The organism is Blastococcus sp. CT_GayMR19 (genome assembly GCF_004570385.1).
Lineage (GTDB): Bacteria > Actinomycetota > Actinomycetes > Mycobacteriales > Geodermatophilaceae > Blastococcus_B.
This window is the reverse complement of record NZ_SPQL01000001.1, coordinates 1-454,116: the sequence shown is the minus strand read 5'-3', so window position 1 is coordinate 454,116 and position 454,116 is coordinate 1. Positions and strand designations below refer to the sequence as shown.

The following is a 454,116-nucleotide window of genomic DNA, read 5'->3' as shown; positions in this document are numbered from 1 at the left end:
ACAAGACGACCCTCGCCGCGCTGGAGGCCACGCTGCGCGGTCCGCTGCCGCCGGTGCAGGAGATGCTCGCCGCCGACCTCGAGGGACTCCGCGCACGGGCCCGCGCGCTCGCCGCCCGGTTCGCCGAGGCCGGCATCGACGCGGTCGCCGTCGACGCGGACGCGCGGGTGGGCGGGGGAGGGGCGCCGGAGCAGCCCCTGCCGAGCGCCGCGGTGTCGCTGCCGCCGTCGTTCGCCGAGCGCCTGCGGCAGGGCGCCCCGCCGGTCGTCGGCTACCTGGAGGGCGACCGCACGCTGCTGAACCTGCGCAGCCTGCCGCCGTCGTCCGACGAGGACCTCGCCGTCGCGGTGCTGGACTGCGCCTCTCCGTGACCGGCATGGACGTCCTCGCCACCGCCGGCCACGTCGACCACGGCAAGTCCGCGCTGGTCCGCGCGCTCACCGGCATGGAGCCCGACCGCTGGGCGGAGGAGCGCCGCCGGGGCCTCACGATCGACCTCGGGTTCGCCTGGACGACGCTGCCGTCGGGCCGGCGGCTCGCGGTCGTCGACGTCCCCGGTCACGAACGGTTCGTCGGCAACATGCTGGCCGGGGTGGGCTCTGTGCCCGCCGCGCTGCTCGTGGTCGCGGCCGACGACGGCTGGTCGGCGCAGACGGCGGAACACGTCGCCGTCCTCGACGCCCTGGGCGTCCGGCACGCGCTCGTGGCGGTGACCAAGGCCGATATCGCCGATCCCGCCCCGGTGCTCGCCGACGTCCACGAGCGGCTGACCGGGACCTCGATGGGCGACGTGCCCGGTGTCGCGGTCAGCGCGCTCACCGGCGCCGGGCTGCCGGAACTGGCCGAGGCCCTGGAGATACTGCTGGCCGGCCTGCCCACCGCCGACGCCGATGCGCCGGTGCGGCTGTGGATCGACCGGGCCTTCACGATCCGGGGCGCCGGCACCGTCGTCACCGGCACCCTCGCCGCCGGGACCGTGGCCACGGGCGACCGCCTCCTCCTCGGCGATCGCGAGGTGGGCGTGCGGGGGATGCACTCGCTCGGCGAGCCGGTCGAGCGGGCCGCCGCGACGGCGCGGGTGGCGCTGAACCTGCGGGGCGTGGCGCTCGAGGAGTTGTCCCGGGGCGACGCGCTGCTCACCCCCGCGGCGTTCCGCCGCACCTCGCTGCTCGACGTCACCCTCGCCGCGGGGCCGGAGGAGTCACTGCCGGCCGAGGCGGTCGTGCACGTCGGATCGGCCACCGTGGGCGCGAGGCTGCGTCCCCTGGACGGCGCGGTGCTCCGGCTGCGGCTGGCGTCCCCGCTGCCCGTGCGGATCGGTGACCGGCTCCTCCTCCGCGACCCCGGGAACCGTCGCGTGCTCGGTGCCGACGTGCGGGACGTCGATCCGCCCGAGCTGCGTCGCCGGGGAGCCGCCCGGCAGCGGGCCGCCGAGCTCGCGGCCCGGCCCACGCTGCTGGCCGGCGCCGCGGCGGACCTCACCCGCCGTCGGGTGGTCCGTGCCGACGACTTCGCGGCGATGGGCTGGCCGGTGCCGGAGGGCGCCACGGTGCACGGACCGTGGCTCGTGGCCCCGGGCCTGGCCGACGGGCTGGCCGCGCGGCTGCCCCGCGCCGTGGCGGCCTACCGGAAGGCGCATCCGCTGGAACCGGGGCCGCCGGCCGAGGTGGTGCGTCGGGTCCTCGAGCTGCCGGACACCGAGCTGCTGACCGCCGTGGTCCGGCCGCCCCTGCAGCTGCGGGAGGGGCGCGTCGTCGACGGTTCGGCCGACCTGCCCCCGGCGGTGCAGCGGGCGGTGGACGGCGTCCGTGCCCGACTGGCCGCGGACCCGTTCGCCGCACCCGAGGCCGGCGACCTGACCGCCGCCGGGCTGGGCGTGCGCGAGCTGGGGGCCGCCGTGCGCAGCGGGCAGCTGCTGCGGATCGCGGAGGGGGTCTACCTCGCGCCGGGGATCGAGGGAGAGGCCCGCGCCCGGCTGGCCGACGTCGCGCAACCCTTCACGCTGAGCCAGGCGCGGCAGGCCTGGGGAACCAGCCGCCGGGTGGCCGTGCCGCTCATGGAGTGGCTCGACCGGCAGGGCGTCACCGCCCGGCTGCCGGACAACACCCGCCGCCTGCGGTAGCCGGCGCGAGTCGGCTCCGCCGACCGCGCGGAGCATGCCGCCCCGGCGGGCGGTCGCGCCTGTGGGGATGGCGCGTCGGGCCGGACGCGCTCGGGCAGCGGAGCCCGGGCCGGTGACGGAGCGTGAGCGGTCGCGCGGAGCGACCCTTGGGCGGCCCCCGCCGTCGAGGGCCCCGCGGCAGGCCGGGAACGGCGTGATCAGGCCCGCAGGGTCATCCCATGGGGTAGCTGGTGGCCCGTGGGGTGATGACACTGTGCGCGGTTAGCGGGTTACTGAGGGTGCGATTCAGGGACGAGTCGTTCGCGGTGCATCACGCAATCGAAGGCAAAGGTCACGCAATGTCATCAGGAAACGGAAACCGGCTCCCGCGGCGCCCCCTCGGCCGCCGCGCGGTCCGCGGTGTCGCGGTCTCGACCCTGGGCGCCCTGCTCGCCGGCTCCGGCCTCGGGGTCGCCCACGCCGAGGTGAACCCCGCGCTGGGCTACGACGCAGCGGCCGACAAGGGCTCCCTGTACAACATCGCGGAGGTCGTCGGCGCCCACGACGCCTACCGCAAGGGGCTCACCGGCAAGGGCGTCGGCGTGGCCCTGATCGACACCGGCGTCGCCCCGGTGCCGGGTCTCACGAGCGGCAACGTGGTCAACGGGCCCGACCTGTCGTTCGACAGCCAGCTGCCCGGTATGGCGCACCTCGACGCCTTCGGGCACGGCACCCACATGGCGTCGATCATCGCCGGCCGGGACACCGCCGGGACCCCCTCGTCGTATCTAGACCCGGCGCGCTTCACCGGGATCGCGCCCGACGCCACCCTGGTGAACGTCAAGGTCGGCGCGAGCAACGGCGCGGTAGACGTCACGCAGGTCATCGCGGCCATCGACTGGGTCGTCGAGCACGCGAAGGACCCGGGGCTGAACATCCGGGTGATCTCGCTCGCCTACGGCACCGACTCGGTGCAGAGCAGCACGGTCGACCCGCTCGCCTTCGCCGTCGAGAACGCCTTGAAGAAGGGCATCGTCGTCGTCGCCGCCGGCGGCAACGACGCCGAGCCGAACAAGACGCTGGCCAACCCGGCCTACGACCCGCACGTCCTCGCGGTCGGTGCGATGGACAGCGCCGGCACGGTGAGCCCCTCCGACGACACGGTCCCGGACTGGTCCACCCGAGGCACCGACGCCCGGCACGTCGACGTCGTCGCCCCGGGTGTGTCGGTGCTGGGGCTCCGCGTGCCCGGCGGCGTGTCGGACTCGAACAACCCGCAGGCGCGGGTCGGGGAGCGGTTCGCGCGCGCCTCGGGCACGTCGCAGGCGACCGCGGTCGCCGCGGGAGAGGCGGCGCTGATCCTGCAGAAGTACCCCTGGCTCACGCCCGCCCAGGTCAAGCAGCTGATGACGACCACCGCCAGCGGCATCCTCTCGACGCTGCCGATCTTCGGCGGCAGCGGCCTGGTCAACCTCCGTGCGGTGCTGACCAATCCCCTCAACTCTCTCCTCGGGACCGTGGGCGGGCTGCTCGACTCCCTCACCGCCACCCGCTGGGGGTCGGGCACCGGATCCCTGGAGAAGGCGCGCGGCAGCTTCCACGTCGGGGCGGACTCGTCCGAGCTCCGAGGTGAGATCGACATCTTCGGCCGCGCCTGGAGCGGCTACACGTGGTCCCGCCAGACCGCCGGCGGCACCGCCTGGAGCTACGGCTCCTGGCGCGGGGAGCGCATGACCGGCGACGCCTGGCAGGACGGGACCTGGCCGACCGCCACCTGGCTCGACGCGGACTGGACCGGCGCGGCCTGGACGTCGGACGGCTGGTCGGCCCAGACCTGGCGCGACGGCACCTGGACCGCGCAGACCTGGCGCGACGACGGCTGGTCGGCCCAGACCTGGCGCGAGAACGGCTGGTCCGCCCAGACCTGGCGCGACCACGGCTGGTCGGCGCAGACCTGGCGCAGTGACAACTGGTCCTGACCCAGCGGGGTGAGGCGAACGGGGTGGGACTCAACGTCCCACCCCGTTCTGCCGTCCTCGGTAGAGGAAGGAGGTGAGGCATGGACGTCGACCGGACGCCGCCGCGCCCCGCGCTGCTGCGGCGCGTGCGCCCCACGCTGCTCGTCGTCGCCCTGACCCTGGCCCTGCTGACGCTGGCGGCGCTCGCCGGGATCCCGTTCATGGCCGAGCCGGCACCCGCAGCCTTCCTCGACCTTCCGTGGTGGGTACTGGCGGCCGGTTTCGCCGCGACCGAGGCCTGCGTCTTCCACCTGCAGATCCGGCGTGAGGCCCGAACCGTCTCCATCAGCGAGCTGCCGCTCGTCCTCGGCCTCTTCCTCGCCTCACCGGTGCAGCTGCTGATCGGCCGCCTCGCCGGTTCGGCCGCGATCTTCGTCCTCCACCGTCGGTCCTCGCTGCTCAAGACCGTGTTCAACCTGGCCATGATCGCGCTGCAGACGTCGGTCGCCGTTGCCGTCTTCCACCTCGTCGGCGGCGGCCGGGAGGTCACCAGCTCCCTGGTCTGGCTCGGCGGGTACGCCGGTCCCATCGCGGCCAACTGCGTGGCCAGCATCGCGCTCGCCCTGGTGATCGCCGTCTACGAGGGGGACCTGCGGATCCGGCCGATCCTCCGCAACATGGTGAGCGGCGATCCCGCGGCCCCGCTGGTCATCACGGTCGGCCTGGTCGCCGTCCTCAGCCTGACCGTGGCACCGCACAGCGCCGTGCTGCTGCTGCTCACCGGAGCCGCCCTCCTGCTCGGCTACCGCGGCTACGCGGCCCTGGCCGACCGGCATCTGAACACCGAGCGCCTCTACCGCTTCGCGCAGGCGGTCACCAGCGCACCCGAGGTCGACGAGACCCTGCGCAACGTGCTGCGGGAGGCCAGGGAGCTGCTGCACGCCGAGCGCGCCGAGGTCGCCTTCGTCGCGTCCGACGGCGGCGACGTCGCGCACGTGCGGCTGGGCGCCACCGGGCGTCTCGGCCGGTCCTCGGAGGCTCCCGCGCCGGCGGACCAGTGGCTGCTCTCCCGCGTCGTCGGGGACGGCGAGCCGCTCCTGATCACCCGCGGCACGCGGGACGCCGACGAGCGCCGATGGCTCGACGCCCAGGTCGCCCGGGAGGCCGTCGCCGTGCCCCTGCGCGGTGGCACCGGCATCCTCGGGGTCCTCGTCGTCACCGATCGGCTGGGGGACGTCCGCACCTACGCCGAGGACGACGTCCGGCTGCTCGAGACGGTGGCCCACCACACCAGCGTCGCGCTGCAGAACGGCAAGCTCATGGACCAGTTGCGGCATGACGCGTTGCACGACGCGCTGACGGGGCTGCCGAACCGGGCCGCGCTGCAGCGCCAGATGGCGGCAGCGCTCGAGGAGGTGGCCGACGGCCGCTCCCCGGGAGCAGCGGTCATGATCCTCGACCTCGACCGGTTCAAGGAGGTCAACGACACCCTGGGTCACCAGCACGGCGACCTGCTGCTGGTCGAGGTCGGCACGCGGCTGCGCACAGCGGTCGGACCGGCCGGTTTCGTCGCCCGCCTGGGCGGGGACGAGTTCGCCATCCTGCTGAGCGGCATCGACGACGAGGATCGCGCCGTCCGCGTGGGCCGCCGGCTGTTGCGCTCGCTGGAGCAGCCCGTGCCGCTGGACGGGCTCGAGGTCGAGGTGGGCGGCTCGCTGGGCCTGGCGATGGCGCCCGCGCACGCCACGGACCCGGCCGGGTTGCTCAAGCGGGCCGACATGGCGATGTACGACGCGAAGGCCTCCACCGGGGGTCTGCGGCTGTACGAACCCGACGCAGACTCGGACAACCCCCGCCGGCTCATGCTCGTGTCGGAGCTGCGCACCGCCCTCAGCCACGGCCGGATCGAGGTGCACGTCCAGCCGCAGGGGCGGCTCGCCACCGGCGAGACCGTGGGCGTGGAGGCCCTGGTCCGGTGGAACCACGCGGAACTCGGCTTCATCCCGCCCGACGAGTTCATCCCGGTGGCCGAGCGCAGTGGCCTGATCGGCCTGGTCACCACCCGGGTCCTCGACCTGTCCCTGGCCGCCGTCGCCGACTGGCGCCGCCAGGGCGTCGACCTCGGGGTGGCCGTGAACCTGTCGACCCGGAGCCTGCTGGACGCCGACCTCGTCGACGAGGTGTCCCGCCTGCTGCGCCGGCACGGCGTCCCGGCGTCCCGGCTCACCCTCGAGGTGACCGAGGGCTCGGTCATGGCCGACCCGGCGCGGGCGATCGCGCTGCTGCACCAGCTCCGCGCCCTGGGCGTCCGCCTGTCGGTGGACGACTTCGGCACCGGCTACTCGTCGCTGTCCTACCTCAAGAGCCTTCCCGTCGACGAGGTGAAGATCGACCGCAGCTTCGTCACCAACCTGAGCGGGCAGAACGAGGACGTGGCGATCGTCCGGGCGATCGTCGACCTCGGCCGGCACCTGGGCCTCGAGGTCGTCGCCGAGGGCATCGAGGACCAGCCCACCTGGGACCTGCTGTCCTCCATGGGCTGCGACCTCGGGCAGGGCTGGCACCACGGCCGCCCCATGCCCACGGCCGAGTTCGTCCCGTGGCTGCGGGCCCACGCCGGCAGCGCCGGCCAGCGTCCCGCCCTCCGGGTTCTCTGAGCTCTCGGAGCCGGTCCGCGCGTCAGTCGGTGGTCGGCACCCAGCGGGCCGGGCGCTTCTCGCGGAAGGCGGCGATGCCCTCCTGGCCCTCCTCGCTCGCGAAGTAGCGGGCGGAGAGCTCCAGCAGCGAGTCGAAGTCCTGGGACGGCGTCCGGGCACGCAGCAGCCGCTTGGTCTCGGCGAGGGCGGCCGGCGCCCCGGCGGTCAGGTGCACGAGCTGCGCCCGGACCTCGCCGTCCACGTCGGCGTCGGGCACCACCAGGTCGACCAGCCCGCCGTTCGCCGCGATCTCCGCGTCGAACACCTGCCCGGTGAGGAGCAGGCGGTGCGCCACGTGCGGCACCATCCGCGGCACGACGACGGCGGAGATCACCGCAGGCACGATGCCCAGGCGCACCTCGGCGAAGGCGAACGTCGCGGACGTGCCGGCGACGACGACGTCGCAGGCGGCCAGCAGGCCCACCCCACCGGCGCGCGCCGGCCCGCGCACCACCGCGATGACCGGCTTGGGGGAGGACCAGATCGCCTCCAGCAGCGCGGGGAACTCGCGCACGCCCTGGTCCTGCTCCCCGCCGCCCGCGGCCTCGGAGAGGTCCATCCCCGAGCAGAAGACGCGGCCGGTGTGGTCCAGCACGATCACCCGGACGGCGTCGTCGGCCAGCGCTTCGGTCAGGGCGGTGCCCAGCTGGCTGCGCATCGCCCGGGACAGGGCGTTGCGGTTGGCGGGGGAGTCGAGGGTGAGGGTCGCGACCCCGCGCGACACCTCCACCTGGAGCACGCGGTCCGAGATCACAGCGGCATCCTGCCGGGCGGTGGCACCGGCGCGGCACACTGGGCGTAGATGAACACCGTCCTCCCGCTCCTCGCCGCACCCGGCCCGCCGCCGGGGAACCCCGGCCCCGACCGGCTGCCCGAGAGCGCCCGCGAGGGGCTGGCCACCACGCCGTTCGGTCTCTACGTGCACGTCCCGTTCTGCGCGACGCGCTGCGGATACTGCGACTTCAACACCTACACCTCCGACGAGCTCGGCCCGGGGGCCAACCGCAGCGAGTACGCCGGCACCGCGATCGCCGAGCTGCGGCGGGCCGCACGGACCCTCGGCCCCGACCTGCCGACCGTCTCGACCGTCTTCGTCGGCGGCGGCACGCCCACGCTGTTGCCGGCCGACGACCTCGCCGCCGTCCTCGGCGCCGTGGGCGAGCTCTTCCCGGTCGCGGACGATGTCGAGGTCACGACGGAGGCGAACCCCGAGTCGGTGGGCCCGGCCTCACTGGCCCGGCTGCGGGAGGCCGGCTTCACCCGGATCAGCCTCGGCATGCAGTCGGCGGCCGAGCACGTGCTGGCGGTGCTCGACCGCGTGCACACCCCCGGTCGCGCGGTCGAGGCGGCGCACGAGGCGCGCGCCGCCGGCTTCGAGCACGTCAACCTCGACCTCATCTACGGCGCACCGGGGGAGTCCGACGCCGACTGGCAGGCCTCGCTCGACGCCGTCCTCGCCGCGCCGGTGGACCACGTGAGCGCCTACGCGCTGATCGTCGAGGCGGGCACCCGCCTGGCCCGCCGGATCGCCCGCGGAGAGCTGCCGATGCCCGACGACGACGTCCTCGCCGACCGCTACGAGCAGGCCGACGCCGCCTTCGGCACGGCGGGGCTCGACTGGTACGAGGTCTCCAACTGGGCCACCGGTCCGGGCGCCCGCTGCCGGCACAACGAGCTCTACTGGGCCGGTGCCAACTGGTGGGGGATCGGCCCGGGCGCGCACAGCCACGTCGGCGGGCTGCGGTGGTGGAACGTCAAGCACCCGGCCGCCTACGCCGAGCGGCTGGCCCGCGGTGAGAGCCCGGCCCAGGACGCCGAACTGCTGGACGACGCCGACCGGGCACTGGAGGCCGTGATGCTCGGGCTGCGACTGCGCGACGGCCTGCCGCTGACCGCGCTCTCGGACGCCGGCCGGGCGCGCGCGGCCCGGGCGGTGACCGGGGGGCTGCTGGACCCGGCGGCCCACGCCGGCGGTCGCGCCGTGCTCACCGACCGGGGGCGGCTGCTCGCCGACGCCGTCGTCCGCGACCTGACCGACTGAACGACACCACCCCGGTCGGCTGCGCACCATGATGACTGCGTGACGCGGTCCGGCCGGTTGTGACGGACACCGGGGCGCGCGACCCGTGGCGCCTCGTCCCGGGCCTCCACCAGCTACGGCGCTACGAGCGCGGCTGGCTGAGACCGGACGTCCTGGCCGGCACCGCTGTCGCCGCGTACCTGCTCCCGCAGGTGATGGCCTACGCCGAGGTGGCCGGTCTCCCGCCCGTCGTCGGGCTCTGGGCGATCGGCGCAGCCCTGATCGCCTACGCGGTCTTCGGCTCGTCGCGGCAGCTGTCGGTGGGGCCGGAGTCGACCACCGCACTGATGACCGCCGTCGTCATCGCCCCGCTCGCGGCCGGCGACCCGTCGCGTTACGCGGTCCTGGCCGCGGCCCTGGCGCTCGTCGTCGGCGGGCTGTGCCTGGCGGCCCGGGTGGCCCGGCTGGGCTTCCTCGCCGACCTGCTCTCCAAGCCCGTGCTGGTCGGGTACATGGCCGGGATCGCTGTGCTCATGATCGTGAGTCAGCTCGAGAAGGTCACCGGGGTCCCGGTGACGGGGGGCAGCGTCGTGGCCGAGGTCGCGTCGTTCGTCGGTGGACTCGACGACATGCACCCGGCGACCACGCTGCTCTCCGTCGGCGTACTCGTCCTGCTCCTCGTCGTGCAGCGGCGCTTCCGCCGCGCCCCCGCGCCGCTCATCGGCATCGTGGTCGCCTCGGCGGCCGTCGCCGCGCTGTCGCTCGCCGACCGGGGGGTCCAGCTGGTCGGAGACATTCCCGGGCGGCTGCCCGCCGTCGACCTGCCCGCGGTCGGGGTGGCCGACCTCGCCGACCTGGTTGGCCCGGCGCTCGGCGTGATGATCGTCGGCTACGTCGACAACGTCCTGACCGCGCGCGCCTTTGCCACCCGCAACGGCTACCGGATCGACGCCGATCAGGAACTGCTGGCCCTCGGCATGTCCAATCTGGCCGCCGGCGTCGCCCAGGGCTTCCCGGTGAGCAGCAGCGGGAGCCGAACCGTCATCGGAGACGCCCTCGGCAGCCGTAGTCAGCTGCACTCCCTCGTCGCCTTGGCGTCGGTGGTGCTGGCGCTGCTGTTCCTGCGCCCGGCGCTCGAGACATTCCCCACCGCAGCGCTGGGCGCCATCGTCGTCTACGCAGCCCTCCGGCTGATCGACATCGGTGAGTTCCGTCGGTTCGCGAACTTCCGTCGCAGCGAGCTGTTGCTCGCCATGGCCACGCTGGTGTCGGTGCTGGTCTTCGGCGTCCTCACCGGCGTCCTGGTCGCCGTCGGCCTCTCCATCGCCGAGCTCCTGCGGCGCGTGGCCCGACCGCACGACGGCATCCTCGGCTTCGTCCCCGGGACCGCCGGAATGCACGACGTCGACGACTATCCCCAAGCGCGGCTGGTGCAAGGGCTCATCGTCTACCGCTACGACTCGCCACTGTTCTTCGCCAACGCGGAGAACTTCCGGACCCGCGCGCTGGCCGCGGTCGAGGCGGCGTCCGCGCCGGTGGAGTGGTTCGTGCTCAACGCCGAGTCCAACGTCGAGGTCGATCTCACCGCGCTGGACGCCCTCGAGGAGCTCCGCGCCGAACTCGCCCGGCGGGGGGTGGTGTTCGCGATGGCGCGGGTGAAGCAGGACCTGTTCGTCGCGCTGCGGGCTGCGGGACTGGTCGACCGGGTGGGCGCCGACCGGATCTATCCCACTCTGCCGACGGCGGTGCAGGCCTACGTCGAGTGGTTCACTTTGCGGCACGGGAGGGCACCCGAGCGGTGAGCAACGCCGTACCGGCCCGGGACGCCGAGCTGATGGACGTCGCGGCGCTGGAGGCGGTGATGCCCGGGCCGCGGCTGCGCGACGGCTCCCGCTGACCGCACTCGGACGCCGGCCGGGCGCGCGCGGCCCGGGCGGTGACCGGGGGCTGCTGGACCCGGCGGCCCACGCCGGCGGTCGCGCCGTGCTCACCGACCGGGGGCGCCTGCTCGCCGATGCCATCGTCCGGGATCTGACCGACTGAGATCCGAAAGGGATCGTCGCGGGGTCGGATCGGGGCTATGGTGCCCGTTCCGGCAACGGTTCCGGGCAGGGCTGAGGGGGTGGTCGGAATGGACGCACTCGTGTACCGGTCGGCCGGAGCCGCCCCGCCCGGCCTGTGCCGTCCCCGTGCCGAGTCCGCCCCGGCGATGTCCGGTGGCATGTTGATCGCGCTGGCGATGAACCGCCGCGCCCGCGGCCTGCGAGGACTCGACGTCCTCCGCCGCAGCCAGGATCGGGCCCCGCCGCAGGTCGCCTGACTCCCTCCGGAGTCGGAGCCGCCCCTCCTGACGCGCCACATCCCGTGGACGCGTCTTCCTGCGTTGCCCCTTGGAGATCGCCATGTCCACCACGCTCGACCCGTCGCCCACCAGCGCGTCCGCCTGGGACCACTTCCGCACCCTGCTCGAGGGCCAGCGGGCCCTCTGCCTGCGGCAGCGAGCCGAGGCGCTCGCCGAGTGCACGCAGTCCGTCCCCGACCCGGTCGCGCAGCGCCGCAGCGCCGACCTGCAGGAGACGATCGGCGAGATCGAGGCGGCGCTGGCCCGCATCGACGCCGGCACCTACGGCTCGTGCGTGCACTGCGGGGCCGCCGTCCCGGTGGAGCGGCTGCGGATGCGGCCGTTCGCGGCTGCCTGCGTCACCTGCGCCGCTTCCCGCTGAGCTCCCGCGCGTCCTCGTCCCCCGCACGGGGAGCGGTCCGGTTCCCGACCGGGCCGCTCCCCGTGGCGCACACGAGCTGCCGGGTGCCGGGAGTCCGACCGACGGACGGAGCTCAGACCCGGCGCGGGTTGGGCACGGGCGGCTGCGCGGGGATGGTCGCGGTGGGCGGCCCGGCCGGAGCCTGCACCGGGGTGAGCGCGTCGAGGTCGAGCACGCGCACGTGGATGACGTTGCGCTGCTGGAGCGCGGCCCGCAGTGCCCGGTGGACGCCGTCCTCGAGGTAGAGCTCGCCGTGCCACTGCACCGCGTGCGGGAACAGGTCGCCGTAGAAGGTGGAGTCGTCCGCGAGCAGGGCGTCGAGCGCCAGCTCCCGCTTGGTCGTCACCAGTGTGTCCATGCGCACCTGCCGGGGCGGGATCATCGCCCAGTCGCGCGTGGACAGCCCGTGATCGGGATAGGGCCGGCCGTCACGTACCGCTTTGAAGATCAGGGAAACGACCTCCGCTCTCAGCCCCGGGGCGGGGGCGCCGACCGGACCCACCCTATCCGGCGGGGACCCCGCCCGTGGCGCTTCCCCGGAGGGTGAGGCGTCCCGCGGGCCTCGCGACGGACGGCCCTCCCGGACGTATGCTGGCCTGGCACTCTGTCCGTGCGAGTGCCAGTTCCGGGCTCCTGTCCGGGCACCGCACGGCACGTCGACCGGTACGGGGAGGGATCACCGTGGCGCACGACGAACGCCGCCTGGAAGTCCTCCGGGCGATCGTCCAGGACTACGTCTCGACCAACGACCCGGTCGGCAGCAAGGCCCTCGCCGAACGGCACGACCTCGGCGTGTCCCCCGCGACGATCCGCAACGACATGGCCGTGCTCGAGGAGCAGGGGTACATCACCCAGCCGCACACCAGCGCGGGCCGGGTGCCGACCGACAAGGGCTACCGGCTCTTCGTCGACAAGCTCTCGGCCGTCAAGCCGCTGTCGGTCGCGGAGCGCCGGGCGATCGAGCGGTTCCTGGACGGCTCCGTCGACCTGCACGACGTGCTCAGCCGCAGCGTGCGGTTGCTGGCCCAGCTCACCCGCCAGGTCGCGGTCGTGCAGTACCCCACGCTCTCGCGCAGCGCCGTCCGCCACCTCGAGGTGGTGCAGTTGAGCGCCGCGCGGCTGATGCTGGTGCTCATCACCGACACCGGGCGCGTCGAGCAGCGTGTCGTCGAGTCCCCGGTGGACACCGACGCCGAGGCCGTCGCGGAGCTGCGGACCCTGCTGAACTCCGCCTTCACCGGGGTCAAGCTGCCCGAAGCCGGCGACAAGGTGCCCGACCTCCTCGACACCGCGCCCCTGCACCTCCGCGGACTGCTGGCCACGGTCAGCGCCACCCTGCTCGAGACCCTCGTCGAGCCGGGCGAGGACCGGCTGGTCATCGGCGGGACGGCGAACCTGACCCGGGGCAACGCCCTCGACTTCCCGGGCACCGTGCGGCCGCTGCTGGAGGCGCTGGAAGAACAGGTCGTGGTCCTGCGGTTGATGGGTCAGGTGGACGCGAGCACGGTGCTGGTCCGGATCGGTGAGGAGAACGCCCACGAGGCGCTCACCGGGGCCTCGTTCGTCTCCGTCGGCTACGGCTCGACCAACCGGGCGCTCGGCGGGCTCGGCGTCGTCGGCCCCACGCGCATGGACTATCCAGGGAACATCGCCGCGGTTCGCGCCGTGGCCCGCTACGTCGGCCACCTGCTGGCCGAGAGCTGAGGGGCGAGACATTCTCGATGGCAACCGACTACTTCGGCGTCCTGGGCCTGTCCCGCGGGGCCGGCGACAGCGACATCAAGCGCGCCTACCGGCGGCTGGCCCGTGACCTGCACCCGGACGTCAACCCCGACCCGGAGGCCAAGGAGCGGTTCCAGGAGGTCACCCGCGCCTACGAGGCCCTGACCGATCCGGAGAAGCGCCGCATCGTCGACCTCGGGGGCGACCCGTTCGACAGCGGCGGCGCCGGTGCCGGCGGCTTCGGTGGCGCCGGGTTCGGTGGCCTCGGCGACATCATGGACGCGTTCTTCGGGGGAGCGGCCACCCGCGGCCCGCGCAGCCGCACGCGCGCCGGCCGGGACGCGCTCATCCCGGTCGAGCTCGAACTCGACGAGACGGTGTTCGGCACCACCAAGGACATCACGGTCGACACCGCCGTCCTCTGCACCGTCTGCACCGGCGCCGGCACCGCGCCGGGCACGCACGCCACGACCTGCGCGACCTGCTCCGGTCGCGGCGAGGTGCAGAGCGTCCAGCGGGGCTTCCTCGGCCAGGTCGTGTCCAGCCGCAGCTGCCCCACCTGCGCGGGCACCGGCCAGGTCATCCCCGAGCCGTGCCCCCAGTGCGCCGGCGACGGTCGGATCCGGTCACGCCGCACCATCCAGGTGAAGGTGCCCGCCGGGGTCGAGGACGGCATGCGGATCCGGCTCACCGGCCAGGGCGAGGTCGGCCCCGGCGGCGGGCCGGCCGGCGACCTGTACGTGGAGGTGCACGAGCGCCCGCACGACGTCTTCACGCGGGACGGCGAGGACCTGCACTGCCGGGTCACGCTCCCCATGACGTCGGCCGCGCTGGGCACCACCCTCAGCCTGAAGACGCTGGACGGCGAGGAGGACATCGACATCCGTCCCGGCACCCAGTCGGGCAGCGTCCTGACGCTGCGCGCGCACGGTGCCCCGAGGCTCCGGGCGACCGGCCGCGGAAACCTGCTCGTGCACGTCGAGGTGACGACGCCGACGCGGCTGGACGCCGAGCAGGAGAAGCTGCTGCGGGATCTCGCGGCGCTGCGCGGCGAGGACCAGCCCGAGTCGCATCGTGAGGCCCAGGGCGGTCTCTTCTCCCGGGTCCGGGACGTCTTCAAGTGACCTCCGCGGACAACGGCGTCCCGGAGCTCGGTGGGGCCCCGCTGTTCATCCTGGACGCCCTCCCCGAGACCGGTGACGTGCTGGTCGACGGCGCCGAGGGCCGGCACGCGGTCGACGTCCTGCGGCTGACCCCCGGCGAGCGGATCCGCGTGAGCGACGGCCACGGCTCGGTGGCCGACGGCGAGGTGCTCGGCGCCGGACCGGAGGGCCTCCGCGTCGCGGTGCGTGCCCGCTACGAGGTCCCGCCGCAGACACCGGAGTTCGTGCTGGTCCAGGCGCTGCCCAAGGGTGATCGGGGCCCGCTCGCCGTCGATCTCGCCACCGAGCTCGGGGTGGACCGCATCGTGCCGTGGGCCGCGTCGCGCTGCGTCACGCGCTGGCGCGACGAGCGCGTGGCCAAGGGGGTCGCCAAGTGGCGGTCGGCGGCGCACGCGGCCAGCAAGCAGTCCCGCCGTCCGCACGTCCCCGAGGTCACCGACCTGATGACCACCCGCGAGGTGTGCGGACTGCTGGGCGAGGCCGACCTCTCGCTGGTGCTGCACGAGCAGGCCCGCCGTCCCCTCGCGGACCTGCAGATCCCGAAGACGGGCACCGTCGCGGTCGTCGTCGGCCCGGAGGGGGGCCTCACCGACGGCGAGGTCGTCGCCTTCCGCGCCGCGGGCGCCCAGGCCGTCCGGCTGGGCGCCGAGGTGCTGCGCACGTCCACGGCCGGCGCCGCCGCGCTGGCTGCGCTCTCGATGCGGACGCGCTGGAGTCACTAGGGCGCTCGGTGTGCCGTGCCGTGGGGCCCGGAGGGTCCCCGGCACGGTGCACGGACTCACTCGCCGCAGCCGGGGGACGGCACATCGCCGTGGTGCGATCCGGAGGATCGCGATGTGCACGGTGCGGTCCGGGGGATCGCGATGTGCACGCTGCGATCCGGGGGATCGCGATGTGCACGGTGCGGTCCGGGGGATCGCGATGTGCACAGCTCAGCAGCAGCGGCTGACCGGGTTCCTCTCCGCCGCGTCGGTGCGCTGCCGCTCGAACTCGTAGCGGCTCATCGGCGGATGGCCGTGCGCCCTGCAGTGCTCCAGGTACCGATCCCAGTTCGCCTCGCCGGTGAACTCCCGGAGGTACCAGGTCAGCCCGCGCCAGGCCCGGACCAGCGGCGCCGTCATCGTTCCTCCGCCTCGGAGCGGCCCGCCCCCGCGCCGACCAGTCGCTCGTGCTCGGCGATGGCCCGCTTCTCCTCCGCGGTCGGGAAGAGCCCTGCCGGCTCGACGAGCTTGGACGGCACGGCCGGTTCCTCCGTGGTCGGCAGACCGTCGGCGCGGATCGCCCGCATGATCACCATGGCGGCGTGGACGGCCACGACCAGTGTCAGCAGCGCGAAGACGGACTGCAGGATGCCGTTGAGCGTGGAGTTGAAGATGATCTGGTCCATCTGTCCCTGGTCCTGTGCGGGGGCGAGGACCTCCCCAGCGTCCCGGGCGTCGCGGTACACCTGCGCCTGGGTGAAGTAGCCGACCCTCGGGTCACCGGAGAAGACCTTCTGCCAGCTCGCGGTCATCGTGACGGTGAGGTCCCAGGCCAGCGGAACGGCGGTCACCCAGGCGTAGCGCAGCTTCCCGTGCTTGACCAGCAGCACGGTGCACAGCGTCAGGGCGATGGCGGCCAGCAGCTGGTTGGCGATGCCGAACAGCGGGAAGAGCTGGTTGACCCCGCCCAGCGGGTCGGTGACCCCGATGTAGAGGACCGAACCCCAGAGGCCGACGACGACGGCGCTGGCGATGAGGTTGCCCGGCCGCCACGAGAGGTCGCCGAACTTCTTCCAGACGTTGCCGACCGTGTCCTGCAGCATGAACCGGCCCACGCGGGTGCCGGCGTCGACGGCGGTGAGGATGAACAGCGCCTCGAACATGATCGCGAAGTGGTACCAGAACGCCTGGCCGCCGCCGCCGAACGCCTGGCTGAAGACCTGGGCCAGGCCGACGGCCAGTGCCGGCGCGCCGCCCGTCCGCGAGATCAGCGTGTCCTCCTGCACCGCTGCCGACGCCGCGGCGAGGTCCTGCGCGGAGGTGTCGAAGCCCAGCCCCTGGACGAACGTGGCGGCCGACTCGACCGTCCCGCCGGTCGCCCCGGCCGGGCTGTTCATCGCGAAGTAGAGGCCCTGGTCGATGACGCAGGCCGCGATCAGGGCGCTGATGGCGACGAAGGACTCCATCAGCATGCCGCCGTAGCCGATGAGCCGGACCTGGCTCTCCTTGGCCACCATCTTCGGCGTCGTCCCGGACGAGATGAGCGCGTGGAAGCCCGACAGCGCCCCGCACGCGATCGTGATGAACACGAACGGGAACAGCGAGCCGGCGAATACCGGGCCCGTCCCTTCGCGCGCGAAGTCGGTGACCGCCTCGGCCTGCAGCACGGGGCGGGCGACGATCAGGCTGACCGCCAGGAGCACGATCACGCCGATCTTCATGAAGGTGGAGAGGTAGTCGCGCGGCGTGAGCAGCAGCCAGACCGGCAGCACGGAGGCGACGAACCCGTAGATCACCAGGGCGAGGACCAGGAACTCCTTGGACAGGGTCAGGGCATCGCCGAGCCCGGTGTTCTCGATCCAGCCGCCGGCCACGATCGCCAGCAGCAGGAGGGCCACCCCGATGCCGGTGGCCTCCAGCACCCGTCCGGGTCGGAGCCTCCGCAGGTAGACGCCCATGAAGAGTGCGATGGGGATGGTCAGGCCGATCGAGAAGACGCCCCACGGGGACTCGGCCAGCGCGTTGACCACGATGAGCGCGAGCACCGCCAGGATGATGATCATGATCGCGAAGACGGCGATCAGGGCGGCGACGCCGCCGGCGACGCCGATCTCCTCGCGGATCATCTGGCCGAGGCTCTTCCCGTTGCGGCGCATCGAGAAGAACATGACGGTCAGGTCCTGGACGGCGCCGGCGAAGATGACGCCGACGACGATCCAGATGGTCCCCGGCAGGTAGCCCATCTGGGCGGCGAGCACCGGGCCGACCAGCGGCCCGGCGCCGGCGATGGCGGCGAAGTGGTGGCCGAAGAGCACCCGGCGGTCGGTGACGTCGAAGTCGACGCCGTTCTCCAGCCGCTCGGCCGGGGTGGCCCGCTTGTCGTCGGCCCGCAGCACCCGGTAGGTGATGAACCGCGAGTAGAAGCGGTAGGCGATCGCGTAGGAGCACAGCGCGGCGAACAGGAGCCACAGCGCCGAGATGGTCTCGCCGCGGGCGATGGCCAGCACCCCCCAGCAGACCGCGCCCACCGCGGCCACCGCGCCCCAGATCAACACCGACTTCAGCGACCGCCCCCCGGTCGTCCGGCCCGACGGACTGCTGCCGCCCGCGTCGCCCCTGGTCATCGTCCCGGCCATCGAGCGCTCCTTTGCACCCTTGCCGGCGCCCCATCGACGCCTGTCGATCCGGAGCATAGGGAGCTGACGGCGCCGTCGCTGCCCTCCTGATCACGTTCTGGGCACAGTGGTCAGGTCGCCGGGCGAACGGTCGCCCGCGTGTGCTTACTGTGACGGCTGCAATTGGCCGGCCGGCCCCGGTCGGCCAGGGGCGTCCGCCATGGGTGGACGCCGAACCGCCGCCCTCAGCTGGGCCCGCCGCGCGGCGCCGCCGTCCCGGCGTGGTCCCGAGCAGCACATCTGGAGAGTCATGCGCGCACAGCTCACCACCCTCGCCGCGGCAAGCGCGGCCACCATCCTTCTCGCGGCCTGCGGCTCCGGCGAGGAGGGCGGCGGCTCGGCCGCCTCCGGCGAGCGCGCCGGAGAGGGCACCGGGGACTCCTGCACGATCGAGGCCCCGGTCCCGATCGGCGCCGTCCTGAGTCTGACCGGTGCGGCCGCCAGCTACGGCGAGTCGCAGCAGAAGGGCCTCGAGCTCGCGGCCGAGGAGCTGGCCGAGAAGGAGGGCGTCACCTACGAGCTCACCATCGAGGACGACCAGACCGACCCGCGCCAGGGCATCACGCTGTTCGACGAGTTCGTCACCTCCGACGTCAGCCTGATCATCGGGCCCACGCTGTCCAACGCGGCCGTGCAGGCCGACCCGATCGCCCAGGAGGCAGGGGTGCCGGTCCTCGGCATCTCCAACACCGCCGCCGGCGTCACCGAGATCGGCGACTACATCCACCGCAACTCGCTCACCGAGTCGGCGGTGATCCCGCAGACGATCGCCAAGGCCACCGAGGAGTACGGCCTGGAGAAGGTCGTCGTGATGTACAGCAACGACGACGCCTTCACCGAGTCCGGCTTCGAGGCGTTCTCCGGCGCGCTCGAGGACGAGGGTGTCGAGGTGGCGGAGGAGATCACCTTCTCGAAGGCCGACACCGACTTCCGGGCGCTGCTGACGCAGGCCAAGGAGAGCCAGCCCGACGCGCTGGTGGTCTCCGCCCTCATCGAGGCCGCGATCCCGCTGGTCACCCAGGCCCGCGAGCTCGGCATCGACGTGCCGATCATCGGCGGCAACGGGTTCAACAACCCGCGGCTGATGGCCGACGCCGGTGACGCCGCGGAGGGCGTCGTCGTCGGTGCGGCCTGGAACTCCTCCTCCGACAACCCGGAGAACCAGGCGTTCCTGGAGGCCTTCGAGGCGAAGTACGACGCGCAGCCCGACCAGTTCGCCGCGCAGGCCTACACCGGTCTGAAGCTCGTCGACGAGGCCGTGCGGTCCGGCTGCTCCGCCGACCGCGAGGCCATCAAGGAGGCCCTGGGCGGGCTGGAGAACGTCCCGACCGTCCTCGGTGAGTTCTCCATCGACGAGAACCGCGACGCCGTCCACCCGGCCGTCGTGCAGGTCGTCCAGGACGGGAAGTTCACCGTCCTGGAGTGACCGGGCATCCTTGCCCGGTCGGGGAACCGGCTGGGCAGGGTGCTCGCGCCCGGCTCGGGGACCCGGTCCGACCGATCGGGTCCCCGAGCCGCGCCGCGCGCTGAGGTCCGTCCCCACGACCAGTTAGGACCGCTGTGCAGCAGCTGCTCAACGGCATCTTCATCGGTTCGATCTATGCGCTGTTCGCGATCGGGTTCACCCTCGTCTTCGGCATCCTCGACCGGCTGAACCTCGCGCACCCGGCGGTGTTCGCCGCCTCGGCCTTCGTGGGCATCGAGCTGGTCGAGCGGGGCGGGCTCTCCCTCTGGGCGGCCCTCCCGATCGTGTTCGTCTTCGGCGCGGTGCTCGGGCTGGTGATCGAGCGGCTGGCGTTCCGCCCCCTCAAGGGCCGGGCCGACGCCCACTTCGCCGGGCTGATCTCCTCGATCGCGCTGGCCGGCATGCTCATCGCCGTCCTGCAGTGGCGGTACGGGCCGGACACCCGCCGCTTCCCGCCCGGGTCGTTCCCCGACACCCGTTTCGGGGTGGGCGGCGCGCAGGTGACCCTCGTGCAGGTGGTGATCCTGGCGGTCTCCCTCGCCCTCATGGTGGGTCTGACCTACATGGTCACGAGGTCCCGGCTCGGCCGGGGCATGCGCGCGGTCGCGGAGAACCCGACGGCGGCCCGCGTCCTGGGCGTGAACGTCGACCGCATCACCGCCGTCACGTTCGCCATCTCCTCCGCGCTGGGGGCCGTCGCCGGCGTGCTGTTCGCGATCAACGTGAACACCGCACAGCTCGGCATGGGATCGGCCATCGAGCTCAAGGGGCTGGCGGTGATCATCGTCGGCGGGATGGGATCCCTGCCCGGCGCGCTGATCGGCGGGCTCGTCCTCGGCCTGGCGGAGGTGTTCGCGGTGCAGTACATCGGGTCGTCCTGGCGGGACGTGATCGCGTTCGGGCTGCTGTTCGTCATCCTGCTGCTGCGGCCCCAGGGCCTGCTCGGCGCCCGGAAGGTGCGGGAGGTCTGATGCTGCTCGAGTACGCCACGCCGCTGACGTTCGTCGCCCTGGGCGCCATCTTCGCCTACTCGTTCTACGCCGTCCTGATCGCCGGTCAGCTCAGCCTGGGCCAGGCCGGCTTCGCCTCCGTGGCGGCGTTCTCCGCAGCCGCACTCGCGCCCGGCCGGGAGGAGGTCGGCGAGGTCCCCGCCCTGCTGATCGCCGTCGCCATCGGCATGACGGTGGGGGCCCTGGCCGCCGTCGTCCTTGGCCTGCCGACTATGCACCTCCGCGGCGTCTTCCTGGCCATCGCCACCCTCGGGTTCGCCGAGGCCGTCCGCGTGGTGCTGCTCAACTCGGAGTGGACCGGAGGCGCCCAGGGTCTGGCGGTGCCCCGCATCCTCACCCTCGGCATGGCCTGGACCGCGCTCGCCGTCGTCGCCTACTGGTTCTGGCGGATGGGACGCTCGCGGTACGGCCGGGCCCTCGAGGCCATCCGGGAGGACGAGCTGGCCGCCCGGTCCATGGGCATCGACGTCGGGCGGCACCGCCTCGCGGCGTTCGTGACCGCCGGTGCCGTGGCCGGCCTGTACGGCGTGCTCTTCGCCTACTACGTGCGGCTCATCGCACCGAACGACTTCGACTTCGCGGCCGCGGTCGAGGGCCTGGTCACCGCGGTGGTCGGCGGCTCGACGATGTTCCTCGGCCCCCTGCTGGGCAGCGGCTTCCAGACGATGGTTCCCGAGATCCAGCGCGCCGTCGGGGTCGAGGCCGGCTGGATCCGCCCCTTCCTCGCCAGCCTGCTGCTGCTGGTGGTGATCCTGTTCCTGCCCGGCGGCCTCGCGAGCCTGCTCCCGCGGCGCACCCGCATGCCGGCGTCCTCCGGGAAGGACGACGAGGACGGCGACGGTCGCTCGCACCTCGCCACCCGGCGGCACCCCGGCGCCGGCGAGACAGTGGCCGCACTGACGGCTCTGGGCAAGGAGTACGGCGGGGTCCACGCCGTCCGGAACATCGACCTCGAGGTCAGGGCCGGCGAGGTGGTGGGGCTGATCGGCCCCAACGGCGCCGGCAAGACGACGCTGGTGAACATGATCAGCGGGCTGGTGCCGCCCAGTTCCGGTGGCGCCACCGTCCTCGGCGTGACGATCGGCCGCACGCCGGTGCACAAGGTCGCGTCGGCGGGCGTGAGCCGCACGTTCCAGCACTCCAAGCTGTTCAACCGCCTGTCGGCGCTGGAGAACGTGCTGGTCGGGGGCCATCTCGTCAGCCGTCCCACCTTCCTGCGGCGGTTGCTCTGGCTGCCCTCGGCCCGTCGCGACGAGCAGGCCGCCCTCGAGCAGGCGGCGCGGTGCCTCCGGCGCGTGGGGCTGGCCGACTCGGCCGGCATCCGGGCGTCCGCGCTCTCCTACGGCGACCAGCGCCGGCTGGAGATCGCCCGGGCGCTCGCCTCCGACCCCTCGCTGCTCATCCTCGACGAGCCGGCCGCCGGCATGAACCACGTCGAGGCCGCGAAGCTGTCCACGCTGATCCGGTCGCTGGCCGCGGACGGCCTCACCATCCTGTTCATCGAGCACAACGTCGGCATGGTGCTGGAGACCTGCACCCGGGTGGTCGTCCTCAACTTCGGGGAGGTGATCGCCAGCGGCACGCCGGAGGAGATCGCCGCCGACCCCGCCGTCATCGAGGCCTACCTGGGCACCGAGGACGACGAGCCGGTCACCGGGTCGATCGCGGAGGGCACCCTGGCGGACCCGACCGGGGGCGATCCCGATGACGTTGCGCCCGACGCCGTCATCAACGTCCACCCGGGCGCGGCCGGCACCCTCGATCCGCCGGACACCACCCCGAGGAATGCGACATGAGCGACCCCATCCTGGCCGTGACGGACCTCCGGGTCAGCTACGGCCGCGTCGAGGCCGTCCGCGGAGTCTCCTTCGCCGCCGAGCAGGGGTCGCTGGTGACGCTGGTCGGCGCGAACGGCGCGGGCAAGTCCTCGGTGATCAATGCGGTCTCGGGCATGCTGCGGCCGGCCGGCGGGCGGATCACCTTCGAGGGCAACGACGTCACGCGCACCCCGGCCCACAAGCTGGTCGCGCGCGGGCTGGTGCAGGTGCCGGAGGGGAGGCAGATCCTCTCGACGCTCACCATCGAGGAGAACCTCCGGATGGGTGCCTGGCACACCGGCAGCACCGCCCAGCAGTCCATCGACGCCATGTACGACCGCTTCCCGGTGCTGGCCCAGCGTCGCGCCCTGCCGGCCGGCGCGCTGTCCGGCGGTGAGCAGCAGATGCTGGCCATCGCCCGCGCGCTGGTGGCGAAGCCGACGGTGATGCTGATGGACGAGCCCTCGATGGGCCTCGCCCCGAAGATCGTCGACGAGGTGTTCCGGGTCATCGGCGAGATCCGGGCGTCCGGCACGACCGTGGTCCTGGTCGAGCAGAACGCCCGCCGCGCCCTGCGCGCCGCCGATCACGGCTACGTGCTGCAGAGCGGCGAGGTGGTGCACTCCGGACCGGCCGCCGACCTGCTCGCCGACGAGCGCATCGTGGAGGCCTACCTCGGTATCGAGGGCGGGTCGGAACGGCCCTAGGGTCGACGGCGTGACCGACTGCCTGTTCTGCCGCATGGTCGCGGGGGAGATCCCCGCCGACGTCGTCCACGAGACCGACCGGGTGCTCGCCTTCCGGGACATCAACCCGCAGGCGCCCACGCACGTCCTGGTGATCCCGAAGCAGCACCACCCGACCGTCGGGGCGCTCGCGCTGGCCGACCCCTCGCTCCTCGGTGAGGTGGTCGTGGGGGCGCAGACGGTCGCGGAGCAGGAGGGCCTCGTGGACGACGGCGGCGCCGAGCCCGGGTTCCGGATCGTCACCAACACCGGCCGGCAGGCCGGCCAGACCGTGCACCACGTGCACCTGCACGTCCTCGGGGGCCGCGGCCTCACCTGGCCGCCCGGCTGAGCCCCTCGGCCCGGCCCGGGCCCGGCCGGCATGGCCATTTTGGCCGCCGGACGGCGCAGGTGTCAGGCTGACGGCGTGACCGACACCGCGCCCGTCCGGATCGAGCGGGACGGCGACGTCGCCGTCGTCGTCCTGGACAACCCGCCGCTCAACCTCTTCACCCCGGCCGTCTTCGACGCCTACGAGTCGGCCGTCGACGCACTCGTCGCGCTGACCGATGCCGGGCGCGCGGACCGCGCCCGGGCCGTGCTGTTCGAGGCGCGCGGCAAGGTCGTCTCGGGCGGGGTCGACGTGACCGTCTTCCGCGACATCGCCGAGGGTGCGGAGCCGGCCCGGCGCGGCGGCGACCTCTGGGCGCGGATGCTGCGGGTCGCCCAGGCCCTCGAGGACCTGCCGGTGCCCACGATCTTCGCGGCCCACGGCCTCACCCTGACGGCGGCCTTCGAGATCTCGCTGTGCTGCGACATCCTGCTGGCCGCGGAGAAGGCCTCGTTCGGTCTCGTCGAGATCGTCGTCGGCCTCACCCCGTCGATGGGCGGGCCGCAGCGCCTGGCCGAGCGGGCGGGGCCGGCTCGCGCACGGGAGCTGATCTTCACCGGCGAGCGGTATCCGGCCGCCGTCCTGGAGCGCTGGAACGTGGTCAACCGGGTGCTGCCGGACGACGGCTTCGCGGCGGCGGCCCGCGACTACGCCCACCGCGTCGCCGCCGGCCCCACGATCGCGCACGCCGCCACGAAGCGGCTGGTGGCCACCTCGGTGCGGGAGGGGGCCCGGGCCGCCGACGCCCTGGTGCCCGAGGTCTCCGGCGCGCTGTTCGCCACCGACGACCTGCGCGGCGCGGTGGCCTCGTTCCTCTCCGACGGGCCGGGGAAGGCGACCTACGCCGGGCGCTGATGCTCCGGCGAAACCGCAGGGAGTGGGCCACCCCATGGGGCGAAGCCGGGATTCGGGAGGTTCTGCGCGGGTAGACTCGAACGGTCCGCAGTGCACCGCAACGGCACATCGCCTGTAGCAGGAAGGCAGGGTCGAGGGTTCTTGCCCGACACCTCCCCAGGCGCTCCCGCGCCTGATGGCAGCGCGTCCCGTGAGGCCTCGGCGCGTGCCGCGGTCTCCGACGCTGCGTTCGCGGGCCCGCCCGCCGGCACCGCCTCGGCGGCCGTCCGGGCCACGCTCACCGTCCCCGACTCCGTCTCCATGGTCGCCCTGCTGGGCTCCGGCGACGAGCTCCTCCGCCTGATCGAGGCCGAGGTCGATGCCGACGTCCACGTGCGCGGCAACGAGATCGCCGTCACCGGGCAACCGGCCGACAACGCCTTCGCCGTCCGTGTCTTCGACGAGCTCATCGCCCTGCTCGGCACCGGTCAGGCGCTGCGCCCCGACTCGGTCCGCCGGGTCATCGGGATGCTGCGCAGCGGTGACGCCGAGCGGCCGGCCGACGTCCTCAGCCTCGACATCATCAGCCGGCGCGGGCGCACGATCCGGCCCAAGACGCTGAACCAGAAGCGCTACGTCGACGCGATCGACGTCCACACGATCGTCTTCGGCATCGGCCCCGCCGGTACCGGCAAGACCTACCTCGCCATGGCCAAGGCCGTGCAGGCGCTGCAGACCAAGCAGGTCAACCGGATCATCCTGACCCGGCCGGCGGTCGAGGCGGGGGAGCGGCTGGGCTACCTCCCCGGCACGCTGTCGGAGAAGATCGACCCCTACCTGCGGCCGCTGTACGACGCGCTGCACGACATGGTCGACCCCGAGTCGATCCCGCGGCTCATGGCCTCCGGCACGATCGAGGTGGCCCCGCTGGCCTACATGCGCGGCCGGACGTTGAACGATGCGTTCGTCATCCTCGACGAGGCGCAGAACACCACCGCCGAGCAGATGAAGATGTTCCTGACCCGGCTCGGGTTCGGGTCCAAGATCGTCGTCACCGGCGACATCACGCAGGTCGACCTGCCCGGGGGAGCGAAGAGCGGGCTGAAGATCGTCCAGGAGATCCTCGACGGCATCGAGGACGTGCACTTCGCGTACCTGACCAGCTCCGACGTCGTCCGCCACCGCCTGGTGGGCAACATCGTCGACGCCTACGAGCGCTGGGACGCCACCCAGCAGCCCGCCCGTCCGGGGGTGCCCGTCCGGGCCTCCCGCGGACGCCGGCAGGGGAGCTGACGGCGTGCCTGTCGAGGTAGCCAACGAGTCCGAGATCGCCGTCGACGAGGCCGAGCTCGCCGGCATCTGCCGGTTCGTGCTCACCGAGATGAAGGTCAACCCGATGGCCGAGCTGTCGGTGCTGTGCGTCGACGTCGAGTACATGTCCACCCTGCACGAGCGGTGGATGGGGGAGAAGGGCCCGACCGACGTGCTGGCCTTCCCCATGGACGAGCTGGACACCGCCCGGCCCGACGACCCCGAGCCCGGCCCCGCCCTGCTCGGTGACGTGGTGCTGTGCCCGGCGATCGCCGTCCGTCAGGCCCGCGCCGCCGGTCATACGATGGACGACGAACTGGTGCTGCTGGCCACCCACGGGGTCCTGCACCTCCTCGGCTACGACCACATGCAGCCGGACGAGGAGAAGGAGATGTTCGCGCTCCAGTCCACGCTGATCGAGGGCTGGCGCTCCGCCCCGCGTGAACCGGTCACCGGCGCACCGGCGACCCGGGAGCCGGGGCCCCGATGAGCTCCGGTGCGGTCACCCTGCTGGTGGTCGCGATCTGCCTGATCCCGCTCGCCGGCGTCTTCGCCGCGATGGACGCCGGCCTCCAGCGGGTGTCCAAGGCTCGCGTCGAGGAGATGCGCCGCGAGGGCGTCAAGCGCGCCGAGGCGCTCGAGGAGGTCGTGCAGGAGCGGGCCCGGCACGTGGCGCTGCTCCTGCTGCTCCGGATCGCCTGCGAGATGGTCGCCGCGGTGGTCGTCACCGTCGTCCTCTACAACATCTGGGGCAGCGGCTGGCCCACCGTGCTGAGCGTGGCCGGTGTGATGACCGTCGTCCTCTACGTGCTCGTCGGCGTCGGCCCGCGCACGCTCGGCCGGCAGCACGCCTACGGGGTGGCGCTGGCCACCGCCGGTGTCGTCCGGCTGCTCGGCCGGGTGCTGGGTCCGGTGGCCACGCTGCTGATCCTGATCGGCAACATGCTCACCCCGGGGCGCGGCTTCCGTGACGGCCCGTTCTCCTCCGAGGTCGAGCTGCGGGAACTGGTCGACATGGCCGAGGAGCGCGGCGTCGTCGAGTCCGGCGAGCGCCAGATGATCCACTCGGTGTTCGAACTCGGCGACACGATCGCCCGCGAGGTCATGGTCCCGCGCACCGACGTCGTGGGGATCGAGCGCACGAAGACCGTGCGTCAGGCCCTCGCCCTGGCCCTCCGCAGCGGGTTCAGCCGCCTCCCCGTGATGGGCGAGAGCGTCGACGACGTCGTCGGCGTCGTCTACCTCAAGGACCTCGTCCGCCGGTCCCAGAACGGCACCGACATCCGCGGACCGCGGGTCGAGGAGGTCATGCGTCCGCCGACCTTCGTGCCGGAGTCCAAGCCGGTCGACGAACTGCTCCGCGACATGCAGGCCCAGCGGATCCACATCGCGATCGTGGTCGACGAGTACGGCGGCTTCGCCGGCCTGGTGACGATCGAGGACATCCTGGAGGAGATCGTCGGGGAGATCGCCGACGAGCACGACGCCTTCCAGCGGCCGCCGGTGGAGGAACTGCCCGACGGCTCGATGCGGGTCACCGCCCGGCTGCCGGTGCAGGACCTCGCCGAGCTGTTCTCCGTCGAGCTGCCGGAGGACGACGACGTCGAGACGGTCGGCGGCCTGCTGGCCCGCGCGCTCGGCCGGGTGCCGATCGAGGGCGCCAAGGCGGAGGTCGGCGGGCTGCGGCTGGTCGCCGAGAGTACCGGGGGACGGCGCAACCGCATCGACACGCTCCGGGTGTGCCGGGTGTCGGAGATCGACGAGGACGCCGACCGGGAGGACGCGCCCGAGGAGGCCGCGGCGACCGGGGCCACCCGGTACGAGGAGCCGGCCCGGGTGGAAGGCTGACGCCGAGCGACCGAGCTTGCGAGGGCGCCCTGGACACAGCCCTGAGGCACGTGCCCGACGGGCGTCAGCGAGGATGGGCACGTGCCTGACCTGCAGCCCGAGGACGCCAAGCTCGTCACCCTCGCCCGGTCCGCCCGCGGCCGGACCGGCGCGGCCGAGGGTGCGGCGGTGCGCGACACCGACGGCCGCACCTACCTCGCCGCCACCGTGTCGTTGCCCTCGCTGCAGCTGTCGGCGCTGCAGGCCGCGGTCGCCGCCGCGGTGTCCAGCGGGGTCGAGGGCCTGGAGGCCGCAGCGGTCGTGTCGGGCGCCGACGCCGTCGAGGCCGACGGGCTGGCCGCGGTCCGCGACCTGACGCCGTCCGCGCCCGTGCACCTGGCCGGCCCGGACGGAGCGCTGCGCGCCACCGTCTGAGCGCTCACCCGCGCATTGCGCCCGTTGTTCCACCATTGCGCCCGCTGCAGCATCGGCAACGGTGGCAGAAGACGAGCAATGGGTGGCCGTCAGCCCGATCGACGCGCGCGTCACCCGGACCGGCGGTCCCGTCGGCACCCGGTGGGAGACTGTTCCGTGTGAGCACACCTGACCAGCGGCCGCACCGCAGCGGCTTCGTCGCGCTGGTGGGTCGCCCCAACGCCGGCAAGACCACCCTGACGAACGCCCTGGTGGGGGAGAAGGTCGGGATCGTCAGCAACCGGCCGCAGACCACCCGGCACGCGATCCGCGGCGTCGTCCACCGGCCGGCCGGTCAGATCGTGCTCGTCGACACCCCCGGGCTGCACAAGCCCAAGAGCCTGCTGGGCAAGCGTCTCAACGACGTCGTCCGGGACACGCTGTCCGACGTTGACGTGGTCGTCTTCTGCGTACCGGCCGACCAGCCCGTGGGTGCCGGGGACGCGTTCATCGCCCGGCAGCTCCGAGAGGTGCGTGCGCCGATCGTCGTCGTCGTCACCAAGACCGACATCGCGTCGAAGAAGGCGATCGCCGAGCAGCTGATGGCCGCCCACAGACTCGTCGAGAACGCCGCCGAGGTGGTGCCCGTCAGCGCCGTAGGCGGCGACCAGGTCACGCTGCTCGAGGACCTGCTGATCGGGCTCCTGCCGGAGGGCCCGCCGCTCTACCCGGAGGAGCAGACCACCGACGAGGACGTCGAGCGGCAGCTCGCCGAGCTGATCCGCGAGGCGGCCCTGGAGAAGGTGCGCCAGGAGGTGCCGCACTCGCTCGCGGTGACCATCGAGGAGATCATCCGGCGTCCCGATACCAAGCGGCCGGACGGCGAGTTCGTCGAGATCCACGCTCTGCTGCACGTCGAGCGGGACAGCCAGAAGCCGATGCTGCTCGGCAAGGGCGGGCAGATCATCAAGGCGATCGGCAGCGAGGCGCGGGTGGGCATGGAGACGCTGCTCGGCGCCCGGGTGCACCTGGAACTGCACGTGAAGGTGCTCGGCGAGTGGCAGGACGACCCGAAGAAGCTCAACCGGTTGGGCTACTGACGTGAGCGGCACCCCGAAGGCGCTGTACCGGGACGAGGGGGTCGTCCTCCGCACCCAGAAGCTGGGCGAGGCCGACCGGATCGTCACGGTGCTCACCCGGCGGCACGGCAAGGTCCGGGCGGTCGCGAAGGGCGTGCGCCGCACGAAGAGCAAGTTCGGCTCCCGGCTGGAGCCGTTCAGCCACGTCGACCTGCAGCTCTACACCGGCCGCAACCTCGACATCGTGAGCCAGGCCGAGTCGATCCGGTCCTACGGCAACGACGTCGTCGACGACTACCCCGCCTACACCGCCGGCACGGCCGTCCTGGAGACCGCGGACCGGCTCACCTCGGAGGAGAAGGAGCCGTCGCTCCGCCTGTTCCTGCTGGTGATCGGGGCACTGCGCGCACTGGCCGACCGCACCCACCCGGCCGGGCTGGTGCTCGACGCGTTCCTGCTCCGGGCCATGTCGGTGGCCGGCTGGGAGCCGGCGCTGACCGACTGCGCCCGCTGCGCCGAGCCCGGGCCGCACCGGCACTTCTCCGTGCCCGGCGGCGGCATGGTCTGCCCGGCGTGCCGGCCCACCGGGTCGGCGATGCCCAACCCGGTCACGATCGCGCTGCTGGAGGCACTGCTGACCGGGGACTGGGTGCTCGCCGAGGCCAGCCAGGCGACCAACCGACGGGAGGGCAGCGGCCTGGTCGCGGCGCTGCTCCAGTGGCACCTCGAGCGGGGACTGCGGTCCCTGGCGCTGGTGGACCGCTCGTGAGCGCGAGGATGCGCGTCGAGATCCGCGTCGGGCCGGTATCCGGCCCCGTCGATACCGGTCTGACGCGGATCTCGGCGGGGAGCGGCTCGTGAAGCGGGAGGTGAAGGCGCCGAACCCGCACCCGTCGGGCGCCCGTCCGCCGCAGATCCCGGCCGACAAGGTGCCGAAGCACGTCGCGATCGTCATGGACGGCAACGGGCGGTGGGCCAAGGCCCGCGGCCTGCCGCGTACCGCGGGCCACGAGGCGGGGGAGTCCTCGCTGTTCGACTGCGTCGAGGGCGCCATCGAGCTCGGCATCACGGCGATCAGCGCCTACGCCTTCTCCACCGAGAACTGGCGGCGCAGCCCCGACGAGGTCCGCTTCCTCATGGGCTTCAACCGCGACGTCATCCGCAGGCGGCGCGACGAGATGCACGAGCTGGGGGTGCGGGTCCGCTGGGCGGGCCGCCGTCCACGGCTGTGGCGGAGCGTCATCAAGGAGCTCGAGGTCGCCGAGGAGCTGACCCACGACAACGACGTCCTCACCCTGACCATGTGCGTCAACTACGGGGGCCGCGCGGAGATCGCCGACGCGGCCGCCGCCATCGCGCGTGAGGTGGCCGCGGGGCGGCTGAACCCGGACAAGGTGGACGAGTCGACGGTCGCCCGCTTCCTCGACGAGCCCGACATGCCCGACGTCGACCTGTTCCTCCGCAGCTCCGGGGAGAACCGGACCAGCAACTTCCTGCTCTGGCAGTCCGCCTACGCCGAGTTCGTCTTCCTCGACACGCTCTGGCCCGACTTCGACCGCCGGCACCTGTGGGCGGCCTGCGAGGAGTACGCCTCGCGGCAGCGGCGGTTCGGCAGCGCCTGACGACAGCCCTGGGAGCATCGCAGCGAGCGCCAGCGAGCGAGGAGCGGACGAGGGCGCGGAATCGGGCGGGTGGACAGCGCCTGGGTCCGGCTCAGGCGGAGGTCTGCCCGGCCCGCGACGCCCCGGCGACCTCGCCGGTGCGGCAGGCGGCGCACGTCCCGAAGATCTCCATCGTGTGGCTCACGTCGGCGAACCCGTGCTCGTCGGCGATCCGGTCGGCCCACCGCTCGACCGCCGGGCCGGCGACCTCGACGGTCCGTCCGCAGCCGCGGCAGACCAGATGGTGGTGGTGCTGCGGGCTGCACCGCCGGTACAGCGCCTCGCCGCTGTCGGTGCGCAGCGAGTCGAGCTCGCCGTCGTCGGCCAGCGACTGCACCGCCCGGTAGACGGTGGACAGGCCGATCGGGTCGCCGACCTCGCGCAGCCGGGCGTGCACCTCCTGCGCGCTGTGGAAGCCGTCGAGGTCCTGGAAGACCGAGCGGACGGCAGCGCGCTGACGGGTGGACCGGGCCATGTCGCCATGGTCTCAGGTCGGCATGGCAACGTCTGCGCTCACGGCCGACGACAGGAGACACGGTGTTCGCAGTGACGCGCCTGCGCACGGGGGATGGCGACGACGCGGCACTGGCCACCGCCGCCACGGAGCTGCTGGCCGCCCTCGCCGCCCGCCCCGGCTTCCGGGGCGGCGAGCTGGGCCGCTCCGCCGACGATCCCTCCCTGTGGGCGCTGGTCACACGATGGGACGGCGTGGGCACGTACCGCCGCGCGCTGTCGGCGGCCGAGGTGAAGATCGCCGGTGCTCCGGTCTGGGTGCACGCCCTCGACGAGCCAGGCGCCTACCTGCCTGTGGACAACGACTCCGCGGCAGTCGACCGGTCCTGAAGCATCTCTCCACGTGGGCGGCTCGAAAGCCGCAGGATGACCGTGGAGGGACCGCGTGACCCAGGCCTTGCTGACCGACCTGTACCGGCCGCGCCCGGAGCCGGCTCGCACCGGCTTTCCCGAGGGCGGCGGTGGTCCCCGCCGGGCAGGTTCGGCACGGCGGGGATGGATCCTCGCCACCGTCCTCATCGTCCTCCTGGTGATCGCCGCAGTGGGTGCCCGGGTGGCCCACCCGGCCCGCGGGAACCCGGAGGAGCAGGCGTGGATCGCGGCCAGTGCGGCTCACGCAACCACCTGGGTGGCGCTGCTGGCAGAGGGGAACGGCCGCCTGGCCCAGGCGCTGTCGTGCGCAGCCGCGTCGAAGGAGTACCCGGACGCCTCCGGAGCGGAGTTGCAGAACGACTTCGATCGGTTCCTGGGGGGCGAGCTGGTCCAGTCGAGGGTCGACGATGTCGAGGTGGTCGACGGCGCCTATTTCGTCACGATCAAGGGCGTGCTCGACGACGGGGATCCGGTCGCGTTCGTCGTCCTCGTCGCCGGTGAGGACGGGCACTGGCGCGCGTGCGGCTTCGGGACCCTCGATCAGATTCCCTGACGGCCCACCCACACCGCAGGACGACGTCGCGGTATCCCGGCATCACCGGCAGGCGCACGCGTAGGGCGCTCGTCTTCGGGCACACACCGGAAGAACGTGCTGACCGCCGCCGGCGGGATCGAGCTTCGGTCGCCCACGGAGGAACCGCATGACCACGCCCCCACAGCGCCCCGCAGGAGAGTCGTCTGCGCCGAGGTTCGACGACCCCACCCGGGACATCAGGCTGCCGTCGCTGTCCGACCGGGCGCCGGCGAGCGTCCGACCCGAATGGCAGACGCACGTGCGACGGGACGAGGAGGAGACGTCGTCGGCGTCGGCCGCTCCCTCGGAGATCGTGCCCCCCGACGCCGCGACGCCGGCGGTCCCGACCCCGGACGGCGAGCGTCGCCTGGATGCCGCGCCCCCCGTCCTCGGAGGCGCGCCCGAGCCGGCCGTGGCGGATGCGCCGCCGAGATTCGACCCGTTGGCCAACCAGCCCACCGACAAGATGTCTGCACCGCCGCGGGGCCGTCAGCAGACGTTGGCCTTCGACGCCCCACCCGGGCCCGCGGCACCCGGCCCGCTCACCCCGGGCCTCTCCGCGGGCGCGCTCCCGCCCGCAGTCGCGTCGTCCGGGCCGCCGCCCTCCGGTTCTCCCGGGCAGCCGTCGTTCGCGGTCTCCGGCCACGGGGCGCCGTCCTACGGCTCTCCGGGGCAGGGAAGCCGCCCGGCGCCGGCCGCCAAGCGCCGCTGGCCGTGGGTCGTCCTGACGATCCTGCCGATCCTGGTGATCATCGTGTCCGGCCTGTTGCTCCTCTGGCTGCTCCGCGGCGCCTGAGCCGTACGGCGCCGCCCCACCGCGGCATGGCGCGATGGATGGGCCAACTACCGTGGGCGGGTCAACCGCCGACCGCCAGCCGGATGGAGCCCCCAGTGGCAGCCCCCGAGATCGACCGCCCCGAATCGACCGAGAAGAGGGGCCCCGCGCTCCTCGACAAGGTCGTCAACCTCTGCAAGCGCCGGGGCTTCGTCTTCCCGTCGGGGGAGATCTACGGCGGCACCCGCTCCGCCTGGGACTACGGACCGCTGGGCGTGGAGCTCAAGGACAACATCAAGAAGCAGTGGTGGCGCACCGTCGTCCAGAGCCGGGACGACATCGTCGGCCTGGACTCCTCGGTGATCCTGCCGCGCCAGACCTGGGTGGCCTCGGGCCACGTCGGCGTCTTCACCGATCCGCTGACCGAGTGCCAGAGCTGCCACAAGCGCTACCGGGCCGACCACCTCGAGGAGGAGTTCGAGGCGCGGAAGGGGCGCGCACCGGAGAACGGCCTCGCCGACATCAGCTGCCCGAACTGCGGCACGAAGGACGCGTGGACCGAGCCGCGCGACTTCAACATGATGCTCAAGACCTACCTCGGCCCGGTCGAGGACGAGAACGGCCTGCACTACCTGCGCCCCGAGACCGCCCAGGGCATCTTCGTGAACTTCGCCAACGTCATGGGCGCGGCCCGGAAGAAGCCGCCGTTCGGCATCGGCCAGATCGGCAAGTCCTTCCGCAACGAGATCACCCCGGGCAACTTCATCTTCCGGACGCGTGAGTTCGAGCAGATGGAGATGGAGTTCTTCGTCGAGCCGGGCACCGACGAGGAATGGCACCAGTACTGGATCGACCAGCGGACCAGCTGGTACACCGACCTGGGCATAGACCGGGACAACCTGCGGCACTTCGAGCACCCGAAGGAGAAGCTGTCGCACTACTCCAAGCGCACCGTCGACATCGAGTACCGCTTCGGCTTCCAGGGCTCCGAGTGGGGTGAGCTGGAGGGCATCGCCAACCGCACCGACTTCGACCTGACCACGCACACCGAGCACTCCGGCACGGACCTCTCCTACTTCGACCAGGCCACCAACACGCGCTGGACGCCGTACGTCATCGAGCCCGCAGCCGGTCTGACCCGCTCGCTCATGGCGTTCCTCATCGAGGCCTACGCCGAGGACGAGGCGCCCAACGCCAAGGGCGGCGTCGACACCCGCACGGTGCTCAAGCTCGACTCGCGGCTGGCGCCGGTGAAGGCCGCCGTCCTGCCGCTGTCGCGCAACGCCGACCTCTCGCCCAAGGCGAAGGACCTGGCCGCCGTCCTGCGGAAGAACTGGAACGTCGACTTCGACGACGCCGGCGCGATCGGCCGCCGATACCGCCGCCAGGACGAGGTCGGGACGCCGTTCTGCATCACCGTCGACTTCGAGACCCTCGACGACCAGGCCGTGACGATCCGGGAGCGGGACTCGATGAGCCAGGACCGCGTGGGTCTGGACGCCGTCGAGGCCTACCTCGCCGCCCGCCTCCCCGGCTGCTGACCAGCTTTCGGTACCGAAAGCCGAGCCCGACGGCGCAGCTTTCGGTACCGAAAGCGGACATCACCGGGTGACGGCCGGGGCGATGACGCTGTCCACCAGATAGATCAGCTGGGTGGCGTCGACGGTGGCGTGGAGCCCGACGTCCGTCGAGATGGCGACGACGAGGTCCCGATCGGGCACGACCTCCACCAACTGGCCGCCGTACCCGACGGCCATGTACGCGGGGGATCCGTCGGCCTCGCCCACCCACCAGAGGTAGCCGTATCCGTCCCCGGGACCGCGGGCCGTGACGCGCATGCTCGTCGCGTCGAGCGTCCAGTCCTCCGACACCACCTGCCGGCCGTCGACCGTTCCGCCGTGCAGGTAGAGACTGCCCAGCGCGGCCATGTCACGGGGCCGCAGCTTGAGGTGCCCGAATCCCGTGTGCAGCCCCTGTGGGTCGACCGGCCAGGCGAGGTCGGCCGCCTCGTACTCGGCGAGGCCCTCCGGCGTGAACGACGGCTGTGCGGCCGGATCGGTGTCCACCCCGAGGGGACCGAAGAGCTTCTCGCGCGCGTAGTCCAGGACCGAGCGGTCCGTGGCCTGGGCAAGGGCGGCGGCGACCAGGTGCGACCCCGGGTCGGAGTAGGCGAAGTCCACACCTGCCGGGCGGCTCGCGCTGCCGAGGGACGCGGCCACCCAGTCCGCCTGCTCGAACACGACGGCACCCACCGACGGGTTCGACGTGTCGAGGAAGCCGCCGGTCATGGTGAGCAGCTGCTCGAGGGTCGTGGCGGCCACCTCGGGCGTCATCGCGCCGGCATGGGCGGGCAAGAGCTCGGCCAGCGTGTCGTCGAGCGCCAGCAGACCCTCGTCGATCGCGATCCCGATCAGCGTCGACATCACGCTCTTCGTCACCGAGAAGACGTTGCGGTACTCGTTCGCGGTGGTGCCGTAGTACTCCTCGACGACGGTGCGGTCGCCGGCGATCACGAGCACCGCGCGGACGTCGTCCATGGCCGACCCGTCGAGGTGGGCAGAGATCTCGCCGCGGAGGTCGACGGCCGGGGGAGGGTCCGGCGCGGGAGCGCTCCCGGTGCACCCACCGACGGACGTGGCGACGAGGACCAGTACCGGGACGACGACGCCGCGTCTCACTCCGCACCACCTCCGGGCGGCCGGTGCGGTCGGCCGGGATGCGTGGCGGACCACCGGCCCGGATTCTGCTCCTGCGTCGCCTGTTCGGGTGGGCCGTGCAGCACGGCCCGGCGGTATGCCGGCCCGACGAGGTCGGGACGCCGTACGTACGTCAGGGTCTACTGAGACACCCTCGAGGACCGGGCCGAGACCCTGCAGGATCACTCACCGCCAGCGGTAGAGGTCGCGGAGCAGCGCGATCTCGGCGCCGTGGTGGATCACCTCACGGTTGATGTGCAGCACCAGCGCGGCCATCGGCGCCTCGGAGTAGGGACCCTCGGTCGGGCCGCACGGCCGCCGCAGCCCTTCGTCCCCCAGTCCGCGGACACCGGCGATCCAGGCGGCGTAGTTGGCGTCGAGCTGGGCCAGCGCGCCGGCCGCGTCGCCGGCGTACTCGTGGCTCTCGTAGTCCATCGGCGGGCCGTCGAAGTGACCGGCCGCTCGCATGCCCAGCACGCCGACGATCACGTGGCCGATGCGCCAGGCGATCGTGGTCACCGGTGCCGGGTCGGGCTCGGGGATCGCGAAGTCGATCGCGAAATCTCCTCGTCCGGCGGCCATCGGCGCGGTTGCCGTGCCTCGTGGTCGCACGTTCCACGCGCCGCGGACCGGCTCCCAGAAGTACTCGTCGTCGGTCAGCCCGTCCAGCCGCGGGCGCAGCTGATTGCGCCAGTGCCAGTCCAGCTGCTCGGTCAGTTCGGTGTGCCACTCGACCGTCGTCGTCCGTGTGACGTCCATGTCCGCGCACGGTAGGGCGATCGCCGCCGGATCGTGCTGGTCGGCGGCACGGCGGGGCATGCCGATCGGTCGACCACGAGCCTCACCCGAGCGGACGTCGAGGGTGACCGGCGTCGCCACCTACTCTGGGTGGCGTGACCAGCACGCTCCAGCCGACGACGACGGCGCTGCCGCCGTTGAAGCTCGGCGCGCTGGCGGTCGACCCCGCCGTGGTGCTCGCGCCGATGGCCGGGATCACCAATCCGGCGTTCCGGACCCTGTGCCGGGAGTTCGGGGCCGGGCTCTACGTCTGCGAGATGATCACGACGCGCGCGCTGGTGGAGCGCAGCGCCAAGACGCTGCAGATGGTGCGCGCCACGGCGGACGAGAGGGACGCCTTCTCCGTCCAGCTCTACGGCGTCGACCCGGCCACCGTCGGGCGGGCCGTCGAGATGCTGGTCGACGAGCACGTCGCCGGCGCCCGCCCGGCGCACATCGATCTCAACTTCGGCTGCCCGGTGCCCAAGGTGACCCGCAAGGGCGGGGGCTCCGCGCTGCCGTGGCGGCGGGTGCTCTTCCGCGACATCGTCCGGTCGGCCGTGCGCGCCGCCAAGGACGTCCCGGTCACCGTCAAGACGCGCATCGGCATCGACGCCGACCACGTCACCTACCTCGACGCCGGCCGGACGGCGCAGGACGAGGGCGCCGCCGCCATCACGCTGCACGGCCGCACCGCCGACCAGCTCTACAGCGGCACCGCGGACTGGTCGCCCATCGCCCGGCTGGTCGAGGCCGTCGACATCCCGGTGCTCGGCAACGGGGACATCTGGGAAGCCGGCGACGCCTTGCGCATGGTCGCCGAGACCGGTTGCGCGGGCGTCGTCATCGGCCGGGGCTGCCTCGGTCGACCCTGGCTGTTCGGCGACCTCGCCGCCGCGTTCGCCGGGACGCCGCGCCGAGCCCTGCCGACGATGGCCGAGGTGGCCGCGATCATGCACCGGCACGCCACACTCCTCGCTGCAGACGAGGGGGAACGGCACGGCTCCACCGACTTCCGCAAGCACGTCGCCTGGTACCTCAAGGGCTTCTCGGTGGGGTCGGACGTCCGCCGGGCGCTGGCGATGGTCAGTGGGCTCGACGAGCTCGCGGACCTGCTGGCCCGCATCCCCGACCAGCCCTATCCGGCCGCCGTCCTCGGTGCGCCGCGCGGGCGCACCACCCCGCCCCGTCCGGTCTCCCTGCCGGAGGGCTGGCTGGCCGACCGGGACGACCCCCGCCCCCCGTCCGGGGCGGAACTGGACGTGAGCGGCGGATGAGAACGCCGAAGGCATCCGATACCCCAGCGGAGCTGTGTTGACGAACGGCCCGTACCTGTACGACGACGACCCCGCCCCCCTGCACACGGGGACGCCGCGCCGGCGGCAGGGCCTCCTGATCGCGATCCTCGCCGGGACGGTCCTGGTCGCCGTCGGCATGGTGGCGGCGCTGTTCCTGGTGAAGGGCTCCCCGGAGGAACAGGCGGAGCAGGTCGCGGGCGTCTTCCTCTCGGCCCTGCAACAGGGCGACACCGACACCGCGCACCAGCTCCTCTGCCAGGCGGAGCGGGCGAACCTCTCGCCGGCGAGCATCCCGCCGACCTACCTCGCCGAGACGCCGGGCCGGGTCGTCGGGGCGGAGGCGACCGGGAACGGGCAGCTGCGGGTGCAGGTCCGCTGGGCCGACGACACGACGGCGGAGTGGACGGTCATCAGCGAGAGCGGACCCCGCGTCTGCGGCAGCACCGCGCCTCGCTGAGGCGACCTGACCCCGGCGCCGACGGCTGAGCCCCCCGGCGCACCGACGGACGGGCGTCCCGCGTGACCTGTGTCACGCATCCAGGTGTCGCGCAGGCCGACTTCCTCCGCCACGATCAACAGCACAGAATCGGCGGGACGTTTAGGACGTCTTGTCGAGCGGCGTCGTCGTCGCGCGGTGACGCGCCCGCCGGAGCAGGACGAGCGCGGAGGTGCCTGGTGACTGGTCAGAAGTGGGTCTACGACTTCAGCGAGGGCAACAAGGACCAGAAAAACCTGCTGGGGGGCAAGGGCGCCAACCTGGCCGAGATGACCAACCTCGGCCTGCCCGTGCCGCCGGGCTTCACGATCACCACTGACGCCTGCCGCTACTACCTGGAGCACGGCGGTACGCCGCCGGAGCTCGACGAGCAGGTCACCGAGCACCTGCGCGCTCTCGAGAAGGCCATGGGCAAGACGCTCGGCGACCCCGCCGACCCGCTGCTGGTGTCCGTCCGCTCCGGCGCGGCCGCGTCCATGCCGGGGATGATGGAGACCGTCCTCAATGTCGGCCTCAACGACGAGTCGGTGCGGGGCCTGGCCGAGCAGTCCGGCAACCAGCGCTTCGCCTGGGACTCCTACCGCCGGCTCATCCAGATGTTCGGGAAGACCGTCCTCGACATCGACGGTGAGCTCTTCGAGCACGCCCTCGACGAGGTCAAGCGGGAGCAGGGCACCGAGCTCGACCTGGACCTCGACGCCGAGCACCTGGAGGACGTCGTCGGCCGGTTCAAGGCCATCGTCAGGGACCAGACCGGCAACGACTTCCCGCAGGACCCGCGCGAGCAGATGGACATGGCGATCAACGCCGTCTTCGACTCGTGGAACTCCGACCGGGCGATCATCTACCGGCGCCGGGAGCGGATCCCCAGCGACGCCGGCACCGCCGTCAACGTCTGCTCGATGGTGTTCGGCAACCTCGGATCGGACTCCGGCACCGGCGTCGCCTTCACCCGCGACCCGGGCAGCGGCGCGCAGGGGGTGTACGGCGACTACCTGCAGGACGCCCAGGGCGAGGACGTCGTCGCCGGCATCCGCAACACCGTTCCGCTGGCCGACCTCGAAGGCATCGACAAGGACGCCTACGACGAGCTGATGACGACGATGGCGACCCTCGAGTCGCACTACCGGGACCTCTGCGACATCGAGTTCACCGTCGAGCGCAACAAGCTCTGGATGCTGCAGACCCGCGTGGGAAAGCGGACGGCCGGGGCGGCGTTCGTCATCGCCACCCAACTGGTCGACGAGGGCCTCATCGACATGGACGAGGCCGTCCGGAGGGTCACCGGCGACCAGCTGGCGCAGCTGATGTTCCCCCGGTTCGTCTCGGGCGGGGACGCGAAGCAGCTGACCCAGGGGATGAACGCCTCACCCGGCGCGGCCGTCGGCAAGGCGGTGTTCTCCTCCGAGGAGGCCGTGAAGTGGGCCGACCGCGGGGAGAAGGTCGTGCTGGTGCGCCGGGAGACCAACCCCGACGACCTCTCCGGGATGATCGCCGCGGAGGGCGTGCTGACCAGCCGGGGTGGCAAGACGTCGCACGCCGCCGTCGTCGCCCGTGGCATGGGGAAGACCTGCGTCTGCGGCGCGGAGGAGCTGCAGGTCGACACCAAGAAGAAGCAGTTCACCGCGCCCGACGGCAGCGTCGTGAAGGAGGGCGACGTCATCTCGATCGACGGGTCCACCGGCCGGGTCTGGCTCGGTGAGGTGCCGGTCGAGGCGCCGGCGGTGGTGCGCTACTTCGAGGGCGAGATCGCTCCGGACGCCCCCGAGGCCGACGAGCTCGTGCGCAGCGTCCACCGGATCCTGACCCATGCCGACGAGCGGCGGCGCCTCGCCGTCCGGACCAACGCCGACACCCCCGAGGACTCCGCCCGCGCCCGTCGCTTCGGCGCCCAGGGAATCGGGCTGTGCCGCACCGAGCACATGTTCCTCGGCGACCGGCGGCAGCTGGTCGAGAAGCTGATCCTGGCCGAGGACGAGGAGGAGCGGAACGCCGCGCTCGACCAGCTCGAGCCGCTCCAGCGGCAGGACTTCCTCGAGATCTTCGAGGCGATGGACGGGCTGCCGACGACGATCCGGCTGCTCGACCCGCCGCTGCACGAGTTCCTGCCCGACCTCACCGACCTCTCGGTGCGGGTCGCACTCGCCGAGGAGCGCGGCGAGCACGACGAGGGCACCCTCCGGCTGCTCGCGGCCGTGCAGGCCATGCACGAGCAGAACCCCATGCTCGGCCTGCGCGGTGTCCGGCTCGGGCTGGTCGTCCCGAACCTGTTCACCATGCAGGTGCGAGCGATCGCCGAGGCGGCCGCCGAGCGCAAGAAGGCGGGTGGCGATCCGCGGCCGGAGATCATGATCCCGCTGGTCGGCGCCGTCCAGGAGCTCGAGGCGATCCGCGAGGAGGCCGCCAAGGTGCTCGCGGACGTGGCGGAGAAGGAGGGGGTCGACGTCACCACCACGATCGGCACGATGATCGAGGTGCCGCGGGCGGTGCTGACCGCGGGGGAGATCGCCGGCGCGGCCGACTTCTTCTCGTTCGGCACCAACGACCTGACCCAGATGACCTGGGGCTTCTCCCGCGACGACGTCGAGGCCGCGTTCTTCCACGCGTACCTGGACAAGGGCATCTTCGGCATCTCCCCGTTCGAGTCACTGGACATCCCGGGCGTCGGACGGCTGATCGAGATCGCCGTCGAAGCCGGCCGGGCCGCCCGGCCCGACCTGAAGCTCGGCATCTGCGGTGAGCACGGCGGCGACCCGGACTCGGTCCACTTCTTCCACGAGGTGGGGCTGGACTACGTGTCCTGCTCGCCGTTCCGCGTCCCCGTGGCGCGGCTGGAGGCGGGCCGCGCCGCACTCGGCGGGGAACTCACCGGCTCCTGACGTCCGCCGCCGGACGGCTCGCCGCCCGCCTGTCCGCAGGGGGCCGCGGGCGGTCAGCCCTGCGTGGTACTCATGACACGTGGGGGTGCGGGTCGGGAGCCTGGTGGCGAGAGTCGTCGCTGCTGCGATCCTGGCCGTGGTCCTGCTCATCACGTCCACCGCGCTGGCGATCTGGTGGACCGCCCGGCAGGACTCCCGCCCGGGTTCCGACGCGATCGTGGTGCTGGGGTCGGCTCAGTACAACGGCGTCCCGTCGTCCATCTTCGAGGCCCGGCTGGAGCACGCGATCGCCCTCTACGAGAACGGCGTCGCCCCGGTGATCGTGACGGTGGGCGGCAAGGCCGACGGTGACCAGTTCGCCGAGGCCGAGGCCGGCCGCGACTACCTCGCCGGCGCGGGCATCCCGGGCGACGCCCTGCTCGCCGTCCCAGAGGGCGTGGACACGCTGCAGAGCATCCGGGCGGTGTCGGCGTCGTTCACGGATCAGGGCTGGTCGAGCGTGGTGCTGGTGAGCGACCCCTGGCACGCCATGCGCGCCGAGCGCATGGCCGAGGACGCCGGGCTGGACGCCGAGAGCTCCCCGACCCGGCAGGGGCCGGCGGTGCAGACGCGCAACACGCAGTTCCGCTACATCCTCCGCGAGACCGCCGCCTATCTGCTCTACCGCGCCACCGGCGAGAGCATCGCCGGCGCGCCCGGGATCGGCTGAGGGAGGGATCGTCGTGATCGAACTGGGCAAGGCGGGCTCCGCCGGAACGGAGAAGGGCGTGCTGCCCGTGCTCCGCGACGGGTCCGTGGTGGCCACCCTCCGCGCATCGGGTTGGAAGGAGGCGGCCACGGCGGTCGTCGGTGACCGGGAGTGGGTGTTCGCCAAGAACGAGCGTGAACTCAGCGCCCGGTGGGCTGCGGATCCCGAGGGCGCCGTCCGGCTGCGGGCGTGGCAGACCTCGAAGGGCACGTGGGCCGTCGAGCTGGACGGCACGCCCGTCGAGGTGCAGAGCGCTTCGTGGTGGAACGGCACCCGCCGGTATCTGGCCGGGGGGCGGCAGGTGGCCGAGAGCGGCTCAACCGGGGGCTGGTCACCGCGCACGACGCTGACCGGCGATCCCGCGCTGCCGCTCGACGATCAGGTCTTCCTGCTCTGGGTGGAACTGGTCATCACCCGGCGGAACAACGCAGTCATGGGCGCTGCCGTGGGCGCCGCCGTCATCGGGGGCAGCAGCTGATGGCCGGCCGGGGACGCATCCGCGCCGCGGACATCGCGCTGGTCCGCGAGCGGTCGAAGATCGACGAGATCGTCGGCGAGCACCTGCAGCTCAAGCGCGCGGGCGGGGGCAGCCTCAAGGGCCTCTGCCCGTTCCACGACGAGAAATCACCGTCCTTCCAAGTGACGCCGACGCGAAATCTCTACCATTGCTTCGGGTGCGGAGTGGGCGGAGATGTCATTTCCTTCATCCAGCAGATCGACCATTTGTCGTTCACCGAGGCGGTAGAACTGCTCGCCGCGCGGGCCAATGTCGAGCTCAAGTACGAGGACGACAGCGGCCGGGCCACCGGCGCGCCCGATCGCGCCAACGTCGGGCAGCGCGCGCGCCTGGTCGCGGCCAACACCGCCGCGGCGGCCTTCTTCGCCGAGCAACTCGGCACGCCGGACGCCGCCCCGGCCCGGCAGTTCCTCGCCGAGCGCGGCTTCGACCGGCAGGTGGCGATCGACTTCGGCTGCGGATTCGCGCCCAGCGGCTGGGATGCGCTGACCCGCCACCTGCGGGGTCTGGGTTTCACCCAGGCCGAGCTCGTGACCGGCGGGCTGGCCAAGGAGTCCTCCCGCGGCTCGCTGATCGACCGCTTCCACCGCCGGCTGGTCTGGCCGATCCGCGACATCACCGGCGACGTCATCGGGTTCGGCGCCCGCAAGCTCATGGACGACGACCCGGGGCCGAAGTACCTCAACACGCCCGAGACCCCGCTCTACAAGAAGAGCACCGTGCTCTACGGCATCGAGCGGGCCAAGCGGGACATCGCCAAACGGCACCAGGCCGTCGTCGTCGAGGGCTACACCGATGTGATGGCCTGTCACCTGGCCGGCGTCACCACCGCCGTCGCCTCGTGCGGAACGGCGTTCGGCGGCGAGCACATCAGCGTGCTGCGCCGGCTGCTGATGGACCAGGACGAGTTCCGCGGCGAGGTGGTCTACACCTTCGACGGCGACGCGGCCGGCCAGGCGGCGGCCATGAAGACCTTCGCCGAGGACCAGCGCTTCGTCGGCCAGACGTTCGTGGCCGTCGAGCCGGGCGGGCATGACCCCTGCGAGCTGCGGCAGGAGCACGGCGACGCCGCCGTGCGGGACCTGGTGGCCCGCCGCACCCCACTGATCGAGTTCGTGCTCAAGACGACCCTGGCCGGCTACGACCTCGACACGGTCGAGGGCCGCGTGGCGGCGCTGGAGAAGACCGCGCCCCTCCTGGCGCAGGTCAAGGACCATGCCCTGCGCCCGGCCTACGCCCGCCGGCTGGCCGGCATGCTCGGCCTGCCCGACGAGACCGAGGTCGTCGACCGGGTGCGGCGGCTGACCGGTGACACCGGCGGGGAGAGGCCCCGCTCACGGCCACGCCCCGCGCAGCGGACGCCTGACGATGCCGCTGTTGCCGTCGAGCGCGAAGCGGTCAAGGCGGCCCTGCAGGTCCCGGAGATCGCCGGCCCGTCGTTCGACGCCGTCCCCGCCGAGGCCTACACCGACCCTGACTACGCCGCCGTGGCCGCCGCCGTCGCCGCGGCCGGGGGAGCGGCCGGCGCGACCGTGACCGGCCCGGCCTGGCTGGACCAGGTCGCCGAACACTGTCCGCGGGAGTCCGCGCGCGCCCAGCTGACCGCACTCGCCGTCGAGCCGCTGCGCTCGGTCGGGGAGAACGACGTGCTCTACGTCAACGCTCTCATGGCTCGCCTGCAGGAGATCTACACCGTCCGCCAGATCGCCGTCGTCAAGGGGAAGCTGCAGCGGATGAACCCGGTGGAGGCGGCGGACGACTACATGAAGGCGTTCAAGCAGCTGATGGACCTCGAGCAGCTGGCCATCTCGCTGCGCAAGCGCGCCACGGGCGGGCTGACCCCGTGAGCCTCTTCGAGCGAGTCAAGCGGCGGTTCGCCCGCGCGCCGGAGCCGGTCCGTGCGGCGGTCGACGCCGCGGGTGACCCCGACGAGCGCATCCTGGCCTGGGGAGCGCTCGAGCGGGACGAGGGATGGCTGGTCGCCACGTCCCGGGGCCTGCGGTCGGTCGATCCGGACGCGCAGGGGAGTGACGTCGGGCTGCTGCGCTGGCACGAGGTCGGGCACGCGAAGTGGACGACCGGACCCGCCGGGGGCGGGTACCTGCTGGTGACACCGCTCGCCGAGGTCGAGCCCGGGGTGCAGGCGCGGCAGCCGGTCCGCCGGTACGCCGTCACCGAGGCGGGGGACCTGCCCGCGGTGCTGCGACGGCGGGTGGACGAGACGGTGGTGGCCAGCCAGCGGTCACCGCTGCCGGGTGGCAGAGGAGTGCTGCTGGTGGCCCGCCGGATCCCCGGTCAGCCGGTCCGGGAGTGGTCGGTGGTCTTCGACGACGACACGCACCGCACCGACCCGGTGGCGCGGGAGGCGGCGAGGCAGAAGCTGGCCGACCTCATCAGCGCCGACCAGCCGGGCTGACGCCTCCGCAGTCAGCGAGGCGGCGGCTCGCTGCCCATGTGGGTGCGCAGGGAGGACAGCGCGTCGTCGGCCTTCGCCTGCGCGACGCCGGCCAGGCTCTGCAGGCGGGGGTCGTCCTTGGCCCGCTCCCAGGTCCGGCGGATCTGCTCGTAGCGGCCATGACCGGCCTTCGCGCCGAGCACGTAACCGGCACCGAATCCGGCGAGGAAGGACAGCTTCGCCACGTGGACCTCCAGGTCGTCGAGCCGGGAAACTGTGCGCACGTTACCTGTGGTGCGGCGCACCCGGGACGCGAGCAGGTGGTGCGCGGTCCCGGTCGGACCGTGGGGTAACCTCGTCGGGCCAGCGGGTCGCACCCGCTCATCCCCCGTAGCTCAATTGGCAGAGCATGCGACTGTTAATCGCAGGGTTAGTGGTTCGAGTCCACTCGGGGGAGCAAGTCTAGGCCCCTGACCAGCAGGTTCTAGGTCAGGAACCTTCGCTATGGCGTCAACCTGACCGGTCGGGCATCCTTTAGGCATCCAAAACGGATGAGGAGGATGCCGTGGGCCGGCCACCGCTCCCGCTAGGGACGTACGGCAAGGTCCTGTTCTTCGCGCAGCCCAGTGGCCAGGTCAAGGCCCGGGCGAAGTTCCGCGACTTCGACGGTCGGGTGCGGCTGGTGTCCAAGGTGGGCCCGTCGCGGGCAGCAGCCGAGCGGGCGCTGAAAGCCGAGTTCACCCGCCGCCAGGCGCCCGGCGGCGTCGGCGCGATCACTGCCGCGACACGAATGGTCACGTTGGCTGAGGTCTGGATCGAGGCCGACCACGGCTGGTCGACTGGTACGCAGCGCACTTACCGGTCGGTGGTCAACAAACAGGTCAAGCCGGCTTTCGGTCAGCTCTGCATCCGCGAGGTGACGGCCGGCATGGTCAGCCGGGCGCTGTCCGCCATCGCCAAGAGCAGCGGGCCAGGTGCCGCGAAAACCGCACGGGCGTGCCTCTCCGGGATGTTCGCGCTGGCGATCCAGGACGACGCTGTCGCGGTCAACCCGGTCCGCGACGCCACCGCGAAGATCAGTACCGGCAAGCGGGCGCCGCGCGCACTCACCGCGGCAGAGACCGGACGACTCGTCGAGCTGTTCCGAACCAGCGACCGCGCGGCCCAGCTCGACCTGCCCGACCTCGTCGACTGGATGCTCGCCACCGGTTGCCGGATCGGCGAAGCGCTGGCCCTGCGGTACGGGACGAATGGCGACGGCAAGTCGATCCTCGATCTCGAGGCCGGGACCTGGGAGGTGAACGCCACCGTGGTCCGCGTTCCAGGCGCCGGGCTGTCGGTCCAGCCGCGGCCGAAGACCACCGCCGGCTGGCGGGTTATCGCGCTGCCTGACTTCGCCGTCCGGATGCTGGGGGACCGGCGCGCGAGCTCTCACCGGCAGACGGACGCTCAGGTCGTCTTCCCTCCGCCGCTCACCGGCACCCTGCGAGACCCGTCGAACGTCTCCGGTGACTTCCGCCAGTTGCTCGACTCGTTCGAATGCGAGACCTGCTCCGGCACCGGCTACCAGCTCGCCGCGGACGGCTCATTCAGTACGGGGGCGGCCGGGCGACGTGTCCGCTGTGAGGAGGGACCGTGGTCGTGGGTCACCTCGCACACCTTTCGCAAGACCGTCGCCACGCGCCTCGACGAGGCCGGGCTCACCCCGCGGCAGGTGGCCGACCAGCTGGGCCACGCGAACCCGTCGATGACGCTCGACGTCTACTTCGGCCGACAGGTCGTCAGCGCCGAGGCGGCGCGGGCGTTGGACCGCTGAACGCCGTCGTCGTGAAGTCCTGGCACGACGGCGGGGCGGCGCTGACTCCCACCGGTCACCCCACTCGTTCGGCGCGCCCTGCTTCCGCCTGCTCATGCAGCCACGCGGTCACGTCAGCGCGCCGGTAGACCACGCGACGTCCCACACGGAAGCTGTGCGGGCCGGTGCCGAGGTGCCGCCAGTACCTCAGCGTGGAGACGGGCGAGCGCATGATCAGGGCAACCTCGGCCGTGGTCAGCAGGTCATCGGGGCTGTCCATGGCGCGCTCCTCTGTGTTCGTGACACGGGCCGTCTGGGCTTGCCAGGGCAAGGTAGGCCCAGGTTTCGACAGCTTGTCCGCTCCGCGAGTCGGTGGGGGCTGCCGGATCCCACGCGACCGCACCGGGACAGCTTTGCGGTGATCAGCGGACCGTCCGCGTTACTCGCGTGGTCATCGGCGCCCACCCGCCACAGATCCAGCAGGTCCGAGCCGACGGTGCGCGGCTCGCCGCCCGGCGCCCGGCGCCCTCATCGTGGCAAGGCGCGGTAGACGTCGTCAGCAACGAGGCGGCTCAACAGGCGAGGGTCACGTGCAGCCGGGGGATGTGGAAGCAGGCTTACTGTCCACAGGACTGCCGGAGAAGCGTTCCGTCGTCATTACGTCGGTGCAGCTTTACGTTATGAGCGAGCCCACGGAAACGGAACGGCGGATCTGTCGATTTCCCGGCTGCCAACGGCCGGCTGCGGCATCGCAGGCAGGGGCCGGCCGGCCGCCGGAGTACTGCGACAACACCGGACACAACCGGACCGCCGCCTGGCACGCCCGCCGCCGCCTGCGAACGGAGCAGTCCGGGCACGCGGCCGGGGTGGAGCAGCGGCCGGTGGACGCCGCGCGGCAGCGGGCCAGTGAGTTGCACGGTCAGGTCGCCGGCATGGTCGAGAACCTGGGTCAGCAGCTGCAGGGGTTGCTCGAGGAGCTGCGGACCGTGGCCGATCCGGAGGCCGCCGAGCTACAGATCGAAGCCGTGACGAGTCAGGCGGCCGAGCAGGTGGCGACCGCCGAGGCTCGCGCCAGCCGGGCTGCGCAAGCGCAACGGCGCGCCGAGGCCGAGCGCGCCGAGGCTGACGCCGCTGCTGAGGAGGCCTCAGTGCTGAGCGAGCAGCTTCGTGCCGGACTGGACGAGTCTGGCCAGCGGCTGGCGAGGGCCAGCGCAGAGCGGGACAGGGTGATCGCCGAACTGGCTGACGCTCGAGCGACCGTCGAGGCGGAGCGGGAGCAGTTCTCAGCGAGGCTGCTCGATCTCGCCGAGAAGCTGACCGTCACGGAAGCGCGGCTGGGCGAGGCCCACGCCGCCAGGGACGCCGCGACGCAACGAGCCGAAGCCGCCCTGATCGCGCAGTCCGAGGCCGAAGCGCGGTCCCGGAACGCCGTCGAACGGATCGATGCCGAGTCGGAGCGCGCCGCCCGGGCGGAGGACGCAGTCGAGTCGCTACGCCGGGACCTGGTGCAAGCCGAACGGCGAGCGACGGAGCTCCGTGAGGAGGTCGGCGATCTGCGCGGGAAGCTGGCGACGATGACCGCCCAGCGCGACGCTGCGGTTCACGACGCCGAACGCGAGAAGGTCCACGGCCAACAGCGGGTCGACGACCTACGTGCCCGTCACGAGGAGGAGAACCGCCGACTCCGGGAGGAGTTCGTCGAGCTGCGCGGTGAGCTCAACGCCGCGCGCGAGGAAGCTGGCGTCCAGCGCAGCAGGGCCGATCGAGCCGAAGCCCAACTCGACAGCGCCCCCGTCGCACGGGAGACCCGGCGTCCCCAGTCGCCCCCCGGGCGTGGAAGGCGTCGAGGCGAGAGCACCGCCCCGGGAGTCGACGAGACCGGCGGCTGATCGCGAGGAGGCTTGGCCGGGGCCGCCGAACCGGCTCATGGAACCGGCGCCCTGCCGGTGTGCCGAAATCTTGCTTCGGGATATCGATCGCCAGTCGGATCGTGTGTCAGAGAGCGGCCGCGAGCAGGAAGCCCACCGCGAGGGCAGGGCCGTAGGGGATCGTGCTCCGACGGTCCCTACCACGCATCAAGGTCGCGACGGCTTGCGTCACGGTGATCAAGGTGAACGCGGCGAGGGCCAACAGGAGGCCGCGTTGCGTGGCGTGTCCAAGGCCGAGTCCGCCGAGCGTCGCCAGGCGGACGTCACCGAAGCCTGCTCCCGCGAATCGCCAGCAGAGGAGCATCACCAGCCCGGACGCCAACGCAGCGACCCCGCTGAGTGCCAGTCCCGGCCAGTCGCCGTGCACGACCAGTACAACCCCCAGCACTGTGCAGGTCACCACGCCGGCCTGCCGGACGAGTGCGGTCGGGACGCGCTGGGTGACCGCGTCGCAGCAAGCCGCCGCGACAAGGGCGCATCCCCAGACCAGGAGGACCGGCGCGAGCCCCCAGATGCCGGTCCGATGTGTCGTCGCCATCGCCGCAGCCCCGGCCGCGATCCCGCCGAGAGCACCCGCCAGGCTCACACCTCTGTTCATGGCGTCCGGTCGCCCCAAGTGGGCGAGCCCTCGTGCGGCCAGCACGGGTGTGGCCGCGGCCCCGGTGACAGCGGCCGCGGCACCCAGCCACAGACTGGTCATGCGCCGCCAGATGCCTCCTCGTACGGACCGCGAACGACTGTCTCCCGAGTGCTGACACCCCCGTCCGCCGCGGTGTGGAAGGAGGGGCTGCGAGTGTGCGGCGCCGAAGCATGACGGTGCCTTGCGATACACCCATCTGGGGGACGGAAGGCGGAACGATCGTGACTCTGGGTCACTCGAACGGGTGGCATGGTGCTGGACGTCACACCGTGTTCCCGTGAAACAGGAAGTCTCGATACACGAACGGGCGAACGGGAGCGGAGGTGCTCACGCGTGCGAGTGACGCGGGCGGCGGCCACGGCAGCGGTGGCTGCCGTGCTCACGGTCTCCGGCTGCTCGTCGTCCGGCGACGGTTCCTCGGCTGCGCCGACCTCTACGACGTCGGGTCCATCGTCGAGCGCGGCACCATCCACGACCGATCCGTCCAGCGACGCAGAAGCACAGGCGGTCGCCTTCGTCCCGACCTACCTCGGGACGATCGACGATCTCTATCTGGACCCGGCGCGACCCCTCGACGACCTCTACGAGGTGGCGGTCGCGCCGGAGGCCACCGCCCAGGCCACGGCTATCGGGACGTTCCGTTCCCAGGGATTTCGGCAGATCGGGCGGTCCCAGCTGGTGACGGCGAGCGCAGACAGCGTCGACCCCACGACCGATCCGGCGTCCTCGCCGTCATCAGCGCTCCCGACTTTCGTGGTCACCGCATGTGTCGACGTGAGCCAGGTGCAGGCCACCGATGCTTCCGGGACCTCGGTCATCCCCGCTGACCGCCCGAGATACCTCGTGGCACGGTTGACGGTGGTCAACCCGAACTACCCGGACGCCTCCTCGTGGCGGGTCAGCGAGGCTCCGAACAGGCAGGCGCAGTCATGCGACGGGTGACGCTCGCGCTCCTCGGGGTGCTGCTCGGCCTCTGTGGCCAGAGCGGCGTCCCAGCTGCGGCTGACCCGGTCGCCTGTCAGCAGTACAACTCGCACGGCATCTGCGTTGTGGAGGCCGAGTCCGCTCAGCAGCCGGCAACCCGGCCGGTCGCGGCGGGCTCCACCAGCGGCGGCAGCAGCGATGAGGCCTCATGCACCCTGGACGCCACCGGCGCCGTCGTCCCGTGTCAGGACGGCCCGTCATGGTGGGTGCAGAGCCTGCAGTGCTACGCCCAGCCGATGCTCGAGCCACCTCCCAAGGACTCACCGATCTGGGGCGGCCACACCGACGGCGCCATCTACCTGTGCACCTTCTACACGAACGGTGGGTCCTTCCCAGGCACGAACGGATTCTCGTTCTGGTCGGCGACCGCGCCGGCTGGCCCCGCAGCCGTCGACCCCACGGTGCTCGCCGAGCGGGCCCTGCGCACCCTGACCATCCCCGAGCCGACGACCGGCCGGTACCCGGCCGGGACCATGCGGGACGGCCGACCCTTCACGGTGGTCAACGCCTACACGTGGTTCTGGACCGACCCCGAATCGTTCCGGGCGCTGACCGCGCGGGCGGACGCCGGCGGTGTCTGGGCGCAAGTGACGGTGACGCCGACTGCCTTGAGATTCACACCCGGCGACGGGGCGGACGCTGTCTCCTGTCCCGGCCCCGGGGTGACCTGGCAGCCAGGCGACGGCGTCTGGGCGCCCTCCCCGGCGGGCTGCCACTACCGGTATCCGCACTCGTCGATCCGTCAGCCCGATGAGCAGGTGACGGCCACGTACGGCATCAGTTGGTCGATCGCCTGGACGTCGTCGACGGGAGCGAGCGGCACCCTGCCGGACTTGACGACGTCGTCGAACGCGACGTTCGCGGTTGCGGAGGTTCAAGCGGTGGTGACCAGGTGACCGCGCGCGTCGACGGTGCGCCGATGCCGGCCGGGCCGCCGGTGGCTCCCGCGCCCCACACCGCTCCGACGCCGCAGGCACCCCCACTGCGCAGTGCTGCGTCGAGACGGCGCTCGAGCCACAGGGCACTGATCCTCAGCGTGCTCGTCGTCCTGCTGGGTGGCCTTCTCGCCTTCGCCGCGGGCCGAATGCTGACCTCGCACGCCGAGGTGCTCGCCGTCGCCCGGGACGTGCAGGTGGGCTCGACGATCACAGCCGACGACCTGACGGTCGCGAACGTTCCCGCGGACCCCAACCTCTCGCCCATCCCGGCGGCGGAGCAGTCCCAGGTCGTCGGAATGGTGGCGCAGGTCCCGTTGACCCGCGGCGAGATGCTGACCCGCGCCCAGGTCGGCGCGGGCACCGGACTCGCGGCCGGGCAGATGCTGGTCGCCCTGCCGTTGAAGGAAGGGCAGTTCCCCGCTCGAGGGCTGGCTCCGGGGCAGCAGGTGCTGATCGTCCCGACTCCCGGCATCACTGGCTCCACTGGCGAGACCGGCGCTTCAGGCGCGGCGCCCGATCGGCCGACCGAGGCGACCGTCGCCGAGGTCGGGCCGGTGAACCCGACCACCCAGGTCACGGTGGTCGACGTGCGGGTCCGCGACGCCGACGGTCCGGCCGTGGCCAGGCTCGCCTCCACCGGCAGTCTGGCGCTGATCCTGCTGCCGGCCGGGCGGTGACCGGGTGCTCACCGTCGTGGCCTCAGGCAAGGCAGCTCCTGGCGTGACCACGTCCACGTGGGCGCTCGCCTTGTGCTGGCCACGGCCGCTGTTGCTCGCCGACTGTGATCAGGCCGGCGGGGACATGGCGCCGGGACTGCTGGCCGGAAGGGTCGGCGTCGACCGCGGTCTGCTGTCCTGGTCGACAGCAGCACGTGGGGGGTTGCCGGCGACGGCGGCCGCCGCCCTGCTCGCCGAGCACGCCGTCCAGGTGCCGGAGCACCCGCCGCTGGCGCTGATCCCCGGCTTCGCGACGGCCACCCAGGGCACGTCGTTCACCTCCGAGACGTGGCAGCGGCTCGCACTCGCGCTGCAAGAGTCGATGTCCGCGATCGGCCGGGACGCCTTGGTGGACACCGGGCGCCTGGTCACCGATCGCGGCTGCTGGCCGGTGCTGCGAGCCGCCGACCAGGTGCTCCTCGCGGTGCGGCCCAGCGTGCGGTCGGTGCACGCGGCGCAGGACGCCGTGCAGCGGGTGCGTCAGGAGCTCGGCGACCTGGCGAGGGTGGCCGCGCTGGTGATCGGGAACGGGCCGTACCCGGCGGGCGAGGTGGCAAAGGCGCTGCAGCTGCCGCTCGCCGGCTCCCTGCCCTACGACTGGACCGCAGCGGCAGTTCTCTCCGACGGCGCGATGTCGAGCATGAAGACGCTGCGGCGGTCGGCGCTTCTGCGGGCAGCGTCGGGCCTGGCCGCCGAACTGGCGGACACCGCCGAGGCAGTCGCCGGATGAGCCCCCACGACGCCCCCCGGCCGTGGGTTCCCTCCTTGGACCTGGGGCTTCCGCAGGCCCGGACGCGGCCACAGCGGCTGCCCTTGCCGAGCGCCGAGTCAGCGGTGGAGGCGCAGTCGGACGACGCCCCGACGTCCGAGGCCGCGGAGCTCACCGAGGCCGAATACCGCGTCGTCGGGGAGCTGCGCGACCGGGTGTCGACTCGGCTGACGGCGGAGGACAAGAATTACGCAGCCGGACCGCGACGGGAACTGACCAAGAAGCTCATCCGCGACGAGTACGACCAGTGGCTGCTGCATGAGGCCAACCGCGGCCGCGCTGCCCCGACGGTGACCACCGAGGAGACGATCTTCTCCGCCGTGCTGGCGGAGCTCGACGGGCTGGGGCGGTTGGCTCCGCTGCTGGCTCGTGACGACGTCGAGGACATCCACTTCGAGGGCTGTGACCCGACCATGCTGCGCAGGGTGGACGGCCAGCTGGTGGCGGGCCCGCCGATCGCCTCCAGCGACGAGGAACTCGAGCAGCTGCTGCGCTCGATCGGGTCACGCTCGGACGGCGGGCAGACCAGCCGCGAGTTCTCCTCGGCCAGCCCGATCCTCAACGTGCGGCTGAAGGGCGTCACCGATCTCGGAGCCCGCCTGCAGGCCGCGATGGACGTGCTGCCCCGCCCGGCCGGGGTCATCCGCGTCCACCGGTTCTCCGACCCGAGCCTGGACGACCTGCACCGGCTGAACATGGTCGACTCGCCCGTGCGGGCGTTCCTGCACGCGGCGATCGAGGCCGGCGTATCGCCGCTGGTGACCGGCGCGCCGGGCGTCGGCAAGACCACGCTGCTGCGTGCGCTGGGCAACGCCATCCCGTGGAACAACGTCGTCATCACCGTCGAGGACGAGCGGGAACTCGGTCTGCACCTGGCGCGGTGGGATCCCGACCAGCAGCGACTGGTCAAGCGGCACGCCGTCTGTCGGCCCTTCGAGTCCCGGCTGCCCAACGCAGAGGGTCGAGGCGGATTCGACATGGGAGACGCCCTGCACTTGGCCCTTCGGGCTTCCCCGACCTGGGTGCTGGTCGGTGAGGTGCGCGGCGCCTACGTCACCTCCCTGCTGGAGGCCGCGACCAGCGGCATCGCGTCGGTGATGTGCACGATCCACTCGCCGTCGGCCGACGGCGTCTTCGACAAGGTCCTGATCAACGCGCTCAAGGCGCACCCGCCCCCGTCACCGGAGCTGGTCCTGCGGTCGCTGGCCGCTCTTGGTCTCGTCGTCCACGTGCACCGCGACCGCGGCTACTCCCGTTTCGTGTCGGGCATCTACGAACTCGGCGCGGTCGGCGACTCCGGGCGGCCCGACCTCAAGCCCATCTTCGCGCCTCGCCCCGAGGACGGCCGCGCTCAGGCCACCGGGGCGGGGATGCTCAGCGACTCGCTCGCCGAACGGCTGACCGCCATTGGCTTCGACCTCAACTGGCTGCACCCGGACGCCTCGGACTGGCCCACCGGCCTCCGCCGCCAGGAGCGAGCGTCGTGACCGCCGGGCTGCTGCTGCTCACGCTGGCCGGCCTGTTGATCGCAGCCGGTCTCGTCGCGGCCGTCGCAGCCGCGCGAGGGGTCGCCCTCTGGTCCGCAGGCCCGCCGTCAGCCCACCGCCGTCCTCGCCGGCTGGTCTCGCCCTTGCACCTCGGCGCGCTGGGCACCGCGGTGCTGGTCCTGTTGATAACCGGCTGGCCGGTCGCCGCAGTTGCCGCGGTCGGCGGTGTTGTATTCGTCCCCAAGGTGCTCGGCGGTGGCAAAGCGTCCAGGCAACTGATCGCCACCTCCGAGGCGCTGGCGGACTGGACCCGGCGGCTGGCCGACCTGATCAGCTCCGGCGCCGCCGGTTCGACCCGGGACGCGCTGCGCCGCTCGCTGAGCTCGGCGCCGGAGCCGATCGCTCCGGCGGTCACCAACCTGGTGACCCGGATGGGGCCGCAGGGGGTGGAGCCGGCGCTGCGGCAGTTCGCCCGGGAGGTCGACGACCCCGCCGCCGACAAGATCGCCATGGTGCTCATCCTGCGGGAGCGCAATGGCGGACCAGGCCTGGCCGAGGTGCTCACCGCCCTGGCCGCGGACCTCGACGACCGCTCGCGGATGGTCCGCGAGATCGAGGCCGAGCGCGCCAAGCCGCGGGCGAACATGCGCACCATCGTCGTCGTCACCTTGGTCCTGGTCGTCGGGATGACCCTGTTCGCCCGGACCTTCCTGTCCGGCTACTCCACACCGCTCGGGCAGGTCGCGTTGCTCGTGGACGTCGCGATCTTCGGGACGGCGCTGCGATGGATGCGGCGCCTGTCCGACCCGCCACGGCCGCCGCGTGTGCTGAGAGACCCCGGCCTGGCCACGGTGGACCGGTGACCGGACTGCAGATGGCCACCCTCGCCGGCATGGTCGTGGGACTCGGTCTCGTCCTCGCCGTCCGCGCGGTGCGTCCCGCGCCGCCGTCGCTGGCCGCGGCGCTCGAGCAGCTCTCGGCCGGCCCCACGGCCGGGACCCTTCCGCCTCCGGGAACGCCGCCGAGCTCGGCGGGGGACCGGAGGACCTGGCTGCCGCCGGCTGTGGTCCGTCCAGTCGAGGGACGTCTGGGGGTATCCGACGCCGATCTGGCGATCCTCGGCCAGACGCGCAGGGAGCTCGCCGCCCGCAAGGTGGCCCTGGCCCTCGCCGGATTGCTCACCCCTGCGGCGCTCGGCCTGATGTGCGTGCTGCTCGACGTCCCGGTGCCGTTCGTCGTGCCCACCGCCGTCGGGCTGGCGCTCGCAGGTGTCGGCTGGCTCCTCCCGTCGGCCGAGGCCCGGGAGGCGGCGGGGAAGGCGCGGGCAGAATTCCGCAGCAACCTGGAGTCCTTCCTCACCCTGGTAGCCGGCGAGCGCCGGGCACGCGGCTCGGTGGAGCAGGCCCTCGAGGAGGCCTCCGAGATCTCTGGTAGCGCCCCGTTCGTCCGCATGCGCCGCGCGATCCGGCGGGCGGCGCTGTCCGGTCGCAAGCCATGGAGCGACCTGCGCAACCTCGGCGAGGAACTCGCGGTTCCGGAGCTGCGCAACCTCGCCGACATCGCGGCGGTGGCCGCCGACGGGGCGTCGGTCTACAACACCCTGCTGGCCAGCGCCCGCACGCTCCGGCACGCCGAGCTGTCTGACGCCCGCAGCCGGGCCAACGAGGTCAGCGAGCGCATGTCGCGCCCGCTGGCGCTGCTGGTCACCGGACTGACGCTGTTCGTCCTCGTCCCGTTCCTGATCCGCATGTTCGCCGTCAGCGCATGAGCACATCGCCAACCAGGAGGTACTCCGTGTTCCGATCGACGAGCCGTCACCGAGGCCCCAAGGCGGTCCCGGCCATCCGGGCGGCGCTGTACGCAGCGGCCCTGTCCGCTTTCGCATGGCTGCGCGCCGAGCAGGTCGGCGACGACCGCGGCTCGGACTCCTCGGAGAAGGCCTTCATGGTCATCCTCGCCATCACTCTCGGTGGCGCGGTCACCGTCGCCGCGGTGGCCTTCGTGGCCAGCAAGACGGCGCTGTTCCAGTAGAGCGACGCAGCCCGCACGATGCCTGGAGCCCGTTTTCGGACACGCACGGAGGTGCCGCCGTGCGGTCCGGTCGTGCACTCAGGCAGGTCGAGCCGCCCCGGCGAGAGCGACCGAGGTTCGTCGAGCGTCGAATTCGCGATCCTGTTCCCGATCATCGTCATCCTGCTGTTCGCCGGCCCCCAGCTGGCCCTGTGGTACTTCGCCCGCGAAGCCGCCGACGCCGCGGCGCACGCAGGAGCGCGGGCAGCCAGCGTCAGCGGCGCGGCCGGGGGAGCGGGACAGGAAGCGGCCGACCAGTACCTGGCCCGACTCGGCACCGGCGCGATCACTCGCTACTCGGTGGCCGAGCAGGACACGGCCACTGCGGTCGCGGTCCACGTCACGGCTGAGGTGCCCAACGTGATCCCGCTGCCCGGCTTCACCCCGACCGTCGACGTCACGGTGACGCGCGGCAAGGAGCGCTTCACCACGCGGGACTCGCCATGAGGCGCCGCACGAAGCGCGCCCCCGCTCGGGCTGGCCAGCGGTGGAGGGACGACCGCGGCTCCGATTCCGTCGAGCTGGCCATCCTGCTGCCGGTCGGAATCCTGGTCCTAGCGATGCTGGTGATCGGGGCTCGAATCGCGCTGGCTGGCGACCGCGTCAGCGGCGTCGCCGGCATCGCCGCTCGGGACGCCTCGCTCGCCCGCTCAGCGGCCGCCGCCCAGCAGACGGCCACCGCCAGCGCCACCGAGGCGCTGGCCGACCGGGACCTGCACTGTGCCGACGTTCAGGTGAGCGTCGACACCTCCGGGTTCGACAGTGCGCCCGGCGTTCCGGCGTCGGTCACCGTGGCGGTGGCATGCACCGTCGACCTGTCCGACATCGGCGTGACCGGGCTGCCCGGCTCGCGAACCCTGCGCGACACCGCCACCAGCCCCCTCGACCCGGCCCGGGACCTGTCGTGACCCACCCGGTGCGCACCCACTTCGGGCTCCGCGAGGACGAGCGCGGGTCGGTGGCCGTCCTCTTCTGCTTCATCGTCCTCATCGCCGGCGTCCTGGTGACCGGCGTCGTGGACGCCGCTACGGCGATCCAGGCGGCCAACCGCGCCGACACGTACTCCGCCGAGGCGGCACGGGCGGCCAGCATCGCGGTCGGTCCGGTCCCCACCGGCGGGAGCGCGGACGCCGAGCTGGCCGTGACCGCGGCCCGCGGCTACCTGGAGCAGGCCGGTGCGGTCGGAACGGTGCGCGTCCTCGGCCCCGGCGTGGTGGAGGTCAGCGTGACGGTCACCGACTCGACGCCCCTGCTCGGCATCCCGGTCAGCCAGACCCGCGTGCACACCGCCCAGCTGCTCGTCGGGGTCACCTCCGGTGAGGGCCTGTCGTGACCGGCCACGCCGCCCGCCTGCTCAAGGCCGTGGGTGCCCTCCTGGCGCTGCTCGCCGTCCTCGTCGGCGTACCGGTGCTGATGGCGCTGCTGCACCTGGTTCCGAACAACCTCCCGTCGCTGGACGAGGTCGGGGCCGTCCTGACGTCCCGCGACAACGGGCAGCTCGCCGGACTCGTCCTCGCAGCCGGCGTCTGGGTGTGCTGGGCCCTGTTCACCGCCTCGACAGTGGCGGAGGTCGTGGCGTTCGCCCGTGCACGGCCGGTTCCGGTCCTCCCCGGGCTGGGAATTTTCCAGCGGCCGGCCGCCGCCCTGGTCGCCGCCGTCGCGGTCGGCTTCACCGTCGCTCCACTGGCCGCCGGCGGCCCCGCATCCACCGCAACGGCGCCGCCGCTGCCGGTCGCGGCCACATCCACCGCCGTCCCGGCGTCGGCGCAGTACGCCAGCGCACCGCTCATAACGCAGACACCGGTCGCGTACTCGATGCCGGACGAGCACGCGCCTCCGGTCGCTACCACGACCTACCAGGTGCAGCGCCGGGACACCCTGTGGGCGCTGGCCGAGCGGCATCTCGGGGACCCGCTGCGGTATCCGGAGATCGCCAGACTCAACCCGACCGCGGTCGGTCCGGACAACGAAATCTTCCCGGGCACGGTGCTGGTCCTGCCGCCCGACGCGGTCGGCCTGCCGCCGACGGGCCCAGCCCCGGACACCACGAGAACCGTCGAGGACGTCACGGTGGAACCCGGTGACACCCTGTGGGACCTCACGGAGGAGATCACCGGCAGCGGGCACAACTGGCGCCAAGCCTGGGAGCTCAACCGGGGACGCAGGCAACCCGGAGGCGCCACCTTCACCGACCCGTCGCTGATCCGACCGGGCTGGACGCTGAGCATCCCGGACCCAGCCAGTCCCGCGACGTCCGCGCCCAGCGCACCGGCGCCCCCCGCAGGCGAGCCGGCACCGCCCACGACCGAGCCGACACCGCCATCCCCGAGCACCGTCGCTCCAGCGGACCCGACCACGCCAGGCACCAATGCGCCGCCTCCGGCCGCTCCCGGCCCGGCCCCCAACGCCCCGACCTCGTCTCCCACGGCTGCACCGACCAGCGTCGAGCCGTCGCCCACGAGGCCTGACGAGACCTCGACGGGTAGCACCTCGGAGCTGCCGATGATCGCCTTCGCCGCCGGCGGTGGGCTGCTGCTAGCGGGGGTCTCGCTGACCGCGCTGCTGCGTTACCGCCGCAGGCAGTTCCGGCAGCGACGCCCCGGCCGCTCGATCGGCAGCACACCTCCAGAGCTGCTGCACGTCGAACGAGCACTGCAGGAGGCTGGCAGCGTTGGCGGTGCCGACGTCACCTGGCTGGACCAGGCGCTGCGCGCCCTGGTGCAGGCCCTGGCGAGCGTCGACGCTGCTCGCCTGCCCGACGTGGTGGCGGCCTGCATGACCGACGACGTCCTGACACTGGTACTCACCGAGCCGGCCACGGAGGCCCCGGAGCCGTGGACGGTGGACGCGGCCGGCACCCGCTGGTCGATTCGACGCGGCGACCGACTGGCCTATGACGAGCAGCAGCGGGCCTACTTCTTCGCACCGTTCCCCATGCTCGCGTCGGTGGGCTACACGGCCGAGGGCGAGCACTGGCTGCTCGACCTGGAACGGGTCGCGACCCTGTCCCTGTCCGGGGACGCCGAACGCTGTCTGAACCTGGCCCGGTTCCTGGCTGCCGAGCTGGCGCACAACACGTGGTCGGAGATGCTGCAGGTGACCGTGGTCGGCTTCGGCAAGGAGTTGGCCCAGATCAACCCCGACCGGCTGAAGTACACCGACGACGTCGAGAAGGCGATCGCGGCGCTCGACGGCCAGTTCGAGTCGGTCACCGAGGCCATGCATATCGCCGACGTCGACGTGCTGTCGGGCCGGTTGCGCGACGTGGCCGGCGACGCGTGGGCGCCGCACGTGCTGCTCATAGCCCCAGATGTCGCCAAGGACAGCGCCGGGCTGGTACGGCTGATGACCGCCATGAAGCAGCAGCGCGGCCGCGGCGCGGCCGCGCTGGTGCTCATCGACGACCCGGACCACGCGGACGCCGGTCGGTGGCAGCTGACTGTCGACGAGGCCGGCATGCTCAGCATCCCCGCCTTGGGAGTCGAGCTGATCGCGCAGCAGATCCCGGCCGACGAGGCCACGCAGCTGGCTCGGGTGCTCGCGCTGGCCGCCGTGACCAACGACCGACCCATCCCACCAGCGCACGGTGACGAGCCCTGGGACAAGCACGCCGACGCCTGCGGGAGCCTCCGAGTCGATCCGGCCCTTTCCGAGCGGCGGCAGCCACCAGCTGTGGCCGGAGCGGACGACGACGTCCCGGTGCTCGGCCTTGCAGACACCTCGCCGTGGATGACCAACTCGGTGTTGCCGCTGTCCGCGCAGACATATTTAGATCGAGCCGCGACCACTGAGCAGGACCTGCAGGCACTGGCTCCGGCGACCGATGCCGGTACTCGTGACCAGGTCGAGGTCGCCGACCCTGCCCTGGACGCCGACCTGGCCGACTGGGCAGACCCGTCCTGCCCGCGGCCGAAGTTGGCCCTGCTCGGCCCGGTCGAAGTGCGGGCGCAGGGAACGCTGCCCGAGCGCAACCCGCGGCGGCAGTTCTACACCGAGATCGTCGCCTACCTGGCCACCAGGCCCGGCAGCGTGACCAGCGAGCGCTACGCCACCGCGATCTGGCCCAACGAGCCCGATGTCGTCGGCAAGACCAAGGTGCGGCAGTCGATCTCGATCGTGCGCGCCTGGCTGGGCACCAACCCGGCGACGGGCGCGGACTACTTGCCGTCCGGCGTCACCGCCGGCGGGGTCGGCCGCTATCGCATCGACCACGTCCTCATCGACGCAGAGCTGTTCCGTCGACTGCGAGTCCGCGGGCTGGCCCGCGGTGTCGACGGCATCGCCGACCTGCGCGCCGCTCTCGACCTGGCCACCGGGCAGCCGTTCGACCTGCCTACGTCGCGGCACGGTGCGCCCGGCGGCTACAGCTGGCTGGTCGAGGAGAACTCCCGGCTGGACCACGAGTACGCCGCCATGATCGTCGACGTGGCGCACACCGTCGCGACGCACCACCTCGCCGCCGGCGAGCCCGAGGTCGCTGCGGCCGCCGCTCACGTGGCGCTGAAAGCCGGCAGCTACGAGGACGTCCCACTGCTCGACCTGGTCGCCGCCTGCGACGCCCAGGACAACCGGGCCGAGGCCGACTCCTACATCGCCCGCATCCTGGCCAACCACGACGCCGAGGTGGAAGAAGACCTGCCACCCAGAACCGCCGAGATCCTCTTCCGCCGGCAATGGATCAACAGGGCCAGCTGACCAACGACGGAGGTGGTCGGAGGTGTGGACCGCTACGGATGGACCGACGAACCTGCACAACTTCGAGTAGCCGTCCGGACGGCGGTAGGACGTCTTGCCCACCGGGGAGACGGCCCGGGCCGTTCGGCAGCGGCAGCCAGCTGCAGTGTCGCCGCCCGGGAGGCCAGACCACTTGCCCCGCATAGCCCCCGGTCACCGGGGATTTTCTCGGGCGGGTCTTACGGGACAGACAGTCGATGATTCCCCGCTGGCCTCCGCCATTCCCACAGGCGGTTCCGCTTACGGGGATCCCCTCAGTGTGGCGTCCGCATGGCACGCAGTCCGGGTCGACCACGGCGTTGTCCACAGCTGACGGCTGGTGCGACCGGTCAGGCCTGGCCGGTCGCCTCGTGCGCGCGTTGGTAGGCCTCCGACAGCTCCGCTGGCAGGCGGCCCCGCTCACCGACCTCGTGGCCGTTCGCGCGGGCCCAGGCCCGCACCGCCGCCGGGCAGACGGTCGCGTGCGCCGCCGAAACGATGCCCGCCGCCGCAGGCGCAATTGACTTGACCGTCGCGTCCCGTGCGGTGCGCGGCCGCGGGAACGAGGCCAGTGCCTTCTTGACGGCTGGCTGAAGGTGCTTGAGCAGGACCGCGAACTCGTCGGGGTGAACGCAGCGCGTGCCGTGACCGGCGGCCTCGTCGGCCTTGCCGCCAGAGAAGCTGTCGTCGGTGACCAGAAGCGCCGTGCGGGACGAGACGGTGTTCATCACCCGCACGCCGAGCTCCTCGGCGCGCTGCTCGAGCCGCTCGCGCACTGTCCATTCGCAGCCGGTGAAGGCGACCTTGTCGCCGACCCGCAGCGGCTCGTCGAGCGCCCAGTCGGCGGGCAGCGGGCGGAGCCCTGCGGACAGCCGCTCGTGGCGGGCGGCCTCGGCGGCGTCGAGAGTGGCCGTGACCAGCTTCGTCGGCACGTCGAGCATCTCCGCGGTGGTGGTGAGCTCGGCCTTCTCTGCCCGGCTGACCTTGCCGTCGTCGAGGGCGAGGTGGGCGAGGGCGAGCAGGAATCCGCTGTGGGCGGCGTGGACGGCGTCGCCGTCGAGGTCGTAGATGGAGGCGATGTCGACCAGTGCCGCCCGCTCGTCGTCGGTGAGGACGCCGTCCTCGAGCACCTCGGCGAGCAGCTCGAGGTAGGCCAGCGAGCCTTCGGGGGCACCTTCGTCGAGGGCGTCGGCGAGGCGGAAGTCCTCCAGCAGCGTGACCAGCGGCGGCGCCGGTGGCGCGGCCCACGTCGCGATCTTGCGCTGCGCCTGGATGGGTAGGCCGACGGCGGGCGGGCGCACGCCGCCGGGCGCGGTCGGCCAGGCCACGGCCCAACCCTGGTGCGGGAGGTCGAGCAGCTCGCGGCGGGGCGGGTGGCCGAAGGTCGGGTCGAGGTAGCTGGCGAGCAGCCGCGCGGTGGCGCGGGCGTCGTGGAGGGCGGAGTGCGCGCGATGCAGCGAGATGCCGACGGCATCGCAGCAGTCGGCCAGACGGCGGCGGTTGAGCTGCGGCAGGTGGTCCCAGCTGTGCTCGAGCGTGCAGGCCGCGGGCAGGTGCGGCAGCGCCCAGCCGGCGCGGGCGTACTCCGTGCGCAGGAACGCCAGGTCGAAGGTGACGTTGTGCCCGGCGATCGCCGCTCCGGCGAGCCGGGTGCTGATCTCGGGCAGCACGTGGGCGAACCGCGGCGCACCCATCACGTCGGCGTCGCGGATGCCGTGGATGTGCGTGGCGCCGACCGGACCCTCGGGGTCGAACCGGCACACCCACTCGTCCAGCACCCGTCCGCCGGAGTCGGTTCGGACGATGGCCATTTCCAGGATGCGGTGGCTGTTCGCCGACAGGCCGGTGGTCTCGACGTCGATGACCGCGAACCCCGGCAGCGGCCCGGTGGCCGCGGGCGCCAGTGCGGGTGAGCGCCGAGGAGACGGCACAGGCGGCAATGACGACGGCCGGGACGTCACAGGCACAGGCCCCGGCTTGTGCTTGCGAAATCTGTCGAAGAACCCCATTGCTCACCCTCCGTCGTTGGTCGACCGCGAGGCAGCATGTCAGCACGGGACGACAGAACGATGCGTCTCGGTGCCCGCGGGTTCCGGTGAGTCGGCGGCGGGTGCCGCCAGCCGACGTCCGGGGCAACGTCAGGTCCGGGATTGGCACCCGTGGATGCGGCACCGGGCAATACCGATGTCCGAACAGTCCGATAGGTCAACGGTCGAGGTCGGCCTCCATGGCGGTGAGCACCGTGGCCCGGGCAGCGTCGCTGCTGGCCCGGGGCAGCGGCGACCCAATGGGGACGTCCCGGTCCTTCTTCGTCGGCCTGCTGTGCCACGCCGCGGTCATCTGCTGGCCGGCCTCGGACTGCGCGGCCAGCACGAATGCGTCGTAGCCGCTGGCGACGGCGTCGGTGCCGTGGATCGCCATCCAGGCCGTGTAGACGCTGATCCGCGACTTCACGTCGCTGACGTGCTGGGTGAGCTCCCGTCGAGCGGCAGTCGACCCGTCACGGCGCCGGATGCGGTACGGCGCCTCCAGGTAGTCCTCCACCGCCCTGACTGCCTCGGCGTAGAAGGTCGCCCGCTGCTGGCGGCGGCTCTCCTTCTGCTGTCCCTTGTAGGCCTTGACCGCGACGACGGCCGCGATGGCCGCCGCTCCCATCGCGCCGAGCACGCCCAGCAGGGCGGCGAGGACGGTGGCTACGTCGCCGCCGTCGACAGTGGCCGCGATCCGGTCCCACACTCCCGGCCGGACCGCGGCGGCGCCGGTGCCCGCGGCGAGCAGTGCGCTCATGCGGCCTTCCTCGGAAACCCGTGGGGCTGCTCGTCGCCCAGCCACACCCCGCCGCGTCGGCCCCCAGTGGCCCACCAGTGGTCCTCGAAGAACAGGTGGTCTCGGGTCAGGTCGAGCAGGGCGAGCAGGCCCAGCTCCGGTCGCCAGCGCTGGCCGACCGGTGAGCGCGGGTAGTACAGGCAGAGGGCGTTGTCCTCGGGCATGCGGTGCGGCGACGGGCGCCCGCGGTCGGCTATGACGCGCGGGTACTCCTCGGGCGGCAGGCCCCAGCAGTCGTACGGCGGCCGCGCGAAGAAGTAGACGGCTACCGGCACCGGGTCGCGCCGACCGCGCACCTCGATGGGCACCCGGTACACAAGGAGGTCGATTTCGAGCTGTACCCGTAGGTCACGGCCGTGTTCGCGGCGTGCCGCGGCCTCCAGCGGAATCTGCCACCACGGCTGCAGGCCTCGCCAGCCGAGGTTCGGCCTCCCCGCCGCCCCGTCCGGCGAGGCGGGAAGGCCAGCGCTCACGGCGCCCAGCTCTTCGCCGGGATCCGCGCGCGCTGCGCGCCCGCGCCGGTCCCGGTAGTGACGCCGTTGGCCCGCCCGGCGCGGAAGCGGCGAGCCTCCTCCAGCACGACCGCCCGCTGGTCCGGACGGGGCAGCATCTGCTCGTCGTTGAACAGCTTGGCCAGCTCGTCGTGGGCGAGGAGCGGATAGCCGTCCTTCTCGAGGCCGATGGCCTCATCCAGCCGCTTCCCGGCGTGCCGGAGCGCCGTCACGACCTCAGCCCGCGGCTTGTTGAGCTTGATGGGCTTCTCCGCGACGCGGGCGGGGTCGGCGGTCTCGCCCTTCTCCAGCTCGTCGGCCGCGAACTCGAACCAGATGCTCAGACCGGCCAGCTGAGTCATGGGTTCGAAGATGCAGCCCAGGGCGAGCGCCTTGATATTCCACGAGCACAGCGGCTTGCCGTTGCGGCGGTTCCAGTGCTTGAGCAGTCGGACGACCCAGGCGTAGACCACCGCGGTGTTCTCGATGGCCTCGAGGACCATCTGGGTGTGCGCCTCAGGGTGCGACCGGGACCAGGTCGGCACCTTCGGGATGTACAGGCCTTCCCCCGTGAGGTTGTCCACCGCGCAGATGATGTCGGCGGTGAAGTCCTTCTCGCCGCCGTGCACCGGGTCACCGAACCGGACGAGCACCGCCCGCTTGCACCCATCGACCTGGACGGTGAGCTTGGGATACGCGCCCTTCAGCTCCCGCCGGATGGCGGCGGCCGCGCGCTCCATCAGGTCGAGCGGGCCGCGCTTGCCCGGCCCGTGCGTGTGCAGCGCTTCGGCAATGACGACGCCGAGGTCGATGTCGGTGAGCGGGGTGAGCGCGTCGCCGTGCGCGACGCTGCCGTTGAAGTAGGCCCGTGAACCGGGGAACTCCCTCAGTAGCGCATTCGCGATGGCCTCGCGTCGTCGCCGGGCCTCGTCGAGTTCGGCGTCAGTCACCTGAATGCGGTGGCGGGCCTGCTCGAGAAGATCTTCCAGGGACGGGTGGGCAGCCTGGGGCATGGCGTCTCCTTCCTGCGACGGAAGGGCTCCCGCCGCTCGGAACGCCGGTGCTACCGTGCTGCCCCTACACCCCATGTAGACGACACCCCGGTACGCGACCTCTCCGGTCGGCGACCGGGGTGTTCTGCGTTCCAGGCCCAAGCCTGCCCGACGGGGGTGACAGTTCCAGGCGACGCGCCTCACCCGCCCCACGCGCCCCACGGTCCGGCGTCGGGTGTCGGCCCGGACGTACGCCAGACCACCGCTCGCTACGGCGTGTCGACCGCCGTCCACTTCCGTGGGTGCCCGTGTTTCGTCCTAACGTCGCGAACATGGAGAAGTGGGAACACGCGGTCCTTCGCTACAAGCAGGACCGCTACGGCACGGTGATGCTGAGCCTCGCCCAGGGCCCGGCGTACATCGATGGCAGCGTCAACCTCGACCAGTCACAGTCCAGCGAATCGGTCGTCCGTCAGCTGGATGTCCTGGGCGAGCAAGGGTGGCAGCTGGTCAGCGTGCAGCCGGGAGCCGACATCACGGAGTACTGGTTGAAGCGGCCGACGCCCGCCCATAAGGAATCGAGTTCGCCTGCGTGAGGCAAACGGCTTCTACTCCGTCATCGCCTGACAGGCACTGCTGACAACCGTCCGGTTGGCCGATCCTGCTGCGGAACAGCGACCGCGCGGATCGCGGCAAATGAGGATGTTCGGGAGGGACGCTTGTCCGCGCAGATCCGGTCTTCTGGCCGGTTTCGAGGTCGGACGACAGACAGGACCGCGTGCACCGACGTTGCCGGGAACGACGACAGCGCGTCGACCGCTCATGCCGATGAGCGGACGTCTCACGGACCCGTTGTGGTGGGTCGCGACTGGCCTAGGTGAAGCTGAGCTGACCTGCCGCTGCGCGCGTAATCGTCACCGTCGCGCCCTGCAGGCTGAACTCGAGCAGCAGGCCGCTGTCGAGGACCGCCGCGACGCCCGCGTGATCACGGGCGACAACCACACCGAGAACCGAGCCGCCCTCGGCCAGGATGCTGAACTCATCGCCGTCGTCAGAGGCGACGATCGTCACCGGCACGGGTTCAGCAGCCGGCCGCAAGACGGGGTCGCCGCTGCTGAGACGAGCCTGCGCGGTGACAGACCCGGTCGCCATCATCTCGCCCAGCTTGTGCCGGTCTCCGCCCTGGACGTACTGCAGCAGGTCGAGCACGTCGGTCGGGGTCGCGCCGAGGTCAGCGCGCCACCCGCGGATGTGTTGCTCGCTGAGGTACTCACGCAGACCCACCTCATCCAGCCCGCCATCTCGCGCGATCCGGCCGAGGTCACGTGCCAGGGTCCGGGACTTCACATCACGGACGAGCAGGTCGATGGCAAGCGGGGTGTCGACGCCGTACCGCAGGTGGGCGGCGGTGCTCGCCAACAGCTGCAGCGGGCTCAGGCGTGAGAGCAGAATGTCGTTCGCCTGGGCAATGACGAGACCGACGGTCCACGCCAGATAGTGCTGCACCCCCTCACTGATCCCGTCGACCATCTGCTCAAGCCGGAACGCCGAGTCGGTCACCTCCGTGAGGTGGGTGCCGGCGAGGTCGCTGAGGTCACGACCGGCGATCCAGTCACGAACGACTGAGTCGGCGTCAACCTCGACGGGGGCACCTCGGGGTGACATCCGAAAGCGCCACTGCTTGGTCGCCTCTGGCAGCTGCAGCAGTTGTACGTACACGTCCTGCTCGGCGAGAACGTCGAGGGTCTCGTCGAGCGAGCGCTCACCGAGGCCGCCAAGGAGCTGTACTTGGTCGGCGAGAGCTGCGGCGATCGACTCGATCACCGCAGCTGATCCGAGACTCGTCCCGGCCTGCGCCCAGCGACGGCGGGACGCCTGCGGGGTCTGCGCGTACCGCGCAGCGACGACGTCGGCGAGTGCCAACCACCGCGACTTCAGGTCATCAGGGAGCTGAGTGAAGGCGAACAGTCGCCTGACGACGTCCTGCCAAGTGCGGGTGTTGGCGAGGTCCGGGACGAGCTCGAGGACGTGGAGAATCAACCAGATGTAGTTGACGAAGCCGCCCGTCTCCCGGTCAGGAGGCAGTTGCAGAATCGCGTCCTGCGTCTGTGCCACCAGTGCTTCTGCTTCGGCGAGGGCGGCGAGAGCTGTGTCGCCAGCCAGGGTCGAACGGACCTCCAAGTCGCTCGGTGCGGGCGTCAGCCGATCGAAGTCGCTGCCTTCCAGGGGCTTCTGCAGAGCGAGCACGATCCAGCCCTCGGACTCCTTGCCGGCGCGGCCGGCACGGCCGACAGCGTTGAGCAGCTGCGCGGCAGACAACCGTTGACCAGGATCTTGGCCGTCGTACTCGGTCGTCGCTATGACGACGGTTCGGACGGGGAGATTCACGCCGTCGGTGAGGGTGCTCGTTGCGACGACCGCCCTAATCGTCTCGCTGCGGATCGCGTCCTCGACGGCTTCCTGTACCTCGACGGGCAGACCGGCGTGGTGGTACGCCACGCCCTTGCGGACACAGCCGACCAGGGGGTGGTCGACACCGAGCCGTGCGGCGAGCGCATCAGCGAGGCCCTGCGACCGCGGTTCGTCGTCCAGCTCGGCAGCCATTACCTTCGCTGCGTCGCGTGCCGTGGCTCGCTGGGTGACGACCATCAGCAGGCTGCCGGCCCGGAGCAGCAGCGTGGCTGTCCTGGCCGTCGTCACGTACGCGGGGGACGTGTTGCCTGGCCCGGTTCTGCGCCGGTTGTCGGCGCCGATGACGAGCTGACCGATCGGGGTGTCGTCGCTGGTGACCAGGTGCTGCTCGGTCGCGCTTGTCGGGCGGACCGCGAGGTGGGCACGCAGGTCGTACCGGGTCTTGTCCGCCGCACCACGGCGACCGGGGACGACGGCACGGCTCGCCTCGATCTTGTCAGTAGCCGTGAGCACGTGTAGCCGTCGTGGCGCGCGCCAGTCGTCGGTGAACAGCACCTCTCCCTGCCCGGCCGACGTCCACGCTGCGAGGGACGCGGCGTTTCCCATGACGCCGGAGAGCAGCATCAGCCTTGCGCCGCTGGCGTCCAACAGGGACAGCAGCCCTTCGAGCAGCAGTCCGCGGCCGCCGGACTGAGCGATGAGGTGCGCCTCGTCGATGATGAACAGGCTGAACCGGCTCAGGACCTCCTGCGGTGACTGCCGCAGCGCGTTCATGAGTCGCTCGGGCGTCATCACCTCGACTTGCGGAAGCTGGCCGGAGCTCTCGTCTGTGTTTTGCAGGCCGCCGCTGGTGAGGTCCCACGTGCCGAAGCCGTCGGGGAGATCTGCGCCGAGCCGACGGTCGAGGTACCTCAGCCGGGACCGGAGCGCCTGGCGCATCTCCCGCCCGAGGCTGCGAAGCGGCGTCACGTAGCAGACATCCCGGTTGTCCTGTGCCATGTGCGCACAGATGATCAACTGCGCGAGCAGCGTCTTGCCAGCACTCGTCGGGACAGACACGAGCAGCCTCGACGTCGCCAGGCTGAGTGGACTGATCGTCGGGTGGGCGACCAGGCTGCGCTGCGGCGGCCAGAGCGTCAGGACTGGCTGCCGGTCTAGCGTGAACGCCTGCTTCACGGCCGCGGGGACGTCCGGTGGAAGCACCGCCCATACGCTGCCTTCGCTGAGCCCGTCCGCCAGGCCGAGTAGGTGCCCGGCGACCCAGCGGGTGTCCAGGTCGCTGAGACCGACCTCGGCACGGACGACGAGCAGTAGGTGGCCGCGGGCGGCCCCGAGCGCGTCGGTACTGCCTTCACGCAGGTACGTGACGAGGTCGGCGATGCCCCGTAGGAGCCGCTGCGTCGGGCCGAACATGGTCCCGTCGAGGCTGCCGAGCTGGGCGCCGCGCGTCAGCGCAGCCGCGGTGGTCGCCCACGTGCGCAGGTGCCGGTTGAGCGTGGTCATCTCGAATCCGAGGAACAGGATCCCGGCATGCAGCGCGACGTCTCCGCTCTCGGTGAACTCGGCAGGCTCTGTCAGAACGTCACGGAGCTTGCGGTGGACGGCGCCGGCGTTCGGGGTCTCGTCGGCGCGGTGGTACCCGACCTGCGCGGCGAACGCGGTGGCCAGCCGGACCCGGCCTGTCTCGGCCGGGTCCTCCAGGAGGAGGTCGAGGACGTGAGCGCTGACGGCGAACGCACGGCGGCGCTGCTCCGCTGGGTACCGAGACGTCTCGGCGGTCGAGGCGATGCCGTGCAGGTACCACGCGGAGCGTCGCAGCGGTGAGAGGTCGGCTCGGAACCCGGTTTCGGTGAGGCCGCGTACGAGCTCGATCTCGAGCTCGGCGATGAGGTCGGTCAGCTCGGCGACGGTGGGGAGCTCGCTAAGCTGGACGTCGCCGAACGCGCCAATGAGATGTTCTCTGGCTAGAGCGCGGTCCACGCGTACCTCCTCACCGTCTTGGCGAGCGCGTCGTAGCAGCTGATGCTCGTGGCGAGGCCGCGCAGCTGACCTGGCTTGTCGAGCAGAGGCAGCTTGGCCGCCATATTCGTGAACGGCGTCTTGGGCAGCGCCTGGTGCGTCGCGAGCATTACGCCGACGCCGACGAGCTCGTCACCTTGGACCCATGCATCAGGCACCTCGGTGATGAAAGTCATCATCTCGTCGGAGGTGTCGTTCGAGACCTGTGCGAACGTGCCGACGATCTTGGCCACGTACCGCTGACCGGCCTCGGCAAGCTGCGTGTAGGCGGCGTTCAGGGTCGTGGAAAGCGGCCCGGAACCGGTGTTCTTCTTGCTCTCCCAGAGCCGGAACCGCAGCGCGCCCGTGCCTGTCTCGTAGATCGAGAAGCCGTCGCCGCCGGCGTCGGTGACGTCACCCTTCGGGTCGGGCTGGACCCGGACGGCGCGGTTGTCCTTCGTGAGCAGGTGCCAGAGCCACTCGCCGACGTGCCCGTGCAGGTGATGCTCGCTCTTCTCGGCGTTGGGCAGTCCGAACACCGGCTCGACGAACGACGCGATGGTGCGGTTGGTCGGCGACGGGATCTTGGTGCCCGCGAGTGTGTGCTGCCTCCACGTGTCGTGCAGGGCGGTGGCGGGCCCGAAGCGGGCCCGCATGATTGTGTCGATGAGCACCCAGGCGAGCGCGCCGGCCTCCCCGGGGGTGAGGCTGACGGCGACGTGTGAACTCCATTCGCACTTGCCTGCAGCAGCGGAGCCGTCGTGGAACGCTCGTGGCAGGTAGTCACCGACTGTCAGGCGGTTGTTGGTTCGAGCGAACTCCTCAGACTGCGCAGGCGTCGGACCGGCCGGGGCGGGTGCCGGGGGCGGTGCTGCGGGCGCGTCGGGAGTCGTCACAGGTGCTGACCCGCAGATCGGGTCGCGGGTACCTGCACGAGGTCGACGGCGAGCGGACACCCCACTGCAACGTGCGGGCGTGGGAGCGTCGTCGTCACGGTCCCATCATCCCGTAGCCGAAGTGTCGCGTGTGCCTGCCTGCGGGGTGAGCGACGGTCGGCGGGGTCCGCTCTCGGGCACCGCGCGATGCATGCGGCGTGCGCTCCCGACAGTGCGCTCATGCCGCTGATCGCGCGCCGCCCACCTGCCCGCGACCAGAAGCGCCCGTTCTGCTCTTTAGGAGGGGCAGCAGCATCGACCGCACATCGGCACGTCCGGACGTCTCGGAAGCCGAACCCGCTACGACGAAGTACGCGCGGTCCAAGTAGCCGTGTGTCAGCATCCCGCAGGGAACCGGCGAGCGGGTCAGCTGGAGACAGCCACTCGACGTCGTCTGCCTGCCCCGCATGGGGATCCCCTGCGGGACACCGGCGTCGCAGCCCACGTGGTCTGCGCGACCGTCGTCGTAGCGGGTTGGGTTTCCGGTAACCGAGCGACTTGACTGAGCCCATCCCGGACACTGAGGGTGTGAAGATCGGGAACCGGGATCCGGAGGCTTACCGGCGGCGACTGGAGGCCAAGCTTGAACCCAACGCCATCCGGGCCACCCTTGGCTTCGCAGGGCTCTACCAAATGACTCACGAGATGATCAAGGTCGCGGTGCTCGACGAGGTGCATGAGTTCTACTGGCGGGGCATCGAACGCGGGACCACGGTCTACGACGAGTCGCGATACGCAGACGACGTGTTGGCCAAGGCGCCCAAGGATAGATTTCGGGCGTCACTGCTGTGGCTGGTCGAAGGCGACGCAATCACGCTGGACGAGGCTGACCGGCTGGACGACATCTACGCCCACCGCCACGAACTCAGCCACGAACTGATCAAGTACATCGTCGACCCGGACTTCGAGCCTGACGTCGAGCTATTGACCGACGCGCTTGCGATCTTGCGGGCTATCCGGCGCTTTTGGACAAGCGTCGAGAAGGACATCGGCTCCTTTGAGGAGTTCGGGGACGTCGACCTCGACGAGGTGACGCCACTGTCGCTTGCGGTTCTGCAGATGTGCATCGATGCGTACCTCGCCGGGCTGCCCGCATCGGAGTAGCGCTCCCATAAGCGGCGGTGTCGCGGCGACCGGTTGAGGATCGGCTTCCGGGTTACACGCGTGCCAGGGTGCTGCGAGCGGATCAGGGCGCCTCAGTCGTCGCATCTCGCATGCGTCACCCCTCGCTGCTCGCTCCGTCACCCTCGCCGCGGGATTCAGAGTGTCCCGGGATGCGGTAGCGGGGCAGCGCCGGTCACGCAGTGACGTGACCGCCCTCTGTCACCCCTGCTGGGGGTGACGACTCGTTGAACGTCTCTGCAGAGCGTCGACGGCATCACAGCGATGCCGGAGGACCCGCACATGTTCCACGACCCCACCATCGTCGGCAGCTGGCCGGCGCTCGCCGCACGCCTGGACGACGAGGCCATCCTCGTCCGCTGGGCAGCCACCGAGCCAGCTCTGGCCGGGCTGAGCAGCGTCCATGACCTGCTCGCCGTCTGGGCCGAGGGCGGCGCGGACGATCGCCCCGACGTCGTGCTCGCCGCGCTGGTCCGGTTGGCCGCTGTGAACGGTGGCCGCGACGACGACGCGCTGCTGCTGACGCTTCACCTGCTCAGCGGGCTGGTGCGGACGATGGCCAGGCAGCTCACAGATCTCAACCCCGACATTCTCGCCGTGGTCGTCGGCGAACTCGCTTGCCAGATCCGCTGCTATCCATGGCAACGCCGGCCTCGGGCGATCGCGGCGAACCTGCGCGCCGAGACCCGGCGGGCGGTACTCGCCGAGCTGCGCCCCAGCAGCCGGTACCACCCCGACCGGGTCGAGGTCCTGACCGCCACCGGGGACATCACTGGGATTGCATCTTCCACCGCCGGCGAGGGGGAGGACCTCGACGTCGTCGACCTGCTGCAGGGGCGGTGCGGTCAGGGGTCGGCGCCGAGGACGTCGCACTGCTGATCGCCACCGAGTGCAGCCGCGACCGGCAACGCCGGCGCGCCGACCAGAAGATCGCCTCCGCATACGGCATCACGACGCGCACGCTGTACCGCCGGCGGAGCCGCACGCTGACCGCCTTGCGCGGCGTGGCTCCGCAGTACCTGGCGGCCGTCGCGTGAGCCCACTGCCGCAGGCCGTCGATGAAGCCAGCGCCCCGACGGGCGGTTTGGCCAACGGCGGCGCCATCGACCCCGAGGACCGACTGCTGTCGGTCGTGGAGATTCAGCAGGCTTTCCGCGAGCTGCGTGCCCGCCGTCCGCAAGCCGCCGCAAGGAGGCTGGCCGCGCCGACGCGTCTCCACGAGTCCTACGTGCCCGAGAGCTCTGTCCCGACGGGTGCGCCGGTACAGGCCCCGCGCTACTGCCGGAGGGACGGGGACAGGACGGCGCCCCCGGCTCGAGACGACACGCACGGCGAGCGGTGGGCGGGCAGCGGTGAGAGAGCGCCACAGCGAGGCGCGAGCAGGGGTGACAGCGTGCCCGCGGCCGTAGCAGGCAGGCGTGACAGCGACGCGCTGGCGGCCGACTGGATCACGGTCGTAGCGGCACACGCGGGTGCCGGCGCCTCCACGGTGGCGCTGGCCATCAGCGACGCCGCGGCCACCGACCGGCGCGTGCATCTGGTGGAGACTGCACATCCCCGACGGTCGGGGCTGATTGCCGCGGCGTCGGCGGAGCTGGGCACCGACGCCGCCGGCGCCTGGCAACGTGGCTCCCGCGACCGCGTCACGATCGACCGCCGCGTCGCGGACGTGGAGCCTTGCGGCTGGCCGTTCCTCCAGAGCAGCGAGGAACCGGCGGTCACTGTCCTCGATCTCGGGCTGCCTGCTCCGGAGGACCTGTCTCGACTGGCCGCCGACCGCACGCGCACCGTCGTCGTCTGCCGTCCGACCGTGCCCGGGATGCGACTGACCGAGCACGTGCTGAGCCAGCTGGCCGAGCAGCCGGTTGTGGTGGCCGTCGTGGGCCCGGCGCGCTGGCCCCAGGCGGTGAAGGCCACCTTAGGTCCGCGGCTTCGCGAGTTGCGGTCGCGGGGCCGGGTGCTCCGAGTTCCGGTCGACCGACGACTGCAGATTGCCGGTCTGACTGGTGACCGGTTGCCCAAGGCGGTGACGGATGCGGGCCGGTCGCTGGTCGAACTGTTGATGCCGGCCGTGCCGCAACCTCGTCATCAGCGCCGGGCGGCATCGTCCCAGCCGGGCGTGGCGGGGGAGGCCCGGTGACGGCCCCGCGTAGAACCGCACCCGCAACGGTACGAGCGGCCTCGACCGTCGCGTTCGTCGCCGTGGCCCTGGTCATGCTGGCCGCGTGGCCTGCTGCCGCGGCGCCGGTGGAGCTGACCGCGGCGGTCTGCCCGGAGGCCCCGCCGGGAGTGCAGGCCTTCGCCGATCAGGTGACGGCGTGGGTGAAGTGGGGCGTGCTGGCGCTGATCGGCATCGCCGCGGTCGTGTCGCTGGGCTCGGTCCTGGTGGGCCGGATGTTCTCCCATCCGCATGCCTCTCGGTATGGGGCGATGGGCGTCGCGGTCGTCGTGATGGTGGCCATCACCTACACGGTCATCTTGGTCATCCTCGGATCGATCACCGGCAGTGGGTGCACCTGATGCGCCGCCGTCCCGAGGTCCGGGGGAGCGGTGCTCCGGAGTGGAGCCCGGCGCGTCTCCTTGCGGCGCTCATGATCAGCTCGGTGGTGGCGCTGGCGGTGCTGGCCGGCCTGGTCCTCGCGGTCATCGGCGCGCTGACCCAGGACGAGTCGGACGCAAGGCAGGCCGCGCGACAGGCTGCCGCTCCAGCCGCGGACATGTCGCAGCAGGATGCGCTGGCTACCGCACCGATGCCGACCGCCGACCCGGACGACGCGCTGCCCGGCCCGGTGTCGAGACAGGCTGCGGGCGTTCTCGAGCTGCCGCGTGCCACCGGCATGGGCCCGGCCGACGTGCCCACCGGCTACCCGCGCACTCCGGAGGGGTCGCTGGCGCAGCTGGCGGCGATCGACGTGACGGCGATGCAGAGCGGCTCGATGGACGGCGTGCGGCGGGTGATCACCGAGTGGGCCGCTCAGGGCGGGCCGACCCCGGAGACGTGGTCCGGGGTGGACGGCATGGCGAGCCTGCTGTCTGCAGCGGGGCTCTCCGGCGCGGGGTCTCCGCAGCTAGCGATCGTCGTCCGCCCGGTGATGGGCCTGATCAAGGGCACGGTGGGCGAGGACTTCGCGGTGGTGTGCGTGAACTTCGAGTTCACGGTCACCGTGGAGCAGACCTCCCGGATCGCGATCGCCGACTGCCAGCGCATGGCCTGGGTCGGGGACCGGTGGGTCATCGGCCCGGGGGATGAGCCAGCGCCGGCGCCCTCGGTCTGGCCGGGCACCGAGGCGGCGATCGCGGCCGGCTGGCGGGATCTGCGCCATGTCTAGGCCGCAGCTTGCCCGGTGCGGCCGATCGCTGCGCCCGCGGATGCTGATCGTCGTCCTGATGCTGACGGTGGTGGGCTGGCTGGCAGCTGCGGTTCCGGCCTCGGCCGACTCGACGGTCGTGGCGTTCCCCGCAGCTCCGGCGGCGGACGACGGCTCGCTGCCGTGCCTGCCGATCAACCCGTTCTGCGTGATCGGCGAGGCAGCCGGCGCGGTGGTCGCCGACGTGTGGGTCAGCGCCATGTTGTCGCTGTGGGAGGCCGGGCTGTCGCTGTTGGGACTGGCCTTCTCGGTGATCGACGCCCTGGCCACCCCGGACCTGTCCGCCGGAGGGCCGCTGGCCGCCGTGTATCCGGTGACCTTCGGCATCGGCGCGACCGTGGCCGCGCTGATGGCCATGGTGCAGCTGAGCGTCGCAGCGGTGCGCCGGGACGGACAGACCCTGGGCCGGCTGCTGATCGGGCTGCTGCAGTTCGGACTGGTCTGGGCCGGCTACATCGGCGTGGCGGCGTTGCTGGTCACCGGCGTCTCCGGACTGACCACCGCCCTGCTGCGCACCCTGCTCGACATCGACACCATGGCCGCCTTCGAGCCCTCGATCAGCGTGAGCCGCGACCTGGTGGATGGCACGGTCGCCACCGTGCTGGGGGTCAGCTCGATCTTCCTGCTGGTGCCGGCCAGCGTGGGCTACCTGCTGCTGATGCTGGTTCGCGAGGCGGCGCTGATCGTGCTGGCCGCGACCTCGGCGATCTCCGCCGGCGGACTTCTGGCGCAGACGTCGAGCAGTTGGTTCTGGCGGAGCCTCCGCTGGTTTCTCGCTGCGCTGCTGGTTGCCCCGGTCGCCGTGCTCGTCCTCGGCGTCGGAGTGACCATCACCGAGGGCATCATCACCGGAGCCGAGGAAACGAGCACCGAGGCCGCTATCGGCATGGCGGTGGTCGGCTGCCTATTGATCCTGCTGGGGGCCATCTGTCCGCTGGCGCTGTTCCGGCTGCTGGCCTTCGTCGACCCCGGCACGTCGAGTGGGGCGGCGTTGCGCTCGTCGCTGGCCGCCTCCGGCGGAGTCATGGGGGCGCTGCAGAAGGCTGGTGGCGGGCGAGCGGCCATGGCCACCGCGGCTGCGGGTGCCGCATCCGGCGGGGTGGCGGCCTCAGGGGCGGCTGTCCGAATGGCCGGGGACCGGGCGCAGGGGGAGTCGACCGCGGACGCGGCCACCAGCGGCCGGTTCGCCGGAGCGCTGCGCGCGCTGAGCGTCGGTACCTCACAGGCGGGGCGGCTGGCGGCCGGCGTGGCGGACTCGGCGTCGGACGTACTGTCGGGCGCCGGAGTCGGGCACACCCACCCCTACTACGGGCAGCCGCTGCCCGCCCGGGTATCGGCGCGCGGCAACGGCTCCGGCGGAGGGACGGCGACCGGAGGCGGGCACGGCCGAGGGCGCCGTCCCGACGACGGCGGACCCCAGCAGCCTGCCCCGGCGAGGACGACCGAGAACGGGCACGCCCAGTACCTCGGAGGCGGCCCTTCTGCAGCCTGGCCCGCCGAGCGCTTCGATGGCATCGCACCTGACCGGCCCGGTGAGAGCGACCCGATCGGTCCCGACCAGGACGACGCGCGATGAACGCCGTTCGCTACGGCGACTACTCCCGCGACGTCTCAGGCTGGTTCCTCGGGATGACCGGCGCCCAACTGGCCGTCGTAACCCTCACGGGCCTACCGGCGCTGTTGGCCCTGAACGCGCAGGCATGGGTCCTGATCGCGATCTGGCTGCCGGTGTGGGCGCTGGTGGCCGCCGTGGTGCTGGTTCCCATCCGGGGGCGGGCGGCCGGCCGCTGGTTCGGCGATCTCTGTCTGCACGCAATTGGAGGAGCCATGGGCTGGACGGTCTTCGGCTCTCGGGCCGCCGCCGGGACGGCCGAGGACCTGTCCGAGGCCGACCTGCCCGGAGTGCTGGCCGGCATCCGGACCCACGACGGGCCGCCCTACGGGCAGCTGTTCACCCGCCCGGTGATCGTGCAGAACTCTGCGGCGCGCACCTGGGCGGCCGTGGCGCGGATCGACCATCCCGGCATCGGCCTGGCCGAGCCGGACGAGCGGGACCGGATGGGCGCCGGCCTGGCCGAGCTGTGCGAGATCGCCGCGCGCACCGAACTGGTCGACACACTGGCGATGCAGGTGCGCACCGTGCCCGACGACGGCGCCGAGCGCGCCGCCTGGGAGCAGGCGCACACGCGTGCGGACGCCGCGCCCCTGGCCGCCCGGGTGAACGCGCTGCTGGGTGCCACCCTCACTCCGGCCGCGGTGCGCACCGAGGCCTTCGTGACCGTCGTCGTCGGCGAGAGCCGGATCGGCCGGGCCGCGAAGGAGAGCGGCGGCGGGGTGGACGGCCGCGCCCGGGTGCTGCACGGGGTGATGACCGAGGTCGAGAGTGCGCTGCGCGGTCCGGTCGGCTGCACCGCCGTCACCTGGCTGGACTCGGCGGCACTCGCTGCCGCGGTGCGCACCGGCTTCGCTCCCGGCGACCGTGGCCAACTGATCGCCGCCGGCCTGGCCGCCGCCAACGGCGCCCAGCTGGCGACCGGGGTGCCGATGGCCGCCGCCGGACCCACCCAGGCTCGCGCCGAGGCACGGCACTACGTGCACGACGCATGGGCGTCGGTCACCGACACGATCCTGCTACCCGACTCCGGCGCGGTGCTCGGTGCACTGGCCCCGGTGCTGGTGCCGACGACGGCGGGGGAGCGGCGGTGTCTGACAGTGTTCCTCGCCCCGCTGCCGCTGGACCGGGCCACCCGGCTGGTCGGGCGGGAGGACATGAGCGCCACTACCGGCAACGAGCTGCGCGCCCGCATGGGATTTCGGCAGCGGGCCCGGCAGCGACGGGACACCGAGCGAATCGGTACCGCCGACGAGAAGCTGGCCGCCGGGCGGGCGCTCGTCCGTCCCGCCGTCGCGGCCTGCGTCACCGTCCCGGCCACCTGGCCGGTGGACGAGCACGGCCGCCGGCTCGCCGCCTCCATCCGTGCCGCCGGCTTCGTGCCGTTGCGGCTGGACCTGGCACAGGACTCCGGCTTCGCCGCCGCCGCCATTCCCCTCGGCGTCGGGCTGCCCGACCGCAGGGGACGACGATGAACCGCCTCGGCTCCCGCCGGGGCCGGGACGTCGCCGTCCTGCTCGACGACTTCGGTCACCGGCTCCCCGCCGTCCCCGCCGTGGAGGCGGGGCAACGGGAACGCGGGCCGTTCATCGAGTTGGTGCCCCGCCGCGGGCCGCGTGGCCGGGGCCGGGGCCGGGCGGCGACACCGGCGTCGCTGTCGGTGTGGCGGATGACGTCGGAGCAGACGCCGGTGATGTGGCCATTGATCGCCAGCAGCGGGCTACCGCCTACGGGCGCGCAGATGGGCATCGACCTGCTGTCGGGCGGGGCGTTCTACTGCGATCCGGTCGGCTGGGTCACCGACGACGCCATCCCGGTCACCAACCCCAACGTTGTCGTCTTCGGCAAGCCCGGCCGCGGCAAGTCGGCGACGGTCAAGGCCTTCGCGCTGCGCATGCTCGCCTACGGCTATCGCACTCTGGTCCTGGGCGACACCAAGGACGAGTACGAGCCGCTGTGCCGCGCGCTGGGCGTGGAGCCGTTCGTCATCGGCCACGGCCTATCGACTCGGGTCAACCCGCTGGCCTTCGGCCCGCTCGGCCACGGCTGGGATCGGTTGGATGCCGCCGAGGCCCGCCGCCGCGAGGCCATCATGTTCGCCCGGTGGATCGTGCTGCTCCGCGGCCTGGTCGGGTCCCAGACCGTGCCGTTCGGCCCCGTGGAGGAGACCGCGGTCGGTGAGGCGCTGCGGCTGCTCACCGGCTACCGCAGCGGCGCTACCCGGCTGACCGAGGTCACCATCCCGCAGCTGTGGCGGGCACTGGACGAGCCCACCGACGAGCTCGTCACCTGCTGTCGGTATGCCGACCGGCGGCACTTCCTCGACGCCACCCGCACCCTGCGCGATGCCCTCGGCTCCCTCGTGAAGGGCTCGTTGGCAGGGCTGTTCGACGACCACACGTCGATCGATGTCGATTGGCGCGCGCCCATCCAATCCCTGTCGCTGTCCCGCCTCGAGCCGCTCGGTGACCAGGCCGTCGGCATCGCCCTGACCTGTCTGAATTCCTGGGGACAGGCGATGCGCGAGATCGCTGACCCCGGTGATTTGCGCATCGTCATCCGCGACGAGACCTGGCGGCAGATGCGCCTCGGTGCCGAGGCGATGAAGAGCCTGGACGCCAACCTGCGCCTGTCCCGCCGCGACGCCGACGTACAGATCCTGCTCGCGCACAAGCCCTCGGACATGCTCACCGCCGGCGACGCCTCCTCCCAGGCGGTGGCCATCGCCCGCGACTTGCTGCACTTGTGCGACGTCAAGGTGCTGCACGGCCAGGATCAGGCCGTCGCCGATGAGCTCGCCACCATGCTGGGGCTGACCCCCATCGCTCAACGGGTGGTCACCGGATGGGCGATCGCCGGTAAGGGCCGCGCCCTGTGGCTGGTCGGCGACCGGGCGTTCAAGGTGCAGACCGTCCTCACCGAGCCCGAGCTGGCCCTGACCGACACCAACGAGGCCCTCACAGGACGTCCGGCATGAGCGGGACGGCCGAAGAACTGGCGCGGGCGTACGGGAAGCCGTGGCTGTGGAAGGTCGCCGCTTCCGTCGCCGTCCCAGTGTTCGGCGTACTCACCCTGCTGCTGATCCCTCTCGCGGTTCTCGCCGCTCCGGAGGCGTCGACGGCGGCGGCGTCGTCGTCCTGCTCGATCGGCGGCACGGGCGCCACCGTCGCCGGCACCGAACTGGACGCCGTCCAGATGGGCCACGCGCAGACCATCGTCACCGTCGCCTCGGCACTAGGACTCGACCCGTACGCGGCCACCGTGGCGCTGGCCACCGCGTACCAGGAGTCCCGCATCCGGATGCTGGCCAACGACGGCAGCAGCCCCCAACTCACCGCCGAACAAGGCGCGGTGACCGCAACCAGCGTGGCCTATCCGCATGACGGGCTCGGCTCCGACCACGACAGCGTCAACACCTTTCAACAGCGCTGGATCGCCGGATGGGGCACCGTCGCCCAGCTGATGGACCCCGTCTACGCCGCCGAGGCCTTCTACCGACGACTCGTCGAAGTGCCGAACTGGCAGGTCATCCCGCTGACCCAGGCGGCTCAGGCAGTCCAGGTGTCGGCGTACGGGTCGGCGTACGCCGGCTGGCAGCCGCTCGCCCGCGAGCTGACCGCCATGCTGTGGCCGGCCGCCCAGGCGACTGCGGCCGGCCCGGTCGGCGCGGTGGCCGGCGTCTGCCCGGGCCTGCCGGTGGCTGCCGGATCATGGATCCGGCCTACCCCCGGCACCGTCACCTCCGGCTACGGGTCCCGCTGGGGCAACTTGCACGCCGGTGTCGACATCGCCGGCCCCCGCGACACCCCCGTCTACGCCGCCGCCGACGGCACCGTCGTCAGTGCCGAGTGCACCAGCGCCTACTGCGACCGGGACGGAAGCCTGAGTCTGGCCGGCTACGGCAACCTCGTCGAGCTCGACCACGGCGACGGCGTGATTACCCGCTACGCGCACCTGTCGTCCTACACCGTCACCGCCGGCCAGCCCGTCAGCGCCGGGTCGTTGCTCGGTTTCCAGGGGTCTACCGGCAACAGCACCGGCGTCCACCTGCACTTCGAGGTCCGCCTGGACGGCGCTTCCGTCGATCCCGTGCCCTGGCTGGCCGACCACGGCGTCAACCTGCACGCCAGTGCCACCGCCGGCTGACCGGCAGAGAGAGGAGCCAGGACGTGGGCATCCACCACCGGCCCAGGGCCGGCGCGTGACCGCGCCGTTCCGGCGTCGCGATCCGCAGCCGATCGCCCGGGGATGGGAACTGGCCTTCGCCGCGGCCGGCGGCGCCCTGATCGCTGTCGCGCTGGCGGCCCTGGTCGGTCTCGGACTCGCCTCGGTCTTGTGGGGCGGTGGCTGGGTGTGGCCGCAGGGCACCGAGACGATCACCCACGTCCTCGGCGGGCTACTGAACGGCGACCCCGGCCGCGGCCTGCCGCCCGACCGACTGCGTCAGGTCGCCGGGCCCATCCCGGTTTACGCGTGTGTTGCCGCCGCCGAGGTCCTCCTGCTGACAACCGCGGTCATTGCCGCTGTCCTGGTCGCTCGCCACCGGCGCCCGAGCGACGCCCGCGGCGGCATGGCCACCCGCAGGGAGGCCGAGCGAGCCCTTGGGACGCGCCAGCTCCGCGCCGGGCGAGCGGTCATCCGCCCGGACCGCTACCCGTCCAGAGGCAGCCGAGGACGCCTTCATCGCCTCCTGTCCACAGGCGGCGATGCGATCCGCAGTTTTACCCACAGATCCGTCCAGAGCACCACGTCCCAATCGACCGTCCCAGCACCGTCGACCCAGGCACCACCCGTCCACACCGTGAAGGAGACCCCTCGATGACCTCGACCGACGACGGCCTGAACTCCGATCTGCTGGCCGCCCGCGCCGAGGCTGCGGCACTGTTCGCCGCCGCTTCCCGCAACGACCAGGCGGGTCCGACAGTGCAGCTGCACTGCCTCGCCGCCGCCACCGCCTTGCGCGCGCCCAGCGGCCCAGTGCCCGCGACCGCCGACGCCACCGACCCCGACCGGCTCGTCGAGCAGGCGCTGCGCATCCTCGGCAACCTGCCCGCCGCTGATTTCGTGCACCCCGACGTCCTCGCTGCCGCCCAGCACGGCCACCGAGCGCTGCGTGCGCCACGCTGATGGCCACCTCGCTCGGGCAGCTGCTCGACGCCCTCGCCGACACAGCGCGGGCCACGGATGACAGCGCAGCCGCGCGCGCCGATGCAGGCACCGCGCTGGGTCACCTGGGTCGGGCGCTGGCCCACCTGCGCCGCGACGGCGTATCGCCTTTCGCCGGCGATCGCCGCGAACAGCAGGTCGCCGCCCTGGCTGCCGCCTGCACAGAGCTCGGCGTTCGCGCTCCAGCGACCGAGTCGGCGTTGACCCGGTTGGCGGCCGCCGCTGCCGACACCCTCGCCGTCCTCCACCCCGACGCCACCGTGGCCAGCCGCTGGGCAGCCGCCACAGCGGTGGCCGAAACCATCACGCCGCTGACCGAGATCATCGCCCCCGGGCTGCCGGACGGCCCGGCAGCGGAGTGGCTGACCGAGACTCAACACCAGGCCGTCCTCATGCTGCAGGCGGCCGCCCTGGACCCGCCGTTCCGGGCCGACACCGTCCTCCTCGACCGGCCAGTACCCGGCCCGGCGGATGATGCGTCGGTTGACGCCGCGCTCGTGGTCTCCGATACCGTCGGCGTCCTGCTTCGGGCGACCGCCCGAGCCAGTGATCCACCGTCTGTCGTCGAGGTCTTGGCCTACACGATCGCGGCACAGACGCTCAGCTCCGCGGCGGAGCGCCTCGGCCCGGCCGACGCGCCGGCTGCCGGGCGGCCAAGGGCCTCGGACGCCTGGCGCGCCGTGCGAGGCGCACTTCGGCCGTACGACGACGGCAGCCGCCGGCACCACGAGCACGCGCCACATGGCGTGACCGCGGCCGGCCGGCTTCACGCCGTCCTCAGCGCTGCCGGTCCCGACCCGACGGCCTGGACGGCGTCCCTCCGGGGATCGGTCGCGGCAGGCGTCCAGCACCTGCCGACCTTCGCAAGTCAGCTGCTGTACCGCACCGTCCGACACTGGGCTGACAGCGGAGCCCTGATCGGCTACGCCCGCGACATGCCACCGCGGGAGGAGCGCGTGGCCGCGTTCCTGCGCGGCTACCAGCCGGGCGGAATGGTCCGTGCGCACGCCGATGACCTGCGCCCCGTCGTCGGCGCGCTGCACAACGCCCGGCTGCTCTCCCTGGCGGTCGCGGACCAGGCAGCCGACCCGGCTGTACGTGCGACGGCTGCGTTCCCGCAGCGCGCGTGGGCCGCGAATCGGGAGGTGCTAGACAACCCGCAGACTCCGCTGGCGCTGAGCGCGGCCCGCCAGCGGTCCCACGAACAGCCACAGGCGACCCGAGCCCGATTCGGTCCGGGCCGTGCGCGCTGACCGCATGCTCAGGCCAGCGTTCGACCCGACCGACATCGGCTGGCGGCTCGGCCGGTCCAGAGTTCCTCACGGGGTGGAGCTGTGGTGCCGGTACGACCGCACCACCGGCGTCTACGGCGAGCAGGGGTCCGGCAAAACCCTCGACCTGCTGGCTCCCACCCTGCTGGCCCACCGCGGCGCCGGGCTGGCCACGCTCACCAAGGTCGACGACCTGCTGCTGACCGTCGGACGACGCCAGCAGCCACCGCACCCCGGCGATCCGCCGCGCCCCATCGCGGTGCTGGACCCGTTCGGCGCCGCGCCCGGGCTGCCTGAGCTGGTGTGGGACCCGATCGCCGGCTGCGTCGATCCCCGGACCGCCGAACGACGAGCCAAGGCCTTCGCCGCCGGGACCGTCGCCGGCGCGGTCACCGGCGGCCGGCAGGACAACGCCGCCCGGTTCTACGCCGCGGAGACCGCCAAGGTGCTGCAGGGATTCCTGCACGCGGCGGCACTCACCGGCCGCACCCTGGAGCACGTCCTGGAATGGGTCGCCAACCCGGTCGCCGCCGAGCAGCCCGCCGAGATCCTGCAGCAGCATCCGCACGCGGCTCGGTTCTGGGACGGGCTGTTGATCGGCGCGTTGCACGGCAGCCCGGACACCGTCGGCAACACGGTGACCACGGTCCAGCAAGCGATGGCGCTGTTCTTCCAGCCGGACATCAGGGCTCGCTGCGTGCCCTCGCGCGGACAGACTGCGACCGACCTGGCTGACCTGATCGCCCGGCAGGGAACGGTGTACCTACTCGGCCGGGAGGACCCCTACGCCTCGGCGGCACCGCTGATGACCGCAGTCGCCGAACACGTCCTCGACACCGCCCTGCACGTCGCTACCACCTCGCCGCACGGGCGCCTGACTCCGTGCTTCCTGGCCTGCCTCGACGAACTGCCGTCCACCACGCCGCTGCCTACCCTGCGGGTGCGGATGGCGAACGAACGCGCGCTCGGTCTCTCGTTCATCTACGCCGCCCAGACCTGGAAACAGATGGTCGTCTCCTACGGCGAGGACGAGGCCCGCTCGCTGTTCGGGCTCACCAACAACCTCGTCATCTTCGGCGGGGGCAAGGACGTCCACTTCTACCGGGAACTGTCCGACCTGCTCGACGACGTACGAATCAGCCGGCGGACCGTCACGGACGGGCCAGGCGGCATCGGCACGTCCCGATCGGGTGAGGACGTGCGCGTGTTGCGCCCCGGAGACATCCGTCGCATCCCCGAGCGGCACGCTCTCGTCGTCGCAGGCACCGCGCCGCCGATCATCGCCAGGTTGCGGCGCTGCCTCGACGGCAAGGACGGTCAGCAGCTCGCGACCGAGCTCGACGCCGCCCGCGCGCGTGTCAGCCGTGCCCGCGCCGACACCGTCGATGTCCAGCAGCGCACGGCTGCCGCGCTGGCCTATGCCCGCGATTACCGGCTGGTCCCCAGCCGGGACGTCGACTGGGCCGACCCGCCGACCGCACCACAGCCCGAGGCGTCGTCCCGGTGATCGTCCTGCCGTTCCCACCGCCACCCCTCGCGGTGCTGCGCGCGCTCGAACTCTTGCAGAACGCGCGTCGAGGCGACCGCGGGCGAGTGGCACAGGCCGGCGCCGTGGCCGACCTGGAGCGCCCCTGGGAGCCGGCAGCCTGCAGTGGCGAGCTCAGCACGGCGGTCTGGATCTGGTGTGACGACGTCGTCGCATGGATCAACCACGAGTACGCATGGCGGCCCGCGCAGATGGTGCCGGCCTGCTGGCGCCTTCACGCACACATCGCGCGGGAGCTGCCTGTCCTGGCAGTGCTGCGGTGGGAATCAGAGACGGCAGCAAGTCCCCAGCTGACGGAGGAATGGAACCGCTACGCCTTCCCGACGTTCTGCGACCGCATGGCCCAGCGGCTCGGGGAGAGCACCTGCCGCACCGGCCGGCACCAGGACTGGCCCGCCGGAAGCCGCTACACCGCCTTCCTCGATGCCTCCCCTCGATGACGAGGGCAGGCGCCAGCAGCTCACCGCGAGGGCATGGGCGGACGGAGGCCAGGTCTGGCGCGGAGTCTCGAGGTTCACACGCCTGGCACATGCGTCCCCAAGCTGTCGGTGGTGGTCGCTAGCGTGACGACTCATGAAGATCAGCCCGTCGCGGCAGCGCAACGCGGTCTCGGAAGGTATGGCTCTCGGGCTACTGCTGTGCGACCGGAGCATGCTGCCCTTCGAGAAGTGGCGAGTGGACCTTGCTTTCGAGGGCGCCTGGCGAGGGTGGGCGTATAGAGAGCGGTTCTCGCAAGTCAACACCGACATCCGCAATGGATTGGATGGTGTCTGGGCTATGACGCGCGCCACTCAGAATAAGCAGACATTCAACCTCTATTGGGACACCTCGGGGGCGGAGGTGGCCGTTTATGCTCGCCCGCAGTGGGCGGGTGAGGAGATCGACGAGGACGTCATCGCTGAGAGCATTGATGGCGGCGTGCCCGCGTCGGGGTGGCAGGCCCTAGCAGAAGATTTTCTTGTCCGCTTCACGCGATGAGCCCGCAGAAATAGCGCACTACCGCTCGCGGCTCGAGAGGGCCCATGAGCGCTACAGTGCATTCGGAAACATCTGGGCCGATCATCTCGCTGACGAGCCAGATCGCTTGGTTATGGCAGTCGACTCACAGGGCAACGGCCAGATTCGTGTCGAACGTCGAAAGCCGCTTCCCGCAGAGCTATCGCTCACCTTTGGCGAGTTTCTGTACAACCTCCGTGCCGCACTGGACAACTGCCTATATGCCGTCGCAATCATCGACTCAGGCCAGAGTCCGCCGCCGAACGCGACATTGCTTGAGTGGCCCATCACCCTCACACCGGTCAACTGGCGGAACAACGCGCGTCGCCTAGCAGGCCTCGCGCCAGAGATCAGACAGGCTCTCGAGCACATCCAGCCTTACAACGCCGAGGCGCCTGACTGGAACTGCTTGCGGATCCTTCACGACCTTGCGCGACTTGACCGACACCGCGCGCTCCACCTGACCACCCACTACGCCGCATGGGGGAGTGCGCGGGTGGACCTGGCCTACGTCGCGGATTTTCAGGGGCGTGTCGGTCCGCTGCGTGGCGACGGCGTCATTGCGACTTTTCGCGCGTTGACGGATGAGCCCTTGAGCCGCGAACAGCTTGATCTCAATCTCGTGCTTGAGGTGGACGTTGAGGGCGCCGAAGCGGTACCCCACCCGATCACGGGTGTGCTGCAGCGGCCATGGGGAGCCCTCGACCAGCGGATGCGCGCCCTCCTCCGAGCCGTGGGCGAGTACACCCATGGGTTGGTCGAGATAGCAAGAGACGTGAGAGGCTCCCGCCCGGGCTGAGCACTAGGTTCAAGGTGTCGGCAGAGTTGACTCCTGCGGAGCTCACCTCCTAGAGCTGCTGTCCGGGCGCTGGGGTGGGGTCGAGAAGGTCACATTTGACCGTCGGTCTGCAGGCGCATCGTGGCGATCCCGTCGACTCGTCCGGCGCTGGACAGGCGGAAGGTCTTGGTCTGCCCGCCGGGAAGGCCGTTGATTGAGCCGTTGGCGGTTCCGACGATGCCGCCGGTGGCGTTGTAGAGCGTCGCGGACAACAGCACTATCTGGAAGTCCCGGCCGGACTCGTTGGTCAACTCGCCCAGTACATCAGTGCTGTAGGCGCCGGCCTGCTTGGTGATCTTGTGAGCCACTAGATCTGGAGACAGGCGCTGCTGATCGTCCTGGGCGGGGACCGAGCTTGAGGGTGCGTCCCCGATGGTGTCTGGTTGAGCCGTCTGGGACGTTGCGGAGTCGAGGGCGGCTAGTGCCTGGGGCAGGTCGCGCCGGAAGTCTCTTACCGCTGGGTTCCACACCGACGCCTGCGCGGTCACTTCGAGGTGCTGTAGAAGCCGGCCGTGTAGCTCATCGAAAAGCTCGTCAAGTTCGTCCTCAGATCCCAAGCGGGGCAGGTGGACGTCGCCGATCTGAGCGATGACCTCAGCTCGCGACAGTGGCGGCACGACGATTGGAAAGGTAGGCACCTCCATGACCCAGGCGGCACCCAGTTCCATGAGACACATCGGCCGCGTCATGAAGGTCGTGCTGATCACCTCGATGACGAAGGGGTCGTCGCGGAGCATCGCCTTTAAGACTTCGCGTGATCCCCGCCCCGCAGGCACTCCGGTGGCGCGGTCGGAGGAATAGAAGACACGGTCCCGCGGGACCCCACTCATGATCAGCAGTCGTTCCACCAAGCCCGCCAGTGGCTTGTCGCTGGCTGCGTGACTGATGAAAACGCGTCGCGCCATTCATAACCTCCGGAACGTGAGGGTCTTTGTCTATCGCAGGTGGCGGGCCCGCGCCGAGCGAGAGGGTGGGGGAAGCAAGGCGGCGGCTTGCTGTGATGCCGGCACCTGAGGTCGGCTGACCGCTAACTCAGACCCCGCTGGGATGACGGGTACTAAAGCCGATGGCTACGCCGGCAGTCAGAGGTGCGTGTCGGCGTAGTTGGTGCCGCTGGTGGAGACGTCGAGCTGCCCACGGCGTCACAACCGTTGAGGTGGCCGCGGCCGAGCTGGGAGGCGAGGGTGTCGGCCGGCGGATGCAGCCCGCTGAGCTGCCTGCGCACTGGCCAGCGTCTCCGGCCCTGTCTCCGTTGCGGACATCACGGGGCCGGGGGACTCCATCCCCGGGTCAGTGGCCGGCTCGGGCAGCTGACCGGGCGACACCGTCTGTGTCGGCACGTGAGCATCCTCCGTCCGAGCCTGAGCTGCGTCGAAGACTTCCGACAGCGCTATGTCGGGCGCGATGCCGGTGCGGGCCACCACTCGAGTGAGATGCGCCGGCCAACTCTTCGACGGGACGGCGGCGATGACCTCGGCGGCGCGGCGCGCGGCGTGCACCCGGCCTTCGACGGTGTCCAACCGGTCGGCGTAGACGGCGACGCGGGCGTCGATGAGCACGGCGGCCAGGCTGCCGGAGGCGGTGAGGGTCCGACGCAGAGCGGCGGCGCCGGCCGTCTGTAGCAGCTCGGCGGGGTCCTTGCCGGTCGGCATGGCGAGGTGGCGGGGATCGTCGCCATGGGCGATGAGCTGCCAGAAGATGCGCTGGGCGGCCTGTTGTCCGGCCCGGTCAGCATCCGTCGCGACGATGATTCCGGACCGTCCGTCGCCGAGGAATGGGCGTAGCGCCTCGGCCTGCGCGTCGGTGAAGGCGGTGCCGAGTGGGGCGATGCCGACGTAGTTGCCGTCGCCGGCGAGGTTGACTGCCAGCGCGTCGACGGGGCCCTCGACGATGACCGGGACGGCGCCGGCGGCCAGTTCAGCGGCTCCTTCGGTCAGGCCGTACAGCTCGCTGCCCTTGGTGAACAGGTCGGTCTCGGCGGTGTTGAGGTACTTGGGGACGGCGTGGTCCCCGTCCTGGTCGTGGTCGGGGTTGCGGCGGCCGATCCAGCCGTGGATCTCATCGCCGTCGCGGATGGCGAAGACGAGCCGGTCCCGGAAGCGGTCGATGACCCGGCCGTTTGAGGCGTAGCTGCCGAGGCCGGCGGCGACGATCTCGGCGTCGGTGGCGCCGAGACGGCGCAAGTGGCTTGTCAGCGCGGTCCAGCTGTCGGGGGCGTGGCCGACGGTGAACCGGGCGTCCTCGGTGAGGTCGGTGCCGAGCCGGCCAGTGAGGTAGGCCGGGGCCCAGGAGACGCGGTAACGGTCGGTGAAGAAGTCGGCGGCCTGCTGGTTGAGCTCCAGAAGACGGTGCCGGTCAACGCGAACTCCCTCGTCGGGCCGGTGGGATGCGGGTCGACGGCCAGCGTCGTCGGCTCGGCTATCGAGTCCTGGAGAGGCGAGGTGCTCGGCAGCGGCCGGGTCGTCGCCGTCCAAGCCCTCATGGAGAAGTTCGGTGTCGTCGGGTTCGACAAGACTGGTCAGCCAGTCGTCGTCGGCAATTCCGTCGGCAGAGGGCAGTTGTTCGAGGTCGCTCGGCGGCGCCTGCGCGCGGCCGCGTGCGGCGGACGCCGGGTCGGTGAGCACGTCGACGCGCCATACCAGGGCAGTGGCCAGCTCATCTGGGCGCAGTCGGTCGTCGTCCGCGTGACCGGCACGCAGCAGGTCATAGGCCGTGGACAGCACCTGGTCGGGCTGCCAGCCGGCGTGGCGGGCAGAGGTGACGGCGGCAACCAGCGCGGGCCAGGCGGGGTCGGCGACCACACGCTCAGCGGCTGCAGGGCCGGCGACGTCGGCCAAGACCGGGGTCCACTCCGGGCGCAGCGTCTCGGAGGCGGAGGAACCGGTGGCGGTTACTGCGGCGGGGGAGAGGTGCCGGCACAGTCGCCACCACAGCGCGGCGGCGGGCTGCTCGTCCGGCAGGGGACGTTCGTTGGCGACGGCGTGGATGAGAGCGGTGATGTCGATGCCGGCGCGGTCGGCGGCGGCGAGCCGCTCGGCCAGGACCGGCCAGTAGGGATCGCCGGCGATGCGTGGGTCGATGCTGTCGACAACCGGTGCCCAACGTGCGGTCAGCGTGCGTCCATCGCCAAGCAGCCGCGTGACGCGGTCGTCAAGCGCCCGCTGGGTTGGGGCGTCCGCGGCGCGAGGCAACGCCGGGCCGGTGGGACGGCGGTCGGCGTCGTCAACGCCGTGGGCGGTGCGCCAGACGGCGAGGTCGGCGACCAGCTCGGGATCGCGGTCGATGAGCGGAAGCGCCCACGCGGGGGAGCTGGTCGGGGTCCAGGTGCGTGCGCGGGCGGCGACATCGGCGGCCGGTGACCTGACCTGGTCGGCGGAGTTGGCGAGGTAGGGCCCCCACTCGAGGTCGTCGCCGAGAGTCTTCGGAAGGGCGGGCAGCCACGGAAGGGGGCCCGTTCCGGCTGAGTGGCGCCCGGTGGGGTCGATACGCCAGTCCAGGACCGCGGCCACATCGTGGGCGTCGTCCAGACGTCGATCCGAGGCCAGTGCCTGCCGGAGGACGCCGGCGGGATCGCGACCGGCAACGGCGCACAGCGCCAGGTGCGCGCGCAGGACGGGGTAGGCAGCCTGCGTGGTCAGGCCCGGCACCGCGGCGTCGGCGGCGGCGTCGATGGCCTCGAGCGCCTCCAGGCCGAGACGGTCCTCCGCGGCGGTGTTGAGCGCGTCGTAGTACCGATCTGCCGCGCAAGCGAGGAGAGCGGCGGGATCGGCCAGCGCGCGGGCCTGGCTGGTGGCCGAGGTCGGGGCGCCGTCGCGAGCGAGCACACGAGTCAGGACGTCGACGGCGGTGGGCGGCAGCAGCGCGTCGCGGGTGATCACGCTGTGCGGGTCGCCGTCGCCGGCGGTGGTGAGGAAAAGGTGGTTGGCGTGCCGGCCGCGCGTCAAGGCGACGTAGAGCAGCTGGCGGGACTCCTCGCCGGTGGCGACGGTGTAGCAGGTGTCGGCGGTGAGACCTTGCGCGCCGTGCACGGTGGTGGCGTAGCCGAGGCTGACGTGGTCGGTGACGTAGTCGGCAGGCAGCGTGAGGCGCCGTCCGGTGCGCTTGTGGACGACGTCGAGGGCGCCGGTGTCGCGGACGGCGGTGACCGTGAACCGGTCGCCGTTCTTGACCCAGTCGGTGGCGCTGATCGGAAGGGTGCGCTCGTTGCGGCGTGTGATGACCGCATCGCCGGCGGAGGCCTGCGAGGCGTCGGCGAGGGTGACCTGGGGTCCGACCGGGCCGTTCTGCTGGGCGAGGCGGTCGCGGCGGCCGCGGGTGTTCAGTTCGGCGACCAGCTGGCGGGTGGGCGCCAGCATAATGGCGTCGCGGCCGACAGCTCGGTCGGCCAACCAGGCGGTGTAGGCGTCGTCGGTGACGGTAGCCAAGTCGCCGACGTGCACCCGTCCGTGATCGATGTAGTAGGCAAGGGCGGCCGGGTCGCCGTCGCGCAGCGCCAGGGACGCTGCGCCTTCAGCGTGGTCGGGGGCGCCGCTGTCGGGGTCGGTGAAGCGCAGGACCTGCGAGAGGGTGACAGCAGCGTGGGTGGCGACGATGTCGCGCAGTACTCCGCCGGCGCCGATCGCGGCGAGCTGCTGGTCGTCGCCGATCAGCCGGACCGACCCGCCGGCCTCGGTGACGAACGCGATCGCTCGGGCCAGGTCGGGAGTGCTGGCCATGCCGGCTTCGTCGATGATCACGAGGCTGTCCGGGCCGATGCGCTCGACCCACGGCGGGACGGCGTTGCCGGTGGCGAGTGCGTGGATCAGCTTGGCGAGGGTGTCGGTGTCGGTGCCGACTTCCTCACCCAGCACCGCGGCCGCCGCTGCCGAGGGAGCGAGGCCGACGACGTTCCCGCCGTCGGCTCGCCACGCCGCGGACAGCGCACGCAGGGCGGTGGTCTTGCCGGTACCTGCCGGGGCCAGTGCCAGTTGCACCCGGGTGCCGGAGGTGGCCAGCTCGCGGACCAGCTGCACCTGGCCGGGGTTGAGGGCGACGCGATTGGCGGTGGACTCCAGCAGCGCGATGTCGACGGCCGCGGCCGACACCACGCGTCCGTCGCGGCGTCCGGCCGCGGCGAGGATGGCGCGCTCGGCGGCGAGGATCTCGGTCGACGTGTACAGCGTCGAGCCGGCCACGGTGTAGACGGAGCTGCCGTCCGAGCGGCGCAGCGCCGGGGGCTCGGTCACCGGTTCGCGGCTGCCCATCGGCGTCGACAGGGACAGCGCTCTGTCGACGACGGCGTCGACGGCCCGGTCGAGGTCGGTCAGCCGGATCGCGGCGGCACGGGCCTGCCGCTCGGCCTCGGCGCGGACGTGGTTCACCTGCCATGTCGCGCGCGAGCTCTGCACCGCCGACAGCACGTGCTGAGCGGTCTGGTAGACCCACCTGCGCGTAGGCCGCTTCGCCTGGGGTCCTCGGCGGGGGGCGAGTGCCTCGCGGAGGTAATTGCGCAGGCCGCTCTCCCCGCCCAGCACCGCCAGCGCCTCGGTGCGCCAGGCGGCGCGCTGCTCGGCGTAGGAGCGGGGCTGGTGTTTGCGCTGCCGCGTCTCCAGGTTGGCCCGCTGCGCGAGCGACACGGCCTCTTTCGGCGTTGGCGGCCGCCCGTGGTCGGCCTGGAACTCTGCCGACAGCGCCGCGCGGCGGGTATCGATCGACGCTCGCCGCGACGACCAGAGCCGGGGGAGCTCGCCGTCGACGCCCACGATTTCTCGCACCGGTCGCTTGTTCGAATCGGCGCCGGGGCGGTCTGCGAAGCGGACGCCGAGCCGCTCGCTGAGCAGGGCCTGAAGGCGGGTGTTGTACCGCTCGGAGGCGGTGACGTTGTTCTTGTAGAGCAGTCGACCGTCCAGCGCAAGCCACCGCCCGTCGCGGGTCTGCACCTTGTTGCTGACGGCCACGTGGGTGTGCAGATCCGGGTCGCCGGCGCGCGAGTCGCGGTGGGTGAACGCCGCCGCGATCAGCCCGCGCACCTCTACCTGCGCCACTCCGTTGCGGCCCGTGCGGCTGTAGGCGGCGTGGTCCTCCAACCAGGTCAGGGTGTCTGCCACCGCGTCGGCGTGCGCCTGCTCGATGACGGCTGCGACCTCTCGCGGGGCGATCGCCCACAGCGTGGAGACGCTCTTGACCGGGCTGAACGTCAGGTCGTACCCGGCGACCGCGGTGGTGGCCTGCCGGGAGATGCGGGCCAGATGACCGGACAGCTCACGGGCGTCGGCCGGGGGACGGCCGTAGGTCTCGGCGAACATCGCCGAGGCCAGCTCGGTGCGGATGCGGGCTCGTTCCTCGGCCGGTACGGGGGTGTCGGCGGGCAGGCCCAGCGCGGTGTTGTGGTCGCGGAACGCCCCTGCCGAGCGGCGGTGGAACATGTTGGCCTGCTCGTGAATGCGGTAGGGCGCGCCCAGGCGGCTGGCCTGATCGACCTGCTGCCGGGTCCTCCCGGCCAGCTGCGCGTCGCGCTCGATCTGGTCCGCGTTCGGGTGTCGCCCCTCCCCGAACAGCGCGACCATCTGCTCCTCGGTGACCCGATCACCCACCGGAAAATCGGGCACGGCGGCAAGCCCGCGTCCCATCCAGACGCCCGGAGCCTCGCCCTTCTCGCTGTAGTACGCGCCAAGCGTGTCGAACCCGCGGGTCGTGGCGTCGTGCGCAGCCACCTGGCGGGTCAGATACGTGTATCCGTCCCCCGCAGTGAGCTTGTGCAGCGTCATCACGACCCGACAGTCGCGAACACCTCTGCCACGCTCCGGCACCGCGGGCATCGATAAGGGGCGGTTCCGGCCGTGATGCATGAGGTGTGTCAGGTCGGAGGGGGTGGGGTGACGCCTGCTGCGGTGCCGGGCTGGTGGGGGTGACGCTCGGGTCGAGAGCCGTGTCATGAGGCCGTGTGACGATCCGGCGGTAGGTCAGCTGGACGAGCGGAGGAAGCGGTGGCCAGAACAGTGAGTCGGCAGGCGGCGGCGCTGGCGAAGGCGCGGGAGCGACGACGGGCGCTGGACGCCGCGCGCGATGAGCACGACCGTCGGGTCGAGGAGGCGACGGCGGAGGCGCTGGTGGCCCCGGAGGCGCGAAGCGAGGCCGAGCAGGCCTTGGCGGCGACGGCGGCGCAGGGCGAGACGCTGCGCACGTTGCTCGCCTAAGACGTGCCGGCCGAGCGGGCGGCCGCGCTACTGGAGCTGGATACCGCCGAGGTGCGCTCGTCGCGCGGACTTGTCACCTCATGCTCCCGGGTTCCGTCGCAACAAGGGCCGGCTGGTGCCTGTCCCGGCGATCCTTCACCGGCGTCGTACAGGCTGGCGTGGTGGGTTCGGCGCAGGAATCGCCGACGACGCTTGGCGTCCTTGGCATCGCAGAGGTGTGTCTGCGGCCAGTAGAGGACGCAGAAATGACATCGGGCCGGTCGTGCCGAGGGCCCGACCACCGCGGACTGTGCCGAATGTTCCTCGGACTACGTTCGGCCGATGAGTTGGATCACCACCCCCGACGTGAGCGATGCAACTGGAGACGCGGGCGCGGCCTATGACCGGGATCGCGCGGCCATGGGCTACGTCGCCAACTACACACGGGTCTTCGCGAACCGGCCGGCCGTCCTCGCCGCCTGGAACGAACTCAACGGCGCGATCAAGGAATCAATGGACCTACGCCGATACGAGTTGGCCACGATCGCTGCGGCCCTCCGGCTGCGTTCGAGCTACTGCTCCCTGGGCCACGGGCAGGTCCTGGCCGAGAAGTTCGTCGGCGCCGACTCCATCCCGGGCATTGTGATGGACCCGCAGGCGGCGGGACTGACACCCGTCGAGCTCGCCGTCATGGCGCTCGCGGACAAGGTCGCGGCCGGTGCTGCCGACATGACCGAGAACGACCTGACCGAGCTGCGCGCCCTCGGCGTGGAGGACGCCGAGATCCTCGACGTCGTGCTCGCGGCGGCGGCACGCTGCTTCTTCAGTAGCGTGCTAGACGCGGTGGGGGCACAGCCGGACGCCGCGTTCCGGGCTCTGGATCCGGCCATGCGCCAGGCGCTGACGGTAGGGCGTCCCATCGAGGCGAGCCCTACTGAGGAGCGGCGATCATGAGCGAGATGTGCGAGTAGAAGCGTCACCTCCCGGCCGGGCCAGGCGAGCCGGATTCCACGGTGGACTGCCGGGTACGGCTGTTTGGGACTCACTCAGTGACTTCCGGATATGTGAATCTCCGCAGAATCACGTGCTTGGGGTCGGTCAGCGTCTCCTCGACGATGCGTCCCTCAACGTCGAGCAGGAGTTCGGCGGTACGAGCCTCGGCTGGGAACGCGAGATACAGCCGGACCGCGCCCTCGCCATCGGAGCGGACAACGATCGGGGCGACGCCGGCTCCATAGGGTTCGGTGCCAAGGAAGGTTGGCCCACTGAGCGGTAGCGCGGTTGGGGGCGGCAGTTCGGCGGTCCCATCGCTGGTGACGGTCTCGTAGACGGTGAGGTTGTCGACCTGCTCCATCCGGGCAGCCGTGTCGGCCAGCGCATCGGCTGCAGAAGTCACCGGCCAGGGCACGATCAGCGCGACGTCGCCCCCGCGCCAGCCGGGGGCTTCGGCGCGAAGCGTCACCAGGTTCTCACCGTCCCGGAGCGCGGCGCCCGCAACGAAGCAGCCTCGACCGCAGGGCCGGAAGGTCAGGTCGTCAGCGGCGCCCCCGACGGGGGACAGGGCTCCGGACAGCTCGAAGTCCTGCTGCTGGCCGGGTTCGGGTGCGTAGTAGTTGCCCCAGCGAGGTGTGGCCAGGCGAATGACGAGCTGGCCCTGACTCGCGGTGAGGTTGACGCCGATCTGACCGGCCAGCGTGCCTAGGGGCAGTTCGGGGCCGTCCGCGGCGGGTGGTGGTGCCGCCAATGCGTCGGCGCTGGGCAGAGGGGCTGACACCAGTACTGCGGCCGCGGCAAGGGCAGCCGCAAGGACGGCGGCCTCCGTGCGAGCCAACATCCGGACCCTGCCGAGGCGAGCGTCGTCGCCCTTGAGGTACAGGCGGGCTGTGCCGGCCAGTAGGACCGCGATGAGTACGAGCACCACCTTGATCATGAGGATCCGCCCGTAGTCGGTCGTGAACAGCGTGTCCACGGGTACGAGCAACAAGGCGGCCGCTGTGCCGGTGGCTGCGACGACGAGGAAGAGCCACAGCGCCGTGCCGGCGTACTCCGTGATGACCCAGCGGACGGCGGCACGGTGGCCGCGCCAGGCGACGGCGGTGCGCACCGTGTGCACGAGCGCGCCGACCCAGACGGCGGCGGCCGCCAGGTGGACACTGGTCAACAGCGCTCCCCAGACCGGCTCGGCGACGTCTGCGTGTGAGCGCAGGCCCTCGGCGATGACCACCGCGGTGAGTGCGGCCGCGGCCCAGGCATGCCGTCGCCGCCACAGCAGAAGCGCGGCGGCGCTGAAGCCTGCCGCCTCGGTCAGGAGCAGCTGCCCGGGCTGCGCTTGCCACAGATCGGTCCCGACCTCGGCGATCAGTGGCGCGGCGAGGCCGACCGTGGCGGCGAGGCCGGCCAGGGCGCCGAAGACCAGCAAGGAGCGGACGGCGCGGAGCTCGGGGTTCTTCGCCAACGGCACCGCCGTGCCTCGCCGCGCGACGAGCCCGCCCAGGGCCAGCGCCAGACCGGTGAACAACATCCACCGCAGCCCAGCCGGTACCCACGACACCCCGGGTCCACCCTCGTTCGCGCTCGACGCGGGTGGTGCCGCGCCGATCGCGAACCGGAACTCGCCCTCCACCAGGTCACCGTCCTCGCCGGTTACGCGCCAGCGGACCGTGACCTCGCCCGGAGGCAGAGCCTTCGGCACCTGCGCGGTCACCACCCCGCCGTCGCGGGCTGTCTTAACCGGCCCCGTCGACGTGGCGCGTCCGCCCGAGTCGACGAGGACCACGGCGTCTGCCCCCGCTGTCACCCGCTCGTTGAACACGAGGTCGACCGACGCCGGCGATTCGACGACTGCACTGTTCGCCGTCGGGGTTGTGAAGAGCAGGAAGGCGTGAGCCTGGGCTGGGGCTGGAAACGCGAGCAGGGCAACCGTCGCGACGGCCAGCACCACGAGGAGCCGGGTGGTCCGCACCGGCCCCACCCACCCAGTCGGAGAGAGCCGAGCGCGTCGGGATGCGGCCGCTATCCCGTCGCCGCCGGAGGTCGTGACCGGGATCAAAGCGAGGACGTTCCGAGCCCGGTTGCACCGAGCCAGGCCCGCAGCCAGATCATCAGTCCGTCCCACCAACCGGTCAGCAGCAGGATCCCCAGCACGATCAGCACCGCTCCGCCGATGCGCGTGACCGTCTGGGCGTGGCGGCGGGCGAGGGCGGAGAAGCGCAGCGCGCGCCGGGTGCCCAAAGCGACGAGCACGAATGGGACCCCCAAGCCCACGCAATAAGCAAAGCCGAGGATGGCGCCGCGTAGGGCCGAGGCTTCGGTATAGGCGAGGGTGTTGACGGCGGCCAGGGTCGGGCCCAGGCACGGTGTCCAGCCCAGGCCGAAGACGACGCCCAGTACGGGCGCGCCGGCCAGACCGGCGGGCGGGCGGCGGTGGATGCGGCGTTCGCGCTGGAACCAGGTCAACGCTCCGAAGAACGACAACCCCATGACGATGGTGATCACGCCGGCCACGCGCGTCAGCGTCGGTGCCCACTCGAACAGCAGCCGACCGAGGCCACCGAACAGGGCGCCGAAGGAGATGAAGACGACGCTGAAACCGGCGATGAACAGCAGCGAGCCCGCCAGCAGCCTGCGGCGGCTGGGCACCACGATCGTCGCGGTTGGTGCCGTCGCCGTATCCGGTGCCCTGGACCCGCCAGTCGGTGACGCCGCTTCGTCAACGGGGTCGGAGGCCTGCCGTGTGGACGGATTCTCAGTGGCGAGGTCGGAGCCTGCCAGTCCCGCCACGTAACTGACGTATCCGGGGATCAGGGGCAGGCAGCAGGGAGAGGCGAAGCTGATCAGTCCCACCAGCGCGGCCACGGCCATCGCCAGCAGAAGTGACCCGTCGGTGACGATGCCGGCGAAGGTGGCTCCGAGGTCGCTCACGCCGCTCCTTCGTCAAGCAGTAGAGCGACGGCCGTGCGGAGGTCCTCGCCGCGGACGGCGCCGGCATAGACGGCGGCGACTCGGCCCTGCCGGTCCAGCAAGATGGTGGAGGGGACCACGTTGGCCGGGAAGCCGCGGAAGGCCAGCGCTACTTCTCCACGCGGATCGAACAGGGACGGATAGGTCGCGCCAACGCTGTCGACGAAGGCTATGGCCAGTTGACGTTCGTCTTTGACGTCGATGCCCAGGAACTGAACGCCCTGGTCGGCGACGTCGACGTAGACGGCCTGGAACTCGGGCGTCTCCACCCGGCACGGAGCGCACCAGGAGCCCCAAAAGTTGATCACCGCGACGTCGCCGTCAAGTGAGGAGGATTCGAACGGGGTTCCGTCCAGCAGTTCGCCGTCGAAGCTGGGAGCGGGGGCACGGACTGCTTCCTCGACCACGGTGGCCACCGGTGTAGCGCCGGTGAACTCGTACTGCTGGCGGGGCGTCGTCTGGTCGACGTCGGTCGAGCAACCCAGCAGCACCGCGGAAGCGGCCACCGTCGCGACCGCCAGAACTGCTCGTCGACTCAGGGTGGGGGTCACTTAGATCGGCCTTCCGCGTTCGTTCAGCACATGACCGGCTCGCGATGCTCTGCCGCCACTCGAGGCGATGCCACCCTTCCCGTCATTGCCGAGCAATCGTCTGGCCACGGTTGTCATGGGCGTCTGGATGGCTCGGGTGCCGGTCGTGGCTTGGATGGGCGCGGCGAGCCCTGGAGGGCGACTCGCGACCGCGGGGCGCCGCGTCCACTAAGCACCTTAGTAAGATACAAGGCGTGTCACCCTCTTCCGCGGGCCGGCCCGGGTCGTCCTGGGCCGGACGAGGGCATCGTGGGCGTGATTTGTCCGACCGTGATCAGCACAGCACTCAGGCGCTGGGGCCGGGGGACGCGGCAGCAGCATGGCGGCGCTGAAGTTCCCGCCTCAGCTTGCGCTCGGACAGCCGCCCGAAAGAGAACAGTTGTCCGTCGACCAACACCCCTGGGGCGAACAGGACGCCGTGTCGGGCGCCGAGTTCCCGGCCCTCGTCGGTCTCCAGGCTGACCTCGACTGCTTCGAAGACATGTTCGCGGCGGAGTTGGTTCAGTGTGGCCTTGGCCTGCTCGCAGTACGCGCAGGATCTCTGGGTCAACAGGGTGATGGCGGTCATGAGTCGAGCCGGTTGCCCTGCAAGTCGGCGAGGACGTCCTCCACCGGCACGTACATCGTGTAGTTGGGGGCGCCGCCGTAGTCGGCCCGCCAGACGATCTGGCCGTCCCCGTTGACCAGGATGAAGGTGTGCCCCGCCCGGCTGTCGCCCATCATCCCGTACTTGTTCGCCTCGTACGCCCGGATGACTGCGAGGGTGGGATCGGCGAGAGCCACGGATTGCAGGCCGTCGTCCCGCATCTTCTGAGCCAGCAGGTCCCGCGGCGCGCTGGTGATGCTGACCAGACGGTCGATTCCTGCCGCAGCCAGCTGGGCGGGGTCCTGCTCCATGTCCCGGATCTGGTCCCAACACGGCTGGCAGCCCAGTCCTTCGTGCAGGTACAGCAGCACGTTCTCCCCGCGCAGGTCGTCGAGGGCGACGTCTTGCCCGTCCGTCGCCGGGAGGGTGAAGTCCGGGGCAGGATCACCGGGTCCGGGCGATCCGACCTGGAAGCGCTCGGATGTCGCCGTCGAGGAGCTCGGTCCTCTGCCGTCGCGGAAGACGGCGTACAGGCCACCGACGACGAGGGCCACGGCCAAGCCGGCCAAGATCCAGGTCGTCACCCCGCGACGGCGCTGATCTTTGCGGGCGAGCTCAACAGCCTTGGTGTCCCGCGTGCGCGGCCGCCCAGCGGCGGTTGAGGAGCGGCCAGTTCGGCTCATCGGATCTTCTCCTGGTCGGTGCTGATGGGGTCGAAGTGTGGGACAGGGGAGTGGTTGTCGGAGGCGGGAGCGGAGCGCGTGGTCGCCGGCGGACGGCTGCTGCGGGCGGCGCGGACGGCGATGGCCGTCAGGGCGCCGAAGATCAACAGCGTCGAGAGCCAGCCGGGGATGAACGCCAATCCGTCTTGCGCGAGGGCAGCCCAGTGCCCGAGGGCGGCGGTCAGGCGGACCTGCCACCCGTCGGGCGACATGGACTGCCCCAGCAGTGCGAAAACGATCGTCAGCGCGCCCATGAGGACCATCAGCCCGGACGACAGCAATGTGGACAGCAGCACGGTCCGCCGTGCTCGACCGATCCGCAGATGCACCATGCGGCTGGCAAGCAGACGGCTACGCCCCCAGTTTTGGCGGTCCCAGAGCAGGGCAATCGCGGCGAGGGGCGCGACCATCCCGAAGACGTACGCGACGCCGACAGCAAGCGCAGCGGGAAAGGAGGCGACGGCTCCCGAGACCGCCGCCACGCCGGCAAGGACCGGGGCGCAGCAGGCGCTCGCGGCTCCCGAGAAGGCGCCCAGGCTGTACACCGAGCCGGTACCCCCACCGCCGCGCGTGCGCATCGAGGGCATCGGGAGGGCGAGCTGCCAGCCGCTCAGCATGGCGAGCCCGGCCAGGATCATGAGCCCTCCGCCGATGGAGAACACGATCGTGTGCTGCTCGTTGAGCAGCCGGCTGACCGCCGACGCCCCCAGAGCGATCGGCAGGATGACTGTTCCCACGCCGGCGGCGAACACAACCGTCATGAGCAGCAGTCGGGAGCGACGGCGGAAACTGGAGGCGAAGTACGCCGGCAGCATGACCGACGCACAGCACGGGGCCAGCAGTGCAAGGACGCCTCCGATGAATGAGGCGAACACTGTCGTGGACAGCAGAAGGTCCTGCATGCGTGACTCCTGGAGATGTCGAGTCGAGAGCGGCGTCGGGTATCGCCGATCTGATGCGGGCCCCGTGCCTGGGTGGCGTCGTACGGCATCGGCATCGGAGGGCGGTGCCAGTTGAGCGTTGCGGCGCGAGGGGGACGATACTACTATCTCTCATAGTAGGTGCGTGTATCCGCGCACTACAGCACCGATGGAGGTCCGATGTCCCAGTTGCTCTACGTGCTCGCCCTGCTGGCCTGCCCGGTCGGCATGGGCCTGATGATGTGGATGATGATGGGCCGGAGTAAGCCCGCCCCGGTGGACGAAGTGGCGGCTAAGCAGGCAGAACTCGCCCGGCTCCGCACGGAGATCGATCAGCTCCGCACCGGGCGGGCCGAAGCCGGTAGCGAACACACTGCTGCGACCGCTGCACCGTGACCGAGTGGCTGCTCCCGGCCGTCGCCCTGTTCGCTGCGCTGGGATGGACCTACCTGTTCTGCCTTCGACCGATGCGGCGCCACGGGCGCTGTAGAGGAGCAGCGGCTTCGCCGCCCGGTGTCAGCCATGCCGAGCTGGACCGTGCGTTGCAGCATGCGCGACGGGAGTTGACGCATCGACGCGCTGGGCTGCCGCTGCCTTCCCGCGCAACCCGACCGATCTGAGGCCCGAAAAGGTCCTTGTGGCGAATCCACAGCGCACCCAGTGGCCGTCGGGGTGCCGGCGGGAGTGGCCAACACATAAGCGCGCGAGCATCCAACGGGGCCAGAGACCCAGCCTGGGGTTCGCCGCCCACCGTTGCCCGCAGCGCTCCCCGCCCTCGCCCCGCTCGGGACTGGTGATGATGCGACCCAAGGAACGCAGGCTGACGCGCAAGCTGCGCCGCGCGCTGGCCGGCCTCCGCCCCGCCGAGGCCCGCGCCGTGCGATCACTCGGTGCTTGGCCGTTCACGACGCGGCGCGGTGGGAGCTGTCCGTCTCGCATCCGCGACGAGTGAAGCACCGGCACCGCGTACTGGGCAGCAGTCGCGTGACCGAGGGGTGAACGGCGGTCTTGTCCCTGCCCGAAAGGCAGGAAGTCGACCGGTGATTGCGTCGGGATCGCACGGTGTGCGCACGGATCCTTCACAGCCCGCGGGCAACCTGGAGTCAGATCGCCGATTCGGCGTCTAACGGCTACTGAGGAGTAACCCCATGAGCAAGCGATCGATCGTGGCCGTCGCAGCCGGCGTCATTGCCGGTGCCACCGTGGTTGGCGTCCCTGCGTTGGCCTATGCGGGCGCCGATGCCGGCGCGGGCCCGGCCGGATCCGACATGGGTTCGATGATGGACGACCCTGCCCACATCGACCGGATGAAGGCCTTCATGTCCGAGAGGATGTCCGACCCGCAGATGCAGGAGCAGATGCGCTCGATGATGGACGGCATGGGCGACATGTCCGACGAGGGCATGGGCCACATGGGCGACGCGCCGGACGGGCAGAGCGACCCCGGCAACCCGTGACTGGGCCCGTCGCCGGGCACCCGGCGCCATCTACAGGCCTCTGCGCCCGCACTTCCAGGCCGCCGGCCCTTCGAGCCTCTGAGGGGGACGGGCGTAGCGGTTCAGCCGGTTCCCCACCACCTACGTGTAGAGAGGCATTACTTCCGTGAGGCCCATCCTCTTGGAGGTCTTCGGGTTCCCGATCAACAGCTACGGGGCCAGCAAGGCCGCCGCAGCGCTGATCGCCGCATACCTGTTGGCCCGGGAATTCCGCCGGCTCGGCTGGGACCCCGACCGCGCCTGGTCGATCGTCTTTACCGCCACTTTCACGGGATTCGCCGGCGGAAAGCTGTACTACCTGGCCGAGCACCGCGACAACCTGACACCGCACTCGTTCGGCACATCAGGCTTCACCTGGTACGGAGGACTTGTCGCCGGGGTTCTCACCGTCGTCCTGCTGGCCCGGCGCCACCAGCTCCCACTCGGCCAACTTGCCGGGCTCACCGCTGCTCCGCTGTCGTTCGCCTACGCCATTGGGCGCATCGGATGCTTCCTGTCGGGTGACGGGACCTACGGCACACCGTCCGATCTCCCCTGGGCGATGGCCTTTCCGAACGGCACCATGCCGACCCTCGTTCCCGTCCACCCGACTGCGCTCTACGAGGCAGTCGTCGCGATCGCGGTCGGCGGCCTGCTCTGGGTCATGCGCAGGAGATGGACGCCGCTGAGCCTCTTCGGCGTCTACGCGATCCTCAGTGGAGCCGCGCGTTTCCTCGTCGAGGAAGTGCGCATCAACCAGGAGGTGATGTTCGGACTGACCCAGCCGCAGCTGTGGTCCCTGATTCTGGTGGCCATCGGAATCGGGCTCTTGGGGAAAGGGAAGCTGACCAGCTTCCGCGGGTCCGCCCTGCCCGCGACCGCCGCCAGTTGAGACCGGGCATGTCCGACTCGGCCTCCATCGATCAGCCCGACCATAGTCGGCCGGTGGGAACGGTCCTCGTCGTCGATGACGAGCCGAAGATCCGCGAGCTGGTGGGCGCCTACCTGCGGCGCGAGGGCTACCACGTGGTGCTGGCCGACAACGGAATCGCGGCATTGCGCGCCGCCGAGCGGTTGCGACCGGACCTGTTGATCCTCGACCTGGGCCTGCCGGACGTGCCGGGGGAGGAGCTGCTGCGGCTGCTCCGCCGCTCCAGCGATCTCCCGGTCATCATGCTGACCGCCCGCGCCAGCGAGGGGGACAGGGTCGCCGGGCTACGTCTGGGCGCCGACGACTACGTCACCAAGCCGTTCAGCCCACGGGAACTGGTCGCCCGCGTCGAGGCGGTGCTGCGCCGAGCCGGCGGAGGGCTGGCCGAGCGGGCTCCCACCTATGCGGCCGGGCGGCTGATCATCGATGGCGAGCGTCGCGAAGTGTCACTCGACGGAGCACAGCTCGAGTTGACCCGCAGCGAGTTCGACCTGTTGGTCACCTTGGCGTCGCGCCCCGGTCGAGCGTGGACGAGGTACGAACTGGTCACGCGCGTGCAGGGGCACGACTACGAGGGCTACGAACGGACCGTCGACGCGCACGTCAAGAACCTGCGACGCAAGCTGGGTGATGACCCACGCCAGCCGACATTCGTGGTCACGGTCCCCAGCATCGGCTACAAGTTCGGGCCGCCCGCCGATGACTAGGCCTCTGGGGCAGCGCCTGAGCCTGGGCTTTGCGGCGATCGCGATCGGCGCCGCGCTGCTCACCGCGCTCCTGGTCAACCTGGCCTTCAGCAGCCGGTTCGACTCCTATCTCGATCAGCAGCGGTCCGCGCGGAGCCAACAGCTGGCCGCCGCGGTCAGCGCCGTGTACGAGGCCGCCGGGCGGTGGGACACCGACCGATTGGACCGGTTGGCTCCGGCTGTGGGGATGGCGGGTGCCGAGGTCCGCCTGCTCGACCCGGCCGGGGAACTGATCTGGCCGATGGGCGGCAGCGCCCCGGCCGAGATGGCCCAGATGCATCGGGCCATGATGCAGACGGGAGTGCTGGCCGAACCAGTCTCCGTGCCCCTCACCATCGACGGTCAACTGCGCGGCACGTTGCAGGTGGCGCTCCCTGAAGGCAGCGTCCCCGTCGCCGATCAACAGTTCCGCACCTCGGTGAACCAGACGTTGCTCGCCGGTGGCCTCGCCGTGGCCCTGCTGGCCTCGGTGTTCGGCGTGCTTCTCGCCCGACGGGTCACCCGGCCGGTGGCTGAGTTGACCGCCGCCGCCCGAGACCTCCGCGGTGGAGACCGCACGCGGCGAGCGGCCGTGACCGGAAGCGACGAGGTCGCGGAGCTGGGCCGAGCATTCAACGAGCTCATCGAGTCCGCCGAACGACAGGAGACGCTGCGGCAGTCGTTCACCGCCGATGTCGCCCACGAACTACGGACCCCGTTGGCTATCCTGCGCAGCCAGCTCGAGGCGATTCAGGACGGTGTCCTCGAGCTGACGCCCTCGCTGATTGGCTCGCTGCATGAAGAGACGCTGCGTCTCGGCCGCCTCGTTGCCGACCTGGAAACGCTCACCAGCGCCGAAGCGGTGTCCTTCTCCCTGCAACGCGACCGGTTGGATCTCGCCGACGTCGTCCGCACGGTGGCGTCGTCGTTCCAGCCACGCTTCGCTCAAGCCGATCTGGTCCTCGGCCTGCGGCTGGATGCCGCGCCCGTGTGCGGGGATCGGACCAGGCTCGCTCAGGTCGTCACCAACCTGCTCACCAACGCGGTGAAATACGTCCCCGCGGGTGGACGAGTCATGCTCAGCACAACCACCACCGGGGACGGCCAGGTCGAGTTACGCATCCGCGATGACGGGCCGGGCATTCCGGACCCCGAGATCCCTCGCGTCTTTGACCGGTACTTCCGGGGGAGTGCCCGCGCCGACGGCTCGGGGATCGGGCTCGCGGTCGTCGCCGCCCTCGCCGAGGCCCACGCAGGTAACGTTGCGGCGAGCAACGCCCCGGATGGGGGCGCGATCATCACGATCACGCTGCCCGCTGCGGACGCTTCCGCCTCCGCCTCCGCCTCCGCAGCCGTTGGCGCACCATCCCCGTCCGCCACGAGGCGCATGGGCAGCCGCACGCCCACGTCCGCCAGCGAATGACCGTGCCACGACAGTCATCGCCGGATCCCGGGACCGCGGACACCGATCGGGTCCGCGCCGTTTACGACAAGCAGGCACGGCATTACGACAAGATCATCGCCGTCGCCGAACGCCTGCTCTTTGCAGGCGGCCGGCAGTGGGCCTGTCGGCGGGCCCGAGGGCACGTTCTGGAAGTCGGCGTCGGCACCGGCCGCAACCTTTCCCACTACGCGGCGGACGTAAAGCTGACCGGCATTGATCTCAGCTCGGCCATGCTCGAGCGCGCCCGGCGGCGCGCGATCGCGTTGCGGCGACCAATCGACCTTCAGGTCGCCGATGCTCAGCAGCTGCCCTTTCCCGAGGCCAGCTTCGATACGGTGCTGGCGACCCTGACGCTGTGCAGCATCCCCGACGAGGCCACCGCGGTCGCCGAGATGGCCCGCGTCCTCCGGCCGGGCGGCCGATTGGTCCTGCTCGATCACGTTGCCAGCCCTCACTCGATGGTGCGGGCCGTGCAGCGACTGCTCGATCCCCTGTTCGTTCGACTGGCGGCCGATCACTTACTGCGTCGACCGGAGGCGGTCGTCGCGAGCGCGGGATTGGTGATTGACGAACTCACGCGCTCCAAGCTCGGCCTCGTCACCCGTCTCGGCGCCCACCGCCCACATCGGTGACTGGAATGGGCTCATGCCCTCCACTAAGCGTCCTAGTACTATCCCGTGGAACACCGCTCGCAGCGGAATGGACGCGCCGGCAGCTCAACTGTCAGCCCCACGCACCGACCGAGGACGCGCATGCAACCGTTCGGCGAACTAGAAGCAGCCGTCATGAGGTGTCTGTGGCAGCGCACCGAACCGACGACTGTCCGGGAGGTGCTCGTGGAGCTCACCAGGTCCCGGCCGCTGGCCTACACCACCGTGATGACGGTGATGGACAACTTGCACGGCAAGGGTCACGTGCAACGGCACATGCACAACCGCGCCTGGCTGTACACGCCCACGCGCTCCTCCGCCGAGCACCGTGCCGCGCTGCTTCAGGAGATCCTGGGCGAAGCCGGCGACCGTGATGCGGTGCTCATGCACTTCGTGGCCGATCTGGACCCGGACTCAGTCGCCACGCTGAAGTCCGCGGTCGAGGCCGCCCGACCTCCGACCAACGACCAGTGACCACCGCCGTCCTGCTTGCTTTTGCCGCAGTTCTTGCGACGCTGACGCCCAAGGTCGCCGGCGCCGCATGGGCGAGCCGCGCCCCCCGTCTGGCGATCTTCACGTGGCAGGCGGCCACCGTGGGGCTGGTGGGCACCTCCGTCCTCGCCGGTCTGACCCTGCTGGTGCCGGTCACGGCGGTCGGCGGGGGGCTGGCCGCGATCCTCCATGCGTGTGCGACGACGATCGCCGGCGTCTACGGCTCACCGGATCGGCTCCCGGCCGTGCTGGTCGGCGCCGTGCTCGCTGTCGTGCTCCCGGTTCGCCTGACCGTCGTCGCATTCCGCACCGTGTTGCGCGACCGCAGGGCGAGGCGGGATCTACGCCACTCGATCGCTCTGGGTGCCCGAGCGGAGCACTCCCTCGGGGTGCTGGTGCTCGACTCCGACCGGGCAGCCGCGTTCTGTGTTCCTGGCCGAGACCGGGCCGTCGTGCTGACAAGTGCAGCCTTGCAGGCGTTGACCCCCGACGAACTGACCGGAGTTCTCGCGCACGAGCGCGAACACCTGCGCGCTCGCCACCATTTGGCCGTGACGGCGGCACGGATCGTTGAACGGGCGCTCCCCGGCCTGCCGCTGGTCGTGCACGCACGAGTTCAGATCGAACGACTGGTCGAACTGCTCGCCGACGACGCTGCTGCCCGGCGGGTCGATCCTCTCCATGTCGCCTCCGCGATGGTCACCCTGGCGGGTATGAGGGCGCCCAGGCCCGCGCTGGGCGCCGCCGAAGGCTCGACCACCGTCCGCGTCACGCGCCTGCTGGCGCCGATTCCGCCGGTGCCCGTGTCCTATCACGTCCTTGTAGGGGCAGCCGCGCTGGCGACGGTGCTCGGCCCCGTGGCTCTGGCTGCGTGGCCTCTCGTATCCGCCGTATCGAGCGGCCTGTGCGTGGTGCCCGGCTGGGCCTAACCGGGTCGCCGGGGTCTACTACTATCGGCGCTAGTAATTCGCCCGACGACCCCTTTCTGGAGAGTTCATGCTGACCGCCCCATTCGCTCGCCGCACAACGCGGCCGGTGCACACGGCAGACGGCGCCCGACGTCGTGGGGGCCAGTACGTCCTGGTCGCCGCCGGTGTCGCCGGCGTGCTGACGATCGCCGGCTGCTCCAGCGAGGCTCCGGCGGCCACCGCCGACGGCGAGGTCACACTCGAGCATGTCCACGGGCTGGCGGTGGATCCGGCAGACGGCGAGCTCTACGCCGGCACGCACCACGGCCTCGTTCGAGTGTCTGCCGACGGACGGCTGACCCGCATAGCCGACCGCGTCCAGGACTTCATGGGCTTCACCGTCGTCGGGCCGGAGCATTACCTGGCCAGCGGCCACCCCGGCGAAGGACAGTCCGGCCCCAGCAACCTCGGCTTGATCGAGACCACCGACGGCGGCGAGACCTGGACCACGCTTTCCCTCGAGGGGGAAGCCGACTTCCACGCGCTCGACGCCGCTCGGGGCGTCATCTACGGATACAGCGGTGGCCGGCTCCTGGTCAGCGAGGACAAGACCGACTGGACCGACCGCGGCGCCGCGAGCATTGCCGATCTCGCGGTCGACCCCTCGGAGCCCCAGCGCCTGCTGTTGACCACCGAGCAGGGCCCCGCACTCAGTGAGGACGGCGGGGAGACCGTCACGCTGATTCCAGGTGCTCCGCTGCTCCAGCTGGTCGCCTGGGCACCCGACGCCACCGTTGTCGTTGGCGTCGCACCCGACGGCACTGTGCACGCCAGCACCGACGGTGGACGCACCTGGGAGGAGCGAGGGCGGATCGGGGGCGCACCCGAGGCGCTGGGCGTGGACGGCGACAACGTCTACGTCGCCGTGGGGGGCGCGATCGTGTCGTCCGGCGACGGCGGGTCCAGCTTCCGCGACCTCTATCGAGGCGACTGATGGCGCGGCCGCCACTCGGCGGCCTGCTCGCCCTCGCCCTGCTGGCCGGTTGTGCCACCGGCGCGCCTGACGAGATCGGGTCGACGTCGACTGCCGACCGCGGCGTGATGCCGGCAGCGACGGCGCCGCGCTGCGAGGAGCTGCCCGACGAGGTCGTGCCGGCGGGCGCCGACGCGCTCCCTCCGTTGACGCTGGCCTGCCTCGGCCCAGGTCCGGACGTCTCGCTGGACCGATTGACGGGACGGCCAACGCTGGTGAACCTCTGGGCCACGTGGTGCCTGCCGTGCCGCGAGGAGATGCCCCTCCTGCAGGAGGCCTTCGTCCGATACGGCCAAGATGTCCGATTCCTCGGGGTGGACACCCAGGACAGCCCCGAAGGTGCTGCGTCCCTCGTCTCCGACCTGGGGATCGGCTACCCCCATGTCCTCGACCCCGACGGTGAGCTGCTCTCGGCTCTCGGCGTGCGCGGCTTGCCGGTCACCCTCGCCATCGATGAGGGCGGACGCATCGTGGCCAGGTCTGTCGGCGAACTCGACGCCCAGGAGCTTCAGCAGCTGATCGAGACACTCACCTCGTGAATGCGGCTCTCCTGGTGGACCCGCGGGTCGCTGCACCTGACGCTGGGCGGCCTAATCTGCACGGGTGACCGGAGGAGCCCCCCATGCGCACCCGGTCGACCCGGACCGGGTGGCGAGTGCCCGGGGGCGGCTCCCCAGTCGAGAGGATGCGGCGCGGCTGACCAGCGTGCTCAGTCTGCTGGCCGACCCCACGCGGGCACGGGTGCTGTACGCCCTGGATGTCGTGGAGGAACTGTGCGTCGGCGACATGGCCCTGGCGTTGGAGGCCACTGAGGACTCCGTGAGCTACGCGCTCCGACTGCTGCGGACGGCCGGGTTCGTGACGAGCAGGAAGGACGGCCGCGTCGTCTTCTATCGTCTGGCGGACGGGTTTCCCGAGCCCCTCCGGGAGCATTGCCTCAGACAGTTGATCGACCTCTCCCGCAAGCCCGTCGACGAGGGCTGACGAGCGGGCGGCCGATGGTCGGCTCTCCCGGTACGGGGCGAGTCACCTGATCCAAGACTTGACGGTGGACAGGTGCTACTACCGTGGGTAGTGCTGCTGATCGGCGGGATGGGGTGGACATGCCAATGCGTCGTCTGTGGGTCCTGTTGCTGCTGGCGGCCATCTTCTCCATGCACGGAGCCCAGTACATCGCCGCGGATGCAGGTCTCCGTCACGCCGAGGTGGCGGTCGCTCAGCACGGCGTGGAAGATCCCCTCGCCGCTGAATCGCCCTCCGGATCGATGGACGCGGGCGGTGAACTCCAGCAGGTGACGTCGTCCGTGGAAGCGGGTGAGACGGCCGGCCAGCCGAGCCCGGGTCACGGCGTCGCAGCGCACCTCTGGTCCCTGTGTCTGGGGATCCTGTACGCCGGGCTGGTCCTGCTCGCCGCCGTGAGTCTCATCGGGATCGTGGCGGCTCCGGTTCTTCGGGGCGTCGCCTCGCATCTCAGCTTGTTCGGGGGGTGGGCGAGGCTTCCTCGACCACCTGACCTCTCCGCTCTCTGTCTCCTGCGGATCTAGGCCGACCGCTCCGGACCCCACCAGCGGCTGCGCTGGATGGGGTCAGACGGCACGCCCTGAGAACCCCATCCTGACAGGAGACATGCAGTGACCAGCACCAACGCTCGACTCGTCCGCCTCGCCGGCGGACTCATCGCCGGCGCCGTCGTCCTGACCGGCTGCTCCGGCGGCAGTTCGATGGACATGAATGACACCAACGCCGGAAGCTCAGCCAGCCAGTCGGCGGAGTTCAACGACGCCGACGTCACCTTCGCCCAGGGAATGATCGTCCACCACGAGGGCGCGCTCGAGATGGCCCAGATGGCCGATGGCCGCGCCCAGGACCCGCGCGTGCTGGACCTGGCCGACCGGATCGAGGCCGCCCAGGATCCCGAGATCCAGACGATGACCAGCTGGCTCGAGGACTGGGATCAGCCGACCTCCGCCGAGGAGTCCGGCGGCATGCACATGGGGGGCGGCATGGACGGCGGCATGGGCATGGACATGTCGGGTCTCGAGGCGGCCTCGGGCGCGGAGTTCGACCGCATGTGGCTGGAGGTGATGACCGAGCACCACCGCGGCGCGGTCGACATGGCGGAAACCGAGATCGCTGACGGTCAGAACGCAGACGCCATCGCGCTCGCCGAGCAGATCGTCGAGTCGCAGAGCGCCGAGATCGAGGAGATGGAGGCGCTGCTGACCGAGCTCGGCGGCTGAGCCGGAAGGGGTGGTGCTGCCGGTGCGAGCGGGCAGCACCACCCCCTTCGCCGATCGCCAGCCCGGAAAGCGCCACGCGCCGCGACGTCGTCCTTGCGCGGTTCCGTTCCCTGTTCAGCCGAGGGAGCTGATCAGGTCCCTGCAGGCCGCTTCGCAGCGGCGGCAGGAGTCGGCGCACACCCGGCAGTGCTCGTGCATCTCGGCGTGCCGGGCGCATTCGTCGCCGCAGGCCTTGCAGGCGGCGGCGCAGGCCTCCAGGACGGCGCGGGTGAGGTTGGCGTCGTAACCGGTGTGCCGGGAGAGGACCCGGCCCGTGGTGTCACAGACGTCGGCGCAGTCGAGGTTCGTCCGAATGCACGTGGTCAATTCGGCCACCATGTCCTCGCTGAGGCAGGCGTCGGCGCAGGCCGTGCAGGCCTGGGCGCACTCGAAGCACGCGTCGATGCATTCCTGCAGCTTCTGGCGGTCGACCCCGCCGAGATCCTTCGGGTAGGCCTCCAGCATCTGGCCGGCAACGCTCATGACGGTCACTCCTCTCGATGCCGGCGCGGGCGGCAGACGCCAACCGGAAGGCGCCGACAACGGTCGCTTACCCGTACGCCCGCGCGGGTAATGGCAGCGAGATCGGGTCGACGACACGACTTTGACGTCGCTTCCCTGCCCGGTGCGGCCGCGCAGTTGCCACCCGTCGGGCCCGAGGGGACTTGCAACCGCCGAAAAGCTGTCGTAACGTCGTGGCAGTCGGTACCCCTACCGGGTATCGGCTTCTCAGGAGGCGGAGAGCGGCGATATGAGCACCACGGAGTCGGCGGGTCCGCACGGCTACATCCACCGCAAGGACGACTACCTCAAGCGGCTTCGTCGTATCGAGGGTCAGGCCCGCGGTCTGCAGCGCATGGTTGAGGACGAGAAGTACTGCATCGACATCCTCACGCAAGTCTCGGCCATGACGAAGGCGCTGCAGTCCGTCGCTCTCGGCCTGCTCGAGGAGCACATGAGCCACTGCGTAGTCGGAGCGGCCGCCGCGGGTGGGCCGGAGGCCGAGCAGAAGCTGCGCGAGGCATCCGAGGCCATCGCCCGTCTCGTCCGCTCCTGAGCCACTGCGTCGTCGAGGACCAGCGGGACCCAACCGGTCCCGGCTACGAGAACAAGGCGCAAGAACGACAAGAGATCCGAGAGGAACACCCTGATGAGCACCACCACGTACACCGTCGTCGGCATGACCTGCGGGCACTGCGTCAACTCGGTGACCGAGGAGGTCACGCAGGTGCCTGGTGTCACGGGCGTCGACGTCGACCTGGCCAGCGGCGGCCTCACCGTCACCAGCGATGCCGACATCGACGACGCCGCCGTGCGGGCCGCTGTGGAGGAGGCCGGCTACGAGGTCGCGGCGCCGGTCGAGGAGCCGGCGTCGGCGACCTCGTCCGGCTGCGGTTGCGGCTGCAAGTGACGGACCGGCGGTCCGGGACACCGGACCGCCGTCCTGGCACCGCGATCCCGGAGGAGCAAACGTGAACGGCACTGCTGCCAAGGTCGGCGGCTACCTGGTGGGTCTGGTCGTCGTCTTCGCCGCGGCCCTAGGCATCGGGAGCTCCGTGGGACCCGTCGGACCGGCGGCTGACCAGACCGAATCGCCGGCGCAGGACGACCCCGGCCACGACGGCATGGACATGAGCGGCGACACCGGCAGCTGACCGGGTGTCCCCGGCCGACGCACCACAGCAATTTCTGACAGGGAGAACCAGTGAGCTCCGCGACGAACAGCACGACATCGCCGACCCCGGCCGGCGGTGACCAGGTCGAGCTCACGATCGGCGGCATGACCTGCGCGTCGTGCGCCATGCGGATCGAGAAGCGGCTCAACAAGCTCGACGGCGTCACCGCCACGGTCAACTACGCCACCGAGAAGGCCAAGGTGACCTTCGCCGACGGCGTCACGCCCGATGACCTGGTGGCCGCCGTGGAGAAGGCCGGCTACACCGCCCGGCTGCCCGAGCCGCCGCGCGCGGAGACGACCGGTGTGGAAGGCGGGGAGCCCGACGGGCGGGATCCCGTCGCCCCGCTGCGCCAGCGCCTCCTGGTCTCCACCGCGCTCACGGTGCCCGTCATCGCGATGGCGATGATCCCGGCGCTGCAGTTCACCTACTGGCAGTGGCTTTCTCTCACGCTCGCCGCCCCGGTCGTGGTCTGGGGTGCCTACCCCTTCCACAAGGCCGCGTGGACGAACCTGCGCCACGGCGCCTCCACCATGGACACGCTCATCTCGATGGGCACCCTGGCCGCCTTCGGGTGGTCGCTGTACGCGCTGTTCTTCGGTACCGCCGGCATGCCGGGCATGACGCACCCGTTCGAGCTGACCATCAGCGCGACCGACGGCGCGGCGAACATCTACCTCGAGGTGGCCGCCGGCGTGACCACGGCGATCCTCGCCGGCCGGTACTTCGAGGCGCGCTCCAAGCGGCGCGCAGGGGCGGCGCTGCGGGCGCTGCTGGAACTGGGTGCCAAGGAGGTCTCCGTCCTGCGCGGCGGGCGCGAGGAGCGGATCGCCGTCGACCAACTGGCCGTCGGTGACCTGTTCGTCGTCCGACCGGGAGAGAAGATCGCCACCGACGGCGTGATCACCGAGGGCTCCTCGGCCGTCGACGCCTCGATGCTCACGGGCGAGTCCGTCCCGGTGGAGGTCGGACCCGGTGACGGCGTGGTCGGCGCCACCATGAACGCCGGCGGCCGCATCGTCGTCCGCGCGACCCGCATCGGCTCCGACACCCAGCTCGCGCAGATGGCGCGGCTGGTGGAGGAAGCACAGAACGGCAAGGCCGAGGTCCAGCGGCTCGCCGACCGGGTGTCGGGCATCTTCGTGCCCATCGTCATCGCCCTGGCCGTCGCCACCCTGGGCTTCTGGCTCGGCGCGGGGGCCGGGATCACGGCGGCCTTCACCGCCACGGTCGCCGTCCTGATCATCGCCTGCCCGTGCGCCCTCGGCCTGGCCACGCCGACCGCGCTGATGGTCGGCACCGGCCGCGGCGCGCAGCTCGGCATCATCATCAAGGGCCCGGAGGTCCTGGAGTCCACCCGCAAGGTCGACACCGTCGTCCTGGACAAGACCGGCACCGTCACCACCGGCCGCATGACCCTGCTCGACGTCGTCCCGGCGTCCGGCGAGGACGCCGACCGGCTGCTGCGGCTGGCCGGTGCGCTCGAGGACGCCTCCGAACACCCCATCGCCCAGGCGATCGCCAAGGGGGCCACCGAGCGCACGGGCGCCTTGCCACCGGTCGAAGGATTCAGCAACGTCGGGGGGCTCGGCGTCCAGGGGATCGTCGAGGGTCACGCCGTGATCGTCGGCCGGTCCCGGCTGTTCGCCGAGTGGTCCCAGCAGCTGCCCGCGGAGCTCGAGCGCGCCAAGGCCGCCGCTGAGGCAGAGGGCAGGACGGCGGTCGTGGCCGGCTGGGACGGCGCGGCCCGCGGCGTCCTCGTCGTGGCCGACGCGATCAAGGAGACGTCGGCCGAGGCCGTCCGCCAGCTGCGCGACCTCGGTCTCACGCCGGTGCTGCTGACCGGCGACAACGAGACCGTGGCCCGGTCGGTGGCCGCTCAGGTGGGCATCACGGAGGTCATCGCCGAGGTGCTGCCGCAGGAGAAGGTCGACGTGGTCAAGCGGCTCCAGGGCGAGGGCAAGGTCGTCGCCATGGTGGGTGACGGCGTGAACGACGCCGCCGCCCTCGCGCAGGCCGACCTCGGTCTCGCCATGGGCACCGGAACCGACGCGGCGATCGAAGCGAGTGATCTGACGCTGGTCCGTGGCGACCTGCGGGCCGCGGCCGACGCGATCCGGCTGTCCCGGAAGACCTTGAGCACGATCAAGGGCAACCTCTTCTGGGCCTTCGCCTACAACGTCGCGGCGCTGCCGCTCGCCGCTGCAGGCCTGCTCAATCCCCTGCTGGCCGGGGCTGCGATGGCGTTCTCGTCGGTGTTCGTCGTCTCCAACAGCCTGCGGCTGCGCCGGTTCAAGGCCCTTGCCTCGAACCGGACCGATGGGGGAGCGGGGGCCGGTCACCGTCCGGACGGCACGCGCGTCCCCGGTGCGCTGACAGGTATCACAGCCCAGGGCTGATCTCTCCGGTCCCGGCCTCGGGGCGGTGAGCGGCAGCTGCAGGCCCTAGCGTGTGAGACGTCCGTGCGATCGTGCGGATAAGCCTTGCTGTTCAGCCGAGAGCAGACCGGTCGATACGAGCGAGAGGAGTGGCCGTGCTCGCCGTCCTGTCCCTCTTCGCGCTGGTCGGCGCTCTCGTGGCCACTCTCTACGGTGCGTCGTCGTTGATGGCCATCGCCCGCCGCGCGACGGACGTCATGCCGTTCGAGTCGGGCATGCTGCCGCAGCAGCATGCGGCCTCCCGGTATCACGCGCGCTGGTACGCGATCACCATTCTCTTCCTCGCCTTCGACATGGAGATGATCTTCATGTACCCGTGGGCCGTGGTGCTCGCCGACATGGGCGTCGGGGCCGTCGTCGAGATGTTCGGCTTCCTGGCCGTCCTGCTCGTCGGCGTGGTCTACGTCTGGCGGGAAGGCGCCCTGCGATGGACCTGAGTCGCCGACTCCGGGCCTGGGCACTCGCCCGACCCCGCGTCCTCATCGTCGATGCGCCGGGCACCGTCGAGCGCAGGTGGGCGGTGGAGGCAGAGCTCGACCGCCGGGGCTGGCCGCTGGCGATGTCGCCGGCCGACACCGACGTCCTCCTCGTGCTCGGCACGCCGGGCCCACAACTCGCTCTGGCCATCGACGTCCTGTGGTCCCAAGTTGCTCAGCCCCGGCACCGGGTCGACCTTCGCGCCACCACCGACCTGCACCACCGACTGGAGGAGACGCTTCACGCGCTCGGCGCCGCGACGCCCAAAGAGCACGTCGATGGTGCCCTTCCGGCTCGCGCCGGTGCTGGTCACTCGCCGGAGGGCACGGACGACTCGACTCACGAGGGCATGGAGCACTCGCGTCACGAGGGCATGGATCACTCGGGCCACGAGGGCATGGACCGCGCTGGCATGGCGGGCATGGACCACTCGGGCCACGAGGGGATGGACCACTCCAGACAGGAGGGCATGGACCACACCGCCATGGGCGGCGGGGGGCATGCGGGTCATCACATGCATCACGGCGGCGAAGTCGCCGGACTGCCCATGGCGGAGACCGCACCGGATCGGGACGGGCTGGCACTGGACGTCCTTCGGGTGTCGATCGGACCCGTCCTTCCGGGGTGGCCCACAGGCCTCCTCCTGCGGGCTGACCTCCAGGGCGACGTCCTGACCGGTGCCGGTCTGTCCTGGGTGGACGCCACTGACGACGGGAGCTCTCCTCCGGCGGACGTGCATCCGCAACGGGCGGCGCTCGACCAGCTCGCCTCGCTTCTCCTCGTCGCCGGGTGGCCGACCGCCGCACGCGATGCCCGGTGCGCCCGCGATGGTCTTGCCTCCACGGGCCAGAGCGAGCTCGCGACGGCCCGGCGCCGGGCCGCGCGCGTGGCGCGGCGAGTGCGTCGCTCGCGGGCGCTGGCATGGACCGTCCGCGGCGCGGGACACCTGCCCTCGGAACGCGGGAGCGCAGGGGACGGCGACGTCCTCGACCGGGTACGCAGGTGGTGCGACGTGGCCTTGGGCGCCGACGGGCACGTGCCGGCGTCGCCGGCGTCGCTTGACGAGGTCGCCGCGGTGCTGGAGGGGACCGAGCTGGGGACCGCCCGCCTGATCGTCGCCAGCGTCGCACTCGACCGGTCGGCAGCCAACACGGAGCCGGAGGAGGCCCGTGCCTGAGGCGGAGACCGCGGCGGCGGCCTGGGGGGTGCTGCCCGCGGCCCTGCTGGTCACCGGCGTGGCGCTGGGGCTGGGGTGGCTGGTGGCGGCGGTGGACCGGGTCGTGCTCTCGGGCGGGGGAGGGGCGGCGGTTCTCGAGCCGGTGCGCTCCAGCGTTCGCCTCCTGACCGAGCAGCGGCGGACGACGCTCGCCCCGGACCGGCTGTTGTGGCGGTCGGGCATTGCTGCTGTGCCGGTGCTGGCGGTGCTGTCCATGGCCGTCGTCCCGATCGGTGGCCGGACCCTGTGGTCGAGCAGTGCGGACCTCGTGTGGTTCAACGCCATGGAGGCGCTGTTGTGGGCGGCCGTCTGGCTGGTCGGCTGGGGCCCGAATGCAATCCACGCGCTGACCGGGGGGTACCGGTTCCTCGCGCAGGGCCTGGCCTACGAGCTGCCGCTGATGTTCTCCCTGATCACCGTGGGGGTGGGGGCGGGCTCCCTACGGACGGCGGACATCCTGTCGGCGCAGGCCGGTCTGTGGTTCGTCGTGTCGATGCCGGTCGCGTTCGTGGTGTTCCTCGCCAGTGCCGCGGCCTTCGCGTTCTGGGGGCCGTTCGGCGCACCGACCGGAGCGGACATCGCCGGCGGCGTCACCTCGGAGCTCTCCGGCGTCGACCGGCTGCTGGTGGAGGCGGGCCGGGTGATCTTCCTCGGCGCCACTGCGGCCATGGCGGTGGCGCTGTTCCTCGGCGGAGGCTCCGGGCCGTGGCTGCCCGGCCCGGTGTGGCAGCTGCTGAAGACGGTCGCCGTCGTCGTCGCCCTGGTCTGGGCGGGCCGGCGGTTGCCGGTGCTGCGTCCCGATCGGGTGGTCGAAGTGGCCTGGACGGTGCTGATCCCGGTGACGCTGGTGCAGGCCCTGGTGGTGGCGGTGCTGCTGCTGTCCGGCTTCTACGCGGTCTGATCGGGAGGAGGACGGACGTGCTGACCGACCTGTCGGGCTGGACGATCGCGGCCGTGGTCGTGCTCGGTGTGCTGTCGGTGGCCGGGGGGATCGCGGTCTTCGTGGTCGACTCGATGGCCCGGGCGACCTTCGCCCTCCTCGCCTCGTTCCTGGCGGTGGCCGGCGTCCTGCTGGCCTTCGACCTCGTCTACCTGGCCGTGGTAACGGCGCTGATGATGACGATCGAGATGGCCATCATGGCCGTCTTCATGATCATGTTCATGATGAACCCGGCCGGCTTGATGCCGATGACGATGGTGCACAACGCCCGCGGCTCGGCCCTCACCGGCGCCGTGGCGTTCGTCGTCCTGGTCGTGGGGATCTGGACGGTGGACTGGCCGATCGGGCGTACCGAGCGGCCGGAAGACAGCACCCGTCAGCTCGGCGAGGCGATCATGGGCAGCCACATGCTGGTCATGCTGATGATCGGCATCGGGCTGTTCGCGACCATCCTCGCCGGCACGGTGCTCGCCACCGCGCGCGGGCGCTACGACCGCTTCGGCGCGGACCTCGCCGCGAAGCGGCCGGACGACCCGATTCCTGGCGGGCTGCCGCGGTGACCGCCGAACTGGTGCTGCAGATCGTGCTCACCGTCGCCGCCGGCCTGATCGGCGTCGGGCTGTTCGGCGCGCTGTCCCAGCAGTCGATCGTGATGGTGATGATGGGCCTCGAGCTGGTCCTCAACGGCGTCCTGCTGGCCGGCGGAGCGGCCTGGTACTTCATCGCCCCGGAGCTGCCGGATGCGCAGATGCTCGTCGTCGTGGCCCTGGTCGTCATGGCGGTGGAGATGGCCATGGGCTTTGCCGTGACGGTGGCCATCTACCGGGCGCGGCAGGTCGACATGGTCGACATGGCTACGGACCTGCGCGGATGAGCGGGTCCCTGGGAACGACGGCGCTGGGCGCCCTCGTCCTCCTGCCGGCCGTGCTCGGAGTCCTGCTGCTCGGAACGGGCCGGCGGGCCGATCGCGTCGCCGGGCCCGCCGCCGTGCTGGCCACCGTCGGTGCCCTCGCGCTGGCGGCGCTGGTCGCCGGTGACCGACCTCGACTGTCGGCGCCGTTCCTGGGGATCATCCCGGGCGGCGAGCTCGGGGCGGCCGTCGACGGGCTGTCCGCCGTTCTCGTGGTCCTGGTCGCCTCCGTGGCGCTGTTGACCACCGTGTTCGCCGTCGTCGACCTGCCCCCGGAGGCGGCGCGTGCCCGCTTCTTCGGCTACTTCCTGCTCTTCATCGCGGCGATGCTGGCCACGGTCACCGCCACCACGTTCCCGGCGCTGCTGCTGGCGTGGGAGGTGATGGGCGCGACGTCGTATGCGCTGATCGGGTACCGGTGGCAGGACCCGGGCAAGCTGAACGACGGGACCCGGGCGTTCCTCACCACGCGCGCCGGCGACCTCGGGCTCTACGTCGCGGCCGGTGCCGCGCTCGCCGGGACGGGCGGGCTCGTCCTCGAGGACCTCGCGACCGCGGACGGCGGCTGGCTGGACCTGGCCGCGGCCGGCGTGCTGGTCGCGGCGCTGGGCAAGTCCGCGCAGATGCCCTTCTCCGCATGGATCTCCGGCGCCATGTCCGGGCCGAGCCCGGTGAGCGCGCTGCTCCACTCGGCGACCATGGTCGCGGCCGGTGGATATCTGCTCCTGCGCACGCAGCCGCTGCTCGCGGCCACCGGCTGGGCGGCCACCGCCGCCGCCTGGGCGGGCGCGCTCACCGCGCTCGTGCTCGGCGCGGTCGCCGTGGCGCAGCGGGACCTCAAGCAGCTCCTCGCCGCCAGCACCGCCGCCCAGATCGGCTTCGTCGTCCTCGCTGCCGGGATCGGTGCGACCGCAGGTGGGACGGGCCAGCTGGTCGCCCACGCGGCGGTCAAGGCCGGTCTCTTCGTCGCCGCCGGGTCATGGCTGACGGCGCTGGGCACCAAGCAGCTGCCCGGGCTGCGTGGCGCGGCGCGGCGCTATCCGGGCATCGGCGCCGCGGCCACCGTGGCTGCGCTGGCGCTGGCCGGGATTCCCCCGCTGTCCCTGTGGGCGACCAAGGAGGGCATCCTCGCCGAGGCCGACAGCGCACCGCTGCGCGTGCTCGGTCTGGCGGCCGCGGTGATCTCGGCGGTGTACGCCGCCAAGATCATCGCTGTCGTCCTCGCCGCGCCCACGGGCGACGAGCCGCTGGACGACGAGGAACCTGGCACGCGGCGGGTCCCGGTGCCGGCCACCGCCACCGCTGTGGTGTTCGCGATCGCGGCCGCCGGCCTTGGCGCGCTGGCGGTGCCCGCGGTGGCGGGTGCGCTGGAGGACGTGCTCGGTGTCGAGGCGCAACCCGTGGACCTGGGCGGCCTCCTGCTGGGCGGGGTCCTCGCGGTGGCCGCGCTCGTGGTCTCGGTCGTCGTGGTCCGGGCGCGGCCCGGTGTGGTCCGGGCTCTCGAACGGGGCCCGCTCGGGACCTGGGTCGGCCTGCGGCGACTGCTGTCCCCGGCGCCGGCAATGGCGGTGGCCCGGGTGGCCGCTGCCCTGGACGACCGCGCCATCGACGGCGCGGTGCGGGGCGTCGCACGGGCGGTCACCCGGGCCGCTGCCGCCTCCGCGCGGGCCGACACAGGCGTGATCGACGGCGCCGTCCGGGGCACCGCCCGCGCCTGCCGGCGGGCAGGTGCGGCCGCCCGCCGACCGCAGACCGGGCTGCTGCACCAGTACTACGTCCAGGCGGTCGCCGGCGTCGGCGTGCTGCTCGCCTTCCTCCTGATCGTGAGGTGACCGTGCTGCTCACCGTCGTCGTCCTGCTCCCGCTCGCTGCTGCCGCCCTGCTGCTCGCGGTTCCGGCGCTGGCCGGCCGCGCGGCCATCTGGGTGTGGATCGCGGCCTCGGCCGCCGACCTGGCTCTGGTGGCCTGGATGTGGTGGCGGTACGACCCGGGTCGGGGTGCCACCGGTGTGGTCGGGAACCTCGCCTACGAGGTGGACCTCCAGTGGATCCCGACGGTGGACGCCGGGTACCACATCGGCGTCGACGGGCTGTCCCTGCCGCTCCTGGCGCTGACGGGTGTGCTGTTCCTGGCCTGTGCCGTCTGGTCGCTGCGCGAGCCGGACCGGCCGCGCACGCAGGCCGCGCTGTTCCTCTTCCTGCAGACGGCCTGCCTGGGCACCTTCGCGGCGCTGGACCTGATCCTGTTCTTCGTCTTCTTCGACCTGACGATCGTCGGGATGTACTTCGTCATCGCCGGCTGGGGCCACGGCAATGCTCGACGCAGCGCCCTGAAGTTCTTCCTCTACACCTTCCTCGGGTCGCTGGCCCTGCTGGTCGGTTTCATCGGGCTGTTCCTCGGCAGCGAGGAGCGGACCTTCGACATGGTCGCGCTCGCCGAGAACCCCCCGCTGACCGACTCCCCGCTGGCCGGCGGTCTCGTGCTGCTCGCGATCGGGCTGGGTCTGGCGGTCAAGACGCCGCTGTTCCCGTTCCACACGTGGCTGCCCGACGCACACACAGACGCACCGGCCGCGGGATCGGCCATCCTGGCCGGGATCCTGCTGAAGCTCGGCACCTACGGTTTCGTCCGCATCGCGATGCCGATCCTGCCCGACGCCTGGCAGCGGTGGGCCATGGTCGTGGTGGTGGTCGGGACCATCAGCGTGCTGTGGGGGGCCTTCGTCGCCCTGGCGCAGACCGACGTGAAGCGCATGATCGCCTACACCTCGGTGAACCACATGGGCTACGTCCTCCTCGGGCTCGGGGCTGCCGGCCTGGTCGGGCAGGCGGACGAGGAGGCCCGCACCATCGCCACGGTCGGCGCGCTGTACCAAATGGTCAGCCACGGCCTGCTGACCGGCGCACTCTTCCTGCTCAGCGGGGTGCTGTGGTCCCGCGGGCAGACCTACGCCTTCGACCACTGGGGCGGGCTCGCCCGGCCGGCGCCGGTGTTCGCCGCACTGCTCGCGGTGGCCGCCTTCGGCTCCCTCGGCCTGCCGGGCTTCGCCAGTTTCATCGCCGAGTTCCAGATCTTCACCGGGGCCCTGCAGGCGGCGCCGGTGGCCACCGTCCTGGCCGTGACGGGCATCCTGGTCACCGCCGGGCTGTTCCTCGTGGCGCTGCAGCGCCTGCTCACCGGCCCCACTGCCGTCCCGTCGCTCCCGGACGGCAGCAGTCCCGACGACCAGGCAGCAGCCGCGGCGCCGTCGTCCTCCCCGACCCAGGACGGCGCGACGGCGACCGCCGTGCGGCCCCGCACGGCCACCGGCATGCGTGACGTGCACGGGGCCGAACTGGCCGCCGTCGTCCCGCTCCTCGCGCTGGCCGTGCTGCTGGGACTGTTCCCGCGGGCGCTCCTGGACGTCATCGAGCCGGCCGCCGCGGCGGTGGCGCAGCTGGTGGCCCGGTGAACGACCCGATGGGCGGGATGACCGGCGCGGGGGAGGAGGCGCTGGCACTCCTTCCGGAGCTGCTGCTGCTCCTCGGTGCGGGCGGCGGCCTGCTGCTAGGCCTGTGGACCCCGCAGCACCGCCAGTGGCGGGTCCGGGCCGTGGTCATCGTCGCCTGTCTGGCGAGCGCGGCCGCCGCGGCCGTAGTTTTCAGCGATCCGCCGACGCGGGTGTTCGAGGAGACCTGGGTCATCGACGGCACCACCGGGATCGTCCGGATCGTCGTCGCGCTGTCGGCCGCGGTTGCCGTCTTCCTGGCGTCGTCCTCGCTCGCGGGACATCCCCGGGAGACCGAGGCGTATGTCCTCATGCTCCTCGGCGCGCTGGGCACCATCGCGCTCGCGGCCAGTGGCGACCTGCTGCTCCTGGTCGCCGCCTACCTGTTGGCGAGCATCCCGCTCTACGCCCTCGCCGGGTTCGCCAAGGACGCGTCGGGCACCGAGGCCACGCTGAAGTACTACCTCATGGGGGCCTTCGTCGGTGTGCTGATGATGGTCGGGGTCACCTCCCTCGTGCTGGCCACCGGCACCACCGGCTACCCGGAGCTCGCCACGCTCCTCCCCGAGGCGCCGGCCGCGCTGCTGGCCGTCGGCGTCATCGGCGTCCTCGCCGGCGTCGGGTTCAAGGCGGGCGCCGTGCCCGTTCACTTCTGGGTTCCGGACGTCACGGCAGGAACCACGCCGGCGATGGCCGCCTACATCACCACGATCCCGAAGATCGGCGCCGTGGCGGCAGCCTTCCGGCTGCTCGCCGAGCCGTTCGGCGGGGTCCCGTTGGACGTGCCACTGCTGGTGGCGGTGATCGCCGCGCTGAGCATGACCCTGGGCAACCTGGCCGCCTTCAACCAGACCGACGTGTCCCGACTGCTGGCGTACTCCACGGTGAGCCAGGTCGGCTACCTGTTCATGGTGGTCGCCGTCGCGGGCCGCACTGACCTGGCTCTTCCGGCCCTGGCCATCTACCTCGCCGGCTACGCGATCACCAACCTCGGCGCCTTCGCGGCCGTGGCGGCCTTTCCCGAGGCCCGGTCGATCTCCGACTGGGCTGCGGCCGCCGGCCGGAACCGGTGGGTAGTCGTCAGCCTCGTCGTGTGCCTGCTCGGCCTTGTCGGAACCCCGCCCACGGCGGTCTTCGTCGGCAAGCTGGCGGTTTTCACCGCCACCTGGGACGGCGGGCTTGCCTGGCTGGTCGTGCTGGCCGCGGTCAACACCGTCGCCAGCCTCTTCTACTACCTGCGCTGGATAGCGCCGGCGGCGGCGACCCGGGACGTGCCGGCTGGCGGAGGCACCGACGGCGGGGCTAGCACCGTGACGGTTGGGCGCGCGGTCCGCACGGCTCCTGTCGTCACCTTGCACGTCGCTGCTATTGCTTCCGTGCTCCTCGGCGCGGGGTCAGGTCTGTGGCTCGCCGTCGTCGTGCCCGGATGAGTGGAGCGCGCCGGGCCCGCGCCACCCGGCTGGCTAGGAGGCCACCGCCGCACCTTTCTCCCGCTCACTGATCCGCAGGCTCTGCTGTCGGCGCCACCCGTACCGCGTCAGACCTCGAGGCTTGTAGACCGACAGGACGGTGATCACGAGCAGGACAAGAAGCCCGCCGATCGAATGGGCCAGCGTGTCGGGCAGCGTGCGCGGGTCGCCGGCAGTGCCTGCGGCGTCCGCCAGCGAGGTGATCGTCGGTGTCTTCAGCAGGAGGACGGCCGTGGCGACGAGCGTCAGTAGCAGCTTGACCAGGACCCAGTAGTGGCGGAACAGGCCCCAGGACGTGCCCAGTGCGTTGACCACGCCGATGACGACCGAGGCGAGCGCCAGCGGGACGAGGGCGGCGAAGGCGATGACCTCCATCGCGGCGTAGGCGGCACGGACCAGTTGCACGTTCTCACTCGTCGACGCCGTGACATCGAGTCCGATGTAGGCGACGACGGCCCCGAGCCAGCCGGCCGAGGAAGCGATGTGCGTGGTGAGGACCGCCTTGCGGAGGCGCGGGGACAAGGTCATGCCAGCGCATCCACGGACACTGCTGACTCGGTGACGCCGGCCGGCGGCGTGAGGCCGGCGGACGAGTGCCGCCCGGGTCCGTGGTCGCCCGCGATCCCGGTCAGCTGCAGGACCAGGAACACCAGGATCAGGACGCCGACGACGATGGCCGAAACCTTCACCCAGCGCGGCATGCCCGGCGGCGTTCCGCCATCGAGATCACGGTCGAGGTCTGGCGCAGGGTTCGGATCGGTCATTTCCGTGTCCTCCGTCGGTCACGCGCGGCAGTGACAGCACCCTGATGCTTCATCGAGACACTGTGTCCAGCATCAAAGCACACCGTCAGGGTAGCGTCGCAACGTATGCTTCGGGCGTGCCGAAGTTGTGGAGCGAGACAATCGAAGGGCATCGCCGCACGGTCCACGAGGCGATCCTGGACACCACCTGGGCGCTGGTGTCCGAGCACGGGCTGCTGTCGGTGACGATGTCGCAGATTGCCGAGGCCACCGGCATCGGGCGGGCGACGCTGTACAAGTACTTCCCCGACGTCGAGGCGATCCTGGCCGCCGGTCACGAGCGGCACGTCACCGCGCATTTCGAGCGCCTCGAAGAGTTCCGCAAGCAGCCCGGCGACGCCCAGCAGCGGCTGGCGGCCGTCGTGGAGGGCTACGCGCTCATCGCCTACCACCGTGCGCGTCATGGCACGCCGGAACTAGGTGCCCTGCTGCATCGGGGCGAGCACGTGACCCGCGCGCAGCGACAACTGGTCGACCTGTTCCGGGACGTGCTGACCGAGGCCGCCGAGGCCGGCCAGCTTCGGGACGACGTCGCGCCGGACGAGCTGGCGCACTTCTGCCTGCACGCCCTCAGTGCGGCGGGCAGCCTGCCGACCGAGGCGGCTGTGCACCGGCTCGTGGACGTCACCCTGGCCGGATTGCGCGTCCGTCCCGCCGACCGCTGATTCACAAGCCGGCGGTCTGCCTGGCACAGCGGTCGGCATTGGCCGGTCGCCGCGGACGTGTACGACCGTCGACGAGCGGAGAGCTGGACTCTATCCGAGGGGTCCCCTCCACGTACGTACTCACCGTCAGGCGTCGGCCGCCCGGTGCTTCCGGCGCCGTCGGCGAAGGACCGGAAAGGCGATGAGAGCCGATGCGACAACCAACAGGACAGGGAGGTCGCCAGTGCGGGCATAGGGGGTGAGGCCGGTACGCAGCGGGATCGTGGCGGTGAGCAGCTCCGGCGTGCTGAGCTCTCCCTGCCCGCCGACGCTGCCGTCGGGCAGGACGATCGCGGTGTAGCCGGTCGGCGCGGCCTGCAGCACCGCGCGGTCCATCTCCTTGGCCCGCATCCGGGCGGCCGCTACCTCGGTCGCCGGCACCTCCTCGGTGGTGTAGGAAGCAGCGTTGGTCGGTACCAGCAGCACCTGGCCGCCGGCGGTGACCGCGGCACGGGCGCGATCGGAGAAGAAGACCTCATAGGAGATGACCACGCCCAGCGGCCCGGCGACCGTGTCCAGCAACCCCGGACCGCGACCGGGAACGGCGTCCCGGGGAACGAGCGCCGTCATGTCCGAGAGTCGTTCGAACAGGCCGCGGGCCGGGATGTACTCCCCGAACGGCACCCGGTGCACCTTCTCGTAACGATCCAGGATGCGGCCGTCCGGTCCCCAGGCCACCGCGGCATTCCGGAAGGTCGTCGACTCCGACTCGGTGACCCCGGCCACGACGGTGGCGCCGGTGCGCCGGGCGAGTGCCGCGACCCGGTCGGCCTCGCCGGTCTCGGCCACCGGTCCGGTCACCACGACGCTGCTCTCCGGCCACAGCACGAGGTCGAGGTCGGGGGGCAGGGCGTCGCTGACGTCGAACAGCCGCTCGGTGACCGCCTGCTCATCAGCCTCGACGGCGGGGATGCCACGCGGACCACCACCCTGCACCACGGCGGCCCGCAGCTGGCCGGTCGATGTGCCCCCCGGTTGCGCGACGACGATGCCGGCGGTGCTCAGGGCGGCAAGTGCCGCGACGAGCACCAGCGCGCGGACGCGCCGGCGGGCCACGACCAGCCCGGTCACTGCCGCTCCGGCGCCAGTGGCGAGCCCGGCCACTAGGAGCGAGCCCGCGAGGGGCGCGGCCGCCGCGAAGGGGCCGTCGAGCTGCCCCAGGGCCATCCCCGGGAGAGGGAAGCCACCGAACGGGAACCGGGCGCGCACCGCCTCCAGCGCCACCAGCGCCGCCGGGACCGTCCACCAGCGCCCCCGGCCGGGATCGACCAGCAGCATCGCTGCGGCGAACAGGGCTACCTCGAGCACCAGGACGGCGGCGAAGCCGGCCGGGTGGAAGCCGGTGAGCCAGGACAGCGTCGGCGCGAAGAAGCCCACCCCGGCCACTGCGCCCAGGACCAGCCGCCGCCGCCACCGCAGACCGAGCAGCGCCCAGGTGAGGGCGGCGGCACCGGCCGGCGCCAGGTACCACGCCGTGCGCGGTGGCATGCTGCCCGCGAGCAGCGCCCCGGCGGCCAGTCCCGCGAGCAGGCGCTGCCAGCCGGGCAGCCATCGATTACGTCCGCCGTGGGCCGTCGTCGGTGCTTCCCTACGCCGGGTGGCAGTCGAGGCCGTCTCTTCCGTCCGGGTCATGGCGCGGTGGCGCCGGCCGCCAGCCGGGACGGGCTGTCATCGAGCAGGCCTGCGAAGCGTTCGCGGAGTCGCTCGTGAGCATCGGCGTTTCCGCCCCGAGCGAGTCCCGCCAGGGAGACGGTCGTCGGTCGACTCGAGTCCCCGTGGGGCATCTGGGTGTCTGAGATTCGGGCGAAGACTCGTTCGCGGCGCACCAGCAGGGTCGCCAGGAGCCCGAGCAGCATGCTGATGGCGCTGATGAGGACGCCGACCTGCCCTGGATCGTGCGAGACCTGGAGGGCTGCGAACTCCCGGAACCCGTCGAACCGGACCACTGTGCCGTCCTCGAGTGTCGCACTCTCCCCGATGCCCAGGTTGCCCTCGCCGATCCGGTTCAGCGCCCCCACGTCGATCTGGGTCTGATCGAGTGTGAACACCGATTGCGGCTCACCGCTCTCCAGCCCCAGGTAGCCGCGGTAGCCGATGATGGCGACCTGCGGGTTGAGCGGCCGCGCGTCCACGGAGGTCAGGACGCCGCCCTGGACCAGGCCGGTCGGGGCGAAGAAGCCCTCCAGGGCGAAGCCGTCACCGGAACCGTCCCCGAGGTCGGGGAGTTTCACCACCCCCTCGCTGGCGAACGTGGTGCTGTCTGTGGGCAGGAACGGCGCCGAGAGTTCCTCGAAGACCTGACCGTCCGGCAGCGTCACGGTGAACAGGGGCGTGAAGCCGTGCCCGGTCACGTACAGGCGGTCGCCGTCGGAGCGGAAGGGGTCGTTGACGCCGATCGTCGTCTGCTCCGTGGGTACTCCCGGTTCGGCCTGCACCCGGATGTCGGCGGTGAACGAGGCCGGCGTGCCGTTGAGTTCGTAGGTGGCGCGGAAGTCCTGCAGGTCGAAGCAGAGCGGCGTCAGGCTGTCCGGATCGACCAACGGCCCGGCGACGTACCGGTCGTACTGCTGGAAGGAGTTGCAGAAGCCGTCTCCCTCGGTGACCAAGATGCTGCCCTCGTAACCCCACAATTTGCCGCCGGCCAGCGCGACCAGCAGCGCCAGCAGCGAGAGGTGGAAGACGAGGTTGCCGGTCTCCTTCACCCGGCCACGCTCGGCCGAGATCTCCACGCTGTCGGCGGTGGTGCGCCGGGACACCCGGAACCGCGCCGCCCGCAGGTCGGCCTCGACTCGCGCGGCCACGGCCTCCGCGGGCAGCGACACCTCGGCGGTGGCGTGAACCGGCAGTCGGTGCAGGTGCCGCGGCACGGGCGGCGGATCGGCCCGCACGGCCCGCAGGTGCTCGATGCAGCGCGGCACCAGGCAGCCGATCAGCGAGACGAACAGCAGGAGGTAGACCGCCGAGAACCACGGGCTGGTGAAGACGTCGAACATGCCCAGCCAGTCGAGGACGGGCGCCAGGTCGGGGTTCTCCCGGAAGTACCGGGCCACCGCGCTGGGGGTCAGCGACCGCTGCGGGAACAGCGAGCCCGGTACAGCCGCGAGCGCCAGCAGGAACAGCAGCACCACCGCCGTCCGCATGCTTGTCAACCACCGCCAGCGGCGCAGCAGCCAGTGTCCCAGCTTCAGCAGCGGGCCCCGGGACGGGATGGCCGGCGGCCGTGCCGGCCGACGCGTCTGCACGTCGGTCACGGCATCCTCGCTCCGGCCTGGCTGCGGACCGGCACCGTCGGAGTCGGCCGGGCCCTCGAGTGGGTGCTCACGGCGGCTCCTTCACGCGCCGCCTGGCGTCGGCGGACTGGTTACTGCTGATCCTGACCGGGCGGCGGGGTCGGCCGAGGGAGGGGATGCTGGGGACACGTTACTAGGTGCCCTAGTAGAGGCCAGGCTCGGGTCGTCGGGCCGGTCGTGCCCGCGGGACGAGCAGCGCGGAATCCGGGTGCCTACTATCCGGGATAGGAGCAACTGCGAGGATGGACGGCGTTCTCAGGTTCGGCAGGGCACCGCTCGCCCCACCCTCGCTGCCGAGCTGCTTGTGGTCACCCGATCGGCGGCGCCATGTGGCGCCCAGGAAGGACCCGGTATGACACCCGATGGGCTGTCGGCACTGTCGGACTCGTTGTTCAGCGCCACCATCGCCGTCTATTCGATTGCGGTGCTGCTGTTCAGTGCCGAACTGGCCTTCGGACGCCACGGCACCCGGTGGGCCGAAAGGCGCTCCTCGGCTGTGGAGGCGCATGTCGGCGCCCCCTCCCGCAGCGACGACCTCCGGCCGAGTGAGGCGTTACCGACGCCGAACGAGGGGATCGCGCCGACGCGCCGGTGGGGTCTCGCCGGCCTCGCCCTGACCGCCTTGGGCGCGGTGCTCCACGCCGGGGTGCTCGTCACCCGCAGCGCGGCCACGGGTCGGGTGCCCTGGGGCAACATGTACGAGTTCGGAACGGCGTCGGTGCTCATCGGAGTCGTCGCCTACTTGGTCGTCGCGACGCGGGTCCCCGGGGCGCGCCGCATGGGCGCTTTTGTCCTGGGCTTCGCTGTCTTCGGGCTCGTCCTGATCGGTCTCTATCTGTACGCCGCCGCCGGTCCGCTGATCGCAGCGCTGCGGTCGGACTGGCTCGCGGTGCACGTCTCCGCGGCCATCGTCTCCTTCGGCATCCTCATGGTCAGCGGCGTGGCCAGCGCCCTCTACCTCGTCAGGGTGCGCCACGACAAGCGGCTCGCAGCGGAAGGCGCGCGGGCGACCGGCCTCGCCGTGAAGCTGCCTGCCGCGGCGGTGCTGGACCGTGTCGCCCACCGCACCGCCGTCTTCGGCTTTCCGATCTGGACCTTCGCCGTCATCGCCGGGGCTATCTGGGCCGAGAGTGCCTGGGGCCGGTTCTGGGGATGGGATCCCAAGGAGACCTGGGCCTTCATTTCCTGGGTGCTCTACGCCGTCTACCTGCATGCGCGCACCACCACCGGGTGGCGCGGTAAGCCGGCGGCCTGGATCAACCTGCTGGCATTCGCCAGCCTCGTGTTCAACCTCCTCTTCGTGAACCTCGTCTCAACCGGCCTGCACTCCTACGGCGGCGTCGACTGAGTGAGACGTCGTCGGCCCGGCCGGACCTCCCCGGCTACGTATCCATTACAGCTAAGCCATTGTCAGGGCTTGTCAGGGAGCGCCGGCCGACTGGGCGAGCACACACCGGGACCCCCGCAATTTCACTCATGAGCGCAGGTCGGATAGTTGGCGGGCGTCTGCAGGCGGCGGACAGAAGTGCGCCTGCCTTGTTCCACCGTGGTGTCGCGTTATCATCGTCGGGTGACGATCACTGAGGTACCGGCAGATGCCGCCCCGCGAGCAGCCCTGGCGCCGGCGGCGGCGTTGTTCTCCGGCCTGGGTGACTCCACCCGCCTCGCGTTGCTCCGGCGCCTCGCCAAGGGCGAGGCCCGAGTGGTCGATCTCGTTGCGGAGCTCGGCCTGGCGCAGTCCACGGTGTCGGCGCACCTGGCATGCCTGCGGGATTGCGGCCTGGTCGACTTCCGTCCCCGAGGCCGCGCCTCGGTGTACTCCCTGACTCACCCTGAGTTGCTGGACCTGCTCACCACGGCGGAATCGCTGCTCGCCGCCACCGGCAACGCGGTCGCCCTGTGCCCAGGCTTCGGGGACCCCCGGCCGGAGCCCCGACCCGCCACCACGGCCGAGACCACCCACGACGAGGAGAGCACCCGATGAGCGACGCCTGCGGCTGCGGCGACGACGAGACGACCCCGGCCGGCAAGGAGGCCGAGGAGCACGAGGCCGAACGGTTCTGGCAGGTCCGGGAGCTACAGGCCGCGGCGGTCGCCGGTGTGCTCCTGGTGGGGGCGCTGTTCGCCGGAGGCGCCGACCGTCCCGGCTTGCAGCTCGGCCTCGAGGTGGCCGCCCTGGCGGTCGGGGCCTGGACCTTCGTCCCCTCGACGCTGCGCCGGCTGGCTAAGGGCAAGATCGGTGTCGGCACGCTGATGACGATCGCCGCAGTTGGGGCGGTGCTGCTCGGCGAGGTCGCCGAGGCCGCGATGCTGGCCTTCCTGTACTCGATCAGCGAGGGCCTGGAGGAGTACTCGCTGGCGAAGACCCGCCGCGGGCTCCGCGCGCTGCTGTCCCTGGTGCCGGAGCAGGCGACCGTGCGTCGCAACGGTGTCGAGCAGGTCGTGGCCCCCGGCGAGCTGCGCGTCGGCGACGTCATGGTGGTCAAGCCCGGGGAGCGGATCGCCACCGACGGCGTCATCGGCACCGGGCGCACCGCCCTGGACGTCTCGGCGATCACCGGCGAATCGGTGCCGGTGGAGGCCGGGCCGGGCGACGAGGTCTTCGCTGGGTCCATCAACGGCACCGGTGTGCTCGAGGTGCGGGTCACCACGACCGCTGAGGACAACTCGCTGGCTCGCATCGTGCGGATCGTGGAGGCCGAGCAGTCCCGCAAGGGCGAGGCCCAGCGGCTCGCCGACCGGATCGCCAAGCCGCTGGTGCCCGGCGTGATGATCGCGGCGGTGGTCATCGCCGGCATCGGCAGCCTGCTCGGTGATCCCCTCGTCTGGATCGAGCGCGCCCTCGTCGTGCTGGTGGCAGCCTCTCCCTGCGCGCTGGCCATCTCCGTGCCGGTCACCGTCGTCGCCGCGGTGGGCGCCGCGAGCCGCCTGGGCGTGCTGGTCAAGGGCGGCGCGGCCCTGGAGGCACTCGGCGCGATCCGCGGGGTTGCGCTGGACAAGACCGGCACGCTGACCCGCAACCGGCCCTCGGTGGTGGAGGTCGCCACCGTCCCGGGGGTACCCCGCGAGCAGGTGCTGGACGTCGCCGCCGCACTGGAGGCCCGCAGCGAGCACCCCCTCGCCCAGGCGATCCTGGCCGCGGTTCCCGGCGTCACACCGGCCGACGACGTCGAGGCCGTCGTCGGAGCCGGGCTGGTCGGACGGGTGGGCGGCCGCCCGGCGCGGCTGGGCCGTCCCGGCTGGATCGAGGCCGGCGTGCTCGCCGGGGACGTGCAGCGGATGCAGCACGCCGGCGCGACCGCGGTGCTCATCGAGGTCGACGGGCAGCTCGTCGGTGCGGTCGCGGTGCGCGACGAGCTGCGTCCGGAGGCGGCGGAGGTCGTCGCTCAGCTGCGCCGCGACGGTTACACCGTGGCCATGCTGACCGGTGACAACACCGCCACCGCCACGGCCCTGGCGCGGGAGGTGGGCATCGAGCAGGTGCACGCGGAGCTGCGCCCGGAGGACAAGGCGCGTCTGGTCGCCGAGCTGCGTGGTCAGCGGCGCACCGCGATGGTCGGTGACGGCGTCAACGACGCCCCGGCGCTCGCCACCGCGGACCTGGGCATCGCGATGGGGGCGATGGGCAGCGACGTCGCGATCGAGACCGCCGACGTGGCGCTCATGGGCGAGGACCTGCGCCACCTGCCGGAGGCATTCAGCCACGCCCGCCGCGCGCGCCGGATCATGCTGCAGAACGTCGGCCTGTCGTTGGGCATCGTGATCGGTCTGATGCCGCTGGCGCTGTTCGGCGTTCTCGGCCTGGCCGCGGTCGTGCTGGTGCACGAGGTCGCCGAGGTCTTCGTCATCGCGAACGGCGTGCGCGCCGGCCGGACGAAGCCGCTGGCCTCGGTGTCCGCCGCCCCGGCGCCGGCGCCCGTCGAGTTGACCGGCGCCGTCCGGTGACCGGGGCCGGGGGCCCCGGTCCCGGGCGGGTCCGGCCGGTCCGTCGGCGACTGTGGGTGGCGGCGGCCGCGGCGGGAGTGGCGGCGGTGGACCTCACCGCGAAGGCCTGGGCGCAGAAGGACCTGTCGGCGACCGGGGTGGAGCTCGGGCCGGTGGACCTGCGGCTGGGCTACAACCGGGGTGTCGCGTTCTCCGTCGGCGCGGAGGCCCCGGCCTGGCTGGTCATCGCCGTCACCGCCACGATTACCGCGGCGGTGGCGGTGTTCGCCTGGCGCGCGGCACATCACGGCGGCCGAGCCCAGCTCGCCGCGCTGGCCCTGATCCTGGGTGGCGCGGTGGCCAACCTCGCCGACCGCGCCGCGGACGGGGTGGTCACCGACTACCTGCACACTGGCTGGTGGCCGACGTTCAACCTCGCCGACACCGCGATCGTCACCGGCGCACTGTTGTTCGCGCTGACGGCTTGGCGTAGTGACGCGGCGGAGAAGCGGCTCGCCCGCTCGGGTGCAGTTGAGTCCCCGCCGCCAACGGACTCGGGTTCGCCTTCCGGCCGAGAGGCAGCCTGACCCGCCGCGTCAGCGCGGGGGCGTGATCGGCCCGGTGCGCTTGTGGGCCGTGGCGGTGTAGCGGTGGGTGATCTCGGCTTGGGTCTCGGGGCGGACGGGACGGCCTTCGAGGAAGTCGTCGATCTCTTCGTAGCTGAGGCCGAGGACTTCCTCGTCGGGCAGCTGTGGGCGCAGGGACTCCAGGTCCGCGGTCGGCGTCTTGTCCACGATGTGTTCGGGCACGCCCAGGTGTCGGGCGAGTCCGCGCACCCGGCGCTTCGTCAGTCCGGCCAGCGGGTTGGCGTCGACTCCTCCGTCGCCGAACTTGGTGAAGAAGCCGGTGACGGCTTCGGCGGCGTGGTCGGTGCCGATCACCAGGCCGTCGAGCGCGGCGGCGATGCCGTACTGGGCGACCATCCGCTGGCGCGCCTTGATGTTGCCCAGCGCGTGGTCTTCTCTGTCGGCGGAGGGGAAGCGGAGCCCCGCCGCGGTCAGCCCGGCCAGGGCGGCATCGCTGGCCGGGCGGATGTCGACGGTGAACAGGTGGTCGGGCTCGATGGCGTCGAGGACCGCTCCGCAGTCGACCTCGTCGTGCTGTCGTCCGTAGGGCAGGCGCACCGCCACCAGTGCGGCAGCCCCCGAGGGGCGACGTCGCACCGCACGGCGGCAGAGCATGCCCGCCGTCGCGGAGTCCACGCCGCCACTGATGCCGACAACCAGGGTGCGGAGGCCGCTGGCTGCCAGTAGGTCTGCCAGGAACTGGCTGCGGCGGTCCGCCTCATGGGCGGGGTCGAATTCGGACAGCACCCCCAGTTCCTGGGCTATGCGTCGCTGTACTTCCCGGGCGCCATCGGTCATGGGGTGATCCCTTTCAGGAGTGGTTCGTCGAGACGACATGGAGCAGCGATCAGTCCGGCGGCCGGGGCGGAGTGGAGGGTTCTCACGCCTGCGGGTCGGAAGGCGGGCTCGAATCCGAACGGGTCACCGAGATCTGAGGGGCGGCGTCGAGGCCGGCCAGCAGGTCGGCCACGCTCAGCGGCGACCACGGGACGGTGGCCGGGGGCAGTGACCGGAGGGCGGGGCCGTAGCGGGCGAAGGCGGCGAAGTCTGCCGGGAACGCGTCGGCGTCCACGCCGAGCAGTCGTCCGCGTCGCCGTGCGCGCTGGGCGAGACGTTCCCACGATCGGGCGTCGACCTGGCCGCGGGACGGGACTCCGTTGCTGAACAGGAGGACGTCGACGTCGTCGTAGGAGGCGCGGTCGAGGTAATTCGCGAGGTCCTGTGCCGCCTGACGCACCGGGAAGAACGTCCAGAACGGTACCGACGCGGTGGTGATCGTCCGCCAGGGATCGTGCACGATGAAGGAACTCACCAGCAGCCGCTGGGCGGGCTCGCCGCGCTCCTGTAGCCAGGCGCGGAAGGCGTCCGCGACTCCGGCGGCAGGGTCCTGCGGGTGGTCGTAGCGCACGTCGACCACGGGGTGCCCGTTGCGGATCGCCCAGGTGTGGACGTCGTCCCCGAGCGCGTCGGCGAAACCCCATTCGGCCTCCGCAGCGACCTCGTCGGTGGGCGGGGCGCCGGGTTCGGCCGCGTACTCCGCGGCGGTCATACCGCCGTGCGCCCCGTACTGGAACACGTGCCGCGGTCCCACGCGCGTCACGGGCCACGATGACCGGTCGCGCACGACGATGATCGGCGCGCCGGGCTCCAGCCGGTCGACGAGGAAGCGCTCGTACGCCCGGGGCAGCGTGTGCCACTTGATGCGGAAGTACGCCATCTGGGAGGCGCTGAGCGCGTCCTGGTTCGGGTCGTGCATGTGGTGCAACTCGATGGTGGGGTTGCGATCCAGCAGGGGCGGCGCGTGCCGGGCACCGAACTCCAGAGCGGCGCCGACGTCGCGGGGGTCCACCCCCGGACGTCGCACCGGCACCAGCAGGGTCTGCGGTAGCCAGGGCAGGCCGGCGGCGGCGGCGAGATGGGACAGCGCGCCGTTGGAGGAGCCGATGAGCACCGCCGGATAGCGCCGGGCGGGATAGTGGTCGGTGATCCAGGCGGCGACCCGCTCGAGGTCGATTTGGCCCAGCCGGTCCGGGGGAACGCCCTCCCGGCCGCTTGCCTTCGCGTACACCCGACGTCGCAGGGGGAGGGGAAGCAGGGCGCCGGCGCGGACCAGCGGAACCTTGAGCCGGGACTGCCCCAGGTGCGGGAAGTCCCGTCCCTGAAGTGCCCGTGCCAGGGCGGCGAGCAGCGCGCTGGCCGAGTCGAAGGACGCGACCGCCTTCTCCGGCGGCAGGTCCGTCACTCCAGGACCCCGTGCCCGGCGCGGGGGAGGCCCCCACCGTCCCGCTGGCCGCTCGCAATCATCGGAGCGCGGAGCCGGCTCGGTCGGCGAGCCGACGCAGCGGCTCCGACCACGCGGAGGGATCGAGCCAGACGAAGGCGTGCGCGCCGGGAACGCTCACGTGGTCGCCGTCCGGTGCTAGCCGGGCGAGGTCGCGCACCCAGCTCTCGCTGCTGAGCCGATCGTCCGCGGCCCGGATGGCGAGCATCGGCATGGGCAGGCGCCCGACCTGATCCTCGAGATGATCGGCGAGATGCACCTTCACCAGGTGACCGATCCCGCCCGGCCCCGCACGCTTCCACTCCGGGATGTGGTTGGCCTCCAGACCCGGTGACGGCGCTCGAGCGTCCAGGCGCCAGCGGAACAGCAATCTCGGGAGGGACCGCGCCATCGGGTCGATGGTCGGGCTCGCCAGGCCGACGGCGGCGACTCGCTGAGGGCACAGCACGCCGGCCCACGCCGCGACCTGGGTGCCGCTCGAGTGGCCCACGACCACGGCTCGGTCGAGCTCTGCAGCCTCCAGCCAGTGCGCGACCGTTTCTCCATAGCTCCGGACATCGAGGTGGCGCGTCGGCTCGCCGCTGCCGGCGTAGCCGGGCAGGTCGAGCAGGTGCACCTCGGTCCACTCGCCGAGGGCGGCACAGGCCGGCAGCAGGTAGTCCGAAACAGCCATGCCCTGCACGACCACGACCGGCGGGACGTCCGGGCGCCGTCGGCCGAGCACCCGCGTGCGGACGCGGCCCTCGGGCAGGTCGGTGTACCGCAGCAGCATCTCGGGAGGCAGCGAGGGGGGAGTCGGCACGAGCGGCTCCTACCCCGCCCTTGCGGACGGGTCGCCGTGGCGCGTCACTCCGGGGATCGACCGGTTGGTTCCGGTCCGGATCAGCGCGCCGGCGGGCGCCATGGTCAGTCCGCCCGAGGCCGGCGCCGGGCGGCGGAGCCGTAGGTGGGACACAGGTCGACGGCGTCGCCGGTCTCGGTCAGCAGCCGCTCGGCTGCCCCGAGGAGCTCCATCAGGTGCGGTTCGGTCGCGAGCGAGAACATCGACGCGCGGCCCTGCGGCCGGGACGTCACCAGTCCGCAGTCGCGGAGACAGGCGAGATGCGCGGACACGGTCGACTGGGCCAGGCCCAGATGGGCCGTGAGGTCCACGACCCGGTGCTCGCCTGCGGCGAGGTGGCGCAGGATCGCCAGCCGAGCCGGATCGGAGAGGCTGTGGAACAGCGAGGCGGCCGGCGACAGAGCCCGCGCCTCGTCGACCGCGGGGCCGGACGAGACCTCCACGGACTCCTGGACATGCGCTTTCATCGTCACAAGGCGATGATAGGCCGTGCGCGTGCTCCAGGGCAACGTGCGCCCGCCGCCTCAGCTCTCGGTGATGTCGTTCGACCGCAGCGGCTGGACCAGCCGGTACTTGCCACCGGCCGTCGGCTGCGGTGGCGCCCCGTCGAGGTGCAGGGCGACGTCGAGTCCGTGCGCGCGCAGCAGTCTGTCGATCTCCGTTGCGAGGCTGCGCCATACCTGTTCGCGGTCGGCGCCGGCTGCCGGCCGGAGACGCACGCTGAGCCCGGTCGGAGCGGTCTGCATGATCTGGGCCAGCTCGACGCCGGGGATCCGGTCGAGTACGGCGGACAGGGTCAGCGGCGTGATGGTCACCGATGAGCCGTGCGCATCCGGAAAGGTGAGGACGTCGGCCGCGCGGCCCTGCACCTGGATCGCCGGCAGCGGATTACCGCACGCGCAGGGATCAGATCGAGTAAGCACGCTGTCGCCGAGGTCGTAGCGCAGGATCGGCTGCACCCGGTTGGCCAGGTTGGTTAGCAGCACCGTGTGGGACTGCCGCCCGGGCGGAACCGGCCGGTGATCGGCGTCGACCGGCTCGAGGATGGCCCAGTCGCTGTTGACGTGCAGCCAACCCTGTCGACAGCTGAAGCTGAGGAAGGGGCATTCGGTTGCGGCATACGAGTTGCCCACGGTCGCTCCGAACGCGTCGGCGATCCTCCGCCGTTCGTCGGGGGCGAGCCCCTCGGCGGACAGGGTCACCAGCACAGGGTTGATGTGCAGCCGCCCGGCCTGCTGTTCGCTGGCCAGCAGAGCGGCGGTGCTGGCGTAGGGGGCGAGCAGGGCCGGACGGAAGGAGTTGAGCTCCGCGACGAGCTGGGTCAGAGGGGTCTGCACGGGAAACAGCCGTACCGTGCGGGCGCCCCGACGGGTGTTGCGCAGCCGGGCCGCTGCGGCGGCCGAGGCGAAGTGCCCGCCGCTTGCACTCACCATCGCCGTGCGGCCGCGGCCGGCGACGATGCGGAACGCGTCCCGCGGCCGCAGCCAGCTCGCCAGCATGCGGCCGGCCATTGCGGTTGCCACCACCAAGGCCTGCTGATCGATGAGGAACATCCCGCGGATGCCCGTGGTGCCCGACGTGGTCGCCACGGTGTAGGCGTTCAGAAAGGGCTGCCCGATCAGCGTGGTGTCGGCGACGAACGCCTCCATCGCCTGTCGGGTCACCCGATGATCGGTGACGATCTCGTCGAACCGCGCCATCAGCTCGCGCTTGCTCGTCACCGGCAGCAACGACGGGTCCTCGATGCGTTCCGGCAGCCCGGCGTACAGCTGCCGGTAGAAGGGCGACCGCGTGCGTGTGAAGGCGATCAGATCGGCCAGCCGCGCGCGCTGGCGCTCGGCGACCGCAGCCGGCCCCGCGCGGTAGGTGCGCCTTGCGTCCAGCAGCACGGGCAGGACGTGCGGGTCCGCCGACGTGTTCCTGGCGGCGGTGCGTCGCGGGGAGAGCGGGGGACGCATCATTGCCGCCTCAGGCGACCCGGTCGGCCACGCCGAGGACATAGTGGCCACGTATCCGGGTCCGCCATCGTCGGCCGAGGGCAAGGCCCTGCCGCTCGAGCTCGGCGACGAACTCGGCAGCGGTGAATCGGTTCTGCGTGGGGTGGTCGAAGAGCCATCGGTAGCCGCGGGTGGCCAGCGCGTCGGCGGTGACCTCGTCGAAGTAGAAGCGGCCTCCAGGGCGCAGCACTCGCGCGACGTCGAGGACTGCCGCCTGCCAGTCCTCGACGTGGTGCAGGATCCCGAAGTCGAACACCGCGTCGTAGCTGCCGTCGGCTGCGTCGAGCGTGCGTCGCAAGTCGGTGACATCCCCGGTGGCGAGCCGGACCCGCTCGCCGTGCCGGGCCAGCCGGCGCCGCGCCCGGTCCACCATCGCAGGATCCAGGTCGACTGCGTCAACTCGGTCGGCGCCGAACCGCTCGAGAATGAGCTCGGCGCCGTAGCCGGCACCGCAGCCCAGCTCGAGAGCTCGTGCCCCCGGCGCCAGCTGCCCGCCCAGCCGCAGGAGAGCCGGCGTCTCGTACCACCGCTGCAGCGCACGCCGGGCACCGCTGTTCACGACGATTGTCTCCACGCGGTTCATGAGCATGCGGATCACTCCATCGCCTAGGCTCGTCGGCATCGCCAGTAGACGATGAATAGCAGCCACAGGGGTTCGTGTCCAGCAGAGCGGCAGCCTGGCTGGCCGGTAGCCCACTTCGACGGCAGTCGGCACCCCGCGCCAGGGCCCCGTGAGGGTCGCCGCGCGCGCCATGCACGAGCCGCGCGGACGGAAAAGCGTCCGGGGGTGCTAGCATCGTCAAACGACGATGCCGTGGTCGGTTGGCGGGGCTGCCTGGGTCGCACGTCGCGACTGACGCCCCTCACCGACTGCGGGCGGCACCCAGATAACTCAGCCGGCCGTCCGCGGCAGGTTCTCGAGCAGAAGGCAGTTATGGAGATTCTCACGTGGACCCTGCAGGCCATCGGCCTGTTCATGGTCACCAACATCGACGACATCATCGTGCTGTCGCTGTTCTACGCCCGGGGCGCCGGCCAGCACGGCACCACCCGAAAGATCCTCGTCGGCCAGTACCTGGGCTTCGGCGCCATCCTGGCCGCGGCGGTGCTCGTCGCCCTGGGCGCGCGCACCTTCCTGCCGGAGGAGGCGATCCCGTACTTCGGGCTCATTCCGCTGGTCCTCGGCCTGCTCGCGGCCTGGCGGGTGTGGCGCAGCGATGACGACGACGATGACGACGAGGCCAAGGTCAGTGGCAAGTCGCTCAGCGTGCTCACCATCGCCGCGGTCACGTTCGCCAACGGGGGAGACAACATCGGCGTGTACGTGCCGGTCTTCGCCACCGTCGGCACCGCCGGCATCGTCGCCTACTCGATCGTGTTCCTCGCCCTGGTGGCGGTGTTGGTCGTCGCGGCGCGCTTCGTCGCCACGCGCAAGCCGATCGCCGAGGTGCTGGAGCGCTGGGAGCACATCCTGTTCCCGATCGTCCTCATCGCCCTGGGCATCGCCATCCTCGTCGAGGGCGGCGCGTTCGGCCTCTAGAACCGCGTCGACCTCGACAGTCGGGGGAACACTCCTCATCGACTTGCACCGGAAAGGGGAACTGTGGACCACGACCTCGTCGTCCTCGGCGGAGGTAGCGCCGGATACGCGGCCGCACTGCGCGGCGCGCAGCTCGGCATGACCGTCGCGCTCATCGAGGGCGACAAGCTCGGCGGCACCTGCCTGCACCGTGGATGCATCCCCACCAAGGCGCTGCTGCACTCGGCGGAGGTGGCCGACACCATCCGGGAGAGCGGCACGTTCGGTGTTGTCAGCACCTTCGGCAGCATCGACATGTCCGCCGTCCATGCCTTCAAGGACTCCGTCGTCGGCCGCCTGTACAAGGGGCTGCAGGGCCTGGTGTCGTCCCGCAAGGTCGACCTGATCGGCGGCTGGGGCCGGCTCGTCGCCCCGGACACCGTCGAGGTCGACGGCGCGCAGTACCGGGGCGCCAACGTCGTGCTGGCCACCGGGTCCTATCCCAGGTCGCTGCCCGGCCTGGAGATCGGCGGGCGGATCATCACCTCCGAGCAGGCGCTCGAACTAGACCGCGTGCCCGACAGTGTGATCGTCCTCGGCGGCGGCGTGATCGGCGTCGAGTTCGCCTCGGTCTGGAAGTCCCTGGGCTCGGACGTGACCATCGTCGAGGGCCTGCCCCGCCTGGTGCCCGGTGAGGACGAGGCCCTGTCCAAGGGTCTGGAGCGCGCGTTCCGCAAGCGGAGGATCGCCTTCCACACCAACACGATGTTCGCCGCCGCGACGCAGTCCGACGAGGGCGTCGTGGTCACCACCCAGGACGGGAAGACTCTCGAGGCAGATCTGCTCCTTGTGGCCATCGGTCGCGGGCCGGCCACCGCCGACCTCGGCTACGCGGAGAACGGCATCCCGATGGACCGCGGCTTCGTCCTCACCGACGAGCGGCTGCACACCGGCGTCGGCAACGTCTACGCCATCGGCGACATCGTGCCGGGCCTGCAGTTGGCGCACCGCGGCTTCCAGCACGGCATCTTCGTCGCCGAGCAGATCGCCGGGCAGAATCCGGCACCGATCATCGAGTCCGGCATCCCCCGCGTCACCTACTGCGAGCCGCAGATCGGATCGGTGGGGCTCACCGAGGCGCAAGCCCGAGAGCAGTACGGCGCCGACCGGGTCGAGATCACCGAGTACAACCTGGCGGGCAACGCGAAGAGCCAGATGCTGCAGACGGCCGGCTTCATCAAACTGGTGCGGGAGAAGGACGGCCCCATCGTCGGGGTGCACATGCTCGGCGCCCGGGTCGGCGAGCTCATCGGCGAGGGCCAGATGATGGTCAACTGGGAGGCCTATCCCGACGACGTCGCGCGCCTGGTGCATGCCCATCCCACCCAGAACGACGCCATCGGCGAGGCCGCCCTCGCCCTCGCCGGCAAGCCCTTGCACGCGCACGACTGATCGGCGGGTTGACTCGGCACGACGCCGAACTCAGCGGGCCGGCCGATCGGCGACCTCATGTTCGGGCGCCTGATGACGTCGACGAGCGTGGCCACCGGCTCGGCATGCGGACCCCAGGTAAGGACAGAGTTCGGCCTGCGCTCGTGGCAAGGGCCGCTATTTGCGCGCCTCCTTACGCGTCGCCTCCTCGCTGCTCTCACGGGCTTCCCGCCACGCTTCCCAGCCCTCGCGGACGGCGACGAGTGAGATCAGCAGTGCGACGAGGGGATCGGCCCACCACCAGCCGAACAGGGCGTTGAGCCCAAGTCCCAGCAGCAGGCTGATCGAGAGATAGTTCGAGACCCACGTCTCGTTCGACTGAGCCACCAGGACCTGGTTGCCGAGAGCCTCGCCGGTCCGCTTCTGGGCGATGGCCACCGGGATCATGACCACCGTCGCCACGGCCGCAAGGATGATCCCCACCGGGGAGGGATCGGGCTCGTTGGCGTTGATCAGGTCCGAGACCGACTTGTAGATCACATAGCCGGCCAGCAAGAAGAAGCTCAGCGCGATGAGGCGGAGGGCCAATGTGTAGCGCTGCTTCCCGTCTTTTCGCAGTTGCCAGATCACGACCAATGCGGCAAACACCTCGATGGCCGAGTCGATGCCGAAGCCGACCAGCGCGATCGATCCGGCAAGCAGTCCGGCGGTGACTGCAACCGTTCCTTCGACTACGTCCCAGCCGACGATGAACCAGGCCAGCCTGAGCCCGCGCTTGCGTAGCGCCTCGGTCCCCATACGCACCCCTCACATCAGGTTCCAAATCGTCATCTCGAACCTTGGGCAGGGCTACGAGCCGCAGGAGACGTACACGCGTGGCGTGGGACCGCACGTTGACGAACCCATATCTCTTGAGTGGCGCGCCGACCCTGATCGCAGATCGGGGGCTGTCGTTGTCCGCCCAACAGAGGCCCTGCACTTGTTAAGACCGGCGGTGCGATCCGCGCTCGGCCGCGAAGCGGGCGCAATCGCGACAGATGAACACCCCCGGCGTCAAGGCCAGATGCGTGACGCGGGCCTTGGGAAAAACGCCGCCGCAGCAGCCGCAGCGGTCCAGGCCCGGTACCGCGGCGAACGCTGCGGGAAGCGACCACATGGGTTCATCCTGTCCCGCGAAGACACGATGCGGCTAGGCCTGGGCGCGGCGAGACCTACGGATGGCGCCGGTGATCGGCCGAGATTGTCGGCGTGACCAGGAGGATGAACGGGTGGCGATGCTTCGGCTGCCGGCGAATCTCGTCGAGAGCGTCCGAGCCGACGTGTCATCCGAGCGCCGAAAGTGGGTGGCCGCGCTGCCGGACGTCGTGGAGCACAGGGTCGCGCGGTGGTCGCTGGAGTTGGGGGAGCCGTATCAGCCGGGCGGCCAGTCCGCGTGGGTGGCGCCCGCGCGCGACCCTGCCGGCCGGGATCTGGTGCTGAAGGTCGGCTGGCGTCACGAGGAGGCCGCCGATGAGGCTGCCGGCCTTCGTGCCGGGGCCGGGCAGGGCGCGGTCCTCGTGCACGACTCGTACGTATGGGCCTCGACGAGCGCGCTGCTGCTCGAGCGTTGCCGGCCGGGCACCACCCTGGACGTGAGCCTCCCCGAGCCTGAGCAGGACGTCGTCGTCGCCAACCTGCTGCGGCAGTTGTGGAGTGCATCGCCCGACGAGTTCCCGTTCCGGTCGCTGCAGGCCATGTGTGACGCCTGGGCCGACCAGTTCTGGGAGCGGCTCTCGGCGGACCCGGGGGTTCTCGACCCAGGGTTGGCACGCGCCGGGATGGAGCTGTTCACAAGCCTGCCGGGCACCGCAGACCGCGGGGTGCTGCTGTGTACGGATCTGCACGCGGGGAATGTGCTGGCGGCGCAGCGCCAGCCGTGGCTGGTCATCGACCCCAAGCCTTACGTGGGTGACCCCACCTACGACGCGCTGCAGCACCTGCTCAACTGCATCGAGCGGCTGACCGTTGACCCACCCGGCCTCATCCGGCGCATGGCTGACCTGTTGGAGCTGGACGAGGCAAGGCTGAGGCTGTGGGTGTTCGCCCGATGCGTTCAGGAGTCGATCGACCAGCCCCGACTGCGCGGTCTCGCGTCCGCTCTGGCACCCGCGTAGCGGGGAATCGGCGGGGGAAGCGGCACCGCTCCGGCAGTCCCTGCACTTGGTCAGACCTCGAGCGTCTCCAGCGCTTCGAGATACCCCTCGCTGTAGGTGGGGTACTGAGCGACCTGATCGAGCAGCGTGTCGATCGGGAGGTGAGTGCGGATCGCCAGTGACGCCTGGTGGATCCATTCGCCGGCTTGAGGGCCTATTGCCCAGGCGCCTATGAGGATGCGGCGGTCCTTGTCGGCGAGGAGCCCCAGGTGCCCTCGGGGGTTGTTCTCGTACGTCCACGGGCGGGCAATCGTCCGGGCCAGGTCGATCTCGGCGGCCGCCGTGCTCAGGTCTCTCTGGTCGGCGTGGGCCTGGGTGAGCCCAGCAGCGGCGATCTCGGGGTCGGCGAAGACGACACGGGGGATGCCGCCATAGTGAGCCGGACGCGGCCGGCCAACGATGGCCTCAGCGACGATGCGGGCCTGGTACTTGGCAACGTGGGTGAAGGGCATGACGGCGGTGACGTCGCCGAGCGCCCAGACGCCGTCGGCCGCTCGGCAGCGGTCGTCGACCAGGACCTCGCCTCGTTCGCCGAGCGTGACGCCGGCATCTTCGAGCCCGAGCCCTTCGGTGCGTGGGGTGCGGCCGGTCGCCAGGATGACGACGTCGCCGCGTGCCTGGGTGCCGTCGGCCAAATCGAGCACGCCGTCGGCGCCTTCCCGGTAGGCCCGCGTGGGCCCGGCACCGGTACGAACATCGACGCCGGCTTCCTTCAGGTACTTCTGAGCCAGCTCGCCCACGCGGGGTTCTTCCCGGCGAAGGAGTCGTTCGCTGCGCTGAACGGGGGTGACCTGCACGCCGAAGCGGGTCAGGAACTGAGCGGTTTCTACCCCTACGGCGCTGCCGCCGACGATGACGGCCCGAGCGGGCAGGTCGTGGGCTGTGTAGGTCTCCCGGTTCGTCCACGTCGTGACGGTGTCGAGGCCGTCGATGGGCGGGACGGCGGCGTCGGAGCCGGTGGCCACGATGACGTGGTCGGCGGTCAGCTCACGGCCGGCGACGTCGAGGCGCCCCGGTGCGAGTAGTCGGGCTTCGCCCTTGAGGACGAGGGCGCCCTGTTTCGCGTAGCCGCGGACCTGCCGGGTGTCGTCGAGGTGGCGCGCCATGTAGTCCCGGTAGTCACGCGCCTCGGTCCAATCGAGGCGGGCGCCGTCTGCCCCCTGGACGCGGTCGACCTCGCCCGCGGCCTCGGGCGGGCGCAGCACGGTCTTCGATGGAATGCAGGCCCAGTAGGCGCATTCACCGCCGATCAGCTCCCGCTCGATCACCGCAACCCGCCGGCCGGCAGCCAGCAGTCTGCTGGCCGCGACCTCGCCACCGGGCCCCATGCCTATGACGGCAACGTCGACGTGCTCGCTCATCGGATCTCCTTGCTTGGGTCGCGGGATGAGGGGCTCAGGCCGGTTTTCTCCCGGTGAGCAGCTCGCCGAACACCAGGGCGCCGGCCTCGGCGGCCTCCGGCATGGTCAGCACGTCGCCGTCGAGGTGGTGCTGACGCTGGTAGGCCCGGGCGTTGTCCTCGTCGGTGAAGAAGTTGATGACCGGGCAGCAGGACTGCGTGAGCGGACCGGAGGACCCGTTCGAACCGACGAAGACCACCGCGCTCTCCGGTTGCCACTGCCACGTCCCTGCCCGGCTGGTGGCCACGACCGGCTCGCCGTTGTGCGGGTCGGTGGAGTGGATCTCGGCGTCGCGGCCGAGCATGGCCGGGATGCCGAGGGCGTCCACCGCGCAGTTGGCGGCCACGGCGGGGCCGCCCGCGATGTGGACACGGTGGGCAGAGACGTTGTTGGCGGCAAAGGGCACGCCTCCGGTGACGGTCGTGAGTTCGGTGTCGGTGAAGACGAGCTCGGTGTCGGCCAGGGCGCGCAGCGCCGGGGACAACTCGATGCTCAGCTCTCCGGCCCAGCCGGTCAGTTGCGCCATGGTGGGCGGGGTCCCGGTGGAGGCGATGGCCCCGAGGATGTGGCGGTGCAGCTGCTGGACCGGGCCGGGCAGGGCCGCTCGGCGGTTGAGGAGGTTGTCTGCCGGCAGTCCGGCGGAGTCGAGGCGGCCGATGAGTCTCGGGTTCTCAGTCACGGGCGGGTGCCTTTCGTCTGTGGAGCAGGTGAGTCAGTTCAGGCTGCTGTCGCTGCGGGCGCCAGGTTCTGCTCGTTCGGCGACCGGGCGGCGCTGCGGCCCTGCACACGAGCATCAGGGCGGCGCCCGAGAGCGAGCCGGCCGCTGCGCTACCTGGGGTTCGGGAGCCTCAGGCACAGCAGGACGTCGGCATCTGATTCCGGAAAAGGCCGGCTGCGATCCGCAGGCTCTCGGCCATCGTGAGGTAGGGCGCCCAGGTGTCGGCCACCTCGTCGACGGTCATGGACGCCTTGATCGCGTAGGTCGCGGCCAGCATGATCTCGCCGGCGCCCTCGCCGAGCGCGTGCACGCCGAGCACCCGGCCGGTCTCGGCGTCGGCGACGACCTTGAGCGCGCCGCGGGTGTCCCGGTTGACCAGTGCCCGGGGCACGTCGTCGAAGCCGAGCACTCGGCACTCACAGACGTGGCCCCGCTCGATCGCCTCGGTCTCGGTGAGCCCGGCCGAGGCCAGTTGTGGCCGGGTGAAGATCACGGCAGGAAGGCCGGTGTAGTCGATGCTGGCCTGCCCCTCCGCCGGGCTACCGGCCAGCGCGTTCAGAGCGGCGACGCGGCCGCCGGCAGCGGCGACGTAGACGTACTGCGGAGCGCCCGAGACGTCGCCGGCAGCGAAGACCCGAGGATTGGAGGTGCGCTGGTGCTCGTCGACGGCGACGAAGCCACGACCGTCGGTCTTCACATCACCCGCGTCGAGATTCAGAGCTTCGGTACGCGCCCGACGCCCGGTAGCGACCAGCAACCGCTGGCCGCGCACCTCGTGGCCGGACGCTGTCGTGACGAGGACACCGCCTGAGTCCGAGCGGACCTCGGTGGCGTGCTCCTCGAACACCGTGATGCCGTCGTCGGCGAACACTCTCCGGAGGATCTCGGTCAGTTCCGGCTCGGCGTGGGGAGCCAGGCGACCCACGATCGTGACCCTCGCGCCCAGGTGGGCAAAGAGCTGAGCCTGCTCCATCCCGACGAAACCGCCGCCGATCACGACGAGCGACTCGGGCAGCTCGGTCTGCTCCATCGCGGTCGTGGACGTCAGGCAATCCACGGCGCCCAGGCCGGGCAGATCCGGCCGGGCCGGCTCCGCGCCGGTCGCCAGCAGGTAGGCCCGGGCCCGCAGCGGCTCGCCGTTGACGGCCATCGTGTCGCGGTCGAGGAATCGCGCGTGGCCGGGGCGGACCTCGAAGCCGTAGGCGGCAGCGACGTCGGCGTACTTGGCCTGGCGCATGTCGGCGACGAGTTCGTCCTTCTGCGCAATCAAGGCGGCCAGGTCCACTCCTCCGGCGGACGTCGGGACGCCGGCGAAGGGATTGGTGGCCGCGCTGTGACGGGCGCCGGCCGCGGCCAGAAGCGTCTTGGACGGGACACAGCCGATGTTCACGCAGGTACCGCCCAGGGTCGCCCGCTCGATCAGCACCACGCTGGCGCCTGCCTGACGGGCGGCGATGGCCGCGGACATCGCCGCGCCACCTGAACCGATCACCGCCAGATCGACGTCGTAGTCCTTGTCCACCGTGCACCTCCTGCGCCTCGCATTGACGGACTCGACTTAGGTTGGACCTTCCAGTGCAGGGGAAGGTCAAGTGCATGTTGGCGGGACGGACGGGATCATGAGGATCGGTGAATTAGCGGAGGCCACCGGGACCACGACCAAGGCGCTGCGCTTCTATGAAGAGGCAGGGCTACTGCCGTCTCCGGACCGAACGGGGGCGGGCTACCGGGACTACCCGCCCGAGATCATCAGCCGCCTCGCCTTCATCCGCCGCAGCCAGAGCGCGGGGCTGACCCTCGCGCAAATCCGAGAGATCCTGCAGATCCGCGACGGCGGCCAGGCGCCATGTGAGCACGTGCAGGAGCTGCTCAGCGACCGACTGAGTGACCTGGACCGTCAGATCGCCGAGCTCCAGGAGCTGCGGGGCACGGTTGCCCAGCTGCAGGCGGACGCGACCACGGTCGAGCCGGCCCGCTGCGATCCCGCGACTGTCTGTCGCTACCTCTAGCTGACTGGGGAGCCGAAGCGGACCCGGTTGCCGTCGGGGTCGGTGAACCAGAACTCTCGTAGGCCGTAGTCGGTGTCGCCCAACGGTCCGGTGGAGCCGGCCACCATGGCCTCGAGCCGTTCCCGCACTGTGGCGACATCGGTGACGTGGAAGTAGCAAGCGCCAGGTGTGGTCTCCTGGTCCTGGGCGAAGTGCAGCTCGACGGGTCCGGCGTGCAAGACCAGGTATCCGTCGTGGCGGCCCGTCACGTCGAAGCCGGCTGCGCTGTAGAGCTCAGCGGTTCGGTCGAGGTCGGTCGCGGCGAGCACAGGGACGGCCGTCAGCACGCCGGGTCTTGGGTGTCGGTGCGGTAGCCGACGGCGGAGCTTGCCCAGTCGCGAGGAGCGGGCGATCCGACCGGCGGCCCACAGCGCGCAGCGGGTGCAGATGAAGGTCCCCGGGGTATCGCCGAGTTCCGCCAGACGGCTTCGTGCGCGGGCCTGTCCACAGCAGCCACAGCGCAGGTGGTCTGTTCGGGTCGACGCTGTGCTGCGGTCGTCGGACATGCCGCCACCTCTCGTGGGCAGTCGCCCCAAGGGGCATGGCGGGCAGCCCGCCACGGGGGAGCGGGCTGCCCGGCGCCAGTGTCGGCTTGACGGCACGGTTGCACCAGGCCCCAGGTGCGTCGGCCCCGCCCCCGACGGCGGCCCATGTACGGTCACAGGAGAAACACTGGCGGAAGCCGGAGCATCCACCCGTGGCGAACAGGGGCAACGCCCCGTTGCCTGCATTTGTTAAGTTCCGGCGCCCGGCTCGTCTACGACGTGGCCTAGTAGTAACTTGCCTGCATGATCGCAGCCTGCGCCAGCCGGGGCGGAGCGATCGAGTGATCCGCGTACTGGTCGTCGACGACCATCCGGTCGTGCGAGCCGCCGTCATCGACCTGCTTGAGTCAACCGACGGGGTCTCCGTCGTCGGGCAGGCGGTCGACGGGCTCGAGGCCATCGAGCGCGCCGATCAGGTCAAGCCCGACGTCGTCCTCATGGACGTGACCATGCCGAACATGTCCGGGATCGAGGCCACTCGCCGGCTGACCGCCGAACGATCCGGCGCGAGCGTGCTGATGTTCAGTGCAGAGGCCCGCCCGTGCGTAGTCAGGGCAGCCCGCGAGGCCGGAGCAATCGGCTTCGTGACAAAAGGTTGCAGAGCGAGGGAGGTCCTTCGCGCCATCTACGCGGCGAGCGAGGGGCGGTCCGTCTGGCCGGCCGGGGCGTAGCCGCGAGGGACCCCTGGAGCACCGCCGCCAACGAACCCCTCGCTCTGTGTCGGGAAGCAACAACTCGTAGCCGGCGCAGCTGGGAGTTCAGCGGCCGAGGCGGAACCCCGCTCGTGGCCGCCTTTGGATGATCCCGGTCAGCAGTAGTCGCCATCGCTGTACGGCGTGGGGGGCTCGCTTCCCCCCTCCGGGCCGTAGACGTTGGCGGGGTCGACGAGCCCCACGTCGATTCGCTCTGGCGCACCGTTTCCCGGGTAGCGCCCGATCGGCGTGCCGTCGATCGTGACCTCGTAGCAGGGCACAACAGGCACTTCCATGTCGAACTGGAACGCGCAGTCGAACCCGAAGAAGGTGGAGCCGACAATGGCCGCAGTCGGGCGCTCAGGTGGTCCGCTGCCGACTTCGACGGTGATCTGTTCGTCTCCGCACCCGTTCGTCGTGCCGTCGAGCACCATCCATCCCGAGATGGTGGTGGCCTCAACGGTCTCGGGGACCTCCGCTGGTGCCGGGGAGCCCGCGCCGACTGCCGAGTCGCCGGGGCCGGAGCAGGCAGCCATCACGGGCACGGCGAGGAGCCACGGGGCACGGATGCGCATGAATTCGGACGGTACGGGGACGAAGCCGGAATCTCTGGCAGGAGGACGTCTCCGACCTGCTTGTCCCTTCCGCCATCAATTGACTCGCGGCCGCGGTCATACCGCAGGGCAGTCGCGGGCGCCCGCCGAGGCACGTGCCTTGAGCAACGGCAAATCCCGGGAACGACCCGGGGCGCGGCGGTCAGTGACGGTCAAGATCGCGCGAGAGGCCGACCTCGCCAACCGGTCGGCGCTGCGGTGAAGGTCGGGCCTGTCCGCAGCCCGATGGTTATGCCGCGCCGAAGGATGCGCGCCGGCGGGAGACGGTCCGCTTCGTGGTGCCGAGCCGGGCAGCAATGTCTCGGATTGAGCTACCGCGGGCGGTGAGACGGCGGACGACCTCTTGTTGTTCGACTGCAGTGAGGTCGTTGTAAGAGATGTCACCGGCAACGGCACGTTCGATTGCGATCTCGTCCATCTCGTGCTGTCGGAAGGGGCTGGCGGTCACTGCCGGCGGTGTGGGGTCGGTGTCGATGTCATCCCAGGCCAGCGGTGTCGGCCAGCCTTGTGCAGCGGCGTGGGCTTGGGCGGCGTCTGCGGCGGCACGTTGCTCGCCGGTCATCCGTGGCGGCCGACAGTTCCACAGCCGCTCGTACAGGGTCGCGACGTCGTGGGCTGTTCGAGCGGTGACCGACTCGCCGGTCATGCTGCGGTGCAAGCTGTTGGGGCGGCGGCCGAGCACGTTTGCCAGTAGCTCGGCGGGCCAGCCGATGGCGATGAGCGCTTGTAGGCGGCGGCGGGTGCCGGTGGCGTCGACGCGGCTGTGCGGCGCCCGGCTGGCCTCATTGATGCCGATGCTCAGCACGCGCGTGGCCGTGCTTGGGCGGACCCGCCGCGTTCCTCGAGAGTTGCCGCGGCCGGACTCGGCCAGCTCACGGGTGTGGCTGACGGAGAGGCCGGCGAGGGCAGCGATGCGCTCGACACCGATCCCGACCGCACGCAACGCAGCGATGTGCTCGCGGACGGGGTCGGCGTCGATGTACGGCTGCCAGCGGCCGTACATCCGCTCTCGGGTGACGATGCGACCGGCGGCGGTGTTGGCGGCGGTGCACCTGGTGCAGCGGCAGCGGTCCTTGACGTAGGCGGCACGGGTTCCGTGTGCGTGGCGTGCTTCCGGATGGGTGCACTCGCGCGTCACTCGCGCCTGAAGTCGCTCGGTTCGGCGGCGGGCTTGCTCGAGGCCGCGCCGGTGCTTGGCGCACGAGTGCCGGGGATAATGAGCGTCGGCGAGTGCGGCGCTGGAGTAGTCGGCGGTGTAGCCGCAGGCCGGGCAGGTGCGACTGACCTTCATCGCCGCCTCGGCTGCCGCGATGGCCCCGACCTACCGGTGGCGCGCAGGGTGCGACCGACGACGCCGGCTCGGTGCAGCCTGTCCTCGATCCAGTCGGTGCGAAGGGTGCCGGCATCCCCGACGTGCTCGTCGAACGCCATGGCGGTGAACTGGGCGGCGACCGCCGACCAGTCGCCGTCGGACAACGCTCGCTCCAGATGGGCCTCGACAGTGGGCCGGTCGACGTAGGCGACGCTCGCTTCGAGCAGGTCGGCGAGATCGGTCAGCAGCCGATAGGTGTCCCCGCCGTAGGCGGCGACGAGGGCCTGGAGAATCCAGGGGCGGACGGCCTGTCCGATCGGCGCGATGTCGTCGCTGCCGCCGGTCGCTCGGCTCTCAGCAGCGTTGTCCGATTCGGGAGTGGGAGACGCGTCGGTGGTGTGTGCGGTCCGGTCCTGCTTCCACATCGGCGCTCCCACCCGGCGGCTGTTGCTCTCAGCCGGAGAAGGCGCTGTTTCGGACCGTTTAGTGACAGGTGCGGCGGATTTTTCTTACGACTGCGTCGGAGACGCGTTGCGCACCGGCCTCAAGCCCTAGGGGTTGAGCGGTCATTACGAGGACCGCGCGTGTCAGCACCGGCCGGCACGCTAATCGGGCACTGCTGCGGCGAGGAGGCCTGTGGATGAAGCCGAGCGGGCACCGGTCGCCTAGTGATGTGCGGCGCCGCGCCGCGTGGTCCCCGTCGACCGGCTCGGGCTCTGGCGGGCGCTCGCTGCAGGTGGCCGCGGCGGCTCTTCGCATCCCACCCGGCCTACGAGCAGCGCATCGGCGCGCTCCTCGCCCGCGAGTGCTGCCTTGCACGTCTTACTGCCCCCGGGCGGCCGAGACGGCAGGAGGCCGGCATCTGACCGTGCCGGCGGGGGAGAGGAGGGGGTCGGTCGTAAGCGCGCGACTGTCGCGATAGGGCACTCTTTACGCACCCAATACACCCGTCTCCAGTCGTCCCCAACAGCTGCAGCCAACGCTTCACATTCGGCCTGACCTGCGGGCTCAACGTGTCCCAACGCGAGCCAACCGCTCAAGATCAAATCGCAGGGTTAGTGGTTCGAGTCCACTCGGGGGAGCAAAACCGCAGGTCGCAGGCCTGGCAGCGTCGCTGATCGCGGTGTGCCCCACACTTTACTCGGCGATTCGTTATCTGGTTCCTCGGACGTTTCCGTGCGCCAACCCGACTGACCTGCCAGTCGTTGGCCGGACCTCAGTGCGAAGTCGTCGCCGACCGGGCCTTGATGAGGGTGCGTGGGCACGCAGCGCGCACACGGCATCAGCCTGCGCACCGTCGACGCCGGCGGTCGCCCAGACACGGCTTGTGGCAGGAGGCGTGTGCCACGTGATCTTGGTCGTTCTCTAGTGGTTCGGGGGTGAGCCCTGTGGAGGTTCCGCGCGTTCGGTGACCGTCTCGGTCCGGACGCGGGGGCCTGGATGCTGGTACACGTCCGGGATCCCGTCGGCGTCGGCGTCGCGGGTGTCGGCCTCGGCGATGCGCCGGTAGCGGCGGTCCCGCAGCCTCAGGAGGACGGCGGCGAGCAGCGCCGCGAGCAGGCTGCCGGCCAGCACCCCGATCTTGGCGTGTTCGTCGCGCACTGATCCTGCGCCGAAGGCGAGCTCCCCGATGAGCAGGGAGACGGTGAACCCGATCCCGCCGAGCAGGGATAGTCCGAGCACGTCGGGCCAGCCGAGGTCGCCGTTCAGTTCCGCGCGGGTGAACCGGCTGACCAGCCAGGTTGCGGCGGTGATGCCGATGGCCTTGCCGGCGACCAGGCCGACGACGATGCCGACCGCCACGCTGTCGGTCAGCGCCGCTCCCAGTCCGGACAGGCCGCCGACGGTGACCCCGGCGGAGAAGAAGGCGAACACCGGCACTGCGACGGCCGCCGACAGGGGCCGGATGCGGTGCTCGAAGTGTTCGGCCAACCCGGGGCCGGCGTCCGGGCCACCGGCGGCCTCGCTGCGCACCACGGGCACGGTGAACGCCAGCAGCACTCCGGCGACGGTGGCGTGCACGCCGGATTCGTGCACCAGTACCCAGGTGAGGGCGGCCAGTGGCAGCAGCAGCCACCACGACCGGACGCGGCGCTGGACCAGGAATCCGAAGACGGCAAGCGGGAGGAGCGCGAGCAGCAGCGGGGTGACCGTCAGGGAGGCGGTGTAGAAGACGGCGATGATCGTGATGGCCAGCAGGTCGTCCACGATCGCCAGGGTGAGCAGGAAGGTGCGCAGCGCGGCCGGCAGATGGGTGCTGATGACGGCCAGCACGGCGAGGGCGAAGGCGATGTCGGTCGCGGTCGGGATGGCCCAACCGCGCAGGGCGCCTTCTCCGGCGCCGAGGTTCACCGCGGCGTAGAGCAAGGCGGGGACGGCCATGCCTCCGACGGCGGCGGCGACCGGTAGCGCGGCCCGGCGGGGGTTGCGCAGATCGCCGGCGACGAACTCGCGCTTGAGCTCCAATCCGGCGACGAAGAAGAAGATCGCCAGCAGCCCGTCAGCGGCCCAGGTCCCCAGGCTCAGGTCCAGGTGCAGCGATGCAGGACCGACCCGGGTGTCCCGGATCGTGGCGTAGGCCGCCGCCCACGGGCTGTTCGCCCAGACCAGCGCGGTGAGCGCGCCGATGATCAGCAGGACGCCGCCGACGGTCTCCTTGCGCAGGATTCCTGCGACGCGGCTGGTCTCGGGCCACGAGCCGCGGTCGAAGAGCCGGAACGAGCCGGCTGCGGGGGTGGTCACGAGGCAACAGCTCCAGGAGGTCGTGGGGTCGGCTATGGAACCGCCGACCAGACTTCCCGGCACACCGACACCCACCGTACGTGACGCGAAGCAGGTGTCACCGCACCCGCACGGGATCAGCCGGCCAGATCACGGCGGGCGTAGCCCAGACATCCCGCGGTGGCGAGCGCCACCGCGACGGCGAGCATCCCGATCCCGCCCGCAACGTTCCACGGCTCGGCCGGAACGTCGTTGAGGTGGGCGAACGGGGAAAACCAGCGGACCGCGCGCGGCCAGCCGAAGGTATCGGCGAACACGATCAGCAGGTAGCCGCCGACGGCCGGCAGCACGCCGATGGCGAGCACCGCCGCCGGGGCCCAGCCCAGGGCGGCGAGAGCGGCACCGAGGCACAGCAGTGCAACCGGGAGGACGGACAGCGCGCCGGTCACGGCGTCGCCCAGGCCCAGGCCGGCGTCGACCCAGGCAGTTCCGGCCCAGGCGGCGAGGCCCGTGGCGGCGGCGAGGCCGACCGCGGCAAGGGTGACGGCTGCGGCCTCGGTGGCGGCCCACCGGGCGCGACTGACCGGCCGGGAGTACAGCAGCGCCAGGCGTCCGGCGGTTTCGTCGGCAGCGGTCGCGGCGACCCGGCTGGCTGTGAACGCCCCGATGACGACGGCGAGCAGGGTGTACAGCGCCGACACGTAGCCCTCCACGGAGACGAGCTGCGCGAATCCTGCCTGGGCGGCCAGGTCGGCGAACGCGGGGTTGTCCCGGAGGAACTCCGTCATCGTCGTCGCCAGCAGACCGATGAGCAGGAAGTAGGCCATCGCCCCGGTGGCCCACCCGGCCAGCGGGCGGCCCGTGCGGTGCACGGCAAGGCCGGGCAATGAGGTGAGCAGCCGGCTCGGCGCGGTCCGTCGGTCGCGACCGGCGAGCCGGCCGTGGCCGACGTCGCGCCCGGTGGCGAGGGCGACGGCGAGGACCGCCACCGCGGTGACGAGAACCGCGAGCACCAGCAGCGGCAGCCACCGGTCCTCAGCGAACGGCGCGGCCCGTCCCAGCAGCCCGAACGGGGTGAACCACGCCAGCCAGGCCAGCGCCGGCACCCCGTCGGACACCATGCGGGCCAGCAGGCCGGCGAGCAGGACCGCGACCGCCACCCCGGACGCCGAGCGCCGGTCAGCGAACAGCTGCGCGCAGAGAACCCCGAGCGCCGAGCCGACCATGCCGGTACCGGCCAGGCATGCGGTGAACAGCACCGACCCCGACACCGGCGCCCCGGCGACGACCAGCCCGAGCCCGCCGGCCGCGCCGACCACCGCTGAGGCGCCCAGCAGCACGACGAGCACGCGGGCCACCAGGGACGGCAGCCGCAGGCGTCCGGCGAGCAGCAGGTCCCACCGCCCGGCCTCCTCGTCGCCGCGGGTCAGCCGGGTGGCCGTCGACGCCGCCCAGATCCCCACCAGGACCGCGAGCACGGTGCCGGTCCGCCACACGGTGAACCCGCCGGCAGTGTCCAGCCCGACCGGCGGGCCGAAGAGCGTGCGGATCGCCGGGTTCTCGGCGAGTGCGGCCAGCGAATCCGCGCCGAGGGCACCGGCCAGCCCCCGGTACTGGACGGCGACGAGGGCAGTCATTCCGCCGCAGACAACGGCGAGGATCGCGCTGCCACGGCGGACTTGGCGGACGGCGGCCGCGGTCGCGGTCGCTGACCGGCCTGCCGACCGGCTCGTTGAGAACGGGCCGCCGGCGGCCGGCACGCGCTCGGGTGCTGTCCGGGTGGTCACGCCGGGACCTGGCCGTAGTAGTCGAGGAAGATCTCCTCGAGGCTGGGTTCCCGCACCTCCAGGTGCGCGACGTCAGCGCCGCCCAGGGCCCGCAGGACGGTGCCCGGTGGCCCGGTCAGGGAAAGCTCCAGCCGCAGCGGACTGGGCCACCGCACGTCGGCGACACCCGGCAGGTCCGCGAGGCCGCGCAGCCCGGGCTCGGGTGCCGCCAGCTCGACGATGACCTCGGATCGGTGCAGCCGTCGCAGGTCGGCCATGCCAGCGACCTCGACCAGCCGGCCACTGCGCAGGATGCCCACCCGAGAACAGACCGCCTCCACCTCGGCCAGCTGGTGCGAGCTGAGGAACACCGTCTGCCCGCGGGCGGCCGCCTCGGCGATGCAGGCCCGGAACTCCCGCTCCATGAGCGGGTCCAGCCCGCTGGTCGGCTCGTCGAGCACCAGCAGCGGCGCCCTGGTCGAGAATGCGGCGACCAGGGCCACCTTCTGCCGGTTGCCGGTGGAGTAGGTGCGGGCTTTCCGGTCCGGGTCAAGAGCGAAGCGCTCCAGCAGCTCGTCCCGGTAGGCGGCGTCGATGCCGGGACCGACCCCGGCCAGCAGGCTCAGGCACTCCCGGCCGGTCAGCGCCGGCCACAGTGCGACGTCCGCCGGCACGTAGGCCAGCATCTCGTGAGCCCGCTCGACGTCCCCGGCCGGAGCGTCGAACACCCATGCCGCACCCGACGTCGGCAGCAGCAGCCCGAGCAGCATCCGGATGGTGGTGGACTTCCCGGCGCCGTTCGGACCGAGGAAGCCGAACACCTCACCTGCCGGAACGATCAGCGACAGATCGACCACGGCGTCGGTGGTCCCGAAGCGCTTGCCGAGCCGCTCCATGCGCAGCGCAGGAACGGACGTCGTCGACGTGGCCATGGTGCACTCCTGGCAGTCGGGAACACGACTGCCGACCAGACTTCCCGGCGCACCGGACAGCAACGCTAGACCTGGCAGACGACCTGGGGAAGCCGTTTCTACGGGCGGGCGAGGAGGGGAGCGACGTGCCCATGGACGTCGCCGGTGATGGCGAGCGGGTCGGGCCGCTGCCATCCGTTCATTGGTCCGCTGGAGGGTGTTCGGCGCGCCACTGGTCGAAGGAGGCGAGGAAGGAGTCGGCCATGTGGTGCTCGGTGAGCAGTTGTTCGCGGTCGCGGGGGTCGACCATGCGCTCGCTCAGGGCAAGCGTGTTGAACCGGATGGCTCGGAAGTAGGGGATGAACGAGGCCGGCGTGAACGCCCGCTTCGAGGGCCGCGACTCGATGCCTTCGGGTGACCATGGGCGCGGAACCGCTCGGGCAGGAAGTGCGAGCCCTTCGATCACGGTGAGGATGGGCTCGTCGTCCGGCCGGTCGGTGAAGTCCCGCGAGAGCTCGCGGAAGATCTCGCGCCCATCGGGTGCGACCGCGAGCACGACCGGCCGGAAGATTTCCGCCTTCTCGTCCCAGGCGCCCAGCCGTCGGGCCAGGCGCTGCCCGCCGGGGTCGCTGATCCAGCGGAAGGGCAGGTGCCAGGTGTGGTTCACGGCGAGCTGGACCGCCGGGGGGTCGACCGAGGCGAACACGACCTCGGCGCCGGCGGCGATGAGTCGGGGTGGCGATTGAGCCAGGCGGACCGCCTGGCGCAGCAGTAGGGCTACCAGTCGCCGCGGAGCCCGACCAGCAGGAGGGCCGCCCGGTCGTCGGTGCGGAGATCGAGCAGTTCGGCCCTGTCCACCCGGCAGACGCTACCGACGGCTCGAGAAACGGGCCCGGTCACAGCAGGTCGGCCGTCCCGGACCGCCCGGCACTCAGGCCGTCGCGTCTGTGGTCGACATGGCCCCACGATGGGAAGGATCGGTCGGCCGCGCGGCGGTCGGGACGGGGGAGTGACGCCGCCGCCCGCGTCCGCTCCGGTGTGACGCGTGGTTACCGTCGAAGCATGACCGACGCCGACGTCAACTTCTACTTCGACCCCGTTTGTCCGTTCGCCTGGATGACCAGCAAGTGGGTGCGCGCTGTCATACGTCAGCGGGAGTACACCGTGGACTGGCGGTTCATCTCGCTGCGGCTGATCAACGCTGAGGTCGACTACGACGCGCAGTTCCCGCCGGAGTACGAGGCCGGCCACACGGCCGGCCTGAGGCTGTTACGGGTCGCCGCCCGGGCCCGGGTCGAGCATGGCCGGGAGACAGTGGGCCCGCTGTACGAAGCGTTCGGACGACACATCTTCGACGCCCCCGCCGAGACCGAGAACGAGCCGGGAGCTCGCGAGCGCCGCGGCACCCGCCCGTTCGTCGAGCCACTTCTGGCCGAGGCGGGCCTGCCGGCCGAGCTCGCCGATACCCTCGACGATCCGTCGTTCGACCCGGTGATCCGCGCGGAGACCGACGAGGCGCTCGCGCTCACCGGCAAGGACGTCGGTACCCCCATCATCCACTTCCAGCCGCCCACCGGCGTGGCCTTCTTCGGCCCGGTCATCAGTCGACTGCCGGCCGAGGAGGACGCGGTCCGGCTCTGGGACCACGTCGTCGGCCTGGCCGGATTCCCTGGCTTCGCCGAGTTGAAGCGCAGCCTCCGCGAGCGTCCCCAGCTGGCTGGGCTCGGTGTCGACGTGGACGAGGTCGGCATCCAGGAGGACTGGCACGGCGGCAGCCGTCGACTCAAGAAGTAGCGAGCATGGCTGCCACGGCGGCATAGCCTCCGGGCCGTGGGGAAGGTGCGCACCCCCGAGCATCGCTTTGCCGACCTGCCCGACTTCCCGTACGAGAGCAGGTACGTGGAGATCGATGACCTCGATGGCGGTCAGCTGCGCGTCGCCTACGTGGAGGACGGCCCCGAGGACGGCGAGACGGTGCTCCTTGCACGGCGAACCCTCCTGGTCGTTCCTGTACCGACGGATGATCCCCGTGCTGGCCGGCTTCGGGCTACGCGTCGTAGCGCCGGACCTGGTCGGGTTCGGCCGGTCGGACAAGCCGGCGCACCAGGGTGACTACAGCTACGCCCGCCACGTCGAGTGGCTGCGGGCGGCGCTGTTCGACGGGCTGGACCTGCGGGACATCACTCTCGTCTGCCAGGACTGGGGCGGACTGCTCGGACTTCGGCTGGTCGGCGAGCACCCCGACCGCTTCAGTCGGGTGGCGGCCGCCAACACCGGACTCCCCACCGGCGACCACCCGATGAGCGCGGCGTTCCTGGCCTGAACGGTTCGCCGCCACAGCGGAGCGGTTCGACGTCGGACGCGTCGTCTCCAACGGCACCGCCAGCGACCTGGCCCCAGAGGTGGTGGCCGGCTACGACGCACCGTTCCCGGACGACTCGTTCACGGCCGGCGCGCGGGTCTCCCGGGCCTGGTGCTGACCAGTCCCGACGATCCGGCCTCCGCCGCCAACCGGGCCGCATGGGCGACGCTGTCCCGCTTCGGCAGGCCGTTCCTCACGGCGTTCTCCGACGGCGACCCCATCACCGGGGGCGGCGACCGCGTGTTCCAGAAGGAGGTTCCAGGGGCGCGGGGATTGCCACACACGACGCTCTCCGGGGGTGGGCACTTCCTGCAGGAGGACGTCGGCCCCGAGTTGGCCCGCGTCGTCATCGACCTGATCGCCGCCACCCCGCACTCCTCGGCACGACGGCCGCGGTAGGGGGCGTCGTCAGGTCAGTTGTCCGGCGAGTTCGGGGAGGCTCGTGGCCGTCAATGACGGGACGGCGAAGCATCGGGGGTAGGGCACTGCGCTCCGGCTGATCCAGGCGGTGGCCATGCCGGCGCGCGCGGCGCCGTCGATGTCCCACGGATGGACGGCGACGAGCAGCATGTCCGCGAGCTCGGTGTCGCACCGCTGGGCGGCGTACTCGTAGGCGGCCCGGGCCGGCTTCCAGGCGCCGGCGTCCTCCACCGACAGCTGCGCCTCGAACTCATCCCTGATCCCGGCCTCGGCGAACAGACGCTCGGCGACCTGTGTCGCGCCGTTGGTGAGGGTGACCAGCCTGCGCCCGGACCGGTGCAGCGCGGGGATGCCCTCGGCCACGTCGGCGTGCAGGCTCAGCTCGCCGAAGCCGCGCATCACGTGATCGACAGCGGCGTCCAGGTCACGGTCCAGGTCGACGCCGTTCAGCACGCTGTGCAGCGCGTCGACCCCGAGGTCGGCGAAGGGGCGTTGCGCCCCAGCGGCCGTGAGCGCGAAACCGTCCCGCAGCAGGGTGAACCACAGCCTGGCCAGATGGTCGGGGGCGCCGATGTCGGTGAACCGAGCGGCCATCGGCCTCATGTCCGACAGGGTCTCGTTGACGTCGAAGACGATCACGGAAGGGACGGGGCTCATCGGCTCTCCCAGCTGGAGCTGCATCTGTCGATAGCAGGGGGCGGTGCGGGCTGATGCCGACATAGCCTGGCCGATTGCACCCCGACGGGGTCTCAGGGGCGAGGCTTCTCAGCGGAGGGGTGGCGCACCGCTGATCGCGGACCGGACCGTTGACACGGCCGGCGTCCAGAGCGAACCGCCCTCAGCCGACAGCGATCAGAGGGGGTGCCGGGCGTCTCCCCCGTGCGTCCCCGGCGCCGCTCAGGGCCTGCTGCACCTGGTTGGTCTGCAGACGGGCGTCCAGATCGGCCTGCCCTCCGCCGCTGCTCCTGGGTCATGAAGGTCCCCGGTGCCGACGCCGACTCGAACACGCACGCAGCGCCGCCGGGCGACCTCCTCGTGACCGCGTGCGCAACAACCGGCACCACGTGCGAGTCGGCACCACGTGCGAGCACCCACCTGCTGCGGCTCGGACGGGGTTCGCCTGGTCGTCGGTCTGGCCGGCGTTGCCCCGCGTGCTCGACGACGCAGGACCTGACCGGTCAGTTCCATCGGCAACCGCGACGGCGCACGCCCAGTCGCCGCTGCGAGCCACAACCCGCTGCCGGCGCTGGGGCGAAGATGCCGTGATCACCCCGGGGTCGCCTGCCTGCCGGAGCGCCGAGGCGCGGACCGCGATCAGTGAGGCGACTGGCCTTCTCCGGCAGGTGCCGGACCACGAGCTCTCCGCCGGTCGCGGCGAAGTCTCTGCGGACGGCGCGCAGCACCTGCAGGCCGGCATCGTCGGCGGCCCGCACGTCCTGCAGATCGAGGAGTACGGAGACGTGTCCGCTCTGCGCGAAGGCTCTCCACCGTGCCTCGCAGGAGGTCGGCCCCCTGCACCGTGATGTGACCGCTGACTCGCACGGTGCCGGTGCGCGGATCGACGACCTCGGGCCATGGACGTGGCGTCGCGGGTCGCGCGGCGGGTGGGTGGTCACGTGGTCCTCCGGTTCATGGTGCGTAGTCCGGCCACCGTCGGCGCTCGGTGACCCCACCCTCCCAGCGGCTGCAGCCGGGGCTTGGCCGAGTCGTCATGGCGTCGTCAACTTCCGAGGGGTCACGACGGGACCACCGAAGCGGCGTGGTCCGATGTGGTGAGCGGCCGGAGCTCAGCTGCCTCAGGGCAATGGGACTGGACCGCGACGGCGTCGTCGTCGGCGGAACCTCCCCGGACCCGATCGCGTTTATCGCGTCGCCTGATACGTCATGCCCCGCCGGCCGCCGTTACGGCCGCGCACTCGAGACGCCGTCGAGCGCCGAACGGTCCCCGACCGACTGCACTGTTATGACGCTGAGCGAGCCGTCGGTCTCCAGGACGACGGCAGCCACCCGGCACGGGAGGAGGTGGTGTTGGTGGCGCTGCTCGTGGTCATCGGAACGCTGGTGGTGCAGGGACTCACGCTCGCCCCGCTCATCCGCCGCCTCGGGGTCGCCACCGACGCCGACGTGCAAGCGGATGCACGGCGGCTGCACCGGCAGGTGGCGGAGGCGGCGCTGGTACACATCCGCGCAGTGGACGACGTCGACCAGGAGGTCAGGACGACCGTCATCGCGCAGTACGAGAGCAGGCTCGAGTACCGCAAGGGCGTCGACGGCCTCGTGGACGGCGGCGTCGGTGGGGAGCATGCCGGTGAGCAGCTCCGCGGCCTCCTCGCCCGCGCCACCGAGGCCGAACGCGATGCTGTCCTGCAAGCCCGCCGCGGCGGCGAGGTCAGCCCGGCGGCGGCCGATGACGTCTTGTTCGACATCGACGCACGGGCGCTGCGCAACGGCTCGTGATCGGTGACCGGTCCGACTGCGCCCCGAGCACCTCGTGCCCTCTCTGTATGGCGGTCACGACGGCGCGCAGGCCCGGAGGTGGAGCTCGGCCGATCCGGTACTGCCGCGTCCCGCCCGGCCCTGAGTAGAGATCGGAGCGCCTCATCACGCGGACCGCGCGACGCCTTGCAGCGCCGACCTGTCACCTGCCTGCTCGGCTGGGATGACGCTGAGCGACCCGTCGGTCTCCAGGACCACCGCGGCGATCGCGTTCAGGTCGCCGGAGCCAGACGCCCGGATGGCCTGTCGCAACTCGCTGATGGTGATCCGCTGCTGGTGGATCGCGTCTGTCAGGACCTTGCCGTCCTCCAGGAGAAGGGTCGGCCGCGCGGTGACCACACTCCGTCCTCCGGGCAGCCAAGTGGTCGTCCGTGCGACGACGTACTGCAGCCCCGCCAGAAGGGCGAGGGCGACGGCTCCCTCGCTCCACGAGACGTCGGTGCTGAGGAGCACAGTGGCCAAGGTGGAGCCGAAGGCGACGCTGATGACCCAGTCGAAGGCGTTCAGCTTGGCGAGGGTGCGTTTACCGGAGGCGCGCAGCAGCACGACGAGCGCGACGTAGGCCGCCGTTCCGACGGCGACAATGCGGGCAAGGTCTGACCACGAGTCGAACCACATGTCCGGCTCCTACCCGGGATTTGCCCTCGCCGCCCCCGCCCCGTCCGACGGTCGAGGTCCTGGCACGCTCCGCTGGTGGCCGGTGTCCTGGGGTGGTCGGTGACCGTGGTGGGTGCGGCGCTCGTGCTGGGACGCTGCGCAACGCCTTCCACACGATCTGGCACCCGAGCGAGCGCGGCGGTCTCAGCCGGCGGCTCATCCGATGGGTCTGGCGCGTCGGTCGTTCGCAGCGTCGCCGCCCGTGGTCGCGCCCGAGAGGGTCGCTGGCCATGCCAGTGGTCGTCGTCGCCTGGGTGCTCCTGATCTTGCTCGGCTGGTCCCTGGTGTACTGGCCGCACCTGCCATCCGGTTTCGTCTTCGGCAGCGGCCTGGACTCATCCGCACGGGCGTCTTGGACCGACGCGGTCTACCTCTCGGCCGTAACCCTGGCGACCCTTGGGTTCGGTGACATCGTGCCGGCGGACGGCTGGCTGCGGATCGCAGTGCCGGTGGAGGCGTTGCTCGGATTCCCCCTGATAACCGCGGCGGTCTCGTGGGTCCTCCAGGTGTACCCGGCTCTCACCCGGCGCCGCGCTCTGGCCGTCCGCCTGTCCCTGCTGCGTCGTGTCGACACGGTTGGCCTGGTCGCTGGACAGCGGTCGGTGCTCGCCGCGTCGGTGCTCGAGAACCTCGCGATGTCGATGGCGCAATTGCGCGGCGATCTCACGCAATTCTCCGAGACCTACAACGTCCGGGACGCCGACCAGAACCTCTCTCTACCCGCCATGCTGGGAGTGGCCACGGAACTGACCGAGGCGGCCCGGCGCTCTGCCGTCCCGGACGTCCGCCACGCCGGTGAGCTTGTCGAGGCCGCGGTCGGTGACTACCTGGACGTCGTCGATAAGCAGTTTCTCCGCGTAGGCGGCTCGGCTCAGAAGATCGCTGCGGCCTACGCCGACGATTACGGGCAGAGAATCGCCCCCGCGGTTTCGGGGGGCTAGAGCTGACGTCGGCCGGCGCTCAGTACTGGCGCGTCCAGCGCCCGACCATCGCATCGTGGAGCTGCTGTTCCCACAGCCGCAACTCTGTCTCGTCAGGCCGGTCACAGAGATCAGCGACCCGGCGATGGCGGCCAGCAGGTCACGAGCCGCCGAGGGCCCACCGCCGAACGCGAAGGTCAGCGGATGGTCGCCGCCCGGCTCCTCCAGCACGACGTCCAGGGCCGGTAGCCCCACGCCCAGCTCTACGGTTACCAGGATGCCAGCACCGGAAGTGGCCAGAGGGAGCTCTGTAGCCGTGACCAGACGACCGCTGGCCAGGTGCGGCGCCCGCCCAGGCGGGCGGCTCAGCGGAGACACCCGGACCGTTTCAATCACGTCCTCGATCATGCGGAAGGCAGACCAGTGCCCGCCGGTCCCGGCCATGAAGGGCCGTCCTTCGGGCGTTGCGAGATCTCGATTGCGGCGTCGTCGATCCACGGATGCTCGCTGTCGATGCCTTCCGCTTTCGCCACGGCGCGTAGAGCGCCCGCAGTCGCATCGACCGGTTGCCCGGACATCCGGTCGGAGGCCAATTCGTAGACCAGGTGGGCCTTGATTCGGATTTCGACCGGCAGACTCTCGACTTGGTCACGCCAGCTCGTCAAGGTCTCTTGATTCCCCGCCGGGACCGCAGGTACCTGACGATTGGATGACGAGTGCGCATCAGTTCAAGACGGCTGTCGGGACCGAGTGCGGTACGCGGGTGTGGATCATCGTCGTGCGGCGTGGGGCTGCCCGGGAACCGGATGTTCCGGGCCGGTCGGTGTGCTCCCAATACAGCCAGTACGGCAGAGAGGGCCAGAACTACGCCGAACGTTTCCGGGAACGGCGACCGCTGCCTCGACCCGCTCAGGTGAGCGAGCCGTCGCCGCGGCGCGATGTTAGCCGGTCGCTCATGCTTCGACCGGTCCCCCCTCTCGGCGTTTCATCGTGGAGCGCCTGCGAGCGCGAGCTGAACCTTGTTCTGCCTCTGTTCGCAGGCAGAACAGCGGGCACGCCCGCCGGCGAGACGCGAGTTTCCGGTTCCCCCCGGCGAACCGGGCTCGTCAGGCCGTTTCCGGGCAGTGCCGGACAACGAGCTCGCCGCCCCGCGCCGCGAACTCCTCGCCCAGGCCACGGAGGATGTTCAGGCCCGAATCGTCCGCGTGTTGGACGTCTTGAAGGTCGAGGACGACGCGCGCGTGACCGCTGCCGTGCAGCGACTCTGCCGTGCCGCGGAGGAGGTCGGCACCCTGCGACGTCAGATGACCGCTGGCCCGGATGTGTCCGGTCCGCACGTTGACGGTCTCGGTGAGCGTGGCCATCACGCCGCCCGCCGGCCGGTGGCGGACTCGAGCTCCAGCACCCGCCACAGGCCGGTGCGATGCAGCAGGTCGAGGATGCGGCGGTTCGCGCCGCGCAGGACGACGGCGCCGCCCCGGGCGCGGCAGGTCCGGTGCGCGGACAGGAAGCTGGCGACGGCGGGGCTGGCCAGGTGCTGCACAGCGCTGACATCCACGACCAGCTGCCGGGCGCCGGCGAGCAGGGCGTCGTGCATCAACCAACGGACGTCAGCCAGCCCGTCGGCAAGGAGTTCGTCGCTGAGCTGGATCGTCACCTGGTCGCGCTCGGTGTCGAGCCGGGTGTGGGCGGCGGCACGGACGGCGGCGGCTGTCATCGGCATCTCCTTCGCTGCTTCGGGACGGGACGACTCGACCCTGGCTGCCGGACATTGCGATCAGCAGGTGAACGGCTTTGCGATTGCATGACGGCTTGCCGGCACCGAGCAGGAATGTCGGACGGCGATGGCACCATGGTGAGCGATGGCCCTGCGACTGCTGGTGGTGGAGGACGACGACCACATCCGAACGGCGCTGCGCTGGGCTCTGGAGGACGAGGGCTACGACGTCGCAGAGGCTGGATCCGGCGAGGAGGCCCTGCAGGCCGTTGCGGTGAGCGCCCCCGACCTGATGATCGTGGACCTCATGCTCGGCTCCATGGACGGCTTCGAGGTCATCCGCCAGGTCCGCGGCACGCTGGACCTACCGATCATCGTGGTGAGCGCCCGCGCTGACACCAGCGACATCGAGAGCGCCCTCGACGCGGGCGCCGACGACTACGTGATTAAGCCGTTCGCGGTCAAGGAGATCACCGCCCGTCTGCGTGCCCTGCGCCGCCGGGTGAGGCCGGCCACGGAGACCGACCTGCCCGAGGCCTTGGTGCTGGACAGCGACCCGGTCGCGCCGCTCGTGCTGCGCGAGGTGCGGGGCACCGTGCACCGCGGTGAGGAGCAGCTACCCCTGACCCTCACCGAGTTCCGGCTGCTGTGCGAGCTGGCTTCGTCCCCCGGCCGAGTGCTGAGCCGGCAGGTCCTGCTCGCGCGCGTCTGGCAGCACGGCTTCTTCGGCGACGAGCGGCTCGTCGACGTGCACGTGCGCCGGCTGCGCACCAAGGTTGAGCGTGATCCGAGCGCGCCGCGCGTGGTGGTCACCGTCCGTGGCCTGGGCTACCGGCTGGACCCGCAGTGAGGCACGCCCTCCGGGGGCCCGGCCTGCCCCGGAAGGGGCTGCGGGCGCGGATCGTGCTCGGCTATGCAGCCGGCACCCTGATCGTCTCCCTCGTGCTGGTGAGCACCACGTTTCTGCTGGCGCGCAGCTACCTGCTCGACCAGCGCGAGGCGTCGCTGACGCGGCAGGCATTCGCCGACGCGAACGTCCTGGACAGCCGGCTCGCGACGGCCGGCACCGAGGTCGGGGACGTGCTGGGCGAGCTGGTGCCGTCGGGCGGTGCGGATGTCGTCGTGCATGACGGCGAATCCTGGTTCTCCTCCAGCCTGGACGTCGGAGCAGACGACGTTCCGGCGGAACTCCGGCGGCTGGTGACGACGGAGGCGGCGGCGAGGCTGGTCGTCGAGACCGGGGACGGCCCGCGGCTGATCGTCGGTCTGCGCCTGCATGAGACGGACATAGAGTTCTACGAGCTGGGGCCGCTGACCGAGCTCCGGCAGGTGCTCAGCACGCTGGCCGCAGTGCTGGCGGCCGGGGCGCTGGTAGCGACCGCGGCCGGGACGGCCTTCGGCGTCTGGGCCAGCCGCCGGGCGCTTCAGCCCTTGGAGCAGGTGGCCGAGGCGGCGATCTGCATCGCCGGGGGCGAGCTCGGGACCCGACTGACGGGGACCGACGACCCAGACCTCGTGGGCATCGTGGCCGGCTTCAACAGCATGGTCGATGCGCTGGCGGCGCGGATCGAGCGGGACGCCCGGTTCGTCGGCGACGTGAGCCACGAGCTGCGCAGCCCGCTCACCACCCTGGTCACCAGCGTCGAGGTGCTCGGGAGTCGCCGGGAGGAACTGTCGCCGCGCGGCCGCGAGGCGCTGGCCCTGGTGGAGGGCGAGCTGTCACGATTACGCCGCACGCTCGACGACCTGCTGCAGCTGGCCAGGCTGGACGGTGCGGATCTGCCGAGCTCTGCGCAGCCGGTCTGCCTGGCTGGCCTCGTGCGCCAGGTGCTCACCGACAGCGGCCGGCCCGCTGAGCTGCTCGAGGTGCCGGCCGGTGCCGACACCACCGTCCCCGGCGACAAGACGACCCTGGAGCGGGCGGTGCGCAACCTGCTGGACAACGCCGACCGCCACGCCGGAGGGCTATGCGCCGTCGGTGTCCAGCGGCGCGGCGACGCCGTTTGGGTGACGGTCGACGACGCCGGTCCGGGCGTGGCCGCGGCGGACCGTGAACGCATCTTCGAGCGGTTCGCCCGCGGCCCGCGAGCCGCCCGGCGCTCCCTGCCCGGAGCGGGTCTGGGCCTGGCCATCGTGGCGGAAACGGCCGCCCGGCACGGTGGATCGGCGTGGTGCTCCGACGGTCCGAACGGCGGCACGCGATTCACACTGTCCCTTTCGGTGCGGCCGAGATGAGCCGGTGGCGCGGACTCGCGGCAGTGGGGCTCACCCTGTGTGTGGGGGGCTGCGGCGTGCCGGTGGGTGACGAGCCGCGCGCGATCCCGTCGTCGGAGGTGCCCTACGGGCTGGCGGACCGCACCCCGGCACCGACGGCGCCCAGCACCGCCGCGCCCGTAGAGTCGCCGTCGCAGATCTTCCTGGTGGGCGCCGACGAGGTGCTCGTCGGTCGGCCCCGCGAGGTCGACGGGACGACGGTGCGCCAGCGGCTCGCCGACCTCTTGGCGCAGCTGGAGGCAGGGCCCAGCGCCGCCGAGCAGGAGGAAGAGTTGTCGAGCGTGTTGACGCCGGAGGTGCGGCTCTTGTTGACCGACCTGTCCCAGCGGACGGCGACCATAGACATCTCCCTGCCCTCCGGGGCGCCGTCCGGGGGAGCCAGCCGCCGGGCCGTCGCGCAGCTCGTGCTGACCGCCACCAGCGTGACCGGCGTCGACGCCGTGCGGCTCACCATCGACGGCGACCCTGTGGAGGCGCCGCTCCCGACGGGAGAGCTCACCTCCGCTCCGCTGACCGCCCGCGACTACGCCGTGTTCGTGACCGCTCCCGAGGTGCCGCCGGCCCGGTCCCCCTCCGCCGTCCCTGCCGCACCGTCCTGACCGCCGACCTGGGCGAGCGCGTCAGGGTGCCGGTTGGATGATCGTCGCGACGAGGAACATCTCGCCGTTCCACTCCTCGTACTGTTCGCTGTCCAGCGTGAGCCCGTAATCCTCGGCCACGGCGTCTGCGTCGAACTCGTTGGCCGCCGTTGCCGCGAGAATCAACTCGTCGCCGGCCCCCGGCTCGAACTCGGCGGCCTTCTCGGCAGTGACGACGAGGACCGGGCCGACCTCGGAATCGCTCGGAGAAGTGACGGTGAAGCTGCGCGGAGAGAGGACCTCGTCCACGGCCGCCAGCACTGTCACCTCCTGGGTGTCGTAGGCGGGCAGGTCCTCGACGAAGGCGGCGTCGAGCAGTCCCCGGTAAGGGTCGTCCAGTTCGTCTTCGCCCCGGATGTCGGGCACTTCGGGCTCCAGGTCCGGCGCCATCGCCGAGTCGTCCGTCCCGTCGGCACAGCCGGACAGCCCGGCCCCGGTCAGGGCGAGGGCGGCCGCCAGCACCAGACCCGCCCCCCGCCGGCTTCGCTGCAGACGCATCGTGATGTCTCCGTTCTCCGTCCGGTCGGACCGTTGTGTCGCGGGTTCCCTGGCCTGACCGAGTGATGCGCGACCAGTCGGCGTCGTCATCGGATTGTCATGACGATGGGCCGGTCCTGCTCCCGTACTCGGCAACGCGAGGAGTGCCGGCCACGCCGGCCCTCACAAGGGTCACCGCGGTGGGTGAGTGACCCCGTCGGCCGACTGCCAGCGACCGTCGAGCGCGGCGTCCACCGCGGCCGCCCAGCGGTGCACGTCGTCGGCGGTGCGCCCGGTGGGGAGCTCGGCGAGACTCTGCTCGGTGAGCAGCCGGCACTGCAGGCCGACGGCGTTCCGCTGGGTCGGGGTGCGGGCTTGCCAGCCCACTTCGGCCAGCAGGCCGAACAGCCGGCCGACGACGGTGGCGTCGCGGCGGCCGTAGTCGCGGATCTGGGTGACCGCGAGGTCGAGCAGGTCGCCGAACTCTCCGGACCGCAGGAACACCCGATTGCGGCCCTCGTCGTCGGTCAGCCGCCGGTGCCACGTGTCCCGTTCGGTGAGCGACCCGAGCAGGGCCGACAGGTGGGACAGCGCGTGGACAGCGGTCGTCGGATCGTTGATGCCCGGGGACAGCGCGCGGGCAGCGATGTCCACCAGCTTGCGCAGCCCGTAGCTGGGATCGGCGACCTCCGAGCGCTCGTGGGCGACCGTGACCTCGCGCCCGATCGCCGTTTCCAACGATTCGTGGTCCCAACTTCCGGGGTGCAGCGGCCACGCCCAGGCCAGCGGCGTCCCCGCGACGACCGCGTCCCCGGGTCGTTTGTCCACGCACAGTGCGGCCTCGGCGTCAGCGGCGGCGAGCAGCAGCGCTTCTTCCTGCACCTGGACCAGGAACCCGCTGGCTGTCGCGCACAACGGCCTGGCTCCGGCGGCGACTGGAGGCAGCGGCTGGTCGGGGTGCTCGTCCTCGTTCAATTGGCGTGCCAGGCGGTCCAGCGTCTCGGAAGCCTCCGCGTGCACCTCGCGCATCATGGTCTCCACCCGAAGCTGTCCGGTCTGGTGGGCCAGGAAGACCAGGAGTGCAGCGACCGAGGCCAGCGTGAAGAGGAACCCGACGGTGACCGATATGCGGGGTACGAAGGCGCCGGCACCGGACTCGTCGGCAGAGCGAACGCTGCGCAGCACGGTGAGGGCGTAGACGAACGTTCCCAGCAGCGTGCCCAGGCAGACCTGCACCACCCGATCGCGGACGAAGGTCTGCAGGAGCCGAGGCGTGTACTGGCTGCTGGCCAGCTGCAGCGTGACGATCGTCAGCGAGAACAGCAGCGTGGTCACCGAGATCAGCGAACCGGCGATGGCCCCGAGGATGCTGCGTGCCGCGGAGGGTCCACCGCCGAAGACGTGGATCAGCGGCACCTGCCCGGGATCCTGGAGCGCGCCGTCGAGGATCGGCAGGCCCACACCGAGACCGATGGCGCCGACGATCAGCGCGGCCGGAATGGGCCACAGCGCCCCGTTGACGGCGGTGCGCAGCCGCGCCAGCCGCCTCCGGCCGGACGTCAGAAGCCCTGCCATGGCCCTCCTCAACGGTCTCCTGGCCGCGGTGCCGGCCGTCGTGCGATTCAGTCTCCCCGGCCGGAGGGAGGTCGGCCCGGTAGAGCACCGGCGCACGACGACGCGGCCTCGTCCCGAACGCATCCGACGCCAGAGGCCTCGGAGAGATCAGGGGGGCAATGGGTTCGCGCCTGCATCGCCAACTTCTGCGTCCGGGTGCACGCCCCCGAACGGTGCGAACCTGAGTCTGCTGGCTCCGGTCGGGGCTGATGCCCGCGTGCAGATGCGACGGCTGGGCCCGTCCGGCCGCGGGCTGTCGCTGAACCACCGCACGCCCTCAGCGGCCGCCATCAGCAGTGCCGGTGAGCCGGAAGAAGGCGACCTCCGGAAAGGCGTTGATCCGCACCGGGACCACGCTGAAGCCGATACCGCAGCTGACGAAGAGACGTTTTCCGGAGGCGCCGTAGTCCTCGGGCGCCCACCCCTCGGCCACGATCTTCTCCTCGCTCGTGAGCGCCAGGTAAGACCACTTCGGCGCGCCGGGCAGAGCGACCTGCCGCAGTGGGTGTGGCCGGCGACGGCGAGGGGCGCGGTGCCCGCCGGTAGCTCAGGGAATGCGGTGGGGTCGTGCATCAACACGATGCGGGGGGCGTCGTCGGCCACCTCGCTGAGCGCGTCCCAGCGGGCAGGTCGACCACGTTGTCGAGTCTCAAGGTTGTTACCTGTCTGCCGCTGCCGGCCATTGATGGCGGGCCTGCCCGCGCCAACCTCAGATCACCGCCCCACACAGACTCCCCTTGGTCAGCAGTCTCCTAGGACGAGGCGCTCACCCGGTCGGCGACGCAGAGCTGCGCGACCCGCCGGCCGGGTCCGGTGACTCCCCGAGCTGAGGGGACTCCTCCGTGCCGTCCGCCCCGCCGGCCTGCCCCGCCCCGCCGGCCTGCCCAGCCCCGCTGGCCTGCCCCGCCTGACCGGTCTCCCCTGCCGGACCGGTCTGCCCTGTCTGCCCGGTCCCCTCTTCATCCTCCGACTGCTCTGCCTCGCCGGTCCGCTCCAGTCCCTCCAGGGTCGCGGGGATGACGGTGCGCTGGATGGTCACCTCGGTCTCGCCCAGCCCGCCGAGGGTGATCTCGTCGTAGGCGCGGAGCTCACCGGTGTCCGCGTCGAGGTAAAGCACCGTGCAGGTGAGCGGCTCGGGGTACTCGCCCTGCAGCGCGCGGAGGCCCGCGCCGCCGGTGGAGCCCTGCACCATGAGCAGGCTGCCGTCCTCCAGTTCGGTCACCTTACGTTCGTGCGTGTGCCCGGCGAGGACGAGTGGGACGGCCCCCTGCAGCGGCGCCGCCAGCTTCGGGTCGTGCACCAGGGCGACGGCAGGTGGCGCGGGAAGCGTGCCGATCATCCGCCTCAACTCCTTTCCCGCCTCCTCAAGCACCTCAGGTCCCGCGTTGTCGTCCCCGGTGGTCTTGTCGGGGGTGAACCGCGGATCCGGCATGCCGACCACGGTCAGGCCGCCCACCGTCGCCGTCGTCGACGCGTCGAGCACGACGGCGTTGGGCTGCTCGGCTATCAGCGCCGCCGTCGTCCTCGAGTCGTGGTTGCCACGGACGTAGACGTAGGGGACGCCGAGCTGGCCCACCCGGGCGACCAGCTGGTTCTCCGGCTGGCTGCCCCAGTCGGTGATGTCGCCGCTGTCGAGCACGGCGTCGACTCGGAACTGCTGGGCCACCTGGCGCATCAGGTCGAAGCCGGCGGGGTTGAGGTGCAGGTCGGAGACGTGCAGCAGCGCCACCGTTTCGTCTGTGCCACCGCGCGCCGGCAGCGCGGAGATCGCCGAGTAGAGCGTCCCGACGTTAGCGACGAGGTCCTCGAGCGAGGCGCGGTAGGCGTCGAAGCGAGCGACGAGGTCCTCGGCGCTGCCGATCAGGTTGTTCGCGTTGACCAGAAGCCCGGTGTAGGTCGGCTGGGAGAGCGCCTCGGGCCGCCAGGTGGCCGCACCCAGGCCCGCCGTGCCTAGGAGGAGCGCGCCGGTCACGCCTACGGCGATCAGCGGTTCCCTGCGCCTGTGCAGCACGGCCCAGGAGGTGACCGCGGCGCCCGCCAGGGCGAGGAGAGCGGTCTTCCACAAGAGTTCGACCACCGCGCTGCGGAGGTTCTCGCTCACGCGGTCGACGACGCCGGCCAGCCGCACCGGGTCGGTCGCCAGTCGCTGTGCCCGCTCCTGGTCGACCCGCAGCAGGGTGACGTCCAGCCGCAGCGGCCCGTCGTAGACGTCGACGACCAGCTCGCCGAGCGGCGCGACCGCGACCTGCGCCCCGCCACCCACCGGATAGAAGGCCAGGGTCGCGTCAAAGGGACCGATCGGCGCGTGCACGCGACCGAAGAGGAGCACGGCGGTCAGGGCGCCGGCTACGGCCAGCGCGACCCGCAGCACCCAGGTGCCGGCCACGCGCCCGCGCCGTCCCCAGGGGGAGGACGCGGGGGACGTCGGCTCGGCCACGCGATCACGCTACGCAGCTCGGAGCCGCCGGGCTCCCATAACGCGCGGTGCTCAGGCGTCCGGGTGATCAGGTTGCGCGGAAGGGCGGAGGATCCACCGGAGGGCGAGGCAGCGCAGCAGCCCGATCACGGCGGTGACGGCTGCGGCCAGGGAGAGCTGCAAGCGCGAGCGGGGTGGAGCCACGGCCGCGTTGAGCCAGGCGAGGGCGGGGCTCGTGGTCCGAGGAAGGACACCCGCCGGCCCCAGCCAGTGCACCCGGTCCTCGGCGTGGAAGGTGAGCCGGCGGTGCAGCTCGTTGGCGAGCATCGAGGACGCGACCGTCGCCGCCAGGTGGGCGGTCAGGTAGCCGAACGGCTCGAGGAGGACATAGAGGACGGCGTAGACGACAACTGGCGTCGCAGTGGTTGAGCGTCGCGTCGTCAGGACGCTCGTTTCGGGCCGTCGGGCCCCCGGAAGGCCGCGTTCAGAGCCGCCGAGACGAAAGGCTTGAGGGCCGCTACGGCAACTGCTCTCCGCGCACGACTGTCATGACGATCTTTGTCGCTATCTACCCCGGTCGGCCGGAAACGACCGCCCCTGGGGGGGGTACGTGCGCGGCAGGCGGAAGGAGGCCGCGTTGTAGGCCGTCTGCGGCTGCCGTGCTGCTTGCCGGATGGTCTCGTGGATGATCAGGTTCCAGGGAGCAGGCGGTGTGTCACGTCCGAGACGTCAGAGCCGCGGGGTCAGCCCTCTCGGCGATGGCGAGACGAAGAGCTCTCCGCCATCTGCGGCCACGGACTGCCGAAGGTTGCGCAGAACCTGCAGGCCAGCGGAATCGGCGGCTTGCAGGTCCTGAAGATCTAGGAGCACCGTACTGTGGCCGTCGCGGCGCATAGTCTCCACGGTGCCCCTTAGAAGGTCGGCCCCTTGCACGGTGAGATGTCCGCTCACGCGCACGGAGCCTTGGCGCATGTCGACGACCTCGGTCAGTGGGACGGAATCGTGCTGGCTCAGCGGTCCGGAGGTGCTCATTCCCCCCACTGTCGCAGCCGTTGCCCGGTGTCCCCATGCTTTCGCGGACTCGTCACGAACTCGTCATGACGTCGAGGAGCTCCTCGATGCGCTCGGGGCAGCGGTCGATGCCTTCACGTCGAGCCCGGCCCCGCGGTCGGCGCCCTCCCAAGGATGATGATGCGCAGCTCAGGCGCCGCGCAGCAGGACCCGGCGAATCCGGTAGAGCGGGTCATCTTGTGGCCGCGATGCCCGGTCTGCTCCTGCTGCACCCGCCGGCGGACCGCGTCGACGGTGTTCTGGGCGAGCTTCACGGCGTGAAAGGCATCCAGCACGACAGTGGCGGCCGGCAGTCCGGCGCGCAGAAGCCGAGCACCACGTACGCCGGTACGTCGGCGTCCAGCCGCGTGGGAGGGACGTTCATCACCTCGTGGAGCTGTTCCTGGACAGCGGGGTCGCTGATGTAGGCGTCGTGGCAGGGGAGGAGCACGACGTCCGGGCCGGCCTCGACCGCGGTTTCGATCCCCCCTGGGCCACGCCGTCGGTGGTGAACCACGCGCCGCCTGGTCCGCCCTCGGGGGGTGTGCGTAACCGCTTGCTCGGGTCAGGCGAAGCGGGTGTCTTCGTCGGTCTCGGTCGTGGGGTCGTCTGCCCCTACGCCACCGGCGTCGATGGGCTGGTCGGCGCCGCCGTCAGCTTCTAGGTCGGCGAGGCTGTCCCTGCCCAGATACTGATCCTCCGACATCGTCCCCTCCGCGCGGTCGGCTGGGGTTCCGTGGTCCATGGGTCCCAGCGGAGGAGTCGTCATGTCGTCATCGAGTGCCACTTCAGTCCTCCGATCCTTCTTTGCCGCAGTGTCCGGGCCGTGGTGTCGATGATGCGCGGGCCAGGCTGGGCGCGCTCGTCGGAACGAGTTCGGCGGGGCGGTCGCACTACACAGCCCGTTGCGGGGTACGCCTAAGGCTTACCGCCACGACGTCGTCCGCCTCTGGCGGGTAGCGGCATGGTGGCTGGCGGCGCGGACTCCAAGAGCGCAGCGCGCCCGCAGAGCTTCGGCCACAGCGACCTCTTGCTTCGGTCGGCACGCATCCGGCTGACTGCCTGGGAGGGACCGCTGATCGCCTTCGAGGTTCCTGCCGGCAACCCCGATCAGTCCCCGCCGAGGACCCGACTAGCCAGCGATTCACGATCCTGTGTGGAGGAGGGTTCGCCCGGACACCGTTCCGGAGGTGCCCGGCACGGCTGGACGGTCGAGCGCACTCGAGCTGCCGAATCTTTGCGGTCCGGTGACGATCGGTCTTAGGCTCTCGCGCCGCATGGCGTGGGCGGGGACCCTGTCCTGTGTGACTACCACTGGAGGGCGACCCTCGAGCTCGTCCGAACTTCCGCCCGTGTCCAAGGCCCCGGGAGGTCCCGCCCCCGGCGGCCCGCCCACTGCTCCTGCGTCTCGGCGAGCGCCGGACAGCAGCACGCCCGCACCCACGCGCGGGGGCCCCGCGACGCCCCATCGGGCTGGCGGGGCTGGACTCACCTTGGCGGCGGCGCTGCTGGTCTTCGTGACGGTCATCCTGGTGTTGTTCGTCATCTTCAACACCCAGACCGTGGACATCAGCCTTGTCTTCGCGAATGTTCAGGCGCCGCTTGTACTGGCGCTGGTCATCGCGGCGGCGCTGGGAGGGCTCGTCGTCGGCCTGGCCGGCGTAGCGCTGCGCGCCCGACGAACCAAGAGGTGACCGATGATCCGGTGACCAGTCGACCGTCCATGACGAGTCGCGGGCACGTCGTCCTCCGGTTCATGGGTGCATGGTTCGGTCGCCGTGGGCGCTGCGTTCTCACCATGCCTGCGCGGCTGGCTGTAACCGAGGGCCGACCCGACTTGTCACGGCATCTTCAACTTCGCGCGGCTCAGGACGCGGCGGCGACCAGAGCGACCAGAGCGGCCGTGTGGTCAGCGGCGGTGAGCTCCAGAGGCGAGCTCGCCGGAGGGCAGCGGGCCTCCACATGGGCGCCGGTCGTGGGTCAGCGGGACTGTGGCGACCTCGGGGAGGCTGGTCGCGGTCAGCACGATCTGGTCCACCGCCCGGCGGCTCTTCCCGGCCGGTCGGCGTTTCTGGGACGTCGACGTGTGGCTGTCCGGTTCCGAGTAGCGGAGCATCGGGAGGACCGCTCCCTACACGAAGCATCTGCCTGTGGTGGCCGGACGGACGGAGGACGATCTGCGCGCGCTGACCGTGATCCCTGGGGTCGCCGACTCGGTGACCGTTCTCGACGTATCCGACCCCCTGCCCGGGCTCGGTGACCTCCTTGTTGACGGCCTGGCCGTCGGGATCTGCGGTACGGACCGGGAGATCGCCGCGGCGGAGTACGGCACGGCTCCGCCGGGCCGGGATCGACTGGTCCTCGGCCACGAGTCGCTGGGGCGAGTGCGGGAAGCCCCGGGCGGCTCGGGTTTCGCGCGGGGCGATCTGGTCGTCGGCGTGGTGCGTCGCCCCGACCCGGTGCCGTGCGGAGCCTGCGCCCACGGGCAGTTCGACATGTGCCGCAACGGCCGCTACACCGAACGCGGGATCAAGGAACTCGACGGGTACGCGAGTGAGAGCTGGTGCGTGGAGCCCGCCTACGCCGTCGCAGTGGACGCCCACCTGGAGCAGGTGGGCGTGCTGCTCGAGCCGGCGAGCGTCGTCGCCAAGGCTTGGGACCAGATCGAGCGCATCGGACAGCGCTCGTGGTTCGAACCCGAGCGCGTGCTCGTGACCGGCGCCGGTCCGATCGGGCTGCTCGCCGCACTGCTGGGACGGCAGCGCGGGCTCGACGTCCACGTCCTGGACGTGGTCCGTGACGGCCTCAAGCCGGAGCTGGTCGTGTCCCTCGGAGCGGCCTACCACTGCGACGGGTTCGCAGCCGCCGTTGCGGCGATGGGGCCGCCCGACGTCGTGGTGGAGGCCACCGGGGTGCCCTCGTTGGTGCTCGACGCCATGGGGACGACCCAGCACTACGGCATCGTCTGCCTCACCGGGATCTCCTCGGCAGGCCGGACCGTGCGGCTGGACGCGGGAGACCTCAACCGCTCCCTCGTGCTGGAGAACGACGTCGTAGTCGGCTCGGTCAATGCGAACCTCGACCACTACGCCCAGGCCGCGAAGGCGCTCGCCGCTGCGGATGTGTCCTGGCTCCAGCGGCTGATTTCCCGTCGGCTGCCGCTGGACTCCTTCGGCGAAGCGTTCCGGCCGGAGGACGACGACATCAAGGTGGTCCTCGACCTGACCTGCTGACCTGCTGACCTTCGACGGGACGACGAGTGACAGGGAGCGAGGTGCGGCCATGGCCGGCCGGATCGAGGACTACGGCCTGATCGGGGACCTCCAGACGGCTGCCCTCGTGGGGCGGGACGGGTCGATCGACTGGCTGTGCCTGCCCCGCTTCGACTCCGCGGCCTGCTTCGCCGCGCTCCTCGGGGACGAGTCGGCCGGCCGGTGGCTGCTGGCGCCGGCGACCGGCGGCGTCTGCACGCGACGCCGGTACCGCGGGGACTCGCTGATCCTGGAGACCGAGTGGGTGACGCCCGGCGGAACCGTGCGGGTGCTCGACCTGATGCCTCCACGCGGGGAGGCGGCCGACGTCGTGCGCATCGTCGAGGGAGTCTCCGGCCGGGTGCCGATGCGCATGGAGCTGATCCTGCGGTTCGACTACGGCCACCTCCTGCCGTGGGTGCGCCGCGTCGACGGCGACCTTGCCGGGGTGGCCGGTCCGGACGCCGTCTGGCTGCGTACTCCGGTCGACCTCCAGGGGCGGGAGCTCACGACCTGCGGCGAGTTCGAGGTGGCCGCGGGCGAGCGGGTCCCGTTCGTGCTCACCCACCACGCCTCGCACCTGCCGCGGCCGGTTCCGGTCGACGCGGAACGGGCGCTGGCCGGGACGGAGTCGTTCTGGGCCGAGTGGTTGAGCCGCTGCACCTACGAGGGGGAGTGGGGCGACGCCGTCCGCCGGTCGCTGCTCACCCTCAAGGGGCTGACCTACGCCCCGACCGGGGGGATCGTCGCGGCCGCGACCACGTCGTTGCCCGAGCAGCTCGGCGGGTCGCGCAACTGGGACTACCGGTTCTGCTGGCTGCGTGACGCCACTTTCACGCTGCAGGCTCTGCTGGGGACCGGATACACCGCCGAGGCGCGCGCCTGGCGGGAGTGGCTGCTTCGGGCGGTGGCCGGCGACGCCAAGGACCTGCGGATCATGTACGCCCTGGACGGTTCCCGCCGCATCCCCGAGTACGAGCTGCCCTGGCTGCCCGGCTACGAGGGGTCCGCGCCGGTCAGGGTCGGCAACGCCGCGGCCGCCCAGTTCCAGCTCGACGTGTGGGGCGAGGTCCTCGACGGGCTGCACCTGTCCCGGGAGGCGGGGCTGGCGAGCACCGGGGACCACTGGCAGCTGCAGAAGGAGCTGATGGACTTCCTGGAGGGCGCGTGGGACCAGCCGGACAACAGCCTCTGGGAGGTCCGCGGTCCGCGCCGTCCGTTCGTCCACTCGAAGGTCATGGCGTGGGCGGGCGTCGACCGCGCCGTGCGCGCGGTCGAGAGCCACGGGCTTGACGGTCCGGTCGACCGCTGGCGGGCCCTGCGTCAGGAGATCCACGACGAGGTCTGCGCCAAGGGCTACGACGCCGACCGGGGGACGTTCACCCAGTTCTACGGCTCCTCCGGCCTCGACGCCGCACTGCTGCTCATCCCGCGGTCCGGGTTCCTCGACTGGAGCGACCCACGGGTCGCCGGCACGGTGGACGCCGTCCAGCGGGAGCTCGCCGAGGACGGGCTGCTGTTGCGCTACCGGGTGGAGGCCGACGGAGGCGTCGACGGACTGCCCGGCGGCGAGGGCACCTTTCTGATCTGCAGCTTCTGGCTGGTCGGGGCGCTGCACGGCATCGGCCGCACCGCGGAGGCCAGGCGGCTCTTCGAACGACTGCTGAGCCTGCGCAGCGACCTGGGGCTGCTCGCCGAGGAGTACGACACGGCCACCGGACGCCAGCTCGGCAACACCCCCCAGGCATTCAGCCACGTCGGCCTGGTCAACGCCGCCCGGCACCTCAGCGGCACGTGACCCGCGACGCGGTCCGGCGAGCCCGGCGGAGACTCCTGAGATAGGTGTCTTCTCCCGACGGTGCCGAGTTCGCGGGGGCGGGCCGGCCCGACATGAGATCGAAAAGCAGGGTGCGCCCGGCCACCTGCATGTCCTCGATCGAGACGTAACGGCTTGCGGTCACTGTCGACGAGCCGGTCCTGGGCAGGCTCGCGAACAAGGCGCGTGTGGCGTACAACAGGTTGCCGGTCGGCAGCTTGTCGAGGTCGACGCGATTGTCCGGGCGATAGCGGACGGTCTCAAACAGATGCGTGACGGTAATGGCGCGGCGCGGCATGGCGAGGACTTCCGGACGACGTCGGTAGGGAGCACGCATCACCCGCGAAACCCGATCTGCCGAGCGCATCGTCGTCCTGTCGCCGTGCAGGAGGCGGCCTTCGGAGTTCGCGGTGCCCAGCCAAGACCCGGAGCGACTGTCGGAAATCGCCCCGGCGGAAGGCCTTCACGTCCCGGGGACGGCTGGTCCGCCCCGGGCGTAGGAGTGCGTGCGCCGCCAGCACATATCTGGCCCCCCTGAAGCTCGGCGGCGACGCCCCACTCGCTGTCTGCGAGCTGGCGGTGCACCTCTCGACTTCGCCTGCACACTGAGAGCCTGCGCAGGCCGGTTACCGGCGCCTCGGTGCCTGGGGACTCGGCCGGATTCGATAAGGGCGTCCCAAACCGACCGCTCCACTCGGACGTACTTCCCGAGCTCGACGTAGACGATGCGGCGCTCGGCGATGAGGCGGCGGATGAAGCGCTCGCCGGTCTTCAGGTACTCACCGGGCTGGCTGGGGGCCACTAGCTCGTCGGAGCCAGCCTCGGGAAGGCCCTCGGCCTCTTTGACCACGACTTGGGGGAGTCCATAGGGCAACGATGCTCCAACGGTCTGGAGTGTTCCTCCTGTCCGGGCAAGTAGCCAATGTTCGAGACGGGGCATTGCCGTGCCTGAGCCCAGCCGATGCACATGGGCACAACTGGCGTCGTACTGGATGACTAGTCCAGCCTGACTGTCGTACTTGTCGGGACTCCTGTACTTCTCCTGCTTCTTTTCGGCCACTCGATGAATAATCGCTGTGGTCATTCGACTGCGAGTCGCGAGGAGACCGGCGAGAGGGCGCGGTCATCCTCGCTCGCTACGGCTGGCTTCAGGTGCCGATGACCTCCAGTACGGCCGCTGCGCCGGTGACCAGAACCTTGCGGCCGAAATAGACGTCGGTGGTCATGGAGGTGTTGGCGTGGCCGAGTTGGTCGGCGGCTGCTCGAGAGGAGAGGCCGGCCTGGTCCATCACCGTGGCAACGGTCTTGCGGAAGACGTGGGAGGTCACCCAGTCAAAGCCAGCGTTGGCGAAGGCCTGGCGCAGGTCGGCCTGGGTGTTCGACGGGTCGCGCCAGCCGCCGAGCGGCGCAGGGAACACTGGCCTGGCCTGCGTGCTGCCCTCAGCGGGGATGACCGTTGCGGCCCGGCGCCGGAGCATCGTGACGCACCACTGGGGGAGTACCAGTGTCCTGGTGCCGGCGTCGGTCTTGGTGGTCTTGATGACCAGTCCCTGGCCCTTGACCCGGATGGCTGCGCCGCGCACGTCGACGGTTCCCAGGTCGAGGTCGACGGCGTCCCAGGCCAGGGCGGTTGTTTCCCCGATGCGCAGCCCGGTGGCCATCATGAAGCCGACCAGATCGGGGAGATCCCGACCGATGGCTTGGTCGTCGTAGGTGAGGGCGGCGCGCAGCTGCCGCAGTTCCGGCACTGTCATGGCCCGCGGCGCCTTCCTTGCTTTCGCGCTGACCGGTCCCAAGGCTCGCACCGGATTGCGTTCGAGGGCGTCGTGGCGGGCAGCCAGGGTGCACATGCCGGAGAGCACCGACCGGCACATCTTGGCCGTGGATGTGCCGTGCTTGTCGACGATGAGCCGGAGGTGCCGGTCGAGGACGCCGATACTGAGCTCGCGTACCCGCAGCTGCCCGAGGCCGGGCAGGATCTGCCGGTCGAGTCGGTCGCGGTAGGCCTGCATGGTCACGGGGGAGAGGTCCTTCAGTCCCGCGTACCAGGCTTCGGCCAGTGCCGAGACCCGGGTCTCGGCGGTGATGTCGCCGTCGGCCTGGGTCCGGGACCGGTCGCGTAGGGCCAGTTTGAGGGACCGTTCGGCGGCGGCCTTGGTCTTGTCCCACCGCTCGACCGACCGCGTCTTGCCGTCATAGTCCCGCGCCTTGGTGATGGCCCGGTATCCGGCGTCGGTCTTGTAGACACGGATGGTGCCGTACGTCCCGAGCGCGAGCTGTGGGCGTCCCATGAACCGCATCCTACCCACACTTTACCCGCACAATTCAGAGGTCAGCAGGGGTGCTCAAGGGAGTCCATCGGTCAGGGTCCACGACGGAAAGTGCAGCCCAGAGGGCTTATCTGGAGTCCAGGAGGCCGCGGAGGTGAAATACCACCAGGCAATCGCAGGGTTAGTGGTTCGAGTCCACTCGGGGGAGCAGAAGCCTGTGCGAGCTCGCCTGATCCCTGACGAATCGGGTTCGGTTGATGCCGGCCGCCGTCTCGGCTGATCGTCGACGCCGTCTCGGTCGATCCTTGACACCTCCCCCGCCGGTTCTCGGGCGGCGGCGGGCGCGTTCATCGCCGTGCGGGCCGCGACTGACGGATCCGGCGCTGAGGCGACCGGTCACCGCGACGAACCGGCCCCGCGGGACCGTCCAGCCCGTACTTTCCTGGGCAGCCGACGGCGGCGGGAGCGGGCGAGATAAGTTCGTGACCCGGCCGGGAGTCGACCGAGACCAGCGGGACGGTGGGTCCCACCGACGAGGGAGAACACAGTGGCGACCGTGAGCGACGACAGCACCCACGCAGGCCTGCGGGTCGACCCCGCACTGGGCGACTTCGTGGCCGACGAGCTGCTCCCCGGGCTCGACCTGGAGCCGGCGTGGTTCTGGTCGACCGTCGCCGACCTGCACGAGCGGTTCGCCGGCCGGGTCGATCAGCTGCTGCGCCGCCGGGACGAGCTCCAGGAGCGCATCGACGCCTGGCACCGGGAGCACGGAGCCGGCGACGTCGCGGAGCTGGAGGCGTTCCTCACCGAGATCGGCTACCTGGTGCCCGTGGAGGAGCCGAGCGTTCGGGTGGACCGCGTGGACCGCGAGATCGCCGAGGTGGCCGGTCCGCAGCTGGTCGTCCCCGCGACCGTGCCCCGGTACGCGCTGAACGCGGCCAACGCCCGTTGGGGCTCGCTCTACGACGCGCTCTACGGCACCGACGCGCTGCCCCTCGACCACGAACTCGAGCGCGGCTACGACGAGCGCCGCGGCGCGCAGGTCATCGCCGAGGCCGACCGCCTGCTGGACCAGTTCTTCCCGCTGGCCGACGGCAGCCATGCCGACGTGGTCGCGTACCGGGTGCCCTCGCCCGGCGAGCTGACCGTCGAGACGTCGTCGGGGACGACCGGCCTGGCCGACCCGGCACAGTTCGCCGGTCACCAGCCGGGGGACGGCGACCGTCCGGCCGCCGTGCTGCTGCGCCGGAACGGGCTGCACCTGGAGCTGACCATCGACCCGTCGACCCGGGTGGGCACCCAGCACCACGCCGGCGTGTCCGACGCGGTGCTGGAGTCAGCGGTGAGCACCATCGTGGACCTGGAGGACTCGGTCTCCACGGTGGACGGCCCGGACAAGGTCGGCGGCTACCGGTCCTGGCTCGGGCTGCGGACCGGGGAGCTGACCGCCTCGTTCGCCAAGGGCGGGCGCACCGTGACGCGCTCGGTGCACGGCGACCGCACTTACGTCGGCACCGACGGCCATGAGCTGACCCTGCCCGGCCGCTCGCTGCTGCTCGTCCGGAACGTGGGGCACCACATGCGCCTGGACGCCGTCCGGACCGCCGCCGGCGAGCCCATCCTCGAGGAGGTCCTCGACGCGCTCGTCTCCGCGACCGCCGCACTGCACGAGCTGCGCGGCAAGGCCAAGTACTCCAACACCCGCACGGGCAGCGTCTACATCGTCAAGCCGAAGATGCACGGCCCCGATGAGGTGTCGCTGTCGGTGGAGCTGCTCGCCGCGGTGGAGGAAGCACTCGGCATGGAGCCCACGACTCTCAAGATCGGCATCATGGACGAGGAGAAGCGGACCTCGGTCAACCTCGAGGCCTGCATCGCCCGCGCTGCCGACCGGGTGATCTTCGTCAACACCGGATTCCTGGACCGCACCGGCGACGAGATCCACACCGATTTCGAGGCGGGCCCGGTGGTCCGCAAGGACGAGCAGCGCTCGGCGACCTGGCTGACGACCTACGAGGACCGCAACGTCGACGTGGCCCTGCGCGCGGGATTCGCCGGCCAGGCGCAGATCGGCAAGGGCATGTGGGCCAAGCCCTCGGCGATGCGGGAGATGCTCGACACCAAGGGCGGGCACCCGCGGGCCGGGGCGAACACCGCCTGGGTCCCCTCGCCGACCGCGGCCACGCTGCACGCGCTGCACTACCTCGAGACCGACGTGCTCGCCGTCCAGGAGGAGCTCAAGAAGCGTCCGCTCGCCGACCGGCGCAACCTGCTCGTGCCCCCCGTCCTGCCCGACGGCGGCGCCGGACTGTCCGAGGAGGAGAAGCGGCACGAGCTGGAGACGAACGCGCAGTCGATCCTGGGCTACGTCGTCCGCTGGGTGGGGCTGGGGATCGGCTGCTCCACCGTCCCTACCCTCGAGGGCGTCGGCCTGATGGAGGACCGCGCGACGCTGCGGATCTCGAGTCAGCAGATCGCCAACTGGCTGCACCACGGGCTCGTCGACGAGGGCCAGGTGCGCGAGACCTTCGCCCGGATGGCCGCGGTGGTCGACGAGCAGAACGCCGCCGAGCCGGGGTACCAGCCGATGTGCGCCGACCTCGACGCCAGCCCGTCCTTCCAGGCCGCGCTGGACCTCGTCTTCTCCGGACGTCGGGAGCCGAACGGTTACACCGAGCGGGCACTGACCCAGTGGCGGCAGAAGGCCAAGGCGACCGACGACGGTGACGAGGAGTCGGGGACGCGCGAAGCCGTTCTCTCCGACGAGACGCCGAGCCCGGCGCACTGACCAGCACGCGGTCGCGCTCGCACGCGCCGCGGTCAGGGCGACTCCGTCGCGTAGCAGGATGGCCGGCGGCAGCGTGGCCGGGTGCGCCGGTGAACCGAATGGTTTCGGGGGCTCGTTTTTCCGTATGCTGTTAGTTCCTGTTCGGCAGGCGAAACAGCTCGAGGGAGCCCGATCCGTGGGAGAAGCCGCACCGGCCGGCGGAGTGCAGTCAGTCGGGCGTGTCCTCGACGTGTTCGAGGCCGTCGCGGCCGCCGGTGGTGAGTCCTCGATCAGCGAGATCGCCGTGGCGTGTGGGCTGCCGGTCCCGACGATCCACCGCCTGGTGCGTACCGTCGTCGACCGCGGGTACATGCGCCAGCTGCCCAATCGCCGCTACGCGCTCGGCTCCCGGCTCGTCCCGCTGGGCGAGGCCGCGGGCGCGATGCTCGGCGCCTCGGGCCGCCCGGTGCTCGAGGCGCTCGTCGCGGAACTCGGTGAGTCGGCCAACCTCGCCGTCCTCGAGCGGGACCGCGTGACCTACATCCAGCAGGTGCCGTCGCACCACACGATGCGGATGTTCACCGAGGTCGGCCGGCGGGTCTTCGCGCACTCCACCGGCGTCGGCAAGGCCACGCTCTCGCTCCTGCCCGACGAGCAGGTCCGCGCGCTCGTGGAGCGGGCCGGGATGCCCGCACAGACGTCGCGGACCATCACCGACCCGGACGAACTGATCCTGGCGCTGCACGGGATCCGTCGCGACGGCTTCGCCATCGACGAGGGCGAGCAGGAGGCCGGCGTCCGCTGCGTGGCCGTGCCGGTCCGGGCGGCCGACTTCCGCATGGCCGTGTCGGTGTCCGGTCCCGACGCGCGCATGACACCGGAACTCGTCGCGCGCGCGGTTCCGCTGCTCACCGAGGCCAGCCGCGAACTGGCTCTCGAGCTGGCCGAGCGTCCCTCCGCCTGACCTCGCTCCCGGCAGGACGGCTCAGTGGCCGGTCCAGCTGGCCGGCTTCCGGTTGACGAAGGCGGCCACTCCGGCCCGGAAGTCGGCGCTGCCGAAGACCTCGCGGACGATGTCGTCCCCGTCGGGCAGGTTCGCCCGCCGCAGACGGGCGACCGCCCGGCCGGCCGCCTTCATGCTCAGCGGGGCGTGGCTGAGCAGCACCTCGAGCAGCGCGGTCAGCGCAGGCTCGAGCTCCCCGTCGGCGACCACCTCGCCGACGAAGCCGGCCGCGTGCGCCTCCGCCGCCGACAGCAGCCGGGCCCGCAGCAGCATGTCCAGCGTCCGGCCGGGGCCGAGGTGGTGGACCAGGAGCGAATAGGAGTTCATCGACAGGCAGTTGCCGAGGGTCCGGGCGATCGGCACCCCGAAGCGGGAGGACTCCGTCGCGACCCGCAGGTCGCAGGCGGCCGCCAGCGCCAGGCCGCCACCGACGCAGGGCCCCTCGATCGCGGCGACGGTCGGGACGGTGACGTCCTCCAGCCGGTTGACCACCCGCGAGATGCCCTCCTCGTAGGCGATGCCGTCCTCGCCGCTGGTGAAGGTCGAGAACTGGCTGATGTCGGTGCCGGCGACGAAGGCGCGGCCGCCGGCGCCACGCAGCACCATGACGCGCACCGAGTCGTCGGCGTCGGCCCGGGCACAGGCCTCCTCGAGGCCCTGGTACATGGCGAAGGTCATCGCATTGCGTGCCTCCGGCCGGTTGAACAGGACGGTGAGCACTCCGCCGTCCTGCGTGACCTCGAGCTCGCTCATGCTCCCTCCCCGGGTGCGGGTGGCTGCGGGCGCCGGGGGACGGCGACCGACTCGTCGGTGGGGGCGGTGTCCGGGGTGCCTGCCGGCCCGGCGATCGCGTCGACGACGTCGCCGGGGACGCCGTGGCGGGTCAGCACCGCACGGGTGTCACCACCCAGCGGTGGGCCCGCCACCCCGCGGACGGCGGGGCTGCGCGAGAGCCGCATCGGCGAGCCGATCTGGCGGACCGGTCCGAGCGCCGGGTGCGGGGCGTCCCAGAAGAAGTTCCGGGCGGCCAGGTGGTCGTCGGTGAACACCTGCCCGTAGTCGTTGATCGGTGCGCACGGGACGCCCGCCTCGCCGAGGGCGGCGAGCAGGTCGGCCGTGGTGCGGGCCCGGGTGCGGGACTCGATGACGTCGAGGAGTTCCCCGCGGCGGGCGTGCCGGCGTGTGGCGTCGGAGTAGCGCTCGTCGGCCAGTTCGTCGGTCATGCCGAGTGTTCGGCAGAACCCGGCCCAGGTGTTGGGCGTGTTCGCGCCGATGGTGATCCAGCCGTCCGACGTCTCGAAGGCCTGGTACGGCGCCTGGCTCTGGTGCGCCGACCCGAGCGGTCCGCCCACCTCGCCGGTGGCGAAGTACTTGCCGGCCTCCCACACCGCCAGGCTGACCCCGGCCTCGAAGAGGGAGACGTCGATCGCCTGGCCGATCCCGGTCCGGTCCCGCTCGCGCAGTGCGGCGGTCACCGCCAGGGACAGGTACAGGCCGCAGACCAGGTCGCAGACCGGGACGCCGACCTTGACCGGCTCACCCCCGGGTGTGCCGGTGATGCTCATGATCCCGCTCCGGGCCTGCGCCATGATGTCGAGCCCCGGCAGCGGCGCCAGCGGCCCGTCCTGACCCCAGCCGGACCCGGAGGCGTAGACGACCCGCGGGTTCTCCGCCCAGATGCTCTCGGCGTCCAGGCCGAGCCGCGCCATGGCCCCGGGGCGCAGGTTCTCGATCACCACGTCCGCCTCCCGGACCAGGGCCAGGAAGGCCTGCTTGCCGGTGGGCGACTTCAGGTCGAGTGCCACGGACTCCTTGTTGCGGTTGAGCCGCAGGTAGGGGGAGCTCTCGCCTTCCAGGAACGGCCCGCTCGCCCGCACCGGGTCACCGCTGCGCGGGTCCTCGACCTTGACCACGCGGGCGCCCAGGTCGGCGAGCTGCATGGCGGCGAAGGGCGCCGCCATGAACACGCCCACCTCGAGGACCGTGACGCCGGTCAGGGGCGGCTGGGACTCGGGGTTCGGGGACGTCTGGGCCGGGTTCACAAGCTGCCTCCGCGGACTGGCGGTTGTTCGGATCATCGTGGCGGAAACGCGACCGCGCCCCGACGGCGGGGGCCGACGGGGCGCGGTCGCGTCCTGTTTCAGTGCACTGCCGGGCTCACAGCCAGCCGGGGACCACCAGGATCAGCCAGGTGACCAGCGGGATCACCGCGACCATCGAGAAGCCCCAGACCGTCAGGTTCCGGAAGGTCCTGTCCCGTTCGGCCTCGGTGGCGTTGGCCACCACCAGTGCGCCGCTGGTCGAGAAGGGGCTGGAGTCGACGATGGACGACGACAATGCCAGCGCGGTGATCAGGCCGATCGCCCCCACCGCGTTGTCGCCCTGCAGGAAGGGCACGGCCAGCGGGATGAGCGCACCGAGGATGCCGGTGGTCGAGGCGAAGGCCGAGACGACGCCGCCGATGTAGCAGATCAGCAGCGCGGCGATCAGCGGGAGACCCAACGCGGCGACGTTGTCGCCGAGCCACCCGGGGACGTCCTGGTCCTGCATGAGCCCGACGTAGGTGACGATGCCGCAGATCAGCAGCACGGTCGGCCAGGCGATCTGACCCACGGCGCCCTTGGCGCCGCGCGGGGCGACCAGGGACAGGATCACGCCGACGGTGATCGCCAGCAGGCCGATGTCCAGGTCGAAGACGAGGGCACCGACCACCAGGAGGCCGAGCCCGATCAGGGTCAGCGTCCGGTCGCGGTCGAGGGTGGTGACGACGTCCTCGTGGTGCTCCTCGGCGATCGCGGTCGTCTGCACCGCCTTGGTCTCGGCTCGGTCCTCGTCCTCGTCGTGGGCGTGCGCATAGCCCGTGGAACCGTGCGGGTGACCGTGCTCGGCCCCGGTCGCGCGGCTGCCCGGGACTGCCGCGCCCCCCGTGCCGGTGGTGCCGACGGCGGTCCTGCGGGCCGGTCCGCCGGGGATGTCCTCTCCGGTGTCCTCGGTCGCGTCGCCGGCAACGGTGGCCGCGACGAAGTCGTCGTCCCGGGAGTTGCTCGTGTCGACCCGCTCGCCGCCGAGCAGCTTGCGCCCGCCGAAGAGGAAGAAGACCAGGATCGACAGCAGGATGTTGATGACGATGGAGGCGCCCCAGAGGAACAGCGGGCTGCCGGGCAGGTCGTTGTCCGCGACGACCGTGTTGGTGATGACGCCGAAGACCGACAGCGGGGAGAAGCCGCCGGCGGTAGCGCCGTTGATGATGAACAGACCCATGAGCACGGGGTTGATCCCGTACCGGCGGGCGAACGACATGCCGACCGGGGCGATGATCGCCACCACCGCGGGCACGACGCCGCCGATCGCGGTGAGCGCACCGGTGACAGCGAACATGGCCCACGGGATGGCCGCCAGGCGACCGCCCGACGCCGTGACCGCGGCGTGCACGAGCCAGTCGACGGTGCCGTTGTTCTTGGCGATCGCGAACAGGTAGGTGACGCCGACGAGGACGACGAACAGCGACCCCGGGAAGAAGCCGAAGACCGCGTCGTCGTACGCCGGCGTCGTCTCCGTCTCCTCGGTGCCGAAGATGAAGTAGGCGGCGATGAAGGCCGCGACCATCGCCAGTGCACCCATGTGCACCGGCAGCACTGTGGCGATCAGGAAGACCACCAGGAGAATCAAGATCAGGACTAGCTGTACGGACACCGATGTCCCCTGTGGTCGGGCAGGCCGAGGCGGTCTGCGTGCCAGGCGTTTTCCGCAATGCGAAACGCCATTTTCGCTCTGGGGTATCTAAGTGGGCGTCCTTGCCCGGTGTCAAGGATCACACAGCGCGTGTACCCGCGCTCGCGGGATCCGTCAATCGGTAGGTATCTTCCGCAACGTGAACTTCGGGCCCCGGGCGCTCGAGGCGTGACGAGAGGCAAACCCATGCCACTGCCGGGCTCCAGCACGGGCGGTCGACACTTCCTGCAGATCCCGGGGCCGACCAACGTCCCCGACCGCGTCCTGCGGGCGATGGACCACCCGACGATCGACCACCGGGGCCCGGACTTCGCCGCGCTCGGCAAGGAGGTGCTCGAGGCGGTCAAGGCGCCCTTCGGCACCACGCAGCCGGTCGTCATCTTCCCCGCGTCCGGCACCGGCGCCTGGGAGGCCGCGCTCGTCAACACGCTCTCGCCCGGTGACCGCGTCCTCTGCTTCGAGACCGGCCACTTCGCCACCCTCTGGCAGGAGATGGCCGGCAAGCTCGGCCTCGACGTCGACTTCGTCCCCGGCGACTGGCGCCACGGCGTCCCGCCGGAGGCCGTGCAGGAGCGCCTGACCGCCGACACCGGCCACGCGATCAAGGCCGTGATGGTGGTCCACAACGAGACCTCCACCGGTGTGACCAGCCGGGTGGGCGAGGTCCGCAAGGCCATCGACGCCGCTGGTCACCCGGCGCTGCTCCTGGTCGACACCATCTCCTCGCTGGGCAGCATCGACTACCGGCACGACGAGTGGGGCGTCGACGTCACGATCTCCGGCTCGCAGAAGGGCCTCATGCTGCCGCCGGGGATCAGCTTCAACGCGATCAGCGAGAAGGCCCTCGAGGCCTCGAAGACCGCGAAGCTCCCGCGGTCCTATTGGGACTGGCAGCCGATCCTCGGCGCGAACGTCAACGGCTTCTGGCCCTACACCCCGGCGACGAACATCCTCTACGGCCTGCGCGAGGCGCTGATCATGCTGGAGGAGGAGGGCCTGCAGAACGTCTACGCCCGCCACACCCGGCACGCCGAGGCGACCCGGGCCGCGGTACGCGGCTGGGGCCTGGAGGTGCTCGCCCTCGACGAGCGCGAGTACTCCGGCTCGCTGACCGCGATCCTGATGCCCGAGGGCGGCGCGGACGAGGTTCGCAAGGTCATCCTCCGCGAGTACGACATGTCGCTGGGCGCGGGCCTGGGCAAGCTGACCGACAAGGTGTTCCGGATCGGGCACCTCGGCCACTTCAACGACCTGACGCTGGCCGGCACGCTCGCCGGTGTGCAGATGGGCCTGACGCGCGCCGGCGTCAAGGTCGATCCGGACGGGATCCAGGCGGCCCTCGAGCGCCTCCAGCAGCCATGACGGCCGCGCCCGAGCGCACGGTCGGGGTGGATGCCGCTGAGCTCGAGCGCGAGCTGACCCGTCAGCTGGACGGCGAGGTCGCGTTCGACGACTACACCCGCCACCTGTTCTCGCAGGACGCCAGCATGTACACGATGACCCCGGTCGGGGTGGTGTACCCGAGGCACGTCGCGGACGTGGTGGCCGCCGTCCGGCTCGCGGGCGAGGCCGGCATCCCGGTGCTCGCCCGCGGCGCCGCCACCAGCCTGGCCGGCCAGACCGTGGGTCCCGGCCTGGTGCTCGACCTCTCCCGGCACATGAACCGGATCACCGAGCTGGATCCGCAGGCCCGCACCGCCCGGGTGGAGCCCGGCGTGGTGCAGGACGACCTGAACCGTGCGGCCGCGCCGCACAAGCTGATGTTCGGGCCGGACACCTCGACCAGCAATCGCGCCACGATCGGCGGGATGATCGGCAACAACTCCGCCGGCAGCGGATCGGTCCGGTTCGGCATGACGATCGACCACGTCCAGGAGGTCGACGTCGTCCTCGCCGACGGGTCGACGGCGACCTTCGGCGTCGTGGACGAGGCCGAGCGGGCCCGGCGGGCCGAGGGGACGACCCTCGAGGCCGGCATCTACCGCGAGCTGCCGAAGCTCGTGGCGGAGCACGCCGATGCGATCGCCACGGGCTTCCCCAACTTCTGGCGGCGGGCCGGTGGCTACCGGCTGGACCGCCTCGCCGACGGCGCCCCCTTCGACCTGGCCAAGTTCCTCGTCGGCTCCGAGGGCACGCTGGCCATCGTCACCTCGGCGCGCGTCGGCCTGGTGCCCAAGCCGGCGAAGCAGGTCTTCGCCGTCGGCCACTTCGAGACCGTCCAGGGCGCGATCAACGCCACCGAGGACGCGCTGTCCTGCGACCCCGCCCAGGTCGAGCTGATGGACAAGACGATCCTCGACCTCTCGCGGCAGAAGATCGAGTACGCCGCGCTCGGCGAGATCCTGCAGGGTGACCCGGAGGCACTGCTGTTCGTCTCCTTCACCGGTGACGACCAGGACGAGCTCGTCGCCTCGCTGGACGAGCTGACCGCGCTCTGGGAGCGCAACGGGCACGGCTACCACACGCTGCGCGCGATCACACCGGCCGAGCAGGGCGCCCTGCTCAAGGTCCGCAAGTCCGCGCTCGGGCTGCTCATGGCCGCCTCGGTCGGCGCCCTGCGACCGCTGGCGTTCGTCGAGGACACCGCCGTCGACCCCAAGCACCTGGCCGAGTACACGGCGCGGTTCCGCGACGTCCTCGACCGGCACGGGCTCGAGGCCGGCTTCTACGGACACTGCTCGGTGGGCTGCCTGCACATCCGGCCCTTCGTCGACCTCACCAAGCCCGGTCAGGTCGAGGTCATGCGGGCAGTCGCGGTCGAGGTCAAGGACCTCGTCCGCGAGTACGGCGGCGTCAACTCCAGCGAGCACGGCGACGGGCTGGCCCGCAGCGAGTTCAACCGCGAGCTGTTCGGCGACGAGCTCTACGAGGCGATGCGCCGCGTCAAGGGGCTGTTCGATCCGGCCGGCACGCTCAACCCGGGCAAGATCGTCGACTCGCCGTCGATGACCGAGCACCTGCGCGACGCGAACCCCCCGGTGCCCGGCCCGTTGCACACACGTCTGCAGTTCGACGTCGTGGGCGGCATGTTCGGCGCCGCTGACCGGTGCATGAACATCGGCCTCTGCCGGAAGTCGACGACCGGCGCGATGTGCCCGTCCTACATCGCCACCCGCATGGAGGAGCACTCCACGCGCGGGCGGGCCGGCGCGCTGGTCAAGGCGCTGAGCGAGGGTGACCCGCACGCCGCCCTGGCCGACGAGCGCCTGCACGAGGTGCTGGACCTCTGCCTCATGTGCAAGGCATGCAAGAGCGAGTGCCCCCTGGGCGTGGACGTGGCCGCGATGAAGAGCGAGGCGCTGGCCGCCAAGCACGACGTCCACGGCGTTCCGCTGCGCTCCCGCATCTTCGGCTCCATCCGCACGCTGAACCGGCTGGGTTCGGCCACCGCGCCGCTGTCCAACATCCCCGGCCGGATCCGTCCACTGCGAACGTTGATGGAGCGCCTGCTCGGCATCGCCCGGCAGCGCCCCCTGCCGCACTACGAGCGGCAGAACCTGCCCCGCTGGTTCCGGCGCCACCAGCGCCCGGAGGCGCCGACGCAGGGCAGGGTCACGATGCTCGCCGACTCGTTCACCAGCTTCACCGAGCCCGGCATCGGCAAGGCGGTCGTCCAGCTGCTGGAGGCCGCCGGCTACGACGTCCGGCTGGAGAGCAAGGGCTGCTGCGGCCGGCCGAGCATCTCCAAGGGCCTGCTGGACGACGCCCGTCAGAAGGCGAAGAATCTCGCCGACTCGCTGTGCGCGAGCGGCGCGGCCGAGGGGCCGATCGTCGGCTGTGAACCGTCCTGCATCCTCACGCTGCGCGCGGAGCACGTGCAGCTGCTGCCGGACGACGCCAACGTGAAGGCCGTGGCGGCGCAGGTGAGGCTGCCGGAGGAGCTGCTCGTCGAGGCCATCGACGCCGGCCGGCTGCGACTGCGCGAGGACAGCTGGCTGGCCGGGCGGACCATCGTCTTCCATGGCCACTGCCACCAGAAGGCCGAGGCGGGCACCGCAGCGACGGTCGCGCTGCTGCAGCGGATCCCCGGCGTGACGGTGCAGGAGCTCGACGCCGGCTGCTGCGGCATGGCCGGGTCGTTCGGCTACGAGGCCGAGCACTACGACGTCTCACTGAGGGTGGGGGAGGACCGGCTGTTCCCCGCCGTCCGGGCCGCCGCGCCGGACGCGGTGATCGCCGCGACCGGGGTCTCCTGCCGCGAGCAGATCCACCACGGCACCGAGCGCCAGGCCCGCCACCCGGTCGAGCTCGTCCTCGAGGCCCTGGCCGACTGACACGTAGCCCCGAGCACGACGACGGCCCACCGCGATCTCGCGGCGGGCCGTCGTCGTGCGGGCGCGGTGGGCTCAGCGGGAGGTGGTGAACCCGGAGCCCTCGACGGCCTTCGTGCACACGGCCTCGTCCTGGTCGCCGGTGCCGCCGCTGGCGCCGAGAGCACCGAGGAGGGCCCCGTCCCGGTAGACCGGCACCGCGCCGGTCTGCGGGGTGAACCGGCCGTGGGTCATGGTGGTCAGCGCGCCCGCGAAGTTGGGCATGGGCGTCATCTTCTCCTTCTGCGCATGGCTGGGTGCGCCGTACGCAGCGGAGGTCCACGCCTTGCCCTGGGCGACGTCGGCGCTGATCCAGGGGGCGCCGTCCATGCGGGTGAGGGCGATCAGGTGCCCTCCCGGGTCCATGACGGCGAAGGACATGGGGACGCCGAGGTCCTCGGCGGCGGCACGGGAGGCGGCACAGAGGGTCAGGGCTTCGTCATGAGTGAGCACCGCGACATTCGAACAGCCAGGCCGTGGATGCAGCAAACCGACCCCGGAATGCCGAGCCGGCCTGCAGGCCCCGGACGACGTGGTGAGGATGGGTCATGGCCTTCCTCACCTTCGACCTGTTCAGTGCCCTGATCGATTCCCGGACGGGTGCGGCGGCGACCCTGGCCGAGATCGGGGGACGACGGGGCTGGCCGGCCGCCGGGGACGCGGTCTACGACGACTGGGACGCCCGCAACAAGGCCTCCCAGAAGGACACGGCCGAGTGGGTGCCCTTCGCCGAGCACTGCCGGCGGGCGCTGGCCGGCACCTACCGGGCCCTCGACCTGCGGGGCGATCCGGATGCCGACGTGGTGCGGCTACTGGACGGCCTGCCTGACTGGCCGCTCTGGCCGGACGTCCCGGACGCGCTGACCGCCCTCCGGTCCGACCACCGCCTGGGGGTGTTGTCGAACGTCGACGACGCGCTGTTCGCCCGCACCCGGGTGGCGCCGTTCATGGACGAGGCGGACGTGCTCACCAGCGAACGGCTGCACGCGTACAAGCCGCATCCGGAGCTCTACGGGCGAGCGGTGGCGGCGGGTGTCGACGTCCACGTGCCGGCCTCGGCCCGCGACACCCGCGGGGCGCTGGAGGCGGGGATGGCCGTCGTCCGGGTCCGCCGTCCTGGGCACTCCGTCGACCCGGAGGGGCCGCAGCCGGAGCTCGAGGTCGCCGACCTCGGGGAGCTGGCGACCGCACTGGCCCGGCTGTCGCGCTGACCCGGCCGCGTCACGGGCCTGGAGGCGTAGAGGTGCCGAGCGCGATCATCTCGCCGAGCGCGCGGAGCCAGGCGGCCTGGACCTCGGCAGGCTGGTCGCGGACGAGCTCCGTCAGGCCCCCCACGGAGGTGCTGCCCGCGCCGACGATCGCGTCGAAGGCGAGGCGGAATAGGAGGGCGCGAACCTGCTCGAGTTCGAGGCCGGCCTCGAGCAGCGGCTCGATGATCCGGTAGTGCTGCTCCCGAGACGGCGATCCCACGAAGAAGCATTCGGGAGAAGGCTGCCGTTCGGATCACCGCGGCGCCGGTTCCGGAAAGCGGTTGCGCCTGCCGGTACACAGGGGGCCGTCCGATACCTCGGTCAGCCCGTGAGCCGGTCGGGCAGTTCGGTCAGCGCGGTGACGGTGTGCGTCGGCGGGTTGAAGTACTCCGGATAGGGCAGGCCGTCGCGGTTGATCCACGTCGTCGCCATGCCCGTGCGGGCGGCGCCGTCGATGTCCCAGGGATGTACCGCGACGAGCATCATCTGGGACGGGTCCACCCCGCATACCCGCGCCGCGTAGCCGTATGAGCCGGGGGCCGGCTTCCACACGCCCGCGCCCTCGACCGACAGCAGGTGCTCGAACTCCTCGCGGAGGCCGGCGCCGGTCAGCAGGCGCTCCGCCACGCTCGCGGAGCCGTTGCTCAGGGTGACGAGCCGGCGGCCGGTCCGCTTCAGCGCACGGACGCCGTCCGGCACGTCGGGGTGCACGTCGAGCGCGAGGAAGCCGCTCATGACGTGGCCGACCGCGGCGTCGAGATCCATGGTCAGGGGCACACCGGTGAAGGCGCTGCGGAGCCCCGCTGCGCCGATGGTCGCGAAGTCCGCCGTCCCGCCCGCGGCAGTGAGCGCGAAGGCGTCGCGCAGCAGCGAGGCGAACCACAAGGCGGCGGTCGACTCAGCAGCGCCGACGTCGGCGAACCGTCGGCCCAGTGGTGACATGTCCGACAAGGTCTCGTTCACGTCGAACACGACGACTCGGGGGATGTCCATGCGTTCTCCTCCAGGGGAATGGCTGGGACGGGGCACCGCCGGCGCCCGGGAGCGGGACCGCGCATCGCCGGCGGACCTCAGAGGGCCGGAGCCGCCGGCAGGTCCAGGTCGGGTCTGGACCGGGTGGTCGAAGTCTGCCGGTCCTGAGCTCCCTCCGTGGCCATGCCGGAAGCATCACCCGGCACGGCCACCTGTGTGACGTCGGGTGCCGAGCGGCGGAACACCGGACGTCGGACGCCGGTTCGGCGGGTCATGAGCTCCCGAGCGCTGCGCGCGCTGGTCGTCCCGGCGTCGGCCGCCCTGCTGGTCCTGACGGGGTGCGGTGGAGCGGAGCCGGCCGTGTCCGAGGAGCAGGAGGTGCGCGCGGCCGAGTCCGTGTTCGTCGAGGAGCCCGTAGTGGTGCCCGACGCGTCGGGCACGACGGCTGTCCTCCGCGTCACGACCGAGCTCGACTTGGCGTGCGCTGTCGTGTTCGGACGGGACGAGTCGCTGGGCGACGGGATCGCGACGGATGCCGACATGGGCGGCGGTGCGCACACCGACCACGAGGCCGTCATGAGCGGGCTCGAGCCGGACACCGAGTACTTCTACCGGGTCCAGGGCTCTGGATCGGACGGTGACCTCTACCGCAGCGAGCTCAGAAGCTTCCGCACCCCGCGGGCCGACGCTGCCGGCACCCCCGGCGAGAACGCGGCTCTGGGGGCAGCCGTGGTCGACGTCAGCTCGGAGTTCTCCGACGACTTCCGGGCGGCGTCGGCGATCGACGGGAACCCGGCGACGGAGTGGTCCAGTGCCGGGGACGGCGACGACGCGTCCCTCACCCTGGATCTGCGCCGGTCGGTGCGCATCGTCGGGATGGCTCTGCGCAGCCGCTCCATGAGCGACGGCTCCTCGGTGGTGGAGACCTTCACCGTGACCGTCGACGGCGGACGGACCTACGGCCCGTTCGAGGCGGGGACGGCGGGCGCACTCGTCGAGGTCGAGTTCACCGGGCAGGTCCTGCGGATCGATGCGGACCGGACCAGCGGCGGCAACACCGGCGCAGCGGAGATCGAGGTCTACGCCGCACCCTGAGCGTCCGGTGACCTCACGGATTGAGATGCCGAGCTCTACCCTCTTGACCTCGATACCCCCTAGGGGTATACCTGATGTCGGGGACGACGAGTGGAGGCAGATCATGGACATGCACCATCACGGCAGCGCGACCGACACCACCGACGGCGCGGCGCTCACCCGTCTGGCGGTCAGCGCCACGCTGCACTGCCTCACGGGCTGTGCGATCGGTGAGGTGCTCGGCATGGTCATCGGCACCGCACTGGGGTGGTCCGACGGAGCCACCATCGCCCTGGCCGTGGCCCTGGCGTTCCTCTTCGGCTACTCGCTGACCGTCGCGCCCGTGCTGCGCTCGGGCCTGCCGCTGAAGGCGGCGCTGGGTGTGGCCTTCGCGGCGGACACCCTCTCCATCACGGTCATGGAGATCGTCGACAACGCGGTCATGCTGCTCGTGCCGGGCGCCATGGAGGCCGGCCTGACCTCGTTCCTGTTCTGGGGCTCGCTGGCCTTCGCCCTGCTCGTCGCGTTCGTGGTCACGGTGCCGGTCAACCGGTGGCTCATCGGCCGCGGCAAGGGGCACGCCGTCGTCCACCAGTACCACCAATGACCGCCGCGGCCGGCAGATTTCCCTCCGAGGCGGCTGTCCGCAGGCTCATGACCGACACTCGGCGGGCCGGCGCCCGCGCGTCTGGCGGTGGTTGGCCGGAAAGTGGAGCCCGTCGCCGGGCCCTTCTCCCTCGTCAGCGCTGGGCGAGGTAGGCCGCAGCGGTCTCCCGCAGCCGGTCGTGTACGCCGTCGGCGACCGTCGCGCCGGAGCCGAGGTACTTCTTCGCCAGCTTCGCGACCATCGTGTAGTTGGTGTCGACGACGTTGCCCGCCGGCGCCAGGCCTGCCTGGCTGACCAGCTGGTAGGCGTCGAGGGTGTCCCAGCCGGTCAGCTGCGCAGCCCACGTGACGAGGTCGTGCTGGCTGACCCGGTAGGCGTCCTCGAGTGGCCGCGTCGACCCGGTCGACATGAGAAAGTCGTCGCTCTCGATGCGCGGCCAGGCTGGGCCGCCCCCCTTGATCAGGTCGACCACGACGACGGTGCGCATCGCCGCCTCCACCGCCGTCCCGCACACCTCCCCCTCGCCCTGGCGGCAGTGCCCGTCGCCGAGCGAGAGGTGCCCGCCGGGGACGTTCACGTTGAAGTACGCCGTCGTCCCCGCCCGCATCTCGGGGGTGTCCATGTTCCCGCCGTGGGCCCCCGGGGTGATGCTGGCGAACACCTCGTTCGCCGCCGGGGCGACGCCGATGGTGCCGTGCATCGGGTCCAGTGGCAGCTCCACCTCGGGGCCACCCTTGCGGGGCCGGAACAGGCAGGTGCCCCGCTCCCGGTCGACCTCGTAGACCCAGACGACCTCCTCCAGAGGGTCGTGCAGCATCGCCGTGTTGTGCGTGGCGGTGAGGGCCCCGAAGTGCGGGAACGTCGCCGACACGGCCCAGTCGCGGGCCGGCACGATCTCGACCAGGTGCACGGCCAGCGTGTCGCCCGGTTCGGCGCCGTCGACGGCGATCGGACCGGTGACGGGGTTGAGGTAGGGGAACTCGCAGACCTGGCTGGGCAGGTCGTCGGCGCTGCGCACCCGACCGCCGAAGCAGTCCTCGGTGGTCAGCTCCACGACCGTCCCCGGCCGCACGGTCAGTAGCGGTTCGCCGCCGCCGAACGTGTACCGGAGCTGCTCCGGCGTCGGGCTGAGAGCCACGACCTCCAGGTCGCTCACAGGCTCTCCTCCGCCTTCAGCTCCGCCTCGCGCCCGGTGGCCAGCAGGGCGACGAGGAGGACGACGCCGATGCCCAGCCAGACGAACCCGAGCGTCTGCGCGGCGACCTGGGCGTTGTAGACGACGTAGGCGAGGATCGCGAAGCCGACGACGGGAACGACGAGGTGCGGCCCCCAGTTGCGGCTCTTCTGCTTGACGACGAAGTGCACCACCACCGACACGTGCAGCAGCAGGAACGCCGTCAGCGCACCGAAGTTCACCAGGGTCGACAGGAGCGTGATGCCGTCGTCGCGCTGACTCATGTAGATGCCCAGGGCCAGGGAGATCACCGCGACGAACAGCGTCGCGTTGACCGGCACGCGGTGCTTCGGGTCCACCTTGGCCAGGAAGGACGGGAGCTGGCGGTCGCGGGCCATGGCGAACAGCAGCCGCGAGGTGGCCGCCTGCGCGACGAGGGAGTTGGCGAAGCCCCAGGCGACGGCGGTCGCGACGGCGGTGAGGGTGGCCAGCCAGGCCCCGCCGGCGACGTCGGCCGCGTCGTAGAACGCCGTCCCGGCGAGCACCAGGGCGGCGATCATCGACTTGCCGAGCGAGCGGGCGGCGTCCCGGTTCTCCTCGGCCAGGGTCGAGATGCCGTCGAAGCCGAGGAAGCTCAGGACGGCGATGGAGACGGCGCCGAAGACCAGCTCGAGGGAGAACGTGTCGCTGTTGTAGATCGGGGAGAAGTCGAAACCGCGACCCGCGCCCGAGGCCAGTGCGACGACGCCGATGACGAGGAAGATCGCCAGCACGATCAGCTCACCGATCAGCATCAGCTTGTTGATGCGGGCGGTGAACTCGATGCCCATGTAGTTGACGGCGGTGTTCAGCACGACGAAGCCGACCAGCCAGACCCACACCGGGATCGACGGCACGATGGAGTTCATCGCGATCGATGCGATGAGGTAGAGCAGGCCGGGAACCAGTACGTAGTCGAGCAGGATCATCCAGCCGGCGATGAACCCGACCGGCTGGGCGACGCCGCGCCCGGCATAGGTGTAGACCGAGCCGGCCATCGGGAACGCCCGGGACATCTGCGCGTACGAGCCCGCGGTGAACGCCATGGCGAGCATGCCGACGGCGTACGCCAGGGCGACCATGCCGCCGGAGGCCTGGAAGACGCCGCCGAAGATGCCGAACGGGGCGATCGGCACCATGAAGACGAGGCCGTAGACCAGCAGGTCGGTGAAGGTGAGCGAGCGCTTCAGTTCCTGGCGATAGCCGAAGGCCTCCACGCCGGGATCGGGGTCGCCGGTGGCTGGGATGGGGCCGCGTGCCGCACCGGGCACCGGGCCGGCGGGGTCGTTGCTGGTGCGGTGCTCGCTCATGACTGCTCCTACGTCTCCGTCTCCCGGCGTGGAGCCGGGCCGGGGAGAGAGTAGAACCAACTGCTTCCAAGTGGAAGTAACTACTCAGGACGCGCGGGCGGGGAGCACGTCCCTGAACACGAGTCCGTCCGCGCGCCCCAGCCGGGGGCCTGCGCTGGCGCGTGCGGCCGGCCGGCCGTCCGCGAGCGCAGCGGCGAGTCGCACCCCGTCGTAGACGCCGCGCGCGTAGGCGCAGATCACGGGCGCCCGGGGGCCGGACCGGCGGGCATGCCGCTCCTGGAGGGCCAACTGTCCCTCGTCGGAGGCGTCCTCGGACGCCGCGAAGGACGGCATGCAGGCGAACAGTTCTCCGGTGGCGTCGCCGCCGAGCGCGTAGAGCCCGTTCTCCTCCAGTGCTCCCGACAGCCGCACCACCCGCCGGTCGAGTCCGGCCCGCGTGAACTCCCGGTTGAACGCGACGAGGTCGCGACCGACCAGGCTGAGGAGGACGGCGTCGGCCCGGCTGCGGAGGACCAGATCGACGAGCAGGCCCGCGTCACCCGGCCCGAACGGGACGAACGCCTCGCCGACGACCTGCGCGCCGGCGGCCGACAGGACCTGCCGAGCGGCACGGTGCACCGTCCGAGGCCAGACGTAGTCGGTGCCCAGCAGCACCCACCGGCGCGCGCGGCGGTTCAGGGTCAGCCACCTCAGCGCCGCGGCGTGCTGTTCCAGGGGCGACGGTCCGATCCGCAGCACTCCGGGGCGCCGACGTCCGCCCTCGTGGGGAGGGGGGAAGACGTAACGGGCCTCGGGGGGCAGGGCACGCTCGAGCGCCCGGTGCACGTCACTCGTGTGGAAGCCGACGAGCAGGTCGAAGGCGCCCGCCCGGTGCAGCGCGGCAGCGTCGGCGGCGACGACCGCAGGGGTCCGCCCGGAGTCGACGGCGACCAGCTCGACCGGCCGGCCACCGATGCCCCCCGCGGCGTTCACCTCGTCGGCAGCCAGCCCGGCGAGGTCGAGGGCCGACGGCGCCGTCATGGCCAGCGGGCCCGAGAGCGGTACGGCCAGCCCGACCCGGACCGCGTTCTCCCGCGGACCCGCGAGGAGGACCTCCCACGGGTCGAGCGGTCGGGTCCGGTCGGTCACCCGCTGAGTATGGTGCGGCCATGGCTCCCGCGAGCGAAGCCGAGGCCGGATCGTCGCCCGGTCGGGTGTCGGACGATCTGGTCGAACTGCTGACCGTGACGCAGCGTCGGCTCGCGCGCGGGCTCGCGACCGTCCTGGCCGAGGACGACGCCACGCTCGAGGGCTACCGCCTGCTGCGCTCGCTCGGCGGGGCGCGAGGCCGCTCGATGGGCGAGCTGGTGGCCGCGCTGCACCTGCCCGGGCCCACGCTGACACGCCTGGTCGACGGCGCCGTCGACGCCGCGCTGGCCTACCGGCTGCCCGATCCCGAGGACGGTCGCAAGGTCGTCGTCCACCTGTCGGAGCGAGGGCGGGACCGCTTGACGCGGCTCGAGGCGCTGGTTCGTGCCCACGAGTCGGCGGTGGCGACCGCGCTCGGGTCCGATCGGGTGGCCGGGCTCGTGCGGGCCCTGACCCGCGTCGCCGACGAGGTCTGAGCGCAGCCGGCCGTCCAGTCCTCGGCGGGGAAGAGCGCGCCGAGGCGGGTCGGACGTTCGAGTGGCTGCGCACCGCGACGTTCTGGCGGCTTGGTACTGGCTGCGTGGCCCCACCGGCCTGAGGCCGGCCATCCGGCGATGGCGGGACGCTGCGGCCCGCGTTCCATGACGCGGCTCCGCGGGATTTCTCGCGCGATGCACGAGCGGCTCCGGTGGGCTGTCCCCGCAGGTCAGCGGTTCGGCCCGAGCGGGGGACGGGTGCGCAGCAGCCGTCGTCATGGCCGCGCCCTCGAGGGGTCTTCATGCGTGCACGGCCCGGCACGGCGAGAACGCCTCCGGGAATCGGCAGCAGAACTCACACGAAGGGCACCAGTCATGACCAGCATCGCCAAGAAGTCGATCGCCACCGTATTCGCAGGAACCGTTCTCGCCACGGGCTTCGCCACACCGGCCAGCGCGCAGCCGGTGATCGCGGACGGCCTGGTGAACGTGGTCGTCGGCGACATCACCATCGAGGACGCCGTCGACCTCAACGCCGCAGTCGCGGCTGCACTCAACGCCTGCGACCTCGTCGACGTCGGCCCTGTGGCGGCGGGGGTGCTCGGGCAGGCGATCGCCGTCGACCGCACCGGCCGTTCGCGCACGGTCTGTGAGAGCGCCACCGGCCCGGTCCGGATCGAGAACAACTAAGCGAGACCCGGCGCAGAACCCCGAGCTGCGCCGTCCCGAGCCTCCGGCCGGGGAGCCCTGATCCCGCTCCCCGGTCGGGGGCCCTGGTCGTCCCGGGCGGCCGCATGTCCCTCGAGGAAGGCCCGCTGGGCCATGTCGAAGGTCGCCAGCACCTCCAGGAGGAACTCGGAGGCGGCCGTCGCGACCTCGGGCAGCTCCGCGGGGGGCGTCTCCCGGAGGACCTCGAGGAAGATCTCGTGATGGACCCGGGCCAGCTCCAGGATGCTGAGCCCCTCGGCCACGGCAGAACGGCCCAGCTCGTACGCGCGATGGAGTGCGGCCTCCTCCCGGCGCGGCAGGTAGTGGAGGAACGCGACCCGGTAGTCCTTGGTGAGGACGTCCAGCTCGTCCATCACGGGGCCCCTCGGGACAGCGTCCGCAGTGCCGGCCGGCCCGACGTCGCGTTCCGCTGCGTCCGGCTGTCGAGGAACGCCAGCCCCTCCTCGAGGTCGAGCAGCGTGACGACGCTGCCGGTGGCCATGCCGAGTGACACCATGGCGAACGCGACGTCCGGCTGGATCCCGACGATGACCGTCACCGCCCCGCGCAGCCGGGCCATCTCGGCGATGGTGCGCAGCGTGCGCGCGCCGAACGAGTCCAGGACGTCGAGGGCCGCGACGTCGATGATCACGCCGCGGGACCGGTACCGGCCGATCTGCTCGACCAGGTCCTCCTGGAACCGCACCATCTGGGTGTCGTCCAGGGCGGTGTGGATCGATGCGATCAGGTAGGAGCCCTGCCGCAGGATCGAGACCAGCTTCGGGCCGGTGGTCATGGGCTGGCGGGGCTGCTTTCCCGGCCGACGGTGTAGCCGAGCAGGCGCTCGGCCTCCTCCAGACCGCCCTGGAGGTCGCCGATGGTGTCCATCTTGCTCAGGTCGACCCCGATCGTCACGAGTGTCTGGGCGATGAGCGGCGACAGCCCCGTGATGATCACGCTGGCGCCCATGAGGCGGCTGGCGTCGACGGTCTGCACCAGGTGGTTGGCCACGGCCTCGTCGACGTCGGGCACACCGGTGATGTCGATGACGACGACCTTCGCCCGGTGGGTCCGGATGCCGGTGAGCAGCTGCTCGGTGAGCTGGCGGGCCCGCTCGCTGTCCAGGACGCCGATGATCGGGAGGATGAGCAGCCGCTCGCGGACGGGCAGCACCGGCGTGGAGAGCTCGCGGATGGAGTCCTGCTGCTGCCGGATGACCCGCTCGCGCTCCTCGACGAAGCTGACCGCGACGGTGTTGGCGATGCGGTTGGCGGCCGGCTCGTAGGCGTCGAGCACGCGGTTGAGCAGCCCGAAGTCACGCTGGTACTTGTCGAACAGGAAACGCGCGAGGACGTCGCGCAGGAGCAGCACGATCCCGACGACCTCGTGGGTCTCCACCCCGCGCGGGATGATCCGCTCCGACAGGTCGCGCGCGTACCGCTGCAGGGCCTCCACGCTCCCGGTCTCGAGGACCTCGACGTAGTTGTCGTAGACCGAGGTGGTCTCCGCGGCCATCTCCTGAGACGTCATGGCGAGGAGGAGGCCGGACTCCTGGATGCGACTCGCCCAGTCCTGGCGCAGCGTCGTCCGGTGCTCGCGCAGATGGGCCACGAGCTGGGGGAGGAGCTCGTCCTCGTCCGCGCGGCGCATCGCCCCGACGTCCGCGGAGGTGATGTTCGCGTCCGTGCTCCGAGTCATCGCTCTTCCCGCCATTTCGTCATGGTCACGGTCGTGCCGCGACCGATCTCGGTCATGATGGCGAACTCGTCCATCAAACGGCGAGCTCCGGGTAGTCCCAGCCCCAGGCCCTGGTACGTGCTGTATCCATCGGCGAGCGCCTGCTCCACATCGGCGATGCCCGGTCCGGTGTCCATCGCCACGACCCGCACGCCCCGGCGCGGCTGGTCGAGCAGTTCGACGACGATCTCGCCCAGACCGGCGAAGCGCACGATGTTGCGCGCCACCTCGGACACCGCCGTGGCGATCAGGGTCAGGTCGGTCTTGGAGAACCCCAGCCGCGACGCGAGCTCGCGCGCGGCCTGACGGGCCGCGACGATGTCGGCGTCGACGTGGATGGGGATGCGGATCTCGTCGTCGCGGGCCTGGCCGCGTTCCATGAGCGGCTCGCTGAGCCGGGCGCAGAGGTCGCACTCGAGCAGGTGGCGGGCGGCGTCGACCTCTCGCTGCCGGCGCCGGTCCCCGCTGGAGAGGGCGAGCAGCACCGGGCGACACCGCTCGGTGGGCGGCTCCGCCTGGTCGAGGGCCAGCAGGTACTCGACCCGCAGTCGCGCGCGGGTGCGGTTCAGCTGCGCGGCGACGGCGCCCGCGGTGGAGCCGATCTCGCCGGCGAGCGAGCGGGTGTCCTGACCGGAGACCTCGTGGGCGAGGAGGGTGTCGCGTTCCCGCTCCGAGAGGCGGGCCAGGGCCTGCACGACTGCGTTCTGCTCCTCCTGCGCCACCAGGCCGTCGTCATGGGTCTGCTCCGGCAGCAGGTCGACGACGCGGTGCTGGTTGCGCCGGTGCCGGTCGCGCTCCCGCCACAGCGACGCGACGACGTTCCGCGCCGTGACGATCGCGTACGACTCCAGCATCCCGGGCTCCACGCGCGGGGCGGCGGCGAGGACCCGGACGAGCGTCTCCTGCACGAGGTCGTCGGCGGTCGGGCCGTCCTGCACCCGTGCGGCGACGATCCGGCGCACCATCGGGATCAGCGCCGCAACGTCGGCCTGTGGCGTGCGCTGATCCGGAATGCCGTCCGACCGCTCGGCCGTCACCCGGGGAACGCTACGGCCGGCCGGCCCGGCGCGACTCCCTGGCGACGTCCCCGTCGGTTGGCCGGGCACTCAATCCTCGGCGGGGAAGAGGGCGCCGAGGCCGAAGCGGGTGGGGCGTTCGAACGGGCGCCAGGCGTCCGGCGGCTGGGCCAGCCGGTCGGCCACGACCCAGAGGACGGCGGGGTCGTGCCCCATGCCCAGATGGCTGCTGCGCACCGCGACGTTCTCGCTGCGCGGCCCCGGCTGCTGGCGGCAGGCCCGCCAGTCGACGACGCCGTCCCACCGTGAGTAGACCGCCGTGCTCGGCACCGGCAGTGGGCGGGCGAGCGAACCGCCGGGGCTCGGGGTGCTGTCGACCGCATGCAGCGGGGAGTAGCGCCGGTAGACGCGGCTCGCGGGGCCGCCGTCGGGGTGGCCTCCGGACGAGGCGAACGGGGAGCCGAGCGAGATCACCTGACGGACCTGACGGGGAGTCCGCCGCGCCAGCCGGCGCGCGAAGATCCCGCCGAGGCTCCAGCCGACAATGCTCACCGGCGCGCCGTGCTCGGCGGCCAGCCGGGCGATGAGGGCCGGCAGCTCGGTCGTGACCTCTCTGGTCGTGCCCCGGTTGCGGCCCAGCGCCCAGCCGACGACGGGATAGCCGAGCCGCCCCAGCCACCCGCGCAGGGTCTTCGTCGACAGGTCCGAGGCCATCAGCCCCGGGAGGACGAGCACCGGATGCGGCTCCCCACGCGGTGCCGCGCGGAGCAGCGGAAGGCTCGCGGCCAGGGCGCCGGCACTGACCATCGTGCGGACCGGTTCGGTCGCGGCCAGGAGGGCGGCCCGGCGGCGCGCGGGCCGGGGGTCGGGGCGAACGGTCACGGGCCCTCCGAAGGTGGTGCCGGGCGTGCTTCCTGCTGTGTGCCCAGCACGGGCCAGGGTCAGTCGAGGCCGGGCGGGAGGAGTCGCGGCGCGAACACCTCGTCGATCGGCCGCGGCCCCACGTACTGACGGCAGGTGCACGGCACCCAGGAGTGCCCGGACCAGCGGCCCCGCTTGTCGAACGTGTCGCGGCGCAACTCCGCGTAGCAGGTCGACGTCCCCCGGTCGTGCTGGCTCAGGGCGTGGCCGCAGCCGCAGAGGGGAGTCACCGGCGGGGGAGGGGCCGGCCGCCGGCGACCGAGCCGCCCGGCCGCGAAACCGACCGCCAGGAGGACCCCACCCACCAGCAGGCTGACCGGATCCATGCCCCGTGCTCCCTCCTCGGTGGGTCTCCGACGGTAACGCGACATTCCGCCGTCGGGACATCCGGAGTTTCCCTGATTGCGGCGCGGTACCGGATCGGGCGGATCCGCCTGATCGGCGATTGACCGGCTGTGACGCGGGGCACACGTCCGACATGGAGACCTATGCGGTGGGGTTCGCCCGCCCCGATCGGTGGTCGAAGGGGCATCCGGCGGAGCACCCCGCCCCGTGGCACGCCGTCGAGGCGCACCGCCTTCCGGCGGAGCTCGACGGCGAGGTCGAGCTGGCGGTCTGCGGGGCGATCGTCCAGGTGTGGGGTTCGCAGCAGTGGGCGCGGGTCGGTGTCGGGCGCACCGCCTGCCCCGAGTGCGCACGGCTGACCGCCGTCGGCAGGGCACTGACGCGCACCAGTTGAGTCAGCGAGCGGGCTTGCGGCCGCTGATCGCCGACAGCCCGGTGATCTCCCGGCCCACGATCAGGGCCTGGACGGAGTCGGTGCCCTCGAAGGTGAAGATGGCCTCCATGTCGGCGTGATGCCGCGCGACGTGGTTGTCCAGCAGGATGCCGTCGCCGCCGAGGATGTCGCGGGCGTCGGCCACGATCGCCCGGGCCTTCGCCGCGTGGTTCATCTTCGCCAGCGACGCCATGGCGGCGGTCATGCGGCCGGCGTCGGCCAGCTTCGACAGGCGCCAGCACATCAGCTGCATCGAGGTGATCTCGGCGAGCATCCGCGCGAGCTTGTCCTGCACGAGCTGGAACCCGGCGATCGGCTGGCCGAACTGCTCGCGGCGCAGCGCGTGCGCCAGCGCCAACTCGTAGGACGCCGTCGCGAGGCCCAGCGCCCGCCACGCCACCGTGTAGCGCGTCCGGTCGAGCACGACGGCGACGTCCTTGAAGGAATGGCAGTTCGCCAGCCTGTTCTCCGCCGGTACCCGCACGTCGGTCAGCGTGATCTCGGCCTGCCAGACGGCGCGCAGCGCCGTCTTCCCGGTCATGACGGTGGCCTCGTAGCCGGGGGTGCCTTTCTCGACCACGTAGCCGCCGACGGCGCCGTCCTCACCGCGGGCCCAGATGATCACGTAGTCGGCGATCGAGCCGTTGCCGATCCACTTCTTCGCACCCGTGAGCACGTAGGCGTCGCCGTCGCGGCGGGCCGAAGTCTCGAGGCCGACGGCGTCGGAGCCGTGGGCCGGCTCGGTGAGCCCGAACGCGCCGATCTTCTCCACCCGCGCCATCGCGGGCAGCCAGCGTTCGCGTTGCTCCTCCGAGCCGAGCATCGCGATCGACTGCATCGCCAGGAAGCTGTGCACGCCGTAGAAGGTGCCGATGCTGCCGTCGGCGCGCGCCCACTCGGCGGCGACCAGCCCGGCCGCCACCGCGCTCATGCCGGGGGAGCCGTACCCCTGCACGGTGCCGCCGGAGATGCCGAGCGCGGCGATCTTCGGCACCAGTTCGAACGGGAACTCGGCGCGCTCCCAGTAGTCGTTGATCCGCGGCGTCACCTCGCGCGCGCAGAAGTCGCGCACGCGGTCCCGGATCTCGATCTCCTCGGGCGCCAGCAGCTCGTCGAGGGCGTAGAAGTCGGTCACGGCGGCGACGCTACGACGAAGGGGAGCATGCTGCTCCCCGTGCGCATCGTCGTCGCTCCCGATTCGTTCAAGGGCAGCCTGGCCGCGGAGGACGTCGCGGTCGCCATCTCCGAGGGGATCGCCCGGGTGCTGCCGGATGCCGAGCTGCTCCTCCGCCCGATCGCGGACGGCGGCGAGGGGACCGTAGCCGCCGCGCTGCGCGCCGGCTACGTCCCGCTGCCGGCTCGCGTCGCCGGGCCGGACGGCCGCCCGGTCGACGCGGTCGTCGCGCGCGACGGCGACACGGCGGTGGTCGAGCTCGCCACGGCCGCCGGCCTCGGCCAGCTGTCCGAGCTCGCGCCGCTGACCGCCGGCACCTTCGGGGTGGGTGAGCTCCTGCGCGCCGCGCTGGACGACGGCGCGCGGCGGATCGTCCTCGGCATCGGCGGCAGCGCCACGACCGACGGCGGCGCGGGCATGCTGCAGGCGCTCGGCGTGCGGCTGCTCGACGGGGACGGCGGGGAGCTCCCGCCCGGCGGCGCGGCCCTGGCCGGTCTCGATCGCGTGGACGTCTCCGGCCTCGATCCACGCATCCGGGACGTCGAGCTGGTCGTCGCCTCCGACGTGGACAACCCGCTCACCGGTCCCGCCGGTGCCGCGGCGGTGTTCGGACCGCAGAAGGGGGCGTCACCGGCGGACGTCGCCGTCCTGGACGCGGCGCTGACCCGCTACGCCGCCGTCCTCGCGCGGGACCTGGGAGCGGACGTGGCAGCCATGCCCGGTGCCGGGGGAGCGGGCGGGACGGCGGCCGGCGCGGTCGCGGTCCTGGGAGCTCGTGTCGTGTCGGGGGCGGGGCTGATCTGTGACCTGGTCGGCCTGGATGACGCGCTCGAGGGGGCCGCGCTGGCGATCACCGGGGAGGGGGCGATCGACGAGCAGACGCTCCGGGGGAAGGCCCCGGCCGAGGTCGCCCGCCGGGCACGGAAGGCCGGCGTCCCGTGCCTGGCACTGGCCGGCGTCGTGCGGCTCTCGGCCGAGCAGGTGGCAGCCGCGGGCCTCGCCGGTGCTCATGGCCTGACCGACGTCGAGCCGGACCTCGCCCGCTGCCTGGCCGAGCCGGCGCCGATCCTGACGCGGCTCGCCGCCGACGTCGTCCCCCCTCTGGTGGGCTGACGGGGGGCCCTTGTCGCACGGGGCCCGTGGGAGGACAGTTTTCCCATGATCTCGCGCACGAGCGGCGCGCCGGTCGACTCTGCCGGCCGGCGTCTGGTGCTCGTCGACGTCCGGCCCTCCGCGTGCTGCTACCAGGCGCTGCTCTGGGCGCTCCGGGAGGCGCAGGAGCGGGACGCCGACCTCCTGGCGGTGACGGTGTGGCCCGGCGACCCGTCGCAGCCGGACGAGGGCTGCGCCGAGATGGAGGACGCCGTCCGCGCCATGGTGGCGCGCGCCGCCGAGGAGACCGGCGTGCACGGGCGCACCCGTGTCGCGGCGGTCACCCATCCCGTGACCGTCGCCGAGGTCGCCGCCCGGACCGGAGCCGAACTGCTGGTGGTGGGTTCGGAGGAGGTGGCGTCATGACCGACGAGGGCAAGCGGATCGCCGCGGTGGAGGACGAGGAGGAGGCGCGAGGCCCCCGGGTGGTCGTCGGCATCGACTACTCGACCGGGGCACGCGCGGCGCTGCTGTTCGCGCTGCACGACGCCGCACGGCGCGGGCTGCCGGTGGAGGCGATCGTCGTCTACCGGCCGCCGGACTACTGGATGGACTTCTACGCGGTCAGCTCCTACCACCCCGAGAAGGCCCGCGCCGCGGCGCTGCACCACGGTCAGGCGTTCGTGGACCGCGTCATTCCCGACGGGCCGCAGCCGCCACCGGAGGTACGTGTCCGGGCGGCGATGGGCATGGCTGCCGACGTCCTCATCGCCGAGTCGCACGGCGCCGACCTGCTCGTGGTGGGCAGCCGGGGGCACGGCGGTTTCGCCAGCATGCTGCTGGGCTCGGTGAGCATGCAGTGCGCGCTGCACGCCTCCTGCCCGGTGACCGTCGTCCACTCGCCGGAGGCCCATCGGGAGCGGCTGCACCGGCGGCGGGACCGGAACGACCACGCCGGGCACCGCGAGCAGGCACCGGCCCGCTGAGCCCGGCGGCGGGGCGCGCCCGCCGCGTGCGCGGTAGCTTGCGCTGTCCGTCGCGCCGTCCGTGGGAGTCCGTGGTGCCGTTCCTGGTCTACCGCCTGTCGCGGTTCCTCCGCGTGCGGCTGCGCGGCTGGCGGCTGCCCCTGGCGGTCGCGTCCTTCGTCTTCCTGAGCAGCTGGCTGGCGATGTCGCTGGTCGAGCCGCCGGGCAGCGAGATCGTGCAGCCGGGCACCTACTGGTGGTACTTCGTCGTCACCTCGGCGACGGTCGGCTACGGCGACTTCTTCCCGACCTCGACGGGCGGCCGGATCGTCGGCCTGTACGTGATCGTCGGTGGCATCGTCACGCTCACCCTGCTCTTCACCCAGTTGGCCAACGCCCTGCAATCGGTCCGGGGCAAGCGTTTGAGAGGTGTGGTCGCACTGGATCTCTCCGACCATGTGGTGCTGTTCGGCTACTGGCCGGGCCGCTCGGAGCGAATCGTCGCCGAGCTCACCGCCGACGGCCGGTTCCAGGTGGCGCTGTGCGCGTGGGACGACGTCCCCGAGAACCCGCTGCCCGATCAGCCGGCCGTGCACTTCGTCCGGGGCGACCTCACCCACGAGGACGTCATGACCCGGGCCTGCGTGCAGCGGGCACGGACGGCGGTCATCGACGGCCGGGACGACAACGAGACGCTGGCCATCGCCGTCGCCATCGACCACGCGAATCCCGACCTCCACCTGGTCGCGGCGGTGCGGGACCTGGGCCGCCGGGAGAACCTGCGCTACGTGAACCCCGGCGTCCAGGCCGTGCAGTGGCACATGCCCTTCCTCCTGAGCGAGGAGGCCAACGACCCCGGCATCACCCAGATCTACAACGACCTGATGAGCAGCGGTGGGCACGGCAACACGTACTCGATGCGCGTGCCGGCGGGCTTCGGGCACGCCACGTTCGGCGACTGCCAGACCTGGTTCGGGCGTACCCACGGGGCGACCGTGCTGGCGGTCCGGGATTCCGACGGGCTGGTGGTCAGCCCGTCCTGGGACCGGCCCGTCCCGGCGGGGACGACGCTCTACTACGTCGCGGCCGCACGGATCGACGAGCAGCGGCCGGCCGCCCGCCGCTGAGCTACAGCAGCCCGAAGAACGCCGCCAGGCCCACGAGCGCGCCGACGATCAGCAGGGTGACGACGACGATCGTCGTGAGCACCGGGACGACGACCCAGCGGCGCTTGAACCTGCGGCGCCGGGCGGGGGGAGCGCTTCGCTGCACCGGAGGCGGCGGCGCGCCCCGGCCGGCCGCGACCCGGCGCTCGGCCTTCTTGTCCCGTCGCCGGTCGGCCAGGTGGTCACGGGCGTCGCGGGCGACCGACCCGAGCACGGCCCGGGAGACCGACGCGAGCTTCTTCAGGTCCTCGGAGTCGATCCGGGCCGCGGCGGCGCCCGGCACCGGCCTGGGCATCGGCTTGGGGGCCGGCGGGGCGGCCGCCGGTGGTGGAGCGGGCGGCGCGGGGGACGAGTGCAGGGCGGTCAACTGCCGGGCGGCCTGCGACGCGGTGCTGCGGTGCGCGGGATCCTTCGTGAGCAGGCCGCGCAGGACCGGCTCCAACGGCCCCGCGTGCAGCATCGGCTCCGGGTCCTCGGAGACGACCGACAGCAGGGTGGCCATCGGCTCGCCCTTGTCGAACGGTGGGCGCCCCTCGACGGCCGCGTAGAGCGTGGCGCCGAGCGACCACAGGTCGACGGGCGGCCGCGGCTCCTCGCCGTTGGCCCGCTCCGGCGCCATGTAGGACGGCGACCCGATGAGGGCGCCCCGCGTCGTCAGGCTGGAGTCGCCGGTGGTCGTGGCGATGCCGAAGTCGGTGAGGCACGCGTGCCCGTCGCGGTCGACGAGCACGTTGCTCGGCTTGACGTCGCGGTGCACGATCCCGGCGTCGTGGGCCGCGTCCAGCGCGGCCAGCAGGTCGAGGCCGATCGTCGCCACCGCGGCGGGCGACAGCGGACCCTCGCTCTCCAGGATCTCCTGCAGGCTGCGCGAGGAGACGTGCTCCATCACCAGCCAGGGCTTGCCCTCCTCCTCGATCACGTCGTAGACCCTGGTCACGCAGGGGTGGTCGAGGCGGGCGGCGGCACGGGCCTCGCGCATCGTCCGTTCCCGGAGGATCCCGCGCTCCTCGTCGCTGAGCTCGACCGAGAAGGTGACCTCCTTCAGCGCGACCTGTCGCTCGAGGACGCGGTCGGTGGCGAGCCACACGGTGCCCATCCCGCCGCGGCCGAGCACGTCGGTCAGCGCGTAGCGGCCCGCGACGACACGGTCCGCACGCCGGTTGTCGGCGACCATGGGCGGACAGTACGCCCGCGGCGTGGTCAGGACCCCTCCGGTGATGCCTCCGGTTCGCTCTGCGCCTCCAGGTCAGCGGCCTGCTCGGGTGTCTCCTGCTCGAGGGCGATGTCGCGCGGCTGAGGGGTGGCTGGCTCCGGCGTCGTCGTCATGTCAGCACCGTGCCCCGGAGACCCGGCCGCCACTCCTCGTAGCTGGGTCACCGGTCCTCGTTCCGGGATCCGGGCATGGGGACGACGCTCTTGGTGACCTGCGCCGCGGCCACGGCCCGGCCGTTCACGCTCGCCTCCGCGCGCAGGAAGGCCACCGCCCGGCCGCGACGCAGGACGCTCCCGACGACGGCGACCTGCTCGTCGGCGCTGACCGGTCGCAGCAGGGAGACCGAGAGGTCGTGGGTGACCGCGTGCTCGCCGTCGTCCAGGTGGGGGAGCAGGGCCAGATAGGACGCGACGTCGAGCAGCGCCGTCACCACGCCCCCGTGGAGCACGGCGGCCTGGTTCTGGGCGGCCTCGCCGACGGGGAAGGAGATCCCCGCGGCCGGGTTCCCGGGATCGAGCAGCCGGACGCCGAGGAACCGGTGCAGCGGGATGTCGAGGACGGCCTGCACCCGTGCCGCCTGGGCACTCTCCGATACCACGGGGAACCTCTCGTCGGACGGTCCGCAGAGCGTCGCACGGGGACGCCGCCGGACCTGCGGTCTGGTGCGGCGGTGCTGTGTGGTCGGTCAGTAGGCCCATTCCGCGCCGACGGTGAGGAAGTCGGGCGCGAACACGACGGTCCCGGTGGTGGCGGGCACATCGAGGACGACGGTCCCCGTGAGTTCCTGGCCCGCAGTCACGGGGCCGGACGGGAAGGCCTCGGCGTCGGGCAGGCAGGACTCCGCGCTCGGGGTGCCGGCTGCCGGGAGAGGAACGCCGTCCGGCCCGAGGATCTGGAAGTCCGCCGCGCGCACCACGGGGTCGCCTCCGACAGCGGAGAGGTCTGTGCCGGTCGTGACGCGCACCCGCACCGCGATCAGGTGCCCGTTCTCGGCGGCCGGGCTCGCCGGATCGGTGCAGGTCACGTCGGGGGAGACGCCCTCGACGGCCACGGCGAACGCGACCGCCCCCGTCGCGCCGTCGGTGACGGTGAGCTCCTCGCCGATTGCGAGGACGGCGTTGCCGCGCTCGTTCGTCTCCACCGGAGGTGGCGCAGGCGGGGATTCCGTGGCCGTAGCCGGTGGCTCGGTGGTCGACGGTGGGGCGGTCTCCGGAGGCGTGGTGGTCGTCGCGGGCGCCGATGTGGTCGTCTCCGGAGGTGTGGTGGTGGTCGCGGGGGCCGTGGTGGTCGTCTCCGGAGGTGTGGTGGTGGTCGCGGGGGCCGTGGTGGTCGTCTCCGGAGGTGTGGTGGTGGTCGCGGGGGCCGTGGTGGTCGTCTCCGGAGGTGTGGTCGTGGATGGGGGCGTGGTCGTGGTCGCGGGGACCGTGGTGGTCGCCGGGGGCGTGGTCGGCGTCGCCGGCACCGTGTCGGTCGATGCGGTCGGAGTGCTCGGAGTCGTCTCGGTGGTCTGGGCCGTCTCGGTGGTCCGGGCGCTCTCAGTGTTCTGCGCGGTCCCGGTGGTCTGGGTGCCTCCGGTGGTCACCGGACTCTCGGTGGCCTGCGGACTCTCGGTGGGCACTGGACTTTCGGTGGCCTGCGGACTCTCTGTGGTCTCGGCCGCGGCCGCGGGCGCGGTGCTCGGCGCGACCGGGGACGGATCGAGGGGCGCCGCACCCGCGCTCACCGGCGGTGCCTCGGGGCTGGTCGCCGGGGCGTCCGGTGTGGGAGCGGCCATGGGTGCCGCCGGAACCGGTTCATCAGGTGCTGCTGACGACCGGGCCGGGCCTGGCTCGTCAGGTGCTACGGACGGCGCGGCGGCGCCCGGGTCGAACCAGTCCTCCGTACCCGGCGGGACGACACCGATCGTCGGCACCTCGAGCGGCCCGACGCGCGACCATTCCGTCGGAACGGCCGGATGCGCGTTCGCGACGGGCGTTGCGCCGTCGTGCGCCACGATCACGGTGGACGGCTGGCTGATGGCGACGAGCGATGCGACGGCGAGCACCCCGCAGCTGGTCTGAAGGGCGCGCAGGGTCACCACCGTCCGGCGAGGAACCGGTCGTCCACCCACGGCGCCCCCTGCGCTCGTAACACGAGCCCTCATCGTGTCGGATCCCCGGAATCGGCCCAAGACCTTCGCGCGCCGGTTCCCGTGTCCCGCTGGGAAGCGGACGGCGGCGTCGTCAGGCGAAGCACCCACAGCCCGCTTCCGGTGCCGCGCGACGGCACCGCTCTTGCGTGCCCGACGGGAGTAGCGTCCGACGCGCTCTGCCGGTCGCATCGGCGCACAGCGGCGAACTGAGACCAGGTCCGCGAAGCCCACTGGCAGTCCTTCGGCGGCCCGGCCGCGGCCCGATGCTCGTGGCACCGCAGGGCCGCCCACCTCGTGAGGAGGTGTCGCCGTGTTGGACCTGATGAAGGACTACGTGCGCGTCGGGCGCTTCACGCCGGTCGCGTCGTACCAGCGTTTCGGTTACGCCTGCGCCGTGCTGCTCGTGGTCAGCGGCGCAGTCCACGGTGTCGTGTACCTCGTCGAGGGGGGTGCGTGGGCAGGCCCGATCTCGTGGCGGAAGCCGATCGTGTTCGGGCTCTCCTTCGGCATCACCTTGGCGACCCTGACGTGGTTCATGACGTTCCTCCGGCCCCGGAGGGCCGTCGGCTGGACCGTTCTCGGGGTGTTCGCGCTGGCCTCGCTCGGTGAGGTCTTCCTCATCGCCATGCAGACGTGGCGGGGCGTCGCGTCCCATTTCAACGAGGACACCGCGTTCGACGGGATGGTGTTCTCGCTGATGGGCGCCCTCGTCGCGCTGATCGCCCTGATCACGGTGTTCGTGACCATCCGGTCGTTCTTCTCCATGGACGCCCCGGCCAGCCTCGCGTGGGCCATCCGCACCGGACTCGTGCTGATGCTGGCCAGTCAGGCCGTCGGCGTGCAGATGATCGTCCAGGGCGGCAACACGTTCGGGGCGGCCGGGGCCGTGAAGATCCCCCATGCCGTGACGCTGCACGCCGTCCAGGTCCTCCCGGCGCTCGCGCTCGTGCTGCTGCTGTCGAGCTACAGCGAAGTCAGAAGGCTCCGGATCGTCGGCCTCGGCGCGCTGGGATACACCGGCCTGGTCGCCTCCACGATGGTGCAGACGTTCAGCGGACGTGGCCCCCTGGACCTGAGCCTGGCGGCGTCCGCGCTCGCTGTTCTCGGGCTCGGGCTCCTGGGCGCCAGTGCACTCGTCGCGTTGCGCGGGCTCGGCTCACGGGTGCCTGCGTCGTCGGGGGAGGGACAGTCGCAGGACGCCGTCCACGAGCCGTCCTGGACCTAGCGCTCCGGGCCATCAGGGACGCCGTCGTCGAGAAGCGGCTCCTTGCCTGTACCGCCGTTCAGGGAGTGGCCAGAACCGCCGAACCCTGCCGAGCTATCGGACGTCGTGTCGGTGCCTGCCGCCGGCGCGCACGACAGGAGGCGTACCTCCTCACTCCTAGGCTGGGCCTCACTCGATGGACAGGAGGCCGAGGTGGCCCAGACGACGGTGACCGGGACGACGGTGGCCGAGGTGATGGCCGAGCTCGCCGCGCTGGAGGACCCGAAGGCACGCGCGGTGAACGAGAGGCACGGTGACGACCACGGGGTGAACCTCGGCAAGCTGCGCGCGGTCGCGAAGCGGCTGAAGACGCAGCAGGAACTCTCGCGCCAGCTCTGGGACACGGAGAACACCGCGGCGCGACTGCTGGCGCTCCTGATCTGCCGCCCGAAGGCGTTCGAGCGGAACGAGTTGGACGTCATGGTGCGCCAGGCACGCCCTCCGAAGGTGCACGACTGGCTGGTGAACTACGTGGTGAAGAAGAGCCCGCATGCTCAAGCGCTGCGCGTGGCCTGGTGCGCCGATCCCGACCCGGTGGTCGCGAGTGCCGGCTGGGCGCTGACCACCGAACGCGTGGCGAAGAAGCCCGAGGGACTCGACCTGCCAGGACTGCTCGACATCATCGAGGCGGAGATGAAGGACGCCCCGGTTCGCCTGCAGTGGGCGATGAACCACTGCCTGGCCCAGATCGGGATCGAGCACGCCGAGCATCGCGCTCGCGCGATCGGCATCGGTGAGCGCCTGGAGGTGCTCAAGGACTACCCGACGCCCCCGAACTGCACCTCTCCGTTCGCGCCCATCTGGATCGACGAGATGGTCCGACGACAGCACGACACGTAAGCGGTTCCCGGGGTCGTGGCCGCGCCGGCGCGTTCAGCGGTAGCAGTACGAGTCGGAGGAAGCGTCCCCTCCCTGCAGGCGCACCTGATGCGGTCGCCGTCCGCGGAAGGCCTGGCCGTGCGGGAAGAAGCGCTCGTCGATGGTGAGCCCGCCGGCCGAGGGGTCGGTGTCGAACTTCGCCATCCAGGCGCCGACGCCGTTCGGGAAGAACTGGTCGTCCCAGGCGCCGTACAACGAGTTCGTGACGTAGACGCGCCGGCCGTCGCGGCTGACCTCGACCATCTGCGGGCCGCCGGCCAAGCGTGCTGCCGGCTCTGCGGGGTGGGCCGTCCGGCGAGCGATCCCGCCCAAGTGAACGGATCCGACCTCGTGGGGAGCGGCGGGATCGGACACGTCGAACTGCTTGAGCTCGCCGGTGCCCCAGCAGGAGACGTAGAGCATCCGGTCGTCGACGGACAGGTCGATGTCGCTGATCAACGGTGGGACGGCGCCGAACGGCTGCAACGCCGGCGGGAGATCGGCCGCGTCGGCGGGCTCGGCAGGGATCGTGATGACCTTGTCGACCTTCCATTCCGCGCCCTCGCGGTGCCACCGCCAGACCGAGGCGGACAGGTCGGCCGTCGAGACCACGACGCCGACGAAGCCCCAGGTCGCCTCGGGATCGTGCGAGGGCCGGAGTTCCAGCACCATCTGGTGCTCGGCGCCGAGATCGACCGTCTGCAGGTTCCGGCCCTCCGCGAGGTCCCAGAAGTGGACGGAGTGGCCGTACTTCTGGCCGAGCAGCAGCTCGGGCACGAGTCCGTCCTCGATCATGGAGGGCGTGCCCCATTCGCTGGACACGAGGACGTTCTGGTTGAGGTGCCACCAGGCGTCGTAGGCCAGGTACTGCGGTCCGCGGTCGGTCTCCCAGGCGCGGAGGACGTCGAAGGTGGCGTGGTCGAGCAGCGCGATCCCGCCCGGTCCGTCGTTCCCGTCGGCTCCGCCCAGGCAGGTGAGGAAGACGCCGTCCGGACCGCAGTGCAGGGTGTGCGGCCGCGAGTAGCCGGCGCGCTGCGCCAGCTCCACCGCCTCGACGGTCTTGTGCAGCCGGGGGGAGCGGGGGTCGGGCTGGGTGTCGAAGACGTGAATGCGCGAGCTGCGCAGGCCCGGCAGGAGCAGGAAGCGGCGCTGCAGCCCGTCCTCGCCCATGTCGTGGCCCTCGTGCAGAAGCGCGCTGGAGCAGGCGTTCCACCCGAAGTGGTGCAGTTCGTCGCCGGTCGTGGGCAGTTCGGCCCAGCCGACGACGGTGCCGTAGTCGTCGGAGTTCTCGTCGACGTCGAGCACGGCTAGAGCGTCCGGGAGGACGCCGGCCCGGTCGAAGGCGACGACGTAGGCCAGCTGCTCGGTCGGTGCGGCGATGGCTTCGGCGGGACTCCGGTAGAAGGTCGGGTCTGTGAGCGTCATCGGTCCCCCTTGTGGGAAGCCGCTCGCGGACCCTGCCCCATGTAGGCCGCGCGAGTTCGTGGTGAGCGCTGAGGGGGTGTGCCTGGAGGTGTCACCCGGAGACCGACCCGGTGCAAGCGCCCGGTGGATGCCGCCATGGTCCCGCGGTGACCGGGCGGTTGGAAGAGCAACGGGGGTCATGCCGGAGCGATGACGAGGCGACGGGATTCCGCGCCGGCAGCCCATGGTCAAGCGTCAGGCGGAACAACACAGACAAGAGGTGGGGCGGGTGGGGCTCTAACCCATGACCCAGGGTTTACGAGTCTCCCCGGCCGGGTGTCGACGACAGTGGTCATGACCGCTTCCGGCCGTCCATGCCGGTCAGGGCGTCACCGTAGTTCGTTGGCAAACGCCAACGTCGCCTGGGTCACTCCGCGTTCGTGCCCACCGTGTGCCCACAGCGGGAGCGGCAGCTCCGTGACGCGGTCACCCGTCGGCTGCCGGACCATGGGCGGGGTGGCCGACCGGGAGGCGCCACAGGACGGCTGCGCGCGGTCGGTGAGCAGCCACCCCGCTCCGCGCGGACTACCCGCCCGGGACGGGCCTGCGAGCCGCCTGGACGCCGCCTGGGAGCGGGGCGAACAGGTCGGGCCGGCGGGGGTGCCGGCCCGACCCCGCCGGATCACCGTCGGTTCGCACCCGGCACGAGCAGAACCTTTCCGGCGTCGCCGGTGAGCAGTTCGACTGCGGCCTCTGCCTCGTCGAGGGGCAGGCGGTGGGTGATCAGCCGGTCGAGGTCGATGCGACCCGACTGCAGCAGGAGGAGCAACTGCTCCCAGGTGTCCCATAGCCGGCGGCCAAAGATGCCGCGGAGGGTGATGCCCTTCTTGTTCACGAACGACGCGATGTCGATCGGAGCCGGCTCGCTCGGGTGTCCGACCGTCACGAGCGTGGCCTCCCGCCGCAGCGCCTCCAGCAGCGGCGGCAGCACCCCGCGCGCGCCAGAGACCTCGAACGCGACATCGAAGCCGCCGCGGCGACCGGCCAGGTCGCGGCACACGCCGACGACGTCGTCCGACGGGTCGAGCACCTGGGCGCCGATCGACTCCGCCTGCTTCCGGCGGAACGGGTTGGGTTCCACGGCGACGACGGCCGCGGCTCCCAGGGCGAGGGCGATCTGTGCGATGACCAGACCCACGGGCCCACAGCCGTTGACCAGGACGTACTGCCCGGCCACGGCGTATCCGGACCGCTGGACGGCGTGCATGGCCACCCCGGCCGACTCCAGCAGGGCGCCGATCTCGAGCGACACCGACTCGGGCAGCGGCACGCAGATGCCCGCGGGGACGGCGACTCGTTCGGCGAAGACGCCGTCGATGTGCATACCGAGGATGCCGGTCCGCTCGCAGGTGTGCGCGCTGCCGGTTCGGCACGGGTAGCACCGGCCACAGATGAGGTGGCTCTCCAGCGCGACCCGGTCCCCGGGGGCGACGTCATCGACGCCGACCCCCACGGCGAGCACCGTCCCGGAGCCCTCGTGGCCGAGGACCACCGGTGGGGTGAGTTCGAACGCCTGCGCCGAGGGCGTCCACTCGTAGAGCTCGCGGTCGGTGCCGCACAGCGAGGCGGCGGCCACCTCGAGCAGCACCTGCCCCGGGCCGGCCACGGGCTCGGGCCAGTCCTCGCGGATCTGGATGCCGCGCTCGGCTGCGTGCTTGACGACGGCCTTCATGGTGTTCTCCTGATCGATCGGTGGGGTGTCACGCACGGCTCAGATGAGGCCGGCGAAGCGGCGGAACAGGTCGGGGGGGCCGACCTGGCCGCCCTTGAGCAGCACGCGGCAGCCGGCGACGGCCGCCGCGTCATCGGTGGTGCAGATGGGTCCGGCGGTGACGAACTGCTCGCTGACCCGGAGCTCGCCGACCCCCATGGCCAGCAAGGCGTGGCTGGAGGTGTCGCCGCCGCAGACGACGACATCCCGGGTCAGTCCCCGTCGGGCCAGGTCGCCGGCGAGTCGGCCGATGGTCCCGCCCACCTCGGCGGCGGTGACGGAGCCGGCGCTCAGCCGGGAGTCGTCGGGCCCTTGCGTGGTGTGGGCGACGACGTTCCGGCCGGCCCGGAGTGCCGCCTCGACGGCGGCCGACCACGGCCTCCCGGTGACGTCGTCGGCGTAGACCCCGGCCGGGATCGCGACGTCGGCCCAGCCGTGCCGGACGGCGTCGGCGATCTGGCCGGCGGTCGTGGTGGACGCGGACGCCGACACGACGAGCGTCGGGCCACGGGACGTGGTGCGGGCCGGAGGCTTCCGGGATGCGCCGCCACGGAGGCGGGCCAGCGCGGCCATGATGCCCCCGGAACCGACGACGAGCGCCGGTCCGTCCGCGGGGCGTCCGCGGACCAGGGCCTTCGCCGCGGTGTCCATGTGCGCCTCGTCGACCGCGTCCACGACGAAGGCCTCGGCGTCGGCCGTCTCGCGCAGTTGCGCCCACCGGTCACCGAAGGTGCCGTCGGCGTGGGCCGGCAGCTGCAGGCCCGGGACGGGGCTCCGGCCGGCGAGCTGTTCGGCCAGGACCAACCGCAGGTCGGCCTCGTGCATCGGCGTCGAGGGGTGCCGGGACATCACGGGGTGCCGGTCCAGCCGGTACACCTCGCCTGCGTAGGCGCCGAAGTGCTGGCTGAAGGCGGTGTAGCGGCCGAAGCCGGGCTGCGCGGGCACGACGGGCACCGGTCCGTGTCCGGGGAACCGCTCGTGCAGGAGCTCGATCCCCCGCCCGATGCTGCCGACAGTGGGCGAGGAGTCGAACGTGGAGCAGACCTTGTAGAGCAGCACGGACAGGTCCAGCGACGCCAGCGCCGCGAGGCCGGACCGCACCGCCTCGTCGAGTGCCTCGCCCGCCAGCGAGCGGGCCGGTCCGGCGATGCCCACGACGTCGGCGTCCTCCGGCATCGACCGTCCGGGGTCGAGGACCAGCATGGCGTCCAGCCCCTGGGCGTGTGCCTGCGCGAGGACGTCGCTGGCACCCGTCAGGTCGTCGGCGAGGAACCCGATGTCGGCCATCAGGCACCTGCCAGGAACGTCTGCAGCGCGTGCGCGAGAGCGGAGTCGCCACGAGCCGCGCGCGCCGCGGCCGCGTCCGCCAACGGGTTCCCACTCACCGCCGCGGCCCACGCCTGGCGCAGGCTGCGGACACCGGCGGCCGGCCCGTCGGGATGGGCGGCGATCCCACCGCCGGCCAGCATGAGCAGGTCGGTCGACCCCACCGCCGCGAACGTCGGACCCGGCGTGTGCACGTTCTGCCCGGACGACAGCGTCGGGAGCGGGTCGATCGTGGCCCCCAGCGGCGCCTGCAGGCTGCGGATGTTGGCCGTGACCTGCTCGTCCCGCTCGTAGAACTTGCTGCCGAGCCCGCTGGCGTGGACGTGGTCGGCGCCGGCCAGGCGGGCCAGCTGCTGCCAGACCGTGAAGTCCACCCCCAGGGCCGGGGAGCGCATCGAGGCGGCCAGTCCGGCCCGGTGGCCGTGGATGGGCACCTGGGCGAATCCGCGCAGCCACGCGAGCGCCGGCAGGCCCATGACCGGCACGTTCAGCATCACGCAGGTCCCGCCCGCCTCGACCACCAGGTCGTGACGGCGCTGGAGTCCGGCGAGGTCCCCGGTGATGTTGAAGGCGTACATCGTCCGGTGCCCGGTGACCTGCTCGGCGTCCCCGATCTCCTCCACCGCGACACGGACGCGGGTCTCCAGGGGGAGGTACGCCGGATCGGTCATCAGCTCGTCGTCCTTGATGAGGTCGATCGAGGCGCGGGCCAGCTCACGCACCACGCCGCGGAACTCGTCCTCCACCAGGCCCACGTTCGGCTTGACGATCGTGCCGATCAGCACGCCGTCCGACACGCCCATGAGCTTGCGGGTGCCCGCCACGCCGAAGGCGGGGCCGGGGTGGGCCGCGACGAACTCGTCGGGCAGCTCGATCGACTGCAGCCGGCAGGCGTACAGCTCGACGAGCTCGAAGAGGTTGCCGGCCACCGCGGTGAGCAGGGTCGCGATGTCGGTACCGATGTTCACCATCGGGAACTCGACGACGACCTCGGCCGAGGTCACCCGCTCCGGCCGGCGCCTCGACGGCAGGGAGGGCGCGCACTCGCCGAGCTCGCGGATCTCCACGACCTCAGCCGCGTGGCGCTCGCGGATCCGGTCGGATTCTCCGGGGACGGCGATGAAGGTCCCGCTCGACTGCTCGCCGGCGAGAGCGGCCGCGGCCCGTGCGACGTCGACGGCCTCGATGTAGTAGGTGCAGCGGATACGGCGGGGGTCACGCATGTCGGGGTCCTCCGGTCGGTGCGGGCGGCAGGGCGCGGTCACGCGTGGTGGGGTTTCGGCGGGACCACGGGCAGGGGTACGGGCTCGAGCGCGCCCGCCCGCTTCATCACCCAGGCCGCAACTGCGGGGGCCAGCAGGGCTGTGACGAGGACGGCCGTGGCGGCCTGGGCGGACGCGGAGCCGACGAAGGGCGCGAAGTTGGGGTCCGCTGCGGCGACGGCGGCAGGAACGGCCACCGCGTTTCCGGCCGTGGTGCCCGCTGCGAAGCCGATGCCGCTCTCGCGGCCGCGGCGGAGCAGGAACCGGTAGCCGAGGTAGGTCAGCCCGCCGGTCAGGACGACGACGCCGACACCCAGGACGGCGCCGGCGGCACCCCCGGTGAGGACGGTCCGCAGGTCGATGCCGGTGCCCACCGCGAAGGACATGAACGGGATGACGATATTCGGCACGGCATCCAGGGCCTTGGTCCACTCGCGGTCGACCGCACCGATGACCAGGCCGATGAAGAAGGGCACCAGGGCGGCGACCAGCGCCAGGAGGGGGATGTCGGCCAGCCCGGAGGCGCCCAGGAACACCAGCGCGAGGAAGGGCCCGTCGTCGAAGGCGCTGGCGACGTAGGCGCCGCGGTCCCGCTCGTCCCCGTACTCGCCGGCGAAGGCGAGCCACATGGCGCCGTTGCTGTTCCCGAAGATGGCGATCAACCCGAGGATCGAGATGCCGGCGACCCCGTCGATACCGACCGTGAGGCCGAGGACCACGCACAGCGTGATGGGGATGAGCGTCTTGGCGAGGAGGACGACCAGCGTCGTGCCCGCAGCGCCCTTGCCGTTGTGCGTGCCGGTGATCGACGCTCCGGTCGCCAGGATCAGCAGCGCGATCAGCGTGAGGGCGCCCTCCTTGAAGAGCGCGGTGGTGAAGCCGCCGATCCCGAGTGCGTCCGGCGTGAAGGTGTTCACCAGGACGCCGAGTGCCAGCGGGATGAGCATGAGGCCGCCGGGGATCCGACGCATCGTGCCGAACATAGGGAACCTGGACGGGCTCGTCCGCAGGATCTCGCTCAAGGGGGACCTCCTTGGGGACCGGACAATGTGTCCGTACAATTTGTCCGTACCAAGGTAGGGTGATGTGCGCCACGTCGTCAAGACTCCGTGTCGGACGGGCACGATGCTGGGATGGGCCGCGGCCGGTTCGTCGCCGCGGCGCTCAACGGGAGAGGAGTGCGGAATGTCCGTCGAGGGGTTCATGGCGTCCAAGGCCAGGGACGACGTCACGCCGCCGGTGGAACTCGGCCGCGCCGCCGGGGTGCCCCTGTACGCGCAGATCCGAGATGCGCTCCGGCAGCAGATCGACAGCCACTCCCTGCCGCCCGGAGCACCGCTGCCGACCGAGGAGGCGCTGCAGGCGCGCTTCGGCGTCTCGCGGAGCGTGGTCCGTCAGGCGCTGGGCGACCTGGCCGACCTCGGACTGGTCGTCCGTCAACGCGGCCGCGGCAGCGTCGTGGCACCACGCCCCGAGCACCGGCGGCGCGCGGACCAGGCCGGTGGCCTCCGCCAGCAGGTCGAGGCCAGTGGCCACCACCTCCGCACCGAGATCGTCGGGCTGGCGGTCGACCAGGCGCCGTCCGCTGCCGCCGCCGCGCTCGGGGTGACTGACACGTGGCGCCTCGAGCGGATCCGGCGGGTGGAGGAAGGGCCGCTGGTGTTCATGCGCACGTGGTTGCCGAGGGAACTCTTCCCGTACCTGTCGGCCGAGGACCTCGACGGCGGCTCCCTGCACGACTGGATGCGGGCGCGGGGTGTCCAGCCGCAGGGCGGCCCGCGGCAGCTGCAGGCGGTGCCCTCGGACGAGGCCGTGGCCGCCCACCTGGATGTCCGCGTCGGAGTGCCGGTCCTGCTGCTGCAGGGGGTGACCCGGGACCAGTACGGGCGCGGGCTCGAGTGGTTCACCGCTTGGCACCGGCCGGACACCGTGTTCGACGTGGACGCGCACGTCGGGCCCCGTTCGCTCGGGGCGGGTGGGGACGACGATCTCGGACGGGTACGCGAACTGGTGCAGGAGTTGGCCCTGCTGCTCGGTACGCAGTCCCCGCGGGCCTGAGCGGACGGCGGGGGGAACGTGACGGACCATCCGGAGCTGCGCGGGCAGGTGGTCGCGCTGGGCGCGTCGCTGTTCGCCCGCGGACTCACGGCCGGGCGCACGGGCAACCTGAGCGTCCGCGTGCCCGGCGGCTTCCTGGTGACTCCGACCGGGTCGAGCCTCGGGCAGCTGTCGACCGACCAGCTCAGCCTCGTCGACCTGCAGGGGTGCCACCTCGACGGGCCACGGCCCTCCAAGGAGGCGTTTCTCCACGCAGCCATCTACCGGGCTCGGCCGCAGGACTCCGCGGTGGTGCACACGCACAGCACCCACGCGGCCGCCGTGTCCTGTCTGGCCGACGTGGACCCGCACGACGTGCTGCCGCCGCTGACGGCCTACTACGTCATGCGGGTGGGGCGGCTGCCGCTGTTGCCGTACCACGCTCCGGGCGACCGCTCGCTCGAGGAGCTGGCGGAACGGACGGCCCGCGCGTCGCACGCCATGCTGCTGGCCAACCACGGGCCGGTCGTCTCGGCCGCCGACCTCCCGTCGGCCGCCGACGCCGTCGAGGAACTCGAGGAGACCGCCCGCATCCACCTGCTGCTGCATGGGCAGCGGACGCGGTCGCTGACGCCCGAGCACGTCGAGGCGCTCCGACGGACATGAGGAGGCGGTGCGGCTGCGGGCGCACCGGCGGCGCCAGGCTGCGGCTGCATGACCTGCGGCCACTGGCCGCGATCCTCACCTACCGGGCGACCAAGGACCTGAAGCTCACTAGTCAGGTGCGCGGCCACTTGTCCACGGCGATTACCGGGCAGGGTCTATGCGAGCGTCTTCGAGGACGTGCAGAGGGAGGCCGTGGAGTCGGCCGCCGCACTGGTGCCGCGCTCCCACCGCTTCCAGAACTCCCGCCGGCGCCGGCGGGCACCGGGCTCGATCAGCCCCGCCCTGGTCAGCGCCCGATAGACACCGGACTCACTCGGCAGCGGCGCCACACTCCGGCGAGCCAGCTCCACCACGATCCGCGGCCCCCACGCCCGATGTACCCGCCGCAACTCCAGCGCGGCCGCCTCCACCACCGCCGGCATCCGATGCGGACACGACACCGGCCGGTGCGACCGATCGGTCAAGCCCTCCAGCCCGGCGTCCTCGTACCGGCCCAGCCAGGCATGCAGCGTCTGCCGGGACACGCCCCACTGCTGGGCCACCGACGACACCGGATGCCCGTCGGCGATCACCGCCAACACCGCCAGATACCGCTGCTCGGCCACGCTCAACTCCCTCATCGAGGGAGCGTCAAGGATCAGCCGAAGTAGCTGTCAACCATCAACCGAAGCACTGTCGCCCATCACCCGACGCTGCTTCGTCAAGCATCAGGCGGAACAACACAGAGGACCGGTGGGGCGGGTGGGGCTCGAACCCGCGACCCAGGGATCATGAGTCAGGCGGCGCCCGTGTCGGCGAGGATCTGCCATGACCGGCCAGATCCCTTCCTGCACGTCCGACGCTTGCCGCAGTCCGGACCTGTTCGTTGCTGCTTCCGCGGCACTAGCTCGTTTGTGCCCACCTTGTGACCACCGGATGCCGCTGAACCCGGAAGCCGTTGCGCGTTCCGCCGTCCGGTGCGCGCCCGGACGTCCGAGCGCCTCTCGAAGGTCGAGGCATCACCCCTGACGCTTCAGGGTCAGGACTTGCGATGCCGACCTTGATGGCGTCTGTCGTCGGGTGGCGGAGGAAGAGGCGGCGTTGCGGTCCCGGGCGCCGAACTCGGCGGGCGACCGTCCGCAGACTGGCTGGCCGAGCCGTGGGCCTGAAGGCTGTGGGAGCGGTCACCGTCCATCCGGTTGCGCATACCCCCGGGGGTATGCATACTCGACGTGTGGACATCCCCCATGGCGAGCTCGCAGACGTCGTCAAGCGCCTCAAGCGCATCGAGGGCCAGATCGGCGGCATCGTCCGCATGATCGAGGAGGGCCGGGACTGCTCGGCCGTGGTCACGCAGCTGGCCGCAGCCTCGAAGGCGCTGAGCAAGGCCGGGTTCGCCGTCGTCTCCACCGGGATGCGCTACTGCTCGATCAACGAGGACGGCGAGACCCGAGAGGTCGACCTGCGTGAGCTCGAGCGCCTCTTCCTCTCCTTGGCATAACCCCCCACCGACGCTTGGAGCACACCGTGAACCCGCAGATCCCCCAGCTCACCGCCGCCCAGGCCGCCGACCGCACCGAGGCCGTCGTCCTCGACGTCCGCGAGGCCGCCGAGCTCGCCGAAGGCCGGATCGCCGGCAGCACCCACATCCCGCTGGGGCAGCTGGCCGCGCGCGTCTTCGAGCTCGACCGCAACCGGCCGGTCATCACCGTCTGCCGCAGTGGTGGGCGGAGTTCCCAGGCCGCGCAGTTCCTGGCAGGCGAGGGCTACGACGTCGCCAACCTCGACGGCGGCATGACGCAGTGGATCGCCGACGGCCGGCCTGTCGCGAGGCGCTGACCCCGGCTCTCATTTCAGTTGAAAATACCCCTGCCCCGTACCGTACGGAGGAGTTCTTCATGCAGATCGACATCATCGAGACAACCGGCCTCGGCGACCGCAGCTACCTTGTCAGCGCCGACGGCGTCGGCGTCGTCGTCGACCCGCAGCGCGACATCGACCGGGTGGTGGACCTCGCCACCGAACGCGGCGTGAAGGTCCAGCTGGTCCTGGAGACCCACCTCCACAACGACTACGTCACCGGCGGGCCGGAGCTGGCTCACTGGGCCGGCGCCGACTACGCCGTGCCGGCCGGGGACACGGTCGCCTACAAGCGTGTGCCGGCCGCGGACGGCGACGTGCTCGCGGCCGGTCCGATGCGGTTCCGTGTGTTGCACACCCCGGGGCACACCCACCACCACGTCAGCTACGCGCTCACCGACGCGGACAGCGAGGTGCAGGCGGTGTTCACCGGCGGCTCGATGCTCTACGGGGCGACCGGCCGCACCGACCTGGTGGGACCGGAGCACACCGACGAGCTCGCCCACGCCCAGTACCACTCGGTGCGGCGGCTCGCCGACGAGCTGCCGGCCGGAACCCCGGTGTTCCCCACCCACGGGTTCGGCAGCTTCTGCTCGGCCACCCCGACCAGCGGAGACTCCTCCACCGTCGGCGAGCAGGCGCGGGTGAACCCGGCGCTGACCCAGGACGAGCAGGCCTTCGTCGACCAGCTGATCGCCGGCCTCACCGCGATCCCGGCCTGGTACGCCCACATGGGCCCGGCCAACGCCGCAGGCCCAACGCACGTCGACCTGTCCCCACCGCGGGACATGGACCCCACCGAGCTGGCCGGTCGCCTGGTCGCCGGCGAGTGGGTGATCGACCTGCGCAGCCGCACCGCGTTCGCCGCCGGGCACCTGCCCGGCGCGCTGAACTTCGAGCTGGCGATCGCCAACTTCGTCACCTACGTCGGCTGGCTCATCCCGTGGGGCGCGCCCATCACCCTGATCGGGGAGGCCGAGCAGCAGGTCGCCGACGCACGCCGCGAACTGGTCCGCATCGGCATCGACCGGCTCGCCGGCGCCGCGATCGGCAGCCCCGAGGCCCTGGCCGCCGGCCGCGGGCTGACCTCCTACCCGGTCAGCGACTTCGCCGGCCTGGCCGCGGCGATGGCCGCCGACCCCGACCTGGTGGTGCTCGACGCCCGCCGCGACGACGAGCGCGCCGGGGGTGGGGTGCCCGGCTCGCTGCACATCCCGATCCACGAGCTGACCGATCGCCTCGACGAGGTGCCGGCCGGCGAGGTGTGGGTGTACTGCGGTTCCGGCTACCGCGCCTCCATCGCCGCCTCGATGCTCGCCCGCGCCGGCCTCAGCCCGGTGCTGGTCAACGGCGGCTACGGCGACCCCGACACCGGCGCGGCCGCCGTCGGCCTGCACGCTCAGCCCGCCACCGTCTGACCCTTCCCAGACCCCGGCGGCCACCGGGTGCCCCCGCCCCGGTGGCCGCCGGCTCCCGCCTGCCCGCGGCACTCCCAGCAACCGACGCAGAGGACGACCTCCCCGTGAACCCCCGCACCACCGACCTGATCACCCCGGCCGATCTGACCGACCGGCTCGCCGGCGACATCACGCCGACCGTGGTCGATGTGCGCACCCCGGCCGAGTACGAGGCCGCACACATCCCCGGCTCGATCAACATCCCGCTCCCGCTGGTCCAGCAGCACGCCACCGACCTGGCCGCCGAGTTCGACGGCCCGGTCGTGCTGGTCTGCCAGGCCGGCACCCGTGCACGGACCGCCTACACCGCGCTGGCCCTGGCCGGCGCCGAGCAGATCTCGGTGCTCGACGGGGGAGTCACCGCGCACACCGCCACCGGCGCCGACGTCCGCCGCGGCCGGGCCAGGTGGGCGTTGGAGCGCCAGGTCCGCCTGGTCGCCGGCGGCGTGGTCGCGACCAGCATCCTGGCCAGCCTCCGCTTCCCCAAGGCACGCTTCCTCGCCGGCGGTATCGGCGCCGGCCTTGCCACGGCCGCGGTCACCGACACCTGCGCGATGGGCGCCGCGCTGTCCCGGCTGCCCTACAACCGCGGTGGTCGCTCGGTAACCTTGCCCGACGCGGTGCAGGCCCTGCGGACCCCTCAGGCGACCGGCAGCGCCGCAGCGTGACCGTCGCGATCGTTCTCGGCTTGGTCATCGGCGCGCTGGTTGGCCTGCTCGGCGGCGGCGGGTCAATCCTTGCCGTCCCGGCGCTGGTCTACGCCGCCGGGCAGGACCTGCCGCAGGCGGTCGCGACGTCGCTGCTCGTCGTCGGGATCACCGCCTTCGTGGCGCTGCTACCGCGGCTGCGCAAGGGCCAGATCGCCTGGCGGATCGCGCTGATGTTCGGCGCAGCCGGCATCGCCACCGCGTTCGCCGGTGCCGCGGTCAACCGGCTCCTGCCACCTGAGGTTGTCCTCGGCCTGTTCGCCGCCCTGATGATCGGCGCCGGAATCCGGATGCTGTCGGACAAGCCCACCACCGGCGCCGCGTGCGCCACCGACGGCGGCCGCGTCAACTGGCGCCGCTGCCTGCCGCGCACCCTGGCCGGCGGGCTCGTCGTCGGGTTCCTCACCGGCCTGCTCGGCGTCGGCGGTGGCTTCCTCATCATCCCGGTCTTGGTGATCGTGTTGGGCCTGACGATGGAGACCGCGATCGGCACCTCACTGCTGATCGTCACGGTCAACTCCGCTGCCGGATTCGCCGCGCACGCCGGCGACCTATCCCTGGACGTACCGGTCACCGTTGCGTTCACCGCGGCCGCCGTCGTCACCGCGCTGGCCGCCGGCCGTCTCGCCTCCCGGCTGGACACTGCACGGCTTCGGCGCTGGTTCGCCTACCTGGTCTTCATGGTCGCCGCCGGCATCCTCGTGCAGATAGCCGCCGGCCCGCTCGGGTGACCGCTGGCGCCGCCGTCACCGCCTTCCCCGGTCGCGCACTGGAAGAAGATCTGGTCGACCAATCCGCTGAAACGGCTGAACAAGGAGATCAAGCGGCGCACCGACGTCGTCGGAGACCTCGGCCTGGCTCAGATCACCGCGGCGGGCAACCCGGACGACGTCACGCTTGAACTCGGGCGGGAACTTCTTGGGCACAACGACATCCTTCCTGCAGGACGAAGTCCTACAGATGGAGTGTCAACCAGCCCTGCAGCAGTCCCGGTCCGTCCTCGTCCCCGACAGCGCCTCCCAGCGGTTCGACCGGCTCGTCATCCGCGCCGGACTGCCGCCGGTGCCGCTGCACGACCTGCGGCACCTGGCCGCCAGCCTCACCTATCGGGCGACCAAGGACCTGAAGCTCACCAGCCAGATGCTCGGCCACTCGTCCACGGCGATTACGGAGCAGGTCTACACGTCGGTGTTCGAAGACGTGGAGCGGGAGGCTGCCGAGCCGGCCGCCGCGCTCGTGCGCGTGCCCACCGAGCGCCCACTGGCGCCGACGTACCCACCTCGTGCCCACCTGCGGGCCATGTGGGCGACCGCGGTCCCGTCTGCGAGGACGAAACCACAGCTCAGGATCGGTGGTGGGGCGGGTGGGGCTCGAACCCACGACCCAGGGATTATGAGTCCCATGCTCTGACCAGCTGAGCTACCGCCCCGACGCGGACAGCCTGCCAGACGCCGGCCCGTCGTCCGAGCCTGCCGGACAGCGCCGGCGTGAGGGCCTGACAGCGGACCGAGACGACCGTCCGGCCGGCCGACCTGCGGGCCGTTATCTGGTCGTGACATTCACTTGTGCCACACGTACCGTCGTCCGCGGTCCGGACGAGTTCCCGCCCTCGAGCCCGAGGGCATCGCCCGGGCCCCGCCGAACCGCGTCGCCGGATGGCCACGCGGACCGGGGACCCATGGATCCCCTGGGGTGAATCGTGTCTGCGCACGGGGCCGCAGACAGGTAGGGCACCTTCCGGCCCGAACCCGTCAGCTAACCCGGTAGGCGGTCGCAAGGAATGGAGACGCGTCGCCTTGGCGACCCTGCGCCATCAGTTGCTGGACCCCGCCCATCCGCCCCGTACGACCAGCCGCACCCGGACGGTCCTCGCCGCCGGCCTGTTCGCCGGCGTCCTGCTCGCGGCCTCCGCCGCTCATGCCGCCCCGGCCGGCGACGATCCGCGGTCCGCGCACGCCGCGGCCGTCGCCGAGGTCGCCGCCATCCAGGCCCGCGTCACCGAGGCCGAGGCCACCCTCCAGCGCATGACCATCGAGGCGGAAGCCGCCAGCGGCGCCGCCCTCGCCGCCCAGGCAGCCCTGGCGACGGCCGAGTCCGAGGCAGAGGCGACGGCGGCCGAGCTGGCCGCCGTCCGCCGCGAGGTCCACCGGACGCAGGAGAACATCGCCGACCTCGGCCGCGAGGCCTACATGGGCAGCGGCGACTCCTTCGGCGACGTCTCGCTGCTACTGGACGCCGACAGCCCCACCGAGGTGCTGCAGCAGGCCGCCACGCTGGAGGTCCTGGGGGAGGAGCGCAGCGAGCAGCTCGCGGAGCTGGAGGACGTCGAGGCGCTGGAGGCGCGGGTCGACCTCGCGGCTCGCGTCGCCCTCGCCGAACAGGACCGAGCCGCCCGAGCCGCCGGCCAGGCCGCGGCCACCGCGGACGCGCAGCTGGCGGCCGCGCAGGGCACCTACGACGCCCTGGCCGCTGAGAAGGCCGTCCTCGACCAGCAGCTGCGTGACGCCGAGATCCGGCTGCTCGAGCTCCGGGGCGCGCCCGATCCCGCAGCGACGTGGGCGGACCGGGAGCAGGCCAAGCAGGCGGTGGCCCTGATCTCGGCCGCCAATGGCGCCGTCGCCCCCACGCAGGGCCAGGTCACCTCCTGCTACGGCTCGCGCTGGGGAACCCTGCACGCCGGCGTCGACATCGCCGCCCCCATCGGCACGCCCGTCTTCGCGCCGGAGGACGGCATCGTCCTCGACGCGGGACCGGCCAGCGGGTTCGGCCTGGCCGTCTACGTCCAGCACCGTGACGGGACGATCACCCTCTACGGCCACGTGAACCAGTTCTTCGTGGCCCCGGGTCAGGTGGTCGTCGCCGGCCAGCAGATCGCCGAGGTCGGCAACCGCGGCCAGTCCACCGGCCCGCACCTGCACTTCGAGGTGCACACCGGCGGCCTGTACGCCAACCGGATCAACCCGACGCCCTGGCTCGATTCCCGCGGCATCTCGCTCGGCAGCTGCTGATCACGGACGCCGTCGCGCACCATGGGGCCGTGCGGACGACGGGGGACAGGACGTGGCTGCGGGCCGCGGCGCTCGGTGTCCTCCTGGCGCTCGGCGGCGTCCTCGCGCTGGTGCTCGACCTGCCCGACGTCGACGAGGTCCGCGCCTGGGTCGACGGGGCCGGGGGAGCGGGGTGGACGGCGATGGTGCTCGGGCTGGCCGTGGTGTTGCTCGCGCCGGTTCCCCGGTCGGCCCTCTCGGTGCTCGTGGGCGTGGTGGCCGGCTTCGGACCGGGTCTCGCCGTCGCGCTCGCCGGTGGGCTGCTCGCGGCGCTGGCCGCGTTCGGCCTGAGCCGGACCCTCGGCCGCGCGGCGGCGACCCGTCTGGCCGGTCCGCGGCTCGGCCGGGTCGACGAGCTGATGGCCCGCCGGGGCTTCGTCGCCGTCCTGGCCGGGCGGCTGCTGCCGATCGTGCCGTTCGTCGTCCTCAGCTACGGAGCCGGGCTGACCGCGATCCGCTGGCCGCCCTACGTCGCCGGCACCGCTCTCGGCCTGATCCCGAGCACCCTGGTCCAGGTCGGCATCGGCGCCTCCGCCGGCGCCGTCGTCGCCCGGGCCACCCCGCTGACCGTCGTCCCGCTGCTCGCTGCGGCCATCGTCCTCGCCGCCCTCGCCGCCGGTGTGTGGCGCCGACGGCAGCGCGCAGTGCCGGCGCCCGGCGGCTAACCCCGGCCGAAGAGCCGGCCCAGCACCCCGCCTGCCCCGCCCATGGTCCGCGCGGCGAGCTGGAGGAGGGGCCCGCCGGGGATCCCCGGCACCTTCTGCACGATCGGCGCGAGCCGGAGCAGGCCCGCGACGTCGTGCACCCGCAGGCGGCGGGTGGCGGCGGCGGGCAGCGGGTTGATCCGGCCGGAGGCGGCCTCGAGCAGCAACGGAGCGGACGCCTCGACCGCCGGACCGGAGAACGATCCCGCGGGTACGCCGCGCACCGTCCAGCCGGCGCCGTCCGCTGCGAAGGCCCAGCCGCCCTCCGGCGTCGCCAGGGTGACGCCGCCGGTGATGTCGCAGGAGGCCGCCAGCGCGCCCGTCACGTCGACCAGAGCGGCCAGTCCCGACTGCAGCACCTCGGGGGGTGGAGGCTCGGCGCCGCACGAGACGAGGTCGAGACCGTGCACGGCGAGCTCGTAGGCCTGACCCAGGACGACGCTGAGCAGGGGGAGCCGGCCCACCACCGAGACCGTCGGCGTCGTGTCGAGCTCGACCGGCTCCTCCTTCAGGTAGCGCGCGGTCGCGTCCCGGTTGCGGCGCAGGGCGGCGAGGACCTCGTCCCGGGACGCGCTCCGGTGCGCCGCGGTGACGCGCGCGTTGACGGCGTCGACGTCCGGCTGCGGGCCCGCGCCGCCGGAGCGGGCCGACGCGATCAGATCGGCCAGCGCCGTGTGGTCGTCCCAGCAGCCGAGGTGCACGGCGATCTCGTGCGCCCGCCAGCCGGGCAGCCGGGACGACCGCTCGAGGTCCACCGCGGCCACCTGGTCCAAGAAGGCGTCCCACGCCCCGAGCACCATCCCGCTGACCTGGTCGCGTCCCGCATCCGCCATGCCCTGGTGTCGTCCCACGCCTGCGCCCTACCCGGCTTCCGGCAGAGCAGGCGTGTGTTCCCCCGCACGCCGTCCGGCCGCTCGCAAGCGGCCTCACCCCGCCGGGTGAGGTGCGCATCAAGCACCCCCGGCGGGGCGCCGATCGCAACAAGGTGAGTGATCGAGCGGCTGAGGACCGCCGCGCAGCCCCCCTGCGCGAGACACACCGGCCGGGCGCTGCCCGCCGGCTGGTGTCCGCGCTGCGGGCCGGGCTGTACCGCCCACTCGCCGGGGACGACGACCGGGTGGCCCACTGGGTGCGGCACGTGCGCAACGGCGTGTTGCTCACCGAGGTCGCGGCGCTGTCGGTCATCGTCTACGCCCTGGTGACCACCAGCCCGGGCCGGCACCACCCCGTCCTCCTGGCCATGGCCGCGGTCACCATGCTGTGCTGCCCGCTGCTGCTCCTGCTGCCCCTTGCGGCGATGATGGGCGATCGTCGAGGGCCCACCATGTTCTACGTCTGGAGCATCGCAACGGCCGCCGTCGTCCTCGTGGCCACGCGGCTGGACGGGGGCGCGTCCAGTCCGCTCGACGCGCTGCTGTTCCTCACGCTGGGCTATCTGGCGGCCGCCTACTCCCCGTGCGGGGTCGTGGCCATGGGCGGCATGATGAGTGCCGGATACCTGATCTTCGTGGCGCTGCCCGACCCGTCCATGTCCGGCATGTTCTTCCTGACGGTCATGCTCGCCTTCACGATGATCTGCGCGATGTCGACGGCGGCCTCGTGGGCCGCCTACGACCGGCAGGTCGCGCTGATCCGCCTGCAGGAGTCCCTCGCCGCGACCGACTCCCTGACCGGCATCCCCAACCGCCGCGCTTTCCTCGACCGCGTCGCCGCGGCCGTGACCGAGGCAGCCTGGGGGCACCCGACCGTGGTCTGCCTCGTCGACCTCGACGGCTTCAAGGCCGTGAACGACGCCGGCGGACACGCGGCCGGTGACGCCGCCCTCCAGGCGATCGCGGCCGCCCTCGGCCGGGCGGTGCGGGAGACCGACACCGTAGCGCGCCTCGGCGGCGACGAGTTCGCCGTCCTGGCCGACGTCTCCGTCAGCTTCTCCGGCGAGATGCTGGCCGAGCGGATCCGGGAGGCGGTCGCCTGCGTGGGCGGCGCGACCGGGGTGACCGCCAGTGTCGGCGTGGCCGAGGTCCAGCCGGGCGACGACGTCCAGGACCTCCTGCACCGGGCGGACGCCGCCATGTACCGGTCGAAGACGGCCGGCGGCAACCGCGTCACCGCGATGGCCTTCTGAGCCACGCGCGGCCCGCTTGATCCGCACCGTTGCCGCGGGGAGCCTGGCCGACGTGGCGGCGAGCGGCACGACGATCGGCACCGTGGTGCGGTGGGACGACGACCGCGGGGCAGCGGTCATCGAGGCCCCGGAGGTTCCCGGCGGCTGCTGGGCGGACCGCTCGGTGGTGGTCCACAGCACCGTCGGTGCCGGCGCGCTGCGTGCCGGCCAGGTGGTCGAGTTCGAGTGGACCGAGCCCGGGGACGGCGGTCTACCGTTCCGGGCGCTGCGGGTGACCCCGCGGGAGGACCTGCAGGCCACGCTCGGCGGCTGAGGATCGGGCCGGTCGCGGCGCGCCTGGGTCGGCGCAAGCGTCCAGTGGCATTACTCTCCGTGATCGTTGAGGGAATCCTGCTCACCCGATCCGAACGGGCCGCTGACCAGGCGTGACCCCTCCGAATATCCGCCTCAAGAGACGGGGCGGACCCGGTGGACGGCGCGCCTCGGCTCGTGGTATGGCCGTTGACCAGCGGTAAGACGCACCACGAGTGACCTTCTGTCACATTCGACTCATCCACCCCAGCCGGGCTGGCGCGATCGGGTCGTCATCGTGCACACTGGTGCGGCAAGCCCTGCTCCGCCACTGCCGAATACAGCGCGTCACCGAATCGATGAGTCCGTTGGGGAAGACGAGACTGATCGAGTCGATGGAGGTGCCCCGTGCAGCGACGGTCTACCCAGGGTGTCGTCTTCGTGCACGCGTGCCCGAAGGCGCTCTGCCAGCACGTCGAATGGGCGCTCGAACGCGTCGTCGGCGCGCCGGTGTCCCTGTCGTGGGCTGACCAGCCCGCGGCGCACGGTTCCTACCGTGCCGAAGTGGCATGGACCGGCTCGCCCGGTACCGGTGCCAAGCTGGTGGCTGCCCTCAAGGCGTGGCCCATGCTGCGCTTCGAGGTCACCGAGGAAGCCAGCCACGGCAACGACGGCGAGCGCATGTCCTACGTGCCGGGGCAGGGCGTCTTCCGCGCCCCCACCAGCGCCAACGGCGACATCGTCGTCTCGGAGCAGCAGCTGCGTCACCTGGCGGCCACCGCGAATTCCATCGAGTCCTTCCGGCACGGGATGGACGAGCTCCTCGGCGCGGCCTGGGACGCCGACCTGGAGATCTACCGCCACGCCGGCGACGGCAGCCCGGTCACCTGGCTGCACCAGGTGGTCTGAGAGCTGTCCGTGCAGGTCACGATCCGAGCACGACACTCCCGTGCGGTCCGCGGAGTCGTCGTAGCCTGAAGCCGGTCGTCCGGACGCCGTCGGGGAAGCGGCGTCCGGACGTACCTGTTCGTGCGCGTGACCCGAGAGCCGCCGTCCTACCGCGGGAGCCGCTGTGCACGGCGGCTCCCGCGGTAGCGGGGCGGCTCTCGTCGGTCAGAGCGGGATGTTGCCGTGCGCGCCTCGGCCGGGCGGCGCGTCCTGCAGGGCCGCGACCAGCCGGCGCCTCGTCCGGCGGGGCTCCACCACCTCGTCGACGACGCCGATCTGCAGCGCCCGGTTCACCCCACCCGCGATCCGCTCGTGCTCCTCGGCCAGCTGCGCGTGCAGGGCCTCGCGCTCGCCGGGCGGCACGGCGGCCAGCTTCTTGCGGTGCAGGATGCCGACGGCCGCCTTGGCGCCCATGACGGCCACCTCGGCCCCCGGCCAGGCGAAGACCGCCGTCGCGCCGAGCGACCGCGCGTTCATCGCGATGTACGCGCCGCCGTAGGACTTCCGGGTCACCAGGGTCACCCGTGGGACGACGGCCTCGGCGAAGGCGTGCAGCAGCTTCGCTCCGCGCCGCACCACGCCGTCCCACTCCTGGCCGACGCCCGGCAGGTAGCCCGGCACGTCGACCAGCACGACCAGCGGGATCCCGAACGCGTCGCACATCCGGACGAACCGCGCCGACTTCTCCGCCGAGGCCGAGTCCAGGCAGCCACCGAGGCGCAGCGGGTTGTTGGCGATGACCCCGACCGTCCGGCCGGCGAGGCGGCCCAGCGTCGTGACGATGTTGGGTGCGAACCGCGGGTGCAGCTCCAAGCCCGGCCCGTCGAGCAGGCCGGCCACCACCGGATGGACGTCGTAGGCCCGGTTCCGCTGCTCGGGGAGCAGGGCACCCAGGTCGACGTCCGGCTCCTGCGCGCGCGGAGCGAAGGTGCCCTGGGCGGCGAGCAGGTCGACGGCCGTGCGGGCGGTGTCGAGGGCCTCCTGCTCGGAGTCGGTGACCACGTGGACGACGCCGCTGCGCCGGCCGTGCGTGTCCGGCCCGCCCAGGCTCTCCATGTCGACGTTCTCGCCGGTGACCGAGCGGACGACCTCCGGCCCCGTGACGAAGACCCGGCCGGCCGGGCCCATGATCACCAGATCGGTCAGCGCCGGCCCGTACGCGGCCCCGCCGGCGGCCGGCCCGAGGACGACCGAGATCTGCGGGATCCGGCCCGAGGACCGCACCATCGCCGCGAAGACCTCGCCCACGGCGTGCAGGGCGGTGACGCCTTCCGCGAGCCGCGCCCCACCCGAGTGCCAGATGCCGACGACCGGCACCCGCTCGCGCAGCGCCGCGTCGATCGCGTCGACGATGTGCTGGCAGCCGTCCATCCCCATCGCGCCGCCCATGACGGTCGGGTCGGTGCAGTACGCGATCGCCGGGGAGCCCGCCACCGTGCCGCGGGCCGCCAGGACGCCGGAGGTGTCGCGGGCGGCCAGTTGCCGCATCGACCCGGCGTCGAAGAACCTCAGCAGGCGGTCCTCGGGGTCGCGCGGGTCGGTCGCGGGCAGCGTCGGACTGGCGTGCAGGGTCGTCACAGGGCCTCCACGGGCCAGGGGAAAGGCAGGGGCTGGACCGGGCGCGGCGTCGTCACGCCGTCGTGAAGACCAGTGCCATGTTGTGGCCGCCGAAGCCGAAGGAGTCGTTGACGGCGGCGTGCAGCGTCGTGCGCCGGGGCTCGTTCCGCACGATGTCGAGCGCCTGGACGGCGGCGTCGTCGTCGGGGTCGTCGAGGTTGGCGGTGGCGGGCACGATCTGCTCCCGCAGCGCGAGCACCGTGAACACCGCCTCCAGGGCGCCGGCGGCGCCGAGCAGGTGGCCGGTCTGGCTCTTCGTGGCGCTCACCAGGACGTGCTCGCCCAGCGCGGAGAGGATCGCGGCCGCCTCCGCGGTGTCCCCGACCGGGGTCGAGGTGGCGTGGGCGTTCACGTGGCCGATGTCGGCGGGGGTCAGGCCGGCGTCCCGCAGGGCGGCGCCGATCGCGCGAGCGGCACCTTCGCCCTCGGGGTGCGGCGCGACGAGGTCGTAGCCGTCTGCGGTGCCGCCGGCGCCGGCCAGGCGGCCGTGCACGCGGGCGCCGCGGGCCTTCGCCGCGTCGGCACGCTCCAGCACCAGGGCGGCCGCGCCCTCCCCGAGCACGAAGCCGTCGCGTGCCTTGTCGAACGGACGGGAGGCGCGTTCGGGCTCGTCGTTGCGCGTGGACATGGCGCGCATAGCGGCGAAGCCGGCCATCGGCAGCGGGTGCACGCAGGCCTCGGTGCCGCCGACCAGGACGACGTCGGCACGGTCGAACCGGATGAGGTCCAGGCCCCAGCGGATCGCCTCCGCGCCGGACGCGCAGGCGCTGACCGGGGCGTGGACACCGCCCTTGGCTCCGACCGCCAGGCCCACCGCTGCCGCGGGGCCGTTGGGCATGAGCATGGGGATGGTGAACGGGGAGACGCGCTTGGGCCCCTTCTCCTCCAGGATGTCGTCCTGACCGAGCAGGGTGAGCGCACCGCCGATACCGGTGCCGAACACCACGGCGATCCGCAGCGGGTCGACCCCGGCGTCCCCGACCCCGGAGTCCTTCCAGGCCTCCTCGGCGGCGATGACCGCGACCTGCTGGCTGCGGTCCAGCCGGCGGGCGCGGACCCGGTCGATCTGGTCGGCCGGGTCGACCTTGAGCCGGGCGACGAGCTGGGCCGGGTACTCCTTGATCCAGTCGTCGGTGATCCGGCTGACCCCCGACCGCCCGGCCAGCAGGGCCTCCCAGGTGCTGGCGACGTCGCCACCGAGAGGCGTGGTGGCACCGAGGCCGGTGACGACGACGTCAGTGGCGGGCGTGCTCATGGGTTCTCCTCCTGAACGGGCCGCCGTAGGCGGATGAAGATGTTCTCCGGTGCAGGAGCACGGCGCAGCCGTTCCGCTCCTGCACCGGAGGTGGGTGACTCAGCCCTGGTTCTTCTCGATGAAGCTGATGGCGTCGCCGACCGTCTTGATGTTGCCGAGCTCGTCGTCGGGGATGGCGACCCCGAACTTGTCCTCGACGGCGGTGGCGATCTCCACCATCGACAGGGAGTCGACGTCGAGGTCGTCGGTGAACGACTTCTCGGGGGTCGCGTCGGCGGGCGTGACGCCGGCGACCTCTTCCAGGATCTCGGCCAGGCCTGTCTGGATGTCCTCGCGGCTCACGCGGGGTCCTCTCTCTCGGGTGGGGCGATGGGACACGACGGAGGTTCCGCCGATGTCCGGGACCGTAGGTCCCGGGGATCGTGGGGGCGAGGCGAGCTCACGGCAGGACGACGACCTGACCGGCGAAGGTGAGGCCTGCGCCGTAGCCGAGCAGCAGTGCGAGGTCGCCGGACTTGGCCTCGCCGCTCTCCAGCAGGGCCGACAGGGCCAGGGGCACCGAGGCCGCGGAGGTGTTCCCGGAGCGGACGATGTCGCGGGCGATGACGGTGCGCTCGGGCAGCTTCAGCCGCTTCGCCATCAGCTCGATGATCCGCAGGTTCGCCTGGTGCGGCGCGAAGACGTCGATGTCGTCGGGCGTCACCCCGGCCCGGCGCATCGCCTCCTCGAGGGTGGCGGTGAGCTTCGTCGTGGCCCAGCGGTACACCGCCTGGCCCGCCATGCTCATGCCCTTCTCGCCCAGCGGCACGGCGATCGCCTCGTGCAGGTCGCCGTCGCTGCCCCAGACGACCGGGCCGATGGCGGGCACGTCGGACGGACCGAGCACGGCCGCGCCGGCGCCGTCGGCGAAGATCACGGCCGTCCCGCGGTCGTCGAGGTTGGTGTAGTCGGTCAGCCGCTCGCCACCGACCACCAGGACGTTGCGCGCCGAGCCGCTGCGGATGGAGTCGGCCGCGGAGCCGAGCGCGTAGCACCAGCCGGCGCACCCCGCGTTGAGGTCGAAGGCGCCCGGTCGCGGGATGCCGAGCTGGTGGGCCACCTGGGGGGCGATGCCGGGGATGGCCGTGGGTGGGCTGGTCGTGGCCAGCAGCACGAGGTCGATGTCGGTCGCGGCGAGGCCGCTGGCCGCCAGCGCCTTGCCGCCGGCGGCGACCGACATCTCCACGAGCGTCTCGTCGGGCTCCGCCCAGCGACGCTCGGCGATCCCGACGCGGGCCTGGATCCACTCGTCGTTGGTGTCCATCGTCCGGGCGAGCTCGTCGTTCGTCACGCGGCGCCGCGGGCGGTAGTCGCCGAAGCCGAGGATGCGGGCGCCCTTCGCGCCGGCCGGGAGCTGGATGGTGGTCATTCCGACACCTCCGGGTACAGACGGGCGAGCGGGTCACCGGCGTCGACGAGGTCGCCGTCCTGGACCAGCCACTCGGCCAGTACCCCGTCGTAGGCCGCCGAGACGTCGACCTCCTCGCGGCGGCTGCGGATGCAGCCGAGCGGGGTGCCGGCCGGCAGGCGGGTTCCCACGGCGACGCCAGCGGGGGTGACGGTGCCGCGCGCCGGCGCGACGACGACCCGCCAGTCGTAGCCGGGGTCGGTCACGCGGTACCTCCGAGCAGCTCTCGGACGCGGTCGAGGTCGGCCGGGCCGTTCACCGCGAGGACGTCGATGCCGGCACCCTTCCACTCGCGCTTGGCGAGCCCGGCGAGCGCGCCCGCCGGGGGCAGCTCGACGGCAGTGGTGACGCCGAGCTCGCGCATCGTGGCCAGGCAGGCGTCGAAGCGCACCGGGCTGGTGACCTGGCTGACCAGCCGGGCCAGCGCCTGGGCACCGGTGCCCACGGCCTGGCCGTCGGCGTTGGAGAGCAGCTGCCGGCTCGGGTCGGCCGGGTGCAGGCCGGCCACGAGGCCCTCGAGCTCTCGGCGGGCGGAGGCCATGTGGTCGGTGTGGAAGGCGCCCGCGACCGACAGCGGCACGACGCGCGCCTTGGCCGGCGGGTCGGCCTTGAGCGCCTCCAGCCCGTCGAGGGCCCCCGCGGCGACGACCTGCCCCCCGCCGTTCAGGTTGGCCGGGGTGAGACCGTGCTTGTCGATCGCGGCCAGCACCTCGTCGGGGTCACCGCCGAGCACGGCGGACATCCCGGTCGGCGTCTGCGCGCAGGCAGCGGCCATCGCCCGGCCGCGCGCGGCGGTCAGCGTGATGGCCTCCTCGACGGTCAGCACGCCGGCCAGCGCCGCTGCGGTCAGCTCCCCGACGCTGTGGCCGGCGATGACGAGGCCGCGGTCCACCGGCGCCCCGGGCTCGGGCAACGCCTGCAGCTCGCGGGCGACGAAGAGGCTCATCGCGACGACGAGGGGCTGGGTGACCGCGGTGTCCTTGATCGCCTCGGCGTCGCCGGTGGTGCCGAGGGTCAGCAGATCGGCTCCCGCGATGGTTCCGGCCTCCCGGAAGAAGGGCTCCGCGCCGGGGAGTTCCAGCCAGTCGGTGAGCATTCCGGGTTTCTGCGCGCCCTGTCCGGGGGCGAGGACGGCCAGCACCTCCTCACCGTGCCAGTCATCAGCGTCGGCCGGGGTGGTGGGCGGCACGAAAGCACAGCGGTGATCTTTGTGGAGACCCTCCAAAGCCCACTCGGCAGTAGCGCCGGAACGACCCTCCCCGTGGTAGGGACCGGACGGATCGGTTCAGCTGGGCGGGCGGCCGTTCAGTGCCAGAGCGAGCGGTCCCGGTCGAGCTCCGCGAGGGCCATCGCGACCTGCAGCGTCCAGGCGCCGCGGGGGTCGGTCGCGGACAGGCCGGTGATCTCGGCGGCCCGCTTGAGCCGGTACCGCACGGTGTTGGGGTGCACGAAGATGGCCCGCGCGCTGGCCTCGAGGTTGCCGCCGCTGCTCAGCACGGCCCGGACCGTCTCCAGCACCTCGCCGCCCGCGGCCTGCAGCGGCCCGGTCACGCGCTCGTGTAGCGCCGCCCGGGCCAGCGGGTCGCCGTCCAGTGCCCGCTCGGCGAGCAGCGCGTCGGCCGCCACCGGCCGGGGCGCGTCGACCCACGCGCGGGCGGCGCGCAGCCCCGCCAAGGCGATCGCGGCCGACTCGCCGGCCCGGCCGAGGCCGTCGACGACCGGGCCGGTCACGACCGGTCCCTCCCCGAACTCGTCGCTGATCCGGTCCGCGGCCGCCTCCAGCTCGTCGGTCCGGCCGAGGACGACGACCAGCTGGTCGGCGTGCACCCCGACCAGGACCTCGCAGCGCAGCGCCCGCGCCGTCCGCCGCACCGCCGTGTTGGGGTCGCCGCCGCCCGTGGGGGTGGCGCCGACCAGCACCATGACCGGTGTCGCCTTCGCCCAGCCGAGGGCCGCCGCCCGGCCGGAGAGCTCGTCCGACCGCTCGCCGCGGACCAGCGCGTCGACGACGAGCGCCTCCAGGCGGGCGTCCCAGGCGCCACGGTTCTCCGCGAAGCTGGCGTAGATGTGCGCCGTGGCGAAGGCGACCTCGCGGCTGTACTGGAGGACGGCGAGGTGCAGCGCGTCCTCGTCGCCCGGTTCGGCGACGGTGCGGACGTGGTCCTCCAGGACGTCCACGGTCACCCTGATGAGGTCGACGGTCTGCTTGAGCGCCACGACCCGTACGAGCTCCCGCGGAGCGGCGCCGAAGACGTCGCCGGTGAGCCGCGGCGGCCGCCCGGGGTTGCGGCACCATTCGACGAGGGACGCGATGCCGGCCTGGGCGACGAGGGTGACCCAGGAGCGCCGGTCGGCGGGCATGGCCCGGAACCACGACAGCTCGTCGTCCATGCGGGCCACGGCCTGGGTGGCCAGTGACCCGGACGCCCGTTCCAGCCGCCGCAGGGTCGCCTCCGTCGGCGGGCGGTTGCTCACCCGGCTCCTCACGACAGCCAGCGTGTCACGGGCGCAGCCGTCGGGGAGAGTGGAGCCGTGAGCGTTCCCCCCTCGGGCAGGTCACAGGTCACCCGTACGCGTGCACTGGCGGTCGTCGTCACCGGCATGGCGCTGGTCGGTGCGCTGGGGGCGGGTGTCTCCGCCGAATTCACGCCCCAGATGGACGTCGACGGCGCGGTCAGCGAGGCGGTCTACGTGGGCGACGACCGGGCCCCCGCGCTGAACTGGCTCCTCGAGGCGCTCACCACGCCCGGCGGCGCCGCCTTCCGGCTCGTGGTCTTCCTCGCGGTGCTCGCCTGGCTGGTCCGCCATCGGGCCTGGCCCGTCGCCGCGTGGGTGCTGACCGCCGTGGTGTTCATCGGACCGCTCACCAGCCTGCTCAAGGAGTGGTTCGGGCGGGTCCGCCCCGACTTCGACGAAGGAGGTGCCCGGCTCGACTCCCTGAGCTACCCCAGCGGCCACTCGTCCGGGATCGCCACCCTCGTGACCGTCGCGCTGATCCTCGCGTGGCCGGTGCTCGCGCCCGGCGTCCGGCGGAGGTGGCTGGTCCTCGGCGTCTGTGTGGTGATCCTGGTCGGGCTCACCCGCATGTGGCTCGGGGTGCACTACCTGTCGGACGTCGTCGGCGGCTGGGCCCTGGGGATCTCCTGGTCGCTGGCCGTGGCCCTCGTCTTCGGGGCGCTGCCCGGCGGTCGTGGGGCGCTGCCCTTGGGGGAGGCGCGACCGGTGGCGGGTGAGAGCTCCCCGTGACGGGGCTCGAGCAGCGCGTGGTGCTGGCGCCCGGCGACGGCGCGCTCGGCCCGTTGCTGCGGCTGGCGGAGGACCGGCTGCCCCCGGGGGGTGGGTACGGACGGCACGCCCACCGGGCGGTCGACGTCGTCGCGGTCGTGCTGAGCGGCGCGCTGCGCCACGAGTGGGCCGACGGCGCGGACCTGGTCGCCGGCGACGTCGCCGTCCTCCGGGCCGGGTCGGGTCTGGACCACGACGAGATCGCCGGCGACGCCGGCGCGCGGGTCCTCCAGTGCTACCTGCGGGCCGCCGAGCCCGATGCGGCGCCCGCGTACCGGGTGCACCGCGGAGCGTCGGGCTGGCTGGACCTCGACCGCCCGGACGCCCGGCTGTGGGTGGACCGGGTGGCGCCCGGTGTGCCGGCCGAGGTGCCCCCCGGGCTGCGCGTCGCGCGGGGCGTGGACGGCGTCGTCGTCGAGCAGCAGGCCGGCCGCATCGTGGCGGAGCCGGGGCTGGTGCTCGTCTGGCAGCTCGATGCCGCCCGCCCCTCGTGGGCCGACCACTGACCTCCGGCCCCGTGCGGGAGAGTGGGGTGCATGCCGATCAGCGCCGCGGACCTGCTCTCCGCCGCCTACAACGACGCGGACCGCACCATCGACCTGCGCCGCGCGCTGCACCGCCAGCCGGAGATCGGCCTGCACCTGCCGCGCACCCAGGCGACGGTCCTCGACGCGTTCGCCGGCCTCCCCATCGAGGTGACCACCGGGACGTCGACGACCTCGGTGGTCGGCGTCCTCCGGGGGGCCCGACCCGGCCCGACGTACCTGCTCCGCGCCGACATGGACGCCCTGCCGGTGCACGAGGACACCGGCCTGCCGTACGCCTCGGAGATCCCCGGCGCCATGCACGCCTGCGGGCACGACACCCATGTGGCGATGCTGCTCGGCGCCGCCCGGTTGCTGGCCGAGCGCCGCGACCTGCTGGCCGGCCAGGTCGTCTTCATGGTGCAGCCGGGGGAGGAGGGCTTCCACGGCGCGCGGTTCATGCTCGAGGAGGGGCTGCTCGACGTCGTCCCGGCGGCGCCGGTGAGCGGCGCGTTCGCGCTGCACACGATCGCGACCCTGCCCAGCGGCAGCATCAACGTGCGGCCCGGCCCGATGCTGGCCGCGGCCGACCAGTGGCGGATGACCGTCCGCGGCCGGGGCGGCCACGCCTCGATGCCGCACGCCGCCGCCGACCCCATCCCGGCCGCGGCCGAGATCGTGCTGGCCCTGCAGTCGATGGTCACCCGGCGCGTCGACGTCTTCGACCCGGCGGTGGTGACCGTCGCGCACATCGCGGCCGGCTCCACCTCGAACGTCATCCCCGACACCGCGTTCCTCGAAGGGACGATCCGCACCCTGTCCGCGGAGCGCCGGCGGGACGTCGTGGCCGCCGTCCAGCGGGTCGCCACGCACGTCGCGGCGGCGCACGAGATGACACTGGAGTTCGAGCACGTGGAGGGCTATCCGGTGACGGTCAACGACGCCGCGGTCGCCGCCCAGGTGCTGGAGACGGCGACCGCGCTGCTGGGCGAGCGGGCGACGTCCCTCATGCCGGTGCCGCTGATGGGCGCCGAGGACTTCTCCTACGTGCTGCAGCGGGTGCCCGGCGCGATGGCCTTCCTGGGGGCCTGCCCGCCGGGACAGGAGCCCGAGACCGCGCCGCCCAACCACAGCAATCTCGTGGTGTTCGACGAGGAGCCGCTGCCCGCCGGCGTCGCGCTCTACGCGCAGATGGCGCTGCAGGCCCTCGCCGCCTGAGCTCGTCGAAGCAGGTCGGCGACGTCCGCGACGCGGCCGTACGGGCCGGCGTCCCCTTCCGGTACGCGGCCGTCAGGCACGCCGACCCCCGCCGCCGACGGCGGTGGCCCGGCTGCCCGGGCCACTGCCGTTCCCGGCGATCAGGTGGCAGGGCTGGGGTCGGACCGCTCCTCTTCCGGCGCGGCCTGCACGTCGCGGATCTTGTACTTCTCGACGGCCTGGCGGACCACGTCGCGGTCCAGCTGACCCCAGTCGGCCAGTGAGGCCAGCGTGCGGACGACGACCGACTCGGCGTCCACGTGGAAGTGCCGGCGCAGCGCCGGGCGGGTGTCGGACAGGCCGAATCCGTCCGTCCCCAGCGACTGCATCCCGTGCGGCGCGTACGGGGCGATGAGGTCGGGAACGGCCCGCATCCAGTCCGACACCGCGATGACCGGGCCCTGTGCCTCCTGCAGCCGGGAGGTGACGTAGGGGACCTGCGGCTCCTCCTCGGGGTGCAGCAGGTTGTGCTCGGCCACCTCGTCGGCCTGCCGGCGCAGCTGACCCCAGGAGGTCACCGACCACACGTCCGCCGAGACGTTCCAGTCGTTGGCCAGCAGCTCCTGGGCCCGCATCGCCCACGGCACCGCGACGCCGGACGCCAGGATCTGCGCCTTCGCGCCGTCCAGCTGCGGCCCCTCGGCGTAGCGGTACATGCCCGCGAGCACGCCCTGGACGTCGAGGTTCTCCGGTTCGGCCGGCTGGGCGATCGGCTCGTTGTAGACGGTCAGGTAGTACATGACGTCGGGCGACCGGTGCCCGCCGAGCGGGCCGCCGGGGTCCTCGCCGTACATCCGGACCAGCGCGTCCCTGCAGATGTGGGCCAGCTCGTAGGAGAAGGCGGGGTCGTAGGACACGACCGCGGGGTTGGTGTGCGCGAGGAGCAGCGAGTGCCCGTCCTCGTGCTGGAGCCCCTCGCCGTTCAGCGTCGTCCGGCCGGCGGTGGCGCCGAGGACGAAGCCCCGGGTCATCTGGTCGGCCGCGGCCCAGAAGCCGTCACCGGTCCGCTGGAACCCGAACATCGAGTAGAAGATGTAGATCGGGATCATCGGCTCGCCGTGCGTGGCGTAGGAGCTGCCGACGGCGGTGAACGACGCCGTGGAGCCGGCCTCGTTGATGCCCTCGTGCAGGATCACGCCGGACGTGGATTCCTTGTACGCCAGCATCAGTTCCCGGTCGACCGAGGTGTAGCGCTGGCCGGCCGGGTTGTAGATCTTGTGCGACGAGAAGAGGGCGTCCAGGCCGAACGTGCGCGCCTCGTCCGGGATGATCGGCACGAAGCGCGGGCCGAGCTCCTTGTCCTTGAGCAGCTCCTTCAGCAGGCGGACGAACGCCATCGTCGTCGCCACCTCCTGCTTGCCCGACCCCTTCTTGAGGAGGTCGAGGGCCTTGTCGTCCGGGGCCTTGAGCAGCTTGAACTCCGAGCGCCGACGCGGGACGGCGCCGCCGAGCTGCCGGCGCCGCTCCTGCATGTACTCCAGCTCGTCGGAGCCCGGCTGCGGCTTGTAGTACGGGGGCATCGTCTTGTCGAGCGCCGAGTCGGGGATGTCCAGGTAGAGCCGGTCGCGGAACGCCGCCAGGTCCTCGGCGGTCAGCTTCTTCATCTGGTGCGTGGAGTTGCGGCCCTCGAAGTGGCTGCCCAGCGTCCAGCCCTTGATCGTCTTCGCGAGGATGACCGTCGGCTGGCCCTTGTGCTCCTGGGCGGCCTTGAACGCCGCGTAGACCTTGCGGTAGTCGTGCCCGCCGCGGGAGAGGCCCCAGATCTCCTTGTCGCTCATGCCCTCGACCAGCTTGCGGGTGCGGGGGTCGCGGCCGAAGAAGTGCTCGCGGACGTAGGCGCCGTCCTCGGCCTTGTAGGTCTGGTAGTCGCCGTCCGGCGTCTGGTTCATGAGGTTGACCAGCGCGCCGTCGCGGTCGGCGGCCAGCAGCGCGTCCCACTCACGGCCCCAGATCACCTTGATGACGTTCCAGCCGGCGCCGCGGAAGAACGACTCCATCTCCTGGATGATCTTGCCGTTGCCGCGGACCGGCCCGTCGAGGCGCTGCAGGTTGCAGTTGATGACGAACGTCAGGTTGTCGAGCTCCTCGCGGGCGGCCAGGCCGATCGCGCCGAGCGACTCGGGCTCGTCCATCTCGCCGTCGCCGAGGAACGCCCAGACGTGCTGGTCGGAGGTGTCCTTGATGCCGCGGCCGTGCAGATAGCGGTTGAACCGCGCCTGGTAGATGGCGTTGAGCGGGCCCAGGCCCATCGAGACGGTGGGGAACTCCCAGAAGTCCGACATCAGCCGCGGGTGCGGGTAGGAGGACAGGCCGCCGCCGGGGTGGCTGACCTCCTGCCGGAAACCGTCCATCTGGTGCTCGGTGAGCCGGCCCTCGAGGAAGGCGCGGGCGTAGATGCCGGGGGAGGCGTGCCCTTGGAACCAGATCTGGTCGCCGCCGCCGGGGTGGTCCTTGCCGCGGAAGAAGTGGTTGAAGCCGACCTCGTACAGCGAGGCCGAGCTCGCGTAGGAGGAGATGTGCCCGCCGACGGCGATGCCCGGCCGCTGCGCGCGGTGGACCATGATCGCGGCGTTCCAGCGGATGTAGGCCCGGATGCGGCGCTCGACGTGCTCGTCGCCCGGGAACCACGGCTCCCGCTCCGGCGGGATGGTGTTGATGTAGTCGGTGCTGCGGAGGCCGGGGACGCCGACCTGCTGCTCCCGGCTGCGCTCGAGCAGCCTCAGCATCAGGTAGCGGGCGCGGTCCCGGCCGGCATGACCGACGACGGCGTCGAGGGAGTCCAGCCACTCCTGCGTCTCGTCGGGATCGATGTCGGGGAGCTGGCTGGGGAGCCCGTCGGTGATGACCGCCCGGGGGGCTCCTGTGTCGCGGGCGGGGTCCCCGTCCGACTGCTGCGGTGCGCTCATGTGCCCATCGTCTCCCGTCCGGGTCGTCGGCGTCACATGGGATCACGGATTCCGTCTGCTGCTTCCGGTTCCGCGCCTGGGGACGCCCGCCGCAGCCGCCGCGAACCGGGCAGGCTTGCGCCAGCCGGGGCATGCCCTACGCTTCCGCCAACGATGGCCCGGCGTGCCGGACGCACGGCCGGCGATGGTGTGACGAGGGCGAGAGGGGTGACATGGCCAGGCTGCGGGGAAGCCGCCCGCTGGTCGTGTCGGTCCTCCGCAGCCCCGCATCCGTCCCGCTCTTCCCTCGACCGGTCGGCACGACGCATCCGGACCCGGAGCGCGTCCACGAGCGATCGGCGCCCGGACAGGGCACCATCCACCCCACGAACCGTCAGGAGCAGTAACACCCATGGAGGAGCAGCAGGGATGAGCGTCGACAGCGCCGGCATGGCGGCCCGGCTGGGCATCAAGCCGGGCATGGTCGTGCAGGAGCTCGGCTGGGACGAGGACGCCGACGAGGACCTGCGCGACGCCGTCATCGACCTGTCGGGCGGCGAGATGGTCGACGAGGACACCGACGAGGTGGCCGACGTCGTCCTCATGTGGTGGCGCGAGGACGACGGCGACCTCGTCGACGCCCTGGTGGACGCGATCGGCTCACTGGCCGACGACGGCGTCGTGTGGCTGCTCGTGCCCAAGTCGGGCCGGCCGGGCCACGTGGAGCCGGGCGACGTGACCGAGGCGGCCCCCACCGCGGGCCTGTCCCAGACGAGCAGCATCTCCGCGGCCAAGGACTGGTCGGGCATCCGGCTGGTCACCCCGAAGGCTGCGCGCTCCCGCCGCTGAGGGACGATCGGGGGCATGACCCTCTCCGTCGGCGACGCCGCCCCCGACTTCAGCCTTCCCGACCAGGACAAGCAGGTCGTCTCCCTGGCCGACCTGCGCGGCACACCCGTGCTGCTGGTCTTCTACCCGTTCGCCTTCTCCGGACTGTGCACCGGCGAGCTCTGCCAGCTGCGCGACGAGCTCGCGGTCTACACCGACGCCGGAGTGAAGGTGTTCGCCGTCAGCACCGACCCGGTCTTCTCCCTCAAGGCCTTCAAGGCCCAGGAGAACTTCGACTTCCCGCTGCTCAGCGACTTCTGGCCGCACGGCGCCACCGCCCAGGCCTACGGCGTCTTCAACGACAAGGCCGGCATGGCCCTGCGCGCCACGTTCCTGATCGATGCCGACGGCACGGTCGCCTTCGCCGAGGCCAACCAGCCCGGCGACGTCCGTGAGCAGTCGGGCTGGAAGGACGCGGTCGGCAGGCTGGCCGCCTGACCACAGTCCGGCTGGGGTGCCGTCACTCCGTCCCGGACCCGCCGCCCAGGGCACCTACCCTGGGCGCGCCGGGCGCGTAGCTCAGCGGTAGAGCTCTCGCCTTACAAGCGAGCGGTCGCAGGTTCGAACCCTGCCGCGCCCACCCACTCCGCCATTCGGCGTCCGTGCACCCAGAGGCGGCTGGGACACCTGTCGCCCCGAGGTGACCTTGCGGTGCGTGACTGGCCTGTCACTGAGCGCACCTGTAGCGTCGGCGCCGTTCCCTGTGAGGCCGGCGTGCGCCGTGGCCCGCCGCGCTGAGCTGCGCGAACTGCGCCATGCGTTCAGCGGCCCGGGAACCCTGCACGGCGACGACGTCGTGCCTGACGGATCGACCATTCGGGAACCAGCACGTGAAGCTCTCTCGCGCAGCACTCGCAGCAAGCATCATGACCACGGGCACGCTGGCGGCGGGTGGCCTGGTGGCCCCCGCGATCGCCGCGGAGACGACGAGCGTCTGCTCGTCGGGCTGCGCCTTCACCACGATCCAGGACGCCGTGGACGCCGCCTCCGCCGGTGACACCGTTCGCGTGAGCGGTCCGCTGACCGTCGCCGGGACCACGACCGTCGGCAAGGACGTCACCGTCACCGGCGGGCCCGGCGCGATCGTCACCCAGACCGCGAACGCCATCACGTTCCTCGTGAGCGGTGCCGGCGCGACGCTGGCGAACCTGACGATCACCAGCGACATCGCGTACGCCCAGGAGTTCGTCCAGATCGGCGCCGACGACGTCACGCTGTCCGGCAACACGATCCACGGCCCGGAGCAGCCGGGGCCCATGAGCGGGTGGGTGACCAACCGCGGCATCGTGACCCAGGGGTCGATCAGCGGCCTGTCCGTCACCGGCAACACCCTCTACTCGATGCGCTCCGGGGCGTACCTCAACCCGAACGGGACCGGCGCGATCGCCGGCAACACCGTCCACGACACCAAGGGCGACTTCCTGATCGACAACGCGAACTTCACGTTCCGCGACAGCCGGTCCGGCAACGCGTCGCAGCCCAGCGAGTGGGGCTTCGTGATCTTCCTCAACACGGATGCCGAGCGCTATCCCTCGGTCGCTGCGCTCAGTGCGGCCAACAACGACATGACGGTGCTGGACCGGCGCACCGACGAGGAGTACGTCGTCCCCACGACCGCCGCCGACTGCAAGGGCAGCGGCTGGAAGAACCGCAACCCCGAGTTCCGCAACCAGGGCCAGTGCATCAAGTTCGTCAACACCGGCCGGTAGTTCCCGGGAACGGAGCGGGCCCCGGCGACATCGCCGGGGCCCGCTCTGCGTCCGGGCGGATTAGGCGGCGGTGGTGGTCTCGACCGGGTCGCAGGGGGCCGGCGTCGCGGGCTTCGGGAAGGCCGGGCGCAGGTAGAGCGGCGCCTTGAAGGGCTTCCACGTGCCCTCGGGCTGGGCCAGCCGGTCGGCGACGGCCCAGATGGCGGCCGGGTGGTGACCGAGGCCCAGGTGGCTGGCCATGACGGCGATGTTCTCGCAGCGCTCACCCGGGGTGTCCAGGCAGGTCTGCCAGTGGACGATCCCGTCGTAGTGCGAGTAGATCGAGGTCGCCGGCACGCTCAGCGGCACCGACTCCGACTCCAGCGGGAGGCTGCGGTGCTCGATGTGCAGGTGCGAGTACCGGTCGAACGCCTTCGTGGCGCGGCTCTGGCTGTGCCGGGCGAGGCGGAACGGGCTGCCCAGCGTGATCACCTGGCGCACCGCATCAGGGGTGCGGCGCGCGAGGTCGCGGGCGAAGATGCCGCCGAGGCTCCAGCCGATCAGGGTGACGGGCCGGTCGTAGCGGTCGTTGAGGTAGCTCAGCTTGTCGCGCATGCCCGTGATGCAGGACGCGGTCGGGCCGATGTTGCGGCCGAGGCCCCAGCCGTGCACCCGGTAGCCGAGCCGGCGGAGCCGGCTGCGCAGGACCCGCGTCGACATGTCGTCCGCCAGGAAACCGGGCAGGACAAGGACCGGGTGCTCGTCCCCCCGCGGAAGGCTGGGCGCGAGCGGTAGGGCGGCCAGGTAGAGGCCGTAGTCGGCCATCGCCCGACCGGGCTCGGTGAGGTAGAGGGGGAGTGCCGGGCCGTCGTCCTGCCGTTGTGCCACATCGTCCTCCACCTGCGAAGCGTCTGGTACGGACGTGTACCAAGATGACCCCTGGCTCACACGTCGTCGTAACGCAGCGCGGGCACATGTTGCCTAAATGTGTCCTGCGTCATATGGGGCGGTGACGTTCCGGTTGGTGGCAGCCCGGCCGAGGGGGAACCCGGTCCCGCCCCCCGCGCCGCGGCGTGTCACCGTACGAGAAACCGCCGATCGACAGCGAAGGGACGCCGAGGGTGACGGAGGCGACACGGCCGGAGCGGATTGCGCCCGGGGACAGCAGGACCGTCGACCTGGACGGGCCGGTTCACTACATCGACTTCGGTGGCCCCGACGACGGCCCGACCGTCGTGCTCGTGCACGGCCTGGGTGGATCCCATCTGAACTGGGACCTGCTCGCCCCCCTGCTGCGGCCGCACACCCGCATCCTGGCGATCGACCTGCCCGGCTTCGGCCGCAGTGAACCGGGCGGACGACGTGCCTCGGTGCAGGCCAACGTCGAGGTGCTCGACCGGTTCCTCGCCGAGGTCGCCGGGACGCCGGCCTTCCTGGTGGGCAACTCCATGGGCGGGATGATCTCGATCCTCACCGCTGCCCGGTCGCCGGAGGCCGTCAGCGGTGTGGTGCTCCTCGACGCCGCCGTCCCCGGTCCGCGCGGCAAGCCGGACCCCCTCGTGGCCGCCAGCTTCGCCCTGTACGCGCTCCCGCTGGTCGGTGAGCGGGTGCTCAGGCTCCGCCGTCAGCGGCAGACGCCGCTGCGCCGCGTCCGGGAGCTCCTCCAGCTGTGCGGCGTCGACCCCGACTCGGTGCCGGCGGAGGTGATCGACCGGTCGGTGACCCTGATCGAGGAGCGGCGGGACGTCGAGGGGATGGACAAGGCCTTCCTGGCGGCTGCCCGTTCGCTGCTCCGCCTGCTGGCCGCCCCGAGGAGCTACCGGGCGGCGATGTCGGCGGTCGCCGCGCCCGTACTGATGATCCAGGGCGACCAGGACCGTCTGGTCCCCGTCACCGCGGCCCGTGACGTCGCCGCGCGGAACCCGCGCTGGCAGTACGTGGAGCTGGCCGGCGTCGGACACCTGCCGCAGATGCAGGTCCCGGACCGGGTGGCCGCCGAGGTGCTCGACTTCATCGGCGTGACCACCGGCCCGTGAGCTACGGGCGGAGCGTGGCGCGCAGCGCCTCGAGCCCGGTGTAGCGCGGCTGCCAGCCCAGCTCCTCGCGGGCCTTCGTCGTGTCCATGATCGCCGGGTGCGTGAAGGCGTCCACCCACTCCGCCGCGGGCGGCAGGAACGGCAGCCGCGCGAATGCCCGGGCCGCTGCCTGGGCCGGGGCAGCGGGAAGGCGCACCGGCAGCGCGCCGAACTCGCCGGCCACGTCCCCCGCGGTGAGCACGCCTTCGCCGGCGATGTTGTAGGCGCCGGGCGGTCCCGCGGCGACGACGCACAACTGCAGGGCGCGGCCTACGTCCTCCTCGTGCACGAACTGCAGTGGGTACTCGGGGACCAGCAGGGGCACCGGGACCGGCAGGCGCCGCGGCCGGCCGAACAACCGGCGGCCGAGCGGGGCCAGCGGCCCGGGCAGGATGTCCTTGCCGCCGACCACGTTCGGGCCGAGCACGACCGGCGGGCGCAAGAGATAGAGCGCGAGCCCGCCCGAGGTGGCGGCCTCGACCTCGAGCAGGTGCTCGAGCTCGGCCTTTTCCTGCGCGTAGAACAGCCGGTTGGCCGGGCGCACCGGCCAGTCCTCGGCGATGAGGGCGGGGTTGTCGGCGTGGAAGCCGTACGCCGCGACCGAGGAGGCATGGACGAAGCGCCGGACGCCGGCGGCCGCGGCGGCCCGGAACGCGTTGAGCGTGCCCTCGACGTTGATCTCGCGGGCCGTCCGTCGGGAGGCGTTCCCGGTGATGAGGAACGCGAGGTGCACGACGACGTCGGCGCCGCGGAAGGCCTCCTGCAGCGCCTCGGGATCGCGGACGTCGCCCTGCCGGTACTGCATCTTCGTCCAGCCGCGCCCGGCCGGGTCGAAGGGCCGGCGGGCGATCCCGATGATCCGGGCGACCCGGTCGTCGTCCTGCAGGAGGGGGATCAGGCCGGCGCCGAACGTGCCGGTCGGCCCGGTGACCGCGACGGTGAGCTCGCGCTCCGACGGTGCCCCGTCCGACGGGGTCTCGTCGGACGGTTCCTCGTCGGACGGTGCCTCGTCCGGCTGGTCGATGCCCCGCGGTCCCTTCCCGAGGGCGCCGGCGCCCCGCTGTCGCGCGGGGCTCATCGGTCCGTCGTCGACGTCCTGGGCGCCGCCTTCGGGGCCGCCGTGCGCTCGGTGGCGGTGGCCCGGCCCGTGCTGCTGCTGGCCGCGGACGTCTTCGCCGGGCCCGACGCAGCGGCGCTCTTCGCAGCGGCGCTCTTCGCGGGAGCGCGCTTGGTGGGCGTGCTCGTGGCGGCCGGCTCCTTCTCCGGCTCCGCCGTCCCGGCCGGCTTCGCCGTGCCCTTCTCCGCTGCCAGTGCGAGGAGCTCGTCGATGCCCGTGCGGATGCCGCCGGAGAGCACGTCGACGTCGGGGTAGCCGTCGAAGTCGGCGTTGATCCCGAAGGTCATGGTGTTGAGGTAGGAGAAGATCCCGATCGAGCAGCGGGTCCCGCCGGCGATCGGCACGTACGCGGTGGCCGTGGTCATCCGCTTGCCCAGCACGTAGAGCGGGACCCGCGGCCCCGGCACGTTCGTCGTCACGGCCTGGCACCACATCTGCCCGGCCTGCAGGGCGGCCTTGACGCCCATGGACAGCAGCGTCGGCGCCACGTAGTCACCCATGGCGATGATCGACGGCGCGTCCACCGCCTTCATCGTCTTCTTGTACTCGTCCATCTGGCCGCGGATCGACGCCAGCCGGTCGACCGGGTCGGCGAGCCCGACGGGCAGGTCGACGAAGACGGCGGAGACCTGGTTGTTCAGCGCGCCCTTCTGGTCGGGACGGCGGACCGACACCGGCACCATCGAGCGGACGACGAGCTTCTCCGACGACAGCTCGCCGCGCGCCAGGAGCAGGTCGCGGAACCCGCTGCTGATCGCGGTGAGGACGACGTCGTTGACCGTGCCGCCGAACGCCGTCCGGACGGCCTTGAACTCCTCGAACTTGCCGTCGGTCCACGCCCACCGCCGGTGCGGGCCGATCGGTCCGTTGAGCGAGCGCGCGGTCGGTGTCATCGCCTGCTTGGCCAGCGACGGGACCGCCGAGGCGATCGTCCGGCCGGACGCGGCGAGCTCCTTGACGGCCTGGACGGGCGTGTTCAGGCTGGGCATCGAGGCCAGCTGCTGCACCGGGTGCGCAACGACGTCGTTGAAGGCGCCGGCGATCAGCGAGAGGTTGGAGGGTTCGCGCTGCGGCGTCCACTCCTTGGGCTCGTCGTGCGTGGCATCGGGGGTGAGGTCGAACATCAGCTGCATGAGGTCGCTGCCGGCGACGCCGTCGACCATGCAGTGGTGGACCTTGGAGATGAGGGCCCAGCGGTCGTCGGCCAGGCCCTCGACCAGCCACAGCTCCCACAGCGGCTTGGCCATGTCGAGCCGCTGGCCGAGGACGCGGCCGGCCAGGTTGCGGAGCTGCTCGTCGCTGCCCGGGCCGGGCACCGCGGTGTGCCGGACGTGGTACAGGATCTGGAAGTGCGGGTCGTCGGCCCACAGCGGCCGGCCGAGCTGCATCGGGACCGGGCGCACCCGCTGGCGGTAGCGCGGCACCAGCGGCAGCTTGCTCAGCAGCAGCCGCACGACGTCCCCGTAGGAGGGGGCCGGGCCTTCGAAGACGGCCACCGACCCCACGTGCATCGGGGTGTTCTCGCTCTCCGCGAAGAAGAAGCTCGCATCGAGCGCGCTCATCCGGTCCACGTTCTGCTCCTTCGTTGCACCCGGTTCCGCCCTGCGGGGGACCGGGGGCGGTCACACGTCGTCCGGGTGGCCGCCGAAGTCAGGTGTGTCGCCGAGTACGCGTAACCCGGGGTCGTGGTTCCGCAGACCGTCTCGTGCCCCCTGGTCGCCCAGGTCAACCGGCCTGCCGGGAACTCTTGCCGACCCGCTCCAGGAGTGCAATGAAAGCGGCGTCGACGACGTCCGGGCGGGTGAGGTTGACGCTGTGCCCGGCGCCCGGGACGACGACCAGCTCCGCGTTCCCGCCGATCGCGTCGGCGATGTCCCGGCCGTGCGCGGCGGGGGTCAGCCGGTCGTGCGTCGCGGCGACCACGGTGACGGGCACCCGGCGGAGCACCTCCAGGGAGGCCTTCTCGTCGTGGTCGAGGAACGTCGCGTAGAACGCCATCGCCACCGGATAGGGCGTCTCCTCCAGCAGGTTCTGCACGAGGAGCACGTTGGCCAGGTCGGCGTCGTCGGCACCGAACAGCAGCCGCCGGATCGCCCGGCGGCCGATGGCCGTGCCCCGGCGCCGGAACCGTTCGAGCAGCGGCGCGAGCAGCTGGAGGAGCCGCAGGTAGAGCGGCAGCAGGTGCAGCCGGCGCACCAGCTTGACGGCCCGGGCGAGGATGCCGGTCTCCACCAGTCCACCGGCCGACGTGGCGAGCAGGAAGACCCCGACGACACGGGTGCCGAACAGCTCCGGGCGCTGGCGGGCCAGAGCCATCACGCTCATCCCGCCCATCGAATGGCCGGCGAGGACCACGGGCCCGGAGGGCGCGACGGCGTCGAGCACCTGGCCGAGGTCGCGTCCGGTGCGGTCGATGGTGGCGTCGACCAGCGGGGTCCACCCGGACCGGCCGTGGCCGCGCTGGTCCCAGAGCACGAGGCGGGCGCGGTCGCGGAGGGCGGCGCGCTGGATCTCCCATTCCGCCAGCCGCGCGGTGAACCCGTGCGAGAGGACGACGGTGAGCTCCGCGGCCGGGTCGCCGTCCACCTCGACGTGCAGCGGGACGCCGTCGTCGGTGGTGACCGTCCGGGAGCCCGGGGGAGGCGGGCCGCCGGCCGCCGGCAGCAAAGGGGTGGGCACGCGGCCCATCCAACCTCCCGCGGCCGGCATGGCCGTTCTGGCCGTCACTCGCGCCGTCCGGGGGCCGCTTCCCGGACCAGCCGGCGCGCGGCGTCCACCTCGCGGGCCACCGGCGCGAGCACGCCGTCGGCGTGGATCTCGGCGTCGTCCGGGCCGGAGGGCGCCCGCACGTCCGCCTCGAGCCGGCGGATCGCACGGCGCAGCACCGTGACCTGCGCCAGGTCGGGGGCCGCATCGCCGCCGCGCGTGGCGATCACCGCCTCGGTGACGGCGTCGGCGGTCCGCTCGAGCTGCACGATGACCGGCCACCAGGCCGCCGCCCGGGTGCTGATCGGCGGGGGCTCGGCCAGCCGGCGCTGGAGCTGCGTCTGCAGCTCGGTGAGCGCGCGGTAGGTGCGGCGGCGGGCGCGGCGGCGGTCGGCGGGGCTGCCGGTGAAGGCCGCCTCGACGAAGGCGTCCAGGGCGAGGGTCGCGGCGCGCAGGGCCTCGTCGAGCGGCGCCCGCCAGGTCTGCGGCCAGAGCAGGTAGCCGAAGACGAGCACGATCCCGCAGCCGATCAGGGTGTCGGTCAGGCGCGCGGCGACCAGGCCCGGGCCCGGGGGCAGCGCCAGGTCGAGCAGCAGGATGATCACCGGCGTCTGGAAGACCGAGAACAGGCCGAAGTTGGCGTTGCGCGCCCACGGCAGGAGCGCCGCCGTCCCGGCCAGGGCGACGAGTACCCAGGCGTCGCGGGGTAGCACGGCCAGCAGGGCGGAGCCGAGCAGGACGCCGAGCAGGGTGCCGGCGCCCCGCTGCACGGCCCGGGTGAACACCGACCCGAAGTCGGGCTTGAGCACGATCGCCACCGTCAGGAGCACCCAGTAGGGCCGTTCGATCGGCAGGTACTGCCGCGCGATCTCCGCCACGGTCATGCACAGCGTCAGGCGGACGGCGAAGGCGCGGGACTCCGGGCTGGCCAGCGTGCGGTCGGCGAGCTCGCGCAGCCGGATCCGCCAGTCCTCCGGCTCCGGACCCAGGGCGGCCGCCCCCGCCCGCTCCTCGGGATCGCCCACGACGTTCCACACGAGGCGGATCCCGTGGCGGACCGCCCGCGGGACCGGGCGGCCGTCCTCCAGCGGCGGGGGCCGTTCCTCGGTGAGCTCCCGGGCGCCGCTCACGGCGGCGGCGAGCGCGTGGACCGCGGCGACGTCCTGCGGGTCGGCCGGCGCGCCGGACCGGGCGGCGGCGACGGCGCCCTCCACGAGGGGCGCCGCGGCGTTGAGGACACCGGCCAGCTCGGACAGCTCGCGGGTGCGCCCCGCGGACAGGCTCCGGCTGCGGATGACCCGGTCGTAGGCCTCGTTGAGGGCGGTGGTCAGCGACCGGCGGGCGTCCTCCGCCTGCGCGGCGCCGACGGCGGTGAGCAGCTCGCCGATGCGGGTGAAGACGGTGGCGACGGCGGTGCGGTCCGGATCCATCGCCTCGGTGCGGGCCTGGATCAGGGTGAGGAGAGTGGCCCACGCCGCGCCGGCGACGAAGAAGGCGACCTCCTCGACCGCGGACAGGGGAGTGGCCAGGCCGGAGGCGAGGGCGGTGTAGATCAGCAGCTGCAGGGCGCCCAGCGACAGCGCCGCGTTCACCGCGCTGATCAGCGCGGCCAGCGCCGAGAGCACGGCGATGAGGACGACGGGCATCCAGCCGCCGCCGGTCGCGAACTGCCCGACGACGAGGCCGAGCCCGCCGAAACCGGTGGCTGCGGCGGTCCTGCGCAGCCGGTCGCGGAGCGGGCCGGACTGCGGCGCCAGACTGGCCGCCAGCGCTCCGGTCGTGGCGAACACCCCCGCGCCGAGCGCCGGACCCGGCTCCACCCCGCCCTCGATGAGGACCGCCACCGCCAGCGGTGCCGGCACGGCCACGGCGAAGCGGACGACGTCGCGCCACGGGACCGGCGGGGGAGTGGTGCGCACCAGCTCCTCCAGCCATGCCGGTGCGCGGAGGCCCCGCTCGCGCAGCCCCCGTCCGGTCATGCCCGGAAGCTTGTCACCGGGCCCTCGACCGCCGTCCTTCCCCCGCTTTCGGTACCGGAAGCGCGCCGTCCCTCCGCCGCTTTCGGTACCGAAAGCGGGGGAGCGGGTCTCACCTACAGTGCGGAGCCGTGTCCGTCCCCCTCCGCGAGGTCCTCGCCGCGCTCGACGCCCGCTACGCCCCGGCCCTCGCGGAGAGCTGGGACGCCGTCGGCCTGGTGTGCGGCGATCCGGACGAGCCCGTGCAGCGCGTGCTGTTCGCCGTCGACCCGACGTCCGACGTCGTCGACGAGGTGATCGGGACCGGGACCGGCCTGCTCGTCACCCACCACCCGCTCCTGCTGACCCCGGTGCACGGCGTGCCCGCGGACGATCCGAAGGGCCGGCTGGTGCACCGGCTGATCCGGGCCGGGGCCGCGCTGTTCGTGGCGCACACCAACGCCGACCGGGCGCCCGGCTCCGGGGTCAACGACGCGCTGGCCGCCGTCCTCGGGCTGAGCGGCACCGCTCCGCTGGAGCCGACCGACGCCGACCCGCGGGCGGGGCTGGGCCGGATCGGCGGGCTGCCGGCACCGCTGTCCCTGCGCGAGTTCGCGGAGCTGGCCGCCGCCGTCCTGCCGGCGACCGTGGGCGGCGTCCGGGTGGCCGGGGATCCGGACCGGGTGGTGCGCCGGGTCGCCGTGTGCGGGGGCAGCGGGGGGTCGCTGCTGCCGGCGGCGGCCGCGGCCGGTGCCGACGTGTTCCTGACCAGCGATCTCAAGCACCACCCGGTGTCGGAGGCGGCCGAGACGCCCGGGCCGGCGCTGGTCGACGTGGCGCACTTCGCGAGCGAGTGGCCCTGGCTGCCGGTGGCGGCGGAGGTCCTCGGCCGGGACCTGTCCGGCCGGGTGGAGGTGTCCGTCTCGCGGCTTCGGACCGACCCGTGGACGTGGCATGCCGGGCAGCGGACCGGACCGGCGGGGGACGCCGACGCGCGACGGTAGGTTGGCGGCGTGAAGGCCGACCACTTCGAGCAGCAGAAACTCCTGGATCTCGCGGCGGAGGACGTCGCGCTGACCCAGCTGGCGCACCGACGGCGCACCCTGCCCGAGGCCGCCGCGGTGGAGGCGGCCGAGGAGGCGGAGCGGGCGTTGTCCGGCGACGTCGTGCGCGCCGAGACCGAGGTGCGCGACCTGGGCCGCGAGGTGAAGCGGCTGGAGTCCGACGTCGAGACCGTGCGCCAGCGGGAGATCAAGGACCAGCGGCAGATGGATTCGGGCAGCGTCTCGCCGAAGGAGCTGACCAACCTCCAGCACGAGCTGGACTCGCTGAAGCGGCGCCAGTCCGACCTCGAGGACCAGGAGCTCGAGCTCATGGAGCGCCTCGAGGTCGCCGAGGCGGCGCTCAAATCCGCCCAGGAGGGGCTGGAGAAGGCGAAGGCGGACCTCGAGCGCGCGGTGCAGCTGCGCGACGACGCCCTGGCCGACATCGCCGACGGAACGAGCAAGCACGAGGCCGCCCGGGCCGAGGTGGCGGCGGGGATCTCCGAGGCGCTGCTGACCCTCTACGACCGGGTCCGGAAACAGACCGGCACGTCGGGGGCCGCGCCGCTGCGGCACCGCGCCTGCCAGGGCTGCCGGATCGAGCTGTACGGCAACGAGCTGGCGGCGGCCCGCAACGCCGACCCGCACGAGGTGCTGCGCTGCGAGAACTGCAGCCGGATCCTGGTCCGCACCGCCGAGTCCGGGCTGTGAGCCCGGCCGATATGGCCATCGTGGCCGTCTCGTGAGCCGACGGTTCATCGTCGAGGCGGACGGCGGGTCGCGGGGGAACCCGGGGCCGGCCGGCTACGGCGCCCTCGTGCGTGACGCGGCGTCGGGCCGGGTCCTGGCGGAGCGGGCTGCGTCGGTGGGGCGCGCGACCAACAACGTCGCCGAGTACGGCGGCCTGGTGGCCGGTCTGCAGGCGGCGCTCGACCTCGACCCGACCGCCGAGGTCGAGGTGCGGATGGACTCCAAGCTCGTCGTCGAGCAGATGTCGGGCCGGTGGAAGATCAAGCACCCCGACATGCAGCAGCTCGCGCTGCAGGCCCAGCAGATCGCCCGCCAGCTCGGCCGGGTGCGCTACACGTGGGTACCGCGGGCGCAGAACGGCGCCGCGGACGCCCTGGCCAACAGCGCCATGGACGGCAAGCCGATCCACCGGGAGAGCGCCGCGGAGCCGTCGGTCGCGGAGGACGAGCTCCAGCCGGAGGCGGAGGCCCTGTCCTCCCCACCCACCGTCCCCGGCCAACTCGTGACGACGGTGACCCACCTGCTGCGGCACGGCCAGACCGAGCACACCCCAGAACGCCGGTTCAGCGGCCGCAACGACCTGCCCCTCTCCCGCACGGGTCGAGCGGAGGCCGAGGCGGCCGCGGTCCGGGTGGCGCAGCTGGGCATCGACGTGATCGTCGCCTCGCCGCTGCGCCGGACCCGGGAGACCGCCGAGCTCGTCGCCGCCACGCTGGGCGTGCCGGTCGAGTTCGACGACGACCTGATCGAGCTGGACTTCGGCGATCTCGAGGGCCTGACCGCCGAGGAGGCGCGGGCCAAGCACCCGCTCGCCGCCCGCCGGTTCGGCACCGACGTCACCGTCGCGGCCCCGGGCGGGGAGTCGGTGATGGACGTCAGCACCCGTGTGGCACGGGCGCGGCGGCGTCTGCTGTCGCGGCACGCGGGGAAGTCGGTGCTCGTCGTCACCCACATGATGCCGATCAAGCTGATGCTGACGGCGGGGCTGGACGTCGACGAGGACGTCGTCCACCGGGTGTTCCTCGAGGCGGCGTCCCTGTGCACCGTGACCTGGTCGTCGGACGGCCGGGCGTCGGTGCGCCTGGTGAACGACACCTCGCACCTGCGCTGAACCGGGGTCAGTGCACCGGCGTCCCGGCTCCGGTGCGCGCCAGCCACTGCTCCATCCGGTCGGCGGGCAACGGCCGCGAGTGCAGATAGCCCTGGCTCGTGTCGCAATGCAGGGACTGCAGGTGCCGGAGGGTCGCCTCGTCCTCGACCCCCTCGGCGACGACCCGCAGGCCCAGCCGGTGGGCGAGCTCGATCGTGCTCGCCACGATCGCCTCGGTCCGCGGCTCGGTGAGCAGGTCGACGGTGAACGAGCGGTCGAGCTTGAGCTCGGCGACGGGAAGGTCGCGCAGGTAGGCCAGCGACGAGTAGCCGGTGCCGAAGTCGTCGATGCTCACGGTGGCGCCGAGGTCCGCGAGCGCGCCGACGACGGCGAGGCTGCGGTCGGGGTCGGTCAGCAGGACGCTCTCGGTCACCTCCAGGACCAGGAACCCGGGTGGGAGGCCGTGCTCGGCCAGCAGCCCGGCGACCCGGCCCGGCAGGCCGGCGTCGAGGAGGTTGCTCGCCGACAGGTTGACCGAGATCGGCACCGCCAGCCCGCTCCGCCGCCAGACCGCGGCCTGGGCGATGGCCTGCGTGAGCACCTCCTCGGTGAGCACGCCCATCAGCCCGTGGACCTCGGCGAGCGGGAGGAACTCGCCGGGGCCGAGGAGGCCGCGCACCGGGTGGTGCCACCGCACGAGGGCCTCGACGCCCACCGTGGCGCCGGAGGCGATGTCGAGCTGCGGCTGGTGGTGCAGGACCAGCTGGCCGTCCGACAGGGCCGTGCGCAGCTCCTCGACGAGAGCCAGATGACCGCTGCTGTCCGCATGCCGTTCGCTGTCGTACAGGGCGACGCCGGCTCCGGAGCGCTTCGCGTCGTACATGGCGACGTCGGCCTCGCGCAGGAGCTGGGTCGGTGACGACGAGCCGTCGGGACCGCCGGACGACGTCGTGACTCCGACGCTGGCGGCGGCGTGGACGACCAGGCCCTCGATGGGGAACGGCTCGGCCAGCCGGTCGTGCAGCCTGCGGGCCACGCGGAGCGCGGACTCCTCGAGCGGCGCGTCGGCGTCGATCAGGGCGAGGACGGCGAACTCGTCGCCGCCCAGCCGGCCGAGCACGTCGCCCGGTCGCAGGACGGGCTCCAGCCGCGCGGCCACCATGCGCAGCAGGTGGTCGCCGGCCGCATGGCCCACGGCGTCGTTGACCTCCTTGAACTTGTCCAGGTCGAGCAGCGCCAGGGCCAAGGGCGCGCCCGAACCGCTGAGTTCCTCCACCCGGCGCAGGAGGGCGCGTCGGTTGGCGAGGCCGGTGAGCTCGTCGGTCAGCGCCTCGCGGCGGGTGACCGCGAGCACGGCCAGCTCCCGGACGTTGGTCAGCAGCCGGACGCTGCTGCCGAGCGTGGCGAGCGCCGCGCACCAGGTGGCCGGGCCGGCGACCCCCAGCAGAGTGCCGCCGGCGAGGACCGCGGTCGACGCGACGATGACCACGAACGCGCCGATGGTGGAGGCCGTCGGGTCCGTCGGCTGGGGTTCGGCGCGGCCCGGCCGCAGGACGGCGGCGAGCGCGAGGCAGACGACGGTGACCGGCTCGGTCGCCCACCCCCAGATGCCCGGCTGGCCGGCGGTGACGAGGGTGACGGAGCTGCCCGCCAGCGAGGCGCCGAAGGAGGTCACGACCAGCCAGGTCCGCGGGTCACGGCCCATGTTGCCGAGGAAGGGCAGGGAGCAGACGGTGCCCACGAGCACGAACTCGGCCGCGAACTGGGCGAGCGCCGGCTCGACGGCCCACCACGCGGCCTCGCTCGCGGGGCCGGCGGCCACCTGGACCACGGTGTGGGCGACGGCCAGGACCGCGAGGACGGCGGAGGATCCGTTCAGCGCGTCGTGGGGGTCGGCCAGGCTGGTGCTCAGTCGGTTCCACCGGACGACGCCCCCGTAGACCAGCGGGAACGCGACGACGGGCGCCCACGGCATTGCCGCCGCGGCGACCTCCCTCGTCTCCGGGAACAGCCCGAGGACGGCCCCGACGACGACCGCCGCGGTCATGAGGGCGACGCCCAGGGCGATCCGCCCCCAGACGTTGCGCTCGTGTGCCACGGTCCGCGCCCGCCAGGCCAGGATCGCGAGCAGGCCGGCGTACGGCGCCCCCGCCGCGAGGACCTCGAGCGACCCGGCGGCGGCCACGGGCCGGCCCGTCCCGGCGACGACCGCGGCCGCGGCCGCGACGACGACGACGGCGAGCACCCGGCTCGGCGCACCGGGCAGCAGCCGGCGACGCAGGAGACCGGGCATGCAGTGATATCGGACGGAAGGACGGGCCGGTGAACCGCGCGGCGGGGGCCGTCTCCCCCCATAGGGGGGTCCACCGCGCCGTGATCATCGGATGGTTGCCGCGCGCTGAGGCGTGTCCTGCCGTGTCGGCGGCAGCAACACGATGATCAACACGTCCGGGACGGCGGCCCTACAGCCGGCCGGCGTCGATGACCCGGGCGAGGAACTGCCGCGTCCGCGGCTGCACCGGGTCGCCGAGCACCTGGTCCGGCGGGCCCGATTCCAGCACCACGCCGTCGTGGAGGAAGGCGACGACGTCGGCGACCTGCCGGGCGAAACCCATCTCGTGGGTCGCCATGAGGATCGTCATGCCCTGCGCGGCCACCTCGCGGACGACGCCGAGGACCTCGCCGACGAGCTCGGGGTCCAGCGCGCTGGTGATCTCGTCGAGCAGCAGGACCCGGGGGCGCACCGCGAGCGCGCGGACGATGGCCACGCGCTGCTGCTGGCCGCCGGACAACCGGTCGGGGAACTCACCGGCCTTGTCGGCCAGCCCGATGCGATCGAGCAGGGCGTGCGCCTCCTCGCGGGCATCGGCCCTCGAACGGCCGTGGACGACGGTCGGCGCGAGGGTCACGTTGTCGAGCACCGACAGGTGCGGAAAGAGGTTGTAGGCCTGGAAGACGACGCCCATCCGCTGCCGCACGCGGTCGGCGTCCACCCGCGGGTCGGTGATGTCCTCGCCGTCGAGCAGCACCTGACCGTCGTCCACCGTCTCGAGCAGGCTCGCGCACCGCAGCAGCGTGGACTTCCCGGACCCGGAGCCGCCGATGAGCGCGACCACCCGGTGCTCGCCGATCGCGAGGTCCACGCCGCGCAGCACCCGGTTGGTGCCGAACACCTTGACCACGCCCCGCAGGTCGAGCACCGGACCGTTCACAGCAGACCGCCCGACTGCTGACGACGGCGGGCCCGCGCGCTCACGGCGTCCGCCACCCGCGCGCACGGCACGGCCAGCAGCACGAACAGCAGCCCCGCGACGACGTAGGGCGTGAAGTTGAAGGTCTGGCCCACCGCGATCTGCGCCGAACGGACGGCGTCGACCGCGCCGAGCACCGAGATCAGTCCGACGTCCTTCTGCAGCGCGACGAAGTCGTTGAGCAGCGCGGGGGTGACCGTGCGCAGTGCCTGCGGCAGCACGACGATCCGCATGCTCTGCCGGTGGGTGAGCCCCAGCGAGCGGGCAGCGGCGCGCTGGCTCGGGTGGACCGACTCGATGCCGGCGCGGAAGACCTCCGCGACGTAGGCGGAGTAGGTCAGGACGATCGCCACCGTGCCGAGGACGAACGGCGACGTCGGCACGCCCTCCAGGCGCAGCGCCGGCAGCCCGAAGCCGACGAGGTACAGCACGATGATCAGCGGGATCCCGCGGAAGAGGTCCACGTAGGCGGTGGCGACGATGCGCAGCGGGGTGAACGCCGGCCCCCGCACGGTGCGGACCACAGCCACCAGCAGGCCGACCACGAGCACGAGCAGCCCGCCGACGACCAGCACCTGCAGGTTCAGCCACAGCCCCGCCGCGATGTCGGGCAGCGACTCCGCCGCCACGGAGGGGGAGAAGAAGGTGGCCCTGACCCGGGGCCAGCCGGGCGCATGCGTGACGACCAGGTAGGCGACGAGGGCGAACACCAGAGTGGACACCAGCGCGACGAGGGTCGAGCGGCGGGCCCGGTGGCGGCGCCAGGCCCGGCGGGAGAGCTCGAGCTCGCTGGGCGGCGGCATCCCGTCGCCGGTCCGGGTGCGGGTCAGGACAGGACGGGCGCGTCGGCGACGTCGGAGAGCCACTCCTGCTCGAGGTCGCCCAGCGTGCCGTCCTCCCGCAGCGCGTCGACCGCCGCGGTGACGCACTCGGTGAGCGGGCTGTCCTTCTCCAGCAGCAGACCGAACTCGTCGCCGCCCTCTCCGGAGTCCTCGATCTGACCGACGATCACACCGTCGTCCAGCTCCGCGGCGGTGATGAAGAAGGCCGTGGGCAGATCGACCACGATGGCGTCCACCTGGCCGTTCTGCAGGGCGAGCTTGGCGTCGTCGTTGCTGTTGAAGACGACCGGGTCGGTGTCGGGGGCGATGGTCTCGGTGAGCACGTCCAGGCTCGTCGTCGCCACCTGGGCACCGATCCGCAGGGGCTTGAGGTCGGCCAGGCTCGCGGCGCCGTCGGCGGCGGATCCGGCCGTGGTGATCACGGCCTGGCTGACGGTGTAGTACGGCGAGGAGAAGTCGACGGCCTGGCGCCGCTCCTCGGTGATCGAGAACTGGTTGATGTCGAAGTCGAAGGGACGCTCGCCCGGCTGGATCGCGGCGTTGAAGGGCACCCGCGTCCAGGTGACCTGGTCCTCGCTGTAGCCGAGCTGCTCGGCGACGGCGTAGGCGACGGCGGACTCGAAGCCCTGGCCGTTCTCGGGGGTGTCGTCGACCATCCACGGCTCGTAGGCGGGCTGGTCGGTGGCGATGGTGAGCGTGTCGGGTTCGAGCGTGTCCAGGTCCGCGGGGGCGCAGCTGCCGGCGTCCGCGGTGGTGGGCGCGGCGCCCGGGTCCGACCCCTCCGGGGCGCAGCCGGTCGCCACGACCGCGGCCACGGTGAGGAGGAGGAGCGGGAGCGGGCGACGACGCATGGTCCTGCCTCGGTGCGGGAGGTCGGGATGACGGCCGAATCCTAGGGCGACCCGCTGCTCTTCCGGGCCGGTTGCTCCCGGCTCAGATGCGGAGGAACAGGTAGATCGAGACCGCGACGCCGAAGGCCACGATGAAGATCCGCAGCGGCCGGACCGGGATGCGGGTGGCGACCCGGGCGCCGAGGAAGCCGCCGATCAGGCTGGCCGGGGCGGCGACGGCGACCACCAGCCAGTCGATCGGTCCGAAGATCCCGAACACGACCAGGGTGACGCTGGCCGTGATGGCCGACAGCGCCGACTTGAGGGCGTTCGCCAGCTTCAGCCGGTGCAGGCCGACCCCGAGGACGCCGACCAGGATCACGCCGAGCGCGCCACCGAAGTATCCGCCGTAGACGGTGGCGAGGAACAGAGCGAGGTAGAGCCAGGCCGGGTCGGGACGGGCGCCGTCGGCCTCGTCCCGCTTCAGTCTCCTGGTCAGCAGCGGCTGGACGGCGAGCAGCAGGCTGGCCGCGAGCACCAGCACCGGGACGACGACGTCGAACGCCTCCGACGGCGTGGTCAGGAGCAGCACGCTGCCCGTCGTCCCACCGAGGACGGCGACGATCCCGAACCGGACGAGCCGGCCGCGCTGGCCGCCGTACTCGCCCCGGAAGCCCGCGATGCCGCCCAGGTAGCCGGGCCACTGCGCGACCGAGTTGGTGACGTTCGCGGCGACGGTGCCCAGCCCCAGGGCGACGAGGGTGGGGAAGAGGATCAGCGACCCGCCGCCGGCGATCGAGTTGATGAGCCCGGCGGCCATGGCCACCCCCGCGACGACGACCAGGTCGAGGGGGGACACGAGCGGCGAGCCTACGGTGACCGGATGCGTCGTTCGGGAAGGGCGGGGAGCTGAGATGGCCGACATCGTGCTGGTGCACGGCGCGTGGCACGGCTCGTGGTGCTGGCGGCGGGTGCTGCCGCTGCTGTGGCTGGCCGGGCACCGGGTCGTCCCGGTGACGCTCACCGGGCTGGGGGAGCGGGCGCACGAGCTCTCACCGGAGATCACGCTGGACACCCATGTCGAGGACGTGGTGACGGCGATGCGGGCCGAGGAGTGCTCTCGCGCCGTCCTGGTGGGGCACAGCTACGGCGGGCTGGTGATCACCGGCGCCGCCGACCGGCTGGGCGACGAGGTGGGCCGGCTGGTGTACGTCGACGGGGTCGTGCCCCTGCCCGGGGAGGCGTGGTCGACCCGCAATCCGCCCGAGGTCCAGGCCGCCCGGCGCGCGGCCGTCGCGCAGCACGGCTTCCTGCCGCCACCGGACCCGGCGGTCTTCGGGCTGACCGGCGCCGACGCCGAGTGGGTGGAGCGGCGTCAGACCCCGCAGCCGGGCGGTGTGTACGACGACCCGCTGTCCTTCGACGAGGCGCGCTGGGCGGACCGGCCCCGCACCTTCGTCGACTGCGTGGCACCGGCCCTGCCCACCATCGAGCCGTCCCGGCAGCTGGTGCGCAGCCGGCCGGGATGGGAGGTGGTCGAGCTGGAGACCGGCCACGACCCGATGATCAGCGAGCCGGCGGACCTCGCCGCCGTGCTGCTGACCATCGCCGAGCGGTGACCGGCAGGCCAGACTGCGCACCATGCCTGTGTCCCCCATGCCCGACGACTGGCAGCGCGCCCTCGTGGTCGCTGCGCACCCCGACGACATCGAGTACGGCATCGCGGCCGCCGTCGCCGCGTGGACCGCGGCCGGCAAGGAGGTCCACTACCTGCTGGCCACCCGCGGGGAGGCCGGGATGGCCGGTGTCGCCCCCGAGCTCGCCGGCCCGTTGCGGGAAGAGGAGGAGCGGCGGTCGGCGGCCGTCGTCGGCGTGACCGAGGTGGAGTTCCTCGACCACCGGGACGGCGTTCTCGTGGGTGGGCCCGAGCTCCGCCGTGACCTCGCGGCTGCCATCCGACGGCACCAGCCGCAGCTCGTCGTCACCGGGTACTTCGGCCCCACGTGGACCCCGCCGGGGGTGTCACCGGCCTACCTGAACTCCGCCGACCACCAGGCGCTCGGTCAGTCCGTGCTGGACGCCGTCGCGGATGCGGGCAACGAGTGGATCTTCCCCGACCTGGCGGAACCGCGGTGGTCGGGCGTGCAGTACATCGCCGTGCAGGACATGAACGACCCCCCGCACGAGGTCGACGTCACCGATCAGGTCGACAAGGCGGTCGCGTCGCTGGCGGAGCACCACCGGTACCTCGAGCTGCTGTCCGACGTCCCCGTCGAGGAACAGGCGAGGCAGGTCATCGACATGTCCACGATGACGGAGGACGGCCGGCGCCGGGTCGGCTTCCGGCTCTACTGGGGCTGAGCCGGACTAGAGGTCGCCGCGCCGCTTGGCCCAGGCGTAGAAGGCGAGCGCCATGACGACGGACGCCAGCAGCGGGAGCAGGACGAGGAGAACCAGTCCCGACTCCACGAGACCCATGCCGAAGACGTTGTCGAGCACCAGCACGACGACGACGAGCGCCACCGCCCCGGCCACGAGGGGCCAGAGGCGGGAAGACTCGCCGGTCGGTCGCTCCGTCATGGTCGGCACGGTACTGCGACGGCGAGCCCGCGACCAGGCGCCCGGGATGGATCCGGAACGGCGTCGTAGCGCTGCAGTCTCCGAACGAAACGCGGAGCGCCCGCTCGTAATCCGGCGGACACCGATGGAGATCAGGCACGGAACATCCGCTTCCTAGGTTCTGCCGCGACGGACGCGACGTCCGACCCGCGCACAGAACTAGGAGCACGATGCCCACGCTTCGACCCCCCACGTTCGCCCTCCCGCTCACCCTTGCGGCGCTGATGATCGGCACGAGTGCCTGTGGCAGCCGGGTCGGGGAGGAGACGGCAGCCTCGGGCGAGAGTGCCTCCTGCCTCGACACCTCCGGCGACACGGTGAAGATCGGCCTGCTCAACTCCATGTCCGGGACGATGTCGATCAGCGAGACGACGGTGCGCCGCTCGCTGGAACTCGCGGTGGAGGAGATCAACGCCGCCGGCGGGGTGCTCGACAAGCAACTCGAGGTGGTCACCGAGGACGGCGCGTCCGAGCCGACCGTCTTCGCCGAGCGGGCCACGAAGCTCATCCAGAGCGACTGCGTGGCGGCCGTGTTCGGCGGCTGGACCTCCAGCAGCCGCAAGGCGATGCTGCCGGTGTTCGAGGACAACGACGCGCTGCTGTTCTACCCGGTCCAGTACGAGGGCCTGGAGGCGTCGGACAACATCTTCTACACGGGCGCCACGACGAACCAGCAGATCATCCCGGCGCTGGACTTCCTCAAGGACGAGCTGGGGGCGAGGTCCCTCTTCCTGGTCGGCAGCGACTACGTCTTCCCGCGGACGGCGAACGCGATCATCAAGGCCTACGCCGAGGAGCACGGCATCGAGATCGTCGGCGAGGACTACGAGCCGCTCGGCTCCGTCGAGGGCATCCCGACGATCGTCAACCGCGTGCAGAGCTCCGGCGCGGACGCCGTCTTCAACACCCTGAACGGCGACTCCAACGTCAGCTTCTTCACCCAGTACGCCAACGTCGGCCTCGCCGCGGACACGATGCCGGTCCTGTCGGTCTCGATCGCCGAGGAGGAGGTGCCGGGGGTCGGGGTCGAGGAGCTGGCCGGCCAGTACACCGCCTGGAACTACTACCAGACGGTGGAGAGTGCGGAGAACGAGAAGTTCGTCGCGGCCTTCAAGGCCGCCTACGGGGACGACGCGGTGACGAGCGACCCTATGGAGGCGGCCTACACCTCGCTCTACCTCTGGAAGGGCATGGTCGAGGCGGCGGAGTCCTTCGCGGTCGGCGACGTCCAGGACGCGGCGGACGGCGTCAGCTTCGACGCACCCGAGGGCTCGGTCACGGTCAACGGCGACAACCACCACATCGCCAAGACGGCGCTCATCGGGCAGATCAACCCCGCCGGCCTGATCGACACGGTGTGGTCCTCCGGTGAGCCGATCGAGCCCGACCCCTGCCTGGAGGACTACGCCTGGGCGGAGAGCATCGAGAAGGACCAGACCTACTGCTGAGCGGGCAGCTCACGATGGACGCCGTCCTCGGTCAGCTCTACGCGGGCATCAGTCTCGGCTCGGTGCTGCTGCTCATCGCCCTGGGTCTGGTCCTGACCTTCGGGCAGATGGGTGTCATCAACATGGCCCATGGGGAATTCCTCATGGCCGGCGCCTACACGGCGTTCGTCGTGCAGCAGGTGTTCGACAGCGCGGGGCTGTCCCTGCTCATCGCCCTGCCGCTGTCGTTCCTGGTCGGTGGGCTGCTGGGGGTGCTGCTCGAGGTCACCCTCATCAGCCGGCTCTACTCCCGGCCGCTGGACACCCTGCTGGTCACGTGGGGGGTGTCGCTGGTCCTGCAGCAGCTGGCCCGCGATCTCTTCGGGGCGCCCGCCGTGGAGGTGCGGGCGCCCCGGTGGCTGCAGGGCAACGTCGAGGTGTTCGGCACGCCGTTCACCACGGGCCGGCTGTTCATCGTCGCGCTGGCCGTGACGTCGGTGGCCGTCCTGAGCGCCGTTCTGCGGTTCACGGCCCTGGGACGGCGGATCCGCGCGGTGGTGCAGAGCCGGGGCCTCGCGGAGACGTCGGGGATCGACAGCCGGCGCACCGACCGGATCTCCTTCTTCATCGGATCGGGCCTCGCCGGGATGGCCGGGGTGGCGCTCACCCTGATCGCCTCGACGCAGCCCTACATGGGCCAGACCTACATCGTGGACGCCTTCCTCGTCGTCGTCGCCGGTGGCGTGGGGCAGGTGCGCGGCGCCGTCCTGGCGGCCTTCGGGCTCGGCGTCCTCCAGGCGGTCTTCGCCTACTCGCAGTCGGTAAGCACGGCGAAGGTCCTGCTGCTGCTGGTCGTCATCGCGTTCCTGCAACTGCGGCCGCAGGGGCTCTTCAGCGTCCGGACGAGGAGCCTGGTGTGACGGCGAACTGGGGAAGGAGGGCAGGCGTCCTCGGCGCCTATGCCCTGGCTCTCGCGTTGCTCTTCGGCGCCGCGCCGCTGCTCCTCACCGATTTCCGGCTGCGGCTCCTCGCGCAGTTCCTGTGCCTGGCGATGGTCGCCGTCGGCATCGGCCTGGCATGGGGGAGCGGCGGCATGCTCACCCTGGGCCAGGGCCTGTTCTTCGGCCTCGGCGCGTACATCATGGCCATCCACCTGCAGCTCGCCGACGCAGGCCCGGGGGGACGGCCGGCGTTCATGGTCACCGGCAGCGGGGTGCCGTGGTGGTGGGAGCTGTTCCGCAGCCCGGTCACCGCCGTCCTCGGCATCGTCGCGGTGCCGGGACTGCTGGCCTTGCTCCTGGGCCTCGGGGTCTTCCGCCGGCGGGTCAAGGGCGCGTACTTCGCGATCCTCTCCCAGGCGTCCGCGGCGGCGTTCGCACTGCTGCTGATCAGCCAGCAGAACAGCATCGGCGGATCGAACGGCTTGAGCAGCTTCCGGTCGTTCTTCGGCTTCACCCTCGCCGACCCCGTCAACCGCCGGATGCTGTACTTCATCGCCGCCGGGGTCCTCGTCGGGATGGTCGCGACCGTCCACCAGCTGCGGCGCAGCAGGTACGGCGAACTGCTGACGGCAGTGCGAGACGGCGAGGAGCGGGTCCGCTTCCTGGGCTACGACCCGGCACTGATCAAGGTGGCCGCCTATGCGCTGGCCGCGGTCTTCGCCGCCGTCGGCGGGGCGCTGTTCGTGCCGATCGTCGGCATCATCTCGCCGAACAGCGTCGGCGTCGTCCCGTCGATCGGCTTCCTGATCGGCGTCGCGGTCGGCGGGCGGGCGACGCTGCTCGGGCCGGTCCTCGGGTCACTGGCGGTGTCGTACGCGGGGAGCACCCTCTCGGAGAACTTCGAGTCGGTCTGGATCTACCTGCAGGGCCTGCTGTTCGTGCTCGTCGTGGCGTTCCTCCCGGCCGGGGTGGGGTCCATGCCCGGTGTGCTGCGGCGATGGGGCGGACGGCGCGATCCTGCGCCCGTCCCCGCAGGTCCCGCGCTGGTCGACGACCCCGGTCCGGCGTCCGCCGTTCCCGCGGTGCACACCGGAGGTGCGTGATGCGACAGGACTACCTCGAGATCCGTGGCCTCCGGGTCGCGTTCGACGGCTTCGTGGCGGTCGACGGAGTCGACATGACCGTGCTGCAGGGCGACCTGCGGTTCCTGATCGGGCCCAACGGCGCGGGCAAGACGACGCTCGTGGATGCCATCACGGGGCTCACGCCCGCGACCGGCTCGGCGAAGTTCGACGGTGTGCAACTGCTGGGGAAGAAGGAGCACCAGATCGCGCGGGCCGGCGTCGGGCGCACCTTCCAGACGGCGAGCGTCTTCGAGCAGCTCACCGTGCTGCAGAACCTGGACATCGCCGCGGGAGCGACCCGCAGGCGCCTCGGTCTGCTGCGGGCGCGGCGAGCGGTGCCGCCGAGCGTCGAACTGGCCATGGAGACGACCGGTCTGACACGACTGCGCGACCGCCTGGCGGGGGAACTGGCCCACGGTCAGAAGCAGTGGCTGGAGATCGGCATGCTGCTCGTGCAGAACGCCACCGTGCTCCTGCTGGACGAGCCGGTGGCGGGCATGAGCGCGGATGAGCGGGAGCAGACCGGAGAGCTCCTGCGCCGGGTGCGTCGCGACCACGTCGTCGTGGTGGTGGAGCACGACATGGAGTTCCTGCGGGCCTACGCCGACTCGGTGACGGTGCTGGCCGCAGGCAAGAAGATCGCCGAGGGCACCTACGCCCAGGTGCAGGCCGACCCTCGGGTGCAGGAGATCTATCTGGGTCCGGGTCACACGGCGGAGGTGTCCTGATGCTGGAACTGTCCGGCGTCCGCATCGCCTACGGGCGGACGGAGGTCGTGCACGGGGTCGACGTCCGCGTGCCGGCGGACGGCGTCGCGGTCGTGCTGGGACACAACGGCGCCGGGAAGACGACCCTGCTGCGGGCGGCCGTCGGCCTGCTCCGACCGCGGTTCGGGCGGGTGCTGCTGGACGGGGAGGACGTCACGGCGCTGCGCCCGTACGAGCGGGTTCGGCGTGGGCTGGCGTACGTACCGCAGGGCCAGCAGGCCTTTCCGCAGCTCACCGCCTCGGAGAACCTCCAGCTGGTGGCGGACGGGCGGAAGGACGGCGAGGCGCGCACCGACGAGGCGCTCGACCTGTTCCCCGCGCTGCGCCCGCTCTTGGGGCGGCGGGCCGGGCTGCTGTCGGGAGGGCAACGGCAGCAGCTGGCGATCGCGCGGGCGCTGCTCACCGCGCCACGGATGCTGATCCTGGACGAGCCGACGGAGGGCATCCAGCCGAGCGTGGTGACCGAGATCCAGGAGGCCATCCTGTCGCTGACACGTCGCGGTGGGCTGTCGGTGCTGCTGGTCGAGCAGCACGTCGGCTTCGCGCTGACCGCCGCCAGCACCTACTACGTCATGGAGTCGGGGCGGGTCAGCGCGAGCGGGGACGGCGGACCGGCGTCCAGCGGGGCGGTGCGTGCGGCGATGGCGATCTGATTCCCGCAGGTAGGCTGGGCGCACGACGGACGAGTCGGCTGGGCGGTCGCGTCGGCGGGGAGACCCGTCGCCGAGGAACGTCCGGGCTCCACAGGGCAGGGTGGTCGTTAACAGCGACCCGGGGTGACCCGCGGGACAGTGCCACAGAGAACAGACCGCCAGGGTCCTGTCTTCGGGCAGGGCGCTGGTAAGGGTGAAACGGCGGTGTAAGAGACCACCGCACACCGGGTGACCGGTGTGGCTCGGTAAACCCCACCCGGAGCAAGGTCAAGAGGGACGGCGGTTCGCCGCCGTCCTGCGCAGGCGTTCGAGGGCGGCCCGCCCGATGCCTGCGGGTAGACCGCTCGAGCCTGCCGGCAACGGCAGGCCTAGATGGATGACCGCCCATCGGGAGGCCGCGAGGCGCCCGTGGACAGAACCCGGCGTACAGGCCGACTCGTCCGTCGTCCACCCCTGACCGGAGGCGCCGGTCGGCACCGGCGTACTCCCGGGACGCGGTCGGCCTCGTCGGCCCGAGAGCGGGCAGCCGGCCGCCGGTCGCTGCCTCGACCGTGACGGGGCGGCCGGAACCGCTGGTCAGGGACGGGTCCGACTGTCACGCTGAGTACGCGCCGCGAACCCGCAGTCCCATCTCCCCGTCGGATCACGGTTCGAAGACGAACCGGACAGGCGCTCGCCGACGGACAGGAGTGCGGGATGACACCGGAGGAGATCGCGTCGAGGGCGGCGCAGGTCGCACGGGACATCCAGGCCCGCGGCGACCAGCAGTGCCTGCAGTACGCGGGCGTCTCCTTCGCCTACGGCAGCGACGAGAGCGCCAGCGTCGAATGGATCTGTCGGTTCTTCGAGGGATATTTCTTACTCAGCAGTCCACGAGCCGTCGATGCCGCCGTCTACAGCACGGCTGATCGCGCCCTCTTCGCCGCGCTGCAGGAGCTGGTGCCCGAGCAGCCCGCGGTCGGGAAGCACGACTACGCGGAGATCCCGTTCATGGGCTCGGTGGCACTCGTCCGGAAGGTGGCCGGGAAGAGCCGACCGCGAGAGGACGTGTTCCTCCTCCTGTTCAGCGAAGACCGGACGATCGTCCTGGTGACGTCCGGCAACCTCGAGGTTCGGCGGGAGGAGGGCATGCAGACCCTGCGCGCGTTGAGCAAGTGGCTGCTGCTCGAGCAGGGCTGGATTCCCATGCACTCCGCGTGCGCGGCGAAGAACGGTCGGACCATCTGTGTCGCCGGACCCAAGGGTTCCGGCAAGACGAGCACCCTGCTGAACCTGCTCGCGCGGAACGGGTGCGACCTCCTCGCGGTCGACAAGTTCCTGATCCGCGACACGGGTGCACACCTGGAGGTCTGCGGGATCCCCGGCAAGATCGGCATCCGCGTGGGCACGGCGATCGTGCAACCGCAGGTGCTGGCGTGGCTCGCGGAAGCGGAGGCTCCGTTCTTCCCGAACATCGGCCTCGACGAGGTGCAGCAGATCGCGGCGACCAATACGCCGGAACAGCTCACGACCCGCGACGAGAAGCTGCACATGACCCCGGCAGAACTGGCCGGGTTGTTCCAGAGATCGATCACCCCCACGGCTCCACTGGACCTGCTCCTGATTCCCGTCTTCGATCTGTGCCTCGAGGACTCCCTACTCCGGCCCGCGGATCGCGAGGAGGTGACCGGGCTGCTGAGGGAGTCCTACGTGAGCCTCCTGAGCAAGGGGGAGGGCTTCCTGCAGCACTTCTTCGACCTCAGCGACGGCGTGCTCGAGCAGCGACTGGCCGCGCCGCTGCGCGACCGCCTACCCGGGGTGGCGGCCTACGAGGTGCACCAGAACCACCGCACGAACGAGCGGGCAGCGGAACTGATCGCGGGTCTCCTGTAGGGAACCGGCCGTCAGCGTTCCCGCCCCTCGGGAGGCGGCAGGGCGCCCGTGGACACCCCCCGGCGAACCGGCCGACTCGTCCGCCGCCGGCATCCGCGTCGCCCGGTCCGCGCCGCGCCGTCCCGCGTCACGATTGGGCATCGGCGCCGGCACGATTGAGCATCGGCGCTGGTCGGCAGCCGGATCACCGTCCTACCGTCCCGACCGTGAGGCGCTCCCTGGGCACGGCAGTCGCGGCCCTCGCCGTGACGCTGCTCGTCGGCTGCTCCGGCTCGGGCACGTCCAGCACGGACTCGGGTGGCGCGGAGGGTGGTGCCGGCGGGAGTGAGTCCGTCCCCGGGCCGGCCGCCCCAGCGGGTCCCGAGGGCGTGCCCGCCGGCGCGGTCGACACCGACCCCGACCGGCAGGTGGTCACGACCGCCGCCGCCTCCCTCGCCGTCGAGGACCCGGCCGCGAGTGCCCAGCGGGTGAGCGAGCTGGTGGAGTCCGCCGGCGGCCGGGTGGACGAGCGCACCGAGCAGGCGGCGTCGGGGGAGGGCGGGGTCGAGGGCGCCGTCGCCGACCTCGTGGTCCGTGTGCCGGCGGACGAGCTGACCGGCGTCCTGGCGGACCTGGAGGACCTCGGCGACGTCGAGAGCGTGTCGGTGTCCGGCTCCGACGTGACCGCGACGGCCGTCGACCTGGACGCGCGGATCTCGGCGCTGCAGAGCTCGGTGGCGCGGCTGCAGGCCCTGATGGACACCGCGGCCAGCACCGAGGCCCTGCTGGCGGCCGAGAAGGCCCTCTCCGAGCGGCAGGAGAAGCTGGAGTCGTTGCAGTCCCAGCGGGCGCTGCTGGCCGACCAGGTGGAGCTGTCGACGCTCCGCGTGCACCTGGAGCCGTTCGGTGTGGCGCCGGCCGGCGGGCCGGACGGCTTCTCCGACGGGCTCGGCACCGGATGGCGGGCGCTGGTCACTGCGCTGGGCGCGGTCGTCGTCGTCCTCGGCGTCCTCCTGCCGTGGGTGGCGGTCGCCCTGCTGGTGACCGCAGCTGTCCTGGTGCCGCTCCGCCTCGCGCGGCGGCGGGCCGTGGTCGAGGCGCCGGTGCCCCCGCAGGCCTAGGGCCGAGCCGCTCAGCTGCGCAGTTCCGCGTTGAGCCGTGCGGCCTGTCGTGTGAGGTGCTCGCGCTCGGGCAGGTTGGGCGCTGCTCGGGCGGCTTCGGCGTAGAGCCGTGCTGCGGTTCCCAGGTTCCCGTTCCGCTCGTGCAGGTACGCGGCGACGGCGGCGTGGCGGGGGAGCGAGGGGTCGAGTTCCGCGAGGGCGGCCAGGCCGGCCGGCGGGCCGTCGGCCTCGCCGACCGCGACGGCCCGGTTGAGGCGGGCCACCGGGCTCTCGGTGAGCCGCACGAGCTCGTCGTACCACTCGACGATCTGCACCCAGTCGGTCTCCTCGGCGCTCCGGGCGTCGGCGTGCAGCGCGGCGATGGCGGCCTGGGCCTGGAACTCGCCCAGGCGGTCGCGGGCGAGCGCTGCCTGGAGCACCTCGACGCCCTCGGCGATCAGGCGGGTGTCCCAACGGCCGCGGTCCTGCTCGGCGAGGGGCACGAGGCTGCCGTCGGGGCGGGTGCGTGCCGGGCGCCGCGCGTGGTGGAGCAGCATGAGTGCGAGCAGACCGGCCACCTCCGCGTGGTGGGTCCGGGCCGCCAGCAGGCGCGCGAGCCGGATGGCCTCGGCGGAGAGGTCGACGTCGCCGGAGTAGCCCTCGTTGAAGATCAGGTAGAGCACGCGGAGCACCGTGGCGACGTCGCCGGGCTGGTCGAACCGGACGCCCGAGACGGTCCGTTTGGCCCGGCTGATGCGCTGGGCCATGGTCGCCTCCGGCACGAGGTAGGCCTGCGCGATCTGGCGCGTGGTCAGGCCGCCGACCGCGCGCAGGGTGAGCGCGACGGCCGAGGCCGGGGTCAGGGACGGGTGCGCGCACAGGAAGTACAGCTGCAGCGTGTCGTCCACCTCCGCGCCCGGGCCCCGCGCCGGCTCCTCGTCGACGACGATCTCGCGCCGCCGCCGGGAGGTGTCGGCGCGGACGGCATCGAGGAACTTGCGCCATGCCACGGTGACGAGCCAGCCCTGCGGGTCCCGCGGCGGGTCGTCCGGCCACACCCGCAGGGCCTCGACCAGGGCCTCCTGCACGGCGTCCTCGGCCGCCGCGAAGCCGGCTCCGCGGCGGCCGAGGACCCCGATCACGGTGGGGGTGAGGGTCCGTAGCAGAGCCTCGTCCACCGCGCGTCACTCCGTGATGGTCGGCGGAGCGCCCAGGAACGGACGGACCTCGAGCCACTCGTGGATCGGCTTCCCACCGGCACCCGGAGCCGCGGACAGCTCACCGGCCAGCGCGAGTGCCCGCTCGTAGGTGTCGACGTCGATCACCATCCAGCCGGCGATCAGGTCCTTGGTCTCGGCGAACGGGCCGTCGGTGACCGGCGGCCGCCCCTCGCCGTCGTAGCGGACCCAGCCACCCCTCGGCGAGAGCGCCTGCTCGTCGACGAACTCGCCGGTGCCCTCGAGCCGCCTGGCGAAGTCGTTCATGTACTGCACGTGGGCCATGACCTCCTCCGGCGACCACTGGTCCATCGGCACGTCGTTGACCGCTGCCGGCGCGCCTCGGTAGTGCTTGAGCAGCAGGTACTTGGCCATGGCGTTCTCCTCGGTGTGGCACGGCCCATTGTGGCCGCGTGCACTGCAGGGACGGAGCCGCGCGCTGGTTCTCGACATCCCACCGCGACATCTTCCGGCGCGATCGCTCGCACTGTGACCTCTTCGTGATTGCCTCGCGGGCATAGGGCAGCCTAAGTTAGGCCAGCCTCACTTAAGAACCACCCGAAACCGGCACGTGTCTCGGCACCCTGCCCGGCGGCCGTCGGGACCCCGGCGGACGTGCTCACGGTGGCGAACGTGCAGGCGGTGTTCGGCCTGGACTGCCAGGTGATCCCCGACCCGACGTCGGGGAAGCGCTGATGCTGCCGATCAGCCGCCACCACATGACGCCACCCCGTCCCGATTACGTGGGCACGAGGAGCGATGCGTGACCACCCGCAGCAAGAGGCCCTCGGCCAGCACGTCCTCACCGTCGAGTCGACCGGGTGGGGCCGCACCTGGTCCGGGTGCACCTCGGCGGGGAGTCGCTCGGCTCGCTCCCGCACAACCGGTGCACCCATCACCGACCCCGGAGGCGGATACGCGCCCGACGCGGACGTCCCGTGGCACGTCTTCGCCGGCGACCTGTCCGCACTGCCCGCCATCGCCGCCGCGCTGGAGGCGCCGCCACGCACGGCCCGGGGGGTCGTGCTCCTGGAGATCGCCGACCCCGCGGACATCGTCATGACGATGGACACCCACGCCTCGGTCGAGGTCCGCTGGCTGGTCAACACCAATCCGGCCGACGTCGGCTTCCTCGCCCGGGCCGTCGACCCGGCCGGCTGGCCGGCCGAGGCCCGGGAGCCGGGCGGGGTGCAGGTCTTCGCCCGCGGCGAGCGCGAGTCGATCAAGGCTGTCCGCAGGGTGCTGCGGGACGTCCCGCGGGAGCGCCTCTCGATCTCCGGCTACTGGGCCCGCGGCCGCACCGAGGACGTCTTCCAGGCCGAGAAGCGGGAACCGGTCGGCCGCATCGAGTGAGTCAGAGCTCCAGGGCGAGGTCCGCGCGCAGGACGTCGTCGGGCGGGAGCGGCGCCGGCAGCTGACAGTGGTCGCGGAAGACCTGGCCGATCGGTGCGAAGTCGCCGCGTCCGGGCCACTGCTCCGGCTGCCACAGGCCCGAGCGCATGAGGGACTTGGCGCACTGGACGTAGGCCCGCTGCACCTGCAGGACGAGCACCGACCGCGGCGGCCTGCCGAACTCGGTGAGGTCCACCTCGACGTCCTCGGGGCCGACGACGGACGCCGTCCCGAATACCCGGAGCGTCTCCTCGATCCCGGGCACCAGGAACATGAGGGCGACCCGCGGGTTGACCACCACGTTCCGCAGGCTGTCGACGCGGTTGTTCCCCGGCCGGTCGGGCAGCGCCAGCCGGTGCTCGTCGAGGACCTTCACGAATCCCTGCTCGCCGCCACGGGGCGAGACGTCGGGGAAGCCGTCGGCGTCGGCGGTCGCGAGCGTGGCCCAGGGAGAGAGCTCGATGAACGCGCGGCAGTGGCGGTCTATCCGGTCGATCTCCTTGTCCCGGACCAGCTGGGACGGGAGGCGGTAGCCGGGCAGGGTGTCGGGCGTGCTCACGTCGCCGACGGTATCGGGCGGTCCGGACGAGGCTCCGTAGCGCGTCGTGCCGGCGGCCACGACGACGCGGACCTCTCCACGCGGAACCCCGCGGTGCCACCATCGGCGCCCTTCAGAGTCGAGGGGAGTTCTGATGGCCGACGCGACGCGACGGGGAGCCTGGCGGGACGGGGCGGACGACGGCTGGCACGAGGACCTGATCTGGTACGCCGCCGGTATCCACCGGATGCGCGGGCTCACGCCGGGCCTGGAGAACTTCTTCGAGGTCCTGGCGGACCTCCTCCGGCGTGGCGAGCTCCCGCAGCTGACCGCCCGGTTGGGCGCTACCGCCGCGCGGTGGTCCGACCCGATGAGCCTCGGCTACCAGTCCCAGGTGCACGGGACCTACGCCGAGAAGCGGACCTGGCCGCGGCACCAGGGGCGGCAGGCGCTGTGGAACGAGTGCGCGCACGAACACTGGTTCTTCCTGCCGTGGCACCGCGCGTACCTGCTCGAGTTCGAGGCGGTCGTCCGCGCGCACATCCGGCAGCTCGGTGGTCCGGCGGACGACTGGGGCCTGCCGTACTGGAACTACTCGGACTTCGAGGCCGATCCGGACCGCCTGGGTCTGCCGTTCCCGCTGCGCGATGCAGTCCTGCCGGACGACGTCGACGTGCCGGGCGTGGACGCCGGACCCGACGGCACCCGGCCCAACCCGCTGTTCGTGCCCGGCCGCCTCGGGGCGAGCCGCGGGGACGACTGGGCGCTGGCCAGTGACGCGCTGCAGCGGCCCCATTTCGCCAACCAGGAGGACCGCGCCGGGATCTCCTTCGGCGGCGGCGTGCTCGAGCGGCCTCATGACGCGGCCCTGTTCCACGACGCGGACGAGATCGGCGACCTGGACCGGCAGCCGCACGGTTCGGTGCACGGCCACGTCGGCGGCGCCATGTGGCTGTTCCAGACCGCCGGTCTGGACCCCGCCTTCTGGCTGCACCACTGCAACGTCGACCGGCTCTGGGAGACCTTCGCCCGCGATCTGGGGCACGGCTACCCGTTCGAGAACGGCGTGGGCACGGGGACGGCCGCGCACCGGTCCTGGCTGGGGCAGAAGTTCCGGTTCCTGCTCCCCGACGGGACGGTCCGGACGTGGACCGCGCCCGAGGTGCTCGACATCCGGTCGCTCGGTCTTCGCTACGACACCACGGCGCCGCCCCGCCTGCACGCGCCCCCGGCACCTCAGCCCGGCTCGGAGGAGGGCCCGATCGGACTGGACGAGATCCCGCCGCTGCCCGAGCCGATCGCGGAGGCCGGTGGCATCGCGCTGGCCGGCGAGCAGGACCTCGAGGTCACCGGCGGGGACCACGCCGACCGGGATGTCGGTCTCGACTCCTTCCGGCCCCAGGCCCGATGGATCCTCCGCTTCGCGGGGATCCGGGCGGCCGGCCCCGCCGTGACGTCCTACCGCGTGCACCTCGGACTGCCGGCCGGCGCGGACGCCGACGGGCAGGACGGCGACCACTACGCCGGGCTGCTCTCGCTGTTCGGCGTGCACGAGGCGAGCCGGGACGACGGCACCTCGAGCGGCTCGGGGCAGAGCCGCGCACTAGACGTCACCGCGCCGGTCCGCGCCCAGGCGGCGACCATCCGGCCGCTCGCGACCACCGTCCGGCTGACGCCGCTCGACCCCGACCGCGACCTGGCCGGCATGGGGCTGACCATCGAGCGCGTCACCCTGGAGTTCGTGTGACCGCCACGTCCCTGCCGAGGGGGAGCCTGCCGGCGCCGGCCGGGAGCGGGCGCCCGGAGGCGTGGTTGTGGGTCATCTCCGGCGTCGGCTGGGTGGCGCTCGCCGTGCTCCCGTTCGCCGGCGGCCACCACGGGACCGGCTCGTCCGTTCCGCACTCCGCCGGGTGGCCGGCCATGGTCGCCGTCATGGCTCCGCTCATCGCACCGAACGTGCGGTACGCGGCGGTGCGCAGCCCCGGCCGTGCCCGCCGGGCCGTCGCGGCCGGCGTCGTCGCCGGGTGGGCGCTGGTCTGGATCGGCGCGGCGGTCCTGCTGGGTCTCGGCGCGTGGTGGCTCGCCGGAGAGGTGGGGCCCGCGGCGGCGATCGGACTGGCGACCGTCGGAGCCGCCGCGTGGCAGTGGACCCCCCTCAAGCGGCGGAGCCTGGCGCGCTGCGACCGCAGGCTGGCCCCGCCGCTCGACCGCCGGCGGGCCCGGTGGGCGTCGGGCCGGTTCGGCGTCGTCCTCGGCAGGGACTGCGTGGTCAGCTGCGGACCGCTCATGGCGCTCATGGCGGCCGCCGGTCACTCCGTCGCGGTGGCCGCCGCCTGCGTCGCGGTCGCCTGGTACGAGCGGCGGCGTCGTCCGCACCACGACCCGGCGACTCTGGAGACCTCCCTGGGAATCGCCGCGATCGGCGCCGCCGCCCTCGTCGCGGCGGTGCTGCTCTAGGTGGGTGCCGCGCCGTGCAGCAGCGCGAACGGCTGCGCACCCGTTGCTCCCCACCGCTCGGTGCCGTGGCCGCCGTGCGTGGACAGGTACTGCAGTCGGCGGTTCTGGCGGTCGGCGTCCAGCAGCGGCTGACGCTGGTGCAGGCGGAACCGGCCGAACTGGTCGAAGACCAGCACCCCGCCGCCCCAGAGCTCGACGACCTCGTCCTTCGCCATCCCGGCCGGTGCCGTGATGCCGGGCGGCAGCTCGCCGGCCGTCGTCCGCAGCGTCTGCGTGTAGTCGGCGAGGATCTCGGTGACGACGAGCCCGTCCGGCCCGACCCGGGTGCTGCCGAGGACCCGCTCGACCCGGGTCGGGTACGCCACGTCGACCTCGAGCGTCTCCGCGTTGTTCCAGAGGAACGAGTAGACCTCCTCGGGTGAGGTCCGCAGCGCGGCCAGGTTCAGGTGCTCGTAGCGGATGCCGAGGGCGTGCGCGGGACCGGTGGGCGCGGGAGCGGCGACGCCGTCCTCGTCGAGGATGCGGTGCCTGGGCGGCCGGATGCCGAACCGGGCGAACGACTTCCTGAGAGCGGTGCGGTAGCCGTGGTCGTCCTCGGGCGCGAGGCGGGTGTCCGCGGTGAGGACGGCGTCGACGACGTCGGCGAACTCGAGGTCGACGGGCGGGAGGTAGTCCAGCGCGCGCAGCAGCATCCCCAGCAGGTGGCGGGCGGACTTCACGCCCTCCTCCGCCACACGGCCGGAGTCCAGCGCGCCGTCGTCGTCCACGGCGAGCGGCTCGAGCCGCCCGGCCCACATCGCCACGAGGGTGTGCAGGACCGCCGCGACGAGCACCTCGCTGCGGCGGTGCGGTTCGTCGAACTCCGCCTTCCGCTGCCAGGCCGTACCGGGTCTCAGCAGCCCGGACGCCCGCAGCCCGGGTGGGTCGTCGTCGCCGGCTGCGGGCCGGCGGTGGCTCCCGACCTGCTCGGCGAGCCGGGTGAGCGGCGTGTCCATCAGCGCCTGGGCGCGGGTTCCCGCTCGGTCCAGGTGCACGCGCCCGGCGACGGGCTCGAGCAGGCACTCCGCGACGCCGTCGAGGGTGAACACCGACAGCAGGGCCACCAGGTCGGCCAGGGCCTCGTGGAACGCGAGCTGGTCGGGCAGCCCGGGCTCGGCGTAGCGCGGCCGCAGCCCGTCGAGGACCGCGTGGGTGACCTCGTGCGCGATGACGTCGTAGGACAGCGCGGTGTACAGCACGGGCCGGGTGCCCAGCGGCGTCACCCAGCCGAAGAGCACGGCGCCGTCCCTGCGCGAGTAGTAGGCGTTGGCCTCCATCAGGGCCTGGGGGAGGAGGCGCAGCTGCGGGGCGCCCGAATGCCACGGGACCGGCCGGCCCAGATGCTGCTCGACCAGGGCCAGGGTGTGCGCGGCCACGGCGTAGACGTTCTGGCCGCGGAACCCGCGGTCGCGGCTGAGCTCGGCCGGGTCCACGCCCGACCAGCGGTCCCGGTAGACCCACGGGTCGCGGACGTGCAGGGCGACCGGCCGCGCGGACCTGTCGACGACGGCGAACCGGTGACCGCGCGGCCCGCCCTGCAGGCGCTCGGCCGGCACCGGGATCCGCGCCCGCACCGGCCCGTCGGCGCCGTGCACCAGCGGGTCCTGCGCCAGGACCGTCATCAGCACCGTCTCCTGGGTGAGCAGGTTGCGGCGCGGCCCCCGGCCGTTGCCCGCGGCCGCCGTCGGCGTTCCCGCCTCGACGATCTCCACCGCGTCCACCATGCGGTCGAATCGTGGGCTCATGCGCCACCCCAGGGCATACGTCGGGAGAGGAGAAAACGCTACTGCGGTACGGCGGCTCCCCGGTCGGGTCGCAGCGTGGGTTCCCGGTGACCCGGTGTCGTAAGTGGATGCCGGGGCTCTGGTCCTGGATGAGTGATGGTGGCGGCCGTCGACACCTGCTGACACGATGTCCGCCGGAAGCCCACCGTTGTGTCCCCGGCAACGAGTGCCGGCCGCGGCAGATGACCGCCGGCTGCGCAGGGGAGGTGATCATGGCGGGCCCTCTTCTGGAGACGAAGTTCCACATCCCGCGGCGGCGACGAGGGCTTGTCGCGCGGCCGAGACTGAGCGAGCGCCTCGACCTCGGCGAGGAGTCCGCGCTGACCCTCGTGTCGGCCCCGGCCGGGTTCGGGAAGTCGACGCTGCTGACCGACTGGCTGACCGGGTGGCAGGCGGCCGCGCCCGCCGGGGAACGGTCCGTGGCGTGGCTCTCGCTCGACCAGCGCGACAACGATCCCGCGTTGTTCTGGACCTACGTCGCCACTGCGCTCGACTCGGCGGTCGCCGGGGTCGGTGCGGGTGCGCTCACGCTGCTCCAGGCGTCGCAGCCGCCGGCCGAGACGGTCGTGGCCACCCTGCTCCACGATCTCGGCGCGGTCCCGACCGACGTCCTGCTGGTGCTCGACGACTTCCACGTCATCGAGTCGCGCGACGTGCGGGAGGGGGTGACGTTCCTGCTGGACCACCTGCCTCCGCGTACGCGCCTGGTTCTCGCCGGCCGCGCCGACCCGGCGTTGCCGCTGGCCCGGCTGCGCGGTCGCGGCGAGCTCGTCGAGATCCGCGCCGCCGATCTGCGCTTCACACCCGACGAGGCGGCCGCCTACCTCAACGAGGTCATGGGCCTGGAGCTGACGGCACGGGACGTCGCAGCGCTGGAGGAACGCACCGAAGGGTGGATCGCCGCCCTCCAGCTGGCCGCGCTGTCGATGCAGGGCCGGGACGACGCCGCCGGCTTCATCGCCGGCTTCGCGGGGGACGACCGCTACGTCGTCGACTACCTCGCCGAGGAGGTCCTGCAGCGGCAGCCCGAACGGGTCCGGAGCTTCCTGCTGCAGACCTCGTTCCTGAACCGGCTGACCGGCTCGCTGTGCGACGCCGTCACCGGGCAGGACGACGGACGGGCGATGCTGGAGGCGCTGGATCGAGGGAACCTGTTCCTCGTCCCGCTCGACGACCGCCGCCGGTGGTACCGCTACCACCACCTCTTCGCCGACGTCCTCCAGGCGCGCCTGCTCGACGAGCAGCCCGACGAGGTGCGCGACCTGCACCGGCGGGCCAGCGCCTGGTACGAGCAGGACGGCGAACGGGCCGAGGCGATCCACCACGCGCTGGCCGCGGAGGACTTCGAGCGGGCCGCGGACCTGGTCGAGCTCGCCCTTCCCGCGCTGCGCAAGGGCCGGCAGGAGGCGACGCTGCGTCGCTGGCTCGAGGCGCTGCCCGACGAGCTGTTCCACGTCCGCCCCGTGCTGACGGTCGGACATGTCAGCTCGCTCATGGTCAGCGGTGAGATCGAGGGCGTCGAGGAGCGGCTGCGGCAGGCCGAGCGGTGGCTGCACCCCACGACCGACCGGGCCGACGAGATGGTCGTCGTCGACGAGGAGGGGTTCCGCACGCTCCCGACCGCCATCGCGATGTACCGCGCCGGAACGGCCCTGGTTCGCGGCGACGTCGCCGGCACCATGACGCACGCACGGCGAGCGCTGGACCTCGCCGGTGAGGACGACCATCTCGCGCGCGGAGCGCCCGCCGCCCTCCTGGGACTCGCGTACTGGACGAGCGGGGACCTGGGCGCGTCGAGCCGGCTCTACGCCGACGCGATGTCGAGTCTGGAGCGGGCCGGGCACCACTCCGACGTGCTGGGCTGCGCGATCGCGCTGGCCGACATGCGCCTCGCGCAGGGCCGCCTCCGCGACGCCATGGGCCTCTTCGAGCGCGGACTGCAGCGTGCCGAACAGTCCCGACCCGTCCTCCGAGGAGCGGCGGACATGCACGTGGGCCTGAGCCAGCTGCTCTGGGAGCGCGACGATCTGGACGCCGCCCGGCGGCACCTGCAGGCGAGCAGCGAGTTGGGCGAGCACCTCGGCCTGCCGCAGAACCGCTACCGCTGGCGGGTCGCGATGGCCCGGGTCCGCGAGGCCGACGGCGACGTGGACGGAGCCCTCGACCTGCTCGACGAGGCGGAGCGCCTCTACGTGGGTGACTACTCGCCCGACGTGCGGCCGGTCGCCGCGGTGCGGGCACGGGCGTGGCTGCGGCAGGGCCGGTGGGGCGAGGCGCTCCGCTGGGCGCGGGAGCGAGGCCTGTCCTCCGACGACGAGCTCAGCTACCTGCGCGAGTTCGAGCACGTCACCCTCGCCCGGGCGCTCGTCGCCCGGTACGCGGCCGAACGGAGCGAGCGCTCGATCGAGGAGGCGACCGGCCTCCTGGAGCGGCTCATCCGGGCGGCAGAGGACGGCGCGCGCACGGGCAGCCGGATCGACGTCCTGGTCGTGCAGGCGAGGGCAGCCCAGGCCCGGGGCGACGTCCCGGCCGCCCTGTCGTCGCTCCGCCGCGCCCTGTCCCTGGCCGAGCCGGAGGGGTACGTCCGGACCTTCGTCGACGAGGGGCAGCCGATGGCCTCGCTGCTGAGAGCCCTGGCGAAGGACGGCAACGGCGGGGGTTACGTCCGTCGCCTGCTGGCCGCCTTCGACGGGACAGAGGTCAGCCGACCCGTCTCGGAGCGATTGGTCGACCCGTTGAGCGCCCGCGAGCTCGACGTCCTCCGGCTGCTCGGCACCGACCTGGACGGACCGGACATCGCCCGCGAGCTCGTCGTGTCCCTGAACACCGTCCGTACGCACACGAAGAACATCTACGCGAAGCTCGGCGTGAGCAGCCGCCGGGCAGCGGTCCGCCGGGCCGAGGAACTCGGCCTGATGTCGCGCCCGCGCGCCCGCCAACCTCTGCGCTGACCCGCCCGGGTCCCGGCGCGTTTCCAGCAGAAGATCACCACGTCGCTCACCACACGTGGTGATCCGCGCTCATCACTTCCCCTCCTAGCTTTCAGGCGAGCCAGACGGAACGCCGCCTGAAAGCCAAGGCAAGAGGTGCCCGATGAGCAACGGATCGACCGACGGTGCCGGGCGGTACGAGATCCGCGTCAAGGGCCATCTCGACGCCCGATGGGCCGCCTGGTTCGACGGAATGAGCCTGACCCGTGAGAGCGACGGCACCACGAACGTGCATGGCCCGGTCGTCGACCAGGCCGCGCTGCACGGCCTCCTGCAGAAACTGCGCGACACCGGCCTGCCGCTGATGTCGGTCACCCAGGTCGAAGCCGACCAGCCCGCCGACCGCCCGATCGATCCTCGACAACTCTTCTGAAGGAGACCGTCATGACGAACACCGGCCGAACCCCGACGCGAACCCGGATGGACCCGCTGCGGAGGGCCGCATTCCTCGGCGGCGCGCTGTACCTGATCACCTTCGCGGCGTCGATCCCCGCTCGGTTCCTCTTCCTGGACCCCGTCCTGAGCGACCCGGACTACATCGCCGGCTCGGGCGCGGACACGCAGGTCCTGATCGGCGGCCTCCTCGACATGGTGAACGCCCTCGCCTGCATCGGTACGGCGGTCGTGCTCTTCACCGTGCTCAAGCGGCAGAACGAGACGCTGGCCCTCGGCTTCGTCACCTCGCGCCTGCTCGAGGCGGCGATCGTCTCCGTCGGCGTCGTGAGCCTCTTCGCGGTCGTGACCCTGCGCCAGGACCTGCCCGGCGCGGATGAGGCCTCGCTGGTCACCGTCGGCGCGGCGCTGGTCGCGGTCTACGAGGGGACGTTCCTGTTCGGGCCCAACGTCATGGCGGCCGTGAACGCGCTGCTGCTGGGCACCCTGATGTACCGCTCCGGCCTCGTGCCGCGGGCAATCCCGCTGGTGGGACTCGTCGGCGGCCCCCTGCTGCTGGCATCCGTGATCGGGGTCATCTTCGGGACGCACGACCTGGCTGACGGCATCCACATGCTCGCGGGCGCCCCGATCTTCGTCTGGGAGCTGTCGCTCGGCGTCTACCTGGTCGTCAAGGGTTTCAAGCCCTCGCCCATCACCGCCTCCTCGACCGCACGGGACGCCCAACCGTCCCGTGCGTGAGACGCCCACGTGCTCGCGGGTCGGCCTGTCGTGGGCCGACCGCGCGGGCGATCGGACCCACACCACTGATCGATCGATGCACCGAAGGAGACCGTCATGACGACCACCGACAGCACCCCGGCGTCGGGCAGAGCCCCGATGGACCCGCTGCGCAGGACCGCGTTCATCGCCGGCGTGATGTACCTGATCACGTTCGCGGGGTCGATCCCCGCTCGGTTCTACTTCCTGGACCCCGTCCTGAACGACCCCGGGTACATCGTCGGCTCGGGCGCGGATACGCGCGTTCTCGTCGGCGGCCTCCTCGACATCGTCACCGCCCTCGCCGGCATCGCCAGCGCGGTCGTGCTGTTCCGGGTGGTCAAGCGGCACAACGAGACCCTCGCGCTCGGCCTCGTCACCTCGCGCCTGCTCGAGGCGGCGATCATGGCCGTCGGCGTGGTGAGCCTCTTCGCGGTCGTGACCCTGCGCCAGGATCTGTCGGGCGTGGCCGGAGCTGAGGAGGCGGCACTGACCACCGTCGGGGCGGCGCTGGTCGCGGCCTACGAGTGGACGTTCCTGCTCGGCCCCGGCGTCATGGCGGTCGTGAACGCGCTGCTGCTGGGCACCCTGATGTACCGGTCCGGCCTGGTGCCCCGTGTCATCCCGCTCATGGGCCTCATCGGAGCGCCGCTGCTCCTCACCTCCAACGTCGCGACGATGCTCGGCGTCAACGACGCCACCACCGTGTGGTCGCTGGTCGGGGTCGCTCCCATCTTCTTCTGGGAGCTGTCGCTCGGCATCTGGCTGACCGTCATGGGCTTCCGCCCTTCACACATCACCGCCGGCATGACGGCCTCCGTCGACAGGGACGCCGAACCGTCCCGCATGTGACCAACGCAAGGCCCCGCCCGGTCGCCCCGCATCGCGGGGCGACCGGGCTTTCACCATCGGGCCGCCCGCACGACGGGTGACCGGTGTGACTCGGTAGACCGCGCCGTCCGGGGTCAGCGCCCGGCCTGACCCAGGCTCGGAGAAACGGTCCGGTAGGGCAGGTGGGGGAGCGCTGCGAGCAGGAACTCGTCTGCCCCGAGACGTCCCCACACCTGCACACCCACCGGGCGGCCCGACACCCCGAGCCCGGCCGGAATCGCGGCGACAGGCACCCCGGTCAGGCTCGACAACGTCGACACCGCCGGCGAGCCGGTGCTCGTCAGCCCTCGAGGCGCAGAGGACGTGGCGGCGGGCAGCACCAACACGTCGCACTCGTCGAAGCGCTCGTCCACCCGCGCGCGCAGGTCGACGCACGCCTGCTCGGCGGCCCGTCGCCGGCTGCCGCTCGTGTCGGCGCCGCGGCGCAGGACCTCCCGCGTCTCCGCGCCCAGCCGCGCGGCGACCTGTGGGGAGAGCAGGTCGCGGTGGAGGCTGAAGAGTTCAGGCGCGAACACGTCGAAGAAGGCCTGGAACGTCTCCGGTGCGAGCAGTTCGGGCAGCTCCACGCGCACCACCGTGTGGCCGGCGTCGCGAAGGAGATCGACGTAGTGGTCGACGACCTGGCGGACCTCACGGTCGATGTCGTCGAATCCGGTGACGTCGACGACGCCGGTAACGAGGCGGGCGGTGCCCACCGGCACGTGGAAACCGCCGGCGGCCGCGGTGACCGCCGTGAGGGTCCGGGCATCACGGGCGAAGAAGCCGGGGTGGTCGAACGAGAGGCTGATCCTCGTCATCCCGGTCATGTCCACCCGGCCGTAGCTGGGCTTGAAGCCGTAGATCCCGCAGTAGCTGGCCGGCCGCACGGTCGAGCCGTTCGTCTGGCTGCCCAGCGCCGCGCGGACCATGCCCGCCGCCACTGCGGCGGCCGATCCGCTGGACGATCCCCCGGGGGTACAGGCCAGGTCGTGCGGGTTGCGGGTGGTGGTGGGGTGGTACCAGCACAGCTCGGTCGACTTGGTCATTCCGGCCACGACCACCCCGGCGGTGCGAAGGGCGTGCACGACAGGGGCGTCGACCTCGGGGGTTGCTCGGTGCACCATGTCGAAAGCCGCCCGGTTCCCGTTGCCCGGGGCCCGACCGGCGAGCTCGAAGATGTCCTTGATCCCCACCGTGAACCCGTGCAGCGGTCCCCGCCCGGCGGCCCGGCTCGGGCGTCCGGTACGTGCGTCCTCCGTGTCGACGGATCCGGCGTCGAGACCTCTCGAGGCGGCCATGGCCGGCTCGGTGAACACCTCCTCGAACGCCATCACCACGGCATCCAGCTCGGTGATCCGTGCCAGATCCGCGGCCACAGCGCTGCCGGCGTCGGCCGCGGTCATCGGACCCCCGTCGTGGTCGTCACGCCGCTCGAAATGGCCCGTCGGGTCACGAGCCGGCGACGCGGGCCATGCCTCGTTCGACCGCGTCGATCAGGCGGGGGCGTAGTTCGACGGCCGGGATGATGGCGTGCACCGAGCCGACGTCCCGGGCCCGCTCGATGTTGTGGATGCCCTCGAACTGGGCGGCCACCTCACCGAGCTTCTCCGACCGCACCGAGCTGCGCAGCGCCGCCAGCTCCACCCGCAGATGCGCCTTCTCCACGTCGTCGGCCGCCGTGAGCGCAGCCTCCAGCTCCTTCACCCGGGGATCCGCGGCGGTCCGCTTGTCGACCTCGCCGGTGAACACCACCGCGGCCGCCGGCGCCCCGCCGAGCACCGAGGCGTACGAGCCCTCGACCGCGAGCACCTCCATGTTGTCGTTCAGCACGCCGGAGAACACCACGAACGCACCGCCGTGGTACCGCGAGATCACGCAGAAGACGATCGGGCCGTCGAAGTTGACGATCGCCCGGCCGATCTCCGCCCCGAACTCGAGCTGCGTGTTGCGCAGCGATTCCGGCGACCCGTCGAAGCCCGAGAGGTTGGCCAGCACCACCAGCGGCCGGTTCCCGCTGGATGCGTTGATCGCGCGGGCGGCCTTCTTCGACGAGCGCGGGAACAGCGTGCCCGCCGTCCACTGGTCCGGCCCGTCCGTCGGGAAGCTGCCCCGCCGCTGGATCGGCCGCGACTCGATGCCCAGCACCGTGACGGGGTGACCGCCGAGGTGCGCGTCGAGCACGACCGTCGTGTCGGCGTCCGCCATCCCGGCCCACCGCTCCAGCACCGCGTGGTCCTGGTCGGTGACCGCCCGCATGACCGTCCGGATGTCGAACGGCTTCTTGCGGTCGGGGTTGGCCGTCGACGAGAAGACGTCGCCCACCGTCGTGAACTCGCTCGACGGGTGGCTGTGCGGGAACGCCCGCACGTCCCGGTCCCGCGGGTCGGAGGTCTCGGACGGCCGGGCCCACCGCTCGCCGGGCGCGAGGTAGGCGTGGTCGTAGTGCTGGTACAGCAGGGCGACGGCCGCCGACAGGTTCGGCGCCCAGTACTGCGCCTGCCCGTTCGGCCCCATCACCCGGTCGTAGCCGCCGAGGCCGAAGTTGTCCTCCGCCGACACCCCGCCCGAGTAGTCCAGCGAGTGCTTGCCGGTCAGCACCATCGCGCTGTCCGGCGTCATCACCAGGATGCCCTTGGTGTGCATGAGCATCGTGGCCTCGGCGTTCCAGTACGGCTGCGCGCCCACGTTGATGCCCGCCACGATGACGTTGATCTCGCCGCCGCCCTGGGTGAACTCGATGATCCGGCGCAGCCCCTTCGCGACGGCGTCCATGTTCTCGGTGCCGCTGTCCATCGAGATCTTGGCGCCGGACGAGAGCGCGTACCACTCCACCGGCAGGCCGCGCTCCTCCGCCAGGTCGAGGGCCGCGACGACGAGCGCGCACTCGGGCACGGCGACGGTGCCGAGCGCCTTCGTCGGGTCGCCGAACAGCGCCACCCGCGTCATGCCCTCGGGGTAGCGCGGGGTCGGCGTCGTCACCACGCCGACGACGATGCCCGCCTTGTTCGTGCCCGGCGGGCGGTCGACCGGCGCGAGCCGGCCGTCGGATCCCAGGTCGTGCTCCGCGAACGAGCCGCCGGGTCCGGCCACCAGCGGTGCCAGTTCGTAGGGGTAGGCGAGACCGCGGGCGCGCGAGCGGAGCACCTTCTGCGTGTAGTCGTCCAGCGGGCGCATCGGCTCGGTCGGCCGGTCGGTCATCCTCATTCCGACGCCGGTGCCCGGGGTGTTCGAGAAGCGCAGCGCCACGTCGCGTGGCGCCACTCCCGGCTCCACCTGCAGGCGCCCCAGGATCACGATCTCGTCCAGGCCGGCGCCGATCGTCAGCGGCGCGATCGCGCGCGCGAACGTCGCCAGCTGCGACAGCGGCAGCTCGATGGACGGCCAGGCGTACAGGAAGATCCGGTTGTGGTCGAGCCGCCGGCCACCGCCCAACGATGCCCTCGCCCGCCGCAGGCTGTCCATGCACGCGGTCAGCAACCGCTCCACCGTCGGGAAGCCGACGACCTCGCCGGCGGCGTTGATCAGCGGCGTCGCGTCGCGCACCTCCGCCATGGCGATGAGCCGCTCGTCGTTCGGGTTCTCCTTCGCGACGACGTGGATGAGGTAGGTGTCCTCGGCCGAGGGCAGCCGCCGTCCGTTGAAGTTCTTCAGCCGCCAGAGGTCGAGCCGCTGCGCGGTCAGCGGGTGCATCCCGCGGATGACCTCCTCCTCGGCGAGACCGTCCGAAGCCGGCCGGAAGGTCAGCGTCTCGACGTCGCCGCTCGGGGTGCAGATCGTGACCGTCACCCGGCGGCCGGAGCGCAGCACCTCGACGTCCGAGAGCTCACGGCGCAGCCGCTCCGCCAGCTCGTCGGCGTCCGAGGGCCGGTCCGGCCAGGAGAGGTAGAGGTCGACGACCACGTCCGACGGGTCCGCCGTCTCGGACACGAGCGTGGCCAGCGAGGCGAGGGCGGCGGGCAGGCTGTCCTGCGACGCCATCAGGGCGACCAGGTGCAGCCGCGCGCCGCTGAGCTCGTAGTCGCCGGTGACGCAGGTGCGCCCGTCGAGGAGGAAGGCCCGCAGGTTCTCCAGACTGCGCCGACGGTAGTAGCGCCTGGTGAGCACCTCCAGGATCGGGTCCACGCCGGCGGTGGGGGAGCCCAGGCGCTCCGCCAGGATCCGGATCAGCGGCTCGGGGCTCGCGACCAGCGCCTGCACCCGCTCCATGTCCTCGGGGCTCCCCGCGGAGCCGCCGGAGGACAGCTCCGCGAGCAGCCGCTCCGCCTCCTCGACGACTTCCTGACGGGCCTGCTGCACGACGGGCTTCTCGAAGTACTGGAACCGCACCGCGCGGGCGACGTCGCCGACCGATGGATAGCGGAGCTGGGTCGCGACGATCAGCCGGTCGAGGACCTCGGCCACCTCGTCGCGCAGCGGCCCGCTGGGGAGGTCGCCGGCGGTCAGCCACCGGTCCATCAGCGCGAGGACGACGGGCAGCTGGTCGGCCGTCCGCTGCTGGGCCAGGAAGATGCGGAACACGGCCTGCTCCAGCGCCGGGCCGGGCTCGAGGCTGTCGACGCCGTAGTGCAGCAGCGCCCTGCTCAGGCGGCCCCGGAAGCTGTCGGGCAGGGCCTCGCGCTCGATGTCCAGCGAGTGCAGGTAGGAGTGGAAGTGCTCGCGCGGGCTGTGGACCTGCTCGTCGGCCTCCTCCTCAGCGCTGGTCGGCCGGTTGCGGGACAGCTCGCTCAGGTCGGCGAACGTGGTGAGCAGCGCCAGCTCACCGTGCAGCAGCTCCGCGTCGTCCGCGGGGAGCTCGCCGCGCGCCCTGCCGTAGGCGGACACGAGCTGCCGGCCGTGCTCGGCGGTCACGTCGAAGCCGGTGATGAGCGCCTGCATCGCCGCCAGCATGTCGAGCGCCGTCTGGCGGTCCGCGCCCGCGGGACGTGCCTCCGCTCCCGGGAGCGCCACCCGCTCGCCGACGACCGTGTCGGCCTCGTCCCCGGCCGGCTCGAGCCGCATCAGGGCGGCACCGGCGTCGACCTGGGCGTTCACCACGGCCAGCACCTCGCGGACCCGCCCCGACACCGGCGCCCGCACCGCCGTCTCCATCTTCATGCTCTCGAGGACGACGATCGTCTGCCCGACCTCGACGTCGTCCCCCACGCCCGCGCGGACGGCGACGACGACGGCGGGCGCCGGCGCGCGCACCAGGCCCTCCTCGTCGCGGGTGACGCGGTGGGTGACGCCCTCCACCTCGACCAGGTGCGACGTGGCCGCGTGGGATGCGACGACCGAGAAGCGCTCGTCGCCGATGGTGAGCCGGCTCTCCAGCGCGCTGAGCCGGTCGACGGCGACGTCGACGGACCGGTCGTCGAGCGACACCCGGTAGCGGCCGGGGTCCACCTTCGCGACGGTCAGCCGGTAGGCCTGCCCGCAGTAGCCGAGCTCGACCACCCGGCCCACGTCGTGCGAGGCGCGGGGGCGTCCGCCCCGGGCGGACGCGAGGAAGGCCGTCCGCTCCAAGGCCTCCTCGGCGTCGGAGACGTCGATCGCCACCTGGACGAGTGCGATGGCGGCGTGCCGTCCGGGGTCGGCGGCACCGACGGTCCCGGTGCGGTCCAGCCAGGCCGTGTCGGCGGTGCCCGCCACGACCTCCGGGCGGTCCAGCAGCGCGAGCAGGAAGGACTTCGTCGTCGTCCCGCCGCGGAGCACCACCGTGGTCTCGCGCAGCGCGCAGCGCAGGCGGGCCAGCGCCTCGGGCCGGTCCCGGCCCCAGGCGATGACCTTCGCGACCATCGAGTCGTAGGCCGGCGGGATGACGTCGCCGACGGTCATGCCGGTGTCCACGCGGACGCCCGGGCCGGTGGGCAGGCGCATGAACTGAACCGTGCCCGGCGCGGGCGCGAACTCCTGGTCGGCGTCCTCGGCGTTGAGCCGGGCCTCCACGGCATGGCCGAACTCCGCGGGCGCGTCGCCCTCGAGCCGGTCGCCGGCGGCCACGTGGATCTGCAGCTTGACGATGTCCAGGCCCGTCGTCACCTCGGTGACCGGGTGCTCGACCTGCAGGCGGGTGTTCACCTCCAGGAAGGTGAACAGCTTCTCCTGCGGCTGGTAGAGGAACTCGACGGTGCCCGCGTTGACGTAGCCGGCCGCCTTCACCAGCGCCTTGGCGGACTCGCGCAGGGAGGCGTCCTGCTCGGGGCTCAGGGCCGGGGAGCTGGACTCCTCGATCACCTTCTGGTTCCGCCGCTGGACCGAGCAGTCCCGCACGCCCGGGGCCCACACGTTGCCGTGCTGGTCGGCGATGACCTGCACCTCGATGTGCCGTCCGCCCTCGACCAGCCGCTCCATGAAGATGGTCGCGTCCCCGAAGGTGCGGAGCGCCTCGACCTGGGTGCGCTCGAGCGCGTCCGCCAGCTCGTCCTCGGACCGGACGATGCGGATGCCCCGCCCGCCGCCGCCGCTCCGGGACTTGATGATCAGCGGGTACCCGATGGTGGCCGCGTGCCGGAGCCCGTCCTCGACGGTCTCGACCGGCCCGCCGCTCCAGGCCGCGACCGGCACGCCGGTCTGCTCGGCGAGCACCTTCGCCTCGATCTTGGCGCCGAGCAGGCGCATGGCCTCGGGCGGCGGGCCGATGAACGTCACGCCGAGCGAGGCGCAGAGCTCCGCGAACGCGGGGTCCTCCGCGACGAAGCCCCAGCCGACCCAGGCCGCGTCCGCGCGGCACTCCTCGAGGGCGCGGCCGAGCTCGTCGTGGTCGAGATAGGGGATGCCCTTGCCCGTGTCCCGCAGGACGACGGACTCGTCGGCGGCGCGCACGAAGGTCGCGTGGCGCTCCTCCTCCGTGTGCATCGCGATCACGCGGATGCCGTAGCCGTGCTCCGCGTTGAGTTCACGGACGGCCCGGATCAGGCGCATGGCGGGCTCGCCCCGGTTCACCACTGCGATGCGTTCGAACACCCGCGCGACCCCCTTTTCGTGAAACCCGGCCCCCGGTCGACCGTAGGGCAGCCGGGTCGCGCATTGGCTGTCGTCGTTCCCCGGGCCGTGTGACCTGGACGACGAGGTCAGCATCGTGCGACCACGGTGGCCCGGTCAATTCAGGACGGCTGCCGTGGCCGGGTCAGCGCTCATGACAGGCTCGGACCGTCATCATGCCGACGACGAGGGCGGATGAATCCCGGGAAGGTGCTGCCGGATGCCTGAGAACACCGCGTCGGCGGAGGACAGCCGGATCGACGATCTCCACCGCCTGTCGATGACCATCCTGATGACGCCCGACATGTCGAACTTCGCGGGCAACGTGCACGGGGGCACCTTGCTGAAGCTGCTCGACCAGGTCGCCTACACGTGCGCGACGCGGTACGCGCGGAACTACGCCGTCACGCTGTCGGTCGACCAGGTCGTGTTCCGGGAGCCCATCCACGTCGGGGAGCTGGTCACCTTCCAGGCCTCGGTCAATCTCACGGGGCGGACGTCGATGGAGATCGGGGTGCGGGTGACGACGCAGGACCTCGTGCGTCAGGTCGTCCGGCACACCAACAGCTGCTACTTCACGATGGTCGCCCTCGGGCCCGAGGGTCGCGCCGTGCCGGTGCCGCCCTGGGAACCCCGCACGACCGAGGAGCGCCGCCGGCACGCCGCGGCCGTGCGCCGCCGTGAGCTGCGCCGGGACATCGAGCGGGTGACGAAGGAGATCAAGTCCTCCGCCGTCCCCGCCGACGAGGGCCCGGGCTGACACGGTCCGGTTGCGCGCCCGGCGGCGCCCCCACCACGCTCTTCCGGACGTCGACGACGAACGCTGAGCCGTCTGCAACCGGGGGAGGGGACGACATGGCTGCGAAGATCCCGCTCGCGTCCATCTCGACCGCGCGGCAAGTCCCGAAATGGTCCGAGCTGCGGGAGGTCGTGCAGTTCAGGAAGCCGGATCTCGACCGGACCGCACGGCGCCTGCACAACGCGCTCACCATCGCCGACCTGCGGAAGGCGGCCACGAGGACGACGCCCCGGTCGGTCTTCGACTACGTCGACGGTGCCGCCGAGGAGGAGATCACCGCCGCCCGCAACGTCGCCGCGTTCCGGCGCGTGGTGTTCCGCCCGGACTCCCTGCACTCCGTGGCCGATCCCGACACGAGCGTCGAGGTGCTGGGCAAGCGGCTCCCGGTCCCGGTGATCTTCGGGCCGACGGGCTACACGCGGATGATGCACCACCACGGGGAGGCCGCCGTGGCCCGCGTGGCCGAGCACGTCGGCGTGCCCTACGCGCTCTCGACGGTCGGCTCCACGTCGATCGAGGACGTGCGCGCGGCCGCACCCGGCGCCGATCTCTGGTTCCAGGTCTACTACACGACAGACGAGAAGCTGAACGAGATGCTGCTGTCGCGGGCCGAGGAGCAGGGCTACACGACCCTCGTCCTGACCGTGGACACCGCCGTCTCCGGCATGCGGCTGCGCGACGTCGTCAACGGCCTCACCATCCCGCCGACGCTGACGGCCAAGACGGTCCTGAACATGTCGCGCTTCCCGGGCTGGTGGGTCCACAAGCTGACCACCGCCGGCATCGGCTTCGCCTCTCTCGACGAGGTCGAGGGCAACCCGACCCCGGGAGCGGTCGCGTCCATGCTCTTCGACCCGGCCCTGGACTTCACGTCGGTGGACTGGCTGCGCAGGCGGTGGACCGGCCCGATCCTGGTCAAGGGCGTGACCACGCCGGCGTCCGCGCGCGAGGTGATGGAGCGGGGCGCCGACGGCGTCGTCGTCTCCAACCACGGCGGACGCCAGCTGGACCGCACGCCCGCGACGCTGGACGTGCTCCCCGCGATCCGGGCGGCCGTCGGGCAGCAGGCCACGGTGCTCCTCGACAGCGGGGTCCGGCACGGGCTGGACGTCGTGGCCGCCCGCGCCCTGGGTGCGGACGCCGTGATGATCGCCCGCGCCTATCTCTACGGGCTCATGGCCGGCGGTCAGGACGGCGTCGCGCGTGCCTTCGAGATCCTGGACGGCGAGTACCGCCGCGGCATGCAGCTCCTCGGCGTCCGGCGCAGCGAGGACCTCGCCGACCGCCACGTCGGCCTCGGTCCGCCGGCCCTCGACCCGACGGCCTGACGGGAAACCGCCAGGCGGGCGGGCAGGGACCGGGCCGGGGCGTTCCGGCGCGGAGCGGAACCCCCCGGTCCGGCCTGCGGTCGCAGGCCGCGCCCGACGGGCGTATACAACGGCTGGAAGTCCTGGCTCTCTGGCACGGAGGGACCCGACATGACCACCACCCGCAGGCCCGGCGAACGACCCCGGTCCGTCGTGGACCTCTTCCCGACCAAGCATCTGGCGGCCCCGGACGTGCGGGACATGCCGGAACCCCCGGCGAGCTTCCGGCACGTCATCGGCCCCGGGATCATCGCCGCGGGCGTCGGGATGGCCAGCGGCGAGTTCATCCTCTACCCCTACATCGCCTCGCAGGTGGGCCTGGTCTTCGTCTGGGCGGCCTTCGTGGGGCTGGCCACCCAGTACTTCCTGAACATGGAGATCGAGCGGTACACGCTGGCCACCGGCGAGACCGCGCTGACCGGCTTCAGCCGGTACTGGCGGCACTGGGGACTGGTCTTCGCGATCCTCGCCTACTTCGCCAACATCTGGCCGGGGTGGGCCACGAGCTCGGCGACCCTGGTGACCTACCTGGTCGGCGGCAGCGTGGTGCCGATCGCCATCGGCATGCTGCTGGCCATCGGCCTCATCCTGACGATGGCGCCGGTCGTCTACCAGGCGCTGGAGAAGATCGAGTGGTTCAAGGTCGGCGCCGTCCTCCTGCTCATCGTCGTCGCCTCGGTCTTCGCGATCGAGTCGTCGGACTGGGCGGACGCACCCCAGATCGTCACGAACCCGGGGTTGCCGTACGAGCAGCTCGGATTCGCGTTGCTCATGGGTGCGCTGGCCTTCGCGGGAGCCGGCGGCGGGCAGAACCTCTGCCAGAGCAACTGGATCCGCGACAAGCGCTTCGGCATGGGCGCCTACGTGCCGCGGATCGTCAGCCCGGTGACGGGGCACCCGGAGGCGGCGCCGTCCACGGGATTCGTGTTCGAGCCGACGCCCGAGAACATGAGCCGGTGGCGGCGCTGGTGGAAGTTCGCGAACACCGAGCAGCTGACCACGTTCGTGGCCATCAGCTTCATCACGATCCTGTTCACCTCGCTGCTGGCGTACGCCACCGTGTTCGGCCAGGAGGGCCTGGCCAGTGACATCTCCTTCCTCGAGGCCGAGGGCAACGCCCTCAACGACGAGGTGGGGGGCTGGTTCGGCACGTTCTTCTGGGTCATCGGCGCGATCTCGCTGTTCGCCGCGGCCCTGGGCATCGTCGACTACACCAGCCGGCTCGGCGCCGACGTCCTGAAGACGGCGTACGTCAAGGACGCGAACGAGAGCAAGATCTACTTCGGGCTGGTGTGGGGTCTGGTCCTCATCGGCTGCGTGGTGCTGCTGTCCGGGCTCACCCAGCCGCTGGTGCTGCTGGTCATCGCCGCGGTGACCGGCGGCCTGATGATGTTCATCTACTCGGCGCTGCTCCTCCTGGTCAACCGGCGGACGCTGCCGGTCGAGATCCGGCCCGGTGCCGGTCGGGTCGCGGCGCTCATCTGGTCGTTCCTGCTCTTCGGGTTCCTGACGGTGCTGACCTTCAACCAGCAGCTGCAGAACCTGTTCGGCGGCTGACCGGACGCGCCGCGATGACTGCGACGGCGTCCGCCGGCGACGGCGTCCCGCGGGTGGTGACGGCGGGCGAGACGATGATGCTGGTCGCGCCGTCGGGCCCTGGCCGGCTGCGGCACGCGGGCGCCGTGACGCTGTCGATCGGCGGCGCGGAGAGCAACGTGGCGATCGGCCTCTCCCGGCTCGGGATACCGGCGAGCTGGGTGAGCGCACTGGGTGAGGACGAGCCCGGCGAGCTCGTGCTGCACCGGGTCCGCGCCGAGGGGGTCGACACCGCTGCGGTCCGCCGGGTGCCCGGCCGGCCCACGGGCCTCTACCTGCGGGAAAAGGTCGCGGGGGCGACGCGGGTCTACTACTACCGCCGCGGCTCGGCCGCCGCGACGCTGGCGCCCGGCGCCTTCGACCCCTCGATCCTCGACGGCGCAGCGTTCCTGCATCTCACCGGCATCACCGGCGCGCTGTCCGCGGAGTGCGCCGAGTTCGTTACCTGGGCGGCGAAGACCGCCGGGGCAGCGGGAGTCAGGGTGAGCTACGACGTCAACTACCGCAGCCGGCTGTGGGAGCCGTCGGCCGCGCGCGCCGCCACCGAGGCGCTGCTGCCCTCCGTCGACGTCCTGCTCGTCGGTGACGAGGAGGCGCGCGCCCTGTGGGGGTGGGACGACGAGGCCTGTCTGGAGCGGTTCCCGGACACCGGCCCCTCGGAGGTCGTCGTCAAGCTCGGCGCCCGGGGGTGCGCAGCGACGATCGACGGCGAGCGGCTGACCGCCCCCGGCTTTCCCGCCCGCCAGCTCGACCCGATCGGGGCGGGGGACGCCTTCGCCGCCGGCTATCTCGCCGCCACCCTCTGGGGCAGTGACCCGGCTGAGCGGTTGCGGACGGCCAACGCCATGGGCGCCTTCTGCGTGCAGAACCTGGGTGACTACGAGGGCCTGCCGAGCCGGCGCGAGCTCGCGGCCTTCCTCGACCGGACCGTCGACCTCGGGAGATGACCATGTCCTCGGATTCCCCCGCCCACCTCCTCGACGGCGTCTACGTCGCGAACGTGACGCCGTTCCGCGACGACGACCGGTTCAGCATCGATGTCGACTCCTATCTCGCGCACGTCCGCTGGCTGGCCGGCCACGGGGTGCGCGGGGTCATCCCGTTCGGGACGAACGGGGAGGGGCCGTCGGTGGCCGCGGCCGAGAAGCGCACCGTGCTCGAGGCGCTCGTCGCCGAGGGCGGCGGGCTCCAGATCGTGCCCACGGTCGCCGAGGGCAACCTGCCCGACACCCTCGACCTGCTCGCCTTCCTGCAGGACCTGCCGGTCCGGGCCGTGATGGTGCTGCCGCCCTACTACTTCAAGCCCCTCCACAGCGACGGGCTGCGGCTGTTCTACGAGCGCGTCCTGGCCGCCACCCGCCACCCCGTCGTGATCTACCACATCCCGAAGTACGCAGTCCCGGTCCCGCCCGAGCTGGTCACGTCGCTGCCCGTGTGGGGGGTCAAGGACTCCGGGGGAGAGGCCGGCTACGCCGCGACCGTCCACGGCGCCGGAAAGGGTGTGCTCGTCGGCACCGAGGACGACCTGCCCGCCCGGCTGCTCACCGCGCACGGGTCGATCTCGGCCCTGGCGAACATCGTGCCGGAGCAGGTGGTCGCGCTGTACGGGCACGTGCGGGCGGGGCGTGCCGAGCAGGTGGCGGCGATGTCGGCGCACCTCCAGACGGTGCGGGCGATGACCAAGGAGTACGTGTCGGCAGGCGTGCTCAAGCGGGTCGCCGAACAGCGGCACGGCTGCCCGATGGGCACCGTGCGCCCGCCGTTGGTGCCGGTTCCGCCGACCTTCGACGCCGCCGCGGCGGCGGAGCGCGCGATGGCCGTGCCCTCGGACGGCTGAGGCATGCGGGTGCTGGTCACGGACGCGGAGTACGCGTCCCTGGACATCGAGGCCGGCGTCCTGCGCGCCGCGGGGCACGAGCTGCGCACGGCCCGGTGCACGACCGCGCAGGAGGTCGTCGACGCCGCAGGGGACGCCGACGCCCTCCTCGTCCAGTACGCGCCGATCACCGCGGAGGTGTTCGACGCGCTGCCGCGGCTGCGGCTGGTCAGCCGGTACGGGGTGGGGGTCGACGTCGTCGACCAGGAGGCGGCGCGGGCGCGCGGCGTCTGGGTGTGCAACGTGCCGGACTACGGCACCACCGAGGTGGCGCTGCACGCGACGGCCCTGCTGCTGGCGCTGCTGCGCAACCTCGGCGGGCACGACCGGGAGGTGCGCGCCCGCCGGTGGGACTACCAGCTCGGCGGGCCGCTGCGGCGGCCGAGCGGGCTGACGCTGGGCGTGATCGGGCTGGGCCGCATCGGCCGGATGACGGCGGAGCGCGCGGCTCCGTGGTTCGGAGGCTGCGTGGGCTACGACCCGCACCTGCCGGATTCGGCGTGGCCACCCGGCGTGGAGCGGGTGGCCCTCGACGAGGTGTTCGCCCGCAGCAACGCCGTCACCCTGCACCTCCCGTTGGCCGACAGGACCCGCGGACTCGTGGACGCGGAGCGGCTCTCCCGGATGCCGCCGGGCTCGTACCTCGTCAACACCGCCCGGGGTGGTCTCATGGACCTCGACGCCCTGGTGCAGGCGCTCGACGACGGCCGGCTCGCCGGGGTGGGGCTCGACGTGCTGCCTCAGGAGCCGCCGGAGTGGGGCCACCCGCTGCTCACCCACCCCCGCGCGCTGCTCACGCCGCACGTCGGGTGGTACTCCGAGGAGGCGGAGGCCGAGCTCCGCTGCAAGGCCGCGCAGAACATCGTCGACTGGGCGTCGACCGGCCGGCCCACGTACCCGGTCGTCGAGGGCCGCTGACGCCGGGCGTGGGGAGAGGAGGCGCACAGACCGGCGCGGTCGTGGCGACGGACCGATGGGGACCTCGGGCGAGGAGGATGCGGCGACCGGACCGAGTGACTGCGACGACCGAATGGGAGCCCGTCATGTCCCACACCAACAAGGACGTCGTCCGCCGCTGGGTCGACGAGCTGATCAACGAGGGACGTCCGGATGTCGCCGACGAGGTGTGCGGGCCCGACCTGGCCCGCGAGGCGAGGGAGTGGGTGGCCCCGTTCCGCGCGTCCTTCCCCGACGTCCGGATGCGGACGGTGACCCTGCTCGCCGAGGGCGACCAGGTCGTCGGACGGTTCACCTGTTCGGCCACCCACCACGGCCCCTGGCTCGGGCACCAGCCGACGGGCCGGTGCTTCGTCGACGTCGACGAGGTGTAGTTCTTCCGCTTCGAGGACAGCCGGATCGTGGAGATCTGGGGTCTGGAGGACACCGCGGAGCGGCTTCGCCAACTGGGGCTCGGTCAGCCGTCCTGAGCTGACCGGGTCACCGCAGGTGGCGCCCGAAGAACTCCAGGATCCGGCGGCGGGCGTCGCGGGCCGACGGCTCGTGGTACGGAGTGCCGGTCAGGCGGACCTGAACGGCGACGAAGGTCCCGGCACGTCAGTTCCTTGACCGCGCGGCTTCTTCGCTCCAGCCTCGCACCGGCGCCTGGACCGACTGGCCGCCGCTGACCAGTACCCCGCGCCCGCCGGGTCTGGGCCGGACCCCGTCGCGACCGGACTGCGTGGCCCGGTTCGGTCAGTGGAGCAGGAGACCCTTGCGCCAGACGTCGCCCTTGGCGCTGCGCCAGGCCGTCGGGCTGAAGACCCGGTCGACCCGGCTCTCCCCGCGTTCGTCGACGAGGATGACCAGCGAGCCGCCGGCGGCCAGGTGGTAGCAGTAGGTGCCGCTCATCCCGGCGGGCAGATCGGCGTCGTCGAACACCTCGACGGTGTCGCTGTCCGGACCGTGGTGCAGCTCCACGTGGACGCTCATGCCACCCCCTCCCGCGGACGACGCCGGCCGCTGGCGGCGACGGTAGCGCGCAGGAGCACCCAGTCGAAGGACGACCGGTGACGGGGGAACCCCGCGGCCGCGGAACCTGTCACCGACGGGTCTGGCGTAGGCGCTCCTTGCTACGGCGCGCCAGGCCTCACCATGTAGAGCCAATCTCACCGTGCGTTGTTGCCGCAGATGTGTTTCTGCGACAAAAGATTTTCAATCGGTAAATGAAGAAAAGGCGATGTGAACACAACCGAACGGTCGTCGTCACCCGAATGAGGGATAGCACAACCAACCTATCGCCTCAAAGGAGACCGCGATGTCGAAGACTGCCCGTGCCCTTGTCCTCGTCGCCCCATTGGTGGGTCTGACGCTGTTCGCGCCGCCCGCCGGTGCCGACAGCCACAACGACCCGAGCCGGCACGGTCACGAGGTCCTGGCCCACCTCGAGCCGATTCCCGGCAGCGGTGTCCACGGCTCCGGGCACGCCGAGGTGGAGTTCGACGAGAAGGGCCGGATCGACGAGTTCGAGGTGGCGGCCCACGGACTGCTGGCCGACCAGCCTCACGCGGCGCACGTCCACTTCGGTGAGACGGCGCGCAACGAGTGCCCGACCCTCATGGACGACACGAGTGGTGACGGGCGCCTGACCACCACGGAGGGCGCCCCGGCCTACGGGCCGGTCATGCTCTCGCTCACCACGGAAGGCGACACCAGCCCGGAGAGCGTGCTGGCGATCGACCGCTACGACACCGCCACGGAGGGGACCATCAACTACGAGCGCGATGGGCTCTTCGAGACCGCTGACGGAGTCGCCGAGGCGATTGCCGACGGGAAGGGCGTCGTCGTGATCCACGGTGTCGACTACAACGGAAGTGGCGCGTACGACGGTGAGGCCATGTCCGACCTGAACCCGGCGCTGCCCGCCGAGGCCACCGACCCGGCCATGTGCGGGGTGCTCGAGGACCACTGAGCGGAACGCGTCCGGTGCGGACGGCTCGTCGCCGTCCGCACCGGCGCCGAGCGTTCTGCTGACGAGACCGGGATGAGCGCCTCGGTGCTGACCTGCCTGCCGTAGAGCTCCGCCGCCGGCTCGATCTCCCCGCTACAGGCGAACGGCTTCTCCCGAGGTGGCGCTGCGGCGGGCGGCGTCGAGGACGATCGCCGTGGCGACGGCGTCGCGCGGCTCGACGGGCACCGGACCGAGCCCCCGCACCGCCCGGGCGAACGCGGGGTAGAACGTGTCCCAGCGTCCGCGTCGGGTCGGCGCCGGCTCGCCGGCGTCCCCGCGGTGCACGCGTCCCCACCGCTCGGGCGGCTCGACCCCCCACTCCTCGCCCAGCGTCGCCGGTGTGTGCCCGCCGAGCAGCAGGTCCTCCTGGACGTCCATCAGGGTTGCGTTCACGTAGCTGCCGGTCGTCCCGGTGACCCGGAACCGCGGGCCCGGCGCCCCCTGGCTCCAGCTGCCCCACAGGTGCGACCGGGCTCCGGCTGCGTGGGTGAGGGCGACGAACACGTCGTCGTCCAGACCGTTCTCGCGCAGCCGCCACTCCGCGTGGACCGACGTCACCGGCCCGAGCAGCACCAGCGCCTGGTCCACGAGATGGGCGCCGAAGTCGAGCAGGGTGCCGCCGCCGGCGGCACCGGGTCCGTCCTCGGGCGCCAGCCGCTCGAACCGGGACTCGAACCGGGTGACGTCGCCGAGCGAGCCGTCGTCCGCCAGGGCGCGGACGGTGAGGAAGTCGGCGTCCCAGCGCCGGTTCTGATAGGGCGCCAGAGGCAACCCGAGCCGCTCGGCCATCTCGACGGTTCTCCGGGCGGACGGCGCGTCGAGCGCGAACGGCTTGTCGCAGACGACCGCGAGGCCGAGCTCGAGCGCCTGCTCGCTGAGGGGCGTGTGCGTGTCGGCCGGCGTGGAGATCGAGACCGCCTCGGCCCCGGCCGCCTTCAGCTCCGCGAGCGAGGCGAACGTCCGGACCGCCGGGTGCTCGGCGGCGACGAGGGCCTGCCGCTCGGGCGAGGTGGTGACGACTCCGAGGAACTCGCACTCCGGTGCGGCGCCGAGCAGCGGGGCGTGGAAGTACCGCCCGCCGAAGCCGTAGCCCACCAGGCCGAACCGGACGGGCTGCATCGTCGAGCCGGCAGAGGTCACGCGAGGATCATGGCGGGTGCCGCGGCTCCGCGCCCGGGCCACCTGGGACGATTCCTGCGCCGGCCCCACCGTCCCGGCCGCAGCCTGCCGATCCGGAGCCCTTCGTGACCAGTGACGCCGAACTCAGGCCGGGTGCCGGGGCGTCGGAACCGGCGGTCCCGTTCGGGACGGCGGTGCGCGCCTGGTTCGCCATCTCGCTGCAGACCTTCGGCGGTCCGGCGGGCCAGATCGCCGTCATGCAGCGCACCCTGGTCGACGAGAAGCGGTGGATTGGCCAGCGCCGGTTCCTGCACGCGATGAACTACTGCATGCTGCTGCCCGGCCCGGAGGCCCAGCAGCTGGCCACCTACGTCGGGTGGCTCCTGCACGGCACCCGCGGCGGGCTCGTGGCCGGCGGGCTGTTCGTGCTGCCCGGCGTCCTCGCCCTGCTGGCGCTGGCGGCCGTCTACGTCGCCTTCGGCTCCACGACCGCGGTGACCGCCCTGTTCGCGGGGCTCGCGCCCGCGGTCCTCGCGATCGTGGCGCAGGCGGTGGTCCGGGTGGCGAAGCGGGCGCTCACCAGCCCGGCGCTGGTCGCCATCGCGGTCGCGTCGTTCCTGGCGCTCGCGCTGTTCGCGGTGCCGTTCCCGGTGGTCGTCCTGGTGGCCGGCTTCCTCGGCTGGGCGCTGCACCGCCGGCGTCCGGCCGGCCTTCCACTCGGTGGCGGCAAGGAGGCAGCGGACGACGGCCCGCCGCCGGTCATCCCGGACGACGTCCTGCACACCGAGCTGCCCTCGACCCGGCGGACCGTGCGCGTGCTGGTGGTGGGGCTGCTCGTCTGGGGCCTGCCGGTCGCCGCCGTCGCGCTGCTCACCGGCGCCGGCAGCGTGTTCACCCAGCAGGGCCTCTTCTTCTCCGGAGCCGCGGTGGTGACCTTCGGCGGCGCCTACGCCGTGCTGGCTTACGTAGCCCAGCAGGCCGTGTCGGTCTACGGCTGGCTGGCGCCCGGGGAGATGGTGCGCGGGCTCGCCCTGGCCGAGACGACGCCCGGGCCGCTGATCATGGTCGTCCAGTTCGTGGCGTTCCTCGGTGCCTACCGCGACCCGGGGACGCTGGACCCGTGGGTCGCCGCCGTCCTCGCGTCGCTGCTGGTCACGTGGGTGACGTTCGTGCCGAGCTTCCTGTTCGTCCTGCTCGGCGCGCCGTACATGGAGCGGCTCCGCGGCAACCGGTCCCTGTCGGCGGCCCTCACCGGCATCACCGCGGCGGTCGTCGGGGTGATCGCGAACCTCGGCGTCTACTTCGCCGTCCACACGCTCTTCGCCGAGACCGACGCGGTCGACGGATGGCTGCTCGCGCTGGAGCTGCCCGACCCGGCCTCGCTCCGGCCATTGGCGCTCGGGATCGGGTTGGTCGCCGCCGTGCTGATCTTCGCGCTCAGGTGGTCGGTCCTGCGCACGCTCGGCGTCTGCGCGCTGCTCGGCCTGGCGGCCGGACTCTTTGGTCTCGCTGTTCACTGATGCCGCAGGAGAAGCACCGGACCCGCGGGTAACCGCTGGTCAGCGCCCTGTCGCCCTAGCGTTCGGGCACCTCGTCGACCGCCGGGGGAAATCCGTCTCCGGGAGACCCGCCATGCTTCGTCGCACCCTGCCCGTCCTCGCCGCCGCGGCGGTCGCAGCGCTCGTTCCCGGCACCGCCTCGGCCGCCCCGGGCCAGACTCCGGAGAGCAGCACGTTCGACAGCATCGAGGCGGGGATCCAGCTGACCGTCGCCGGACAGCCCGGCCGCGCCTCGCTCTCCCTGCGCGGTGAGCCCGGCGACCGGACCGCCGCCCTCGACGTCACGCTGCCGCCCGAGCCCTGTGCGCTGCCGTTCTGCTACCGGAGCCTGCGGACCGGTTCGGCCGAGTTGAGCGACGAGCAGATCCGTGTCGGGCGGGACCTGAAGGTCGTCTCGGCCGTCGACGTCCCGATCACGCTGTACAGCGCCGGATGGGACGCGGAGAACGGCACCACCGAGATCGAGGAGCCCCTGACCGTCAGCCTGACGATCACCGCGACCGGCCGGCTGTCCCACGACGTGGAGCACGGCGACATCTGCGGCGAGGGATGGCCCTGCCTCGGCACCCACGTCACCGCGTGGCGGGAGGGCGCGGGCGTTCTCACCACCGCCGACGGGTGGAAGGCGAGCGGCGTCGGCCTGCTCCGGCGCGGGCACTCCGTCAGCGCCGCGGTCGTCCGGTCGGGCGGTCAGGAGGGACCGGGGGACGGGCCGTCGGACGGTTCCGGCGAGCTGCCCCCCAACGGGTCGGGGGACGCGCCGTCGGACGGTTCCGGCGAGCTGCCCTCGGACGGCTCGGGGGGCGGTACGTCGGCGCTGCCCGCGCCCTGGACCGCGCCCGCGACCGAGTCGCCGGCGGCGCCGGGCAACTGACCTACCGGGCGGCGGGACGGCGCTGTGCCAGGGTGAACGCCGTGCCCGCCGTCCGTCGCCCCGACTCGTGGTGACCGCGCTCGTCACCGTCGTCGCGGGGCTGCTGGGTCTGGTCGTCGGCCACGTGATCAACCGCGCGGCCGGCCGGTTCCCGTGGTCGCAGGACCGACGACCACGAAGCCCGGGCACCGCCACGCCGGGGAACGAGGTCGGGTCGGCCCCCCGACGTCGTGGTGGTGGGGGACCGGCGGTCGGAGTCCCCGTCGTCGAGCCGGCCACGGGGCTGCTGTTCGCGCTGATCGCGCTCCGGTTCGGCCTTTCCTGGGAGCTACCGGCCTTCCTCTTCCTCGCCGCCGCCGGCGTGCTGCTCGCCGTCGTCGACCTCCAGCACCACCTGCTGCCCAACCGCGTCGTCGTCCCCTCGATCGGGATCGGCGCGGTCCTGTTGCTCGTCGCAGCCTCGTCCGACGGGACCTGGGAGGCCCTGCTGAGGGCAGCGCTGGGCGCGGGGGTGCTCTTCGTCGTCTTCCTCGTCCTCGCCCTGATCTCGCCGCGCGGGCTCGGCATGGGTGACGTGAAGCTGGCCGGCCTGATCGGGCTGTACCTGGGCTGGATCGGCTGGGGCGCCGTCGTCGTCGGCGCCGCCGCCGGCTTCGTGATCCAGGCGCTGCTCGCCCTCGCACTCCTCGCCGGACGCCGGATCGGTCTGCGCGGCGAGCTCCCTTTCGGCCCCGCGATGCTGCTCGGCGCCGCCGTGGCGATCGGCTGGAGCGACGCCCTCCTGGGCTGACCGACGGCGCGTCCGGGTGCCGATGCCCCCGGCCCTTCGGGCGGAACCTGCAGGTCCAGGGGCCATCCCCCGAGGGAGTGAACGTGCTCAAGGGCGCTGTAGCCGGCGCCGACAACCTCCCCAGCGCCGCAGAAGGCCGGGTCACCCGACCCGGACCAGTCGGCCCATCCCCTCGGGAGTATCCGTGCTGAACACGTACGCAACCCTGGTCACCCTGGTCGCCGTCGCCCAGGACCGCCTCAAGAAGGACGAGAAGGGCGCGACCGCCGTCGAGTACGGCCTCATGGTCGGCCTGATCGCCGTCGTCATCATCGCCGCCGTGTCGTTGCTGGGCGAGCAGCTGGAGGCGCTGTTCACGAGCGTCAGTGACGAGCTGCCCGCCGTCCCCGCGGCCCCCGCGGCCCCCTGACCCCCGGCGCCTGACCCCAGGCACCGCCGTCCGGCGCGGCGGCCCCCAGCAGGGGGGCCGCCGCGCCGTGTCACGTCAGACCCCCCAGCCCGAGGAGGTGAGCAGCTGTGACCCGCAATCCGACCGACGAGCGCGGCGCCACGGCCGTGGAGTTCGCCTTCATCGTGCCGCTGCTCATCACCCTCGTCCTCGGCATCGCCGAGTTCGGCCACGCCTTCCAGGTGCAGGGCACGCTCTCGGCCGCCGCCCGCGAGGGCGTCCGGCTGATGGCCCTGCAGAACGACCCGACGGCCGCCCGCGCGGCGGTCCGGACCGCGGCGGCCTCCCTGGACCCCGCGATCACCGACGCCCAGATCGCGATCGGGATCGTCGGCAGCAATGCCGTGTCCTGTCCGGCCACGGGCGCCGGCAGCACATCGGTGCGCCTCACGATCGACTATCCGATGCCCTCCCTCACCGGCTTCTTCGGCGCCGGTTTCGACCTCGCCGGGACGGGGGTCATGCGATGCAACGGCTGACCCGCCGGCTGAACCGCCGGCTGGACGACGAGCGTGGCGCCACCGCCGTGATGTTCGCCCTGCTGCTCGTCCCCATGCTCGGTTTCGCGGCCATCGCCGTCGACATCGGCGCCCTCTACGCCGAGCGCGCCCGTCTGCAGGTGGGGGCCGACGCCGCGGCGATCGCGGTGGCCCAGGACTGCTCGCGCGGCAACTGCGGGGACATGCTGGCCACCGCGCAGGGCCTGATCACCGCCAACGACACCGAGGGCACCGCCGCGCAGCCCGTGCTGAGCAGCGATCCGCTGAGCGTCACGGTCACCGGCGGCACCCCCAAGGAGCACTGGTTCGCGCCGATCATCGGCCACGACTCCACCGCGGTCTCGGCGACGGCGACCGTCGGGTGGGGCAGCCCCAGCGGAGGCACCGCCGTCCTTCCGCTGACCTTCTCCTGGTGCTCCTTCGAGGCGCAGACCGGCGGGGGTGTGCCGTCGGGCACGGCCCTGCAGACGATCAGGCTCAGCAAGAGCGCCGAGGACGAGTGCCCCGGTCCGTCCGGGAACTTCGTGCCGGGCGGCTTCGGCTTCCTGGAGACCGGCGGCGCGAGGTGCGCGGTCACCAGCGGCATCGACCAGAAGCTCATCTCGTCGACCGGGAACACCCCGCCGGCCGGCTGCAAGGAGGCCGACTTCGCCGCGTTCGTGGGCCGGACCGTGCTCCTGCCGATCTTCGACGACTTCGGCGGCCAGGGCAGCAGCGCCTGGTACCAGGTCCACGGCTACGCCGCCTTCAAGATCTCCGGCTACGACTTCGGCGGCCAGTACAACACCGCCAAGAAGGTGTGCGGAAACGGCGGCGACCAGCGCTGCGTGACCGGCTACTTCACCCGCTTCGTCGAGCTCTCCGACGCCTGGGACTACAGCCCGGACGCCCCGAAGCTGGGCTCCTCCATCCTCCGACTGATCCGATAAGGGGCGACCACTCGTGAGACGTCGACTTCTCGCCGCGTGCGCGGCCCTCGTCCTCCTCGTCGCCGGCAGCCTCGTGTTGCTGGCCTACGTCCGGGGCGCGGACGCCCGTGCCCTGGCCGGCGCCCGCCCCGTCGAGGTGCTCGTGGTGGACCGGCCCGTTCCGGCCGGCACCTCGGCGGCCGAGCTGGCGGACTTCGTCAGCATCGAGACCGTCCCGGTCAAGGCCGCGCTCGACGGGCGGGTCACCGACCTGTCCGCCCTGTCGGGCCGCGTGGCCACCGTCGACCTGCTGGTCGGTGAGCAGCTGCTCACCAGCCGCTTCGCGGAGCCCGGGGACCGGCAGGCGCCCGGCACCGTCGAGGTGCCGGAGGGCATGCAGGAGGTGAGCGTCCTTCTCGAGCCCCAGCGGGCGGTCGGCGGTCGCCTGGCGGCCGGGGACACGGTCGGCGTCTTCGTCTCCGTCAGCCTCGACAGCGGCCCGGCGACCCATGCCGTCCTGCACTCCGTGCTCGTCACCCAGGTCCAGGGCGCTCCCGCGCCCGTCGACCCGGCCGCGGCGGGCGGCGCGGAGACGGCGTCGGCCGGTGCCCCTGCCCCCTCGTCCAGCCTCATGATCACCCTCGCGGTGACCGCCGCCCAGGCAGAGGCGGTCGTCTTCGGCGTCGAGCACGGCACCCTCTGGCTCTCCTCCGAGCCCGACGGTGCGGCCACCGGCGGTACCGGGGTCGTCAGCCCGGACACGATCTACGGGAAGGCCTTCTCATGAGCCGCGTCGTGCTGGCCGGAGCCGGTGAGGACCTGATCCTGCGCGTCAAGCAGGCCACCGAGGGGGACGTCCACGTCCTGCCGCCGGGCCGCCTCCCGGGCGATCCCGCCCGGCTGTTCGAGCAGCTGGTCGACGGCGAGCTGCCCGACGTCCTGCTCGTCGGCCCGCACGCGCCGGCGGCCGAGGTGCTGACGCTGGCCGCCCGGCTCGACGTCCAGAGCCCCGGCATCGCCGTCGTGCTCATGGCCGACCCGTCGCCGGAGATGTGGCAGGCCGCGATGCGCGCCGGCATCCGCGACCTGCTCGCGCCGGACGCGGACGTGGCCGAGATCCAGGCCGCCGTCGAGCGGGCCGGCCAGGCAGCCGCCGGTCGCCGCCGCGTGCTCCGCCCGGTCACCGAGACCGAGCGCTACGCCGGCCGCGTCATCACCATCGCCTCGCCCAAGGGCGGCGTGGGCAAGACCACCGTGTCCACCAACCTGGCCATCGGCCTGACCGCCCACGCGCCGCAGTCGACCGTGCTCGTCGACCTCGACGTGCAGTTCGGGGACGTCGCCTCGGCGCTGGGCCTGCTCCCGGAGTACACGCTGCCCGACGCCGTCCACGGCCCGGCCAGCGAGGACACGATGGTCCTCAAGACGTTCCTCACCCAGCACCCGAGCGGGCTCTACGCCGTCTGCGGATCGGAGTCGCCGGCCGCCGGTGACACGGTCACCGGTGAGGACGTCTCCCGGCTGCTGGCCTCGCTGGCGCGCGAGTTCCGCTACGTCGTCGTCGACACCGCACCCGGGCTGTCCGAGCAGACGCTGGCCGCGCTCGACCGCGCCTCCGACGTCGTGATGCTGACCAGCATGGACGTCCCCGGCGTCCGTGGGTTGCGCAAGGAGATGGACGTGCTGCGGGAGCTCTGCATGATCCCCGCCGGCCGGCACGTGGTCATGAACTTCGCCGATCCCAAGGGCGGCCTGAGCGTGCGCGACGTCGAGACGGCGATCGGCACCGGCGTGGACGTCGTCCTGCCCCGCTCGAAGGCGGTGCCAGGGTCGACGAACCAGGGCGTCCCGATCATCTCGAGCCACCGCCGCGACCCGATGGCCAAGGAGCTGCACCGCCTGGTGGCCCGCTTCGCCGCCACGCCGCTGATGAAGGCGGGCAAGTACCGGGCCCGGCACCGGGCGGCCGGCTGATGAACCTCTCCTCCCGCCTCGAGGCGGCGCGCGGCATCCCGCCGTCGGCCGCCACCACGGCCGCCCCGAGCGCGCCCGTGCCCGGTACCCCCGCGGTGCCGGCCCCCCGGCCTGTGGTCGTTCCGGTGGCCCCGCCGACGGACGCCCTCGCGCGCCTCAAGGACCGCGTGGGCAAGGCGCTGTTCGAGCGCATGGGCGCCCGGATGAACGACCCGAGCCTGAGCGAGGACGCGCTGCGCGCCATCGTGCTCGGCGAGCTCGACGAGGTCGTCGAGGAGGAGAACGTCCCGCTCAGCACCGACGAGCGGCTGCGGCTGACCGCCGAGCTGGCCGACGACGTGCTCGGCTACGGCCCGCTGCAGCGGCTGCTCGACGACTCCGCCGTCAGCGAGATCATGGTCAACGGGCCGGACGCGATCTACGTCGAGCGCAGCGGCCGGCTGGAACGGACCACCACGCGGTTCGCCTCCGAGGAGCACCTGCGCCGGGTGATCGACCGGATCGTCTCCCGGGTGGGACGGCGGATCGACGAGTCCTCGCCGCTGGTCGACGCGCGCCTCGCGGACGGCTCCCGCGTCAACGCGATCATCCCGCCGCTGGCCTTCAGCGGGTCCACGCTGACCATCCGCAAGTTCTCCAAGGACCCGTTCACCGTCGAGGACCTGATCAACTTCGGCACCCTCTCGCCGGAGATGGCCGAGCTGCTGAACGCCTGCGTCGAGGCGCGGCTCAACGTCATCGTCTCCGGGGGTACCGGCACCGGTAAGACGACCCTGCTCAACGTGCTCTCGTCGTTCATCCCCGAGGGCGAGCGGATCGTCACCATCGAGGACGCCGTCGAGCTGCAGCTCCAGCAGGACCACGTCGTCCGGCTGGAGTCCCGGCCGCCCAACATCGAGGGCAAGGGCGCCATCACCATCCGCGACCTGGTCCGGAACTCGCTGCGCATGCGGCCCGACCGGATCGTGGTCGGGGAGTGCCGTGGCGGGGAGTCCCTGGACATGCTGCAGGCGATGAACACCGGCCACGACGGCTCGCTGTCCACCGTGCACGCCAACACCCCCCGCGACGCGATCGCCCGGCTGGAGACCCTCGTGCTCATGGCGGGCATGGACCTGCCGCTGCGGGCCATCCGCGAGCAGATCGCCTCGGCCGTCGACGTCGTCGTCCAGATCACCCGGCTGCGCGACGGCACCCGCCGCGTCACGCACGTGACCGAGGTGCAGGGCATGGAGGGGGAGACCGTCACCCTGCAGGACGCCTTCCTCTTCGACTACTCCGCCGGTGTCGACGCGCACGGGACGTTCCTCGGGAAGCCGGTGCCCACGGGCGTCCGGCCGCGGTTCACCGACAAGTTCGACGACCTCGGGATCAAGCTGTCCCCGCGGGTGTTCGGCGCGGTCGAGCCGGCCGGCGGACGGGGCTGGTGACGATGCTGCTCGCCGTCGGCGTGCTCGCGGTCGCGGCCGCCCTGCTCGTCCTCGCCCTCGTCGTCCTCCCGGCCGGGCCCGGGCGCGTGCCGCTGAACCGGCTCGACCCGTCGGTGGTGCCGTCCGCGTCCGCGTTCGCGGGGGCCGGCGCCGCCGCCGGTGCCGCGGTGGAGAAGGCGCTGGCCAAGCGCGGCCGGGCGGCTGCGGGCGTCGCCGCGCTCGAACGCGCCGGCATGGCGATGACCCTGCCGAACTTCGTGCTCACGGTCGGCCTCACCGCCGTCGTCGGCGGGGCCGTCGGCCTCGTGCTCGGCGGTCCTGTCCTCGGCCTGGTGCTCCTGTGCGTCGTGCCCCTCGGCGCCAAGCTGCTGCTGACGTTCCGTGCCTCGCGCCGGCAGGCCGCCTTCGCCGACCAGCTCGACGACTCGCTCCAGCTCATGGCCGGCAGCCTTCGGGCCGGCCACAGCCTGCTGCGCTCGGTCGACTCGGTCGCCTCGGAGGCCGACGCGCCGACGTCGGAGGAGTTCTCCCGGATCGTCAACGAGACCCGTGTCGGGCGGGACCTGAACGATGCCCTGGACGAGGTCGCCGAGCGGATGGGCAGCGACGACTTCACCTGGGTCGCCCAGGCCATCGCCATCCACCGCGAGGTCGGCGGCAACCTGGCCGAGGTGCTCGACGCCGTCGGTCACACGATCCGCGAGCGCAACGCCATCCGCCGTCAGGTGAAGGCGCTCTCGGCGGAGGGCAAGCTCTCGGCGGTCGTCCTGATGGCCCTGCCCTTCGGCGTCACGTTCTTCATCTCGATGACGAACCCCGGCTACCTCGCCAAGTTCACCGAGAGCGTGACGGGCTTCGCGATGCTCGGCGCGGCCGGGCTGATGCTGCTGGTCGGCGGCCTGTGGCTCAAGAGCACAGTGAAGATCAAGTTCTGATGAACGCAGCTCCGCTGGGGAACCGGAATCCAGCCTCGATCACAGCTCCGCTGGGGAACCCGTGCTGACGCCATTCTCCGTGCCTGCCGCCGTCCTCGCGGCCGCGCTCGCCGTCGCCCTCGCCGTCCCGGTGCTGGGCTGGTCGCTGTTCGCCCGGCCGGGCGCCGCGACCGTGCAGGCGCGCGACAACCTGATCCGCGGCCTTGCGCCGGCCGGTCCGGCCGTCTCCGCGCAGCGTTCCGTTCCGGGGCGGCTCGACCGGCTCACCGGCTGGCTGACCCCCCACGGCACGGTCGTCCGGCTCAACCGTCTCGCCGGTGCCGCCGGCCGTCCCGCGGCGTGGCCCGTGCCCAAGCTGGTCGCGGCCAAGCTGGTGCTGGGTCTCATCGCCGGGAGCCTGGGCCTGCTCGTGGTGGGCGGTGGTCCCAGCACGCTGACGGCCGGCATGGCGATCGTGGTGACCACGGTCGCCTACTTCCTGCCCGAGCTGCTGCTCTACAGCCGCGGGCAGGAGCGGCAGAAGGCGATCCAGCTCGAGCTGCCCGACACCCTCGACCAGATGACCATCGCCGTGGAGGCCGGACTGGGCTTCGAGTCGGCCATGGCGCGGGCCGGTGCCAACGGCAAGGGACCGCTGGCCGAGGAGCTGGTGCGCACCCTGCAGGACATCGCGGTCGGCCAGCCCCGCCGCGAGGCCTACCTCGGTCTCGCGGACCGGACCGGCGTGCAGGACCTGCGGCGGTTCATCCGCGCCGTCGTCCAGGCCGATCAGTACGGCGTCTCGATCGCGGACGTGCTGCGGACCCAGGCCCAGGAGATGCGGCTCAAGCGGCGTCAGCGGGCCGAGGAGAAGGCCATGCAGATCCCGGTGAAGGTGATCTTCCCGCTGATCCTGTGCATCCTCCCGACGCTGTTCATCGTGCTCCTCGGCCCCGCCGTCATGGACATCGTGGCGACGTTCTCCAAGTGAGAGCCTGCTGCCCGCGAGACGCACGAACTCGTGGCCATCAGCTCCTGATGACCACGAGTTCGCAGGAGTCGGCGGCGGCGTGAGTCACAGACCGGCCAGCGCCCGGCGGATCATCTCCAGGACCCACGCCGGTCGCCCTCGGACGTCGGCGGAGGTGAAGCGCAGCACCACCCAGCCCGCGAGAACCAGGCCGTTCTGTCGCCGGAGATCGTTGACGAACACGTGCCTCTCGCGGTGGACGTCGCCGTCGAACTCGACCAGCACCCGTCGCTCCGGCCAGGCAAGGTCGACGTGGCCGATGAACTCCCCTCGGGGTCCACGGACGGTGTGCTGGAGCACCGGCGTGGGCAACCCGGCCTCGTGGATCAGCCACCGCAGCACCGACTCCATCGGCGAGCCGGCCAGCGGATCCGCGACGGCGAGGACCCGGCGGGCGGTGCGGATCCCACGCACCCCCCGGCCTCCGTCGACCAATCGTCGGAACGCCTCGGCCGGATACCTGCGGGCGAGCATCTGGTCGGTGACCGCGAGCAGTGCGCCGGCGGGCAGGTCGCCGGCGAGGTCACGCCAGGTACGCCCAGGTGACGTCAACGCGATGCCGCCCCGCCGGGAGATCTGCCAGTCCTCCAGGTGGGCGCAGTGCACCCGTCGGTCCGCACGGGACCGGACGTGCGTGGGGGGTTGGACGGTCAGGTGCACGCGGCGGTCCTCTACCACCAAGGGAATCTGCAGTCCCCAGAGCGCCGCCGCGGTCACATGGCTGACGACCGCAGTGGGCGGGGCGCCCAGCAGCACGGCCGCCACCCTGGCGCGGACGTCGTCGACCATCGCGGCCGGCAGGTAGGTGTCCCGGGAGCTCCGGACCACTTCGAGGTGGCGTAGCTGCCAGTCGGTCACGCCGGCGGCGCGGGCGCCGGCGCGGTCGGTCGGCCGGTGGATCCGTGGGGGCACGGGAGGCGTGGGCACCGGCGCAGCCTGTCGCCGTCAGCCATGTCAGGCCGGCGTCATCCACAGGCGCCGGCGAGACGCACGAACTCGTGGCCATCAGGACACGATGACCACGAGTTCGTAGGACTCGGCGGCGCCTAACTCATCGCGGCTGCGCGGGGTTGGTCGGGTCGCCGTGGGACGGCGGGTTGACCGGCGGGCCGGACGTCGCCGGGGACGCCTTCGAGCCCGTGTCGGCCGCCGGCGCCGACTCCGGGGTGGCCGCGGCAGGGTCTCCGCCGGAGGGCTGGGCGCCCGCCTTCAGCGAGCTCAACCGGTTCTCCATCACCGCCATCACCTGCACCCGGTTGGCGTGCGACCGCTCATAGGTGATGAGGGTCTGCAGGTCGTCGGCCCCCAGGGTGCGGATCCGGGAGGTCAGCGAACCCACCTGGAGGTGGTCGTAGTCGGGCAGCGGCAGATCGTCGCGCTCGGGCATCCGTCGTCCTCTCGTGGATGGGCCTCGGTCCCCGATCGCCTACCCCCGCCCTCGGTATCCGACACCGCGTGTGACGTGCTGGTGCGTGGGTAGGCGGCGACGAGCACGTTCCAACCGAAGGAGCACCACCCGTGAGCGACCCGCACCAGCCCGGCACCCCCGCAGGCACCGACCCGGCCGACATCGAGCGCCGGGCCGCGCTCGCCGAGGTCCTGGGCAAGGAGGTCTGGCCGGCCGACCGCGACACCTTGGTCACCAAGGTAAAGGAGGGCAACGCCACCGACAACGTCGTGAGCCAGTTGCGCGGTCTGCCCGAGGGGCAGCAGTTCACCAACGTCCAGGACGTCGCCCAGGCCCTCGGGCTCGGCACCGAGCAGGAGCGGTTCTGACATGCCCTCGATGAAGGAGCCCTCGCCCGAGGCCGTGGCGAACGTGACCGAGGAGAACGTCGAGACCCGGTCGCAGCTGCTGCCCGAGGAGAAGGCCGTGGAAGGTGACCTCGACCCGGCCCAGGGCGACCTCGACCCGAAGGTCCAGGCCGCGGTGATCCTGGCCGAGTCCGAGGAGCGCACGATCCACGCCGACCCGGACGACGCCCAGGGCGGGCACCGGCAGTCCTCGGACACCGCCGACCTGCCTTGAGCCGGACGCACGAGCACCTGGTCCAACTGCGCTGGTCGGACCCCGACGCCTACGGCCACGTCAACCACGCCCGGGCGCTGAGCCTGCTCGAGGACGCCCGCCTCGCGATGGGCCTCGACGCGCCGGGCGTCGCGCCCGGCCGGCAGCCGGACATGATCCTGGCGCGGCTCGAGGTCGACTACCTGCGGCAGCTCTACTACCGGGCGGGGGAGCGGCTCTGCGTGCGCAGCTGGGTGACGCGGGTGGGCACCAGGTCGTTCACGATGCGGCAGGAGCTCCTGCAGGACGACGAGGTCACCATCCGGCTCGACGCCGTCATCGTGCTCTTCGACATCACCACCGACGCCTCGCGGCCGATGACCGACGAGGAGCGCCCCTACTGGAGCGGGTTCCTCGTCGACTGAAGCTGCAGGCTCAGTCGGCGTCGCCGTACTTCGCCCACAGCCGGGGGAGGCGCGCCGCGAACCATTCGTCGTCGTCCTCGGGGAAGGGCTCCCCGGTGGGCTCGCCGAACTCGTCGTCCAGGTCCTCTTCCTCGCCGGTCTCCACGTCGTCCTCGTCGAACCCGCGCTCCTCGAGCACCTCGACGGCCGCGTACGCCCACAGCTCGGCCGCGCCGAAGTCGTTCTCCTCCTCGTCCCAGGCGAGGTCGGCCACGCTGTCGTGGTCGGCGAGCACCCGCTCGTAGGTCTCCCGGCCGTGGCTGATGAGCCAGTTCCGGAAGTCCAGGAAGCTGTCGTCGCTCGCTCCACCCAGCGCGACGTACGCGGCTGCCCAGAGGTCCCAGCTGTTGGCCCGCGCACGCACGGCCCGGAGCTCCCGGTAGAAGCCGCGCACCTCGTCGTCGGGGAGCATCTCCAGGGCTGCCGTCATGGTCGCGACATGCTCCGCGACCACCGACTCCGGGTTCGCGGCTACTGCCTGCGCACGGGTGTCGGCGACCAGCTCCCAGAAGGCGTTCGTGTCCACGGCCGGACGCTAACGGCCGGCTGGCCCTCCTGCCCGACCGGCGACCGCCCGCGCACCTGAGCGCCGTCGGGCACGCTGCCCCTCGTGGCCTGCTTCGCGGGGTTCGACCACCAGCGGGTCGACCTCCTCGCGATGTGATCATTTTCGGCCTCCCGGGTATGGGCGCTGTCCGACCCCGAGAGGAGAGGTCATGCCGAAGACCACGAAGAGCGGCAGCGCCAAGCAGTCCGAGCTGCCCAGCACGCTGCAGCGTTCGCCCAAGAAGGCGCAGCGGACGTTCGCGAAGGCGCACGATTCAGCGGCGAACGAGTACGGCGACGAGAAGCGCGCCAACCAGGTCGCCTGGGCTGCGGTCAAGCACAGCTTCGAGAAGGTCGGCGACCACTGGGAGGAGAAGGCCGGCGGGAAGAAGGGCCCCTCCGATCCCCAGGCCGCCGGTGGGAAGAACACCAACCGGCAGACCAAGGGTGGGGTCGACGCCAACGCCACCAAGGACCACCTGCTGACGCTGGCGAAGAAGCTCGGTGTCTCGGGCCGCTCGAAGATGAAGAAGAAGGAACTGGTCGACGCCGTCCAGAAGGCGAACAACAAGAAGACGGCGGACGCCCGCAAGAAGTGAGCGGGCGAGTCCTGAGCCGGCCCCTCGTGCGGGCCGGCTCGGGGGCTCCGCTGCCGCGGTCAGCCCGGGATGAGGATCAGTTCGGTCTGCCGGCCGTCCAGGTACTCGACGCCGTCCGCCGTCAGCGCGATGCCCTGCTCCAGGGCCATCCGCACGCACTGACCGTCCCACTCCGGCACCGGCCGGCGGACGGCGAGTTCGAGCGCGTAGACCGTGTCGGCATGGACGGGGTAGTCGCCGGCACCCGGGACGCCGCCCTGCTCGTCCCACTGGCCGATCGCGGGCCCGGCGCCGTGCCCGTGAAAACCGACCGGGTGCGAGTAGACGTCGACGTCGATGCCTTCGGCGTCGGCGGCCCTGCGTGCGGCGGCGAGCACCTCGTTGCCGGTGCGCCCGACCGTGAGCTCCGCCGTCGTGAGGTCCTGCATCCGGTTGCCGGTGCGCAGGGCCGCGCTGAGTCCCTCCGGCGCGGCCTCCTCGCCCGGGCCGAGCACGTAGCCGTTGCGCTGGGTGTCGGTCTTCAGGCCGAGGCTGGCCAGGCCGACGTCGCAGTGCACCAGATCGCCCGGCTGGATGACGGCGTCGTACCCGACAGCGGGGAGCAGCGCCCTGCCCCGGGCCTCGACGAGCGGTACCCCGGCCCGCTGGAGGGCGACCGAGGGCTGGAACCACGGCTCCACCCCGAGGTCGTGGAACCGCTGCCGGATCCACCAGGCGACGTCGAGGGCAGTCGTCGTCCCCGGGGTGATGACGGCGGCGGAGAAGGCCTCGTCGATGACCTCGTGCGCGCACCGGTTGAGGGCGTGGAGGGCGCCGATCTCCTCCGGGAGCCGGGTCTCCAGCCAGCCGACCACGAGGTCCTCCGCCGGGACCAGCCGGTCGGCGTAGGGGCCGAGCGCTCGGGTGAGCAGCCGGTGGTCGGTGTGCGACAGCCCGTCGGCGAGGGCGAAGGACTCCGAGACGTCGATGCCGATGCGGCGCGGATCGGCCTGCTCGACGATCCGGCGCACGGCGGCCCACTGCGACTGCTCCGCGGAGAGCTTCGGCGCCTCGTCGGGGGACCAGGCCGGCAGGAACTGACCCACCGGATAAGGCGACACGGCGGCGGCGGTCACGCCGTCGTCGCTGCGGTGCAGGGCCAGGATCGTGCGGCGCCGGGCCGACAACCAGGTCGCGGGCAGCAGGCTGGCCAGCACCGGGTCCTCGTTGTACTCGCGCCCGACGACCAGCCACAGATCGATGCCGGCGCGGTCCATCAGCGCCGGCAGGACGTCGAGCAGCCGCTGGGTGAGCCAGCGGTCGCGCACGTCGGCCTGCTCCCGCAACGGCAGGGGAACCGTCCGCGTGGGATCCGGAACGACCAGCGTCATGGGAACAGGGAAGCAGAGAACGGCCCGGCCCACCGGTCGAGCCGATGGGCCTCGGACTACCGGATCGCGCGCGTCAGAACAGGGGTCAGAGGGTGTCGCCGGCCGTCGTGCCGGGCCACACCTCGCGCTCGAGGGAAATGGGCGACCGCGCCCGGGGGAGGCTCAGCGCCGCGACCCGGTCACGGCCCTGCTGCTTGGCCTCGTACATCGCCGCGTCCGCCCGGTCGACCAGCCGCCACAGGGCATCGGGCGCGTGCTCGTTGCCGACCGGGCGGGTGAGCGCCACCCCGATCGAGGCGGTCACCGCGTGGCCGTCCAGGGTCCGCGTGTCCGACACGGCGAGGCGCAGGCGCTCGGCCAGCCGCCGTGCCTCGTCGGGGTCCCCCACCAGACCGAGCACCACGAGCTCCTCGCCGCCGGTCCGCGCGAGGACGTCGGTCGGGCGGACCGTCGCGGCCAGCGCCTGGGCGACCGCGCAGAGGACGGCGTCCCCGGCGGCGTGCCCGTGCGCGTCGTTGAGGCGCTTGAAGTGGTCGATGTCGAGCACCATGGCGGCCACGCGGGTGCCGTCGCGGCGGGCCTGCCGCCAGATGCGGGGTGCCTGCTCGATGAGGTAGCGGCGGTTGAACAGCCCGGTCAGCGGGTCGAGGTGGGAGAGCGCCTGGGTCGCGTCGAGCAGTCGCTGCACGCGCCGGCGGAGCACGAACACCCCGAGCGCGCCGCCGTTGAGCGTTCCCGCGTTGACGACCACCTGGATGCCGAGTGCGGCGGCGCTGTCGTAACTGGGCCACAGCGCCAGCAGACAGACGACCGTCGTCACCGCCATGTTGATGCCGAGCTCCCACGGACCCAGGAACCAGGCGGCCACGAACGCCGGGAACAGCAGCATGAGCGGGGTCGCGTAGCGGACCGGGTCCTCGATGCAGAGGACGACGACCAGGTAGGTCAGGTCACCGAGGAGGACCAGCCCGAACGTCTGCCACCGGCCGGCCCGCTTGCGCACGGCCAGCGGCACCGCCGCGACCATGCACAGGAGCATCGCCGTCCCGTAGATCCAGCGCGGTGCGCCCTCCCGCAGGACGCCGTCGACGAGCAGGTTCGACATGCCCATCAGGCTGCCGACGAACAGCAGCGCCGCGAGGGTGAGCGCGGCCACCCGGTGCTCCGGCCCACGGCCGGCCGGCTGCGCATCGGCCTTGGAAGGGTGCTGCACGCCGGCTCCGCCGTTCCCGTCGAGATCCCATCGGCCGATCATCGCCAGAATCATGCCGCACGACCGGCACTTTCTGTGGTTTTGGCACGCAGGCGTTCTGGTGGCAGGAGCCGTGCACATCCGCGTCCCAGCAGGCCGGATGAGCTGCCAGGGTGGGCCCATGTCGCACCTGGACCCCGCGCTGGTCGACGTCCGCACGCTGGCGGACCACCCGCTGATCTCCAACGGCCCGACCAGCAAGCTGCGCATGGTCGCTCCCGGTGCGGCGACGGCCGGCCGGTACGGCCTGCTCGAGTACCACGTGGCGCCGAACAGTCCGGGTGCCGGGCCGCACTTCCACACGACGTTCTCGGAGTCCTTCTTCGTGCTGACCGGCCAACTGACGGTCTTCCACGCGGGGCAGTGGCTGCCGTTCGGACCCGGCGACTACGCGCTGGTGCACGAGGGCGGAGCGCACGGCTTCCGCAACGACGGCGACGAGTGGACCTCCTTCCTCATCCTCTTCGCGCCCGGCATCGCGCGGGAGAACTTCTTCACCGAGGTGGCCGAGCTGCGCCGGAGCGGCCGGACGCTCAGCCCCGAGGAGATGACCGCCTTCTACGCCCGTCACGACCAGGTGATGGTCGACGGCTGAGCCCGGCGAGCCTTGGCAGCCTGCCGCGTCCGCGACACCATCGACCCGTGTTCGCGCTGCCCGCTCCTTTCGCGGCCCTTCCGGGGCTGCACCGCTGCGGCTGCTGCGGCGGGGTGTTCACCGGTGGACGGGTCACCGAGCTGGCCTCGACACCTGGCACGTTCATCTGCCGCGAGTGCGCCCGCTCGGCTGCCGATCGGGGACGACGGGGCAGGCGCTGACCTCACACGGCCCGTTCGGCCGGGCGGCACGGTGCATGCTGACGCACCATCCGGAGGGCACTGACCGAACGAGGAGGCTGTCGATGACCGAGGGACCGTGGTTCTTCTGTCTCAAGCACCACACCGTCGAACCCCGGGACGGCTGCGCGGAGCGCCACCGGCTCGGTCCGTACGAGACCCGTGCGCAGGCCGAGCGCGCCGTCGACTCGGTGGCCGAGCGCGAGCAGAAGCTCACCGCCGAGGACCGGGCCTGGGAGGGTGACTGACGGACCCGACGCGGGGGCGGGGCATGATCGCGGGCATGACGGACGGGCGCGCGGTGGAGGATCTGGTCGTCGGGGTGCTCGGCGGCACCGGCCCCCAGGGACGCGGGCTGGCCGTACGGCTGGCCGCAGCCGGGCAGCGCATCCTGCTGGGCTCCCGCGACGCCGACCGCGCCTCCGAGGTCGCTGCCGAGGTGGCCGCCCTCGCGGTCCCGGCTGCCGGCGGTGCCGAGGTGTCGGTGCAGGGCGGATCGAACGTCGACGTCGCTGGGGCCGCTGACCTCGTGATCGTCGCCGTCCCCTACGCCGGGCACGCCGCCACGCTGGCCGAGCTGGCCGCCCCGCTGGCCGGGAAGATCGTCGTCGACTGCGTCGTCCCCATGGGCTTCGACGAGCTCGGCGCCTACGTCCTGGACGTCGAGGAGGGCAGCGTCACCCAGCAGGCGGCGGCGCTGCTGCCCGACAGCCACGTCGTCGGCGCGTTCCACCACCTGTCCGCGGTGCTGCTCCAGGACCTCTCGCGCCCCACCATCGACGGCGACGTGATGGTGGTCGGCGACGTCCGGGAGGCCACGGACGCGGTGCAGGCACTGGCCGGCCGGCTACCGGGGATGCGCGGCGTCTACGCCGGCCGGCTGCGCAACGCGCGGCAGATCGAGGCGCTCACGATCAACCTCGTGTCGGTCAACCGCCGGTACAAGGTGCACGCCGGTGTCCGCGTCACCGACGTCTGACGACAGCCCCGGGAGCATCGCAGCGAGGAACGAGCGAGGCGCGGACCGGGGCGCGGAGTCGGACCAGGGTGCGACGTCTGACGACAGCCCCGGGAGCATCGCAGCGAGCGCCGGCGAGACAGGAGCGGACCGGGGCGCGGAGTCGGACCAGGGTGCGGAGTCGGACCAGGGTGCGGAGTCGGACCAGGGTGCGGAGTCGGACCAGGGGGCACCGTCCGAGGTGCGTGACGACCGCGGCCATCCCTACGACGGGCCGTCGCCGGGCCGGGTCGTCTCACTGGTTCCGTCGTTGACCGAGGCGATCGCCGCCACGGACCCCGCCCTGCTCATCGGCGCCACCGACTGGTGCACCCATCCCGCCGGACTGGACGTCGCCCGCGTCGGGGGCACCAAGTGGCCCGACCTCGACCGCGTGCGGGCGCTGCGGCCCGACCTGGTCGTCGCCAACGCCGAGGAGAACCGGGACGAGGACGTCGCCGCGCTGCGGGCCGACGGCATCCCGGTCTGGGTGACCGCCCCGGCGACGGTCGACCAGGCCCTGGACTCCCTCGACCGGCTCTGCGCGGTGCTCGGCCGTCCGGGACCGCACTGGCTCCGGGAGGCCCGCGCGGCCTGGGCCGATCCGCCGCGGCTGCCCGGAGTGCGGGCCGTCGTCCCGATCTGGCGGCGGCCGTGGATGGTGCTGGGACGGGACACCTTCGCGGGCGACGTCCTGGCCCGCCTCGGCGTCGAGAACGTCTTCGCCGGTTCGCCCGACCGCTATCCGAAGCTGGCCAAGGACGATCCGGCCTCGGTCGATGCGGAGCTGGTGGTGTTCCCCGACGAGCCCTACGCGTTCACCCCCGACGACGGCCCGGAGGCATGGCCCCAGGCCCGCCCGGCGTTCGTCAGCGGCCGGCACCTCACCTGGTACGGCCCGTCGCTGATCGAGGCGCCCCGCCTGCTGACCGCGCAGCTCAGCGGCTGATCCGGCGCCGCTCCTACAGTGGGCCAGTGACCCCGCTCCTGGCCCTGGCCGACCGACGCTTCGTCTCGCTCACCACGTTCCGCCGCTCCGGGGCTCCGGTCTCGACGCCCGTGTGGGTCGGCCGCCACGGCGACGGGCTCGTCGTCCTCACGCCGGTCGGCAGCGGCAAGGTCAAGCGGCTGCGCTCCGACCCGCGGGTCGAGCTCCGGCCGTGCGGCCGGTTCGGCGCGGTCGAGGACGGCGTCGAGCCCCTACCGGGGACGGCCGAGGTGCGGGAGGCGCCCGCCGACGTGGTGCGTGCCCGGGCGACCATCCGGCGCGCGTATCCCGTCGAGTCGCGGGTGGTGCTCGGCATGGAGCGCCTCGTCGAGCGGCTGCGCGGCCGGCCCCGGACCGCGCGGCTGGCCCTGCACATCTCCGGCGCGTGATCCGGCGGCCGATGCGCCGTCCGTGGTGCCAGACTTCTCCTGTGCTGCTCGCCGACACGGTGGCGGTCGTGCACGGGGCCGCCGTCGTCCTGATGCTGACCGGCGCGGTGATCGCGCTGTGGCGGCCGCGGGTGCTCTGGGTGCACCTGCCGGTCAGCCTCGCGATCCTGGCCGTCAACCGGGCGGGGGAGCCGTGCCCGTTGACGGAGCTGGAGCTGTGGCTGCGCTCGGAGGCCGGCGGCGTGGTCTACGACGGGGGCTACCTCGGGCACTACGTGTTCGCGCCGATCGGCCTCGACGTGGCCGGGCCGTCGGTCCAGGCGGGCATCTACACGGTGGCGCTCGTGCCGAACGTGGTCGCCTTCGCAGTCCTCGCCGTTCGGGCCCGGCGGCGCCGCGCCCGGCCGGCAGTCGCGATCTAGGTCCTGCGGCTCAGCGGGTCAGCGCGACGAGCGGCTCGACGAGTTCCGCCGGGTCGGGCATGGCGGCGATCTCGGCGGCGACCTCGCGTGCGGCCGACGCCGGAGCCGCGTCGCCGACCAGTCGCTCCAGCGACGCCGCGGTCATCTCGCGGAGCGGCACGGCCAGGCCCGCACCCCGCGCGGCGATCAGCCGGGCATGCTCGGTCCGGTCACCCGCAAGGGGAGCCGCCACCGGCTCGCCGTCCGGCCTTCCGGATGCCGGTCGGAACCGCACGGTCCGGGACCTAGGGACGAGGTTCGCCTGCCAGGGTCCGGCGCCGCGCGCCGGTCGCGTCGTCTGCGAGGTCGCGACCGACCTGGTGGAGCAGCCAGACGGCGTCGTCGTTGCGCCACCACTCGACGATCCGGCCCTCGACGAGGCGGTACACGTCGGTGCCGCTCCACCGCACGGCCCTGCCCGTCGCCGGCACGCCCGCCAGGGGGCCGGAGTGGGTGCCCGTCGCCGTCCAGCGGGCGGCGACGAGATCACCCTCGCCGATCACCTGCTCGAACTCGATGTGCAGATCCGGGAACGTGCCGCGGATCCGGTGCACCGCGTCCTGGAGCTGACCGATCCCGTCGGTGTCCGGGGCCGTGCCCGGTGTGCCGGGATGGGCACGGACGTCGTCCCCGACGAAGCGCTCCAGGAGGTCGGGGCGGTACGGGTTGATGCACTCCGTGACGAGCCCGCGGACGACGTCCTTGTTCTCCTCGATGCCCATGCGCCACGGTCCCACCGCCGGACCGGTGAGGGCAGGGCCCGCGGCCTCGGTCGGGAACAAGGCGTCCTGGATTGCGCGTGTCGCTCCGGCATTGCGGGTGTTGCAGCACCGGCACTGTCGGCACAACACCCGCAATGCCGCGGAGAACCGCTACTCGAACGAATGCTCCGGGCCCGGGAAGGTGCCGCCACGGACGTCGTCGGCGTACTCGCGGGCGGCCCGCAACAGCTCCGACCGCAGGTCGGCGTACTTCTTCACGAACTTCGGCACGCGCCCTCCGTTGAGCCCGGCCATGTCCGGCCAGACCAGCACCTGGGCGTCGCAGTCGGCGCCGGCGCCGATGCCGATCGTCGGGATGGTCAGCTCCTTGGTCACCTGCCCGGCGATCTCGGCCGGTACCATCTCCAGGACGACGGCGAACGCGCCGGCGTCCTGCACGGCGTGCGCGTCGGCGAGCAGCTGCTCGGCGCCCGCGCCGCGGCCCTGCACGCGGTAGCCGCCGAGGGCGTGCTCGCTCTGCGGCGTGAAGCCGACGTGCGCCATCACCGGGATGCCGGCGTCGTGCAGGAGCTTGATCTGCGACGCGACCCGCACCCCGCCCTCGAGCTTGACCGCGTGCGCGCCGCCCTCCTTCATGAACCGGACGGCGGTCTCGAACGCCTGCTGGGGGCCCGACTCGTAGCTGCCGAACGGCAGGTCGGCGACGATCAGCGACCGCTTGGTCGACCGGGTGACCGCCTTGGTCATCACCAGGAGGTCCTCGACCGTCACCGGCACCGTGCTGCTGTAGCCGAGGACGACGTTGCCCGACGAGTCGCCGACCAGCAGCACCGGGATGCCGGCCTCCTCGAAGATCGCGGCGCTGTAGGTGTCGTAGGCGGTGAGCATCGCCCACTTCTCGCCCCGCTCCTTGGCCTGCTGCAGGTGGTGGACGCGCACGCGGGCGGAGGACTGCCCGCCGTAGACGACCGACTCGGCCGGGGGGTTGGTCATGTGGTGGTGTCCTCTGCTGAACTCGCGAGCTCGTTCACGATGCTCCTTCGCGGACGCTGGGGAGGCTCTCCCGCCAGCGGTTGGTGATCGGCAGGCGCCGGTCGCGGCCGAACGCCTTCAGGCTGATCTTGGTACCGGGCGCCGACTGGCGGCGCTTGAACTCGGCCGTGTCCACCAGCCGGAGGACCCGCGCCACCACCTCCGGGTCGTGGCCCTGCTCCAGCAGCTCGGCCATCCCGAGGTCGCGGTCGACGTAGTCGCGCACCACCGCGTCGAGCTCCTCGTAGGAGGGCAGCGAGTCCGAGTCCTGCTGGCCGGGGGCGAGCTCGGCCGAGGGCGGCTTGTCGATCGAGTTCTGCGGGATGGGCTCGGTCTCTCCCCGGTCGCGGGCGTAGGAGTTGCGCCAGCGGGCGAGATCCCAGACCAGCGTCTTGGGCACGTCCTTGATCGGCGCGAACCCGCCGGCGGAGTCGCCGTAGAGGGTCGAGTAACCGACCGCGACCTCGCTCTTGTTGCCCGTCGTCAGCAGCAGGTGCCCGTGCTGGTTGGACAGCCCCATGAGCAGGGTCCCGCGCACCCGGGCCTGCAGGTTCTCCGCCGCGACGCCGGAGAGCTCGACCGACCCGTGGTACGCGTCGACCATCGGCGCGATCGGCACGACGTCGTAGTGCAGGCCGGTGCGCTTCGCGAGGTCCTCGGCGTCGGCCAGCGAGTGCTCGCTGGACCACTTGGACGGCAGCCCGACGCCGTGCACGCGATCCGCGCCCAGCGCGTCGACGGCGAGGGTGGCGACCACCGCCGAGTCGATGCCGCCGGAGAGGCCCAGCACCACCGACGGCATGCCGTTCTTGTCGATGAAGTCGCGCAGGCCGAGAACGAGCGCCCGCCAGACCTCCTCGCAGTCCTCGAGCGGCTTGGCGACCGTCCCCGGCCGCGCCTCGAACCCGGGCACCGGCGCTTGCGACAGCACGTGCCGGGTGACAGTCATCGGCCCGATCCGGCCGTCGCGCCGCTCGGTCACCGCGCCCCGGTCCAGCGACAGGTCCACGGTCAGCAGGTGCTCGACGAACTGCGGGGCGCGGGCGAGCAGCTCGCCGTCCGCGGAGACCACGAGCGAGTCGCCGTCGAAGACGAGCTCGTCCTGGCCACCGACCTGGTTGCAGTAGACGACCGGCGCGTGCGCCTCGGCGGCCCGGCGGCGCACCAGCGGGAAGCGCAGGTCGTCCTTGGCCCGCTCGTAGGGGGAGGCGTTGGGGGAGACGACGAGGTCCACGCCGGCCTGGCCGGCGACCCCGCACGGGCCGCCCTCGACCCACAGGTCCTCGCAGATGGTCAGCGCGACGTCGACCCCGTGCAGCCGGACGATCGGCAGCTCGGCGCCCGGCACGAAGTAGCGGGCCTCGTCGAAGACGCCGTAGTTGGGCAGGTGCCGCTTGTAGTAGCGGACGACGACCCGCCCGCCGTGCAGCAGGGCGGCGGCGTTGCGCGGGGCGCCGCGGCGGGGGTTGGCGTCACCGGGCCGGTCGGCGTCGTCGACCGGCGGGTGGTCGACCGGGGCCGGGCCGCTGCCCTCGGTGTGGGCCAGGTACCCGACGACGACGGCGACGTCCCCGAGCCCCTCGTCGGCCAGGGCGGCGGCCAGGTCGACGAGCGCGTGCTCGCTGGCCCGGGCGAAGGACTCCCGCAGCACGAGATCCTCGGGCGGGTAGCCGGTCAGGGTCATCTCGGGGAAGACGACGAGGTGTGCGCCGGCCTCGGCCGCCTGCGCCGTCCACCGGTGCACCAGCTCGACGTTCCCGGAGAGGTCGCCCACCCGGGTGTCGACCTGGGCGAGGGCCACCCGCAGCTGCACCCGCTGCTGATCGTTCACGGGCACAGTCTCGCCGCTGGCCGGTGCGGCCTGCCAGACGGGACGGCTGTCTACACGATCACCCCGAACCCACCGCGGGTGCGGCCGGGGCGGGCGTGGAGCGCTGGACGGGGACGCCGTTGGTCGGCGATGCCACGGCGGACGGGGCCTGCTCGGCCGGGGTGGCCCGCTCCAGGAACCGGAGCAGCTCGACGGGGAAGGGGAGGACGAGGGTCGAGTTCTTCTCGGCGGCCACCTCGACGACGGTCTGCAGCAGGCGGAGCTGCAGCGCCGCCGGGTGGGCGGTCATCACCTCGGCGGCCTGGGCCAGCTTTTCCGACGCCTGCAGCTCGCCCTCGGCGGTGATCACCCGGGACCGGCGTTCGCGCTCGGCTTCGGCCTGGCGCGACATCGAGCGCTTCATCGACTCCGGCAGGGCGACGTCCTTGATGTCGACCCGATCGATGTGGATTCCCCAGTCCACCGCCGGGCTGTCCATCATCAGCTCGAGGCCCTGGTTGAGCCGCTCGCGGTTGGACAGCAGGTCGTCGAGGTCGCTCTTGCCGATGATCGAGCGCAGCGACGCCTGGGCGACCTGGGCGATGGCGGCCTGGTAGTTCTGCACGTCGACGACCACCCGGACCGGGTCGAAGACCTTGAAGTAGACGACCGCGTCCACCTTGACGGTGACGTTGTCGCGGGTGATGCCCTCCTGCGCGGGCACCGGCATCGTCACGATCTGCATGTTCACCTTGTGCAGCCGATCGGCCACCGGGTTGATCAGGTTCAGGCCCGGACCCCGCGGGTCACCGCGCAACCGACCGAAGCGGAGGACCACGCCCCGCTCGAACTGGGTGACCACGCGGACGCTCGCACCGAGGAGCACCAGCAGGCCCAGGACCAGGATCGCGAGCACTACGAGAATGGCGGTCATGTCGCCCTCCGGCGCCCCGCCCGCGGTGCCGCGCGGCTCGGAACGGCCAACCGCCCCGGGTCCGGGCGTCCTGTGACGAGGACCACATCGTAGTCCGGAGACGGGGCGCCGGACCCCGCACGACGACATCTGCCCTGCACGGGCTGCTGCGGGAGGATCCTCGCTCCCGGATGGAGTTTCTCGCCCTCACCCGAGCGGGAGGTTGAGCACGATGCCGAACACAGAGCCCTTCGTGATCGTCGGCGGCGGACTGGCCGGCGCGAAGGCGGCGGAGACGCTGCGCGGCGAGGGCTACGAGGGGCCGCTCGTCCTCGTCGCCGCCGAGCCGGAGAACCCCTACGAGCGGCCGCCGCTGTCGAAGGGCTACCTCCTCGGCACGGCGGAGCGGGAGAAGGCCCGGGTGCACGACGCCGGGTGGTACGCGGCGAACGACGTCGACCTGCGGACCGGCGTCCGGGCGACCGGCCTGGATCCCGCCGGGCACCACCTCACGCTCGACACGGGGAAGGAGCTCGCGTTCGCGAAGCTGCTCCTCGCGACCGGGTCGTCGGCGCGGCGGCTGCCCGTCCCGGGCGCCGAGCTGGACGGCGTCCGCTACCTGCGCACGCTGGCCGACTCCGACCGGCTGCTGGACGACCTCTCCGGCGGCGGGCGGAACGTCGTCGTCGTCGGTGGTGGCTGGATCGGCCTGGAGGTGGCCGCGGCCGCCCGTACCTACGGGAACGCGGTGACCATCGTCGAGCCGCAGCCCACCCCGCTGCACGCCGTCCTGGGTGCGGAGATGGGGGAGGTGTTCGCCAGGCTGCACCGGGGGCAGGGTGTCGACGTGCGGACCGGTACCGGGGTGCGCGAGTTCCGGGGCGCCGACTCGGTGACCTCCGTCGTCACCGACGGTGGCGAGGAGCTGCCCGCGGACGTCGTCGTCGTGGGCGTGGGCGCCGTCCCGAACACCGACCTCGCCACCTCGGGCGGGCTGGACGTGGACAACGGCGTCGTCGCCGACGCGGCACTCCGGACGTCGGCCGCCGATGTGTTCGCAGCCGGCGACATCGCGTCGGCGTTCCACCCGCTCTACGACCGGCACGTGCGCGTCGAGCACTGGGCCAACGCCCTGAACCAGGGGCCGGCCGCGGCACGGTCGATGCTCGGCCAGGACGTGAGCTACGAGCGGGTGCCGTACTTCTTCACCGACCAGTACGACCTCGGCATGGAGTACTCGGGCCTGGGCGGGCGCGGCGACACGGTGGTCTGCCGCGGCAACCCCGACGACGGGGAGTTCATCGCCTTCTGGACGGCGGACGGCCGGGTCACCGCGGGCATGAACGTCAACGTCTGGGACGTCACCGACCCGATCCAGGAACTGATCCGCTCGCAGCGGCAGGTGGAGCCCGACCGCCTCGCGGATCCGGACACGCCCCTGGAGGAGCTGGCGAGCTGAACGTTCCCGCCGTCGATCGTCGTCCGCGTGCGCGGAACACGGGCCGACGCGCCGCGCGGCCGTGCACCCGGACGGTGATTCCCACGGAGACACGGAACGCGATCCGGCGCCCACCCGTGCAGCGACAACCCGGACGGGGCAGGCTGAGGGCTGAATCAAGGCGCTGTCACACCCCGGAAACGAGCGGACGCGATCATGGCCAGCATGGACCGCCAGCAGGAGTTCGTCCTGCGCACCCTCGAAGAGCGCGACATCCGCTTCGTGCGGCTCTGGTTCACCGACGTCTCCGGCTACCTCAAGGCCGTCGCGGTGGCACCGGCCGAGATCGAGGCGGCGTTCGCGGAGGGCATCGGCTTCGACGGCTCGGCGATCGAGGGCTTCGCCCGGGTCTACGAGTCCGACATGCTCGCCAAGCCCGATCCCGGCACCTTCCAGGTCATGCCGGCGGCCAAGGGGCAGGCCAGCGACACCGCGCGCATGTTCTGCGACATCACGCTGCCCGACGGCTCCGCGGCCTGGGCCGACCCGCGCCACGTGCTGCGCCGGGCGCTGGCCAAGGCCGCCGACATGGGGTTCACCTTCTACACGCACCCCGAGGTCGAGTTCTTCCTGCTGAAGGACCTCCCCACCGACGGCAGCCCGCCCCAGCCGGCCGACACCGGCGGCTACTTCGACCTGTCCACGCACAACGTCGCGCACGACTTCCGGCGGGAGGCGGTCTTCGCGCTGGAGGCCATGGGGATCTCGGTGGAGTTCAGCCACCACGAGGTCGCACCCGGGCAGCAGGAGATCGACCTGCGCTACGCCGACGCGCTGTCGATGGCCGACAACATCATGACGCTGCGGCACGTCGTCCGTGAGGTCGCGCTGGCCCAGGGCGTGCACGCCACGTTCATGCCCAAGCCGTTCACCGACCTGGCCGGCTCGGCGATGCACACCCACGTGTCGCTGTTCGAGGGCGACCGCAACGCCTTCCACGACGCCGCCGACCCGATGCGCCTGTCCACGACGGGCAAGCAGTTCATCGCCGGCCTGCTCACCCACGCCCGCGAGTTCACCGCCGTCACCAACCAGACGGTCAACTCCTACCGCCGCCTGCTGGCCGGCACCGAGGCGCCGACGGCGGCGACGTGGGGCCGGGCCAACCGGTCGGCGCTGGTCCGGCTGCCGTCGTACAAGCCGAGCAAGGCCCAGTCGGCACGGATCGAGGTGCGGTCGCCGGACTCCGCCTGCAACCCGTACCTGACCTTCGCGGTCCTCCTGGCCGCCGGCCTGCGGGGGATCGAGAAGGGCTACGAGCTGCCGCCGGAGGCCGAGGACGACGTCTGGTCGCTCACCGACACGGAGCGTCGCGCCGCCGGCTACGAGGACCTGCCGGTGTCCCTGGGCGAGGCGCTGACCGCGATGCAGGGCAGTGAGCTGGTCGCCGAGACCCTGGGCGAGCACGTCTTCGAGTTCTTCCTGCGCAACAAGTGGGAGGAGTTCAACTCCTACCGTCAGAACGTCACGCCCTTCGAGCTGCAGCGCTACCTCCCCGGCCTCTGACCCCGGGCGGCCAGGATGGCCATCTTGGCCGCCCGTGTGCAGCGGGAACTAACCTCGACGGCGTGGCCCGCCTGCTCGTCCTCGTCGTCCATGAGACCGATCCGCTCGCCCGGCTCGGCGACTGGCTGCGGGACGCCGGCCTCGAGCTCGACGAGCGGCACCTGGGCCTCGGCGAACCGCTGCCGGACGACCTCGCCGGTCACGACGGGATGGTCGTCCTCGGTGGGCCGCAGTCGGCGACGGACGACGAGGCGACCAGCCCCGAGCTCGTCCCGGTCCGCGATCTGCTGAGGCAGGCACTGGCCGCCGACTTCCCGACGCTGGCCATCTGCCTGGGCGCCCAGCTCCTCGCCGACGTCGGTGGCGGAACGGTGCGGCCCGGCGTCGACGGCCCGGAGGTCGGCGCGACCCTCGTCGCCAAGCGGGACGCCGCGGACGCCGACCCCGTGTTCGGCCCGTTGCCGCTCTCCCCGGACGTGATCCAGTTCCACCACGACGAGATCTCCCGGCTCCCGACCGGGGCCACGCTGCTGGCGAGCAACCCGTTCTACGAGAACCAGGCCTTCCGCGTCGGCCGGCACGTCTACGGCCTGCAGTTCCACATCGAGACGACGCCGGAGGTCGTGCACGAGTGGGCCGAGCGCGACGTGGTCGGCGTCGCGGCGAGCCCGCACGACCGGGAGACCATCTGCCTGCGCTCCGACGCGGCCCATCCCGACGTGGCGGAGGCGTGGGCGCCCTTCGCGGCGCGGTTCGCCGACCTCGTCCGGGCCCGCGCCCGATCGGCCGCCTGACTCCATGACGAGGGCCGAGGTGGAGGTCCCGCGCCGGGCGGTGGTGCGGCTGGTGCGGTTCGGCTTCGAGGACGGCGAACGCGCCGCGCGCCTGCTGGCCGACCCCGCCCTGGGCCTGTGGGACCTGGAGCGCAACGAGCCGGCCGACCCCGAGGCGGGCCCCGTCGTGGCCGCCCTCGCGCGGGCCGGCGACCCCGATCTGGCCCTCCGCTCGCTGCACCGGCTGGTGGAGGCGCTGGACTCCGCCGACAGCAGCGGCGGGTTCGCCGCCGCTCTGCTGGCCCGGCTGCGGGGGTCCGCGCTGCTGCGCAGCCGGCTGCTCGCCGTGCTGGGGGCCAGCTCCGGGCTGGCCGACCACCTCGCGGCCCGCCCCGCCGACTGGGCCGTGCTGGACGCCGACGGGGACGGGGCCGGCCGCGGCGCCGACGGTCCGTCGGCCCGCGAGCTGGAACGGCAGATGCTCCTCGCCGTCGGTGCCGATCCCGACGACCCGCCGTGGGGTGTGCGACTGGGCAAGGCGGCACCCGACGCCTCGCCGAAGCGGATCGCCGCGCTCCGCCTGGCCTACCGCCGCGCCGTCCTCTCGCTGGCCGGCCGCGATCTCGGGGACGGGCTGCCCGCGGAGGACGCCGCCGCCGAGCTGGCCGACATCGCCGCCGCCGTGCTCACCGCCGGGCTGGCCCTCGCCGTCGCCGAGCAGCCCGCCTCCGCCGCGGCCTGCCGGCTGGCCGTCATCGGGCTCGGCAAGTGCGGCGGCCGGGAGCTCAACTACGTCAGCGACGTCGACGTCGTGTTCGTGGCCGAGCCGGTCGACCCGACCGACGCCGAGGGACCCGCCCTGAGCAGCGCCACCCGGGTGGCAGCCGCCCTGATGCGGATCTGCCACGAGGCGGCCTGGGAGGTCGACGCCGCGCTGCGCCCCGAGGGCAAGGCCGGCGCCCTGGTCCGCACGGTGTCCGGGCACGCCGCCTACTACGAGCAGTGGGCGAGCACCTGGGAGTTCCAGGCCCTGCTGAAGATGCGGCCCGTCGCGGGCGACCCCGATCTGGGCCGTGCCTACGTCGACGCCCTCTGGCCGCGGGTGTGGACCGCCGGTGACCGGCCCGGATTCGTCGGCGAGGTGCAGGCGATGCGCCGACGGGTGGAGGCCAACATCCCGGCCGCGCAGGCGGACCGGGAGCTCAAGCTGGGCCGGGGCGGCCTGCGCGACGTCGAGTTCGCCGTCCAGCTGCTGCAGATGGTGCACGGCCGGGTCGACCAGACCCTCCGGCTCGGCGGCACGCTCCCCGCGCTCCAGGCGCTCTCCTCCGGGGGGTACGTCGGGCGCGAGGACGCCGCCACGCTGATCGCCTCCTACCGCTTCCTGCGGACCGTCGAGCACCGGCTCCAGCTGCTGCGGCTGCGCCGCACCCACCTGCTGCCCACCGACGAGCAGCAGCTGCGCTGGCTCGCCCGGTCGCTGGGCTACAAGCCCGACCACCGCGGTGAGGCCGTCGACGTCCTGCAGGCGGAACTCGCGCTGCACACCCGCGAGGTGCGGCGGCTGCACGAGAAGCTCTTCTACCGGCCGCTGCTCTCCGCGGTGGCCCGGGTGCCGGGCCAGCACCTCCAGCTCGGGTCGAAGGCGGCCGGCGACTGGCTGCGTGCCCTCGGCTTCGCCGATCCCGAGGGGGCCCTGCGGCACCTGGGCGCGCTGACCGGCGGCGTCTCCCGCTCGGCGTCGATGCAGAAATACCTGCTGCCCGTCCTCCTGCAGGCGCTGGCCTCCGCGCCCAACCCGGACGCCGGTCTGCTGGCCTACCGCCAGGTGAGCGAGGCCCTGGGCGGCAACCAGTGGTACCTGCGGCTGCTGCGCGACGAGGGGCAGGTGGCCGAGCGGCTGGCCCAGCTGCTGGGCTCCAGCCAGTACGTCGCGTCGCTGCTCACCCGGACGCCGGAGGCGCTGCGCATCCTGGCCGAGGACGCCGAGCTGGAGCCGCGGGGCGCGGGCGCGCTCGCCGGGGCGTGGCGGCAGGCCGCCGCGCGGGCCCCCGACCCGCAGGCGGGCATGCGGGTGCTGCGCGGCCTGCGCCGGCACGAGTTGCTGCGGGTCGCATGCGCCGACCTGCTCGGCCGCCTCGACGTCGCCCGGCTCGGCCGGGCGCTCACCGACATCGCCGTCGCCACCCTGCAGGCCGGCCTGGACGTCGCGCTGCGGGCCCACGCCCAGGAGACCGGCATCGAGCCCGCCGACGTGACCATGGACCTCGCGGTGATCGGCATGGGCCGCCTCGGCGGTGGCGAGATGGGCTTCGGGTCCGACGCCGACGTGCTGTTCGTCCACCGCCCCCGCGAGGGTGCCGACGAGGGGAAGGCGACGGCCGCCGCGAACGCGGTCGCGCACACGCTGCGCCGGCTGCTGAGCGAGCCCGCGCCGGACCCGGCGTTCGAGGTGGACGCCGACCTGCGTCCCGAGGGCCGGCAGGGGGCGCTGGTGCGCAGCATCGACGCCTTCCGCGAGTACTACGAACGCTGGGTCTCGGTCTGGGAGGTGCAGGCGCTGCTGCGCGCGGTGCCCGTCGCCGGCGACGAGCAGCTCGGTGCCGACTTCGTGACCCTGATCGATCCCATCCGGTATCCGGCCGAGGGCCTCACTGCCGAGCAGGTCGCCGAGATCCGCCGGATCAAGGCCCGGGTCGAGCGGGAGCGGCTGCCGCGCGGCGCGGATCCGGCCACCCACACCAAGCTCGGCCGCGGGGGGCTCTCCGACGTCGAGTGGACGGTCCAGCTCCTGCAGCTGCAGCACGCGGCTGACGTCCCGGCGCTGCGGACGCCGTCGACCGTGGACGGACTCGCCGCACTCGGCGATGCCGACCTGCTGGACGGCGATCAGACCGAGGCGCTGCACGCGGCCTGGGAGCTCGCCACCCGCGCCCGCAACGCGATCTTCCTGGTCCGCGGCCGGCCCAGTGACCAGCTGCCCCGCCCCGGCTCCGAGCTCGTCGGCGTCGCCCGGGCCTGCGGATACGGACCCGACCTGGACGCCGGCCGGTTCGTCGAGGACTACCGCCGCACCACCCGCCGCGCGCGGGCCGTCGTGGAACAGGTCTTCTACGGCCAGACGCCGGCGAGTTGATCATCGCCAGATGGCTGAGGCCGTCGGCGTGGCGAGCGGCCGCCTGCCGATGATCAACCGGTGGGGGAGCACGTCGTTCGAGTGAGTGAGGGTGTGCCGGGGGAACCGGCCGGGCAGGGGAGGGTCGTGTCCCGACCGCTGCCCGACGAGCCCGGCCTGCCCGACGATGCCCACCTCGCGCCCGCGCAGGACGGCGGGGCGACCATCACGCCGTACCGGGACGGCCCGCTGATCGTGCGCGGGGACTTCCGGCTGCTGGACCAGGACGGCGGCGAGATCGACCCCGGCCGGGAGACGATCGCACTCTGCCGGTGCGGGAAGTCGGGCATCAAGCCGTTCTGCGACGGCTCGCACAAGCGGTCGGGGTTCTCCGCGCCGAGCGCGCCGAGCCGCCCCCGGCCCGTGCAGACCATCCGGGAGCTCATCCGACCGGGCACCGAGGACGACCCCCGCGGGTGATCCGGCGTGTCCGGGGACCGGAAACGGTCCGGTCGTGCCCGACGATGTGCGGCACGTCCCGCCGGGCGGATCCGCACGTGGGCCTCCGGCACCTGATCGGAGGGCCCCATGGGTTCATCAGTCACCACCGTCGCGCTCCAGCTGGCGCTCGCCCTGGTGATGTTCGGCCTCGGACTGTCGCTGACGGTGGGCGACTTCGCCCGCGTCGGACGTTCGCCGAAGGCCGTCCTCATCGCCCTGACCCTGCAGTTGCTGGTCCTGCCCGCCGTGTGCTTCGGGCTGGTGCTCGCCTTCGACCTGCCGCCGTTGCTCGCCGTCGGACTGATGCTGCTGGCGGCGTCGCCGGGTGGCACGACGGCCAACCTGTTCAGCCACCTCTTCCGCGGGGACGTCGCGCTCAACATCACGCTGACCGCCGTGAACTCGCTGATCGCCGTCGTCACGCTGCCCCTGATCACCAACCTGGCCATCGCGTACTTCGACCCGGCTGACGGCGGAGACCTCGGCCTGCAGCTCGGCAAGACCCTGCAGGTGTTCGTGATCGTGCTCGTGCCGGTCGCGCTGGGGATGCTGGTCCGCCATCGCGCGACGGCGTTCGCCGACCGCATGGACAAGCAGGTGCGCATCCTGTCCGCCGTGGTGCTGGCCCTCGTCATCGTCGGCACGATCGTCGCCGAGCGGGAGGACTTCTTCGGCTACCTCAGCGACGTCGGGCTGCCCGCGCTCCTGTTCTGCCTTGCCAGCCTGACCGCCGGCTTCTTCGTGCCACGGGCGCTGGGGGTGGTGCAGCGGCAGGCGATCGCGAGCGCCTTCGAGATCGGCGTGCACAACGGCACCCTGGCCATCGCCGTGGCCATCTCCGTGCTGGACAGCGTCGAACTCGCCGTCCCGGCCGCCGTCTACAGCGTGCTGATGTTCCCGGTGGCGGCGCTGTTCGGCTGGGCGATCAGCCGGACCGCGGACCGGGAGGTCCCCGCCGAGGCGCCGGCCGGCGCCTGACGGTCAGGCCGCGAGCGGGCGCTCCCGGCGCAGGGCCGACCGCCCGGCCGCCCAGGCGCCGAGGAGGTGCTCCGCGGCGACGGCGTCCATGGCCAGCGACGCGGCGGCGCCGAACAGGACGTCGGGCAGCAGGTCCGGCTGCTCGGCGACCAGCGAGCCGCACATGTCCACCGACGCGATCTGCTCGTGGACGGCGTCGGCCTCCACGTGCTCGTCGTAGAAGACCGTCGTCCGCTCGCCGTACCCGAGCCGGCGCAGCCCGGCGGAGTACCGGCGGCTGGGCTCCGACGACGTCATCTCCACGGCGGTCAGGTGGCCGACCGCTGCGCCCCGCCAGCGACGGTGCAGGCCGAACAGGGACATCGTGTTGACCGAGGCGAAGGCGGCCGCGGGCGCGTCGTCCCAGAGGGCGCCGTAGGTCGAGTCCAGGTCGAGGTCGCACATCAGGCCCCCGAACAGCTCGCTGTGCATCCGCACCAGCGACCCACCGCCGTACTCGTCGGCCTGGATCTCCACCATCGCCGCCTTGGCGCGGCCGCCGAGGCGGGGGATGGCGAACGTGTGCGGGTCGCCCTCCTTGAGGTGGTAGACCGACCGCAGCGTCAGGTACTCCCGCCACTGCTCGAGCGTGCCCTGCTTGGCCATGAAGCTGGACAGCGACGGGCCGTCGTCCGCGGCGATCAGGGCGGCGAGCTGCCGGTCGACCGGCTCGTCGGTGACCGCGATCGGCCCGGTGCGGTCGCGGAGGGCATCGAGATGCCGCTGCTCGAGAACGGCGCGGAGCCCGAGGAGCCCCGGGTCCCACTCCCAGGCGTCCGGAACGCCGGAGAAGCCCCGGTAGTGCAGCTCGTACAGGACGGCCAGGCTGATCTGCAGGTCGTCGTCGCGCATGGGGTCGTCCGGCGTGACCCGCTCGGCCTGCTCGACGGTGCCCGGCGCGAGCGTGCCCGCGGCCAGGTTCCGGAACAGGGCCTCGCTGAGCGGTCCGCGGGGCTCGGGAAGGTGCATGGGCCGATCATGCCCACCCGGGCGGCCGACGATGCGCACATCACCCGGACGGTGGGTGGGACCGGACACACCGGGGGGCGGCGATCAGGAACTGACATCCGGGTCGTGGTCATGCACGATCCATCCATCGCCCATCGAGCGGCCGCAGGTGCAGAGGCCGATGGTCCGGAACCGCCGAGGTCGCCGCAGAGCCTGTCTGATCCGCCTTCTCCAGGAGCCTCCGGAATGGAACGAACCATCCTGCGCCGCATGGCTGCCGTCGCCGCCGTGACGACGACGTCGTCCGTCCTGACGGTCGTCGCGACCCTGTCCCCGGCCGCGGCGGGCGACAAGCCGGCCAAGCTGGTCGACGTCCAGCTGCTCGCCCTCAACGACTTCCACGGCAACCTCGAGCCGCCCGGCGGCTCCGGCGGCCGGATCCAGACGGGTGCGGACCCGGACGGCGCCGGGGCGGCGACGGCCCCGACGGTGGACGCGGGCGGCGCCGAGTACCTGGCCACCCAGCTGGCCCAGCTCGAGGCCGCGCAGGAGGCGGGCAACTCCATCACCGTCGCCGCGGGCGACCTGATCGGGGCCTCGCCGCTCCTGTCGGCCGCGTTCCACGACGAGCCGGCCATCGAGTCGCTCGGCCTGGCCGGCCTGGACTACGCCAGCGTGGGCAACCACGAGTTCGACGAGGGCGCTGCCGAACTGCTGCGCATCCAGGACGGCGGCTGTCACCCGGTCGACGGGTGCGCGGACGGCACCCCGTACGAGGGGGCGGAGTTCGAGTACCTGTCGGCCAACGCGTTCGTCACCGAGACCGGGGAGCCGCTGCTCGATCCGTACGCCGTCCACGAGGTGGCCGGGGTGAAGGTCGGGTTCATCGGCATGACCCTCGAGGGGACCAAGCAGATCGTCAGCCAGGAGGGCGTCGCCGGTCTCGACTTCGCCGACGAGGTGGAGACCGCCAACACCCACGCCGCGAAGCTGCAGGAGAAGGGCGTCGAGTCGATCGTCGTCCTCCTGCACGAGGGCGGTGTCCAGACCGGGGCGGACGCGTGGGACGTCAACGGCTGCAACGGGCTGTCCGGCCCGATCGTCGACATCGCGACCGGGATGAGCGACTCCATCGATGTGGTCGTCTCCGGTCACACCCACCAGGCCTACAACTGCGAGCTCGACGGCAAGCTGGTCACCAGCGCCAGCTCGTTCGGGCGACTGGTCACCGACATCGACCTGCAGATCGACAAGCGCACCGGTGATGTGGTGACGGCCTCGGCCGACAACGTCCTCGTCGACCGGACGGTGGCCAAGGATGCGGCGCAGACCGAGCTGATCGCGCGCTACCGCACGGCGCTGGGGCCGATCGCGACCGAGGTGGTCGGGACGACCAGCGCCGTGATCACCCGGGCGGCCGTCGCGAGCGGGGAGTCCGCGCTGGGCAACCTCATCGCCGACGCGCAGCTGGCGGCCACCGACGACGAGGAGGGCGCCGTGGCCGCCTTCATGAACCCGGGCGGCGTCCGTGCCGACCTGCCGGCGGGCGCGGTCACCTACGAGCAGGCGTTCACGGTCCAGCCCTTCGCCAACAACCTGGTGACCCTGGACCTGACGGGCGCCCAGCTGCAGTGCCTGCTGGAGGAGCAGTACGTCGGACCGGCGATCCGGGTGCTCCAGCCCTCCGCCACGGTGCGCTACACCGTCACCGCCGCGGGCGCGCCCAGCACGACCGGCAGCTGCGCCGGTGGGCGCGTGCTCAACGAGACGCTCACGATCGGCGGGGCGGCCGTCGTCGACGGGCAGACCTACCGGGTCACGGTGAACAACTTCCTGGCCGGCGGAGGTGACGGCTTCACCGTGCTGCCCGGAGGGCAGAACGCGGTGACCGGACCGATCGATCTCGACGCGTTCACCGCCTACCTGGCGGCGAACCAGCCGGTGTCGGCGCCGGCGACGGACCGCATCACCGTCCAGTAGCCCGCCGTCCGCGCGCACGTCCGCGGCGGCTCCCCCCCCGGGGGGTCGCCGCCGACGCATGTCCGGCCTCGGCCGGACCCCCGTCGCTTCCTGGGCATTCATCCGGGACGACCGGGATTCACCCCGCCGGGTGCCGGAGAAAGTTTCGTGCATCAACGAGTTCCCGGCGGGTAGGCGGGGGCGCCACCTCACGTACCCCCTACCGGAGGACCCTCCATGACGACTGCTGCCGAGGCGACGAAGCCCGGAGCAATTCGCAGCCTCATCCCGGCCCGGATCGACCGACTGCCCTGGTCGCCGTTCCACACCCGGATGGTCATCGCGCTCGGCATCGCGTGGATCCTGGACGGGCTGGAGATCACCGTCGCCAGTGCCGTCGTCGCGACGCTGACCAAGGAGGAGACGCTCGGCATCACGACCTTCCAGGCGGGCCTCATGGCCACCGTGTACCTGGCCGGCGAGGTCGTCGGGGCACTGTTCTTCGGCTCCCTGGCCGACCGGCTGGGGCGCAAGAAGCTGTTCATCATCACCCTGGCCGTCTACCTGATCGGCAGCGGCCTCACCGCCTTCACGTTGGGCAACGGGGTGGGCTCGCTGGTCTTCCTGTACGCGACCCGGTTCATCGCCGGCATGGGCATCGGCGGGGAGTACGCGGCGATCAACTCCGCCATCGACGAGCTGATCCCCGCCCGGTTCCGGGGCCGCGTCGACATCATGGTGATGGGCACCTACTGGGCCGGGGCGCTCATCGGCACCCTGGGCACCTACGTCTTCCTCAACCAGCTCGACCCGGGCATCGCCTGGCGGGTGGCCTTCCTCCTCGGCCCGGTTCTGGGCCTGGTGATCATCCTCGTCCGCCGGAACCTCCCGGAGAGCCCGCGGTGGCAGGTCATGCACGGCCACGAGGCCGAGGCCGAGCAGACGATCGCCTACATCGAGCACGAGGCCGAGACCGGCGGCCGGCACCTGCCGCCGGTGCCCGACGAGAAGGCCGTCGAGATCAGCCCGACGGAGCAGATCGGCTACTTCGCGCTGGCCCGAGTGCTGTTCAAGGAGTACCCGCAGCGGGCGATCTACGGCGCCACGCTGATGATCACGCAGTCGTTCCTCTACAACTCGATCTTCTTCACCTACACGATCGTCCTCACCACGTTCTACGACGTGGACGAGAAGAAGGCGCCGCTGTTCCTCATCGCCTTCGCGGTGGGCAACCTGGCGGGGCCGTTCCTGCTGGGGCACCTGTTCGACACGGTGGGCCGCAAGAAGATGATCTCCGGCACGTACATCCTGGCCGGGGCCCTGCTGGCGGTCACGGCGTTCCTCTTCCAGGCGGACGCGCTGACCGCGACGACGCAGACCATCGCCTGGTGCGCGATCTTCTTCTTCGCCTCGGCGGGTGCCAGTTCGGCGTACCTCACCGTCAGCGAGATCTTCCCGCAGGAGGTCCGGGCGAAGGCGATCGCCGTGTTCTTCGCCATCGCCCAGTGCTTCGGTGCCCTCGGGCCGCTCATCTACGGCTGGCTGATCGGCGACGGCTCGGACCGGGGGCCGCTGTTCGGCGGCTACCTGCTCGGTGCCGGCGTCATGATCGTCGGCGGTCTCGTGGCTGCGCTCATCGGCGTCTCCGCGGAGGGCAAGTCCCTCGAGGACGTCGCCACACCGCTGTCGATGCGCCGTCCGGGCACCCGCGCCGAGGGGGCGGCGCGCCCGTAGGCAGGCGCGACGCAGCGCCGCGGTCCGCCGCACGCCGGGACCCGGGATCGCGCCGATCCCGGGTCCCGGCCTGTGTGGGGGGACAGCCGACGGGCGGGCCGCTCGTGAGCTCCCACCGCGACCCGGGATGTGACGCAGATTACTGTCCGACCTCAGGGGGGCGTCGGCCTCCGGAGGCGGAGGAGAGCTCGCATGTCGATCACGGTGGCGAAGTTCCGGGACGTCGCCGAGGGGACGCAACCCGGTCAGTTCCAGGTCGGGGCGCACGAGGCGGTGCAGAGCCTCGAGGATCTGGATCCGGTCTACAAGCAGCTGATCGACCAGCCGGTCACCGCGGTCGTGGCGGTGCTCGGGAACACGGGCCGGCCGAACCTGACCCCGGTGTGGTTCGACTACGAGGGCAGCACGGTCCTGCTGAACCTGGCCACGCACCGCAAGAAGGTCGAGTGGCTGCGGGCCCACCCGCAGGCGACGTTCATGCTGATGAATCCCGCCAACCCCTACCACTGGCTCAGCATCAAGGCGACGGTCACGCGGGAGATCTCCGAGGACGATCCCGAGGAGGGTCCGCGCGTCACCGCGCAGCTCGACCGGATCTGGACCAAGTACACCGGTAACGAGCCCCCGTACGGGCTGCGTGACCCCGGGAAGAACGAGCGGCGCGTGCTGTTCGAGCTGGCGGTCGACTCGATCGCGACGTTCGGCCGCCCCTGACCGTCACGAACCGGTGCCGGACGCCGCGGCACCCTTGCCAGTCCCTTCCGCGCACTGTTGTCTTCCAGGAACATCTACGGGGGACCGCGAGGAGCGCGCATGGATTTCCTGCAGCCGACGACGTGGGCGGAGGCGTTGACGCTGCGGGCGGAACGCCCCGATGCCCTGCCGATCGCCGGCGGCACCGACGTCATGGTCGATCTCAACTTCGACCGGCGCCGGCCCGGCGCCCTGCTCGACCTCGGCCGCGTGGCCGAGCTGCGGGAGTGGGGTGCGGACGACGGACGGATCCGGCTCGGCGCCGGCGTGCCGTACGCGCGGGTGATCGAGGACCTGGGGGCGCAGCTGCCCGGGCTGGCGATGGCGTCGCGCACCGTGGGCTCTCCGCAGATCCGGATCCGGGGCACGGTCGGCGGCAACCTCGGGTCGGCGTCCCCGGCCGGTGACGCGCACCCGCCGCTGCTGGCCGCCGGCGCGGTCGTCGAGATCGCCTCCGCCGCCCGCGGGGTGCGGCTGGTCCCGGCCGCGGAGTTCTACCTCGGCGTGAAGCGCAACGCCCTCGAGCCCGACGAGCTCATCGCGGCGGTGCTCGTGCCGGCGGCGGCCGGCCCGCAGCAGTTCTGCAAGGTCGGCACCCGCAACGCCATGGTCATCGCCGTCTCCGCGTTCGCCTGCGCCCTGCACCCCGACCGCGGCGCCGTCGGCACCGGCATCGGCTCAGCCGCGCCGACCCCGCGGCGGGCGCCGGAGGCCGAGACGTTCCTCGCCGGCGAGCTCGAGGCCGCCGGTCTGTGGGAGTCCCGCGGCGAGCTGCCCGAGACGCTGGCCGCCGCCTTCGGCGAGCGCGTGGCGGCTGCCGCCTCACCCATCGACGACGTCCGGGGGAGCGCCGCCTACCGGCTGCACTCGCTGGCGGTGATGGCCCGGCGCGCCGCCACCTGGGCCTGGAACGACTACCGGAAGGCGGCCTGACGATGCGCGTCACCACCACGGTCAACGGCACCGAGCAGTCGGTCGACGACGTCTGGCCCGGCGAGAGCCTGCTGTACGTGCTGCGCGAGCGGATGGGCCTGCCGGGTGCCAAGAACGCCTGCGAGCAGGGGGAGTGCGGCTCCTGCACCGTCTACCTGGACGGCGAGCCGGTCTGCGCCTGCCTGGTCGCCGCCGGCCAGGCGATCGGCCGCGAGGTGGTGACGGTCGAGGGGCTCGCGGACGGCGAGCGGCTGCACCCGGTGCAGGAGGCGTTCGTCGAGTGCGGCGCGGTGCAGTGCGGCTTCTGCACACCCGGCCTCGTCGTCGCCGCGCACGACCTCCTCGCCCGGGTGCCGAGCCCGTCGGACCTGGAGATCCGCGAGGCGCTGGCCGGCAACCTCTGCCGCTGCACCGGCTACGAGAAGATCCTGGACGCCGTCCGGCTCGCCGCCACCCGGCAGGCCCGGCCATGAGCGGCCAGAATGGCCATCCTGGCCGCGCGATGACCGACAGCACGACGACGACCGTCGCGCCTCCCGTGACGGGGAGCGGCCGGATCGGGGACAGCCCGCTGCGGCCCGACGGGACGCTCAAGGTCACCGGCGAGTTCGCCTACGCCAGCGACCTGTGGCACGACGAGATGTGCTGGGGCGTCACACTGCGCAGCCCGCACCCGCACGCCCGCATCGCGGGCATCGACATCACCGAGGCGCTCACCGTTCCCGGGGTCTGGGCGGTGCTCACCGCCGACGACGTCCCCGGCGACAACGCCTTCGGCCTCGAGCACGCCGATCAGCCGGTGCTGGCCTCGGAGTTCGTGCGCTACGAGGGGGAGCCGGTCGCGCTCGTCGCCGCCGACCACCCCGAGACCGCCCGGCGCGCGGCCAAGAAGATCCGGGTCGACTACGAGGTGCTGCCCGCGGTCACCGACCCGCGGCGCGCGATGGACCCCGACGCCCCGGCCGTGCACCGGCCGGGCAACCTGGTGCGGCATCTGAAGCTCCGCCGCGGCGAGGTCGACCCGGTCGCGCCGGTCGTCGTCTCCCTCGACTTCGAGGTCGGCATGCAGGACCAGGCCTTCCTGGGACCGGAGTCCGGGCTCGCCGTGCCGGCCGAGGACGGCGGCGTCGACCTCTACGTCGCGACCCAGTGGCTGCACGTCGACCAGCGGCAGATCTGCCTGGCCCTGGGCATGCCGACCGAGAAGGTGCGGCTGACCCTCTCCGGCGTCGGCGGCGCCTTCGGCGGCCGTGAGGACCTGTCGGTGCACGTGCACGCCTGCCTGCTGGCGCTGCGCACCGGCAAGCCGGTGAAGATGAGCTACGGCCGCGAGGAGTCCTTCTTCGGCCACGTGCACCGGCACCCCGCGGTGATGCACTACGAGTTCGGCGCCGAGACCGACGGGACGCTCGTCTACGCGAAGTCCGACGTGCTCCTGGACGGCGGTGCCTACGCCTCGTCGACCAATGCCGTCGTCGGCAATGCCGGCACACTGGGGCTGGGCCCCTACCGGATCCCGAACGTCGCCGTGGACGCCTACGGGGTGTTCACCAACAACCCGCCGTGCGGCGCGATGCGCGGGTTCGGCTGCGTGCAGGCGGCGTTCGCGCACGAGGCGCTGATGGACGAGCTCGCCGACGCCGTCGGCGTCGACCGGGTGGAGATCCGGCAGCGCAACGGCATGCGGGAGGGCGACCGCAACATCACCGGGCAGATCATCGACTCGGCGGCGCCGGTCGCCGAGCTGCTGCAGATCGTGCGCGACCTGCCCATGCCGCCGCCGCTGGACCCCTCCGACATCCGCGCCCTGCCGGGAGCGGTCGGCAACACGACCCACGGCGAGGGTGTCCGCCGCGGCATCGGCTACTCGGTGACCTACAAGAACGTCGGCTTCTCCGAGGGCTTCGACGACTACTCGACCGCCCGGGTCCGGCTGGAGATGACCGGCGGCGAAGCGGTGGCCACCGTGCACACCGCGGCGGCCGAGGTCGGGCAGGGGCTGATCACCGTGGAGCAGCAGATCTGCCGCACCGAGCTGGGGGTGGAGCGGGTCGTCGTCCACCCGAAGAACACGTCGGTCGGATCGGGTGGGTCGACGTCGGCGTCCCGGCAGACCTACGTGACCGGGGGAGCGGTCAAGGCGGCGTGCGAGGCGGTGCGCGCCGCCGTGCTGGAGCGGGCGTCGATGGGGCTGGGGCGCCCCGCCGCCGACCTGCGGCTGGACGGCGAGAAGATCGTCGGGACGTCGGGCGAGGTGCTGGCGAGCCTCGGCGAGGTGCTCGGCGACGACGCCGTCGAGGAGACCGTCGAGTGGCACCACCGGCCCACGCACGCGATCGACCCCGAGACCGGCCAGGGCGACGCGCACGTGCAGTTCGCGTTCTCCGCGCACCGGGCGGTGGTCGACGTCGACGTCGAGCTCGGCCTGGTGAAGGTGGTCGCGCTGGACACCGCGCAGGACGTCGGCAGGGCGATCAACCCCGACGCCGTCCTCGGCCAGATCCACGGCGGGTCGGCGCAGGGCATGGGCCTGGCGCTGATGGAGGAGATCATCGTGACCGACGGGCACGTGCGGAACCCGTCGTTCACCGACTACCTGATCCCGACGATCCTCGACATGCCGCCGATGCAGGTGAAGGTGCTCGAGTACGCCGACCCGCACGCGCCGTACGGCGTCCGCGGGGTGGGGGAGCCGCCGACGATCTCCTCCGGCCCGGCCGTGGCCGCCGCCGTGCGGGACGCGACGAAGAAGCCGCTGCGACGGGTGCCGATCCGCCCGGAGCACATCACCGGGACCTGACGCACGGTCGCCGCGGCGACGACCGGGGTCCGGCCTCCCGGCCTTGACGGGGAGGCCCGCGCTCGTCAGGGTGACCCACCGGGGCCGGCGCGGAGGTGCGGGGTGGCGACGATCCAGACCCCCGACCAACGGGTCCGGGTGTTCATCAGCTCGACGATGAAGGAGTGGGCGCCGGAGCGTGCCGCGGTCCGGGAGGCCGTCGAGCGCCTGCGCCTGACCCCCGTCCTGTTCGAGCTCGGGGCCCGGCCGCACCCGCCGAAGGAGCTCTACCTCGCCTACCTGCGGCAGAGCCACGTCTTCCTCGGCATCTACTGGGAGCAGTACGGCTGGATCGCGCCCGGGGAGACGGTCTCGGGCCTGGAGGACGAGTACCTGGCCTCCGAGGACAAGCCGAGGCTCGTCTACGTCAAGTCGCCCGCCCCGGGGCGGGAACCCCGGCTGGCCGAGCTGCTGGGGAGGATCGGGAACGAGGGACTGTCCTACCGGCGGTTCAGTTCCCCGGAGGAGCTCGCCGGGCTGGTGGTCGACGACCTGGCCGTGCTGCTCAGCGAGCGTTTCGGCCCCCCCGACACCGCACCCGGGCCGCCGGCCGAATCCGCTCCGGCGGCGCGCGAGCCGGACTGGCACCTGCCGACCCTGCCGAACCGGTTCATCGGCCGGGACGACGAGATCGAGGAACTGCGCCGGGTCCTCACCTCGGACGGGGTCCGGCTGGTCAACCTGGTCGGGCCGGGGGGAATCGGGAAGACGCGGCTGGCCCTCACGGTCGCGGGGCAACTGCGCGACCAGTTCCCGGACGGCGTGGTCGCCGTGCTGCTGGCCGCCCTCACCTCCCCGGAGCAGGTGCCGCCGGAGATCGCCACGACGCTGGGCCTGCCGGAGACCTTCGGCCGGTCACCCCTGGCCGCGATCATCGACTTCCTCCGCCGACGGCGGACCCTGCTCGTGCTGGACAACTTCGAGCAGGTGATCCAGGCGTCCCCCGCCGTCACGCAGATCCTGGGCGGCACCGAGCACCTCCGGGTGATGGTCACCAGCCGGGAGGTCCTGCACCTCACCGGTGAGCGGGTCTTCGCGGTGCAGCCCCTCCCGGTGGGCGAGGGCGGTGCCGCGGAGCCGTCGCACGCCGTCGAGCTGTTCCTGGACCGTGCCCGGGCCGTCCGACCGGATCTCGCCGTGGACGCCGACCGGCTGCGGGTCGTCCACGAGATCTGCCGCCGGCTGGACGGCCTGCCGCTGGCCATCGAGCTGGCCGCCGCGCGCGTGCGTCTGCTCGAGCCGGAGGTTCTCCTTCAGCGCCTGGACCAGCGGCTGGTGCTGCTCACCGGCGGCCCGCGGGACGTCGCCCGTCGGCAGCAGGCGTTGCGCGCCACCATCGAGTGGAGCTACGACCTGCTCGACGACCGTGACCGGCGGCTGTTCCGCCGGCTGGCGGTCTTCAGCGGTGGCTTCTTCCTCGACGCGGCGGAGCAGATCTGCCAGGACGACGAGGTCGGCGACGTCCTCGACGGGCTGGCGTCGCTGGTCGACAAGAGCCTGGTCCGCGTCGACCCCGTCGAGACGCAGCTGCCGCACTTCGCGATGCTGGAGACCGTCCGCGAGTACGCGGACGGCTGTCTCGCGGAATCCGCCGAGGTTGACCCCCTGCGGCGGGCGCACACCGAGTTCTTCGAGCGCATGGCACATGCCTCGGTCGTCGGGTTCGACGTCGAGGGGGAGGGGCAGACCTGGGAACGGTTCGTCGCCGATTCCGACAACCTGCGGGTCGTGCTGCAGCGGCTCCTGGACGAGGACGAGCCGGACCGGGTCGCCGCGATGGGTGAAGGTCTCTGGCCCGTGTGGTGGGGCGGGTCGCGCTTCGACGAGGGCAAGGCGTGGATGCGGGCAGCGCTCCAGCGGCCCTCGATCAGCCCCGCCGGACGGGCGCAGGCGCTGTGCATCGAGGGAGTTCTCGCGTTCGGCCAGGGCGACTACGAGCGCGGCGAGCCGGCACTGCAGGAGGCCTACACCCTCCACCGTGCGCTGGGCGACGACGTGCGGGCGGCACTCGACAGCCTCCAGCTCGGGCTCATCCTCGCGATGCGCGACCCGGCCACGGCGGAACGGCTGGAGCGGGAGGCGGTCGCCGTGCTGCGGGAGGGCGGGCTGCCATGGCAGTACGCCTACGGCCTCTTCACCCTCGCGCGGGTCCTGATCATGGCCGGGCGGTACGCCGAGGCCCTTCCCATCCTCGAGGAGAGCGTCAGCCTGATCCACGCACCCGCGCCGCACCCGCTGCTCAGCTACGCCGTCCTGAACCTGGGCTGGGCGCGCCTGGGACTCGGGGACCCCGAGGGTGCGCGCGCCGCGTTCCGCCGCGCCTTCGGCGAGGCCACGAGCGCCGACGAGCAGGCCAAGGCCCGGGCGCTCGAAGCCCTGGCGAGGGTGGCGGTGCAGGATCAGCCGCGGCTGGGCGCGGTGCTCTTCGGAGCCGCCGAGCAGGTCCGCCGGGCGGTCGGCCTCGGTGTATGGGTCACCGACCGCCCGATCCATGCGACGACGGAAGCGGCCCTGCGCGAGGCGCTCGGGGAGGCCGGGTTCACCGAGGCCTACGAGGAGGGCAGACACCTGCCGGGGGACGACCTGTTCGCGCTCGCCTGCGCGCCGATCCGGTCCCTCGCTTCCGCCGAGCACCTGTCCGGATCCTGAGCCGACCGAGGGGGAGACGTGCCGTTCGAGGACGACAGCATCACCGTCACGCGCAGCAACGACGACGAGTGGAAGGTGGTCGGCGAGCTCGTCTACCACGGCAAGTCGGACGTGTTCGTGGTGCCGGACGGCTTCCCGACGGACTTCGCGACCGTGCCGAGGGTCGTGGTGTGGCTGATCCCGCGCTTCGGCCGCTACACGCTCCCCGCGGTCCTGCACGACTGGCTGTGCACCAGGGGCATCGAGACGGGCGTGGTGACCTCCCGCGAGGCGGACGGCATCTTCCGGCGGGCCATGCGCGAGCTCGGCGTCCCGGTGGCGCGGCGGTGGCTGATGTGGACCGGGGTGCGCTGGGGTGCGCTGACGACTCCGCTGCGCCGGCCGGGCTGGGTGATCAGCGCACCGGGGGTCCTGGCCATCACGGCGGTCGCTGCGCCGGTCGTCGTCCCCCCGGCCCTGCTGATCCTGGCGGCCCTCGCGGTGTACGGCGTCGTCGAGGGCATCGTGTCCCCCGGCACCCGGGCGACCGACGCCGGTTCCCTGCGCACCTGAGAGCAGTCGCGCTCGTGCACCTGTCGGAGCTGCCGAACAGGCGCACGAGCGCGCGGTCCTCCGGTCAGTAGCTGAAGGTGGTGGCGCCGTCGTCGCCGATCCACTGCCACATCGGGATGGTGCCCTGGACCTCCGCGCCGGCGATCAGGTTGCCGGCGTCGAGCTGCTTGGCGTTGAAGCAGACCGGGCAGACGTAGTACTGGCCTCCCGCGGCCTCGTACCGCTTCACCAGGTCGGCCAGCGGGGGACAGCCGTCGCAGGCCACGCCGACGGCGAAGCCGTCGAGCGCGAGGCGGACCGCCTCCTTGGTCAGGAACATGAGGGTCGGGCGGCCGGTCTCGGCGGCACCCACGGCGACGAGGAACGCGACGGTCACCTTCTCCGGGTCCTCGAGTCCGGTGGTCAGGCTGATCACGGCCTTACCGGGCATGGCTGCCTCCTGGTGCGTCGTCCTTGGGTGGTGCGAGCCACGCTAGGAACGCGACGGGACGGCGTCGTCGGGAGTTCGCCCTACGGATCGAGCGGTTCCAGGGTGTCCAGCAGGCCGTGCTGGACGGCGAACAGCGTCGCGGTCGACCGGGTCGTGGCCCCCGTCTTGAGGTAGATCCGCTCGACGTGGGTGCCCGCGGTCTTGGGGCTGATGCCGAGCCGCCGGGCCACCTGCCGGGTGGAGGCGCCGCGGGCGACCAGCGCCAGCACCTCCACCTCGCGCGGGGTGAGGCCCGCCGGACCTGTGCGGCGTCGCGGCGTCGACTCGCCCGCCGCGGCGAGCACCGCGTCGACGGCGTCGGCGGCGAACCGGCCGGCCCGGACGTCGGCCCTGAGGGCGGCAACTGCCTGCTTGGCCGACAGCGCCGGCCGGTGCGGCCGCGGTTCGGTCATCGCGCGGTAGGCGTCCGCGGCGGCCAGGATGCGGGCCCCCGCGGGAATCGCCGCCCCGCTCAGCCCACGGTGGTACCCCGAGCCGTCGAGCCGCTCGTGGGTGAGCGCGGCGACCGCCCCTATCCGGGCGAGCGCCGCCGGCCGGGCGAGCACCCGGCCGGTGTAGTACGCCTGCACCCGCATCCGCTCGGACTCGGTCGCGGTCAGCCGGCCCGGCTTCTCCAGGATCGTGGCCGGGACCCGTGCAGACCGATGTCGTGCACCAGGCCCGCGCGCCGCACTGTGTCGACCGCTTCGGGCGGCAGCCCGGTCGCGCCGGCCGCCTGCCCGGCGAGCGCCGCGACGGCGCGCGAATGTCCGGCCCGCCCGGGGGAGCGCAGGTCGGTGAAGTCGGCGACGGCCTCGAGCGCGGCGTCGAGCTCGCGGCCGGTGAGACGGTCCTGCAGCAGCGGATCGGCGGAGATCATCTCGTGGACGTCCGGCCCGTCGGTGACGGCGCCGAGCACCTCCGGGGCGACCGAGCAGAAGACGTCGACGAGCCCGGGGTCGAACTTGGTTCCCCGCCGGGCACGGGCCACCGCGACCGCGGCCTCGACACCCGCGGTGCGGGAGAAGACCTCGACGACGTCCGCGAGGTGGACGAGCCGGGCCGGGAGCGTGATCTCCTCGCCGGCCACGCCCGAGGGCACGCCGCTGCCGTCCCAGCGGGCGAAGAACTGCCGCACGGCGGTCCCCACCGCGGGCCCGAGCCCGAGCCGGTCGGCCAGCACCGACGTGGACACGCAGTGCGACAGCAGTCCGCGCTCGATCCCCTTGGCGCGGGTCGCGACGAGGGTGGTGGCCTGCCCGAACCGGTGCAGGGCCGGACGTCCGGTGCCCACGTGCCCGAGCATGAAGGTCAGCGCGGGCAGTCCGGAGAAGTCGACCTGGAAGCTGGCGCTGCGGAACGCGATGTCGTCGCCGAACCAGCTCGCGACCTCCGGGGTGTCGGCCACGCACCCCACCCACGAGAGGACGGCGACGTAGAAGAGCGCGGCCCGGTCCTCGTCGGTCAGGTCGACGTGCTCGCCGAGGAGGGAGGCGATCCGCCACGCACGCAGCAGGTGCTCCATCGGCTGGCCGAGGCCCAGATCGGTGGCGAGTGAGTACGCGGCCAGCAGTTCGGCCAGCGTGACCCCCGTGTCCTGCTCGGCCGGTGTCACAGCGGCAGCCTAGGAGCGGCCGGCCCCGCGGCGGGCCCGGCGAACCCGCCTACCGGGTGCGGACGAGCGTGAACTCGAACTTGTCCTCGACGAAGAAGGCCTGGGACCAGCTCACGGCGCGGCCGTCGGCGAGGTAGTGCACCTGGTCGAGGCAGACGTAGAGCGGCTGCTCCGGCCGGCGCGGTCCCCAGCCGATGGCCGCGTCGTACACGGCGCGCACGTGGGCCAGCGCCTGGACGGGCAGCAGGCCGAGCGGCTCCATGAACTCGAAGACCGAGCCGCTGATGTCCTCGGCCGCCACCCCGTCGGGCAGGACGGCGGCGTTGATCAGGTCGTGCTCGAACGCCACCACCTCGTCGTCGGCGAGGAAGCAGCGCTCGATCGCGATGACGGGCAGGCCTGGGAGCCCCGCGAACCGCTCGGCCTCCTCGGCCGAGGCCGGGCGCAGCTCGCGCGACCGGTAGACCACCTCGCAGTTGTAGCCCTGCTCGGCGATGATCCGGCTGGTGGACCGCAGCTCCTGCAGTCCCGCCTGGATGCCGCCGTGGTGGGAGGTGACGAACGTGCCCGCGCCGTGCCGGACGCGCAGGATCCCGCTGTCGACCAGGCGGGCGACCGCGCTGCGGACCGTCGGCCGGCTGACGCCGTACTCGAGGGCCAGTTCCTGCTCGGAGGGGAGCCGGTGGCCCGGCTCCCAGTCGCCGTCGGCGATGCGGTCCCGCAGCCGGTCGGCGAGCTGGGCGGGCAGCGGGCGGGCATCCCGCAACGGGTTCGTCATGTTCCTCCGACACCCTTGACGAGCGTCCCCTCGGCCCCCGATAGTGGCGCCACCTTACCCTGACGCCAGACGTCAGACGACTGACATGGAGCCCGGCTCATGCTCGGAAAGCGCTCGCACCTCGTGACGGTTCTGTCGGCCGGAGCCCTCGGAGTCTCCGTGCTGGCCGGCTGCAACGCCAGCTCCAGCGACAGTGACGGCGGGGGCGAGGGCGGCGACACCGCGAGCGGACCGTCGCTCATCCTCATCACGCCCGAGCCCGTCGGCGTGAACCCGTTCCTCCAGCTCGCGGTGGACGGGGTCGAGCAGGCGGCGGAGGACGCGGGGGGCGAGGCCCGGATCTTCGAGAGCCAGGACCCGACCAACATCCAGCAGCAGGTGGACGCCGCCATCGCCGATGCACCGGACGTGCTCGCGGTCGTCGGGTTCGAGTTCGGCGACTCCGTCGCCGCGGCCGCCACCGCCAACCCCGAGCAGCAGTTCCTCTTCGTGGACGCATGCACCGCGGACGAGTTCGACAACGTCACCTGCGCGGTCTTCCGGGAGCACGAAGGCGTGTACCTGGCCGGTGTGGAGGCGGGCCTGCTGAGCCAGTCCGGCCAGGTCGGCGCGGTCGTCGCCCTCGACACCCCGCAGATCCGGCGCTTCTCCGACCCCTTCGGGGCCGGGGCACAGTCGGTGAAGCCCGAGATCGCCTTCACCCCGCTCTACGTGGGCGGGAACAGCCCGTTCAACGACCCCGCCCGCGCCAAGGAGCAGGCACTCTCGCTGGTCGCCCGGGGCGTGGACTCCATGATGGCCGCCGCCGCCGCCGGCAACCTCGGCGTCTTCGACGCGGCGAAGGACGGCTCCTTCCAGGCCTTCGGCGTCGACGTCAACCAGTGCCCCGGCGCCCCCGGGCTGGTGGTCGACAACGTCATCAAGGAGGTCGACGTCGTCACCGCCGACAGCATCGCCACGATCCTGGCCGGCGACGGCGGTGGCCTGAAGTCCTACGGCCTCGAGGAGGGCGGCGTGACGCTGACCGGTCTCCAGGAGGGCGTCGCGGAGTCCGAGTGCCTCATCGCCGACCACCCCGACGTCATCGCCCAGGTCGAGTCGGTGCGCGACCAGATCGTGGCCGGCGAGGTGACCGTGGATGACCCCGCGGAAGGCTGAGCCCTCAGCCGAGTCGGGCGGTGATCCGGCGGGCGAGCCCCGCGTCGAGCTGGCCGGGATCGTCAAGCGGTTCGGCGACGTCGTCGCCAACGACGCCGCCGACCTGCGGCTGGCCACCGGCGAGATCCACGCACTCGTGGGTGAGAACGGGGCGGGCAAGTCCACCCTGATGTCGGTGCTCTACGGCCTGATCGCGCCCGACGAGGGAGAGATCCGCGTGGCCGGGAAGCCGGTGCGCTTCCGCTCGCCGGTCGAGGCCGTCGAGGCCGGGATGGGCATGGTGCACCAGGCGTTCCGGCTGTTCCCGTCGATGACGGTGGCCGAGAACGTCGTCTACCGGGCGGAGACACGGGGGACGGCGGGGCTGCTCGACCGGCGGGCCGCCGTCCGGGCGGTGCAGGACCTGTCGGAGCGGTACGGCCTGCGGGTCGATCCCCGGGCGCGCATCCGGAACCTCTCGGTCGGCGTGCTCCAGCGGGTGGAGATCCTCAAGGCGCTGCACCGCGACGCGCAGGTGCTCATCCTCGACGAGCCGACCGCCGTGCTCACCCCGCAGGAGACCCGCCTCCTCTTCGACGTGCTGCGCGGCCTGCGCGACAGCGGCCGGACCGTCGTCATCGTCACGCACAAGCTCGGCGAGGTGCTGGAGCTCAGCGACAACGTCACGGTCCTCCGCGACGGGCGCACCGTCGCCCGGCTCGTCACGGCGGAGACGACCGGGGCCGAGATCGCCCGGCACATGACCGGCCGGGCGGTCGACCTCGACGGCCACTACGTCCCGGGCACGCCCGCGGCCGCCGTCCTGACGGTCGAGGGGCTCACCGTCGGCCCACCGACCGGCCGCCCGGTCGTCGACGACGTCTCCCTCACCGTCCGCGCCGGCGAGATCGTCGGCATCGCCGGCGTCGCGGGGAACGGCCAGCTGGAGCTGCTCGAGGCGATCGCCGGGCTGCGGCCCTCCCGGTCCGGGTCGGTCCGGGTCGGCGGCACCGGCCTGCACGGCTTCTCCGCCGGCCGGCGCCGCGAGGCCGGGATCGCCTACATCCCGGAGGACCGTGCGGCGACCGGGTCGGCCGTGGCCGCGTCGGTCGCCGACAACCTCGCCGTGGGCTTCCACCGGCGGTCGCCGCTGCGCCGCGGCTGGCGGCTGGACCGGTCCGCGGTGCGGGACCACGCCCGCCGGATCATCGAGCACTTCGACATCAAGGTCAGCACCCCGGCGGTGGCGGCCGGCACCCTCTCCGGGGGCAACCTGCAGAAGCTGGTCGTCGGCCGCGAGATGGCGCACGACGCCCCGGTGCTGCTGGTCGACCAGCCCACCCGGGGCGTCGACATCGGCGCCATCGAGAACATCCACGGCCGGCTGCGGGCCTACCGCGACGCCGGCCACGCGGTGCTGCTGGCGTCGGCGGAGCTGAGCGAGCTGATGGCGCTGGCCGACCGGGTGCTCGTCATGTTCGGGGGGCGGGTGGTCGCCGATCTCGACCGAGCGGACGCGACGGAGGAGAACGTGGGCCTGGCGATGGCCGGCATCCCGGCGTCCACCGGTGCCCCGGGGACCGGGTCGTGACGACGACGCCGACGGCGCCCGCGGCCACGCCGGCGGCCCGCGCCCGCGCGCTGCTCCGGTCGCCGATCCTCCTGTCGATCCTCGGCGCGCTGCTGCTGGGCTCGGTCATGCTCCTGGGCGCCGGCGGCAACCCGATCGAGGCCTACGCGGCCATGGTCGACGGCGCCTTCGGGTCCACCCAGTGGCGCAACACGCTGATCGTGGCCGTGCCGGTCGTCGGGATGGCGCTCGCCGTCGCCGTGCCGCTGCGGGCGGGCGTGGTCAACCTGGGCGGGGAGGGGCAGATCGTCCTCGGCGGGATCACGGCCGCCGTCGTCGCGGCCACGGTCGACCTGCCGATGCCGCTGTCCCTGGTCGCGGCGCTGAGCGCCGGCGCGCTCGCGGGCGGCCTGCTCGGCACGATCCCCGCCGTCCTGGAGAACCGGCTCGGTGTGCCCCTCCTGGTCAGCTCGCTGCTGCTGTCCTACCCCGTGGTCGCCCTCGCCTCCTACGTCGTGCGCTTCCCCCTCCGGGACCCCGGCACCGGTCTGCCGCAGAGCCGGGTGTTCGAGGAGGCCTACCGGATGCCCGTCCTCTTCGGGATCGGCCTCAGCGCCGTCGTCCTGGCCGTCGTCATCGCGCTGGTCGTGCAGGTCGACTCGCGGACGCCGTTCGGCTACGAGGTGCGGCTGACCGGCCACAACCGGCGGTTCACCGAGTACGCCGGCGTCGACGTCCCCCGCATGGTGACCCGGCTGATGTTCACCGGCGGCGGGATCGCCGGGCTCATCGGCGCGATGGTCGTCACCTCGGTGCCCTACCGCTACATCGACGGCGCGCTGGTGGTGCCCGGTTACACGTGGACGGGACTGCTCGCCGCGCTGCTCGCCCGCGCCAACCCCCTGGGCGCCGTCGCCGCCGGGGTGTTCTTCGCCGCGCTGCAGGTGGGCGGGTTCGGGATGGAGCGCGAGACCGAGGTGCCACGGGAGCTCAGCTCGATCCTGCAGGCGACCGTCATCGTGATCCTCGCGGCGACGGTGGCGGCCACCGCCCGGCGCGCGCGCACGCGGAAAGACACGGCCGTGAGCGAGCGTCCGAGCTCACCGGAGGGCGGAGCCGTCCGGACGCGAACGGGGACGACGAGCGCCGGCGAGGTGGACTCGTGAACGTCCTGACCGAGCTGGTCGACCTCTCGCTGATCCCGTCGATCCTGCGGGCGCTCACCCCGGTGCTGCTCGCCGCCCTCGGGGGTGCGATCTGCGCCAAGGCCGGCGTCTTCAACGTCGGTCTCGAGGGCTTCATGCTCGTCGGCGCCTTCGCCGCCGTCGCCGGGAGCTGGTTCACCGGGTCGGCCTGGGTCGGGGTGCTCGCCGCGGTCCTCGCCGGTGCCGGGATGGCGGCCCTGCTGGCGATCGCCTCGGTCAAGTACGGCGGCGACGAGATCATCGTCGGGATCGCACTAAACCTGCTGGCGGTCGGGTTGACCGCCTTCCTGCTGCGGACCGTCTTCGGCCGGCAGGGCACCTTCACCGAGCCGACCCTGCAGGGGCTGCCGACGATCGCCGGGCAGACGCCGCTGACCTACCTGGCCTGGCTCCTCGTGCCGGTCCTCGCGGTCTTCCTGCGGCGACACGTGTGGGGCTTCCGGCTCCAGGGCGTGGGCGAGGCGCCCGAGGCCGCCCGCAGCCTGGGCGTCGACACCGTGAAGTACCGCTACGGGGCCGTGCTCGCCAGCGGCGTCCTCTGCGGGCTGGCCGGCGCCCAGCTGTCGCTGGGCAACGTCGTCCTGTTCTCGCAGAACATGACCGCCGGCCGCGGTTGGGTCGCCGTCGTGGCGGTGCTGCTCGCCCAGGCGGCGCCGTTCGGCGTCCTGCTGGCCGCGCTGCTCTTCGCGACGGCGGAGGCGCTCGGCTTCCGGCTGCAGGGCGTCGGCCTGCCCTCGCAGCTGGCGTCCGCCACCCCCTACGTGCTGACCCTGATCGCGCTGATCGTCGCCAGCGTGCGCGCACGCCGGGTCCTCGGCCGGGCGCCCGGCGAGGTCCCGTCGGAGGACCGCCCACCGGTCGAGAACCCGGCCGCCAGCACGCACGTGTCCCGGGAGTGACGGTGCCCGAACCCGTCCCGCCCGCCCGCCGAACCCCGGAGAACGCCTCGTGAGCGCCACCATCGACGTGCCCGTCCCGACGATCATCAGCCAGAACGTGCTCATCGAGCCGGACGCCGTGCGGATCCTCGACCGCCGCGTCTTCCCGTTCGAGAAGGCCTGGGTGACCTGCCGGAACCACGAGGAGGTCGCCCAGGCGATCGAGGCCATGGTCACCCAGAGCAGCGGCCCGCTCTTCGCCGCGGCCGGTGGCATGACCCTCGCCGCGCGCGACGCCGACCGGCTGGGTTCCGCCGACGAGCGGCGGGAGTTCATGACCGCGGCCGGCCGCCGGCTGGTCGCCACGCGGCGGACCAACAACCAGATCCGGGACGTCGTCGCCGAGCTGCTGGAGATCAGCGAGGCGACGGTGGCCGCCGGCGAGCCCCTGGCCGAGGCGGTCGAGCGCGCCGCGCTGGCCGCCGGCGACCGCTACCTGGCCCGGAGCCGGGTCATGGGGGAGCACGCCGCCGTGCTCATCCCCGACGGCGCGACGGTGCTCACCCACTGCTGGGCGGAGTCCTACATCACCGAGACCCTGGCGGCGGTGTTGCGCGCGGGCAAGCGGGTGGACGCGATCTGCACGGAGACCCGGCCCTACCTGCAGGGCGCGCGGCTGACGTCGGAGAGCCTGGCCGAGATGGGGGTGCCCACCCGGCTGATCACCGACGGCATGGCGGCACACCTGATGAGCCGCGGTGAGGTGACGACCTTCGTGACGGCCGCCGACCGGATCACGATGGACGGCTCCGTGGTCAACAAGGTGGGCACCCTGCAGATCGCCATCTCCGCGCACGCCTTCGACGTCCCGTACGTGGCGCTCGTGCAGGCGCCCGACCGGCAGGCGCCCGACGCGGCCTCGGTCGAGCTGGAGGACCGCGACGGCGACGAGGTCCTGCACTGCCTCGGACGCCGGACGGCCTCCGAACTCGTCACCGGGATCTACCCCGCGTTCGACGTCACCCCGGCGAGGTTCGTCCGCGCGGTCGTCACCGACCGCGGCCGGTTCTCGCCGTACGACCTGCCCTCCTACTACGCGGGGGAGCGGGCATGAGCGATCTCCTGCCGGTCACCCGGATCCCGCGGACGGGGCTCCCGCCGCGGGCGATCGTCGTCGGCGACCCGTTCCGCGCCGAGCTGCTGGCGAAGCGGCTCACCGACGCCGTCGAGGTGGCGCACGCGCGGGAGTACCGGACGTTCCGGGGGGCGTGGCAGGGCACGGAGGTGATCGTCTCCTCGCACGGGGTGGGCGGCCCGGGCGCGATCTGCCTGTTCCAGGAGCTCGCCGACGCCGGCGTCCGCACCATCCTCCGGCTGGGCACCGCCGGTGCCATGCAGGCGGGCATCGCGGACGGCGACCTGGTCATCGCGGAGGCGGCCGTGCGCGACGACGGCGTCACCCAGCAGCTCGTGCCGCCGGAGTACCCCGCCGTCGCCAGCGCCGAGCTCGTGCTGGCGCTCGTGGCGGCCGCGCGTGAGCGGCAGGCGCCGTCCCACCGTGGCCTGGTCTGGACCCGGGCGGCGTTCTATCCCGGCCTGCTGCCGGTGCCGATGCCGGCCTACGTGCGGGCGGGCGTGCTCGCCATCGAGATGGAGCTCTCGGCCCTGCTGGTGCACGGCTCCCTGCACGGGCTGACGACGGGTGGGGTGCTCGTGATCGACGGAGTGGCGGCCGACGAGCTGCGGGAGACCACCGGATACGACCCGCATCGGGAGGTGGTCGCGGCGGGCGTCGAGCGGGCGATGGACGTCGCGCTGGACGCGCTGGTCCGGCTTCGGTGAGGTCTGCCGATCTGCTGATCACCGGCGGCACCGTGCTGACCGTCGACGAGCCGGGGACCGTCGTCCCCGACGGCGCGGTCGTCGTCCGGGACGGGACGATCGTCGAGGTCGGCCCCGCCGACGTCGTGGCCGGCCGGTACGAGCCGGCCGAGGTGCTCGACGTCCGCGGCTGCCTGGTGATGCCGGGCCTGGTGAACACCCATGCACACCTGGCCATGAACCTGTTCCGGGGCGAGGCCGACGACGTGTCGCTCGAGGAGTTCCTCCGGCGCGTGCTGAGGGCCGAACTCGTGCAGCTGACCGCCGAGGCGGTCGCCGTGGGGGTCGAGGCCGCGCTCGCCGAGTGTCTCCGCGGCGGCATCACCACCGCGCTGGACATGTACTGGTATCCGGAGGCGGCGACCGAGGTCGCCGACCGCGTCGGCTTCCGGCTGCTCAACGGGCCGTCGTTCATGGACGTGATCGACCCCGACGGCCGGGACTTCGACCGGCGGATGGCGTGGGCGGAGGAGCTCCTCACCCAACGCCGCGCGGCCGACCCCGCCGCGCCCGTCTGGGTCATGCCGCATTCGGCGTACATGCTCTCCCGCGAGCAGCTGGAGCGGGTGATGGCGCTGGCGCGCCGGTTCGACGCCCGCGTCCACACCCACGCCGCGGAGAGCCCGGGGGAGACCGCCGCCGTGCTCGACCGGCACGGGGAGCGGCCGATCGACGTGCTGGACGCGGCCGGCGTCCTCGGGCCGCGCACGGTGCTGGCCCACGGGGTGCAGCTGGACGCCGGCGAGATCTCGCTGCTCGCCCGCCGAGGCACCGCCGTGGCGCACTGCCCGGTCTCCAACCTCTTCCTGGGCTGCGGCATCGCCCCGCTGCCGCAGCTCCTGCAGGCCGGCGTCCCGGTGGGGATCGGCACGGACGGGGCCGCCTCGTGCGGGGCGCTGGACATCTTCGCCGGCATCCGCCTGGCCGCGATGCTGCACAAGGGCGTGACGCAGGACCCCCGGACGGTCGGGGCGGAGCGGGCGGTGCGGCTGGCCACCACCGGGGGAGCGGCCGCGCTGGGCCTCGGGGACCGGGTGGGTGCCCTGACGGCGGGACGCCGCGCCGACATCGTGGTCGCGGACCTCCACCGCCTCCACGTCGTGCCGAACACCGACGTCTGGTCCGCCGTCGCCTACGGGCTGACCCCCGCCGACGTCCGGCACACGATCGTCGACGGCCGGGTGCTGCTGCGCGACCGCGTGCTCCGGACCATCGACGAGGCAAGCGTCCTCGATCGGATGACGGACCTCCGCCGGACCCGGTCCCTCGACCTGAAGGAGCGGCTGTGAAGACGCCCGAGACCCGCGAGGACCTGCTGGACGCACTCGCCGAGGTGGGCCGGATGGCCGTCGGCGGCGGGCTGGCGCTGGCCAGCGGGGGGAACCTCTCCGCGCGGCTGCCCGGCAGCGACGAGTTCGTCGTCACCGGCGCCGGGACCTGGCTGGACCGGCTCACCCCCGCCGACTTCAGCGTCATGACCCTGGACGGCGACGTCGTCGGGGAGGCGGAGCGGCCGTCCAGCGAGTGGAAGCTGCACCAGCGGACCTACCAGGTGCGCCCCGACGTCAACGCGGTCGTCCACCTGCACCCGCAGCACGCCGTCCTGGTGGACGCCCTGGGCCATCCGATCCGGCTGATCACCCTCGACCACGCGTACTACGTGCGGTCGATCGGAACGGTGCCCTACTTCCCGAACGGTTCCGACGAGCTCGCCGACTCCGCTGCCGAGCAGGCTCGCGAGCACGACTGCATCGTGCTGTCCCACCACGGCTGCTCCGCGCTCGGCGCCGACGTCGGCATGGCCTACCGGCGGGCGCTCAACCTCGAGGAGGCCGCGACCGCCACCTACCGCTGCCTGGCGGTCGGCGACACCGGCACGACGTTCCCCCCTGCGGCGTTCGCCGACCTGCACCACGCGTGAGAAGGCCGCCGTTCAGCCGGCATGCTCCTCGTCGACGCACATGGTGTTGCCCTCGCTGTCCCTGAACCAGGCGGCCCGCCCCATACCCGGGAGGTCGGCGATCTCGCCGTCCCACCGGACGCCGGGCATGTCCTCGTAGACCTCGAAGGTGACGCCCTTCGCCTTCATGTCCCGGACCTCCGACTCGATGTCGGCCACGTGCCACTGGGCGATCGTGTGGCCGGCCTGTCCCGCGTAGGCGGTCCGGTAGACGTTGAACGTGGTGCCGCCGGCCGTCCGGAAGGCCAGGGCCTCATCGCCGAACTCGGCGGTCGGCGTCAGCCCCAGCTTCTCGGCGTAGAACGCCCGCGCCCGCTGGAGGTCGCTGGCGGGGATGTTGGCTTCGACCTTGCTGTCGCTCAGCATGTCTGCTCCGCTCGGGATCGGGGTCCCCCCGCGAGGCCCGGGAGGTTAGCCGCCGGCCCGCGCCGGCAGCAATGACCGCGGTCGCGCGGCACGGCCGACGTCCGGCCGGCGGGGCCGGTCGTGACGTGCCCGGCGCCACGGACGTACGCACCGTGCTCGGCGAGGTCGCCGGTAGCCGGCTCCTGCAATCGCCGGGCCCGCCGCCGTTCGATCGGCCCCGGTGGGAGGCCTGAGGAACAATTCGGCGACAACAACCCCCTTCAGGCCGAGGAGTCGCGGTGACCGTCCCCGACCGGTTGCCGCCGGACGCTGCCGCTGCGCCGGTCCGCTCGGCGGGGGCGGAGCCGTCGCGGCCGCGCTCCGGCTCAGGCGGTGGCGTCGTGGACCGCCGGGGCGTGATCGTGCTGACGGCGAGCCACGTCGTCGACGACCTCTACCAGGGGGCGGTGCCGGCCCTGCTGCCCTTCCTGGTGCTCGACCGGGGGTACTCCTATACCGCGGCGACCGGGATCATCCTGGCCGCGACGGTGCTGTCGTCCGTGGTGCAGCCGGCCTTCGGGGTGCTGATCGACCGCCGGCCGCTGCCGTGGCTGACCCCCGTGGGGCTGCTCGTCGCGGGCGTCGGCATCGGGCTGTCCGGCATCGGGGACTCCTACTGGTGGACGTGGTCGGCGGTGGCCCTGTCGGGTCTCGGGGTGGCGGCCTACCACCCGGCAGCCGCACGGGCGGCGAGGGCGGCGGCGGGAGCCTCGGCGCAGGGGATGAGCTGGTTCGCGGTCGGAGGCAACGCCGGACTCGCGCTCGGACCGGTCGTCGTCACTCCCGTGCTCCTCGCCTACGGCGTCAGCGGAACGCCGCTGCTGGCCCTGCCGGCCATGGCGATGGCGGTGTTCCTGCTCGCCGTGCACCGCCGGACGCAGGCGAGGGCGGCCCGGACGGCGGCCCGCCGGCCCGCCGAGGTCGCCGGGGTCGACGACTGGCGTTCGTTCGGCTGGCTGACCGGGCTGGTCGTGGCCCGCTCGGTCCTGTACTTCGGGCTGTCCTCACTCCTGGCCCTGTACGTGATCGCGCGCTTCGACGTGGAGCAGGCCATCGGCTCCGCCACCCTGGCGACCTTCCTCGGCGTCGGCGCGGCGGGCACCCTGGCGGGAGGCTGGCTCGCCGACCGGCGTGGCCGGCTCTTCGCCGTCCGCCTGGGGTACGCCCTCGCGCTGCCGGGGCTCGTCGTCCTGCTGATGGCACCGGACTGGCCGGTGGCCGTCGCCGCGGCCGCCCTGCTGGGCGTGGGTGTCTACCTGCCCTTCTCCGTGCAGACCACGCTCGGCCAGGAGTACCTGCCCAACCGCATCGGTACCGCGTCCGGCGTCACTCTCGGCCTCGCCGTGTCCGCCGGCGGGGCCGTGACGCCGGTGCTCGGCGTGCTCGCCGACGCCTACGGCCTGGCCTGGGCCATCGGCGGGCTGCTGCTGCTGCCCCCCCTGGCGCTGGCGATCAGTTCCCGGCTGAGACCTGCCGCTGAGCCGGCAACCTAGGATCCGCGCGTGCGGCCCTTCCTCCTGTTGTCCTCGCGCGCCGAGGACGTGGCCGCCGACGGCGAGTACGACGCGTTCCTCCGGTTCACCGGCCTGCCACCCGAGCGGCTGCACCGTGTCCGCATGGAGGCCGCGCCGCTGCCTCCGCTGCGGCTCGACGACTATGCCGGCGTGATGGTGGGCGGCAGCCCGTTCAACTCCAGCGACCCGCCGGAGGCCAAGGGCGCCGTGCAGCGCCGGGTCGAGGCCGACATGCGCGCGCTCCTGGACGAGATCGTCGCGCGGGACTTCCCCTTCTTCGGCGCCTGCTACGGGATCGGGACGCTGGGCGTGCACCAGGGCGGGACCGTCGACCGCACGTACGCGGAGCCCATCGGGGCGGTCCGGGTGCGGCTCACCGATGCGGGGCGTGCGGACCCGGTCCTGGCCGGCGTGGAGCCCGAGTTCGACGCGTTCGTCGGGCACAAGGAGGCCTGCCGCGAGCTGCCGCCGTCCGCGGTGCTGCTGGCGACCGCGCCGGCCTGCCCCGTGCAGATGTTCCGGGTGAAGGACAACGTGTACGCCACCCAGTTCCACCCCGAACTGGATGTGCCCGGTCTGGTGACCCGGATCCACGTCTACCAGCACTTCGGCTACTTCCCGCCCGACGAGATCGACGAGCTGATTGCCCGGGTCAGCCCGGCCGTGATCACGCAGCCCGGGCGGCTCCTCGCGAACTTCGTCGCGCGCTACGGCTGACCACGGCTCGGACGGCCACGCCCGGGGCCGCGGGCCGGCAGGTGGACGCGGGCGCTCGGATCACCTGGGATGGTCTGCGCATCTTCCCGCCGACGCACTCCGGACAAATCAGCATGAGGATGGCGGCAGGGTCGCCTGAGGTGCCTCCTCGTGCCCGAGAACGACACCGCCGACGGGCTGCACTGCACGTTCTGCGGCCGGGTGTGCGAGGAGGTCGACGAAGGGCGGGACGAGCTCCGCGTCGAGCTGACCCGCGAGGAGCACGGGGAGCCGTTGTACTGGGTCGGTGACTTCTGCTCGCAGGAGCACGCCGCGGAGTGGCTTCGCGGGCCCTTGCCCGAGGCCGTGACTCGGTCGACTCCCAGCCCCACCACGTGGTCCGACCGGGTCGCGATCGGCGGCTGCTTCCTGCTCTTCGCCGCCGGGGTCGCGCTCTTCGTGCTCGGCGCCTGGACGGCCCTGCAGTTCGTCCTCGATCGGGTGTGACGAGACCGGACGCAGAGCGGCCCCCGTCCTCGGGCGAGGACGGGGGCCGCTGTGGGCGCTGCGACTTGGACAGGGAGCCAGGTGGGTCCAGCGGCCGTCGGCCGCTCGACCAACCAAGAGTCCAAGGAGCGCTGAGGCCCTCAGGCCGCCAGTTGGTCCACCGCCCCCGCGCTGAGCAGTCCGGCCGTGGTGAGCGCGGCCAGCAGCCGGTCGGCCCGCTCGCGGAGCAGTCCGGCGGCCGCCGCGTCGAGGCCCTCGGACCCCTCGTCCAGGCATTGCGCGAGCAGCGCCAGGACCTCGGATGGGGGTACGGCAGCGGGCCGCTTCGGGGCCGGGATGCGGGTGACCATCCCGCACGGGCACGATCCACCGGTCTTCGGGGCCAGGTGCTTGCCGCCGGAGCACCTTCCAGGTTCGAACATCGTCGAACTCAACTCCTCACTGAGTCAGGCCCCTACGCCATCCGTTGCTGGGCCGTGGCACAAGAGTCCCGTCAGTCACTCCTGTAACACGGCGCGCCGCGCCAGCCCGTATCCATACCGTGACTTTCGACACAAGATCATGTCTGCGTCGACGGCGGAGCAGCCCGCCCACCAACCTGATCCTGTTCGGATCACCGATCGGGCGGCGTCGCTGGGCGGGCCAATGCTTCGGCTTGCCGGTCCCCATACCGCTGGAGATGCACCGGAGGTCGAGAGGCGCACACCGGTGTGTCCCAGAAGGCGGCCCAAGGGACACCTCCGCTGACGAACGGTGTGCGCTGAGGAGCACTTTCAACCCAGGACTGCTGGTTGGCGCACACCGTTCCGCTACTGAGGAGAACCCGGAGCCAACGTTCGCTGAGGGGTGCGACGGTACGGCGCGGAGGGGGCGGACGCCCGGCTGTGTGAGTTGCACACCGCGCGGCCGGCGGCCGAGGGGTGACCGAACTGAGGCCGGCCGAGACCGGCTCAGACGGTCCTGAGACACAGAGAGGGCCTGACCAGGCAAATTGCCTGGTCAGGCCCTCTCGTTCAACTCAGATGTCGTAGTACATCGCGAACTCGTGCGGGTGCGGGCGGAGGCGGATCGGGTCGATCTCGAACTCCCGCTTGTACTCGATCCACGTCTCGATCAGGTCGGGGGTGAAGACCCCGCCCTCGACCAGGTAGTCGTGGTCGACCTCGAGCCGGTCGAGGACGGCGTCCAGCGACGCGGGCACCTTCTCGATGCCCAGGGCCTCCTCGGGCGGCAGCTCGTAGAGGTCCTTGTCGACCGGTGCCGGCGGCTCGATCTTGTTCTTCACGCCGTCGAGGCCGGCCATGAGCATCGCCGAGAAGGCGAGGTAGGGGTTGGCCGACGGGTCGGGCACGCGGAACTCGATGCGCTTGGCCTTCGGGTTGTCACCCGAGATCGGGATGCGCGTGCAGGCCGAGCGGTTGCGGGCGGAGTAGACCAGGTTGATCGGCGCCTCGTAGCCGGGCACCAGGCGGTGGTAGCTGTTCACGGTCGGGTTGGTGAACGCCAGCAGCGACGGGGCGTGCTTGAGCAGACCACCGATGTAGTGCCGCGCCATGTCGGACAGGCCCGCGTAGCCGGTCTCCGCGTGGAAGAGCGGCTCGCCGTCCAGCCAGAGGCTCTGGTGGCAGTGCATGCCGGAGCCGTTGTCGCCGAACAGCGGCTTGGGCATGAAGGTGACGCTCTTGCCCTCGGCCCAGGCGGTGTTCTTGATGACGTACTTGAAGAGCATCAGGCTGTCGGCCGACCGCAGGAGCGTGTCGAACTTGTAGTTGATCTCCGCCTGCCCGCCGGTGCCCACCTCGTGGTGCCCGCGCTCGAGCACGAGCCCGGCCGCGGTCAGGTTGGTCATCATGGTCGAGCGCAGGTCGCTCTGGTGGTCGTAGGGCTCGACCGGGAAGTAGCCGCCCTTGGGGCGGGTCTTGTAGCCCAGGTTCGGGCCACCGTTCTCGCCGGTCAGGGCGCCCGTGTTCCAGGAGCCCTCGACCGCGTCGATGTGGTAGTAGCCCTCGTTGATGCCGGTGCCGTGCCGGATCGAGTCGAAGATGTAGAACTCCGCCTCGGCGCCGAAGTAGGCGGTGTCGGCGATGCCGCTGCTGGCCAGGTAGGCCTCGGCCTTCTTCGCGACGTTCCGCGGGTCACGGCTGTAGGCCTCGCGCGTGATCGGGTCGTGGATGAAGAAGTTGACGTTCAGCGTCTTGTGACGGCGGAACGGGTCGAGGAAGGCGCTGTTCGCGTCGGGCAGCAGCAGCATGTCCGACTCGTTGATGGCCTGGAACCCACGGATCGAGGAGCCGTCGAAGCCGAGGCCCTCCGAGAACGTGTCCTCACCGAAGCTCGCCGCCGGGATGGTGAAGTGCTGCATGACGCCGGGCAGGTCGCAGAAGCGCACGTCGACGTACTCGACGTCGTTGTCGCGGATGTACTTGGCGACCTCGTCGGGACTCTTGAACATCGATCCTCCGGGATAGGGCGGACAGCCGAACCAGAAACTACGAGCGGGGAGTTGCCCCCGGGTGTCCCGAGTGTTTCGGAGCGGTAACACCGGGCCCGGCGTGTCGCCGTTGGGGTGCCGCTCCGCCGTCCCCGGGGCGGGTGCGGGCGGGTCCTACGCTTGCGGTCATGGTCAGGGACTCGTCGCCACCCTCTCAGGAGCGCGTTCGCGGCGCCTCTCTGGGTCTGCCCGCCGATGGCCCAGGGTCGCTCGCAAGCTTCCAGACGCGCGTCGGCGCCTTCCTGATAGACGGGATCGGGTCGGCGTTCCTGGCGGCCCTGTTCACTGCGCCGGATCTCCCGGGCAACTGGAGCCTGGTCGCCTTCGTCGCGGTCACGATCGTCACGCTCGTCCTGGTCGGCCAGACGCCGGGCATGCGTCTGCTCGGGCTGCGCCTGGCGCATCCGCGGCAGGGCCAGCGGCTGGCGCTGTGGCGGGCCGTCGTCCGCACGGCGCTGCTGTGCCTGCTGGTGCCCGCCCTGCTGGTGGACGCCGACGGCCGCGGTCTGCACGACCGGCTCACCGACACCGCCGTCGTCCGCGACCGGTGATCGTCCGTCGCGAGCGCCCGCAGGACCACGCCGCCGTCCGTGCGCTGCACGAAGCGGCCTTCCGGCCACCGGGCGGCGACGTCGTCGAGGGCCGGCTGGTGGACGAGCTGCGGGAGGACGCCGGCTTCCTGCCCTACCTGTCCCTGGTGGCGGCGGACGGCGGGACGATCGTGGGCCACGTGATCGCGACCCGTGGCTGGCTCGAGCCGCTCGGGCACCCGGTCCTCGGGCTGGGCCCGCTCGGCGTGCACCCCGCGAAGCAACGAGCCGGCGTCGGCACCGTGCTCGTCCACGCCCTCCTGGCCGTCGCCGAGGCCGCCGACGAGCGGCTGGTCGCTCTGCTGGGCTCGCCGGAGTACTACGCGCGCTTCGGATTCGTGCCGGCGACCGACCTCGGCATCACCGCGCCCGACCCGGCGTGGGGCAGGCACTTCCAGGCGCGGCACCTGAACGGCCCGGCCGTCCAGGGCACGTTCCGCTACGCGGAGCCGTTCCGGCGGCTGTGACACCGTCGTCCTCCGGACGACACCGCGGCCACGTGCCGTACCCGGTCGGCGTTGAGCCGGTCAGTTCTCCTCGGGGAGGCCTCCGGCCCCCCACTCGTCGAAACCGATTATCAGCGGCGGCGGACCTGCCGCTGGCTGACCGACATCTGCTTGCCGCCGGGCAGCGGACCGCCGGGCACCGGCATCCGGCTGCCACCCATGGCACTCAACCGGCGGCCGAGAGCATTGACCTCGCCGGCGGTGAGGTTCCGGGGCAGCTTCATGACGTGGGCGCTGAGCTTCCGCAGCGGGATCTGGCCCTCCTCGTCCCCGACGACGATGTCGTAGATCGGGGTGTCGCCGACGATGCGGGCGATCTTCTTCTTCTCCTGCGCCAGGAGACCGCGCACCCGGGCCGGCACCCCCTCGGCCACGAGGATCACGCCGGGGCGGCCGAGCACCCGGTGGACGGCGTCCAGCTGGGTCGTGCCGGCGACGCCGGCGCTGACCCGCCAGTCGCCGCGCATCCCCTCGAGCACCCACGCGGCGGCGCCCGGCTGTCCCTCGACCTGGCGGTAGGCCGAACCCTGCGCCCGCCGGCCGAAGATGACCAGCGCGGCCAGCGCCCCGGAGATGAGCGCCAGGGGCAGGAAGAGGAACGGCGAGTTGAACAGGATCCCGATCAGCTCGATCGCGCCCGCGACCACGACGAAGGCGATGAGCATGATCCAGGGCAGCTTGGCGTCGTTCTTGCGCGTCAGCGTGTAGGCCTGCTTGATCATCTTGGCCTGGGCACCGAGCTTCTTCAGCCGCTGCTTCTTCGGCTTGCCCTTGCGGTTCAGCTTCACCGCCCCGGACGCCGTGGAGCCCGAACTACGTCCCCGCCCAGCGTCCTTGGGAGCGCGTCCGGCATTGCCGCTCGGAGCGCTGGGGTCTGTGGGCTTGCTGCGTGCCATGCCCACAGGATAGGGGCGTGCGCCACCAGGTCCCGCGCACGGCGGACGGACGTGCCGGTGGTCAGGCCGGCTGGGTCAGTCCGCGGGCCTCGATGGCCTGCTGGTAGAGCCGCCCGGCGCGATAGGAGCTGCGGACCAGCGGCCCGGCCAGCACGCCGGCGAAGCCGATCCGCTCGGCGTCGGCCTGGAACCCGACGAACTCCTCGGGCTTCACCCAGCGGACGACGGGATGGTGCCGGGGGGAGGGGCGCAGGTACTGGGTGATCGTGAGCAGGTCGCAGCCGGCGTCGTGCAGCGCCTGCATGGCCTCGACGACCTCGTGCGGCTCCTCGCCCATGCCCAGGATCAGGTTCGACTTGGTGACCAGACCGGCCTCGCGGGCAGCGGTGATCACCGACAGCGAACGGTCGAACCGGAAGCCGGGCCGGATCCGCTTGAAGATGCGGGGGACGGTCTCGACGTTGTGCGCCAGCACCTCGGGGCGGGAGGAGAACACCTCGGCGAGCTGGTCCGGCTCGGCGTTGAAGTCGGGGATGAGCAGCTCGACGCCGCAGCCGGGCAGCTGGGCGTGGATCTGGCGGACCGTCTCGGCGTACAGCCAGGCGCCGCCGTCGGGGAGGTCGTCGCGGGCTACGCCGGTGACCGTGGCGTACCGCAGCCCCATCGTGGCGACGCTCTCGGCCACGCGGCGCGGCTCGTCGGCGTCGAAGTCTTCCGGCTTGCCGGTGTCGATCTGGCAGAAGTCGCAGCGCCGGGTGCACTGGTCGCCACCGATGAGGAAGGTGGCCTCCCGGTCCTCCCAGCACTCGTAGATGTTGGGACAGCCGGCCTCTTCGCAGACCGTGTGCAGCCCCTCGCGGCGCACGAGCGACTTGAGCTCGGTGTACTCGGGACCGGTCTTCAGCCGGGTCTTGATCCACTCGGGCTTGCGCTCGATGGGCACCTGGCTGTTGCGGACCTCGAGGCGGAGCAGCTTGCGACCCGCCGGCGCGATCCCGGAGCCCGGGGCGGGAGTCGGGACGACGGACTCGCTCATGAACCCAACGGTACCCGCAGGCCGGCCGGGGCCCCTGAACAGCGACGCCCCCGCTGCGTGCAGCGGGGGCGTCGGCCGAACGGGGGTCGGCGGCGTCAGGCCTTGTCGCCGCCCGGGGTGTCGCCGCCCGTGGCTCCGCCCGGGGTGCCCGCACCCGGGGCGCCTTCCTCGGTGCCGGTCTCGCCCTCGGCGAGCTGGGCGGTCTGCATGCCCAGGTCGGTGTCGGGCGGGGTGGCGTCGCCGGGAGCGTCGGGGACGGCGGAGACGGTCTTGCCGGAGTCGCTGGGGGAGCTGGGCACGGGGTCCTCCCGGTAGCTGGGCACGGGGCCGTCGCCGGCCGGCGCAGGGGTCCAGTCGTCGTTCTTCTTGCGGCGGAGCAGCGCGAACACCGCTGCACCGACGGCGAGGGCGAGCAGCAGCCACGGCCAGCGCCGCGGTTCCGGCGCGACGCCGGTCCGGCGCTTGACCTGCTTGGCGGTGGCGGCGGCCTTCTTCTCGAACTCCCCGCGCTTCTGGGCGGCGACCTTGCGCGCCTTCTTCGCCGACTTCCGCGCCTTCCGCGTCGACTCGGCGGCGCCGGCGACGACCTCGGCGCGGCGGGCGTCGATCTCGCTGCGCGCGCTCTCGACGCCGGCCACGAGCGTCTCGCGGGCGCTCTCCAGGGCCGGCGTGACGGCGTCGCGGGCGGCGGACACCCGCGGCGTCGCGTAGGCCAGCGCGGCCCCCTGCGCCGCGCTGAGCCGCGGGACGACGTCGTCCTTCAGCGTCTTCTGGGCGGCCTCGACGTGCGGAGCCAGGTCGTGCGCGGCCTTCTGGGCGGCGAGCACGGCGGCGGCGACCCGCGGCGCCGCGGCGTCTCGGGCGGCCTCGACCCGGGGCGCGATGGTGTCGCGCGCGGACGTGACGCTCTCCCGGGCGGACGCCACGGCCGGAGCGGCCACCGCCACCGCGGCTGCGACCTTGGGGGCGACCGCCTTCTGGGCGGCCTCGTACGCGGGCGTGGCCGCCTCCCGCGCGGCCTCCACCCGCGGACCGAGCTGCTCGACCGCCAGGCGGCCCGCCTCGTTCACGGCGGTGGCGATGTGGGTGAAGCCCTCCTGGAGCTCGGCGCCGATGACCTGACCACGCGTCTTCTTGCGGAACACGAGCTATACCTCCGAGTTGATCGTCTCGGCGCCATCCTGCACGGTCCGGCCGAGGAGCACACCCCCAGCGGTCAATCGGACGGGCGGTCGGGGCCCGCGCTGGCTAGCGTCGGGGGGTGCAGCTGCGGATCTTCACCGAGCCCCAGATGGGCGCCACGTACGACGACCTCCTCGCCGTCGCACGGCGGGCCGAGGACACCGGCTTCGACGCCTTCTTCCGGTCCGACCACTACCTGACGATGGGCGGGGACGGTCTGCCCGGACCGACCGACGCCTGGGTGACGCTCGGCGGGCTGGCCCGCGAGACCAGCCGGATCCGGCTCGGCACGCTCATGACGGCGGCCACCTTCCGGCTGCCCGGACCGCTGGCGATCTCGGTCGCCCAGGTCGACCAGATGAGCGGTGGCCGGGTCGAGCTCGGCATCGGCGCCGGCTGGTTCGAGGCGGAGCACTCGGCCTACGGCATCCCGTTCCCGGAGCTGGGGGAGCGGTTCGACCGCTACGAGGAGCAGGTGGCGATCGTCAGCGGGCTCTGGAACACCCCGCCGGGCCTGACGTTCGACTTCGACGGCACGCACTACCGGGTCGACGGCTCACCCGCGCTGCCCAAGCCGGTGCAGGACGGCGGGATCCCGATCATCGTCGGCGGCAGGGGGAAGAAGCGGACCCCGCGGCTGGCGGCCCGGTACGCGAGCGAGTTCAACGTCCCCTTCTCTTCGACCGGCGAGAACGCCCGGCTGTTCGCCGGGGTGCGCGAGGCCTGTGAGGAGGCGGGCCGCGACCCTGCGTCGCTGGTCTACAGCTCGGCGCTGGTCCTGTGCGTGGGGAAGGACGAGGCCGAGCTGGCTCGTCGGGCGGCGTCCATCGGCCGGGAGGTCGGCGAGCTGCGCGAGCACGGGGTGGCGGGAACGCCGGCCGAGGCGGTCGACGTCCTCGGCCGCTACGCCGAGGCCGGCGCGCAGCGGGTGTACCTGCAGGTGCTGGATCTCGGCGACCTCGATCACCTGGACCTCGTGGCGGGCGAGGTGGCCCCTCAGCTGCCCTGACGCGCGGTCAGTGAACGGCGACGCCGGGTGGACTGCCGTCCCGCTGCCGCAGCCACCGTTCCAGGTCGTCCGCCGGCAGGGGATCGCCGGCGGTACGGAGCACCTGGCAGCCGAGGCGGGCGAGGGTCGCATCGGTGTGCACGTCCACCGAGTCGGCGTGCACGGTGCTGCCGAGTGCGCGCGCGAGTGCCACGGTGTGTCCCACTACGAGGGCCGACCTCGCGTCGGTGACCACGTCTGCTGCCACGGCCGGATCGAGGACGATCCCGTCGGCCGGCAGATCCCGGAGCCGGGCGAGGGCCACCGCGCCGCTCCCGTACGTCTCGACGACGGTCGGGATGCCACGCGACCGCAGACCGGCGAGCAGCACGGGGATCTCCTCGGGGGCGGCGGACAGCGCAGAACGGTCCAGCCGCAGCAGCACCGCGGTGGCGGGGAGGCCGGCACGCAGGAGGGCCGCGGCGACCCGGTCGGGGAGGCGGCGCAGGGCCAGGTCGGACGCGCTCACGGACAGCTGGACGGGGACCTGCGACGTGGGCCACCAGCCGGCCACCGCCTCGCCGGCGTCGTCGAGCGCGCCGAGGTCGGCGGCCCGCCACCGCTCGGTGCGTCGCTCGGCGAGCAGGGCCACGACGGCGACCACCCGCCCGTCCGCGGTCACCCGGGGGCAGAACGCCAGGCCGCGGTCGGGGTCACCGGCATCACGGCCCCGCATCACGTCGGCCCCGTCCGCCGGCGAGAACCACCGCACGCCACCGCGCGCGGACTTCGCCGTGTACATCGCACGGTCGGCGCAGCGCAGGAGGTCGTCGACCGTCGTCGCCTGATCGGGAGCGGTGGCGATGCCCAGGCTGGCTCCCACCCGCACCTGCACCCCGTCGAGCTCCACCGGGCGGCAGACCAGGTCGTGCATGCGCCGGGCGCACTCGTCGGCCGCCTCCCCGGTGGCACCCGGCAGGAGGACGGCGAACTCGTCGCCGCCCAGGCGGAACAGCAGGTCCCCGGGGCGCAACGCCGGCCGCAGGCGGTCGCCCAGTCGGCGCAGGAGGTCGTCGCCCGCGTGGTGACCGAGCCCGTCGTTGACGGCCTTGAACCCGTCGAGGTCGAGCACGATCAGGGCGACGCGACGTCCGTCGCCGACCAGGACGTCCATCTCCGTCTCGAGGGCCCGGCGGTTCGGCAGCCCGGTGAGGTGGTCGGTGGCCGCCTGGCGCCGGACCTCGTGCAGCGACCGGAGCTCCTGGAAGGTGAGGGTGCTCCTGGCCAAGGAGGCGAGTACGCAGGCGAGAGCGCACACCTCGCCTACGCCCAGCCGGCCGTCTCCCCACTCCAGGGCGAGCACGGCGAGGGCGGCGACGGTACAGACCAGCGGCACGCCCAGGGCGTGCCAGCCGGGGCCGGCGGCCGGCGAGGCCCAGCTGTATCTCCTCGGGCGTGCGGCCGCGGCGGCCGCAGCGGTCAGCACGGCGTTCGCCATCCACATGAGGTCGATGGGCCCGCCGGGCTCGTATCCGTCGCCTGCCTGGGCCGCGGCCACCAGGACGTCGCCGACGAGCTTCGACGCGAGGATGACGCAGAGCACCGCAACGACGCCGTCGATGCGGGCTCCCAGCACGGCCGGGACCGCGCCGAGCAGTGCCAGCAGCAGCACGTCCGCCACCGGGTAGGCCAGGTTGGCCGCCGTCGCGAGGGCATCCAGGTGCGGCGCGGTGATCGCGGGCGTGATGAACAGCGTCGCCGCCACGGCAGTCACCCCGAGCGCGCCCACGAGACCGTCCAGCCAGATGCTGAGCTGCAGTCGGGGCACTCGAGAGCGCAGCAGGGCCAGGGCGACCACGCACAGCGCCGGGTAGGACGCCAGCCAGAACACATCGGCGACCGAGGGGAAGGGCTGCTCCGGCAGGGGTGCGACGGCGAGCGCGTAGACGAGACTGCCGACGACGTTCAGTACGGAGGCAGCGGCCGCGCCCCACCAGATGAGCCGCTCCTGGGGCACCCGTCGGGCGGCGCGCAGGCACAGCAGGCTCGCGACCAGCGGAGCGGCGTTGAGCAGTACGACGTCGAAGACGACCATCTCGACGGGCGAGTGCGGAACCAGGGGAACGCCGATGGCGAACCCGAGTGCGATGGAGGCGGTCAGCAGGACCAGCAAGCGGGGCCGCGCATCCCACCAGCGCGTCTGTCGCTCGGGGGCCATGGAGACCATGGGGCCGGAGGGTGCCACATCCGGTCCCCGGGCCGGTTCAGTGACGCCACCACATGGGGCCGTTCCGCGCCGTGCACGACGGCCGGGCTCAGGCCGTGGCGTCGTCGAACGCGAAGACATGGGTCCGGCTCAGCCAGGAGAGGAACTCCGTGACCGGCATCGGCCGGGCGACGGCGTAGCCCTGGGCCACGTCACAGCCGAGGTCCGCGAGCAGGCCGGCGGTCGTGGCGTCCTCCACGCCCTCGGCCACCAGGCTCAGGCCCAGCTCGTGGGCCAGGGCGACGGTGTGCCGGACGATCGCCACGGCACGGCGATCGTTGTCCACGTCAGCCGTCAAGCTCCGGTCGAGCTTGAGCTCGTCGGCGGGCAGGTGCCGGAGGTAGGCCAGGGAGCTGTACCCGGTGCCGTAGTCGTCGATGGATGTGCGGACGCCGAGACGCCGTAGCTCCCCGAGCACCTGCCGGCCCCGCTCCGGATCGGCCATGAGGGTGTCCTCGACGAGCTCGAGGGTGAGGGCCCGGGCCGGCAGGGCGTGCCGGACCAGCGCGAGGGCGACCTTGCCGGGCAGGTCCAGGTCGGTGACGTTGGCGGCGGACAGGTTCACCGACACCGGGACCGAGCGGAGGTTCCACCAGCGGGCGGCCGCGGCGAGGGCCAGTTCCAGCACCGTGTCGGTGAGCGGGCGGAGCAGGCCGGCCTGCTCCGCCGCGGGCAGCAGCTCGGCGGGGGAGAGCAGCCCGCGGATCGGGTGGTTCCAGCGGACCAGTGCCTCCGCGCCCACGACCCGGCCGTCGGCCAGGCTGACCTGGGGCTGGAGGTGCACCTCGAGCTGCCCGTCGGAGATCGCCGTCCGGAGCTCCTCCATCGTGCGCAGGCGGTCCCCGGTCCCGGAGGTGGGATCGGGCACGTAGACGTGCACGCCCTCCCGGCCCGACTTCGCGGCGTACATCGCGATGTCGGCGCACCGCAGCAGTTCCTCGACGGTGGCTGCCGGCACGGGTGCCGTCGAGACCCCGATGCTGACGCCGACGTGCAGGCGGATCTGCTCGACCGTGAAGGGCTGCAGCACCAGTTCGCGCAGCCGCTCGGCCAGGTCCTGCGCCTCGTCGAGGCCGGCGTCGCGCAGCAGCACCGCGAACTCGTCCCCACCGAGCCGCGCGAGGACGTCACCGGACCGGAGCGCACCCCTCAGCCGGGGGCCGATCTGACGCAGCAGTTGGTCACCCGCGTGGTGGCCGAGGCCGTCGTTGACCTCCTTGAAGCCGTCGAGGTCGAGCAGCAGCAGGGCCGCCGGCCGGCGCGCGGACGCCGTCGCCAGGGCGGCGCGCGCGTCCTCGAGCAGCGCGCGCCGGTTGGGCAGCCCGGTGAGGTCGTCGGTCCGGGCCTGCTCCTTGACCTCGTTGAACGCCCGGACCTCGCGGAAGGTGATCGCGACGCGGGCCAGGGCGGCCAGCACGCACCCGACCGCCAGCCAGGCGGCGGCCGGGTTGAACCGGTTGCCCGAGTCGTAGCCGAGGACGACCAGGCTGATCACGTTGCACACCAGCGGAACGGCCAGCACCCGCCACCCGACGCGGGTGGTCGACCCGGCCCGGGCCGGCGGCTCCACGGGGTCGCCGTCGCTGGTGTGCGCCGCCAGGGCCATGAGGGTGACGGCGGTCAGCCAGGTGAGGTCCAGCCAGCCGCCCTCGACGTAGATCCCCTGGGTGGCCAGGTCGAGGAAGACGATGTCGCCCACGAGGTTCGCCGTGATGGCCGCCACCAGCAGCAGCAGCGTCCGGTCGCGCCGGATGCCGAGGATCGCGCCGACCGCGACGAGGAGCGCGAGCAGGACGACGTCGGCGACCGGATAGGCCAGGCTCGTGACCACGGCGGACGGATCGCCCTCGGTCAGTTCCAGCGCGGGTCCGAGCAGGACGGCGACCGACACGGCCCCGGCGCCGAGCGCGCCGACGATGCCGTCGAGCCACATGCTCGCGTGGAAGCGCGGCACCCGGGCACGGATCAGCGCCACCAGGGTCACGTACAGCGGTAGGTAGTACGCGAGGTAGAAGAGATCCGCGATCGAGGGGAACGGCTCGTTCTCCATCGGGGCGATCGCCAGCGTGTAGACCAGGTTGCCGACGACCCCGAGCAGGATGGCGACGGCGAGCGAGGCCCAGGCGATCCGGTCGGCCCGGGCACGCCGCGCGGCTGCGATGCAGACCAGGGCGGCACCGACGTAGACGGCGTTGTAGAGGACCAGGTCGTAGGCGACGGTCCAGATCTCGCCGTCGAGGCGGGGCCCGACCCCCGTGGCGAAGAGCGCGAGCGACGTGCAGGTGAGCACGAGCAGGAGCCGCGACCACGGCAGGCCGTGGCTCATCGACCCGACGTCCGATTGCGCACAACTCTTCATCGGCCGCGGGACCCTCCGTCTCGACCCGAGTTCGACGTGTTCCTGCTCCGCGGGTGGACGACGCGTGGGCGATCGCCGCCGTGCGGGTCGAGGAGGAAGGGCTGAGGGGTGCCCAGCCATCGCAGGAAGTCCGCGGCAGGCATGGGGCGGGCGATCGCGTACCCCTGGGCGACGTCGCACCCGAGGGCGGCCAGCGCGGCTCCCGTCGCGGCGTCCTCGACGCCCTCGGCGACCAGCCGCAGGCCCAGGGCGTGGGCCAGGGCGACCGTGTGCTCGACGATCGAGGCAGCCCGCTGGTCGCTGTCGACGTCAGCCGTCAAGCTCCGGTCGAGCTTGAGCTCGTCCGCGGGAAGGTGACGCAGGTAGGCCAGCGAGCTGTACCCGGTGCCGTAGTCGTCGATCGACGTCCGGACGCCGCGCCGCCGCAGGTCGGCGAGCACCTGCCGGCCCCGCTCGGGATCGGCCATGAGGGTGTCCTCGACGAGCTCCAGCGTGAGCGCCGCGGGAGGCAGCCCGTGCGCCCGCAGGGCGGCGGCGACCTTGCTCGGCAGGTCGAGGTCGTTGACGTTGGCAGCCGAGAGGTTGACCGAGACCGGTACCCGGCGTTGCGGCCACCACCGGGCGGCGGCGGCCAGCGCCAGTTCGAGCACGGTGTCGGTGAGCGGGCGGAGGAGGCCGGCCTGCTCGGCAGCGGGGAGGAGCTGGGCGGGGGAGAGCAGGCCGCGCGTGGGGTGGTTCCACCGGACGAGGGCCTCCGCGCCGACGACGCGCCCGTCGCCGAGGTCGATCTGCGGCTGGAGGTAGACCTCCAGCTCGCCGGAGGTGAGCGCCGTCCGGAGCTCCTCCATCGTGCGCAGCCGGTCACCGGTGCCACCGTGCGGATCGGGGACGTACACGTGCACGCCCTCGCGTCCGGACTTGGCGGTGTACATGGCGACGTCGGCGCAGCGCAGCAGCTCCTGGACGGAGGCGGCGGGCACGGGCGCCGTCGCGACGCCGATGCTGACGCCCACGTGCAGCCGGATGTCCTCGACGCTGAACGGCAGCTGGATCAGCTGCCGCAGCCGCGCGGCGCGCGCCTCGGCCTCGTCCAGCCCCGCGTCGGGGAGCAGGACGGCGAACTCGTCGCCACCCAGCCGGGCCAGGAGCTCTCCGGCCCGGAGCGCGGGCCGGAGGCGCGGGCCCACCTGCCGGAGCAACTGGTCGCCCGCGTGGTGACCGAGGCTGTCGTTCACCTCCTTGAAGCCGTCCAGGTCCAGCAGGAGCAGGGCGGCGGGACGGCGGGCGGTCGCCGTCGTCAGGACCCGTGCCGTCTCTTCCAGCAGGGCCCGCCGGTTGGGCAGGCCGGTCAGCTCGTCGGTGCGCGCCTGCAGCTTGACCTCGTGGAACGCCCGCACCTCGCGGAAGGTGACCGCGGTCCGGGCCAGGGCGGCGACGACGCACCCGATCGCCAGCCAGGCGGCCGCGACCGGCAGCTCGTCGCCCCAGCCGATCGCGAGCACGACGAGGCTCGCGACGTTGCAGGCCAGCGGGAGGGCCAGCAGGCGCCAGCCGATCCGCGACCGGCCGTCGTGGTCCTCTACGAGAGGTGCGGGGTCCGGCCGGGCGGCGTGGGCACCGGCCGCCGTCAGGGCGATCCCGGCCAGCCAGAGCAGCTCGCGCGGCCCGCCGTCCACGTAGCTGCCCTGCACGGTCTGGGAGAAGAGGACGACGTCGCCGACGAAGACCATGAAGAGGGCCGCGGTGACCAGCACGAGGGTGCGGTCGAACCGGACACCGAGGATGGCGCCCACCGCGACGAGCAGGGACAGCAGCAGCAGGTCCGCCGACGGCAGGGCGAGCTCGGTGACCGGCAGCGCGGCGCGGCCGGCGGCGGTGTCGAGGTACGGCGCGATCAGGAACGCCACGCCCATCGCCATGGTGCCGAGGGCGCCGATGATGCCGTCGAGCCACATGCTCGGGTGGAAGCGCGGCACCCGTGAACGGATCAGGGCCACCATCGTCACGTACAGCAGCAGGTACGCCGCGAACGCCAGGCCGTCGATCGCGGGGGGATAGGGGCCGTTGCCCTCCGTTCCGGCCGCGAGGGTGCGCAGGATGTTGGCCAGGGCACTCAGCACCAGGGCGACGGCGAGCGCGCGCCACGCGGTGCGTTCCGCCCGGACCCGCCGGGACGCCTGCCAGGACGTGGCGGCGGCGGGCAGGTAGGCCGCGTTGTAGAGGACGACGTCGAAGAACCGGTCCCACGAGTCGCCCGCCGGCCGCGGCCCCACGGTGGCGGCGAACAGGGTCGCGCAGGCGAGGGTGAGGAGGAACAGCGTCCGGGAGGACGGCGTCAGCCGTCCCCGGGTCTGCTCCACCCGGTCCTCATCGGTCACCGGGCGGCCGGACTCGACTCGAGCGGGCGCCTTTCCCCCGGAAGGGGAGACCGGGGTGGCCCGCCTGCCGGGCGGCGCGGTGCCGTCCCGCGCTAGGATCGGGCCCGTGACCGGCCGGCTCCTGCTTCTCCGGCCGTGCTGACCTGAGACGCTTCTCGCAGCACGGCGACCCCTCCACGCGTGAGGGGTTTTTTTCTGCCCGCCGCCGGTACGAGCGCACCAGATGACCCGGGAGCACCGACCATGAGCCAGACGGCCAGCCAGCCGAGCGCCGACGCGACGGCCGACGGCGCCCCGCCGCACCGGTACACGCCGGCGTTGGCCCAGCAGATCGAGCTCGCCTGGCAGGACCGGTGGGACGCGGAGGGCACGTTCCACACGCCGAACCCCGTCGGCCCGCTGAGCGAGGGCTTCGAGCGGGTGGCCGACCGGCCCAAGGCGTTCCTGATGGACATGTTCCCGTACCCCTCGGGCGCCGGGCTGCACGTCGGGCACCCCCTGGGCTACCTGGGCACCGACGTCACCAGCCGGTTCCTGCGGATGGACGGGCACAACGTCCTGCACCCCATGGGGTACGACGCCTTCGGCCTGCCCGCCGAGCAGTACGCCGTCCAGACCGGGCAGCACCCGCGGGTCACGACCGAGGCGAACATCGCGGCCATCGCCGCGCAGCTGCGCCGCCTCGGGGTCGACCACGACACGCGGCGCACCTTCGCGACGATCGACCCGGGCTACTACAAGTGGACCCAGTGGATCTTCCTGCAGATCTTCGGCGCCTGGTTCGACCCTGATGCCGGTCGGGCGCGCCCGATCGAGGAACTGGTCGCCGAGCTGGACGCCGGCACGCGCGTCCCCGCCCCCGGCACCAATCCCTCCGGGCTGCCCTGGACGGAGCTGGACGAGGTCGCGCGGCAGAGGGTGGTCGACGCCCACCGGCTGGCCTACCTGAACCAGGCTCCCGTCAACTGGTGCCCCGGCCTGGGGACGGTGCTCTCCAACGAGGAGGTCACGGCCGACGGGCGCTCCGAGCGGGGCAACTTCCCGGTCTTCCGGCGCCCGCTCACCCAGTGGATGATGCGGATCACCGCCTACGCCGACCGCCTGCTGGGCGACCTGGACCGGATGGACTGGCCCGAGTCGCTGAAGCAGATGCAGCGCAACTGGATCGGCCGCTCGACCGGCGCGCGGATCGGCTTCTCCTGCGGGGCCGAGACCATCGAGGTCTTCACCACCCGGCCCGACACGCTGTTCGGGGCCACCTACATGGTCGTGGCCCCGGAGCACCCGCTGGTCGACGCGCTGACCGCGTCGGCCTGGCCCTCCGAGGTCGATCCCCGCTGGACCGGCGGGGCCGCCACGCCCGCCGAGGCGGTGGCCGCCTACCGGCGGGAGGCCTCCCGCCGCTCGGAGCTGGAGCGCCAGACCGAGGGCCGCGACAAGACCGGCGTCTGGACGGGCGCGTTCGCCGTGAACCCGGTGAACGGCCGCGAGCTGCCCGTCTTCGTCGCCGACTACGTGCTGATGGGCTACGGCACCGGCGCGATCATGGCGGTGCCCGGCGAGGACGTCCGCGACTTCGAGTTCGGGGACAAGTTCGGGCTGCCGGTGATCCGGACCGTGCAGCCGCCGGAGGCCTTCGAGGGCGGCGCCTACACGGGCACCGGCCCGATGATCAACTCGGCCAACGACGAGATCTCGCTGAACGGGCTGGACAAGGCCACCGCCATCGCCACGATCACCGAGTGGCTGGTCGCCCATGGCCACGGCGAGGCGACCACGACCTACAAGCTGCGCGACTGGCTGTTCAGCCGGCAGCGCTACTGGGGTGAGCCGTTCCCGATCGTCTACGACGAGAACGACCTGCCGATCGCCGTGCCGGACTCGATGCTGCCCGTGCTGCTGCCCGAGGTCGACGACTACTCACCCAAGACGTTCCCCGACGACGACGCCGACTCGGCCCCCGAGCCTCCGCTGTCACGCGCCACCGAGTGGACGACGGTGGAGCTCGACCTCGGCGACGGGCCGAAGAAGTACCGCCGGGAGACCAACACGATGCCCAACTGGGCGGGGTCGTGCTGGTACCACCTGCGCTACCTGGACCCCTCCGACGACACGCAGATGGTCGATCCGGAGCTGGAGCGGTACTGGCTGGGTCCGCGCTCGCCCGGCGACGTCGGCGGCGTCGACCTCTACGTCGGCGGTGTCGAGCACGCCGTCCTGCACCTGCTGTACGCCCGCTTCTGGCACAAGGTGCTGCACGACCTGGGCCACGTCTCCAGCGAGGAGCCCTTCCGCCGGCTGGTCAACCAGGGCTACATCTCGGCCTACGCCTACACCGACGAGCGCGGGTTCTACGTGCCCGCGGCAGACGTCGTCGAGAAGGACGGGCAGTTCGTCTACGAGGGCAAGCCGGTCAACCGCGAGTACGGGAAGATCGGCAAGAGCCTGAAGAACATGGTCACGCCCGACGAGATGATCGGCGCGTACGGGGCCGACACCTTCCGGGTCTACGAGATGTCGACGGGCCCGCTGGACCAGTCCCGCCCCTGGGAGACCAAGGCCGTCGTCGGCTCGCAGCGGCTGCTGGCGCGGATCTGGCGCGTGGTCGTCGACGAGGGGACCGGCGCCGTCCGGGCCTCGGAAGACGCGCCCGGCGAGGAGACGCTGCGCGCGCTGCACCGGACGATCGCCGGTGTCCGCGACGGGTTCACCACGCTCCGGTTCAACATCGCGATCGCGCGGGTCACCGAGCTGACCAACCACCTGACGGCGACCTACGGCGCCTCGTCACCGGTCCCTCGGTCCGTGGTGGAGCCGCTGGTGCTGATGGTCGCCCCGCTGGCCCCGCACCTCGCCGAGGAACTCTGGTCGCGGCTGGGCCACGGGGAGTCACTGGCCTGGGCGCCGTTCCCGGTCGCCGACGAGCAGTGGCTCGTGGAGGACACCGTCCAGGTCGCCGTGCAGGTCAACGGCAAGGTGCGGTCGCAGGTCACCGTGCCGGCCGACGCCGGCGCCGCAGCCCTGGAGGCGGCTGCCCGCGGGGACGAGAAGATCGCGGGCTGGCTGGAGGGCGCCACCGTGCGCCGCGTCGTCGCCGTCCCTGGCCGGCTGGTGAACTTCGTCCTCGGCTGACGGACACGACGCCGGTGAACCCCTGTCCGGGTACACCCGGACAGGGGATGGGTCCGGCGGTGGATCCGCGGGCCCGGCGCCGGTGACCCGAGCACGCGGCGTCGGACGCCTTCCGGGACGGCCGGTCCCGGCCGGCTGCCCAGCCGGCCCGGTCAGGCGGCGGAACCGGCCGGCGCTGCCTCGAAGGCCAGGACCCGGCGCATCGCGGCCTCGACCGGCTCGATCGCCTCGGCGACGGGAACGTCCCGGCCGAGTTCGGCGGACAGCGAGGTGACGCCGGCGTCGGGGATGCCGCACGGGATCATGTTGCTGAACGCGGTCATGTCGGGGTCGCAGTTCAGAGCGAAACCGTGCATGGTCACCCCGCGGGCGACGCGGACGCCGATGGCGGCGACCTTGCGCTCCGGCCGGCCGGCACCACCGGGTCCGTCGGCGGCGACCCAGACGCCGCTGCGGCCGTCGACCCGTCCGGTCGCGAGCCCGAAGCCGGCGCAGACCTCGATCAGGGCCTCCTCCAGCCGGCGGACGTACGCGACGACGTCCACCGGATCGGGCAGGGCGACGATCGGGTAGCCCACCAGCTGGCCCGGGCCGTGCCAGGTGATCTTGCCGCCGCGGTCGACGTCGATGACCGGCGTCCCGTCGAAGGGACGCTCGTGGGCCGCGGTGCGCCGCCCGGCGGTGTAGACCGACGGGTGCTCCAGGAGGAGCAGTGTGTCCGGGCCCTCGCCGGCCACGCGGGCGGCGTGCAGCTCGCGCTGCCGCGCCCAGGCGTCCTCGTAGGGAACCAGCCCCGCACGCACGATCTCCAGCTCTGCCACGACGCCTAGCCTAGGCGCGCGGGTCGGGGAGCCGCCGCGGCTCGATGCGGGTCTCGACCGCTGCCCCGTCGGGACCGCGCTCAACCCGGTAGGCAGCGACGTCCGGCCGGTCCGAGACGGCCTCGGCGAGCTCGGTGCCGCGGTACAGCAGCCCGACGCCGTCGTCGGTGGCGTGACCGCCGGGGAGCGTGCCGTCGGCCACCAGCCGGTGGTACAGCGGGCGGCGCTGCTCCTCGGAGTCGTAGTGGACGCCGTTCGACGTGGGGATGAGGCCGAGCCCGTTGGTGACGGGGCGCAGGGCGGGACCGAAGGAGTCGGTCGTTCCGCCGACATGCCAGCACAGCGAGCCGGCGGAGACCCCGGCCAGCACGACGCCCGCCCGCCAGCACTCGGCGAACACCTCGTCCAGGCCGTGCACCCGCCAGACGGCCAGCAGGTTGGCCACGCTGCCCCCGCCCACCCAGATCACGTCCTGCGCGAGCAGGTGGGCCCGGGCGTCCGGCACCGTCGGCATCGTGAACAGGCTCAGGTGGCTCACCTGGACCGCGCTGCCGGCGAACGCCCCGTACACGCCGGCGACCCGCGCCGGGTCATCGCCCGTGGCGGTGCCGAGGTAGCAGAGACGGGGCCGGTCGGGCGCCTCGGCGAGCTCGAAGGCCAGGTCGAAGACCGGTCCGGGGCGCCAGTCGTAGGGACCGCGGTTGCGGCCGGCGAACCCCATGCTGGTGGCCAGGATCGTGGGCTCGGACGCGGGCATCAGGCGGCTCCTCGGGCGGGGCGGTCGGAGGGGCTCCCGGAGGGGCGGAGCGCGCGCAGCACCGCCCGCCCCGCGCGGGCGCCGCTGGCCATCGCGCCCTGGATGGAGGGGGTGTCGCGGTGGTCGCCGCACACGTACAGGCCCTCGCCCAGCTCGACCGGCCGGCGCAGCTGCAGCGGAGGCAGTGCGGCCGGCTGGGCGCCGGTGACGGTGACCGTGGTGAGGTGCAGCAGTTCGGCGGGGCCGACGCCGTGCGCGGCCGCGATCTCGGCCCGGACGTCCCGCTCACTCGTGGGGAGCAGCGTGGAGCTCGCCACCAGCGCCCGGCCGTCGGGGCTGTACGCCGGCTGGGCGTCGGACACCACGGCGCTGTTGACCAGCCGGCCTCCCGGTTGCCCCAGCACGATGAGCGGCATCGCCCAGGGGGAGGCGGGCAGGACGTGGAAGTGGGTGGTGACCTGCCGCGGCGCGGCGGCTCCCAGGCCGGGGAGCAGCCGGTCCGCGGACGAGGGATCGGTGGCGACGACGACGGCGTCGGCGTGCACCGTGCGGCCGTCGACGTCCACCGAGCCCGGGGCGACCGCGTGCACCAGGGTGCCGAGATGCAGCCGCTCCGGATCGAGCCGGTCGGCGAGCTGCCTGCCGACCGCCTGCATGCCGCCGGCGGGCAGGCCGATCGCCCCGCGCACGAAGGAGCGCCACAGCAGGTCCAGGTAGTGGCTGGAGGTGACCAGGTCGTCCTCCAGCAGGACGCCGGCCAGGAACGGGCGGAAGAAGCGCTCCAGGGCCGTGTCCCCGACGCCGGCGTGCCGCAGAGCCGACTCGGCGGTGAGTTCCGGAGCGGCGAGCAGCCGGTCGACGGGGGTGTAGCCGGCCCGGAGCGAGAACGCGGCGAGGGCGGCCTTCTCGCGCAGCGAGCCGACCGGCGCCCTCAGGGAGCCGAGCACGGAGGCGGGGCGCCGCCTGGGGTCGACCACCCGGTGGGCCCGGCCGTCCACCCGCACCACCGCACCCCGCTCGAACCACCCCAGGCCGAGTGCGTCCAGGTCGAGGTCGGCGGCTCGGGGGTAGCCGGTGTTGAGCACCTGGAACCCGCGGTCGACGACGAACCCGTCGACCCGCTCGGTCGCGAGCCGACCACCGGCGGAGCTGCCGGCCTCGAGGACGTGGACGTCGCAGCCGGCAGCGGCGAGGCGCGTGGCAGCGGACAGACCGGCCAGTCCGGCCCCGACGACCAGGACCTCCGCGTGCGCCGGCAACGACATCGTCGGAACGTAGCCGCTGCGGCAGGCGGCCAACCGCGGCGGGGGCGGTCGGTGGAGCGGCCGCGGGCCTGTGGACAGCCGGCACGGCCATCGGGCCGATCATCCTACGGTCGCCGACATGTCCGTTGCTGTGCCCCTGGGGGAACCGGCGCCCGACGAGCCCCCGGTCGTCCCCGGCTACACCCTGGAGGAGCTGCTCGGGCGGGGCGGATCGGGCGAGGTCTGGCGCGCCGTGCCGCGCCGGGGCGGCACTCCGGTCGCCGTCAAGGTCCTGGTGGCGGGGGACCCGGAGCGGCAGGGCCGGGAGGCGGCCCTGCTCGGGGAGCTCGACCATCCGCACCTGGTCCGGCTCCTCGAGGTGGTCCACCAGCCGCGGCGCGGCGGAGCCCCTCGGGTGGTGCTGGTCCTCGAGCTGCTGGCCGGCGGAAGTCTCGCGGCCCTGCTCGCCCGCCGGGGTCGGCTCCGCCCCGGTGAGGTCGTCACCGCCATCGCGCCCGTGGCGGCGGCGCTGGCCCACGCCCACGAGAACGGCGTCGTCCACGGTGACCTGTCGCCGGGCAACATCGTCTTCACGGCCGAGGGCCGTCCGGTCCTGACCGACCTCGGCGTCGCCCGGGTGCTCGGCGAGGCGGCGGCGGGGGAGGTCACCCCGGCCTACGTCGACCCCACCGTGGCCCGCGGGGGTGCCCCCGGCGCCGCGTCGGACGTCTTCGGCGTGGCGGCCGCGGCCTTCCACGCGCTCACCGGCATCGCCCCCTGGAACGCCGCCACTCCGGGGGACACCCTCGAGGTCGCCGCGACGGGCCTGCTGCCCGACCTGACCGAGCTGGCGCCGGGGGCGCCGCCCGCACTGCTCGAGGTCATCGCCCGGGGCCTCGCCCCCGACCCGCACCATCGCGGCTCGGCGGCCGCGTTCGCGCTGGACCTCCGGCACGCCTGCCGGCCGGATCCGGTGCGCCTGCCGATGGTCGGCGTTCCGGACGCGGAACTGGGCCGCACCGGCCGCGGACCGCGCACCGAACTGACCCACCAGGTGCCGGGGCGCCGGCCCCGCACCCGACCCGCCGTCGTCCCGCCTGCGGGGGAGCGGGGCATGCGGTGGGCCCGCGTCCGGGAGTGGCTGCGCCGCGGGACCGGCAGGGCCGTGGCGGGGGCACTGGTGCTGGCCGCGATGACCGGCGCGGTCTGGCTGGGCCTGCGCTGGACGGACACGGCGGAGACCGCCGGGCGGGGTGGCGCGTCCCTGGCAGCCGCGACGTCCGCGGCGCCCACCGCCGCGACCCGGACGGGAGAAGCTCCGGCAGGGAGCGCTCCGACCGGAGGCCCTACCGCCGGGACCGGGCTCGCGGACCGGCAGGAGGCGCCCGGCACGCCGGCGGCCTGGCAGCTGCTGGTCGAGGAGCTCTACGGGCGCCGGGCGCAGTGCTTCGGCGCCGGCACCCCCGAGCTGCTCGGCGGCGTCTACGCGCCGGGGAGTCCGCTCCGGGCGGCCGACGAGGCGCACGTCCGGGCCCTGGCAGCCGCCGGGGAGACGCTGCGCGGGTTCGCCCCGGCCGTCGTCGAGGTGACCGGGGTGAGCGTAACCGACGACCGCGCCCTGCTGGACCTGGTGGACCGCCGCCCGGAGTACGAGGTCGTCGCGGCCGGATCGGGAGAGGCGCCCGCGCTGCGGACCGAGCCGGGGCGGCCCCAGACGGCCGTGCGCATGGCCCTGCTCCGCACGCCGGAGGGGTGGCGGATCGAGAGCGCGGAACGAGTGGGCTGAGCGGGCCTGCGGTCAGCGTCGGGCGAGCGCCGTCCGCAGCGCCTGGTCCAGCCGCGTGTGGGTGAACGTGAACCCCGCCCCCGTCAGCTTCGCCGAGGAGGCCCGCTGGCCCCCCAGCACGCTGGACCGGGCGAACTCGCCGAGCACCGCCGACAGCACGAATGCCGGCACGGGCAGCACCGTGGGACGGCGGACCACCCGGCCCAGCTCCCGCGTGAACTCGGCGTTGGTGACGGGGCCGGGGGCGGTCAGGTTCACGGGACCGGAGAGGTCCGACGTCAGCAGGAAGCGGATCGCGTCGACCTCGTCCCGCAGGCTGATCCACGGCCAGTACTGCCGGCCCGATCCCAGCCGGCCGCCCAGTCCTGCCCGGAACACCAGACCGAGTATCTGCATCAGCATCGCGCCGCGCCCGATCACCAGACCGGTCCGCAGCAGCGCCACCCGTACGCCGGCCTCCGCGGCGGGCGCGGTGGCAGCCTCCCAGCGGGCGCACAGCCCGGCCAGGAAATCGCTACCGGGCGGTGCGGTCTCGTCGACCGGCCGGTCCCCGGTGTCCCCGTAGTAGCCGACGGCGGACGCCGACAGCAGCACCCGGCGCCGGTCGGGATCCCCGGCCGCCACGCCGGCCAGGGCCTCGCTGAGGGTGCTCGTGGCGTCGAGGCGGCTGGTCAGCAGGCGCTGCTTGTAGGCGCTCGTCCACGGCCGCGGGCGGATCGGCTCACCGGCCAGGTTGACCACGGCATCGACGTCGGCGAGGAGAGCCGGGTCGATCCGGCGGTGCCGGGGATCCCAGCGGTGCTCGTCAGCGGTGCGCGGAGTGCGGCGCACGAGCTTGAGCACCTCGTGGCCGTCGGCGCGCAACGCCGCGACGAGGGCGTTCCCGATGAGACCCGAGGCGCCGGAAATGGCCACCTTCATGTGCTGTGCCTCCCGCTGGTGCAGCTCCGCCCGCCGGACGCGGGAAGAGCACGGCCGTGATCAGGGCCCCGGACGCTGCCGGGGCCCTGATCGCCGGAGGTCAGGCGAGACCCAGCTCGCCGTGGAACTGACCGGCCTCCAGCCGCTCGCGCACGGTGGTGAGGAACCGCGCCGCGTCGGCGCCGTCCACGATGCGGTGGTCGTAGGTCAGTGCCAGGTAGACCATCGACCGGACAGCGATGACCTCGCCGAGCTCGTCGTCCTGGACGACGACGGGGCGCTTGACCACCGACCCGACGCCGAGGATCGCGACCTGCGGCTGGTTGATGATCGGCGTGTCGAACAGGGCTCCCCGGCTGCCGGTGTTGGTCAGCGTGAAGGTGCCACCACCCAGCTCGTCCGGAGTGATCTTGTTCGTGCGGGTGCGCTCCGCCAGGTCGGCGATCTTGCGGGCGATCCCGCCGAGGCTCAGGTCCCCGGCGTCATGGATCACCGGCACCAGCAGGCCCCGCTCGGTGTCCACCGCGATCCCGAGGTTCTCGGTGTCGTGGTAGGTGACCGTGCCGGCCTCCTGGTCGATCGAGGAGTTCACCGACGGGTGCGCCTTCAGCGCCTCGACCGCAGCCTTGGAGAAGAACGGCAGGAAGGAGAGCTTGACGCCCTCCCGGGCCTCGAAGTCCTTCTTCGCCTGCTGGCGCAGGTTGGCGATCCGCGTGACATCGGCTTCCACGACGGTGGTCAGCTGTGCCGAGACCTGCAGCGACTCCACCATGCGGCGGGCGATGACCGTGCGCAGGCGCGACATCTTCTCGGTCCGGCCACGAACCGACGTGTCCGGCGTGGCGGCCGGGGACGGTGTCCGGACCCCGCCACCGGCTGCCGCGGCAGGAGCGGCGGCGGGTGCGGCCGCCCTGTCCGCTGCGGACAGGACGTCCTGCTTGCGGATCCGGCCGCCCACGCCGGTGCCGGAGACCGAGCTGAGGTCCACGCCTCGGTCGGCGGCGAGCCGGCGCACCAGCGGGGTGACGTAGCTGCCGCCGCCGTCGCCGCCGGAGGCCTGAGCCGGTGCCCCCTGCGGTGCCACGGCGGGCGGGGGTGCGGAGGTGGGGGACTTGCTGGGCAGGGCGCCGCTGGCGCCGTAGTCGCCGCCCGGCTGGGCGGACGCCGGCTGGGCCTGCGGCGTCGGCTGCTCCTGCTGGGGGGCCTCCTGCTGGGGGGCCTCCTGCTGGGGGGCCTCCTGCTGGGGGGCCGCCTGCTTCGGCTCGGGAGCCTCGGGTGCCGCCTCCTGATCCGGCTGCTCCGGCTGAGCGGCCGCGCCGCCACCACCGGTGCCGATGATCGCCAGCTGTGCGCCGACCTCGACGGTCTCGTCCTCGTTGACCGTGATCTCCAGCAGCGTGCCCGCAGCCGGCGACGGGATCTCGGTGTCGACCTTGTCGGTGGAGACCTCGAGCAGCGGCTCATCGGCCGCCACCTCGTCACCGACCGCCTTGAGCCAGCGCGTGACCGTGCCCTCGGTGACGCTCTCGCCCAGCGCCGGCATGGTCACCGGGGTGCCCTCGCCGCCACCTCCGCCACCGCCACCACCGGAGCCGCTGTCAGCCGAGGCCGGTGCCGGCTCCTCGGCAGGCGCCGGCTCCTGGGCAGGCTCGGCCTCCTGGGCGGGAGCGGCGTCCTGCACCTGGTCGACCGGCGTCTGCGGGGTGTCGGCGTCGTCGGCGGACGCGGGGGCGCCACCACCACCGCCGTCGCCGTCCCCGCCGATGACGGCCAGCTCGGCGCCGACCTCCACGGTCTCGTCCTCGGAGACAAGGATCTTGGTCAGCACGCCGGCGGCGGGCGACGGGATCTCGGTGTCGACCTTGTCGGTCGACACCTCGAGGAGGGGTTCGTCGACCTCGACCTGCTCACCCTCCTGCTTGAGCCATCGGGTGACCGTGCCCTCGGTGACGCTCTCGCCCAGGGCGGGCATGGTGACGGACGTCGGCATCGGGGCAGTGCTCCTTCTGACGGAGGGCGGGGGAGGGGGGAGCGGAACGGGTCAGCCGTGCACGTGCAGGGGCTTGCCGGCGAGAGCCAGGTGGGCCTCGCCGAGGGCCTCGCTCTGCGTCGGGTGCGGGTGGATGAGGCTGGCGACGTCGTCGGCCTCGGCCTCCCAGTTGTAGATGAGCTGCGCCTCGGCGATGAGCTCGCCGACGCGGCTGCCGACCATGTGGATCCCGACGACGGGGCCGTCGACGGCCTGGATGAGCTTCACGGCGCCGGTGGTCTTGAGGATCTGGCTGCGGCCGTTGCCGGCGAGGTCGTAGGTGAGGGTCTTGACCTCGCCGTACTTCTCCTTGGCCTGGGGCTCGGTGAGGCCGACCGAGGCGACCTCGGGGTCGGAGTAGGTGATGCGGGGGACGCCGGCGTAGTCGATGGGCGCGGGGTTGAGGCCGGCCACCCGCTCGGCGACGAGGATGCCCTCGCCGAAGCCGACGTGGGCCAGCTGCAGGGTCGGGATGAGGTCGCCCACGGCGGAGATCGTGGGCACGTTGGTGCGGCAGAGCTCGTCGACGAGGACGAAGCCGCGGTCCATGTTCAGCCCGGCCTCCTCGTACCCGAGGCCCTGGCTGACCGGCCCGCGACCGACGGCGACGAGCAGCAGCTCGGCCTCGAACTCCTTGCCGTTCTCGAGGGAGACCTTGACGCCGTTCTCGGTGGTCTGGACGCCGGAGAACCGGCTGCCCAGCTCGAAGCCGATCTTGCGACGGCGGAACGCGCGCTCGAGCAGCTTCGACGACGCCTCGTCCTCCAGCGGGACGAGGTGGGGGAGCGCCTCGATGATGGTGACGTCGACGCCGAAGGACTTCCAGGCGCTGGCGAACTCGCAACCGATCACGCCGCCGCCGAGGACGATCGCCGAGGCCGGCACCCGGTCGAGGTTGAGCGCGTGGTCGCTGGTGATGACCTTCGTGCCGTCGATGTCGAGGCCGGGCAGCGAGCGGGCGTAGGAGCCGGTGGCCAGCAGGATGTGCTTGCCCTCGTAGGTCTGTCCGTTCACCTCGACCGTCGTGGGGGACGTCAGCCGACCCTCGCCCTCGACGTAGGTGATCTTGCGGGCCTTGATCAGGCCCTGCAGCCCCTTGTAGAGCTTGGAGACGACGCCGTCCTTGTAGGCGTTGACGCCGTCCATGTCGATGCCGGCCAGGGACGTCTTCACGCCGAACTGCTCGCCCTCGCGGGCCAGGTCGGCGACCTCACCGGCGTGCAGCAGGGCCTTGGTGGGGATGCAGCCGCGGTGCAGGCAGGTGCCCCCGACCTTGTCCTTCTCGATGAGGACGACGTTGAGCCCGAGCTCGGTCGCGCGGAACGCTGCGGCGTAGCCACCGGAGCCACCACCGAGGATGACCAGGTCGGCGGGGGAGGTGGATTCGCTCACGGGTGCTCCTCGATGCAGTTGGTCGGCGTCCCGCTCTCGCGGGCGGGGTTCCGGAGGTCATCCTGCCACTCCGGGAACGGGCTGGCCCGGGGCGCCGTTGCCGTACCGAGCGACGCCGGGCCGGCCGGGGTCGCAGAAGGGCGGGAGCAGGTCATGGGACTGTTCGACCGGTTGCGCCGGCGGGGCTCCGCGGGTGGTGGAGGACGTGCCGGCGGTGACCGCCGGGGAACGCTCGACCGTGGCTCCCAGCGGGCCGATCTGGCGCATCTCGAGCAGTTCGTCGCCTCCCGCCGCGGCGTCGAGGGGTACGTCGAACCGCGGACGTCGGTCACCGAGACCACGATCGTGCTCGTCGCGGCCGACGGCGAGTGGACCCGACGGCGCATCGACGGGCCCGAGGTCGCCCGCAAGCTGTCCCGCGACCTGACGATCCCGGTCTACGACGCCCAGGTCACCGGCTACCCGCAGCGGATGCGTGACTGGAGCGCCCGCCAGAAGGAGGAATGACCCGGCGCGGACCCCTCCTGGGCCGGCTGCGGCGCCGCCCCCCCAGGTTGCGCGTGCTCTTCCACCATTGCGGGTGCTGCAGCACGAGCAATGCCGGCACAGCACCCGCAATGCGGCGCGGATCCTGACTGGCCCGCGTCGGGACTTTCCGCGTGGAAGTCCCGGAATCAGTCGGCGATCAGGGCCTCGATCGTGGCCAGGAGGGTGCGGACCGGCACGCCGGTGCCGCCCTTGGGGGTGCAGCCCCACGCCGATCCGGTGTTGTAGCTCGGCCCGGCGATGTCGATGTGCGCCCACGGCAGCCCGTCGGGGATGAACTCGGCGAGGAAGTGCCCGGCGACCAGCATGCCGCCCATGCGGTCGGCGTTGGCGTTCACGAAGTCGGCGATGGGGGAGTCCAGGCCGCGGCGCAGCTCGGCCGGCAGCGGCATGGGCCACATGCCCTCGCCGCTCCGCCGACCCGCCGCGACGACGGCGTCCCGGAGGTCGTCGGTGCCCATGACCCCGGCGGTGCGCGTGCCGAGGGCGACCAGCTGCGCCCCGGTGAGGGTGGAGGTCTCCAGGAGCACGTCCGGACGGTCCTCCGCGGCGCGGGCGAGCGCGTCGGCGAGGATCACGCGCCCCTCGGCGTCGGTGTTGGTGATCTCGGCCTTCTTGCCGTTCCGGAAGGTCACGACGTCGGCCGGCCGGTAGGCGGTGCCGCTCGGCAGGTTCTCGGCGATCGGCACGGTCGCGGTCACCTCGACCGGGAGGCCGAGCTGGGCGACGAGGCACACGGTGGCGATCACGGCGGCGGCGCCGGCCATGTCGCTCTTCATGTCCTCCATCTTCAGCGCCGGCTTGATCGACAGGCCGCCGCTGTCGAAGGTGATGCCCTTGCCGACCAGCGCGATCTTCTTGCGGGCGCCGCTGCCGGAGTAGGTGAGGCGCAGCAGCCGCGGCTTGCGGGTCGACCCGCCACCGACGGCGAGGATGCCCCCGTACCCGCCGGCGGCCAGCGCGTCCTCGTCGAGGATCTCGGCGGTGAGGCCGGCCTTCTCGCCGGCGGCGGCGCCCCGCGCGGCCAGCTCCGCGGGGAACAGGTCGTTGGGCGGGGTGTTGACCAGGTCGCGCACGAGGGCGACGGCGTCGGCGACGGCGCGCACCCGGCGCAGGGCGTCCTCGGCGGCGGAGGAGGCGGGCACGACGACGGTGAACTCGGCCGGCGGCACCAGCCGGTCGGCCGGCAGCTCGGACTTGTAGGCGGTGAACTCGTAGGCGCCGAGCAGGTGCCCCTCGCCGACGGCGTGCAGCCGTTCGGCGTCGGGGGTGCCGCCGACGGCGGCGAGCAGGCTGACGACCGACCGGCGCCCGCCGAGCGCCCGGCTGGCGGCGCCGGCGGCCCGGCGCAACGAATCGGTGGGATAGCCGCCCGCTGCGTCGGGAGCGCCCAGCCCGGCGACCGCGACGATCGGGAAGGGCCCCTGGCCGAAGGAGGGGAGTCGGGTGACCTCGTCCTCCGCGCCGCGGGCCCCGAGGTCGATCAGGGCGGGCAGGAGCCGGCCGCCCAGCAGCCGGTCCACCGCCTCCGCGCCGGGCGTGGGCAGCAGCCCGTCGGGGCCCTTCCCCACGGCGACGACGACGGCGTCCCCGGTCAGCTTCTCCAGCGGGTGGTCGGTGGCGATGATCGTCGGCGGCACCGCTCGATCCTAGGTGCCCTACTAGCGTGCCCTCCGTGAGCCCGTTGACCTCTCCTCTCCACGACCGGCACGTCGCCGCGGGCGCCAAGCTCGCCGACTTCAGCGGCTGGTCCATGCCCATCGAGTACGCGGGCGGCGGTGTTCTCGCGGAGCACGCCGCCGTGCGCGACGGCGTCGGACTGTTCGACGTCTCCCATCTGGGCACGGGCACCGTGCGCGGTCCGGGGGCGGCCGCCCTCGTCGACGCCGCCCTCACCAACGACCTGTCGCGCATCGGTCCGGGCCAGGCGCAGTACACGCTCTGCTGCCTGCCGGACGGCGACCCGCAGGCCGGCGGCGTGATCGACGACCTGATCGTCTACCTGCACGGGCCGGACGACGTCCTGCTCGTACCGAACGCCGCCAACGCCGCCGAGGTGCTGGACCGGCTGGCCGAGGCCGCGCCGGCGGGCGTCACCGTCGAGAACCGGCACGCCGACGTCGCCGTCCTCGCCGTCCAGGGGCCCCGGTCGCTGCAGGTGCTGGAGCTGCTCGGGCTACCCGGCGAGCTGGCCTACATGTCCTTCGTGACCGGAACGGGCGGCGGGGGAGCGGAGGTCACCGTCTGCCGCACCGGGTACACCGGCGAGCACGGCTACGAGCTGCTGGTCCCCGCCGACCGGGCGGGCGAGCTGTGGGACGCGATCCTCGAGGCGGGCCAGGACCTCGGCATCCGGCCCTGCGGGCTGGGCGCGCGGGACACCCTGCGGACCGAGATGGGCTACGCCCTGCACGGTCACGAGCTGTCCCGCGGGATCACGCCGAACCAGGCGCGGGTCGGGTGGGCGGTCGGCTGGAAGAAGCCGGCGTTCTGGGGCCGGGAGGCGCTGCTGGCCGAGAAGGAGGCCGGGCCGGCCCGGCTGCTGTGGGGCCTGCGCGCCGACGGCCGTGGCATCCCGCGGCCCGGAATGTCGGTGCTCGACGGTGACGGCACCCGGGTCGGCGAGGTCACCAGCGGCACCTTCTCGCCCACCCTGCGGACGGGGATCGCGCTGGCGCTGCTGGACGCCGCGGCCGGCGTGGCCGACGGTGCCGAGCTCGCCGTCGACGTGCGCGGACGACCGCAGACCGTGCACGTCGTCAGGCCCCCGTTCGTGCCATCCCACGTGCGCTGACGCCCCCGCTCAGGCGCTCTGCTTCGACTCCTTCGTCGGCTCCGGCGGGTCGGGGAGCGAGTCGGCCATCTCGGCGCCGCGCTTGCCCATCGGCTGGGGGTCGCCCGTCGTGGTGTCCTGCGCGGTCTGGTGCTCGGCCTCGGAGTTGATCTCCGCACCCAGCAGGACCAGGTAGCAGGTGAGGTAGAGCCACAGCATCAGCACGATGACGCCGGCGATCGCGCCGTAGGTCTTGTCGTAGGACCCGAAGTTGTCGACGTAGAAGCTGAAGCCGAGGCTGACCAGCGCCCACACCACGGTGACGACGACCGAGCCCAGGCTGACCCAGCGGAGCTTCGGGGCGTCCCGGTCGGGCGCGACCCGGTAGAGCACCGCGAGCGCACCGGCGAAGACGGCCAGCAGCAGCGCCCAGCGCAGGACCTGCGCCAGGATGGTCCCGACCACGCCGAGCGGCAGGGCGTCCAGCACCACCGGGACGACGGCGACGAGGCCGAACGTGACGAGCACGAACACGATCGCGCCGAGCGTGAGCAGCAGCGCGGTGCCCTTGAGCTTGATGAACTTGCGCGTCTCGACCTCGTCGTAGGCCAGGTTGACCGCGGTGATGATGTTCCCGACGCCGCCGGAGGCGCTCCACAGGGCGCCGAGGATGGCCACGACCAGGCCCCAGGTCAGCGCACTGCCGCTGTTCCCGGCGATCGCCTTCAGCTGTTCGCCGATGAGGTCGGCCGCGTCCTGCGGCAGCTGCGCCGAGAGGTCCTCGACCTGACGGGTGACCGTCTCGGGGGAGGCGACCAAGCCGTAGATGGAGATCATCGCGATCAGGGCGGGGAAGATCGACAGGAAGCCGAAGAACGCGACCCCGCCGGCGATGATCGGCATGTTGTCGGCGGAGTTCTCGGCCCACGCCCGCTTGACGATCTGCTTCCAGCCCTTGAGCGGGATGTCGGTCGGCTTCTCCGCGTGGATGCCGGGCAGCTCTTCCTCGCTCGGCGCCCCCGGCGGCGGGCGGTGTGGGTCGGGGTGCGGGGGTCCCGCCTTCGCCTTGGCCGCGGCCGCACGGCGCGCGGCCTTCTCCTCCACCCGCTGCCGGATCCGGTCGACGGCGCTCTCCCGCGGCCTGGTGTGGGACATCTCGTTCCCCCTGCTCCCTGTGCGGCCCTGGGCCGCGATTCCTCGTGTCGCGGCCGGCCGGGACGGCGAGTCCCGGCCGGTCACCTCGTCAGTCGCCGGGCCAGGAGCCGGTCAGCTTGGTCCAGGTGCGGGCACCCGCCCGGTCGATCGCGGCCTTGGTGGCGGCGAAGATCGCGCCCTGCAACGCGGCCGCGATCACGACCTCGCGCATCCGGTACTCGCTCTGCAGGGCCGACGGCGCGTCCTCGGCATCCGAGACGTGCTTCCAGATCTGCTTGAACACTGCGCCGGACACCAGGCCGGCCAGGATCCCGGCCGCCAGGCCGATGGGCCGGTAGGCGAGCTTGGCGCCCTTGCTCTTGGGCCCCTTGCGCGTGGTCTTCTTGCTCAACGCTTCCTCCTCCGAGTCGTACGTTTCCTGCGCCAGACCACCAGACCGGCCACGAGTCCGATCAGGGCCAGTGCCCCGCCGATGACGACCGGCGGGCTCTCCCGGTAGGTCTCCACCACGGTGTCCCGGGCGACGAACGCCTTCTCCCGCGCATGGGCGCGGACGTCGAGACGGGCGCTGATCTCGTCGACCGTCCGGCCCAGCCGGGCGCGGGTGGCCTCGATCTCGGCCTGGATGGTCGCCGGGTCCGACGATCCGGTCATCGGGCCGTTCCCGGGTTCTGGTCGGCTGCCGGGTGCCGGGGTGGTGCCGCTGTCATCGGTCCTCCGCTGGACGGGTCGATGCAGTGCCATGCCCCCGTGGAGCTGCGGTAATCCGCCGGTCGGGTCACATCGCGGGAACGACCACCCGGCCGGCCGTCCGACCGCCGGTCATTAGCCTGCACCCATGAGCTGGCACTGGCGCCTCGAGGACGCGGCCGGAACGACCCTGGACCCCGCATCGCTGGGGGTGGAGCCGCCCGAGTCCGACAACCAGGGGGACGCCGAGTCCTGGCTCGGGGAGAACTGGCGCGAGCTGCTCGACCGCGGGGTCGCCACGGTCACCCTGTTCGACGGCGACACGGAGGTCTACGGCCCCATGGGGCTCGCCGCCCCCTGAGGCCGGCGCCGTCCGGACCGTGGGCCGGCCCGGACGGCGGCAGCCTGTCGGCGGAGCCGTCCGGTCCCCCTGCGGAGCTGTGTCGCTCAGCCGCGGGCGGTCCTGGCCGGATCCCGCTCCACCACGTCGCCGAGGGCCTCGTCGATCCGCTTCAGCACGTCCACGTCCAGGGTCACGCCGGCCGCCTTGACGTTGTCGTGCACCTGCTCCGGGCGGGTGGCGCCGATGATCGCGGCCGCCACGTTGGCGTTCTGCAGCACCCAGGCGACCGCCAGCTGCGCCATGGTCAGCCCGAGGTCGTCGGCGATCGGGCGCAGCTGCTGCACCCGCGTGAGGACGTCGTCGGTGAGGAAGCGCTGGATGAACCGGCCGGCGTCGGGGTCGGCGCCGCGCGTGCCGGCGGGCGGCTGCTGTCCCGGCTGGTACTTCCCGGTCAGCACGCCCTGGCCCAGGGGCGACCAGACGATCTGGGACACGCCCTCCTGCTCCGACGTCGGGACGACCTCGTCCTCGATCACCCGCCAGAGCATCGAGTACTGCGGCTGGTTGCTGATCAGCTGGACGCCGAGCTCGCGGGCCAGGGCGGCGCCGGCGGCGATCTCCTCCGCCCGCCACTCCGACACCCCGATGTAGAGCACCTTGCCGGCCCGGACCAGGTCCGCGAAGGCCGTCATCGTCTCCTCGAGCGGAACGGTCTCGTCGAACCGGTGGGCCTGGTAGAGGTCGACGTAGTCGGTCTGCAGCCGGCGCAGCGAGGCGTGGCAGCTCTCGGTGATGTGCTTGCGGGACAGCCCGCGGTCGTTCTGTCCGGGACCGGTCGGCCAGTAGACCTTGGTGAAGATCTCCAGCCCCTCACGGCGCTGCCCGGCCAGCGCCCGCCCCAGCACGGACTCGGCCTTCGTGGCCGCATAGACGTCGGCGGTGTCGAAGGTGGTGATCCCGGCGTCGAGGGCCGCCCGCACGCAGGCGTGCGCGGCGTCCTCCTCGACCTGGCTGCCGTGGGTGAGCCAGTTCCCGTAGGCGATCTCGGAGATGGTCAGGCCGGAGCGGCCGAGGCGTCTGAATTCCACGGGACCGGACGGTAGTCCGGCGCGGGATCAGAGCTTGGCGCCCACCGGGACCTCGGGCTTGGGGAAGCGCCAGCGGCGGATCATCGTGGCCCGGGTGATCCCGTACCAGACGGCGCCGCGTCCCTTCTGCGACCCGTCCGGGAAGCGCTCGGCGATCTTGCGCTTGATCAGCCGGCCCAGCACGAACGAGTCGACGACGAGCAGCAGGAAGAAGCCGAACAGCAGGAAGCTCGCGTAGCTCCGCAGCGCGACGCTGGGGACGAACGTGCCGATCAGCGCCACGCCGGCGACGGCGAGGAAGAGGCTGCCGATGTTGCGCCGCGAGTCGACGACGTCGCGGACCAGCTTGCGGACCGGGCCGCGGTCGCGGGCGGGCAGGTAGGCCTCGTCCCCACGGGCCGCACCGAGGCGGGTCTGGGCCCGTCGGTCCGCCTGCTGGGCGCGCATCCGCTTGTAGGCCTCCTTCCGCGTGGTCGGCGGGGGAGGGGGCGGACCCGGGCGGCGTCCCTGGGCCTCACTGCGCTTGGGAGTGGGCCGGCCCTTGCCGGAGGCGCGCACCAGCTGCTCGGTCAGGTCCGCCGAGGCGTCCGGAGCGGTCGTGGCGGACGTCTCGGCGCGGTCGCGGCGGCCGGGCAGGCGGAGCTTCACGAGCCAGAAGTCTACGTGTGTGACACAGCAGGCCCGGGAACTCGCCGGCCGAGCCGTACAGTGGGCGGCGGCAGGGAAGAGCTACCGCCCCGGCGGTGTTGGTCCGTTGCAGTTCGTGCCGCAGCGGGCACCTGGGATCTGGGAGGACCACAAACATGTCGGTGCAGGACACCACCACCACCACGGGCGTCGTGCTGAGCGACCCCGCGGCCGCGAAGGTCAAGGCGCTGCTGGACCAGGAAGGTCGCGACGACCTCCGCCTGCGCATCGCCGTCCAGCCCGGCGGTTGCTCCGGGCTGCGCTATCAGCTCTTCTTCGACGAGCGGTTCCTCGACGGCGACCAGACCTACGAGTTCGGTGGCGTCGAGGTGATCGTCGACCGGATGAGCGGCCCGTACCTCGGGGGCGCGACGATCGACTTCGTCGACACCATCGAGAAGCAGGGCTTCACCATCGACAACCCCAACGCCGGCAGCTCCTGCGCCTGCGGGGACAGCTTCAGCTGAGCACGTAGCCGACCGACGACGCCCGGTTCCCCGAGAAGGGGAGCCGGGCGTCGTCGCGTTCGGGCCGCAGCGCCGAGTTGATCATCGCGCTGTTGCCGCCGACACGCCCCGGCACGCCGGCGCGGGCGGCAACAAGCCGATGATCGACGTCCCCGCACTCAGATCCGGACGGGGTAGACGGTGTCGGGCACGGCGGGGGTGATCCGCTCCTCGACGAAGATGCCGTGCCAGATCATGAAGACCAGCAGCGTCCAGAGCTTGCGCGAGTAGTCGACCGGCGAGCCGCTGCGCTGGTTGTCCCGGTGGGCGCTCAGCATCGCCAGGACCTGCTTCTTGTCGAGCCACTCGTCGGTCTGGCTCTCCTCGACGACCTGCCGGGCCCAGTCGTGCAGGCCCTCGGCCAGCCAGTGCCGCGTCGGCACGGGGAAGCCGAGCTTGCGGCGGTTCAGCACGTGCGGCGGCACGATCTGCTCGAGCGCCCGGCGCAGCGCGTACTTCGTCGTCTCCTTCGTCACCCGCTGGCCGACGGGCAGCGTGCTCGCGACCGCGAAGACCTCGGGGTCGAGGAACGGCACCCGCAGCTCCAGCGAGTTGGCCATGGTCATCTTGTCGGCCTTGACCAGGATGTCCCCGCGCAGCCAGGTGAACAGGTCCACGTACTGCATCGCGGTGACGTCGTCGTAGCCCGCCGCCCGGGTCCGCTCGTACAGCTTCGCGGTGACCGCCACGTGGGACAGGTCCGGGTCGCGGCGCTCCAGGAAGCCCAGCTCGTCGTCCCGGAAGATCCGCGCGTTGCCGTAGTAGCGCTGCTCGAGCGGGATCGACCCCCGGCGCAGCAGGTCCTTGCCCCGCATGCCGTCGGGCAGCTGCGTCGAGAGCCGGCCCAGCGCCCGGCGGAGGCCCATGGGCAGCTTGTCGAACGCCGCCAGCGACAGCGGCTCCCGGTAGATGTTGTAGCCGCCGAAGAGCTCGTCGGCGCCCTCACCGGAGAGGACGACCTTGACGTGCTTGCGGGCCTCGCGCGCGATGAAGTAGAGCGGCACCAGGGCCGGGTCGGCCACCGGGTCGTCGAGGTACCAGACGACGAGGGGGATCGCGGCCGCGAACTCGTCGGCGGTCACGACCTTGGTGATGTGCTCGACCCCGATCGCCGCCGCCGACTCGGCGGCGACGTCGATCTCGGAGAAGCCCTCGCGCTCGAACCCGGTCGTGAAGGTCATGAGCTTGGGGTTGTAGCGCTTGGCCAGCGCGGCGATGGCGGTCGAGTCGATGCCGCCGGAGAGGAAGGCGCCGACGGTGACGTCCGCGCGCATGTGCACGCGGACCGAGTCGTCGAGGACGTCGGCGATCCGGTCGTAGAGCGCCTGGCGCTCGTTCTTCGCGACCGGGCGGATGGGGAACGTCGGGTGGAAGTAGCGCTTCGTGTGCAGCTCGCCGTCCACCACGGTGAAGGTGGTGCCGCTCTCGATCCGCCGGATGCCCTGGTGCAGGGTCGCCGGCTCGGGGACGTACTGCAGCGTCAGGTAGTGCTGCAACGAGGCCCCGTCGACGTCGCCCGCGGCCTTGCTGCCGCCGAGCAGCTCGAGCAGCGCCTTCTTTTCCGAGGAGAAGACCAGGCCACCGTCCGGGAGGCGCGTGGTGAACAGCGGCTTGATGCCGAACGGGTCGCGCGCGCCGAAGGCGGTGTTCGTGACGGTGTCCCAGATGACGAACGCGAACATGCCGCGCAGCCGCGTCACGACGTCCTCGCCCCACAGGTGGTAGCCCGCGACGATCGTCTCGGTGTCACCCTGGGTCGCGAGCTCCGCCCCGGCCGCGATCAGCTCCTCCCGCAGCTCGACGTAGTTGTAGATCTCGCCGTTGAAGACGATCCGGTACCGGCCGTCCGCGTAGGGCATCGGCTGGTGGCTGTGCTCGATGTCGATGAAGGACAGCCGGTTGAACCCGAACACCGCCCGGCTGTCCGACCACACCGCGTTCTCGTCGGGACCGCGGTGACGCATGCAGTGCAGGGCCTCCCGCACGCCGGTGACCGTGGCGTCGTCGACGCGGTCGGCGTCGGTGGACAGGTAGGCGAGCAGGCCACACATCAGGCGCAGGTCCTCGGGGTCGGGGAAGGGCTCGGGGTGGGGGAGAGGCGCGGAGCCCGGGTCCGGAGGTCGGTCACACGCGTTCGCCGGCGCGCATCTTGCGGGTCACGGTGCGCTCGGCGACGAAGGAGAGGAACGGGACGGTGCCGGCCACCAGGGCGGCGACCGCCCCCTTGAGGCTCCACTTGGCCCGCAGCGCCAGGTCGACGGCGGAGAGGAAGAACAGGAAGTACAGCCAGCCGTGCGAGGTGCCGAGCACGGTGACCGGCGTCGGCATGCCGGCCAGGTACTTCAAGGGGACGGCGACGACCACCAGCAGGATCAGGAGGACGCCGACGACGTTGGCCATGACGCGGTAGCGCTGCAGCGCCGCGGCGATCGCCTGCTCCGAGTCGCGGGCCTGCGTGGTGCGCTCAGCGGCCATTGCCCGCGCTCCGCTGTCCGAGTGCCCGCTCGTTGAGCTCGGCGAGGTAGGCGTTGTAGGCGGCCAGCTCCGGGTCTCCCGTCGTGTCGATGCGCGGGCGCTGGTAGAGGACGACGGCGTTGCCCGGCTCGTCGTCGTCCGGGTGCCGGTGCAGTTCGATCCGGACCATGCGCAGGTAGAACCAGAGCCCCATGAAGCCGTAGAGGGGCCACTGCAGCGCGTAGCTCCAGTTCACCGCGCCCCCGCCGGCCTCGGCCTTGGTGAGCTGCCAGTAGCCGAGGAAGAAGGTGGCCACGAACAGTGCCGCCACCAGCAGATGCAGCAGCATCCAGCGCGGGGTCAGCAGCCTCGAGTACACGCTCCGACTCTAACCGCCGTCACCGACGCACCGGCCGCGGCAGGAGCCGCGGGGACGACCCGCCGTCAGGGATCTCCGGTGGTCGGCCGCCGTGCGGGGTCGGCTAGTCTCGCCCCACACTGTCACCAGCGGGCACGACGTCCGCCGTGACCGGTGGACGACCAGCTGGGAGGACCGTCCGGGCACCCGGACGGAGGACGAGGAGGCAGCGAGCAGTGGCTCGAGGCAGCAGGCTCGCGCGGCTGGCCGCGCTCGGACTCCTGGGGGTGCTGTCCCTCACCGGCTGCAGCATGCCCAACAACGAGTTCTGGCGCTTCGGGTGGCCCGAGGGGATCACCGAGGAATCCCAGTACATGCGGGAGCTCTGGACGGGGTCGGTCATCGCCGCCCTGATCGTGGGCATCGCCGTGTGGGCGCTGATCCTCTGGTCGGTCGTCCGCCACCGGAAGCGCGGCGACGAGCTGCCGAAGCAGACGGCGTACAACCTCCCGCTGGAGATCGTCTACACGATCGTCCCGTTCCTGATCATCGCGGCGCTGTTCTTCTACACCGTGGTCGTCCAGAACCGGGTGATGGAGCGCAGCGAGAACCCCGACGAGACCATCGCGGTCAACGCGTTCAAATGGAACTGGCAGTTCGTCTACCCCGAGACCGAGGGGGAGGACGGCGAGCCGGTCTACACGGTGGGCAACAGCACCGAGATCCCGATCCTCGTGCTGCCGACGGACCGCACGATCCGCTTCGAGGTCGCCTCAGCCGACGTCATCCACTCGTTCTGGGTTCCGCAGTTCCTCTTCAAGCTCGACGTCATCCCGGGCAACGAGAACGGCCGCGACAACGTCTTCGAGGTCACCGTCCAGGAGGAGGGCGCCTACGTCGGGCGCTGCGCCGAGCTGTGCGGGACCTACCACGCGTACATGAACTTCGAGGTCCGCGCGGTCTCCGGGGAGGACTACGACGCGTACCTCGAGGCCCGTGAGTCCGGCCTGGACACCCGCGAGGCGCTCGAGGAGATCGACCAGCCGGGGGAGTCGACCACGACCTCGCCGTTCGAGAACCTGCAGAACACCTCCAGCGGTGGCTGACATCTCCGCTTCCCGGACCCTGATCGTCCCGACGCACGAGGAGGCACGGCCGTGAAGGTCGAGGCGCTCATCTTCAACCTCATCGCGGTGTTCTGCCTGGTCGCCGGAGCCGTCTACGGGGTCTGGTCCCGCGAGCCGATCGGGACGACGGCCCTGGTGCTCTCCGGCGGCCTCACCGGCCTGATCGGCGGGTTCTTCTGGTTCGTCTCCCGCCGTATCGACGCCCGCCCGGAGGACCGCAAGGACGCCGACATCGCCGACGGCGCCGGCGAGCTCGGGTTCTTCAGCCCGGGCAGCTACTGGCCGGTCGCGCTGGCCGCGTCGGCGGCCCTCATGGGTCTGGCCCTGGCCTTCTTCTACTCGTGGCTGATCCTGATCGCGGCCGCCGCGCTGCTGATCACCATCGGTGGCCTGCTGTTCGAGTACTACGTGGGGCAGAACGCCACGCAGAGCTGATCTCTCCGCGCCTGCCCCAGGGCCCCTTCCGCCGGCCGGCGGGAGGGGCCCTCGGCGTTTCCGCCTCCCGTGGCACCGTCCCGACCCGGGGACATGCCGGAGTGCGGAACCAGGGACGGATCCGGGTGTTCCCCGATGGGCGGCGCCGCCGGAGCCCGGCAGGCTTCGAGCCATGACATCCGCACCGTTTCCCGCCCCGCCGTCCGACTCCTCGTCCACCGGTCAGCAGCCGCCGACCCCCGCCGGTCCGGCCATCCGTCCGCAGCTGCGCCGCAGCGGGACCGACCGGATGATCGGCGGGGTCTGCGGCGGTCTCGCCGACTACAGCGGCATCGACTCGGTGCTGTGGCGGGTCGGCTTCGTCGGTCTCACCCTCGCCGGGGGATCCGGCGTCGTCGTCTACCTGTTCCTGTGGGTGCTGACGCCCTCCGACCCGCTGCCCGCCGACACGGAGCCGAGCCCCGTGGAGCGTCTGGTCGAGCGGCTCCACCGCGCGATCTCCGGGGCGCTGGCCTCGGTCCGCCGCGACTGACCCGGGTCCGGCGCGGGGACCGGCTACCGGAGCGCGAGCGATGCTCCAGCAGCGGCCAGGGCGCGCGAGGCGTACCCGACATGCAGCAGGGCCCCGGTGGCATTCCACCGGGGCCCTGCGACGTTGCTGTACGGGACGGAGCCGTCAGTCGCGCGGCTCCTGCGGGCGTCCGCCGTCGGAGGGTCGCCCGGTGTCGATCGGGCGACCGGAGGACGTGAGCTCGCGCTCCTCCCCGGCGGCCAGTCCGCGACCCTCGGCCCGCTGCTCCAGCTCGACCTGCGCCGGCTCCTCGATCGGGGAGAAGAACCCGCGGATCGCCCGGCGGGCACCGCCGACGTGGTTCATCCGCTTGGGCACCGGGGCCCCGCCGTAGGCCAGCGTGCCGTGCCCGTGCGCGTCCACCGGGCCCAGCGGCTGGTGGACCTCGATGAACTCGCCGTGGGGAAGACGCCGGATGACGCCGGTCTCGATGCCGTGCTCGAGCACCTCGCGGTCGTGCATCTGGAGACCGAGGCAGATGCGGTAGGTGAGCACGTACACCAGCGGCGGCAGGATGACCACGCCGATCCGGCCGACCCAGGTCATCGCGTTGAGGCTGATGTCGAACTTGTCCGCGATGACGTCGTTGCCGCCGGCGACCATGAGCCAGATGTAGAAGGTCAGGCCCATCGCCCCGAGCGAGGTCCGCACCGGGACGTCGCGCGGGCGCTGGAGCAGGTGGTGGGACGCGGTGTCGCCGGTGAGCTTCCGCTCGATGAACGGGTACAGGGCGAGGACCGTGAACATCGCGCCGGCGATGACGACCGTCGGCCAGAACAGCGCCGGCACGTTGTAGTCGCCGGGCAGGTTGATGTCCCACGCGGGGAAGATCCGGGTCGACCCGTCCAGGAAGCCGATGTACCAGTCGGGCTGGGAGGCCGCGGAGACCTGCGCCGGGTTGTAGGGCCCCCACAGCCAGATCGGGTTGATCTGAACCAGGCCACCGAGCAACGCGCAGACGCCGAAGACCACGAAGATCAGGCCGGTCGCCTTCGCCGCGAAGGTGGGGAAGAGCCGGTTGCCGACCACGTTGTGCTCGGTACGGCCGGCGCCGGGGAACTGGGTGTGCTTCTGCTTGACCAGGATCAGCAGGTGCAGGCCGATGAGCGCCAGCAGGATCGCGGGGATCAGCAGCACGTGGACGATGTAGAAGCGTCCGATGATCTCCTCACCGACGAAGTCGCCGTTGAAGACCGCGAAGTGCGCCCACGTGCCGATCACCGGGACCGACAGCAGGATCGCGCTGATGATGCGGAGGCCGGTGCCGGAGAGCAGGTCGTCGGGCAGCGAGTAGCCCGTGACGCCCATGAGCAGGGCGAGGACCATCATCACGACGCCGAGCAGCCAGTTGGTCTCCCGGGGACGGCGGAACGCGCCGGTGAAGAAGACCCGCAGCAGGTGCACCACGATCGCGGCGACGAAGAGCAGCGCAGCCCAGTGGTGCAGCTGGCGCATGAACAGGCCGCCACGGACGTCGAACGAGAGCGTCAGGGCCGAGTCGTAGGCCGCGGACATCTCCACGCCGCGCAGCGGCGCGTAGGAGCCCTCGTACACGACCTCGCGCATCGACGCGTCGAAGAAGAACGTCAGGTACGTGCCCGACAGCAACAGGATGAGGAACGAGTAGAGCGCGATCTCCCCGAGCAGGAACGACCAGTGGTCGGGGTAGACCTTGTTGAGGGTCCGCCGCAGCCACGGCGAGACGAGCATCCGGTCGTCGAGCTCGTACCCGGCCTTGCCCAGCTTCGTGGTCGGTGCGCCCGGCAGGGTGGCGGTGCGAGCCATCAGATGCGCTCCCGGTTCCAGTAGGTGGGGCCTACGGCCTCAATGTAGTCACTGCGCGCAACGAAGAAGCCCTCGTCGTCGAGACCGAGGGGCAGCTGCGGCAGCGCCCGGGTCGCCGGGCCGAAGACGGGCTTCGCACCCTGCGTGACATCGAACTGCGACTGGTGGCACGGGCACAGGATGCGGCTGGTCTCCTGCTCGTAGAGGGAGACCGGGCAGCCGGCGTGCGTGCAGATCTTGGAGTAGGCGACGTACTCGCCGTACGCGAAGTCGGCGTGCCCCTCGCGCGGGCGGAGCGACTCGACCTGCTCCGGGCGGAGGCGGATCAGCATCGTCGCGGCGTCGGCCTGCCGGTTGCCACCGGGAACGGCCGGGAAGACCGTCTCCAGGGATCCGGGCTCCTGGTCGCCGGGCCGGATCGGCGTCCCGTCGTTGCGGAGCAGGCGGACGCCGTCGGCCCAGTTGGTGGTGCCGAGCGGGTTGCCCTTGCTCGGGTTCTTGATCATGCCGCCCAGCGGCATGATCAGCATGAGCCCGACCCCACCGCCCATGAGGAGCAGGGACCGGGTGATCAGCTTGCGGCGGGCCAGGCCGCTGTTGTGCCAGCCGCCCACGAGGGTGGCGCCGGCGGTGACCCGGTCGAAGTGCGAGCCGTCGTGCTTGTCCTGGACCGCCGTCTCGTGCGGGAGCAGCTTCTTGGTGAAGAGCACCAGGCCCACGCCGACGCACAGCAGCGACAGCCCCATGAGCAACCCGAGGAGCGGGGTGAACAGCGCGCTCCAGCCGCCCTCGCTGATCTCCCAGTGCCAGTCGGGCAGGAACCAGCCCGAGCCGACGTACACCAGCACGAAGAGGAAGGCGAAGACGCCGGCGAGGGTGAAGGTCAACCCGACCTGCCGGATCGCCCGCTTCTCCAGTCGGGATCCCGGCTCCGGGCCGGCGTCCACGTGCAGGATCTCGACACCGTCGTAGCGGGCGCCGAGCCGGTCGAGGTCCTCACGGCTCATCGCCGCCAGCTGCTCCGGCGTGTAGTCGTCGTCCGGTCCGCCGTACAGCGGTCCCGGAACGTCCGCACCGCCGGTCGAACCGGGGCGGGTGTCGTGCGTGGTCACGCTGCCTCCTCGCTGACGCTCGTCGTCAGCGTTCCCAGGGGTGCTCTCTCCGACGGTGAGCTCGCGAGCCCGCTCACGCCTTGCTCCCCATCCAGAAGATCCCGAACATCAGGGCGCCGATGCCGACGACCCAGATCACCAGGCCCTCACCGACCGGGCCGATCCGGCCGATGCCGGCGCCACCGGGGTCGGCCTGGTCGTCGATGGTCTGGACGTAGTTGACGATGGCGCGCTTCTCGTCGGGGGTGAGCTGGTTGTCACCGAAGACCGGCATGTTCTCCGGTCCGGTCAGCATCGCCGTGTAGATCTCCAGGTCGTTGGAGTCCTCCAGGCTGGGGGCGGCCTTGCCCGAGCTCAGGGCGCCGCCCTGGCCGACGAAGTTGTGGCAGGAGGCGCAGTTGAGCCGGAACAGCTCGCCGCCCTCGGCCAGGTCGCCGTCGCGGAGGTCGCCACCCGGCAGGGTCGGACCGCCACCGTTGGCCTGCACGTAGGCCATCAGCTGGTCGATCTCCTCGTCGGAGAAGACCGCCGGCTTGTCCGCCGCGTCGGCCTCCTGGCGGACCAGCGGCATGCGGCCGGTGTGCACCTGGAAGTAGACCGCTGCCTCACCGACGCCGATGAGGGACGGGCCGCGCTCCGGGACGCCCTCGAGGTTCTCGCCGTGGCAGGAGATGCAGCTGGTCTCGTACAGCTCGCGCCCGGCAGCCTCGGCGGCCGACTCCGAGGGACCGTCGTCGGCGGCCTGGGCGGGCGCGAACACGGAGTACACGGCGCCGGTCAGGACGAGGGCCGTCAGCAGGCCGGCGACGTTGGCCAGCCCGCGGCGCTGCTTCGACCGGCGGCGGGCTCGGGCCCGGGCAGCAGGATGCACCGGAGCCGTCCCGGAGGCGTCGTCGAGCGGAGCCTCGGCGTGCGGGTTCGGAATGGACACCGGTCCCCTACTTGATCAGGTAGATCGTGGCGAACAGCCCGATCCAGACGACGTCGACGAAGTGCCAGTAATAGGAGACCACGATGGCCGAGGTCGCCTGGGCCGGCGTGAACCGGCCCATGGTGGAGCGGATCAGCAGGAAGATGAAGGCGATCAGCCCGCCGATCACGTGCAGGCCGTGGAACCCCGTCGTCATGTAGAAGACGGAGCCGTAGGTCGACGACGAGATCGTCGTGCCCTCTTCGACCAGCTGCACGTACTCGAACGCCTGGCCCAGCACGAAGGTCAAGCCCATGACGAAGGTCAGGGCGAACCAGCGCCGGAGGCCGTAGACGTTGCCCTGCTCCGCCGCGAACACCCCGAACTGACAGGTGAACGACGACGCCACCAGGATCAGGGTGAAGACCGTTGCGTAGGGCAGGTTCAGCTCGGTGGGCTCCGGCGGCCAGCCCTCCAGGGACCGGGCGCGCGCGGTGAAGTACATGGCGAACAGTCCGGCGAAGAACATCAGCTCGCTCGAGAGCCAGATGATCGTGCCGACGCTGACCATGTTCGGTCGGGTCAGGGAGTGCACCCGCGAGGTGTCGAAGGCGCTGCTCGCCACGGGGGCTGCTGTCACGTTGGTCATCATGGCATCGGTGGGGGGTCGTCACGACCGCGGGTGGGACGGGCGTGGCGGCAACGAGACCGTCTCTTTACCGTCGCCCCCTCCGTGCCGGGGAAACCGGGGCCGGTGCCACTAGGGTCGACCGGGTGAGCGATGCCCTGACCACCGCCGTCCCGGCCAGCGTTCTGGTCTACAGCCACCGGCCCGAGGTTCGTGACGCCGTGCGGACGGCGGTCGGCCGTCGTCCCGCCGCGGACGTGGGTCCCGTGACGTGGATCGAGTGCTCGACCGGCGACGAGGTCATCGCCACCGTGGACCGCGGGGGCGTCGACCTGTGCATCCTCGACGGGGAGTCGCAGCCCGTCGGGGGTCTGGCGCTCGCCCGGCAGATGGACCAGGAGGTGCACGACCGTCCCGCGGTGTGCGTGCTGATCGCCCGGCAGGCCGACCGCTGGCTCGCCCACTGGTCGCGCGCCGAGGCGACCCTGCCGCTCCCGGTGGACCCGCTCGTCGCCCCGGGCGTCGTGGCGGAGCTGCTGCGGGAGCAGGCGAGCCGTCCCGCCGTCCGCCGGTGAGCCACGGGTGAGCGCCCCGCCGGCCCGCCCGACCTGGCCCAGGCTGCTCAACCGCCTGCTGGCCCGCGAGGACCTCTCCTCGGCCGACACCGCCTGGGCGATGCGCGAGGTCATGACCGGCGAGGCCACGTCCGCGCAGATCGCCGGGTTCGTCGTCGCCCTCCGGGCCAAGGGGGAGTCGCCGGAGGAGGTCGCCGGCCTCGCCGCGAGCATGCTGGAGCAGGCGACGCCGGTCTCCCTCCCGCGCGCGAGCGTCGACATCGTCGGCACCGGCGGCGACGGCGCGCACACGGTGAACATCTCGACCATGGCGGCCGTCGTCACCGCCGCCACCGGCGTGCCGGTCGCCAAGCACGGCAACCGCGCCGCGTCGTCGTCCTCGGGCGCGGCGGACGTGCTCGAGGCCCTCGGAGTGGTCATCGACCTGCCGGCCGCCGCCGTCGCCCGGTGCGTCGAGCAGGCGGGGATCGGCTTCTTCTTCGCGCCGGTGTTCCACCCCGGCATGCGGCACGCGGCCGCCACCCGCCGGGAGATGGGCATCGGCACCGTCTTCAACTTCCTCGGCCCGCTGACCAACCCCGCCCGCCCGGTGGCGGCAGCAGTCGGCTGTGCCGACGCGCGCATGGCCCCCGTCCTCGCCTCGGTGCTCGCCGGGCGCGACGCACGAGCCCTCGTGTTCCGCGGCGACGACGGCCTGGACGAGCTGACTACGGCGACCACGTCGTCGGTGTGGGTCGTGCGCAACGGGGAGGTGGAGCCCGACCGGGTCGATCCCGCGGCTCTCGGCCTGGCGGTGCCCGAGCCCGGTGCGCTCCGCGGTGGCGATCCGGCGTTCAACGCGGACGTCTTCCGTCGCCTCCTGGCCGGTGAGCCCGGTCCGGTGCGTGACGCAGTACTGCTGAACGCGGCGGCGGCCCTGGTGGCCTTCGACGAGCGGGCGCAGCGGCTGCACGACGGGCTCGCCGCCGGCCTCGCGCGGGCGGCGGAGGCCGTCGACGACGGCCGGGCCGAGGCGCTGCTGGAGCGCTGGGTGACCGTCAGCCGGCTGGCGCGCGCCTGAGGTCGCTCGTCCTGCCCGTTCCGGACGGTGGGGTCAGTCCGCCGTCTCGAAGCCGATCGCGAACGCGGCCTCGAGGTCGTGCCGGGAGTGGGCGCGGAAGGCGATGTGGGTCTCGGTGTCGAGGACGCCCGGCACCTTGTTGATGCGTCCGGCGATCACCTGGGCCACCTGCTCGAACTCGCGGACCCGCACGATGGCGATGAGGTCGACCTCTCCGGCCGTCGAGTAGACCTCGCTGACCCCCTCGAGATCGGCGACGGCAGCCGCCACCTCGTCGATCGAATCGGTGGCGGCGTCGATCATGACGATGGCGGTGATCACGTCCGCGATGCTATCGGCGGCCGCACGTGGGCGGCCACGCCCGGACGCACCCGTTCCGGCCGGGCCCGGGTGCCCAGGGAGCGGCCGTCGGCGAAGGGGTCCCGCCCGGTGCGCCCGTCCTCCACCTGGTCGAGGAAGTGGTTGTAGGCCCCGGTGCCCGGCGCCGGGCACGCCAGGGTGCCGGTCAGCTCCACCAGCCGGGTGCCCGGCTTCTCCATCCACCGCAGTACCAACTCGGTCTCGTCGACGGAGGCCGCTGCCTCGTCGTCGGGCCCGGCGACGGTCTCGGCCGTCGCGAGCAGGCCGGCCAGCGTCGCGCGCACGGAGCTGCCGTGGGCCGCGCCGCCGGCGGCGACCAGCCGGCCACGGCGCACGACCGAGAGGTGCCAGCCGCCGGTGCCGTCGGGCCGGGCGATGGCGAGCTCGGGCACGGCAGCGAGGGACTCGAGCCTCTGGCGGCGGCGCACGGCCCGGACGAGGACGGCGATCCGGTCCCGGAGCACCGCCGCGTCCTCGTAGCGCTCCGCGGCGGCGAGCCGGTCGACCCGGGCCAGGAGCGGGGCGACGACGGCGCGCGGGTCATGATCGACGGCGGCCCGGAAGACCGCCGCGATGGATGCGTACTCGTCGACCGACTGCGCTCCCGTGCAGGGGGCGCCGCACCGGCCCATGCCGGCCAGCGCGCAGGCGGTGCCGTGGACCCGGGGTGAGATCCGGGTGGTGCACTGCCGCAGCGGGAGGGACTCGTGCACCGCGGCCACGGCGGCGTCCGCGGCGCGCCGGTCGGGGAAGGGACCGAGGAAGACCCCGGACCCGGGGCGCACCCGCCGCACGACGGACAGCCGGGGGAAGGGCTCCTCCGTCAGCCGCACCCACAGGGCGCGTTCTGGGAACCGGGAGCGGCGGTTGTACCGCGGTTTGTGTTCGGCGATGAGCCGCAGCTCCCGCACCGCGGCCTCGAGGTCGTGCGCGCAGGGGATCGCGTCCACCCGCTGGGACAGCGCCACCATCTCGGTGATCCGGCTCCGCTGCTCGCTGGAGGAGAAGTAGCTGCGCACGCGGCTGCGCAGATCGTTCGACGTCCCCACGTAGAGCGGTTCGTCGCGCGGCCCCCGGAACAGGTAGACGCCCGGGCCGCGGGGCACCGCGTCGGCGAGGTGCCGCTTGCGCAAGCGGTCGGGATCGACCTGCCGGGTGAGCCCGGTGAGCTCCTCGAGCGAGGTGATGCCGAGCGGCCCGAGGCGCTCGAACAGACCGTGCAGGACGTCGACGGTGGCGCGGGCGTCGTCGAGCGCCCGGTGCGTGGGGGAGGTGCTGGCCCGGAAGTAGGGCGCCAGGGTCGCCAGCTTGCAGTTGGGCACCTCGTCGCGGCTGAGCAGCCGGCGGGCCAGCACGGCGGTGTCCACCGATGCCGTGGCCGGCCAGGCGATCCCGTTCTCGGCGCAGGCCGCCTTCAGGAACCCGAGGTCGAACGGCGCGTTGTGCGCGACCAGGACCGTGCCGCGGGCGAACTCCAGGAACGCCGGCAGGACGGCGCCGATCCGGGGCGCGGCGGCCACCATCGTCGAGGTGATGCCGGTGAGCACGCTGATGTAGGGCGGGATCGCGCACCCGGGATCGACCAGTGTCTGGAACTCGCCGAGGACGGCACCCCCGCGCACCTTGACCGCGCCGATCTCGGTGATGGCGCTGTCCTTGGGGGAGCCCCCGGTCGTCTCGAGGTCCACGACGACGAACGTGACGTCGGCCAGGGCGGTGCCCAGATCGTCGATCGCGACCTGCTCGTACCGCTCCGTTCCCTCGTGGCGCCGGGTGTCGGGACGCGGAACGGGAGGGGAGGAGGGCACGGGCGGACGGTAGGTCGGGGTAATGACACTCTTGTGATGCCGCGCCGGGGACCCGGGTCCGCCCTGCCCCCGCGGGGGTCCCCCGGAAGGGGCGGCCCGGCCGCACCGGAGAACGAATCGCGCCTCCTCACCTGGCGGTTCTCCGGTCGGAAGGACACCATTCTGCTCCGGTGGGCGACGGCGCCCCGATCGCAGAGGTGGTCCGATGTTCCCGCGCTCCCGGCAGCGCGTCCCAGGGACGGCGGCCCGCGCCGTCCTCGCCGCCCTCGCCGTGGTGACGGTCTCCGTCCCGCTCGCCGGATCCGCCGACGCCGCTCCGAGCCCCCAGCCCGGTGGCACCTCGGGCGTGCTGGACAGCCGCGCCCTGGACCGGCTCCAGGAACGCGCGGCCGAGGTCCAGGCCGGACTGCAGGCGCAGCAGGCGGAGATCGCGGCCGCCCGGGATGCCATGGCCGAGGCGGAGGCCGCCGTCCAGGCGGCCGAGGCGGCGCTCGCCGGTGCCGAGGGGGAGCTGGCGGTCCACCAGCAGGCGGTCGCCGGCTATGCGGCCGCGGTCTACCGGGACGGCGGGGCGGTCACGCCGCTCACCCTGCTGCTGTCCGGCGGCGATCCGGGCGAGGTGCTCGCCGCCATGGGGTTCCTGGACGTCGTCGACGCCCACGCCGCCGAGGTGATCGGGGTGGCGGAGGCCCAGCGCCAGGCCGCCCTCGCGGAGCGGGGACGTGCCGAGGCCGCACTGGCGGAGGCTCGGTCGCGAGCCGACGAGGTCGCCGCGCGGATGGCCGAGCTCGAGGCGGCCGCGAGCGCCGTCACCGACGAGCTGGACGCGGTGCTGAGCGAGGTCGACCGGCAGCTGGCCCTGCTGCAGCAGGAGCAGGTCGACGTGAACACCCAGACGGCCGCCAACTGGCAGGCCTACCTCGACGGACTCACGGCGGCCGGTGTCGTCGCCCCGCCGGCGGCCGCGCTGCGCAGCTCACCGTCCGGTCTCCCCGAGGGTCTGGCTCCCGTCGCGGCGAGCGACGGCAGCGCGCAGCGGGGGGCCGCCCAGCTGCCGCGTCAGCCCACCTCGCTCCTCGTGCTGCCCGCGGAGACGCTCGCCGCAGTCACCGCCGCCATGGGGGAGCTGGGTCTGCCGTACGCGCCCGGGACCGCGGGGCCGGAGTCGTGGGCGTGCGGCTCGCTGGTGCAGTCGGTGTACGGGTCCGCCGGGATCGCGCTGCCGGCGGACCAGGCCGGTCTCTTCGCCGTCACCACCCCGGTCGCGCCGCCCGACGTGCTGCCCGGAGACCTCGTGTTCCTGGGATCGGGGGAGTCGGGCCTCGGGCACGTCGGCATCGCCCTGGACCCCCGGACGATGCTGGCCGCCGACGCGCGGGCGGGCGCGGTCGTCGTCCGCACCCTGCCCGCCGACCAGGTCCTGGGCGTCGGACGACCCAGCCTGGGTGAGCGGCCGCCCGTCGCCGCCCCGGAACCCGGCGGCGGCGCCCTCCGGGTGGAGTGCGGCAACACCGTCTACCCCCCGACCTTCGACGGCGCGCGTTCCTGGGGTGGGTATCCCAACGGGCTGATCCCGCCGAGCGCGATGTGCCCCCTGGGCCCGGCGGGCCATTCCATGCGGTGTGACGCCGCAGCGGCCTACCGGGCGATGTCGGCCGCGTTCGAAGCCGCCTTCGGAGTGCCGATCTGCATCACCGACTCCTATCGGGCCTACGCCAGCCAGGTGAGGCTCTACGGCCAGAAGCCGGCCCTGGCGGCGGTGCCCGGGACGAGCAACCACGGGTGGGGTCTGGCCGTCGACCTCTGCGGCGGCATCGAGTCCTTCGGCACCTCCCCGTACTCGTGGATGACCGCCAACGCCGGCCGGTTCGGGTTCCTGCACCCCACCTGGGCGGACCCGGGCAGGGGACGCGAGGAGCCCTGGCACTGGGAGTACGCGGGGACCTGACGCCCGTGCCGTCTGCCGTGTCCCGGAGAAATGTCGGTGGTCGCTCCTACCGTGCGGAGGACTCACGGAGGAGAACCGACATGCTCATCGACTGCGACACCTGCACCGCCCGCGGTACCGGCTGCGCCGACTGCGTCGTCACCGTCCTGCTCGGCGCACCCCCGGGCTGGCAGAGCGTCGACCCGGTGGTGGTGGCCATGCCGGCGCGCACACGCTCCCCCCGCGAGGCCTGGCTGTCGGCGGCCGGCCCTGATCTCGGGGACGGGCCCACGACGGCGGAGGACGTCGTCGTGCCGCCGCCGGGGGTCGTCGTCGAGTTCGACGACGTCGAGCGGCGGGCCGTGCGCGCACTGGCCGAGGTCGGTCTGGTGCCCCCGCTGCGGCACCGGGGCGCCCCGGACGACGGCCCGGGTGCCGACCGCCGCACCGGCTGACCGTTCACCCGATCGTGGCTTTCGCCACGTGGGTGCACGCGCGAATACCCGCGAACCTGCCCGGATCCCGCGAGGCGCGCTGGGTTCGGCGCGATTTTCGTCACACTCGTCCCACGGTCCCCGGTTTGTCACGACCGGATCACGGTCGTAGGGTCGTCGCCGTTCGGCCGGGTGGTCGTCGCCCGCACACGGGGGACCTCGGCTGAACACCGCCGAATCTTCCGACGGTGTCCGCACGGGCGCCGGAGGGTGAACCGGGGACCCACCGCAGTCCTGGGGTGAGTTCCTCTGTAGGGCCGGCTCGCCGGTGTGCAGGGGATAGGGCCAGTCTTCCCAGCCCGAACCCGTCAGCTAACTCGGTAGGCGGTTGCAGAGGAAGAAACGGAGAGCCGCCGCTCGTGGCGACCCCTGTACTGACGCACGCCCTCGAACAGTTCCCCACCAGTTCTCCCGCCGGCCGCACCGCTTCCCGCCGCATCGGCCGGCTCCGCTCCGGCCTTCTCATCGGCGCCACTGCGGCTCTGACGGTCACGGTCCTCCCGGGCACCGCCGCCGCGGTCCCCGACCGGGCGACCAGCCCCGAGCAGGCCATGCAGCTCGCCTCCGCCGCCGACCACGAGCTCGAGGTCGTCACCGAGCAGCTCAACGAGGCCAAGGTCGCGCTCGAGACGCAGCAGGCCGCCGCGGCTGCTGCCCAGCAGGCCGCCGCCGAGGCCCAGTCGCAGCTCGACGCGCTGGACGGGCAGATCCGGATGCTGGCCCGCACGGTCTACACCGGCGACAGCCTCTCGGAGCTGGACATGATGCTGACCAGCGACTCGGCCGAGGAGTTCGTGTCCCAGCTCGGCACCCTCGACGCGATCGCCGGGCACACCAACGACCTCGTCACCGAGATCGGGCACGTCTCCGAGAAGGCCGTCACAGCACAGGCGGCCGCCGACAAGGCGACCGCTGAGGCGCAGGCAGCGGTGGACTCGATCGCCGCGCAGCAGGCGGAGCTCCAGGAGAAGGTCGAGGACTACCAGCGCCAGTACGCCGCACTGACCGCCCCGCAGCAGGAAGAGGTCTCCCGGGCGCACGCCGGCGAGGCGATGGCGGCACCCAGTGGGGTCATCGCGCCCAGCCAGGCGGCCCAGGTCGCGGTCGACACGGCCCTGGCCCAGGTCGGCGACCCCTACGTCTGGGGCGCCGGCGGCCCGAACGCGTTCGACTGCTCGGGCCTCACGCAGTACGCGTACTCGGCGGCCGGCGTGAGCCTGCCGCACTCGAGCCGGAGCCAGGCCGGAATGGGCCAGGCCGTCTCCCGCGACCAGCTGCAGCCCGGCGACCTGCTCTTCTACTACAGCCCGACCAGCCACGTCGCCATGTACATCGGCAACGGGCAGATGGTGCACGCCTCGACCTCGAGCAAGCCGGTCATGGTGGCCAGCTTCAACTCGATGAGCGGTTTCACGCACGCCCGCCGCGTCGCCGGCTGACCGCACCTCCCGCAGCACGCGAACCATCGGCCGGGGCCGGTAACCCGGCAGGGGTCACCGGCCCTCGTCGTCGGTCCGGTGCCGCATGCCGGCCGTGCGACGCACCTAGGATCGGCCCGGAGAGCGTGCAGGCTCACCGATGAACCGGGCAGCGGCGCGCACCACGACCGGCGAGCGCCAACGAGGAGGACGATGAGCGCCCGTCGGGCGGCGTTGATCGTCGCGGCCGTCCTCGGCGTCGCGCTCGTGGTGGTGGTCGCCGTCGCCACCCCGTGGGTCGTGCTCCCCGACCCTCCCGGTGGATCCACTCCCGCCGATCCCGGCGCCGGCCTGCCGGGCGCACAGATCCGTCGGGCCGAGGCCTTCGCGGCGGCACTGAGGCCGGCGTCGCTGATCTCGCTCGTCCTCGGCCTCGGCACCGCCGCTGCGCTCGGCACGACCCGGCTGGGCGCCCGGCTGGTGACCCGTGCCGCCGCCCCGTTCGGCGGCGGCTGGGTCGTTCAGGTCTTCCTCGGCGTCGGCGTGCTGTCGGTCCTCGGCCGGCTGGTGACCCTCCCGGTGTCGGCCCACGCCGAGGTCGTGCGTCACCGGTACGGGCTCTCGACCCGCGGATGGGGGCTGTGGCTGCGCGACGTCAGCGTTGCGACGGCGATCAGCGCCGTGGTGACGGCGTTCGCCCTCTGGTCCTTCCTGTGGCTCGTCCGCCGGGCACCGCGCACCTGGTGGGCCTGGTCCGCGGGGGTCGCCGCCGGGTTCGTCGTCGTCGGGTCGTTCCTCTATCCCGTGGTCTTCGAGCCGGCGTTCAACCGGTTCGAGCCGCTGCCCGCCGGGGAGCTCCGCACGGACCTGCTGGCGCTGGCGGAGGAGAGCGGTGTCCCGGTGCGGGACGTCCTGGTCTCCGACGCCTCACGCCGGACGACGGCGCTCAACGCCTACGTCTCGGGGCTGGGCGCGACCCGGCGGATCGTCGTCTACGACACGCTCCTCGAGGAGCTGCCCGACGAGCAGATCGAGTCGATCGTCGCCCACGAGCTCGGCCACGTGGTCAACCGGGACGTCCTCACCGGCACGCTGATCGGCGCGCTCGGCGCCGCGGCCGCCACCGCGCTGCTCGGGTGGCTGCTCTCCTGGACGCCCCTGCTGCGGCGGGTCGGGGCGGAGGGGCCGGGCGATCCCCGCGTGCTGCCTCTGGTGCTCTTCCTGCTGGGCGGGGCGAGCCTTCTGGCCACGCCGCTGCAGAACGCCGTGTCCCGGCAGGTCGAGGCCCGGGCGGACCTGCACGCGCTCGACTCGACCCGCGACCCGGAGTCCTTCGTCGTCATGCAGCGTCGGCTCGCCACGACGAACCTGTCCGATCCCGACCCGCCGGGGGCCTGGCAGTGGTTCTTCGGCAGTCACCCGACGACGGCGCAGCGGGTGGCCTTCGCCCAGGACTGGGCCCGGGCGGACCGGCCGTGAGCGAGCGTGCGAGCACGCGTTCGAGCACAGCGCCATGGGGCGCGGGCGGAACGAGCGCCGGCGAGGACCGCCCGTGACCCGCACACTCGTCGTCACCAACGACTTCCCGCCGCGGCAGGGCGGGATCCAGACGTTCGTCGCCGCCCTGCTGGCCTCCAGGCCCCCGGACTCCGTCGTGGTCCTCGCCTCCGACGCGCCGGGGTCGGCCGAGCACGACGCCGCGCTGCCCTATCCGGTGATCCGCCGGCCCACCGCGATGCTCCTGCCGACACCGGCGACGGCGCGGGCCGCTGTGGATCTCGCCGGCCGGCACGGGTGCGACAGCGCCTTCTTCGGTGCCGCGGCCCCGCTGGGACTCCTGGCGCCGGCGCTGCGGTCCGCCGGGGTGCGGCACCTGGTGGGGGCCACCCACGGCCACGAGACCGGCTGGGTGGCGCTGCCGGGGTCGCGGCAGATGATGCAGCGCATCGCGCGCGGCCTCGACGTCCTCACGTACATCAGCGAGTACACGCGCGGCCGGCTCGAACCCGCCCTGCGCGGGCGGACCCGGCTGGCCCAGCTCTCTCCCGGCGTCGACGTCGAGCGCTTCAATCCGGACGCGGACGGCACGTCCGTCCGGCGGCGGTACGGGCTGGGGGAGGCCCCGGTCGTGGTCTGCGTCTCCCGGCTGGTGGCGCGCAAGGGGCAGGACGTGCTGGTGGCCGGATGGTCGCGGGTCCTGGCCCGCCACCCGGAGGCGCGGCTGCTGCTCGTGGGCGGCGGCCCCGCGGAGGCCTCGCTGCGCACGGCGGTCGCCGCCCGTGGGCTGGGGCACTCCGTCGTCCTCACGGGGCCCGTCCCGCCGGGGGAGCTGCCCGCGTACTACGCCGCGGGCGACGTGTTCGCCATGCCCTGCCGCACCCGACGGGGCGGTCTGGACGTCGAGGGGCTCGGCATGGTCTTCCTCGAGGCGGCCGCGTGCGGACGTCCCGTGGTGGCCGGCACCTCCGGCGGTGCCCCGGAGACGGTCCGGGAGGGCATCACGGGACACGTCGTCGACCCCCGCTCCGCCGACGCCGTCGCCACCACCCTCGCGGACATGCTCGCCGAACCGGCGCGGGCCCGGGAGATGGGTGCGGCCGGCCGCGCCTGGGTGGAGCAGCGCTGGTCGTGGACGACGATCTCGGCCGGCTTCGCGGAGCTGCTCGAGCCCGGACAGCACTGAGCCCCGCCCCGCGCACGGCGGGACGGGGCTCGGTGGCAGCAGGTCAGCGGGAGTACAGCCCCTCGACCTCGGAGTCGAACTCCTTCATGACGACGGAGCGCTTGAGCTTCAGGCTCGGGGTGAGCATCCCGTTGTCCTCGGTGAAGTCCGCCGACAGCACGCGGAACTTCTTGATCGCCTCGGCCTGCGACACCGCCTTGTTGGCCTCGTCGACGGCCGCGTCGAGCTCCGCGAGGAGCTCCGGGTCGTCGCGCAGCTGCTCGGGTGTGGAGCCGGCCGGCTTCCCCTTGGACTCCAGCCAGCCCGGCAGCGCCTCCTCGTCGAGCGTGATCAGCGCGGCGATGTAGGGCCGGTTGTCGCCCACGACGATGCACTGGCTGACCAGGCGGTGGGCCCGGATGCGGTCCTCCAGCACGGCGGGGGCGACGTTCTTGCCGCCCGCGGTCACGATGATCTCCTTCTTGCGGCCGGTGATCTTCAGGAACCCCTCGTCGTCGAGCTCCCCGAGGTCGCCGGTGTGGAACCAGCCGTCGGCGTCGATCGCCTCCTTGGTGGCTTCCTCGTTCTTCCAGTAGCCGCGCATCACGATGCCGCCCCGGATCAGGATCTCGCCGTCGTCGGCGATCGCAGCCTCGACGCCGGGCAGCGGGCGGCCGACGGTGCCGATCCGGAGCGCCTCGTCGTGGTTGACCGACGCCGCAGCGGTCGTCTCGGTCAGCCCGTACCCCTCGAAGACCGTGACGCCGATGCCGCGGAAGAAGTGGCCGAGCCGGTCACCGAGCGGCGCACCGCCGGAGATCGCCCCGAGGCAGCGCCCGCCGAGCGCGTCCCGCAGCTTGCCGTAGACGAGCTTGTCGAACAGCGCGTGCTTGGCGCGCAGCGCGATGCCGGGGCCGCCGGTGTCCTGGGCCCGCGACCAGTCGATGGCGACCTGGGCGGCCTTGTCGAAGATCGCACCCTTCCCGCCGGCCTCCGCCTTGGCCTTCGCGCCGTTGAAGACCTTCTCGAACACGCGGGGGACGGCGAGGACGAAGGTCGGCCTGAACTCGCCGAGGTCCTCCACCAGGTTCTTCACGTCCGGCGTGTGGCCGATGACCGTGCGGGTCTTGACCGCGCCGACCTGGATGACCCGCGCCAGGACGTGGGCGAGCGGGATGAACAGCAGCAGCGAGCCCTCGACGTTGAGGAACCGGCCGAGCAGCGCCATCCCGTTGCCGATCTCGAACAGGAAGTTGCCGTGCGTCAGCTCGCAGCCCTTGGGCCGCCCGGTCGTGCCGCTGGTGTAGATCAGGGTGGCGAGGCTGTCGGCGTTCAGGGTGGCCCGGCGGGCCTCGAGCTCGCTGTCGGGCACGTCCTTGCCGGCCTGGGTCAACGCGTCGATCGCGCCGTCGTCGATGACGTGGACCGACCTCAGGTCCGGCGCCTGGTCGCGCACCGACTCGACGGCGGCGGCGTGCTCGTCCCGCTCCACGATGACCGCGGTCGCGCCGGAGTCGGCGAGGATCCAGGCGACCTGGTCCGCGCTGGAGGTCTCATAGATGGGGACGACGGCGCCGCCGGCGGTCCAGATGGCGAAGTCGAGGACGGTCCACTCGTAGCGGGTCTTGGCCTGGAGCGCCACGCGGTCACCGGCAGCGACGCCGGTCGCGACGAGTCCCTTGGCGACTCTGCGGACCTGGTCGCCGAACTCCTTCCAGGTGACGTCCTCCCACCGGCCGTCGCGCCGGACGCGGAAGCCGGTCTCGTCGCCGTGTCCGGCGACGTTGGCGGCGAGCAAGTCGGGCAGGGCCTCGTCCGGGCCGACCTCGGTGGTCGCAGGAACGCTGAACTCGCGCACGCTGGTCCTCTCCTCCCCGTCCGTCCGGGGGCACCGTCGCCCCGCGGCCCCGGGCGGGGACGTCCGGATGAATCTAGTCGCTGGGCCTACCCATGAGTAGCGAAGCGCTGGGTCTCCGGGCCCGAAGGGATGACGAACGGCTAGCCTGCTGCCCATGGCCGACCAGTCCACCCAGTCGATCACCGTCGATGCGCCCGCGGCCGACGTCATGGCGGTCATCGCCGACTTCCCCGCCTACCCCCAGTGGGTCGCCTCCGCGAAGCAGGTCGAGATCCTGGAGACCGGCGAGGACGGTCGCGCCCGCCAGGTCCACTTCGTGCTCGACGCCGGTGCGGTGAAGGACGACTACGTGCTCCAGTACGTCTGGGAGGACGACCGGAAGGTGTCGTGGTCCCTGGTGAAGGGCCAGATGCAGAAGCGGCAGGAGGGCTCCTACACGCTCCAGGAGACCGACGGGCGCACCGAGGTCACGTACCGCATCACGATCGACCTCACCATCCCGATGCTCGGCATGATCAAGCGCAAGGCGGAGAAGGTCATCCTCGACACGGCTCTCAAGGAGCTCAAGAAGCGCGTCGAGAGCTGAGTCGCTCGTGCGCACCCTGCTGTTCACCGGTCCGGGCGGCGCCGGGACGACGACGATGGCCGCATCCGCCGCCGTCCGCGCGGCCCGCGCCGGCCGCCGCACCGTGCTGCTCTCCCGTCAGGACGTGCCCGGCCTCGGCGACGTCCCGCGGCTGGAGGTCGTCCGCGTGGACCAGCAGGCGGCCCTGGAGCGGTTCTGGGGCGGGCTCGCCGAGGGTCTCGGCCCGGTGCTGCCGCAGCTGACCCTGCCGCCGTCGAGCTCGGTGGTCCCGCTGCCCGGCGGCGCGGACCTCGCACTGTTCGCCGAGCTCGCCGGTGCGGACGCCGACCTGGTCGTGCTCGACGCCGGGCCGGTCGAGTCCGCTGCCGCGTTCGTCGCCCTCCCCGCCACGCTGCGCTGGTGGCTCGACCAGCTGTTCCCACCCGGGATGCGGGCCCTGGGCGCCGTCCGCACCGCTGCCGTCGGCTCCGGGGCCCTCCGCCGGGGGCCGGTCGACGCCGCGCTGGCCGCGATCCCCGTCCTGGAGGGACTGCTGGCCGCCGACCGGCTCGCCGTCCGCGCCGACACGGCGGTGTGCCTGGTCGCCCTGCCGACGAGCGCCGGCGTCGACCGGCTCCGGACCGCCGTGACCACGCTCGCCCTCCACGGCCTCCGGCCGGCCGCGGTGCTCACCCGCGTCCCGCCGTCCGAGGGCACCGGGGAATGGGCGGCGGCGCGGGCCGCCGACCGGGACGCCGCACTGGCCGCGTTCGCCGAGCTCGCGGAGGTCCGGCAGGTCCCGGAGGGTGCGGTCGGGCCCGTGGACGCCGACGGTCTGGCGGAGCTGCTCGAGGGCTTCGCGCCGGGACCCGGAGCGCCGCCGCCCGCCCCGGGCCCCGAGCGCCGGGACGGTGCCTGGCAGCTGAGCCTTCCGCTGCCCTTCGCCCACCGCGGGGATGTCACGCTCACCCGGTGGATGGACGACCTGGTGGTCACCGTCGGCGGAGCCCGGCGGTGCCTCGCCCTGGACCCGCTGTTGCGCCGCTGCGAGGTGACCGGTGGCCGCCTGGTCGACCCGGGCGGAACGGACGCCCGCCTCGAGGTCGGCTTCCGGCCCGATCCGCAGCAGTGGCCGGCCGATCTGCTGGCCGCGGACGAGAGGACACCATGAGCACCGGATCCGACTGGCTCGACCAGGCCAAGCGGCTGCTGGACGTCTTCGTCCAGGGACAGGCCGCCTCCGCGGGCTCGGCCGATGGCGCGGGGAGCGGGACGAGCGCTCAGCACGGCGCCGACTGTGCCTGGTGCCCGCTCTGCCAGGCGGCAGCGGTGGCGCGCGGTGACCGCCCCGAGGTGAGCGCCGCGCTCGCGGACCTCCTGACCACGAGCGCGAACGCACTCCGCACCCTCGCCGAATCCGTGGAGTCGGCGGGCCAGACCGCGCCCGCCGGGACGGACGACACCCCCGTGCCCGAGCCGCCCCCGGCGGTGCAGCGCATCGAGATCGCATGAGCGCCGGCGCGGCGGCGTTACCCGCACTCGGCATCGACATCGGTGGGACGAAGGTCGCCGGCGGGGTCGTGGCGCCGGACGGGACGGTGGTGGCCACGGCGCGGCGGGCGACCCCCGGTGCATCCGTCGCCGAGACCGAGGACGCCATCGCCGCCGTCGTCGAAGAACTGGCCGCCGGGCACGACGGGGAACTGGTGGGGGTCGGGGTCGGCGCGGCGGGCTGGTTCGACCGCACGGGGGACACCGTCCTGTTCAGCCCGCATCTGGCCTGGCGCGGCTCCACGCTCCGCGCCGACCTCGGCCACCGGCTGCGGCGGCCGCTGTGGGTGGGCAACGACGCGGACGCGGCCGCCTGGGCCGAGTACCGCTACGGCGCGGCGCAGGGCTCCGACCTGGCGCTGATGGTGACCCTCGGCACCGGGATCGGCGGCGGGATCGTGCTGGACGGGCGGCTGCAGCGGGGCGCCCACGGGATCGCCGGGGAGTGGGGTCACATGCGCGTCGTGCCGGACGGACGGCGCTGCGCCTGCGGCAACCGCGGATGCTGGGAGCAGTACTCCAGCGGCAACGCCCTCGGCAGGGCCGCCCGGGAGCTGGCGGCGAGCTCTCCGGCGACGGCCCAGCGGCTGCTGGAACTGGTCGACGGCGATGCCCGGCGGCTGGTGGGGGAGCACGTCGCCCGGGCGGCCACCGACGGGGATCCCGCTGCCCGCGAGATCGTCACCGAGGTCGGCACGTGGCTCGGACAGGGCATCGCCGACCTCGCCGCCGTGCTCGACCCGGACGTGGTGGTGGTCGGCGGCGGGGTGAGCGTGCTCGGGGAGCTGCTGCTCGCCCCGGCCCGCGCGCAGCTGGACCGCGCGCTGCCCGGCCGCGGCTACCGGCCGGGTCCACGGGTGGTCGCGGCCGAGCTCGGCCCCCAGGCCGGCCTGGTCGGCGCCGCGGACCTCGTCCGTGACATGGTCGCCCTCCGGGCGACGCCGCCATGACATCGTCGCCCTCCCGGGCGGCACCGCGGCCAGGACACGTTCCCCCGTTGCGTTGAGCCACCTCGCGGGGCGGCCATCCTCGCTCCTCGCGGACCCTCCGGGCCCACTCGTCACTCGGGGGTGAGCTCGCGGGCCAGTTGCTCGAGGAACAGCCCGATGTCGGTGATGATCCCCATCGCCTGGGCGCTGCCGCGGTCGGCCAGCTTGGTGACCGTGGCCGGGTTGATGTCCACGGAGACGAGCGGGATGGACGCCGGGAGGATGTTCCCGGTCGCGATCGAGTGCAGCATCGTGGCCACCATGATCGCGAAGCCCACGCCCGGCAGCTCGGCCCGCATCGCCCGCTGGCCCTCGATCACGTCGGTGTAGACGTCGGGCAGCGGACCGTCGTCGCGCACCGAGCCCACCAGCACGAACGGCTTGCCCTCCTGGACCATCGCGTGCATCACGCCACCGGTGAGCACGCCGGACTCGACCGCCGCGGCGATCGATCCGGCGGCGCGGATCGTGTTGATGGCCCGGATGTGGTGCTCGTGCCCGTGCGGCACGCCCGACCCCTTGGCCAGGTCGACGCCGAGTGAGGTGCCGAAGAGCGATGCCTCGATGTCGTGGGTGGCCAGCGCGTTACCGGCGAACAGGACGTCGACGTAGCCGGCGCGCACCAGCCGGACCATGGCCGGCGCCGCGCCGGTGTGCACCACGGCCGGCCCGCCGACCCACAGCACCTTCTGCCCGGCGGCCTTGACGTCCCGCATGCGCTGCGCGATCTGCCGGACCAGCAGCGCCTGCGGCTTCTCGCTGGACACCGACGACGACATGAAGCCGAAGCTGTCCTCCTCGCCGCGGGGTGCCTGCGGCGGGAGCTCGACCTGGACGCCGTGCGCCCCGCACACGACGGTGTCGCCGGCCTTCACGTCGCTCACCGGCACCGTGCGGACGACGGGTCCGCCGTCCTCCTCGGTGACGACCAGGCCGCAGTCCATCTCCGGCTGGCGGACGCGCAGCCACTCCCGGTCCAGCCGGACGAGGGTCTCGAGGTTGGTGGTCGAGTAGAAGTCCTCCGGGAAGACGCCCTCGGACGGCGCGGGTCGCGTGAGCGCGACCCCGGGGTCGACGGCGTTCGCCCCGTGGATCTGCACCCGCATCAGGATGCGGTCGAGCCGCTCGGACCCGTCGGCGCTGATCTCCACCACGGCCGTGGACTCGTCCTCGTGCTGCCGGCCGAGATCGAGGCTCTCGATGCGGTAGTCACCGCCGTACTCGAGGACGTCGTCGAGGATGCGGGCGAGGATGCCGGTGTCCATCAGGTGCCCGGACACCGCGACCCTGGCGGAATGCGCAGCTGTGCTCACCGAGCTGACGCTATGTGATCTGTCGTCCTCCGGACGACAACCGCCATGACGATGTCGTCCTCCGGACGACCACCACCTCCAGGTGCCGTCCCCGATCTGCGATGAGCCCTTTCGTCGCGCCACGCCGGGAAGCCCCCGGCCCCCGCGTCGCGGCGCGACCCTCGCAGGGCGGCTCCGTCGCCGCCGCCGCGGAACCCTCCGGGCCCCACTCGCGTCGACCACCGCATCCAGGTCCCGTCCCCAGCAGCTTCGTCACCACCGCGCGGGACCACTGAACCCCTCGCGGCGACACCGGAGCCCGGGATCGCGCACGTTTCGGCGTCCGGAGGACGACAGTGTCATCGTGACGGTCGACCTCTTCGCCGGGATCCCGGTCGCCGACTACCAGCGGGCACTGGCCTGGTACGAGCGGCTGCTGGGCTCGGGCCCGAGCTTCCTGCCGAACGACACCGAGGCGGTGTGGGAGCTCGCCGAGCACCGGTACGTGTTCATCGAGGTGCGCCCCGAGCACGCGGGCCACGCGATGCACACGGTCTTCCTGGACGACTTCGATGCGCGGGTCCGGGAGATGGCCGACCGTGGGATCGAGCCCGCCTTGAGCGAGACGTACGAGAACGGCGTCCGCAAGGCGACCTACCGGGACCCGGACGGCAACGAGATCGGGTTCGGCGGGGCACCGCTGACCGTGCCCGGGGACTGAGCCGGGCTCGGCCCCGCTCCGCTCAGACGACGGCGCCGTCGTCGCCGTCGTCGGGGGACCGGTCGCGCATGCGGGAGACGAGCATCGCCACACCCCCGGCGATCGCCGCGACCCCCAGCACCAGCCCGAGGTCGGAGGACAGCCCCAGCACCCCCGGGGCCCCGACCAGCAGCAGGCCGGCGGCCACGATCAGCGCCGCGTACAGCGAGGCGGGTGCGGGCGCCGGGATCGGCGGCGGCGGGGGCGGTTCGAAGTGCTCGTCAGGGCGGTCGAGCACCGCCGGCTCGTGCGGGGGAGGAGGCGGTGCGTCGGACGGCCGGTCGGTCACCGCCGAGCGGCCGCTCTCCGCCTCGAAGGCCGAGACGATGCGCGCCCACTCGGCGTCCTCGTCCAGGTCGGAACGGACGGCGGCACGGTCGGGCGCCGGCTCGCGACGGCGGTTGTCGGCGGCATGCCCTCCGTCGGCCCCGGGCGGCGCGTGCTCGTCCACCAGACCGCGCGCCTCCGCGCGGCGGGACCGGTCGACGAAGAGCCGGTCCAGCGGCGGGCTGGGGAGGAAGACCGTGCGCGTGTACGGGCCGACGTCGGCCGAGGGCTCCAGGTACGCGGGGATGCCGGCGGCCTGCAGGACGTCGAGCAGATGCTCGCCGACCCGCGGGTCGACGTCGCGCAGCGGGCTCCAGAGCGTCGCGTCCAGGCCGTTGTCCCGGCGGCCGCGGCCCCGCCGCCCGCTCACCGTGCCTCCACGGCTGCGGCTCCCGTGCCCGGGCGGGGCGCGGTCATGTGGACCCCGCCGCCGGCGCCTCGCCGGCGGTGGTCCGGGACGCGGCCACGTGCTCGCGGATCCATTCGACCGAGCGGGCGAAGATCATCGGGGCGTCGTTGTCGAGCGTGGCGACGTGGTAGCTGTCCCGGAGCACGACCTCGGTGGTGTCGGTGCTGCCGACGCCGTCCAGCAGCACCCGCGAGTTGATCGGCTCGACGACGTGGTCCTCGGCACTGTGGAAGACGATGACCGGGGCGGTGACGCGGGAGAGGTCGCCGCGGGTGGCCTTCCAGAGCAGGCGGAGCTGCATCATCGCCCGGGTCGGCAGCTTCGGGTAGGCGAGCTCGACGATGCCGGGCTTCTTGATGTCGTTGGCGATCGGGGCCCAGCTGCCGGTGAGGCGCGCGATCAGCGGCAGCAGCTTGGCGTCGAGGCGCTCGGTGAGCAGGGCCGGGTTCACCAGGATCAGCCCGGCGACGTCGTCGGGACGCACCTCGGCCAGCCGGGTGGCGAGGGTGCCGCCCATCGACAGCCCCGCGACGAACACGCGGTCGCACTCGGCCGCGAGCTGGTCGAAGGCCTCCCCGACGCTCGTCGTCCACTGGTCGTGGGTGCTGATGTTGCAGTCCTGCCAGCGCGTGCCGTGGCCGGGCAGCAGCGGGCACCGGACGGCGAAGCCCTCCGCGGCCAGGTGCTCACCCCAGGGGCGCATGCTCATCGGCGTCCCGGTGAAGCCGTGGACGAGCAGCACGCCGGTCCGCCCGTCGGGACCCGCGCCGCCGGGGAAGTCGAACGGCTCGGCACCGGCCATCACGTCGGTGGGCGCGGTGGGTCCAGACACGGGGGTCCTCCTCGGCGTCGGCGGCGTGCCGACCGGTTGGGCAGGTGCTCGGACAGCTGATCTGCGGAGCAGCCGATTGTCCATCGGCCCCCGGGCTCCCTAGTCTGGCAGTTCACGAGGGAGGCGTGTTGTTCTACTGGTTCCTGAAATTCGTCGCGCTCGGCCCGGCACTGCACGTCGTCATCCGCCCGCGCGCGGAGGGCACGGAGAGCGTTCCGGCCACCGGTGGGGCGATTCTGGCGAGCAACCACCTCTCCGCCGCCGACTGGGTCTTCCTGCCGCTGTCGCTGAAGCGGCGGGTCACCTTCCTGGCCAAGGCCGAGTACTTCACCGGGACGGGGATGAAGGGTCTCCTGCGGAAGGCGTTCTTCACCGGCGCCGGTCAGGTCCCGATCGACCGCTCCCGCGCCTCGGCCGCCGAGGACGCCATCCAGACCGGACTGCGCATCCTGCGTGAGGGCAAGCTGCTGGGCATCTATCCGGAGGGCACGCGCTCACCGGACGGCCGGTTGTACCGCGGCAAGATCGGCGTCGCGCGGATGGCCCTGGAGGCCGGTGTCCCCGTCATCCCGGTCGCGATGATCTACAGCAGCCGGAAGCTGCCGTTCGGCCGGAAGCTGCCCCGGGTGCGCGTCGTGTTCGGCAAGCCGCTGGACTTCTCCCGCTACGACGGCCTCGGCGGTGACCGCTTCGTCGAGCGGTCGATCACCGACGAGATCATGTACGAGATCATGACGCTGTCAGGCCAGGAGTACGTCGACGTCTACGGGGCGACGGTGAAGAAGAAGATGGACGCCACCGGCTCCAGCGCCCCCGAGGTCATCGCGACGCTGCAGCCCCCGCCGGACGAGTCCGCCGACCGCGCGCCGACGTCCCTGGCCGGCTGAACAGCAACTCTGGCGGTGTCGCGCCGAGTGGGCCCGGAGGGTCCGCGCAGGCGGGACGAGGCGGCTCAATGCGGCGGGGGGACGGCCCCTGGTGGCGGTGTCGGCCGGAGGCCGACGATGTGATCGAGGACGTCGCGCAGCAGGGCGAGCAGCTCGGGCCGCGTCATCGTCGGTTCCTGGACCCACTGACCGATGAGGTCCTCGGTGAAGGCGAACCACGCCAGCACCAGCTGCCGGCGGCGGGCGTCGTCGGGGAGGTCGGGCGCGCCGAGCGCCACCTCGACCAGCCGGGCGCGGGTCTCCTCGTACACCTCGGCCACCCAGGGGTCGCCGCCCGCGGCGCCGCGGACGAACGCCAGGTGCGTCTCCTGGTAGGTCTCCACCCAGCTCACGTAACGGTCCAGCATGCCGTCGACCAGGTCGTCGGGCGGCGTCCCGGGGCGGGGGAGGAGGTGCTCCCACAGCAGGTCGGCGGCGGCGCGGGTGACGGCGGTGTAGTAGTCCCGCTTGCTGGCGAAGTAGTGGAACAGCAGGCTGCGGCTGATGCCCGCCCGCCGGGCCACCTCGTCGATGGTGAGCTCCTGCACCGGCGTGGTGGGCAGCAGCTCGAGGCCGATCTGCACGAGCTGGGCCCTCCGGTCACCGGCCGTCCGCCGCACGCGGGCCGGCTCAGACGCGGGGGAGCCGGTCACCGCCGGAAGCCCCTCGGCCGACTCATGCGGCGGCCCGGTCCGCGAGCGCGGCGGCGGCGAGCCGCTCGATCCCGTCCGTCACCAACCGAGGGCGTTCCTGGGTCAGCATGTGCCCGGTCCGTTCCACCACGTGCAGCGCTGCCTCCGGCAGCACCTCGGCCAGGTGGTTGCTGTGCCGCCGGGGGGTCAGGTTGTCGCTGTCGCCGACGAAGATCTCGACCGGGACGCGGGCGAGCGCGGCGAGCTCCTGGCGCTTGTCGTGGAACTCCAGCGCCGGCAGGAAGGCGATGAAGGACCGAAGCGTCGACGCGTGCATGATCTCGGCGCCGGCCAGCACCATGTCGTCGGTGGCGTCGGCGCCGTAGAGCAGGCTGCGGACCATCTTCTGGTGCCGCGGGTGCTCGGGTGGCAGGAGCCGGCGCAGCGTCTCGACGACGCGGGCGCCCGCCAGGGCCGCGTTCAGGACCCGGGGGCTCACGCTCGCCATCCGCCCGGGGGCGCTCCCCGGGTCCGAGGTCAGGTCGCCGGCGGCGGTCGAGACCAGCGCGACCCCGCGGACGCGGTCGCCGAACAGCTCGGGCCGCGCGGCGGCCAGGGCCATGATCGTCATGCCGCCCATCGAGTGCCCGGCGAGCACCACCGGCCCGGACGGGGCCAGCCGGTCGAGCAGCACGCCCAGGTCCTCGCCCAGCCGGTCGATGGAGATGTCGGCCTCGCCCCAGGTGGACCGGCCGTGCCCGCGCTGGTCGTAGCGGACGACCCGCAGGTCGCCGGCCGCGACGCGCGGGGTCAGTAGCTCGGCGACGTCGTCCCAGGCCGCCTGGGCCAGGGTCCATCCGTGCGCCATCACGACGGTCACCGGTGCGTAGTCCCGGCCGGTGATCGTGGCGTGCAGCGTCGCGCCGTCCGGGGTGGGGACGGCGGCGACGCGGCGGCAGACCGTCGGGGTCGTCGTCGCGGTCACGCCGCCACCTCCTCGTCGGCCGAGCCGGCGGGGGTGCCGACGTAGTTCTCCCGGTCGAGCTTCCTGGTGAGCTTCCGGAACCGGAACGTGAAGTCGGGCCACAGGGTCGTGTTGTGCCCGTGCTTGTCGAGGTACCAGCTGGCGCAACCGCCGGCCAGCCACACGGTGCCCTCGGACTTCTTCGCGATCAGGTCGCGGTAGGCAGCCTGGGCCTCGGGGGTGGTCTCGAGCACCTCGAGGCCCTCGGCATCCATGGTGCGCAGCGCGTCGTCGACGTAGGCGACCTGCGACTCGATCATGTAGACCATCGAGGTGTGCCCGACGCCGACGTTGGGGCCGACCAGCAGGAAGAGGTTCGGGAAGCCGGCCACCGTGGCGCTGCGGTTGCTGACCATTCCCGCGGACCAGACGTCGGCCAGCGTGCGCCCGTCGCGGCCGCAGATCTTCTCGGCGATCGGCAGGTCGGTCACGTGGAAGCCGGTGGCCAGCACGATCGTGTCGGTGGGCCGTTCCACGCCGTCCGTGGTCACGATCGAGCCCGGGCGCACCTCCGCGATGCCCGCCGTGACCAGCTCGGCGTTGGGCGCGGAGATCGCCGGGAACCAGTCGTTGCTGATCAGGATGCGCTTGCAGCCGATCGTGTAGTCCGGCGTGAGGGCCCTGCGCAGCTTCGGGTCGCGGACCTGGCGGTGCAGGTGGGCGCGGGCGAGCCTGCCGACCGGCGTCAGGAAGCGGCGCCGCTTGGCCATGCCGATGACGAGGAACTCGCGCAGGAGGTAGAGGGCGCCCCGGATGGCCTTCTGCATTCCCGGCACGAACCGGTACAGCCGGCGCACGAGGGGCGGGACCGGGCGGTCGGTGCGCGGCACGACCCAGGCGGGGGTGCGCTGGTAGACGGTGACGGTGTCGACGATCGGCTGGATCGCGGGCACGAGCTGGACCGCCGAGGCACCCGTGCCGATGACGGCGACGCGCTCGCCGCTGAGGTCGTGGGAGGCGTTCCAGCGAGCGGAGTGCATGACCGTGCCCGCGAAGGTGTCCAGCCCCGGGATGTTCGGATGGGCCGGGTCGGCCAGCGCGCCGGCGGCCGAGACGAGCACCTGGGCGCGGAACTCCCCGGCCGAGGTCCGGACCAGCCACCGCCGCGCGGCGTCGTCCCAGCGGGCAGTGGAGACGGCGGCGCCGAACAAACAGTGGTCGCGGACGCCGAACCGATCGGTGACGTCCTGGAGGTAGGCCTGGATCTCGGGCTGCTCGGAGTAGGAGCGGCCCCAGTCGGGGTTGGGGGCGAAGGAGAAGGAGTAGAGGTTGGACTGCACATCGCAGGCCGCGCCCGGATAGGTGTTGTCCCGCCAGGTGCCGCCCACGTCGTGCGCCCGCTCGAGGACGACGAAGTCCGTCTCGCCGCGCCTCCGCAGGGCGATGGCCATGCCCAGACCGGCGAAGCCGGACCCGATGATCGCCACCCGCACCTCGCGGACCGGGCGCACGGGCGGCGCGGCGGGGGCGGACTGGCCCTCGAGGGTGCTGGTCACCGATCGGCTCCCGTTCCTGTTCCGGCTTGCTGAGCAACGCTCAACAAGCTACAACCGGCTTGAGCACTGCTCAACTTCGACCACCTGTCGACCGGCAGCACCGACCCGAGGAGCACGTCGTGCCGTCTTTCCGCAGGCAGCGGCCCCGTGCGTGCCTGGCCGGCCGGTCGGTCCTCATCACCGGCGCCGCCCGCGGCATCGGCGCGGCGCTCGCCCGCAAGGCTGCCCAGCGTGGCGCCCGGGTCGCACTGGTCGGGCTGGAGCCGGGGCTGCTCGCGTCGGTCGCCGACGAGCTCGGCCCCGAGCACCTGTGGGTGGAGGCCGACGTGACCGACCCCGAGGCGCTGAAGACCGCCGTCCAGCGGGCCGTTGAGACCTTCGGCGGGCTCGACATCGTCGTCGCCAACGCCGGGATCGCCCCGCTCACCACGGTGGCGACCGCGTCGGCCCACTCCCTTGCCCGCACGATCGAGGTCAACCTGATCGGCTCGATGCTCACCGCCCACGCGGCTCTACCGGCGATCACCGAGCGGAAGGGCCACGTCCTGCTGATCAGCTCGGCCGCCGCGTTCACCGTCCTGCCCGGCATGAGCGCCTACTGCGCGGCGAAGGCCGGCCTGGAGCGGTTCGGCGACGCGCTGCGGCTCGAGGTCGCGCACTGCGGCGTCACCGTGGCCAGCGCCCACCCGACCTGGATCGACACCGACCTGGTCCGAGACACCGAGGAGGCGCTGCCCACCTTCAAGGCCTCGCGCACGCAGCTCCCCGGCCCGCTGGGCGCGTTCACGTCGGTCGAGGTCTGCGCGGAGGCGCTGGTCGAGAACCTCGAGACGCGGGGACGGCGGGTGTTCGTGCCGAGCTCGGTCGCCGTGGTCTCGGCGCTGCGGCAGCTGGTCACCGGGGTGCTGGGGGAGAAGGTCGTGCTCGCCGTCTCGGCGAAGCGGGTGCCGCAGCTCGAGCGCGACATCGCGGCGCTGGACGGCCGCGAGTTCGGCCGCAACTCGGTCGGGGCGCAGCCGAAGGACACGCCCGCCACCTGACCTTCACGCCGCCGCATTGCGGGTGTTGTTCCGAGATTGCTGGTGCTGCAGTGCCGCCAATCCTTGAACAACACCCGCAATGCAGGGCACCCTCGGCCCGCATGTCAGCGAACACGGACACCGTGGAGCGGTACCTCGACGGCTTCCGGACGAACGACCACGCGCAGATCCTGTCCTGCCTCACCGACGACATCGAGTGGACCGTCTTCGGGGCGTTCCACCTGACCGGCAAGCAGGCCTACGACGAGGCGATCGAAGGCCCCGGCTGGGTCGCCCCGCCGCGGCTCGACGTCGTGCGCATGGTCGAGCAGGACGACGTCGTCATGGCAGAGCTGCTCGGTGCGGTGCTCGACGCAGACGGCGGTACGACGCGCCTGTCGATGGCGGAGGTCTTCGTGATGCGCGACGGGCTGATCGCCGAACGCCGCGCCTGGGTCATCCCGTTGACGGAGAACGAGTACCGCTGAGCAAGGACCCCCTGCCCCGACCGCTCACAGCTTCGGGGGGCCCTGCAGGGGGCCGAAGTGCGGGGGGCAGCGGGTTCAGGCGCCCATGAACGGTGCGATCAACTCGCGGACGCGGGCAACGGTGATCCCCTCGCGCTGCTCGACGGAGAGAGGGTGGTCCGTGGCTTCCAGTTCCACCAGCGGGCGCCAGCCGGGACGCTGGTGATTCAGGAATGCTTTCAGTTCCACCGTGGAGGCGGCATAACCGGGCAGCTCGTTGGACAGCCAGCCGAACGTCGGCTCGAGCCGGTGCTGCCGGACGATGTTCCAGGGCATGCGAAGGCGGCGGTGATTGGTCTTGCTCTGCGACACCCAGACGCCCCACTCGAAGTCCTGATCGGCGTCCACGACCGGGATCCGCAGAACCGCCCGCACGAAGAAGTCCTGACCGTCGATGGCGCAGAAGTCGCTGGTGAGACGACAGCCCCGCCGTCCCGACATCTCCGGCTCCCAGTAATCCGGCGCGTCGATGCCGATGGCAGGCGGCAGACCGTCGTGGGTCTGCGTGCAACAAGCGCAGGTGAATCCTTCGGTGCTCATGATCGAGAAGCCTCCGTGATCATCGGCTCACTGCCGTGCGACACGCCGTGCGGGGTAGCAGCCCGCCGATGATCGACCACGCCTAGCCGCTCCAGCCTCCGGCGCGGCGGACGGCGTCGCGCCACCGCGCGTGCCGGCCGTCGTCCCGCAGTCCCGGCTCGGGCTCGAAGCGGCGGTCGAGCGCCCAGGTCTGCGCCAGCTCGTCCGTCGAGCCCCACACGCCCGTGCCGAGACCGGCGAGGAAGGCCGCGCCGAGCGCCGTCGTCTCGGTGACCACCGGACGGCGCACGGGCACGCCGAGCTGGTCGGCCTGCAGCTGCATCAGCAGGTCGTTGGCGCTCGCGCCGCCGTCGGCCGACAGCTCGGGCACCTCCAGTCCGGCCTCGGACACCATCACGTCGACGACGTCCCGGACCTCGAACGCGATCGCCTCGAGCGTGGCCCGCGCCAGGTGGGCCCGGGTGGTGCCCCGGGTGATCCCGACGATCGCGCCGCGCGCGTAGGGGTCCCAGTCGGGGGCGCCGAGCCCGGTCAGCGCCGGCACGAAGACGACGTCGCCGGAGTCGGGCACCGTCCGCGCCAGCCCCTCGATCTCGGCCGCCGAGTCGATCAGGCCGAGACCGTCCCGCAGCCACTGCACCGCGGCGCCCGTCACGAAGATCGCGCCCTCGAGCGCGTAGACCAGCCCGTCGCCGAGGTCCCAGGCGACGGTGGTGAGCAGCCCGGCGTCCGACCGCACCGGCGCCGTCCCCGTGTTGGTCAGCACGAACGAGCCCGTGCCGTACGTGCACTTGCTCATGCCGGGGGAGTAGCAGGCCTGCCCGAACAGGGCCGCCTGCTGGTCGCCCGCGATGCCGGCGATCGGCAGGGACAGCCCGAGGAACGCGTCCGGATCGGTCGTGCCGACGACGCCGGAGCTCGGCAGCACCTCCGGCAGCGCCGACCGGGGGACGTCGAACAGGTCGCACAACTCGTCGGACCAGGCGCCCTTCTCCAGGTCGTAGAGCAGCGTGCGGCTGGCGTTGCTCGGATCGGTGACGTGCGCGGCCCCGCCGGTGAGCCGGGCGATCACGTAGGAGTCGACGGTGCCCAGCGCGAGGCCGCCGTCCCGGACTCCCGACCACATCTGCGGCTCGTGCTCGGCGAGCCAGGCGAACTTGGTGCCCGTGAAGTACGGGTCGAGCCGCAGGCCGGTCAGCTGGGAGACGTGTGCTTCGTCGGCGCGCAGCCGGTCGCAGATCCCGGTGGTGCGGCGGTCCTGCCAGACGATCGCCGGGCGGGGGGAGCGGAGCGTGCGCCGGTCCCAGACCACGGCGGTCTCGCGCTGGTCGGTGATCCCCACGCACGTAGGCGGCGCATCGCTGCCGGCGAGGGCCTGGCGGCAGGCGGCGACGGTCGCCGTCCAGATGTCCTCGGGCTCGTGCTCCACCCAGCCGGGCCGGGGGAAGAGCTGGGCGAATTCGCGGTAGCCGCGAGCCAGGACGTCGCCGTCCTCCCCCACGACGAGCGCGGTCACCCCGGTCGTTCCTGCGTCGATCGCCAGCACCGGCATGACGGGCAACGTAGCCCGACGACAGGGAGTGAGCATCGCAGCGAGCGAGGAGGAGCGACCGCGGAGTCGGGCCGAGGGGGAGTGCCCGCATACCGTGGTGCCAATGCGGCGGTTCTTCTACGACACGGAGTTCATCGAGGACGGCACCACCATCGACCTCGTCTCGATCGGCGTCGTCGACGAGACCGGGCGCGAGTTCTACGCCGTCAGCACCCAGTTCGACCCGGACAGGGCGATCCCGTGGGTCCGGCGCAACGTGCTCGACCAGCTGCCGCCGCCGGCGGACAAGGCATGGCGCAGCCGGGAGCGGATCCGCGAGGACCTGCTCGCCTTCCTCACCGGCCCCGGCGAGGAGATCGAGCTGTGGGCCTGGTTCGCCGCCTACGACCACGTGGCGCTGTGCCAGCTCTGGGGAGCGATGCCGGCGCTGCCGCGGCCGATCCCGCGGTTCACCCGGGAGCTGCGCCAGCGCTGGGACGACCTCGGGCAGCCCGAGCTGCCGCCGAAGCCCACCGGCACGCACGACGCCCTGGTCGACGCCCGCTACAACCTGGAGCGGTGGAAGGCGATGGAGGCCCGGCGGCCCCGCTGACGCGCCGCCCGGGTGCTCAGTCCACCCGTGCCGGCGTGGGGATGAAGGTGACCGGCAGCGCCCGCAGGCTCCGGAACACGCCGCCTCCGGTCCAGCGCAGCTCGACCTCCTGGGCGGCGAGGGCCAGGCCGGGCAACCGGGTCAGCAGCGCGGGGAAGGCGATCTGCCCCTCGAGCCGGGCCAGCGGCGCACCCAGGCAGTAGTGCATGCCGTGCCCGAAGGCCAGGTGGCCCGGCGCCTGCGCGCCGACGTCGAGCCGGTCGGGGTCGGAGAAGCGCCGGGGATCCCGGTCGGCGGCCGCGATGGAGAGAAGCACCATGTCCCCCCGCGGGATCCGCACCCCGCCGATCTCCAGGTCCTCGAGCGCGAAGCGGGTGAGCCCGGGGTTGACCGGGCCGTCGAAGCGGAGCAGCTCCTCGACGGCCGCCGGCACCAGCGACGGGTCAGCACGCAGTCGGTCCAGCTGGTCGGGATGGCGCAGCAGTGCGAGCGTGCCGTTGCCGATGAGGCTGACCGTGGTCACGTACCCGGCGATCAGCAGCAGGAAGGTCATCGCCAGGAGCTCCTGCGCGTCCAGCCGCTCGCCCTCGTCGGTCGCCTCGACGAGGTCGGTGAGCAGGTCGTCCGCAGGACGAGCCCGCTTGGCTGCGACCAGATCGGCGAGGTACCCGCGCATCCGCTCGCGAGCGGCTTCCACGAGCGCCAGGTCGCTTCCGGGGTCGAACGGCCGGTCGAGCATCTCGTCGGTCCACTCCCGGAAGCGGTCCCGATCGGCCTCCGGGACGCCGAGCAGCTCGCCGATCACGGTGATCGGCAGCGGAAGGCCGAACTCGGCCACCAGATCGGCGCTGCCCCGGGGCGTGATGCGGTCGAGGAGCGCGTCGGTGATCTCCTGCACGCGCGGCCGCAGCCCCTCCACGCGCCGGGCGGTGAAGGCCTTCGACACGAGCCGTCGCAGCCTGGTGTGCTCCGGCGGGTCCGTGCCGATCATGCTGCGACTGAGGAAGTCACCGCGCAGCACCTGGGTCAGGGCCCTGGCGTGGTGCGGGTCGTTGCTCAGCCTCGGGTCCGACAGCGCCGCCAGGACGTCGTCGTACCGGGTCACCATCCAGACGGGCAGCCCCCCGGACCCGTCGATCCGGTGCACCGGGCCGCTCTCCCGCAGCTCGGCGAGAACGGGGTGCGGGTCCGCCAGGACAGCGGGATCGACGAGTGGCGTGGCCGGCACGGTCATGATCGCTTCTCTCCGGACGAGGCCCCCGTTGGACAGCACGAGGGTCGCACCGGACGCGCCCGGGTGGCACCCCTCCCGCGTCGTCGCCGCGAGAGCACGGAGGTCAGACGGTGAACGCCCCGAGCAGCCGGTTGAGCTCGCCGGACAGGTTGTCCAGCTCGCGGGCGGCGATCCGGGCGCGCTCGACGTCCTGCGCGCTGTCGTCGGCGTCCTGGCTGACCGAGGTCAGCGTGTGCGTCACCGTGCCGGCCCCCTCGGCCGCGGCCGCGACGCTCCGGGTCAGCTCACCGGTCGTCGCCGTCTGCTCCTCGACGGCGCTGGCGATCGTGGTCTGGTGGTCGTTGATGGCCCGGACCACCTCGGCGATCTGGGCGATCGCGCGCACCGCGGCGGAGGTCTCGGTCTGGATGCCCTGCACGCGCTGGGCGATCTCCTCGCTCGCCTTGCCCGCCTCCTGGGCGAGCTCCTTCACCTCGTTCGCGACGACGGCGAAGCCCTTGCCGGCGGCCCCGGCCCGCGCGGCCTCGATCGTGGCGTTGAGCGCGAGCAGGTTGGTCTGCTCGGCGACGCCGGAGATCACCTTGACGACGTCACCGATCTCGGCCGAGCTGGCTCCCAGGGCGGCGATGGTGGCCTCGGTCCGCTCCGCGAGGTCCGCGGCCTGGCGCCCGACCTCGGCGGCGTCGGCAGCGCTCCGCGCGATCTCGGTGATGGAGACGCCCATCTCCTGCGCGCCCGACGCCGCGGCCGACACGCTGGTGCTGATCTCGGCGGCGACGTGGTGCGCCCCCTGCGCCTGGTCGCGGCTGCGGGCCGACCGCTCGGCCAGGCCGTCCGCCACCGTGGCGACACCCGCGGCCGACGTGGCGACCTCGCGGGCGCACCGGCCGATCTCCCGGACGGTGCCGGCCACCTTGTCGACGAAGCGGTTGAAGGCTCCTGACAGCTGGCCGACCTCGTCCGAGCGGGACTCGTCCATGCGCTGGGTCAGGTCGCCCTCTCCGTCGGCGATCTCGGCCATGCGGTCCCGCAGGCGCAGCAGCGGGGCCGTGAGCCGGCGTCCGACCCAGTAGGACACCAGCCCACCGAGCACGGCGATGAGGACGGCGGCGAGCACGAGCGCGACGACCATGGACGACCGGCCCTCGGCCAGCGAGACCACGGGTCCGGAGAAGTCACCGTCGCGGGCGACGGTCGCGATCACCCAGTCCCACGGCGCGTAGTACGTCAGGCGCACGGTGGTGGGACCCGCCTCGGGGTCGACGTACCTGACGGTGGCCTGCTCGCCGGGCGCCAGCGCCGTGGCCTCCTCCACCATCTCCTGGACGTAGGCCTTGCCGTCGGCGTCGGTGGCCTCGAGCATCGCCTCGCCGTCCCGCACGCCGTCGGGACTGATCAGGACGGTGCCGGCCATGGCTCCGGTGCCGCCGTACACCTCGATGTGCCCGGTGTCGCCGACCGACGTGGCCTCGACGCTCTCGCGCAGCGCCGGGAGGTTCTGCTGCTTGACGCCCACGTAGAGGACGCCGACGACCTCGCCGGCCGCGTCGGTCAGCGGGGCGTAGGCCGAGACGAGCCAGGAGTCGACGACGAACGCGTTGCCCCGGTACGTCTCGCCCTTCAGAACGGTCGCCACCACGGGGTTGGGCTGCCCGTCGGGGTTCGTTGCCGGGATGTAGGTGCCGATCGCGCGTGCGCCCGAGGCGGCCTGGACGTTGGTCGCCACGCGCAGGAAGTCGCCGGTCGGGGTCTTCTGGAAGATGGTGACCGTCGCGCCGGTCATCGACTTGATCTCGTCGACCACCGGGGTGGGGACGGCGACGTCGCCGTTCTGTCCCAGCCACTGGCTGCCGGCCAGCACGCGGGGCAGCGCGATCGGGGTCACGTCCCCGGAGAGCTGGTTCCTGGCCTCCCAGGCGACCGGCTCCGAGCGGGGGTTGCTGTCGATGCGGAACCCGCCGTACTGACCCAGGACGTACTGCGCGACGGCCAGGTCGGAGTCGACCTTCGCCGCGGTGGATTCGCCCTGCGTGGACACCACGTCGTACACGCCGCCGGCGGTACGGGAGATGTCCTGGTCCACGAGGGCGCCGACGTCGCTCTGCGCGTGGGCGGCGAACTGGCCGCTCTGCCAGGCGCTCACCCCGACCATCGCCACGCCGGTCACGGCGACGCTCGTCACCGCGAGCGCCACCACCTTGGTCCCGATGCCCCAGCCCCCGGGGGTCGCCCAGGTGGGGAGCGTGTCGGGCATGGTCGTCCAGCGCATCGCCGGTCCTCCGTAGGAATCTCTTCACAGCCTCGTGGGTCTGCTGTCGGAGAGGTTCTCGGCAGTGCCGGAGGAATCCGGTACGGACCCGGCCGCTTAGTGACCTGCGCGACCTCAGCCGCGTAGGTGCGCCCAGTCCTCGGGATGCCGCCGCAAGTGCTGGGCCACGGTCAGCGCCGGGGAGCCGGTCAGCGAGGGGACGACGTCGGTGACGGTCGCGAGCTCGCCCGCGGCGATCGCCAGGTAGCTGGTCACCCAGCCCTCGATCTCCCAGTCGGGATGTCCGGACGGGCGGCGCGTCGCCCACGCCTCCTCGACCGTCTGCGGCCGGTACTCGGCCGGGATGCCCGTCACCTCGGTGAGCACGCGGGCGGCGTCGGTCATCGACAGCGCCTCGGGTCCGGTGACCGTCAGAGCCTGTCCGTCCCACCGGCCGGATTCGTCGAGGAGGACCGCGGCGCCGACGCCCGCAAGGTCGTCGCGGGAGACGAAGCTGGCGCGGCCCTCGCCCGCCGGTGCGGCGATCACCGCGCCCCCGTCCTCCCGCGTGGCGAAGAACGGCACGAAGTCGGCGTACATGCTGTGCCGCAAGAACGTGTGGCGGACGCCGCTCTGCCGGATCCGGTCCTCGGTGGCGGCGTGCTGCCGGACCAGCGTGAAGACCGCGTCGTGCCGCGCCCCGAGGAACGAGGTGTAGACGATCCGCCGGACGCCGGCGGCCACCGCCGCGTCGACGGCGTCGAGGTGCTGCTGCACCCGGTCCTCGGCCTCCGCGGCGGAGACCAGGTACACCGTGTCGACGCCCGCGAGCGCGGCCCGGAATCCGGCGGGGTCGGCGTACCCGCCGGGGTTCTCGACGACGTCGGCACCCGCGACCTGCGGTGCGCGCCCGGCGTCCCGTACGACGAGGCGGAGGGGGACGCCGCCGGCGGCCGCCAGGCGGTCGACGACCCTGCGGCCGAGGATTCCGGTGGCCCCCGTGACGGCGATCACGGAGTGCCTGCGTTCCTGAGGGTGAGCTGCGGCATCATGACGGCGTCCAACCTCGAGCACCCCGATCCCCTTCCCGGAGGAAGCACCATGCGCATCGGCATCCTGACCGGCGGCGGTGACTGTCCCGGCCTCAACGCCGTGATCCGGGCGGTGGTCCGCAAGGGCATCGGCGAGTACGGCGACGAGATCGTCGGGTTCCGGGACGGCTGGCGGGGCGTCCTCGAGGGCGACACCGTGCCCATGGACCTCAGGGCGGTCCGCGGCATCCTGCCGCGGGGCGGCACGGTGCTCGGCACCTCGAGGACCAACCCCTACGCCCTCGACGGCGGACCCGAGCGGGTGCGGGAGACCCTCGAGCGGCTGGGGATCGACGCGCTGATCCCGATCGGCGGGGAGGACACCCTCGGCGTCGCCACCAAGCTGTCCGAGGCGGGACTCAAGGTGGTCGGCGTCCCGAAGACGATCGACAACGACCTGGACTCCACCGACTACACCTTCGGCTTCGACACCGCCGTCGGCGTCGCGATGGAGGCCATCGACCGGCTGCACACCACCGGCGACAGCCACCACCGCACGCTCGTCGTCGAGGTCATGGGCCGGCACGCGGGCTGGATCGCGCTGCACGCCGGCATGGCCGGCGGGGCGAACGTCATCCTGATCCCGGAGAACCCGTTCGACGTCGACGGCGTGGTCGCGCACTGCCAGCACCGGTTCGACTCCGGTTACTCGCCGATCGTCGTCGTGTCCGAGGGCGCACAGCCCAAGGACGGCGACCTGATCACCACCACCGGGGAGAAGGACGCCTTCGGTCACGTCCGCCTCGGCGGGATCGGGCAGCAGCTGGCGTCGCTGATCGAGGAGCGCACCGGCCGGGAGGCGCGGGCCGTGGTCCTCGGGCACATCCAGCGGGGCGGCACGCCGTCCCCCTTCGACCGGGTGCTGGCCACCCGGTTCGGCCTGTCCGCCGTCGACGCGGTGCACGACGGCCAGTCCGGCGTGATGGTGGCGCTGCGCGGCACCGACATCGTGCGGGTACCGCTGAGCGCCGCCACGGCCAAGCTCAAGCTGGTGCCGGCGGAGCGGTACGCGGAGGCCGAGGTGTTCTTCGGCTGAGGTCCTGGCGGTCGGGCGTGGTCCGGCTGGCCTCGGGACGGCCGGGCGGAGCAACTACCCTGGCGGCGTGAGCGAGCGTGCGAGCGAACCGATGAGCAGAGCAGTCCGGCGAGCGCCGCTGACGAGCCGCAGCGGGGATGCGCCGTGAGTCTCCTCGAGCCCGCCGAGCTGGTTCCCGGTCTCGACCGGTGGCGGGAGCTGCCCGCCGCCCAGCAGCCGCGCTGGCCGGACCGGGCCGCGCTCGACACCGTGCTCTCCACCCTGTCGACCGTTCCGCCGATCGTGGCGCCCGCCGAGATCGACCACCTGCGGGCCCAGTTGGCCGAGGTGGCGCAGGGGAAGGCGTTCCTGCTGCAGGGCGGTGACTGCGCCGAGACCTTCGACCTCAACACCGACGCGCACCTGCAGAGCACCACGCGGACCCTGCTGCAGATGGCCGTCGTCCTCACCTACGGCGCCAGCGTGCCGGTGGTGAAGGTCGGCCGGATCGCCGGGCAGTACGCCAAGCCGCGCAGCTCCGACAGCGACGCCCTCGGGTTGCCCTCCTACCGCGGCGACATGGTCAACGACCTGGAGCCGGTGCTCGAGAAGCGCATCCCCGACCCCTACCGGCTGGTCCGGGCGTACGCGAACTCCGCCGCCGCGATGAACATGATCCGGGCGTACTCGCGGGGCGGCCTGGCCGACCTGCACGCGGTGCACGACTGGAACAAGGACTTCGTCGCCAACTCCCCGGCCGGGGTGCGCTACGAGGTGATCGCCCGCGAGATCGACCGCGCGCTGGCGTTCATGAAGGCCTGCGGCATCGACTCCGAGGCGATGCGCGGGGTGGAGCTCTACAACAGCCACGAGGCGCTGATCCTCGACTACGAGCGGGCGCTGCTGCGGGTGCACGGCGGCCGCGCGTACGCGTCCTCGGCGCACTTCGTCTGGGTGGGGGAGCGGACCCGGCAGATGGACGGCGCGCACATCGAGTTCGTCTCGAAGCTCGCCAACCCGATCGGGGTCAAGATCGGCCCGACGACGACGCCGGAGCAGGCGACCGAGCTCGTGGAGCGCCTCGATCCCGACGGCCTGCCCGGCCGGCTGACGCTGATCAGCCGCATGGGCAACGGCAAGATCCGCGACGTCCTGCCCGGGATCATCGAGAAGGTCACCGCCGGCGGGCACCAGGTGGTGTGGCAGTGCGACCCGATGCACGGCAACACCCACGAGTCCTCCACGGGCTACAAGACCCGCCACTTCGACCGCGTCGTCGACGAGGTGCTCGGCTTCTTCGACGTCCACCGCGCTCTGGGCACCTGGCCGGGGGGCATCCACGTCGAGCTGACCGGTGAGGACGTCACCGAGTGCCTCGGCGGCGCCATGGAGATCAGCGACGAGGACCTCAACAGCCGGTACGAGACGGCGTGCGACCCGCGGCTCAACACCGGGCAGTCCCTGGAGCTGGCCTTCCTCGTCGCCGAGATGCTGCGCGGCTGATGTACGCACCTCCGGTGTGGAACCGGAACGGCTCCGCCACACACCTCCGGTGGGGAACGTGAACGGCTCCGCCGTGCTGACCGCCGCGCCCAGGGAGAGCTGATGTACGCGATCGACACCGATTCCCCACGGGCCGCGCTCGACGGCGCGGTGGACCTCCGCTCGGACACCGTCACCCGGCCGACCGCCGGGATGCGCCGGGCGATGGCGGAGGCCGAGGTGGGCGACGACGTCTACCGCGAGGACCCGACGCTGCGCGCCCTCGAGGAGCGCGTCGCGGAGCTGTTCGGCCACGAGGACGCCCTGTTCGTGCCGTCGGGGACGATGGGCAACCAGATCGGTCTCCGGCTGGTGTGCCAGCCCGGGGAGGAGATCCTCGGCGACGCGGACTGTCACGTGCTCACCTACGAGCTGGGTGCGGCGGCGGCGATCTTCGGTCTGTCCAGCCGCACCGTGATCAGCACGGGCGGGCGCCTGGACGCCGACCGGTACATCGAGCAGGTGCGCCCCCGCGGGGACTGGCACGTGACCCCCACCGCTGCGATCGCCGTGGAGAACACGCACAACCGGGGCGGCGGACTGGTCCAGCCGCTCGACGAGCTGCAGAAGCTGTGGGACTGGTCGCGCGAGTCGGGCGTCGCCGTCCACCTCGACGGCGCGCGCATCTGGAACGCCGCCGTCGCAACCGGCAAGGATCTGGCCACCTTCGGCCGGCTCGCCGACACCGCGTCCGTCTGCCTGTCCAAGGGTCTCGGCACCCCGGTCGGCTCGGTGCTGGTCGCCTCCGCCGACCGGATCGCCGCCGCCCGGCTGTGGCGCAAGCGCCTCGGGGGCGGGATGCGCCAGGCCGGCATTCTGGCCGCGGCCGGCCTGTACGCCCTCGACCACCACCTCGAACGGCTGGCCGAGGACCACGAGCACGCCCGGCTGCTGGCGGAGCGGCTCGGGGCCGACCCCGCCCGGGTGGACACCAACATCGTGATCCTGGACGGCGTGAACGCGCCGGTCGTCGCTGCGGCGGCCAAGGCGCAGGGCGTGCTGGTGGGCCAGATCGGCCCGCGCCGATTGCGGATGGTCACCCACCTCGACGTCGACCGCGCGGGCATCGACCGCGCCTCCGAGGTCCTCGCGGAGCTCCTCGACCGCTGAACCACGTGCCGGGCTGCGGCCTCGCGACGTGCGGTCTCCGGCGATCGACGCCGGTGGCGACGAAGAAGTTCCGGTATTCGCGCGTCGAGGGGCCCGCCACCGCAGGAAGGCGTCTGGTTCCCTTCGTCATGGCTGTGACGGACTGGATCATCGCGGGGATCGCCGTCCTGGCGCTCCTCGTGTCGACCGCAGCCCTCGTCCACAGCCGGCGTGCCGCCCGGATCGCACGGAGGTCCCAGGAGCAGGCGCGGCAGGCCGCGGCCTTCGCGGCTGTCGTGCAGACTGCCCAGCTCAGGCTGGCCGAGGCTCCTCCCAACCGGTGGCGGCTCACCCGACACGGGGCTGCGACGAACGATCTCGTCAACATCGGCGACATGACCGCGTACGACGTCCGGGTCGAGGTGCCGGCCGGCTGGGACGTCGTGAGCCTGCCGACCGAGCGGGACGAGGTGCCGTCCGGAGACGCCATCACGTTGGGTGTGGCCCGGAGCAGGATGGGGTCCGATGGCGGGGTGATCCGCGTCTTCTGGCGTGACGTTCCGGGCGGCCCTGTGCGGGAGTGGGCGCACCCTGGGGTCTGACCGGTTGGAGTCCGGTGCGCTGGGATGACGGCGAGAAGTCAGGCGGCGGAGGACTCCAGCGTCACTCCGTCGCGCAGGGAGCAGAGCAGGGCGATGTCGCGGGCGTGGCCGGCGGACGGCGAGCCGTCGAGCTCGCTCGGTGTCTCCACCACCACCGGGACGCCGGCCATCGATCGGTGCGCCAGCAGCTCGGCGAACGGGGCGGCACCGATCGAGCCCGCGCCGATCGTCGTGTGCCGGTCCCGCTTGGAGCCGCACTCGTCGAGCGAGTCGTTGGCGTGCACCAGCCCCAGCCGGCTCGGGCCGACGGCGGCCTCGAGGGCGTCGAGCGTCGCCGTCATCCCGCCCGGGACGGACAGGTCGTGCCCGGCGGCCCAGGCGTGGCACGTGTCGAAGCAGACGCCGACCAGGGGATGGTTCTCCAGCGCGGCCAGGTACGGCCCGAGGTCCTCGACGGTGGCGGCGAGTGACTTGCCGCCACCTGCCGTCGGCTCGATCAGCAGCCGAGGCCCGTCGTCCGGCAGCCCGTCGAGCACCGGCAGCAGCCGCTCGTGCAACTGCCGGAGCGCCGCGTCGTAGCGGTCCTCGCCGACGGCCGACCCGGCGTGGACGACGACGCCGCGGCAGCCGAGCCGGGCACCCCGCGCCAGGTTGTGCGCGATGGAGGCGATCGACTGCTCGACGGTCGCCTCGGTGGGGGAGCCGACGTTGACCAGGTAGGGCGTGTGGATGAACGACGGGATCGCGCGGTCGCGGCAGCCCTCGATGAACAGTGCGTCCTGCTTCGGGTCGCCGGCAGTCAGCTTCCAGCCGCGCGGGTTGCCGACGAAGACCTGGACGGCCCGCGCGGCGACGGCGTCGGTGTAGGCCAGCCCGCCCTTAGCGAGGCCGCCCTTGATCTGGATCTGCGCGCCGATCGGGGGCGGTGAGTTCACGGACCGCACCGCTACGGGGCCACCAGGATCTTCACGGTGGTGCCCTGCTCGACGACCTCACCGGCCTCCGGCTGCTGCGCCCGCACCCGGTTGCCCAGGAACTTCGTCGCGTCGACCGTCAGACCGACGGCCTGCAGAGCGGCGGTGGCCTCTTCCGAGCTCATCCCCTTGAGGTCGGGCACCGTCACCTGAGGCAGGCCGGCCGACACCGAGATGGTGACCGTGCTGCCGAAGGGCTGCGGGCCGTCGGCAGGGGACGGGGCGATCCCCATGACCTCCCCGGCGTCGACGGCGGCGCTGCGCCCGTCCTCGCCACGCGCGACCTCGAAGCCCGCGGCGGCGAGGTTGCTGGCGGCCTGCTCGGGGGTCTGCCCGGTCACGTCGGGGACCGCCACCGGTGCGTGACCCATGCTGACGATGACGGTGACGACCTGGTCCCGGCGGAGCTCGGTGCCGGCGGGCGGGTCGAACCCGATGACCGCCCCGGCCGGGAGCTCGTTGTCGTGCTCCTCGGTCAGGGTGAAGGCGATCTGGGGCAGGCTCTCCTGCAGCTCGGGCTCGACCTCGGCCCACGGCCTGGCGACCAGGGCGGTGTCGACCCGGAAGCGCTCGACACCCTTGGAGACGACGAGCCGCACGTCGGTGCCGCGGATGGCCTCGCCGGCGGCCGGCTCCGTGGAGATGACGGCGCCGGCCGGCAGCTCCTCGCTCCACTGCTCCTCGCAGCAGTCCGGATCGAGCCCGGCCTCCTGCAGCAGGTCGATGGCCACACCCTGCTCCTCGCCGAGCAGGTCGGGGATCTGCGTCCAGCGCCCGGAACCGAGCCACCAGCCCACAGCACCGATCGTGACGGCCAGCAGCAGGATGATCGCGACGGCGAAGCGGGCCCGTCGGCGCCGGATGTGCGTGGGGACGCCGGGCCGCGGCCGCTCCAGTGCGGGACGACGGCCGCCCACGCTCGTAGTCGGGCCCGCGCCCATGCCCGGCAGCATGGCCGTGCGGCCGGCCCGGTCCGACCGGTGCCCGAGCACCTCGGTCATCGGGTCGCTGGGATGGCGCGGACGGGTGGGCCGGTTGGTCGGACGCAGCGTGTCGGGGCCGGCGGTGCTGATCCCCGTGGGCACCGGGACCGGCTCGATCCCGAGGTCCTTGCGCACGTGCGCGAGCTCGGCGAGGAACGCGCCGGCGTCCAGCGGCCGGCCCGACGGGTCACGGCGGGTGGTGCGGGCCACGAGCTCGTCCACGGCCCACGGCAGGCCCGGGACCTCCTCCGACGGCGCGGGGACGTCGTGGTGGACGTGCTGGTAGGCCACGGCGAGCGGGGTGTCGCCGCCGAACGGCGGGTGGCCCGTGAGCATCTCGTAGAGCACGATGCCGGCCGCGTAGATGTCGCTGCGGGCGTCGGCACGGCCGCGCTCGAGCTGCTCGGGGGAGAGGTAGGCGACGGTGCCGATGAGCACGCCGCCGGTCTGGCTGGTCTGGCCCGTGCCGACGACGGCTCGGGCGAGGCCGAAGTCGGCGACCTTCACGACGCCGTCGATGCCGATCAGCACGTTCTCGGGCTTGATGTCGCGGTGCACGATGCCGGCGCGGTGCGCGGCGGTGAGGCCGGCCAGGGTCGGCTCGAGGACGGCGAAGGCCTCGCCGACGGTCAGCCGCCCGCGGGCCTGGAGCAGATCGCGGAGGGTGCGGCCGCGGACGAGCTCCATGACGAGGAAGACCAGGCCCTGGTCGCTGCCCTGGTCGCTGACGGACACCACGTTGACGTGACTGAGCATCGCCGCGGCGCGCGCCTCGCGGGTGAACCGGTCCACGAACGTGGGGTCGTGGGCCAGGTGCTCGGCCATGACCTTGACCGCGACCGTCCGGTGGAGGCGCAGGTCGGTGGCGGAGTAGACCGTCGACATGCCGCCGCGCGCGAGCCGCTCCTCGAGGCGGTAGCGCCCCTCGAGGACCAGGCCCACCGCGGGGTCGGTCATGACGCTGTCCACCCGGCCGAGTGTAGGAGGGGGGCGGGCCGGGACCGGCAAACCACGCGGTACAGGGGGCCGCCGTTGCCCGTGTGGCCAATGGTCAGGTGGGCGGCGTTCCGCCGGAGCGACCGACAGATCGGACTTCGCCCAGGCCGCACACCGCCATCGTGTGCGACCGGGCGCGGCACATGCCCGCCGGGATGCGCGACACGCCGTCGGCCCCGCCAGGTTCGTCGATCTCCGACGACCGGGCCGCGACGTGGCGGCCGGCGGTGCCGTGATCCGGGCTCGGTGGAACGGCCCTCGGATCGCGCCATAGGCTCGCACCCTATGGACACGCTCACGCCCGCGGAGGTCGCCCAGCTCCTGGGCACCTCGCCCAACCGGGTCCGCCAGCTGCTGCGCGACCGGAAGCTCATGGCCGTGCCCGGCAGCGGCAACGGCAAGATCCCGGCTGACTTCGTGCAGGACGGCGTCATCCTCAAGCATTTGCCGGGGCTGCTGACGGTGCTGCAGGACGGCGGCTTCAGCGAGCAGGAGGCCTTCGACTGGCTATTCCGCGAGGACGACACGCTGCCCGGCACCCCCGTCCAGGCCCTCCGCGACGACCGGCACACCGAGGTCACCCGCCGGGCGCAGGCGCTGGCTCTCTGACCCGCTGCATCCGGTCGGCCGTGTCGGGCGGAAGCTGACACCGTGGGCTCCTGGACGTACGCCGCGCTGCTCGCGGGCTGCCTGGTGGTCACCGCACCCCTCGAGCTCGTGCTGCGGGTGCGGGTCTACGCCCGCTGGCGGCGGTTCCTGCTGGCCGTGCTCCCCGAGTTCGTCGTCTTCGTCGCCTGGGTCCTCTACGCCATCGCGCAGGGCCACTGGGACTACTCGGCCGCCCTCACCCTCGGCGTCCGGCTGCCCGGCGGCATCCCGGTCGAGGAGGTGCTGTTCTTCCTCGTCGTCCCGCTGTGCTCGGTGCTCGCGCTGGAGGCGGTGCGGAAGGTGACCGGCTGGGACGCGGGCTATCCGGCTTCCCCTGACGACAGCCTCGGGAGCATCGCAGCGAGGAACGAGCGAGGAGCGGACCGGGGCGCGGAGTCAGGTAAGGGCATGGAAGCGCGATGAGCTACTCGGCTCTCGCGGTGCTCGCGGTCATCGGCGTCCTCGTCGTCGACCTGGCGGTCTACCGGACCCGCATGGTGACGCGGCCGGTGTTCTGGGTGGCCTACGCGATCGTGATCGTCTTCCAGCTGCTGATGAACGGCGTCCTCACCGGCCTCGACGTCGTCGTCTACGACCCCGACGCGATCTGGGGCCCGCGGCTCGCCTACGCGCCGGTGGAGGACCTGCTCTTCGGGTTCGCCATGGTCACCCTCACCCTGGCCAGCTGGGCGGCGGTCAACCGGCGCGCGAACACCGCCAGGCGGCGCGGCTTGGACACCGACACCCGCCGGTCGAGCACGCGGTAGTCCGCCCGCTCGATCTCCGTCAGGATGCCCCCGTAGAGCGCGGTGGCCGCCCGCACGCAGTCCCGCGACTCGGGCGCGAGCAGTGGGGTGCCGGGGGCGGCGTCGTCGTAGCGACGGCGGACGACGGCCACCATCTCCCGCATGAGCGCGGCGAACCGCGCGTCGTGCCGCTTCTGCGCCAGCTGCTCGCGGGTGACGCCGTGCGCGGCCATGGCGTCGGCGGGCAGGTAGACCCGGCCGCGGTCGATGTCCTCGGCGACGTCCCGCAGGAAGTTGGTGAGCTGGAAGGCCTCGCCCAGGGCGATCGCGTACGGCTCGGCCTCCTTCCGGGCCACGCCGGGGGCGGTGCCGAGCACGGGCAGCACCTGGAGCCCGATCACCGACGCCGAGCCCCACATGTACCGGTCCAGCGCCGCCATGTCCGCGTAGCCGTCGACGTCGAGGTCGCTGGTCATCGCGGCGAGGAAGTCGACGAGGTGCTCGACCGGGATGTCGTAGCGCCGGTACGTGTGCACCGTCGCGAGCCGCACCGGATCGTCGGACCAGCCGGTCTCGAGCTCGGCCAGCAGTGCCCGCGACCAGTCGGCGAGGTCGCCGGCCGGGTCGGGACCGGGCAGGTCGACCAGGTCGTCGGCGGTGCGGGCCGCGGCGTAGAGCGCGTGCACCGCCGGCCGCCGGTCGGGCGTCAGCAGGCGGGTGGCCAGGTGGTAGCTCTTGCCGAACCGCGCGTTGATGGCCGCGCAGTGCCGGTAGGCCGCGTCGAGTTCCTCCTGCCGGGCCGCCTGGGTGCCCGGGGGGCGCAGCGTCGTCATGCGTCATCCATCTGTTCGACTCCGGGTTCGCTCCGCTCCTCGCTCGCAGACCTCGCTGCGATGCTCACTCAACCGTCGTCTCACCGGTCACCGCCGCCGGTGATCCGCTCGGCGGCCAGCCGCCCGCTGATCAGCACCATGGGCACGCCCACGCCCGGCTGCACCGACGATCCGGCGAGGACGACGTTCTCGGGTCCGCGGCGCGGCAGTGTCGAGGGCCGGAACGGACCGGTCTGGCTGAAGGTGTGCGCCAGGGCGAACGGGGTGCCGGCCGCCATGCCCTGGGCGGCCCAGTCGCGCGGCGTGGCCATCTCCTCGACCTCGATCGCGCCGGTGAGACCCGTCCAGCCGCGCGCCTCCAGGGTGGCCAGCACCTCGTCCCGGTAGCGGGGGCCGAGCGCCGTCCAGTCGAGGTCCGGGTTCCCGCCGCTGCGGCGGTCGAGGTTCGGCGTCGGCGCCACGATGCTGAGCACCTGCCCGCCCTCGGGGGCGAGGCTGCGATCGCTGCGCGACGGCATGCTGACCAGCAGGCTCGGGTCGCTCATGGGCCGGCCGTCGCGGGTGAGCTCGTCGAAGACCCCGCGCCACGAGTCGCCGAAGCTGATCGTGTGGTGCGCCTGACCGGGCAGTTCGGAGCGGACGCCGAGGTGGATGGCCACGCAGCTCGGGGAGTACCGCGGGCGCCGGGGCCCGCGCAGCCCGGGCACGAGGGTGTGCGGCTGGTCGGTGGTGACGACGACGGCGTCCGCGGGCAGTCGCTCGCCGTCGGCCAGCCGCACGGCCGCGACGCGTCGTCCCGAGGTCTCGAGCTCCTCGACCGCCGCGCCGTACCGGAAGGTGACCCCGGCGTCGGCCGCGGCGGCGGCCAGCGCCCGGGGGACCGCGGCGATGCCGCCCACCGGGTGCCAGACCCCTGCGCCGATGTCGAGCTGGGCGATCACGGCGTACGCGGCGATCGCCCGGAACGGCGACACCCCGGCGTAGAGGGCCTGGAAGCTGAACAGCCGGCGCAGCCGGTCATCGGCGAAGTACCGCTCGACGTGCCGGGACAGCCGGCCGAAGCCGCCACGCCGGGCGAGGGTGACCAGCTCCGGCCCCAGCAGGTCGAGCGGTGAGTCGAGATTGCGGTCGATGAACGTGCTGAGCTGCAGGCGGTAGAGCTCGGCCAGGTCGGCCAGGTACCGGCGCAGCGCGGCGGCCTCGGCGGGTCCGCACAGGGCGGCGACCTCGTCGGCGAAGGCGTCGGGGTCGGCGTGCACGTCCAGGTGCGATCCATCGGCGTACTGCGCCCGGTAGGTCGTCTCGAGCGGGAGCAGGGGAAGCCGCTCCTCGAGCTTCTCGCCGACCGCGGCCAGGGTGTCGGCGACGATCTCCGGCGCGGTGAACACCGACGGGCCGGTGTCCAGGGCGTAGCCGTTCCGCTCCACCCGGCCGGCCCGGCCGCCCGGGCCGGGGCCGCGCTCGACCACGGTCACCTCGCGGCCGGCGCCGCGGAGCCGCAGGGCGGCCGAGAGCCCGGCCAGACCCGCGCCGACGACGACGATCCGGTCGGTCCGCCCGGGAACGGTGCGCACGGTCAGGCGGTACGCGTGGTCGCCGCGACGGCGAGCGCGTCGAGGGCGGCCCGGGCGTCGCGGGCGAGAGGCGCGGCGGCGATGGCCGCGCGGGCGAGGGTGGTGCGCTCGGCGATGCGCTCCTCGACGCGGGCGAGGGCGCCGGTGGTCTCCAGGAGACGGCGCAGCGCGTCGAACTGCTCGGGGCCGCAGTCGGGGTTGCCGAGGCACTCCCGGAGCAGCCGGCGGCCGGCGTCGTCCGCGGCCTCCTCGGCCAGGGCGATCAGCAGTGTCTGCTTGCCCTCGCGGAAGTCGTCGTCCACCGACTTGCCGGTGACGGCCGGGTTCCCGAACACGCCGAGGACGTCGTCGCGCAGCTGGAACGCCTCACCGAGGGGCAGGCCGATCGCCGTGCACGCCTCGGTCACCTCGGGGCCGGCCCCGGCGATCGCGGCGCCCAGCTGGAGCGGGCGCTGGACGGTGTAGCCGGCGCTCTTGTACCGGGCGACGGTCAGCGCGCCGTCCGGGCCGGGGAGCCCGCCCGCGGCGCGCAGCAGGTCCAGGTACTGCCCGGCGGTGACCTCGGTCCGCATGGTGTCCCAGACGCAGCGGGCCCGGATGAGCGCCGGGGTGGTGATGCCGGACGTGCGCAGCAGCTCGTCGGACCAGACCAGGGCGAGGTCACCGACGAGGATTGCCGCACCCGTGCCGAACAGGTCGCCGTTCCCGCCGAGGTCCTCGACCGCGTGCCGGTTCGCGAAACCGACGTGGGTGGCCGGGCGGCCCCGGCGGGTGTGCGCGCCGTCCATGACGTCGTCGTGCACCAGCGCGCTGGCGTGCACGAACTCGAGTGCCGCGACCGCGCGGAACACGGCCGCCTCGTCCTCGGCATCCGCGGTGCCGCGCGCGCCCCGCCATCCCCAGTAGGCGAAGGCCGGCCGCAGCCGCTTGCCGCCCGCGGCCAGCGCGGCCACCTCGTCGACGACGGGCGTCAGCGTGGCGTCCATCGCCGCGAGGATCTCGCGCTGCCGGGCGAGGAACCCGTCGAGGGCCGTGGTCACCGCCTCGCGGAGCCGGTCGAGCTCGGCCGCCACGAGCGGGGAAGGGGAGGGTGCCGGGACGGGCGCATGGTGCTGGGTCCCGACGGTCACGACGTCAGTATCGCCCGATCCGGCGGGGCGCGACCTCCCGAGCCGGGAGGGCGCCGCGTGCTGGGTGATCGTCATGCCGGTCTCCATCCGTCGCCGCCTGCTCCGGGTTCTTCGCCGGAACTCCGCCGGCCGGATGCAGCGAGGCGCCGATTTCTGCGCCGGGGAGCCTTCGGGGCCACTACGCCGGCCGCCGTACCCTCATGTGCCGTGACCCGGACCGTGCGTGAGCTGCTCGCCTCCGAGCGGCCGACGTGGTCGTTCGAGTTCTTCCCGCCGAAGACGCCCGACGCCGAGCCGCAGCTGTGGACGGCGCTGCGCGAGCTGGAGCGGCTGCGCCCCTCCTTCGTCTCGGTCACGTACGGCGCCGGCGGCTCCACGCGCGAGGGCACCGTGTCGGTGACCGAGCGGATCGCGACCGACACCACGATGACGCCGCTCGCGCACCTGACCGCGGTCGACCACAGCGTCGCCGAGCTGCGGCACCTGGTCAGCCGGCTCGCGGCGGCCGGGGTGCGCAACCTGCTGGCGCTGCGCGGCGACCCGCCGGGTGCCGATCCCCAGGCGGAGTGGATCGCCCACCCGGAGGGGCTGAACTACGCCGCCGAGCTCGTCGAGCTGATCCGCTCCATGGGCGACTTCTCCGTGGGGGTGGCCGCCTTCCCGGAGCGGCACCCCCGCTCGCCCGACTTCGACTCCGATGTCGAGATGTTCATCGCCAAGTGCCGGGCCGGGGCGGACTTCGCGATCACCCAGATGTTCTTCCGCCCCGAGGACTACCTGCGGATGCGCGACCGGGTCGCGTCGCGGGGGTGCGAGGTCCCGATCATCGCGGGCGTCATGCCGGTGACCAGCGCACGTCAGATCACCCGGATCGTGCAGCTCTCCGGTCAGGCCTTCCCGCCCGATCTGGCCGACCGGTTCGCGGAGCTCGACGGCGACCGGCCGGAGGACAGGGCCGCGGTCCGCGCCTTCGGCGTCGAGGTGGCCACGGAGCTGTGCCGCACGCTCCTGGACGAGGGCGTGCCCGGGATCCACTTCATCACCATGAACCGGTCGACGGCGACGCGTGAGGTCTACGCGAACCTCGCCGCCGACCCCGCCGTCGAGCCGGACGTCCTGCCCGCGAGCGACAGCGCGATCGCCGCGCCCATCCGCTGACGCGCCCTGCCGCTCACGGCGCATTACTCGCTGCCCCGCCGCTACTCGCTGACCCCCTGGCTATTCGCCGGCCCGCCCCTCATCGCTGACGCGCCCCTCGAGCACCGCGGCGGCTTCGGCGGCCGCCCGGCGCAGCCCCTCGCGCTCGGCGGCGTAGCCACCCAGGACGCCCACCACCGGCAGGTTCGACAGGAAGCGGTGGCGCAGCTTGCCCTTCGGCCGGGCATCGAGGGCGTCATCGATGCGGCTGAGCAGCCGGGCGGCCCGCCAGAGGGTGCGGGCGGTGCCGCGGGCGCCCTTCCGTTCGTCGGCCCGGCCCAGTGCGTCCTCGCGGTAGGTCCCCTGGACGCGGGTCAGCAGCGGTGCGACGCGGTCGGCCGGCAGGTCCCGGTCCAGCAGGACGCGGGCCAGCAACGACACCCGCTCGGCCGGGGCGTCGACGTCGTGCTCGGCGGCGACCCCGAGGACGACGAGCGACTGCACCGCCGTCCCCACCGTGTTCTGCAGCGGGAGGAGGTCGGCGAGCTTGCCGGCGAACCGGGGTGCCGCGGCGACGCCGGCCGCCACCCGGGAGACCCGGTCGGCCCACCACTGCTCGCGCTCGGCCCGGGGGAGGGCAGGCGGGCGGCCGAGCCGCTCGACCAGCGGGGCGAGCAGCCGGTCGATACGGCGCAGGACGTCGACGACGACGGCGTCGCTGATCGGGGGAGCCATGGAGGGGTGATGCCCAGCGGCGGCCGAGGATCAACCCGCTTGTCCACCTGTCCACCGGCAGCTGTCAAGGGCCGCCGCGAATCTGTGTATAGGCCGCTGACCTGCGCATTCATGTGGCCGAAGGGTCACTCGTCCGATAAACTTCGAACACCTGATCGAACTGTCGGGAGGTGTCGTGAGCGAGCTGTTGTCGGCGCTGGACGCCCTGGCCGCCGAGGACCTCGACGAGCTGTCGGCCGGTGAGCAGCTGGACCGGATCCGGAGCCTGGTCGCCGCGCAGAACCAGCTGGCCGCCGTGCTCACCCGCGCGGTGCGCACCGCCGACCTGACCCAGGCCGTCGAGTACGACGGGACGAAGTCGACGGCCTCCTGGCTGCGTACCCACACCCGGCTGTCCGAGGGTGCCGCCCGGCGGCTGGTCGAGGCCGGCCGCGTCCTGGACGAGCTGCCGGCCGTGCAGCAGGCGTACGCGACCGGGG

Annotated in this window: 436 protein-coding genes, 3 tRNA genes, 1 other RNA gene, 5 pseudogenes and 2 riboswitches (1 of these 447 only partly in view); of the genes and pseudogenes, 263 read left to right on the top strand and 182 right to left on the bottom strand. The window is 72.4% G+C overall.

What is annotated here, in order from left to right:
• The 4 genes from selA to E4P39_RS02210 form a co-directional block, all read left to right on the top strand.
• Positions 1 to 371: the 3' end of an L-seryl-tRNA(Sec) selenium transferase gene (gene selA / locus E4P39_RS02225; RefSeq protein ID WP_135134725.1), read on the top strand. It extends 937 nt beyond the left edge of the window; 371 of the gene's 1,308 nt are visible here — the last part of the coding sequence; the start codon falls outside the window, past its left edge; the stop codon is at positions 369 to 371.
• Between the two features lie 5 nt (positions 372 to 376).
• Positions 377 to 2,122, top strand: a complete 1,746-nt coding sequence (gene selB, locus E4P39_RS02220) for a selenocysteine-specific translation elongation factor (protein WP_135134842.1) — start codon at positions 377 to 379, stop codon at positions 2,120 to 2,122.
• A gap of 338 nt (positions 2,123 to 2,460) precedes the next feature.
• Positions 2,461 to 4,080: a S8 family serine peptidase gene (locus E4P39_RS02215; RefSeq protein WP_135134723.1), complete on the top strand. Its 1,620-nt coding sequence runs from the start codon at positions 2,461 to 2,463 to the stop codon at positions 4,078 to 4,080.
• A gap of 80 nt (positions 4,081 to 4,160) precedes the next feature.
• A complete protein-coding gene (locus tag E4P39_RS02210; protein ID WP_135134721.1) occupies positions 4,161 to 6,716 on the top strand; it encodes a bifunctional diguanylate cyclase/phosphodiesterase in 2,556 nt (851 codons plus the stop codon).
• Between the two features lie 22 nt (positions 6,717 to 6,738).
• On the opposite strand, the gene E4P39_RS02205 is transcribed toward E4P39_RS02210, so the two are convergent.
• Entirely contained in the window at positions 6,739 to 7,509 is a 771-nt protein-coding gene (locus tag E4P39_RS02205; RefSeq protein ID WP_135134719.1) for an enoyl-CoA hydratase-related protein, read from the bottom strand.
• A gap of 48 nt (positions 7,510 to 7,557) precedes the next feature.
• On the opposite strand from E4P39_RS02205, the gene hemW reads away from it, so the two are divergent.
• The 4 genes from hemW (at position 7,558) to E4P39_RS02185 (ending at position 11,498) form a co-directional block, all read left to right on the top strand.
• Positions 7,558 to 8,796, top strand: coding sequence for a radical SAM family heme chaperone HemW (gene hemW, locus E4P39_RS02200; protein WP_135134718.1), 1,239 nt, complete (start codon positions 7,558 to 7,560; stop codon positions 8,794 to 8,796).
• Positions 8,797 to 8,855: 59 nt separating this feature from the next.
• Positions 8,856 to 10,577, top strand: a complete 1,722-nt coding sequence (gene sulP / locus E4P39_RS02195; protein WP_135134716.1) for a sulfate permease — start codon at positions 8,856 to 8,858, stop codon at positions 10,575 to 10,577.
• 329 nt (positions 10,578 to 10,906) lie between these two features.
• Positions 10,907 to 11,095, top strand: a complete 189-nt coding sequence (locus tag E4P39_RS02190) for a hypothetical protein (RefSeq protein WP_135134714.1) — start codon at positions 10,907 to 10,909, stop codon at positions 11,093 to 11,095.
• A gap of 82 nt (positions 11,096 to 11,177) precedes the next feature.
• The gene (locus tag E4P39_RS02185; RefSeq protein ID WP_135134713.1) at positions 11,178 to 11,498 is read left to right on the top strand and encodes a TraR/DksA family transcriptional regulator; all 321 of its coding nucleotides are present in this window, start codon (positions 11,178 to 11,180) and stop codon (positions 11,496 to 11,498) included.
• 199 nt (positions 11,499 to 11,697) lie between these two features.
• Here E4P39_RS02185 and E4P39_RS02180 read toward each other — a convergent pair.
• Positions 11,698 to 11,988, bottom strand: a pseudogene (locus tag E4P39_RS02180) (type II toxin-antitoxin system VapB family antitoxin); the annotation flags it as partial.
• A gap of 230 nt (positions 11,989 to 12,218) precedes the next feature.
• On the opposite strand from E4P39_RS02180, the gene hrcA reads away from it, so the two are divergent.
• From hrcA to E4P39_RS02165, 3 genes are read left to right on the top strand one after another with little or no spacing between them, the layout of a single operon-like run.
• The gene (gene hrcA, locus E4P39_RS02175) at positions 12,219 to 13,241 is read left to right on the top strand and encodes a heat-inducible transcriptional repressor HrcA (protein ID WP_245159583.1); all 1,023 of its coding nucleotides are present in this window, start codon (positions 12,219 to 12,221) and stop codon (positions 13,239 to 13,241) included.
• Between the two features lie 17 nt (positions 13,242 to 13,258).
• Positions 13,259 to 14,383, top strand: coding sequence for a molecular chaperone DnaJ (dnaJ, locus tag E4P39_RS02170; RefSeq protein ID WP_135134709.1), 1,125 nt, complete (start codon positions 13,259 to 13,261; stop codon positions 14,381 to 14,383).
• Complete coding sequence (locus E4P39_RS02165) at positions 14,380 to 15,144, top strand: 16S rRNA (uracil(1498)-N(3))-methyltransferase (protein ID WP_135134708.1); 765 nt, start codon at positions 14,380 to 14,382, stop codon at positions 15,142 to 15,144. Before dnaJ ends, E4P39_RS02165 begins: the two co-directional genes overlap by 4 nt.
• A gap of 210 nt (positions 15,145 to 15,354) precedes the next feature.
• On the opposite strand, the gene E4P39_RS02160 is transcribed toward E4P39_RS02165, so the two are convergent.
• Both E4P39_RS02160 and E4P39_RS02155 read right to left on the bottom strand, forming a co-directional pair.
• Positions 15,355 to 15,543, bottom strand: coding sequence for a YbdD/YjiX family protein (locus E4P39_RS02160; RefSeq protein WP_135134706.1), 189 nt, complete (start codon positions 15,541 to 15,543; stop codon positions 15,355 to 15,357).
• Entirely contained in the window at positions 15,540 to 17,759 is a 2,220-nt protein-coding gene (locus E4P39_RS02155) for a carbon starvation CstA family protein (RefSeq protein ID WP_135134705.1), read from the bottom strand. Before E4P39_RS02155 ends, E4P39_RS02160 begins: the two co-directional genes overlap by 4 nt.
• A 289-nt stretch (positions 17,760 to 18,048) precedes the next feature.
• Here E4P39_RS02155 and E4P39_RS02150 point away from each other — a divergent pair, with 289 nt between their 5' ends.
• From E4P39_RS02150 to E4P39_RS02090, 13 genes are all read left to right on the top strand, one after another.
• A complete protein-coding gene (locus tag E4P39_RS02150) occupies positions 18,049 to 19,224 on the top strand; it encodes an ABC transporter substrate-binding protein (RefSeq protein WP_135134704.1) in 1,176 nt (391 codons plus the stop codon).
• 134 nt (positions 19,225 to 19,358) lie between these two features.
• On the top strand, positions 19,359 to 20,234 hold the full coding sequence (locus E4P39_RS02145) for a branched-chain amino acid ABC transporter permease (protein ID WP_135134702.1): 876 nt from the start codon (positions 19,359 to 19,361) through the stop codon (positions 20,232 to 20,234).
• Entirely contained in the window at positions 20,234 to 22,069 is a 1,836-nt protein-coding gene (locus tag E4P39_RS02140) for a branched-chain amino acid ABC transporter ATP-binding protein/permease (RefSeq protein WP_135134701.1), read from the top strand. The genes E4P39_RS02145 and E4P39_RS02140 overlap by 1 nt, the downstream gene beginning before the upstream one ends.
• Complete coding sequence (locus tag E4P39_RS02135) at positions 22,066 to 22,797, top strand: ABC transporter ATP-binding protein (protein ID WP_135134700.1); 732 nt, start codon at positions 22,066 to 22,068, stop codon at positions 22,795 to 22,797. The genes E4P39_RS02140 and E4P39_RS02135 overlap by 4 nt, the downstream gene beginning before the upstream one ends.
• 10 nt (positions 22,798 to 22,807) lie before the next feature.
• Positions 22,808 to 23,167 (top strand): histidine triad nucleotide-binding protein, encoded by a 360-nt coding sequence (locus E4P39_RS02130; RefSeq protein WP_245159582.1) that lies wholly within the window; start codon positions 22,808 to 22,810, stop codon positions 23,165 to 23,167.
• A gap of 75 nt (positions 23,168 to 23,242) precedes the next feature.
• Positions 23,243 to 24,061, top strand: a complete 819-nt coding sequence (locus tag E4P39_RS02125) for an enoyl-CoA hydratase/isomerase family protein (protein ID WP_245159581.1) — start codon at positions 23,243 to 23,245, stop codon at positions 24,059 to 24,061.
• Between the two features lie 141 nt (positions 24,062 to 24,202).
• Positions 24,203 to 25,333: a PhoH family protein gene (locus E4P39_RS02120; protein WP_167761518.1), complete on the top strand. Its 1,131-nt coding sequence runs from the start codon at positions 24,203 to 24,205 to the stop codon at positions 25,331 to 25,333.
• A 4-nt stretch (positions 25,334 to 25,337) separates the two neighbouring features.
• Positions 25,338 to 25,841: an rRNA maturation RNase YbeY gene (ybeY, locus tag E4P39_RS02115; RefSeq protein ID WP_135134697.1), complete on the top strand. Its 504-nt coding sequence runs from the start codon at positions 25,338 to 25,340 to the stop codon at positions 25,839 to 25,841.
• Positions 25,838 to 27,199 (top strand): hemolysin family protein, encoded by a 1,362-nt coding sequence (locus E4P39_RS02110; RefSeq protein ID WP_135134695.1) that lies wholly within the window; start codon positions 25,838 to 25,840, stop codon positions 27,197 to 27,199. The genes ybeY and E4P39_RS02110 overlap by 4 nt, the downstream gene beginning before the upstream one ends.
• Positions 27,200 to 27,280: 81 nt before the next feature.
• Entirely contained in the window at positions 27,281 to 27,613 is a 333-nt protein-coding gene (locus E4P39_RS02105) for a cytidine deaminase (protein ID WP_135134693.1), read from the top strand.
• 158 nt (positions 27,614 to 27,771) lie between these two features.
• Positions 27,772 to 28,692 (top strand): GTPase Era, encoded by a 921-nt coding sequence (gene era, locus E4P39_RS02100; RefSeq protein WP_135134691.1) that lies wholly within the window; start codon positions 27,772 to 27,774, stop codon positions 28,690 to 28,692.
• 1 nt (position 28,693) lies between these two features.
• Positions 28,694 to 29,440, top strand: a complete 747-nt coding sequence (recO, locus tag E4P39_RS02095; protein ID WP_135134690.1) for a DNA repair protein RecO — start codon at positions 28,694 to 28,696, stop codon at positions 29,438 to 29,440.
• Positions 29,441 to 29,528: 88 nt separating this feature from the next.
• A complete protein-coding gene (locus E4P39_RS02090) occupies positions 29,529 to 30,293 on the top strand; it encodes an isoprenyl transferase (RefSeq protein ID WP_135134688.1) in 765 nt (254 codons plus the stop codon).
• A 91-nt stretch (positions 30,294 to 30,384) separates the two neighbouring features.
• Here the strand turns inward: E4P39_RS02090 and E4P39_RS02085 are convergent, their stop codons facing one another.
• The gene (locus tag E4P39_RS02085; protein WP_135134687.1) at positions 30,385 to 30,807 is read right to left on the bottom strand and encodes a transcriptional repressor; all 423 of its coding nucleotides are present in this window, start codon (positions 30,805 to 30,807) and stop codon (positions 30,385 to 30,387) included.
• Positions 30,808 to 30,869: 62 nt separating this feature from the next.
• On the opposite strand from E4P39_RS02085, the gene E4P39_RS02080 reads away from it, so the two are divergent.
• The 4 genes from E4P39_RS02080 to E4P39_RS02065 all read left to right on the top strand — a co-directional run bounded on the left by E4P39_RS02080 (position 30,870) and on the right by E4P39_RS02065 (position 34,107).
• The gene (locus E4P39_RS02080; RefSeq protein WP_135134685.1) at positions 30,870 to 31,175 is read left to right on the top strand and encodes an antibiotic biosynthesis monooxygenase; all 306 of its coding nucleotides are present in this window, start codon (positions 30,870 to 30,872) and stop codon (positions 31,173 to 31,175) included.
• 55 nt (positions 31,176 to 31,230) lie between these two features.
• A complete protein-coding gene (locus E4P39_RS02075; RefSeq protein ID WP_135134684.1) occupies positions 31,231 to 31,770 on the top strand; it encodes a hypothetical protein in 540 nt (179 codons plus the stop codon).
• Positions 31,771 to 31,918: 148 nt separating this feature from the next.
• Complete coding sequence (locus tag E4P39_RS02070; RefSeq protein WP_135134682.1) at positions 31,919 to 32,587, top strand: hypothetical protein; 669 nt, start codon at positions 31,919 to 31,921, stop codon at positions 32,585 to 32,587.
• Between the two features lie 95 nt (positions 32,588 to 32,682).
• Positions 32,683 to 34,107 (top strand): glycine--tRNA ligase, encoded by a 1,425-nt coding sequence (locus tag E4P39_RS02065; RefSeq protein WP_245159580.1) that lies wholly within the window; start codon positions 32,683 to 32,685, stop codon positions 34,105 to 34,107.
• Between the two features lie 60 nt (positions 34,108 to 34,167).
• Here E4P39_RS02065 and E4P39_RS02060 read toward each other — a convergent pair whose 3' ends face one another.
• Together E4P39_RS02060 and E4P39_RS02055 are read right to left on the bottom strand one after the other, a co-directional pair.
• Positions 34,168 to 35,244, bottom strand: a complete 1,077-nt coding sequence (locus E4P39_RS02060) for a serine hydrolase (RefSeq protein ID WP_135134679.1) — start codon at positions 35,242 to 35,244, stop codon at positions 34,168 to 34,170.
• A gap of 204 nt (positions 35,245 to 35,448) precedes the next feature.
• Positions 35,449 to 36,021: a DinB family protein gene (locus tag E4P39_RS02055; RefSeq protein ID WP_135134677.1), complete on the bottom strand. Its 573-nt coding sequence runs from the start codon at positions 36,019 to 36,021 to the stop codon at positions 35,449 to 35,451.
• Between the two features lie 134 nt (positions 36,022 to 36,155).
• Between E4P39_RS02055 and dusB the strand changes: the two genes are divergently transcribed.
• The 7 genes from dusB (at position 36,156) to E4P39_RS02020 (ending at position 44,393) form a co-directional block, all read left to right on the top strand.
• A complete protein-coding gene (gene dusB / locus E4P39_RS02050) occupies positions 36,156 to 37,316 on the top strand; it encodes a tRNA dihydrouridine synthase DusB (protein WP_135134675.1) in 1,161 nt (386 codons plus the stop codon).
• Between the two features lie 37 nt (positions 37,317 to 37,353).
• Positions 37,354 to 37,794, top strand: a complete 441-nt coding sequence (locus tag E4P39_RS02045) for a hypothetical protein (protein ID WP_135134673.1) — start codon at positions 37,354 to 37,356, stop codon at positions 37,792 to 37,794.
• Positions 37,795 to 38,012: 218 nt separating this feature from the next.
• Positions 38,013 to 40,712 carry a pyruvate, phosphate dikinase gene (gene ppdK / locus E4P39_RS02040; protein WP_135134672.1) on the top strand — a complete coding sequence of 900 codons (2,700 nt, stop codon included), beginning with the start codon at positions 38,013 to 38,015 and terminating at the stop codon, positions 40,710 to 40,712.
• 103 nt (positions 40,713 to 40,815) lie between these two features.
• Complete coding sequence (locus tag E4P39_RS02035) at positions 40,816 to 41,421, top strand: YdcF family protein (protein ID WP_245159579.1); 606 nt, start codon at positions 40,816 to 40,818, stop codon at positions 41,419 to 41,421.
• Between the two features lie 13 nt (positions 41,422 to 41,434).
• The gene (locus E4P39_RS02030; RefSeq protein ID WP_135134669.1) at positions 41,435 to 41,938 is read left to right on the top strand and encodes a hypothetical protein; all 504 of its coding nucleotides are present in this window, start codon (positions 41,435 to 41,437) and stop codon (positions 41,936 to 41,938) included.
• Positions 41,938 to 43,824 (top strand): DNA primase, encoded by a 1,887-nt coding sequence (gene dnaG / locus E4P39_RS02025; protein ID WP_135134667.1) that lies wholly within the window; start codon positions 41,938 to 41,940, stop codon positions 43,822 to 43,824. Before E4P39_RS02030 ends, dnaG begins: the two co-directional genes overlap by 1 nt.
• Positions 43,821 to 44,393: a hypothetical protein gene (locus E4P39_RS02020; protein ID WP_135134665.1), complete on the top strand. Its 573-nt coding sequence runs from the start codon at positions 43,821 to 43,823 to the stop codon at positions 44,391 to 44,393. The genes dnaG and E4P39_RS02020 overlap by 4 nt, the downstream gene beginning before the upstream one ends.
• Before the next feature lie 11 nt (positions 44,394 to 44,404).
• Here the strand turns inward: E4P39_RS02020 and E4P39_RS02015 are convergent, their stop codons facing one another.
• A complete protein-coding gene (locus E4P39_RS02015) occupies positions 44,405 to 44,656 on the bottom strand; it encodes a hypothetical protein (protein WP_245159578.1) in 252 nt (83 codons plus the stop codon).
• Positions 44,657 to 44,756: 100 nt separating this feature from the next.
• On the opposite strand from E4P39_RS02015, the gene E4P39_RS02010 reads away from it, so the two are divergent.
• Both E4P39_RS02010 and E4P39_RS02005 read left to right on the top strand, forming a co-directional pair.
• Positions 44,757 to 44,829: transfer RNA gene (locus E4P39_RS02010), tRNA-Asn, on the top strand.
• A gap of 108 nt (positions 44,830 to 44,937) precedes the next feature.
• Positions 44,938 to 46,188 (top strand): site-specific integrase, encoded by a 1,251-nt coding sequence (locus tag E4P39_RS02005; protein ID WP_135134663.1) that lies wholly within the window; start codon positions 44,938 to 44,940, stop codon positions 46,186 to 46,188.
• 55 nt (positions 46,189 to 46,243) lie between these two features.
• On the opposite strand, the gene E4P39_RS02000 is transcribed toward E4P39_RS02005, so the two are convergent.
• Positions 46,244 to 46,447, bottom strand: coding sequence for a helix-turn-helix domain-containing protein (locus tag E4P39_RS02000; protein WP_135134661.1), 204 nt, complete (start codon positions 46,445 to 46,447; stop codon positions 46,244 to 46,246).
• Positions 46,448 to 47,099: 652 nt separating this feature from the next.
• On the opposite strand from E4P39_RS02000, the gene E4P39_RS01995 reads away from it, so the two are divergent.
• A complete protein-coding gene (locus E4P39_RS01995) occupies positions 47,100 to 48,056 on the top strand; it encodes a hypothetical protein (RefSeq protein WP_135134659.1) in 957 nt (318 codons plus the stop codon).
• A gap of 106 nt (positions 48,057 to 48,162) precedes the next feature.
• Here E4P39_RS01995 and E4P39_RS01990 read toward each other — a convergent pair whose 3' ends face one another.
• On the bottom strand, positions 48,163 to 48,795 hold the full coding sequence (locus tag E4P39_RS01990; RefSeq protein WP_135134657.1) for a prepilin peptidase: 633 nt from the start codon (positions 48,793 to 48,795) through the stop codon (positions 48,163 to 48,165).
• A gap of 273 nt (positions 48,796 to 49,068) precedes the next feature.
• Between E4P39_RS01990 and E4P39_RS01985 the strand changes: the two genes are divergently transcribed.
• From E4P39_RS01985 to E4P39_RS01930, 12 genes are all read left to right on the top strand, one after another.
• A complete protein-coding gene (locus tag E4P39_RS01985) occupies positions 49,069 to 49,677 on the top strand; it encodes a hypothetical protein (protein WP_245159577.1) in 609 nt (202 codons plus the stop codon).
• Positions 49,665 to 50,615 carry a hypothetical protein gene (locus E4P39_RS01980; RefSeq protein WP_135134656.1) on the top strand — a complete coding sequence of 317 codons (951 nt, stop codon included), beginning with the start codon at positions 49,665 to 49,667 and terminating at the stop codon, positions 50,613 to 50,615. Before E4P39_RS01985 ends, E4P39_RS01980 begins: the two co-directional genes overlap by 13 nt.
• A 140-nt stretch (positions 50,616 to 50,755) precedes the next feature.
• Positions 50,756 to 51,334, top strand: coding sequence for an SAF domain-containing protein (locus tag E4P39_RS01975; protein WP_245159576.1), 579 nt, complete (start codon positions 50,756 to 50,758; stop codon positions 51,332 to 51,334).
• Positions 51,335 to 51,377: 43 nt separating this feature from the next.
• A complete protein-coding gene (locus E4P39_RS01970) occupies positions 51,378 to 52,103 on the top strand; it encodes a hypothetical protein (RefSeq protein WP_245159575.1) in 726 nt (241 codons plus the stop codon).
• Between the two features lie 104 nt (positions 52,104 to 52,207).
• Entirely contained in the window at positions 52,208 to 53,629 is a 1,422-nt protein-coding gene (locus E4P39_RS01965) for an ATPase, T2SS/T4P/T4SS family (RefSeq protein ID WP_245159574.1), read from the top strand.
• Positions 53,626 to 54,492, top strand: coding sequence for a type II secretion system F family protein (locus E4P39_RS01960; RefSeq protein ID WP_135134652.1), 867 nt, complete (start codon positions 53,626 to 53,628; stop codon positions 54,490 to 54,492). The genes E4P39_RS01965 and E4P39_RS01960 overlap by 4 nt, the downstream gene beginning before the upstream one ends.
• Positions 54,489 to 55,397, top strand: a complete 909-nt coding sequence (locus E4P39_RS01955) for a type II secretion system F family protein (protein WP_135134651.1) — start codon at positions 54,489 to 54,491, stop codon at positions 55,395 to 55,397. The genes E4P39_RS01960 and E4P39_RS01955 overlap by 4 nt, the downstream gene beginning before the upstream one ends.
• A 26-nt stretch (positions 55,398 to 55,423) precedes the next feature.
• Positions 55,424 to 55,660 carry a hypothetical protein gene (locus tag E4P39_RS01950; RefSeq protein ID WP_135134649.1) on the top strand — a complete coding sequence of 79 codons (237 nt, stop codon included), beginning with the start codon at positions 55,424 to 55,426 and terminating at the stop codon, positions 55,658 to 55,660.
• A 72-nt stretch (positions 55,661 to 55,732) separates the two neighbouring features.
• A complete protein-coding gene (locus E4P39_RS01945; RefSeq protein ID WP_245159573.1) occupies positions 55,733 to 56,146 on the top strand; it encodes a TadE family protein in 414 nt (137 codons plus the stop codon).
• Positions 56,143 to 56,607: a pilus assembly protein TadE gene (locus E4P39_RS01940; protein ID WP_135134646.1), complete on the top strand. Its 465-nt coding sequence runs from the start codon at positions 56,143 to 56,145 to the stop codon at positions 56,605 to 56,607. Before E4P39_RS01945 ends, E4P39_RS01940 begins: the two co-directional genes overlap by 4 nt.
• Positions 56,604 to 57,032, top strand: a complete 429-nt coding sequence (locus tag E4P39_RS01935) for a hypothetical protein (RefSeq protein WP_245159572.1) — start codon at positions 56,604 to 56,606, stop codon at positions 57,030 to 57,032. The genes E4P39_RS01940 and E4P39_RS01935 overlap by 4 nt, the downstream gene beginning before the upstream one ends.
• Entirely contained in the window at positions 57,029 to 60,394 is a 3,366-nt protein-coding gene (locus E4P39_RS01930; RefSeq protein ID WP_135134644.1) for a LysM peptidoglycan-binding domain-containing protein, read from the top strand. The genes E4P39_RS01935 and E4P39_RS01930 overlap by 4 nt, the downstream gene beginning before the upstream one ends.
• Positions 60,395 to 60,762: 368 nt before the next feature.
• Here E4P39_RS01930 and E4P39_RS01925 read toward each other — a convergent pair whose 3' ends face one another.
• The 4 genes from E4P39_RS01925 to E4P39_RS01910 form a co-directional block, all read right to left on the bottom strand.
• Positions 60,763 to 62,343 (bottom strand): histone-like nucleoid-structuring protein Lsr2, encoded by a 1,581-nt coding sequence (locus tag E4P39_RS01925; RefSeq protein WP_167761517.1) that lies wholly within the window; start codon positions 62,341 to 62,343, stop codon positions 60,763 to 60,765.
• A gap of 274 nt (positions 62,344 to 62,617) precedes the next feature.
• Entirely contained in the window at positions 62,618 to 63,199 is a 582-nt protein-coding gene (locus E4P39_RS01920) for a hypothetical protein (protein WP_135134641.1), read from the bottom strand.
• On the bottom strand, positions 63,196 to 63,546 hold the full coding sequence (locus E4P39_RS01915) for a hypothetical protein (RefSeq protein ID WP_209306286.1): 351 nt from the start codon (positions 63,544 to 63,546) through the stop codon (positions 63,196 to 63,198). The genes E4P39_RS01920 and E4P39_RS01915 overlap by 4 nt, the downstream gene beginning before the upstream one ends.
• Positions 63,547 to 63,707: 161 nt before the next feature.
• Positions 63,708 to 64,742, bottom strand: coding sequence for a nucleotidyltransferase (locus tag E4P39_RS01910; protein ID WP_135134640.1), 1,035 nt, complete (start codon positions 64,740 to 64,742; stop codon positions 63,708 to 63,710).
• 311 nt (positions 64,743 to 65,053) lie between these two features.
• On the opposite strand from E4P39_RS01910, the gene E4P39_RS01905 reads away from it, so the two are divergent.
• Complete coding sequence (locus tag E4P39_RS01905; RefSeq protein ID WP_135134638.1) at positions 65,054 to 65,317, top strand: hypothetical protein; 264 nt, start codon at positions 65,054 to 65,056, stop codon at positions 65,315 to 65,317.
• A gap of 277 nt (positions 65,318 to 65,594) precedes the next feature.
• Here E4P39_RS01905 and E4P39_RS01900 read toward each other — a convergent pair whose 3' ends face one another.
• Positions 65,595 to 69,113 carry a DEAD/DEAH box helicase gene (locus E4P39_RS01900; RefSeq protein ID WP_135134637.1) on the bottom strand — a complete coding sequence of 1,173 codons (3,519 nt, stop codon included), beginning with the start codon at positions 69,111 to 69,113 and terminating at the stop codon, positions 65,595 to 65,597.
• On the bottom strand, positions 69,098 to 69,805 hold the full coding sequence (locus E4P39_RS22095; protein ID WP_167761495.1) for a hypothetical protein: 708 nt from the start codon (positions 69,803 to 69,805) through the stop codon (positions 69,098 to 69,100). The genes E4P39_RS01900 and E4P39_RS22095 overlap by 16 nt, the downstream gene beginning before the upstream one ends.
• 759 nt (positions 69,806 to 70,564) lie before the next feature.
• Here E4P39_RS22095 and E4P39_RS01890 point away from each other — a divergent pair.
• The 17 genes from E4P39_RS01890 to E4P39_RS01815 all read left to right on the top strand — a co-directional run bounded on the left by E4P39_RS01890 (position 70,565) and on the right by E4P39_RS01815 (position 85,946).
• Complete coding sequence (locus tag E4P39_RS01890) at positions 70,565 to 71,170, top strand: hypothetical protein (protein ID WP_135134636.1); 606 nt, start codon at positions 70,565 to 70,567, stop codon at positions 71,168 to 71,170.
• A 300-nt stretch (positions 71,171 to 71,470) separates the two neighbouring features.
• A complete protein-coding gene (locus E4P39_RS01885; protein WP_245159571.1) occupies positions 71,471 to 72,067 on the top strand; it encodes a hypothetical protein in 597 nt (198 codons plus the stop codon).
• Positions 72,028 to 72,225, top strand: coding sequence for a hypothetical protein (locus E4P39_RS22775; RefSeq protein ID WP_245159570.1), 198 nt, complete (start codon positions 72,028 to 72,030; stop codon positions 72,223 to 72,225). The genes E4P39_RS01885 and E4P39_RS22775 overlap by 40 nt, the downstream gene beginning before the upstream one ends.
• Positions 72,222 to 73,328 (top strand): hypothetical protein, encoded by a 1,107-nt coding sequence (locus E4P39_RS01880; protein WP_135134634.1) that lies wholly within the window; start codon positions 72,222 to 72,224, stop codon positions 73,326 to 73,328. The genes E4P39_RS22775 and E4P39_RS01880 overlap by 4 nt, the downstream gene beginning before the upstream one ends.
• 62 nt (positions 73,329 to 73,390) lie before the next feature.
• Positions 73,391 to 73,708 (top strand): hypothetical protein, encoded by a 318-nt coding sequence (locus E4P39_RS01875; RefSeq protein WP_245159569.1) that lies wholly within the window; start codon positions 73,391 to 73,393, stop codon positions 73,706 to 73,708.
• 71 nt (positions 73,709 to 73,779) lie between these two features.
• On the top strand, positions 73,780 to 74,517 hold the full coding sequence (locus tag E4P39_RS01870; RefSeq protein ID WP_348633804.1) for a hypothetical protein: 738 nt from the start codon (positions 73,780 to 73,782) through the stop codon (positions 74,515 to 74,517).
• Positions 74,510 to 76,132: a hypothetical protein gene (locus tag E4P39_RS01865; protein WP_135134630.1), complete on the top strand. Its 1,623-nt coding sequence runs from the start codon at positions 74,510 to 74,512 to the stop codon at positions 76,130 to 76,132. Before E4P39_RS01870 ends, E4P39_RS01865 begins: the two co-directional genes overlap by 8 nt.
• Entirely contained in the window at positions 76,129 to 77,643 is a 1,515-nt protein-coding gene (locus E4P39_RS01860) for an SCO6880 family protein (RefSeq protein WP_135134628.1), read from the top strand. The genes E4P39_RS01865 and E4P39_RS01860 overlap by 4 nt, the downstream gene beginning before the upstream one ends.
• Positions 77,640 to 79,145 carry an ATP-binding protein gene (locus tag E4P39_RS01855; RefSeq protein ID WP_135134627.1) on the top strand — a complete coding sequence of 502 codons (1,506 nt, stop codon included), beginning with the start codon at positions 77,640 to 77,642 and terminating at the stop codon, positions 79,143 to 79,145. The genes E4P39_RS01860 and E4P39_RS01855 overlap by 4 nt, the downstream gene beginning before the upstream one ends.
• Positions 79,142 to 80,314, top strand: coding sequence for a M23 family metallopeptidase (locus E4P39_RS01850; protein ID WP_135134625.1), 1,173 nt, complete (start codon positions 79,142 to 79,144; stop codon positions 80,312 to 80,314). The genes E4P39_RS01855 and E4P39_RS01850 overlap by 4 nt, the downstream gene beginning before the upstream one ends.
• A gap of 55 nt (positions 80,315 to 80,369) precedes the next feature.
• Positions 80,370 to 80,990, top strand: coding sequence for a conjugal transfer protein (locus tag E4P39_RS01845; RefSeq protein WP_245159568.1), 621 nt, complete (start codon positions 80,370 to 80,372; stop codon positions 80,988 to 80,990).
• Positions 80,987 to 81,295 (top strand): hypothetical protein, encoded by a 309-nt coding sequence (locus E4P39_RS01840; protein WP_135134624.1) that lies wholly within the window; start codon positions 80,987 to 80,989, stop codon positions 81,293 to 81,295. The genes E4P39_RS01845 and E4P39_RS01840 overlap by 4 nt, the downstream gene beginning before the upstream one ends.
• The gene (locus tag E4P39_RS01835) at positions 81,295 to 82,587 is read left to right on the top strand and encodes a hypothetical protein (RefSeq protein ID WP_135134622.1); all 1,293 of its coding nucleotides are present in this window, start codon (positions 81,295 to 81,297) and stop codon (positions 82,585 to 82,587) included. Before E4P39_RS01840 ends, E4P39_RS01835 begins: the two co-directional genes overlap by 1 nt.
• A 4-nt stretch (positions 82,588 to 82,591) precedes the next feature.
• The gene (locus tag E4P39_RS01830; RefSeq protein WP_135134621.1) at positions 82,592 to 84,112 is read left to right on the top strand and encodes a TraM recognition domain-containing protein; all 1,521 of its coding nucleotides are present in this window, start codon (positions 82,592 to 82,594) and stop codon (positions 84,110 to 84,112) included.
• Positions 84,109 to 84,591: a hypothetical protein gene (locus E4P39_RS01825; protein WP_135134619.1), complete on the top strand. Its 483-nt coding sequence runs from the start codon at positions 84,109 to 84,111 to the stop codon at positions 84,589 to 84,591. Before E4P39_RS01830 ends, E4P39_RS01825 begins: the two co-directional genes overlap by 4 nt.
• Before the next feature lie 133 nt (positions 84,592 to 84,724).
• On the top strand, positions 84,725 to 85,129 hold the full coding sequence (locus tag E4P39_RS01820) for a hypothetical protein (protein ID WP_135134618.1): 405 nt from the start codon (positions 84,725 to 84,727) through the stop codon (positions 85,127 to 85,129).
• Positions 85,130 to 85,241: 112 nt separating this feature from the next.
• Positions 85,242 to 85,946: a hypothetical protein gene (locus E4P39_RS01815; RefSeq protein WP_135134616.1), complete on the top strand. Its 705-nt coding sequence runs from the start codon at positions 85,242 to 85,244 to the stop codon at positions 85,944 to 85,946.
• Between the two features lie 89 nt (positions 85,947 to 86,035).
• Here the strand turns inward: E4P39_RS01815 and E4P39_RS01810 are convergent, their stop codons facing one another.
• Positions 86,036 to 86,890, bottom strand: coding sequence for an FxLYD domain-containing protein (locus tag E4P39_RS01810; RefSeq protein WP_135134615.1), 855 nt, complete (start codon positions 86,888 to 86,890; stop codon positions 86,036 to 86,038).
• A gap of 237 nt (positions 86,891 to 87,127) precedes the next feature.
• Complete coding sequence (gene mobF / locus E4P39_RS01805; protein WP_245159567.1) at positions 87,128 to 92,731, bottom strand: MobF family relaxase; 5,604 nt, start codon at positions 92,729 to 92,731, stop codon at positions 87,128 to 87,130.
• Between the two features lie 219 nt (positions 92,732 to 92,950).
• Here mobF and E4P39_RS01800 point away from each other — a divergent pair, with 219 nt between their 5' ends.
• Positions 92,951 to 93,160 (top strand): hypothetical protein, encoded by a 210-nt coding sequence (locus E4P39_RS01800; protein WP_135134612.1) that lies wholly within the window; start codon positions 92,951 to 92,953, stop codon positions 93,158 to 93,160.
• A gap of 321 nt (positions 93,161 to 93,481) precedes the next feature.
• Positions 93,482 to 94,093, top strand: coding sequence for a carboxymuconolactone decarboxylase family protein (locus E4P39_RS01795; RefSeq protein WP_135134611.1), 612 nt, complete (start codon positions 93,482 to 93,484; stop codon positions 94,091 to 94,093).
• A gap of 88 nt (positions 94,094 to 94,181) precedes the next feature.
• Here the strand turns inward: E4P39_RS01795 and E4P39_RS01790 are convergent, their stop codons facing one another.
• The 6 genes from E4P39_RS01790 to E4P39_RS01765 form a co-directional block, all read right to left on the bottom strand.
• Positions 94,182 to 96,101 carry a copper resistance protein CopC gene (locus tag E4P39_RS01790; RefSeq protein WP_209306285.1) on the bottom strand — a complete coding sequence of 640 codons (1,920 nt, stop codon included), beginning with the start codon at positions 96,099 to 96,101 and terminating at the stop codon, positions 94,182 to 94,184.
• Positions 96,102 to 96,184: 83 nt separating this feature from the next.
• Positions 96,185 to 97,060, bottom strand: a complete 876-nt coding sequence (locus tag E4P39_RS01785; protein ID WP_245159566.1) for a cytochrome c biogenesis protein CcdA — start codon at positions 97,058 to 97,060, stop codon at positions 96,185 to 96,187.
• Positions 97,057 to 97,650, bottom strand: coding sequence for a TlpA disulfide reductase family protein (locus E4P39_RS01780; RefSeq protein ID WP_245159565.1), 594 nt, complete (start codon positions 97,648 to 97,650; stop codon positions 97,057 to 97,059). Before E4P39_RS01780 ends, E4P39_RS01785 begins: the two co-directional genes overlap by 4 nt.
• A gap of 325 nt (positions 97,651 to 97,975) precedes the next feature.
• A complete protein-coding gene (locus tag E4P39_RS01775; RefSeq protein WP_135134609.1) occupies positions 97,976 to 98,257 on the bottom strand; it encodes a thioredoxin family protein in 282 nt (93 codons plus the stop codon).
• Positions 98,254 to 98,859: a peroxiredoxin family protein gene (locus E4P39_RS01770; RefSeq protein ID WP_245159564.1), complete on the bottom strand. Its 606-nt coding sequence runs from the start codon at positions 98,857 to 98,859 to the stop codon at positions 98,254 to 98,256. Before E4P39_RS01770 ends, E4P39_RS01775 begins: the two co-directional genes overlap by 4 nt.
• A gap of 95 nt (positions 98,860 to 98,954) precedes the next feature.
• A complete protein-coding gene (locus tag E4P39_RS01765; RefSeq protein ID WP_135134605.1) occupies positions 98,955 to 99,899 on the bottom strand; it encodes a cytochrome c biogenesis protein CcdA in 945 nt (314 codons plus the stop codon).
• A 198-nt stretch (positions 99,900 to 100,097) separates the two neighbouring features.
• On the opposite strand from E4P39_RS01765, the gene E4P39_RS01760 reads away from it, so the two are divergent.
• From E4P39_RS01760 to E4P39_RS01705, 12 genes are all read left to right on the top strand, one after another.
• Positions 100,098 to 100,313, top strand: coding sequence for a hypothetical protein (locus E4P39_RS01760; protein WP_135134603.1), 216 nt, complete (start codon positions 100,098 to 100,100; stop codon positions 100,311 to 100,313).
• Positions 100,314 to 101,065: 752 nt separating this feature from the next.
• Positions 101,066 to 101,374, top strand: a complete 309-nt coding sequence (locus E4P39_RS01755) for a hypothetical protein (RefSeq protein ID WP_135134602.1) — start codon at positions 101,066 to 101,068, stop codon at positions 101,372 to 101,374.
• 145 nt (positions 101,375 to 101,519) lie between these two features.
• Positions 101,520 to 102,284: a prolipoprotein diacylglyceryl transferase gene (locus E4P39_RS01750; protein ID WP_135134600.1), complete on the top strand. Its 765-nt coding sequence runs from the start codon at positions 101,520 to 101,522 to the stop codon at positions 102,282 to 102,284.
• Positions 102,285 to 102,292: 8 nt separating this feature from the next.
• Positions 102,293 to 103,030: a response regulator transcription factor gene (locus tag E4P39_RS01745; RefSeq protein WP_135134598.1), complete on the top strand. Its 738-nt coding sequence runs from the start codon at positions 102,293 to 102,295 to the stop codon at positions 103,028 to 103,030.
• A complete protein-coding gene (locus E4P39_RS01740) occupies positions 103,023 to 104,471 on the top strand; it encodes an ATP-binding protein (protein ID WP_135134597.1) in 1,449 nt (482 codons plus the stop codon). Before E4P39_RS01745 ends, E4P39_RS01740 begins: the two co-directional genes overlap by 8 nt.
• Before the next feature lie 2 nt (positions 104,472 to 104,473).
• The gene (locus E4P39_RS01735) at positions 104,474 to 105,124 is read left to right on the top strand and encodes a class I SAM-dependent methyltransferase (protein WP_245159563.1); all 651 of its coding nucleotides are present in this window, start codon (positions 104,474 to 104,476) and stop codon (positions 105,122 to 105,124) included.
• Positions 105,125 to 105,244: 120 nt separating this feature from the next.
• The gene (locus E4P39_RS01730) at positions 105,245 to 105,616 is read left to right on the top strand and encodes a BlaI/MecI/CopY family transcriptional regulator (protein WP_135134594.1); all 372 of its coding nucleotides are present in this window, start codon (positions 105,245 to 105,247) and stop codon (positions 105,614 to 105,616) included.
• A complete protein-coding gene (locus E4P39_RS01725) occupies positions 105,613 to 106,563 on the top strand; it encodes a M56 family metallopeptidase (RefSeq protein ID WP_135134593.1) in 951 nt (316 codons plus the stop codon). The genes E4P39_RS01730 and E4P39_RS01725 overlap by 4 nt, the downstream gene beginning before the upstream one ends.
• A 106-nt stretch (positions 106,564 to 106,669) precedes the next feature.
• Positions 106,670 to 107,536: a F510_1955 family glycosylhydrolase gene (locus E4P39_RS01720; protein WP_135134592.1), complete on the top strand. Its 867-nt coding sequence runs from the start codon at positions 106,670 to 106,672 to the stop codon at positions 107,534 to 107,536.
• Positions 107,536 to 108,114: a TlpA disulfide reductase family protein gene (locus E4P39_RS01715; RefSeq protein WP_135134590.1), complete on the top strand. Its 579-nt coding sequence runs from the start codon at positions 107,536 to 107,538 to the stop codon at positions 108,112 to 108,114. The genes E4P39_RS01720 and E4P39_RS01715 overlap by 1 nt, the downstream gene beginning before the upstream one ends.
• A 64-nt stretch (positions 108,115 to 108,178) precedes the next feature.
• On the top strand, positions 108,179 to 108,559 hold the full coding sequence (locus E4P39_RS01710; protein ID WP_135134589.1) for a metalloregulator ArsR/SmtB family transcription factor: 381 nt from the start codon (positions 108,179 to 108,181) through the stop codon (positions 108,557 to 108,559).
• Positions 108,560 to 109,206: 647 nt separating this feature from the next.
• Positions 109,207 to 109,815: a DUF305 domain-containing protein gene (locus E4P39_RS01705; RefSeq protein ID WP_135134587.1), complete on the top strand. Its 609-nt coding sequence runs from the start codon at positions 109,207 to 109,209 to the stop codon at positions 109,813 to 109,815.
• Between the two features lie 114 nt (positions 109,816 to 109,929).
• Here E4P39_RS01705 and E4P39_RS01700 read toward each other — a convergent pair whose 3' ends face one another.
• Positions 109,930 to 110,337 (bottom strand): four-helix bundle copper-binding protein, encoded by a 408-nt coding sequence (locus E4P39_RS01700; RefSeq protein ID WP_135134586.1) that lies wholly within the window; start codon positions 110,335 to 110,337, stop codon positions 109,930 to 109,932.
• Between the two features lie 268 nt (positions 110,338 to 110,605).
• Here E4P39_RS01700 and E4P39_RS01695 point away from each other — a divergent pair, with 268 nt between their 5' ends.
• From E4P39_RS01695 to E4P39_RS01640, 12 genes are all read left to right on the top strand, one after another.
• Positions 110,606 to 110,911, top strand: a complete 306-nt coding sequence (locus tag E4P39_RS01695) for a metal-sensitive transcriptional regulator (RefSeq protein WP_135134584.1) — start codon at positions 110,606 to 110,608, stop codon at positions 110,909 to 110,911.
• A gap of 93 nt (positions 110,912 to 111,004) precedes the next feature.
• On the top strand, positions 111,005 to 111,265 hold the full coding sequence (locus E4P39_RS01690; RefSeq protein ID WP_135134583.1) for a heavy-metal-associated domain-containing protein: 261 nt from the start codon (positions 111,005 to 111,007) through the stop codon (positions 111,263 to 111,265).
• 61 nt (positions 111,266 to 111,326) lie between these two features.
• Positions 111,327 to 111,509 carry a hypothetical protein gene (locus E4P39_RS01685; RefSeq protein ID WP_135134582.1) on the top strand — a complete coding sequence of 61 codons (183 nt, stop codon included), beginning with the start codon at positions 111,327 to 111,329 and terminating at the stop codon, positions 111,507 to 111,509.
• Positions 111,510 to 111,559: 50 nt separating this feature from the next.
• The gene (locus E4P39_RS01680) at positions 111,560 to 113,929 is read left to right on the top strand and encodes a heavy metal translocating P-type ATPase (RefSeq protein ID WP_135134581.1); all 2,370 of its coding nucleotides are present in this window, start codon (positions 111,560 to 111,562) and stop codon (positions 113,927 to 113,929) included.
• 134 nt (positions 113,930 to 114,063) lie between these two features.
• Positions 114,064 to 114,405 (top strand): NADH-quinone oxidoreductase subunit A, encoded by a 342-nt coding sequence (locus E4P39_RS01675; RefSeq protein ID WP_135134579.1) that lies wholly within the window; start codon positions 114,064 to 114,066, stop codon positions 114,403 to 114,405.
• Entirely contained in the window at positions 114,396 to 115,622 is a 1,227-nt protein-coding gene (locus E4P39_RS01670; protein ID WP_135134578.1) for a hypothetical protein, read from the top strand. The genes E4P39_RS01675 and E4P39_RS01670 overlap by 10 nt, the downstream gene beginning before the upstream one ends.
• Entirely contained in the window at positions 115,615 to 116,562 is a 948-nt protein-coding gene (locus E4P39_RS01665; protein ID WP_167761516.1) for an NADH-quinone oxidoreductase subunit H, read from the top strand. Before E4P39_RS01670 ends, E4P39_RS01665 begins: the two co-directional genes overlap by 8 nt.
• Before the next feature lie 17 nt (positions 116,563 to 116,579).
• Positions 116,580 to 117,161, top strand: coding sequence for an NADH-quinone oxidoreductase subunit J (locus E4P39_RS01660; protein ID WP_135134577.1), 582 nt, complete (start codon positions 116,580 to 116,582; stop codon positions 117,159 to 117,161).
• Positions 117,158 to 117,475: an NADH-quinone oxidoreductase subunit K gene (locus E4P39_RS01655; protein WP_209306284.1), complete on the top strand. Its 318-nt coding sequence runs from the start codon at positions 117,158 to 117,160 to the stop codon at positions 117,473 to 117,475. The genes E4P39_RS01660 and E4P39_RS01655 overlap by 4 nt, the downstream gene beginning before the upstream one ends.
• On the top strand, positions 117,472 to 119,343 hold the full coding sequence (locus E4P39_RS01650) for a proton-conducting transporter membrane subunit (protein WP_135134576.1): 1,872 nt from the start codon (positions 117,472 to 117,474) through the stop codon (positions 119,341 to 119,343). Before E4P39_RS01655 ends, E4P39_RS01650 begins: the two co-directional genes overlap by 4 nt.
• Positions 119,340 to 120,962: an NADH-quinone oxidoreductase subunit M gene (locus E4P39_RS01645; protein WP_245159561.1), complete on the top strand. Its 1,623-nt coding sequence runs from the start codon at positions 119,340 to 119,342 to the stop codon at positions 120,960 to 120,962. The genes E4P39_RS01650 and E4P39_RS01645 overlap by 4 nt, the downstream gene beginning before the upstream one ends.
• Positions 120,959 to 122,428, top strand: a complete 1,470-nt coding sequence (locus tag E4P39_RS01640) for an NADH-quinone oxidoreductase subunit N (protein ID WP_245159560.1) — start codon at positions 120,959 to 120,961, stop codon at positions 122,426 to 122,428. The genes E4P39_RS01645 and E4P39_RS01640 overlap by 4 nt, the downstream gene beginning before the upstream one ends.
• A 33-nt stretch (positions 122,429 to 122,461) precedes the next feature.
• On the opposite strand, the gene E4P39_RS01635 is transcribed toward E4P39_RS01640, so the two are convergent.
• The gene (locus E4P39_RS01635) at positions 122,462 to 122,995 is read right to left on the bottom strand and encodes a DUF2269 domain-containing protein (protein WP_135134574.1); all 534 of its coding nucleotides are present in this window, start codon (positions 122,993 to 122,995) and stop codon (positions 122,462 to 122,464) included.
• Positions 122,992 to 123,231, bottom strand: a complete 240-nt coding sequence (locus E4P39_RS01630) for a hypothetical protein (RefSeq protein WP_135134573.1) — start codon at positions 123,229 to 123,231, stop codon at positions 122,992 to 122,994. Before E4P39_RS01630 ends, E4P39_RS01635 begins: the two co-directional genes overlap by 4 nt.
• Positions 123,232 to 123,347: 116 nt before the next feature.
• Between E4P39_RS01630 and E4P39_RS01625 the strand changes: the two genes are divergently transcribed.
• Positions 123,348 to 123,935 (top strand): TetR/AcrR family transcriptional regulator, encoded by a 588-nt coding sequence (locus tag E4P39_RS01625; protein WP_135134571.1) that lies wholly within the window; start codon positions 123,348 to 123,350, stop codon positions 123,933 to 123,935.
• Positions 123,936 to 124,061: 126 nt separating this feature from the next.
• Here the strand turns inward: E4P39_RS01625 and lnt are convergent, their stop codons facing one another.
• The gene (gene lnt, locus E4P39_RS01620) at positions 124,062 to 125,606 is read right to left on the bottom strand and encodes an apolipoprotein N-acyltransferase (RefSeq protein WP_167761515.1); all 1,545 of its coding nucleotides are present in this window, start codon (positions 125,604 to 125,606) and stop codon (positions 124,062 to 124,064) included.
• Positions 125,603 to 127,225: a cytochrome c biogenesis protein ResB gene (locus E4P39_RS01615; RefSeq protein WP_245159559.1), complete on the bottom strand. Its 1,623-nt coding sequence runs from the start codon at positions 127,223 to 127,225 to the stop codon at positions 125,603 to 125,605. The genes lnt and E4P39_RS01615 overlap by 4 nt, the downstream gene beginning before the upstream one ends.
• A 427-nt stretch (positions 127,226 to 127,652) precedes the next feature.
• Between E4P39_RS01615 and ccsB the strand changes: the two genes are divergently transcribed.
• The 4 genes from ccsB (at position 127,653) to E4P39_RS01595 (ending at position 131,775) form a co-directional block, all read left to right on the top strand.
• Entirely contained in the window at positions 127,653 to 128,612 is a 960-nt protein-coding gene (gene ccsB / locus E4P39_RS01610) for a c-type cytochrome biogenesis protein CcsB (RefSeq protein WP_245159558.1), read from the top strand.
• A 222-nt stretch (positions 128,613 to 128,834) separates the two neighbouring features.
• A complete protein-coding gene (locus E4P39_RS01605) occupies positions 128,835 to 129,248 on the top strand; it encodes a metalloregulator ArsR/SmtB family transcription factor (RefSeq protein ID WP_135134569.1) in 414 nt (137 codons plus the stop codon).
• On the top strand, positions 129,245 to 131,209 hold the full coding sequence (locus E4P39_RS01600) for a cation-translocating P-type ATPase (RefSeq protein WP_135134567.1): 1,965 nt from the start codon (positions 129,245 to 129,247) through the stop codon (positions 131,207 to 131,209). The genes E4P39_RS01605 and E4P39_RS01600 overlap by 4 nt, the downstream gene beginning before the upstream one ends.
• Complete coding sequence (locus E4P39_RS01595) at positions 131,206 to 131,775, top strand: signal peptidase II (protein ID WP_167761514.1); 570 nt, start codon at positions 131,206 to 131,208, stop codon at positions 131,773 to 131,775. The genes E4P39_RS01600 and E4P39_RS01595 overlap by 4 nt, the downstream gene beginning before the upstream one ends.
• A gap of 9 nt (positions 131,776 to 131,784) precedes the next feature.
• Here E4P39_RS01595 and nadE read toward each other — a convergent pair whose 3' ends face one another.
• From nadE to E4P39_RS01565, 6 genes are all read right to left on the bottom strand, one after another.
• Entirely contained in the window at positions 131,785 to 132,612 is an 828-nt protein-coding gene (gene nadE, locus E4P39_RS01590) for an ammonia-dependent NAD(+) synthetase (RefSeq protein WP_135134564.1), read from the bottom strand.
• Positions 132,613 to 132,694: 82 nt separating this feature from the next.
• A complete protein-coding gene (locus E4P39_RS01585; RefSeq protein ID WP_135134563.1) occupies positions 132,695 to 134,056 on the bottom strand; it encodes a hypothetical protein in 1,362 nt (453 codons plus the stop codon).
• A gap of 58 nt (positions 134,057 to 134,114) precedes the next feature.
• On the bottom strand, positions 134,115 to 134,897 hold the full coding sequence (locus tag E4P39_RS01580) for an alpha/beta hydrolase (protein ID WP_135134562.1): 783 nt from the start codon (positions 134,895 to 134,897) through the stop codon (positions 134,115 to 134,117).
• A 104-nt stretch (positions 134,898 to 135,001) separates the two neighbouring features.
• Complete coding sequence (locus E4P39_RS01575) at positions 135,002 to 135,409, bottom strand: metalloregulator ArsR/SmtB family transcription factor (RefSeq protein WP_135134561.1); 408 nt, start codon at positions 135,407 to 135,409, stop codon at positions 135,002 to 135,004.
• A 51-nt stretch (positions 135,410 to 135,460) separates the two neighbouring features.
• On the bottom strand, positions 135,461 to 136,825 hold the full coding sequence (locus E4P39_RS01570; protein ID WP_245159556.1) for a phenylacetate--CoA ligase family protein: 1,365 nt from the start codon (positions 136,823 to 136,825) through the stop codon (positions 135,461 to 135,463).
• Positions 136,826 to 136,904: 79 nt separating this feature from the next.
• Complete coding sequence (locus E4P39_RS01565) at positions 136,905 to 137,522, bottom strand: class I SAM-dependent methyltransferase (protein WP_135134560.1); 618 nt, start codon at positions 137,520 to 137,522, stop codon at positions 136,905 to 136,907.
• A gap of 345 nt (positions 137,523 to 137,867) precedes the next feature.
• Between E4P39_RS01565 and E4P39_RS01560 the strand changes: the two genes are divergently transcribed.
• Complete coding sequence (locus E4P39_RS01560; protein WP_135134559.1) at positions 137,868 to 138,473, top strand: cadmium resistance transporter; 606 nt, start codon at positions 137,868 to 137,870, stop codon at positions 138,471 to 138,473.
• Between the two features lie 63 nt (positions 138,474 to 138,536).
• On the top strand, positions 138,537 to 139,904 hold the full coding sequence (lpdA, locus tag E4P39_RS01555; RefSeq protein ID WP_135134558.1) for a dihydrolipoyl dehydrogenase: 1,368 nt from the start codon (positions 138,537 to 138,539) through the stop codon (positions 139,902 to 139,904).
• A 156-nt stretch (positions 139,905 to 140,060) separates the two neighbouring features.
• Here lpdA (E4P39_RS01555) and E4P39_RS01550 read toward each other — a convergent pair whose 3' ends face one another.
• Entirely contained in the window at positions 140,061 to 140,681 is a 621-nt protein-coding gene (locus tag E4P39_RS01550) for a cation transporter (protein ID WP_135134557.1), read from the bottom strand.
• A gap of 476 nt (positions 140,682 to 141,157) precedes the next feature.
• Here E4P39_RS01550 and E4P39_RS01545 point away from each other — a divergent pair, with 476 nt between their 5' ends.
• Complete coding sequence (locus tag E4P39_RS01545) at positions 141,158 to 142,036, top strand: aminoglycoside phosphotransferase family protein (protein ID WP_245159591.1); 879 nt, start codon at positions 141,158 to 141,160, stop codon at positions 142,034 to 142,036.
• A 50-nt stretch (positions 142,037 to 142,086) separates the two neighbouring features.
• Here E4P39_RS01545 and E4P39_RS01540 read toward each other — a convergent pair whose 3' ends face one another.
• From E4P39_RS01540 to merA, 3 genes are all read right to left on the bottom strand, one after another.
• Positions 142,087 to 143,436, bottom strand: coding sequence for an NAD(P)/FAD-dependent oxidoreductase (locus tag E4P39_RS01540; RefSeq protein ID WP_135134555.1), 1,350 nt, complete (start codon positions 143,434 to 143,436; stop codon positions 142,087 to 142,089).
• Positions 143,437 to 143,470: 34 nt separating this feature from the next.
• Positions 143,471 to 144,154 (bottom strand): alkylmercury lyase family protein, encoded by a 684-nt coding sequence (locus E4P39_RS01535; RefSeq protein WP_135134554.1) that lies wholly within the window; start codon positions 144,152 to 144,154, stop codon positions 143,471 to 143,473.
• Between the two features lie 169 nt (positions 144,155 to 144,323).
• Positions 144,324 to 145,715, bottom strand: a complete 1,392-nt coding sequence (gene merA / locus E4P39_RS01530; RefSeq protein WP_135134553.1) for a mercury(II) reductase — start codon at positions 145,713 to 145,715, stop codon at positions 144,324 to 144,326.
• 97 nt (positions 145,716 to 145,812) lie between these two features.
• Here merA and E4P39_RS01525 point away from each other — a divergent pair, with 97 nt between their 5' ends.
• On the top strand, positions 145,813 to 146,202 hold the full coding sequence (locus tag E4P39_RS01525) for a heavy metal-responsive transcriptional regulator (protein ID WP_135134552.1): 390 nt from the start codon (positions 145,813 to 145,815) through the stop codon (positions 146,200 to 146,202).
• Here E4P39_RS01525 and E4P39_RS22090 read toward each other — a convergent pair.
• A complete protein-coding gene (locus E4P39_RS22090) occupies positions 146,199 to 146,528 on the bottom strand; it encodes a VOC family protein (RefSeq protein ID WP_167761511.1) in 330 nt (109 codons plus the stop codon). The genes E4P39_RS01525 and E4P39_RS22090 overlap by 4 nt on opposite strands.
• Before the next feature lie 539 nt (positions 146,529 to 147,067).
• Between E4P39_RS22090 and E4P39_RS01515 the strand changes: the two genes are divergently transcribed.
• On the top strand, positions 147,068 to 147,457 hold the full coding sequence (locus E4P39_RS01515) for a response regulator transcription factor (protein WP_135134550.1): 390 nt from the start codon (positions 147,068 to 147,070) through the stop codon (positions 147,455 to 147,457).
• Positions 147,458 to 147,594: 137 nt separating this feature from the next.
• On the opposite strand, the gene E4P39_RS01510 is transcribed toward E4P39_RS01515, so the two are convergent.
• The 7 genes from E4P39_RS01510 to E4P39_RS01480 all read right to left on the bottom strand — a co-directional run bounded on the left by E4P39_RS01510 (position 147,595) and on the right by E4P39_RS01480 (position 155,508).
• The gene (locus tag E4P39_RS01510) at positions 147,595 to 148,053 is read right to left on the bottom strand and encodes a hypothetical protein (protein ID WP_135134549.1); all 459 of its coding nucleotides are present in this window, start codon (positions 148,051 to 148,053) and stop codon (positions 147,595 to 147,597) included.
• A 268-nt stretch (positions 148,054 to 148,321) separates the two neighbouring features.
• Entirely contained in the window at positions 148,322 to 149,383 is a 1,062-nt protein-coding gene (locus E4P39_RS01505) for a helix-turn-helix domain containing protein (RefSeq protein WP_135134548.1), read from the bottom strand.
• Positions 149,380 to 149,829, bottom strand: a complete 450-nt coding sequence (locus tag E4P39_RS01500; protein ID WP_135134547.1) for a hypothetical protein — start codon at positions 149,827 to 149,829, stop codon at positions 149,380 to 149,382. Before E4P39_RS01500 ends, E4P39_RS01505 begins: the two co-directional genes overlap by 4 nt.
• Before the next feature lie 940 nt (positions 149,830 to 150,769).
• Complete coding sequence (nhaA, locus tag E4P39_RS01495; protein ID WP_135134546.1) at positions 150,770 to 152,146, bottom strand: Na+/H+ antiporter NhaA; 1,377 nt, start codon at positions 152,144 to 152,146, stop codon at positions 150,770 to 150,772.
• A 116-nt stretch (positions 152,147 to 152,262) separates the two neighbouring features.
• On the bottom strand, positions 152,263 to 153,762 hold the full coding sequence (locus tag E4P39_RS01490) for a polyketide antibiotic transporter (RefSeq protein ID WP_135134545.1): 1,500 nt from the start codon (positions 153,760 to 153,762) through the stop codon (positions 152,263 to 152,265).
• 146 nt (positions 153,763 to 153,908) lie between these two features.
• Entirely contained in the window at positions 153,909 to 154,823 is a 915-nt protein-coding gene (locus E4P39_RS01485; RefSeq protein ID WP_135134544.1) for an ABC transporter ATP-binding protein, read from the bottom strand.
• 178 nt (positions 154,824 to 155,001) lie between these two features.
• Positions 155,002 to 155,508, bottom strand: a complete 507-nt coding sequence (locus E4P39_RS01480; protein ID WP_135134543.1) for a hypothetical protein — start codon at positions 155,506 to 155,508, stop codon at positions 155,002 to 155,004.
• A gap of 356 nt (positions 155,509 to 155,864) precedes the next feature.
• Between E4P39_RS01480 and E4P39_RS01475 the strand changes: the two genes are divergently transcribed.
• The 3 genes from E4P39_RS01475 (at position 155,865) to E4P39_RS22765 (ending at position 157,563) form a co-directional block, all read left to right on the top strand.
• On the top strand, positions 155,865 to 156,596 hold the full coding sequence (locus E4P39_RS01475; protein WP_135134542.1) for a hypothetical protein: 732 nt from the start codon (positions 155,865 to 155,867) through the stop codon (positions 156,594 to 156,596).
• A 226-nt stretch (positions 156,597 to 156,822) separates the two neighbouring features.
• Positions 156,823 to 157,125 carry an alpha/beta fold hydrolase gene (locus E4P39_RS22770; RefSeq protein ID WP_245159554.1) on the top strand — a complete coding sequence of 101 codons (303 nt, stop codon included), beginning with the start codon at positions 156,823 to 156,825 and terminating at the stop codon, positions 157,123 to 157,125.
• Positions 157,126 to 157,275: 150 nt separating this feature from the next.
• On the top strand, positions 157,276 to 157,563 hold the full coding sequence (locus E4P39_RS22765) for a hypothetical protein (protein ID WP_245159553.1): 288 nt from the start codon (positions 157,276 to 157,278) through the stop codon (positions 157,561 to 157,563).
• Between the two features lie 9 nt (positions 157,564 to 157,572).
• On the opposite strand, the gene E4P39_RS01465 is transcribed toward E4P39_RS22765, so the two are convergent.
• The gene (locus E4P39_RS01465; RefSeq protein ID WP_209306283.1) at positions 157,573 to 158,241 is read right to left on the bottom strand and encodes a haloacid dehalogenase type II; all 669 of its coding nucleotides are present in this window, start codon (positions 158,239 to 158,241) and stop codon (positions 157,573 to 157,575) included.
• A gap of 1,374 nt (positions 158,242 to 159,615) precedes the next feature.
• Here E4P39_RS01465 and E4P39_RS01450 point away from each other — a divergent pair.
• On the top strand, positions 159,616 to 160,041 hold the full coding sequence (locus E4P39_RS01450; RefSeq protein ID WP_135134539.1) for a hypothetical protein: 426 nt from the start codon (positions 159,616 to 159,618) through the stop codon (positions 160,039 to 160,041).
• Positions 160,042 to 160,185: 144 nt separating this feature from the next.
• Here the strand turns inward: E4P39_RS01450 and E4P39_RS01445 are convergent, their stop codons facing one another.
• Positions 160,186 to 160,698: a YetF domain-containing protein gene (locus tag E4P39_RS01445; protein WP_135134538.1), complete on the bottom strand. Its 513-nt coding sequence runs from the start codon at positions 160,696 to 160,698 to the stop codon at positions 160,186 to 160,188.
• 269 nt (positions 160,699 to 160,967) lie between these two features.
• On the opposite strand from E4P39_RS01445, the gene E4P39_RS01440 reads away from it, so the two are divergent.
• A complete protein-coding gene (locus tag E4P39_RS01440) occupies positions 160,968 to 161,678 on the top strand; it encodes a potassium channel family protein (protein ID WP_135134537.1) in 711 nt (236 codons plus the stop codon).
• Positions 161,679 to 162,061: 383 nt separating this feature from the next.
• On the opposite strand, the gene E4P39_RS01435 is transcribed toward E4P39_RS01440, so the two are convergent.
• The 3 genes from E4P39_RS01435 to E4P39_RS01425 form a co-directional block, all read right to left on the bottom strand.
• Positions 162,062 to 162,322, bottom strand: a complete 261-nt coding sequence (locus E4P39_RS01435; RefSeq protein ID WP_135134536.1) for a hypothetical protein — start codon at positions 162,320 to 162,322, stop codon at positions 162,062 to 162,064.
• A 441-nt stretch (positions 162,323 to 162,763) separates the two neighbouring features.
• On the bottom strand, positions 162,764 to 163,021 hold the full coding sequence (locus E4P39_RS01430) for an STAS domain-containing protein (RefSeq protein WP_135134535.1): 258 nt from the start codon (positions 163,019 to 163,021) through the stop codon (positions 162,764 to 162,766).
• A complete protein-coding gene (locus tag E4P39_RS01425; protein ID WP_135134534.1) occupies positions 163,021 to 163,374 on the bottom strand; it encodes an STAS domain-containing protein in 354 nt (117 codons plus the stop codon). The genes E4P39_RS01430 and E4P39_RS01425 overlap by 1 nt, the downstream gene beginning before the upstream one ends.
• Positions 163,375 to 163,519: 145 nt before the next feature.
• Between E4P39_RS01425 and E4P39_RS01420 the strand changes: the two genes are divergently transcribed.
• From E4P39_RS01420 to E4P39_RS01410, 3 genes are all read left to right on the top strand, one after another.
• Positions 163,520 to 164,224, top strand: coding sequence for a response regulator transcription factor (locus tag E4P39_RS01420; RefSeq protein ID WP_135134533.1), 705 nt, complete (start codon positions 163,520 to 163,522; stop codon positions 164,222 to 164,224).
• Positions 164,221 to 165,609, top strand: a complete 1,389-nt coding sequence (locus E4P39_RS01415; RefSeq protein WP_245159552.1) for a HAMP domain-containing sensor histidine kinase — start codon at positions 164,221 to 164,223, stop codon at positions 165,607 to 165,609. The genes E4P39_RS01420 and E4P39_RS01415 overlap by 4 nt, the downstream gene beginning before the upstream one ends.
• A gap of 62 nt (positions 165,610 to 165,671) precedes the next feature.
• On the top strand, positions 165,672 to 166,247 hold the full coding sequence (locus tag E4P39_RS01410; protein ID WP_167761509.1) for a GerMN domain-containing protein: 576 nt from the start codon (positions 165,672 to 165,674) through the stop codon (positions 166,245 to 166,247).
• Positions 166,248 to 166,268: 21 nt separating this feature from the next.
• On the opposite strand, the gene E4P39_RS01405 is transcribed toward E4P39_RS01410, so the two are convergent.
• The 8 genes and pseudogenes from E4P39_RS01405 to E4P39_RS01375 form a co-directional block, all read right to left on the bottom strand.
• Complete coding sequence (locus E4P39_RS01405) at positions 166,269 to 166,784, bottom strand: hypothetical protein (protein ID WP_135134531.1); 516 nt, start codon at positions 166,782 to 166,784, stop codon at positions 166,269 to 166,271.
• Between the two features lie 171 nt (positions 166,785 to 166,955).
• Complete coding sequence (locus E4P39_RS01400; RefSeq protein ID WP_135134530.1) at positions 166,956 to 168,338, bottom strand: DUF2254 domain-containing protein; 1,383 nt, start codon at positions 168,336 to 168,338, stop codon at positions 166,956 to 166,958.
• 316 nt (positions 168,339 to 168,654) lie between these two features.
• Positions 168,655 to 168,810, bottom strand: coding sequence for a hypothetical protein (locus tag E4P39_RS22085; protein ID WP_167761508.1), 156 nt, complete (start codon positions 168,808 to 168,810; stop codon positions 168,655 to 168,657).
• 333 nt (positions 168,811 to 169,143) lie between these two features.
• Positions 169,144 to 170,814, bottom strand: coding sequence for a metallophosphoesterase (locus E4P39_RS01395; RefSeq protein ID WP_135134529.1), 1,671 nt, complete (start codon positions 170,812 to 170,814; stop codon positions 169,144 to 169,146).
• A gap of 51 nt (positions 170,815 to 170,865) precedes the next feature.
• Entirely contained in the window at positions 170,866 to 171,120 is a 255-nt protein-coding gene (locus E4P39_RS01390) for a hypothetical protein (protein WP_135134528.1), read from the bottom strand.
• 402 nt (positions 171,121 to 171,522) lie between these two features.
• Complete coding sequence (locus tag E4P39_RS01385) at positions 171,523 to 171,825, bottom strand: STAS domain-containing protein (RefSeq protein WP_135134527.1); 303 nt, start codon at positions 171,823 to 171,825, stop codon at positions 171,523 to 171,525.
• Between the two features lie 183 nt (positions 171,826 to 172,008).
• Positions 172,009 to 172,157: pseudogene (locus tag E4P39_RS01380) on the bottom strand (transposase); the annotation flags it as partial.
• Positions 172,158 to 172,408: 251 nt separating this feature from the next.
• Positions 172,409 to 172,588 (bottom strand): hypothetical protein, encoded by a 180-nt coding sequence (locus E4P39_RS01375; RefSeq protein WP_135134526.1) that lies wholly within the window; start codon positions 172,586 to 172,588, stop codon positions 172,409 to 172,411.
• 748 nt (positions 172,589 to 173,336) lie between these two features.
• Here E4P39_RS01375 and E4P39_RS22760 point away from each other — a divergent pair.
• The 3 genes from E4P39_RS22760 to E4P39_RS01360 all read left to right on the top strand — a co-directional run bounded on the left by E4P39_RS22760 (position 173,337) and on the right by E4P39_RS01360 (position 176,892).
• Complete coding sequence (locus E4P39_RS22760; RefSeq protein ID WP_245159551.1) at positions 173,337 to 173,537, top strand: LapA family protein; 201 nt, start codon at positions 173,337 to 173,339, stop codon at positions 173,535 to 173,537.
• Positions 173,538 to 173,996: 459 nt separating this feature from the next.
• Positions 173,997 to 175,076 carry a glucose 1-dehydrogenase gene (locus E4P39_RS01365; protein ID WP_209306281.1) on the top strand — a complete coding sequence of 360 codons (1,080 nt, stop codon included), beginning with the start codon at positions 173,997 to 173,999 and terminating at the stop codon, positions 175,074 to 175,076.
• Positions 175,077 to 175,125: 49 nt separating this feature from the next.
• Positions 175,126 to 176,892 (top strand): glycoside hydrolase family 15 protein, encoded by a 1,767-nt coding sequence (locus E4P39_RS01360; protein ID WP_135134524.1) that lies wholly within the window; start codon positions 175,126 to 175,128, stop codon positions 176,890 to 176,892.
• Here E4P39_RS01360 and E4P39_RS01355 read toward each other — a convergent pair.
• Both E4P39_RS01355 and E4P39_RS01345 read right to left on the bottom strand, forming a co-directional pair.
• Positions 176,879 to 177,277, bottom strand: coding sequence for a hypothetical protein (locus tag E4P39_RS01355; RefSeq protein ID WP_135134523.1), 399 nt, complete (start codon positions 177,275 to 177,277; stop codon positions 176,879 to 176,881). The genes E4P39_RS01360 and E4P39_RS01355 overlap by 14 nt on opposite strands.
• 781 nt (positions 177,278 to 178,058) lie before the next feature.
• Positions 178,059 to 179,201: a site-specific integrase gene (locus E4P39_RS01345; RefSeq protein WP_135134522.1), complete on the bottom strand. Its 1,143-nt coding sequence runs from the start codon at positions 179,199 to 179,201 to the stop codon at positions 178,059 to 178,061.
• Positions 179,202 to 179,736: 535 nt separating this feature from the next.
• Between E4P39_RS01345 and E4P39_RS01340 the strand changes: the two genes are divergently transcribed.
• Positions 179,737 to 181,968, top strand: a complete 2,232-nt coding sequence (locus tag E4P39_RS01340) for a malate synthase G (protein WP_135134521.1) — start codon at positions 179,737 to 179,739, stop codon at positions 181,966 to 181,968.
• 175 nt (positions 181,969 to 182,143) lie between these two features.
• Positions 182,144 to 182,911, top strand: a complete 768-nt coding sequence (locus E4P39_RS01335) for an IclR family transcriptional regulator (protein WP_245159550.1) — start codon at positions 182,144 to 182,146, stop codon at positions 182,909 to 182,911.
• A 21-nt stretch (positions 182,912 to 182,932) separates the two neighbouring features.
• On the opposite strand, the gene E4P39_RS01330 is transcribed toward E4P39_RS01335, so the two are convergent.
• The 3 genes from E4P39_RS01330 to E4P39_RS01320 form a co-directional block, all read right to left on the bottom strand.
• Positions 182,933 to 183,703, bottom strand: coding sequence for an enoyl-CoA hydratase/isomerase family protein (locus E4P39_RS01330; RefSeq protein ID WP_135134520.1), 771 nt, complete (start codon positions 183,701 to 183,703; stop codon positions 182,933 to 182,935).
• Positions 183,700 to 184,992, bottom strand: coding sequence for a CoA transferase (locus E4P39_RS01325; RefSeq protein WP_245159549.1), 1,293 nt, complete (start codon positions 184,990 to 184,992; stop codon positions 183,700 to 183,702). The genes E4P39_RS01330 and E4P39_RS01325 overlap by 4 nt, the downstream gene beginning before the upstream one ends.
• A gap of 115 nt (positions 184,993 to 185,107) precedes the next feature.
• A complete protein-coding gene (locus tag E4P39_RS01320; RefSeq protein WP_135134518.1) occupies positions 185,108 to 186,643 on the bottom strand; it encodes an SLC13 family permease in 1,536 nt (511 codons plus the stop codon).
• Positions 186,644 to 186,868: 225 nt separating this feature from the next.
• Between E4P39_RS01320 and E4P39_RS01315 the strand changes: the two genes are divergently transcribed.
• The gene (locus E4P39_RS01315) at positions 186,869 to 188,044 is read left to right on the top strand and encodes an aminotransferase class V-fold PLP-dependent enzyme (RefSeq protein ID WP_135134517.1); all 1,176 of its coding nucleotides are present in this window, start codon (positions 186,869 to 186,871) and stop codon (positions 188,042 to 188,044) included.
• Positions 188,041 to 190,956 carry an FAD-binding and (Fe-S)-binding domain-containing protein gene (locus tag E4P39_RS01310; RefSeq protein ID WP_135134516.1) on the top strand — a complete coding sequence of 972 codons (2,916 nt, stop codon included), beginning with the start codon at positions 188,041 to 188,043 and terminating at the stop codon, positions 190,954 to 190,956. The genes E4P39_RS01315 and E4P39_RS01310 overlap by 4 nt, the downstream gene beginning before the upstream one ends.
• A 72-nt stretch (positions 190,957 to 191,028) precedes the next feature.
• Here E4P39_RS01310 and E4P39_RS01305 read toward each other — a convergent pair whose 3' ends face one another.
• Entirely contained in the window at positions 191,029 to 191,445 is a 417-nt protein-coding gene (locus tag E4P39_RS01305; protein WP_135134515.1) for a heme-binding protein, read from the bottom strand.
• A gap of 95 nt (positions 191,446 to 191,540) precedes the next feature.
• Between E4P39_RS01305 and E4P39_RS01300 the strand changes: the two genes are divergently transcribed.
• Entirely contained in the window at positions 191,541 to 192,203 is a 663-nt protein-coding gene (locus E4P39_RS01300; RefSeq protein ID WP_135134514.1) for a haloacid dehalogenase, read from the top strand.
• A gap of 10 nt (positions 192,204 to 192,213) precedes the next feature.
• Here E4P39_RS01300 and E4P39_RS01295 read toward each other — a convergent pair whose 3' ends face one another.
• Together E4P39_RS01295 and E4P39_RS01290 are read right to left on the bottom strand one after the other, a co-directional pair.
• Complete coding sequence (locus E4P39_RS01295) at positions 192,214 to 192,462, bottom strand: hypothetical protein (protein ID WP_135134513.1); 249 nt, start codon at positions 192,460 to 192,462, stop codon at positions 192,214 to 192,216.
• Between the two features lie 101 nt (positions 192,463 to 192,563).
• Complete coding sequence (locus E4P39_RS01290) at positions 192,564 to 193,235, bottom strand: haloacid dehalogenase type II (RefSeq protein WP_135134512.1); 672 nt, start codon at positions 193,233 to 193,235, stop codon at positions 192,564 to 192,566.
• Positions 193,236 to 193,487: 252 nt separating this feature from the next.
• Between E4P39_RS01290 and E4P39_RS01285 the strand changes: the two genes are divergently transcribed.
• Together E4P39_RS01285 and E4P39_RS01280 are read left to right on the top strand one after the other, a co-directional pair.
• Positions 193,488 to 194,309, top strand: coding sequence for a fibronectin type III domain-containing protein (locus E4P39_RS01285; RefSeq protein WP_135134511.1), 822 nt, complete (start codon positions 193,488 to 193,490; stop codon positions 194,307 to 194,309).
• A 103-nt stretch (positions 194,310 to 194,412) separates the two neighbouring features.
• On the top strand, positions 194,413 to 194,895 hold the full coding sequence (locus E4P39_RS01280) for a DUF4396 domain-containing protein (protein ID WP_135134510.1): 483 nt from the start codon (positions 194,413 to 194,415) through the stop codon (positions 194,893 to 194,895).
• A gap of 133 nt (positions 194,896 to 195,028) precedes the next feature.
• Here the strand turns inward: E4P39_RS01280 and E4P39_RS01275 are convergent, their stop codons facing one another.
• From E4P39_RS01275 to E4P39_RS01265, 3 genes are all read right to left on the bottom strand, one after another.
• Positions 195,029 to 196,051: an acetamidase/formamidase family protein gene (locus E4P39_RS01275; protein ID WP_135134509.1), complete on the bottom strand. Its 1,023-nt coding sequence runs from the start codon at positions 196,049 to 196,051 to the stop codon at positions 195,029 to 195,031.
• Complete coding sequence (locus E4P39_RS01270; protein WP_135134508.1) at positions 196,048 to 197,418, bottom strand: APC family permease; 1,371 nt, start codon at positions 197,416 to 197,418, stop codon at positions 196,048 to 196,050. The genes E4P39_RS01275 and E4P39_RS01270 overlap by 4 nt, the downstream gene beginning before the upstream one ends.
• An 84-nt stretch (positions 197,419 to 197,502) precedes the next feature.
• Entirely contained in the window at positions 197,503 to 198,546 is a 1,044-nt protein-coding gene (locus tag E4P39_RS01265; RefSeq protein WP_209306279.1) for an ABC transporter substrate-binding protein, read from the bottom strand.
• A gap of 20 nt (positions 198,547 to 198,566) precedes the next feature.
• Between E4P39_RS01265 and E4P39_RS01260 the strand changes: the two genes are divergently transcribed.
• Complete coding sequence (locus tag E4P39_RS01260) at positions 198,567 to 199,022, top strand: MarR family transcriptional regulator (RefSeq protein ID WP_135134507.1); 456 nt, start codon at positions 198,567 to 198,569, stop codon at positions 199,020 to 199,022.
• Positions 199,023 to 199,397: 375 nt separating this feature from the next.
• Positions 199,398 to 199,712: a hypothetical protein gene (locus E4P39_RS01255; RefSeq protein WP_135134506.1), complete on the top strand. Its 315-nt coding sequence runs from the start codon at positions 199,398 to 199,400 to the stop codon at positions 199,710 to 199,712.
• Here E4P39_RS01255 and E4P39_RS01250 read toward each other — a convergent pair.
• The 6 genes from E4P39_RS01250 to E4P39_RS01225 form a co-directional block, all read right to left on the bottom strand.
• Complete coding sequence (locus E4P39_RS01250; protein ID WP_135134505.1) at positions 199,709 to 200,104, bottom strand: phosphatase RsbU N-terminal domain-containing protein; 396 nt, start codon at positions 200,102 to 200,104, stop codon at positions 199,709 to 199,711. The genes E4P39_RS01255 and E4P39_RS01250 overlap by 4 nt on opposite strands.
• Positions 200,104 to 200,526 carry an STAS domain-containing protein gene (locus E4P39_RS01245; protein ID WP_135134504.1) on the bottom strand — a complete coding sequence of 141 codons (423 nt, stop codon included), beginning with the start codon at positions 200,524 to 200,526 and terminating at the stop codon, positions 200,104 to 200,106. Before E4P39_RS01245 ends, E4P39_RS01250 begins: the two co-directional genes overlap by 1 nt.
• Positions 200,523 to 201,428: an STAS domain-containing protein gene (locus E4P39_RS01240; protein ID WP_135134503.1), complete on the bottom strand. Its 906-nt coding sequence runs from the start codon at positions 201,426 to 201,428 to the stop codon at positions 200,523 to 200,525. Before E4P39_RS01240 ends, E4P39_RS01245 begins: the two co-directional genes overlap by 4 nt.
• Complete coding sequence (locus E4P39_RS01235) at positions 201,425 to 202,504, bottom strand: sigma-70 family RNA polymerase sigma factor (protein WP_245159548.1); 1,080 nt, start codon at positions 202,502 to 202,504, stop codon at positions 201,425 to 201,427. Before E4P39_RS01235 ends, E4P39_RS01240 begins: the two co-directional genes overlap by 4 nt.
• A gap of 69 nt (positions 202,505 to 202,573) precedes the next feature.
• Entirely contained in the window at positions 202,574 to 203,365 is a 792-nt protein-coding gene (locus E4P39_RS01230) for an alpha/beta hydrolase (RefSeq protein ID WP_135134502.1), read from the bottom strand.
• Positions 203,366 to 203,424: 59 nt separating this feature from the next.
• Positions 203,425 to 203,730, bottom strand: coding sequence for a hypothetical protein (locus E4P39_RS01225; RefSeq protein WP_135134501.1), 306 nt, complete (start codon positions 203,728 to 203,730; stop codon positions 203,425 to 203,427).
• A gap of 152 nt (positions 203,731 to 203,882) precedes the next feature.
• On the opposite strand from E4P39_RS01225, the gene E4P39_RS01220 reads away from it, so the two are divergent.
• On the top strand, positions 203,883 to 204,143 hold the full coding sequence (locus E4P39_RS01220) for a hypothetical protein (protein WP_135134500.1): 261 nt from the start codon (positions 203,883 to 203,885) through the stop codon (positions 204,141 to 204,143).
• A gap of 1 nt (position 204,144) precedes the next feature.
• On the opposite strand, the gene E4P39_RS01215 is transcribed toward E4P39_RS01220, so the two are convergent.
• Positions 204,145 to 205,317 carry an acyl-CoA dehydrogenase family protein gene (locus E4P39_RS01215; RefSeq protein WP_135134499.1) on the bottom strand — a complete coding sequence of 391 codons (1,173 nt, stop codon included), beginning with the start codon at positions 205,315 to 205,317 and terminating at the stop codon, positions 204,145 to 204,147.
• Positions 205,318 to 205,344: 27 nt separating this feature from the next.
• On the opposite strand from E4P39_RS01215, the gene E4P39_RS01210 reads away from it, so the two are divergent.
• The 4 genes from E4P39_RS01210 to E4P39_RS01195 all read left to right on the top strand — a co-directional run bounded on the left by E4P39_RS01210 (position 205,345) and on the right by E4P39_RS01195 (position 208,540).
• Positions 205,345 to 206,469: a glycerate kinase gene (locus tag E4P39_RS01210; protein ID WP_135134498.1), complete on the top strand. Its 1,125-nt coding sequence runs from the start codon at positions 205,345 to 205,347 to the stop codon at positions 206,467 to 206,469.
• A gap of 45 nt (positions 206,470 to 206,514) precedes the next feature.
• The gene (locus E4P39_RS01205) at positions 206,515 to 206,874 is read left to right on the top strand and encodes a universal stress protein (protein WP_135134497.1); all 360 of its coding nucleotides are present in this window, start codon (positions 206,515 to 206,517) and stop codon (positions 206,872 to 206,874) included.
• Complete coding sequence (locus E4P39_RS01200) at positions 206,871 to 207,434, top strand: universal stress protein (RefSeq protein WP_135134496.1); 564 nt, start codon at positions 206,871 to 206,873, stop codon at positions 207,432 to 207,434. Before E4P39_RS01205 ends, E4P39_RS01200 begins: the two co-directional genes overlap by 4 nt.
• A 74-nt stretch (positions 207,435 to 207,508) precedes the next feature.
• A complete protein-coding gene (locus E4P39_RS01195) occupies positions 207,509 to 208,540 on the top strand; it encodes a potassium channel family protein (protein WP_135134495.1) in 1,032 nt (343 codons plus the stop codon).
• A 1-nt stretch (position 208,541) separates the two neighbouring features.
• Here the strand turns inward: E4P39_RS01195 and E4P39_RS01190 are convergent, their stop codons facing one another.
• The 4 genes from E4P39_RS01190 to E4P39_RS22080 all read right to left on the bottom strand — a co-directional run bounded on the left by E4P39_RS01190 (position 208,542) and on the right by E4P39_RS22080 (position 210,933).
• Positions 208,542 to 209,753 carry a serine/threonine-protein kinase gene (locus E4P39_RS01190; protein WP_135134494.1) on the bottom strand — a complete coding sequence of 404 codons (1,212 nt, stop codon included), beginning with the start codon at positions 209,751 to 209,753 and terminating at the stop codon, positions 208,542 to 208,544.
• A gap of 26 nt (positions 209,754 to 209,779) precedes the next feature.
• Positions 209,780 to 209,905, bottom strand: coding sequence for a hypothetical protein (locus E4P39_RS23090; RefSeq protein WP_280790770.1), 126 nt, complete (start codon positions 209,903 to 209,905; stop codon positions 209,780 to 209,782).
• A 47-nt stretch (positions 209,906 to 209,952) separates the two neighbouring features.
• Positions 209,953 to 210,390, bottom strand: a complete 438-nt coding sequence (locus tag E4P39_RS01185) for a PaaI family thioesterase (RefSeq protein WP_135134493.1) — start codon at positions 210,388 to 210,390, stop codon at positions 209,953 to 209,955.
• Between the two features lie 87 nt (positions 210,391 to 210,477).
• Positions 210,478 to 210,933 carry a hypothetical protein gene (locus tag E4P39_RS22080; RefSeq protein WP_167761507.1) on the bottom strand — a complete coding sequence of 152 codons (456 nt, stop codon included), beginning with the start codon at positions 210,931 to 210,933 and terminating at the stop codon, positions 210,478 to 210,480.
• A 25-nt stretch (positions 210,934 to 210,958) separates the two neighbouring features.
• Here E4P39_RS22080 and E4P39_RS22075 point away from each other — a divergent pair, with 25 nt between their 5' ends.
• From E4P39_RS22075 to E4P39_RS01170, 3 genes are all read left to right on the top strand, one after another.
• A complete protein-coding gene (locus E4P39_RS22075) occupies positions 210,959 to 211,852 on the top strand; it encodes a hypothetical protein (RefSeq protein WP_167761506.1) in 894 nt (297 codons plus the stop codon).
• 381 nt (positions 211,853 to 212,233) lie between these two features.
• Entirely contained in the window at positions 212,234 to 213,148 is a 915-nt protein-coding gene (locus tag E4P39_RS01175; RefSeq protein ID WP_135134492.1) for a hypothetical protein, read from the top strand.
• A 192-nt stretch (positions 213,149 to 213,340) separates the two neighbouring features.
• Positions 213,341 to 214,027 (top strand): DNA alkylation repair protein, encoded by a 687-nt coding sequence (locus tag E4P39_RS01170; protein ID WP_135134491.1) that lies wholly within the window; start codon positions 213,341 to 213,343, stop codon positions 214,025 to 214,027.
• Positions 214,028 to 214,060: 33 nt separating this feature from the next.
• Here the strand turns inward: E4P39_RS01170 and E4P39_RS01165 are convergent, their stop codons facing one another.
• From E4P39_RS01165 to E4P39_RS01145, 5 genes are all read right to left on the bottom strand, one after another.
• A complete protein-coding gene (locus E4P39_RS01165; protein WP_135134490.1) occupies positions 214,061 to 215,470 on the bottom strand; it encodes a selenium-binding protein SBP56-related protein in 1,410 nt (469 codons plus the stop codon).
• Between the two features lie 661 nt (positions 215,471 to 216,131).
• Positions 216,132 to 217,181, bottom strand: a complete 1,050-nt coding sequence (locus E4P39_RS01160; RefSeq protein WP_135134815.1) for an alcohol dehydrogenase catalytic domain-containing protein — start codon at positions 217,179 to 217,181, stop codon at positions 216,132 to 216,134.
• Between the two features lie 39 nt (positions 217,182 to 217,220).
• Positions 217,221 to 218,507, bottom strand: coding sequence for a four-carbon acid sugar kinase family protein (locus E4P39_RS01155; RefSeq protein WP_135134489.1), 1,287 nt, complete (start codon positions 218,505 to 218,507; stop codon positions 217,221 to 217,223).
• Complete coding sequence (locus E4P39_RS01150) at positions 218,507 to 219,769, bottom strand: RuBisCO large subunit C-terminal-like domain-containing protein (RefSeq protein ID WP_135134488.1); 1,263 nt, start codon at positions 219,767 to 219,769, stop codon at positions 218,507 to 218,509. Before E4P39_RS01150 ends, E4P39_RS01155 begins: the two co-directional genes overlap by 1 nt.
• 38 nt (positions 219,770 to 219,807) lie before the next feature.
• Positions 219,808 to 220,779, bottom strand: coding sequence for a 2-keto-3-deoxygluconate permease (locus E4P39_RS01145; protein WP_245159547.1), 972 nt, complete (start codon positions 220,777 to 220,779; stop codon positions 219,808 to 219,810).
• Between the two features lie 214 nt (positions 220,780 to 220,993).
• Here E4P39_RS01145 and E4P39_RS01140 point away from each other — a divergent pair, with 214 nt between their 5' ends.
• The gene (locus E4P39_RS01140) at positions 220,994 to 221,866 is read left to right on the top strand and encodes a GntR family transcriptional regulator (protein WP_135134486.1); all 873 of its coding nucleotides are present in this window, start codon (positions 220,994 to 220,996) and stop codon (positions 221,864 to 221,866) included.
• An 18-nt stretch (positions 221,867 to 221,884) separates the two neighbouring features.
• On the top strand, positions 221,885 to 222,511 hold the full coding sequence (gene otnC, locus E4P39_RS01135) for a 3-oxo-tetronate 4-phosphate decarboxylase (RefSeq protein WP_135134485.1): 627 nt from the start codon (positions 221,885 to 221,887) through the stop codon (positions 222,509 to 222,511).
• Positions 222,512 to 222,726: 215 nt separating this feature from the next.
• Here the strand turns inward: otnC and E4P39_RS01130 are convergent.
• Positions 222,727 to 223,131 (bottom strand): annotated as a pseudogene (locus E4P39_RS01130) (leucine zipper domain-containing protein); the annotation flags it as partial.
• 593 nt (positions 223,132 to 223,724) lie between these two features.
• Here E4P39_RS01130 and E4P39_RS01125 point away from each other — a divergent pair.
• The 5 genes from E4P39_RS01125 to E4P39_RS01105 all read left to right on the top strand — a co-directional run bounded on the left by E4P39_RS01125 (position 223,725) and on the right by E4P39_RS01105 (position 227,245).
• The gene (locus tag E4P39_RS01125) at positions 223,725 to 223,991 is read left to right on the top strand and encodes a metal-sensitive transcriptional regulator (protein WP_245159546.1); all 267 of its coding nucleotides are present in this window, start codon (positions 223,725 to 223,727) and stop codon (positions 223,989 to 223,991) included.
• A 26-nt stretch (positions 223,992 to 224,017) separates the two neighbouring features.
• A complete protein-coding gene (locus tag E4P39_RS01120) occupies positions 224,018 to 224,329 on the top strand; it encodes a rhodanese-like domain-containing protein (protein WP_245159545.1) in 312 nt (103 codons plus the stop codon).
• A gap of 59 nt (positions 224,330 to 224,388) precedes the next feature.
• A complete protein-coding gene (locus tag E4P39_RS01115; protein WP_135134483.1) occupies positions 224,389 to 225,768 on the top strand; it encodes an MBL fold metallo-hydrolase in 1,380 nt (459 codons plus the stop codon).
• Positions 225,769 to 225,872: 104 nt separating this feature from the next.
• Positions 225,873 to 226,475 carry a rhodanese-like domain-containing protein gene (locus tag E4P39_RS01110; RefSeq protein WP_135134482.1) on the top strand — a complete coding sequence of 201 codons (603 nt, stop codon included), beginning with the start codon at positions 225,873 to 225,875 and terminating at the stop codon, positions 226,473 to 226,475.
• Positions 226,472 to 227,245 (top strand): sulfite exporter TauE/SafE family protein, encoded by a 774-nt coding sequence (locus E4P39_RS01105; RefSeq protein WP_135134481.1) that lies wholly within the window; start codon positions 226,472 to 226,474, stop codon positions 227,243 to 227,245. Before E4P39_RS01110 ends, E4P39_RS01105 begins: the two co-directional genes overlap by 4 nt.
• A 15-nt stretch (positions 227,246 to 227,260) precedes the next feature.
• On the opposite strand, the gene E4P39_RS22755 is transcribed toward E4P39_RS01105, so the two are convergent.
• Positions 227,261 to 227,440, bottom strand: coding sequence for a hypothetical protein (locus E4P39_RS22755; protein ID WP_245159544.1), 180 nt, complete (start codon positions 227,438 to 227,440; stop codon positions 227,261 to 227,263).
• Positions 227,441 to 227,866: 426 nt separating this feature from the next.
• Positions 227,867 to 227,943 (bottom strand) — tRNA-Ile (locus E4P39_RS01090).
• Between the two features lie 197 nt (positions 227,944 to 228,140).
• A riboswitch (cyclic di-AMP (ydaO/yuaA leader) is annotated at positions 228,141 to 228,299 on the top strand.
• 11 nt (positions 228,300 to 228,310) lie between these two features.
• Between E4P39_RS01090 and E4P39_RS01085 the strand changes: the two genes are divergently transcribed.
• Together E4P39_RS01085 and E4P39_RS01080 are read left to right on the top strand one after the other, a co-directional pair.
• Complete coding sequence (locus E4P39_RS01085; RefSeq protein WP_245159543.1) at positions 228,311 to 229,522, top strand: M23 family metallopeptidase; 1,212 nt, start codon at positions 228,311 to 228,313, stop codon at positions 229,520 to 229,522.
• Between the two features lie 29 nt (positions 229,523 to 229,551).
• The gene (locus tag E4P39_RS01080; protein ID WP_135134479.1) at positions 229,552 to 230,226 is read left to right on the top strand and encodes a VTT domain-containing protein; all 675 of its coding nucleotides are present in this window, start codon (positions 229,552 to 229,554) and stop codon (positions 230,224 to 230,226) included.
• On the opposite strand, the gene E4P39_RS01075 is transcribed toward E4P39_RS01080, so the two are convergent.
• Positions 230,223 to 231,116: a maleylpyruvate isomerase N-terminal domain-containing protein gene (locus E4P39_RS01075; RefSeq protein WP_245159542.1), complete on the bottom strand. Its 894-nt coding sequence runs from the start codon at positions 231,114 to 231,116 to the stop codon at positions 230,223 to 230,225. The two genes, E4P39_RS01080 and E4P39_RS01075, sit on opposite strands and share 4 nt — an antisense overlap.
• Before the next feature lie 134 nt (positions 231,117 to 231,250).
• On the opposite strand from E4P39_RS01075, the gene E4P39_RS01070 reads away from it, so the two are divergent.
• The 3 genes from E4P39_RS01070 to E4P39_RS01060 all read left to right on the top strand — a co-directional run bounded on the left by E4P39_RS01070 (position 231,251) and on the right by E4P39_RS01060 (position 233,590).
• On the top strand, positions 231,251 to 232,390 hold the full coding sequence (locus E4P39_RS01070) for a GGDEF domain-containing protein (RefSeq protein WP_135134478.1): 1,140 nt from the start codon (positions 231,251 to 231,253) through the stop codon (positions 232,388 to 232,390).
• A 16-nt stretch (positions 232,391 to 232,406) separates the two neighbouring features.
• Positions 232,407 to 232,703, top strand: coding sequence for a hypothetical protein (locus E4P39_RS01065; RefSeq protein WP_245159541.1), 297 nt, complete (start codon positions 232,407 to 232,409; stop codon positions 232,701 to 232,703).
• Positions 232,704 to 233,089: 386 nt separating this feature from the next.
• Entirely contained in the window at positions 233,090 to 233,590 is a 501-nt protein-coding gene (locus tag E4P39_RS01060; RefSeq protein WP_135134477.1) for a DUF3145 domain-containing protein, read from the top strand.
• Positions 233,591 to 233,794: 204 nt separating this feature from the next.
• Here the strand turns inward: E4P39_RS01060 and E4P39_RS01055 are convergent, their stop codons facing one another.
• From E4P39_RS01055 to E4P39_RS01025, 7 genes are all read right to left on the bottom strand, one after another.
• Positions 233,795 to 235,207 (bottom strand): carboxyl transferase domain-containing protein, encoded by a 1,413-nt coding sequence (locus tag E4P39_RS01055; protein WP_245159540.1) that lies wholly within the window; start codon positions 235,205 to 235,207, stop codon positions 233,795 to 233,797.
• A gap of 52 nt (positions 235,208 to 235,259) precedes the next feature.
• A complete protein-coding gene (gene fabF, locus E4P39_RS01050; protein WP_135134476.1) occupies positions 235,260 to 236,501 on the bottom strand; it encodes a beta-ketoacyl-ACP synthase II in 1,242 nt (413 codons plus the stop codon).
• A gap of 99 nt (positions 236,502 to 236,600) precedes the next feature.
• Positions 236,601 to 236,843 carry an acyl carrier protein gene (locus E4P39_RS01045; protein ID WP_135134475.1) on the bottom strand — a complete coding sequence of 81 codons (243 nt, stop codon included), beginning with the start codon at positions 236,841 to 236,843 and terminating at the stop codon, positions 236,601 to 236,603.
• A gap of 97 nt (positions 236,844 to 236,940) precedes the next feature.
• The gene (locus E4P39_RS01040; RefSeq protein WP_135134474.1) at positions 236,941 to 237,909 is read right to left on the bottom strand and encodes a beta-ketoacyl-ACP synthase III; all 969 of its coding nucleotides are present in this window, start codon (positions 237,907 to 237,909) and stop codon (positions 236,941 to 236,943) included.
• Positions 237,906 to 238,154 (bottom strand): biotin/lipoyl-containing protein, encoded by a 249-nt coding sequence (locus E4P39_RS01035; protein WP_167761505.1) that lies wholly within the window; start codon positions 238,152 to 238,154, stop codon positions 237,906 to 237,908. The genes E4P39_RS01040 and E4P39_RS01035 overlap by 4 nt, the downstream gene beginning before the upstream one ends.
• Positions 238,151 to 239,137 (bottom strand): ACP S-malonyltransferase, encoded by a 987-nt coding sequence (locus E4P39_RS01030; RefSeq protein ID WP_245159539.1) that lies wholly within the window; start codon positions 239,135 to 239,137, stop codon positions 238,151 to 238,153. Before E4P39_RS01030 ends, E4P39_RS01035 begins: the two co-directional genes overlap by 4 nt.
• Positions 239,138 to 239,253: 116 nt before the next feature.
• Positions 239,254 to 240,423 carry a helix-turn-helix domain-containing protein gene (locus E4P39_RS01025; protein WP_245159538.1) on the bottom strand — a complete coding sequence of 390 codons (1,170 nt, stop codon included), beginning with the start codon at positions 240,421 to 240,423 and terminating at the stop codon, positions 239,254 to 239,256.
• 57 nt (positions 240,424 to 240,480) lie between these two features.
• On the opposite strand from E4P39_RS01025, the gene E4P39_RS01020 reads away from it, so the two are divergent.
• Genes E4P39_RS01020 through E4P39_RS01010 form a run of 3 tightly spaced genes read left to right on the top strand, consistent with a single transcriptional unit; the run spans position 240,481 to position 242,975 of the window.
• Positions 240,481 to 241,194: a phosphatase PAP2 family protein gene (locus E4P39_RS01020; protein WP_245159537.1), complete on the top strand. Its 714-nt coding sequence runs from the start codon at positions 240,481 to 240,483 to the stop codon at positions 241,192 to 241,194.
• Positions 241,191 to 241,739: a pirin family protein gene (locus E4P39_RS01015; RefSeq protein ID WP_135134471.1), complete on the top strand. Its 549-nt coding sequence runs from the start codon at positions 241,191 to 241,193 to the stop codon at positions 241,737 to 241,739. Before E4P39_RS01020 ends, E4P39_RS01015 begins: the two co-directional genes overlap by 4 nt.
• A gap of 30 nt (positions 241,740 to 241,769) precedes the next feature.
• On the top strand, positions 241,770 to 242,975 hold the full coding sequence (locus tag E4P39_RS01010) for a M20 family metallopeptidase (protein ID WP_135134470.1): 1,206 nt from the start codon (positions 241,770 to 241,772) through the stop codon (positions 242,973 to 242,975).
• Between the two features lie 140 nt (positions 242,976 to 243,115).
• Here E4P39_RS01010 and aceE read toward each other — a convergent pair whose 3' ends face one another.
• Positions 243,116 to 245,920: a pyruvate dehydrogenase (acetyl-transferring), homodimeric type gene (gene aceE, locus E4P39_RS01005; RefSeq protein ID WP_135134469.1), complete on the bottom strand. Its 2,805-nt coding sequence runs from the start codon at positions 245,918 to 245,920 to the stop codon at positions 243,116 to 243,118.
• A 408-nt stretch (positions 245,921 to 246,328) separates the two neighbouring features.
• Between aceE and E4P39_RS01000 the strand changes: the two genes are divergently transcribed.
• The 4 genes from E4P39_RS01000 to E4P39_RS00985 all read left to right on the top strand — a co-directional run bounded on the left by E4P39_RS01000 (position 246,329) and on the right by E4P39_RS00985 (position 248,496).
• Entirely contained in the window at positions 246,329 to 246,748 is a 420-nt protein-coding gene (locus tag E4P39_RS01000) for a DUF3052 domain-containing protein (protein ID WP_135134468.1), read from the top strand.
• A gap of 15 nt (positions 246,749 to 246,763) precedes the next feature.
• Positions 246,764 to 247,225 (top strand): peroxiredoxin, encoded by a 462-nt coding sequence (locus tag E4P39_RS00995; protein ID WP_135134467.1) that lies wholly within the window; start codon positions 246,764 to 246,766, stop codon positions 247,223 to 247,225.
• 70 nt (positions 247,226 to 247,295) lie between these two features.
• Positions 247,296 to 247,367 (top strand) — tRNA-Val (locus tag E4P39_RS00990).
• A gap of 286 nt (positions 247,368 to 247,653) precedes the next feature.
• Positions 247,654 to 248,496 (top strand): right-handed parallel beta-helix repeat-containing protein, encoded by an 843-nt coding sequence (locus E4P39_RS00985; protein ID WP_167761504.1) that lies wholly within the window; start codon positions 247,654 to 247,656, stop codon positions 248,494 to 248,496.
• Positions 248,497 to 248,556: 60 nt separating this feature from the next.
• On the opposite strand, the gene E4P39_RS00980 is transcribed toward E4P39_RS00985, so the two are convergent.
• The gene (locus E4P39_RS00980) at positions 248,557 to 249,363 is read right to left on the bottom strand and encodes an alpha/beta hydrolase (RefSeq protein ID WP_209306278.1); all 807 of its coding nucleotides are present in this window, start codon (positions 249,361 to 249,363) and stop codon (positions 248,557 to 248,559) included.
• 233 nt (positions 249,364 to 249,596) lie between these two features.
• On the opposite strand from E4P39_RS00980, the gene E4P39_RS00975 reads away from it, so the two are divergent.
• Positions 249,597 to 250,511: an alpha/beta hydrolase gene (locus E4P39_RS00975; RefSeq protein WP_245159536.1), complete on the top strand. Its 915-nt coding sequence runs from the start codon at positions 249,597 to 249,599 to the stop codon at positions 250,509 to 250,511.
• Between the two features lies 1 nt (position 250,512).
• On the opposite strand, the gene E4P39_RS00970 is transcribed toward E4P39_RS00975, so the two are convergent.
• The 4 genes from E4P39_RS00970 to E4P39_RS00955 form a co-directional block, all read right to left on the bottom strand.
• Positions 250,513 to 251,628: an NAD-dependent epimerase/dehydratase family protein gene (locus E4P39_RS00970; protein ID WP_135134465.1), complete on the bottom strand. Its 1,116-nt coding sequence runs from the start codon at positions 251,626 to 251,628 to the stop codon at positions 250,513 to 250,515.
• Positions 251,625 to 253,229 carry a wax ester/triacylglycerol synthase family O-acyltransferase gene (locus E4P39_RS00965; protein WP_245159590.1) on the bottom strand — a complete coding sequence of 535 codons (1,605 nt, stop codon included), beginning with the start codon at positions 253,227 to 253,229 and terminating at the stop codon, positions 251,625 to 251,627. The genes E4P39_RS00970 and E4P39_RS00965 overlap by 4 nt, the downstream gene beginning before the upstream one ends.
• 163 nt (positions 253,230 to 253,392) lie before the next feature.
• Complete coding sequence (locus E4P39_RS00960; RefSeq protein ID WP_245159535.1) at positions 253,393 to 254,346, bottom strand: alpha/beta hydrolase; 954 nt, start codon at positions 254,344 to 254,346, stop codon at positions 253,393 to 253,395.
• A 44-nt stretch (positions 254,347 to 254,390) separates the two neighbouring features.
• Complete coding sequence (locus tag E4P39_RS00955) at positions 254,391 to 256,352, bottom strand: FUSC family protein (RefSeq protein ID WP_135134463.1); 1,962 nt, start codon at positions 256,350 to 256,352, stop codon at positions 254,391 to 254,393.
• A 128-nt stretch (positions 256,353 to 256,480) separates the two neighbouring features.
• Here E4P39_RS00955 and E4P39_RS00950 point away from each other — a divergent pair, with 128 nt between their 5' ends.
• The 3 genes from E4P39_RS00950 to E4P39_RS00940 are packed head-to-tail and all read left to right on the top strand — an operon-like array spanning position 256,481 to position 259,232.
• A complete protein-coding gene (locus tag E4P39_RS00950) occupies positions 256,481 to 257,332 on the top strand; it encodes a Nif3-like dinuclear metal center hexameric protein (RefSeq protein ID WP_245159534.1) in 852 nt (283 codons plus the stop codon).
• Positions 257,333 to 257,341: 9 nt separating this feature from the next.
• Entirely contained in the window at positions 257,342 to 258,082 is a 741-nt protein-coding gene (locus E4P39_RS00945) for a C4-type zinc ribbon domain-containing protein (protein WP_135134461.1), read from the top strand.
• A gap of 31 nt (positions 258,083 to 258,113) precedes the next feature.
• Complete coding sequence (locus tag E4P39_RS00940) at positions 258,114 to 259,232, top strand: bifunctional RNase H/acid phosphatase (protein ID WP_135134460.1); 1,119 nt, start codon at positions 258,114 to 258,116, stop codon at positions 259,230 to 259,232.
• A 7-nt stretch (positions 259,233 to 259,239) separates the two neighbouring features.
• Here E4P39_RS00940 and E4P39_RS00935 read toward each other — a convergent pair whose 3' ends face one another.
• The 5 genes from E4P39_RS00935 to E4P39_RS00915 form a co-directional block, all read right to left on the bottom strand.
• Positions 259,240 to 261,504: a bifunctional diguanylate cyclase/phosphodiesterase gene (locus tag E4P39_RS00935; protein WP_135134459.1), complete on the bottom strand. Its 2,265-nt coding sequence runs from the start codon at positions 261,502 to 261,504 to the stop codon at positions 259,240 to 259,242.
• Between the two features lie 169 nt (positions 261,505 to 261,673).
• The gene (locus E4P39_RS00930) at positions 261,674 to 262,423 is read right to left on the bottom strand and encodes an amino acid ABC transporter ATP-binding protein (protein WP_135134458.1); all 750 of its coding nucleotides are present in this window, start codon (positions 262,421 to 262,423) and stop codon (positions 261,674 to 261,676) included.
• The gene (locus E4P39_RS00925; RefSeq protein ID WP_135134457.1) at positions 262,420 to 263,265 is read right to left on the bottom strand and encodes an amino acid ABC transporter permease; all 846 of its coding nucleotides are present in this window, start codon (positions 263,263 to 263,265) and stop codon (positions 262,420 to 262,422) included. The genes E4P39_RS00930 and E4P39_RS00925 overlap by 4 nt, the downstream gene beginning before the upstream one ends.
• Positions 263,266 to 263,288: 23 nt before the next feature.
• Entirely contained in the window at positions 263,289 to 264,155 is an 867-nt protein-coding gene (locus E4P39_RS00920; protein WP_135134456.1) for a transporter substrate-binding domain-containing protein, read from the bottom strand.
• 82 nt (positions 264,156 to 264,237) lie between these two features.
• On the bottom strand, positions 264,238 to 264,993 hold the full coding sequence (locus tag E4P39_RS00915; protein WP_135134455.1) for a sulfite exporter TauE/SafE family protein: 756 nt from the start codon (positions 264,991 to 264,993) through the stop codon (positions 264,238 to 264,240).
• Between the two features lie 55 nt (positions 264,994 to 265,048).
• On the opposite strand from E4P39_RS00915, the gene E4P39_RS00910 reads away from it, so the two are divergent.
• Positions 265,049 to 265,753, top strand: a complete 705-nt coding sequence (locus tag E4P39_RS00910; RefSeq protein WP_135134454.1) for an alpha/beta hydrolase — start codon at positions 265,049 to 265,051, stop codon at positions 265,751 to 265,753.
• 22 nt (positions 265,754 to 265,775) lie between these two features.
• Positions 265,776 to 266,495 (top strand): PIG-L deacetylase family protein, encoded by a 720-nt coding sequence (locus E4P39_RS00905; RefSeq protein WP_209306277.1) that lies wholly within the window; start codon positions 265,776 to 265,778, stop codon positions 266,493 to 266,495.
• A gap of 6 nt (positions 266,496 to 266,501) precedes the next feature.
• Here the strand turns inward: E4P39_RS00905 and E4P39_RS00900 are convergent, their stop codons facing one another.
• A complete protein-coding gene (locus E4P39_RS00900; protein ID WP_135134453.1) occupies positions 266,502 to 266,714 on the bottom strand; it encodes a hypothetical protein in 213 nt (70 codons plus the stop codon).
• Positions 266,715 to 266,923: 209 nt separating this feature from the next.
• Here E4P39_RS00900 and urtA point away from each other — a divergent pair, with 209 nt between their 5' ends.
• The 8 genes from urtA to E4P39_RS00860 all read left to right on the top strand — a co-directional run bounded on the left by urtA (position 266,924) and on the right by E4P39_RS00860 (position 274,637).
• Positions 266,924 to 268,201: an urea ABC transporter substrate-binding protein gene (urtA, locus tag E4P39_RS00895; RefSeq protein ID WP_135134452.1), complete on the top strand. Its 1,278-nt coding sequence runs from the start codon at positions 266,924 to 266,926 to the stop codon at positions 268,199 to 268,201.
• Between the two features lie 14 nt (positions 268,202 to 268,215).
• Positions 268,216 to 269,100: an urea ABC transporter permease subunit UrtB gene (gene urtB / locus E4P39_RS00890; protein WP_135134451.1), complete on the top strand. Its 885-nt coding sequence runs from the start codon at positions 268,216 to 268,218 to the stop codon at positions 269,098 to 269,100.
• Positions 269,097 to 270,224 carry an urea ABC transporter permease subunit UrtC gene (urtC, locus tag E4P39_RS00885; RefSeq protein WP_135134450.1) on the top strand — a complete coding sequence of 376 codons (1,128 nt, stop codon included), beginning with the start codon at positions 269,097 to 269,099 and terminating at the stop codon, positions 270,222 to 270,224. The genes urtB and urtC overlap by 4 nt, the downstream gene beginning before the upstream one ends.
• On the top strand, positions 270,224 to 270,973 hold the full coding sequence (gene urtD / locus E4P39_RS00880) for an urea ABC transporter ATP-binding protein UrtD (RefSeq protein WP_135134449.1): 750 nt from the start codon (positions 270,224 to 270,226) through the stop codon (positions 270,971 to 270,973). Before urtC ends, urtD begins: the two co-directional genes overlap by 1 nt.
• Positions 270,973 to 271,665 carry an urea ABC transporter ATP-binding subunit UrtE gene (gene urtE / locus E4P39_RS00875; protein ID WP_135134448.1) on the top strand — a complete coding sequence of 231 codons (693 nt, stop codon included), beginning with the start codon at positions 270,973 to 270,975 and terminating at the stop codon, positions 271,663 to 271,665. The genes urtD and urtE overlap by 1 nt, the downstream gene beginning before the upstream one ends.
• A 30-nt stretch (positions 271,666 to 271,695) precedes the next feature.
• An RNA gene (gene rnpB, locus E4P39_RS00870) (RNase P RNA component class A) lies at positions 271,696 to 272,108 on the top strand.
• 253 nt (positions 272,109 to 272,361) lie between these two features.
• Positions 272,362 to 273,537 carry a hypothetical protein gene (locus tag E4P39_RS22070; protein ID WP_167761503.1) on the top strand — a complete coding sequence of 392 codons (1,176 nt, stop codon included), beginning with the start codon at positions 272,362 to 272,364 and terminating at the stop codon, positions 273,535 to 273,537.
• Positions 273,538 to 273,743: 206 nt separating this feature from the next.
• On the top strand, positions 273,744 to 274,637 hold the full coding sequence (locus E4P39_RS00860) for a DUF4349 domain-containing protein (RefSeq protein ID WP_167761502.1): 894 nt from the start codon (positions 273,744 to 273,746) through the stop codon (positions 274,635 to 274,637).
• An 11-nt stretch (positions 274,638 to 274,648) separates the two neighbouring features.
• On the opposite strand, the gene E4P39_RS00855 is transcribed toward E4P39_RS00860, so the two are convergent.
• Positions 274,649 to 275,794, bottom strand: a complete 1,146-nt coding sequence (locus E4P39_RS00855) for a DUF6596 domain-containing protein (RefSeq protein ID WP_135134446.1) — start codon at positions 275,792 to 275,794, stop codon at positions 274,649 to 274,651.
• 6 nt (positions 275,795 to 275,800) lie between these two features.
• Positions 275,801 to 276,208, bottom strand: coding sequence for a YciI family protein (locus E4P39_RS00850; protein WP_135134445.1), 408 nt, complete (start codon positions 276,206 to 276,208; stop codon positions 275,801 to 275,803).
• A gap of 384 nt (positions 276,209 to 276,592) precedes the next feature.
• Between E4P39_RS00850 and E4P39_RS00840 the strand changes: the two genes are divergently transcribed.
• On the top strand, positions 276,593 to 277,186 hold the full coding sequence (locus tag E4P39_RS00840; RefSeq protein ID WP_135134444.1) for a siderophore-interacting protein: 594 nt from the start codon (positions 276,593 to 276,595) through the stop codon (positions 277,184 to 277,186).
• Between the two features lies 1 nt (position 277,187).
• Here E4P39_RS00840 and E4P39_RS00835 read toward each other — a convergent pair whose 3' ends face one another.
• Positions 277,188 to 277,784: an MSMEG_1061 family FMN-dependent PPOX-type flavoprotein gene (locus E4P39_RS00835; protein WP_135134443.1), complete on the bottom strand. Its 597-nt coding sequence runs from the start codon at positions 277,782 to 277,784 to the stop codon at positions 277,188 to 277,190.
• 133 nt (positions 277,785 to 277,917) lie between these two features.
• Here E4P39_RS00835 and E4P39_RS00830 point away from each other — a divergent pair, with 133 nt between their 5' ends.
• The gene (locus tag E4P39_RS00830; protein ID WP_135134442.1) at positions 277,918 to 279,510 is read left to right on the top strand and encodes a tyrosinase family protein; all 1,593 of its coding nucleotides are present in this window, start codon (positions 277,918 to 277,920) and stop codon (positions 279,508 to 279,510) included.
• Entirely contained in the window at positions 279,507 to 280,220 is a 714-nt protein-coding gene (locus E4P39_RS00825; protein WP_135134441.1) for a DUF2182 domain-containing protein, read from the top strand. Before E4P39_RS00830 ends, E4P39_RS00825 begins: the two co-directional genes overlap by 4 nt.
• Here E4P39_RS00825 and E4P39_RS00820 read toward each other — a convergent pair.
• Positions 280,217 to 282,004, bottom strand: coding sequence for a hypothetical protein (locus E4P39_RS00820; protein WP_135134440.1), 1,788 nt, complete (start codon positions 282,002 to 282,004; stop codon positions 280,217 to 280,219). The two genes, E4P39_RS00825 and E4P39_RS00820, sit on opposite strands and share 4 nt — an antisense overlap.
• A gap of 251 nt (positions 282,005 to 282,255) precedes the next feature.
• Between E4P39_RS00820 and E4P39_RS00815 the strand changes: the two genes are divergently transcribed.
• The 4 genes from E4P39_RS00815 to E4P39_RS00800 all read left to right on the top strand — a co-directional run bounded on the left by E4P39_RS00815 (position 282,256) and on the right by E4P39_RS00800 (position 287,037).
• On the top strand, positions 282,256 to 284,994 hold the full coding sequence (locus E4P39_RS00815) for a LuxR C-terminal-related transcriptional regulator (RefSeq protein WP_135134439.1): 2,739 nt from the start codon (positions 282,256 to 282,258) through the stop codon (positions 284,992 to 284,994).
• A gap of 142 nt (positions 284,995 to 285,136) precedes the next feature.
• Complete coding sequence (locus tag E4P39_RS00810) at positions 285,137 to 285,406, top strand: hypothetical protein (protein ID WP_135134438.1); 270 nt, start codon at positions 285,137 to 285,139, stop codon at positions 285,404 to 285,406.
• A gap of 11 nt (positions 285,407 to 285,417) precedes the next feature.
• Positions 285,418 to 286,167: a DUF4386 domain-containing protein gene (locus E4P39_RS00805; protein ID WP_245159533.1), complete on the top strand. Its 750-nt coding sequence runs from the start codon at positions 285,418 to 285,420 to the stop codon at positions 286,165 to 286,167.
• A gap of 96 nt (positions 286,168 to 286,263) precedes the next feature.
• Entirely contained in the window at positions 286,264 to 287,037 is a 774-nt protein-coding gene (locus tag E4P39_RS00800) for a DUF4386 domain-containing protein (protein ID WP_245159532.1), read from the top strand.
• Between the two features lie 113 nt (positions 287,038 to 287,150).
• Here E4P39_RS00800 and E4P39_RS00795 read toward each other — a convergent pair whose 3' ends face one another.
• Together E4P39_RS00795 and E4P39_RS00790 are read right to left on the bottom strand one after the other, a co-directional pair.
• Positions 287,151 to 288,458 (bottom strand): amidase, encoded by a 1,308-nt coding sequence (locus E4P39_RS00795; protein ID WP_135134437.1) that lies wholly within the window; start codon positions 288,456 to 288,458, stop codon positions 287,151 to 287,153.
• Positions 288,459 to 288,504: 46 nt separating this feature from the next.
• Positions 288,505 to 293,997 carry a carboxyl transferase domain-containing protein gene (locus tag E4P39_RS00790; protein WP_135134436.1) on the bottom strand — a complete coding sequence of 1,831 codons (5,493 nt, stop codon included), beginning with the start codon at positions 293,995 to 293,997 and terminating at the stop codon, positions 288,505 to 288,507.
• 238 nt (positions 293,998 to 294,235) lie between these two features.
• On the opposite strand from E4P39_RS00790, the gene E4P39_RS00785 reads away from it, so the two are divergent.
• The 7 genes from E4P39_RS00785 (at position 294,236) to E4P39_RS00755 (ending at position 300,984) form a co-directional block, all read left to right on the top strand.
• Positions 294,236 to 294,775 (top strand): acyl-CoA thioesterase, encoded by a 540-nt coding sequence (locus E4P39_RS00785; protein WP_209306276.1) that lies wholly within the window; start codon positions 294,236 to 294,238, stop codon positions 294,773 to 294,775.
• A 95-nt stretch (positions 294,776 to 294,870) separates the two neighbouring features.
• Positions 294,871 to 296,142 carry an alpha-hydroxy acid oxidase gene (locus E4P39_RS00780; protein WP_135134435.1) on the top strand — a complete coding sequence of 424 codons (1,272 nt, stop codon included), beginning with the start codon at positions 294,871 to 294,873 and terminating at the stop codon, positions 296,140 to 296,142.
• A 150-nt stretch (positions 296,143 to 296,292) separates the two neighbouring features.
• Positions 296,293 to 297,738 (top strand): Nramp family divalent metal transporter, encoded by a 1,446-nt coding sequence (locus tag E4P39_RS00775; RefSeq protein WP_135134434.1) that lies wholly within the window; start codon positions 296,293 to 296,295, stop codon positions 297,736 to 297,738.
• A gap of 14 nt (positions 297,739 to 297,752) precedes the next feature.
• Positions 297,753 to 298,724: a sugar kinase gene (locus tag E4P39_RS00770; RefSeq protein ID WP_135134433.1), complete on the top strand. Its 972-nt coding sequence runs from the start codon at positions 297,753 to 297,755 to the stop codon at positions 298,722 to 298,724.
• 2 nt (positions 298,725 to 298,726) lie between these two features.
• Positions 298,727 to 299,614 (top strand): dihydrodipicolinate synthase family protein, encoded by an 888-nt coding sequence (locus tag E4P39_RS00765; RefSeq protein ID WP_167761501.1) that lies wholly within the window; start codon positions 298,727 to 298,729, stop codon positions 299,612 to 299,614.
• Between the two features lie 3 nt (positions 299,615 to 299,617).
• Positions 299,618 to 300,571, top strand: coding sequence for a C-terminal binding protein (locus E4P39_RS00760; RefSeq protein ID WP_135134431.1), 954 nt, complete (start codon positions 299,618 to 299,620; stop codon positions 300,569 to 300,571).
• Between the two features lie 125 nt (positions 300,572 to 300,696).
• The gene (locus E4P39_RS00755; RefSeq protein ID WP_209306275.1) at positions 300,697 to 300,984 is read left to right on the top strand and encodes an ester cyclase; all 288 of its coding nucleotides are present in this window, start codon (positions 300,697 to 300,699) and stop codon (positions 300,982 to 300,984) included.
• A gap of 361 nt (positions 300,985 to 301,345) precedes the next feature.
• Here the strand turns inward: E4P39_RS00755 and E4P39_RS00745 are convergent, their stop codons facing one another.
• Complete coding sequence (locus tag E4P39_RS00745; RefSeq protein WP_135134430.1) at positions 301,346 to 301,582, bottom strand: hypothetical protein; 237 nt, start codon at positions 301,580 to 301,582, stop codon at positions 301,346 to 301,348.
• A gap of 325 nt (positions 301,583 to 301,907) precedes the next feature.
• On the opposite strand from E4P39_RS00745, the gene E4P39_RS00740 reads away from it, so the two are divergent.
• Positions 301,908 to 302,561, top strand: a complete 654-nt coding sequence (locus tag E4P39_RS00740) for a hypothetical protein (RefSeq protein WP_135134429.1) — start codon at positions 301,908 to 301,910, stop codon at positions 302,559 to 302,561.
• 132 nt (positions 302,562 to 302,693) lie between these two features.
• On the opposite strand, the gene E4P39_RS00735 is transcribed toward E4P39_RS00740, so the two are convergent.
• Positions 302,694 to 303,740: a Gfo/Idh/MocA family oxidoreductase gene (locus E4P39_RS00735; protein WP_245159531.1), complete on the bottom strand. Its 1,047-nt coding sequence runs from the start codon at positions 303,738 to 303,740 to the stop codon at positions 302,694 to 302,696.
• Between the two features lie 104 nt (positions 303,741 to 303,844).
• Here E4P39_RS00735 and chrA point away from each other — a divergent pair, with 104 nt between their 5' ends.
• The 11 genes from chrA to E4P39_RS00680 all read left to right on the top strand — a co-directional run bounded on the left by chrA (position 303,845) and on the right by E4P39_RS00680 (position 314,107).
• Positions 303,845 to 305,239: a chromate efflux transporter gene (chrA, locus tag E4P39_RS00730; RefSeq protein ID WP_135134428.1), complete on the top strand. Its 1,395-nt coding sequence runs from the start codon at positions 303,845 to 303,847 to the stop codon at positions 305,237 to 305,239.
• A 112-nt stretch (positions 305,240 to 305,351) separates the two neighbouring features.
• Complete coding sequence (locus E4P39_RS00725; protein ID WP_135134427.1) at positions 305,352 to 306,152, top strand: hypothetical protein; 801 nt, start codon at positions 305,352 to 305,354, stop codon at positions 306,150 to 306,152.
• A 70-nt stretch (positions 306,153 to 306,222) separates the two neighbouring features.
• Entirely contained in the window at positions 306,223 to 306,942 is a 720-nt protein-coding gene (locus E4P39_RS00720) for an A24 family peptidase (RefSeq protein WP_135134426.1), read from the top strand.
• Positions 306,943 to 307,126: 184 nt separating this feature from the next.
• Positions 307,127 to 307,351, top strand: coding sequence for a Flp family type IVb pilin (locus E4P39_RS22525; protein ID WP_209306274.1), 225 nt, complete (start codon positions 307,127 to 307,129; stop codon positions 307,349 to 307,351).
• 107 nt (positions 307,352 to 307,458) lie between these two features.
• Positions 307,459 to 307,869: a TadE family protein gene (locus E4P39_RS00710; RefSeq protein ID WP_135134424.1), complete on the top strand. Its 411-nt coding sequence runs from the start codon at positions 307,459 to 307,461 to the stop codon at positions 307,867 to 307,869.
• Positions 307,857 to 308,819 (top strand): pilus assembly protein TadG-related protein, encoded by a 963-nt coding sequence (locus E4P39_RS00705; protein ID WP_135134423.1) that lies wholly within the window; start codon positions 307,857 to 307,859, stop codon positions 308,817 to 308,819. The genes E4P39_RS00710 and E4P39_RS00705 overlap by 13 nt, the downstream gene beginning before the upstream one ends.
• Before the next feature lie 13 nt (positions 308,820 to 308,832).
• A complete protein-coding gene (locus E4P39_RS00700; protein ID WP_135134422.1) occupies positions 308,833 to 309,585 on the top strand; it encodes an RcpC/CpaB family pilus assembly protein in 753 nt (250 codons plus the stop codon).
• On the top strand, positions 309,582 to 310,772 hold the full coding sequence (locus E4P39_RS00695) for an AAA family ATPase (RefSeq protein ID WP_135134421.1): 1,191 nt from the start codon (positions 309,582 to 309,584) through the stop codon (positions 310,770 to 310,772). Before E4P39_RS00700 ends, E4P39_RS00695 begins: the two co-directional genes overlap by 4 nt.
• Positions 310,773 to 310,897: 125 nt before the next feature.
• Positions 310,898 to 312,202 carry a CpaF family protein gene (locus tag E4P39_RS00690; RefSeq protein WP_245159530.1) on the top strand — a complete coding sequence of 435 codons (1,305 nt, stop codon included), beginning with the start codon at positions 310,898 to 310,900 and terminating at the stop codon, positions 312,200 to 312,202.
• A gap of 2 nt (positions 312,203 to 312,204) precedes the next feature.
• A complete protein-coding gene (locus tag E4P39_RS00685; RefSeq protein ID WP_135134801.1) occupies positions 312,205 to 313,137 on the top strand; it encodes a type II secretion system F family protein in 933 nt (310 codons plus the stop codon).
• A gap of 79 nt (positions 313,138 to 313,216) precedes the next feature.
• Positions 313,217 to 314,107 carry a type II secretion system F family protein gene (locus tag E4P39_RS00680; RefSeq protein ID WP_167761500.1) on the top strand — a complete coding sequence of 297 codons (891 nt, stop codon included), beginning with the start codon at positions 313,217 to 313,219 and terminating at the stop codon, positions 314,105 to 314,107.
• A gap of 84 nt (positions 314,108 to 314,191) precedes the next feature.
• Here E4P39_RS00680 and E4P39_RS00675 read toward each other — a convergent pair whose 3' ends face one another.
• Both E4P39_RS00675 and E4P39_RS00670 read right to left on the bottom strand, forming a co-directional pair.
• Positions 314,192 to 315,073: a DUF559 domain-containing protein gene (locus E4P39_RS00675; protein ID WP_135134419.1), complete on the bottom strand. Its 882-nt coding sequence runs from the start codon at positions 315,071 to 315,073 to the stop codon at positions 314,192 to 314,194.
• A 124-nt stretch (positions 315,074 to 315,197) separates the two neighbouring features.
• Positions 315,198 to 315,533 (bottom strand): hypothetical protein, encoded by a 336-nt coding sequence (locus E4P39_RS00670; protein ID WP_135134418.1) that lies wholly within the window; start codon positions 315,531 to 315,533, stop codon positions 315,198 to 315,200.
• A gap of 131 nt (positions 315,534 to 315,664) precedes the next feature.
• Between E4P39_RS00670 and E4P39_RS00665 the strand changes: the two genes are divergently transcribed.
• From E4P39_RS00665 to E4P39_RS00655, 3 genes are read left to right on the top strand one after another with little or no spacing between them, the layout of a single operon-like run.
• Positions 315,665 to 315,922: a DUF2795 domain-containing protein gene (locus tag E4P39_RS00665; protein WP_135134417.1), complete on the top strand. Its 258-nt coding sequence runs from the start codon at positions 315,665 to 315,667 to the stop codon at positions 315,920 to 315,922.
• A gap of 1 nt (position 315,923) precedes the next feature.
• A complete protein-coding gene (locus E4P39_RS00660) occupies positions 315,924 to 316,175 on the top strand; it encodes a hypothetical protein (protein WP_135134416.1) in 252 nt (83 codons plus the stop codon).
• Positions 316,172 to 316,579 carry a thioesterase family protein gene (locus E4P39_RS00655; protein ID WP_135134415.1) on the top strand — a complete coding sequence of 136 codons (408 nt, stop codon included), beginning with the start codon at positions 316,172 to 316,174 and terminating at the stop codon, positions 316,577 to 316,579. The genes E4P39_RS00660 and E4P39_RS00655 overlap by 4 nt, the downstream gene beginning before the upstream one ends.
• A 10-nt stretch (positions 316,580 to 316,589) precedes the next feature.
• On the opposite strand, the gene E4P39_RS00650 is transcribed toward E4P39_RS00655, so the two are convergent.
• Positions 316,590 to 317,144, bottom strand: a complete 555-nt coding sequence (locus tag E4P39_RS00650; protein ID WP_135134414.1) for a DUF4240 domain-containing protein — start codon at positions 317,142 to 317,144, stop codon at positions 316,590 to 316,592.
• Positions 317,145 to 317,334: 190 nt separating this feature from the next.
• Between E4P39_RS00650 and E4P39_RS00645 the strand changes: the two genes are divergently transcribed.
• Positions 317,335 to 317,763: a ChaB family protein gene (locus tag E4P39_RS00645; protein WP_135134413.1), complete on the top strand. Its 429-nt coding sequence runs from the start codon at positions 317,335 to 317,337 to the stop codon at positions 317,761 to 317,763.
• A gap of 59 nt (positions 317,764 to 317,822) precedes the next feature.
• On the opposite strand, the gene E4P39_RS00640 is transcribed toward E4P39_RS00645, so the two are convergent.
• Positions 317,823 to 319,133 (bottom strand): M24 family metallopeptidase, encoded by a 1,311-nt coding sequence (locus E4P39_RS00640; protein WP_135134412.1) that lies wholly within the window; start codon positions 319,131 to 319,133, stop codon positions 317,823 to 317,825.
• 85 nt (positions 319,134 to 319,218) lie between these two features.
• The gene (locus E4P39_RS00635) at positions 319,219 to 320,388 is read right to left on the bottom strand and encodes a GGDEF domain-containing protein (RefSeq protein WP_135134411.1); all 1,170 of its coding nucleotides are present in this window, start codon (positions 320,386 to 320,388) and stop codon (positions 319,219 to 319,221) included.
• A 118-nt stretch (positions 320,389 to 320,506) separates the two neighbouring features.
• Between E4P39_RS00635 and E4P39_RS00630 the strand changes: the two genes are divergently transcribed.
• The 6 genes from E4P39_RS00630 to E4P39_RS00605 all read left to right on the top strand — a co-directional run bounded on the left by E4P39_RS00630 (position 320,507) and on the right by E4P39_RS00605 (position 324,015).
• Positions 320,507 to 320,980, top strand: a complete 474-nt coding sequence (locus E4P39_RS00630; protein WP_135134410.1) for a cupin domain-containing protein — start codon at positions 320,507 to 320,509, stop codon at positions 320,978 to 320,980.
• Between the two features lie 304 nt (positions 320,981 to 321,284).
• Positions 321,285 to 321,467, top strand: coding sequence for a hypothetical protein (locus tag E4P39_RS00625; protein ID WP_135134409.1), 183 nt, complete (start codon positions 321,285 to 321,287; stop codon positions 321,465 to 321,467).
• Positions 321,468 to 321,502: 35 nt separating this feature from the next.
• Positions 321,503 to 322,198 carry an NADPH-dependent F420 reductase gene (gene npdG / locus E4P39_RS00620; protein WP_135134408.1) on the top strand — a complete coding sequence of 232 codons (696 nt, stop codon included), beginning with the start codon at positions 321,503 to 321,505 and terminating at the stop codon, positions 322,196 to 322,198.
• A gap of 220 nt (positions 322,199 to 322,418) precedes the next feature.
• A complete protein-coding gene (locus E4P39_RS00615; protein ID WP_135134407.1) occupies positions 322,419 to 323,165 on the top strand; it encodes a helical backbone metal receptor in 747 nt (248 codons plus the stop codon).
• 26 nt (positions 323,166 to 323,191) lie between these two features.
• Entirely contained in the window at positions 323,192 to 323,593 is a 402-nt protein-coding gene (locus tag E4P39_RS00610) for a PPOX class F420-dependent oxidoreductase (protein WP_209306273.1), read from the top strand.
• Positions 323,594 to 323,634: 41 nt separating this feature from the next.
• Positions 323,635 to 324,015, top strand: coding sequence for a DUF2784 domain-containing protein (locus E4P39_RS00605; protein ID WP_135134405.1), 381 nt, complete (start codon positions 323,635 to 323,637; stop codon positions 324,013 to 324,015).
• Positions 324,016 to 324,025: 10 nt separating this feature from the next.
• Here the strand turns inward: E4P39_RS00605 and E4P39_RS00600 are convergent, their stop codons facing one another.
• The 5 genes from E4P39_RS00600 to E4P39_RS00580 all read right to left on the bottom strand — a co-directional run bounded on the left by E4P39_RS00600 (position 324,026) and on the right by E4P39_RS00580 (position 328,552).
• Complete coding sequence (locus E4P39_RS00600; protein WP_135134404.1) at positions 324,026 to 324,247, bottom strand: nucleotide disphospho-sugar-binding domain-containing protein; 222 nt, start codon at positions 324,245 to 324,247, stop codon at positions 324,026 to 324,028.
• A 52-nt stretch (positions 324,248 to 324,299) separates the two neighbouring features.
• On the bottom strand, positions 324,300 to 324,836 hold the full coding sequence (locus E4P39_RS00595; protein WP_135134403.1) for an ester cyclase: 537 nt from the start codon (positions 324,834 to 324,836) through the stop codon (positions 324,300 to 324,302).
• A 90-nt stretch (positions 324,837 to 324,926) separates the two neighbouring features.
• On the bottom strand, positions 324,927 to 325,769 hold the full coding sequence (panB, locus tag E4P39_RS00590) for a 3-methyl-2-oxobutanoate hydroxymethyltransferase (protein ID WP_135134402.1): 843 nt from the start codon (positions 325,767 to 325,769) through the stop codon (positions 324,927 to 324,929).
• 34 nt (positions 325,770 to 325,803) lie between these two features.
• Positions 325,804 to 327,639, bottom strand: coding sequence for an NAD+ synthase (locus E4P39_RS00585; protein WP_209306272.1), 1,836 nt, complete (start codon positions 327,637 to 327,639; stop codon positions 325,804 to 325,806).
• Between the two features lie 58 nt (positions 327,640 to 327,697).
• Positions 327,698 to 328,552: a slipin family protein gene (locus E4P39_RS00580; RefSeq protein ID WP_135134401.1), complete on the bottom strand. Its 855-nt coding sequence runs from the start codon at positions 328,550 to 328,552 to the stop codon at positions 327,698 to 327,700.
• A 211-nt stretch (positions 328,553 to 328,763) separates the two neighbouring features.
• On the opposite strand from E4P39_RS00580, the gene E4P39_RS00570 reads away from it, so the two are divergent.
• The 6 genes from E4P39_RS00570 (at position 328,764) to E4P39_RS00545 (ending at position 336,902) form a co-directional block, all read left to right on the top strand.
• Positions 328,764 to 329,990, top strand: coding sequence for an FAD-dependent oxidoreductase (locus E4P39_RS00570; RefSeq protein WP_135134400.1), 1,227 nt, complete (start codon positions 328,764 to 328,766; stop codon positions 329,988 to 329,990).
• 195 nt (positions 329,991 to 330,185) lie between these two features.
• The gene (locus E4P39_RS00565) at positions 330,186 to 331,535 is read left to right on the top strand and encodes a glutamine synthetase family protein (RefSeq protein ID WP_245159529.1); all 1,350 of its coding nucleotides are present in this window, start codon (positions 330,186 to 330,188) and stop codon (positions 331,533 to 331,535) included.
• Positions 331,536 to 331,597: 62 nt separating this feature from the next.
• Positions 331,598 to 332,329 (top strand): type 1 glutamine amidotransferase, encoded by a 732-nt coding sequence (locus E4P39_RS00560; RefSeq protein ID WP_135134399.1) that lies wholly within the window; start codon positions 331,598 to 331,600, stop codon positions 332,327 to 332,329.
• Between the two features lie 4 nt (positions 332,330 to 332,333).
• Positions 332,334 to 335,444: a bifunctional [glutamine synthetase] adenylyltransferase/[glutamine synthetase]-adenylyl-L-tyrosine phosphorylase gene (locus E4P39_RS00555; RefSeq protein WP_209306271.1), complete on the top strand. Its 3,111-nt coding sequence runs from the start codon at positions 332,334 to 332,336 to the stop codon at positions 335,442 to 335,444.
• Between the two features lie 126 nt (positions 335,445 to 335,570).
• Positions 335,571 to 335,903 carry a CDGSH iron-sulfur domain-containing protein gene (locus E4P39_RS00550; RefSeq protein WP_245159528.1) on the top strand — a complete coding sequence of 111 codons (333 nt, stop codon included), beginning with the start codon at positions 335,571 to 335,573 and terminating at the stop codon, positions 335,901 to 335,903.
• A gap of 108 nt (positions 335,904 to 336,011) precedes the next feature.
• The gene (locus E4P39_RS00545) at positions 336,012 to 336,902 is read left to right on the top strand and encodes a bile acid:sodium symporter family protein (protein ID WP_135134398.1); all 891 of its coding nucleotides are present in this window, start codon (positions 336,012 to 336,014) and stop codon (positions 336,900 to 336,902) included.
• Between the two features lie 3 nt (positions 336,903 to 336,905).
• Here E4P39_RS00545 and E4P39_RS00540 read toward each other — a convergent pair whose 3' ends face one another.
• Positions 336,906 to 337,910, bottom strand: a complete 1,005-nt coding sequence (locus tag E4P39_RS00540; protein WP_135134397.1) for an iron-containing redox enzyme family protein — start codon at positions 337,908 to 337,910, stop codon at positions 336,906 to 336,908.
• A gap of 225 nt (positions 337,911 to 338,135) precedes the next feature.
• Here E4P39_RS00540 and E4P39_RS00535 point away from each other — a divergent pair, with 225 nt between their 5' ends.
• The 8 genes from E4P39_RS00535 to E4P39_RS00500 all read left to right on the top strand — a co-directional run bounded on the left by E4P39_RS00535 (position 338,136) and on the right by E4P39_RS00500 (position 349,308).
• Positions 338,136 to 339,869: a bifunctional metallophosphatase/5'-nucleotidase gene (locus E4P39_RS00535; protein WP_135134396.1), complete on the top strand. Its 1,734-nt coding sequence runs from the start codon at positions 338,136 to 338,138 to the stop codon at positions 339,867 to 339,869.
• Between the two features lie 216 nt (positions 339,870 to 340,085).
• Positions 340,086 to 341,582: an MFS transporter gene (locus E4P39_RS00530; protein ID WP_167761499.1), complete on the top strand. Its 1,497-nt coding sequence runs from the start codon at positions 340,086 to 340,088 to the stop codon at positions 341,580 to 341,582.
• 192 nt (positions 341,583 to 341,774) lie between these two features.
• Positions 341,775 to 342,296, top strand: a complete 522-nt coding sequence (locus E4P39_RS00525) for a pyridoxamine 5'-phosphate oxidase family protein (RefSeq protein WP_135134395.1) — start codon at positions 341,775 to 341,777, stop codon at positions 342,294 to 342,296.
• Positions 342,297 to 342,395: 99 nt separating this feature from the next.
• A complete protein-coding gene (locus tag E4P39_RS00520) occupies positions 342,396 to 343,268 on the top strand; it encodes an FAD binding domain-containing protein (RefSeq protein ID WP_135134394.1) in 873 nt (290 codons plus the stop codon).
• Positions 343,269 to 343,270: 2 nt separating this feature from the next.
• A complete protein-coding gene (locus E4P39_RS00515) occupies positions 343,271 to 343,741 on the top strand; it encodes a (2Fe-2S)-binding protein (protein WP_135134393.1) in 471 nt (156 codons plus the stop codon).
• 29 nt (positions 343,742 to 343,770) lie between these two features.
• On the top strand, positions 343,771 to 346,068 hold the full coding sequence (gene pucD, locus E4P39_RS00510; RefSeq protein ID WP_135134392.1) for a xanthine dehydrogenase subunit D: 2,298 nt from the start codon (positions 343,771 to 343,773) through the stop codon (positions 346,066 to 346,068).
• Between the two features lie 102 nt (positions 346,069 to 346,170).
• On the top strand, positions 346,171 to 348,756 hold the full coding sequence (locus E4P39_RS00505) for a DUF4062 domain-containing protein (RefSeq protein ID WP_135134391.1): 2,586 nt from the start codon (positions 346,171 to 346,173) through the stop codon (positions 348,754 to 348,756).
• An 18-nt stretch (positions 348,757 to 348,774) separates the two neighbouring features.
• Entirely contained in the window at positions 348,775 to 349,308 is a 534-nt protein-coding gene (locus tag E4P39_RS00500; RefSeq protein WP_135134390.1) for a DUF1353 domain-containing protein, read from the top strand.
• A gap of 64 nt (positions 349,309 to 349,372) precedes the next feature.
• On the opposite strand, the gene E4P39_RS00495 is transcribed toward E4P39_RS00500, so the two are convergent.
• From E4P39_RS00495 to E4P39_RS00485, 4 genes are all read right to left on the bottom strand, one after another.
• Positions 349,373 to 349,738 (bottom strand): DsrE family protein, encoded by a 366-nt coding sequence (locus E4P39_RS00495; protein ID WP_135134389.1) that lies wholly within the window; start codon positions 349,736 to 349,738, stop codon positions 349,373 to 349,375.
• An 80-nt stretch (positions 349,739 to 349,818) separates the two neighbouring features.
• The gene (locus E4P39_RS22520) at positions 349,819 to 350,373 is read right to left on the bottom strand and encodes an HD domain-containing phosphohydrolase (RefSeq protein WP_209306270.1); all 555 of its coding nucleotides are present in this window, start codon (positions 350,371 to 350,373) and stop codon (positions 349,819 to 349,821) included.
• A 20-nt stretch (positions 350,374 to 350,393) separates the two neighbouring features.
• Complete coding sequence (locus E4P39_RS22515) at positions 350,394 to 351,392, bottom strand: HD domain-containing phosphohydrolase (protein ID WP_209306269.1); 999 nt, start codon at positions 351,390 to 351,392, stop codon at positions 350,394 to 350,396.
• A 49-nt stretch (positions 351,393 to 351,441) separates the two neighbouring features.
• A complete protein-coding gene (locus E4P39_RS00485; protein WP_135134388.1) occupies positions 351,442 to 352,170 on the bottom strand; it encodes a GntR family transcriptional regulator in 729 nt (242 codons plus the stop codon).
• Between the two features lie 99 nt (positions 352,171 to 352,269).
• On the opposite strand from E4P39_RS00485, the gene E4P39_RS00480 reads away from it, so the two are divergent.
• From E4P39_RS00480 to E4P39_RS00445, 8 genes are read left to right on the top strand one after another with little or no spacing between them, the layout of a single operon-like run.
• A complete protein-coding gene (locus E4P39_RS00480; RefSeq protein WP_135134387.1) occupies positions 352,270 to 353,328 on the top strand; it encodes a BMP family ABC transporter substrate-binding protein in 1,059 nt (352 codons plus the stop codon).
• Positions 353,309 to 354,898, top strand: a complete 1,590-nt coding sequence (locus tag E4P39_RS00475) for an ABC transporter ATP-binding protein (RefSeq protein ID WP_135134386.1) — start codon at positions 353,309 to 353,311, stop codon at positions 354,896 to 354,898. The genes E4P39_RS00480 and E4P39_RS00475 overlap by 20 nt, the downstream gene beginning before the upstream one ends.
• Positions 354,895 to 356,043 carry an ABC transporter permease gene (locus tag E4P39_RS00470; RefSeq protein ID WP_209306268.1) on the top strand — a complete coding sequence of 383 codons (1,149 nt, stop codon included), beginning with the start codon at positions 354,895 to 354,897 and terminating at the stop codon, positions 356,041 to 356,043. The genes E4P39_RS00475 and E4P39_RS00470 overlap by 4 nt, the downstream gene beginning before the upstream one ends.
• Positions 356,040 to 356,981: an ABC transporter permease gene (locus tag E4P39_RS00465; protein WP_167761498.1), complete on the top strand. Its 942-nt coding sequence runs from the start codon at positions 356,040 to 356,042 to the stop codon at positions 356,979 to 356,981. The genes E4P39_RS00470 and E4P39_RS00465 overlap by 4 nt, the downstream gene beginning before the upstream one ends.
• 49 nt (positions 356,982 to 357,030) lie before the next feature.
• Positions 357,031 to 358,074 (top strand): s-methyl-5-thioribose-1-phosphate isomerase, encoded by a 1,044-nt coding sequence (locus E4P39_RS00460; RefSeq protein ID WP_209306267.1) that lies wholly within the window; start codon positions 357,031 to 357,033, stop codon positions 358,072 to 358,074.
• A complete protein-coding gene (locus E4P39_RS00455) occupies positions 358,071 to 358,802 on the top strand; it encodes a nucleoside phosphorylase (RefSeq protein WP_135134385.1) in 732 nt (243 codons plus the stop codon). Before E4P39_RS00460 ends, E4P39_RS00455 begins: the two co-directional genes overlap by 4 nt.
• A complete protein-coding gene (locus E4P39_RS00450; protein ID WP_135134384.1) occupies positions 358,799 to 360,130 on the top strand; it encodes an amidohydrolase in 1,332 nt (443 codons plus the stop codon). The genes E4P39_RS00455 and E4P39_RS00450 overlap by 4 nt, the downstream gene beginning before the upstream one ends.
• Positions 360,127 to 360,762, top strand: a complete 636-nt coding sequence (locus tag E4P39_RS00445; RefSeq protein ID WP_135134383.1) for a class II aldolase/adducin family protein — start codon at positions 360,127 to 360,129, stop codon at positions 360,760 to 360,762. Before E4P39_RS00450 ends, E4P39_RS00445 begins: the two co-directional genes overlap by 4 nt.
• 12 nt (positions 360,763 to 360,774) lie before the next feature.
• Here E4P39_RS00445 and E4P39_RS00440 read toward each other — a convergent pair whose 3' ends face one another.
• The gene (locus tag E4P39_RS00440) at positions 360,775 to 361,167 is read right to left on the bottom strand and encodes a VOC family protein (protein WP_135134382.1); all 393 of its coding nucleotides are present in this window, start codon (positions 361,165 to 361,167) and stop codon (positions 360,775 to 360,777) included.
• A 278-nt stretch (positions 361,168 to 361,445) separates the two neighbouring features.
• On the opposite strand from E4P39_RS00440, the gene E4P39_RS00435 reads away from it, so the two are divergent.
• From E4P39_RS00435 to E4P39_RS00425, 3 genes are all read left to right on the top strand, one after another.
• Positions 361,446 to 362,699: an MFS transporter gene (locus E4P39_RS00435; protein WP_245159527.1), complete on the top strand. Its 1,254-nt coding sequence runs from the start codon at positions 361,446 to 361,448 to the stop codon at positions 362,697 to 362,699.
• Positions 362,700 to 362,708: 9 nt separating this feature from the next.
• A complete protein-coding gene (locus E4P39_RS00430) occupies positions 362,709 to 363,437 on the top strand; it encodes a glutamine amidotransferase (RefSeq protein WP_135134381.1) in 729 nt (242 codons plus the stop codon).
• 150 nt (positions 363,438 to 363,587) lie between these two features.
• Positions 363,588 to 363,923 carry a hypothetical protein gene (locus E4P39_RS00425; RefSeq protein WP_135134380.1) on the top strand — a complete coding sequence of 112 codons (336 nt, stop codon included), beginning with the start codon at positions 363,588 to 363,590 and terminating at the stop codon, positions 363,921 to 363,923.
• A 140-nt stretch (positions 363,924 to 364,063) separates the two neighbouring features.
• On the opposite strand, the gene E4P39_RS00420 is transcribed toward E4P39_RS00425, so the two are convergent.
• Both E4P39_RS00420 and glnA read right to left on the bottom strand, forming a co-directional pair.
• Positions 364,064 to 364,345, bottom strand: a complete 282-nt coding sequence (locus E4P39_RS00420) for a hypothetical protein (RefSeq protein WP_167761497.1) — start codon at positions 364,343 to 364,345, stop codon at positions 364,064 to 364,066.
• 596 nt (positions 364,346 to 364,941) lie between these two features.
• Positions 364,942 to 366,375, bottom strand: a complete 1,434-nt coding sequence (gene glnA, locus E4P39_RS00415; RefSeq protein ID WP_135134378.1) for a type I glutamate--ammonia ligase — start codon at positions 366,373 to 366,375, stop codon at positions 364,942 to 364,944.
• Between the two features lie 167 nt (positions 366,376 to 366,542).
• On the opposite strand from glnA, the gene E4P39_RS00410 reads away from it, so the two are divergent.
• Both E4P39_RS00410 and E4P39_RS00405 read left to right on the top strand, forming a co-directional pair.
• Complete coding sequence (locus E4P39_RS00410) at positions 366,543 to 366,965, top strand: RDD family protein (protein ID WP_135134377.1); 423 nt, start codon at positions 366,543 to 366,545, stop codon at positions 366,963 to 366,965.
• The gene (locus E4P39_RS00405; protein WP_135134376.1) at positions 366,962 to 367,471 is read left to right on the top strand and encodes an N-acetyltransferase; all 510 of its coding nucleotides are present in this window, start codon (positions 366,962 to 366,964) and stop codon (positions 367,469 to 367,471) included. Before E4P39_RS00410 ends, E4P39_RS00405 begins: the two co-directional genes overlap by 4 nt.
• 110 nt (positions 367,472 to 367,581) lie before the next feature.
• On the opposite strand, the gene E4P39_RS00400 is transcribed toward E4P39_RS00405, so the two are convergent.
• The 3 genes from E4P39_RS00400 to E4P39_RS00390 all read right to left on the bottom strand — a co-directional run bounded on the left by E4P39_RS00400 (position 367,582) and on the right by E4P39_RS00390 (position 370,587).
• Positions 367,582 to 368,298: a DUF4191 domain-containing protein gene (locus tag E4P39_RS00400; protein ID WP_245159526.1), complete on the bottom strand. Its 717-nt coding sequence runs from the start codon at positions 368,296 to 368,298 to the stop codon at positions 367,582 to 367,584.
• A 169-nt stretch (positions 368,299 to 368,467) separates the two neighbouring features.
• The gene (gene lipA, locus E4P39_RS00395; RefSeq protein WP_135134374.1) at positions 368,468 to 369,442 is read right to left on the bottom strand and encodes a lipoyl synthase; all 975 of its coding nucleotides are present in this window, start codon (positions 369,440 to 369,442) and stop codon (positions 368,468 to 368,470) included.
• Between the two features lie 95 nt (positions 369,443 to 369,537).
• Positions 369,538 to 370,587 (bottom strand): hypothetical protein, encoded by a 1,050-nt coding sequence (locus E4P39_RS00390; RefSeq protein ID WP_135134373.1) that lies wholly within the window; start codon positions 370,585 to 370,587, stop codon positions 369,538 to 369,540.
• 116 nt (positions 370,588 to 370,703) lie between these two features.
• On the opposite strand from E4P39_RS00390, the gene E4P39_RS00385 reads away from it, so the two are divergent.
• The gene (locus E4P39_RS00385) at positions 370,704 to 371,633 is read left to right on the top strand and encodes an LLM class F420-dependent oxidoreductase (RefSeq protein ID WP_135134372.1); all 930 of its coding nucleotides are present in this window, start codon (positions 370,704 to 370,706) and stop codon (positions 371,631 to 371,633) included.
• Between the two features lie 7 nt (positions 371,634 to 371,640).
• On the opposite strand, the gene E4P39_RS00380 is transcribed toward E4P39_RS00385, so the two are convergent.
• The 3 genes from E4P39_RS00380 to E4P39_RS00370 form a co-directional block, all read right to left on the bottom strand.
• Complete coding sequence (locus tag E4P39_RS00380) at positions 371,641 to 373,839, bottom strand: diguanylate cyclase (RefSeq protein ID WP_135134371.1); 2,199 nt, start codon at positions 373,837 to 373,839, stop codon at positions 371,641 to 371,643.
• A gap of 88 nt (positions 373,840 to 373,927) precedes the next feature.
• A complete protein-coding gene (locus E4P39_RS00375; RefSeq protein WP_135134370.1) occupies positions 373,928 to 376,204 on the bottom strand; it encodes an EAL domain-containing protein in 2,277 nt (758 codons plus the stop codon).
• A 29-nt stretch (positions 376,205 to 376,233) separates the two neighbouring features.
• Positions 376,234 to 378,615 carry an EAL domain-containing protein gene (locus E4P39_RS00370; protein WP_245159525.1) on the bottom strand — a complete coding sequence of 794 codons (2,382 nt, stop codon included), beginning with the start codon at positions 378,613 to 378,615 and terminating at the stop codon, positions 376,234 to 376,236.
• 243 nt (positions 378,616 to 378,858) lie between these two features.
• Here E4P39_RS00370 and leuS point away from each other — a divergent pair, with 243 nt between their 5' ends.
• The gene (gene leuS / locus E4P39_RS00365; protein ID WP_135134369.1) at positions 378,859 to 381,747 is read left to right on the top strand and encodes a leucine--tRNA ligase; all 2,889 of its coding nucleotides are present in this window, start codon (positions 378,859 to 378,861) and stop codon (positions 381,745 to 381,747) included.
• A 152-nt stretch (positions 381,748 to 381,899) separates the two neighbouring features.
• Here the strand turns inward: leuS and lipB are convergent, their stop codons facing one another.
• Genes lipB through E4P39_RS00350 form a run of 3 tightly spaced genes read right to left on the bottom strand, consistent with a single transcriptional unit; the run spans position 381,900 to position 384,590 of the window.
• Entirely contained in the window at positions 381,900 to 382,568 is a 669-nt protein-coding gene (lipB, locus tag E4P39_RS00360) for a lipoyl(octanoyl) transferase LipB (protein ID WP_135134368.1), read from the bottom strand.
• A 10-nt stretch (positions 382,569 to 382,578) separates the two neighbouring features.
• The gene (locus E4P39_RS00355; protein WP_135134367.1) at positions 382,579 to 383,325 is read right to left on the bottom strand and encodes a peptidase E; all 747 of its coding nucleotides are present in this window, start codon (positions 383,323 to 383,325) and stop codon (positions 382,579 to 382,581) included.
• On the bottom strand, positions 383,325 to 384,590 hold the full coding sequence (locus tag E4P39_RS00350) for an NAD(P)/FAD-dependent oxidoreductase (RefSeq protein WP_135134366.1): 1,266 nt from the start codon (positions 384,588 to 384,590) through the stop codon (positions 383,325 to 383,327). Before E4P39_RS00350 ends, E4P39_RS00355 begins: the two co-directional genes overlap by 1 nt.
• Before the next feature lie 118 nt (positions 384,591 to 384,708).
• Between E4P39_RS00350 and E4P39_RS00345 the strand changes: the two genes are divergently transcribed.
• Positions 384,709 to 386,355, top strand: coding sequence for a serine/threonine-protein kinase (locus E4P39_RS00345; RefSeq protein WP_135134365.1), 1,647 nt, complete (start codon positions 384,709 to 384,711; stop codon positions 386,353 to 386,355).
• 12 nt (positions 386,356 to 386,367) lie between these two features.
• Here the strand turns inward: E4P39_RS00345 and E4P39_RS00340 are convergent, their stop codons facing one another.
• The 3 genes from E4P39_RS00340 to lpdA (E4P39_RS00330) all read right to left on the bottom strand — a co-directional run bounded on the left by E4P39_RS00340 (position 386,368) and on the right by lpdA (E4P39_RS00330) (position 390,697).
• On the bottom strand, positions 386,368 to 387,276 hold the full coding sequence (locus E4P39_RS00340; RefSeq protein WP_135134364.1) for a TIGR01777 family oxidoreductase: 909 nt from the start codon (positions 387,274 to 387,276) through the stop codon (positions 386,368 to 386,370).
• A gap of 100 nt (positions 387,277 to 387,376) precedes the next feature.
• The gene (gene sucB, locus E4P39_RS00335; protein ID WP_135134363.1) at positions 387,377 to 389,266 is read right to left on the bottom strand and encodes a 2-oxoglutarate dehydrogenase, E2 component, dihydrolipoamide succinyltransferase; all 1,890 of its coding nucleotides are present in this window, start codon (positions 389,264 to 389,266) and stop codon (positions 387,377 to 387,379) included.
• 51 nt (positions 389,267 to 389,317) lie between these two features.
• The gene (gene lpdA, locus E4P39_RS00330) at positions 389,318 to 390,697 is read right to left on the bottom strand and encodes a dihydrolipoyl dehydrogenase (RefSeq protein WP_135134362.1); all 1,380 of its coding nucleotides are present in this window, start codon (positions 390,695 to 390,697) and stop codon (positions 389,318 to 389,320) included.
• Positions 390,698 to 390,850: 153 nt separating this feature from the next.
• Between lpdA (E4P39_RS00330) and E4P39_RS00325 the strand changes: the two genes are divergently transcribed.
• On the top strand, positions 390,851 to 391,204 hold the full coding sequence (locus E4P39_RS00325; protein ID WP_135134361.1) for an oxidoreductase: 354 nt from the start codon (positions 390,851 to 390,853) through the stop codon (positions 391,202 to 391,204).
• A gap of 167 nt (positions 391,205 to 391,371) precedes the next feature.
• On the opposite strand, the gene E4P39_RS00320 is transcribed toward E4P39_RS00325, so the two are convergent.
• Positions 391,372 to 392,883, bottom strand: a complete 1,512-nt coding sequence (locus E4P39_RS00320) for a leucyl aminopeptidase (protein ID WP_135134360.1) — start codon at positions 392,881 to 392,883, stop codon at positions 391,372 to 391,374.
• 35 nt (positions 392,884 to 392,918) lie between these two features.
• Here E4P39_RS00320 and gcvT point away from each other — a divergent pair, with 35 nt between their 5' ends.
• Positions 392,919 to 394,037 (top strand): glycine cleavage system aminomethyltransferase GcvT, encoded by a 1,119-nt coding sequence (gene gcvT, locus E4P39_RS00315; protein ID WP_135134359.1) that lies wholly within the window; start codon positions 392,919 to 392,921, stop codon positions 394,035 to 394,037.
• Positions 394,038 to 394,046: 9 nt separating this feature from the next.
• On the opposite strand, the gene E4P39_RS00310 is transcribed toward gcvT, so the two are convergent.
• The 3 genes from E4P39_RS00310 to E4P39_RS00300 form a co-directional block, all read right to left on the bottom strand.
• Positions 394,047 to 395,171 carry a YihY/virulence factor BrkB family protein gene (locus E4P39_RS00310; protein ID WP_135134358.1) on the bottom strand — a complete coding sequence of 375 codons (1,125 nt, stop codon included), beginning with the start codon at positions 395,169 to 395,171 and terminating at the stop codon, positions 394,047 to 394,049.
• An 88-nt stretch (positions 395,172 to 395,259) separates the two neighbouring features.
• On the bottom strand, positions 395,260 to 395,562 hold the full coding sequence (locus tag E4P39_RS00305; RefSeq protein WP_135134357.1) for a DUF4235 domain-containing protein: 303 nt from the start codon (positions 395,560 to 395,562) through the stop codon (positions 395,260 to 395,262).
• The gene (locus tag E4P39_RS00300; protein WP_245159524.1) at positions 395,559 to 395,825 is read right to left on the bottom strand and encodes a DUF3618 domain-containing protein; all 267 of its coding nucleotides are present in this window, start codon (positions 395,823 to 395,825) and stop codon (positions 395,559 to 395,561) included. Before E4P39_RS00300 ends, E4P39_RS00305 begins: the two co-directional genes overlap by 4 nt.
• Positions 395,826 to 396,009: 184 nt before the next feature.
• Between E4P39_RS00300 and E4P39_RS00295 the strand changes: the two genes are divergently transcribed.
• Positions 396,010 to 396,222 carry a hypothetical protein gene (locus E4P39_RS00295; RefSeq protein WP_135134355.1) on the top strand — a complete coding sequence of 71 codons (213 nt, stop codon included), beginning with the start codon at positions 396,010 to 396,012 and terminating at the stop codon, positions 396,220 to 396,222.
• Positions 396,223 to 396,308: 86 nt separating this feature from the next.
• Here E4P39_RS00295 and E4P39_RS00290 read toward each other — a convergent pair whose 3' ends face one another.
• Complete coding sequence (locus tag E4P39_RS00290; protein ID WP_135134354.1) at positions 396,309 to 397,292, bottom strand: aldo/keto reductase family protein; 984 nt, start codon at positions 397,290 to 397,292, stop codon at positions 396,309 to 396,311.
• Between the two features lie 27 nt (positions 397,293 to 397,319).
• Positions 397,320 to 397,940 carry a DUF3043 domain-containing protein gene (locus E4P39_RS00285; RefSeq protein WP_135134353.1) on the bottom strand — a complete coding sequence of 207 codons (621 nt, stop codon included), beginning with the start codon at positions 397,938 to 397,940 and terminating at the stop codon, positions 397,320 to 397,322.
• Positions 397,941 to 398,095: 155 nt separating this feature from the next.
• On the opposite strand from E4P39_RS00285, the gene E4P39_RS00280 reads away from it, so the two are divergent.
• Positions 398,096 to 398,446: an iron-sulfur cluster assembly accessory protein gene (locus tag E4P39_RS00280; protein ID WP_135134352.1), complete on the top strand. Its 351-nt coding sequence runs from the start codon at positions 398,096 to 398,098 to the stop codon at positions 398,444 to 398,446.
• Here the strand turns inward: E4P39_RS00280 and E4P39_RS23085 are convergent.
• From E4P39_RS23085 to E4P39_RS00265, 4 genes are all read right to left on the bottom strand, one after another.
• Positions 398,439 to 398,561, bottom strand: coding sequence for a hypothetical protein (locus E4P39_RS23085; RefSeq protein WP_280790769.1), 123 nt, complete (start codon positions 398,559 to 398,561; stop codon positions 398,439 to 398,441). The two genes, E4P39_RS00280 and E4P39_RS23085, sit on opposite strands and share 8 nt — an antisense overlap.
• A 43-nt stretch (positions 398,562 to 398,604) precedes the next feature.
• On the bottom strand, positions 398,605 to 400,536 hold the full coding sequence (gene asnB, locus E4P39_RS00275; protein ID WP_135134351.1) for an asparagine synthase (glutamine-hydrolyzing): 1,932 nt from the start codon (positions 400,534 to 400,536) through the stop codon (positions 398,605 to 398,607).
• 73 nt (positions 400,537 to 400,609) lie between these two features.
• Positions 400,610 to 400,960 carry a DUF3817 domain-containing protein gene (locus tag E4P39_RS00270; RefSeq protein ID WP_135134350.1) on the bottom strand — a complete coding sequence of 117 codons (351 nt, stop codon included), beginning with the start codon at positions 400,958 to 400,960 and terminating at the stop codon, positions 400,610 to 400,612.
• The gene (locus tag E4P39_RS00265; protein ID WP_135134349.1) at positions 400,950 to 401,318 is read right to left on the bottom strand and encodes a metalloprotease; all 369 of its coding nucleotides are present in this window, start codon (positions 401,316 to 401,318) and stop codon (positions 400,950 to 400,952) included. The genes E4P39_RS00270 and E4P39_RS00265 overlap by 11 nt, the downstream gene beginning before the upstream one ends.
• A 215-nt stretch (positions 401,319 to 401,533) precedes the next feature.
• Here E4P39_RS00265 and coxB point away from each other — a divergent pair, with 215 nt between their 5' ends.
• From coxB to E4P39_RS00250, 3 genes are all read left to right on the top strand, one after another.
• A complete protein-coding gene (gene coxB / locus E4P39_RS00260) occupies positions 401,534 to 402,403 on the top strand; it encodes a cytochrome c oxidase subunit II (protein ID WP_135134348.1) in 870 nt (289 codons plus the stop codon).
• A 51-nt stretch (positions 402,404 to 402,454) separates the two neighbouring features.
• Positions 402,455 to 402,859, top strand: a complete 405-nt coding sequence (locus tag E4P39_RS00255) for a cytochrome c oxidase subunit 4 (RefSeq protein WP_135134347.1) — start codon at positions 402,455 to 402,457, stop codon at positions 402,857 to 402,859.
• A gap of 172 nt (positions 402,860 to 403,031) precedes the next feature.
• Positions 403,032 to 403,391, top strand: a complete 360-nt coding sequence (locus E4P39_RS00250; RefSeq protein WP_135134346.1) for a PspC domain-containing protein — start codon at positions 403,032 to 403,034, stop codon at positions 403,389 to 403,391.
• A 144-nt stretch (positions 403,392 to 403,535) separates the two neighbouring features.
• On the opposite strand, the gene E4P39_RS00245 is transcribed toward E4P39_RS00250, so the two are convergent.
• The 4 genes from E4P39_RS00245 to E4P39_RS00230 form a co-directional block, all read right to left on the bottom strand.
• On the bottom strand, positions 403,536 to 405,215 hold the full coding sequence (locus E4P39_RS00245) for a cytochrome bc complex cytochrome b subunit (protein ID WP_135134345.1): 1,680 nt from the start codon (positions 405,213 to 405,215) through the stop codon (positions 403,536 to 403,538).
• On the bottom strand, positions 405,215 to 406,327 hold the full coding sequence (locus E4P39_RS00240) for a Rieske 2Fe-2S domain-containing protein (RefSeq protein ID WP_135134344.1): 1,113 nt from the start codon (positions 406,325 to 406,327) through the stop codon (positions 405,215 to 405,217). The genes E4P39_RS00245 and E4P39_RS00240 overlap by 1 nt, the downstream gene beginning before the upstream one ends.
• A gap of 73 nt (positions 406,328 to 406,400) precedes the next feature.
• On the bottom strand, positions 406,401 to 407,258 hold the full coding sequence (locus E4P39_RS23080; protein WP_135134343.1) for a cytochrome c: 858 nt from the start codon (positions 407,256 to 407,258) through the stop codon (positions 406,401 to 406,403).
• A 7-nt stretch (positions 407,259 to 407,265) separates the two neighbouring features.
• Positions 407,266 to 407,886 (bottom strand): heme-copper oxidase subunit III, encoded by a 621-nt coding sequence (locus tag E4P39_RS00230; protein ID WP_245159523.1) that lies wholly within the window; start codon positions 407,884 to 407,886, stop codon positions 407,266 to 407,268.
• 125 nt (positions 407,887 to 408,011) lie between these two features.
• Here E4P39_RS00230 and E4P39_RS00225 point away from each other — a divergent pair, with 125 nt between their 5' ends.
• A complete protein-coding gene (locus E4P39_RS00225) occupies positions 408,012 to 408,440 on the top strand; it encodes a hypothetical protein (protein ID WP_209306266.1) in 429 nt (142 codons plus the stop codon).
• 7 nt (positions 408,441 to 408,447) lie between these two features.
• Positions 408,448 to 409,500: an anthranilate phosphoribosyltransferase gene (gene trpD, locus E4P39_RS00220; RefSeq protein ID WP_135134341.1), complete on the top strand. Its 1,053-nt coding sequence runs from the start codon at positions 408,448 to 408,450 to the stop codon at positions 409,498 to 409,500.
• Positions 409,501 to 409,533: 33 nt separating this feature from the next.
• Here trpD and E4P39_RS00215 read toward each other — a convergent pair whose 3' ends face one another.
• Both E4P39_RS00215 and E4P39_RS00210 read right to left on the bottom strand, forming a co-directional pair.
• Positions 409,534 to 409,821, bottom strand: coding sequence for an Lrp/AsnC ligand binding domain-containing protein (locus E4P39_RS00215; protein ID WP_135134340.1), 288 nt, complete (start codon positions 409,819 to 409,821; stop codon positions 409,534 to 409,536).
• Positions 409,818 to 411,668 (bottom strand): DEDD exonuclease domain-containing protein, encoded by a 1,851-nt coding sequence (locus E4P39_RS00210; protein ID WP_135134339.1) that lies wholly within the window; start codon positions 411,666 to 411,668, stop codon positions 409,818 to 409,820. Before E4P39_RS00210 ends, E4P39_RS00215 begins: the two co-directional genes overlap by 4 nt.
• 205 nt (positions 411,669 to 411,873) lie before the next feature.
• Here E4P39_RS00210 and E4P39_RS00205 point away from each other — a divergent pair, with 205 nt between their 5' ends.
• The 5 genes from E4P39_RS00205 to E4P39_RS00185 all read left to right on the top strand — a co-directional run bounded on the left by E4P39_RS00205 (position 411,874) and on the right by E4P39_RS00185 (position 418,190).
• Positions 411,874 to 413,616: a M15 family metallopeptidase gene (locus E4P39_RS00205; protein ID WP_135134338.1), complete on the top strand. Its 1,743-nt coding sequence runs from the start codon at positions 411,874 to 411,876 to the stop codon at positions 413,614 to 413,616.
• Between the two features lie 80 nt (positions 413,617 to 413,696).
• Positions 413,697 to 414,050: a hypothetical protein gene (locus E4P39_RS00200; RefSeq protein ID WP_135134337.1), complete on the top strand. Its 354-nt coding sequence runs from the start codon at positions 413,697 to 413,699 to the stop codon at positions 414,048 to 414,050.
• 200 nt (positions 414,051 to 414,250) lie between these two features.
• A riboswitch (cyclic di-AMP (ydaO/yuaA leader) is annotated at positions 414,251 to 414,432 on the top strand.
• 16 nt (positions 414,433 to 414,448) lie between these two features.
• Positions 414,449 to 415,528, top strand: a complete 1,080-nt coding sequence (locus E4P39_RS00195; RefSeq protein WP_135134336.1) for a C40 family peptidase — start codon at positions 414,449 to 414,451, stop codon at positions 415,526 to 415,528.
• 192 nt (positions 415,529 to 415,720) lie between these two features.
• Positions 415,721 to 416,986, top strand: coding sequence for a M48 family metallopeptidase (locus tag E4P39_RS00190; protein ID WP_135134335.1), 1,266 nt, complete (start codon positions 415,721 to 415,723; stop codon positions 416,984 to 416,986).
• 73 nt (positions 416,987 to 417,059) lie between these two features.
• On the top strand, positions 417,060 to 418,190 hold the full coding sequence (locus E4P39_RS00185; RefSeq protein WP_135134334.1) for a glycosyltransferase family 4 protein: 1,131 nt from the start codon (positions 417,060 to 417,062) through the stop codon (positions 418,188 to 418,190).
• Positions 418,191 to 418,233: 43 nt separating this feature from the next.
• Here the strand turns inward: E4P39_RS00185 and E4P39_RS00180 are convergent, their stop codons facing one another.
• Positions 418,234 to 420,027 carry a long-chain fatty acid--CoA ligase gene (locus E4P39_RS00180; RefSeq protein ID WP_135134333.1) on the bottom strand — a complete coding sequence of 598 codons (1,794 nt, stop codon included), beginning with the start codon at positions 420,025 to 420,027 and terminating at the stop codon, positions 418,234 to 418,236.
• A gap of 154 nt (positions 420,028 to 420,181) precedes the next feature.
• Between E4P39_RS00180 and E4P39_RS00175 the strand changes: the two genes are divergently transcribed.
• The 4 genes from E4P39_RS00175 to E4P39_RS00160 are packed head-to-tail and all read left to right on the top strand — an operon-like array spanning position 420,182 to position 423,093.
• Entirely contained in the window at positions 420,182 to 420,613 is a 432-nt protein-coding gene (locus E4P39_RS00175) for an SRPBCC family protein (protein ID WP_135134332.1), read from the top strand.
• A 7-nt stretch (positions 420,614 to 420,620) separates the two neighbouring features.
• Positions 420,621 to 421,763 carry an ArsA-related P-loop ATPase gene (locus tag E4P39_RS00170; protein WP_135134331.1) on the top strand — a complete coding sequence of 381 codons (1,143 nt, stop codon included), beginning with the start codon at positions 420,621 to 420,623 and terminating at the stop codon, positions 421,761 to 421,763.
• Complete coding sequence (locus E4P39_RS00165) at positions 421,760 to 422,104, top strand: hypothetical protein (RefSeq protein WP_135134330.1); 345 nt, start codon at positions 421,760 to 421,762, stop codon at positions 422,102 to 422,104. The genes E4P39_RS00170 and E4P39_RS00165 overlap by 4 nt, the downstream gene beginning before the upstream one ends.
• Positions 422,101 to 423,093, top strand: a complete 993-nt coding sequence (locus E4P39_RS00160; protein ID WP_135134329.1) for an ROK family protein — start codon at positions 422,101 to 422,103, stop codon at positions 423,091 to 423,093. Before E4P39_RS00165 ends, E4P39_RS00160 begins: the two co-directional genes overlap by 4 nt.
• 110 nt (positions 423,094 to 423,203) lie before the next feature.
• On the opposite strand, the gene E4P39_RS00155 is transcribed toward E4P39_RS00160, so the two are convergent.
• Entirely contained in the window at positions 423,204 to 424,445 is a 1,242-nt protein-coding gene (locus E4P39_RS00155; protein WP_135134328.1) for a TIGR00300 family protein, read from the bottom strand.
• 343 nt (positions 424,446 to 424,788) lie between these two features.
• Here E4P39_RS00155 and E4P39_RS00150 point away from each other — a divergent pair, with 343 nt between their 5' ends.
• Complete coding sequence (locus E4P39_RS00150) at positions 424,789 to 425,145, top strand: VOC family protein (protein WP_135134327.1); 357 nt, start codon at positions 424,789 to 424,791, stop codon at positions 425,143 to 425,145.
• Positions 425,146 to 425,167: 22 nt separating this feature from the next.
• Here the strand turns inward: E4P39_RS00150 and E4P39_RS00145 are convergent, their stop codons facing one another.
• Positions 425,168 to 425,881, bottom strand: coding sequence for a hypothetical protein (locus E4P39_RS00145; protein ID WP_135134326.1), 714 nt, complete (start codon positions 425,879 to 425,881; stop codon positions 425,168 to 425,170).
• Between the two features lie 43 nt (positions 425,882 to 425,924).
• Positions 425,925 to 426,752: an alpha/beta fold hydrolase gene (locus tag E4P39_RS00140; protein ID WP_135134325.1), complete on the bottom strand. Its 828-nt coding sequence runs from the start codon at positions 426,750 to 426,752 to the stop codon at positions 425,925 to 425,927.
• Between the two features lie 125 nt (positions 426,753 to 426,877).
• Between E4P39_RS00140 and E4P39_RS00135 the strand changes: the two genes are divergently transcribed.
• Positions 426,878 to 427,639: a lysophospholipid acyltransferase family protein gene (locus E4P39_RS00135; RefSeq protein WP_245159522.1), complete on the top strand. Its 762-nt coding sequence runs from the start codon at positions 426,878 to 426,880 to the stop codon at positions 427,637 to 427,639.
• A 65-nt stretch (positions 427,640 to 427,704) separates the two neighbouring features.
• Here the strand turns inward: E4P39_RS00135 and E4P39_RS00130 are convergent, their stop codons facing one another.
• The 3 genes from E4P39_RS00130 to E4P39_RS00120 are packed head-to-tail and all read right to left on the bottom strand — an operon-like array spanning position 427,705 to position 430,830.
• The gene (locus E4P39_RS00130; RefSeq protein WP_135134324.1) at positions 427,705 to 428,331 is read right to left on the bottom strand and encodes a TetR/AcrR family transcriptional regulator; all 627 of its coding nucleotides are present in this window, start codon (positions 428,329 to 428,331) and stop codon (positions 427,705 to 427,707) included.
• Between the two features lie 22 nt (positions 428,332 to 428,353).
• On the bottom strand, positions 428,354 to 429,295 hold the full coding sequence (locus tag E4P39_RS00125; RefSeq protein WP_135134323.1) for an alpha/beta hydrolase: 942 nt from the start codon (positions 429,293 to 429,295) through the stop codon (positions 428,354 to 428,356).
• Positions 429,292 to 430,830: an NAD(P)/FAD-dependent oxidoreductase gene (locus E4P39_RS00120; RefSeq protein ID WP_245159521.1), complete on the bottom strand. Its 1,539-nt coding sequence runs from the start codon at positions 430,828 to 430,830 to the stop codon at positions 429,292 to 429,294. Before E4P39_RS00120 ends, E4P39_RS00125 begins: the two co-directional genes overlap by 4 nt.
• Positions 430,831 to 430,949: 119 nt before the next feature.
• Between E4P39_RS00120 and E4P39_RS00115 the strand changes: the two genes are divergently transcribed.
• Both E4P39_RS00115 and E4P39_RS00110 read left to right on the top strand, forming a co-directional pair.
• The gene (locus E4P39_RS00115) at positions 430,950 to 431,870 is read left to right on the top strand and encodes an SDR family oxidoreductase (RefSeq protein WP_135134322.1); all 921 of its coding nucleotides are present in this window, start codon (positions 430,950 to 430,952) and stop codon (positions 431,868 to 431,870) included.
• Between the two features lie 101 nt (positions 431,871 to 431,971).
• Positions 431,972 to 432,337, top strand: a complete 366-nt coding sequence (locus tag E4P39_RS00110) for a nuclear transport factor 2 family protein (protein WP_135134321.1) — start codon at positions 431,972 to 431,974, stop codon at positions 432,335 to 432,337.
• 75 nt (positions 432,338 to 432,412) lie between these two features.
• On the opposite strand, the gene E4P39_RS00105 is transcribed toward E4P39_RS00110, so the two are convergent.
• The gene (locus E4P39_RS00105; protein WP_135134320.1) at positions 432,413 to 432,916 is read right to left on the bottom strand and encodes a DUF2199 domain-containing protein; all 504 of its coding nucleotides are present in this window, start codon (positions 432,914 to 432,916) and stop codon (positions 432,413 to 432,415) included.
• Positions 432,917 to 432,998: 82 nt separating this feature from the next.
• Entirely contained in the window at positions 432,999 to 434,468 is a 1,470-nt protein-coding gene (gene glpK, locus E4P39_RS00100; protein WP_135134319.1) for a glycerol kinase GlpK, read from the bottom strand.
• 103 nt (positions 434,469 to 434,571) lie between these two features.
• Here glpK and E4P39_RS00095 point away from each other — a divergent pair, with 103 nt between their 5' ends.
• Entirely contained in the window at positions 434,572 to 435,060 is a 489-nt protein-coding gene (locus E4P39_RS00095; protein WP_135134318.1) for a polyadenylate-specific 3'-exoribonuclease AS, read from the top strand.
• 16 nt (positions 435,061 to 435,076) lie between these two features.
• Here the strand turns inward: E4P39_RS00095 and E4P39_RS00090 are convergent, their stop codons facing one another.
• The 3 genes from E4P39_RS00090 to E4P39_RS00080 form a co-directional block, all read right to left on the bottom strand.
• Positions 435,077 to 436,294, bottom strand: coding sequence for a cytochrome P450 (locus tag E4P39_RS00090; RefSeq protein ID WP_135134317.1), 1,218 nt, complete (start codon positions 436,292 to 436,294; stop codon positions 435,077 to 435,079).
• Between the two features lie 103 nt (positions 436,295 to 436,397).
• Entirely contained in the window at positions 436,398 to 438,563 is a 2,166-nt protein-coding gene (locus E4P39_RS00085) for a methyl-accepting chemotaxis protein (protein ID WP_245159520.1), read from the bottom strand.
• Between the two features lie 114 nt (positions 438,564 to 438,677).
• On the bottom strand, positions 438,678 to 439,556 hold the full coding sequence (locus tag E4P39_RS00080) for an SDR family oxidoreductase (protein WP_135134316.1): 879 nt from the start codon (positions 439,554 to 439,556) through the stop codon (positions 438,678 to 438,680).
• An 87-nt stretch (positions 439,557 to 439,643) separates the two neighbouring features.
• Between E4P39_RS00080 and E4P39_RS00075 the strand changes: the two genes are divergently transcribed.
• The 4 genes from E4P39_RS00075 (at position 439,644) to E4P39_RS22065 (ending at position 443,881) form a co-directional block, all read left to right on the top strand.
• Positions 439,644 to 440,669, top strand: a complete 1,026-nt coding sequence (locus tag E4P39_RS00075) for a 6-phosphofructokinase (protein ID WP_135134315.1) — start codon at positions 439,644 to 439,646, stop codon at positions 440,667 to 440,669.
• 144 nt (positions 440,670 to 440,813) lie between these two features.
• The gene (locus E4P39_RS00070; RefSeq protein ID WP_135134314.1) at positions 440,814 to 442,151 is read left to right on the top strand and encodes a 3-deoxy-7-phosphoheptulonate synthase class II; all 1,338 of its coding nucleotides are present in this window, start codon (positions 440,814 to 440,816) and stop codon (positions 442,149 to 442,151) included.
• 102 nt (positions 442,152 to 442,253) lie between these two features.
• Positions 442,254 to 443,300 (top strand): GntG family PLP-dependent aldolase, encoded by a 1,047-nt coding sequence (locus E4P39_RS00065; protein ID WP_135134313.1) that lies wholly within the window; start codon positions 442,254 to 442,256, stop codon positions 443,298 to 443,300.
• Between the two features lie 128 nt (positions 443,301 to 443,428).
• Positions 443,429 to 443,881 (top strand): hypothetical protein, encoded by a 453-nt coding sequence (locus E4P39_RS22065; protein WP_167761496.1) that lies wholly within the window; start codon positions 443,429 to 443,431, stop codon positions 443,879 to 443,881.
• A 38-nt stretch (positions 443,882 to 443,919) separates the two neighbouring features.
• Here E4P39_RS22065 and E4P39_RS00055 read toward each other — a convergent pair whose 3' ends face one another.
• Together E4P39_RS00055 and pknB are read right to left on the bottom strand one after the other, a co-directional pair.
• Positions 443,920 to 444,816: a deoxyribonuclease IV gene (locus E4P39_RS00055; RefSeq protein ID WP_135134311.1), complete on the bottom strand. Its 897-nt coding sequence runs from the start codon at positions 444,814 to 444,816 to the stop codon at positions 443,920 to 443,922.
• Between the two features lie 11 nt (positions 444,817 to 444,827).
• Complete coding sequence (pknB, locus tag E4P39_RS00050; RefSeq protein WP_135134310.1) at positions 444,828 to 446,807, bottom strand: Stk1 family PASTA domain-containing Ser/Thr kinase; 1,980 nt, start codon at positions 446,805 to 446,807, stop codon at positions 444,828 to 444,830.
• Between the two features lie 312 nt (positions 446,808 to 447,119).
• On the opposite strand from pknB, the gene E4P39_RS00045 reads away from it, so the two are divergent.
• The 3 genes and pseudogenes from E4P39_RS00045 to E4P39_RS22740 form a co-directional block, all read left to right on the top strand.
• The gene (locus E4P39_RS00045) at positions 447,120 to 447,443 is read left to right on the top strand and encodes an Rv2175c family DNA-binding protein (RefSeq protein ID WP_135134309.1); all 324 of its coding nucleotides are present in this window, start codon (positions 447,120 to 447,122) and stop codon (positions 447,441 to 447,443) included.
• 42 nt (positions 447,444 to 447,485) lie between these two features.
• Positions 447,486 to 447,905, top strand: coding sequence for a lycopene cyclase domain-containing protein (locus E4P39_RS00040; RefSeq protein ID WP_245159519.1), 420 nt, complete (start codon positions 447,486 to 447,488; stop codon positions 447,903 to 447,905).
• Positions 447,902 to 448,111: pseudogene (locus E4P39_RS22740) on the top strand (lycopene cyclase domain-containing protein); the annotation flags it as partial. The gene E4P39_RS00040 and the pseudogene E4P39_RS22740, both read left to right, overlap by 4 nt.
• Here the strand turns inward: E4P39_RS22740 and E4P39_RS00030 are convergent.
• The 3 genes from E4P39_RS00030 to E4P39_RS00020 all read right to left on the bottom strand — a co-directional run bounded on the left by E4P39_RS00030 (position 448,108) and on the right by E4P39_RS00020 (position 451,840).
• Positions 448,108 to 449,061: a phytoene/squalene synthase family protein gene (locus tag E4P39_RS00030; protein WP_209306265.1), complete on the bottom strand. Its 954-nt coding sequence runs from the start codon at positions 449,059 to 449,061 to the stop codon at positions 448,108 to 448,110. The pseudogene E4P39_RS22740 and the gene E4P39_RS00030 overlap by 4 nt on opposite strands.
• Positions 449,062 to 449,141: 80 nt before the next feature.
• Positions 449,142 to 450,635, bottom strand: a complete 1,494-nt coding sequence (gene crtI / locus E4P39_RS00025; RefSeq protein WP_135134307.1) for a phytoene desaturase family protein — start codon at positions 450,633 to 450,635, stop codon at positions 449,142 to 449,144.
• Positions 450,636 to 450,637: 2 nt separating this feature from the next.
• Positions 450,638 to 451,840, bottom strand: coding sequence for a polyprenyl synthetase family protein (locus E4P39_RS00020; protein WP_135134306.1), 1,203 nt, complete (start codon positions 451,838 to 451,840; stop codon positions 450,638 to 450,640).
• A 132-nt stretch (positions 451,841 to 451,972) separates the two neighbouring features.
• Between E4P39_RS00020 and metF the strand changes: the two genes are divergently transcribed.
• Positions 451,973 to 452,923 (top strand): methylenetetrahydrofolate reductase [NAD(P)H], encoded by a 951-nt coding sequence (gene metF / locus E4P39_RS00015; RefSeq protein WP_135134305.1) that lies wholly within the window; start codon positions 451,973 to 451,975, stop codon positions 452,921 to 452,923.
• Positions 452,924 to 452,983: 60 nt separating this feature from the next.
• Here the strand turns inward: metF and E4P39_RS00010 are convergent, their stop codons facing one another.
• Positions 452,984 to 453,637, bottom strand: coding sequence for a hypothetical protein (locus E4P39_RS00010; RefSeq protein WP_135134304.1), 654 nt, complete (start codon positions 453,635 to 453,637; stop codon positions 452,984 to 452,986).
• Positions 453,638 to 453,812: 175 nt separating this feature from the next.
• Between E4P39_RS00010 and E4P39_RS00005 the strand changes: the two are divergent.
• Positions 453,813 to 454,116, top strand: a pseudogene (locus E4P39_RS00005) (DUF222 domain-containing protein); the annotation flags it as partial.

Excerpts from the sequence above, each read along its gene's own strand:
- E4P39_RS00920 (WP_135134456.1), bottom strand. The coding sequence starts at position 264,155 with ATGCGTCGTCGCCCGCTCCCGCTCCTCCTCCTCACCGTGGCCGCGGTC.
- E4P39_RS01420 (WP_135134533.1), top strand. The coding sequence starts at position 163,520 with ATGGCCCTGCGACTGCTGGTGGTGGAGGACGACGACCACATCCGAACG.
- E4P39_RS01695 (WP_135134584.1), top strand. The coding sequence starts at position 110,606 with ATGAGCACCACGGAGTCGGCGGGTCCGCACGGCTACATCCACCGCAAG.
- E4P39_RS00475 (WP_135134386.1), top strand. The coding sequence starts at position 353,309 with ATGACCCCGCGGAAGGCTGAGCCCTCAGCCGAGTCGGGCGGTGATCCG.
- E4P39_RS22770 (WP_245159554.1), top strand. The coding sequence starts at position 156,823 with ATGATCCCCGTGCTGGCCGGCTTCGGGCTACGCGTCGTAGCGCCGGAC.
- E4P39_RS01865 (WP_135134630.1), top strand. The coding sequence starts at position 74,510 with ATGTCTAGGCCGCAGCTTGCCCGGTGCGGCCGATCGCTGCGCCCGCGG.
- E4P39_RS00630 (WP_135134410.1), top strand. The coding sequence starts at position 320,507 with ATGTCGCACCTGGACCCCGCGCTGGTCGACGTCCGCACGCTGGCGGAC.
- E4P39_RS00770 (WP_135134433.1), top strand. The coding sequence starts at position 297,753 with ATGACTGCGACGGCGTCCGCCGGCGACGGCGTCCCGCGGGTGGTGACG.
- E4P39_RS00955 (WP_135134463.1), bottom strand. The coding sequence starts at position 256,352 with ATGACCGGACGGGGGCTGCGCGAGCGGGGCCTCCGCGCACCGGCATGG.
- E4P39_RS00775 (WP_135134434.1), top strand. The coding sequence starts at position 296,293 with ATGACCACCACCCGCAGGCCCGGCGAACGACCCCGGTCCGTCGTGGAC.
- urtD (WP_135134449.1), top strand. The coding sequence starts at position 270,224 with ATGCGACAGGACTACCTCGAGATCCGTGGCCTCCGGGTCGCGTTCGAC.
- E4P39_RS00705 (WP_135134423.1), top strand. The coding sequence starts at position 307,857 with ATGCAACGGCTGACCCGCCGGCTGAACCGCCGGCTGGACGACGAGCGT.
- E4P39_RS01995 (WP_135134659.1), top strand. The coding sequence starts at position 47,100 with ATGGTCGAGAACCTGGGTCAGCAGCTGCAGGGGTTGCTCGAGGAGCTG.
- E4P39_RS00495 (WP_135134389.1), bottom strand. The coding sequence starts at position 349,738 with ATGCCCGGTAAGGCCGTGATCAGCCTGACCACCGGACTCGAGGACCCG.
- E4P39_RS00840 (WP_135134444.1), top strand. The coding sequence starts at position 276,593 with ATGCGTGACCACCCGCAGCAAGAGGCCCTCGGCCAGCACGTCCTCACC.
- E4P39_RS00375 (WP_135134370.1), bottom strand. The coding sequence starts at position 376,204 with ATGAGCCACGGCCTGCCGTGGTCGCGGCTCCTGCTCGTGCTCACCTGC.
- E4P39_RS01600 (WP_135134567.1), top strand. The coding sequence starts at position 129,245 with ATGAGCGACGCCTGCGGCTGCGGCGACGACGAGACGACCCCGGCCGGC.
- E4P39_RS00995 (WP_135134467.1), top strand. The coding sequence starts at position 246,764 with ATGACCCTCTCCGTCGGCGACGCCGCCCCCGACTTCAGCCTTCCCGAC.
- E4P39_RS00485 (WP_135134388.1), bottom strand. The coding sequence starts at position 352,170 with ATGACGAACCCGTTGCGGGATGCCCGCCCGCTGCCCGCCCAGCTCGCC.
- E4P39_RS00965 (WP_245159590.1), bottom strand. The coding sequence starts at position 253,229 with ATGAGCGCGCTCGATGCGAGCTTCTTCTTCGCGGAGAGCGAGAACACC.
- E4P39_RS00250 (WP_135134346.1), top strand. The coding sequence starts at position 403,032 with ATGACATCCGCACCGTTTCCCGCCCCGCCGTCCGACTCCTCGTCCACC.
- E4P39_RS01290 (WP_135134512.1), bottom strand. The coding sequence starts at position 193,235 with ATGGACATCCCCCGAGTCGTCGTGTTCGACGTGAACGAGACCTTGTCG.
- E4P39_RS00535 (WP_135134396.1), top strand. The coding sequence starts at position 338,136 with ATGGAACGAACCATCCTGCGCCGCATGGCTGCCGTCGCCGCCGTGACG.
- E4P39_RS01190 (WP_135134494.1), bottom strand. The coding sequence starts at position 209,753 with ATGGTCGCCGACAACCGGCGTGCGGACCGTGTCGTCGCGGGCCGCTAC.
- E4P39_RS00340 (WP_135134364.1), bottom strand. The coding sequence starts at position 387,276 with ATGAAGGTGGCCATTTCCGGCGCCTCGGGTCTCATCGGGAACGCCCTC.
- leuS (WP_135134369.1), top strand. The coding sequence starts at position 378,859 with ATGAGCCAGACGGCCAGCCAGCCGAGCGCCGACGCGACGGCCGACGGC.
- E4P39_RS00745 (WP_135134430.1), bottom strand. The coding sequence starts at position 301,582 with ATGAGCGTCCACGTGGAGCTGCACCACGGTCCGGACAGCGACACCGTC.
- E4P39_RS00295 (WP_135134355.1), top strand. The coding sequence starts at position 396,010 with ATGAGCTGGCACTGGCGCCTCGAGGACGCGGCCGGAACGACCCTGGAC.
- E4P39_RS00085 (WP_245159520.1), bottom strand. The coding sequence starts at position 438,563 with ATGCGCTGGACGACCATGCCCGACACGCTCCCCACCTGGGCGACCCCC.
- E4P39_RS00780 (WP_135134435.1), top strand. The coding sequence starts at position 294,871 with ATGGCTGCGAAGATCCCGCTCGCGTCCATCTCGACCGCGCGGCAAGTC.
- E4P39_RS00625 (WP_135134409.1), top strand. The coding sequence starts at position 321,285 with ATGACCGAGGGACCGTGGTTCTTCTGTCTCAAGCACCACACCGTCGAA.
- E4P39_RS23090 (WP_280790770.1), bottom strand. The coding sequence starts at position 209,905 with ATGACGACGACGCCGGAGCCAGCCACCCCTCAGCCGCGCGACATCGCC.
- E4P39_RS01820 (WP_135134618.1), top strand. The coding sequence starts at position 84,725 with ATGAAGATCAGCCCGTCGCGGCAGCGCAACGCGGTCTCGGAAGGTATG.
- E4P39_RS01855 (WP_135134627.1), top strand. The coding sequence starts at position 77,640 with ATGAACCGCCTCGGCTCCCGCCGGGGCCGGGACGTCGCCGTCCTGCTC.
- E4P39_RS01755 (WP_135134602.1), top strand. The coding sequence starts at position 101,066 with ATGAGCAAGCGATCGATCGTGGCCGTCGCAGCCGGCGTCATTGCCGGT.
- E4P39_RS01220 (WP_135134500.1), top strand. The coding sequence starts at position 203,883 with ATGGAGACCTATGCGGTGGGGTTCGCCCGCCCCGATCGGTGGTCGAAG.
- E4P39_RS01200 (WP_135134496.1), top strand. The coding sequence starts at position 206,871 with ATGACCGACGAGGGCAAGCGGATCGCCGCGGTGGAGGACGAGGAGGAG.
- E4P39_RS00565 (WP_245159529.1), top strand. The coding sequence starts at position 330,186 with ATGGCCAGCATGGACCGCCAGCAGGAGTTCGTCCTGCGCACCCTCGAA.
- E4P39_RS02185 (WP_135134713.1), top strand. The coding sequence starts at position 11,178 with ATGTCCACCACGCTCGACCCGTCGCCCACCAGCGCGTCCGCCTGGGAC.
- E4P39_RS01810 (WP_135134615.1), bottom strand. The coding sequence starts at position 86,890 with ATGGCGCGACGCGTTTTCATCAGTCACGCAGCCAGCGACAAGCCACTG.
- E4P39_RS01850 (WP_135134625.1), top strand. The coding sequence starts at position 79,142 with ATGAGCGGGACGGCCGAAGAACTGGCGCGGGCGTACGGGAAGCCGTGG.
- E4P39_RS00910 (WP_135134454.1), top strand. The coding sequence starts at position 265,049 with ATGGCCGACATCGTGCTGGTGCACGGCGCGTGGCACGGCTCGTGGTGC.
- E4P39_RS01465 (WP_209306283.1), bottom strand. The coding sequence starts at position 158,241 with ATGAGCCCCGTCCCTTCCGTGATCGTCTTCGACGTCAACGAGACCCTG.
- E4P39_RS00545 (WP_135134398.1), top strand. The coding sequence starts at position 336,012 with ATGGGTTCATCAGTCACCACCGTCGCGCTCCAGCTGGCGCTCGCCCTG.
- E4P39_RS01000 (WP_135134468.1), top strand. The coding sequence starts at position 246,329 with ATGAGCGTCGACAGCGCCGGCATGGCGGCCCGGCTGGGCATCAAGCCG.
- E4P39_RS00970 (WP_135134465.1), bottom strand. The coding sequence starts at position 251,628 with ATGAGCCCCGCGCGACAGCGGGGCGCCGGCGCCCTCGGGAAGGGACCG.
- urtB (WP_135134451.1), top strand. The coding sequence starts at position 268,216 with ATGGACGCCGTCCTCGGTCAGCTCTACGCGGGCATCAGTCTCGGCTCG.
- E4P39_RS01475 (WP_135134542.1), top strand. The coding sequence starts at position 155,865 with ATGACCGACGCCGACGTCAACTTCTACTTCGACCCCGTTTGTCCGTTC.
- E4P39_RS01445 (WP_135134538.1), bottom strand. The coding sequence starts at position 160,698 with ATGTGGTTCGACTCGTGGTCAGACCTTGCCCGCATTGTCGCCGTCGGA.
- E4P39_RS00640 (WP_135134412.1), bottom strand. The coding sequence starts at position 319,133 with ATGACGCTGGTCGTTCCGGATCCCACGCGGACGGTTCCCCTGCCGTTG.
- E4P39_RS00985 (WP_167761504.1), top strand. The coding sequence starts at position 247,654 with ATGACCACGGGCACGCTGGCGGCGGGTGGCCTGGTGGCCCCCGCGATC.
- E4P39_RS01400 (WP_135134530.1), bottom strand. The coding sequence starts at position 168,338 with ATGGCAGGGCTTCTGACGTCCGGCCGGAGGCGGCTGGCGCGGCTGCGC.
- asnB (WP_135134351.1), bottom strand. The coding sequence starts at position 400,536 with ATGTGTGGCCTGCTCGCCTACCTGTCCACCGACGCCGACCGCGTCGAC.
- E4P39_RS22070 (WP_167761503.1), top strand. The coding sequence starts at position 272,362 with ATGACACCGGAGGAGATCGCGTCGAGGGCGGCGCAGGTCGCACGGGAC.
- E4P39_RS00580 (WP_135134401.1), bottom strand. The coding sequence starts at position 328,552 with ATGACCGCCATTCTCGTAGTGCTCGCGATCCTGGTCCTGGGCCTGCTG.
- E4P39_RS00095 (WP_135134318.1), top strand. The coding sequence starts at position 434,572 with ATGCGGCGGTTCTTCTACGACACGGAGTTCATCGAGGACGGCACCACC.
- E4P39_RS01310 (WP_135134516.1), top strand. The coding sequence starts at position 188,041 with ATGACGGCCGCGCCCGAGCGCACGGTCGGGGTGGATGCCGCTGAGCTC.
- E4P39_RS02110 (WP_135134695.1), top strand. The coding sequence starts at position 25,838 with ATGAGCTCCGGTGCGGTCACCCTGCTGGTGGTCGCGATCTGCCTGATC.
- E4P39_RS01730 (WP_135134594.1), top strand. The coding sequence starts at position 105,245 with ATGCAACCGTTCGGCGAACTAGAAGCAGCCGTCATGAGGTGTCTGTGG.
- E4P39_RS01405 (WP_135134531.1), bottom strand. The coding sequence starts at position 166,784 with ATGCGTCTGCAGCGAAGCCGGCGGGGGGCGGGTCTGGTGCTGGCGGCC.
- E4P39_RS01280 (WP_135134510.1), top strand. The coding sequence starts at position 194,413 with ATGGACATGCACCATCACGGCAGCGCGACCGACACCACCGACGGCGCG.
- dnaG (WP_135134667.1), top strand. The coding sequence starts at position 41,938 with ATGGCCGGCCGGGGACGCATCCGCGCCGCGGACATCGCGCTGGTCCGC.
- E4P39_RS01795 (WP_135134611.1), top strand. The coding sequence starts at position 93,482 with ATGAGTTGGATCACCACCCCCGACGTGAGCGATGCAACTGGAGACGCG.
- E4P39_RS01920 (WP_135134641.1), bottom strand. The coding sequence starts at position 63,199 with ATGAGCGCACTGCTCGCCGCGGGCACCGGCGCCGCCGCGGTCCGGCCG.
- E4P39_RS00205 (WP_135134338.1), top strand. The coding sequence starts at position 411,874 with ATGTTCCCGCGCTCCCGGCAGCGCGTCCCAGGGACGGCGGCCCGCGCC.
- E4P39_RS00030 (WP_209306265.1), bottom strand. The coding sequence starts at position 449,061 with ATGACGACGCTGCGCCCCCCGGGCACCCAGGCGGCCCGGCAGGAGGAA.
- E4P39_RS01285 (WP_135134511.1), top strand. The coding sequence starts at position 193,488 with ATGAGCTCCCGAGCGCTGCGCGCGCTGGTCGTCCCGGCGTCGGCCGCC.
- E4P39_RS01715 (WP_135134590.1), top strand. The coding sequence starts at position 107,536 with ATGGCGCGGCCGCCACTCGGCGGCCTGCTCGCCCTCGCCCTGCTGGCC.
- E4P39_RS00165 (WP_135134330.1), top strand. The coding sequence starts at position 421,760 with ATGAGCACCGGATCCGACTGGCTCGACCAGGCCAAGCGGCTGCTGGAC.
- dnaJ (WP_135134709.1), top strand. The coding sequence starts at position 13,259 with ATGGCAACCGACTACTTCGGCGTCCTGGGCCTGTCCCGCGGGGCCGGC.
- E4P39_RS00635 (WP_135134411.1), bottom strand. The coding sequence starts at position 320,388 with ATGATCGGCCGATGGGATCTCGACGGGAACGGCGGAGCCGGCGTGCAG.
- E4P39_RS01010 (WP_135134470.1), top strand. The coding sequence starts at position 241,770 with ATGCCGATCAGCGCCGCGGACCTGCTCTCCGCCGCCTACAACGACGCG.
- E4P39_RS00010 (WP_135134304.1), bottom strand. The coding sequence starts at position 453,637 with ATGGCTCCCCCGATCAGCGACGCCGTCGTCGTCGACGTCCTGCGCCGT.
- glnA (WP_135134378.1), bottom strand. The coding sequence starts at position 366,375 with ATGTTCAAGAGTCCCGACGAGGTCGCCAAGTACATCCGCGACAACGAC.
- E4P39_RS01860 (WP_135134628.1), top strand. The coding sequence starts at position 76,129 with ATGAACGCCGTTCGCTACGGCGACTACTCCCGCGACGTCTCAGGCTGG.
- E4P39_RS01885 (WP_245159571.1), top strand. The coding sequence starts at position 71,471 with ATGTTCCACGACCCCACCATCGTCGGCAGCTGGCCGGCGCTCGCCGCA.
- E4P39_RS00310 (WP_135134358.1), bottom strand. The coding sequence starts at position 395,171 with ATGTCCCACACCAGGCCGCGGGAGAGCGCCGTCGACCGGATCCGGCAG.
- panB (WP_135134402.1), bottom strand. The coding sequence starts at position 325,769 with ATGACCAACCCCCCGGCCGAGTCGGTCGTCTACGGCGGGCAGTCCTCC.
- E4P39_RS00190 (WP_135134335.1), top strand. The coding sequence starts at position 415,721 with ATGAGCGCCCGTCGGGCGGCGTTGATCGTCGCGGCCGTCCTCGGCGTC.
- E4P39_RS00020 (WP_135134306.1), bottom strand. The coding sequence starts at position 451,840 with ATGACGATCACCCAGCACGCGGCGCCCTCCCGGCTCGGGAGGTCGCGC.
- E4P39_RS01140 (WP_135134486.1), top strand. The coding sequence starts at position 220,994 with ATGTCCGTCGAGGGGTTCATGGCGTCCAAGGCCAGGGACGACGTCACG.
- lipA (WP_135134374.1), bottom strand. The coding sequence starts at position 369,442 with ATGAGCGAGTCCGTCGTCCCGACTCCCGCCCCGGGCTCCGGGATCGCG.
- E4P39_RS01830 (WP_135134621.1), top strand. The coding sequence starts at position 82,592 with ATGCTCAGGCCAGCGTTCGACCCGACCGACATCGGCTGGCGGCTCGGC.
- E4P39_RS00175 (WP_135134332.1), top strand. The coding sequence starts at position 420,182 with ATGGCCGACCAGTCCACCCAGTCGATCACCGTCGATGCGCCCGCGGCC.
- E4P39_RS00760 (WP_135134431.1), top strand. The coding sequence starts at position 299,618 with ATGCGGGTGCTGGTCACGGACGCGGAGTACGCGTCCCTGGACATCGAG.
- E4P39_RS00830 (WP_135134442.1), top strand. The coding sequence starts at position 277,918 with ATGGCCGACGCGACGCGACGGGGAGCCTGGCGGGACGGGGCGGACGAC.
- E4P39_RS00740 (WP_135134429.1), top strand. The coding sequence starts at position 301,908 with ATGTCGAAGACTGCCCGTGCCCTTGTCCTCGTCGCCCCATTGGTGGGT.
- E4P39_RS01315 (WP_135134517.1), top strand. The coding sequence starts at position 186,869 with ATGCCACTGCCGGGCTCCAGCACGGGCGGTCGACACTTCCTGCAGATC.
- E4P39_RS22065 (WP_167761496.1), top strand. The coding sequence starts at position 443,429 with ATGGCTGTGACGGACTGGATCATCGCGGGGATCGCCGTCCTGGCGCTC.
- E4P39_RS01250 (WP_135134505.1), bottom strand. The coding sequence starts at position 200,104 with ATGGACGAGCTGGACGTCCTCACCAAGGACTACCGGGTCGCGTTCCTC.
- E4P39_RS00105 (WP_135134320.1), bottom strand. The coding sequence starts at position 432,916 with ATGAGCACCGAAGGATTCACCTGCGCTTGTTGCACGCAGACCCACGAC.
- E4P39_RS01835 (WP_135134622.1), top strand. The coding sequence starts at position 81,295 with ATGGCCACCTCGCTCGGGCAGCTGCTCGACGCCCTCGCCGACACAGCG.
- glpK (WP_135134319.1), bottom strand. The coding sequence starts at position 434,468 with ATGCCGGTGCTGGCGATCGACGCAGGAACGACCGGGGTGACCGCGCTC.
- E4P39_RS00230 (WP_245159523.1), bottom strand. The coding sequence starts at position 407,886 with ATGACCAACGTGACAGCAGCCCCCGTGGCGAGCAGCGCCTTCGACACC.
- E4P39_RS00350 (WP_135134366.1), bottom strand. The coding sequence starts at position 384,590 with ATGTCGTTGCCGGCGCACGCGGAGGTCCTGGTCGTCGGGGCCGGACTG.
- E4P39_RS00090 (WP_135134317.1), bottom strand. The coding sequence starts at position 436,294 with ATGACCGTGCCGGCCACGCCACTCGTCGATCCCGCTGTCCTGGCGGAC.
- E4P39_RS00065 (WP_135134313.1), top strand. The coding sequence starts at position 442,254 with ATGTACGCGATCGACACCGATTCCCCACGGGCCGCGCTCGACGGCGCG.
- E4P39_RS01210 (WP_135134498.1), top strand. The coding sequence starts at position 205,345 with ATGCTGCTCCCCGTGCGCATCGTCGTCGCTCCCGATTCGTTCAAGGGC.
- E4P39_RS01690 (WP_135134583.1), top strand. The coding sequence starts at position 111,005 with ATGAGCACCACCACGTACACCGTCGTCGGCATGACCTGCGGGCACTGC.
- E4P39_RS00660 (WP_135134416.1), top strand. The coding sequence starts at position 315,924 with ATGCCCTCGATGAAGGAGCCCTCGCCCGAGGCCGTGGCGAACGTGACC.
- E4P39_RS00520 (WP_135134394.1), top strand. The coding sequence starts at position 342,396 with ATGGATTTCCTGCAGCCGACGACGTGGGCGGAGGCGTTGACGCTGCGG.
- E4P39_RS01240 (WP_135134503.1), bottom strand. The coding sequence starts at position 201,428 with ATGACTCGGAGCACGGACGCGAACATCACCTCCGCGGACGTCGGGGCG.
- E4P39_RS01150 (WP_135134488.1), bottom strand. The coding sequence starts at position 219,769 with ATGCGTGACCCCCGCCGTATCCGCTGCACCTACTACATCGAGGCCGTC.
- selB (WP_135134842.1), top strand. The coding sequence starts at position 377 with ATGGACGTCCTCGCCACCGCCGGCCACGTCGACCACGGCAAGTCCGCG.
- E4P39_RS01510 (WP_135134549.1), bottom strand. The coding sequence starts at position 148,053 with ATGCGCATCCGTGCCCCGTGGCTCCTCGCCGTGCCCGTGATGGCTGCC.
- E4P39_RS00355 (WP_135134367.1), bottom strand. The coding sequence starts at position 383,325 with ATGCCCGCGTCCGAGCCCACGATCCTGGCCACCAGCATGGGGTTCGCC.
- E4P39_RS01760 (WP_135134603.1), top strand. The coding sequence starts at position 100,098 with ATGTCCCAGTTGCTCTACGTGCTCGCCCTGCTGGCCTGCCCGGTCGGC.
- E4P39_RS01375 (WP_135134526.1), bottom strand. The coding sequence starts at position 172,588 with ATGGACCACGGAACCCCAGCCGACCGCGCGGAGGGGACGATGTCGGAG.
- fabF (WP_135134476.1), bottom strand. The coding sequence starts at position 236,501 with ATGAGCACGCCCGCCACTGACGTCGTCGTCACCGGCCTCGGTGCCACC.
- E4P39_RS01815 (WP_135134616.1), top strand. The coding sequence starts at position 85,242 with ATGGCAGTCGACTCACAGGGCAACGGCCAGATTCGTGTCGAACGTCGA.
- E4P39_RS00480 (WP_135134387.1), top strand. The coding sequence starts at position 352,270 with ATGCTCGGAAAGCGCTCGCACCTCGTGACGGTTCTGTCGGCCGGAGCC.
- E4P39_RS02000 (WP_135134661.1), bottom strand. The coding sequence starts at position 46,447 with ATGGACAGCCCCGATGACCTGCTGACCACGGCCGAGGTTGCCCTGATC.
- E4P39_RS00935 (WP_135134459.1), bottom strand. The coding sequence starts at position 261,504 with ATGCCCGGTCTCCTGCGTCGCCGGCTGCTGCCCGGTGCGCCGAGCCGG.
- E4P39_RS01980 (WP_135134656.1), top strand. The coding sequence starts at position 49,665 with ATGCGACGGGTGACGCTCGCGCTCCTCGGGGTGCTGCTCGGCCTCTGT.
- sucB (WP_135134363.1), bottom strand. The coding sequence starts at position 389,266 with ATGCCGACGTCCGTCACCATGCCCGCCCTGGGCGAGAGCGTCACCGAG.
- E4P39_RS01330 (WP_135134520.1), bottom strand. The coding sequence starts at position 183,703 with ATGAGCGAGCTCGAGGTCACGCAGGACGGCGGAGTGCTCACCGTCCTG.
- E4P39_RS01745 (WP_135134598.1), top strand. The coding sequence starts at position 102,293 with ATGTCCGACTCGGCCTCCATCGATCAGCCCGACCATAGTCGGCCGGTG.
- E4P39_RS00925 (WP_135134457.1), bottom strand. The coding sequence starts at position 263,265 with ATGCCGCCGCCCAGCGAGCTCGAGCTCTCCCGCCGGGCCTGGCGCCGC.
- E4P39_RS00530 (WP_167761499.1), top strand. The coding sequence starts at position 340,086 with ATGACGACTGCTGCCGAGGCGACGAAGCCCGGAGCAATTCGCAGCCTC.
- E4P39_RS00440 (WP_135134382.1), bottom strand. The coding sequence starts at position 361,167 with ATGCTGAGCGACAGCAAGGTCGAAGCCAACATCCCCGCCAGCGACCTC.
- E4P39_RS00805 (WP_245159533.1), top strand. The coding sequence starts at position 285,418 with ATGACGAACACCGGCCGAACCCCGACGCGAACCCGGATGGACCCGCTG.
- E4P39_RS00755 (WP_209306275.1), top strand. The coding sequence starts at position 300,697 with ATGTCCCACACCAACAAGGACGTCGTCCGCCGCTGGGTCGACGAGCTG.
- E4P39_RS00380 (WP_135134371.1), bottom strand. The coding sequence starts at position 373,839 with ATGGTCTCCATGGCCCCCGAGCGACAGACGCGCTGGTGGGATGCGCGG.
- E4P39_RS01255 (WP_135134506.1), top strand. The coding sequence starts at position 199,398 with ATGACCAGCATCGCCAAGAAGTCGATCGCCACCGTATTCGCAGGAACC.
- E4P39_RS02140 (WP_135134701.1), top strand. The coding sequence starts at position 20,234 with ATGCTGCTCGAGTACGCCACGCCGCTGACGTTCGTCGCCCTGGGCGCC.
- E4P39_RS00695 (WP_135134421.1), top strand. The coding sequence starts at position 309,582 with ATGAGCCGCGTCGTGCTGGCCGGAGCCGGTGAGGACCTGATCCTGCGC.
- E4P39_RS00300 (WP_245159524.1), bottom strand. The coding sequence starts at position 395,825 with ATGACCGGATCGTCGGACCCGGCGACCATCCAGGCCGAGATCGAGGCC.
- E4P39_RS01505 (WP_135134548.1), bottom strand. The coding sequence starts at position 149,383 with ATGAAGGTCAGTCGCACCTGCCCGGCCTGCGGCTACACCGCCGACTAC.
- E4P39_RS00725 (WP_135134427.1), top strand. The coding sequence starts at position 305,352 with ATGCTTCGTCGCACCCTGCCCGTCCTCGCCGCCGCGGCGGTCGCAGCG.
- npdG (WP_135134408.1), top strand. The coding sequence starts at position 321,503 with ATGACGGACGGGCGCGCGGTGGAGGATCTGGTCGTCGGGGTGCTCGGC.
- E4P39_RS02055 (WP_135134677.1), bottom strand. The coding sequence starts at position 36,021 with ATGGACGTCACACGGACGACGACGGTCGAGTGGCACACCGAACTGACC.
- E4P39_RS01145 (WP_245159547.1), bottom strand. The coding sequence starts at position 220,779 with ATGCGTCGGATCCCCGGCGGCCTCATGCTCATCCCGCTGGCACTCGGC.
- E4P39_RS00765 (WP_167761501.1), top strand. The coding sequence starts at position 298,727 with ATGTCCTCGGATTCCCCCGCCCACCTCCTCGACGGCGTCTACGTCGCG.
- E4P39_RS01500 (WP_135134547.1), bottom strand. The coding sequence starts at position 149,829 with ATGTGGAAGCAGGACCGGACCGCACACACCACCGACGCGTCTCCCACT.
- E4P39_RS01840 (WP_135134624.1), top strand. The coding sequence starts at position 80,987 with ATGACCTCGACCGACGACGGCCTGAACTCCGATCTGCTGGCCGCCCGC.
- E4P39_RS02155 (WP_135134705.1), bottom strand. The coding sequence starts at position 17,759 with ATGGCCGGGACGATGACCAGGGGCGACGCGGGCGGCAGCAGTCCGTCG.
- E4P39_RS00795 (WP_135134437.1), bottom strand. The coding sequence starts at position 288,458 with ATGACCGCGGCCGACGCCGGCAGCGCTGTGGCCGCGGATCTGGCACGG.
- E4P39_RS00785 (WP_209306276.1), top strand. The coding sequence starts at position 294,236 with ATGCCTGAGAACACCGCGTCGGCGGAGGACAGCCGGATCGACGATCTC.
- E4P39_RS00525 (WP_135134395.1), top strand. The coding sequence starts at position 341,775 with ATGTCGATCACGGTGGCGAAGTTCCGGGACGTCGCCGAGGGGACGCAA.
- E4P39_RS02150 (WP_135134704.1), top strand. The coding sequence starts at position 18,049 with ATGCGCGCACAGCTCACCACCCTCGCCGCGGCAAGCGCGGCCACCATC.
- E4P39_RS01635 (WP_135134574.1), bottom strand. The coding sequence starts at position 122,995 with ATGACCTTGTCCCCGCGCCTCCGCAAGGCGGTCCTCACCACGCACATC.
- E4P39_RS00410 (WP_135134377.1), top strand. The coding sequence starts at position 366,543 with ATGGTCAGGGACTCGTCGCCACCCTCTCAGGAGCGCGTTCGCGGCGCC.
- E4P39_RS01270 (WP_135134508.1), bottom strand. The coding sequence starts at position 197,418 with ATGAGCGAGCACCGCACCAGCAACGACCCCGCCGGCCCGGTGCCCGGT.
- E4P39_RS01345 (WP_135134522.1), bottom strand. The coding sequence starts at position 179,201 with ATGGGACGCCCACAGCTCGCGCTCGGGACGTACGGCACCATCCGTGTC.
- E4P39_RS01775 (WP_135134609.1), bottom strand. The coding sequence starts at position 98,257 with ATGACCGCCATCACCCTGTTGACCCAGAGATCCTGCGCGTACTGCGAG.
- E4P39_RS00075 (WP_135134315.1), top strand. The coding sequence starts at position 439,644 with ATGCGCATCGGCATCCTGACCGGCGGCGGTGACTGTCCCGGCCTCAAC.
- E4P39_RS00540 (WP_135134397.1), bottom strand. The coding sequence starts at position 337,910 with ATGCACCTTCCCGAGCCCCGCGGACCGCTCAGCGAGGCCCTGTTCCGG.
- E4P39_RS01225 (WP_135134501.1), bottom strand. The coding sequence starts at position 203,730 with ATGGATCCGGTCAGCCTGCTGGTGGGTGGGGTCCTCCTGGCGGTCGGT.
- nadE (WP_135134564.1), bottom strand. The coding sequence starts at position 132,612 with ATGACCGATGGCGCCCGGGAAGTACAGCGACGCATAGCCCAGGAACTG.
- E4P39_RS00555 (WP_209306271.1), top strand. The coding sequence starts at position 332,334 with ATGACGAGGGCCGAGGTGGAGGTCCCGCGCCGGGCGGTGGTGCGGCTG.
- E4P39_RS01390 (WP_135134528.1), bottom strand. The coding sequence starts at position 171,120 with ATGCTCGCCAACGAGCTGCACCGCCGGCTCACCTTCCACGCCGAGGAC.
- E4P39_RS01910 (WP_135134640.1), bottom strand. The coding sequence starts at position 64,742 with ATGCCCCAGGCTGCCCACCCGTCCCTGGAAGATCTTCTCGAGCAGGCC.
- E4P39_RS01425 (WP_135134534.1), bottom strand. The coding sequence starts at position 163,374 with ATGACAGCCGCCGCCGTCCGTGCCGCCGCCCACACCCGGCTCGACACC.
- E4P39_RS00815 (WP_135134439.1), top strand. The coding sequence starts at position 282,256 with ATGGCGGGCCCTCTTCTGGAGACGAAGTTCCACATCCCGCGGCGGCGA.
- E4P39_RS01260 (WP_135134507.1), top strand. The coding sequence starts at position 198,567 with ATGGCTCCCGCGAGCGAAGCCGAGGCCGGATCGTCGCCCGGTCGGGTG.
- E4P39_RS00800 (WP_245159532.1), top strand. The coding sequence starts at position 286,264 with ATGACGACCACCGACAGCACCCCGGCGTCGGGCAGAGCCCCGATGGAC.
- E4P39_RS01155 (WP_135134489.1), bottom strand. The coding sequence starts at position 218,507 with ATGGCCGACATCGGGTTCCTCGCCGACGACCTGACGGGTGCCAGCGAC.
- E4P39_RS01940 (WP_135134646.1), top strand. The coding sequence starts at position 56,143 with ATGAGGCGCCGCACGAAGCGCGCCCCCGCTCGGGCTGGCCAGCGGTGG.
- E4P39_RS02135 (WP_135134700.1), top strand. The coding sequence starts at position 22,066 with ATGAGCGACCCCATCCTGGCCGTGACGGACCTCCGGGTCAGCTACGGC.
- E4P39_RS01385 (WP_135134527.1), bottom strand. The coding sequence starts at position 171,825 with ATGAGCACCTCCGGACCGCTGAGCCAGCACGATTCCGTCCCACTGACC.
- E4P39_RS01160 (WP_135134815.1), bottom strand. The coding sequence starts at position 217,181 with ATGAAGGCCGTCGTCAAGCACGCAGCCGAGCGCGGCATCCAGATCCGC.
- E4P39_RS00515 (WP_135134393.1), top strand. The coding sequence starts at position 343,271 with ATGCGCGTCACCACCACGGTCAACGGCACCGAGCAGTCGGTCGACGAC.
- E4P39_RS00160 (WP_135134329.1), top strand. The coding sequence starts at position 422,101 with ATGAGCGCCGGCGCGGCGGCGTTACCCGCACTCGGCATCGACATCGGT.
- E4P39_RS01550 (WP_135134557.1), bottom strand. The coding sequence starts at position 140,681 with ATGGGGACCGAGGCGCTACGCAAGCGCGGGCTCAGGCTGGCCTGGTTC.
- E4P39_RS00900 (WP_135134453.1), bottom strand. The coding sequence starts at position 266,714 with ATGACGGAGCGACCGACCGGCGAGTCTTCCCGCCTCTGGCCCCTCGTG.
- E4P39_RS01360 (WP_135134524.1), top strand. The coding sequence starts at position 175,126 with ATGGCCGGCCGGATCGAGGACTACGGCCTGATCGGGGACCTCCAGACG.
- E4P39_RS01990 (WP_135134657.1), bottom strand. The coding sequence starts at position 48,795 with ATGACCAGTCTGTGGCTGGGTGCCGCGGCCGCTGTCACCGGGGCCGCG.
- E4P39_RS01525 (WP_135134552.1), top strand. The coding sequence starts at position 145,813 with ATGAGGATCGGTGAATTAGCGGAGGCCACCGGGACCACGACCAAGGCG.
- E4P39_RS00685 (WP_135134801.1), top strand. The coding sequence starts at position 312,205 with ATGCTGCTCGCCGTCGGCGTGCTCGCGGTCGCGGCCGCCCTGCTCGTC.
- E4P39_RS02085 (WP_135134687.1), bottom strand. The coding sequence starts at position 30,807 with ATGGCCCGGTCCACCCGTCAGCGCGCTGCCGTCCGCTCGGTCTTCCAG.
- E4P39_RS01560 (WP_135134559.1), top strand. The coding sequence starts at position 137,868 with ATGGAGATTCTCACGTGGACCCTGCAGGCCATCGGCCTGTTCATGGTC.
- pucD (WP_135134392.1), top strand. The coding sequence starts at position 343,771 with ATGACCGACAGCACGACGACGACCGTCGCGCCTCCCGTGACGGGGAGC.
- E4P39_RS00110 (WP_135134321.1), top strand. The coding sequence starts at position 431,972 with ATGTCAGCGAACACGGACACCGTGGAGCGGTACCTCGACGGCTTCCGG.
- E4P39_RS01205 (WP_135134497.1), top strand. The coding sequence starts at position 206,515 with ATGATCTCGCGCACGAGCGGCGCGCCGGTCGACTCTGCCGGCCGGCGT.
- E4P39_RS02190 (WP_135134714.1), top strand. The coding sequence starts at position 10,907 with ATGGACGCACTCGTGTACCGGTCGGCCGGAGCCGCCCCGCCCGGCCTG.
- E4P39_RS00455 (WP_135134385.1), top strand. The coding sequence starts at position 358,071 with ATGAGCGATCTCCTGCCGGTCACCCGGATCCCGCGGACGGGGCTCCCG.
- E4P39_RS01700 (WP_135134586.1), bottom strand. The coding sequence starts at position 110,337 with ATGAGCGTTGCCGGCCAGATGCTGGAGGCCTACCCGAAGGATCTCGGC.
- E4P39_RS00280 (WP_135134352.1), top strand. The coding sequence starts at position 398,096 with ATGTCGGTGCAGGACACCACCACCACCACGGGCGTCGTGCTGAGCGAC.
- E4P39_RS01440 (WP_135134537.1), top strand. The coding sequence starts at position 160,968 with ATGCCAGTGGTCGTCGTCGCCTGGGTGCTCCTGATCTTGCTCGGCTGG.
- E4P39_RS00270 (WP_135134350.1), bottom strand. The coding sequence starts at position 400,960 with ATGGCCGCTGAGCGCACCACGCAGGCCCGCGACTCGGAGCAGGCGATC.
- E4P39_RS00645 (WP_135134413.1), top strand. The coding sequence starts at position 317,335 with ATGCCGAAGACCACGAAGAGCGGCAGCGCCAAGCAGTCCGAGCTGCCC.
- E4P39_RS01300 (WP_135134514.1), top strand. The coding sequence starts at position 191,541 with ATGGCCTTCCTCACCTTCGACCTGTTCAGTGCCCTGATCGATTCCCGG.
- E4P39_RS01905 (WP_135134638.1), top strand. The coding sequence starts at position 65,054 with ATGGAGAAGTGGGAACACGCGGTCCTTCGCTACAAGCAGGACCGCTAC.
- urtA (WP_135134452.1), top strand. The coding sequence starts at position 266,924 with ATGCCCACGCTTCGACCCCCCACGTTCGCCCTCCCGCTCACCCTTGCG.
- E4P39_RS01765 (WP_135134605.1), bottom strand. The coding sequence starts at position 99,899 with ATGCAGGACCTTCTGCTGTCCACGACAGTGTTCGCCTCATTCATCGGA.
- E4P39_RS00045 (WP_135134309.1), top strand. The coding sequence starts at position 447,120 with ATGGACACGCTCACGCCCGCGGAGGTCGCCCAGCTCCTGGGCACCTCG.
- E4P39_RS00810 (WP_135134438.1), top strand. The coding sequence starts at position 285,137 with ATGAGCAACGGATCGACCGACGGTGCCGGGCGGTACGAGATCCGCGTC.
- E4P39_RS00670 (WP_135134418.1), bottom strand. The coding sequence starts at position 315,533 with ATGCCCGAGCGCGACGATCTGCCGCTGCCCGACTACGACCACCTCCAG.
- E4P39_RS01490 (WP_135134545.1), bottom strand. The coding sequence starts at position 153,762 with ATGACTGCCCTCGTCGCCGTCCAGTACCGGGGGCTGGCCGGTGCCCTC.
- E4P39_RS01245 (WP_135134504.1), bottom strand. The coding sequence starts at position 200,526 with ATGACCACCGGCCCGAAGCTGGTCTCGATCCTGCGGCAGGGCTCCTAC.
- E4P39_RS01630 (WP_135134573.1), bottom strand. The coding sequence starts at position 123,231 with ATGACCGATCCGAACCCTGCGCCAGACCTCGACCGTGATCTCGATGGC.
- E4P39_RS00850 (WP_135134445.1), bottom strand. The coding sequence starts at position 276,208 with ATGGCCAAGTACCTGCTGCTCAAGCACTACCGAGGCGCGCCGGCAGCG.
- E4P39_RS01650 (WP_135134576.1), top strand. The coding sequence starts at position 117,472 with ATGAGCGGGTCCCTGGGAACGACGGCGCTGGGCGCCCTCGTCCTCCTG.
- E4P39_RS00570 (WP_135134400.1), top strand. The coding sequence starts at position 328,764 with ATGCCGAACACAGAGCCCTTCGTGATCGTCGGCGGCGGACTGGCCGGC.
- urtE (WP_135134448.1), top strand. The coding sequence starts at position 270,973 with ATGCTGGAACTGTCCGGCGTCCGCATCGCCTACGGGCGGACGGAGGTC.
- E4P39_RS01870 (WP_348633804.1), top strand. The coding sequence starts at position 73,780 with ATGATCAGCTCGGTGGTGGCGCTGGCGGTGCTGGCCGGCCTGGTCCTC.
- E4P39_RS01565 (WP_135134560.1), bottom strand. The coding sequence starts at position 137,522 with ATGCTCATGAACCGCGTGGAGACAATCGTCGTGAACAGCGGTGCCCGG.
- E4P39_RS00245 (WP_135134345.1), bottom strand. The coding sequence starts at position 405,215 with ATGGCTCGCACCGCCACCCTGCCGGGCGCACCGACCACGAAGCTGGGC.
- E4P39_RS01115 (WP_135134483.1), top strand. The coding sequence starts at position 224,389 with ATGCAGATCGACATCATCGAGACAACCGGCCTCGGCGACCGCAGCTAC.
- E4P39_RS02215 (WP_135134723.1), top strand. The coding sequence starts at position 2,461 with ATGTCATCAGGAAACGGAAACCGGCTCCCGCGGCGCCCCCTCGGCCGC.
- E4P39_RS01040 (WP_135134474.1), bottom strand. The coding sequence starts at position 237,909 with ATGACCACCATCCAGCTCCCGGCCGGCGCGAAGGGCGCCCGCATCCTC.
- E4P39_RS01355 (WP_135134523.1), bottom strand. The coding sequence starts at position 177,277 with ATGCGCTCGGCAGATCGGGTTTCGCGGGTGATGCGTGCTCCCTACCGA.
- E4P39_RS00420 (WP_167761497.1), bottom strand. The coding sequence starts at position 364,345 with ATGTTCGAACCTGGAAGGTGCTCCGGCGGCAAGCACCTGGCCCCGAAG.
- hemW (WP_135134718.1), top strand. The coding sequence starts at position 7,558 with ATGAACACCGTCCTCCCGCTCCTCGCCGCACCCGGCCCGCCGCCGGGG.
- E4P39_RS00200 (WP_135134337.1), top strand. The coding sequence starts at position 413,697 with ATGCTCATCGACTGCGACACCTGCACCGCCCGCGGTACCGGCTGCGCC.
- lnt (WP_167761515.1), bottom strand. The coding sequence starts at position 125,606 with ATGACCCGGACGGAAGAGACGGCCTCGACTGCCACCCGGCGTAGGGAA.
- E4P39_RS02160 (WP_135134706.1), bottom strand. The coding sequence starts at position 15,543 with ATGACGGCGCCGCTGGTCCGGGCCTGGCGCGGGCTGACCTGGTACCTC.
- E4P39_RS01430 (WP_135134535.1), bottom strand. The coding sequence starts at position 163,021 with ATGGCCACGCTCACCGAGACCGTCAACGTGCGGACCGGACACATCCGG.
- E4P39_RS01485 (WP_135134544.1), bottom strand. The coding sequence starts at position 154,823 with ATGGCCACGTCGACGACGTCCGTTCCTGCGCTGCGCATGGAGCGGCTC.
- E4P39_RS00325 (WP_135134361.1), top strand. The coding sequence starts at position 390,851 with ATGGGACTGTTCGACCGGTTGCGCCGGCGGGGCTCCGCGGGTGGTGGA.
- E4P39_RS01540 (WP_135134555.1), bottom strand. The coding sequence starts at position 143,436 with ATGAGCGAGCACGTCGACGTTGCCGTCATAGGCATGGGGCCCGGTGGC.
- mobF (WP_245159567.1), bottom strand. The coding sequence starts at position 92,731 with ATGACGCTGCACAAGCTCACTGCGGGGGACGGATACACGTATCTGACC.
- E4P39_RS22520 (WP_209306270.1), bottom strand. The coding sequence starts at position 350,373 with ATGCGGGTGCAGGCGTACTACACCGGCCGGGTGCTCGCCCGGCCGGCG.
- aceE (WP_135134469.1), bottom strand. The coding sequence starts at position 245,920 with ATGAGCGCACCGCAGCAGTCGGACGGGGACCCCGCCCGCGACACAGGA.
- E4P39_RS02210 (WP_135134721.1), top strand. The coding sequence starts at position 4,161 with ATGGACGTCGACCGGACGCCGCCGCGCCCCGCGCTGCTGCGGCGCGTG.
- E4P39_RS01545 (WP_245159591.1), top strand. The coding sequence starts at position 141,158 with ATGCTTCGGCTGCCGGCGAATCTCGTCGAGAGCGTCCGAGCCGACGTG.
- E4P39_RS01670 (WP_135134578.1), top strand. The coding sequence starts at position 114,396 with ATGGACCTGAGTCGCCGACTCCGGGCCTGGGCACTCGCCCGACCCCGC.
- E4P39_RS01165 (WP_135134490.1), bottom strand. The coding sequence starts at position 215,470 with ATGACGCTCACAGACCCGACCTTCTACCGGAGTCCCGCCGAAGCCATC.
- E4P39_RS00820 (WP_135134440.1), bottom strand. The coding sequence starts at position 282,004 with ATGAGCCCACGATTCGACCGCATGGTGGACGCGGTGGAGATCGTCGAG.
- E4P39_RS00345 (WP_135134365.1), top strand. The coding sequence starts at position 384,709 with ATGTCCGTTGCTGTGCCCCTGGGGGAACCGGCGCCCGACGAGCCCCCG.
- E4P39_RS01740 (WP_135134597.1), top strand. The coding sequence starts at position 103,023 with ATGACTAGGCCTCTGGGGCAGCGCCTGAGCCTGGGCTTTGCGGCGATC.
- E4P39_RS02070 (WP_135134682.1), top strand. The coding sequence starts at position 31,919 with ATGACCACGCCCCCACAGCGCCCCGCAGGAGAGTCGTCTGCGCCGAGG.
- E4P39_RS00905 (WP_209306277.1), top strand. The coding sequence starts at position 265,776 with ATGCCTGTGTCCCCCATGCCCGACGACTGGCAGCGCGCCCTCGTGGTC.